The organism is Comamonas sp. AG1104, from assembly GCF_003350425.1.
Lineage (GTDB): Bacteria > Pseudomonadota > Gammaproteobacteria > Burkholderiales > Burkholderiaceae_C > Comamonas > Comamonas testosteroni.
Genome location: NZ_QQAS01000004.1, coordinates 1 through 458583, shown reverse-complemented (window position 1 = coordinate 458583; position 458583 = coordinate 1). Strand labels below are relative to the sequence as shown.

406 protein-coding genes, 1 tRNA gene and 1 riboswitch are annotated in these 458583 nt (G+C 63.1%); of the genes, 204 read left to right on the top strand and 203 right to left on the bottom strand.

The window, feature by feature from the left end; translation table 11 throughout:
• Positions 1-290 precede the first annotated feature (290 nt).
• The 4 genes from DFO48_RS13895 to DFO48_RS13880 all read left to right on the top strand — a co-directional run bounded on the left by DFO48_RS13895 (position 291) and on the right by DFO48_RS13880 (position 5708).
• On the top strand, positions 291-1676 hold the full coding sequence (locus DFO48_RS13895; protein ID WP_114863748.1) for a GntP family permease: 1386 nt from the start codon (positions 291-293) through the stop codon (positions 1674-1676).
• Between the two features lie 293 nt (positions 1677-1969).
• Complete coding sequence (gene tcuA / locus DFO48_RS13890) at positions 1970-3421, top strand: FAD-dependent tricarballylate dehydrogenase TcuA (RefSeq protein ID WP_114863747.1); 1452 nt, start codon at positions 1970-1972, stop codon at positions 3419-3421.
• Between the two features lie 3 nt (positions 3422-3424).
• Positions 3425-4633: a tricarballylate utilization 4Fe-4S protein TcuB gene (tcuB, locus tag DFO48_RS13885; RefSeq protein ID WP_003072334.1), complete on the top strand. Its 1209-nt coding sequence runs from the start codon at positions 3425-3427 to the stop codon at positions 4631-4633.
• 91 nt (positions 4634-4724) lie between these two features.
• Positions 4725-5708, top strand: coding sequence for a tripartite tricarboxylate transporter substrate binding protein (locus DFO48_RS13880; protein ID WP_003072332.1), 984 nt, complete (start codon positions 4725-4727; stop codon positions 5706-5708).
• Between the two features lie 17 nt (positions 5709-5725).
• On the opposite strand, the gene DFO48_RS13875 is transcribed toward DFO48_RS13880, so the two are convergent.
• The 5 genes from DFO48_RS13875 to DFO48_RS13860 form a co-directional block, all read right to left on the bottom strand.
• A complete protein-coding gene (locus DFO48_RS13875; protein WP_114863746.1) occupies positions 5726-6223 on the bottom strand; it encodes a carboxymuconolactone decarboxylase family protein in 498 nt (165 codons plus the stop codon).
• A 53-nt stretch (positions 6224-6276) separates the two neighbouring features.
• The gene (locus tag DFO48_RS25285) at positions 6277-6453 is read right to left on the bottom strand and encodes a hypothetical protein (RefSeq protein WP_158545666.1); all 177 of its coding nucleotides are present in this window, start codon (positions 6451-6453) and stop codon (positions 6277-6279) included.
• Between the two features lie 7 nt (positions 6454-6460).
• On the bottom strand, positions 6461-7384 hold the full coding sequence (locus tag DFO48_RS13870; RefSeq protein ID WP_114863745.1) for an RNA polymerase sigma-70 factor: 924 nt from the start codon (positions 7382-7384) through the stop codon (positions 6461-6463).
• Between the two features lie 215 nt (positions 7385-7599).
• Complete coding sequence (locus DFO48_RS13865; RefSeq protein ID WP_114863744.1) at positions 7600-9216, bottom strand: gamma-glutamyltransferase family protein; 1617 nt, start codon at positions 9214-9216, stop codon at positions 7600-7602.
• Positions 9217-9341: 125 nt separating this feature from the next.
• Positions 9342-10352 carry a tripartite tricarboxylate transporter substrate binding protein gene (locus DFO48_RS13860; RefSeq protein ID WP_114863743.1) on the bottom strand — a complete coding sequence of 337 codons (1011 nt, stop codon included), beginning with the start codon at positions 10350-10352 and terminating at the stop codon, positions 9342-9344.
• 171 nt (positions 10353-10523) lie between these two features.
• On the opposite strand from DFO48_RS13860, the gene DFO48_RS13855 reads away from it, so the two are divergent.
• A complete protein-coding gene (locus DFO48_RS13855; protein ID WP_003072320.1) occupies positions 10524-11444 on the top strand; it encodes a LysR family transcriptional regulator in 921 nt (306 codons plus the stop codon).
• Positions 11445-11466: 22 nt separating this feature from the next.
• On the opposite strand, the gene DFO48_RS13850 is transcribed toward DFO48_RS13855, so the two are convergent.
• The 3 genes from DFO48_RS13850 to DFO48_RS13840 form a co-directional block, all read right to left on the bottom strand.
• Positions 11467-12363: a DMT family transporter gene (locus DFO48_RS13850; RefSeq protein ID WP_034347943.1), complete on the bottom strand. Its 897-nt coding sequence runs from the start codon at positions 12361-12363 to the stop codon at positions 11467-11469.
• A 146-nt stretch (positions 12364-12509) separates the two neighbouring features.
• Positions 12510-13067, bottom strand: coding sequence for an NUDIX hydrolase (locus DFO48_RS13845; RefSeq protein ID WP_003072317.1), 558 nt, complete (start codon positions 13065-13067; stop codon positions 12510-12512).
• A gap of 26 nt (positions 13068-13093) precedes the next feature.
• The gene (locus DFO48_RS13840) at positions 13094-13606 is read right to left on the bottom strand and encodes a GNAT family N-acetyltransferase (RefSeq protein WP_114863742.1); all 513 of its coding nucleotides are present in this window, start codon (positions 13604-13606) and stop codon (positions 13094-13096) included.
• A 197-nt stretch (positions 13607-13803) separates the two neighbouring features.
• Between DFO48_RS13840 and DFO48_RS13835 the strand changes: the two genes are divergently transcribed.
• Positions 13804-14058, top strand: a complete 255-nt coding sequence (locus DFO48_RS13835; RefSeq protein ID WP_003072311.1) for a DUF2061 domain-containing protein — start codon at positions 13804-13806, stop codon at positions 14056-14058.
• Between the two features lie 337 nt (positions 14059-14395).
• Positions 14396-15751 (top strand): aspartate aminotransferase family protein, encoded by a 1356-nt coding sequence (locus tag DFO48_RS13830; protein ID WP_114863741.1) that lies wholly within the window; start codon positions 14396-14398, stop codon positions 15749-15751.
• Positions 15752-15813: 62 nt separating this feature from the next.
• On the opposite strand, the gene rsmA is transcribed toward DFO48_RS13830, so the two are convergent.
• The 3 genes from rsmA to DFO48_RS13815 form a co-directional block, all read right to left on the bottom strand.
• Positions 15814-16575: a 16S rRNA (adenine(1518)-N(6)/adenine(1519)-N(6))-dimethyltransferase RsmA gene (gene rsmA / locus DFO48_RS13825; protein ID WP_003072305.1), complete on the bottom strand. Its 762-nt coding sequence runs from the start codon at positions 16573-16575 to the stop codon at positions 15814-15816.
• A 102-nt stretch (positions 16576-16677) separates the two neighbouring features.
• Positions 16678-18105 (bottom strand): peptidylprolyl isomerase, encoded by a 1428-nt coding sequence (locus tag DFO48_RS13820; RefSeq protein WP_114863740.1) that lies wholly within the window; start codon positions 18103-18105, stop codon positions 16678-16680.
• 14 nt (positions 18106-18119) lie between these two features.
• Positions 18120-20465 (bottom strand): LPS-assembly protein LptD, encoded by a 2346-nt coding sequence (locus DFO48_RS13815; RefSeq protein ID WP_233506398.1) that lies wholly within the window; start codon positions 20463-20465, stop codon positions 18120-18122.
• 243 nt (positions 20466-20708) lie between these two features.
• Between DFO48_RS13815 and DFO48_RS13810 the strand changes: the two genes are divergently transcribed.
• From DFO48_RS13810 to DFO48_RS13800, 3 genes are all read left to right on the top strand, one after another.
• Complete coding sequence (locus tag DFO48_RS13810; RefSeq protein WP_114863739.1) at positions 20709-21815, top strand: aminoglycoside phosphotransferase family protein; 1107 nt, start codon at positions 20709-20711, stop codon at positions 21813-21815.
• 180 nt (positions 21816-21995) lie between these two features.
• Positions 21996-22736 carry a 16S rRNA (uracil(1498)-N(3))-methyltransferase gene (locus DFO48_RS13805; RefSeq protein ID WP_114863738.1) on the top strand — a complete coding sequence of 247 codons (741 nt, stop codon included), beginning with the start codon at positions 21996-21998 and terminating at the stop codon, positions 22734-22736.
• 4 nt (positions 22737-22740) lie between these two features.
• Complete coding sequence (locus DFO48_RS13800; protein ID WP_114863737.1) at positions 22741-23475, top strand: SOS response-associated peptidase; 735 nt, start codon at positions 22741-22743, stop codon at positions 23473-23475.
• A gap of 3 nt (positions 23476-23478) precedes the next feature.
• Here DFO48_RS13800 and DFO48_RS13795 read toward each other — a convergent pair whose 3' ends face one another.
• The 6 genes from DFO48_RS13795 to DFO48_RS13770 all read right to left on the bottom strand — a co-directional run bounded on the left by DFO48_RS13795 (position 23479) and on the right by DFO48_RS13770 (position 30489).
• Positions 23479-24354: an alpha/beta hydrolase gene (locus tag DFO48_RS13795; protein ID WP_114863736.1), complete on the bottom strand. Its 876-nt coding sequence runs from the start codon at positions 24352-24354 to the stop codon at positions 23479-23481.
• A gap of 169 nt (positions 24355-24523) precedes the next feature.
• Positions 24524-26017, bottom strand: a complete 1494-nt coding sequence (locus DFO48_RS13790) for a M20 family metallopeptidase (protein ID WP_114863735.1) — start codon at positions 26015-26017, stop codon at positions 24524-24526.
• Positions 26018-26129: 112 nt separating this feature from the next.
• Entirely contained in the window at positions 26130-27614 is a 1485-nt protein-coding gene (locus tag DFO48_RS13785; RefSeq protein WP_114863734.1) for a methyl-accepting chemotaxis protein, read from the bottom strand.
• A 300-nt stretch (positions 27615-27914) separates the two neighbouring features.
• Positions 27915-28499, bottom strand: coding sequence for a methionine biosynthesis protein MetW (gene metW / locus DFO48_RS13780; RefSeq protein WP_003066861.1), 585 nt, complete (start codon positions 28497-28499; stop codon positions 27915-27917).
• The gene (locus tag DFO48_RS13775) at positions 28496-29704 is read right to left on the bottom strand and encodes a homoserine O-acetyltransferase (RefSeq protein WP_114863733.1); all 1209 of its coding nucleotides are present in this window, start codon (positions 29702-29704) and stop codon (positions 28496-28498) included. Before DFO48_RS13775 ends, metW begins: the two co-directional genes overlap by 4 nt.
• 215 nt (positions 29705-29919) lie before the next feature.
• Positions 29920-30489: a TMEM165/GDT1 family protein gene (locus tag DFO48_RS13770; protein ID WP_003072281.1), complete on the bottom strand. Its 570-nt coding sequence runs from the start codon at positions 30487-30489 to the stop codon at positions 29920-29922.
• Between the two features lie 494 nt (positions 30490-30983).
• Between DFO48_RS13770 and DFO48_RS13765 the strand changes: the two genes are divergently transcribed.
• Positions 30984-31376: an RNA-binding protein gene (locus DFO48_RS13765; protein WP_003072279.1), complete on the top strand. Its 393-nt coding sequence runs from the start codon at positions 30984-30986 to the stop codon at positions 31374-31376.
• A 240-nt stretch (positions 31377-31616) separates the two neighbouring features.
• Positions 31617-32108 carry an RNA-binding protein gene (locus tag DFO48_RS13760; protein ID WP_003072277.1) on the top strand — a complete coding sequence of 164 codons (492 nt, stop codon included), beginning with the start codon at positions 31617-31619 and terminating at the stop codon, positions 32106-32108.
• 97 nt (positions 32109-32205) lie between these two features.
• Here DFO48_RS13760 and DFO48_RS13755 read toward each other — a convergent pair whose 3' ends face one another.
• From DFO48_RS13755 to DFO48_RS13740, 4 genes are read right to left on the bottom strand one after another with little or no spacing between them, the layout of a single operon-like run.
• Positions 32206-32997 (bottom strand): SDR family oxidoreductase, encoded by a 792-nt coding sequence (locus tag DFO48_RS13755; RefSeq protein ID WP_114863732.1) that lies wholly within the window; start codon positions 32995-32997, stop codon positions 32206-32208.
• 3 nt (positions 32998-33000) lie between these two features.
• Positions 33001-33621, bottom strand: a complete 621-nt coding sequence (gene lptC / locus DFO48_RS13750) for an LPS export ABC transporter periplasmic protein LptC (RefSeq protein WP_003072275.1) — start codon at positions 33619-33621, stop codon at positions 33001-33003.
• A complete protein-coding gene (locus tag DFO48_RS13745; protein ID WP_114863731.1) occupies positions 33618-34178 on the bottom strand; it encodes an HAD family hydrolase in 561 nt (186 codons plus the stop codon). The genes lptC and DFO48_RS13745 overlap by 4 nt, the downstream gene beginning before the upstream one ends.
• Entirely contained in the window at positions 34178-35179 is a 1002-nt protein-coding gene (locus tag DFO48_RS13740; protein ID WP_114863730.1) for an SIS domain-containing protein, read from the bottom strand. Before DFO48_RS13740 ends, DFO48_RS13745 begins: the two co-directional genes overlap by 1 nt.
• Before the next feature lie 111 nt (positions 35180-35290).
• Between DFO48_RS13740 and DFO48_RS13735 the strand changes: the two genes are divergently transcribed.
• Positions 35291-35848: an adenine phosphoribosyltransferase gene (locus DFO48_RS13735; RefSeq protein ID WP_003066840.1), complete on the top strand. Its 558-nt coding sequence runs from the start codon at positions 35291-35293 to the stop codon at positions 35846-35848.
• Positions 35849-35871: 23 nt separating this feature from the next.
• Here DFO48_RS13735 and DFO48_RS13730 read toward each other — a convergent pair whose 3' ends face one another.
• The 8 genes from DFO48_RS13730 to def all read right to left on the bottom strand — a co-directional run bounded on the left by DFO48_RS13730 (position 35872) and on the right by def (position 41994).
• Complete coding sequence (locus DFO48_RS13730) at positions 35872-36537, bottom strand: hypothetical protein (RefSeq protein WP_114863729.1); 666 nt, start codon at positions 36535-36537, stop codon at positions 35872-35874.
• 142 nt (positions 36538-36679) lie between these two features.
• A complete protein-coding gene (locus DFO48_RS13725) occupies positions 36680-37159 on the bottom strand; it encodes a Crp/Fnr family transcriptional regulator (protein WP_034347941.1) in 480 nt (159 codons plus the stop codon).
• 294 nt (positions 37160-37453) lie between these two features.
• On the bottom strand, positions 37454-38647 hold the full coding sequence (locus tag DFO48_RS13720; protein WP_114863728.1) for a phosphoglycerate kinase: 1194 nt from the start codon (positions 38645-38647) through the stop codon (positions 37454-37456).
• Positions 38648-38869: 222 nt separating this feature from the next.
• Positions 38870-39202, bottom strand: coding sequence for an AzlD domain-containing protein (locus DFO48_RS13715; RefSeq protein ID WP_003072265.1), 333 nt, complete (start codon positions 39200-39202; stop codon positions 38870-38872).
• A complete protein-coding gene (locus tag DFO48_RS13710) occupies positions 39202-39969 on the bottom strand; it encodes an AzlC family ABC transporter permease (RefSeq protein ID WP_114863727.1) in 768 nt (255 codons plus the stop codon). The genes DFO48_RS13715 and DFO48_RS13710 overlap by 1 nt, the downstream gene beginning before the upstream one ends.
• Positions 39966-40931 (bottom strand): methionyl-tRNA formyltransferase, encoded by a 966-nt coding sequence (fmt, locus tag DFO48_RS13705; protein WP_114863726.1) that lies wholly within the window; start codon positions 40929-40931, stop codon positions 39966-39968. Before fmt ends, DFO48_RS13710 begins: the two co-directional genes overlap by 4 nt.
• 42 nt (positions 40932-40973) lie before the next feature.
• Positions 40974-41471, bottom strand: coding sequence for a hypothetical protein (locus DFO48_RS13700; RefSeq protein ID WP_114863725.1), 498 nt, complete (start codon positions 41469-41471; stop codon positions 40974-40976).
• A gap of 10 nt (positions 41472-41481) precedes the next feature.
• Complete coding sequence (gene def, locus DFO48_RS13695) at positions 41482-41994, bottom strand: peptide deformylase (RefSeq protein ID WP_114863724.1); 513 nt, start codon at positions 41992-41994, stop codon at positions 41482-41484.
• 203 nt (positions 41995-42197) lie between these two features.
• Here def and DFO48_RS13690 point away from each other — a divergent pair, with 203 nt between their 5' ends.
• On the top strand, positions 42198-43385 hold the full coding sequence (locus DFO48_RS13690) for a LysM peptidoglycan-binding domain-containing protein (protein ID WP_114863723.1): 1188 nt from the start codon (positions 42198-42200) through the stop codon (positions 43383-43385).
• Between the two features lie 13 nt (positions 43386-43398).
• Positions 43399-44592 (top strand): DNA-processing protein DprA, encoded by a 1194-nt coding sequence (dprA, locus tag DFO48_RS13685; RefSeq protein ID WP_114863722.1) that lies wholly within the window; start codon positions 43399-43401, stop codon positions 44590-44592.
• 127 nt (positions 44593-44719) lie between these two features.
• Here the strand turns inward: dprA and DFO48_RS13680 are convergent, their stop codons facing one another.
• The 5 genes from DFO48_RS13680 to DFO48_RS13660 form a co-directional block, all read right to left on the bottom strand.
• A complete protein-coding gene (locus DFO48_RS13680; protein WP_114863721.1) occupies positions 44720-47125 on the bottom strand; it encodes a DUF1631 domain-containing protein in 2406 nt (801 codons plus the stop codon).
• A gap of 56 nt (positions 47126-47181) precedes the next feature.
• Positions 47182-48138 carry a protein translocase subunit SecF gene (secF, locus tag DFO48_RS13675; protein ID WP_003072247.1) on the bottom strand — a complete coding sequence of 319 codons (957 nt, stop codon included), beginning with the start codon at positions 48136-48138 and terminating at the stop codon, positions 47182-47184.
• Positions 48139-48149: 11 nt separating this feature from the next.
• A complete protein-coding gene (secD, locus tag DFO48_RS13670) occupies positions 48150-50048 on the bottom strand; it encodes a protein translocase subunit SecD (RefSeq protein ID WP_114863720.1) in 1899 nt (632 codons plus the stop codon).
• 88 nt (positions 50049-50136) lie between these two features.
• The gene (yajC, locus tag DFO48_RS13665) at positions 50137-50469 is read right to left on the bottom strand and encodes a preprotein translocase subunit YajC (protein WP_003066810.1); all 333 of its coding nucleotides are present in this window, start codon (positions 50467-50469) and stop codon (positions 50137-50139) included.
• A 363-nt stretch (positions 50470-50832) separates the two neighbouring features.
• On the bottom strand, positions 50833-54411 hold the full coding sequence (locus DFO48_RS13660; protein ID WP_114863719.1) for an indolepyruvate ferredoxin oxidoreductase family protein: 3579 nt from the start codon (positions 54409-54411) through the stop codon (positions 50833-50835).
• A gap of 198 nt (positions 54412-54609) precedes the next feature.
• Here DFO48_RS13660 and DFO48_RS13655 point away from each other — a divergent pair, with 198 nt between their 5' ends.
• Positions 54610-55092, top strand: coding sequence for an Lrp/AsnC family transcriptional regulator (locus DFO48_RS13655; RefSeq protein ID WP_003072240.1), 483 nt, complete (start codon positions 54610-54612; stop codon positions 55090-55092).
• 233 nt (positions 55093-55325) lie between these two features.
• The gene (locus DFO48_RS13650; RefSeq protein WP_114863718.1) at positions 55326-57035 is read left to right on the top strand and encodes an MFS transporter; all 1710 of its coding nucleotides are present in this window, start codon (positions 55326-55328) and stop codon (positions 57033-57035) included.
• Between the two features lie 93 nt (positions 57036-57128).
• Here the strand turns inward: DFO48_RS13650 and DFO48_RS13645 are convergent, their stop codons facing one another.
• The gene (locus DFO48_RS13645) at positions 57129-58304 is read right to left on the bottom strand and encodes a murein transglycosylase A (protein ID WP_003072236.1); all 1176 of its coding nucleotides are present in this window, start codon (positions 58302-58304) and stop codon (positions 57129-57131) included.
• Here DFO48_RS13645 and DFO48_RS25450 point away from each other — a divergent pair.
• Together DFO48_RS25450 and DFO48_RS13640 are read left to right on the top strand one after the other, a co-directional pair.
• Positions 58303-58473, top strand: a complete 171-nt coding sequence (locus tag DFO48_RS25450; protein WP_003072234.1) for a hypothetical protein — start codon at positions 58303-58305, stop codon at positions 58471-58473. The two genes, DFO48_RS13645 and DFO48_RS25450, sit on opposite strands and share 2 nt — an antisense overlap.
• Before the next feature lie 184 nt (positions 58474-58657).
• Positions 58658-59317 carry an OmpA family protein gene (locus tag DFO48_RS13640; RefSeq protein WP_003066797.1) on the top strand — a complete coding sequence of 220 codons (660 nt, stop codon included), beginning with the start codon at positions 58658-58660 and terminating at the stop codon, positions 59315-59317.
• Positions 59318-59382: 65 nt separating this feature from the next.
• Here the strand turns inward: DFO48_RS13640 and DFO48_RS13635 are convergent, their stop codons facing one another.
• The 4 genes from DFO48_RS13635 to DFO48_RS13620 are packed head-to-tail and all read right to left on the bottom strand — an operon-like array spanning position 59383 to position 66963.
• Complete coding sequence (locus tag DFO48_RS13635; protein ID WP_003066795.1) at positions 59383-60012, bottom strand: response regulator transcription factor; 630 nt, start codon at positions 60010-60012, stop codon at positions 59383-59385.
• Between the two features lie 5 nt (positions 60013-60017).
• On the bottom strand, positions 60018-62093 hold the full coding sequence (locus DFO48_RS13630) for a nitrogen regulation protein NR(II) (protein ID WP_114863717.1): 2076 nt from the start codon (positions 62091-62093) through the stop codon (positions 60018-60020).
• Positions 62090-62905: a carbon-nitrogen hydrolase family protein gene (locus tag DFO48_RS13625; protein WP_114863716.1), complete on the bottom strand. Its 816-nt coding sequence runs from the start codon at positions 62903-62905 to the stop codon at positions 62090-62092. The genes DFO48_RS13630 and DFO48_RS13625 overlap by 4 nt, the downstream gene beginning before the upstream one ends.
• Complete coding sequence (locus DFO48_RS13620) at positions 62902-66963, bottom strand: YhdP family protein (RefSeq protein WP_114863715.1); 4062 nt, start codon at positions 66961-66963, stop codon at positions 62902-62904. Before DFO48_RS13620 ends, DFO48_RS13625 begins: the two co-directional genes overlap by 4 nt.
• A gap of 183 nt (positions 66964-67146) precedes the next feature.
• On the opposite strand from DFO48_RS13620, the gene glnE reads away from it, so the two are divergent.
• Positions 67147-69939: a bifunctional [glutamate--ammonia ligase]-adenylyl-L-tyrosine phosphorylase/[glutamate--ammonia-ligase] adenylyltransferase gene (gene glnE / locus DFO48_RS13615; RefSeq protein ID WP_114863714.1), complete on the top strand. Its 2793-nt coding sequence runs from the start codon at positions 67147-67149 to the stop codon at positions 69937-69939.
• Positions 69940-70279: 340 nt separating this feature from the next.
• Here glnE and DFO48_RS13610 read toward each other — a convergent pair whose 3' ends face one another.
• Positions 70280-70897: a glutathione S-transferase C-terminal domain-containing protein gene (locus DFO48_RS13610; RefSeq protein WP_003072223.1), complete on the bottom strand. Its 618-nt coding sequence runs from the start codon at positions 70895-70897 to the stop codon at positions 70280-70282.
• A gap of 170 nt (positions 70898-71067) precedes the next feature.
• On the opposite strand from DFO48_RS13610, the gene purB reads away from it, so the two are divergent.
• Positions 71068-72447: an adenylosuccinate lyase gene (gene purB / locus DFO48_RS13605; RefSeq protein ID WP_114863843.1), complete on the top strand. Its 1380-nt coding sequence runs from the start codon at positions 71068-71070 to the stop codon at positions 72445-72447.
• Between the two features lie 151 nt (positions 72448-72598).
• A complete protein-coding gene (locus tag DFO48_RS13600) occupies positions 72599-73159 on the top strand; it encodes a YaeQ family protein (RefSeq protein ID WP_003072218.1) in 561 nt (186 codons plus the stop codon).
• A gap of 3 nt (positions 73160-73162) precedes the next feature.
• Here the strand turns inward: DFO48_RS13600 and DFO48_RS13595 are convergent, their stop codons facing one another.
• Entirely contained in the window at positions 73163-73612 is a 450-nt protein-coding gene (locus DFO48_RS13595) for a DUF3717 domain-containing protein (protein WP_003072217.1), read from the bottom strand.
• A gap of 425 nt (positions 73613-74037) precedes the next feature.
• On the opposite strand from DFO48_RS13595, the gene DFO48_RS13590 reads away from it, so the two are divergent.
• From DFO48_RS13590 to DFO48_RS13580, 3 genes are all read left to right on the top strand, one after another.
• A complete protein-coding gene (locus tag DFO48_RS13590; protein WP_003066777.1) occupies positions 74038-74793 on the top strand; it encodes a TerC family protein in 756 nt (251 codons plus the stop codon).
• 133 nt (positions 74794-74926) lie between these two features.
• Positions 74927-75400 carry a hypothetical protein gene (locus DFO48_RS13585; protein WP_003072214.1) on the top strand — a complete coding sequence of 158 codons (474 nt, stop codon included), beginning with the start codon at positions 74927-74929 and terminating at the stop codon, positions 75398-75400.
• Positions 75401-75509: 109 nt separating this feature from the next.
• A complete protein-coding gene (locus DFO48_RS13580; RefSeq protein ID WP_034348032.1) occupies positions 75510-75860 on the top strand; it encodes a phage holin family protein in 351 nt (116 codons plus the stop codon).
• Here DFO48_RS13580 and DFO48_RS13575 read toward each other — a convergent pair.
• Positions 75819-77477 carry a M48 family metalloprotease gene (locus DFO48_RS13575; protein ID WP_114863842.1) on the bottom strand — a complete coding sequence of 553 codons (1659 nt, stop codon included), beginning with the start codon at positions 77475-77477 and terminating at the stop codon, positions 75819-75821. The genes DFO48_RS13580 and DFO48_RS13575 overlap by 42 nt on opposite strands.
• Positions 77478-77665: 188 nt before the next feature.
• Here DFO48_RS13575 and moaC point away from each other — a divergent pair, with 188 nt between their 5' ends.
• Positions 77666-78127 (top strand): cyclic pyranopterin monophosphate synthase MoaC, encoded by a 462-nt coding sequence (gene moaC, locus DFO48_RS13570; protein ID WP_114863713.1) that lies wholly within the window; start codon positions 77666-77668, stop codon positions 78125-78127.
• 10 nt (positions 78128-78137) lie between these two features.
• On the opposite strand, the gene DFO48_RS13565 is transcribed toward moaC, so the two are convergent.
• From DFO48_RS13565 to DFO48_RS13545, 5 genes are all read right to left on the bottom strand, one after another.
• Positions 78138-79724: a PglL family O-oligosaccharyltransferase gene (locus DFO48_RS13565; protein WP_158545665.1), complete on the bottom strand. Its 1587-nt coding sequence runs from the start codon at positions 79722-79724 to the stop codon at positions 78138-78140.
• 166 nt (positions 79725-79890) lie between these two features.
• Entirely contained in the window at positions 79891-80325 is a 435-nt protein-coding gene (locus DFO48_RS13560; RefSeq protein WP_114863711.1) for a pilin, read from the bottom strand.
• A gap of 188 nt (positions 80326-80513) precedes the next feature.
• On the bottom strand, positions 80514-81230 hold the full coding sequence (locus DFO48_RS13555) for an FHA domain-containing protein (RefSeq protein ID WP_114863710.1): 717 nt from the start codon (positions 81228-81230) through the stop codon (positions 80514-80516).
• 313 nt (positions 81231-81543) lie between these two features.
• Positions 81544-82092 carry a single-stranded DNA-binding protein gene (gene ssb, locus DFO48_RS13550; protein ID WP_003072196.1) on the bottom strand — a complete coding sequence of 183 codons (549 nt, stop codon included), beginning with the start codon at positions 82090-82092 and terminating at the stop codon, positions 81544-81546.
• Between the two features lie 272 nt (positions 82093-82364).
• The gene (locus tag DFO48_RS13545) at positions 82365-83600 is read right to left on the bottom strand and encodes an MFS transporter (RefSeq protein WP_370449577.1); all 1236 of its coding nucleotides are present in this window, start codon (positions 83598-83600) and stop codon (positions 82365-82367) included.
• 163 nt (positions 83601-83763) lie between these two features.
• Here DFO48_RS13545 and uvrA point away from each other — a divergent pair, with 163 nt between their 5' ends.
• The gene (gene uvrA, locus DFO48_RS13540; RefSeq protein WP_114863709.1) at positions 83764-86832 is read left to right on the top strand and encodes an excinuclease ABC subunit UvrA; all 3069 of its coding nucleotides are present in this window, start codon (positions 83764-83766) and stop codon (positions 86830-86832) included.
• A gap of 54 nt (positions 86833-86886) precedes the next feature.
• Complete coding sequence (locus tag DFO48_RS13535) at positions 86887-88059, top strand: FAD-binding oxidoreductase (protein ID WP_003072189.1); 1173 nt, start codon at positions 86887-86889, stop codon at positions 88057-88059.
• A 431-nt stretch (positions 88060-88490) separates the two neighbouring features.
• Here DFO48_RS13535 and DFO48_RS13530 read toward each other — a convergent pair whose 3' ends face one another.
• From DFO48_RS13530 to pyrF, 3 genes are all read right to left on the bottom strand, one after another.
• Positions 88491-89474, bottom strand: a complete 984-nt coding sequence (locus DFO48_RS13530; protein ID WP_003072187.1) for a tripartite tricarboxylate transporter substrate binding protein — start codon at positions 89472-89474, stop codon at positions 88491-88493.
• 205 nt (positions 89475-89679) lie between these two features.
• Positions 89680-90588, bottom strand: coding sequence for a LysR family transcriptional regulator (locus tag DFO48_RS13525; protein WP_003072185.1), 909 nt, complete (start codon positions 90586-90588; stop codon positions 89680-89682).
• Between the two features lie 19 nt (positions 90589-90607).
• Complete coding sequence (gene pyrF / locus DFO48_RS13520) at positions 90608-91435, bottom strand: orotidine-5'-phosphate decarboxylase (RefSeq protein WP_003072183.1); 828 nt, start codon at positions 91433-91435, stop codon at positions 90608-90610.
• Positions 91436-91667: 232 nt separating this feature from the next.
• Between pyrF and DFO48_RS13515 the strand changes: the two genes are divergently transcribed.
• The gene (locus DFO48_RS13515) at positions 91668-92552 is read left to right on the top strand and encodes a DMT family transporter (RefSeq protein ID WP_114863708.1); all 885 of its coding nucleotides are present in this window, start codon (positions 91668-91670) and stop codon (positions 92550-92552) included.
• Here the strand turns inward: DFO48_RS13515 and DFO48_RS13510 are convergent.
• The 6 genes from DFO48_RS13510 to sucC all read right to left on the bottom strand — a co-directional run bounded on the left by DFO48_RS13510 (position 92549) and on the right by sucC (position 97162).
• Complete coding sequence (locus tag DFO48_RS13510) at positions 92549-93118, bottom strand: dihydrofolate reductase family protein (RefSeq protein ID WP_114863707.1); 570 nt, start codon at positions 93116-93118, stop codon at positions 92549-92551. The genes DFO48_RS13515 and DFO48_RS13510 overlap by 4 nt on opposite strands.
• Positions 93119-93239: 121 nt before the next feature.
• Positions 93240-93674, bottom strand: coding sequence for a PaaI family thioesterase (locus tag DFO48_RS13505; protein ID WP_114863706.1), 435 nt, complete (start codon positions 93672-93674; stop codon positions 93240-93242).
• Positions 93674-94108: a MerR family transcriptional regulator gene (locus DFO48_RS13500; protein ID WP_114863705.1), complete on the bottom strand. Its 435-nt coding sequence runs from the start codon at positions 94106-94108 to the stop codon at positions 93674-93676. The genes DFO48_RS13505 and DFO48_RS13500 overlap by 1 nt, the downstream gene beginning before the upstream one ends.
• Before the next feature lie 135 nt (positions 94109-94243).
• Positions 94244-94936, bottom strand: a complete 693-nt coding sequence (locus DFO48_RS13495) for a TerC family protein (protein ID WP_003072171.1) — start codon at positions 94934-94936, stop codon at positions 94244-94246.
• Between the two features lie 145 nt (positions 94937-95081).
• Positions 95082-95981: a succinate--CoA ligase subunit alpha gene (gene sucD, locus DFO48_RS13490; RefSeq protein WP_003060065.1), complete on the bottom strand. Its 900-nt coding sequence runs from the start codon at positions 95979-95981 to the stop codon at positions 95082-95084.
• 20 nt (positions 95982-96001) lie between these two features.
• Positions 96002-97162 carry an ADP-forming succinate--CoA ligase subunit beta gene (sucC, locus tag DFO48_RS13485; protein WP_003060063.1) on the bottom strand — a complete coding sequence of 387 codons (1161 nt, stop codon included), beginning with the start codon at positions 97160-97162 and terminating at the stop codon, positions 96002-96004.
• Between the two features lie 472 nt (positions 97163-97634).
• Here sucC and argC point away from each other — a divergent pair, with 472 nt between their 5' ends.
• The 3 genes from argC (at position 97635) to yddG (ending at position 101306) form a co-directional block, all read left to right on the top strand.
• On the top strand, positions 97635-98567 hold the full coding sequence (argC, locus tag DFO48_RS13480) for an N-acetyl-gamma-glutamyl-phosphate reductase (protein ID WP_114863704.1): 933 nt from the start codon (positions 97635-97637) through the stop codon (positions 98565-98567).
• Between the two features lie 268 nt (positions 98568-98835).
• Complete coding sequence (gene cycA, locus DFO48_RS13475) at positions 98836-100248, top strand: D-serine/D-alanine/glycine transporter (protein ID WP_003072165.1); 1413 nt, start codon at positions 98836-98838, stop codon at positions 100246-100248.
• A 137-nt stretch (positions 100249-100385) separates the two neighbouring features.
• Positions 100386-101306 carry an aromatic amino acid DMT transporter YddG gene (gene yddG / locus DFO48_RS13470; RefSeq protein WP_114863703.1) on the top strand — a complete coding sequence of 307 codons (921 nt, stop codon included), beginning with the start codon at positions 100386-100388 and terminating at the stop codon, positions 101304-101306.
• Positions 101307-101331: 25 nt separating this feature from the next.
• Here yddG and DFO48_RS13465 read toward each other — a convergent pair whose 3' ends face one another.
• From DFO48_RS13465 to recA, 3 genes are all read right to left on the bottom strand, one after another.
• Positions 101332-102066: a hypothetical protein gene (locus tag DFO48_RS13465; RefSeq protein ID WP_114863702.1), complete on the bottom strand. Its 735-nt coding sequence runs from the start codon at positions 102064-102066 to the stop codon at positions 101332-101334.
• A 62-nt stretch (positions 102067-102128) separates the two neighbouring features.
• On the bottom strand, positions 102129-102605 hold the full coding sequence (gene recX / locus DFO48_RS13460; protein ID WP_003072161.1) for a recombination regulator RecX: 477 nt from the start codon (positions 102603-102605) through the stop codon (positions 102129-102131).
• Positions 102606-102787: 182 nt separating this feature from the next.
• The gene (gene recA / locus DFO48_RS13455; RefSeq protein ID WP_003072158.1) at positions 102788-103897 is read right to left on the bottom strand and encodes a recombinase RecA; all 1110 of its coding nucleotides are present in this window, start codon (positions 103895-103897) and stop codon (positions 102788-102790) included.
• 138 nt (positions 103898-104035) lie between these two features.
• Between recA and DFO48_RS13450 the strand changes: the two genes are divergently transcribed.
• From DFO48_RS13450 to DFO48_RS13435, 4 genes are all read left to right on the top strand, one after another.
• Positions 104036-104527, top strand: coding sequence for a MarR family winged helix-turn-helix transcriptional regulator (locus DFO48_RS13450; protein WP_003072156.1), 492 nt, complete (start codon positions 104036-104038; stop codon positions 104525-104527).
• Between the two features lie 109 nt (positions 104528-104636).
• Complete coding sequence (locus tag DFO48_RS13445) at positions 104637-105314, top strand: response regulator transcription factor (protein WP_003060046.1); 678 nt, start codon at positions 104637-104639, stop codon at positions 105312-105314.
• Positions 105315-105405: 91 nt separating this feature from the next.
• On the top strand, positions 105406-106848 hold the full coding sequence (locus tag DFO48_RS13440; protein ID WP_003072153.1) for a sensor histidine kinase: 1443 nt from the start codon (positions 105406-105408) through the stop codon (positions 106846-106848).
• A gap of 220 nt (positions 106849-107068) precedes the next feature.
• Entirely contained in the window at positions 107069-108046 is a 978-nt protein-coding gene (locus tag DFO48_RS13435; RefSeq protein WP_003064761.1) for a tripartite tricarboxylate transporter substrate binding protein, read from the top strand.
• A gap of 90 nt (positions 108047-108136) precedes the next feature.
• Here the strand turns inward: DFO48_RS13435 and DFO48_RS13430 are convergent, their stop codons facing one another.
• The 3 genes from DFO48_RS13430 to DFO48_RS13420 all read right to left on the bottom strand — a co-directional run bounded on the left by DFO48_RS13430 (position 108137) and on the right by DFO48_RS13420 (position 110613).
• The gene (locus DFO48_RS13430) at positions 108137-108967 is read right to left on the bottom strand and encodes an SPOR domain-containing protein (protein WP_114863701.1); all 831 of its coding nucleotides are present in this window, start codon (positions 108965-108967) and stop codon (positions 108137-108139) included.
• 164 nt (positions 108968-109131) lie between these two features.
• On the bottom strand, positions 109132-109962 hold the full coding sequence (locus DFO48_RS13425; protein WP_003072150.1) for a biotin--[acetyl-CoA-carboxylase] ligase: 831 nt from the start codon (positions 109960-109962) through the stop codon (positions 109132-109134).
• Positions 109963-110106: 144 nt separating this feature from the next.
• Positions 110107-110613 carry an SET domain-containing protein gene (locus tag DFO48_RS13420; protein ID WP_003072148.1) on the bottom strand — a complete coding sequence of 169 codons (507 nt, stop codon included), beginning with the start codon at positions 110611-110613 and terminating at the stop codon, positions 110107-110109.
• 117 nt (positions 110614-110730) lie between these two features.
• Here DFO48_RS13420 and DFO48_RS13415 point away from each other — a divergent pair, with 117 nt between their 5' ends.
• Positions 110731-113667: a DNA topoisomerase III gene (locus DFO48_RS13415; RefSeq protein ID WP_114863700.1), complete on the top strand. Its 2937-nt coding sequence runs from the start codon at positions 110731-110733 to the stop codon at positions 113665-113667.
• Between the two features lie 65 nt (positions 113668-113732).
• Here the strand turns inward: DFO48_RS13415 and DFO48_RS13410 are convergent, their stop codons facing one another.
• Positions 113733-114326, bottom strand: coding sequence for a TetR/AcrR family transcriptional regulator (locus DFO48_RS13410; protein WP_114863699.1), 594 nt, complete (start codon positions 114324-114326; stop codon positions 113733-113735).
• A gap of 168 nt (positions 114327-114494) precedes the next feature.
• Here DFO48_RS13410 and DFO48_RS13405 point away from each other — a divergent pair, with 168 nt between their 5' ends.
• The 5 genes from DFO48_RS13405 to DFO48_RS13385 all read left to right on the top strand — a co-directional run bounded on the left by DFO48_RS13405 (position 114495) and on the right by DFO48_RS13385 (position 120248).
• On the top strand, positions 114495-115739 hold the full coding sequence (locus tag DFO48_RS13405; protein ID WP_114863698.1) for a branched-chain amino acid ABC transporter substrate-binding protein: 1245 nt from the start codon (positions 114495-114497) through the stop codon (positions 115737-115739).
• 85 nt (positions 115740-115824) lie between these two features.
• The gene (locus tag DFO48_RS13400; protein WP_114863697.1) at positions 115825-117474 is read left to right on the top strand and encodes an acyl-CoA dehydrogenase family protein; all 1650 of its coding nucleotides are present in this window, start codon (positions 115825-115827) and stop codon (positions 117472-117474) included.
• Positions 117475-117488: 14 nt separating this feature from the next.
• Positions 117489-119030, top strand: a complete 1542-nt coding sequence (locus tag DFO48_RS13395; protein WP_114863696.1) for a class I adenylate-forming enzyme family protein — start codon at positions 117489-117491, stop codon at positions 119028-119030.
• A 154-nt stretch (positions 119031-119184) separates the two neighbouring features.
• Complete coding sequence (locus tag DFO48_RS13390; protein WP_114863695.1) at positions 119185-119952, top strand: tyrosine-protein phosphatase; 768 nt, start codon at positions 119185-119187, stop codon at positions 119950-119952.
• 113 nt (positions 119953-120065) lie between these two features.
• The gene (locus DFO48_RS13385) at positions 120066-120248 is read left to right on the top strand and encodes a hypothetical protein (protein ID WP_003072134.1); all 183 of its coding nucleotides are present in this window, start codon (positions 120066-120068) and stop codon (positions 120246-120248) included.
• A gap of 69 nt (positions 120249-120317) precedes the next feature.
• Here the strand turns inward: DFO48_RS13385 and DFO48_RS13380 are convergent, their stop codons facing one another.
• The gene (locus DFO48_RS13380; protein WP_003072131.1) at positions 120318-122627 is read right to left on the bottom strand and encodes an NADP-dependent malic enzyme; all 2310 of its coding nucleotides are present in this window, start codon (positions 122625-122627) and stop codon (positions 120318-120320) included.
• Positions 122628-122908: 281 nt separating this feature from the next.
• Between DFO48_RS13380 and mnmE the strand changes: the two genes are divergently transcribed.
• Positions 122909-124336, top strand: coding sequence for a tRNA uridine-5-carboxymethylaminomethyl(34) synthesis GTPase MnmE (mnmE, locus tag DFO48_RS13375; RefSeq protein ID WP_114863694.1), 1428 nt, complete (start codon positions 122909-122911; stop codon positions 124334-124336).
• An 88-nt stretch (positions 124337-124424) separates the two neighbouring features.
• Here mnmE and yidC read toward each other — a convergent pair whose 3' ends face one another.
• The 4 genes from yidC to rpmH form a co-directional block, all read right to left on the bottom strand.
• Complete coding sequence (yidC, locus tag DFO48_RS13370) at positions 124425-126137, bottom strand: membrane protein insertase YidC (protein WP_114863693.1); 1713 nt, start codon at positions 126135-126137, stop codon at positions 124425-124427.
• The gene (yidD, locus tag DFO48_RS13365; protein ID WP_003060017.1) at positions 126134-126433 is read right to left on the bottom strand and encodes a membrane protein insertion efficiency factor YidD; all 300 of its coding nucleotides are present in this window, start codon (positions 126431-126433) and stop codon (positions 126134-126136) included. The genes yidC and yidD overlap by 4 nt, the downstream gene beginning before the upstream one ends.
• A complete protein-coding gene (locus tag DFO48_RS13360; protein WP_114863692.1) occupies positions 126430-126987 on the bottom strand; it encodes a ribonuclease P protein component in 558 nt (185 codons plus the stop codon). The genes yidD and DFO48_RS13360 overlap by 4 nt, the downstream gene beginning before the upstream one ends.
• 64 nt (positions 126988-127051) lie before the next feature.
• Complete coding sequence (gene rpmH, locus DFO48_RS13355) at positions 127052-127186, bottom strand: 50S ribosomal protein L34 (protein WP_003060014.1); 135 nt, start codon at positions 127184-127186, stop codon at positions 127052-127054.
• 494 nt (positions 127187-127680) lie between these two features.
• On the opposite strand from rpmH, the gene dnaA reads away from it, so the two are divergent.
• The 3 genes from dnaA (at position 127681) to gyrB (ending at position 133056) form a co-directional block, all read left to right on the top strand.
• On the top strand, positions 127681-129087 hold the full coding sequence (dnaA, locus tag DFO48_RS13350; RefSeq protein WP_003064795.1) for a chromosomal replication initiator protein DnaA: 1407 nt from the start codon (positions 127681-127683) through the stop codon (positions 129085-129087).
• Between the two features lie 131 nt (positions 129088-129218).
• Positions 129219-130340 (top strand): DNA polymerase III subunit beta, encoded by a 1122-nt coding sequence (gene dnaN / locus DFO48_RS13345; RefSeq protein ID WP_003064798.1) that lies wholly within the window; start codon positions 129219-129221, stop codon positions 130338-130340.
• A 148-nt stretch (positions 130341-130488) separates the two neighbouring features.
• Positions 130489-133056, top strand: a complete 2568-nt coding sequence (gene gyrB / locus DFO48_RS13340) for a DNA topoisomerase (ATP-hydrolyzing) subunit B (RefSeq protein WP_003072120.1) — start codon at positions 130489-130491, stop codon at positions 133054-133056.
• Between the two features lie 419 nt (positions 133057-133475).
• On the opposite strand, the gene DFO48_RS13330 is transcribed toward gyrB, so the two are convergent.
• The gene (locus tag DFO48_RS13330) at positions 133476-133889 is read right to left on the bottom strand and encodes a hypothetical protein (protein WP_034347926.1); all 414 of its coding nucleotides are present in this window, start codon (positions 133887-133889) and stop codon (positions 133476-133478) included.
• A 373-nt stretch (positions 133890-134262) separates the two neighbouring features.
• On the bottom strand, positions 134263-134880 hold the full coding sequence (locus DFO48_RS13325) for a glutathione S-transferase family protein (protein WP_003072117.1): 618 nt from the start codon (positions 134878-134880) through the stop codon (positions 134263-134265).
• A gap of 156 nt (positions 134881-135036) precedes the next feature.
• On the opposite strand from DFO48_RS13325, the gene DFO48_RS13320 reads away from it, so the two are divergent.
• Both DFO48_RS13320 and DFO48_RS13315 read left to right on the top strand, forming a co-directional pair.
• Complete coding sequence (locus DFO48_RS13320) at positions 135037-135438, top strand: YkgJ family cysteine cluster protein (protein WP_003072116.1); 402 nt, start codon at positions 135037-135039, stop codon at positions 135436-135438.
• A gap of 36 nt (positions 135439-135474) precedes the next feature.
• Positions 135475-136332, top strand: coding sequence for a DUF3883 domain-containing protein (locus DFO48_RS13315; protein WP_233506392.1), 858 nt, complete (start codon positions 135475-135477; stop codon positions 136330-136332).
• Positions 136333-136354: 22 nt separating this feature from the next.
• Here the strand turns inward: DFO48_RS13315 and DFO48_RS13310 are convergent, their stop codons facing one another.
• The 6 genes from DFO48_RS13310 to DFO48_RS25280 form a co-directional block, all read right to left on the bottom strand.
• A complete protein-coding gene (locus DFO48_RS13310) occupies positions 136355-137746 on the bottom strand; it encodes a HAMP domain-containing sensor histidine kinase (RefSeq protein ID WP_003072112.1) in 1392 nt (463 codons plus the stop codon).
• Complete coding sequence (locus tag DFO48_RS13305; protein ID WP_003065317.1) at positions 137746-138450, bottom strand: response regulator transcription factor; 705 nt, start codon at positions 138448-138450, stop codon at positions 137746-137748. The genes DFO48_RS13310 and DFO48_RS13305 overlap by 1 nt, the downstream gene beginning before the upstream one ends.
• 122 nt (positions 138451-138572) lie before the next feature.
• The gene (locus DFO48_RS13300; protein ID WP_114863690.1) at positions 138573-139868 is read right to left on the bottom strand and encodes a TolC family protein; all 1296 of its coding nucleotides are present in this window, start codon (positions 139866-139868) and stop codon (positions 138573-138575) included.
• Entirely contained in the window at positions 139846-142959 is a 3114-nt protein-coding gene (locus DFO48_RS13295) for an efflux RND transporter permease subunit (protein WP_003072108.1), read from the bottom strand. The genes DFO48_RS13300 and DFO48_RS13295 overlap by 23 nt, the downstream gene beginning before the upstream one ends.
• Before the next feature lie 20 nt (positions 142960-142979).
• Entirely contained in the window at positions 142980-144143 is a 1164-nt protein-coding gene (locus tag DFO48_RS13290) for an efflux RND transporter periplasmic adaptor subunit (RefSeq protein WP_034347924.1), read from the bottom strand.
• Between the two features lie 588 nt (positions 144144-144731).
• Positions 144732-144884, bottom strand: a complete 153-nt coding sequence (locus DFO48_RS25280) for a hypothetical protein (protein WP_158545664.1) — start codon at positions 144882-144884, stop codon at positions 144732-144734.
• A 283-nt stretch (positions 144885-145167) separates the two neighbouring features.
• On the opposite strand from DFO48_RS25280, the gene dinG reads away from it, so the two are divergent.
• A complete protein-coding gene (gene dinG / locus DFO48_RS13285; protein WP_114863689.1) occupies positions 145168-147339 on the top strand; it encodes an ATP-dependent DNA helicase DinG in 2172 nt (723 codons plus the stop codon).
• Positions 147340-148833: 1494 nt separating this feature from the next.
• Here dinG and DFO48_RS13280 read toward each other — a convergent pair.
• Complete coding sequence (locus DFO48_RS13280) at positions 148834-149397, bottom strand: acyloxyacyl hydrolase (protein ID WP_114863840.1); 564 nt, start codon at positions 149395-149397, stop codon at positions 148834-148836.
• Positions 149398-149614: 217 nt separating this feature from the next.
• A complete protein-coding gene (locus tag DFO48_RS13275; protein WP_114863839.1) occupies positions 149615-150169 on the bottom strand; it encodes a Spy/CpxP family protein refolding chaperone in 555 nt (184 codons plus the stop codon).
• A 262-nt stretch (positions 150170-150431) separates the two neighbouring features.
• Between DFO48_RS13275 and DFO48_RS13270 the strand changes: the two genes are divergently transcribed.
• Complete coding sequence (locus DFO48_RS13270) at positions 150432-151469, top strand: recombination-associated protein RdgC (protein WP_114863688.1); 1038 nt, start codon at positions 150432-150434, stop codon at positions 151467-151469.
• A 164-nt stretch (positions 151470-151633) separates the two neighbouring features.
• Here the strand turns inward: DFO48_RS13270 and DFO48_RS13265 are convergent, their stop codons facing one another.
• The 3 genes from DFO48_RS13265 to DFO48_RS13255 form a co-directional block, all read right to left on the bottom strand.
• Entirely contained in the window at positions 151634-152821 is a 1188-nt protein-coding gene (locus tag DFO48_RS13265; RefSeq protein WP_003072098.1) for an acetyl-CoA C-acyltransferase family protein, read from the bottom strand.
• A 189-nt stretch (positions 152822-153010) separates the two neighbouring features.
• Positions 153011-153517, bottom strand: a complete 507-nt coding sequence (gene cueR / locus DFO48_RS13260) for a Cu(I)-responsive transcriptional regulator (RefSeq protein ID WP_114863687.1) — start codon at positions 153515-153517, stop codon at positions 153011-153013.
• Positions 153518-153593: 76 nt separating this feature from the next.
• Positions 153594-153788, bottom strand: coding sequence for a heavy-metal-associated domain-containing protein (locus DFO48_RS13255; RefSeq protein WP_003072092.1), 195 nt, complete (start codon positions 153786-153788; stop codon positions 153594-153596).
• Between the two features lie 272 nt (positions 153789-154060).
• Between DFO48_RS13255 and DFO48_RS13250 the strand changes: the two genes are divergently transcribed.
• Positions 154061-155749, top strand: coding sequence for a methyl-accepting chemotaxis protein (locus tag DFO48_RS13250; protein ID WP_003072090.1), 1689 nt, complete (start codon positions 154061-154063; stop codon positions 155747-155749).
• A 115-nt stretch (positions 155750-155864) separates the two neighbouring features.
• Here the strand turns inward: DFO48_RS13250 and DFO48_RS13245 are convergent, their stop codons facing one another.
• From DFO48_RS13245 to DFO48_RS13235, 3 genes are all read right to left on the bottom strand, one after another.
• Positions 155865-156983 carry an alkene reductase gene (locus DFO48_RS13245; RefSeq protein WP_114863686.1) on the bottom strand — a complete coding sequence of 373 codons (1119 nt, stop codon included), beginning with the start codon at positions 156981-156983 and terminating at the stop codon, positions 155865-155867.
• Between the two features lie 67 nt (positions 156984-157050).
• On the bottom strand, positions 157051-157659 hold the full coding sequence (gene gstA, locus DFO48_RS13240; protein ID WP_003072084.1) for a glutathione transferase GstA: 609 nt from the start codon (positions 157657-157659) through the stop codon (positions 157051-157053).
• Between the two features lie 108 nt (positions 157660-157767).
• Positions 157768-158379, bottom strand: a complete 612-nt coding sequence (locus DFO48_RS13235) for an NADPH-dependent FMN reductase (protein WP_199406998.1) — start codon at positions 158377-158379, stop codon at positions 157768-157770.
• 219 nt (positions 158380-158598) lie between these two features.
• Here DFO48_RS13235 and mnmG point away from each other — a divergent pair, with 219 nt between their 5' ends.
• The 7 genes from mnmG (at position 158599) to DFO48_RS13200 (ending at position 164835) form a co-directional block, all read left to right on the top strand.
• A complete protein-coding gene (gene mnmG, locus DFO48_RS13230; RefSeq protein WP_114863684.1) occupies positions 158599-160563 on the top strand; it encodes a tRNA uridine-5-carboxymethylaminomethyl(34) synthesis enzyme MnmG in 1965 nt (654 codons plus the stop codon).
• Entirely contained in the window at positions 160560-161222 is a 663-nt protein-coding gene (gene rsmG / locus DFO48_RS13225; protein ID WP_114863683.1) for a 16S rRNA (guanine(527)-N(7))-methyltransferase RsmG, read from the top strand. Before mnmG ends, rsmG begins: the two co-directional genes overlap by 4 nt.
• A gap of 143 nt (positions 161223-161365) precedes the next feature.
• Complete coding sequence (locus DFO48_RS13220; RefSeq protein WP_003072075.1) at positions 161366-161977, top strand: LysE family translocator; 612 nt, start codon at positions 161366-161368, stop codon at positions 161975-161977.
• 12 nt (positions 161978-161989) lie between these two features.
• Positions 161990-162760: a ParA family protein gene (locus tag DFO48_RS13215; protein ID WP_003072073.1), complete on the top strand. Its 771-nt coding sequence runs from the start codon at positions 161990-161992 to the stop codon at positions 162758-162760.
• Between the two features lie 52 nt (positions 162761-162812).
• Positions 162813-163361: an alpha/beta hydrolase gene (locus DFO48_RS13210; RefSeq protein ID WP_114863682.1), complete on the top strand. Its 549-nt coding sequence runs from the start codon at positions 162813-162815 to the stop codon at positions 163359-163361.
• A gap of 15 nt (positions 163362-163376) precedes the next feature.
• Positions 163377-164306 (top strand): ParB/RepB/Spo0J family partition protein, encoded by a 930-nt coding sequence (locus DFO48_RS13205; protein WP_003072066.1) that lies wholly within the window; start codon positions 163377-163379, stop codon positions 164304-164306.
• Complete coding sequence (locus DFO48_RS13200) at positions 164293-164835, top strand: GNAT family N-acetyltransferase (RefSeq protein WP_114863681.1); 543 nt, start codon at positions 164293-164295, stop codon at positions 164833-164835. Before DFO48_RS13205 ends, DFO48_RS13200 begins: the two co-directional genes overlap by 14 nt.
• A 55-nt stretch (positions 164836-164890) precedes the next feature.
• Here DFO48_RS13200 and DFO48_RS13195 read toward each other — a convergent pair whose 3' ends face one another.
• The 3 genes from DFO48_RS13195 to DFO48_RS13185 all read right to left on the bottom strand — a co-directional run bounded on the left by DFO48_RS13195 (position 164891) and on the right by DFO48_RS13185 (position 168675).
• Positions 164891-165664: a class II aldolase/adducin family protein gene (locus DFO48_RS13195; protein ID WP_003072061.1), complete on the bottom strand. Its 774-nt coding sequence runs from the start codon at positions 165662-165664 to the stop codon at positions 164891-164893.
• A 231-nt stretch (positions 165665-165895) separates the two neighbouring features.
• Positions 165896-167182 carry a M20/M25/M40 family metallo-hydrolase gene (locus DFO48_RS13190; RefSeq protein ID WP_114863680.1) on the bottom strand — a complete coding sequence of 429 codons (1287 nt, stop codon included), beginning with the start codon at positions 167180-167182 and terminating at the stop codon, positions 165896-165898.
• A 215-nt stretch (positions 167183-167397) separates the two neighbouring features.
• Positions 167398-168675 carry an MFS transporter gene (locus DFO48_RS13185; RefSeq protein WP_003072055.1) on the bottom strand — a complete coding sequence of 426 codons (1278 nt, stop codon included), beginning with the start codon at positions 168673-168675 and terminating at the stop codon, positions 167398-167400.
• A 77-nt stretch (positions 168676-168752) separates the two neighbouring features.
• On the opposite strand from DFO48_RS13185, the gene DFO48_RS13180 reads away from it, so the two are divergent.
• The 5 genes from DFO48_RS13180 (at position 168753) to DFO48_RS13160 (ending at position 172576) form a co-directional block, all read left to right on the top strand.
• Positions 168753-169646, top strand: a complete 894-nt coding sequence (locus DFO48_RS13180; protein WP_114863679.1) for a helix-turn-helix domain-containing protein — start codon at positions 168753-168755, stop codon at positions 169644-169646.
• 100 nt (positions 169647-169746) lie between these two features.
• Positions 169747-170307: an RNA polymerase sigma factor gene (locus DFO48_RS13175; protein WP_003065266.1), complete on the top strand. Its 561-nt coding sequence runs from the start codon at positions 169747-169749 to the stop codon at positions 170305-170307.
• Complete coding sequence (locus tag DFO48_RS13170; protein WP_114863678.1) at positions 170304-170891, top strand: hypothetical protein; 588 nt, start codon at positions 170304-170306, stop codon at positions 170889-170891. Before DFO48_RS13175 ends, DFO48_RS13170 begins: the two co-directional genes overlap by 4 nt.
• A 48-nt stretch (positions 170892-170939) precedes the next feature.
• On the top strand, positions 170940-172151 hold the full coding sequence (locus DFO48_RS13165; RefSeq protein WP_114863677.1) for a sulfite oxidase: 1212 nt from the start codon (positions 170940-170942) through the stop codon (positions 172149-172151).
• Positions 172152-172240: 89 nt separating this feature from the next.
• Positions 172241-172576 (top strand): cytochrome c, encoded by a 336-nt coding sequence (locus DFO48_RS13160; RefSeq protein WP_114863676.1) that lies wholly within the window; start codon positions 172241-172243, stop codon positions 172574-172576.
• Positions 172577-172582: 6 nt separating this feature from the next.
• Here the strand turns inward: DFO48_RS13160 and DFO48_RS13155 are convergent, their stop codons facing one another.
• A complete protein-coding gene (locus tag DFO48_RS13155; RefSeq protein ID WP_003072039.1) occupies positions 172583-173335 on the bottom strand; it encodes a class I SAM-dependent methyltransferase in 753 nt (250 codons plus the stop codon).
• 197 nt (positions 173336-173532) lie between these two features.
• On the opposite strand from DFO48_RS13155, the gene DFO48_RS13150 reads away from it, so the two are divergent.
• Together DFO48_RS13150 and DFO48_RS13145 are read left to right on the top strand one after the other, a co-directional pair.
• On the top strand, positions 173533-174135 hold the full coding sequence (locus DFO48_RS13150; RefSeq protein ID WP_003065258.1) for a tetratricopeptide repeat protein: 603 nt from the start codon (positions 173533-173535) through the stop codon (positions 174133-174135).
• Positions 174136-174182: 47 nt separating this feature from the next.
• Positions 174183-175010: a hypothetical protein gene (locus DFO48_RS13145; RefSeq protein WP_003072034.1), complete on the top strand. Its 828-nt coding sequence runs from the start codon at positions 174183-174185 to the stop codon at positions 175008-175010.
• Positions 175011-175098: 88 nt separating this feature from the next.
• Here DFO48_RS13145 and DFO48_RS13140 read toward each other — a convergent pair whose 3' ends face one another.
• Positions 175099-176526: an FAD-binding oxidoreductase gene (locus tag DFO48_RS13140; RefSeq protein ID WP_057094210.1), complete on the bottom strand. Its 1428-nt coding sequence runs from the start codon at positions 176524-176526 to the stop codon at positions 175099-175101.
• A 298-nt stretch (positions 176527-176824) separates the two neighbouring features.
• Between DFO48_RS13140 and DFO48_RS13135 the strand changes: the two genes are divergently transcribed.
• Positions 176825-177823 (top strand): tripartite tricarboxylate transporter substrate binding protein, encoded by a 999-nt coding sequence (locus DFO48_RS13135; RefSeq protein ID WP_114863675.1) that lies wholly within the window; start codon positions 176825-176827, stop codon positions 177821-177823.
• A gap of 15 nt (positions 177824-177838) precedes the next feature.
• Positions 177839-178810 carry a BMP family protein gene (locus DFO48_RS13130; protein WP_114863674.1) on the top strand — a complete coding sequence of 324 codons (972 nt, stop codon included), beginning with the start codon at positions 177839-177841 and terminating at the stop codon, positions 178808-178810.
• A 24-nt stretch (positions 178811-178834) separates the two neighbouring features.
• On the opposite strand, the gene DFO48_RS13125 is transcribed toward DFO48_RS13130, so the two are convergent.
• The gene (locus tag DFO48_RS13125) at positions 178835-179203 is read right to left on the bottom strand and encodes an EF-hand domain-containing protein (protein ID WP_114863673.1); all 369 of its coding nucleotides are present in this window, start codon (positions 179201-179203) and stop codon (positions 178835-178837) included.
• Between the two features lie 185 nt (positions 179204-179388).
• Here DFO48_RS13125 and DFO48_RS13120 point away from each other — a divergent pair, with 185 nt between their 5' ends.
• Both DFO48_RS13120 and DFO48_RS13115 read left to right on the top strand, forming a co-directional pair.
• Positions 179389-179955, top strand: a complete 567-nt coding sequence (locus DFO48_RS13120; RefSeq protein WP_003072026.1) for a cob(I)yrinic acid a,c-diamide adenosyltransferase — start codon at positions 179389-179391, stop codon at positions 179953-179955.
• Between the two features lie 21 nt (positions 179956-179976).
• Entirely contained in the window at positions 179977-180885 is a 909-nt protein-coding gene (locus DFO48_RS13115) for a LysR substrate-binding domain-containing protein (protein ID WP_114863672.1), read from the top strand.
• Between the two features lie 12 nt (positions 180886-180897).
• On the opposite strand, the gene DFO48_RS13110 is transcribed toward DFO48_RS13115, so the two are convergent.
• Complete coding sequence (locus tag DFO48_RS13110; protein WP_114863671.1) at positions 180898-182121, bottom strand: D-amino acid dehydrogenase; 1224 nt, start codon at positions 182119-182121, stop codon at positions 180898-180900.
• 270 nt (positions 182122-182391) lie between these two features.
• On the opposite strand from DFO48_RS13110, the gene DFO48_RS13105 reads away from it, so the two are divergent.
• Together DFO48_RS13105 and DFO48_RS13100 are read left to right on the top strand one after the other, a co-directional pair.
• The gene (locus DFO48_RS13105; protein ID WP_114863670.1) at positions 182392-183273 is read left to right on the top strand and encodes an amino acid ABC transporter substrate-binding protein; all 882 of its coding nucleotides are present in this window, start codon (positions 182392-182394) and stop codon (positions 183271-183273) included.
• Between the two features lies 1 nt (position 183274).
• Positions 183275-184003, top strand: a complete 729-nt coding sequence (locus DFO48_RS13100) for an aspartate/glutamate racemase family protein (protein ID WP_114863669.1) — start codon at positions 183275-183277, stop codon at positions 184001-184003.
• Between the two features lie 167 nt (positions 184004-184170).
• Here the strand turns inward: DFO48_RS13100 and DFO48_RS13095 are convergent, their stop codons facing one another.
• From DFO48_RS13095 to boxC, 4 genes are all read right to left on the bottom strand, one after another.
• Positions 184171-184773 carry an HD domain-containing protein gene (locus DFO48_RS13095; protein WP_003072015.1) on the bottom strand — a complete coding sequence of 201 codons (603 nt, stop codon included), beginning with the start codon at positions 184771-184773 and terminating at the stop codon, positions 184171-184173.
• A gap of 138 nt (positions 184774-184911) precedes the next feature.
• Positions 184912-186213, bottom strand: a complete 1302-nt coding sequence (boxA, locus tag DFO48_RS13090; protein WP_114863668.1) for a benzoyl-CoA 2,3-epoxidase subunit BoxA — start codon at positions 186211-186213, stop codon at positions 184912-184914.
• 107 nt (positions 186214-186320) lie between these two features.
• On the bottom strand, positions 186321-187745 hold the full coding sequence (gene boxB / locus DFO48_RS13085) for a benzoyl-CoA 2,3-epoxidase subunit BoxB (protein ID WP_003072011.1): 1425 nt from the start codon (positions 187743-187745) through the stop codon (positions 186321-186323).
• 174 nt (positions 187746-187919) lie between these two features.
• Positions 187920-189578 (bottom strand): 2,3-epoxybenzoyl-CoA dihydrolase, encoded by a 1659-nt coding sequence (gene boxC / locus DFO48_RS13080; protein WP_114863667.1) that lies wholly within the window; start codon positions 189576-189578, stop codon positions 187920-187922.
• Positions 189579-189882: 304 nt separating this feature from the next.
• Between boxC and DFO48_RS13075 the strand changes: the two genes are divergently transcribed.
• Entirely contained in the window at positions 189883-191082 is a 1200-nt protein-coding gene (locus DFO48_RS13075) for a threonine ammonia-lyase (protein WP_003072008.1), read from the top strand.
• A 21-nt stretch (positions 191083-191103) separates the two neighbouring features.
• On the opposite strand, the gene DFO48_RS13070 is transcribed toward DFO48_RS13075, so the two are convergent.
• Positions 191104-191874: a slipin family protein gene (locus DFO48_RS13070; protein ID WP_003065227.1), complete on the bottom strand. Its 771-nt coding sequence runs from the start codon at positions 191872-191874 to the stop codon at positions 191104-191106.
• A gap of 304 nt (positions 191875-192178) precedes the next feature.
• Here DFO48_RS13070 and DFO48_RS25445 point away from each other — a divergent pair, with 304 nt between their 5' ends.
• Both DFO48_RS25445 and DFO48_RS13065 read left to right on the top strand, forming a co-directional pair.
• Positions 192179-192316 carry a hypothetical protein gene (locus DFO48_RS25445; protein WP_003059912.1) on the top strand — a complete coding sequence of 46 codons (138 nt, stop codon included), beginning with the start codon at positions 192179-192181 and terminating at the stop codon, positions 192314-192316.
• 334 nt (positions 192317-192650) lie between these two features.
• A complete protein-coding gene (locus DFO48_RS13065; RefSeq protein ID WP_003072005.1) occupies positions 192651-194507 on the top strand; it encodes a phosphoenolpyruvate carboxykinase (GTP) in 1857 nt (618 codons plus the stop codon).
• A 290-nt stretch (positions 194508-194797) separates the two neighbouring features.
• Here the strand turns inward: DFO48_RS13065 and DFO48_RS13060 are convergent, their stop codons facing one another.
• On the bottom strand, positions 194798-195226 hold the full coding sequence (locus DFO48_RS13060) for a hypothetical protein (RefSeq protein WP_003072004.1): 429 nt from the start codon (positions 195224-195226) through the stop codon (positions 194798-194800).
• A 135-nt stretch (positions 195227-195361) separates the two neighbouring features.
• On the opposite strand from DFO48_RS13060, the gene DFO48_RS13055 reads away from it, so the two are divergent.
• From DFO48_RS13055 to DFO48_RS13045, 3 genes are read left to right on the top strand one after another with little or no spacing between them, the layout of a single operon-like run.
• Complete coding sequence (locus DFO48_RS13055; protein ID WP_114863838.1) at positions 195362-196342, top strand: LysR family transcriptional regulator; 981 nt, start codon at positions 195362-195364, stop codon at positions 196340-196342.
• 13 nt (positions 196343-196355) lie between these two features.
• Positions 196356-197234 carry a metallophosphoesterase gene (locus tag DFO48_RS13050; RefSeq protein ID WP_003072000.1) on the top strand — a complete coding sequence of 293 codons (879 nt, stop codon included), beginning with the start codon at positions 196356-196358 and terminating at the stop codon, positions 197232-197234.
• Between the two features lie 29 nt (positions 197235-197263).
• A complete protein-coding gene (locus DFO48_RS13045; protein WP_003065214.1) occupies positions 197264-197686 on the top strand; it encodes a universal stress protein in 423 nt (140 codons plus the stop codon).
• A gap of 161 nt (positions 197687-197847) precedes the next feature.
• Here the strand turns inward: DFO48_RS13045 and DFO48_RS13040 are convergent, their stop codons facing one another.
• On the bottom strand, positions 197848-198762 hold the full coding sequence (locus DFO48_RS13040; protein WP_003071998.1) for a LysR family transcriptional regulator ArgP: 915 nt from the start codon (positions 198760-198762) through the stop codon (positions 197848-197850).
• A 42-nt stretch (positions 198763-198804) separates the two neighbouring features.
• Between DFO48_RS13040 and DFO48_RS13035 the strand changes: the two genes are divergently transcribed.
• From DFO48_RS13035 to gorA, 6 genes are all read left to right on the top strand, one after another.
• Positions 198805-200181: a D-amino acid dehydrogenase gene (locus DFO48_RS13035; RefSeq protein ID WP_114863666.1), complete on the top strand. Its 1377-nt coding sequence runs from the start codon at positions 198805-198807 to the stop codon at positions 200179-200181.
• 113 nt (positions 200182-200294) lie between these two features.
• Positions 200295-200786 carry a homoprotocatechuate degradation operon regulator HpaR gene (gene hpaR, locus DFO48_RS13030; RefSeq protein WP_114863665.1) on the top strand — a complete coding sequence of 164 codons (492 nt, stop codon included), beginning with the start codon at positions 200295-200297 and terminating at the stop codon, positions 200784-200786.
• A gap of 26 nt (positions 200787-200812) precedes the next feature.
• The gene (locus DFO48_RS13025; RefSeq protein ID WP_114863664.1) at positions 200813-201448 is read left to right on the top strand and encodes a PolC-type DNA polymerase III; all 636 of its coding nucleotides are present in this window, start codon (positions 200813-200815) and stop codon (positions 201446-201448) included.
• Positions 201449-201649: 201 nt separating this feature from the next.
• A complete protein-coding gene (locus tag DFO48_RS13020; protein WP_114863663.1) occupies positions 201650-202174 on the top strand; it encodes a flavin reductase family protein in 525 nt (174 codons plus the stop codon).
• A 131-nt stretch (positions 202175-202305) separates the two neighbouring features.
• Positions 202306-203217, top strand: coding sequence for a TauD/TfdA family dioxygenase (locus DFO48_RS13015; protein ID WP_114863662.1), 912 nt, complete (start codon positions 202306-202308; stop codon positions 203215-203217).
• 129 nt (positions 203218-203346) lie between these two features.
• Positions 203347-204711, top strand: coding sequence for a glutathione-disulfide reductase (gorA, locus tag DFO48_RS13010; RefSeq protein ID WP_114863661.1), 1365 nt, complete (start codon positions 203347-203349; stop codon positions 204709-204711).
• 127 nt (positions 204712-204838) lie between these two features.
• Here the strand turns inward: gorA and minE are convergent, their stop codons facing one another.
• From minE to minC, 3 genes are read right to left on the bottom strand one after another with little or no spacing between them, the layout of a single operon-like run.
• Positions 204839-205105 (bottom strand): cell division topological specificity factor MinE, encoded by a 267-nt coding sequence (minE, locus tag DFO48_RS13005; RefSeq protein ID WP_003071985.1) that lies wholly within the window; start codon positions 205103-205105, stop codon positions 204839-204841.
• A 5-nt stretch (positions 205106-205110) separates the two neighbouring features.
• Positions 205111-205923 carry a septum site-determining protein MinD gene (gene minD, locus DFO48_RS13000; RefSeq protein ID WP_003069672.1) on the bottom strand — a complete coding sequence of 271 codons (813 nt, stop codon included), beginning with the start codon at positions 205921-205923 and terminating at the stop codon, positions 205111-205113.
• Between the two features lie 58 nt (positions 205924-205981).
• The gene (gene minC / locus DFO48_RS12995) at positions 205982-206716 is read right to left on the bottom strand and encodes a septum site-determining protein MinC (RefSeq protein WP_114863660.1); all 735 of its coding nucleotides are present in this window, start codon (positions 206714-206716) and stop codon (positions 205982-205984) included.
• A gap of 149 nt (positions 206717-206865) precedes the next feature.
• Between minC and DFO48_RS12990 the strand changes: the two genes are divergently transcribed.
• Positions 206866-207615: an enoyl-CoA hydratase/isomerase family protein gene (locus DFO48_RS12990; RefSeq protein ID WP_003071980.1), complete on the top strand. Its 750-nt coding sequence runs from the start codon at positions 206866-206868 to the stop codon at positions 207613-207615.
• Between the two features lie 71 nt (positions 207616-207686).
• Here the strand turns inward: DFO48_RS12990 and DFO48_RS12985 are convergent, their stop codons facing one another.
• Positions 207687-209774 carry an acetoacetate--CoA ligase gene (locus tag DFO48_RS12985; RefSeq protein WP_114863659.1) on the bottom strand — a complete coding sequence of 696 codons (2088 nt, stop codon included), beginning with the start codon at positions 209772-209774 and terminating at the stop codon, positions 207687-207689.
• A 142-nt stretch (positions 209775-209916) separates the two neighbouring features.
• On the opposite strand from DFO48_RS12985, the gene DFO48_RS12980 reads away from it, so the two are divergent.
• From DFO48_RS12980 to DFO48_RS25155, 5 genes are all read left to right on the top strand, one after another.
• Positions 209917-211827 carry a radical SAM protein gene (locus tag DFO48_RS12980; protein WP_114863658.1) on the top strand — a complete coding sequence of 637 codons (1911 nt, stop codon included), beginning with the start codon at positions 209917-209919 and terminating at the stop codon, positions 211825-211827.
• Positions 211828-212059: 232 nt separating this feature from the next.
• Complete coding sequence (locus tag DFO48_RS12975; RefSeq protein ID WP_003069662.1) at positions 212060-213382, top strand: solute carrier family 23 protein; 1323 nt, start codon at positions 212060-212062, stop codon at positions 213380-213382.
• Positions 213383-213529: 147 nt separating this feature from the next.
• Positions 213530-215044 (top strand): acetyl-CoA hydrolase/transferase family protein, encoded by a 1515-nt coding sequence (locus DFO48_RS12970; RefSeq protein WP_003071971.1) that lies wholly within the window; start codon positions 213530-213532, stop codon positions 215042-215044.
• A 270-nt stretch (positions 215045-215314) separates the two neighbouring features.
• Positions 215315-215788: a PaaI family thioesterase gene (locus DFO48_RS12965; RefSeq protein ID WP_114863657.1), complete on the top strand. Its 474-nt coding sequence runs from the start codon at positions 215315-215317 to the stop codon at positions 215786-215788.
• Positions 215789-216077: 289 nt separating this feature from the next.
• Positions 216078-216263, top strand: coding sequence for a hypothetical protein (locus DFO48_RS25155; protein WP_147282736.1), 186 nt, complete (start codon positions 216078-216080; stop codon positions 216261-216263).
• A gap of 88 nt (positions 216264-216351) precedes the next feature.
• Here the strand turns inward: DFO48_RS25155 and DFO48_RS12960 are convergent, their stop codons facing one another.
• The 7 genes from DFO48_RS12960 to DFO48_RS12930 all read right to left on the bottom strand — a co-directional run bounded on the left by DFO48_RS12960 (position 216352) and on the right by DFO48_RS12930 (position 224529).
• Positions 216352-217053, bottom strand: coding sequence for an ABC transporter ATP-binding protein (locus tag DFO48_RS12960; protein ID WP_114863656.1), 702 nt, complete (start codon positions 217051-217053; stop codon positions 216352-216354).
• A 103-nt stretch (positions 217054-217156) separates the two neighbouring features.
• On the bottom strand, positions 217157-217900 hold the full coding sequence (locus DFO48_RS12955) for an ABC transporter ATP-binding protein (protein WP_114863837.1): 744 nt from the start codon (positions 217898-217900) through the stop codon (positions 217157-217159).
• Between the two features lie 19 nt (positions 217901-217919).
• Positions 217920-219014: a branched-chain amino acid ABC transporter permease gene (locus DFO48_RS12950; protein ID WP_114863655.1), complete on the bottom strand. Its 1095-nt coding sequence runs from the start codon at positions 219012-219014 to the stop codon at positions 217920-217922.
• A 2-nt stretch (positions 219015-219016) separates the two neighbouring features.
• Complete coding sequence (locus tag DFO48_RS12945; RefSeq protein WP_003071963.1) at positions 219017-219889, bottom strand: branched-chain amino acid ABC transporter permease; 873 nt, start codon at positions 219887-219889, stop codon at positions 219017-219019.
• A 157-nt stretch (positions 219890-220046) separates the two neighbouring features.
• Positions 220047-221210, bottom strand: coding sequence for an ABC transporter substrate-binding protein (locus DFO48_RS12940; protein ID WP_003071960.1), 1164 nt, complete (start codon positions 221208-221210; stop codon positions 220047-220049).
• A gap of 190 nt (positions 221211-221400) precedes the next feature.
• Entirely contained in the window at positions 221401-222963 is a 1563-nt protein-coding gene (locus DFO48_RS12935) for a benzoate-CoA ligase family protein (protein ID WP_003071958.1), read from the bottom strand.
• Positions 222964-222966: 3 nt separating this feature from the next.
• Complete coding sequence (locus DFO48_RS12930; protein WP_114863654.1) at positions 222967-224529, bottom strand: 3,4-dehydroadipyl-CoA semialdehyde dehydrogenase; 1563 nt, start codon at positions 224527-224529, stop codon at positions 222967-222969.
• Positions 224530-224696: 167 nt separating this feature from the next.
• On the opposite strand from DFO48_RS12930, the gene DFO48_RS12925 reads away from it, so the two are divergent.
• Positions 224697-225599: a helix-turn-helix transcriptional regulator gene (locus DFO48_RS12925; RefSeq protein WP_114863653.1), complete on the top strand. Its 903-nt coding sequence runs from the start codon at positions 224697-224699 to the stop codon at positions 225597-225599.
• Between the two features lie 6 nt (positions 225600-225605).
• Here DFO48_RS12925 and DFO48_RS12920 read toward each other — a convergent pair whose 3' ends face one another.
• From DFO48_RS12920 to DFO48_RS12905, 4 genes are all read right to left on the bottom strand, one after another.
• Positions 225606-227282 (bottom strand): acyl-CoA dehydrogenase family protein, encoded by a 1677-nt coding sequence (locus tag DFO48_RS12920; RefSeq protein ID WP_114863652.1) that lies wholly within the window; start codon positions 227280-227282, stop codon positions 225606-225608.
• Positions 227283-227377: 95 nt separating this feature from the next.
• Positions 227378-228211, bottom strand: a complete 834-nt coding sequence (locus tag DFO48_RS12915) for a M48 family metallopeptidase (protein WP_114863651.1) — start codon at positions 228209-228211, stop codon at positions 227378-227380.
• A gap of 37 nt (positions 228212-228248) precedes the next feature.
• Positions 228249-229121, bottom strand: coding sequence for a DMT family transporter (locus tag DFO48_RS12910; protein WP_114863650.1), 873 nt, complete (start codon positions 229119-229121; stop codon positions 228249-228251).
• A 109-nt stretch (positions 229122-229230) separates the two neighbouring features.
• A complete protein-coding gene (locus DFO48_RS12905) occupies positions 229231-229926 on the bottom strand; it encodes a helix-turn-helix domain-containing protein (RefSeq protein ID WP_114863649.1) in 696 nt (231 codons plus the stop codon).
• 106 nt (positions 229927-230032) lie between these two features.
• Here DFO48_RS12905 and DFO48_RS12900 point away from each other — a divergent pair, with 106 nt between their 5' ends.
• The 3 genes from DFO48_RS12900 (at position 230033) to DFO48_RS12890 (ending at position 233485) form a co-directional block, all read left to right on the top strand.
• Positions 230033-231391, top strand: coding sequence for an MFS transporter (locus DFO48_RS12900; protein WP_233506390.1), 1359 nt, complete (start codon positions 230033-230035; stop codon positions 231389-231391).
• A 124-nt stretch (positions 231392-231515) separates the two neighbouring features.
• Positions 231516-232265: a response regulator gene (locus DFO48_RS12895; RefSeq protein WP_034363143.1), complete on the top strand. Its 750-nt coding sequence runs from the start codon at positions 231516-231518 to the stop codon at positions 232263-232265.
• Positions 232265-233485: an ATP-binding protein gene (locus DFO48_RS12890; RefSeq protein ID WP_114863647.1), complete on the top strand. Its 1221-nt coding sequence runs from the start codon at positions 232265-232267 to the stop codon at positions 233483-233485. Before DFO48_RS12895 ends, DFO48_RS12890 begins: the two co-directional genes overlap by 1 nt.
• Positions 233486-233539: 54 nt before the next feature.
• Here DFO48_RS12890 and DFO48_RS12885 read toward each other — a convergent pair whose 3' ends face one another.
• From DFO48_RS12885 to DFO48_RS12875, 3 genes are read right to left on the bottom strand one after another with little or no spacing between them, the layout of a single operon-like run.
• On the bottom strand, positions 233540-234877 hold the full coding sequence (locus DFO48_RS12885) for a UDP-glucose/GDP-mannose dehydrogenase family protein (protein WP_114863646.1): 1338 nt from the start codon (positions 234875-234877) through the stop codon (positions 233540-233542).
• Positions 234874-235884, bottom strand: coding sequence for an NAD-dependent epimerase (locus tag DFO48_RS12880; RefSeq protein ID WP_003071937.1), 1011 nt, complete (start codon positions 235882-235884; stop codon positions 234874-234876). The genes DFO48_RS12885 and DFO48_RS12880 overlap by 4 nt, the downstream gene beginning before the upstream one ends.
• Positions 235881-237266, bottom strand: a complete 1386-nt coding sequence (locus tag DFO48_RS12875) for a glycosyltransferase family 39 protein (RefSeq protein ID WP_114863836.1) — start codon at positions 237264-237266, stop codon at positions 235881-235883. Before DFO48_RS12875 ends, DFO48_RS12880 begins: the two co-directional genes overlap by 4 nt.
• Before the next feature lie 265 nt (positions 237267-237531).
• Here DFO48_RS12875 and DFO48_RS12870 point away from each other — a divergent pair, with 265 nt between their 5' ends.
• A complete protein-coding gene (locus tag DFO48_RS12870) occupies positions 237532-238548 on the top strand; it encodes a glycosyltransferase family 2 protein (RefSeq protein WP_114863645.1) in 1017 nt (338 codons plus the stop codon).
• Positions 238545-239480: a lysylphosphatidylglycerol synthase transmembrane domain-containing protein gene (locus DFO48_RS12865; RefSeq protein WP_114863644.1), complete on the top strand. Its 936-nt coding sequence runs from the start codon at positions 238545-238547 to the stop codon at positions 239478-239480. The genes DFO48_RS12870 and DFO48_RS12865 overlap by 4 nt, the downstream gene beginning before the upstream one ends.
• Here the strand turns inward: DFO48_RS12865 and DFO48_RS12860 are convergent.
• From DFO48_RS12860 to radA, 8 genes are all read right to left on the bottom strand, one after another.
• Entirely contained in the window at positions 239449-240438 is a 990-nt protein-coding gene (locus tag DFO48_RS12860; RefSeq protein ID WP_114863643.1) for a glycosyltransferase family 32 protein, read from the bottom strand. The genes DFO48_RS12865 and DFO48_RS12860 overlap by 32 nt on opposite strands.
• A complete protein-coding gene (locus tag DFO48_RS12855; protein WP_114863642.1) occupies positions 240438-241448 on the bottom strand; it encodes a glycosyltransferase family 2 protein in 1011 nt (336 codons plus the stop codon). The genes DFO48_RS12860 and DFO48_RS12855 overlap by 1 nt, the downstream gene beginning before the upstream one ends.
• Positions 241445-242713, bottom strand: coding sequence for an O-antigen ligase (locus tag DFO48_RS12850; RefSeq protein ID WP_114863641.1), 1269 nt, complete (start codon positions 242711-242713; stop codon positions 241445-241447). Before DFO48_RS12850 ends, DFO48_RS12855 begins: the two co-directional genes overlap by 4 nt.
• 27 nt (positions 242714-242740) lie before the next feature.
• Complete coding sequence (locus tag DFO48_RS12845) at positions 242741-243829, bottom strand: glycosyltransferase (protein ID WP_114863640.1); 1089 nt, start codon at positions 243827-243829, stop codon at positions 242741-242743.
• 79 nt (positions 243830-243908) lie between these two features.
• Positions 243909-244118, bottom strand: coding sequence for a zinc-finger domain-containing protein (locus DFO48_RS12840; protein ID WP_003059801.1), 210 nt, complete (start codon positions 244116-244118; stop codon positions 243909-243911).
• A gap of 141 nt (positions 244119-244259) precedes the next feature.
• On the bottom strand, positions 244260-245198 hold the full coding sequence (locus DFO48_RS12835; protein WP_003071915.1) for a branched-chain amino acid transaminase: 939 nt from the start codon (positions 245196-245198) through the stop codon (positions 244260-244262).
• 99 nt (positions 245199-245297) lie between these two features.
• Entirely contained in the window at positions 245298-245732 is a 435-nt protein-coding gene (locus DFO48_RS12830; protein ID WP_003071909.1) for a hypothetical protein, read from the bottom strand.
• Between the two features lie 180 nt (positions 245733-245912).
• Positions 245913-247298, bottom strand: coding sequence for a DNA repair protein RadA (gene radA, locus DFO48_RS12825; protein ID WP_003071907.1), 1386 nt, complete (start codon positions 247296-247298; stop codon positions 245913-245915).
• A 181-nt stretch (positions 247299-247479) separates the two neighbouring features.
• Here radA and DFO48_RS12820 point away from each other — a divergent pair.
• Positions 247480-247556 (top strand) — tRNA-Met (locus tag DFO48_RS12820).
• Between the two features lie 210 nt (positions 247557-247766).
• Here the strand turns inward: DFO48_RS12820 and DFO48_RS12815 are convergent.
• Positions 247767-249074 carry a Glu/Leu/Phe/Val dehydrogenase gene (locus tag DFO48_RS12815; RefSeq protein ID WP_114863835.1) on the bottom strand — a complete coding sequence of 436 codons (1308 nt, stop codon included), beginning with the start codon at positions 249072-249074 and terminating at the stop codon, positions 247767-247769.
• A 209-nt stretch (positions 249075-249283) separates the two neighbouring features.
• On the opposite strand from DFO48_RS12815, the gene DFO48_RS12810 reads away from it, so the two are divergent.
• Both DFO48_RS12810 and DFO48_RS12805 read left to right on the top strand, forming a co-directional pair.
• Positions 249284-250207 carry a fumarylacetoacetate hydrolase family protein gene (locus tag DFO48_RS12810; RefSeq protein ID WP_114863639.1) on the top strand — a complete coding sequence of 308 codons (924 nt, stop codon included), beginning with the start codon at positions 249284-249286 and terminating at the stop codon, positions 250205-250207.
• A gap of 199 nt (positions 250208-250406) precedes the next feature.
• On the top strand, positions 250407-250928 hold the full coding sequence (locus tag DFO48_RS12805; protein ID WP_114863638.1) for a nuclear transport factor 2 family protein: 522 nt from the start codon (positions 250407-250409) through the stop codon (positions 250926-250928).
• Positions 250929-250944: 16 nt separating this feature from the next.
• On the opposite strand, the gene DFO48_RS12800 is transcribed toward DFO48_RS12805, so the two are convergent.
• Both DFO48_RS12800 and DFO48_RS12795 read right to left on the bottom strand, forming a co-directional pair.
• A complete protein-coding gene (locus DFO48_RS12800) occupies positions 250945-251796 on the bottom strand; it encodes a PPK2 family polyphosphate kinase (protein ID WP_114863834.1) in 852 nt (283 codons plus the stop codon).
• A 393-nt stretch (positions 251797-252189) separates the two neighbouring features.
• A complete protein-coding gene (locus DFO48_RS12795) occupies positions 252190-253101 on the bottom strand; it encodes a LysR family transcriptional regulator (RefSeq protein ID WP_114863637.1) in 912 nt (303 codons plus the stop codon).
• 93 nt (positions 253102-253194) lie between these two features.
• Here DFO48_RS12795 and DFO48_RS12790 point away from each other — a divergent pair, with 93 nt between their 5' ends.
• Entirely contained in the window at positions 253195-253698 is a 504-nt protein-coding gene (locus DFO48_RS12790) for a PACE efflux transporter (RefSeq protein ID WP_114863636.1), read from the top strand.
• Between the two features lie 104 nt (positions 253699-253802).
• Here the strand turns inward: DFO48_RS12790 and gltS are convergent, their stop codons facing one another.
• Complete coding sequence (gltS, locus tag DFO48_RS12785; protein WP_003071894.1) at positions 253803-255041, bottom strand: sodium/glutamate symporter; 1239 nt, start codon at positions 255039-255041, stop codon at positions 253803-253805.
• A 420-nt stretch (positions 255042-255461) separates the two neighbouring features.
• Positions 255462-255571, top strand: a riboswitch (S-adenosyl-L-homocysteine riboswitch).
• Positions 255572-255607: 36 nt separating this feature from the next.
• Here gltS and metH point away from each other — a divergent pair.
• Positions 255608-258367, top strand: coding sequence for a methionine synthase (gene metH, locus DFO48_RS12780; protein ID WP_199406996.1), 2760 nt, complete (start codon positions 255608-255610; stop codon positions 258365-258367).
• A 76-nt stretch (positions 258368-258443) separates the two neighbouring features.
• Here the strand turns inward: metH and DFO48_RS12775 are convergent, their stop codons facing one another.
• From DFO48_RS12775 to cls, 3 genes are all read right to left on the bottom strand, one after another.
• Complete coding sequence (locus DFO48_RS12775; RefSeq protein WP_114863634.1) at positions 258444-259136, bottom strand: GntR family transcriptional regulator; 693 nt, start codon at positions 259134-259136, stop codon at positions 258444-258446.
• A gap of 8 nt (positions 259137-259144) precedes the next feature.
• A complete protein-coding gene (locus tag DFO48_RS12770; protein ID WP_114863633.1) occupies positions 259145-260488 on the bottom strand; it encodes a C4-dicarboxylate transporter DctA in 1344 nt (447 codons plus the stop codon).
• Positions 260489-260735: 247 nt separating this feature from the next.
• Positions 260736-262181 (bottom strand): cardiolipin synthase, encoded by a 1446-nt coding sequence (gene cls / locus DFO48_RS12765; RefSeq protein WP_114863632.1) that lies wholly within the window; start codon positions 262179-262181, stop codon positions 260736-260738.
• Between the two features lie 208 nt (positions 262182-262389).
• On the opposite strand from cls, the gene DFO48_RS12760 reads away from it, so the two are divergent.
• Both DFO48_RS12760 and DFO48_RS12755 read left to right on the top strand, forming a co-directional pair.
• Positions 262390-263622 (top strand): ammonium transporter, encoded by a 1233-nt coding sequence (locus DFO48_RS12760; protein WP_114863833.1) that lies wholly within the window; start codon positions 262390-262392, stop codon positions 263620-263622.
• Between the two features lie 26 nt (positions 263623-263648).
• On the top strand, positions 263649-263969 hold the full coding sequence (locus DFO48_RS12755; protein WP_114863631.1) for a hypothetical protein: 321 nt from the start codon (positions 263649-263651) through the stop codon (positions 263967-263969).
• Positions 263970-264073: 104 nt separating this feature from the next.
• Here DFO48_RS12755 and DFO48_RS12750 read toward each other — a convergent pair whose 3' ends face one another.
• The gene (locus DFO48_RS12750; RefSeq protein ID WP_370449576.1) at positions 264074-265450 is read right to left on the bottom strand and encodes a glycerophosphodiester phosphodiesterase family protein; all 1377 of its coding nucleotides are present in this window, start codon (positions 265448-265450) and stop codon (positions 264074-264076) included.
• A gap of 120 nt (positions 265451-265570) precedes the next feature.
• Positions 265571-266773, bottom strand: coding sequence for a tryptophan synthase subunit beta (trpB, locus tag DFO48_RS12745; RefSeq protein WP_114863630.1), 1203 nt, complete (start codon positions 266771-266773; stop codon positions 265571-265573).
• A gap of 186 nt (positions 266774-266959) precedes the next feature.
• Here trpB and DFO48_RS12740 point away from each other — a divergent pair, with 186 nt between their 5' ends.
• Together DFO48_RS12740 and DFO48_RS12735 are read left to right on the top strand one after the other, a co-directional pair.
• Positions 266960-268408 (top strand): DUF2868 domain-containing protein, encoded by a 1449-nt coding sequence (locus DFO48_RS12740; RefSeq protein ID WP_114863629.1) that lies wholly within the window; start codon positions 266960-266962, stop codon positions 268406-268408.
• 2 nt (positions 268409-268410) lie between these two features.
• The gene (locus DFO48_RS12735; protein ID WP_114863628.1) at positions 268411-269967 is read left to right on the top strand and encodes a DUF3482 domain-containing protein; all 1557 of its coding nucleotides are present in this window, start codon (positions 268411-268413) and stop codon (positions 269965-269967) included.
• Here DFO48_RS12735 and DFO48_RS12730 read toward each other — a convergent pair.
• Together DFO48_RS12730 and DFO48_RS12725 are read right to left on the bottom strand one after the other, a co-directional pair.
• The gene (locus tag DFO48_RS12730; RefSeq protein ID WP_114863627.1) at positions 269942-271114 is read right to left on the bottom strand and encodes a cell wall metabolism sensor histidine kinase WalK; all 1173 of its coding nucleotides are present in this window, start codon (positions 271112-271114) and stop codon (positions 269942-269944) included. The genes DFO48_RS12735 and DFO48_RS12730 overlap by 26 nt on opposite strands.
• Entirely contained in the window at positions 271099-271848 is a 750-nt protein-coding gene (locus DFO48_RS12725) for a response regulator (protein ID WP_003071871.1), read from the bottom strand. The genes DFO48_RS12730 and DFO48_RS12725 overlap by 16 nt, the downstream gene beginning before the upstream one ends.
• A gap of 233 nt (positions 271849-272081) precedes the next feature.
• Between DFO48_RS12725 and DFO48_RS12720 the strand changes: the two genes are divergently transcribed.
• Genes DFO48_RS12720 through DFO48_RS12680 form a run of 9 tightly spaced genes read left to right on the top strand, consistent with a single transcriptional unit; the run spans position 272082 to position 279894 of the window.
• On the top strand, positions 272082-273458 hold the full coding sequence (locus tag DFO48_RS12720; protein WP_114863626.1) for an efflux transporter outer membrane subunit: 1377 nt from the start codon (positions 272082-272084) through the stop codon (positions 273456-273458).
• Positions 273455-274603, top strand: coding sequence for an ABC transporter permease (locus tag DFO48_RS12715; RefSeq protein ID WP_114863625.1), 1149 nt, complete (start codon positions 273455-273457; stop codon positions 274601-274603). Before DFO48_RS12720 ends, DFO48_RS12715 begins: the two co-directional genes overlap by 4 nt.
• 10 nt (positions 274604-274613) lie before the next feature.
• The gene (locus DFO48_RS12710) at positions 274614-275366 is read left to right on the top strand and encodes an ABC transporter ATP-binding protein (protein WP_003071865.1); all 753 of its coding nucleotides are present in this window, start codon (positions 274614-274616) and stop codon (positions 275364-275366) included.
• 2 nt (positions 275367-275368) lie between these two features.
• Positions 275369-276304: an HlyD family secretion protein gene (locus DFO48_RS12705; RefSeq protein WP_114863624.1), complete on the top strand. Its 936-nt coding sequence runs from the start codon at positions 275369-275371 to the stop codon at positions 276302-276304.
• Entirely contained in the window at positions 276297-277010 is a 714-nt protein-coding gene (locus DFO48_RS12700; RefSeq protein WP_114863623.1) for an MtnX-like HAD-IB family phosphatase, read from the top strand. The genes DFO48_RS12705 and DFO48_RS12700 overlap by 8 nt, the downstream gene beginning before the upstream one ends.
• Complete coding sequence (locus DFO48_RS12695; protein WP_114863622.1) at positions 277007-277915, top strand: carboxylesterase; 909 nt, start codon at positions 277007-277009, stop codon at positions 277913-277915. The genes DFO48_RS12700 and DFO48_RS12695 overlap by 4 nt, the downstream gene beginning before the upstream one ends.
• The gene (locus DFO48_RS12690) at positions 277908-278276 is read left to right on the top strand and encodes an EamA family transporter (protein WP_003071857.1); all 369 of its coding nucleotides are present in this window, start codon (positions 277908-277910) and stop codon (positions 278274-278276) included. The genes DFO48_RS12695 and DFO48_RS12690 overlap by 8 nt, the downstream gene beginning before the upstream one ends.
• Before the next feature lie 12 nt (positions 278277-278288).
• A complete protein-coding gene (locus DFO48_RS12685) occupies positions 278289-278675 on the top strand; it encodes a multidrug efflux SMR transporter (protein WP_003069549.1) in 387 nt (128 codons plus the stop codon).
• A 1-nt stretch (position 278676) separates the two neighbouring features.
• On the top strand, positions 278677-279894 hold the full coding sequence (locus DFO48_RS12680; RefSeq protein WP_114863621.1) for a DegT/DnrJ/EryC1/StrS family aminotransferase: 1218 nt from the start codon (positions 278677-278679) through the stop codon (positions 279892-279894).
• A gap of 76 nt (positions 279895-279970) precedes the next feature.
• Here the strand turns inward: DFO48_RS12680 and DFO48_RS12675 are convergent, their stop codons facing one another.
• The 8 genes from DFO48_RS12675 to DFO48_RS12640 form a co-directional block, all read right to left on the bottom strand.
• Positions 279971-281272, bottom strand: coding sequence for a cyclopropane-fatty-acyl-phospholipid synthase family protein (locus DFO48_RS12675; RefSeq protein WP_114863620.1), 1302 nt, complete (start codon positions 281270-281272; stop codon positions 279971-279973).
• A 47-nt stretch (positions 281273-281319) separates the two neighbouring features.
• Positions 281320-282219, bottom strand: a complete 900-nt coding sequence (locus DFO48_RS12670; RefSeq protein ID WP_114863619.1) for an arginase family protein — start codon at positions 282217-282219, stop codon at positions 281320-281322.
• Positions 282216-283277, bottom strand: a complete 1062-nt coding sequence (locus DFO48_RS12665; RefSeq protein WP_114863618.1) for a GNAT family N-acetyltransferase — start codon at positions 283275-283277, stop codon at positions 282216-282218. The genes DFO48_RS12670 and DFO48_RS12665 overlap by 4 nt, the downstream gene beginning before the upstream one ends.
• A gap of 189 nt (positions 283278-283466) precedes the next feature.
• Positions 283467-284840, bottom strand: coding sequence for an aspartate aminotransferase family protein (locus DFO48_RS12660; RefSeq protein ID WP_003069536.1), 1374 nt, complete (start codon positions 284838-284840; stop codon positions 283467-283469).
• 265 nt (positions 284841-285105) lie between these two features.
• Positions 285106-287016, bottom strand: a complete 1911-nt coding sequence (recQ, locus tag DFO48_RS12655) for a DNA helicase RecQ (protein WP_003071851.1) — start codon at positions 287014-287016, stop codon at positions 285106-285108.
• 137 nt (positions 287017-287153) lie between these two features.
• Positions 287154-287888: a histidine utilization repressor gene (gene hutC / locus DFO48_RS12650; protein ID WP_223305653.1), complete on the bottom strand. Its 735-nt coding sequence runs from the start codon at positions 287886-287888 to the stop codon at positions 287154-287156.
• A 45-nt stretch (positions 287889-287933) separates the two neighbouring features.
• Positions 287934-289082: an acyl-CoA dehydrogenase family protein gene (locus tag DFO48_RS12645; RefSeq protein WP_114863617.1), complete on the bottom strand. Its 1149-nt coding sequence runs from the start codon at positions 289080-289082 to the stop codon at positions 287934-287936.
• Between the two features lie 32 nt (positions 289083-289114).
• On the bottom strand, positions 289115-290404 hold the full coding sequence (locus DFO48_RS12640; RefSeq protein WP_199406994.1) for a CoA transferase: 1290 nt from the start codon (positions 290402-290404) through the stop codon (positions 289115-289117).
• On the opposite strand from DFO48_RS12640, the gene DFO48_RS12635 reads away from it, so the two are divergent.
• From DFO48_RS12635 to hutH, 6 genes are all read left to right on the top strand, one after another.
• Positions 290383-291315, top strand: coding sequence for a LysR substrate-binding domain-containing protein (locus DFO48_RS12635; RefSeq protein ID WP_114863616.1), 933 nt, complete (start codon positions 290383-290385; stop codon positions 291313-291315). The two genes, DFO48_RS12640 and DFO48_RS12635, sit on opposite strands and share 22 nt — an antisense overlap.
• A gap of 261 nt (positions 291316-291576) precedes the next feature.
• Positions 291577-292545, top strand: a complete 969-nt coding sequence (locus DFO48_RS12630; RefSeq protein WP_003059705.1) for an ABC transporter substrate-binding protein — start codon at positions 291577-291579, stop codon at positions 292543-292545.
• A gap of 17 nt (positions 292546-292562) precedes the next feature.
• Complete coding sequence (locus DFO48_RS12625; protein ID WP_199406993.1) at positions 292563-293426, top strand: ABC transporter permease; 864 nt, start codon at positions 292563-292565, stop codon at positions 293424-293426.
• Entirely contained in the window at positions 293426-294205 is a 780-nt protein-coding gene (locus DFO48_RS12620; RefSeq protein WP_034375140.1) for an ABC transporter ATP-binding protein, read from the top strand. Before DFO48_RS12625 ends, DFO48_RS12620 begins: the two co-directional genes overlap by 1 nt.
• 10 nt (positions 294206-294215) lie before the next feature.
• The gene (gene hutC, locus DFO48_RS12615) at positions 294216-294983 is read left to right on the top strand and encodes a histidine utilization repressor (protein ID WP_003069519.1); all 768 of its coding nucleotides are present in this window, start codon (positions 294216-294218) and stop codon (positions 294981-294983) included.
• Positions 294984-295048: 65 nt separating this feature from the next.
• Entirely contained in the window at positions 295049-296608 is a 1560-nt protein-coding gene (gene hutH, locus DFO48_RS12610; RefSeq protein WP_114863614.1) for a histidine ammonia-lyase, read from the top strand.
• Positions 296609-296701: 93 nt separating this feature from the next.
• Here the strand turns inward: hutH and hutC (DFO48_RS12605) are convergent, their stop codons facing one another.
• A complete protein-coding gene (hutC, locus tag DFO48_RS12605) occupies positions 296702-297418 on the bottom strand; it encodes a histidine utilization repressor (protein ID WP_003071838.1) in 717 nt (238 codons plus the stop codon).
• Positions 297419-297563: 145 nt separating this feature from the next.
• Here hutC (DFO48_RS12605) and DFO48_RS12600 point away from each other — a divergent pair, with 145 nt between their 5' ends.
• The 8 genes from DFO48_RS12600 to hutG all read left to right on the top strand — a co-directional run bounded on the left by DFO48_RS12600 (position 297564) and on the right by hutG (position 307794).
• A complete protein-coding gene (locus DFO48_RS12600) occupies positions 297564-299036 on the top strand; it encodes a cytosine permease (protein ID WP_114863613.1) in 1473 nt (490 codons plus the stop codon).
• A gap of 31 nt (positions 299037-299067) precedes the next feature.
• The gene (hutU, locus tag DFO48_RS12595) at positions 299068-300789 is read left to right on the top strand and encodes a urocanate hydratase (RefSeq protein WP_003071835.1); all 1722 of its coding nucleotides are present in this window, start codon (positions 299068-299070) and stop codon (positions 300787-300789) included.
• 150 nt (positions 300790-300939) lie between these two features.
• The gene (locus tag DFO48_RS12590) at positions 300940-301506 is read left to right on the top strand and encodes a HutD family protein (protein ID WP_003071833.1); all 567 of its coding nucleotides are present in this window, start codon (positions 300940-300942) and stop codon (positions 301504-301506) included.
• A 139-nt stretch (positions 301507-301645) separates the two neighbouring features.
• Entirely contained in the window at positions 301646-302908 is a 1263-nt protein-coding gene (gene hutI, locus DFO48_RS12585) for an imidazolonepropionase (protein WP_114863830.1), read from the top strand.
• Positions 302909-302933: 25 nt separating this feature from the next.
• Positions 302934-304322: an FAD-binding oxidoreductase gene (locus DFO48_RS12580; RefSeq protein ID WP_003071829.1), complete on the top strand. Its 1389-nt coding sequence runs from the start codon at positions 302934-302936 to the stop codon at positions 304320-304322.
• The gene (locus DFO48_RS12575; protein WP_114863612.1) at positions 304319-305479 is read left to right on the top strand and encodes a histidinol-phosphate transaminase; all 1161 of its coding nucleotides are present in this window, start codon (positions 304319-304321) and stop codon (positions 305477-305479) included. Before DFO48_RS12580 ends, DFO48_RS12575 begins: the two co-directional genes overlap by 4 nt.
• A gap of 42 nt (positions 305480-305521) precedes the next feature.
• Positions 305522-306946, top strand: coding sequence for a formimidoylglutamate deiminase (locus DFO48_RS12570; protein ID WP_114863611.1), 1425 nt, complete (start codon positions 305522-305524; stop codon positions 306944-306946).
• A 41-nt stretch (positions 306947-306987) separates the two neighbouring features.
• Positions 306988-307794 carry an N-formylglutamate deformylase gene (hutG, locus tag DFO48_RS12565; RefSeq protein WP_114863610.1) on the top strand — a complete coding sequence of 269 codons (807 nt, stop codon included), beginning with the start codon at positions 306988-306990 and terminating at the stop codon, positions 307792-307794.
• Positions 307795-307816: 22 nt separating this feature from the next.
• Here the strand turns inward: hutG and soxR are convergent, their stop codons facing one another.
• Positions 307817-308287, bottom strand: a complete 471-nt coding sequence (soxR, locus tag DFO48_RS12560; RefSeq protein ID WP_003071822.1) for a redox-sensitive transcriptional activator SoxR — start codon at positions 308285-308287, stop codon at positions 307817-307819.
• A 222-nt stretch (positions 308288-308509) separates the two neighbouring features.
• Here soxR and DFO48_RS12555 point away from each other — a divergent pair, with 222 nt between their 5' ends.
• The 13 genes from DFO48_RS12555 (at position 308510) to bioF (ending at position 325054) form a co-directional block, all read left to right on the top strand.
• Complete coding sequence (locus DFO48_RS12555) at positions 308510-308893, top strand: hypothetical protein (RefSeq protein ID WP_114863609.1); 384 nt, start codon at positions 308510-308512, stop codon at positions 308891-308893.
• A 15-nt stretch (positions 308894-308908) separates the two neighbouring features.
• Positions 308909-309766, top strand: coding sequence for a helix-turn-helix domain-containing protein (locus tag DFO48_RS12550; RefSeq protein WP_114863608.1), 858 nt, complete (start codon positions 308909-308911; stop codon positions 309764-309766).
• 131 nt (positions 309767-309897) lie between these two features.
• Positions 309898-311097, top strand: a complete 1200-nt coding sequence (locus DFO48_RS12545) for an efflux RND transporter periplasmic adaptor subunit (protein WP_114863607.1) — start codon at positions 309898-309900, stop codon at positions 311095-311097.
• A gap of 12 nt (positions 311098-311109) precedes the next feature.
• A complete protein-coding gene (locus tag DFO48_RS12540; RefSeq protein WP_114863606.1) occupies positions 311110-314304 on the top strand; it encodes an efflux RND transporter permease subunit in 3195 nt (1064 codons plus the stop codon).
• On the top strand, positions 314297-315769 hold the full coding sequence (locus tag DFO48_RS12535) for an efflux transporter outer membrane subunit (protein ID WP_114863605.1): 1473 nt from the start codon (positions 314297-314299) through the stop codon (positions 315767-315769). Before DFO48_RS12540 ends, DFO48_RS12535 begins: the two co-directional genes overlap by 8 nt.
• Positions 315766-316440, top strand: coding sequence for a DNA oxidative demethylase AlkB (gene alkB, locus DFO48_RS12530; protein ID WP_114863604.1), 675 nt, complete (start codon positions 315766-315768; stop codon positions 316438-316440). The genes DFO48_RS12535 and alkB overlap by 4 nt, the downstream gene beginning before the upstream one ends.
• A 66-nt stretch (positions 316441-316506) precedes the next feature.
• Positions 316507-317583, top strand: a complete 1077-nt coding sequence (locus tag DFO48_RS12525; RefSeq protein WP_003071808.1) for a homocysteine S-methyltransferase family protein — start codon at positions 316507-316509, stop codon at positions 317581-317583.
• Between the two features lie 188 nt (positions 317584-317771).
• A complete protein-coding gene (locus tag DFO48_RS12520; RefSeq protein WP_114863603.1) occupies positions 317772-318917 on the top strand; it encodes a Fe-S oxidoreductase in 1146 nt (381 codons plus the stop codon).
• Between the two features lie 258 nt (positions 318918-319175).
• The gene (locus DFO48_RS12515) at positions 319176-320171 is read left to right on the top strand and encodes a porin (protein WP_114863602.1); all 996 of its coding nucleotides are present in this window, start codon (positions 319176-319178) and stop codon (positions 320169-320171) included.
• A gap of 544 nt (positions 320172-320715) precedes the next feature.
• Entirely contained in the window at positions 320716-321708 is a 993-nt protein-coding gene (bioB, locus tag DFO48_RS12510) for a biotin synthase BioB (RefSeq protein WP_114863829.1), read from the top strand.
• Between the two features lie 129 nt (positions 321709-321837).
• Positions 321838-323181 (top strand): adenosylmethionine--8-amino-7-oxononanoate transaminase, encoded by a 1344-nt coding sequence (gene bioA, locus DFO48_RS12505; RefSeq protein ID WP_114863601.1) that lies wholly within the window; start codon positions 321838-321840, stop codon positions 323179-323181.
• A complete protein-coding gene (gene bioD / locus DFO48_RS12500) occupies positions 323178-323861 on the top strand; it encodes a dethiobiotin synthase (RefSeq protein WP_114863600.1) in 684 nt (227 codons plus the stop codon). Before bioA ends, bioD begins: the two co-directional genes overlap by 4 nt.
• Positions 323858-325054: an 8-amino-7-oxononanoate synthase gene (gene bioF / locus DFO48_RS12495; RefSeq protein WP_114863599.1), complete on the top strand. Its 1197-nt coding sequence runs from the start codon at positions 323858-323860 to the stop codon at positions 325052-325054. The genes bioD and bioF overlap by 4 nt, the downstream gene beginning before the upstream one ends.
• A gap of 24 nt (positions 325055-325078) precedes the next feature.
• Here the strand turns inward: bioF and DFO48_RS12490 are convergent, their stop codons facing one another.
• Positions 325079-326560, bottom strand: a complete 1482-nt coding sequence (locus tag DFO48_RS12490) for a PLP-dependent aminotransferase family protein (RefSeq protein ID WP_114863598.1) — start codon at positions 326558-326560, stop codon at positions 325079-325081.
• Between the two features lie 105 nt (positions 326561-326665).
• Between DFO48_RS12490 and DFO48_RS12485 the strand changes: the two genes are divergently transcribed.
• The 3 genes from DFO48_RS12485 to DFO48_RS12475 all read left to right on the top strand — a co-directional run bounded on the left by DFO48_RS12485 (position 326666) and on the right by DFO48_RS12475 (position 330142).
• A complete protein-coding gene (locus DFO48_RS12485) occupies positions 326666-327895 on the top strand; it encodes a benzoate/H(+) symporter BenE family transporter (protein WP_114863597.1) in 1230 nt (409 codons plus the stop codon).
• A 10-nt stretch (positions 327896-327905) separates the two neighbouring features.
• Complete coding sequence (locus DFO48_RS12480; protein ID WP_114863596.1) at positions 327906-328724, top strand: YggS family pyridoxal phosphate-dependent enzyme; 819 nt, start codon at positions 327906-327908, stop codon at positions 328722-328724.
• Positions 328725-328942: 218 nt separating this feature from the next.
• On the top strand, positions 328943-330142 hold the full coding sequence (locus tag DFO48_RS12475) for an aspartate aminotransferase family protein (protein ID WP_114863595.1): 1200 nt from the start codon (positions 328943-328945) through the stop codon (positions 330140-330142).
• Positions 330143-330213: 71 nt separating this feature from the next.
• Here DFO48_RS12475 and alr read toward each other — a convergent pair whose 3' ends face one another.
• Positions 330214-331320, bottom strand: a complete 1107-nt coding sequence (alr, locus tag DFO48_RS12470) for an alanine racemase (protein WP_003071785.1) — start codon at positions 331318-331320, stop codon at positions 330214-330216.
• A 133-nt stretch (positions 331321-331453) separates the two neighbouring features.
• On the opposite strand from alr, the gene lplT reads away from it, so the two are divergent.
• Together lplT and DFO48_RS12460 are read left to right on the top strand one after the other, a co-directional pair.
• Entirely contained in the window at positions 331454-332755 is a 1302-nt protein-coding gene (gene lplT, locus DFO48_RS12465) for a lysophospholipid transporter LplT (protein WP_114863594.1), read from the top strand.
• An 81-nt stretch (positions 332756-332836) separates the two neighbouring features.
• Positions 332837-333721 (top strand): DMT family transporter, encoded by an 885-nt coding sequence (locus DFO48_RS12460; RefSeq protein ID WP_114863593.1) that lies wholly within the window; start codon positions 332837-332839, stop codon positions 333719-333721.
• A 113-nt stretch (positions 333722-333834) separates the two neighbouring features.
• On the opposite strand, the gene DFO48_RS12455 is transcribed toward DFO48_RS12460, so the two are convergent.
• Both DFO48_RS12455 and DFO48_RS12450 read right to left on the bottom strand, forming a co-directional pair.
• A complete protein-coding gene (locus DFO48_RS12455) occupies positions 333835-334350 on the bottom strand; it encodes an AmiS/UreI family transporter (protein ID WP_003071779.1) in 516 nt (171 codons plus the stop codon).
• 117 nt (positions 334351-334467) lie between these two features.
• Positions 334468-335619 (bottom strand): helix-turn-helix domain-containing protein, encoded by a 1152-nt coding sequence (locus DFO48_RS12450; protein WP_114863592.1) that lies wholly within the window; start codon positions 335617-335619, stop codon positions 334468-334470.
• A 161-nt stretch (positions 335620-335780) separates the two neighbouring features.
• Between DFO48_RS12450 and DFO48_RS12445 the strand changes: the two genes are divergently transcribed.
• Together DFO48_RS12445 and DFO48_RS12440 are read left to right on the top strand one after the other, a co-directional pair.
• Positions 335781-337907 carry a PQQ-dependent dehydrogenase, methanol/ethanol family gene (locus tag DFO48_RS12445; RefSeq protein WP_114863591.1) on the top strand — a complete coding sequence of 709 codons (2127 nt, stop codon included), beginning with the start codon at positions 335781-335783 and terminating at the stop codon, positions 337905-337907.
• 127 nt (positions 337908-338034) lie between these two features.
• Positions 338035-339465 carry an aldehyde dehydrogenase family protein gene (locus DFO48_RS12440; RefSeq protein ID WP_114863590.1) on the top strand — a complete coding sequence of 477 codons (1431 nt, stop codon included), beginning with the start codon at positions 338035-338037 and terminating at the stop codon, positions 339463-339465.
• A gap of 55 nt (positions 339466-339520) precedes the next feature.
• On the opposite strand, the gene DFO48_RS12435 is transcribed toward DFO48_RS12440, so the two are convergent.
• From DFO48_RS12435 to DFO48_RS12395, 9 genes are all read right to left on the bottom strand, one after another.
• The gene (locus DFO48_RS12435; RefSeq protein WP_003071770.1) at positions 339521-340273 is read right to left on the bottom strand and encodes a ProQ/FinO family protein; all 753 of its coding nucleotides are present in this window, start codon (positions 340271-340273) and stop codon (positions 339521-339523) included.
• A gap of 76 nt (positions 340274-340349) precedes the next feature.
• Entirely contained in the window at positions 340350-341603 is a 1254-nt protein-coding gene (gene glcF, locus DFO48_RS12430) for a glycolate oxidase subunit GlcF (RefSeq protein ID WP_003071768.1), read from the bottom strand.
• Between the two features lie 18 nt (positions 341604-341621).
• Complete coding sequence (gene glcE, locus DFO48_RS12425; RefSeq protein ID WP_114863589.1) at positions 341622-342770, bottom strand: glycolate oxidase subunit GlcE; 1149 nt, start codon at positions 342768-342770, stop codon at positions 341622-341624.
• Positions 342771-342902: 132 nt separating this feature from the next.
• Positions 342903-344255 carry an ammonium transporter gene (locus DFO48_RS12420; protein ID WP_003071764.1) on the bottom strand — a complete coding sequence of 451 codons (1353 nt, stop codon included), beginning with the start codon at positions 344253-344255 and terminating at the stop codon, positions 342903-342905.
• A 39-nt stretch (positions 344256-344294) separates the two neighbouring features.
• Positions 344295-344633 carry a P-II family nitrogen regulator gene (glnK, locus tag DFO48_RS12415; RefSeq protein ID WP_003059648.1) on the bottom strand — a complete coding sequence of 113 codons (339 nt, stop codon included), beginning with the start codon at positions 344631-344633 and terminating at the stop codon, positions 344295-344297.
• 17 nt (positions 344634-344650) lie between these two features.
• Positions 344651-345403, bottom strand: a complete 753-nt coding sequence (locus DFO48_RS12410) for a TorF family putative porin (protein WP_114863588.1) — start codon at positions 345401-345403, stop codon at positions 344651-344653.
• A 374-nt stretch (positions 345404-345777) separates the two neighbouring features.
• Positions 345778-347106, bottom strand: a complete 1329-nt coding sequence (locus DFO48_RS12405; protein ID WP_114863587.1) for a sulfatase — start codon at positions 347104-347106, stop codon at positions 345778-345780.
• A 113-nt stretch (positions 347107-347219) separates the two neighbouring features.
• Positions 347220-348212, bottom strand: coding sequence for a Bug family tripartite tricarboxylate transporter substrate binding protein (locus DFO48_RS12400; RefSeq protein ID WP_114863828.1), 993 nt, complete (start codon positions 348210-348212; stop codon positions 347220-347222).
• 129 nt (positions 348213-348341) lie between these two features.
• Positions 348342-349313: a tripartite tricarboxylate transporter substrate binding protein gene (locus tag DFO48_RS12395; protein ID WP_114863586.1), complete on the bottom strand. Its 972-nt coding sequence runs from the start codon at positions 349311-349313 to the stop codon at positions 348342-348344.
• Between the two features lie 92 nt (positions 349314-349405).
• Here DFO48_RS12395 and DFO48_RS12390 point away from each other — a divergent pair, with 92 nt between their 5' ends.
• Both DFO48_RS12390 and DFO48_RS12385 read left to right on the top strand, forming a co-directional pair.
• On the top strand, positions 349406-349954 hold the full coding sequence (locus DFO48_RS12390; protein ID WP_114863585.1) for a MarR family winged helix-turn-helix transcriptional regulator: 549 nt from the start codon (positions 349406-349408) through the stop codon (positions 349952-349954).
• Between the two features lie 84 nt (positions 349955-350038).
• The gene (locus tag DFO48_RS12385) at positions 350039-351577 is read left to right on the top strand and encodes a YifB family Mg chelatase-like AAA ATPase (RefSeq protein WP_114863584.1); all 1539 of its coding nucleotides are present in this window, start codon (positions 350039-350041) and stop codon (positions 351575-351577) included.
• Between the two features lie 13 nt (positions 351578-351590).
• Here DFO48_RS12385 and DFO48_RS12380 read toward each other — a convergent pair whose 3' ends face one another.
• Positions 351591-352520 (bottom strand): LysR substrate-binding domain-containing protein, encoded by a 930-nt coding sequence (locus DFO48_RS12380; RefSeq protein WP_114863583.1) that lies wholly within the window; start codon positions 352518-352520, stop codon positions 351591-351593.
• A gap of 108 nt (positions 352521-352628) precedes the next feature.
• On the opposite strand from DFO48_RS12380, the gene DFO48_RS12375 reads away from it, so the two are divergent.
• Entirely contained in the window at positions 352629-353810 is a 1182-nt protein-coding gene (locus DFO48_RS12375) for a YbfB/YjiJ family MFS transporter (protein ID WP_003071751.1), read from the top strand.
• A gap of 34 nt (positions 353811-353844) precedes the next feature.
• On the top strand, positions 353845-354912 hold the full coding sequence (locus DFO48_RS12370; RefSeq protein ID WP_114863582.1) for a nitronate monooxygenase family protein: 1068 nt from the start codon (positions 353845-353847) through the stop codon (positions 354910-354912).
• A 50-nt stretch (positions 354913-354962) separates the two neighbouring features.
• Here the strand turns inward: DFO48_RS12370 and DFO48_RS12365 are convergent, their stop codons facing one another.
• Entirely contained in the window at positions 354963-356246 is a 1284-nt protein-coding gene (locus DFO48_RS12365; protein WP_114863827.1) for a CaiB/BaiF CoA-transferase family protein, read from the bottom strand.
• A gap of 157 nt (positions 356247-356403) precedes the next feature.
• Between DFO48_RS12365 and DFO48_RS12360 the strand changes: the two genes are divergently transcribed.
• Positions 356404-357327 carry a LysR substrate-binding domain-containing protein gene (locus DFO48_RS12360; RefSeq protein WP_114863581.1) on the top strand — a complete coding sequence of 308 codons (924 nt, stop codon included), beginning with the start codon at positions 356404-356406 and terminating at the stop codon, positions 357325-357327.
• Positions 357328-357427: 100 nt separating this feature from the next.
• Here DFO48_RS12360 and DFO48_RS12355 read toward each other — a convergent pair whose 3' ends face one another.
• The 12 genes from DFO48_RS12355 to DFO48_RS12300 form a co-directional block, all read right to left on the bottom strand.
• On the bottom strand, positions 357428-357871 hold the full coding sequence (locus tag DFO48_RS12355; protein WP_114863580.1) for a PaaI family thioesterase: 444 nt from the start codon (positions 357869-357871) through the stop codon (positions 357428-357430).
• Positions 357868-359028: an acyl-CoA dehydrogenase family protein gene (locus DFO48_RS12350; protein ID WP_114863579.1), complete on the bottom strand. Its 1161-nt coding sequence runs from the start codon at positions 359026-359028 to the stop codon at positions 357868-357870. Before DFO48_RS12350 ends, DFO48_RS12355 begins: the two co-directional genes overlap by 4 nt.
• Positions 359029-359196: 168 nt before the next feature.
• Complete coding sequence (locus tag DFO48_RS12345; protein WP_114863578.1) at positions 359197-360408, bottom strand: thiolase; 1212 nt, start codon at positions 360406-360408, stop codon at positions 359197-359199.
• Positions 360405-360794: a Zn-ribbon domain-containing OB-fold protein gene (locus tag DFO48_RS12340; RefSeq protein WP_114863577.1), complete on the bottom strand. Its 390-nt coding sequence runs from the start codon at positions 360792-360794 to the stop codon at positions 360405-360407. Before DFO48_RS12340 ends, DFO48_RS12345 begins: the two co-directional genes overlap by 4 nt.
• A 220-nt stretch (positions 360795-361014) precedes the next feature.
• Entirely contained in the window at positions 361015-362004 is a 990-nt protein-coding gene (locus tag DFO48_RS12335) for a tripartite tricarboxylate transporter substrate binding protein (RefSeq protein ID WP_114863576.1), read from the bottom strand.
• Between the two features lie 38 nt (positions 362005-362042).
• Complete coding sequence (locus tag DFO48_RS12330; RefSeq protein WP_114863575.1) at positions 362043-363554, bottom strand: class I adenylate-forming enzyme family protein; 1512 nt, start codon at positions 363552-363554, stop codon at positions 362043-362045.
• Positions 363555-363556: 2 nt separating this feature from the next.
• On the bottom strand, positions 363557-364537 hold the full coding sequence (locus DFO48_RS12325; protein WP_003071741.1) for a tripartite tricarboxylate transporter substrate binding protein: 981 nt from the start codon (positions 364535-364537) through the stop codon (positions 363557-363559).
• 237 nt (positions 364538-364774) lie between these two features.
• The gene (locus DFO48_RS12320; protein WP_003070456.1) at positions 364775-365983 is read right to left on the bottom strand and encodes an acetyl-CoA C-acetyltransferase; all 1209 of its coding nucleotides are present in this window, start codon (positions 365981-365983) and stop codon (positions 364775-364777) included.
• Positions 365984-366019: 36 nt separating this feature from the next.
• Positions 366020-367300, bottom strand: a complete 1281-nt coding sequence (locus tag DFO48_RS12315; protein ID WP_003071739.1) for an acetyl-CoA hydrolase/transferase family protein — start codon at positions 367298-367300, stop codon at positions 366020-366022.
• Positions 367297-368094, bottom strand: coding sequence for an enoyl-CoA hydratase/isomerase family protein (locus DFO48_RS12310; protein ID WP_114863574.1), 798 nt, complete (start codon positions 368092-368094; stop codon positions 367297-367299). Before DFO48_RS12310 ends, DFO48_RS12315 begins: the two co-directional genes overlap by 4 nt.
• A gap of 203 nt (positions 368095-368297) precedes the next feature.
• A complete protein-coding gene (locus DFO48_RS12305) occupies positions 368298-369188 on the bottom strand; it encodes a MaoC/PaaZ C-terminal domain-containing protein (protein WP_114863573.1) in 891 nt (296 codons plus the stop codon).
• A gap of 227 nt (positions 369189-369415) precedes the next feature.
• The gene (locus DFO48_RS12300; RefSeq protein WP_114863572.1) at positions 369416-370333 is read right to left on the bottom strand and encodes an SDR family NAD(P)-dependent oxidoreductase; all 918 of its coding nucleotides are present in this window, start codon (positions 370331-370333) and stop codon (positions 369416-369418) included.
• Between the two features lie 201 nt (positions 370334-370534).
• On the opposite strand from DFO48_RS12300, the gene DFO48_RS12295 reads away from it, so the two are divergent.
• The 9 genes from DFO48_RS12295 (at position 370535) to DFO48_RS12255 (ending at position 379438) form a co-directional block, all read left to right on the top strand.
• The gene (locus DFO48_RS12295; RefSeq protein WP_114863826.1) at positions 370535-371437 is read left to right on the top strand and encodes a MaoC family dehydratase N-terminal domain-containing protein; all 903 of its coding nucleotides are present in this window, start codon (positions 370535-370537) and stop codon (positions 371435-371437) included.
• Between the two features lie 61 nt (positions 371438-371498).
• Positions 371499-372665: an acyl-CoA dehydrogenase family protein gene (locus DFO48_RS12290; RefSeq protein WP_114863571.1), complete on the top strand. Its 1167-nt coding sequence runs from the start codon at positions 371499-371501 to the stop codon at positions 372663-372665.
• Between the two features lie 165 nt (positions 372666-372830).
• The gene (locus DFO48_RS12285; protein ID WP_114863825.1) at positions 372831-374027 is read left to right on the top strand and encodes a CaiB/BaiF CoA-transferase family protein; all 1197 of its coding nucleotides are present in this window, start codon (positions 372831-372833) and stop codon (positions 374025-374027) included.
• Positions 374028-374061: 34 nt separating this feature from the next.
• Complete coding sequence (locus tag DFO48_RS12280) at positions 374062-375426, top strand: MmgE/PrpD family protein (RefSeq protein ID WP_114863570.1); 1365 nt, start codon at positions 374062-374064, stop codon at positions 375424-375426.
• Positions 375427-375517: 91 nt separating this feature from the next.
• Positions 375518-376516, top strand: a complete 999-nt coding sequence (locus DFO48_RS12275; protein ID WP_114863569.1) for a tripartite tricarboxylate transporter substrate binding protein BugD — start codon at positions 375518-375520, stop codon at positions 376514-376516.
• Positions 376517-376538: 22 nt separating this feature from the next.
• The gene (locus DFO48_RS12270) at positions 376539-377411 is read left to right on the top strand and encodes a CoA ester lyase (protein WP_114863568.1); all 873 of its coding nucleotides are present in this window, start codon (positions 376539-376541) and stop codon (positions 377409-377411) included.
• A 71-nt stretch (positions 377412-377482) separates the two neighbouring features.
• Positions 377483-378340 (top strand): SDR family NAD(P)-dependent oxidoreductase, encoded by an 858-nt coding sequence (locus DFO48_RS12265; RefSeq protein WP_114863567.1) that lies wholly within the window; start codon positions 377483-377485, stop codon positions 378338-378340.
• Positions 378341-378422: 82 nt separating this feature from the next.
• The gene (locus DFO48_RS12260; RefSeq protein ID WP_114863566.1) at positions 378423-378851 is read left to right on the top strand and encodes a DUF4878 domain-containing protein; all 429 of its coding nucleotides are present in this window, start codon (positions 378423-378425) and stop codon (positions 378849-378851) included.
• Between the two features lie 68 nt (positions 378852-378919).
• The gene (locus tag DFO48_RS12255) at positions 378920-379438 is read left to right on the top strand and encodes a YiiX/YebB-like N1pC/P60 family cysteine hydrolase (RefSeq protein WP_233506388.1); all 519 of its coding nucleotides are present in this window, start codon (positions 378920-378922) and stop codon (positions 379436-379438) included.
• 10 nt (positions 379439-379448) lie between these two features.
• On the opposite strand, the gene DFO48_RS12250 is transcribed toward DFO48_RS12255, so the two are convergent.
• The 4 genes from DFO48_RS12250 to DFO48_RS12235 all read right to left on the bottom strand — a co-directional run bounded on the left by DFO48_RS12250 (position 379449) and on the right by DFO48_RS12235 (position 384195).
• The gene (locus DFO48_RS12250; RefSeq protein WP_114863564.1) at positions 379449-380219 is read right to left on the bottom strand and encodes an ABC transporter ATP-binding protein; all 771 of its coding nucleotides are present in this window, start codon (positions 380217-380219) and stop codon (positions 379449-379451) included.
• Positions 380216-380977: an ABC transporter ATP-binding protein gene (locus tag DFO48_RS12245; RefSeq protein WP_003071724.1), complete on the bottom strand. Its 762-nt coding sequence runs from the start codon at positions 380975-380977 to the stop codon at positions 380216-380218. Before DFO48_RS12245 ends, DFO48_RS12250 begins: the two co-directional genes overlap by 4 nt.
• Positions 380974-382899, bottom strand: a complete 1926-nt coding sequence (locus DFO48_RS12240; RefSeq protein ID WP_114863563.1) for an ABC transporter permease — start codon at positions 382897-382899, stop codon at positions 380974-380976. Before DFO48_RS12240 ends, DFO48_RS12245 begins: the two co-directional genes overlap by 4 nt.
• A 93-nt stretch (positions 382900-382992) precedes the next feature.
• The gene (locus tag DFO48_RS12235; protein ID WP_114863562.1) at positions 382993-384195 is read right to left on the bottom strand and encodes an ABC transporter substrate-binding protein; all 1203 of its coding nucleotides are present in this window, start codon (positions 384193-384195) and stop codon (positions 382993-382995) included.
• Positions 384196-384593: 398 nt separating this feature from the next.
• Here DFO48_RS12235 and DFO48_RS12230 point away from each other — a divergent pair, with 398 nt between their 5' ends.
• The gene (locus tag DFO48_RS12230) at positions 384594-385367 is read left to right on the top strand and encodes a ferredoxin--NADP reductase (protein ID WP_003059561.1); all 774 of its coding nucleotides are present in this window, start codon (positions 384594-384596) and stop codon (positions 385365-385367) included.
• Between the two features lie 55 nt (positions 385368-385422).
• Entirely contained in the window at positions 385423-387000 is a 1578-nt protein-coding gene (locus DFO48_RS12225; protein WP_114863561.1) for a phosphoethanolamine transferase, read from the top strand.
• Between the two features lie 55 nt (positions 387001-387055).
• On the opposite strand, the gene DFO48_RS12220 is transcribed toward DFO48_RS12225, so the two are convergent.
• On the bottom strand, positions 387056-388036 hold the full coding sequence (locus DFO48_RS12220) for a YihY/virulence factor BrkB family protein (RefSeq protein WP_114863560.1): 981 nt from the start codon (positions 388034-388036) through the stop codon (positions 387056-387058).
• A gap of 362 nt (positions 388037-388398) precedes the next feature.
• Here DFO48_RS12220 and DFO48_RS12215 point away from each other — a divergent pair, with 362 nt between their 5' ends.
• Positions 388399-389937, top strand: a complete 1539-nt coding sequence (locus DFO48_RS12215) for an acetyl-CoA hydrolase/transferase family protein (RefSeq protein WP_114863559.1) — start codon at positions 388399-388401, stop codon at positions 389935-389937.
• A gap of 125 nt (positions 389938-390062) precedes the next feature.
• Here the strand turns inward: DFO48_RS12215 and garD are convergent, their stop codons facing one another.
• From garD to DFO48_RS12200, 3 genes are all read right to left on the bottom strand, one after another.
• Entirely contained in the window at positions 390063-391628 is a 1566-nt protein-coding gene (gene garD, locus DFO48_RS12210) for a galactarate dehydratase (protein WP_114863558.1), read from the bottom strand.
• A 168-nt stretch (positions 391629-391796) separates the two neighbouring features.
• Positions 391797-392798 carry a tripartite tricarboxylate transporter substrate binding protein gene (locus tag DFO48_RS12205; RefSeq protein ID WP_114863557.1) on the bottom strand — a complete coding sequence of 334 codons (1002 nt, stop codon included), beginning with the start codon at positions 392796-392798 and terminating at the stop codon, positions 391797-391799.
• A gap of 117 nt (positions 392799-392915) precedes the next feature.
• Positions 392916-394211, bottom strand: coding sequence for a glucarate dehydratase family protein (locus DFO48_RS12200; RefSeq protein WP_114863556.1), 1296 nt, complete (start codon positions 394209-394211; stop codon positions 392916-392918).
• 101 nt (positions 394212-394312) lie between these two features.
• Here DFO48_RS12200 and DFO48_RS12195 point away from each other — a divergent pair, with 101 nt between their 5' ends.
• The 10 genes from DFO48_RS12195 to DFO48_RS12145 all read left to right on the top strand — a co-directional run bounded on the left by DFO48_RS12195 (position 394313) and on the right by DFO48_RS12145 (position 405558).
• Positions 394313-395110: a FadR/GntR family transcriptional regulator gene (locus DFO48_RS12195; protein WP_034347898.1), complete on the top strand. Its 798-nt coding sequence runs from the start codon at positions 394313-394315 to the stop codon at positions 395108-395110.
• Between the two features lie 308 nt (positions 395111-395418).
• Positions 395419-396396 (top strand): tripartite tricarboxylate transporter substrate binding protein, encoded by a 978-nt coding sequence (locus DFO48_RS12190; protein ID WP_063662772.1) that lies wholly within the window; start codon positions 395419-395421, stop codon positions 396394-396396.
• Positions 396397-396437: 41 nt separating this feature from the next.
• Positions 396438-397349 (top strand): 5-dehydro-4-deoxyglucarate dehydratase, encoded by a 912-nt coding sequence (gene kdgD / locus DFO48_RS12185; RefSeq protein WP_034351488.1) that lies wholly within the window; start codon positions 396438-396440, stop codon positions 397347-397349.
• A 56-nt stretch (positions 397350-397405) separates the two neighbouring features.
• Positions 397406-398365, top strand: a complete 960-nt coding sequence (locus DFO48_RS12180; protein WP_114863555.1) for a tripartite tricarboxylate transporter substrate binding protein — start codon at positions 397406-397408, stop codon at positions 398363-398365.
• Positions 398366-398659: 294 nt separating this feature from the next.
• On the top strand, positions 398660-399625 hold the full coding sequence (locus DFO48_RS12170; RefSeq protein ID WP_114863824.1) for a 2-hydroxyacid dehydrogenase: 966 nt from the start codon (positions 398660-398662) through the stop codon (positions 399623-399625).
• 48 nt (positions 399626-399673) lie between these two features.
• Positions 399674-401011: an enolase C-terminal domain-like protein gene (locus tag DFO48_RS12165; RefSeq protein WP_114863553.1), complete on the top strand. Its 1338-nt coding sequence runs from the start codon at positions 399674-399676 to the stop codon at positions 401009-401011.
• 184 nt (positions 401012-401195) lie between these two features.
• Complete coding sequence (locus tag DFO48_RS12160; protein WP_114863552.1) at positions 401196-402644, top strand: aldehyde dehydrogenase family protein; 1449 nt, start codon at positions 401196-401198, stop codon at positions 402642-402644.
• 134 nt (positions 402645-402778) lie between these two features.
• Positions 402779-403660, top strand: a complete 882-nt coding sequence (locus tag DFO48_RS12155; protein WP_114863551.1) for a LysR family transcriptional regulator — start codon at positions 402779-402781, stop codon at positions 403658-403660.
• A 92-nt stretch (positions 403661-403752) separates the two neighbouring features.
• Positions 403753-404469 (top strand): DsbA family protein, encoded by a 717-nt coding sequence (locus DFO48_RS12150; RefSeq protein ID WP_114863550.1) that lies wholly within the window; start codon positions 403753-403755, stop codon positions 404467-404469.
• Positions 404470-404529: 60 nt separating this feature from the next.
• Positions 404530-405558, top strand: a complete 1029-nt coding sequence (locus DFO48_RS12145; RefSeq protein ID WP_114863549.1) for a cyclase family protein — start codon at positions 404530-404532, stop codon at positions 405556-405558.
• Positions 405559-405594: 36 nt separating this feature from the next.
• Here DFO48_RS12145 and DFO48_RS12140 read toward each other — a convergent pair whose 3' ends face one another.
• Both DFO48_RS12140 and DFO48_RS12135 read right to left on the bottom strand, forming a co-directional pair.
• Entirely contained in the window at positions 405595-406290 is a 696-nt protein-coding gene (locus DFO48_RS12140; RefSeq protein ID WP_059441595.1) for an LrgB family protein, read from the bottom strand.
• A 3-nt stretch (positions 406291-406293) separates the two neighbouring features.
• Positions 406294-406770 (bottom strand): CidA/LrgA family protein, encoded by a 477-nt coding sequence (locus tag DFO48_RS12135; protein WP_114863548.1) that lies wholly within the window; start codon positions 406768-406770, stop codon positions 406294-406296.
• A gap of 77 nt (positions 406771-406847) precedes the next feature.
• Here DFO48_RS12135 and DFO48_RS12130 point away from each other — a divergent pair, with 77 nt between their 5' ends.
• Positions 406848-407762 (top strand): LysR family transcriptional regulator, encoded by a 915-nt coding sequence (locus DFO48_RS12130; RefSeq protein ID WP_114863547.1) that lies wholly within the window; start codon positions 406848-406850, stop codon positions 407760-407762.
• A gap of 49 nt (positions 407763-407811) precedes the next feature.
• Positions 407812-408483 (top strand): pseudouridine synthase, encoded by a 672-nt coding sequence (locus tag DFO48_RS12125; protein WP_114863546.1) that lies wholly within the window; start codon positions 407812-407814, stop codon positions 408481-408483.
• On the opposite strand, the gene DFO48_RS12120 is transcribed toward DFO48_RS12125, so the two are convergent.
• The 3 genes from DFO48_RS12120 to DFO48_RS12110 all read right to left on the bottom strand — a co-directional run bounded on the left by DFO48_RS12120 (position 408480) and on the right by DFO48_RS12110 (position 410910).
• Positions 408480-409565 (bottom strand): hypothetical protein, encoded by a 1086-nt coding sequence (locus DFO48_RS12120; RefSeq protein ID WP_114863545.1) that lies wholly within the window; start codon positions 409563-409565, stop codon positions 408480-408482. The genes DFO48_RS12125 and DFO48_RS12120 overlap by 4 nt on opposite strands.
• Positions 409566-409690: 125 nt before the next feature.
• On the bottom strand, positions 409691-410059 hold the full coding sequence (locus tag DFO48_RS12115; protein WP_003074571.1) for a hypothetical protein: 369 nt from the start codon (positions 410057-410059) through the stop codon (positions 409691-409693).
• 212 nt (positions 410060-410271) lie between these two features.
• Positions 410272-410910, bottom strand: a complete 639-nt coding sequence (locus DFO48_RS12110; protein WP_003074574.1) for an MBL fold metallo-hydrolase — start codon at positions 410908-410910, stop codon at positions 410272-410274.
• A 342-nt stretch (positions 410911-411252) separates the two neighbouring features.
• Here DFO48_RS12110 and DFO48_RS12105 point away from each other — a divergent pair, with 342 nt between their 5' ends.
• Positions 411253-412902, top strand: a complete 1650-nt coding sequence (locus tag DFO48_RS12105) for a Re/Si-specific NAD(P)(+) transhydrogenase subunit alpha (RefSeq protein WP_233506387.1) — start codon at positions 411253-411255, stop codon at positions 412900-412902.
• A 27-nt stretch (positions 412903-412929) separates the two neighbouring features.
• Positions 412930-414345: a Re/Si-specific NAD(P)(+) transhydrogenase subunit beta gene (gene pntB / locus DFO48_RS12100; protein ID WP_114863544.1), complete on the top strand. Its 1416-nt coding sequence runs from the start codon at positions 412930-412932 to the stop codon at positions 414343-414345.
• 137 nt (positions 414346-414482) lie between these two features.
• Here the strand turns inward: pntB and DFO48_RS12095 are convergent, their stop codons facing one another.
• Positions 414483-415109, bottom strand: a complete 627-nt coding sequence (locus tag DFO48_RS12095; RefSeq protein WP_003074580.1) for a LysE family translocator — start codon at positions 415107-415109, stop codon at positions 414483-414485.
• A gap of 105 nt (positions 415110-415214) precedes the next feature.
• On the opposite strand from DFO48_RS12095, the gene DFO48_RS12090 reads away from it, so the two are divergent.
• On the top strand, positions 415215-415670 hold the full coding sequence (locus DFO48_RS12090; RefSeq protein ID WP_114863543.1) for an Lrp/AsnC family transcriptional regulator: 456 nt from the start codon (positions 415215-415217) through the stop codon (positions 415668-415670).
• 166 nt (positions 415671-415836) lie between these two features.
• Here the strand turns inward: DFO48_RS12090 and azu are convergent, their stop codons facing one another.
• Entirely contained in the window at positions 415837-416292 is a 456-nt protein-coding gene (gene azu / locus DFO48_RS12085) for an azurin (protein WP_003074584.1), read from the bottom strand.
• Positions 416293-416503: 211 nt separating this feature from the next.
• On the bottom strand, positions 416504-417307 hold the full coding sequence (locus DFO48_RS12080; protein ID WP_114863542.1) for an exodeoxyribonuclease III: 804 nt from the start codon (positions 417305-417307) through the stop codon (positions 416504-416506).
• A 10-nt stretch (positions 417308-417317) separates the two neighbouring features.
• Here DFO48_RS12080 and pyrE point away from each other — a divergent pair, with 10 nt between their 5' ends.
• Both pyrE and DFO48_RS12070 read left to right on the top strand, forming a co-directional pair.
• The gene (gene pyrE / locus DFO48_RS12075; protein ID WP_003074587.1) at positions 417318-418019 is read left to right on the top strand and encodes an orotate phosphoribosyltransferase; all 702 of its coding nucleotides are present in this window, start codon (positions 417318-417320) and stop codon (positions 418017-418019) included.
• A gap of 8 nt (positions 418020-418027) precedes the next feature.
• Positions 418028-418693, top strand: a complete 666-nt coding sequence (locus tag DFO48_RS12070; RefSeq protein ID WP_003074589.1) for a hypothetical protein — start codon at positions 418028-418030, stop codon at positions 418691-418693.
• 11 nt (positions 418694-418704) lie between these two features.
• On the opposite strand, the gene DFO48_RS12065 is transcribed toward DFO48_RS12070, so the two are convergent.
• The 5 genes from DFO48_RS12065 to DFO48_RS12045 form a co-directional block, all read right to left on the bottom strand.
• Positions 418705-419058: a hypothetical protein gene (locus DFO48_RS12065; RefSeq protein WP_003074592.1), complete on the bottom strand. Its 354-nt coding sequence runs from the start codon at positions 419056-419058 to the stop codon at positions 418705-418707.
• A gap of 87 nt (positions 419059-419145) precedes the next feature.
• A complete protein-coding gene (locus DFO48_RS12060; protein WP_003074595.1) occupies positions 419146-419364 on the bottom strand; it encodes a hypothetical protein in 219 nt (72 codons plus the stop codon).
• Between the two features lie 90 nt (positions 419365-419454).
• Positions 419455-420576, bottom strand: a complete 1122-nt coding sequence (locus DFO48_RS12055; RefSeq protein ID WP_233506386.1) for an HPP family protein — start codon at positions 420574-420576, stop codon at positions 419455-419457.
• 134 nt (positions 420577-420710) lie between these two features.
• Complete coding sequence (locus DFO48_RS12050; RefSeq protein ID WP_114863540.1) at positions 420711-421286, bottom strand: nitroreductase family protein; 576 nt, start codon at positions 421284-421286, stop codon at positions 420711-420713.
• A 101-nt stretch (positions 421287-421387) separates the two neighbouring features.
• Positions 421388-422425, bottom strand: a complete 1038-nt coding sequence (locus tag DFO48_RS12045) for a hypothetical protein (protein ID WP_114863822.1) — start codon at positions 422423-422425, stop codon at positions 421388-421390.
• A gap of 275 nt (positions 422426-422700) precedes the next feature.
• Here DFO48_RS12045 and serA point away from each other — a divergent pair, with 275 nt between their 5' ends.
• From serA to DFO48_RS12025, 4 genes are all read left to right on the top strand, one after another.
• A complete protein-coding gene (serA, locus tag DFO48_RS12040) occupies positions 422701-423930 on the top strand; it encodes a phosphoglycerate dehydrogenase (RefSeq protein WP_114863821.1) in 1230 nt (409 codons plus the stop codon).
• 159 nt (positions 423931-424089) lie between these two features.
• Positions 424090-426090: an OPT family oligopeptide transporter gene (locus DFO48_RS12035; protein WP_114863539.1), complete on the top strand. Its 2001-nt coding sequence runs from the start codon at positions 424090-424092 to the stop codon at positions 426088-426090.
• Positions 426087-426911, top strand: a complete 825-nt coding sequence (locus DFO48_RS12030) for a hypothetical protein (protein WP_114863538.1) — start codon at positions 426087-426089, stop codon at positions 426909-426911. Before DFO48_RS12035 ends, DFO48_RS12030 begins: the two co-directional genes overlap by 4 nt.
• 122 nt (positions 426912-427033) lie before the next feature.
• On the top strand, positions 427034-427372 hold the full coding sequence (locus tag DFO48_RS12025) for a YegP family protein (RefSeq protein ID WP_034372308.1): 339 nt from the start codon (positions 427034-427036) through the stop codon (positions 427370-427372).
• Positions 427373-427415: 43 nt separating this feature from the next.
• Here the strand turns inward: DFO48_RS12025 and DFO48_RS12020 are convergent, their stop codons facing one another.
• The 5 genes from DFO48_RS12020 to gatC all read right to left on the bottom strand — a co-directional run bounded on the left by DFO48_RS12020 (position 427416) and on the right by gatC (position 433549).
• Positions 427416-428228: an alpha/beta hydrolase gene (locus tag DFO48_RS12020; protein ID WP_114863537.1), complete on the bottom strand. Its 813-nt coding sequence runs from the start codon at positions 428226-428228 to the stop codon at positions 427416-427418.
• Positions 428229-429330: 1102 nt separating this feature from the next.
• Complete coding sequence (locus DFO48_RS12015; RefSeq protein WP_034348382.1) at positions 429331-430023, bottom strand: hypothetical protein; 693 nt, start codon at positions 430021-430023, stop codon at positions 429331-429333.
• Between the two features lie 142 nt (positions 430024-430165).
• A complete protein-coding gene (gene gatB / locus DFO48_RS12010) occupies positions 430166-431623 on the bottom strand; it encodes an Asp-tRNA(Asn)/Glu-tRNA(Gln) amidotransferase subunit GatB (RefSeq protein WP_114863536.1) in 1458 nt (485 codons plus the stop codon).
• 114 nt (positions 431624-431737) lie between these two features.
• Positions 431738-433228, bottom strand: a complete 1491-nt coding sequence (gene gatA / locus DFO48_RS12005) for an Asp-tRNA(Asn)/Glu-tRNA(Gln) amidotransferase subunit GatA (protein WP_003074626.1) — start codon at positions 433226-433228, stop codon at positions 431738-431740.
• Between the two features lie 21 nt (positions 433229-433249).
• A complete protein-coding gene (gene gatC, locus DFO48_RS12000; RefSeq protein ID WP_003074628.1) occupies positions 433250-433549 on the bottom strand; it encodes an Asp-tRNA(Asn)/Glu-tRNA(Gln) amidotransferase subunit GatC in 300 nt (99 codons plus the stop codon).
• Between the two features lie 212 nt (positions 433550-433761).
• Between gatC and DFO48_RS11995 the strand changes: the two genes are divergently transcribed.
• From DFO48_RS11995 to mrdA, 4 genes are all read left to right on the top strand, one after another.
• A complete protein-coding gene (locus DFO48_RS11995) occupies positions 433762-434805 on the top strand; it encodes a rod shape-determining protein (protein WP_003059473.1) in 1044 nt (347 codons plus the stop codon).
• Between the two features lie 165 nt (positions 434806-434970).
• Positions 434971-435987 carry a rod shape-determining protein MreC gene (gene mreC / locus DFO48_RS11990; protein WP_003074630.1) on the top strand — a complete coding sequence of 339 codons (1017 nt, stop codon included), beginning with the start codon at positions 434971-434973 and terminating at the stop codon, positions 435985-435987.
• On the top strand, positions 435984-436502 hold the full coding sequence (gene mreD / locus DFO48_RS11985) for a rod shape-determining protein MreD (protein ID WP_003074633.1): 519 nt from the start codon (positions 435984-435986) through the stop codon (positions 436500-436502). The genes mreC and mreD overlap by 4 nt, the downstream gene beginning before the upstream one ends.
• A gap of 122 nt (positions 436503-436624) precedes the next feature.
• Positions 436625-438577 (top strand): penicillin-binding protein 2, encoded by a 1953-nt coding sequence (mrdA, locus tag DFO48_RS11980; protein ID WP_003074634.1) that lies wholly within the window; start codon positions 436625-436627, stop codon positions 438575-438577.
• A gap of 36 nt (positions 438578-438613) precedes the next feature.
• On the opposite strand, the gene DFO48_RS11975 is transcribed toward mrdA, so the two are convergent.
• Positions 438614-439372 carry a TSUP family transporter gene (locus tag DFO48_RS11975; protein ID WP_003074636.1) on the bottom strand — a complete coding sequence of 253 codons (759 nt, stop codon included), beginning with the start codon at positions 439370-439372 and terminating at the stop codon, positions 438614-438616.
• A 574-nt stretch (positions 439373-439946) separates the two neighbouring features.
• Positions 439947-441614 carry a GMC family oxidoreductase gene (locus tag DFO48_RS11970; protein WP_114863535.1) on the bottom strand — a complete coding sequence of 556 codons (1668 nt, stop codon included), beginning with the start codon at positions 441612-441614 and terminating at the stop codon, positions 439947-439949.
• Between the two features lie 312 nt (positions 441615-441926).
• Between DFO48_RS11970 and DFO48_RS11965 the strand changes: the two genes are divergently transcribed.
• The 5 genes from DFO48_RS11965 (at position 441927) to DFO48_RS11945 (ending at position 446448) form a co-directional block, all read left to right on the top strand.
• The gene (locus tag DFO48_RS11965) at positions 441927-443054 is read left to right on the top strand and encodes an ABC transporter permease (protein WP_003074640.1); all 1128 of its coding nucleotides are present in this window, start codon (positions 441927-441929) and stop codon (positions 443052-443054) included.
• 126 nt (positions 443055-443180) lie between these two features.
• On the top strand, positions 443181-444041 hold the full coding sequence (locus DFO48_RS11960; protein WP_370449574.1) for an ABC transporter ATP-binding protein: 861 nt from the start codon (positions 443181-443183) through the stop codon (positions 444039-444041).
• Entirely contained in the window at positions 444041-444988 is a 948-nt protein-coding gene (locus DFO48_RS11955) for an MlaD family protein (RefSeq protein WP_003074644.1), read from the top strand. The genes DFO48_RS11960 and DFO48_RS11955 overlap by 1 nt, the downstream gene beginning before the upstream one ends.
• A gap of 106 nt (positions 444989-445094) precedes the next feature.
• Positions 445095-445778: an ABC-type transport auxiliary lipoprotein family protein gene (locus tag DFO48_RS11950; protein ID WP_114863533.1), complete on the top strand. Its 684-nt coding sequence runs from the start codon at positions 445095-445097 to the stop codon at positions 445776-445778.
• A 172-nt stretch (positions 445779-445950) separates the two neighbouring features.
• Positions 445951-446448 (top strand): hemerythrin domain-containing protein, encoded by a 498-nt coding sequence (locus DFO48_RS11945; protein WP_114863532.1) that lies wholly within the window; start codon positions 445951-445953, stop codon positions 446446-446448.
• A gap of 97 nt (positions 446449-446545) precedes the next feature.
• Here DFO48_RS11945 and DFO48_RS11940 read toward each other — a convergent pair whose 3' ends face one another.
• A complete protein-coding gene (locus tag DFO48_RS11940; RefSeq protein WP_003059455.1) occupies positions 446546-447193 on the bottom strand; it encodes a MarC family protein in 648 nt (215 codons plus the stop codon).
• Positions 447194-447375: 182 nt separating this feature from the next.
• Here DFO48_RS11940 and DFO48_RS11935 point away from each other — a divergent pair, with 182 nt between their 5' ends.
• Positions 447376-448068, top strand: a complete 693-nt coding sequence (locus DFO48_RS11935; RefSeq protein ID WP_003074650.1) for a dienelactone hydrolase family protein — start codon at positions 447376-447378, stop codon at positions 448066-448068.
• 165 nt (positions 448069-448233) lie between these two features.
• On the opposite strand, the gene DFO48_RS11930 is transcribed toward DFO48_RS11935, so the two are convergent.
• Positions 448234-449436, bottom strand: a complete 1203-nt coding sequence (locus DFO48_RS11930) for a magnesium transporter CorA family protein (RefSeq protein WP_114863531.1) — start codon at positions 449434-449436, stop codon at positions 448234-448236.
• A 133-nt stretch (positions 449437-449569) separates the two neighbouring features.
• Positions 449570-450580 (bottom strand): porphobilinogen synthase, encoded by a 1011-nt coding sequence (gene hemB, locus DFO48_RS11925; RefSeq protein WP_087085369.1) that lies wholly within the window; start codon positions 450578-450580, stop codon positions 449570-449572.
• A gap of 132 nt (positions 450581-450712) precedes the next feature.
• Between hemB and DFO48_RS11920 the strand changes: the two genes are divergently transcribed.
• The 9 genes from DFO48_RS11920 to DFO48_RS11880 form a co-directional block, all read left to right on the top strand.
• Entirely contained in the window at positions 450713-451129 is a 417-nt protein-coding gene (locus tag DFO48_RS11920) for a CopD family protein (RefSeq protein ID WP_003064013.1), read from the top strand.
• Positions 451130-451186: 57 nt separating this feature from the next.
• Entirely contained in the window at positions 451187-452284 is a 1098-nt protein-coding gene (locus DFO48_RS11915) for a VanZ family protein (protein ID WP_034348385.1), read from the top strand.
• 11 nt (positions 452285-452295) lie between these two features.
• A complete protein-coding gene (locus DFO48_RS11910) occupies positions 452296-452652 on the top strand; it encodes a ferredoxin (protein ID WP_034357909.1) in 357 nt (118 codons plus the stop codon).
• Positions 452653-452813: 161 nt separating this feature from the next.
• Positions 452814-453452: an alpha/beta hydrolase gene (locus DFO48_RS11905; protein WP_003074662.1), complete on the top strand. Its 639-nt coding sequence runs from the start codon at positions 452814-452816 to the stop codon at positions 453450-453452.
• 150 nt (positions 453453-453602) lie between these two features.
• The gene (locus tag DFO48_RS11900; RefSeq protein ID WP_003074664.1) at positions 453603-454775 is read left to right on the top strand and encodes a D-alanyl-D-alanine carboxypeptidase family protein; all 1173 of its coding nucleotides are present in this window, start codon (positions 453603-453605) and stop codon (positions 454773-454775) included.
• Positions 454776-455013: 238 nt separating this feature from the next.
• The gene (rpsL, locus tag DFO48_RS11895) at positions 455014-455391 is read left to right on the top strand and encodes a 30S ribosomal protein S12 (protein ID WP_003059441.1); all 378 of its coding nucleotides are present in this window, start codon (positions 455014-455016) and stop codon (positions 455389-455391) included.
• 168 nt (positions 455392-455559) lie between these two features.
• On the top strand, positions 455560-456033 hold the full coding sequence (gene rpsG / locus DFO48_RS11890) for a 30S ribosomal protein S7 (protein WP_003059438.1): 474 nt from the start codon (positions 455560-455562) through the stop codon (positions 456031-456033).
• A gap of 145 nt (positions 456034-456178) precedes the next feature.
• A complete protein-coding gene (gene fusA, locus DFO48_RS11885; protein WP_003064006.1) occupies positions 456179-458287 on the top strand; it encodes an elongation factor G in 2109 nt (702 codons plus the stop codon).
• A gap of 180 nt (positions 458288-458467) precedes the next feature.
• On the top strand, positions 458468-458583 hold a 116-nt coding region (locus DFO48_RS11880; RefSeq protein ID WP_199406992.1), incomplete at its 3' end, for a GTP-binding protein.

Genomic DNA, 458583 nt, shown 5'->3' with positions numbered 1-458583 from the left:
ATGAATGCGAAGCTGGCTGGCCATGGGCGACGCCGGGAAATCAAGGCTCAGTCCTTACGTAATTTCCACAGCAACTTTGTTGTCATGTGAAGCTCATACCTCATGGCAAACCTAGATCTTCATTACAACATTGCTGTTGCGCCCCCTGGGCCGCATCTCGACATCCATCTTGCATCACGCCGACGGCGCCAGCCTACAGCGGGTGCGAGTGCGCTTTTTTAATATGAGCCTTGCCTCGTGCTGGATGTGAAGTGCGCTTCAGGACAGCCAGCCAAAACCAAGGTTCATTTATGACATCTCTCGATATTCAGTTGCTGCTGACCGCCCTGGTCAGCGTGCTGGTGCTGGTCGCCTTGATCGTTTCACGCATCAAGCTGCACCCGCTGCTGGCCCTGCTCATCGTCTCGGTCGGCGTCGGCTTTGCCACCGGCATGGATCCGGAAACCATCGTCAAGCAGCTGACCAACGGCGCGGGCAAAACGCTGGGTGCCGTGGGCGTCGTGATCGCGCTGGGCGCCATGCTGGGCAAGATCCTGGCCGATGCCGGCATCACCGAGCAGATCGCCGAAGCCATTCTCAGGCACTCCTCCGATCGCATGATCCCCTGGGCCATGACCCTGGTGGCCTTCATCGTCGGCATCCCGATGTTCTTCGAGGTCGGCCTGGTGGTCATGCTGCCGCTGATCTTCAGCGTGGCGCGCAAGCTGGAAGGCCAGGCCCGTTTCAAGGGCTCGGCCTATGTCTACGTCGGCGTGCCCGTGATCTCGGCACTGGCGGCCATGCACGGCATGGTTCCGCCCCATCCCGGCCCCCTGACCGCCATCGCCACCCTCAAGACCACGGTCGGCCCGACCATGCTGTACGGCTTTCTGGCCGCCATTCCGGCCATGGTTCTCGGTGGCCCGCTGTATGGCGCCTTCATCGCCCCACGCATGAGCACCAAGCCCGACCAGGCCTTGCTGGACCAGTTCACCATCACCGAGAAAGCCACTGCCGGCCAGCAGCCCAGCATCGCCCTGGGCGTGCTGGCGGCCCTGCTGCCCGCCATTTTGATGCTGATCCACGCTGTTGCCGAGATGCTGCTGCCCAAGGATGCGGCAGCCATGCATGTGGCCAGCTTTCTGGGCAATCCCCTGATCGCCATGCTGCTGGGCGTGCTGTTCGCCATCGTGGTCCTGGTGATGGCCCGTGGCGGCGATACCGAAAAGCTGCGCGACGCGCTGGGCAAGAGCCTCAAGCCCATTGCCTCCATCATCATGATCATTGCCGGCGGCGGCGCCTTCCAGCAGATGCTGACCAGCGCCAAGGTCGGTGATGCCATCGTCCATCTGACCCAGCAGTTCGCCTTCCCGCCGCTGATCCTGGGCTGGCTGATCGCCATGCTGCTGTCCGTCTCCACGGGCTCGGCCACCGTGGGCATCGTGGGCGCTGCCGGCCTGCTGGCGCCGCTGGCGGGGGCCGACCCCAGCCTGAACCTGCCCCTGCTGGCCCTGTCCATCGGCTGCGGCTCGCTGTTCTTCAACTATGCCAACCACGCCGGTTTCTGGATGGTCAAGGAGTCCTTCGGCATGACCATGGGCGAAGCCACCAAGACCATCTCGGTCGTGCAGTCCATCGTGGCCGTGGTGGGCCTGGTCATGGTGCTGCTCTTCAACGCGCTCGTCACCGTGCATTGAAGCCGGCCGTCCAGGCCACACCGGAGCTGCAGCGCAGCGGCCCCGGTGCCTTCCTCCGGGGTTGCAAGCCGTGGCGCAAGGCCGCATCGCGCCGCCTTCGGCCTGCGGCAGAACCAATCCATCACGATTGGTGATACCCCCATCCCCTCACCCCGCTGCACGGGTGAGGCGGTGCTCACTACAGTGGCGTTCAACTCCAATCTGACCCTGTCAACCGCGCTCCGGCAGCGGAAATGACAAAGGACACTTCCCCACGTTGAACCGCTGCAGGCACCGCCCCGTGGCAGCCCATCATGAAAACTGAAGCCTTTGACACCGATGTACTCGTCATCGGTGGTGGCAATGCCGCCCTGTGCGCCGCGCTGATGGCGCGCGAAGCAGGTGCCCGCGTGCTGCTGCTTGAATCTGCACCGCGCGAATGGCGCGGCGGCAACTCCGGCCACACCCGCAATCTGCGCTGCATGCACGATGCGCCCCAGGATGTGCTGACCGAGGCCTATCCCGAAGAAGAGTACTGGCAGGACTTGCTCAAGGTCACGGGCGGCATCACCAACGAGCATCTGGCGCGCATGGTGATCCGGGCTTCCTCGACCTGCCGCAACTGGATGCGCAGGCATGGCGTGCACTTCCAGCCGCCGCTGTCGGGCGCGCTGCATGTGGCGCGCACCAATGCCTTCTTCATGGGCGGCGGCAAGGCGCTGGTGAATGCCTATTTCCGCAGCGCCGAAAAGCTGGGCGTGGAAATCCGCTACGAATCGCCCGTGGACAAGCTCGAAATCGAGAACGGCCGGTTCCAGGCCGCATGGGTCAAAACCAAGGATGGGCGCCAGCGCATCACGGCAAAAAGCTGCGTGCTGGCGGCGGGCGGCTTCGAGTCCAACCGCGAATGGCTGCGCGAGGCCTGGGGCCAGAACGAGCGCGGCGAATGGCCGGCCGACAACTTCATCATCCGCGGCACGGCCTTCAACCAGGGCGTGCTGCTCAAGCATATGCTGCAAGAGCAGCAGGCCGACGGCCTGGGCGATCCCACGCAGGCGCACATGGTGGCCATCGATGCCCGCGCTCCGCTGTACGACGGCGGCATCTGCACGCGTATCGACTGCGTCTCGCTGGGCGTGGTGGTGAACCGCGATGCCAAGCGCTTTTATGACGAGGGCGAGGACTTCTGGCCCAAGCGCTATGCGATCTGGGGCCGTCTGGTGGCCCAGCAGCCCGGCCAGACGGCCTACTCCATCATCGACAGCAAGGCCATAGGCCGCTTCATGCCGCCGGTGTTCCCCGGCGTGAAGGCCGACTCGCTGCCCGAGCTGGCACAGAAGCTGGGTCTGGACGTGGACACCTTCATGGCCACGCTCGACGCCTACAACGGCAGCTGCAAGGTCGGCCATTTCGACCATACCGCGCTGGACGACTGCCATACCGAAGGCCTGGCTCCGGCCAAGACGCACTGGGCGCGCCCGCTCGATACCGGCCCCTACTACGGCTACGCACTGCGCCCCGGCGTGACCTTCACCTATCTGGGCCTGAAGGTGGACGACACGTCCGCCGTGCGCTTCAAGGATCAACCCAGCCAGAACCTGTTCGTGGCCGGCGAAATGATGGCCGGCAATGTGCTGGGCAAGGGCTACACCGCCGGTGTGGGCATGTCGATCGGCACAGCCTTTGGCCGCATTGCCGGACGCAATGCTGCTCTCGCGGCTGCCGGCAAACCCGCTATCCATGGCGCCGTAAAGGACGAGGTCTGAATCATGAGCATCCAATCCCTGCAAGAACTGGGCAAGGAAGCCCAGACCCTGGCCACCGGCAAGGTCATCCCCATCATTCCTGCACCGACGGAAACCGCCGCCGAAGACGAAGTCGCGCGCGTGATGCAGATCTGCAATGCCTGCCGCTACTGCGAAGGCTTCTGCGCCGTGTTCCCGGCCATGACGCGCCGTCTGGAGTTCGGCAAGGCCGATGTGCATTACCTGGCCAATCTCTGCCACAACTGCGGCGCCTGCCTGCACGCCTGCCAGTACGCGCCGCCGCACGAGTTCGGCATCAACATTCCCAAGGCCATGGCCGAAGTGCGCGGCCAGACCTATGCCGACTATGCCTGGCCGCCCGCCATGGGCAAGCTGTACCAGAAGAACGGCCTGACCCTGTCCCTGGCACTGGTCGCCGGCCTCTTCTTGTTCCTGGCGCTGGCCGTCGCGGCGCAAGGCGGCATTGGCCAGCTGTGGAGCGGCAATCTGGGCAACAACTTCTACAACCTGTTCCCGCACAACCTGCTGGTCGGCATCTTTGCGCCAGTGTTTCTGTTCGTGGTCTTCGCGCTGTTCATGGGCGTGCGCCGCTTCTGGAAGGATGTGAAGCCCGCCACCAGCAATGTGGATGTCAGCGGCCCCGCCGCTGCCGAAGCCACGCACGACGTGCTGCGCCTGAAATACCTGGACGGCGGCCACGGTGACGGCTGCCACAACGAGGACGACGAGTACACCTTGAAGCGTCGCCGCTTCCACCACCTGACCTTCTACGGCTTCATGCTGTGCTTTGCAGCCACTGGTCTGGCCACGGTCTATCACTATGTCTTCGATCTGCCCGCTCCCTACGAGCTGCCCAGCCTGCCCAAGATTCTGGGCGCCCTGGGCGGCGTGAGCCTGATGATCGGCACGGCCGGCCTCTGGATGCTGAACCGCGCGCGTCACCCGCTGCATGGCGACGCCAAGCAAAAGCCCATGGACCTGGGCTTCATCGCCCTGCTGTTCCTGGTGGCCGCAAGCGGCCTCGCGCTATGGCTGGGCCGCGCCACGCCGGCGCTGGCACTGCTGCTGTGCCTGCACCTGGGCGCCGTGATTGCGCTGTTTGCCACCCTGCCCTACGGCAAGTTTGCCCACGGCGTGTTCCGCACGGCTGCCCTGCTGCGCCACAACACCGAAAAGCGCGAGCCCAGCCCCATCGGCCTGGGCGCTGATTGAGCGAAGCCCCATGACAGGCACGCCCGCCGTGCCTGCTTTCAGAAAAATCAGCCGGAATACCGGCATTCCTTTCCGACCAAGGAGACATCCCATGATGAACAAACGCCATTTCCTGCGCGCCACGGCCGTGGCCGCCTCCCTGCTGAGCCTGGGCTCGGCAGCACAGGCCGCACCCGACTGGCTGCCCAACAAGCCCGTGACCCTGGTCGTGGGCTTTGCCGCTGGTGGCGCCGCCGACGCGGCAGCGCGCATGATTGCCAAGAAGCTGGGCGAGAACATCGGCCAGACCGTAGTGGTGGACAACAAGGGCGGCGCGGGCGGCAATATCGCCCATCAGTTCGTGGCCAAGGCCCCGACCGACGGTTCGGTGCTGCTGTTCGGCTCCATCGGCCCGCTGACGATTGCGCCCCACATCATGAAGGTGGGCTACAACCCCTTCACCGACCTGGCACCCATCTCGGGCGGCGTGAACTTCCCCAATGTGCTGGTGGTGCACAAGGGCGCTGGCGTGAAGAACCTGGCCGAGTTCGTGGCCAAGGCCAAGAAGAGCCCCGGCAGCGTGGACTATGCATCGACCGGCGCGGGATCGGCCTCGCACCTGGCGGGCGAGCTGTTCAACCAGCGCGCCGGCGTGGAGATGGTGCACGTGCCCTACAAGGGCGGCGCACCGGCCCTGCAGGACCTGCTGGGCGAACGCGTCACCTCCTACTTTGCCGCGCCCCCGACGGCCCTGCCGCATGTCGAGACCGGCAAGCTGATTCCGCTGGCCACCACCGGGCTGACGCGCCCCGCCTACATGCCCAATATTCCCACCGTGGCCGAAGCAGGCTTCCCTGGCTTCGAGGCGCTGAACTGGTATGCCTTCGTCGCCCCCGGCAAGACCCCCACGCCCGTGCTGGACCGCTGGAACCTGGAGATCGTCAAGGTGCTCAAGGACCCCGGCGTGGCCGAGGCGCTCAAGGTCCACGGCCTGACGCCCCAGCCCACGACGCGGGCCGAGTTCGCGGCCTTCATGAAGAAGGAATACGAGCAATGGGGCAAGGTGGTCAAGGAACGCAAGATCACCCAGAACTAAGGGCGGTGCGCCGGTGTTCAGACAGTGATGGGCTTCTTCTCCACCGGCGCCGCAAAGCCCACGCACAGACGGTTCCAGACATTGATGCAGCCGATGGCGTAGCTGAGCTCCACGATCTCGCGCTCGCTGAAGTAGGGGCGCAGGGCCTCAAAGTCCTGCGGCCCGGGATGGGCCTGGCTCAGCTGCGTGCAGCGCTCGGCCCAGTTCAGCGCGGCGCGCTCGCGCATCTCGAAGAAATCCACCTCGCGCCAGACCACCACGCTGTTGATGCGCTGCAGGTCCTCGCCGCGCGAGAGCAGCTCGCGCACATGCATGTCCACGCAGAAGGCGCAGCCGTTGATCTGCGAGACGCGCAGATAGACCAGCTCCAGCAGCTGCACACCGAGGCTGGAGCGCGCGATCTGGGCGTTGAGGCCAGCCTGCGCCTTGTAGAGCTCGGGGGCCAGCGCACGGAAGTCCAGGCGCGGCTTGGGGATGGCAATTGGGTTGGCGGAGGGGTTGGCGATGTCGGCCATGTGAATACTCCTTGAGGCATTGCAGGCCCGCCCCTGCGGCCGGCCCATACCTCTTAGACGCGGCAGCGGTGCGGTTTGTGACAGGCATCGTCATCCACCTCCGGACCATCAATAAACATAGCTGCTATCTCTCTGTAATAAATAAACTCAGCAACAAAACTATCTGAATCTATTGATTGACATGCGGTAACAGCTATTGTTTTTTCTCCTTCTACGACGGCATCGCCCATCAGGCAATCAGGCAGCCGGCACCAGCACGCGGGTCAGCTTGTCCGGATTGCGCAGCGTGTAGATGCGCCGGATCAGTCCGTCCTCGACCAGCAGCGTCTGCACCGACTCCACCTGGCCGTCCACACAGCGCACCAGACCCGGCAGGCCGTTGACGCGCGCCAGATGCAGGGTCTGCTCCTGCCCGTCGCGGCGCAGGCGCCGGGCCGTGGCGAAGTACAGCAGCGCCAGGCGGCGCCCGGTTTCCAGCACGCGGCCAAAGGATGCCACCTTGCCGCCGCCGTCGCTGATCAGCGCGGCGTCGGGTGCGAAGAGCGCCTGGATCTGCGCCAGATCGCCGCCCCGTGCCGCCTGGGCAAAGCGGCGCAGCAACTCGGCATGGGCTTGTGCGGGCGCCTCGAAGCGCGGCCGTCCGGCCTTCACATGGGAGCGCGCGCGGTGCACCAGCTGGCGGCAGGCGGCCTCGCTGCGGCCCAGCGCCTGGGCCACTTCGGCGTAGTCGGCATCGAAGACCTCGCGCAGCAAAAAGGCTGCGCGCTCCTCAGGCGTCAGCTGCTCCAGCACGAACAGCAGCGCCGTGGAAACATCATGGGCCTGCTCCAGCAGCTCCTCGGCCGAGGGAGCGGCCTCGGTCCAGGGCTGGACCAGCGGCTCGGGCAGCCAGAAACCCGCATAGTGCTCGCGCTCCACGCGCAGGCGCCGCAGCCGGTCTATGGCCAGCCGCGTGGCCGTGGTCACCAGCCAGGCCTCGGGCTGGGCAATGGAGGTGCGCTCGCTGTCCTGCCAGCGCAGCCAGACATCCTGCACCAGATCCTCGGCCTCGGCCCGCTGGCCCAGCATGCGATAGGCCAGCCCGAACAGGCGCGGGCGATGGCGCTCGAAATCCTGCAGTCCCGCATCGGCGGACGGCGCAGTGTGGGAAGTGGGGCTCACGTGATGTCTCCTGCAAATAGGCCAGGGGCCAGCCACCCAGTGTGACAGGCACCAGGCCTTAGACGCAGAACACGCAGCTTTTGTGACAACGCGCCAAGCTTAAAACCGGCGCGCCCCAAGCCAGAGACACCGAGGAAGGGCCGCCCCGCACCGAAGGTGTCGTCCCGTTGCACGTCGCCCCAGGGGGGAAGCTGCGCAGCAGCTCAGGGGGGACCTCAATAAGCCACCGCGCACCCGTCCTTGCGCGGATCGGAGCCCGCGACGTAGTGCTCGCCATCGCGCAGCACCAGCTGGGCGCCGCCAAAGGCGAACACGCCGTGGCCAGCCTCGACGCGGACCTCATGGCCGCGCGCGCGCAGCTGCTCAACCACGGCGGCATCGAAGGACGGCTCCACGGCCACGCCCTTGCCGCCGGTCACGCGCCAGCGCGGTGCATCGGCCGCAGCCTGCGGGTTCTGACCGTAGCGCAGCACGCGCAGCGCCATCTGCAGATGGCCCTGGCTCTGCATGGGCCCGCCCATCACGCCGAAGGTCATTTGCGGCGTGCCGTCTGCGTTCATGGCAAAGGCCGGAATGATGGTGTGCGAGGGTCGCTTGCGCGGGCCGACCTGGTTGGCATGACCGGCCTCGGTGGTAAAGCCGTGGCCGCGGTTCTGCAGGCTGATGCCCGTGCCCGGCACGACCACGCCCGAGCCGAAACCCATGTAGTTGGACTGGATGAAGGAGACCATCATGCCGCTGGCATCGGCTGCCGCCAGGTAGACCGTGCCGCCGGGCCGGGGCGCGCCGTAGGTGGGTGCGCTGGCCTGCTCGCGGTCTATCAGCTGGGCGCGTTCACGCAGGTAGTCGCGGTCCAGCAGCTGGGCGGGGGTGACGCGCATATGGTCCAGGTCGGCGTTGTACTGGTGCAGGTCGGCAAAGGCCAGCTTCATGGCCTCGATCTGCAGATGCACGCTATCCACACCGTCCAGCGGCTGCGATCCGATCGGAGCGCCCCCCGCACCCAGCTCGTCCAGCATGCCCAGCGCCATCAGCGCGGCAATGCCCTGGCCGTTGGGCGGTATCTCGTGGATCACCGAATCGCCGAACTTCTGCGACACCGTTCCCACCCAGTCGGCCTGGTGCGCGGCCAGGTCTTGCTCGGTCATCACGCCGCCGCAGGCCCGTGAATGCTCGGCCATCTTCCTGGCCAGCGCGCCGCGGTAGAAGGACTCGCCCATGGTCTCGGCAATCTCCTCCAGCGTACGCGCATGGGCTTCGCTCCTGAACACTTCACCGGCCCGGGGAGCGCGGCCGCCTGGCAAAAAGCACTCGGCAAAGCCGGGCTGGTCGCCCAGCTTTTGGCCGCCCAGCTCCCACAGCGTGGCAATCGTGGGCGAGACCGCGAAACCGTTGCGCGCATAGTCGATGGCGGGCCGGGCTACCTGCGCAAAGGGCAGCTTGCCGAAACGCTTGGACAGCGCCACCCAGGCCGACACGGCGCCGGGCACGGTCACGGCATTCCAGCCCTTTTCCGGAATGCCGCCCAGCTGGGCAAAGTACTCGGGCGTCCAGCCCGCAGGCGAGCGGCCCGAGGCGTTGAGGCCATGCAGCTCCTTGCCGTCCCAGACGATGGCAAAGCCGTCACTGCCGATGCCGCAGCCCGTGGGCTCGACCACCGTGAGCGTCATCGCCGCGGCCAGCGCCGCGTCCACGGCGTTGCCGCCTGCCAGCAGCATGGACAGGCCCGCCTGCGCGGCCAGCGGCTGCGAAGTGCTGACCACATTGCGCCCCAGCACCGGCGAGCGGTGCGAGGCATAGGGAAGCGTCCAGTCCTTGACGAGGTTGGTCATATCTAAGTCCGATCAGTGATTCATGGGCGCCGCGCTTAAAACTGGCGCACCCCTTCGACGCACGCCGAGCAAGGGCCGCCCCGCAGCGAGAGAGGAGGAAGACGCGAAGCGGCTCAGGGGGTGCTTTATTCCAATGTAATGTGGTTGTCCCGGATGACCTTGGCCCAGCGTGCGCTGTCGGCCTGCACCATGGCGGCGAACTGTCCTGGCGTCTGCGGCTTGGCGGGCTCCACGCCCTGCTTGGCCAGGCTGGCGATCACCTCGGGATTCTGGATGGCGCGGTTGAAGGCCTGGTTGATCCTGCCGACCAGCTCGGGCTTCATGCCGGCCGGGCCATAGAGGCCGAACCAGGTGACCGAGGAATAGCCTGGCAGGCCCGATTCGGCCACCGTGGGCAGATTCGGAGCCAGCGTGCTGCGCCTGTCGCCGGTCACGGCCAGGGCACGCAGGCGGCCGCTGGCCACATGGGGCATGCCCGTGGGAATGGAGTCGAACAGCAGATGCACCTGGCCTGCCGCCAGATCGGTGATCGATTGCGCGGTGCCCTTGTAGGGCACATGGGCGAGCTGTATGCCGGCCTGGGCGGCAAAGGCGGCGGTGTTCAGGTGCACGATGGTGCCGTTGCCGCTGGTGGCGTAGTTCAGCTTGCCGGGGTTAGCCCTGGCATAGGCGATCAGCTCCTGCACGCTCTTGACCGGCAGCGAGGGCGTGACCAGCAGCACGCTGGCCGCGTCCGCCGTATGCGCGATGGGACTGAAGTCCTTGTCTGCCTTGTAGGCCAGCCTGGGCATCAGATGCGGCGAGATGGCATGCGTGCTGCTGGTGGTGAACAGCAGCGTGTAGCCGTCGGCCGCCGCCTTGGCGGCCTCGGCCGTGCCTATGGTGCCGCCAGCGCCGGGCCGGTTGTCGATGACCAACTGCTGGCCCAGCTCCTGCGACACACGCTGCGCGATCACGCGTGCCACCAGATCGGTAGCGCCGCTGGCCGGAAACGGCACGATCACCCGCACCGGTCGGCCGGGCCAGGCAGCCTCGCCCTGGGCCAGGGCCGGCAAGGCCAGCAAGCCGCCGGCCACGACCGCAGCGGCCTGAAGCCACTGTCGGCGTGTCGTTGAAACAGTAAACCGTGCCCGCATGGCAACTCCCGGTGAAATGGCAGCTTGTTCGAAAGGGGGCGCCGCTGCCCGGCAACCATCGAACGGGACATCTTAAAAAGCCGAGGCATTTGCCGCTATCGGCAAATTTGCAAACCATCGTTGCCAAAACGGCAAACCGAGCACAATGGCGATTTGCTTTCACCGACTGCCATGCCCGAGTCCCGCCATCTGCTGCTGCAAGACACCGCGCTGCGCTACTTCCACGAAGTCGCGCAATGCGGCTCGCTGAGCGAGGCCTCGGCCAGACTGCATGTGGCGGCCTCAGCCATCAGCCGCCAGATCGCGGCGCTGGAGGCGCGCCTGGGCACGCCGCTGTTCGAGCGCCACCCGCGCGGCATGGTGCTCAACGCCGCCGGCGAGATCCTGGCCGATCATGCGCGCCGTGCAGGGCTGGACGCCGAGCGCGCGCTGGACGAAATCAAGGCCTTGCAGGGCCTGCGCAGCGGCAAGGTACGCATTGCCAGCTCCGATGCCTTCGCCAGCGAATTCCTGCCGCGCCTGTGCGCGGCCTTCCAGCGCCAGCACAGTGGCATCGTCTTCGAGGTGACGGTGCTTCCCACACACGAGGTTTCCGGTGCCGTGCGCACCGGCATCGCCGACATAGGCCTGTGTTTCAGCCGGGCCCCCGAGCCCGGCATCGCCGTCGCCTGCCGCGTGGCCGCGCCCGTGCTGGCGCTGGTGGCATCCGGCCATGAACTGGCGCAGGAGCGCAGCGTGGCACTGGCCAGGCTGGTGCGCTACCCACTGGCACTGACGCCGCCCAGCACGGCTGTGCGCCAACTGCTGGACGCAGCCTGCAGCCGCCAGGGACTGATGCTGGCACCGGCCCTGGAGAGCAACCACGGCAAGACGCTGCTGAACTTTGCGGCCCAGGGCATGGCCGTTGCCGTGGCCAGCGAAATCGCCGCCCGCGACATGGTGGCCACAGGAGCGCTCGTGGCCGTTGCGCTCAGCGACCGCGGCATGGATCTGCGCGATATCGAGGTGCAGACCCTGGCCGGCCGCACGCTGCCGCATGCAGCGCAGTCCTTTCTGGAGCTTTTGCAGCTTCGCCTGCCCGCGGCCTGGTGATACAGCAACCGCTAGCGCCGACTCAATCCGCCTTGGGGCGCAGCACCAGCCAGAGCGACAGCGCAATCAGCCCGCCCCCCATGGCATGAGCTGCGGTCAAGGACTCATCGAGCAGGGCCCAGCCCCAGAGCACGGCAAACACGGGCACGATGAAGGTCACGGTCAGCGCTTTTTGCGGACCCTCGTCGGCGATCAGCCTGAAATAAAGCACATAGGCCAGAGCCGTGCTCAGCAAGCCCAGCAGCGCCACATTGCCCCATGCCAGCAGCGGCGCGGCCTGCAGCCTGGCCAGCATGCCGGGCTCCAGCGCGATGTCGATGAGCAGCGCCGGCGTCAGCACCATCAGCGCGCCCAGCTGGCTGATGAAAACGGCAGCGCGCGTGTCCACAGACGCATTGGCACCGGCCAGCCTGAGCGTCAGATAGCTGGAAAACGCATAGCAGACCGTGGCCACAAAACAGGCCGCCATACCGCCCAGCACGGCTGTGCTGAGATCCAGCGGCCCGGCCTGGGCCAGCACCGCCACGCCGCCAATCCCCAGCAGCACGGCAGCCACACGCGCGGGCGTGATCGCCTCGGCAAACACCAGCGCTCCCACCACGGTGGCAACCAGCGGCGTGGTGGCATTGAAGATGGCGCTATAGCCCGATGGCAGCACCTGGGCCGCCAGCGCGTACATGAGAAAGGGGATGCCGGAATTGATGACGCCCAGCCCCAGCAAGGGCCACAGATAGCGCCCCGGCCTGGGCCGGTAGCCCATGGCAAACAGCGCCGCGCCAAGGCCCAGCGCCGAAAACAGGCCGCGCCCCACGGCCGTGGGCACAGCCCCCAGATGGGGTACGGCCACGCGCATGAATAAAAAACTGCCGCCCCAGAGGGCGGCCAGTGCCATGAGTCGGATCAGGCTGGCTACAGACATACAGGGCATTGTGCACAGCCCCGGCCTGCACGCCAGTCACAACTGCTGCATGCAGATAGGACTTACGCAAGCGAAAATGCAATGACGGCCTGCCTCATGAGGCAGTCGTCTTGCCTGAGCCCATTTTGCGTAAGTCGTCGCAGAAATCAGTGAACCTGCACCAGCACATCGTCCAGTGTCGCACCGGCCTCTTCAGGTACCGGGCGCGTGAGCTGCGGCACCTTGTAGATGCTGGCATCGGCATGGATCAGACCTATGTCATAGCGCTGGCCGGCCAGATAATCGCCCACCGACTCCAGCACGATGGGGCTTCGATGCAGATGCTCGGTGGCCTTGAGCTCGTCGAGCGAGAGCCAGACGCTGCGCACGATGCCGTCGTCCAGATGGCGCTGGGCATGGTGCATGCCCAGATCGCCCGTGAAGGCAAAGCGCAGATAGGTGATGTCCGATCCCGTGCGCGTGCGCACAAAACGGTTCATGTAGATGCCGACCAGAGCCGTGGGCGTGAAGCTGTAGGCCGTCTCTTCCATGACTTCGCGCACACAGGCATCCACAGGGCTTTCGGAAGGGTCGAGATGACCGGCCGGCGTGTTCAGACGCAGTCCATCCGCCGTTTGTTCTTCCACCAGCAAAAAACGGCCATCGCGTTCGATGATGGCCGAGACAGTCACATTGGGTTTCCAGCGATTGGGCATGGCGGGCATTATCCTTGTCCCAACCCGACGATGTGTCAGATAAATCCCACCATATAGAGCGCTCCTTCGCCGTAACTGTCCAAATGTTGTTGCTGCGCAGCATTTGTCACGGATTCGACCACATAGCCTTGACGCTCCCAGTAAAGCCGTGAGCCCTGCACCGAAACCAGTGCCGTGCGCTGCACGCCGCGTGCTCTGGCCTGCGCCTTCAGGGCCTGCACCATGCGCCGCGCCAGGCCCTGGCCGGCAGCGGCCTCGGACACGGCCATATCGTGCAGATAGAGCACGCTGGCGTCGTCATATTCGGCAAAGTCGCCATTGAGCGGCGTGATGGACCCGGGGCGCGACCAGTAGGCCGCCAGATAGGCTACCAGCTTGCCCCCTTGCTCGGCCGCCCAGGAACAATGCCCGGCGGTGCGCAAACGGCGCACAAACACTTCGCGCGGCTCGGCAAAGTCCGCGCCATAGCAATGCTCCTGTATGCGCAGCAGGGCATCCACATCATCCACGCCCAACGCGCGCAGCTGGATTGGCATCGACTCCGGCATCAAAAACTCTCAAATCAATAGCTGTCAACGCTTATCAGGCAATGGCTGACAGCCAATTTCAATCAAACCCCAGCACACAGCTTAGCAAGCCGCTCATCTCGCAGCAGCCTGTAGGCACTATCACAATGGTAATGATTCTCAATTGGAAATTCATCGCCCTCCTCCCTACCATTCATTCATCGCTCAGGGAGAAACAGATGACACGCTTGATAAAGACATTGCGCCAGAACCAGCTCACGCTGACCAAGACTGCCAGTTACTACGTGATCCACATCACCGTGGCCGCCTGCGTCGCCTATGCCGTGACCGGCAATCTGATTGCCTCGCTGACGCTGAGCCTGCTGGAGCCCACGGTACAGGCCTTTGCCTTCTTCTTCCATGAAAAAGTCTGGGAGCGCCGCCTGAAAAAGCGTGAGCAACAGGTGCTTGATGGACAAGCGCTGAGCGCCTGAGAGCCGCCTATGAACACCGACCACCCCGCCACTTTTGCGCAATGGCTGTTGCGCTCCCTGGCCACGCTGGGCGACTGCAACGGCCATCTTCATGATCTGTAGAAATCATGTGCACAAGCCTTTGCATAAGCCATTAATAAATATTGCGCATCCCAGGATTTTTCTGGTTTTTTGACAACTCACGACTGGAAGTCATAGGGGATCAGCTCTACAAAACCAGCGGCGTCTGTGGATAAGTCATGCAGAACATGCCAATTCGGCCTCACGCCCATGGGTTTGCGGCTATTTGCCAAACCGGCCTCAAGGCCAACAATGGCCGGGAATCCAAGGAGTTCCCATGCAGCTTGCAGACCGCCAGACTTCCGCAGACCTCAATCGCCACGACGAGCAATGGCTGAGCGCCCACTGGATGCCGTTCACCGGCAATCGCAACTTCAAGGCCAGGCCCCGCATCATCACGGGCGCCCAAGGCGCCTACTACAGCGATGCCGATGGCCGGCGCATTTTCGACGGCCTCTCGGGCCTGTGGTGCTCGGGGCTGGGCCATGGCCGCCGCGAGATCGCCGAGGCCATTGGCCAAGCCGCGCTGCAGCTCGACTACTCTCCCGCCTTCCAGTTCGGCCACCCTGCCTCGTTCGAGCTTGCCAACCGCATCGTGGCGCTGATGCCCCAGGGGCTTGAACATGTGTTCTTCACCGGCTCGGGCTCGGAAGCCGCCGACACCTCGCTGAAGATGGCGCGCGCCTACTGGCGCGCCAGGGGCCAGGGCAGCAAGACCCGGCTGATCGGGCGCGAGAAGGGCTATCACGGCGTGAACTTCGGCGGTATCTCGGTAGGCGGCATGGGGGGCAACCGCAAGATGTTCGGCCAAGGGGTCGAAGCCGACCATCTGCCGCACACTCAGCCGCCACCGGGTTCGTTCTTCAAGGGTCAGCCCAAGACCGATGGCCGTACCCTGGCAGACCGGCTGCTCGATCTGATCGCCCTGCATGACGCCAGCAATATCGCCGCCGTGATCGTGGAGCCCATGTCAGGCTCGGGCGGGGTGGTGATTCCGCCCGCTGGCTATCTGCAGCGTTTGCGCGAAATCTGCACCCAGCACGACATCCTGCTGATCTTCGATGAGGTCATCACGGGCTTTGGCCGCCTCGGCGCGATGACGGCGGCCGAGGCCTTTGGCGTGACGCCGGACATCATGAATATCGCCAAGCAGGTCAGCAACGGCGCCCAGCCGCTGGGAGCCTGCGTGGTCACTCCCACCATCTATGACCAGTTCATGGCGGCCGGAGGGCCTCAGTACATGCTGGAATTTGCCCACGGCTATACCTATTCGGCCCATCCCGTGGCCTGTGCGGCAGCCATTGCAGCACTGGATCTGCTGGAGCGCGAAGACGGCCCGGGCCGCGTGCGCGCGCTGGCCCCTTTTTTCGAGCAGGCCGTGCACAGCCTCAAGGGCGCCAGGCATGTGCTGGACATCCGCAATATCGGCCTGGCGGCAGGCCTCACGATTGCATCACTGCCTGGCGAGCCCGCCAGGCGCCCTTACGAGATCGCCATGAAATGCTGGGAGGCCGGCTTTTACGTGCGTTATGGCGGCGACACGATTCAGCTGGCACCGCCCTTCATCAGCGAGCAGGCCGAGATCGAGCGGCTGATCAATGCACTGGGCGATGCGCTGCAGGCCACTGACTGAACTATTAAATCAGTAGCATCAATCGCTTACTCAGCTAGCGATTGATGCATTTTTATTTAAATTCAGGAAAGCTGTGCCGCCAGAGCTTCGAATTCGGCGACCGGCACTTCTTCCGCACGGCGCTGCAGATCGAACTCGCCGGCAAAGCCCTTGGCTTCCAGCCACTTGCCCAGGGTGTTGCGCAGGATCTTGCGGCGCTGGCTGAAAGCGACCTGCACCAGCTCTTCCAGCAGCTTGGGATCGAGATCCGCAGGCTGCTCGCGCGGAATCATGCGTACCACGGCACTATCGACCTTGGGAGGCGGATTAAAGCTGCCCGGCGGCACGAACAGCACATCCTCCATGGCGTAGCGCCACTGCAGCATCACCGACAGACGGCCGTAGGCCGAGGTGCCGGCGTCGGCCACCATGCGGTCGATGACTTCCTTTTGCAGCATGAAGTGCTGGTCCTGCACCACATCCACCTGCTCCAGCAGATGGAAAAGAATGGGGCTGGAGATGTTGTAGGGCAAGTTGCCGACCACGCGCAGCTTGGCCACGCCCAGACGTGCGGCCAGCGCGCGGAAGTCCACCTTGAGCACATCGGACTCGACCACGTCGAGATCGTCGCGCAGACGCAGACGGGCCGCCAGGTCGCGGTCCAGCTCAATCACGGTGAGCTTGCCCAGGCGCTCGACCAGGGGCTGCGACAGCGCCATCAGACCAGGGCCGATCTCGACCATGGGTTCGCCCGCCTTGGGATCGATGGCCTGGACGATGTTGTCGATGATGGCGCCGTCGGTCAGAAAGTTCTGGCCAAAGCGCTTGCGGGGAATATGTTTCATGAATGCGAAAGCGGTGCCTGGGCACCGCTTGGAATGGGGGGAGCTCCGATGCCCGGTGCGCAATGATGACATTACCGGGCACTTCAAGCGGATTGAATGGGCTTATTGGGGTGGCTCTCGGTATTCCACAAAGGCCTTGCCGCGCAGTTCCTTGAGCCAGGTTTCGTAGTCCTGCTCGGCCTTGCGCTCGCGCACCACGTTGCGCACCATCTCGCGCTGCTCGCGCTCGGTGAGCTTTTCCTGGCGGCGCTCGATCAGCTGGATCAGGTGCACGCCGAAACGCGACACCACGGGGTTGCTGATCTGGCCCGGCTGCAGGTTATCGAGCACGCGTTCGAACTCGGGCACGAACTGGCCGGGCGAGGACCAGCCCAGATCACCGCCATTGCGCGCGCTGCCGTCCTTGGAGAACTCCTGGGCCAGTTGCTGGAAGGTGGCCTGACCGGATTCAACACGACGCTTGTAGTCCTCCAGACGCTTGGCAGCCTGGGCTTCGGTCATGCCATTGCCTACGGTCAGCAGAATATGGCGTGCGTGGTTCTGCGTGATGTATACAGGTGCTCCGGCCTGAGATTTTTCCAGCACCTTGAGCACGTGGAAACCAGCGCCCGAACGAAACGGACCGACGATGGCGCCTACTGCCGCGTTGCCCACCTGCTGAGAAAACAGCTCGGGATAATCGCTCATGGGGCGCATACCCATGGCGCCGCCGCCCTGGCCATTGGGCACATCCGAGAACTCACGCACGGCAGCGATGAAGTCGGGGTTCTTGCGCGCCGCTTCTGCAGCCTGCCTGGCCTTGGCTTCGCGCTCCGCTACCACGGCAGGGCTGGCGTTTTCCGGCACGGTGATCAGGATATGGCCCAGATTGGCTGCGGCACCCGCCGCCGCATCGCCGGGGCGCTTTTGCTCCTTGAGATAGCGATCGATGTCGGCTTCCGTGACCTTGACGCGGCCGTCCACATCACGCTCGCGCACGCGCTGCATCAGCATCTGGTTGCGGATCTCCGAACGGAACTGCGCTTCGGAAATCCCTTCGGCCTTCAGGCGCGACACCAGGCCGGCCTTGTCGGTATTGTTCTGACGTGCCACATTGGCCACGGCCTGATCGACCGTCATGTTGTCAATGTTGATGCCCGTGTCCTTGGCTTCCTGCAACTGCACGCGCTCGACAATCAGGCGCTCCAGAACCTGGCGGGCCAGCTCGCTCTGGGAGGGCAGCTGCCCGCCCTGCTCGGTCACGTTCTGCGCCACGCGCTCCATGCGCGCACGCACTTCGTTGTTGGTGATGGGCTCGGAATTGACCACGGCCACGATGTAGTCGGCCGAGCGAACACCCTGTGCGGCTGCCGGAGCCTGACGCCCCGAGGGCTGGGCCGTAGCCTCCAATGCGCGCGAGATGGAGGAGTCATTGGCAGCCTTGGCCTTGCTGCCGGGGCTCTTCAGGCCCTGGGCCTGCACACCGGCAGCCATTACAGCCAGTGCCACGGCAACAGCACATGCATTGGATGTCTTGGAGAAAAAACGCATGAAAAAAGCCTTGATTAGTCGTAATTGGTAAAGCGGCTGGGCGGAGTCACCGCCTCACGCAAATATTGATAGCGCGGCACGTTGCGCTTGAGGCTGGCCGTAGGATCGGCACCAAAGCTCAGGCGCGAGAAGCCCACGAACTCCATCTGGAACAGCAGACGCAGATTGGACTGGATGACCGAGCTTTGCAGACGCTCCAGCACTACACGGCCAATCCAGCAGCAACCGTCGTATTCCAGGCCGACCACGGTATCCACCAGCTTGTTGTCCTTGATGGAATAGTTGAGGCGGCCCACGGCATACCAGCGGCCGCCGCCCTGGCCGCGACCGGCGCCCAGATCCTTGCCCTTGTCACCCCAGAGGTCGTTGATGGGCCATTGCCAGCCCACGTCCACCAGTTCGCTGGAGGGCTTCTTGGTGACCGTATCCAGCTGCGTGCGGTAGCCGATGTTGAAGGTGCGATAGTTGCCCGGGCTGTACCGCGCGGTGGCCGTGGTACGGACCGTGCGATTCAAGTCCTTGTTGTACTGGGTCGTGCCTTCCAGCGACCACTTGTCGGTCCAGTTGAAGGCCGCGCCCAGCAGGATATCGGACAGCTTGCTGGTGGCTGCCACCTCTCCAGGCAGCAGCACGCGCTGATCGGACAGGCGAACGCGCTGGGCCACGGCGAACTTGAGCTTCTCGGCACCGCTTTCGGGGTCGATGAAGCGCGAAGTCGCGCCCAGGGTCATCAGGTGGTTGTCGGCAATGCGGTCCTGGCCGACATAGTCGTTCTCGGAAAAAATGCTCGCGAAGTTGAAGTCGCTGCGACCCGTGTCATAGAGCGGCAGCATGCTCTGGTCGCGATAGGGCGTATAGGTGTAGAAGGCCCGGGGCTCGAAGGTCTGCAGCAGATTCTTGCCGAACCAGGAGGTGTCGCGCTCGAAGATCAGGCCGCTGTCCAGGCTGAAGGTGGGCAAGGTCCGGTTGGCGCTCTTGCTGCCGTTGCTCATCAGCTGATCGGTCTGATACATGGAGGTATGCAGCATCAGCTTGGGCGTGATGAAGGCGCCGGGAGACAGGAATGGCCGGCTCAGCTGCGCCTGCACATAGCTTCGCTGGCCGTTGTTGCCGACCTGTCCCGTGATGGGGCGGATCAGCTCGAAACGCGTGGTGTCGGCCACCACGGAGAAATCCAGCCCATGAGGCAGGTCCAGCGGCGTATAGCGGTACTGCAGTTGCGGCACCATGCTGTAGGGCGGCGCAATCGGCGAAGTCACATCCTGCTGCACCTGATAGCGCAGCACATTCAGGCTCAGCGCCCCATCGCCCTTGGCCCAGCTCAGATTGACCGTGCTGGGCAGCAGGCGCTGGCGCAGCGCCACGGGAGCCAGGCGGAAGTCGCGCCAGTAATCACCGTCGCTGACGCGGTTCAGATTGAGGTTCAGCCCCAGGCCACCGACAGGTGTATCAATGGTCGTGCGATGCTGCCAGGAATAGCCCCAGCGATCACGGTTGCGCAGATTGTCGCCCGGCATGTAGCTGGCATAGGTCTCGCCCGAATAGCTGGGCTCCAGATAGCGGAACTGTCCCGTCAGGTTCACGCCGCGCTTGGTCATCAGCGAGGGCGTGATGGTCATATCGCGATTGGGGGCGATATTCCAGTAATAGGGCTGCGAGTACTCGATGCCGCCGAGCTTGTCCATGCCGATCATGGGTGGCAGCAGGCCCGATTTGCGCTTGTCAGAGAGCGGAAAGCTCATGCGCGGCACGGGCAGAACGGTCACGCCCTTGAACTGCAGTCTGGCGCCTTCGGCCACGCCCACCTCTTCGTCCATGTCCAGGTGAATGGTCTTGGCCTTGAGCACCCAGCTCGGCTCCCAGCTGGCCTCGTCATCGCGCTGGCAAGTGGTGTAGGTGGCGTCATGGACGACCGAACGATCCTTGTCGATAAAGTCTACGCGCGACGATTCGCCATGCCCCCCCGTGGCCAGAAAGCGATAGTTGGCATTGTCGAACTGGCCCTTGAAGGCATCCATCTGCAGGTCCAGCGCTGTTCCCTCATAGACATTGCCGGCCTGGTTGATGTGGACCGAGCCCACGGCGTTGATCCTGTCGTCCGGCACCGCATAGTCGAGCTTGTCCGCTCGGATCATGGTGTCACCGCGGCGCAGCTCGGCCTCGCCATGGACCGAGGCCTTGATATCGGGCTGGCCGGAGAGGCTATCACCCTTGATATAGGTGGGCTGCTGGTCGCGCACTTCCTGAGGATAGCTCTCCTGCAACAGGCTGCTGGACTTGAGTTGCAGCGCGGGCAACTCGCCCGCAACGTTGGCGGAGGACGATGCTGTCGTTTCAGTCGACTGGGCATAGGCCTGCATGCCAGCACCCGCCCATGCCAGTGCCACAGCCCATGCCAGAGGACGAATCACCGGCCGAGCAGCCCCCGCACGCGTTGAACGGGCAGGGTAGGCAGGTAGGAAATCTCGCGGATGGGATGGGGATTGCACGATGATCTTGAACGTCAAAAGCGCGCGTGCCCAGGCACACGTCAACAGAAAACCGAGAGCCTAGCACCACTGTCCACAGATGCGGCGGCATCGGTTTGTAAAATCCGATTATCCATGACCGCTCCTATCACCCCCACAGTTGGCGTTGCCTGGGCAGATTCTGCCCGCCACGCCGCATTCGACGCCTGGCTGGCACCGCTGGCTCAAAAGCACCAGCTGCTTCCCGCAACCCTGCGCCCCGCTTCGGCCGATGCGAGCTTTCGCCGCTATCTGCGTCTGGATCGCAGCGATGGCAACAGCCTGATCGTCATGGACGCGCCGCCCGACAAGGAAGACTGCGCGCCTTTTGCCAAGGTTCAGGGCCTGATGAACCAGGCCGGCCTGTGCGTGCCGCAGATTCTGGACTGGGATGCCGGCCACGGCTTCATGCTGCTGAGCGACCTGGGAGGTCAGACCGTCATCGAGGCTCTGAACCCCGAAAAGCCCCAGGATGCCGAAGCCTGGTACCGCTCCGCCATCGAGGTCCTGCTGGACTGGCAACTGGCCTCCAAGGCCGGCAATACCGGCAGCTTGCCTCTCTATGACGAAGCGCTGCTGCGCCGCGAGCTGCAGCTGTTTCCCGACTGGTACATCGCCAAGCACCGTCAGTTCACGCTGGACGACAAGCAGCAGGCCCTGCTCGACAAGACCTTCGATCAGATCGTCGCCCATAATCTGCAGGCTCCCAGCGTCTATGTGCACCGCGATTTCATGATGCGCAACCTGATGCAGCCTGTGGCAAGCGGCGCGCCGCTGGGCGTGCTGGACTTCCAGGATGCCGTCTACGGCCCCATCACCTATGACATCGCCAGCCTGCTGCGCGATGCCTTCATCAGCTGGGAAGAGGATTTCATCATCGACATCACCATCCGTTACTGGGAAAAGGCCCGCAAGGCCGGCCTGGTGGGCGCCAACAGCGCCAGCGGCTGGGGTGATGACTTCGGCGAGTTCTACCGTGGGGTCGAATGGATGGGTCTGCAGCGCCACCTCAAGGTTGCGGGTATCTTTGCGCGCCTGACGCTGCGCGACGGCAAGCCCAAGTATCTGGCCGATGCGCCTCGTTTCATCCACTACATCCGCTCCACCTGCAACCGCTACCGCGCGCTGGGCCCGTTCCTCAAATTGATCGACGAGATCGAGGGCATCCAGACGCAGGTCGGTTACGCCTACGGAAGAATGTAAACACCCCCTGAGCGGCTTTGCCGCTTCCCCCTCTCTCGCTTTGCTTCGCAATCCGGGAGGGGGACGACGCCCTCGCTGCAGGGCGGCCCTTGCTTGGCGTCCCTGAGGTGATTCAGCGCCAGTTTTGCGAGCTACGGACTCTGCGTGGCACCATGAATCACGAACCCCGAATTTTTCCCTATGCCGCGCTATCACTGCCCTATTCCACTGCACATCGGCAATGAGCTGGACCTACCTGCAGGTGCTGCCCGCCATGTGCAGGTGCTGCGCCACCAGCCCGGCGATGTCATCACCCTGTTTGAGGGCCAGACTGGCAACGGTTTTACCGGTGGCGAGTTTCAAGCCACTATCACCCATATGGGCCGCAGCGATGTCGGCGTGCGCGTGGACAGCCACAGTCCGGTCGAGCGTGAAGCCGCCCGTGCCATTCACCTCGTCGTGGGCATGCCCGCCAACGAGCGCATGGACTGGCTGGTGGAAAAAGCCACCGAGCTGGGCGTTGCCAGCATTCAGCCCGTGATGGCGGCTCGCAGCGTGCTCAAGCTCAAGGGCGATCGCGCCGACAAGAAGATCGAGCGCTGGCAGTCGATTGCCGTCTCGGCCTGCGAGCAATGCGGCCGCAACCAGGTGCCCGAGATTCACGCGCCCCAGTCGCTGGCCGACTGGCTGCGCAGCAAGCAAGCGCCTGCGGCCGACGCAGCGCGTCTGGTGCTGTCGCTGCGCGAGGGCAATCAGCCGCTGCGCGCCGCCGCCGGCGATGCCCAAGCAGTCTGGGTGTTGCATGGCCCCGAAGGGGGCCTGACCGCCCAGGAAGAAGACTGGGCCCTGGAGCAGGGCTGGAAACCTGCCAGCCTCGGCTCCCGCGTGCTGCGCGCCGAAACGGCATCTGTTGCCACCCTGTCCCTGCTGGCCCTGGAGTAAATCAATGAGCAGCTGTCACCTCTCTCTGGCCAAGCCCGAGTTTTATCTGCAGAACTTTCGCGTGGAGGCTCCCGAGTCTCTGCCCGAGGCCGTACTGACCCCGCGGCGCATGGGTCTCATCATCGTCAATGCAGCCGCAGAATCCTCCGCAGCACTGCACGGCCGAACGTTTACAGCTCCCGAAGAAGGAGCGCCTGCACTGCCGGTGGAACGTGTGCTGGTGCCCGCCAGCTTCGGCCTGGTGCCGCACTGGGTCAAATCCGCGTCTGACGGCCGCCTGCGCGCACTCAAGCTGGTGAATGCGAAGATAGACAATCTGACCACGGGAACGGCGTTTCGCGATGCCTGGCTGGCTGGCCAGCGCTGCATCGTGCCCATGCAGGCCTTTCAGGTCGACGACCTGCGCCCCGGCAAGCCCCTGCCCACCCGCATCACCCGTGTGGACAACCAGCCCATGGGCGCCGCTGGCGTCTGGGCACGCTGGGTGGGCGAGGACGGCGAGGTCATCGTCAGCTACGCCCTCATCACCATCAATGCCAATGCCCATGCGCTGATGAACCGCTACGGCCAGCCCGGCAACGACAAGGCCATGCCAGCCATCCTCAACGAAGGCGCATACGACGCCTGGCTCAATGCCAAGGTCAACAAGGCCAAGGAGTTTCTGCGCCCCTACCCGGCGGAAAAACTGCGTGCCAACCCCGTGGAAAAAGGCCGCAAGCAGCCGCAGCCCCTGCTGTGATCTTCAAGCCGTGGGAAAGCGCTGGTCCAGCCACTGCTCGAGCCGCGCAAATACCGGCGCGGCAAGTTCAGGGCTCTCGTTGAAGATCTCGTGATAGGCCGTCTCAAAGCACTGGGACTGCACCAGATCGCGTGGTGCCTGGGCGGCAAAGGCGGCGCTGCCGGCCGGGTTGACCAGCTTGTCCTCCCCCGCCCACAGCAGCAGCGTGGGCACGCACCAGGCCGGCGCCTTGGACAGCACATGGCGGCCGCCCTCGGCCATATAGCGCGCCAGCCGGGCGCTGATGCGCCGGTGCTGCAGTGCGTCGGCGTCATAGGCCAAAGCCACATCCGGATCATGCGAGAGATGGGCGGACTGCACGCCATTGGCCACGCGCAGATTGGGCAGCAGTCTGGGCAGGCTCGCCACCAGCGCCTTCTGCACCGCCGAAAGATGCAGGGCCAGCGCCGGAGAGGACAGCACCAACCCGTCCACATGGCGCAGCCCCGAAGCGACAAAATCTGCTGCCACCAGTCCACCCAGGCTGTGCCCCAGCAGCACCAGGGGCTGATGCTTGGGCATGGCGGCACGCGTGGCGTCCAGCACCACCGCCAGATCATCGAGCAAGCGCATATCGCTGGTCAGGCCGCCCTGCGGCCCGCCCGACAGGCCGTGGCCGTACTGGTCATAGGCCCGCACCGCAAAGCCGAGGTTGTTGAGCCGCTGCGCCAGCGCGGCATAGCGGCCGCTGTGCTCGCCCAGGCCATGCACCAGCAGCACCTGGGCTCGGGGCTTGACGCCCGGCGCCAGCGGCCAGTCGCGCAGCGCAAGCTGGGTGGCGTCCGATGCGGCCATATGCAGCAGCCGGGACGGATGAGTACTGGAGTCGGTGGGCGTCATGCACGATCTCTTCAGGCTGGCAAGAGTTTGCAGGATGCAGCCGCCGCCAGCGCGCGTCAACAGTGGCTGCCCCCTGTCCGACCACGGAAACCGGCCATGCCGCTATCAAATAAGATAGCGCCAGATGCTTTGGATACAAGCGCCAGCGGCTGTCTTCTCAATGTTTCCGTCAGGCCTGCGCCGGCTCCGTCTGATGGCGGGCCATGGCGGCAATCACCTCGGCCACCGAAGCCGTGAGCTTCTTGGCATAGGGCACATGGAGGAACTCGTTGGGGCCATGAGCATTGCTCTTGGGGCCCAGCACGCCGCAGACCATCATCTGCGCCTTGGGAAAGCCCTTGCTCAGCATGTTCATCAGCGGAATCGTGCCGCCCTGGCCGATATAGCCGCAACCGGCGCCGAAATGGGCCCGGCTGGCGGCATTGAGCGCATTCTCGAACCAGCCGTCCATGCCCGGCGCATTCCAGCCGCTGGAGCTGGACAGGCCTTCCCAGGTCACCTTGGCCTCATAGGGCGCGTTGTCCTCCAGCAGCGCCTTCATCTCCTGCACGCAGGCTGCGGCATCGACCAGCGGCGGCAGGCGCAGGCTGAGCTTGAAGGCCGTGTAGGGGCGCAGCACATTGCCGGCATTTTGCAGATTGGGCATGCCCTCCACACCGGTCACGCTCAGCGTGGGCTCCCAGGTGCGGCGCACCAGAGCCTTGACGGGATCGGTGGTCGTGGGCAGAGACACACGGGCCGAGCCGCCACAGTCGTAATGCGCCCAAGGAAAGCGCGCATAGGCGTCCTCGCCCAGGATCTCCGCCGTGGCGCGGATCTGCGCCATGCGCTCAGCCGGCACCTCGCAGTGAAAGCTCTGCGGCAGCACGCGGCCGTTCTTGCTGTCCTCGAGACGATCCAGCACCTGCCGCATGATGCGAAAGGACGAGGGCACCACGCCCGAGGCATCGCCCGAGTGCACGCCCTCGGTGAGGATCTGCACCTTGAGCGTGCCGCTGGCCATGCCGCGCAGGCTGGTGGTCAGCCACAGCTGGTCGTAGTTGCCGGCGCCGCTGTCCAGACAGATCACCAGACCCACATCGCCCAGGCGCGGGCGCAAGGCATCCACATAAGGCAGCAGATCGGCCGAGCCGCTTTCCTCGCAGGTCTCGATGATGGCCACGATGCGCGGATGAGGCACGTTCTGGCGCTTGAGCTCCTGAATCGCCGCCACGCTGGCATAGACCGCATAGCCGTCGTCGGCTCCGCCACGGCCATAGAGCTTGCCGTCCTCGTATTTGGGCGTCCAAGGACCCAGGTCGCTGCGCCAGCCTTCGAACTCGGGCTGCTTGTCGAGGTGGCCGTACATCAGCACCGTGGGGCTGGTCGAGGCCTTCTCGGCCGTACCTTCCACCTCGAAGAAGATGACCGGCGTGCGACCCGGCTGCTGAATCACTTCCAGCTTCAGCCCGGCCACTTTTTGCGCTTCCACCCAGGCTGCAGCGTTGCGCAATACGGTGGCGATATGGCCTTGCTGCTCCCAGTCCGGGGCAAACATGGGCGACTTGGCAGGGATGGTGATGTAGTTCGTCAGCTCGGGGACGATGCTCTGGTCCCACTGCTCGGTGATGTGCTGCAGCGCATCCTGTGGCTGCAGCAGATTGGTGGGAGTACGTGCGTTCATGGTCGGCTCCTTCAGTGACGGGGCTACGAGCCATGACGGGCTCGCGCCATGCCCGTGATTGTGCGCCAATGCCGGTGCCTGCGCCTCAGGCATTGACATGCTGGATCAGGGTTTAGTGCAATGCCAGCGCCCCGCGCTCCAACTGAAAGCGGGAAACCTCTGTCAGCAGGCTTTCGGCCTGTTGGCGTAGCCCCTCGGCAGCGGCTGCGCTTTCCTCCACCAGGGCAGCGTTTTGCTGCGTGGCCTGGTCCATCTGCATGACAGCCTCGCCGACCTGGGCCACACCTGCGCTCTGCTCGTTACTCGCTGCGCTGATCTCGCCCATGATGTCCGTCACGCGGTGAATGGCAGCGACGATCTCGCCCATGGTGTGACCTGCCTGGTCGGCCAGCGCACTGCCGTCTGCCACGCGTTCCACGCTGGCAGTGATCAACGTCTTGATTTCCTTGGCCGCATCGGCGCTGCGCCCCGCCAGGACGCGCACCTCGCTGGCCACCACGGCAAAGCCTCGGCCCTGTTCACCGGCGCGTGCAGCCTCCACGGCCGCATTCAGTGCCAGGATATTGGTCTGGAAGGCGATGGCGTCTATGACGCCGATGATGTCGGCAATGCGTGAGCTGCTGGTGTTGATGTCCTGCATGGTCTGTACCACGCGCGCCACCACGGCACCGCCCTGCTGGGCCACCTGAGAGGCGTTTTGCGCCAACTGATTGGCCGTCTGGGCACTGTCGGCGTTCTGGCGCACGGTGGCGTTGAGCTGCTCCATGCTGGCCGCCGTTTCCTCCAGCGCGCTGGCCTGGCTTTCGGTACGCGCAGACAGGTCGGCATTGCCCTGGGCAATCTCGCTGGAGGCATGTTGCATCTGCACCGATGCGCCGTGCACGCGCTGGACCAGTTCGCGCAGCGCGCCGCGCATGGTTTGCAGATCGGCCATCAGGCCCCGTGCCATGCCCCCCGAGCTCCCATCGGTCAGGTCGCCATCGGCCACACGGCGCAACGCCTTGCGCGCATCGGCCGGGTCTCCGCCAAGCTCGCTGCGCAGCGTGCGCACCATCACCCAGAGCAGCGCGGCCGAGATGGCCACGGCCAGCAGGGCCAGCAGACCCGACCACAGCTGCATGCGCTGGGCGCTGGCACGAGTGGCCGCATGCGATGCTTCAGCCGCATCACGGGCCGCCTTGAGCTGTTGCAGCACGGCTTCGCGCAGCTTGCGCCAAGCCGGAGTTTCCCGGGTCTTGAGCGCGGCAGCGGCGGTGTCATAGTCCTCGGCCGCCAGAGTCACGATCTGGTCCTGCGCTTCGGACTGGGCCTGGCGCAAGGCCTGCAAGCTCTTGACGGCGACTTCCATGGCCGTGCCCTGCACGCGCCGGCTCAGATCGTCATAGGCGGCGTCATAGGCCCGACGGGCATTGCCAAGATTCTGCACGGCCTGCCCGTCCGACGGATCCATCACGATATTGCGCAGTGCCTGGCCCGATTGCAGACCCTGGGCATACAGCTCCTGCAACTGCGCCACCACGGCCTGGTTGTTCCTCAGGTAGTCGTTGAAATCGGACTGCGTGCGGGTCAGTCCCCACTGGCTGCTAAGCAGCGCCAAAACAAACAAGGCTGCAGGTGCAGCCGAGCAAAAAATGAGACGGGAACTAAAACGCATGGCAAGGCGCGCACCTGCCGAGGCTTCGGCGCATTGATTCAGATCAAAAAATAAGCAGTTGATTATGAATCAAATGCTTACATTTTTGCATTGCGGCGGCAGCAGCACCGCCGCTTTGCCGCAGGAGTGCAGCCGTCTCAAATTTAAGAGCTACCAGATATTGTCAGACAATGAATTCGATGTGAATCAATACTCAATTCATTGCCAATGAATCGCCATTAGCTACTGTTTCAAGAGCAGCAATCAGGCATGCTCGAAGTGGAACACCGCCGTTGTCGCCAACAGATTGGGCAGGCTTCTCACCACCTGACCGTTTTGCAGACCGAAGGAGTCGCGAATGCGCAAGCGGTTCTTGGTGGCCAGCACCTCGAAGTCCTTGTAGGTGCCCACCCGGATATTGGGCGTGTCATACCACTGGTAAGGCAGGCGACGCGTGACCGGCATGCGCCCGCGCAGCACGGAGAAGCGATTTTGCCAATGTGCAAAGTTGGGAAAGGCAACCACGCCTTGCTTGCCGATACGGGCCGTCTCCTGCAGCATCACCTCGGCATTGCGCAAGTGCTGCAACGTGTCGATCTGCAGCACCACATCGAAGCTGTTGTCGCCGAAGATGGCCAGGCCGTCCTCCAGGTTGAGTTGCAGCACGTTCACGCCGCGGCGCGTGCAGGCCAGCACATTGGCGTCGTCCAGCTCTACGCCATAGCCCGTACATCCGCGCTCGCGCACCAGATGCTCGAGCAGCGCGCCGTCGCCGCAACCCAGGTCCAGCACGCGTGCGCCCTCGGGCACCAGCTGGGCAATGGCTTTCATGGTGGTCAACTCGGTCATGCGGTGTCTCCTGCGCGCTCGGTGGTGTTCAGTTCTCTGGCAATGCCTTCAAAATAGGAGCGCATCACGCCCATATAGCGTGGGTCATCAAGCAAAAACGCATCATGACCATGGGGGGCGTCGATCTCGGCATAGCTGACGTCGCGGTTGTTCTCCAGCAGTGACTTGACGATCTCTCGGCTGCGCGCCGGGGCAAAGCGCCAGTCCGTCGTGAAGCTCACCAGCAGAAACCGGGCCTTGGCCACGGCCAGCGCCCGGGTCAGATCGCCATCATGGGAGCGGGCCGGATCGAAATAGTCCAGGGCGCGGGTGATGAGCAGATAGGTGTTGGCGTCAAAGTAGCCGCTGAACTTCTCGCCCTGGTAGCGCAGATAGCTCTCGATCTGGAACTCCACGTCCTGGGTGCTGTACAGGTAATCGCGCCGATCCGGCGCCGGGCCGCCCCGAGTCGGGTCAGCCCCCTCAGCGAGGAGCGCGGGGGCCCTGAGACTGCGGCCGAACTTCTGGTTCATCACGTCATCGCTCAGATAGGTGATGTGACCGATCATGCGCGCGATGCGCAGGCCGCGCGCGGGCACCACGCCATGCTCGTAGAAATGGCCGCCGTTGAAATCCGGGTCGGTGACGATGGCGCGACGCGCCACCTCGTTGAAGGCAATGTTCTCGGCGTTCAGATTCGGCGCGCTGGCCACCACCACGGCATGGCGCATGCGCTCGGGATAGCGCAGCGACCAGGACAGGGCCTGCATGCCGCCCAGACTGCCGCCCAGCACAGCGGCGAGCCTCCCGATGCCCAGGCGGTCCAGCAGACGCGCCTGCGCATCCACCCAGTCCTCCACCGTCACCACGGGGAAATCCGCACCATAGGGCTTGCCCGTGGCCGAGTTGGTGTGCATGGGGCCGGTAGAGCCGAAGCAGGAGCCCAGATTGTTGATGCCGATGACAAAGAATTTGTCGGTATCGACGGGCTTGCCCGGGCCGATCATGTTGTCCCACCAGCCTTCGCTCTTGGGCTGGCCCTCGTAGCGGCCTGCTACATGGTGGGAGGCATTGAGCGCATGACAGACCACGATGGCATTGCTCTTGTCGGCATTGAGCTGGCCATAGGTCTCGAAGGCAAGGTCGTAATCGGAGATGGAGCCACCACTTTGCAAGGGCAGCGGCTCATCAAAATGCATGAACTGAGGCGTCGCGATGAAGGACATATGAAAAACCCGGCATCGCTAAAAACGAGGCCGGGTCGGTGTACTGTCACTTCGCGGACGGGTCTTTAGCTGGATTTATAAAGCGCCCGCAAGCTTTGGCAAATCGGCGCGTGAAAGTGCAGTGTACTGCATTCATTGCACCGAACTCAAAAGGATCCTGTCAAAGCTGTCCAAGCCTTTTGAGCCTTGTACGAATAGATATGCTTTTGGTAGTTTCACACTTTGGTCAGGAGCGCCGCCACACCCAGCACCAGGAAGATCACGGCGCACACACGATGAATCGTCTTGATCGGCAGCTTCTTGGTGATCTTCTCGCCAAACCACACCACCGGCGCATTGGCCAGCATCATGCCCAGCGTGGTGCCAGCCACCACCCAGTAATACGACAGAGGGTACTTGGCGGCCAGGCCCACCGTGGCCAGTTGGGTCTTGTCCCCCATCTCGGCCAGGAAGAACAGCATCAGCGTCGTACCGAAGACACCCCAACGCCCGGCGCCATTGCCGGTATCGTCATCGTCTAACTTGTCGGGAATCAGCATCCAGCCAGCCATGAGGATGAATGAAATCCCCAAGATCCAGCGCAGCACGTCGGGACCTAGCATCGTGGTGATCCAGTTGCCCACGGCGCCGGCCAGCGCATGGTTGACCAGTGTCGCGGCAAAAATGCCGGCCACGATGGGCAGGGGTTTGCGGAACTTGGCTGCCAGTACCAATGACAGCAGTTGGGTCTTGTCCCCCATCTCGGCCAGGGCGACGATGGAGGTGGATATGAGAAAGGCTTCCATGATGGGGATAGACGGCCGGAGTTGCCAGAACGCATTGATCACGCACCGACTCCGGCCTATCTCTTCATAGGTTTTCTCGGTACGTAATCAATGGTCTCGGCCGGTCGCACTGCGCATTGCACGCTGTGCCGCATGCGCCATAGGTCACGAGGACCCAAGTCTGTTGACGCATGCATCCGGCAGACGGCTGCCGAACGGCCTACTCCCCAAAGAAAGTAGCCGTCATTCTACATGCTTAACCTTGTAAGGCATCTGCGTATTTGGATATTCAAAATTTTGTATTTCAGGGTAACTCCCATCAGGACAATGTTGTTACAAGCACGAAATTTGATCTTTTCGTAATACTACGGCTTCTCTTGTGACTCATAATGCTTGAGTCTTTGTCTGGAAAGCAATTTCTGGATGGGGCAAGTGCGTTAGCGTCTCTAATGTTGTCATCCAAGGCTGACTCCCTAGGGCTCCATCGCGTTTTCAAGTTTTTTCAGGAGTCCAGCATGGGCAACAAGCTTTACGTAGGCAATCTGCCTTATTCCTTCCGCGACCAAGATCTGCAAGACAGCTTCAGCGAATTCGGCACTGTGAACAGCGCCAAGGTGATGATGGAGCGCGACACCGGCCGTTCCAAGGGCTTTGGCTTTGTGGAAATGGGCAGCGATGCCGAGGCGCAAGCCGCTATCCAGGGCCTGCACGGCCAAAACCGTGGCGGCCGTGACCTGGTCGTGAACGAAGCACGTCCCATGGAACCCCGTCCTCCCCGTTCCGGCGGCTTTGGCGGCGGTTTCGGCGGCGGCCGTGAAGGCGGTGGCGGTTTCGGCGGTGGCCGTGGTGACGGCGGCTTCGGCGGTGGCCGTGGCGACGGCGGCTACGGCCGTCGCAATAGCTACTAATCAGTTATTGCCAATAACAAAAAAAGGATCTTCGGATCCTTTTTTTGTTGCTAAACGTTAGCAATGCGGTTTTCGAGCATTTATTTTTTTCATTGTTCTCCGTCATAATTCCTTTCTCGGGGATTTCCCGTTCACAAGCGAATAAGTGTTCAGGACTTTTTGCATGTTTTCCCATGGATATGCAGTGGACATCCTGAATTCGATCGCGCCATTGAAGCATTGAGGAGCTAGGAGTTATTAATGGGCAATAAGCTGTATGTCGGCAACCTTCCTTATGGTGTGCGTGACAACGATCTTGAGCAGGCGTTCAGCCAGTTTGGAGCCGTAGCAAGTGCACGCGTCATGATGGAACGAGACACCGGCCGCTCCAAAGGCTTTGGTTTTGTGGAAATGGCCAGCGAAGCAGAAGCACAAGCTGCCATTCAAGGCATGAATGGTCAGCCACTCGGAGGACGCAGCCTCGTCGTGAATGAGGCACGCCCCATGGAACCCCGCCCCCCTCGCACCGGCGGTTATGGCGGCGGCTTCCGCAGTGAAGGCGGTTTTGGCGGCGGTAATCGCGATGGCGGTTACGGTGGCCGCAGTGAAGGTGGTGGCTATGGTCGCGGTGATGGCGGCGGCGGCTATGGCGGTGGTGGTCGTGGCGAAGGGGGCTTCCGCAGTCCCTATGGCTCAGGCCCACGCCACGGTGGTCGCGGCGGCTACGGTGGTGGCAATAACCACGGCGAATGAGCTTCTTTTAGCAGCTCAGCAATAAAGGCACGATAGCGTGCCTTTATTTATTTTCGAAGACATTCAAATGCATAGTCATTTTCTCAATGTCTTCCACTCAATCCTTTTTTAGGTGCCTGGGCTTTCTGGTTTTCCCCTGAGTCAATCTATCCCACAGATAAGCGGGCAGCATCCGCATTACGCTGCCGACAATCCTCATCTGCCAGGGAATAATCGCATATCTGGCTTTGCGCTCGATAACCCGAAAAGCACGCTTTGCGAACTCCTCGGACGAGAGCAGAAAAGGCATGGAATACGGATTATTTTTCGTCAACGGAGTGTCCACATAGCCAGGCAATAAACTGGTCACAGAGACTCCGGATCTCTGCAACTCAACGCGCAGACTCTCACAGTAAGCAATGGCTGCCGCTTTACTGGCCGAATATGCAGCATGGCCGGGCAAGCCGCGAATACCGGCCACACTGCAAATACCCACCAGACGCCCGGAGCCGCGTCGCACCATGGGTGCAATAAACGGCTGGAAGCTTGCAGCCAGCCCCATGGTGTTGCTGGCCAGCACCTGCTGCATGACCTCAAGATCCTCGCGCAAGGAGGTATCCACGCCCCAGCTGACACCCGCGTTGGCAATGACAACATCGGGCAGGCCCTGGCGCTCAAGACATGCATTCGCAGCACTGCAAGCACTTGCTATGTTCGTGACGTCCGCAGCATAAACGGCGTAGCGGGATGCATCCATTCGCATGGACTGCGCCCACTGCTCCATGACTGCGGTACGTCTTGCCACCAGGGCGATCGACCAGCCCAGCTGGTAGTAGTGCCAGGCCAGGGCCTGACCTATGCCACTGGAGGCACCAGTGATGTAGACGAGTCCGGCCCCACGTCCTGCCATGGCTTATGGCTTCTGGCTGGGCTGGATGACGCCCTTGACTCGTCCCTGCATCTGCAGAATCTGATCAAGGTGCGCGTACTGCATGCTGTCACCTGTAAATCTGTCGTTGCCACGGGTCATGACCACAGACTTGTTGGTGCTGACGCGCTCGTCATTGGGCCAGATTTGCAGGAATTCGCTCTCCAGCCGCATGACAGGCAAAGCCTTCTGGGTTGCAGTTGCAGGTACCGGCTCGCGCTGAATGACTGCCTGGCCGAACATCTGGATTTCCGAGCCATCGCCATTGCTCAACGCCCGGTTGGAGCTGCCCACGGTCTTGCGTCCATCAGGCGTGAAGCTCAGCATGCGTGCGTCGTAGACTTCCAGCGTATCGGTATCGGGAAAGTGCTCACCAGTCGTGCCATTCAGTCGATTTTTGAGGCGGCCCGATGCTTCGAAATTCTTGATGACGAAGTCTTTGAGGAAATAGTCCGGATCGTGCCGCACGGCCTTCTCCGCGCCACTGACAATCGGCTTGGGAGCATTGCGCACCAGCCACCAGGTGCCCAGTGCCAGCAGGCCCATGATGAGCACGGGGAGGTACATCGAGGCCTTGTCGCCCACACGGCGCCATTGCCCACTCATGAGCCATACCCCGAAAGCAGCGACACATAAGCACCATTGGCGGCCAGGAGCAGATCGCAGAACTGCCGCACAGCCCCCTCTCCGCCATTCTTGGCACTGACCCAGTCCGCCACATGCAATGCCTCGTCATGGGCATTGGCGGGTGCGCAGGAAAAGTGGCTGCGACGCATGACGGGAAGATCGGGCCAGTCGTCCCCCATGGCGGCGGCCTGCGGCCATTGCAGACCCAGTTCAGCCAGGATGGACTCGGCAGCCGGCACTTTATCCTCCGTGCCAAAGCGCGCATGTTCAATGCCCAGTTGCTTCAAGCGCAGACGCAGCGGCGCGGAGTCTCGCCCCGTCACCACGGCCGGCGTGATGCCGGCCTTTTGCAACATTTTCAGGCCATGACCATCCAGCGTATGGAAGCGCTTGAGGACCTCACCCTCGCCCGAGAAGTAAAGGCCGCCATCGGTCAGGACGCCATCGACATCGAAGAAGGCCACACGAATTCCCTGGGCCTTGAGCAACAGCTGTGGATCCCATTGCTGGCGGGGTGTCAGAGCAGGTCGGTTCATCAAATCACCTTGGCACGCATCAGATCGCGAATATGCACCACCCCTTGCAGGCGCTGGTTGTCATCAGCCACCAACACTGCGGTAATGCCATGTTCTTCCATCATGCGTGCCGCAGCAACCGCCAGCAGATCAGGCTTGATGGTCAAAGGCCTGGAATGCATGACCTCCTGCGCCGTGCGGCTGCGCAGATCCACGCCGGCTTGCACACAGCGGCGCAAATCACCATCGGTAAAGATCCCCACCAGCTCACCGGATGCGTTGACCACAGCGGAGCAGCCCAGGCCCTTGGCACTCATTTCACGCATCAGGTCCACGCTGCTCACGTCCTGGACAACCTGGGGCACATCGACACCACGACGCATCACATCGCGCACATGGGTCAGCAGGCGTCGACCCAGAGCTCCTCCGGGATGCGAGCGCGCAAAATCCTCGGCACCAAAGCCCCGGGCATCGAGCAAGGCCACGGCCAGCGCATCTCCCATGGCCAGCTGAGCCGTGGTGCTGGCAGTGGGAGCCAGGTTCAAGGGACAAGCTTCCTTGTCGACATGGGTGTCCAGCACCCAGTCTGCATGCTTGGCCAGTGTCGATTGCAGACCGCCGGTCACGGCCACCAGGGGCACGCCCATGCGCTTGATGGCGGGCAACACGCCCGTCAGCTCATCGGTCTCGCCGCTATTGGACAGGGCCAGCACCAGATCGTCCTGCGTCAGCATGCCCAGGTCACCATGACTGGCTTCTGCGGGGTGCACGAAAAAGGAAGGGGTCCCTGTGGACGCGAGCGTCGCTGCCACCTTCCGGCCCACATGCCCGCTTTTACCCATGCCCATGACCACCACACGACCCGGCAGCTGCAGAATGCGCTGAACCACCGCCGTGAATGCGCCATTGAGGCGCGCCGACATCGCACGCAAGGCAGCGGCCTCTATATCCAGGGCCTCGCGGGCCAGGTTCAAAGCTCGCGGTGCGTCGATCGGACGCGAATTGGCAGCATCAGAATTCATGCCCGGATTTTAGCCAGCCCATGCTTGCCGGGCAGCGGGCAACATCCCTTTGACCCGCATTTCAGGCCCGAGCCCATACACTGGCGAGCATTCAAAAACTCAGGCGGCCCCATGCAAACTTCCACCAGCGTCAACGACTATCTGCGCGACCATATCCGCACCGTTCCGGACTGGCCTGCGCCGGGCGTGCAGTTCCGCGACATCACTCCCCTGCTGCAAGATCCCAAGGTCTTTCGCATCATGACCGACGCCTTTGTGCACCGTTACATGGACCCCAAGCTGCGCCCTGACGTCGTGGCCGGCCTGGATGCGCGCGGATTCATTCTGGGTGCAGTGATCGCTCACGAGCTCAACGTCGGCTTTGTGCCCATTCGCAAAAAAGGAAAACTGCCCTTCACCACGGTGGAGGAAACCTATGAGCTCGAATACGGCAGCGCTACCGTGGAACTGCACACCGATGCCGTCAAGTCCGGCGACCGTGTGCTGCTGATTGATGATTTGATCGCCACCGGCGGCACCATGATGGCCGGCAAGAAACTGCTGGAAAAGCTGGGGGCTACCGTGGTGGAAGGCGCAGCAATTGTGGATCTGCCGGAACTGGGCGGCTCCAAGCACCTCAAGGACAGCGGCCTGCCCCTGTTCACTCTGGTTGACTTTGCCGGGCACTGAGCAGCCCCCGCAACAGCCCTGAATCAGCGCAGCTCTCCGTACTGCGTCGTGCCCAGGGAGCCCAGCCCGGACACGGCAAATTCGCCGCCTTCCTCATGGCCAGAGCCAGGGCCCAGCAATGGCGCCTGGCGTGATGGGCGCACACTCGCAGGCGATGCAGCAGCCATGGCCACAGCCTGCTTGAACGCGTCCATTTCCTGCGCGTCAATGGGCTCGAAAGAACGGCCTGAATGTGTCGCAATCGGAGCATGACGTGGCGCCTTCATCGGGGGTACAACCCCGTCAAACTGCGTCTGCACAAAATCAGGGCTGGCAGCGCTTTGAAGCTGCCCGTTCACGCGCCAGTAAACGGCGTGAACCCCTGCATCCATACGGGTCCTGGCGAGCTCGGCAATCAATGCCTCGATACGTCTTTGCTGCTGAGCATCCGCAGCGTATGCAGGAGCCAGATCCACCATCACGACAAAGCGCTGACCAACGCTGTCTAGCGAGAGCACCTTGAATTTGTAGCCGGCAGAGAGAATGCCGACCCTGACCATGGCTTCGCGCACGATGACGTACAACTGCTCGCGTCTGGCAGAGCGCTCACGGCGCTGCGACTGACGCGCTACGGGATCATCCTGGTGGCGCGGTGCTTGCGTGCTACCTTCTCGGCGAGGCCCGCGAGAAAACCATCGGAACAGGGACATGAGCACACTCGAACAAGCAGGATTTACAACAAGACACATTCTGCCTCCAGGTCTGGAGCAGCTCGTGACATTTACCGAAATATTAGCCTTTGTCCGACGTGGATCAAGCACCCGGCCCGGTCGAAACACAAAAAATCTTCACTCAGGTGCTGGCCACCCGGCGGCGACTGTCTCCCGCGCGGCGGGCCAGCACCTGGCCTGCCATGGTCAGCAGCGCCAGGGCCAGAGCAGGCTGGCGATTGGCAATTTCGGAGTAACGCAGCGCCGTCAGACACCATAGACGGCTGGGCGCTGCGGCCTGCACCGTGGCCTTGCGTGGTCGATGGGCGAAGAAGGCTCCCTCCCCCACAATCGCCCCCGGTCCCACCAAGGCCAGGCGGATTCTTTCCTTCGAATCCTGGTAATGCACGCTCAGCGAGCCGTACTCCACCAGATACAGATTGCGATCCAGCGCCCCTTCGGCAAACAACACCTCGCTGGCCGCCAGATTGATCGGCTGCAGATACGGCGCCAACAGCTCCCATTGAGCGGCACTGAGCACGTTTTGGGCGGTATCGGTGGCAACCGAGGTCGTCATCGCCTGGATCAGCGCCGACAAATCCTGAGGTGTTGAAGCGAACATAAGCAGTGGGTAGAACGCGAACGCCGCATGTCATCCGGGTGGACAAATCCGGATACACATCCCGGCCGCTCAGGGCAAAAGAAATTCATAGCGCGCCATGGCTCACCATCAACGCAGGCTGAATGCTAAGCGACTCTGACAGTCCCGCCAATCACTTGCGGTGCGGAGTTACTTTTACTTCCCCAAAGTGTCTGCATCTTCATCCGCGTCAAAGCAAAAAGGATCGACTAGTCGATCCTTTTTTGATAGCTGATATGGCTCTAGCCATATAGGTTAGAGACCTATTTCAAAAAATCAGCCGTTGGCGCGCTTTTCAAGGATCTCGAAGGCGGGCAGCTTCTTGCCCTCCAGCACTTCCAGGAAGGCGCCGCCGCCAGTAGAGATGTAGCCCACATCCTTTTCAATGCCGTACTTGGCAATGGCGGCCAGAGTATCACCGCCGCCGGCAATGCTGAAGGCGGGTGACTCGGCAATCGCCTGAGCGATGACCTTGGTGCCATTGGCAAACTGATCGAACTCGAACACGCCCACGGGGCCGTTCCAGACGATGGTGCCGGCCTTTTTGAGCTGCTCGGCCAGCAGGGCTGCGGTTTCGGGACCGATGTCCAGAATCATGTCGTCGTCTGCCACTTCGGAGGCTTTCTTGACGGTGGCCACGGCGTCGGCAGCAAAGGTCTTGGCGGTGACCACATCGGTGGGCACGGGCACATTGGCACCACGGGCAGCCATGGCGTCGATCACGGCCTTGGCATCGGCCACCAGATCGGGCTCGGCCAGACTCTTGCCGATCTTCAGGCCGGCAGCCAGCATGAAGGTGTTGGCAATGCCGCCGCCCACGATGAGCTGGTCCACCTTGTCGGCCAGGCTCTTGAGGATGGTCAGCTTGGTGGACACCTTGGAGCCGGCCACGATGGCGGCCAGAGGGCGTGCAGGCGCAGCCAGGGCCTTGTTCAGCGCATCGATCTCAGCCGACAGCAGCGGGCCGGCGCAGGCGATGGGGGCGTATTCAGCAATGCCGTAGGTCGTGCCTTCGGCGCGGTGAGCGGTGCCGAAGGCATCGTTCACAAAGATGTCGCAGAGCTTGGCCAGCTTCTGGGCCAGCTCGGGCTTGTTTTTCTTTTCGCCCACGTTGACACGGCAGTTCTCCAGCAGCACGACCTGGCCGGGAGCAATCTGTACGCCATCCACCCAGTTGGCGACCAGGGGCACATCGCGGCCCAGCAGCTCGGACAGGCGCTTGGCCACGGGGGCCAGCGAGTCCTCGGGCTTGAATTCGCCTTCGGTGGGGCGACCCAGGTGGCTGGTGACCATCACGGCAGCGCCGGCCTTCAACGCCATTTCAATGGCCGGCACGGAAGCGCGCACACGCGTGTCTTCGGTGATCTCACCGGCGTCGTTCAAGGGCACGTTCAGGTCGGCACGGATGAAAACACGTTGTCCCTGGGCTTTGCCCTGGGCGCACAGATCGGAGAAGCGGATGATGTTCATGCAGCAAAAAAGCGACTCCGAAAGTCGCCCATACAAAGGTTGGAAAACAAAAAATCTGCCTGCATTCTAGGGCGATCACCTCTTTCAGGCATCGCTTTTACACGCTTACTCGACTCAAAAACAGGAGCATCTAGCGCGCTCTGTAACTGGGTTTCAAGCCTTTTTATCGATGGCTCATATGAAAACAGGAGCACGCAGCTCCTGTTCTGTCTGGTCTTGAGGCTACCAACCCAGACCGATATGCAGCGGCAGATAAATCGCCATGCCCAGAGCAATGGTGCCAAGAATGCTGCGCTTGTAAAAAAAATACACCACCGAAGCAGCCAGCGCAGGCAATCGCGCATCGGCCAGACTGTCTATCAGTTGACCATTGCTCATCACGATCTCGGGCGCAATCACTGCCGCCAGGGCCGCCAACGGTGCGTATTTGAGCCCGCGCTTGAGCCAGTTGGGCAGCGGCAGTTCACGCTCGGGGATCATGAAGAAAGCACGCGTGATCAGCGTGATGAGGGCCAGACCAACACAGGCAACGATGACCCAGAAACTGCTCATCATTACCGCTCCTCCTCATTCTTCACCGCAGGCAGCTGGCTGGCATGCTTTTGCAGCTGCTCGGCCGTCAGGCCTGCAGCCACGGCGGCGGCGATCGCCACCAGGATATTGAGCTTGAGCGGCAGCGCAAAGGCCGCCACGGCTGCCGTACAGGCCACGATGGAGGCCACCCAGGTTGCGCGGTCCTTGAGCATGGACAGCAGCACGCCCAACAGAGCCAGCACGCCGGCAAAGCCCAGCCCCCAGGACAAGGGAATCTGGTCGGCCAGGAAAATGCCCAGCGTGGACGGGATCTGCCAGGCCAGCCAGTTGGTCAGCGCCGCCCCCCAGAAATAGGGCAGTTGCTCGGGCTGCGGCCTGGCCTCTGGGTAGCGGCGCATGAAGTTCACGAAAATCACATCGCCGCTGAAATAGGCGACCGCCAGGCGGTGACGCAGACTCAGGTTGGCGAAATAGCTGCGCCACATGCTGGACAGGATCACAAAACGCAGGTTCACACAGATGGCGGTGAACCAGACCACCCACAGCGGAGCTCCCACGGCCATCAGCGGCAGCACGGCCAGCTGGGCACTGCCCGCATAGACAGTCAAACCCATGAGCAGCGCCAGGGGAACGGACAGACCGCTTTTGACCATGGCCACGCCGGTCACCAGACCCCAGGCGGCAATGCCCAGAGCAGTGCCGCCCATCTCTTTGGAGCCGACCCAGAAAAACGGATCCCTGACTATCGATTTCGCACGCTGGCCCAGCGTGAGCGCCATATCCGTCATATCTCGCCAGCACCCTCACCCAGTTGCGCGCCTGCGGGCAGCTCGAAACCGCGCAGAAAATCGCCTGCGGCCAGGCGTTTGCCACCCGCGCGCTGCAGCAGCGTCATATTGAGCACGCCGCTACCACAGGCCACGCGCACGCCGCGGGCATCGGCTGACAGCACGCAGCCGGGCGCGCCGCTGCCTTGTTGGGCCTCTGCTTCCCAGACCTTGATGGCTTCACCACCCAGGCTGGTGGCGCCGCCGGGGAAGGGATTGAAGGCACGCAGGCGGCGCGCAATGACATCGGCGCTTTCTCTCCAGTCGATCAGGCTCTCCGCCTTCTCGATCTTGTGGGCATAGGTCACTCCATCGGCAGGCTGCGGCGTGCGACTGAGACCTCCGCAGGCCGCCATTTCCAGCGCTTCCACAATCAGGCGGCCGCCCAGCGCGGCCAGCTTGTCGTGCAGACTGGCCGTGGTATCGTGCGCAGCAATCGGCAGGCGCTCGATCACACACATATCGCCGGTATCCAGGCCGGCATCCATCTGCATGATGGTGACGCCGGTTTCGGCGTCACCGGCCTCGATGGCGCGATGAATCGGCGCTGCACCGCGCCAGCGCGGCAGCAGGCTGGCATGAATGTTCAGGCAACCCAGGCGCGGCGTATCGAGCACCCATTGGGGCAGGATCAGGCCATAGGCAGCCACCACCATCACATCGGCCTGAGCGGCATCGATAGCGGCCTTGGCGGCAGCGGCGTCTTCGGGATATTTGCCGTCCAGACGCAGGCTCAGCGGCTGGGCCACTGCAATGCCATGCTCCAAGGCGCACTGCTTGACGGGAGAGGCTTGCAGCTTCATGCCGCGCCCGGCGGGACGATCCGGCTGCGTCAGCACCAGCGGAACTTCAAAACCTGCAGCCAGCAGACTCTCCAGGGCCACGCGCGCAAATTCGGGCGTGCCGGCAAAAATGACTTTCATGGGACTCACAAATTAAAAAGGCAGCCGCCGGCTGCCAAGTCTTCAACGGTGCGGCTCTCGGAGGTACATGCTCTCATCGGTGAACATGACCTTCTGAACCACTCCTTGCGGGTCTATGTGCACATGGGCACGCCGAGCAAAGGTATTGTCCAGAAAACGGTAGGTCCAGATGTCGCCTTTGAAGCTGTAGACCCCCTCGACTATGGCGGGCGGGCCGAACATGCGATAGACATCGTCGCGGGTGTCCACGCCATTGCGCAGCGCAAAAAAGTGCGCCGTATCCAGCACCTGCTCCACGCGCACCAGCTTGTGCCGGGCATCGAAATCCATGTGATAGACCTGCTGGCCGGCCGGCTGCTGGCTATAGACCAGGCGCTGGCCGCCGTCTGGCAGAGGCACGACCAAAGTGGGTTTGCCCATGCCTTTTTCTACCTCGGCCTGAGGCATGCCGGGCTTTTGCCACTGGGGCACCATACAACCCGCCAAACCCAACGTCAGCAGACTGGCAGTCAACAGTGTTTGCAGGCGAGGCAGTGACATGGGACTCCGATCAGGCCCTCAGGGCTTGCTTCTGGGCCTTGACCAGCTTGGTCTTGATGCGATTGCGCTTCAGCGGCGAGAGGTATTCGACAAACACCTTGCCCAGCAGGTGATCCATCTCATGCTGGATGCAGATGGCCAGCATGCCTTCGGCGTCGATCTCGCGGCTGTTGCCGCGCTCATCCAGGGCCTTGACCTTGACGGCAATGGAGCGCTCCACGCCGTCGTAGATGCCGGGCACGGACAGGCAGCCTTCCTCGCCCAGCTGCTTTTCCTCGCTGGCCCAGAGAATCTCAGGGTTGATCAACGCCATGGGCTCGTTGCGCTTCTCGGACACGTCAATCACGATGACGCGCTCATGTACATCGATCTGCGTCGCGGCCAGGCCGATGCCCTGGGCGTCATACATGGTCTCGAGCATGTCTTTCACCAGAGTCTGGATGCGCTCATCCACCTGCGCCACGGGCTTGGCGACCTTGTGAAGACGGGGATCGGGATAGCAGAGGATGGGAAGAATGGCCATGGTGTGTCGGTAAATCTGTCGTTATTGTCCCAACATTTGACGCCAAACGCTTGTCACGCCCTCAATAAACATTGATCTATCGAGGCCTTGCATCGAGAATTTCGACACATTTGTAAGACTTGTTGGCTGGCTATGCCAAGATCGGCCACAGTGCGGCGACGCGAGGGACGCTGCAGCAAACGAATCCCGCCAGAAGGAATTTCATGACCGCATTTGCCACTGCACGGGCCTTGAGCATTGGAGCCACATTGCTTGCAGCCCTGACTTCGGTCCATGCCCAAAGCTATCCTGTGACCGCCACCCAGCGCTCCACCGCACAGCAAGTCGCTCAGCAAGGCATCCCCGAGAACGAACTGGCGCCCAACGCTCCCGCGCAATACACCGTCAAGCGCGGCGACACACTATGGGGCATCTCGGGCATGTATCTGCGCCAGCCCTGGCGCTGGCCCGAACTCTGGGGCATGAACCTCTCCAGCATCGCCAACCCTCATCTGATCTACCCTGGCCAGGTGCTCTATCTGGTGCGCAGCAACGGCTATGCCCGCCTGTCGACCACGGCCCCCAACGGAGATTCCGAGGTAGTGCGTCTGTCGCCGCAAACGCGTGAATCGTCGCTGAACGACCTGGCCCTGCCCACGCTGCCGCCGCATCTGATCGAGCCCTTCCTGGCCGAGCCGCTGGTGGTGGACAGCCAGGCCCTGGCACAGGCACCGCGCATCATCGCCACCCAGGACAAGCGCGTGCTCATGGCCAATGGCGATCGCGCCTATGTGCGCAACTCCGGCGGCGCGCTGGTCACCACCGGCAAAGGCCAGCCCGCGAGCTACCGCATCTTCCGAGATGCCACGCCCCTCAAGGATCCCGTCACCGGGGAAATCCTGGGCTACGAGGCCAAGTACCTGGGCAGTGCCACCGTGGCACGTAGTGAAACATTGCTTGAGTCCGCGCCAGGCCAGCCTGTACAGACCGCGCCTGGAACAGTGGACATCATCCGCTCCAAGAACGAAATCCGCGCCGGCGACCGTCTGCTGCCCTCGCCCGAGCAGCAGTATCTGAGCTATGTGCCCCATGCCCCGCGCCAAGCGGTGGATGCCGCCGTGGTCTCCATCTACGGCGACTCGGTGGGCTACAACGCGGCTCAGAACCAGGTCATTGCCATCAACAAGGGGGCTCGCGAAGGCATGGATGTCGGTACGGTGCTGGAACTCGTCAGCAAGGGCAATGTCATCGTGGACAAGACCAGTCCCAGCCGTGACCGGGTGAAGCTGCCCGATGAGGCCAATGGCTATGCCATGGTCTTCAAGGTGTTTGACCGGGTTTCCTACGCGCTCATCACCACGGCCCGGCGCGGAGTGATTGTGGGCGACGGCCTGCAGTCACCCCTGCCCTGAATGGAGCGTGAGCATGGTGTCGCCCCCTTCGCAAGATGCGCACCATGCCCTGCCCGATGCCGAAACTCTGGCCTGGCTGCGCCTGCTGCTGACACCGGGTCTTGGACGCGCCACGGCACGCCGCCTGCTGGCCAGCGCCGGTAGTGCAGACGCGGTCTGGCAGCTGCCGCTGTCAACATGGGCTGAATGCGCCACTCAGACTCAGATCAAGGCTCTGACAGAGCTCCCGAAAGACTGGGAAAAGCATTGCAGCACACTGGCTCGATGGCTGGCCTCGCCCGCGCCGGGTACCTTGCACACCGTGATCCATCTGGGCAACTCTCAATATCCGGACTGCCTGCTGCAGACCGAAGATCCGCCCCTGCTGCTGTTTGTCCAAGGTCCAGCGACGCTGCTGGCATCTGCCCGCCCCTGGTTCCCCTATCCCGCCACCCTGGCCATGGTGGGCAGTCGCAATCCGTCAGCCCAGGGCGTCATCAATGCACGTAGCATGGCGCAGGCACTGGCCGAGCAAGGGCTGTGCATAGTCTCAGGCCTGGCACGCGGCATCGATGCAGCCGCCCATGAGGGAGCACTCCGGGCCCGCTCAGGCCCTAACCCCTGCACAATTGCCGTCGTCGGCACCGGACTCGATCAGGTCTATCCGCGCGCGCACGCCAAACTGGCGCAGCAAATTGCGCTCCATGGGCTGATCATCAGCGAATACCCGCTGGGCAGCGAGCCCTTGCCCAGGCATTTCCCTCAGCGCAACCGCATCATCTCCGGCCTGTCGCAAGGCACCCTGGTCGTGGAAGCCGCCTTGCAGTCTGGCTCGCTGATCACGGCCCGTCTGGCCAACGAGCAGGGGCGTGAAGTCTTTGCCATTCCCGGCTCCATCCACGCGCCGCAGGCCAAGGGTTGCCATGCGCTGATACGCCAGGGGGCCAAGCTGGTGGAAACTGCTGACAATGTGCTCGAAGAGCTTCAAGGACTGAAGCTCGTGCCAACCACGGCCGGACAAGCGCAAGAAGCTATCAAAAATAAAGCGCCGACACCTGAGAGCCCGTTGCTGCAGGCGCTGGGCCATGACCCGATGACACTGGAGTCCTTGAGCGATCGCACGGGCTGGGATGCCGCACATTTGCAGGCGCAGCTGATGGAGTTGGAGCTCGACGGCCTGGTCGCGCGCCTGCCTGGCGGCCTTTACCAGCGACTTGCTCAAAGCTGAGACGCCCCAAAACCGGCATATCCCGACAAACGACGCCAAGCAAGGGCCGCTCGGCGCCGAAGGTTTCGCTCCCCTTCCCTGGCGCAGCGAATAGAGAAATGGAAAGGATGCAAAGCACCTCCGGTGCTTAGGCCAGTCTTTCCGGATTCGCCTGAATTTTCTGCAGTGCATCGCGCGTGGCGCGCACCGTCAGTGCTTCGGCATCATGCACCGCGAGCAAGCCGGCCTGAAGATAGGTGGCCATGCGCTGCGCCTGCAGCAGATAGCAGTGTCCATCCAGCGAGGCGAACAAATGCAGATGCTTGCGACGGCTATGCCAGACATATTGCACCTGTACACGGGCACCATTGTGGTCCAGCGTGAACCAGCGACCGCTTTCCAGCGACTGGGCCCACTCCAGCATGGCGGGCTCCACCGGGCTGTCCGTGTTGGCAATGACGTTCAGATCGCCCGCATCCACGCCCAGCATCAGCTCTATGCTCTCGCTGGACAGCGGCATATCGTCGAGCTTGCCGTCCTCGCTGATGTATTTCTCCAGCTCCGCCAGGCGCTTGGCCATGGCCTCGATACGCTCGGTCGGAATGGCTGCCGTCTTGGACATGAAGGCCTGTGCCAGCGTATCGGTCAACACCTTGATCGCGGTCGACTGTGCATCGCCCGTCACACTCACCAGCTCCAGTCCTTCACGCAAGGTCTGCAGCAAGGTCGGCAAGCCCTGGATGACACGCGCACGCTCCTGACGCAACGGCTTGGCGCTGGCCGACCAGACCAGCTCGCTGGCCGCCTGCTTGAGGCGCATGGCCCGCGCATCCTTGGCGCCATAGCGCACGGTGGCCATGGCCAGCACATCGGCCCAGGATTTGAAGAGAAAGTCTCGCACCTCTTCGCGCACCGGCATGTCGGTGAGCATATTGCGCAGCTCTATGGTGTATTGGATGGCCAGCGTCTCCTTTTGCTCCACCTGCTGAGCCACACTGGTGATCTTGGCCGTGGACCGATTCTGGGCAAAGTGCCTGGTGAGGAATTCCTCGAACTCGCGCAGCACCAGGGCGAAGACCTTCTGCCCGGTTTCAGGGTACTGCTCTATCACCTGAACCACACGGCGGATCTCGGTCTCCAGCGCATTGCCATTGATGCTGCTGGCATCAAAGCCCATGACGCAGGAGCCCATGCGGTCGATCAGCTTGCGCGCCGGGTGGTTGAGATCGCTGAAGAACTGCGGCTCGGCCAGGGCCACGCGCAAAACCGGGACCTGCAGGCGCGCGAACCACACGCGAATGGACGGCGGCAGACGGTCTTCCGAAAGAATGCTCTGGAACATCAGCGCCACCACCTCGATGGTCGCCTTCTCGCTCTTGGTCTCGGCCTTTTGCTTCCAGTCAGCCGAGCGCTCGCGCACCAGATTGACCAACTGGCCGATCGCCGCCGGGCTGTAGTCCATGGCAGGCATGGCCATGACCATGGCCGAGCCGGCCCCCGCCGGATACTGGGCCTGGAGCTCGGCCGCCATCAGCTGTTGCTGCTCCTGCAGCGCCTGCGCCAAAGCGGCAGACGCCGGAGGCATGGGAACGACAGGTGCGCCGGGCATCAGACCTGGCATGCCGACCGCAGGCTGGCTCAGCACCTGGCGCAGCTGATTCATGGCATCCAGCGCGCGATGTCGCGCCCGCGCCAGCATGCCCAGGCCGGCGCTGGCGCCTGGCGGCAGGGCAATGCCCGGAGCCATCCCAGGCCCGGCGCCCAGGCCGGCAGCCATACCGGCCGGCATGTACTGCATGGCAGAGTTGGCCCAGCCCGCATCGGATGCATTGCCATAGCCACTGCTGGCGCCCAGATGCATGGCCCCGGTGGACGGGCCGCCCTCGGTACGTCGCACGCGCAACGGAGCATCCTGGGCCTTGCTGACGCCCTTGGCATCCAGCAGCTTGTGAAGGATGCTGTACTCGGACTCCATCAGCGGTGCCAGCGCATTCTGCAGGGGCTCCACGGCCCTGAGCAAATGCTTGCGCTCCATGCCGCTGCCCAGCCATTGCTCGACCAGATGCAGGCAGATGGTCTCTGCACGGAACATGTCCTGGGAGGCCAGTTCATGGCCCTCCAGTGCCTGGATACGCAGACGCATGGCCTCGAAACCGGGCTGCAGCGTCTCTCCCATGGCCAAGGCCATGCGGGAGGCAAGAATCTTGTTTTCGACGACCTCGTCGCTGAGCAGCTCGAAGGTCAGCGGAGCCGAGCCCGACGAGTTGCTCTCCGAACTGCCAGAGGGCGGCTTGCGCGCGGCCTGCTGCAGCGCCTGAGCGCCAGCCTGCGACCACGCATCCTTGTGCTGCTGAAAGCCAACCCAGGCCTCGCGCCACTCCTGCATCTCCTTGGCAGTGGAGACGGCACTGCTCTGGTTGGAGAGGAATTCATCCAGTTGCTGAGCGACCTTGGGCAGGCCCTGACAAATGCCATGGACCCAACGCAAGCGCGCCTGCCAGCCCAGCTGTTGCGGGGCCGCAGGCGCGGTGGAGGAAGACTGCGAGAGAGCCATTCCGTAAGTGTAATGGCGGCAGAAGCAGTTATGCACCCGCCGCAATGGTCAAAGCGTCAGACCACGGCTCCCGCGTTGGGATCGTTGGGATCTTGCGACCCGGGCTTGGCTGGAGCCTTGACCAGATCTTCGCGCTTGACGCCCAGCCACATGGCAATGGCAGCCGCCACGAACACCGAAGAATAGATACCGAACAAGATACCGATCGTCAGCGCCAGCGCAAAGTAATGCAGGCTGGGGCCGCCAAAGAAGAACATGGACAGCACCATGGCTTCGGTCGAAGCGTGAGTGATGATGGTCCGGCTCATGGTCGACGTGATGGCGTGATCGATCACCTCGTGGGTGCTGAGCTTGCGGAACTTGCGGAAGGCCTCTCGGATACGGTCAAAAATCACCACGGACTCATTGACCGAGTAACCCAGCACGGCCAGCACGCCTGCCAGCACGGAGAGCGAAAACTCCCACTGGAAGAAGGCGAAGAAGCCCAGGATGATGATCACGTCGTGCAAGTTGGCAATGATGGCCGCCACACCGAACTTCCACTCGAAGCGGAAGGCCAGATAGATGATGATGCCCAGCACCACCATGCCCAGCGCCATCAGGCCGTTGTGCATCAGCTCATCGCCCACCTGCGGGCCGACAAACTCGGTGCGGCGCAGCGTGACCTCTGCATCCTCGGCCTTCAGTGCAGTGATCACCCGCTCACTTTGCTGAGCAGTCGTCACGCCCTTTTGCACGGGCAGACGAATCATCACATCCTTGGATGTACCGAAATTCTGCACGATCACATCGGCATAGCCGAGCTTGGAAACGGTTTCACGCACCTTGCCGATGTCGGCGGGCTGGGTATAGGCCACTTCCATGACCGTACCGCCCGTGAACTCCACGGACAGATGCAGGCCGCGCGAGAACAGGAAAAAAACGGCCAGCGCAAAGGTGATGAAGGAAATCGCGTTGAAGACCAACGCGTACTTCATGAACGGAATGTCTTTTTTGATGCGGAAGAACTCCATGATCTTCCTCCTTAGTTGTTGCCGCCGCGGCCGGCCACGGAACGGTGACCCTCACCCTCAGGCTTCCAGACCTGACCGATGGCGAGGCTCTTGAGCTTCTTGCGACCGCCGTACCAGAGATTGACCAGACCACGCGAGAAGAACACCGCCGAGAACATGCTGGTCAGAATGCCGATGCAGTGCACCACGGCAAAGCCACGCACCACACCAGAACCAAAGGCCAGCAGTGCCAGACCCACAATCAGGGTGGTCACGTTCGAGTCCAGGATGGTGTGCCAGGCATGCTCGTAACCGGCATGAATCGCCGCCTGGGGCGAAGCACCGGCACGCAGCTCTTCGCGAATGCGCTCGTTGATCAGCACGTTCGAGTCGATGGCCACACCCAGCGCCAGCGCCATGGCGGCAATGCCGGGCAGGGTCAGCGTGGCCTGCAGCATGGACAGAATGGCCAGCAGCAGCAATACGTTGATGCCCAGAGAGATCGTGGAGATCACGCCGAACAGCATGTAATAGACACACATGAAGGCAGCAACAGCCACCATGCCCCAGACCACGGAGTGAATACCGCGGTCGATGTTGTCGGCACCCAGACTTGGGCCGATGGTGTATTCCTCGATGATCTCCATGGGCGCGGCCAGCGAACCGGCGCGCAGCAGCAGCGAGGTGTCGTTGGCTTCAGCCGTAGTCATGCGACCCGAGATCTGCACGCGGCCGCCGCCGATTTCACCGCGAATCACGGGAGCCGTCACCACTTCGCCCTTGCCCTTTTCGAACAGGATGATGGCCATGCGCTTGCCCACGTTCTCGCGCGTCACGTCCTTGAAGATGCGCGCGCCCTTGGCGTCCAGCGTCAGGTTGACGGTGGGCTCCTGGGTCTGGCTGTCAAAGCCGGGCTGGGCATCCGTCAGGTTCTCGCCGGTCAGCGTCACCTGCTTTTGCACGATGATGCTCTGGCCGTTGCGGTCCAGATATTTCTCGGAGCCGAAAGGCACGGGGCCGGAGCCCATCTCGGCAGCACGCGCTTCGGCGGACTCGTCCACCATGCGCACTTCCAGTGTGGCGGTACGGCCCAGAATGTCCTTGGCCTTGGCCGTGTCCTGCACGCCAGGCAGTTGCACCACGATGCGGTCCAGGCCCTGCTGCTGGATCACGGGCTCGGCCACGCCGAGTTCGTTGATACGGTTATGCAGCGTGACGATGTTCTGCTTGAGCGCCTGCTCCTGCACCTTGCGCAGGGCCTCGGGCTTGATCGAGGCCACCAGCTTGAAGCCCGTGCCATCGGGCGAGGAAGTAGCCGCCAGATCGGGGAACTGGTCCGCGATCAGGTTGCGCGCCGCCGTCAGCGTGGCTTCGTCGCGCACGCGGATGGTGACGTTGTTGCCGTCGCGGCTGACACCGCCGTGACGGATGTTCTTGTCACGCATCGAAGAGCGCAGATCGCCCGCATAGCTCTCGGCCTTCTTGGTCAGGGCCGCTGCCATGTCCACCTGCAGCATGAAGTGCACGCCGCCGCGCAGGTCCAGGCCCAGATACATGGGCTTGGCGCCGATGGCCGTGAGCCAGTCGGGCGAGCGCGACACCAGGTTCAGCGCCACGATGTAGGAGGGGTCGGTGGGGTCGGAGATCAGGGCCTTCTGGATGACGTCCTTGGCCTTGAGCTGCTCATCAGGCGTATCGAAGCGGGCGCGCACCGAAGTGCCTTCCAGCGACATCGATGTGGCTTTGACGCTGGCCGCGTTCAAGGCGGACTCCACCTTTTGCAGCACAGCGTTGTCCACCTTGACGGTGGACTTGGCCGAGGACACCTGCACGGCAGGCGCTTCACCAAAGAAATTGGGCAGGGTGTAGAGCACCCCCACCAGCAGCGCGATCACGATGATCGCGTACTTCCAGACCGGGTATCGGTTCATGATCGCGCTCTTTGTTTTACAGCAACGCACAACGGGTACGCGCACTCTGTTCGAGCGCCGTACCCCTCAAAATCCACAGCAGACAGGCTTACTTGGCCGTGCCCTTGGGCAGCACCTGCACCACAGCAGAGCGCTGGATCTGGACTTCCACGCCGGATGCCACTTCGATGTAGATGAATTGCTCGGCCATGCGGGTCACGGTGCCGATGATGCCGCCGGCGGTTGCCACTTCATCACCCTTGGCCAGCGCGTCGATCATGGAGCGGTGTTCCTTCTGGCGCTTCATCTGGGGACGAATCATCACGAAGTACAGCACCACGAACATCAGCACCAGAGGCAGCATGCCGGTGAGCGAACCCATGAAGCCGCCTTCAGCAGCGGCGGCAGGAGCGGTCTGGGCGAAAGCAGAAGAAATGAACACGAAAAAGACTCCGAAAGAGTGAATTTGTCAGGAATAGGTCCCGGCAGGCGCGCACTTGCACGATCTCGCCAGGTCAGCGGGACATTGTATTCGGCTGGCTTGTACCCAAGATTGGCATGGGCAGCCGCGCAGCACAGGCATTCCCTGATGCGATGCGGACCTCCCGTCCCACATCAACAATGCCCACAAAAAACATAGCTATCAGCGCATTGCTTGCATTGTTTTCTGACTGTTTTATATTTGAATATCAGTAAATACATGCGTTTGCAGCTATCAATCAGATAGTGCCGCCAGCGTCGCGCCTCTGGCCATGAATACAAAGGCCGGGTTGCCCCGGCCTTGTTGTGATGCACTTCGGCGCAATTAGTTCACTGCCAACAGCTTGACCGCTGGCGCAGCGGGTGCAGCCGAGCCATTCCAGCGAGTCATCAGCGTCTGCCACTTGATGCGCGCGGCCGCCAGATGGTGCTCCTTCACATGGCCGTAGCCTCGAATGTCTTCGGGGATGGAGGCGATCTCCACGGCCAGCGCCAGCTTGTCGGTCGTCAAACCCGTCAGCAGGGTTTCGATGCACTGGCGGTATTCGACGATCAAGGCACGCTCGGTGCGTCGCTCCTCGGTGCGGCCGAAGGGATCCAGCGCCGTGCCGCGCAACCCCTTCATGCCGGCCAGCCAGCCCATGGCCTTGCGCATCCAGGGGCCATAGGACTTTTTGAGCAGATGGCCCTGCTCGTCCTTCTTGGCGAAACCGGGGGGCGCCAGGTGATGCACGAGCTTGTAGTCGCCCTCGAACATGTCGCTGATCTTCTGAGTGAACGCCGCCTCGGTGTGCAGACGCGCCACCTCGTACTCGTCCTTGTACGCCATCAGCTTGAACAGATAGCGCGCCACGGCCTGGGACAGGCGCGTGCCCTGGGCCAGCGGCTCTTCCGCCGCGCGCACCTTGGCCACGAAGTCGCGGTACTGCTGGGCATAGGCCGCGTTCTGGTAGGCCGTGAGGAACTCCACACGCTTGTCCAGCATTTCCTCCAGCGACGGCTTCTTGACGAACTGGATCACCTGCGATGCCTGATACAGAGCGCGCACAGCCTCCAGATCATGGGCGCAGCGGCGGCCCCATTCAAAAGCCTCCTGGTTGCGTGCCACCTGCACGCCGTTGAGCTCCATGGCGCGCATCAGCGAGGCATGGCTCAGCGGCACCCTGCCTTTTTGCCAGGCGTAGCCCAGCATCATGGGGTTGGCGTAGATGCTGTCGCCCAGCAGGGCCGTGGAGGCCTTCTCGGCGTCGAAGCTGCCCAGGGCGCCATGACCCACGGCCTCGGCCAGCGCCGTGGCGCAGCGTGCGGCCGGCGACTGCCAGTCGGGGTTGCCCACGAAGGTGGCAGTGGGCGCGGCATGGCTGTTGAGCGCCACATAGGTGCGTCCCGGCTGCATCACGGACAAGGTGGTGGGCGTGGCCGCCACGATGGGGTCGCAGCCGATGACCAGATCGGCCTTGGCCATGTCCACCTTGGTGGTGTAGATGGCATCGGCGCGGTTGGCGATCTGGATATGGCTCCAGGTGGAGCCGCCTTTTTGCGCCAGGCCCGCAGCATCCTGCGTGACCACGCCCTTGCCTTCCAGGTGTGCGGCCATGCCCAGCAGCGAACCGATGGTGATCACGCCCGTGCCGCCGACACCGGCCACCACGATGCCCCAGGCCTGCTCGGCCACGGGCAGCACGGGCTCGGGAATGTTGGGCAGGGCTTCCAGGCTGCCCTTCTTCTCCTGCTTGGGCTTCTTGAGCTGACCGCCCTCGACGGTGACGAAGCTGGGGCAGAAGCCCTTGACGCAGGAATAGTCCTTGTTGCAGCTGTTCTGGTTGATGCGGCGCTTGCGCCCGAAATCGGTTTCCACGGGCTCCACCGACAGGCAGTTGGATTGCACCGAGCAGTCGCCACAGCCCTCGCAGACCAGCTCGTTGATGACCACGGTCTTGTCGGGCGTGGAAAGCGTGCCGCGTTTGCGGCGGCGGCGCTTTTCGGTGGCGCAGGTCTGGTCGTAGATGATGGCCGTGCAGCCCTTGAGCTCGCGGAACTGGCGCTGGATCGCATCCAGCTCGTCGCGGTGGTGCACGGTCACGCCCTCGCCCAGCTTCACGCCATCGTATTTCTCGGGCGCGTCGGTGACGATGACCAGCTTGCCCACGCCCTCGGAGAGCAGGCTGTTCATGATCTGCAGCACCGAATGGCCTTCGGGCCGCTCGCCCACGCGCTGGCCGCCCGTCATGGCCACCGCGTCGTTGTAGAGCACCTTGTAGGTGATGTTGGTGCCGGCCGCAATGCTCTGGCGTATCGCCAGCAGCCCGCTGTGGAAGTAGGTGCCGTCGCCCAGGTTGGCGAAGACATGGGCTTCCTTGGTGAAAGGCGCCTGGCCCACCCAGGTCACGCCCTCGCCGCCCATCTGCGTGAAGGTGCTGGTGCGGCGATCGGGCATCCAGGTGGTCATGTAATGGCAGCCGATGCCGGCCACGGCGCGCGAGCCTTCGGGCACGCGTGTCGAGGTGTTGTGCGGGCAGCCGCTGCAGAACCAGGGCGTGCGGTCGCCCGTGGAGACCTCCTTGGCGGCCTTGATCGCCGCTTCGCGGGCGTCAAGCACGGCCAGACGCTGCTGCATGCGCGTTTGCACATGCTCGGGCACGCCCAGCTTTTTGAGGCGCTGGGCAATGGCGCGCGCAATGATGGCGGGGGTCAGATCGGCCGTGGGGCGCAGCAGCCAGTCGGTGCTGGGGTTGGGCAGCGACCATTCGCCGCCATGCTCGTCGCTGAACTTGCCCACCACATTGGGGCGCACGTCGTCGCGCCAGTTGTAGAGCTCTTCCTTGATCTGGTATTCGATGACCTGGCGCTTTTCCTCGACCACCAGAATCTCCTGCAGGCCGCGTGCGAAATCGCGAGTGATCGTGGCCTCCAGCGGCCAGACCACGTTGACCTTGTGCAGCCTGATGCCCAGCTGGCGGCAGGTGTCCTCGTCCAGCCCCAGATCGGCCATGGCCTGGCGCGTGTCGTTATAGGCCTTGCCGCTGGCGATGATGCCGAAGCGGTCGTTGGGGCCCTCGATCACGTTGTGGTTGAGCTTGTTGGCGCGCACATAGGCCAGGGCCGCATACCACTTGTAGTTCATCAGCCGCGCTTCCTGCTCCAGCGGCGGATCGGGCCAGCGGATATGCAGGCCGCCGTCCGGCATCTGAAAGTCTTCGGGCAGGATGATGTTGACGCGATCCGGGTCCACCAGGACCGAGGAGGAGGACTCCACCACCTCCTGGATCGTCTTCATGCCCGACCACAGACCCGAGAAACGGCTCATGGCAAAGGCATGCAGGCCCATGTCCAGGATGTCCTGCACATTGCTGGGGAAGAACACCGGCGTGCCGCAGGCCTTGAAGATGTGGTCGCTCTGGTGCGCGGCCGTGGAGGACTTGCTGATGTGGTCGTCGCCCGCGATCGCAATCACGCCGCCATGCCTGGCCGTGCCCGCCATATTGGCGTGCTTGAACACGTCGGAGCAGCGGTCCACGCCCGGCCCCTTGCCATACCAGATGCCGAAGACACCGTCGAACTTCTTGGTTTCGGGGTAGAGATCGAGCTGCTGCGTGCCCCAGACGGCCGTGGCGCCCAGCTCTTCGTTCACACCGGGCTGAAAGACGATGTGATTCGCCTCCATATGCTTTTTGGCGGCCCACAGAGACTGGTCGTAGGTGCCCAGGGGCGAGCCGCGATAGCCGCTGATGAAGCCGGCGGTATTGAGCCCGGCCTGCGCATCGCGCAGGCGCTGCAGCATGGGCAGCCGGACCAGGGCCTGCACGCCGCTCATAAAGGCGCGGCCGCGGGCCAGGGAATATTTGTCGTCCAGAGTCACAGACTCCAGGGCACGACGGACTTCATCGGGCAAAGGGGCATTCATGGCTTGTCTCCATGTGGGTGACCACCCGTGGCAGCTGATGGCTACCAGAGCAGCATATTGCTTTGGGCATTCCTGCGCCAGAGGCACGGAACGCAAGTTGTTTGAGCAAAGTTTACGGAAAACGCACTGAATAGAGCTTTCTTTTTATTGCCGGGATTAACCTAGTTTTTGAAAGAATCTTGCTGTAAATTGCGGCTCATGAATCAACTTGATCGCTTCGACTGGGCCATCCTGAATGAGCTGCAGATGGATGGGCGCCTTACCAATGCCGAGCTGGCCCAGCGCGTGGGCCTGTCCGCCGCGCCCTGCTGGCGGCGCGTGCGCGCGCTGGAGGAGTCGGGCTACATCACCGGCTATCACGCCACGCTGGACCGCCACAAGCTGGGCCTGGGCGTGCTGGCCTTTGTGCGCGTGGATGCCGCACAGAACACGGCCGACATCACGCTGCGCATGGAGGAAGCCATTCGCCTGCTGCCCGAGGTCACCACCTGCCACTACATCAGCGGCGCGGGCACCTTCGAGCTGCAGGTCGTTGCCAGGGATCTGGAGAGCTTTTCCGGTTTTGTGCGCAATGTGCTGCTGCGCCTGCCCAACGTCAAAGACGTGCACACGATTTTTTCGCTGGGCGAAGTGAAGTCCAGCAGCGCGCTGCCGCTGCCCAGCACGCTGACGCACGCCTGAGTGCCGCCTGAGTGTTGCCTGCGCCAGGCCGGCGGCACTCAAAAGTGAAGCATGTGCCGCTTTGGTTCATCGCAAATGCAGACTCAATCCATATTGAAATCCTTGTTCATCAAGCGCTGAAAGCTCACTTATCAATAGCATTCAGCGCATGAGCAGCACTGGGCGCCGAGCCGGGCAGGTTTGAGAAACTACGTATTTGTCAGCACAACTTTCCTGCTACAGAATCGTGTCCCATGGCCCACGATGATTCCGCAGCACGCGCTCCCCAAAATCCAATAATTTCAGAATCCGGCCAGGTCCCTGCAGGCAAGCTGCTGGAAGATCCCTCGGCCATGCATGACGGCGGCGCGCCGCCTGCCGCGGCCCCGGGCCTCTGGACGCCGCTGGCCACACCCACCTTCCGCATGCTGTGGATGATCTGGATGACGGCCAATATCTGCATGTGGATGAACGATGTGGCGGCCGCCTGGCTGATGACATCGCTGACCACCTCGCCCGTGCTGGTGGCGCTGGTGCAGTCGGCCTCCACCTTGCCGGTGCTGCTGCTGGCCCTGCCCAGCGGGGCACTGGCCGATATCCTGGACCGGCGCCGCTACTTCATCGTCACCCAGTTCTGGGTGGCTGCCGTGGCGCTGCTGCTGTGCCTGGCCGTGCTCTCGGGCCGGCTGACGCCCTATCTGCTGCTGGCCCTGGTGTTTGCCAACGGCATCGGCCTGGCCATGCGCTGGCCGGTGTTCTCCGCGCTGATCCCCGAGCTGGTGCCCAAGCACCACCTGCCCTTTGCCATGGCGCTCAACGGCGTGGCCATGAATGCCTCGCGCATCATCGGCCCGCTGGTGGCGGGCGCCCTGATTGCCAGCCTGGGCAGTGCCTGGGTGTTTGTGCTCAACGCAGCTCTGTCCATCGTCTCGGGCTTTGTGCTGCTGCGCTGGAAGCGCCAGCAGCCCGCCAACCCGCTGGGCCGCGAGCGCCTGGGCTCGGCCATGCGGGTGGGCCTGCAGTTCATCCAGGAGTCCCCGCGCATGCATGCCGTGCTGCTGCGCACCGTCTGCTACTTTCTGCAGGCCGCCGCCATCATGGCGCTGCTGCCGCTGACGGCCCAGCGCCTGGACCACGGCACGGCCAGCAGCGGCAGCGCCGGCACCTTCACGCTGCTGCTGGCGTCCATGGGCGCGGGTGCCATCCTGGGCGCCATGCTGCTGCCGCGCATACGCCAGATGCTGTCGGGCGAGCGCACGGTGCTGGCCGGCGTGGCCGCGCAAAGCCTGGCCACGCTGACCGTGGCCTTCGCCCCCCATATCGCCGTGGCCGTGCCGGGCATGATGCTCTCGGGCCTGGCCCTGCTGGCCACGGCCAACACGCTGGGCGTGGCTGCGCAGATGGCCCTGCCCAACTGGGTGCGGGCACGCGGCATGTCCATATACCAGATGTCCATCATGGGCAGCACGGCCATTGGCGCCGCCATCTGGGGCAAGGTCGCCAGCCTGAGCTCGGTGCAGATCAGCATGGCCGTGGCGGCCGTCAGCGGGCTGACGGCCCTGCTGATCGTGCAGCGCCTGAACCCGGACCGCGACATCGAGGAAGACCTCAGCCCTTCGCGCGCCTTCACGCCGCCGACGGCCGCGCTGCCGCCCGAAGCCGGCCGCGTGGTGGTGACCATCGAGTACCTGATCGATCCGGCCAGGGCCGGCGCCTTCCGCGATCTGATGCAGCTGAGCCGGCGCAGCCGCCTGCGCCAGGGCGCTCTGTCCTGGAGCCTGCTGCACAGCATGAGCCAGCCCGAGCGCTTTGTGGAGCAGATCACCGACGAGTCCTGGACCGAACATCTGCGCCGCTTCGAGCGCGTGACGACCGCCGATGTGGCGCTGCGCGACCGCAAGCTGAGCTTTCACAAGGGCAAGGAGCCGCCCGTGGTGCAGCGCTACTTCACCGATGCTCTCTAAAAGAGAGCTGTCAGCACTCTCAACACATGAATTTCAGATAGCTACCCATTGAAATTCGTTGACTGACAAGCGCTTGCAGCTCCTGTTTTTGCATCAGCGCAGATGCGGCGCCGATCCGGCCAAGGCCTTGGGCCAGAAGGCCCAGAGCTTGAGCGGCTGCTTGATGCGGCCAGCCACATCGCCGGCCTCGGCCCCCCAGCCCATGAAATAGTCGGCGCGCACGGCGCCCAGAATCGCACTGCCCGTATCCTGCGCAAACACCAGGCGGTTGAGCGAGACCGTAGGGCCGGGCGTGGACAGCCAGACCGGCGTGCCGTAAGGGATGCTGTTACGGTCCACGGCAATGGAGCGGCCCGGCGTCAGCGCCACGCCCTGCGCGCCCTTGGGGCCGAACTGGGCATCGAAGTCATTGAGCGCCTCCTCGCGGAAGAACACATAGCGCGGATTGCTCCACAGCATCTCGTTGACACGCGAGGGATTGGCGGCAATCCAGGCGCTGATGCCGGGCCAGGTGGCATCGCGCACCAGGTTCTGGTCGAGCAGCCAGCGGCCCACGCTCTTGTAGGGCTGATCGTTGGTGCCGGCATAGGCCACGCGGATCATGCGCTGGCGACCGTCGGCCTCGGTCAGCATCAGCCGGCCCGAGCCCTGGATATGCAGCACCAGCATGTCCACCGGGTCGCGCAGCCAGGCAATGGCGCGGCCGGCCAGGGCGGCCTGCGCCTCGGGGATGGTGTCGATCTGCTGGCGCGTGAACCAGGGCTTGCGCTTGCCAAAGCCCTGCGGGACCTGATAGATGGGCACATTGAAGCCGTTGCCCTGCACCCGGCGCGCCTCGTACAGGGGCTCGTAATAGGCGGTCAGCATGCCGTCGGGGCTGCCCGTGGTCGCTTCGATGCGATAGGGCTGCAGCGTGTTCATCATCCAGCTGCGCTGCTCGTCTTCCGAGGCAATGCTCAGGCGGCGCACCTCGCCGCACAGATTGGCAAACACGGTGCTGGGACGCTCGCAGTTCTTGATCCAGGCATTCCAGGCCTCATTCAGAGAATCCTGGGGCACGCCGGGCAACTCGCCCCAGTCCACCGCCACCCAGCGGCTTTTAGTCGGTACATTGGCGGTGAACGGCGGCTTGGCTGCGGAAGCCGGCCCGCCATGCGGAGCCATCTCTGGCACCGGTGCCGGGTCGTTTTGCTGCTTGGTGGTGGTGCATGCCACCAGGGTTCCTACAATCAGCGCCAGTGAAGCTCGGCGCAGGAGATGGAAATTCATGGGTCTGATTTTGCTTGAAGCACTGCTGGCGTTGGCCATTTTGGTCGCTATTGTGTGGTGGACCATGTTCTCGGGTCGAAAAAAGGGTGAGTTGCCGGCCCCGGTCGAGCCGGCGCCGCACAAAGAAGTGCTTGCAGACCCCGAACAAGATCGCTCTAATCGAGCTTAGCCCATGGCGCTGCAGCCACTGCAGCGCGGGCCGGATGTGACAATCTTTTGCATCAGAAACCGCTCGCTGGCCCGCGTCCTACTTTTTTTGCCTTCTCTTGGCAGTACGCTCGTGGCCTTGCAGCTTTTACGCGAAGCTGGTTTGCAAGACCCTCCGGGTCGTTTATCAAACTAAGGAGTTTTCTATGCGCAAGCAAATGGCTGTGACGGCCGCTCTGGCCTCTGCATTGTTGATCACCGGCTGCGCCAATACCGGCGGCATGTCGGACACCACGCGTCGTACTGCCACCGGTGCAGGCGTGGGCGCACTGGGCGGCGCTGCCATCGGCGCCATTGCTGGTGGCCATGCCGGCAAGGGTGCACTGATCGGTGCCGGTGTCGGCGCCCTGGGCTCCTATATCTGGTCGCAGAACCTCGAGAAGCAAAAGCGCGAAATGGAAGCCGCGACCCAGGGCACAGGCGTGGGCGTGACACAGACCGCGGACAACCAGCTCAAGCTGGACATCCCCAGCGATATTTCCTTTGACACCGGCCGCGCCGACATCAAGGGCAACTTCGCTCCCATCCTCGATCGCTTTGCCGAAGGTCTGCGCAACAACCCCAACGCAGAAGTGCGCATCATCGGTCACACCGACAGCACAGGCTCCGATGCCATCAACAACCCTCTGTCGCTGCAGCGCGCCGAGAGCACCCGCAACTACCTGACATCGCGCGGCGTCAACGGCGCCCGCATCCAGGTGCAGGGCATGGGCTCGCACCAGCCCGTGGCGTCCAATGCCACCAACGAAGGCCGTGCGCGCAACCGCCGCGTGGAAATCTTCGTGGGTGAGCGCGCTCCTCAGTAAGACAGGCACCAGCCAGCAAAAAGCCCCGCAAAGCGGGGCTTTTTTCATGCCGCGAAGGTTTGCGCTCAGGCGTTGCGCAGCAGATTGGCCAGCTCGACCGCCGACTTGACCTGCATCTTGTCGAAGACACGCGCCCGGTGCACTTCCACGGTGCGCACGCTGATATCGAGCTGATCGGCAATCAACTTGTTCGGCACACCCTCGACAACCAGTTTCATCACGTCCTTTTCCCGATCGGTCAGCTCGTCCAAGCGGCTGCGCACCTCTTCGCGCGCCTGCAAGGCGGCCAGATGCTCGGCAGACAGCGCCAGCGCCTGCTCCACCCGGTCCACCAGCGCGTTGTCGGAAAACGGCTTCTCGCAGAAATCGAAGGCACCGCGCTTGACCGTATCCACGGCCGTCGGAACATCGGCATGTCCGGTCAGAAAGATCACGGGCATGGCCTCGATCTGGCCGCGCTCCAGCATGCGGTTGAACAGCGACAGGCCGCTCATGCCCGTCATGCGCATATCGAGCAGCAGGCAACAGGGCCGGCGCGTCACGGGGCTGGTCTGCAGCACGGCCTGCTCGAATTCTTCGGCGTTGCGATAGCACTCGCTCAGCAATCGGCGCGAACGCAGCAGCCATGCCAATGCCTCTCGGACATCGGCATCGTCGTCCACCACGTAGACGGTAGCGTCGGTTACAGGTTCCATGAAGCCTAGTTCTCTCTGGGTTCCCAGTGGGCCGGCAGCGTGAAGACAAACTCCGTGCCCTGCGGGAGGTGCGGGCGGTAATCAAGATGACCACCATGTTGCTCCACCACCGTGCGGCACAGGCTCAGGCCCAGGCCCATGCCTTCGGTGCGCGTGGTGAAGAAGGGGGTGAACAGCTGCTCGGCGACTTCCGCAGAAATGCCTGCGCCGCAGTCCATGATGGAAAATTCTACCCAACGCGCGTTATTACCGTCAGAACTGCGCCTGACAGCCATGGTCAACACCCTTTCCTTGAGCTCGGGCAGGTCCATGGCCTGCATGCCGTTGCGCGCCAGATTGAGCAGCACCTGCTCGACCATGGTGACATCGCACAGCACCCCCGGCAGATCGGGCTCCAGCTCCAGCTGCACATGTGCATTGAGCTTGTGTGCCTGCAGATAGACCAGGGGCATGACGGCATCGATCAGCTCCACGGGCTGCACCGTCTCTCTGGACTTGTCGCGCCGGCGCACGAAATCGCGCACGCTCTTGATGACCTTGCCTGCGCGGTCGGCCTGAAAACTGATGCGCTCCAGAGCCATGCGCAAGTCCTTGAGATGCGGAGCTTGAGGATCAGTCGACTCATGCTCCAGCAGATTGAGCGAGCCTGTGGCATAGCTGGAAATGGCGGCCAGCGGCTGTGTCAGCTCATGGCTGAGCATGGAGGCCATCTCGCCCACCGTCGCCAGGCGTGCCGTAGCCTGCAGGCGCTCCTGGGAGGCACGCGACAGCTCCTCCATGCGGCGCTGCTCGCTGATGTCGATGAAGGCGCTCATCCAGCCCGTGTGCTGGCCCTGGGCGGTGATCAGCGGCGCCTCGAAAATCAGCACCGGAAAGCGCGAGCCGTCCTTGCGCATGAAAACGCTCTCGTGACCCTGGCGCGGTGTGGGCAGCAAGCCGGCAAGGCGCTGATCGCGCCGGCTCACGTACTCCTGGGCCAGCTCGGGCGGCCAGTAAGGCGCCACATTGAGGCCCAGCAGCTCCTGTGCGCTGAAGCCCACCATATTGCAAAAGGCCGGGTTCACATAGGTGATGCGGCCCTGGAGATCGCGGGCACGCATGCCCGTGACCAGGGAGTCCTCCATGGCCTTGCGAAAGGCCAGCGCGTCGCCCAGATCGCGCTCCGCCCGCAGGCGGCGGCGGTTGTCGCGCACCAGCACCACCACCACGGACACCAGCGCGATCGACATGCCGGTCACCAGCGCCGTCATCACATTCGGAAAGACGCTGGGCGCGTGATGCCAGCTGTCCATGCGCAGCACCAGGGTGTTGCCGGGCAAATCAAGCAGTTGCTGGGCCGTGAACATGCGCGAGCCGCGCCAGGCCGCCCCCACCATGGCCAGACGCGTGCCGTCCGGCTCGGTGAACGAAACCTCCTGGGTGCGAGGCAGGGACTTGCCCACCTGGGCCATGAGAATGCCTTGCAGGCTGTAGGTGCCCAGCACATAGCCCACCACATGGCCGTTCTCCGTCAGCGGCATGCAGACCTGCATGGTCTCCGTGCCCAGGCCCTCGCCCAGCAGCTGGAAGCGGCTGGGGGAATACGATGGCCCGTTGACGCGTCTGGCCTGGGTACAGGTCAGTGCCTCGCCCGAATGCAGCTCGGGCAAATGGCTTTCGTCTTCGACCAGCAGGGTGCGATAAGGCGTCTCTGCATGCTCGATGAGGCGCATGTTTTCGCCCCGCCACTCAATGCGCATCAGGTCACGGCGCTGCTGCAGCAACTCGGTCGCATGCTCACGCCAGGCCGAGTGCTTGCCGCTGTAGGCGCTCAGTGCCAGCAGGTCCTGCAGATTGCGCCCCAGCGCTGCACGGATATCGCCAACGGCATTGGCGGTATCGCGCTCCAGCTTTTCCTGCACCTGCGATGCTTCATAGCGCCCGGCCAGCCAGACCATGGTGACCAGCATGCTCACCACCAGTGCCACCAGCAAGGTCCATAGCGACCAGCGCTTCCAGGCCATGCGCCAGCGCCGCCAGGGCCAATGGGCAGGATGGTCCTCGGGCAGCTCGTCAAGAGCGGTATTCAGCGGATCAGTCACAGCACACGATGGCTCAAGGCCGGCAATTGCTGGCGCACTTGCAGCAAGCGGTCACGATTGAGCTCTCCCGCCACCACGCCGGCGCCGCTGGCCTGCAGGCCCTGCACCTCGCCCCAGGGATCGATCAGCAGACTGTGGCCCCAGGTGCGACGACCGTTTTCATGCACGCCGCCCTGGCCCGGTGCCAGCACATAGGCCAGGTTCTCTATCGCCCGCGCCCGCAGCAACACCTCCCAGTGCGCCTGGCCCGTGGTGTAGGTAAAGGCACTTGGCACCAGCAGCAGATCGGCCCCCTGTGCGCTGAGCGCGCGGTACAGCTCGGGAAAGCGAAGGTCATAACAGACACTCAGGCCCAGACGCCAGCTCACGCCATTCCTGGCCTGTACGTCGCAGACCACGGGCTGACTGCCCGCCTGCACCACGGCGGCCTCGGTATAGCTCTCGCGCCCGTTGTCGAACTGAAACAGGTGGATCTTGTCGTAGCGGGCCACGCATTCGCCGTCGGGTGAAAAGACCAGACTGGTGTTGAGCACATGGTTGTCGTCAGCGGCCTGCAGCGGCAGCGTGCCGGCCACCACCCATAGCTGCAGCTGCCTGGCGGCAGCGGCCATGAAGTCCTGGATCGGCCCCTGACCAAACACCTCGCGGTAGGCCAGCTTGTCGGTGTCCCTGGCTCCCATGGCACAGAAATACTCGGGCAGCACCACCAGCTCCGCGCCCAGGGCAGCGGCCTGCTGCATCAGGCTGCGCGCCTGTGCCAGATTGGCGGCGACATCCTGACCCGAGACCATTTGTAGAGCGGCAATCTTCATGGCTTCTCCTCTGAGCTTGGGGCGGCAGCGGGCTGCTTGCCGACACCGTCGGCACCGGCCTTGGGCACGCTGCGCCTGGGCAGCTCGGTCACCTGCGGGTCTTCCCAGCTGCCGTGGATATGGAACTCCTTGGTCGTGGCCGCAATCAGCGGGCCACGCAAAATCATCTGGGCCAGAAAGCTGCTCAGCCCCACCACGGGGTTGATGGCCGTGGCGACCAGGGAGGCGGACAGGGCGTTGATCTCCGGCACCACCACCACATGCAGGTCCTGGGTTTCCTTGTCGATATCGGCAGAGCCCTCCATCAGCACGGCCGCGTTCACGCCCTTCATCTGCATGTTATTCGTCTTGGCTATGCCGCGCTCTATGGTGACATCGCCCCGCATGAAGTCGAACGAGAAGCCGTTGCGGAACACGTCGCGGAAGTCCAGCGTCAGCCGCCTGGGCAAGGACTGAAGGCTGAGCACGCCCAGCAGCTTGGCCAGTCCCGGATCTGCCTTGAGGAACTGGCCCTTTTGCACCTCCAGATGCACGGCGCCGGACATGGTCTTGAACTCCGGCGTCACGGGCGCTCCTGTCCAGCTGACTTCACCCTGCAGCTGACCCTGTCCATTGGCAACCACGCCAGGCATGTCAAAGCGATTGAGCAGCTTGCCCACATCGCGCAGATTGAGCTGGAACTGCAGCTGGGTCTGACCCGGGTGCTTTTTGTCACTGGAGCGCAGCCCCCAGGAACCCTGGGCCGTCAATGTCGCCTCGGGCGTGCTGATATTGAAGCGCGACAGCTGCCATTCGCGCTGCCCTGCGCCTACGGACAGCCCGTGATTGCGCGCCACCACATCCAGCTTGCCCAGCGAACGCTTGCCCAGCTGGAAGTCGTCCACGCTGACCTGCAAGGCCGGTAGCTCGCGCACATTGCCGGTCTGTTCCGCAGCAGCATCCAGCCCTTCGTCCGGGCCATCGGGAATGCTCAGACGCGAGAGCTTGGCGATGACAAGGCCGCCCGGCTCCTGAGCAGATGACTCGCGATACTCCACACGCCCCGCCAGCTCGCGTGACTGGATCTGACTGGTCCAGACCTTGTTGGCATGGCTGAGCTGCAGCGACACATCATTGAGCGAGCGGCCATGGAGCTTGACCTCGCGCGCCTTGAGCGCCAGCTGCTGCGGCACAAACTGGCGCCAGCTCTCTTCCCCGGTACCGGAGCCATCGGCAGCGCCCCCTGTTCCATCGGACCACAAACGACTCCAGGCATCCAGATCAAGCACCGGCAGTTGCACCCTGGCCTGCAGGCCCGCAAGCGGCAAAGCGGCTTCCGCCTTGCCCGCCTCCACCAGCTCCAGGCTGCCGCGTGTGATGCGAGCCTGCGCCCCGGTGATATCGCGCTCCAGCAAGGCTGCTAACTGATTGCCCCATTGCACGCCGAACTGATCGGTCAGCGGCTTGGCCACGGCTGGCACTGTGCGGTTGACACGCAAGGCCAGGGAGCTGTCAGCCGCCTTGCCCAAAGGAGCTGGCAACATGACCGCCATGCCTTGCAGGTCGGACTGCAGACTGATTTCCGGCACGCTGTGCAGCACCTTGATCTGCAAGCCATAACGGGCCTGGCCTTGCAGATGCTTGCCCAGAGCCGCCAGTTCGCTCATCTCCTTGGCATCTCGCAGGCCCTGGGCCGTGGCAACACCGTCCACACGCACTTGCACCGGAGCCGTGGCGGCATCGGCGGCAGGCTTCATGCCGCCCTCTATGCGCACATCACCGCCCAGCGCTTTGGCCTGTACGCCCGAGAGCTGAAAGCCGGTCTCCGAAAACTGCACATTGCCGCGAAGTTGGCTGAGTGTGGGCACATCGGGCATCAGCTGCAGCGTATTGCCCGCCAGCGCCACTTCACCCTGTACCTTGCTGCGCTCCATATGCATGGTGGGCAGATGCAACCGGAGGCTGAGCTTGGCATTGCCCGTGGCCTTGCTGCTATCCAGAGCATGGGCAGTCAGCGCAGACAGGGCAGAGCCTTGAACCAGGTTCAGCATATCGCCCAGGGCTCCATGAGCCTTGGCGTTGACCTCCACCTCGGTCAGGTTCCAGTCGGCCACGCCGGCCTGCGCTTCATCAACCACGATGGCGGTATGCCCCAGAAAGCCCTTGGCCTTGCGCACCTGCATGGAGTTGCGGTCGAAAACCAGCTCGCCCGACAGCCTGGTCAGCGGCGGCCAGGGCTTTTCGCCGGGGCCGAGCAGATAGCCGGGCACGAACTGGTAGTTCACGTCATGTACCTGGGCACTGATGTGGAATTCGCCCTTGCCCGGTTTTTCAAACGGCACATGCTCGAGCTCGCCCTTGACGCGGAAGTTCACCGCGCTGGCCTGCCCCGTGGTGATGGCCTCGCGCACATAGCGCAGCGCATCGCTGCCCAGATCCTGGGGCAGATAGCGATAAATGCGCTCCCCCTTGGCGCGGCTGAGCTGCCCCTGCAGATCCAGCAGCCCCGGAAAGCGCGGCTGCTCCTTGGTCCCGGCACCGGACTGCCAGCTGGCCTGGGCCTGGCCTGCCGTGTCCTCATTGGCGAAACGCAGCCGGGGCACCTGCACCTTGATGGACTGGCCCTTGTCCAGCACCTGCCAGCGCACCAGGCTGTCGAACTGGTCGAACGGAATATCGGGGTCTTCAAACACTCCGGGGAAGCTCAGCATGGCCTGATTGGCGGCCGCTGTCTTGGTCAGCGTTGCCTCGCCGCTGTCCTGGTCCAGGCTGAACTTGCCGCTCAAGCCCCGCACGCCTGGAATGCCTATGCTGTGCGGGCCATCCTGCGAAGCCTGGGAACGCAAGCCCAGCTGCTCGAAGCGCCCCGAAGCCTTGTACTGGGCCAGCTGCTGCAGAGGTCCGCGCCATGACAGCTTGAGATCACTCAGCAGTCCTGCCGGCGCAAGCGCCTTGAGCTGGGTCTGCACGGCCTGCGGCAGGGGCAGACGCTGCAGCATCTGCGCCGCAATGGCCAGGTCGATGCCATCGGCCTGAACGTCGCCATGCTCGCCCTGGCTGCCCTGCTCGGAAGCGCCAGTCGGCACATAGCGCAGGCTGAAATCACCTCTAGGCCAGTTCAGGCCGTCATCGGCCGTGAACTGCAAACCCTGGACGGAAAACTGGTAACCGTTCTGGTTCTTGGCCCGCAGACGCCCCCGCAAGGCCTGCAGGGCCAGGGGCTCAGGTCTGTCCCGCCATTGAAGTTGCAGCGCCTGCACGGCGACATCGGCCACCCCGCCCACGGGCTGTCCGTGCTCCACATCCAGCCAGGCCCTGACCGAGCCCTTGCCCTGCTGCAGCTTCCAGTCCTGCGGACCCAGATACTGGCCAAGATGGGACAGGTCGATATGCGTGAAGTCCAGATAAGCCTGTCCGCTCCAGCGCTCCAGACGCCCTTCATGCACCGACAGCAAAGGCTCCTTGAAGTTGCCCATGACCGTAAAGCGCTGGCCCCAGTCCTGCGGCGGCGTGGCATCCAGCCGCAGGGAGTGATGCCAGCGCTTGTTGCGCAGCACCAGATCCACATCCTGCAGCTGCAAGGGCGCAGCATTGCGCAGCTCGTCCACCCACTGCAGCTTGCCGCTGCGGATGGCGATTTCGGGCTGGGAGAAGATCCAGTCAGAGTCGGTTCCCTGCCCCGGATCGGATGACACGGCAATACCGGCGACAAAGATCTGACCGTCGGCATCGCGACGGACCGTCAGATCCGGCCCCTCCAGATATATCTGCTCGACTCCCAGGGTCATCAGCGAATGGGCGGAGACCGCCACCACCACTTTGGGCAGCAGCAAGGCCTCACTCTTGTTCGCGGGGTCATGCAGGACTACGTCGCCCAGCTCGAAAGTCGGCACCAGACCCGATCGGTACGCATGCAGCCGGCCTATGGAAACCGGTACACCCAGGCTGCGTGAGGCCAGGGATTCCAGCTCGGGGCGCCACTGTTCGATTCGCGGCACAATCCAGAAATGGAGCCCCCCCCACACGGTGGCCAGAAGCAGCCACAGGCTAAGGACCAGTCCCAGAGACCACCGTGCCAAGCTGGCCAGCCTATGAATTTGGCGAGTTGGGAGTGGTTTCGGTTCGATCATCGGTGGCCTAGCAATGGCAGGAATTATGACCGGCGCCCCCGTGCGCGTTTCGGTAACCACACGTTGCCGAGCTGATTACCTGCCTGCCTGACACCATTTTTTACGGTCCGCATGCAGTCCCCAGAGCAAGCAATGGCAGAAAACGCCCTCAATGTTCCTTCCCCGGCCCAGTACTCGCGCTTTGTGCAGCGCCTTCACCGCCGTTACGAGAACTGGTTTGATGCCTTGCCGCCGGGAGCCCCCGACCGGTCTCTGATGGAGCAGGCCCTGGGCACGCTGCACTCGCGCGGCCTGGATCTCTCCGCTTCACTGCGCGTGCTGCGCCAGCTGGTGATGGAGCGCATCATCGTGCTGGACTGCGAGCAAGGCGCTTCTCTTGGCGTGGTGACCAAGGCCGTCACCGAGCTGGCCGAGCTGGCCCTGGACCGTGCCTGCACCCAGGTCCGTGCCGAACTGGATGCCCGGCACGGCGCGCCCCAGGGGCCGACAGGTCAGGAAGTCCAGTTCTGGGTCATAGGCATGGGCAAGCTAGGCGCCCGCGAGCTCAATGTCTCCAGCGACATCGACCTGATCTACGTCTACGAACATGACGGCGACACCCGGGGCCAGGCCGACGGCCGCGGCGTGATTTCCAACCACGAGTACTTCGGCCGTGCCGTCAAAGGCATCTTCAGCCTGATCGGCGACACCACCGAGCACGGCTTTGTCTTTCGCGTCGACCTGGCCCTGCGGCCCAACGGCAATTCCGGCGCCCCCGCCGTCTCGCTGTCCTCGCTGGAGGAGTATCTGCAGATTCACGGCCGGGAGTGGGAGCGCTTTGCCTGGCTCAAGAGCCGCATCGTGGCGCCGCTGGCCGATATCCAGACCCCCAACGTCCAGGCCCTGCGCGGCGTGGTGCTGCCCTTTGTGTTCCGCCGCTATCTGGACTATGCGGTGTTTGACTCGCTGCGCAGCCTGCACCGCCAGATCCGCGACCACGCCTCCAAGCGCAGCGCGGGCCACCCCGAGCGCGCCAATGACGTCAAGCTCTCGCGCGGCGGCATCCGCGAGATCGAATTCATCGTGCAGCTGCTGCAGGTGGTGCGCGGCGGCCAGTTCCCCGAGCTGCGCCGCCGACCCACGCTGGAAGCCCTGCAGCGCCTGGTGCAGGCCAATCTGATGAGCGCCGAGATTGCCGATGCGCTGAGCCGCGCCTACATCTTCTTGCGCCAGGTGGAACACCGCATCCAGTACCTGGACGACCAGCAGACCCACGTGCTGCCCACACGCGACGATGATCTGCTGTGGATTGCCCGCACCCTGGGCTATGCCGATGCCTGCGGCTTTCTGCACCAGCTCGACGAGCACCGCGAACTGGTGGCGCAGGAGTTCGACACCTTGCTCGGCGGTGACTCCCAGCAATGCAGCAACGGTCACTGCAATGCCGCCAAGGCAGCGGCAGGCGGGCCGCCCACGCCCAGAGACATCGAAGACCTGATCGAGGCCCTGCCCCCCTCACTGGCCGGGCAGGTCGCCGACTGGCGCAGCAACACCCGCATCAACGGCCTGCGCGACGAAGCGCGGGCCCGCTTGTTCAGACTGGTGGAGCGCACCTCGCAATGGGTGGAAAGCGGCCAGTCCAGCGAAGAAGCCGCCAAACGCTTTCTGCAGTGGCTGGAGCCCCTGCTGCGCCGTGAAAGCTACCTCGCCTTGCTGCTGGAGCGCCCGGCAGTTCACGAGAGACTGCTACATCTTTTGGGGGCGGCACGCTGGCCAGCACGTTACCTGCAACAACACCCCGGCGTGATCGACGAGCTGGCCAGCGATGCCATCCTCAAGGAGCGCTTTGTCGCAGCAGACTTCGAGCACGAGCTGGCCATGCGTCTGGCAGCATTGCAGTCCACGGGCGAGGACGACGACGAAACCCTGCTCAATCTGCTGCGCCGCGCCCACCATGCCGAAGTCTTCCGCACGCTGGCTCGCGATATCGAAGGCCGCATTACCGTAGAGCAAGTGGCCGACGACCTCAGCGCCCTGGCCGACAGCGTGCTTCGCATCACGGCCCAATGGTGCTGGAGCCGGCTCAAGAGCCGCCATCGCGATACGCCACGTTTCGGCATCGTGGGCTACGGCAAGCTGGGCGGCAAGGAACTGGGCTACGGCAGCGATCTGGACATCGTCTTCGTCTTCGATGACGACGATGACCGCGCGCCCGAGGTCTACGCGGCCTATGTGCGCAAGCTCATCAACTGGCTGACCGTCAAGACCGGTGAAGGCGATCTGTTCGAGATCGACACCGCGCTGCGCCCTAACGGCAACTCGGGCCTGCTGGTGACCAGCTTCGAGTCCTATGCCAATTACCAGCAGCAGCGCGGCAGCAACACTGCCTGGACCTGGGAACATCAGGCCATGACGCGTGCCCGCTTTGTGCTTGGCAGCCGCGACTTTCCCTCGCCTGCAGGCGAACCTGCGACCGATCTGCACCTGCATCAGCGCTTTGATGCGGTGCGCGAAGCCGTCATCACCGCACCCCGCGATGCCGCTGCTCTGCGCAACGAGATTGAAACCATGCGTGAGCGGGTGCGCGGCGCCCACCCGGTACGCGGCGGCCTGTTTGACGTCAAACACAGCCCCGGCGGCATGGTGGATGTGGAATTTGCCGTCCAGTACCTGGTGCTGGCCGAATCCGGCGCACACCGCGAGCTGATTGCCAATGTGGGCAATATCGCCTTGCTGCAGCGCGCCGAAGACGCGGGCCTGCTGCCCAAGGCAGTGGGCTATGAAGCAGCCAAGGCCTACCGCGAGCTGCGCCGCCTGCAACACGTGGCAAGACTGGATGAGCGCTCCGGACAGCTGGAACCAGAACAGGCCCAAGCCCAGCGTGAAGCGGTACTCAAGCTCTGGACTGCGGTGTTCGGGCCTGTCGCCTCAGCGCAAAGCAGCTAGCTGTCTCAAGGGACCGGAGATTGGTGGGCACCTGCTTTTCGAGGCGCTGGCAGCATCCATCAAGATTTGCCTACAGGCATTGCCAAATTGTTACAAAAATGAAACCCACGGGGGCTGGAACTTCTGCAACAGTGTCTTATCTGATAGTCAAGTGCAATGAACTGACAGGTCTGCATTCACCAATTTCCAGTTGCGAAGCCCTTGGGTACGCCCATTGAATCATCCCCGGAGCGCTTCTCCTCCCTCCCTCTCTTAATTCGTTTCGGGATGCTTCGCAGCTTTTTTATGCCCCAAAAAAGGCCACTTTCGAGTGGCCTTTTCTTTGACGGCATGCACCCACTCAGTGGGGCACGGTGTTCACAAAGCTGGGGCGCGCCGCCAGCTTGGCCAGCAAGGCAGCCAGGTTCGGATGCTCGGCGCGCCAGTCCATCTCGGGAAAGCGGAAATCCAGCCAGGCCAGGGCGCAGCCGACGCTGATATCGGCCAGCGTCAGATGCGTGCCTCCGCAGCAAAACGGCTTCTCGCCCAATCCCTGAGACATGACCTTGAGCGCGGCCTGGACCTTGCCCATCTGGCGGTCCATCCAGGCCTGGCTGCGCTGCTCTGCGCTGCGGCCGGGCCAGGTGGCCTCCAGCCGCACCAGAACCGCAGCGTCCAGCATGCCGTCAGCCAGGGCCTCCCAGGTCTTGACCTCGGCGCGCTCGCGGCCCGTGCCCGGAATCAGCTTGCCAACCGGCGAAAGTGTGTCCAGATATTCGACGATGACGCGCGAATCGAACATCGCCTCCGTGCCGTCCATCACCAGACGCGGCACCTTGCCCAGAGGATTGCCCGTACCGGGTGAAAGCGCTTCCTCCCAGGGGTTCTCTTCGACGAATTGATAGTCCAGCTTCTTTTCGGCCAGCACGACGCGGACTTTGCGCACAAAGGGGCTGGTGGTGGAGCCTATTAGTTTCATAGCAGCGGTTCCATGACACGAGTCACCGGCGACGGGCCGGTGCAATGATTCTATGCGCTGGCATGACGGCACGGCTGCCGTCGCAAAGGGCTTGCATGCATGCCAGCCACGGCTGCCGAGCAACCCAGCGCTGCGTGCGACTGATGCAGCGCACCTACAATTGCGCCACCATGAACCTGTCCTCCCTCACCGCCATCTCTCCCTTGGACGGCCGCTACGCCGCCAAGCTGTCCGCACTGCGCCCCATCATGAGCGAATACGGCTATATGCACCGCCGTGTTCAGGTCGAGGTGACCTGGTTCATCGCGCTGTCGGATGCCGGCTTTGCCGAATTCCCCGCGCTGTCGGCCGAATCGCGCGACTATCTGCACGCTCTGGTCGCCAACTTCTCCGAAGCCGATGCAGACGCCATCAAGGCCATCGAGAAGACCACCAACCACGACGTCAAGGCCGTGGAGTACTGGATCAAGTCCAAGTTCGACGGTCGCGCCGAGCTGCAAAAGGCCGCCGAGTTCGTGCACTTTGCCTGCACCAGCGAAGACATCAACAACACCAGCCACGCCCTGCAGATCCGCGTCGGCCGCGACACCGTGCTGATGCCCGCCATCGACGGCATCATCGCCAAGCTGCGCCAGATGGCCCACCTCTACGCCGAAGTGCCCATGCTCAGCCGCACCCACGGCCAGACCGCCTCTCCCACCACCGTGGGCAAGGAACTGGCCAATGTGGTCGTGCGCCTGCAAAAGGCCGCTGCCAACATCGCCGGCGTGAAGATCCTGGGCAAGATGAACGGCGCCGTGGGCAACTACAACGCCCACCTGTCGGCCTGGCCCGAGTTCGACTGGGAAGCCTTCAGCCAGAGCGTGGTGGAATCGGCCGAGCCCAAGGGTCTGGGCATCAGCTTCCAGCCCTACTCCATCCAGATCGAGCCCCATGACTACATGGCCGAGCTGTTCGATGCCATGGCTCGCACCAACACCATCCTGATCGACCTGTCGCGCGACATCTGGGGCTATGTCTCCCTGGGCTTCTTCAAGCAGCGCCTCAAAGCCGGCGAGATTGGCTCGTCCACCATGCCCCACAAGGTCAACCCCATCGACTTCGAGAACTGCGAAGGCAATCTGGGCATGGCCAACGCCATGCTCAAGCATCTGGCCGAGAAGCTGCCCATCAGCCGCTGGCAGCGGGACCTGACCGACTCCACCGTGCTGCGCAACATCGGCGTCGCCTTTGGCTACACCACGCTGGCCTACGCCTCGCTGATGACCGGCCTGAACAAGCTCGAACTCAACGAAGAGCGCCTGCAGGAAGACCTGAACCACGCCTGGGAAGTGCTGGCCGAGCCCATCCAGACCGTGATGCGCCGCTATGGCGTGCAGGGCGCCTACGAAAAGCTCAAGGAAGTCACGCGCGGCAAGACCGTGCTGGCCGAAGACCTGCACCGCCTGATCAACGGTCTGGAAATCCCCCAGGCCGACAAGGACCGTCTGCTGGCCATGACGCCTGCCTCCTACATCGGCAAGGCTGCCGAGCTGGCCAAGCGCGTTTGATTCGCAAGTTTGATCCGCAAAAAAGGATAGCTGCTATCGCTTGATACTCAAGCTTTTCAGCATCAAAGAGCTGCCAAAGCCAATGTTGATTGGCGATGGCAGCTCTTGTTTTTGATAGTTTTCAAAAGGACTGCCTGCGGGCAGCACCGCCATGGCCATCAAGTCCACCATCTTCAAAGCCAATCTGTCGATTGCCGACATCGACCACAACTACTACGCCGACCACAACCTGACGCTGGCGCGCCATCCCAGCGAAACAGATGACCGCATGATGGTGCGCCTGGTGGCCCTGGCGCTGAACGCCTGGAAGCTGCAAGACCTGTGCAACGGTGACGGCACGCTGGGCTTTGGCATCGGCTTGTCCGACCCTGATGATCCGGACGTGCACATCACCGACTACACCGGCCAGAAGCGTCTGTGGATCGAAGTCGGCCAGCCCGACGAAAAGCCCATCACCAAAGCCTGCAACAAGTCCGACCATATGCTGGTCTACCCCTTCAACCACGCCGCCCATGTCTGGTGGAAGGGTCTGGAAGGCAAGCTGGCCCGCCAGAGCAAGCTGGAAGTGCATTACATCGACTCGGAAGTGGCCCAGCAACTGGGTGCGCTGGCCGAGCGCAGCATGCAGCTGCAAGCCACGATTCAGGAAGGTCAGCTCACCCTGTCCAGCAATCTGGGCACGGTGTTTGTCGAGCCCACGCGCTGGAAATAAGCTTCAGAAACTCTGGCCGCGCCGCTCCGCCGCGCGCTCCGCATAGCGGGTGAAGCGCCAGGAGTCGCCCTCGACCGTGATGCGGCGCCATACGGCCCGCTTCTCGGCGGGCTCCATGGCCGTCCAGTACTGCACCTCGTCGAAACTGCGGCCGCAGCCCTTGCATTTCTCGTCGCCCTGGCTGGTGGAGCAGATAGCAATGCAAGGCGTATCGGGCATGGTGTCGAACCAGGCCAGCCAGGCAGCCATGGCATGTGATGGGAAACCCTCCACCGCCACCTCGGACTCGCAGGCATAAATCATCAGCGCATACACCTCGGCCAGGGCCTTGACCTCGGGTGCCAGCAGCACGCCGTCGGGCGATGGAGCACGACCTCGCCAGTAATTGATGGCGGCTTCGATGTCGGTGATGTGAATAGCAGTCATGGAGCAGGCATCATAAGCCGCTGCCATGAGGCCTGCGTCAGCAAGGTTGCTTCGTTTTTGGTAGCTGCCTGCGCTTTGTGCAAAGGCGCTGCAAGACGACTACTCAATATAAAACCTGTGAACTAGATGGGGTTTGAAACTTGAAATCCCATGCCTGCTGTGTTGAAATGCGCAGCTTCGAAGGGGAGTAGCTTATCGGGCGCATGCTTTGCGTCATGAGCGGATGGTCGTCAATACGAAGCGCAAGCTTCCGGCCATACGGTTTGCAGCCAGGCTGCAATCGAGCAAGACCTTTGATAGGCCGATGACGGTCAATCAAAGTGTCTGCCCCTGCACGATTCCTCGCGCGGGTTTGCGCTTCGACTTACGTCACCTTGGTCTTCACCCGCTGGCGTCAAGTGCCAAACCTATGCAGACTGCACCAGCGGCATTCCACAACGAGGAAAAATCACATGGATCTGGACTTTCTGACCCACACGCCCTTCTGGATTGCGCTGGGCCAAATCATCATCATCGACATCCTGCTCGGCGGCGACAACGCGGTCGTGATCGCACTGGCCTGCCGCAAGCTGCCACCCGAGCAGCGTCGCAAGGGCATCATCTACGGTACTGCCGGCGCCATCATCTTGCGCATCATCCTGATCGCCTTTGCCATGGTGCTGCTGCAGCTGCCATTCCTGAAGGTCGTGGGTGCCATACTGCTGATCTGGATCGGTATCAAGCTGATTGCTCCCGATGACGAAGGTCACGACAACATCGAAGGCAGCGACAAGCTGTTTGCCGCCATCAAGACCATCATCGTCGCCGACCTGGTGATGTCCGTGGACAACGTGATCGCCATCGCCGGCGCCGCCCAGAGCTCGGGCGACCACCAGATGCTGCTGATCGTGCTGGGTCTGCTGATTTCCGTGCCCATCATCGTCTGGGGCTCGCAGCTGGTCATCAAGCTGATGGAGCGCTTCCCCATGATCATCGTGGCCGGCGGCATGCTGCTGGGCTGGATCGCGGGCGGCATGTTCGTGACTGACCCCGTGTTCGTGAACACCGACAAGTGGCTGTGGATGCCCAAGCTGGGCACGACCGATGCACAAGGTCTGGCCGAGATCTCCAAGACCCTGTACTGGGCAGCCCATATCGGCGGCGCATTGCTGGTTCTGGCCCTTGGCAAGTTCATTGCCAGCCGCCGCCCTGCGGTTGCAGCCCACTAAGTCTGGAAAATCCAGCAATTCGTGAAGGAATGCGGGAACTGACCGCAACCTTCACGACTCACAATAGAAACAAGTCGGCACATTCCTACAGATGTGCCGCATTCTTCAACCTTCGTTCCCGTTAGGACGCACTTTGAACCCCATCATTGTTTACGTGGATGACGCCACATACGCCCAGCCTATGCTCGAGGCACTGGCGGGATCGAGCCAGGCGGCTTCCTCCCACTGGTTGCTGGTGGCCTGTGCTCCGCGCATGACCCACCGTGTGAGCAAATGGGTCAGCCATCGCGCTCGCGAGAACTGGCGCGGCAAATGGGCCGACAAGCTGTTTGCGGCGCTGATGCCCGTCATGGCGACGAGCGGCGGCAAGGTCACGCCCGTCTTGGCCAAGGGCCCGCTGACCGAGCTGGTTACCGAGCTGCAGCAAGAACATGGCGCAGCACAGATCATCGACGCCCGCCGCCCCAAGCAGGAGGCTGTACAAGCCGCTCCCGTCAAGGCCAACGCCAAGACAGGCGCCACCGGCGGCCGCTGGAATCTGCCTGGCACCATGGCGGCGATTGCCGCCATGATGGGCTTTGTGATCGACGACTCGCTCTCGATTTAAGAGCGCCAAGCACTCTCTGAATAAGCCTTGCGCGGCCAAAGCCTCGCAAGGCTTTTTTTATGATGTGCCGCGATGACCGCAGACACAGCCTGCTGCTATGCTGGTCAGCATGAAAATCCTCGTCAAATGGCTTCTTTGCGCGGCGGCTCTTCTCGCGGTCGCCTATGTCTACAGCGGCGTACAGGTACAGAGCTTCGGCTCGGCCATGATTGCGGCCCTGGTCATCGGCCTGCTCAACACCATCATTCGCCCCATCCTGGTGATACTGACGCTGCCCGTGACCATCATCACCGTGGGTCTGTTCCTGCTGGTGGTCAACGGCCTGATGTTCTGGATGGCCTCCGGCATCCTTGGCGGCTTCCATGTCACCGGCTTCTGGGCCGCCATGCTGGGTGCGCTGATCTACTCGGTGCTGGGCCTACTTATTGACCGCCTTGTCGCGCAGCTGTTCCCGGAGTAACTCTTCCACGGCACGCAAACGCGTGTCGATGATGGAAGCCTCGAAGTAATCGGCACCTGCACCAGCCTTGCGGGCCAGATCCTGCGCAGCCTTGAAGCGATCCACCGCTGCTGCATAGTCATAGTGCGCCACCTGAGCCTCGGCTTCGGCCCGCAGAGCTCGCATTTCCTGGCCCTGGCTGCGCCATACGCGGGCCAGCGTCTGCCAGGCAGAGCCATCGCGGGGATGGTCCGTCACCCAGGTCTGCAAGGGGCTGGCCATGGAGCCAGCCTGGTTGAGCCTGAGCAGGATTTCCGTCTTGAGCAACAGCTCTGGCCTGCGCGGTGCGACCCGCTCCACCACGTCAATCGTGGCCAAGCTCGGCCCGGCCTCGCGCGGCCCGGCCAGATTGCCGCTGGCCGTGACCCTGGGCGCCGCCTGGGGCGCATTGCCGGAGTGCAGCGGCAAGGCCGCCAAGGCCGCCTGCGGGTTGTCGGCCTTGAATTCGAGTTCGGCATTCAGCCATCTGGCCTGAATATTCGCTGGCGCATTGCCCGCCGTCGCCACGAGCAGCCGCTGCACCATCTCGCGCGCCAACGGCCAGTCGCGCAGATACATGGCGCTGAGAGTGGCTGCATAGAGCTGAGCGACCTGCTCGAACTGGCTCAAACTGGAAAAACTGCCGGAACGCGGCAGCCTGGCCCATTGGCGGCGCACCTCGACACCGGGATTGGAAATCACACGGGCGCGGGCCGACATCATCACATGTTCCAGCGTCGGCACAGGCTCCGCCGCACGCTTGCCCGGCGGAATGCGTGAATCCATGTCCGCGATGCGCTGGGTGGTCAAGGGGTGGCTGCGCAGATAGGGCCAGCTGCCGTTGTCATTGAGCCGGCTGGCCTGCTGCAGCTTGCCGAACATGCTCACAAAACCCTGGGGGGCAAAGCCGGCGGGAGACATCAGGCTGTAGCCCATGCGGTCCGCCTCGCTCTCCATGGCGCGCGAGAAATTCAGCTGGTTCTGCATCACGGCCGCCGGGCCTCCCATCATGATGGCCATGGCCGCATCGGGGCTGCGCGTGGCCGCCAGGGCGCCCAGGAGCATGGAAGCCAGCATCAGCGGCGTCTGCTTGCCTTGCTGCGCCATCATGCGGGCAATGTGGCGCTGGGTGATGTGGCTGGTTTCATGGGCAATGACCGAAGCCAGCTCATCGCCGCTGCTGACCACGCCAATCAGTCCCAGGTAGACGCCCATATAGCCGCCGGGCAACGCAAACGCATTGACCTGACGATCCTTGCCCAGCAGCAGCGTCCAGGCAAAGCGCTCCTCCAGCTCGTGCGACAGCTCGCCATTCTTGCGCGCCGCATCCTGCAAATGCAGCCAGATGCCTTCCACATACTCCTGCAGCACCGGGTCATCCAGATAGTCCGGGTCGCGGTACAGCTCGCGGGCGATGGAGTCACCCAGACGCCGCTCCTCGCCGGTGGTCAGCGACGAGGCACCGTCGCCCAGAGTCGGCAAACCCGCCGCCTGCGCAGAGGAAGCCAATGGGGAAACGGTCTGAATAGCTATCAAAACAGAAGCTGTCAGCGCTTTTAGAATATGAGCTGTACGCAGTTTTTGTATCAAAAATGGCATGGCAATCATGGCATTGCCGGCATACAGATCTCTGATATGCCGGCCGTTCAACACCCCACTATGATGCCTTGATTGATGGATGCGGCGAGATGCCCGCCTGTGATGCCCAGGTATAGCCGCCCTCCACCACCCACTCAACCTTGATTGAGCCGCAGAGCCGAACCCATCTGCTGCAGGAAAGAACCACCATGTCCTCTCTTACCCACTTCGACGCCCAAGGCCAGGCCCATATGGTGGACGTCGGAGCCAAACCCAGCACCCACCGCATTGCCGTGGCCGAAGGCCGCATCACCATGAAGCCCGAGACCCTGGCCATTGTGCAGGCCGGCACAGCCAAAAAAGGCGACGTGCTGGGCGTGGCCCGCATCGCCGCCATCATGGCCGCCAAAAAGACCAGCGACCTCATCCCCCTCTGCCACCCCCTGGCCCTGACCCGCGTCGCCGTGGAGTTTGAGCTGGAGCCAGAATCCAATTCCATCCTCTGCACCGCCACCGTCGAACTGAAGGGCCAGACCGGCGTGGAAATGGAAGCCCTGACCGCCGTACAGGTCGGCTTGCTGACTATCTACGATATGTGCAAGGCGGTGGATAAGGGGATGGTGATGGAGGGGGTTAGGGTGCTGGAGAAAAAAGGAGGGAAATCAGATTAGTCCCATTTTTTCAATCGCTCAGATTCCTTGTCGGAAAGTAATTTCCCCATTGGGAATCATACGTCTTGATTTTTTTCTCGAGATGCATACAGCTATCTCTCCCAAAAAAAAGACAGTAATTTATTATTTCCTTTTTTACTCTAGAATAATCTTTTTCATTTATTGATATAAATATTGAAATTTCCATTATTTTTGGAGTTGGCAATGACCGAGACAAATCAATCAAATATTGATTTTTATCTCCTGTAACTTTATTCAGCGATGGCATATCCGCAATAAGATGTGCATCCAAAAAATCACAGTACATTTTAAGAAAACACTTGCCAGACCCCGTAAATGGGGCACTTAACTCAACATTCAAATTTTGCAGTCTTAATTTTTTGAAATTTTTCTCAATTGAATAGAAATCAAATATTGAATAGATAGTAAGAGAAGAAATAGTGACATACACAACATAAAAAACGACAGACTTTATTTTAGTAACCTGCGTATCATTTATCAATGGATTTGCAAGCCCAATAAATAATGAAAGTGGAAGTAAGAAGTAAGCATAGTTCTCAGGATACTCAAGCATTGAATGCGTAATAATTGGTATTATCGCCAAATATGCGTACCCAGAAATTGATTCTTTGGCTTCTTGAAATGCTTTAATTATTATTTTTATCAAAACCAATGAAAATATCAATGCAAAAGGAACACCAAACATCAAGGCAATATCTACAATAATATTGTGACTACTACTTGGAACACTTCCCTCTGCAAAGCCCAAGTGACCTGGCAGCACTTCTTTATACATACCAATGATATTTCCAGGGCCATAACCGAGTAAATATTTCTCTTTTAAACCATCCCAAGCCATAGACCATAGGAGATATCTACCTGACTCAAGGCCACGGTCCCCCTGGGATGCAAAAGACAAAGGCGATATATCCATCCACCAAGGAAATGTTTGAGCAATTAAAAATAATGAAATTAACGGCAAAAAACCCAGAAAAATATATTTCTTCTCAAATTTCTTGATGCAGGCGTAATATATCCCAACAAGAAATAAAGATATATAAGCTGTTCGCGAGTACGTCAGATATATGCAAAAACTAGAAACCGAAATAAACAACGAGACGACTACAACATTTTTTGCGTTTCTAGAAAAATAAAGCGCTGCGCAGATGCCTAGAGAAAGCAATGTAGCCAAATGATTTGGCTGAGCCAAATTAGCAGAGAATCTATCGCCGGAAGCAGGATAAATCCAGATATTTGTTATTAGCTCATTGTTAGCATAACCTAGCCATTGATAAATGACGATGAAACTACTGATTGTCGATGCGAGAACTATTGCAATCAATAGAGATTTAAAAAAATCTTCTTTACTTTTACTGCCATCATTGATAGAAGCTGCGACCGTATAAAAGATCAGCGCATTTCCAGCATACAGCAAATATGTAAGATTTTTTGTTCCCCAATACCTCTCTCCTTGCGCATTGAATAAACTTATTACTAAGCTTCCAACAAAAAGATAAAATATCAAGTCATGCTTAAATATTAAATCTTTTCTCAGAAATAGCAGCACCAATAAAGATATTGTGATATATGAAACCACCTCGTTATTTATTGACGAGATTAGTGGTGACTGTACACTCCATAAAAAACAGGTAGAAATTGCAAAAGAGATCAATAAATAACATATGGATCTGCTAAAGAAAAAGGCCCTGTCTAGGGCCTTTTTCTCGCCAAGCATTTTCAGCTTAAGCCACATATTAACTAGCTTAACGGCACTCAGAGGGAACGTACTTCTGCTTTGTAGTGTCAGAAATACCGCATCTCCAAGAGATGTTGCCGTCGGGCACAGTACCAGAGGCAATTGCACTCCCTGCAACTGTAGGTGTCAATGTCAGCGTAATGTTCTTTGCCGCAGAGGAGGTAACAACAGTAATAACACCGTTATTAGATGCCACAGACAAGCTTGCTACATTGCTGGTCGCGGAAATTCCTGTAAAACCCAGGCTCAGGTCACGGCCAGTAGCTGCATTTTCAGAAACCAGTGTCTTAGCGGCAGCAGCTTGCACCAAGCCTTCAGACACACGTGCGCGCACGGTGTAATCCTGATAAGCAGGCAGAGCCACAGCAGCCAGAATACCGATGATCGCGACAACGATCATCAGTTCGATCAGGGTGAAACCCTTTTGAATGGAACGCTTCATTTCAAACTCCCTAGTTGGATGAGACCTAAGGTATCAAGCAAGCTGCATGCCAACAATTTGGCAAAGGCAGGCTGCATTCAAGACGACACCTTTGGCAACATTCACGCGAGTCTGAGTAACAATTTTGGCGATCCAATCGCAAGCGGTGACAAATTTGTCAGATGCTTAACACCCGTCAAGCCGGTCTGTCACTCCACGACGAAGCGCATGGTGCTGCCCGCCAGGTCCACCGTGTCGCCATTGAGCAGCGGCACAGACAGAGGGCCCACGACCTGGCCATTGAGCTTGAGGTCTTCGCTTGCGCCCTCCAGTTGGGTGAGCACAAAGCCATGAGGTTTTTGGGTGATGGAGGCGATGGCTACACCAGGCTTGCCCAGGGTGGTGACGACCTTGAAAAGAGGTATTTCCCTGCCGGCCAGGCTGCCAGTGAGCATGCGAATCACGGCGTGGCGCTCAGGCAGCGCGGCGAGCGAGCCCTGGATGGTGGAGCTGAAGCTGGAGATTTCACCAAACCCGGAGGGGCTGGCAAGCTTGGCGTAGCCGCTGTCTGCCTCTTCGGAAATATGCGCCAGCGCCTTTTTGCCGCCTTGGGCCGCTGGCGTATTCGTGTCGGCAATCACGGTATCGAGAAAGCGGATCTTGTAGCGGCCAATGTCCAGCAGGTCGCCGTTGAGTAGGCCCTGCTTCTGGATGGCACGACCGTTGACATAGGTGCCGTTGGTGCTGCGCAGGTCTTCAATGCTGACCTTGCCGCCAGAGATGGTGAGCACGGCATGCTCGCCGCTGACCGCCAGATTCTCGATCACGATGTCGTTGTAAGGACGACGACCCAAAGTCGTGCGCTCCTTGGTGAGCTGTACTTCCTTGATGACTGCGCCGTCGATTGAGATGACCAAAGTCGGCATGCTCGAAGCTCCTGAGGAAACGCCAAGTCCTGCTTGGCTGCACTGGCTAGGACCACTCCCACTTGAGTGTGTGATTCAGCGCTCGATCATCAATCGTAACTGGATGAAACGCGCCCGCATGCAGCATCTTATTTCACTAATTCGATGACGCCAGCTAACCGATTGAAATTTTCAACCTGGCTGCCATTCACCTGCAACTTCTTGGGAAGCACTTCGGCAATCTATCGAGTCGCCACATAAAAAAACCCACGCTGATTGGAGCGCGGGCTTTTTGCAAATCTTTGCAAAGTGGCGGCAGCCACCTGTCCGTGATTTAGAAGGGGATGTCGTCATCCATGTCGTCAAACCCCGAAGCTGCGCGCTGGGGAGGAGGAGCCATGGGTGCAGGAGCAGAACGCTGCTGCATGGGTGCCGGTGCGGGGCGCTGCTGCATCGGAGCGGGAGCCTGACGGCGGGGTGCTTCGTAGCTGCTTTCGCCATAGCCATCATCGCTGCCATAGCCGCCTTGCTGCTGGCCACCACCCTGGCGGCTGCCCAGCATCTGCATGGCGTCAGCACGGATTTCGGTGGCGTAGCGTTCCTGGCCGGAGGCCTGGTCGGTCCACTTGCGGGTGCGCAGGCTGCCTTCCACATAGACCTGGCTGCCCTTGCGCAAGTACTGACCCACGATTTCGGCCAGTTTGCCGTTGAAGACCACGCGGTGCCATTCGGTGGCTTCGCGGTTCTCGCCGGTGTTCTTGTCGCGCCAGCGGTCTGTGGTGGCGATGGTCACATTGGCCACCTGATCGCCGCTGGGGAAGGTGCGCATTTCAGGGTCACGACCCAGATTGCCGACGATGATGACTTTGTTGACGGATGCCATAGAGATACCTTTTCAAAAAGTGGCCCGGGTAGTCAAGAAAGGTCCCGAACCAATGAACCTCGTATTTTGCCCCAAGCCAGCCATGAAGAGCACGGGATTGCCCTATATCCCATCACGGCGATACATGGTGCCCCAGCAGGAAAGGGGCCACTGCACGCGAGCAGCCGAGCAAGGGCAGCCCCGCTGCGAGGGCTGCGTCCCCCTCCGCGTAGCACAGAGGGGGAAGGCGGGGGCGCCTAGGCGCACAGCGCCTCAGGGGGTGTTGCTGTAATTCAGTGGCGCCCCACCGGACGCAGCGGCCAGGTCACGACCAGCCACAGGGCAACCAGCACAGCCGTCATGATGAACAGGCCCGGCACGCCCGCAAACTTGGCGACTGCACCACCGACAGCGCCGCCGGCAAACAGCCCCAGCGACTGGAGCGTGTTGTAGGCCCCCAAGGCCGCACCGCGCAGCGGCGCCGGCGCCATGCGCGAGACCAGACTTGGCTGGGTGGCCTCAAGAGCATTGAAGCCGCAGAAAAACAGAAACATCAGCAGCGCCATACACCAGACCGTAGGAATAGTGCCGCTGGCGGCCAGCATGCCCAGACCGATCTGCACGACCAGTACCAGACCGATGGCCCCCAGCAAGGCTGTGCGCAGCCTGCCCTTGCGCTCCATGGAAAACAGCAGGCCCATGGCCACAAAGGACAGCAGCACGGCCGGCAGATAGATATGCCAGTGCTGCTCCTTGGCCAGACCGGCCTGCACCAGCATGGCAGGCACGGCCACCCACATGGACATCTGCACGGTATGCAGAATGAAAACGCCAAAATTCAGGCGCAGCAGATCGGACTGGCCCAGCAGCTCGCTGAACCGGCCCTTGGGCGCATCGGCATGCTGCCTGGGCTCGGGCGGCACCACCCACAGCACCACGGCAATGCCGGCCAGCGCCAGCGCGCAGGTCAGGCCGAAGATGCCGGACAGCCCGATCCAGGCGTTGAGCAGCGGCGCCAGCACCAGCGCCAGCGCAAACATCAGCCCAATGCTGCCGCCGACCATGGCCATGGCCTTGGTACGCACGCCGTCGCGCGTCAGATCGGCCAGCAGGGCCGTGACGGCGGCAGACACGGCGCCTGCGCCCTGAATGGCACGTCCGGCCATCAGGCCGGTCAGCGAGTCAGCCATGGCCGCAATCAGGCTGCCTGCCGCAAATACCAGCAGGCCGGCGACGATGACCGGCTTGCGGCCGATACGGTCGGAGGCCAGGCCGATGGGCAACTGGAACAGGGCCTGAGTCAGGCCATACAGACCCATGGCCAGGCCGATCATGGCCGGGTCGTCACCGCCCGGGTATTTGCGTGCCTCCAGCATGAAGACGGGCAGCACCAGGAACAGGCCCAGCATGCGCAGCGCAAAGATCAGCGCCAGGGCGCCGCTGGAGCGGCGTTCCTGGGAGGTCATGGTGGAGGAGGATTTGTCCGTGCCCTGCGTGCCCGCGCTGGGGGAGGTAATGATTTTTTTCACGCTCAGATTTTGCCAAGAGTCAAAGTCTTATGCCCAGGTTAACTAAATCACTGCCGGGCAAAAGAGAGGAAATAAAACCGTAGATTGTCCGTGAACCTGGATCATCTAGTCACGCACAAGCCCGTCTGACTATCATGGAGAGTTTTCCCCGTCTGGAGCGCCCGTGTCCCTGAAGCCTGATTCGCCCTCTGAAGTCCACGATGACAGCCTCTATCTGGGCCGTTCTCTGGCGCAGACACGCATCGCCATTCGCGGTGCACGCACGCACAACCTCAAGAACATCGACCTGGACATTCCCCGCAACCAGCTGGTGGTGATCACCGGCCTTTCGGGCTCGGGCAAGTCCAGCCTGGCCTTCGATACCTTGTACGCCGAAGGCCAGCGTCGTTATGTGGAGAGCCTCTCGGCCTATGCACGCCAGTTTCTGGGCCGCCTGGACAAACCCGACGTTGATCTGATCGAGGGCCTGTCGCCCGCCATTTCCATCGAGCAAAAGGCCACCAGCCACAACCCGCGCTCCACCGTAGGCACGGTGACCGAGATCAACGACTATCTGCGCCTGCTCTACGCCCGTGCTGGCACGCCGTTCTGCCCCGACCACAATCTGCCGCTGCAGGCCCAGACCATCAGCCAGATGGTGGACAGCGTGCTGCAGCTGCCCGAAGACACCAAGCTGATGATCCTCGGCCCCCTGGCGCGCGAGAAAAAGGGCGAGTTCGCCGAGCTTTTCGTGCAGCTCCAGGCCCAGGGCTATGTGCGCTTTCGCGTCGACGGGCAGATCTACGATGCACAGTCCCTGCCCAAGCTGGAGAAGAACGAGCGCCACAACATCGACGTGGTGATAGACCGCGTCAAGGTGCGCGAAGACGTCAAGCAGCGCCTGGCAGAAAGCTTCGAGGCAGCCTTGCGCGCCGGCGGTGCCGATGCCGGCGGCCGCGTCATCGCGCTGGAGATGGACGGAGGCAAGGAGCATCTGTTCAGCGCCAAGTTCGCCTGCCCGCTCTGCGACTACTCCCTGCCCGAGCTGGAGCCGCGCCTGTTTTCCTTCAACTCGCCCATGGGAGCCTGCCAGGCCTGCGACGGCCTGGGCAACAGCGAAGCCTTCGACCCCGACCGCGTCGTGCCCTTCCCGTCGCTGAGTCTGGCCAGCGGCGCCATCAAGGGCTGGGACAAGCGCAACAACTACTACTTCTCCATGCTGGAGAGCGTGGCCAAACACTATGGCGTGAGCACCGAGACGGCATTCGAGGAACTGCCCGAGAAAGTACGCAACGTGATTCTCTTTGGCTCGGGCGACGAGTCCATGGAATTCAACTATGTTTTCGAGAGCGGCGAACGCAAGGGCGAAGCCTTCATCAAGTCGCACCCGTTCGAGGGCATCATCCCCAACATTCAGCGCCGCTTTCGCGAGTCCGAATCCCAGGTGGTACGCGACGACCTGGCCAAGCTGCGCAGCGTTCGCAAATGCCCCGAATGTGAAGGCACGCGCCTGCGCCGAGAAGCACGCTTTGTACGCGTGGGCGATGGCGAGCAGGCCCGCTCCATCTATGAAGTCAGCCATGCCACGCTGGCCGATGCACTGGGCTGGTTCAAGCAGCTGAGCATGGCCGGAGCCAAGGCCGAAATTGCGGACAAGATCGTGCGCGAGATCGCCTCGCGCCTGCTCTTCCTCAACGATGTAGGCCTGTCCTACCTGAGCCTGGACCGCAGCGCCGACACGCTCTCGGGTGGCGAAGCCCAGCGCATTCGCCTGGCGTCCCAGATCGGCTCGGGCCTGACGGGCGTGATGTATGTGCTGGACGAGCCCTCCATCGGGCTGCACCAGCGCGACAACGACAAGCTGATTGCGACACTCGAGCATCTGCGCGATATCGGCAACAGCGTGATCGTGGTCGAGCATGACGAAGACATGATGCGCGCAGCCGACCAGATCATCGACATGGGCCCGGGCGCCGGCGTGCATGGCGGTCGCATCATGGCCCAGGGCAGCTACGAAGACATCAAGGCCAGCCCCGATTCGCCCACAGGCCGCTACCTGAGCGGCGTGCAAAGCATCCCCGTGCCCAGGCAGCGCACCGCCTGGCTGCCCGTGCTGCGCAAGGAAAGTGAAGCCGAGGCCGCCCAGAGCACATCGCGCTTTCCCGTTACTGCCGCCAAGAAGCGGGAATCTGCGAGCAAGGCGCGCACCGACCTTCAGGCGCTGACCGTGCAAGGCGCGCGCGGCCACAACCTCAGGAATGTGACGGTGGACTTCCCCGTCGGCCTGTTCACCTGCGTGACCGGCGTCTCCGGCTCGGGCAAGTCCACCCTGGTCAACGACACGCTGTATGCCGAAGCGGCACGCCAGATACACCGCGCAGGCACCGAGCCGGCGGCGCATGACGACATCGCCGGCATCGACTATTTCGACAAGGTCATCAACGTCGACCAGTCACCCATCGGCCGCACGCCGCGCAGCAACCCGGCAACCTATACCGGCCTGTTCACGCCGATCCGCGAGCTGATGGCAGAAACCAATACCGCCAAGGAGCGCGGCTACGGCCCCGGGCGTTTCTCGTTCAACGTCTCGGGCGGCCGTTGCGAAGCCTGCCAGGGCGACGGCGTGGTCAAGGTGGAAATGCATTTTCTACCCGATGTCTACGTGCCCTGCGACCTCTGCCACGGCCAGCGCTACAACCGCGAGACGCTGGAAGTGCAGTGGAAGGGCAGGAACATCTCGCAGATTCTGGAGATGACGGTCGAAGACGCTCATGCCTTCTTCAAGGACGTGCCCAGCATTGCGCGCAAGCTGCAGACCCTGCTGGACGTGGGCCTGTCCTATATCCGCCTGGGCCAGAGCGCGACCACGCTGTCGGGCGGCGAGGCCCAGCGCGTCAAACTCGCGCAGGAACTGTCCAAGCGCGACACCGGCCGCACGCTCTACATCCTCGACGAACCCACCACGGGCCTGCACTTTGCCGACATCGCCCTGCTTCTGAAAGTGCTGCACCAGCTGCGCGATGCGGGCAACACCATCGTCGTGATCGAGCACAACCTCGACGTCATCAAGACCGCCGACTGGCTGATCGACATGGGCCCCGAGGGCGGCTCGGGCGGTGGCCAGGTCGTGGCCCAGGGCACACCCGAAGACATCGCAGCCAACCCGGCCAGCGTGACGGGCCGCTACCTCAAGCCCTATCTGGACAAGGCTCCCGCAAAATCCAGAGCCAAATCGACCACAAGCCAGGACTGACCAAACGCAGCCAGCCATGCAGGACCATGACCGGCGACACAGAGGAGAGAATCAATGCAGAAAGATGTCTGGGATTTCGTCATCGTGGGCGCGGGCATGGCCGGAGCCTCCGCCGCCTGGCAATTGGCGCAGTCGGGTGGCGAAACTCCGCCTTCCGTCCTGGTGCTGGAGCGCGAATCCCAGCCCGGCTATCACACCACCGGCCGCTCGGCCGCACTGTTTGAAGAGCATTACGGTCCTGCCCAGGTACAGGCCCTGACCCGCGCCAGCCGCGCCTTCTACGATGCGCCGCCGGCCGGATTTGCCGAAGCCCCTATCCTCACGCCGCGCGGCGTGCTCTATGTGGGCACGGCCGATCAGCGGGATCTGGTGGATGCCGCCTACTCCGAGGCCCAGATTCACTCCCCGGATGCCCAGCGCCTGAGCGCCGCACAGCTCAAGGCGCTGGTTCCCGTGCTCGACACCGAGGTGCTGGTGGACGGCTTTCTCGATACTGGTGCGCGCGACATCGACGTGCACGGTCTGCACCAAGGCTATATCCGCGGCCTGCGCCAGCGCGGCGGCGACCTGTGGTGCAACGCCGAGGTCCAGGCCATCACCCGGGTCAACGACTGCTGGCATATCGCCCTGCCCCAGGGACTGAGCCTTCGTGCCAAGGTCATCGTCAACGCCGCCGGGGCCTGGGTGGATGTCGTGGCCGCCATGGTGGGCGCGGCTCCCATCGGCATCACGCCCAAGCGCCGCAGTGCCTTCACCTTCCCTGTCCCCGAAGGCTTGGACGCCACGCACTGGCCCGCCATCATCAGCGCCGATGAAAACTGGTACATCAAGCCCGACGCCGGCCAGCTGCTGGGCTCGCCGGCCAATGCAGACCCCGTGGCACCGCACGACGTGGTGCCCGAAGAGTTAGACATTGCCACCGGCATCTATCACATAGAGGAAGCCACCACGCTGGAAATCCGCCGCCCCTCGCATACCTGGGCCGGTCTGCGCAGCTTTGTCGCCGATGGCGAGCTGGTGATCGGCTGGGATGCCTCACCCACGCCCGTGCCGGGCTTTTTCTGGGTCGCCGCCCAAGGCGGCTATGGCATCCAGAGCGCCGCTGGCTACAGCCTGCTGGCGCGCAATCTGCTGCTTGGGGAAACGCTGGATGCGGCGCTGGCCGCGCAGCAGGTGAATGTGGGGGCGGTGTCGCCTGCGCGTTGTCAGCTGGCGCCCCAGAATTGAGAGCTGGTTGCGCTTTTTAGGACTGCGCTTGATGCCGATTTGATTCAATTATTACGGCTTGCTTGATTGGCACTCAGAGGGCGGGGCTCGACCCGCCAGCCGACCTACTTTCTGGCGTGCCAGAAAGTAGGCACAGAGCCGGCCCCTACTGCCCACGTCCCTCCGCTACGCTGCGGGCAACCTGCGTGGGCACAAGGGGCAATACCGGATAGCTTCTTTGAGAATTGATAGCTGCTACCGCAATCTAGATAAGCGTCGGAAGCCAATTTCTTCACATTGCCTTGAGTTCACCCGCCGAGGCGAAACCCGGCCCCTGCCAACAAATCAAGCACGACACCGAAAAAACGCAAAAACAAAAACGGCCTGCGCCCCAAAGACACAAGCCGTTTCCCAACCGAGGCGACCTCAGGCCGCCGCCAGTCAAAGTCAGATCAGTTCTCGATATGCGCGAACTGAACAATCTTTGCGTACTTGGCAATCTCGGTGTTGATGTACTTGCCGGCATCCACCTTGGGATCGGCCACCACATTGCCGGTCTCTTCCATCTTCTTGCGAAACTCGGGCGAAGCCATGGTTTCTTCCAGCGCCTTCTTTAGCTTGGCGGCGATGGGAGCGGGCAGGCCCTTGGGGGCCATCAGTGCAAACCAGCTGTTGATGTCCACGTTCTTGAACTGGGGCAGTTCGGACAGGGCAGGAATATCGGGGGTGATGGCCGAGCGCTTGGCTTCGGTCGTACCCAGGGCCACGACCTTGCCGGCCTTGATATGGGGCAGGCCCGAGGACAGCACGAACACGCCGAACTCGATGTTGTTGCCCACCAGGTCGGTGGTCAGCGGAGCCACGCCCTTGTACGGAACATGGGTCATCTGCAGCTTGCCCTGCTCCTTGACCAGCTCGCCAGCCAGGTGCAGCGCCGTACCCACGCCGGAGCTGCCGTAGCTGAACTTGTCGGGGTTCTTGGACACCAGGCTCACGAACTCGGCCGCGTTCTTCACTCCGGCCTTGTGCGATGCGACCAGCACCATGGGCTGGGACCCCACCAGACCGATGGGAGTGAAGTCGCCGATGTTGTACTTCACGGCCTTGTTGATGAGCCTGGCGATGGCCAGCTCATTGTTGGCGCCCACCATGATGGTGTAACCGTCGGCAGGGGCCTTGGCCACCTTCTGCGCACCGATGGCGCCACCAGCACCGCCCAGGTTTTCCACCACCACGGGCTGGCCCAGGTGCTTGGCCAGGCCGTCGGCCACCAGACGACCGACCAGGTCGGTGCTGCCGCCGGCCGGGTAGCCCACAACCATGGTGATGGCCTTGCTGGGATAGTTGTCGGCGGCGATGGCAGGCACTGCCACGGCAGCGCCCAGCAGCAGGCCCGCGGCGATGGCGGTACGGCGGAGGATGTTTGTGTTCTGCATGAAACTATTCCGAATCTGTATGAGGCAATTGTCCGAATACGGAGAAAACCTTTCGGTGCCGATCTGGCACATTTCCGTGCCATTTCAGCACATCAATGCGTTTTTGAGCAAATCGAGAGAGAGCAATGTCGCCAGGAGTCCGATGCCCACTGTTGTTTTTCCAGCTTCAAGTCTGGCCGCAGGCAAAAAAGGAGTGACTGCTCATTTACTGGCCAGTGATATCGGTCCAGAACTGCTCCGCAGCGGTGCTCAAACGGCGTTTGGGCCGATAAAGCCGCACATCGAAATGCACGTCCAGGCTGCCGTCCCCGGCCAGCGCCAGACGACCGTCCTGGCAGTCGCGCTGCACCATGGACCAGGGCATCCATGCCACGCCCAGCCCCTTGAGCACGTACTCGTAATTGGCATCCGCCGAATCGCATTCGATGCAGCGGCGCAGACGCGGCCACAGCGGATGGCTGGCCAGGTGGTCTTCAGCCAGTCGCCCCAGCGCCATGCTGTGCGAGAAGGCCAGATAAGGCACAGGACTGGCACCGGGCAGCAGAGCCTGCGCCAGTGCAAACAAGGGCTTGCCTTCGGCATCGGCACGCGCCACGGGCACCAGTTTGTCGCTCATCACCGTCAGATAGCTGAACTGACGGCCATCCAGCCGCACGGCAATGGCCGCATGGTGATAGAGCAGAGCAAAACTGACCTCGCCGCGCTGCAGCATGTGCACGGTTTCGTCGAGTGTGCGGGTAACGATGCGCATCTGCGCTGTCTGCAGCACGCTGCCGTAGCGTGCCAGCCAGTCGGCCACGATGGTGCGCGCCAGGGTACGCCCCGTGGCCAGCGTGATCACATGGGCCTGCCGGCCGGCCACGGCCTGCAACTCGTCATGCGACTGGGCCAGTGTGCGCACCATCTGCTCGGCGGTGTCGCGAAAGGCTTCACCGGCCGGGGTGAGACGAACCGGCCCGCCACCTGCCTCGATCAGCGGCGTTCCAGCCCATTCCTCCAGCGCACGAATGCGCCGGCCGAAGGCCGGATGGGTGACATGGCGCAGCTCTGCCGCACGGGTGAAGCTGCGCTCCTGAGCCAGAAGCAGGAAGTCTTCCAGCCATTTGCTTTGCATGGCCAGAGCCTACCCTGGCTCAGCTCTGGGCTGCAGCCTGCAGCGTGGCGCGCGTAGCGATGGCGGCTTCGCGTGCAGCCTTGGCAAAGTCATCGCCCTGCCCTGCGTACAGAATGGCGCGCGAGGAGTTGATGATGATGGGTCCGCCGCCGATGCGGGCCGCCTTGACGGTTGCCACGGCATCGCCCCCCTGTGCACCCACGCCGGGAATCAGCAGCGGCAAGGTGGGGGCCACGGCACGCACGCGCTCGATCTCGTTGGGACGGGTCGCACCCACCACCAGGCCCAGCTGGCCGTTGGTGTTCCAGGGGCCCTGGGCCAGCTTGGCCACATGCTCGAACATATGGGGGTTGCCAGGCACATCGGCCAGGACCTGGGCCTGCAGATCGTCACCGCCGGGGTTGGAGGTGCGGCACAGCAAAAAAGCTCCCTTGCCCTCGTACTTGAGATAGGGCGTGATGGAATCGAACCCCATGAAGGGCGAGAGCGTCACGGCATCGGCGCCATAGCGCTCGAAGGCTTCCTTGGCGTATTGCTCGGCGGTGGAGCCGATATCGCCACGCTTGGCATCCAGAATCACGGGCACATGGGGTGCCACGCGGCGCATGTGCTCCATCAGCTTTTCGAGCTGGTCCTCGGCGCGGTGGGCTGCAAAGTAGGCGATCTGGGGCTTGAAGCTGTTGACCAGATCATGGGTGGCATCGACGATGGCTGCGCAGAAGTCGTAGATCTTGGACGCATCGCCCTGCATGGCGCCAGGAAAACGGCTGGGTTCAGGGTCCAGACCCACGCACAGCATGGAGTCATTGCGCGTGGACGCGTCGCGCAGCATGTCGATAAAAGTCATAAAGCGTGATTTTAATTGTTCGCCCCTTCCAAGCCTTGCCACAGGTTTTGCAGCAAGGCGTCAAACCAGGCACACACCAGCAGAGAGACAGCGAGCAAGGGCCTGGGCGGCCCCGCCGCCCCGCAGCGAGGCTGTCGTCCCCCTCCCATAGCGCGCAGCGCGTAGAGAGAGGGGGAAGGCGCGAAGCGCCACAGGGGGAGAAAGTCATTTCGGGGGGAGATAATCCACCCCCATGCCTTCGTTCACGCCCAAACAGCTCGTTCTTCTCGTCTTGCTCACCATCGTCTGGGGCCTGAACTGGCCGGTGATGAAACTCGGCGTGCAGCATTTCCCGCCCCTGAGCTTTCGCATGGTCAGCATGTGGATAGGCCTGCCCATTCTGGCCCTCTTTGTCGTCGGCAGGGGCTTGCCGCTGACCATACCGCGCAGCTACTGGGGCCAGCTGGCCAAGCTCACGCTGTTCAATATGGTGCTCTGGCACTGCCTGATCATCATCGCCATTCCCACGCTGTCCAGCGGGCGCGCGGCGATTCTGGGCTACACCATGCCCATCTTCTCGGCCGTGTTCGGCAGCATGTTCTTCAAGGACCGGCTGGGCGCGCGCGCCTGGGCAGGCGTGGGAGCGGCCTTCGCTGGCGTGCTGCTGCTGCTGTGGCATGAGGTTGGCGCTCTGGGCAGCAAGCCCCTGGGCGTGATGCTGATGCTGATCGCCGCCGCCGGCTGGGCCTGGGGCACGCAGCTGCTGCGCCGCACCGAGGCGCCGGTGCCGCTGATGACGCTGTCGCTGTGGATGGTGGCCATCACCACCGTGGTGCTGACCCTGCTGGCCTTTGTTTTCGAGCGCCAGCAATGGCATGTGCCCGACCAGAGCGCTCTGGCTGCGATCGCTTTCAATGGTGTGCTAGTGCTGGGCTTTGCCCAGGCCGTGTGGTTCTATCTGGCTCGCAGCCTGCCGCCCGTGGCCTCCACGCTGAGCGTGATGATGATTCCGGTGCTCGGCGTTTTTGTGGGCGCCTGGTGGCTGGGCGAGGTCCTGCATTGGCAGGACTGGACTGCTGTCTGCCTGATGCTGGTGGCAATTGCCTCGGTGCTCTGGCCTGCCAAAAACAGCCGTTAATTCCCAGGCAGCTGCGTCTTGCACACGGTGTAGCGCAGCTCCGCCATGCCCGCGCCCATCTGCTGTGCGGTCTGCAGCTGCAGCACAGGGCTCAGCACGCGGCGCGGAAACAAAGGCTTGCCACGGCCCAGAGTGGCCGAACCGATCTGCACAATCACCTCATCGAGCAGCCCCGCGTCATGGAACTGACCCGCCAGATCACCGCCGCCCACAATCCAGATGTTCTTGTCGCCGGCTGCAGCTCTCATGTTTGCCAGCACGGGCCGCACATCGCCGCTGACAAAGCGCACATCGGCTCCCTCTATCAACGGCAGCTGACGGCTGGAGAACACCCAGGCAGGCTGCGCATAAGGCCAGGCCGCGCCGGTCTCCTTCTTCACCGCATCGGCATTGCGGACCATCCACTCGTAGGTGGATGAGCCCATGGCCAGCGCGCCGACCTGCGCAATAAAGCCCGGATAGCTGGACTGCGTCAGGCTGCCCAACGGAAACAGCCAGTCCAGTGAGTCGTCTTCGGTGGCGAGAAATCCGTCCAGGCTGGAGGCGGTGTAGTACTGGGTTTTCATGATGGGCTGTAGTTTGCCTTGAAGGCGCTGACTCGGTCGGTTACAGGCCAGCTATAGAGAAAAATCTATCTCGATAGCACCCAGCATCCGCCGTTCAGGCGCTACAGCACCGAAAGCCTCCCTACTGTGCAGGCGCCAGGTTCCGCGCCGTGGCCAGCATGGTGGCGCACAGCAGCTCCCGGCCCGCCTTGCGAGAAAACACATCCGCCCTGGCAACCGTCAGCAGCTTGCTGGTCTGGATGACCCGGCCACGGGCCAGCAATGTCTCGCCATCGGCAGGAGCCAGGTATTTGATGCTGCAGTCGATCGTGGCATTGAGCCAGCCGGTCGGCAGCAGTGTCCCTGCGGCCGATACGGCGGCGAAGTCCGCGATGGCAAAGACCGGCGTTGCCTGCAACTGTCCGGGTCTGAAGCTCAGGCTTTCCTGGTATGGCAGGCAGAGATCGACCTCGCCTGGCTCCATGCGCTCAAAGCGCAGCTTCAGCATTTGCGCCACCGGCATGGAAAGCACCAGGGCCTGTACGTCACGGGCGAAATTCTCGTTCTGTGGTGTCATCACTTCCTCCTGCTCCGACCGGATAAACCGGCCTCGTCACTGCCGCGCGCACGAACACGCGGAAATCCTGGCTTCGAGGCTGGCTGCGGCTCGCGCTCGCCAAACCATGCGATATGTGAAACCAGGTGCTTGCGCAGTGCGCGCCGCTGGGCAATCTCCGCATCCAGTTCGGCAATGCGCTCCTCAAGCCTGGCAATCATCTGGGCCGCCGTCAGCGTCTTGCGACGATAGGCCGGCAGCACTTCGGCGATCTGCGCCAGGGAGAAGCCACATTGCCGCGACATGGCGATGAATCGCAGCTCGCGGATCACGCTGTCATCGAACTCGCGGTAGCCGGAGGGGCGCCGGGCGGCGGCAATCAGGCCCAGACTCTCATAGTGGCGAATGGCGTGCACGGACACACCCGACAGGCTGGCAAGTTCCGATATCTGCATGGCAACAAGGCTAACAAGCCTGGGGTTACACGAAGGTTGGAGGCCATGTTCACACAGTTTGTCATCCGCGCTGCAGCCAAAAAAAACGCACCGTGAAAGCACGGTGCGTTTTTTGGGGAAAGACTTCCGGGGCAATCAGGCCGCGGCGACTTCCTTCTTGGCAGAGCGTGCCTGCATGAGCTTGCCCAGTCCGACCACCAGCACGGCGCCCGCTGCAGCAGCGGCATAGTGCAGCCAGGGGTGAGCCATGGTGTAGCCATGCAGCAGGTTGTCGTTGACGATGGTCTCGCCGCCCACCCAGCCGATCAGCGCCGCGCCCAGCGTGACGATGACGGGGAAGCGTTCCATGAGCTTGATCATCAGCGTGGAGCCGAAAATCACCAGGGGAATGGAGATGGCCAGACCCAGGATCAGCAGCACCATATTGCCCTGGGCGGTAGCGGCCACGGCAATCACGTTGTCCAGGCTCATCACCAGGTCGGCAATCAGGATGGTGCGGATGGCGGTCATCATGGAGCCATGGCCCTTGGATTCGCCCTCGCCGTCTTCGTCGCCAGTCAGCAGCTGATAGCCGATCCACAGCAGCAGGCAGCCGCCCACGACTTGCAGGAAGGAGAGTTCGAGCAGCTTGGCAGCGACCACGGTCAGCACGATACGCAGCACCACGGCGGCGCCGGAGCCGAACATGATGGCTTTCTTTTGCTGTTCAGGGGGGAGGGAGCGCGCGGCCAGCGCGATGACCACGGCGTTGTCGCCGGAGAGGATGATGTTGATCCAGATGATCTTCACCAGGCCGATCCAGAAATCGGCGCTATTGAGCATTTCCATGTTGACTCCACTGTTTTGAATATGAAAGCGCCGCATTGCGCGGCGCTTTCTTTTAAGAGTGGAGGCAGTGTAGGGCGCGAAGCCCACCTTGCCAGTTCGTAATACTGCGTAAATTCAACGCGGTATCACGAACTTTTGCACGGGCTTACTTCTTCAGCAGGCCTTGCAGCAGGCGACCCATCTCGGAAGGGTTGCGGGTGATGGTGAAGCCGCACTCTTCCATGATGGCCAGCTTGGCGTCAGCCGTGTCGGCACCGCCGGAGATCAGGGCACCTGCGTGGCCCATGCGCTTGCCGGGAGGCGCAGTCACGCCGGCGATGAAGCCGACGATAGGCTTCTTCATGTTGGCCTTGCACCACTGGGCAGCTTCGGCTTCATCGGGACCGCCGATTTCACCGATCATGATCACGGCATCGGTGTCGGGATCGTCGTTGAAAGCGCGCATCACGTCGATGTGCTTCAGACCGTTGATGGGGTCGCCACCGATACCGACGGCGGAGGACTGGCCAATGCCCAGTTCGCTCAGCTGAGCCACGGCTTCGTAAGTCAGCGTACCGGAACGGGACACCACGCCAACGCGGCCCTTCTTGTGGATGTGACCGGGCATGATGCCGATCTTGATTTCGTCAGGCGTGATCAGACCGGGGCAGTTGGGGCCCAGCAGCAGAGTCTTCTTGCCGCCAGCAGCTTCCTTGGCCTTCATCTTGTTGCGCACTTCCAGCATGTCGCGAACGGGGATGCCTTCGGTGATGCAGATGGCCAGGTCCAGATCGGCTTCAACCGCTTCCCAGATGGCAGCAGCAGCACCTGCGGGAGGCACATAGATCACGGACACGGTAGCGCCGGTTTCCTTGGCGGCGTCCTTGACGGAACCAAAGATTGGGATGTCGAAAATCTTTTCGCCAGCCTTCTTGGGGTTCACGCCTGCCACGAAGCAGTTTTTGCCGTTCGCGTATTCCTGGCACTTTTCAGTGTGGAACTGACCGGTCTTGCCAGTAATGCCCTGGGTGATGACCTTGGTGTCTTTGTTGATAAAGATCGACATGTTTCTATCTCCGGGGCGTATTACTTAACGGCAGCAACGATCTTGGTCGCTGCTTCAGCCATGGTGTCAGCAGCGATGATGGGCAGACCGGAATCCTTGAGGATTTGCTTGCCCAGCTCTTCGTTGGTGCCCTTCATGCGCACGACCAGAGGCACGGACAGGTTCACGGCCTTGCAGGCTGTGACCACGCCGTTGGCGATGGTGTCGCACTTCATGATGCCGCCGAAGATATTGACCAGAATGCCCTTGACTTCGGGGTTCTTGAGCATGATCTTGAAGGCTTCGGTCACCTTCTCGGCCGTAGCGCCACCGCCCACGTCCAGGAAGTTGGCAGGTTCGCCGCCGAACAGCTTGATGGTGTCCATGGTGGCCATGGCCAGACCGGCGCCGTTCACCAGGCAGCCGATGTTGCCATCCAGGGAGATGTAGGCCAGATCGAACTTGGAGGCTTCGATTTCAGCAGCGTCTTCTTCGTCCAGATCGCGGAAGGCCACGATTTCGGGGTGACGGAACAGCGCGTTGGGGTCGAAGTTGAACTTGGCGTCCAGGGCCATCAGGTCGCCCTTGGAGTCGCAGTTCAGGGGGTTGATTTCCACCAGCGACGCGTCGGTGTCCATGTAGCACTTGTAGATCTTGGCGAACAGATCCACGGCCTGGTCCACGGACTTGCCTTCCAGACCGATGGCAGCCGCCACCTTGCGCGATTGCGCTTCGGTGATGCCGGTCAGGGGGTCGATCATCTCGGTGATGATCTTTTCGGGAGTGGAGTGAGCCACTTCCTCGATGTCCATGCCGCCTTCGCTGGAAGCGATCAGGGCAACCTTCTGTGTGGCGCGGTCAGTCACCAGCGACACATACAGCTCGTTCTTGATGTCGGCGCCGTCTTCGATATACAGGCGGCGAACCTTCTGGCCTTCGGGGCCGGTCTGGTGAGTCACCAGCTGCATGCCCAGGATCTGCTCGGACAGCTTTTGCACGTCCTCGATGGACTTGGCAACCTTCACGCCGCCGCCCTTGCCGCGGCCGCCAGCGTGAATCTGGGCCTTCACCACCCACACGGGTCCACCCAGCTTCTGGGCTGCTTCAACAGCCTCTTGCACGGTAAACGCAGGAATGCCACGGGGAACGGGCACACCAAATTGGCGCAAGATTTCCTTGCCTTGGTATTCATGAATCTTCATGACTTTGTCTCTCTGAACTGAGGGGAAATACCCGCTTGCCACCGACTCGGGGGAGCCTGGCCATCGGGTTCATATGACATGGCGAGCAGGAATGTACCATGCTGCACCGCGCAAAACGACACCTGAACATGCGCAAAATCCACAATTTCGCGCAACTTTGTCGTGTTCCGGAAACAGCTGCAATGCCTTGAATTCTTTAGGGAAATTATTCCTACACGATATCTTTTCTTCCCGCAACTTTCTTATGTCTTATATACGAGTTAAAGGCATTGAGGCAGCGGCTGGCAATGTGCTGACAACTGCGAATAGCTGCTACGTCTACTGGGCCATTCGCGCAAGACTTGCCTAAAAGACAGGCAATGCACATCCCTGACGAGATTCAAGGACAATCACCGCTCGGAAAGCGGCAATGGTGCCGCAGGCAGCGGCATATAAACCAAGAAATGCGCGCGCCGGTGCAGGAGAAAATGCAATGGCAAAAGTCTTTATTGACGGAGAAGCAGGAACCACGGGTCTGCAGATCCGTGATCGTCTGGTCGATTGTGCAGGTGTGGAGTTGGTCAGCATCGACCCCGCACTGCGCAAGGACCCGGCCGCCAAACGCGCTCTGATTGCCGGTGTGGATCTGGTCATCCTCTGCCTGCACGACGATGCCGCCCGTGAAACGGCAGCCATGGTGGACTCCATCACCGCAGAAACCGGCCGCGCCATCAAGATCATCGACGCCTCCACCGCCCACCGCACGGCCGCAGGCTGGGTCTACGGCTTCCCCGAACTGCGCGTCGGCCAGCTCGACGCCGTGAAGAGCGCCACCCGGGTCTCCAACCCCGGCTGCTACGCCACTGGCGCCATCGCCCTGCTGGCACCGCTGGTGGCTGCCGGCCTGATTCCCGCCGACTACCCCGTGAGCCTGCCTTCCGTGTCCGGCTACACCGGCGGCGGCCGCACCATGATCGAGGCCTATGAAGGCGGCGATGCTGCACCTTACGAAGCCTACGCTCTGGGCCTGTCGCACAAGCACATTCCCGAAATCCTGCACTACACCGGCATGACCCGCCGCCCCGTGTTCATCCCCGCCGTGAGCAACTTTGCCCAGGGCATGCTGGTGCAGCTGCCGCTGCACCTGGATCTGCTGCCCGGCGCGCCCAAGGCCGCCGACCTGCACGACGCGCTGGCCAGCCATTACGCCCAGACCAACACCAGCGCCAACTGGGTCAGCGTGCTGCCGCCCACGGACGACAACAAGCTGGCCGCCGACACCCTGGCCAATACCAACAAGCTGGAGCTGCGCGTGTTTGCCAACGAGCAATATCGCCAGGCCGTGCTGATCGCACGTCTGGACAATCTGGGCAAGGGTGCCAGCGGTGCCGCCGTGCAGAACCTGCAGCTCATGCTGGGCCTGTAAGCGCGGGCCCGGCCTGGGCTTCGACTCGCTACGGTTGTCATAGCAGCAGGCGCTTGTCCGACGGGAGCCTGCGTCTGCATTCGCTCCATATCCCTGATGCCTGCCCAGCACCAGCCCGGATTCCAATACCCCTGATGCCATAGACCGGCTTGGTTTATCCTTGCCGACTCCTAGGATTTCAGGTTTCCTGCCAGCCATTGCGGTCCGGCGCCGCAGCGGCGGCGTTGCCGTTCGTGGCGACGGCAACTTTTGCAAAGGTTTCCCTCAGATGACTCGCAAGGCATCAGGCGCGCCGGGCCAGGATGGCCACGACCACCTGCAACGCAACCTCACCAACCGCCACATACAGCTGATCGCCATCGGCGGCGCCATAGGCACGGGCCTGTTCATGGGCTCGGGCAAGACAATCAGCCTGGCCGGGCCGTCCATCGTCTTTGTGTACATGGCCATCGGCATCATGCTGTTCTTCGTGATGCGGGCCATGGGCGAGCTGCTGCTGTCCAATCTGCAGTACCGCTCCTTCATCGATTTCTCTGCCGATCTGCTGGGCCCCTGGGCGGGCTTTTTCACGGGCTGGACCTACTGGTTCTGCTGGATCGTCACCGGCATCGCAGATGTGATTGCCATCACCGGCTACGCGCAGTTCTGGTTCCCCGACATCCCGCAGTGGCTGCCTGCCATTGCCTGCGTGCTGCTGCTGCTGGGCCTGAACCTGCTGACGGTGAAGCTGTTCGGCGAGACCGAGTTCTGGTTCGCCATGATCAAGATCGTGGCCATCGTGACGCTGATCGGCGTGGGCCTGTGGATGGTGTTCTCGGGCTTTGTATCGCCTGCGGGCCGTCAGGCTGCGCTGGCCAATCTCTGGAATGACGGCGGCATGTTCCCCAACGGCCTGATGGGCTTTTTCGCGGGCTTCCAGATTGCGGTGTTCGCCTTTGTCGGCATCGAACTGGTGGGCACCACCGCCGCCGAGGCCAAGGATCCGGAGCGCACGCTGCCGCGCGCCATCAACTCGATTCCCGTGCGCATCATCGTCTTCTACGTGCTGGCGCTGGTGGCCATCATGACCGTCACACCCTGGCGCGACGTGGTGCCGGGCAAGAGCCCGTTTGTGGAACTGTTCGTGCTGGCCGGTCTGCCCGCCGCCGCCGGCATCATCAACTTCGTGGTGCTGACCTCGGCCGCCTCCTCGGCCAACAGCGGAGTGTTCTCCACCAGCCGCATGCTCTACGGCCTGTCGCTCAAGGGCGATGCGCCCAAGTCCTTCGGCACCCTGTCCTCGCGCAGCGTGCCTTCGCGCGGCCTCATGTTTTCGTGCATCTGTCTGCTGGCAGGCGCTTTCCTGATGTGGATGATTCCCGATCTGATGGAAGCCTTCACCCTGGTGACCACGGTATCGGCCATTCTGTTCATGTTTGTCTGGTCGCTGATTCTGCTGTCCTACATCGCCTACCGCCGCCAGCGTGCAGCGCTGCACCTGGCCTCCCGCTTCAGGATGCCCGGCGGCGTTCCCATGTGCGTGGCCTGCCTGGCCTTCTTCGCGGGTATTCTGGTGCTGCTCACGCTCAAGGACGATACGCGCCAGGCGCTGATCGTCACCCCGCTGTGGTTTGTGCTGCTGGGCGTGGCCTACCAGTTCGTGCGCAAGCGCGCCGCAGCCGGCGTGGTGGCCATTCAGTAAGCTCGGCGCACAATGCGCGGCATTCTTGTTTTGGATAGCAGCTGACGCTTTCCCAGCATGGAATTTCAGGTGTTTCACCTGAAATTCCTTATTTGACGGGCGCAAGCAGCTATTGTTTTGATAACCCGGCCGGTCCTATGTCCCAGAATCCCAACCTTCAGCACCGCGCCACCCCGATAGGCCTGCTGGCCGTGCTCTGCTGGAGCTGCACCGTGGGTCTGATGCGCGCCGTGGCCGAGCCGCTGGGCCCGGTCGGCGGCGCAGCCTGCCTCTACACCATGGCCGCGCTGTGCATCGCCGTGGCGCGCGGACGCAAGGGCTGGCGCGAGCTGGCCCGCTGGCGCAGCATGCATCCGGCCTATCTCTGGGGCTGCGGCCTGCTGTTCGTGGTCTACGAGATCTGCCTGTCCGTGGCCGTGGGCCTGGCTCACGATCGTAACCAGGCCATGGAGATCGGGCTCATCAACTACCTCTGGCCCAGCCTCACCATCGTGCTGGCCGTGCTGTGCGGCCAGCAGGCGGCACGCTGGTGGCTGTGGCCCGGCGTACTGATCTGCCTGTGGGGCCTGGCGCGCGTGCTGGGCGGCGAAAGCTTCAGCCTGCCGGTCATGTGGAGCCATGTGCTGGGCAACCCGCTGGCCTATGGCATGGGTTTTGCCGCCGCCCTGCTCTGGCCGGCCTATTCACTGCTGGCGCGCCGCCACGGTGCGGGCTTCAACGCCGTGGGCCTGTTCGTGACCTGGACTGCCCTGGCGCTGTGGCTCAAATGGCTGATGCTGGGCGACCCACAGCCCATGCACTGGACCTGGCTCACCGCCGGCCAGGTGGTCCTGGTCGGCGCACTCACGGCGCTGGGCTATAGCTGCTGGGAGCATGGCATCCAGCATGGCAAGCTGGCCCTGCTGGCAGCGGCGTCCTATTTCACGCCCGTGCTCTCGGCGCTGATGGCCAGCGCCCTGCTGCAGGTGCTGCCGGGCTGGAGCTTCTGGCAGGGCGTGGCCCTGGTCACGCTGGGCTCGCTGATCTGCTGGTGGGCGACGCGCAGCAGCCGGGACTAGGCCTGCACCGCGCCCGCCCGGGCCCTCAGGCAGTCAGCCAGATGCCAAAGCCGAGCACGGCGGCATGTCCGGCCAGCAAGATCCAAAGCAGCGTCCAGGGCGGCTCGGTCAGGCCCTGCAGCATCTCCTGGATGCGGGCGCCCAGAAAGGCGCGCAGCGCCGGATCGTCCTTGCCGCCTTCGCTGCCCCACTGGGCGCGCGTGTGGCCCCATTCCTCGAGCAGATCGGCCAGCGGCAGACGATTGAGCACGCTGCGCACCACGAACTGCACGGCACGCCCGTTGCCGACCCAGGGCTGCAGATGCTCCATCGCAGCGCCCACGGTGAGCAGGTCGGCCGCCTTGTGCAGGGCCTTGTGAGCGCTGGGCAGGGCCTCGATGCGCTGCGCCAGCATGGCCGCCAGACGCTCGGCCAGGCCCTGACCGTAGCGCGCCACCAGCTTGCCTGCCGCGCGAGCGCGGCCCAGCTGCAGACCGACCATGAGATAGGCGGGGATGATGAAGATCAGCACCACAGCCACCAGCAGCGGCGGCGACATCAGCAGGCTGATCACGGCGCCGTAGATGCCGGTATGGGCCGAGGCATGAATGCCCTGGCCGGGGTCGGCCATCAGGCGGGAAAAATAGAACACGGCCGCGCCGCAGCCCAGCACCAGGGCCAGCAAGGCACCGAGCATCAGGCCGCCCAGCAGCGATTTGCCGGCACTCAGGCCCACGCGCAGGGCGGATGGGGCATCAGGGGGTTGCGAAGCAGTCAGCACGTGGGTCCCTCCGGTGTAAGAAGCTGTTGCCGCCGCAGGCGGGCGGGGACCGGGTGGCCGCCTCAGTCCTCGTCCTCGCAGTCGGGTGCAGGGGAGTATGGGGCATCGCGCAGCACGCGTGAAGCCACATCTGCCGAAAAGCCGCGCGAAGCCAGAAAGCGCAGCTGCCTGGCCTTTTCCTTGAGGTCGACGGGCACGCTGCCAAAGCGCTTGCACCACAGCGCGCGCGCGCGCTGCAGCTCGCTGCCGCGCAGCTGCTCGCCCGCCTGACGCACGGTCTCGTCATCAAGCCCCTTGCTGCGCAGATCATGCACCAGACGCGCTGCACCATATCGGCCGGCCTTGCTGCGCAAGACAGACTCGACCACGCGCTCCACGCTGATGAAGCCCCGCTGCTCCAGCTCGTCGAGCACGGCATTCAGATCATCGCCCTCCTCTACATGGGCGGCCAGCTTGCGCTGCAGCTCCAGCCGCGAATGCTCGCGCTGCGCCAGCAGCTTGAGGGCGCGGCCCTTGAGTGAAAGCTTGGCAAAGCTCACGACGCATCTCCAGAAACAAAAAGGCGCAGGACGAACCTGCGCAAAGATGGCAAACCTTTTGAGCAATGAGGCCCGTACTCAGACACTGGCGTTCATCAAGCCAGGGACATCAAGCAAGGGCCGCACCGCAGCGAGGATGTCGTCCCCTTTCGCGAAAGGCGCAAGCGCCTCAGGGGGAAGAATCAGCCTTCAATCACTCCGTCCTTGTCCACCTTGCCCTTGCCGCCCTTGGCAGGCTTGGCTTCGGCAGCCGCAGCACCGTCCACGGGCAGCAGCTTGATGCCCAGGCTTTCGCGGACCTTGTTTTCGATCTCAATGGCCAGCGCGGGGTTCTCGCGCAGGAACTCACGCGAGTTGTCACGGCCCTGGCCGATTTTTTCGCCGTTGTAGGCATACCAGGCACCGCTCTTTTCCAGAATCTTGGCGTTCACGCCCATATCCAGAATCTCGCCTTCGCGGCTGATGCCTTCGCCAAACAGAATGTCGAACTCTGCCGTCTTGAAGGGGGGCGAGACCTTGTTCTTCACGACCTTGACCTTGGTTTCGTTGCCGATGGCCTCGTCGCCCTTCTTGATGGTGCCGGTGCGGCGGATATCCAGACGCACGGAGGCATAGAACTTCAGCGCATTGCCGCCGGTGGTGGTCTCGGGCGAACCGAACATCACGCCGATCTTCATGCGGATCTGGTTGATGAAGATGACCATGCAGTTGGTCTTCTTGATGGTGGCCGTCAGCTTGCGCAGGGCCTGGCTCATCAGGCGGGCCTGCAGGCCGGGCAGGGCGTCGCCCATCTCGCCTTCGATTTCGGCCTTGGGCGTCAGTGCGGCCACCGAGTCGATGACGATCAGGTCCACGGCACCCGAACGCACCAGACTGTCGCAGATCTCCAGGGCCTGCTCACCGGTGTCGGGCTGGCTGATCAGCACGTCGCTGAGGTTCACGCCCAGCTTCTGGGCATAGCTGGTGTCCAGCGCATGTTCGGCGTCGATAAAGGCGCAGGTGCCGCCCTGCTTTTGCATCTCGGCAATGACCTGCAACGTCAGCGTGGTCTTGCCCGAGGATTCGGGACCGTAGATTTCAATCACGCGGCCACGAGGCAGACCACCTACGCCCAGCGCGATGTCCAGACCCAGAGAGCCGGTGGAGACGACCTGAATGTCTTCGATAGCCTCACCTTCACCGAGCTTCATGATGGTGCCCTTGCCGAACTGCTTTTCGATCTGGGCCAGGGCTGCAGCCAGGGCTTTGGCTTTTTCGCTGTTGGCGTCGTTGGTCTTGGCGATGGCGTTCATATCAGGCTCCGAAGTAGGTGAATGACTGTCTGTGGCCAGCCCTGTTGTTGCATTCAGGCTGGATGCTTGAACAGTAGTTTAGAGGCTGATACTGCGAATTTATTTAAATATTTAGTCAGTTTGCCTTACTATTTATTCATGTCAGAAATCGCCCCCGTCACCCCGCCCGCCGATGCCTGGCGCCAGACCCATCTGGGCCGTCTGCTGGGCCATGCCATGCGCCGCTTCGATGCGCGCGTGCTGCAGCTCATGGCGCGTGCAGTGGAGGTGCCGCTGGCCCTGTCCAATCTGGCGGCGCGCGACAAGGTGGGGGCAGCCCATATCCACATCACGCGCCATCTGTCGCTGGCTGGCGACCGGCTCACCGATCTGGCCGACAAGGCCGGCATGACCAAGCAGGCCATGGCCGATCTGGTGACGCAGTGCGAAGCCTGGGGCCTGGTCACGCGCGAGGCCGACCCGCATGATGCGCGCGCCAGGCGCGTGCGCTTCACCGATGCGGGCCTGGCCTGGCTACAGGCTTTTCACGACGCCGTAAGCCAGGCCGAGGCCGAGTTTCGCGAAGCCGTGGGCGCGGATGTGGCCACCGTGGTCGCGCTGGGCCTGGAAGCCTATGCCGAAGGCTACTGAGATTCGACGCCTGTAAGCGGCTGTCGAGAATTGCCCCGAACAGCCATGGGCCATCCCTACAATGGCAGCAAAAGTGCAAACAGGCACACATAACAAGCAGGAGACACACATGCGCATACTGATTGCCGAAGACGACCAGGTGCTGGCAGACGGCCTGCTGCGCACGCTGCGCAGCTCGGGCGCCGTCGTCAGCCATGTGGCCAATGGCAGCGAGGCCGATACCGCCTTGCTGACCAGCAGCGAATTCGATTTGCTGATTCTCGATCTGGGCCTGCCCAAGGTGCACGGCCTGGAAGTGCTCAAGCGCCTGCGTGGGCGCGGCGATGCGCTTCCGGTGCTGATTCTCACGGCCGCCGACTCGATCGAAGAGCGCGTACAGGGCCTGGACTATGGTGCCGATGACTACATGGCCAAGCCGTTTGCGCTGTCCGAGCTGGAAGCGCGCGTGCGCGCCCTCACGCGTCGCGGCATGGGCGGCGCCAGCTCCACCATCAAGCACGGCCCGCTGGTCTATGACCAGACCGGCCGGGTGGCCACCATCGACGGCAAGATGGTGGAGCTGTCGGCGCGCGAGCTGGGCCTGCTGGAGGTGCTGCTGCAGCGCGCGGGCCGTCTGGTCAGCAAGGACCAGCTGGTGGAGCGCCTGTGCGAATGGGGCGAAGAGGTGAGCAACAACGCCATCGAGGTCTATATCCACCGCCTGCGCAAGAAAATCGAGAAAGGTCCGATCCGCATCGCCACCGTACGCGGCCTCGGTTACTGCCTGGAAAAAATCACCCCCCCCTGAGCGGCTTTGCCGCTTCCCCCCAGGGGGACGGCAGCCTTGGCTTCGGGGCGGCCCTCGCTGGCTGCCTCTTGCATGAGATAGCGCCCCACCCATGAAGATCTTTCAGCGTGAGCAGCGATCCCTCTTTGGCGAGATCCTCGACTGGATGCTCACGCCGCTGCTGCTGCTCTGGCCCGTGAGCCTGGCGCTGACCTGGCTGGTGGCCCAGGGTCTGGCCAACAAGCCCTTCGACCGCGCGCTGGAGTACAACGCCCAGGCCCTGGCTCAGCTGGTCATCGTGCAACGCGGCAAGGTGCAGTTCAATCTGCCGCAGTCGGCCAGCGAGATCCTGCGCGCCGATGAATCGGACACGGTGTTCTTCCAGGTCAGCGGCACCAGGGGCGAATATCTGGCGGGCGAGCGCGACCTGCCCCGCCCGCCCGCCATCGACGAGGACCCGCCCACCGGCACGGTGCTGCTGCGCGACGAGGAATACAAGGGCATCGATCTGCGCGTGGCCTACATCTGGGTGCGCATGCCGCTGCCCGGCGAGCCCAGCGCTCTGGTGCAGGTCGCGGAAACACGCGAAAAGCGCAGCGTGCTGGCCACGGAAATCATCAAGGGCGTGATGCTGCCGCAGTTCGTCATCCTGCCGCTGGCCGCCCTGCTGGTGTGGCTGGCACTGGCGCGCGGCATCAAGCCGCTGCACCGGCTCGAAGAGCGCATCCGCGCGCGCAAGCCAGAGGATCTCTCGCCCATCAACCACAAGGATGTGCCGCTGGAGGTGGTTCCGCTGGTCGATTCGGTCAACGATCTGCTGCAGCGTCTGCATGACTCCATCGCCACGCAAAAGCGCTTTCTGGCCGACGCCGCCCACCAGCTCAAGACCCCGCTGGCGGGGCTGCGCATGCAGGCCGACCTGGCCCAGCGCGAGGGCACGAATACCGAAGATCTGAAGCGCTCGCTGGCGCAGATCGGCCGCTCCAGCATGCGTGCCACCCATACTGTCAACCAGTTGCTGGCACTGGCACGGGCCGAGAGCGCCGTGCCCGCCATGCAGGGCTGCAACCTTGTGCGCATCGTCACCGACGTGGTGCAGGACTGCCTGCCGCGCGCCATGGACAAGCACATCGACCTGGGCTACGAGGGCGCCGACGCCAGCACGCCCGGTGTCTGGCTCAACGGCAATGCCACGTTGCTCGCCGAGCTGGTGCGCAATCTGGTGGACAACGCCATCAACTACACGCCATCGACCAGCGAACAGCCAGGCGTGGTCACCGTGCGCGTGCAGGCCGATCATTTCGGCCAGATTCTGCTGCTGCAGGTCGAGGACTCAGGCCCCGGCGTGCCGCTGGCCGAGCGCGAACTGATCTTCCAGCCCTTTTACCGGGCGCTGGGCTCCGAAGCCGACGGCTCCGGTCTGGGCCTGCCCATCGTCATGGAAATCGCCCGTCAGCATGGCGCGCAAGTGCTGTTGCAAGATGCCAGGCCCGGTCATACCCCGCCGGGGGCGCTGTTTACCGTGCGCTTCAAGGCCATGCCCGGACAGCAGTGAAGCGCAAGCTCGAAATGCACCAATTCGGTGCCAGCCAAGGCTCAGAAGCCGCGCCAGACTTGGCTTTGCGCCCGTTTGCCCCGATGCGGATATCGGAAACTGCGTATTTGGCAAGTTCTCGCTTACCCTAGAATCAATTCGATCATGGGTTGTCTGAAGAGTCGCTATTTGTGCTCTGCAGGACAACAATTTGGAATCACTGGATCCTGGGAGCTTTTTGATGCAACGACGTCAATTCATCTACACCGCCGCTGCTGCCGCAGCCGCTTCTTCTTTCTCCGGCATGAGCATGGCGCAGGACACATCGCGTCCTCTGCGCATCGTCGTGCCCTTCCCCGCAGGCGGCCCTACCGACATGGTGCCCCGCAATATGCAGGACGTGCTGATCAAGCTGCTGGGCGGCCAGGCCGTGGTGATTGAAAACAAGGCCGGCGCCGGCGGCTCCATCGGCATGGCCGAAGTGGCCCGTGCCACCGATGGCGTGACCTTCGGTATCGCCACGCTGTCCACCCATGGCGTGAACCCCGCCGTGTTCAAGAAGCTGCCTTACGACGCGATCAACGACTTCGTGGGCGTGACCGAGATCGTCAAGGCCCCCGGCGTGCTGGTGATCAACCCCAAGCTGATTCCCGTGAAGACTTTTGCCGAGTTTGTGGCCTACCTCAAGGCCAACCCCGGCAAGGTGTCCTATGCCACCCCCGGCAACGGCACCATCGGCCATATGTGGGGCGCCCAGTTCCTCAAGAGCACGGGCACCGAAATGCACCACATTCCCTACCGTGGCTCGGCTCCGGCCATCAACGACGTGCTGGGCAACCAGGTTCCCGTGTACTTCGACCAGGTGAACTCGTCCCTGCCCCATATCAAGTCGGGCAAGGTGCGCGCCCTGGCCGTGTCCTGGCATGAACGCCTGGACGTGCTGCCCGATGTGCAGACCTATGCGCAGGCCGGTCACCCCGATCTGAACGAGCCTTCCTGGTTTGGCCTGGTGGCCCCCAAGAACACGCCCGCCGCACAAGTGGAACGTGTGCAAAAAGCCATCATTGCCGCACTCAAGGATCCCGCCGTCAAGCAGCGCATGGCTGCTCAAGGCCTGTACCCCTCGGGCACATCGAGCGCCGACTTCACCAAGCAGATCGCCAGCGAAGTGGCCAAGATGAAGAAACTGGCCGCTGTTGCCAATATTCATCTGGACTAAAAACAGGAGCTGGTTACGCTTGTCGCAACTGGTTTTCCAATGCAAAAGGCCTGCAAATGCAGGCCTTTCTTGCGATAGCAGCTACGAAAATTACTTGGCACAGGCCTGCAAGGCCTTGGGTACCAAGTTCTTGCCGGCCAGCGCGGCCACTTCGTTGCGCAAGGTCGGTGTGGCCTTGGGCAGGCGCAGCGCATAGGTCGTCACATCGGGGCGCTCCTGCACCACGCGCGCCGTGCGCACGCCCTGGCGCGCGAAAGTGGCCAGTTGCCGCTGGGCGGCTTCTTCCGTCGAAAAACGCCCCAGCGACAGACCGGGCTCGAAGCTGCCGCCGGCGCGGTCGAAGTCGATATTCATCAGGCGCAGCTCGCCGCGCTTGCGGTCCATGAACTCGGCGTCTGGGAACTTGCCCATATAGACCATCCAGCGCCCCCCCTGATGGCTGGCCACCAGCTCCCAATCGCTCTTGGACTTGCCCGCCAGCGCACGGCGAATGCTGTCGGCCTGCGCCTCTTCGATGCCGTTGGCCTGATAGCAGGCCTCAGGCTCCTTGATGGCGGTCTTGGCATCCTTGGCATCCTTGGCATCCTTGGCATCCTTGGTGTCCTTGGCGTCCTTGGTTTCCCTGGCCGCGACGGTTGCAGCTTCAGGCTTGCCATCCGACTTGCTTTCGGGAGCGGCGGGCGGCGCGCTGTCGTCCACCGCAGGCGCTTCAGGCTCCGAAGTCTTTGCGGGTTCAACGGCCGGAGCTTGCGCCGCTTCGGGCTGTTGCAGCTCCAGGGCATCCGGTCTGATCTGCTCCTGAAGGCGCTGCGGCTCGGACTGCAACTCCGGCGCCAGTCCCATGCCGGCCAGATAGCCGTGGCTCCACAGGTAGTAGCCGGCATTGCCCAGTACCAGGAGCAGAAAAACGATTCTCAGCATAGGTTTCTCACATCAGTTATCCATGGGCTGCAGCCGCTCGCGGGCAGCCGGGCAAGGGCCTGGGCGGCCCCGCCGCCCCGCAGCGAGGGCTGCGTCCTTCTCCCCTAGCGCGCAGCGCGTAGAGAGAGGAGGAAGGCGCAAAGCGCCTCAGGAGGTGCTTCATTTCAAGCCTGCAGCGGGCTGCCAGCCGGACGCACGCTGATTTCGGAACTGGTCACGGCTTGCAGCCCGGTCGCGGTACGCACCAGGAAGCCGCCATCGGCAGCCACACCCTGAGCCATGCCGCTCGTGCCGTCGCTCAGATTCACCTCGCGTCCAGCCAGCAGATCGCGCTGGGCAAAACGCTGCATCAGCGGAGCAAAGCCATGCAGGGCAAAGCTCTGCACCTCGGCCACCAGGTTGGGCAATATGCAGGCCAGGGCCGTGGGCGCATCCAGTGCGGCATCGAGTTCCTGCAGGCAGGCCGGGGCCGTGCGCATGCCGTCACCGGGACGCGGACGTACATTGATGCCGATACCGATCACCACATAGCGCGGCGCTGTCATATCGTGCTGCTGGCCGCCGACAAAGCTGGCGGTCTCGATCAGAATGCCGGCCAGCTTGCGGTCGCCTTCCAGCCACAGATCGTTGGGCCATTTGATGCCGATCCTGGGCGCAGCCCCCGCTGCAGGAAGCTGGGGCTGCAGGCTCTCGGCCACGCTCACGCCCACCGCCAATGACAGCCCCGACCAGTCGCGCGGTGCCAGCGGCAGGCCCAGCGAGAACATCAGCGAATCACCGACGCCGCTGACCCAGTTGCGGCCCAGGCGGCCTCGGCCCTGGGTCTGCTGCTCGGCAATCAACAGCACCGGGTCCGTCAGCCCGTCGCGCGCGCGGCGCATGATTTCGGTATTTGAGGAATCGATGGTCGGCAGCACCTCGACCGTAAAGCCCGGCAACTGCGGTGCAATGGCTTCCCACAAGGCTTCGGCATTCCAGTGAATCGGCTGAGTCATTTTTTATCTATCCAAATCTAAAAACTGGCGCAACGCAAGTCAAAAACTGACGCGACCCACACCAGAGGCGCCAAGCAAGGGCCGTCCCGCAGCAAGGCTGTCGTCCTCCTACGCGAAGCAGAGAGGGGGAAGTGGCAAAGCCGCTCAGGGGGAGCCTTGGGGCATCGGAGGTTTCCAGCCCCTTTTCGGCGCCAGCATGGTGCCGCGGCAGTTCGCAGCGCCGCAGTAGCAGGCATATTCAGCCTTGAGCTTGGCCGTATAGCGCTCCTCCACCATCAGGCCATAGTCGTAGTTCAGTTCCTCGCCCGCTGCAATATTGCGCAGCGCCACGATATAGACGCGACCGTCGATCTCGTCGGTGTAGCAGTTGGGCGCGCAGCTGTGGTTGATCCAGCGCGAAGAATTGCCCTTGTGCGTGGCATCTATCACCCGCTCATCATCGACCTGAAAGTAAAAAGTGTGATTGGGCTGGCTGGGATCATGCGGATGACGGTCCTGCGCCTCCTGCCAGTCAATCACTTCACCCACGTACTCAATAATGGTTTCGCCTTCCGCAATATCCTGCGCGGCGAAAACGCCTTTGCCATGAACGCCAGAGCGCCGGGTCTGGATGCGGCGACCCGTTGAAGAGGCCAGTGATGTGCGGGGCATGTTTTCTCTGATACTTTGAATATGCACACATGTGCGCATGCGCGCGCGTGAGAAGCGAATTGTATGAGCCTGAGTTTTGATTCGGGTTCAGGTGGTTAATGACGACGAGAACACACAATGACTAAAACCCTGGTGATTGCAGAGAAGCCTTCTGTCGCACAGGACATCGTCCGTGCGCTGACCCCGGTGGCAGGCAAGTTCGAAAAACACGATGACTATTTCGAATCCGACAGCTATGTGGTGACCAGTGCGGTCGGCCACCTGGTGGAAATTCAGGCGCCCGAAGAATTCGATGTCAAGCGCGGCAAATGGAGTTTTGCCAATCTGCCGGTCATTCCCCCGCGCTTTGATCTCAAGCCCGTGGACAAGACCAAGACCCGCCTGAACGCCGTGGTCAAGCAGGCCAAGCGCAAGGACGTGACCGAACTCATCAACGCCTGTGACGCGGGCCGCGAAGGTGAGCTGATCTTCCGCCTGATCGAGCAATACGCGGGCGGCGCAAAGGGCGGCCTGGGCAAACCAGTCAAGCGCCTGTGGCTGCAATCCATGACGCCGCAGGCGATTCGCGACGGCTTCAACAATCTGCGCAGCGATGCCCAGATGCAAGGCCTGGCCAGCGCCGCGCGCAGCCGCTCCGAAGCCGACTGGCTGGTGGGCATCAACGGCACGCGCGCCATGACGGCCTTCAACTCGCGCGACGGCGGCTTCTTCCTGACCACCGTGGGCCGCGTGCAGACGCCCACCCTCTCCCTGGTGGTGGAGCGCGAGGAAAAGATCCGCAAATTCGTCAGCCGCGACTACTGGGAAGTGCACGGCACTTTCGACGCCCAGGCCGGCCAGTACCTGGGCAAGTGGTTCAACCCGCAGTGGAAGAAGTCGGACGATGCCGAGGCCAAGGCCGACCGCCTGTGGAACAAGGCCGATGCCGAAGCGATTGCCGCCGCCGTGCAAGGCAAGCCGGCCACCGTCACCGAAGAGAGCAAGCCCACCACGCAGGCATCGCCCCTGCTGTTCGACCTGACCAGCCTGCAGCGCGAGGCCAACGGCAAGTTCGGCTTCTCGGCCAAGACCACGCTGGCGCTGGCGCAAAGCCTGTACGAACGCCACAAGGCCCTGACCTACCCGCGTACCGACTCGCGCGCCCTGCCCGAAGACTATCTGCCCGTCGCCAAGCAGACCTTCGACATGCTGGCCACCAGCGGCATGCGCCATCTGGCACCCTTTGCCCAGCAGGCCATCAACGACAACTACATCCGCCCCACCAAGCGCGTTTTCGACAACAGCAAGGTGTCGGATCACTTTGCCATCATCCCGACCACACAGGCCCCTTCCGGCCTGTCGGAAGCCGAACAGAAGCTGTACGACCTGGTCGTGCGCCGCTTCATGGCGGTGTTCTTCCCCAGCGCCGAATACCAGGTCACCACGCGCATCAGCAAGGTGGAGCAGCACAGCTTCAAGACCGAGGGCAAGGTGCTGGTCAAGCCGGGCTGGCTGGCCATCTATGGCAAGGAAGCCGCCAACGAGGTGGAGGACGCCAAGGAAGGCGACAAGGGCCAGCCCCTGGTGGCCGTGCAGCCCGGCGAGCAGCCGCGCACGCACCACGCCGATGTCAAGGGCCTCAAGACCAAGCCGCCGGCACGCTACTCCGAAGCCACGCTGCTGGGGGCCATGGAAAGCGCCGGCAAGCAGATCGACGACGACGAGCTGCGTGAAGCCATGCAGGAAAAAGGCCTGGGCACGCCAGCCACGCGCGCGGCCATCATCGAAGGCCTGCTGACGGAAAAGTACATGCTGCGCGAAGGCCGCGAGCTGATCCCCACGGCCAAGGCCTTCCAGCTGATGACGCTGCTGCGCGGTCTGGAAGTCGAGGAACTGTGCCGCGCCGACCTGACCGGCGAATGGGAATTCAAGCTGTCGCAGATGGAAAAAGGCCAGCTCTCCCGCGAAGCCTTCATGCAGCAGATCCAGGCCATGACCGAGAAGCTGGTCAAGAAGGCCAAGGAATACGACCGCGACACCATTCCCGGTGACTACGCGACGCTCTCCACGCCCTGCCCCAACTGCGGCGGCGTAGTCAAGGAAAACTACCGCCGCTACGCCTGCACGGGCGCCAATGGCGCCAGCGAAGGCTGCGGCTTCTCGTTCACCAAGTCGCCGGCCGGGCGCACCTTCGAGACGGCCGAAGCCGAGCAGCTGCTGCGCGAGCGCCGCATCGGCCCGCTGGAAGGCTTCCGCTCCAAGGCCGGCTGGCCGTTTGTGGCCGAGGTCGCCATCGTGCGTGACGAGGAAAACAGCAACTTCAAGCTGGAATTCGACTTCGGCGACGACAAGGACTCCGAGGACACGGGCGAGATCGTGGACTTTGCCCACCAGCAAAGCCTGGGCCCCTGTCCCAAGTGCGGCTCGCCCGTCTTCGAGCATGGCGCCAACTATGTCTGCTCCAAGGCCGTGCCCACGCTGGCCCAGACCACGCCCAGCTGCGACTTCAAGAGCGGCCAGATCATCCTGCAGCAGCCCATCGAGCGCGAGCAGATGAGCAAGCTGCTGCAGACCGGCAAGACCGATCTGCTGGAGAAGTTCGTCTCCAACCGCACGCGCCGCAACTTCAAGGCCTTCCTGGTCTGGGATGGTGCTGCGGGCAAGGTGAACTTCGAGTTCGAGCAGCGCGAAGGCAAATACCCGGCACGCAAGACGGCGGGCGCTGCAGCGGCCAAGACCACGACGGCTGCCGCCAAGAAGACAGGCGCAGCAGCCAAGAAGACCGCCGCCAAGACAGCGACCAAGGCGACGACCAAGACCGCTGCGGTGAAGAAGCCCCGCACCGTGAGCGCCACGCTCAAGCCCAGCGCCGACCTGGCCGCCGTGATCGGCAGCGAGCCCACCTCGCGCCCCGACGTGATCAAGAAGCTCTGGGACTACATCAAGGCCAACGGCCTGCAGGACGCCAAGGACAAGCGCGCCATCAACGCCGACGCCAAGCTCAAGCCGGTGTTCGGCAAGGAGCAGATCAGCATGTTCGAGCTGGCCGGCATTGTGGGCAAGCATGTGAGCTGATCGCCAGCCCTGCCGCAATGACCAACCAAGACCGCCACGGCTTGCCGCTGGCGGTCTTTTTCATTTCAGGCAGCGCAGCGCAAGGCGTTCAGATAGCCGGATATGGCCGTGTTGGCGCGCTGGCGCAGCAAGTCCAGATCCGGCGGTGCATCGGCGGCCAGATAGCTGTGATTGAACAGGCCGTACAGAATGCACTGACTCACCCGTGCAGCATCGCGCACCGGGTAGTCCGGGGGCAGATCGACGGCCTGCTCCATGGCTGCGGCCCAGGCATCCACAAAGCGCTCGAACATCTTTCGGTAGGCCTCGGAAGTGGAGTAGTGGCGCTCCAGCAGATAGTGGGCACCCCATTCATCTGCCCGCTCACGGTGCGCCTGCAGCTGTGACTCGATCACCGCCTCGGTAATCTGCATCAGCGGCTGGCCCGAATGGCTTGCGGTCACGCCGCGAATTCCCAGCAGCAGTGACTTGGAGCGCAGATGCAGGCAAACCTTGGCCAGGTCTTCCTTGCCCGAGAAGTACTCGTAGAAGCTGCCCAGCCCGGTGCCCGCCACCAGGACGATCTCGCGCACGGTGATTTCCGCGTAAGTGCGCTCAAGCAAAAGCCGAACAAAGGCGTCCTGCAGGGCCTGAAACGTCTGCCGCGCACGGGACTGCAAAGGGCGGCGACGCCCTGCTGTCGCGGTCGAAGGAGTGCGTGGTTTCATGCTGGCCAAATCCGAACACCTTTTTTGCACGGTTTCCTAGAATTTTTGACAGGTACTTCGATGCCATTGTGCATTGCGGCCTGGTGAATAAAAAATTCTTATGAGAAGACGGAGACAAGCATGCACCCTCGTATTTCCACTCCCTTGGCGGCAGTGGCTCTGGCCTGCGCATCACTCGTTCACGCGCAGCCGGCCACGGTGGTGAAGATTGCCTCGCTGGATGCCATGAGCGGCCCCATGGCGGGGCTGGGCCTGAATGTGCTCAAGAGCTTCCAGTACAGCGCCAAGCTTGCCAACGAGCAAGGCTGGGCCGGTGCCGTGAAGTTCGAGGTCGTGCCCTTCGACAACCGCCTCTCCGCACAGGAGGCGCTGAGCCAGCTCAACTCCATCATCGGACAGAACATCCGCTATGTGGTGCAGGGTGCCAGCTCCTCGGCCGTGGGCCTGGCACTGCAGGAGGCCATAGAAAAGCACAACAGCCGCAACCCCGGCAAGGAAATCATCTACCTGAACTATGCAGCCCAGGCGCCGCAGATGACCAATGCCAGGTGCAGCTACTGGCACTTTCGCACCGATGCGAATTCGGACATGAAGGTGGCCGCGCTGACCTCCTACCTGGCCGGGCAAAAGCAGGTGAAGCAGGTCTTTTTGCTCAACCCCAACTATGCCTACGGCCAGGAAGTCTCGCGCGCCGCACGCAGCATGCTGGCGGCCAAGCGCCCCGACCTGAAGATCGTGGGCGATGACTTCCACCCTCTCGGACAGGTCAAGGATTACTCGCCGTATATCGCCAAGATCAAGCAATCCGGGGCCGATGCCGTCATCACTGCGGACTTCGGTGCCGATCTGGCACTGATCGTGCGGGCTGCGCGCGAAGCGGGTCTGAACACGGACTTCTACACCCTCAACGGCAACAACTTCGGGGTGCCCAGCGCCATGGGTGCGGCAGGGCAAGGCCGGGTCAAGCTGATCTCGGCCTTCAGCCCCAACTCTGAGCCGCTGATGAGCAGCCCGCTGCTGCCGGGCTTCAAGCGCCAGTTCAACGAGGACTTCATCAACGGCCTGGGCCACAACGCCATGCTGATGCTGGCCCAGGCCATGCGCGAGGCCAAGTCCGTGGAACCTGGCGCCGTCGCGGCCAGGATGTCGGGCATGCGCTTCGAGGGCATCAACGGCCCCGTGGAAATGCGCAAGAGCGACCACCAGGCCCAGCAACCCATCCATGTGCTGAGCTGGGAAAAAGTGGACGGCAAGACCGTGGTGCATGACCAGGAAGGAACGGGCCTGGGATGGAAGCCCGTCAGCACGGTTTCCGCACAGGCATCCAGCCTGGACACCAGCTGCACTATGAAGCGGCCCTCCTGAAGCGCCTGCCTGGCGCCTCCTAGAAATCACAACGCCCTGAGCCCCTCTGCGAACAGGGCCACCCACCTCAGAAGGAAGAGACATCATGACTGGCATCCATCCCCATAACCAGGCTCCAGAGCTCAAGGACTACAACGTCTACACCTGCGACCCGGTGCTGCAGCGTGCCGTGACACGCGGCGGCGCACAGTGGCGCGACCCGGAGCTGCAACGCCAGGGCGCGGAATATGGCGCCGAAGCCACGCTGCGCGCCGCAGAAGAAGCCAACCACTTCGAGCCCGAGCTGCACACGCATTCGCCCTCAGGCGACCGTATCGACCAGGTGCGCTTTCACCCCGCATGGCACCAGATGATGACGATTGCACGGCGCAACGGCATCTCCAACCTGCCCTTCACCGACCAGCGGCAGACGGCCTGGGCCGCCTATGGCGCATCGCTGTTCATGCACAGCCAGATCGAGTCCGGCTCGACCTGTCCGACGACCATGACCAAGGCCAGCATTCCGCTGGTGCGCATCAACCCCCAGCTCAACGCGACGCTGGGGCCACTGCTGGAATCCACCGACTATGACGCACGCGACATTCCCACCGAGGGCAAGCGCTCCATCACCGTGGGAATGGGCATGACGGAGCGCCAGGGCGGCAGCGATGTGCGCAGCAACACCACTCGTGCCGTGGCCCTGAACCCGTCGGGCAGCAGCGGCCCCTGGGGCGAGGAATACCTGATCACCGGCCACAAATGGTTCTTCTCAGCCCCCATGTGCGACGGGCATCTGGTGCTGGCCAAGACCGAGGAGCGGGGCCCCACCTGCTTTTTCGTGCCACGCTGGCGGCCCGACGGCAGCAAGAACGCCATTCACATCCAGCGGCTCAAGGACAAGGTGGGCAACCGCTCCAACAGCAGCAGCGAAGTAGAGTTCGACAACGCCTGGGGCGTGCTCATCGGCCAGGAAGGCCGGGGCATTTCCACCATCATCGAAATGGCCACCTACACCCGTCTGGACTGCGCGCTGTCCAGTGCAGGTTTCATGCGCCAGGCCCTGGTGCAGGCCCTGCACTACACGCGCAACCGCCATGCCTTCGGCCTGCCGCTGGCCGAACAGCCGGTGATGACCGGCCTGCTGGCCGATATGGCACTGGAATCCGAAGCCGCCACCTGGCTGGCCATGGATCTGGCCGCACGCTTTGGCTCCGAAGACCCGCTGGATCAGGCCTGGCGCCGCATCGTCACGCCTGCCGCCAAGTTCTGGAACTGCAAGCGTGCCGTGGGCTACACCGGCGAAGCCATGGAAGTCTTCGGCGGCAACGGCTATGTGGAGACCGGCCCCATGGGGCGCTTGTTCCGCGAAGCCCCCGTCAACTCCATCTGGGAGGGGTCGGGCAACGTCATGTGTCTGGATGTGCTGCGCGCCATTGCCCGCAACCCCGACGACGCCCATCTGCTGCTGGACCATCTGCGTGAAGTCGGCTCAGAAGAGGCCGTGCTGCGTGCGCAGGTGGACAAGCTGCGCCAAGCCATCATGCTGCCGCCTCAGGATCTGGAGCGCGAGGCACGCCGCTTCACCCAGCGCCTGGCCATCACGGTACAAGCCACACTGATGCTGCAGCATGCGGGCAGCGACAGTGCCTCGGCCTTCATCGGCAGCCGCTTCGATCCGGACTGGGGCCCGGTGGCCGGTGTTGCCTGCGCCAGCAGCGACCCGGCCGCCCTGCTGCGTAATGCCTGGGCCGGCTGAGGAGGACGTCAGCAATGATGAATTTCATTTCCCTGCTCGACCAGCAGGCACGTACGCGCCCCGAAAAACTGGCGCTGCGCGCGGACGGCCTGGACTGGAGCTATGCCGCGCTGGCCGAGGCCAGCCGCCGAGCCGCCACCGTGCTCCGCGCGCAAGGCATGCGCCGGGGCGACAAGCTAGGTCTGCTGTGCTTCAACACCCCGGGCTTTGTGTTCGCCCTATTCGGCGCCTGGCGGCTGGGCGCGGTCGTCGTGCCCATCAACCACAAGCTGCAGGCCCCGGAAGTCAGCTACATACTGCGCCACTCGGGTGCTCAACTGTGCCTTGTGGATGGTGCGCGCGCTTCGCTGATCACCGCCATCCAGGCCGAACCACAGCCGCTGGCGGACATGCAGTGGCTGAGCACAGCTTCTGCCGCCGAAGGCCTGGACTGCTTCGATGAGCTGCTGGCGCAGGCTGCGCCCTGCGGCGACGAGCATGGCCGACCTGCGCCAGACGCGCTGGCCGAGATTCTCTACACCTCCGGCACCACGGGCCAGCCCAAGGGCTGCCTGCACAGCCATGCCAATGTCTTCCATGCCGCCCTGTGTGCAGCGGCGGCCACCTCGCTGACTCCCACGGAGCGCACGCTGATCGCCATGCCCATCTGGCACTCGTCGCCGCTGAACAACTGGTTCCTGGGCACCTTGCTCATGGGCGGCACCGCTGTGCTGATGCGCGAATATGCGCCCAGGGAGTTTCTGGAAACGCTGGCGCAGGAGCGCATCAGCTTCACCTTTGGCGCACCGATTGCCTTTCTTGCTCCGCTGTCCGTGGTGCCCGATGTGGCCAGCTACGACTTCAGTGCCATGCGTTTGTGGGCCTACGGCGGTGGCCCACTGGGCGCGGACATGGCGCGCAAGCTGGCTCAGGCCTATCGCAGCGACCGCTTCATGCAGGTCTATGGCATGACCGAATCAGGCCCTCTGGGCACCGTGCTCTACCCCGAAGAGGCTGTGGCCAAGGCGGGCTCCATAGGTCGCTGCGCCATACCCGGCGTGGAACTGGAGGTGCGCCGTCAGGACGGCGGCATGTGCGGCCCCGGCGAAGTGGGCGAGATCTGCCTGCGCTCTGCGGCCATGATGCAAGGCTATCTGGACAACCCCGAGGCCACGGCCGCCGTGCTGGACGACCAGGGCTGGTATCGCAGCGGCGACTTGGCGCGCGTGGACGAGGACGGCTATCTCTACATCGTGGACAGACTCAAGGACATGATCGTTACGGGTGGCGAGAACGTCTACTCCAAGGAAGTGGAAGACGTGCTCTGCACCCACCCCGATGTGCAGGACGTAGCCGTCATCGGCCGCCCTCATCCCGAATGGGGCGAGACCGTGGTGGCGGTGCTGACCCTCAAGCCCGGCAAGTTGCTGGACCAGGAGGCCCTACTCCAGTTCATGGCGCCGAAGCTGGCGCGCTACAAGATTCCGCGCTTCTTCGAGGCCCGTGACACGCTGCCACGCACCGCGACTGGCAAGCTGCTCAAGCACATGCTGCGGGGCAGCACGGCCAGCCATTGAGTGCGAAGGCACTGTCGCAAGACCGCTTCGGACAGGTTCAGCGCCGCATGTCCTGGGCATGCGGCGCTTTCCGTTCGGGCCGACGCTCCTGGCGCCGCACCCGGGTAACACGGATGACATGGATGGGTCTTTGCAATCCGCTATAAGCAGTGATATGCAACTGAACCACGACCTGCTGACGGAGCGCCCGGCGCGCCAAGTCTCCCTCTCGGGAGCCTCCAATTTCCGTGATCTGGGCGGATATCGGGGCCTGGACGGCCGCCGCCTGCAATGGGGCAAGCTGTACCGCTCCGCCCATCTGGCGCATCTGACGCAGCAGGACCTGGAACAGCTGCAAAAGCTGGGCATCCACCGCAGCGCGGACTTTCGCGGCGAAGGTGAAAGCGCGCATCTCTCCTATGACTGGCCCAGAATCGAGCGCCATGCCCTGGTCGTCGAGCCCACGGTAGTGCAGCGCGCCCAGTCCATGATGGAGCAGGGCCGCAACCTCAGCAGCCGCGATACCGAGGAGCTGATGCATGACACCTACCGCAGCTTTGTGAACGTGTACGGCAATCGCTTTGCACAGTTCCTCGCGCTGCTGCAGCTCAGCGATGCGCCGCTGGTCTTTCACTGCACGGCCGGCAAGGATCGCACGGGCTGGGCCGCTGCCCTGCTGCTGACGGCCCTGGGTGTGGACGAGGAGCAGATCATGGAAGACTATCTGCTGACCAATCAGTACTTCAAACGCCCGGCCCAGATGTACGGCCAGCTGTCGGAAGAGGCACTGGATGCGCTGTGGCGCGTGCAGCCGTCCTATCTGATGGCCTCTGTCGATGTGGTGCGCGCCCAGCATGGCAGCGTGGACCGCTATCTGAGCCAGGTGCTGGGTATAGACGGCACTGCACGCGAGCGACTGGCCGAACTGTATCTGGAGACTTGATCAACTTTGATAGCTGTCAACGCTTGTCCTGAATTGGTTTCACACCAATTTCAGGCATAACAAGCTGTTACGGCAGGATATCCTCGGCCCGCTACCATGGCCCATAAGCCGCAATGGATGCGGACAAGGAAATGCAGATGCGCAAATGGCTCTCCCTGGCCGCAGCAGCCGCCACGCTGGCGCTGACGGCCTGCTCCGGCACCATGCCGGCCTCCTCCAGCTCCAGCGGCTCCGGCAGCTCCGGCGGCGTGGAAATCTTCGGCACGGTGGACGCAGGCGTCAGCCGCACCTGGTAAGCCCCGCCGCAAGGCACAAAAAAGCCCGCCGTGCTCCCTGCACGGCGGGCTTTTGTTTTTGCCCCGTAATTAACGGCTGACGTTGGCGTCAGCCACGGTCAACGCCGTCATGTTCACGATACGGCGCACCGTGGTGCTGGGCGTCAGCACATGCACGGGCTTGGCCGCACCCAGCAGCACCGGGCCCACGGCAATGCCACCGCCGGCCGCCTGCTTGAGCAGGTTGTAGCTGATGTTGGCGGCGTCGATATTGGGAGAGACCAGCAGGTTGGCATCACCCAGCAGCGTGCTGTTGGGCATGAGCTTGGCGCGCGCCTTGCCGTCCAGAGCCACATCGCCGTGCATTTCGCCATCCACTTCCAGCCAGGGCGCCTGCTCGCGCAGCAGCTCCAGAGTCTGGCGCATCTTGATGGCGCTGGGCTGGTTGCTGGAGCCAAAGTTGGAGTGGCTCAGCAGCGCAGCCTTGGGCTTGATGCCGAAGCGCATCATTTCCTCGGCAGCCATGATGGTGATCTCGGCCAATTGCTCGGCCGTGGGGTCGTAGTTGACGTGGGTGTCGACCAGGAACACCTGGCGCTCGGGCAGCAGCAGGCCGTTCATGCAGGCATAGGTGGCCACGCCGCTGCGCTTGCCGATGACCTGATCAATGTAGTTCAGGTGCACATTGGTGTTGTTCCAGGTGCCGCAGATCAGGCCGTCGACCTCACCCTTGTGCAGCAGCATGGAGCCGATCAGCGTCAGGCGGCGGCGCATTTCGATCTTGGCGATGGGCGCGGTGATGCCCTTGCGCTCCGTCATGCGGTGATAGCTCTGCCAGAAGTCGCGGTAGCGCTCGTCATGCTCGACGTTGACCACGTCGTAGTCGGCACCTTCCTTCATGCGCAGGCCGAACTTCTCGATGCGCTGGGCAATGATGGTGGGACGGCCGATCAGTGTCGGGCGCGCAATGCGTTCGTCCACCACGATCTGGGCCGCGCGCAGGATGCGCTCTTCCTCGCCCTCGGCATAGGCCACGCGCTTCTTGGTGGCCTTCTTGGCGGCATGCACGATGGGCTTCATCATGGTGCCGGAGGCGTAGACAAAGGTCTTCAGGTGCTCGCGGTAGGCATCCATGTCCTGGATGGGGCGCTTGGCCACGCCGGCTTCGGCCGCTGCCTGGGCCACGGCGGGTGCCACGATCAGCATCAGGCGCGGGTCGAAGGGCTTGGGAATCAGGTACTCGGGGCCGAAGCTCAGCACTTCGCCCACATAGGCGGCTGCCACTTCTTCGGACTGCTCGGCCTGGGCCAGCGCGGCAATCGCGTGCACGCAGGCGATCTCCATCGAAGTGGTGATGGTGGTCGCACCGCAGTCCAGCGCGCCACGGAAGATGTAGGGGAAGCACAGGACGTTGTTGACCTGGTTGGGGTAGTCCGTGCGGCCCGTGGCGATGATGGCGTCGTCGCGCACCGCCTTCACATCTTCAGGAATGATTTCCGGGTTGGGGTTGGCCAGCGCGAAGATGATGGGCCTGGCCGCCATCTTCTTGACCATGTCCTGCTTGAGCACGTTGCCGGCGGACAGGCCCAGGAAGGCGTCGGCGCCCTCGATCACCTCACCCAGCGTGCGCAGCTCGGTCTTCTGGGCAAACAGCGCCTTGTCCGGGTCCATCAGCTCGGTACGGCCCTCATAGACCACGCCGGCGATGTCGGTCACGAACACGTTCTCGCGCTTCAGGCCCACTTCCAGCAGCAGGTTCAGGCAGGCCAGCGCCGCGGCGCCAGCACCCGAAGCCACCAGCTTGACCTCTTCGATCTTCTTGCCCGCCACCTTGAGCGCGTTGACCATGGCGGCAGCCACGGTGATGGCCGTGCCGTGCTGGTCGTCGTGGAAGACGGGAATGTTCATGCGCTTGCGCAGTTCGCGCTCCACGAAGAAGCACTCGGGCGCCTTGATGTCTTCGAGGTTGATGGCGCCGAAGGTGGGCTCCAGCGCAGCAATCACGTCGACCAGCTTTTGCGGGTCCTTCTCGTCGATCTCGATATCGAACACATCGACGCCAGCGAACTTCTTGAACAGCACGCCCTTGCCCTCCATCACGGGCTTGGAGGCCAGCGCACCGATATCGCCCAGACCCAGCACTGCCGTGCCGTTGGAGATCACGCCCACCAGGTTGCCGCGGCTGGTGTACTTGAAGGCTGCAGCCGGGTCCTTGACGATTTCCTCACAAGGCGCAGCCACGCCAGGCGAGTAGGCCAGAGCCAGATCATGCTGATTGGCCATGGGCTTGGTTGCCGTGATGGCCACCTTGCCGGGCTTGGGGAACTCGTGATACTCCAGTGCCGCCTGACGCAGCAACGCACGTTTATCAATCGAGGTAATGGGCTTGGTGTCGGACATCAGCGGTCTCCAGCTCGCAAAGTAAGTCATCCGCAGTAAGGACTCTCTATGGGCACATTACCCGGCCCCTGTGCTCTTGCGGACGATGAAATCGGATTTTGGATTGTAGGCCGAGCGCTATCAAAAAAAGAGGGGTTGCAGCTCGGCGTTTAAGGTCAAACAGCCATGACCGTTCAATAACAATGCAAACGAAATCATAGCATTATGCAAATATTGCATGATGCACAGAGATATGATTCTTGTTGACCTTTGTTTGCCTGCCTCTCTGAAAGCTTCTGCCCATGCTGCCCCGCCACAACGACCCGATTGCCGCCATCGCCACCGCCCCCGGGCGTGGAGCCGTTGGCATTGTTCGGGTCTCCGGCAAAGGCATTGCTGCGCTGGTACAGACGCTTTGCGGCAAGGCGCTGAAACCGCGCGAAGCGACTTATCTGCCTTTCAGGGACGCAGGCGGCTCGCCCATAGACCATGGCCTGGCCATCTATTTTCCCGGCCCGCACAGCTACACGGGCGAGGATGTGCTGGAGCTGCAGGCCCACGGCGGCCCAGTGGTGCTGCAGCTGCTGCTGGCGCGCTGTCTGGAAGCAGCACAGAGCGCCAATGAAGATGGCAAGCCAGTGCTGACTGGACTGCGCCTGGCCCAGCCCGGCGAGTTCACCGAGCGCGCCTTTCTTAACGACAAGATCGACCTGGCCCAGGCCGAGGCGATTGCCGACCTCATCGATGCAAGCACCGAAGCGGCCGCGCGCAGTGCCAGCCGCTCGCTGTCCGGCGCGTTCTCGCAGGAAATCCATGTGCTGCGCGATGCTCTGGTGCATCTGCGCATGCTGGTGGAGGCCACACTGGACTTCCCCGAAGAGGAAATCGACTTTCTGCAGAAGGCCGATGCCTTTGGCCAACTCGAGCGCCTGCGCGCCCAGGTCACTGCCGTGCTGGCACGCGCCCACCAGGGCGCGCTGTTGCGCGAAGGCATCAAGGTGGTGATCGCCGGCCAGCCCAATGCGGGCAAAAGCTCGCTGCTCAATGCGCTGGCAGGGGCCGAGCTGGCCATCGTCACTCCGATTGCCGGAACCACGCGCGACAAGGTGCAGCAGACGATTCAGATCGAGGGCGTGCCCCTGCATGTGATCGACACCGCAGGCCTGCGTGACAGCGATGACGAGGTGGAGCGCATCGGCATTGCACGCGCCTGGGACGAGATTGCAGCAGCCGATGCCGTGCTCTTCCTGCATGACCTGACCCGCGTGGAACAGGCCGACTATGCGGCAGCCGATGCCGATATCGCCCGCACCCTGCAGGACAGGCTGCCCGCGCAGGTGCCGGTCATTCATGTCTGGAACAAGACCGATATGGCGGCTGCCGACGTGCAGTCCCGCCACACCGCCCAGCTCAATGCCGAGCAGATCGCCCTGTCTGCCCGTACCGGCGACGGCCTGGATGCGCTGCGCAAGCGCCTGCTGGAAGTGGCGGGCTGGCAATCCGCCCCCGAAGGCCTGTACCTGGCCCGCGCCCGCCATGTGGAAGCCCTACAGGCCGTGGATGCCCACCTGGAGATGGCCGACGAGCAGTTGGCTGCGCAATCCGCCCATCTGGACCTGCTGGCCGAGGAGCTGCGCCTGGCCCAGCTGTCGCTGAACTCGATTACCGGCGAATTCAGCTCAGACGACCTGCTGGGGGTGATCTTCTCCAGCTTCTGCATCGGCAAGTAAGGCAGCAGGCCGGCTCGCCGCCCGTTCGAGTGGGCATAAAAAAACGCCACCTTTTCAGGTGGCGTTCTTGTTGGCGCTGGCGCCGTGCTTACTTGCCTTCGGCAGCCTTGCCGAACTTGGGCAGGTTGAACTGAGGCGGCACGCCCATGCGCTTGTTGATGATCCACTGCTGAGCGATCGACAGAATGTTGTTCGTCAGCCAGTACAGCACCAGACCCGAGGGGAAGAAGAAGAACATCACGCTGAACATCAGCGGCATGATCCACATCATCTTGGCCTGCATGGGGTCAGGAGGAGCGGGGTTCAGGGCGGTCTGCAGCAGCGAGGACAGAGTCATCAGCAGCGGCAGGATGAAGAAGGGATCCGGCACCGAAAGGTCATGAATCCAGCCAATCCAGGGTGCGTTGCGAATTTCCACGCTGGACTGCAGCACCCAGTACAGAGCCATGAAGACAGGAATCTGAATGACGATGGGCAGACAGCCGCCCATGGGGTTGACCTTCTCCTCGCGGTAGATGCGCATCATCTCCTGCTGCATCTGCTGGGGCTTGTCCTTCAGACGCTCGCGCATTTCCTGAATGCGGGGGTTGATGGCCTTCATCTTGGCCATCGAGGAGTAAGCCTTGGCGTTGAGCCAGTAGAAGGCGATCTTCAGCAGCACCACCAGGGCCACGATGGACCAGCCCCAGTTGCCGATGAACTTGTGAAGCTCGGACAGCAGCCAGTACAGCGGCTTGGCCAGAATCGTCAGCCAGCCATAGTCCTTGACCAGTTCCAGACCGGGCGAGAGCTTTTCCAGCATGGGCTCAATCTGAGGACCCGAGAACAGGCGCGAGCTCACGGTCTTGGTCTGGCCGGGCTCCACCGTGCCCACGGGCGTGATCATGCCCACTGCATAGAGGTTGTCGCCCACCTTGCGCACGAAGTTGTCGCGCTGGATGCCGTCGGCCAGCAGCCAGGCGCTGGCGAAGTAATGCTGCACCATGGCCACAAAGCCATTGGGAGAGGCCTTGTCGACCTCGGCCTTGCCGCTTTCGATGTCCTTGAACTCGACCTTGTGGTACTTCTTGGCGTCGGTATAGACGGCAGGACCGGTGAAGGTGGAATAGAAGCTGGACTCATGCTCGGGCTTGTTGCCGTCGCGCACCAGCTGCATGTACAGCTGGGGGTTCACGGCGGTCGAGCCAGTGTTGACCACATCGTGCTGCACATCGACGGCATAGGAGCCGCGCTTGAGCGTGAAGGTCTTGATCAGCTTCACACCGCCCTGGTCGGCGGACTCGAAGCGCACTTGCACGCTGTCCTGACCATCCTTGAGCTCGCGCTCGCCGGGCATCACGGTCATGGGAGTCTTGTGCGTGGGGAAGTTGCCGCCGATCAGGCCGGTCTGACCCAGGTAAACGCGCTTGGCGTTTTGCTCGAACACCTGCATGAGCTTCTTGTCATCCGTGGTGTCGGAGTACTTGAGCAGCTCGGAAGCTTTTAGCGTGCCGCCTTCGCTGTCGAAGGTCAGACGCATCACATCGCTGCCCACGATCACGTCCTGACGGGGCGTCACGGCTGCTGCGGGCTGAGCCGCGGCATTGGCAGCACCGGGCACATCGCCGGCAGAAGCGGCAGCGGCGGGCTGGGGCACGCTGACGTCAGCAGGCTTGGCATCAGCCGCAGCAGGCGCGCTGACCGTCTGCGGCGATGGGAAGAAGGTGGGCTTTTTGCCGTTATGGATTTGCCACTTGTCCCAGAGCAAAACCATGGAAAAGCCAAATATCACCCACAGTATGGTGCGGCGAATATCGTTCATGAAGACTTCTTAGGTGAGGAAGGTTGGGTGGTCGCGGAAGAGTCCGAGGCATTGTCCAGAAAGGAAAACAGCCTGGGCTTTTGCTGTGGCACGGGATCATGCCCTCCGTCACACCACGGATGACAACGCGCCAGCCGGCGCACCGTCAGATAAGAGCCTACCGCAGCGCCGTGTTGCTCCAGCGCTTGAAGGGAATAGGCCGAGCAGGTCGGCTCGAAGCGGCAGGCCGAGCCCAGCCAGGGACTGAGCAGCAGCCTGTAGCCACGCACTACAGCCATGAGCAGTCGCTGCATCATGGCTGGTTCTCCGGCTGATTAGCTATTGAATCAGTAGCTTCTTGCGCTTTGCCATCAATGGCTTGAGGTGTATTCTTCTTCAAATCCACCTCCGCCTCAGCGGCCTGACGGGCCTGCGTCAGGCGGCGCGCCCCGGTCGCAAAAAGCTGTTGCAGTTCCTTGCGGACCGCTGCCTTGAGCTGATCCGAAGTTGCACTGACGAATTGCTTACGGTCAAACCCCGAGCGCAGGCGCACCACATAGGAAGCACACAGCAGGGCGTCTTCGTAGTCCGAGGACACCGCATAGATCTGGCGCTTGATGGTGTGGCGCGTGACAGAGCGGCGTGCCCAGCGCTTGGGCACCATGGCACCCAGCCAAGCCTGCTTGCGCACGGCACCAATGCCAAACAGGGCCTGCGGATCGTTCGATCCGGGCCCTGTCCTGGGGTTGGCAACCATGTCGGGAACCTCGGCCACCAACTCCATGCGATGCAGGGCGAAGTGCGGGGTACGGGCAATCGTGCCCGCGGACATGGTGGCCTGGAATTGCGGACGCGTTTTCAGCCTTTGCATAGGAGAGCCTCCGTTCAGAGGCCTTCAGCGCAGCGAATGAGCAGACCGCTAGCCAACGCCGGCCTTAGACGGCCAGACGCTTGCGGCCCTTGGCGCGACGTGCGTTGATCACGGCACGGCCACCCTTGGTCTTCATGCGGACCAGGAAACCGTGGGTACGGGCGCGGCGGATCTTGGAAGGTTGGTAAGTACGTTTCATGTTGGTTCCTTGAGAAGGTTCAGTATTTGCGTCGGCAAGGCGCCATGTTCGCGCCCGACCATTCCGGTTTTGCGCCGCACACTGTCACCGCCAAACCCGATATTTTTTCACATGCTGTGCATGTCATCGGGCCAGAGGGCAACAAACGGAACAAAGCACCCGCCACAGCTCCTAAAGCAACTGGGCGCGCGCGCACAAAAAAGGCGCCCGGCTCATATCACCCTGAACACATTCAGGGAAACCGGGGATTATCACAGCGTTGCGCCTTTGATGCAATGACCCTTGAATTTGCTAAGGACTCGCGGGGTATCCCGTCAAGCACCTGCGTGGCCCAGAGATTCTTTACAAACAGCAGGCTGCCAATCTATTAGGATGTGCAGCCTATAACGCACCGGAGTCGGGGACAGCCTTCTGATATTTTGTGGATAACTTCCGCAAAAGCTACAATACCAACCCCGCAACTGTTCCTCCTATTCACAATTAGACTTTTGACAATGACAGAGGAACCAACCAATGATGCAGGCCAGGCCCTGTGGCAGGTCTGCGTTGAGCAACTGGGTCAGGAGCTGCCAGAGCAGCAATTCAACACCTGGATCAAGCCGCTGACGGCACTCGTTGCAGAAGATTTTTCCAAGGTCACCGTCTATGTGGCCAACCGCTTCAAGCTGGACTGGATCCGTGCCCAGTATGCGGGCCGCATCTCGGCCATGCTGGAGTCGCTCTACGGCCAGCCCGTCACTCTTGAGTTAGCACTCGCTCAGCGCGAAAGCGTTGTACGCACTTATGTGCGCCCTCCGTCGTCGACACAACAGGCTGCGCCTCAGACGCACAATGTCGCTGTGCCCACCGTCACCAGCGAAGAGGCCAGCGCACCGGTTTTCCGCACCCGATTAAACCCGGCTCTCACCTTCGAGACACTGGTCGAAGGTACGGCCAACCGCATGGCGCGCTCGGCCGCCATGCATGTGGCAGGCTCGCCCGGCCACCTCTACAACCCGCTGTTCATCTACGGCGGTGTCGGTCTCGGTAAGACCCACCTGGTGCATGCTGTGGGTAACCAGCTGCTCAAGGACAAGCCCGACGCCAAGATTCTCTACATCCACGCCGAGCAGTTCGTCTCGGATGTGGTCAAGGCTTACCAGCGCCGTACCTTCGACGAGTTCAAGGAACGCTACCACTCGCTCGACCTGCTGCTGATCGACGATGTGCAGTTCTTCGCCAACAAGGACCGTACGCAGGAAGAGTTCTTCAATGCCTTCGAGGCCCTGCTGGCCAAGAAGAGCCATATCGTGATGACGTCCGACACCTACCCCAAGGGTCTGGCCAATATTCACGAGCGTCTGGTCTCGCGCTTCGACTCCGGCCTGACGGTGGCCATCGAGCCGCCCGAGCTGGAAATGCGCGTGGCGATTCTGATCAACAAGGCCCGCGCCGAGAACGCCGACATGCCTGAGGAAGTCGCCTTCTTCGTGGCCAAGAACGTGCGCTCCAACGTGCGTGAGCTCGAAGGCGCGCTGCGCAAGATCCTGGCCTATTCGCGCTTCAACCAGAAGGAAGTGTCGATCCAGCTGGCGCGCGAGGCGCTGCGCGATCTGCTCAGTATTCAGAACCGCCAGATCTCTGTGGAAAACATCCAGAAGACGGTGGCTGACTACTACAAGATCAAGGTAGCCGACATGTACAGCAAGAAGCGCCCGGCCAGCATTGCCCGGCCGCGCCAGATTGCCATGTACCTGGCCAAGGAGCTGACGCAGAAAAGCCTGCCCGAGATCGGCGAGCTGTTTGGCGGCCGCGACCACACCACGGTGCTGCACGCCGTACGCAAGATTGCGGGCGAGCGCCAGACCAACACCGAGTTGAACCAGCAGCTCCATGTGCTGGAACAAACGCTCAAGGGTTGATGAAAACTCCCCCATGAATGTCACTCACACAGGGCAAAATGGGGAATTCACGCGGCATGAGGGAGCGTCCGCCCTGCCCTGCGGACGCCGCCGCGTCAAAACAAATGCGCACTTAAATCACTGAGGTTGACATGATCGTCCTGAAAGCCACACAAGACAAAGTTCTCGCGGTCCTGCAATCGGTGGCCGGCATTGTCGAGCGCCGCCACACGCTGCCCATTCTGGCCAATGTGCTGATCAAGAAGACCGGCAATGCACTGCAGCTGACAACCAGCGATCTGGAAATCCAGATCCGCACCACGGCCGAGCTGGGCGGCGACGCCGGCGACTTCACCACCACCATCGGTGCCCGCAAGCTGATCGACATCCTGAAGACCATGCCCGGCGACCAGACCGTGAGCCTGGAGACGCAGCAGTCCAAGATGATTCTGAAAGGCGGCAAGAGCCGCTTCACGCTGCAGACCCTGCCCGCCGAAGACTTCCCGCTGGTGCAGGAATCGGCCGCCTTCGGCCCCGCCTTCAGCGTGCCGCAAAAAGTGCTCAAGGACCTGCTGGGCCAGGTCTCCTTTGCCATGGCCGTGCAGGACATCCGCTACTACCTGAACGGCATTCTGTTCGTCGCCGAAGGCAACACCCTGAGCCTGGTGGCCACAGACGGCCACCGCCTGGCCTGGGCCAGCGCCACGCTGGATGTGGAAGTGCCCATCAAGCAGGAAGTGATTCTGCCGCGCAAGACCGTGCTGGAGCTGCAGCGCCTGCTGTCGGACGCCAGCGGCGAGAACCAGCCCGTCATCGAGATGCAGTTCGCCAACAACCAGGCCAAGTTCACCTTTGGCGGCATGGAGTTCGTGACCAAGCTGGTCGAAGGCAAGTTCCCCGACTACAACCGCGTCATCCCGCGCAACCACACCAACAGTGTGACCCTGGGCCGCGCCCCGCTGCTGGCATCGCTGCAGCGCACGGCCATCATGACCAGCGACAAGTTCAAGGGCGTGCGCCTGTCGGTCGAGCCCGGCACGCTGCGCGTGGCGTCCAACAACGCCGAGCAGGAAGAAGCCATGGACGAGCTCGACATCGACTACGGTGGCGACACCATCGAGATCGGCTTCAACGTGACCTACCTGATCGATGTGCTCACCAACATGAGCCAGGACATGGTCAAGATCGATCTGCAGGACGGCAACAGCTCGGCTCTGGTCACCATCCCCGAGAACGAAAGCTTCAAGTACGTCGTGATGCCCATGCGCATCTGAGTGGACCGAACGCAGCCAGCCATTTCATTGCCTGAAATAACAGGAGCAGCTACCACTCGTCCTGTAATGATTTCAGGCAAGTATTCATTTGAAAGTTATGCAGGTCAGGCGCCAACAGCTCCTGATCTTGTAGCAGCAAGGTAATTTCATGACCGAAGAGAACAAGCCAGACACCCAGACCGCCGCAGATGCAGGCGGCTATGGCGAAGGCGCAATCCAGATCCTGGAAGGCCTGGAAGCCGTGCGCAAGCGCCCAGGCATGTACATCGGTGACACCTCGGACGGCACCGGTCTGCACCACCTGGTCTTTGAGGTCGTGGACAACTCCATCGACGAAGCGCTGGCCGGCTACTGCGACGACATTCTGGTCACCATCCACGCCGACGGCTCGCTGTCCGTGATCGACAACGGCCGCGGCATTCCTACGCGCGTGAAGATGGACGACAAGCACGAGCCCAAGCGCTCGGCGGCCGAAATCGCCCTGACCGAGCTGCACGCCGGCGGCAAGTTCAACCAGAACAGCTACAAGGTCTCGGGCGGCCTGCACGGTGTGGGTGTGTCCTGCGTGAACGCGCTGTCCATCTGGCTCAAGCTCACCGTCAGCCGCGACGGCGTGCGCCATGAAATCGACTTCTCGCGCGGCTTTGTGCAAAACCGCCTGATCGAAGTCGTGGACGGAACCGAAGTCTCGCCCATGCGCGTGGTCGGCCCCAGTGACAAGCGCGGCACCAAGGTGCACTTTCTGCCCGACCAGGAGATCTTCAAGGAGAACTTCGAGTTCCGCTATGAAATCCTGGCCAAGCGCCTGCGCGAGCTGTCCTTCCTGAACAACGGCGTGCGCATCCGCTTGAAGGACGAACGCGACGGCAAGGAAGACGACTTCTCGGGCGCCGGCGGCGTCAAGGGCTTTGTGGAATTCATCAACGGCACCAAGAAGGTCCTGCACCCCACCACCTTCTACGCCGAAGGCACACGCCCGGCAGAGACCTATGGTGGCATTCCCGGCACCGAAATCGGCGTCGAAGTCGCCATGCAGTGGAACGACAGCTACGCCGAGCAAGTCCTCTGTTTCACCAACAACATTCCCCAGCGTGACGGCGGCACCCACCTGACCGGCCTGCGCGCCGCCATGACCCGCGTCATCGGCAAGTACATCGCCGACAACGAACTCGCCAAGAAGGCAAAGGTCGAAGTCACCGGCGACGACATGCGCGAAGGCCTGTGCTGCGTGCTCAGCGTGAAGGTGCCCGAGCCCAAGTTCTCCAGCCAGACCAAGGACAAGCTGGTCAGCTCCGAAGTCCGTGCGCCCGTGGAAGACATTGTCGGCAAGCTGCTCGCCGAGTTCCTCGAAGAAAAGCCCAACGACGCCAAGATTCTCTGCAACAAGATTGTGGAAGCTGCCCGCGCCCGTGAAGCCGCGCGCAAGGCCCGCGAAATGACGCGCCGCAAGGGCGTGCTGGACGGCATGGGCCTGCCCGGCAAGCTGGCCGACTGCCAGGAAAAAGATCCTGCGCTGTGCGAAATCTACATCGTCGAGGGTGACTCCGCCGGCGGCTCCGCCAAGCAGGGTCGCGATCGCAAGTTCCAGGCCATCCTGCCGCTGCGCGGCAAGATCCTGAACGTGGAAAAGGCCCGCTACGAAAAGCTGCTGTCCAGCCAGGAAATCATCACCCTGATCACCGCCCTGGGCACCGGCATCGGCAAGGTCAGCGAAGACTCGGGCAAGAGCAGCAGCGACGACTACAACCCCGACAAGCTGCGCTACCACCGCATCATCATCATGACCGACGCGGACGTGGACGGCGCCCACATCCGTACCCTGCTGCTGACCTTCTTCTACCGCCAGATGCCCGACCTGGTCGAGCGCGGCCATATCTACATCGCCCAGCCGCCGCTGTACAAGGTCAAGAACGGCAAGGAAGAGCTCTACCTCAAGGACGGCCCTGCCCTCAACAAATACCTGCTCAAGATCGCGCTGAACCATGCCAGCGTGAACACCGGCGGCGACAATCCGCGCACCGTGGAAGGCGAAGAGCTGGCCAAGCTGGCCAACATGCACCTGGCCGCCGAAACCGTCATCGAGCGCCTGTCCAACTTCATGGATGCCGAAGCCCTACGCGCCATTGCCGATGGCGTGCAGATCAAGCTCGACACCATCGAGCAAGCCCAGGAGTGCGCCCCGATTCTGGAAGCCAAGCTGCGCGAGCTGACCACCACCGGCGTGCCTGCCGATGTGACGGCCGAGATCGACCCCAACAGCGAGCACCCCATCCTGCGCATCAGCCGCCATCACCACGGCAATATCAAGAGCTCCATCCTGACCCAGGAGTTCGTGCGCAGCCATGACTACGCCGCCCTGTCCGACGAAGCGCAGAACTTCGTCGGCCTGCTGAGCGAAGGCGCCAAGGTCACGCGCGGCGAAGGCGAGAAGGCCAAGACCGAAAAGGTTGGCGATTTCCGTCAGGCCATGGCCTGGCTGATCTCCGAAGCCGAGCGCACCACGGGCCGCCAGCGCTACAAGGGTCTGGGTGAAATGAACCCCGAGCAGCTCTGGGAAACCACCATGGACCCCAATGTCCGCAGTCTGCTGCAGGTCAAGATCGGCGACGCCATCGAGGCCGACCGCGTCTTCACCATGCTCATGGGCGACGAGGTCGAACCGCGCCGCAACTTCATCGAAGACAACGCGCTGCGTGCGGGGAATATCGACGTTTGATTTTTGCCCAGGCGTAGGGCGCCAAATTAATTGCGACTGGGTGACACAGTTGCCGCGAATGGGCTAGCTATTGGTGGGTGAGCATCAAAAAAGCCCCGCAACTCAACAAAGTTACGGGGCTTTTTTGCGGTGCGAGGTCTGAATTACAGGTTGGCTGCAGCCGTCGCCTATCGACTGTGGATTCAACCGATGGATGCAACACATTCGTTAAACATCTTTTCCAGAGATCCCACATCAGGGCCTTCTGAGCTTCGGTGTAGTAAGTCCGCGGTCTTTGCTTCATGCCAACACTCCATCCGCCAGATGGCAGTCATTGTGTTGCATTGACCAGTTAAATCCACAACCCAAATCAGACAGCCAAATTACTAACGATTGAGTTAAGCGGCGCAAAGCAGTCCGCCTTGAACGAAATGTTAGGCCTAAGCGGACTCGCTGATCCGTAGAATTTTTGGTTCGTCCTCGGAAAGGACACTAACGCAATCAGCATCTCCGGCAACCAGATATTCCTTGATGCTTGAATAGAAACCAGACTGCATGAGTGGTGAGTGAGGAAGTTGCTGGCTAAGCCAGCCACCTTCAACTACTTCATATACGACCGAGTTACTTGTGCCATCCAAGAGCTCAACAGAGATATGCCAGAACTCGGGGGTGTCTCGCTCGTCGAGCACCCTAACGCCAGTCGGGTTGTTAAAGATGACTCGCCACTGTCCATCCCATGGAGAGAATGTTGCGACGGTGATTGTCAGTGCACCATCCAGCTCAACACTCAGCACTCGCTGTTCTTTGGAGGGAGTGGGTGAGCCCAATCCTCGGAGCTTCGTTGTTTTTTTCATGAGGCTAACGAGATTCAGAGGACACGCAACAGGCAAGTCTAGTTCGCCTAATACTGTATGAGTGCGCAACTTGACAGGCAAATTAGCTGTTGTCATGTTTAGACAAAACTAAAAATTTGATCTCAGTCTTGGTGTGAATGCTGTAAGCCACGGTCCGAAGGACTGCTCCTGGCCGGTCTGAGACATTCACCAACACAGCAGCCTGAGTCGCACTAACTGTGTCACATCCTTGCCCAGTCTCAGCAACTTTGGCGGCTTGCGAGCTGATGCTGTGGCGTCGTCACGCATCTCTACAGTGAGGACAGTCTCACTATTTGTGGCGGCTTACGCCTGGTGCAAAACCCGAAAAAAGGCCAGCGTCAGCTGGCCTTTTTTATTTCAGCCTCTGCACCGAAGCCCTGGCCTTCACGCGCTCGAAATGGGCCGCCACACGCGGGAATTCGGCGATGTCCACGCCGTCGCCCTTGAGCCAGCCGGCCACGGTGTAGAGATAGCCGTCGGCCACGGTGAACTGCTCGCCCATCACCCAGGTCTTGTCGCCCAGATAGTGCTGCTCGATCACGGCAAAGCATTCGCGCATGTTCTGCGGCACCTTGGCGCGCATGGAGGCCTGGGCGGCCTCGTCGTCGGCCCAGCGCGAGGCGCGCGGACGGTGAGCGTGGGCGATGTGCGCGGTCGATGCCAGATAGGCATTGAACTCCTGCATCTGCGCCAGCGCAAAGGGATCATGGAGCGGAGCCAGTCTTGCCTGCGGATGGGTCTGCGCCACGTACAGCAGCAGCGCAGGAGTCTCGGTCAGCACGCCGTGTTCCGTGGCCAGCGCGGGCACTCTGCCCTTGGGGTTGATGCTCAGGTATTCGGGGCTGCGCTGCTCGTTGTCGGCAAAGCTCAGCGTCTTGAGCGTGAACTGGGCATCGGCCTCATAAAGCGCAATCAATACGGCCTGCGCGCAGGTGCCAGCTGCGTAGTAAAGCGTGGTTTGGCTTGCCAAAATCGTTCTCCCGTGGATGGTGATGTGCCTATGCAGTGTAGGCTGCTGCGCAGCCGGCTCAATCCCATGAACCGGGTCTGCTCATAGCAATGGCGCAAGGCAGACATCGACATCTCATGGCAGCATCGCGCTTCTGCCAGAAGTGCCCCACCCGAAATGAAATCCTCCATCCGCATTGTTGACGTCGACCGCCTGGAAACCTGGAGCAAGTACAAGGCCGGCATGTGTGACAGCTGCGCGGCCAATTGCTGCACCATGCCGCTGGAGGTACGCCTGCCGGATCTGGTGCGCCTGGAGCTGGTGGACCCGTTTGAGGTCGAGAACATCGAGCCCAAGCTGATCGCCAAGCGGCTGCTGAAGATGCGCCTGATCGACCACTTCAACCCCAAGCACGAGATCTTCACCATGGCCCGCCGGGCAGGCGGAGACTGCAATTTCCTGGACAAGAACACGCGCCGCTGCACGGTCTATGAAAAGCGCCCGGAGACCTGTAGATTGCATCCCAAGAAAGGGCCCAAACCGGGCTTCTGTGCCTACGGTAACAAGGCGCTTTCATAGCAGCAAGCCGCCTTCAATTCCTGGCAAGATCGGGGCATGGAGACATCACAAAAGGGCCAGCCTTGGAGCACAACAGAAGTTCGGGCAACCGTCCAAAGTTATCTGAACATGCTGCAGCAAGAGCTGGCCGGGCAACGCTACAACAAGGCGGCTTGCCGACAGCTTCTATTCCAGCAACTGAACGGTATCCGATCGCCTGCGTCCATTGAATTCAAGCACTGCAATATCAGTGCAGTCATGCGTCTTCTTGGCTACCCTCACATCAAGGGTTATCAGCCGCGGTTCAACTTCCAGTCGCTGCTGATGGAGGAAGTCGAATCCCAGCTTCAGCAATGCCAGGCGCTGGAGGCCATCGTGCAATTTGCCGTGACTCAACCGGCAGTTGAGTACCTCGCTCCGGCATTCGACACTGTGCAGCAAGAGCCCCCGAAGCGCACGCCCAAAGCGGCTGAGCCCACCGCGACTTATGCCCTGCACAGTGCCGCTAAACGTGACTATCTGGCTCAGGAAGCACGCAATCGTTCACTGGGTTTGGCCGGCGAAAAATTTGTGCTGGCTTATGAGCAATGGCAGCTTGAAAAGCAAGGACTGCACAAGCTGGCAAGCAGGGTCGAGCATGTTGCCGAGTCGCTGGGGGATGGACTGGGTTTTGATGTGCGATCCTTCGACCTGCACGGCAAGGAAAAGCTGATCGAAGTAAAGACCACCAGCTTTGCCAAAGAAACGCCATTTTTTGTCACACGCAATGAGCTGCAGGTGTCACAGCAAGAATCTTCTCGCTTTCATCTATACCGTCTTTATGACTTCAGAAAGCGCCCTCAGTTGTTTGATCTCCCAGGAGCGATCGACAGCCATTGCCAGTTGGATGCACAAAGCTATCGCGCCAGCTTCTAACGACGAGACTCCGATCTCACCCTTACGCCACGGCAGGCAACCAGATGCGCGCCACCATGCCTGGATGGGCGTTGTGAAAACTGAGCTTGCCGCCATGCAGCTGGACAATGGCCAGCACGCTGGCCAGGCCCAGTCCGTAGCCCGGGCGATCCGATTCCGCGCGGTAGAAGCGGGTAGTCATTTTCTCCAGGGTCTGAGGATCTGCGCCCGGTCCCTGGTCCTGCACGGTGATCTCCACCCCCCATGCGCCATCGCTGCCCTGCTCCTGCGCAGGGGCCGCACGCAGCAGCACGTCAGCGCCATGGATATCGTCGGTTGACGCTCCGTATTTAATAGCGTTATCAACAAGATTGGAGACAGCACTGGCCAACAAGTCACCATCGCCCAGGGCCTGCACACCTTCCTGCACATCCAGCCTGAGAATGCCCCCGGCGTCTTCCACCAGTGGCTCGTAGAAGTCCACCACATCGACCAGCAAGGCCTGCAGATCAACCGGCGCAAAGCTCTTGCGACTGGCTCCGCTTTCCACTTCGGCAATCTGCAAGAGCTTCTCGAACACCACACCGAGTTCAGCGACTTCTTCGGCCACCAGCGCCAGCGTGGCGGACTGCATTTCGGGGCTGGCCTGCTGCGCGTTGCGCAGGCGCAGCAATATGCGCGTCAGCGGCGTTCTGAGGTTGTGCGCAATGCTGTTGGAGACATGGCGTATGCCTTCCATCAGCTGCTCGAGCCGATCGAGCATGGCGTTGATATCGCGGTTGAGCAGCGTGAATTCATCACCGCGCTGATCGACCGGAATGCGCTGTCGCAAATCGCCCGCCGCAACGCGCGACATGGTGTTGCGAATGGCTGCCGCGCGCTCATCCACCACACGCCTGAAGACCATGGCACCTATCAGGGCCATGATGCAGGCAGCAACGGCCGCCAGCAAGCTGGCCTGACCGAACAGCTCCTCCATGTCGCGCTGCAGCTGCATGTCGCTGCCTACGGCCAGCAGATTGCCATTGGGCATTTCGACCACGGCAACCCGGCCCACCATCAGCCGCCCGTTGCGCTTCACGGTCAGCTCACGCACACCCATGATGCTGAGCTTGCGCGGAGGATAGACCTCGGCATTGCTGACAATGGTCTCGCCTTGCGGGTTCATGAGAATGAGGATTTCCGTGTCGGTATTCACACCGTCACGAATGGTCTGCAGTATCTCGCTTTCCAGCGCTCCAGGGCCGTATTTGGCCGAGTGCTCGGTCAGTCTGCGCACATGGTTCTCGGCCTGCTTGTCGAGCCTCACCCGCACCACGCCGACGGTCTGGACATAGAAGACGGCCAGCACAATGGCCATGGTCAGCACCATGAGGCCGCCATAGCTGAGTGCCAGCCTGAAGGCCAGTGAACTCCAGGGTCTGGAGCGCATCATCAGACCACCTCGGGCAGGTCTTGCGGCTGGTCCGAAAGGCTGTAGCCCACACCGCGCACGGTATGGATGAGAGGCGTGGCAAAGCCTTTGTCCACCTTGCTGCGCAGGCGGCTGATGTGCACGTCGATCACATTGGTCTGCGGATCGAAGCGGTAATCCCAGACCGACTCCAGCAGCATGGTGCGCGTGACGATCTGATGCGCATGCTGCATGAGAAACGCCAGCAGACGGAACTCGCGCGGCTGCAGCGAAAGCGGCTGGCCGGCGCGCTCGGCACTGCGTGAAATCAGGTTGACGCGCAGATCGGCCACCTGCATCTCGCGTGTGGGAGCTGGTATCTGTGCGCGGCGCACCAGGGCTTCGAGCCTTGCCGATAGCTCGGAAAATGCAAAGGGCTTGGTCAGATAGTCATCGCAGCCGGCCTTGAGCCCGCGCACTCTCTCATCCGTGGCAGACAAGGCGCTGAGCACCAGCACCGGCGTCTGCTTGCCCATGGAGCGCAGTGTCTGCAGAATCTGCAGCCCGTCAAAGCCATTGGGCAACATGCGGTCGAGGATGATGACATCCCAGTTCTCGCCAACAGCCTGTGCAATGCCTTGCACGCCGTCACCGCAGACGCTGACATGCGCGCCTTGCTGGCGCAACCCTTCAGCGATGTAACGCGCGTTGAGCGCATCGTCTTCGATGATGAGGTAGCGGTACATGCTGAGTCTGTCTCTGGCCGTTGGTGGACAGACACTATAAGCCGTTGCCTCCACCTTCGCAGCCGGAGATGCAGCGGCATCAGGAGGTGGTACAGGGGTTTGTGCCATCTCCCTCGCCTCGCTCAAGGCTGCACCTGTGGCAGATCGCCGCTGGCCTGACGCACTTCCCACTCGGCATCCAGCATGTCCTTGACCAGCTCCAGGTGCTCCAGCCTGTGCTCGGTAATCGAGCCCAGCGCATCGATCAGCTCCAGGATCGTACCCTTGCCCAGCTTGTAGGCGTCTTGTGCCATCTGGTGCAGCGGCGCGATCTGCGCCAGCCCTTCCTTCTCGTAGTCGCGCACGGCCGTTCGGCGCAGCGACAGCTGCTGCAGGGCGCGCTGCAATTCGGACTGAGCGGCAAGCACGACCGCATCACGGCGCAGCTCGGCCTGGTCGGCCTCCACCTTGGCGCGCTCGATGGGGCCCTGGCGGCGGTCGAAAAGCGGGATCTCCACGCTCACGCCCACCTGGTTGAAACTGCCATCCACGCTGTTGCGGATACGGGAGAGACCAAAGGATGGCGTGGGCAATGCTTCACGCTGCTCCAGCTGGATTTTCTGGCGCGACCTGTCGAGCTCGGCCTGCGCGGCACGCAGACTCGGCAACTGGGTCTGCGCCTGGTTCCACAGCTGCTCGTAGCTGGCTGCCTTGCGAATGTCAGTGGCCTGCAGGCTGCCTTCCACACGTACCTGCCATTGCGGCAAGGCCGCAATGCTGGCCACGCGTGATGCTGCATCCCGCAAGGCGGCCTGAGCCTTGCTGACCTGCATGCTCATCTGTGCCTGTTGCAGGTTAAGGCGCGCGCCGTCATAACGGCTGCGCGTGCCTGCTTCGATCTGGCCCTTGACGATGTTGCCTGCCTTCTCCAGCTCATCACGGGCAGCCAACCACACCTGATAGCGCTGCTGTGCCACCAGCAGCTCATTGAAGGCATGGGCTGCATCGCTCATGGTGACGGCGACTGCGACATCGGCATTGGCCGCAGCGGCCTTCTCGCCCAGCCTGGCGTTCTCGATGCGCATGCCGCGCTGGCCGAAGATGGGGATGGCCTGCTCCACACCCCATTCCTTTTCGCCGCGCTTGCTGGAGTAGTGCATGGCGGGATTGGGTATGGTGGCAGCCGTCTTGCTGTCGGCCTTGGCCAGATCCAGCTGCATGCGATCAGCCGCCAGATTGGGCTGGTTCTGCACGACGATGCGCAGATATTCCTGCAGGGTCACAGGCTGTGCAGGGGCCGCCAAACGGCCCGCTGCAGCATTGCTCTGCACGGCTGCATCCATAGTCTCGGCAGCATGGCCCATGCCGCTGAAAGCACCGCAGCACAGTGCAGCGGCCATGGCCAGAGAGTGCCACTTATTCATCTTGAGCGCTTTCATCACGTTCTTCCTGCGTCAACATGTTCTTGGGGCCCAGCAAGGCATACAGCACGGGCAGCAGCACCAGTGCCACCAGTGGCAGCACCACCATGCCGCCGACGATGACCGAGGCAAAGGGGCGCTGGGTTTCGCTACCCACGCCGGTAGACAGAGCCATGGGCAGCAGGCCCAGCAGCGCCAGCAAAGCCACCAAAATGATGGAACGCATGCGCTCGGCTGCACCTTCGATCAGCGCCTGCATCAAGGGCATGCCCTGACGGCGCAAATCCTCGACCGCAGAGACCACCAGCAAGCCCGCCAGGGCCACCTGACCCAGCAAGGCGATAAAGCCGATGGCCGCGCTGATGGACAGCTCGATGTGTGCCAGATGCAAAGCTGCGATGCCGCCCACCATGGCGAACGGCGCGCACAGCAGGATGATGCCGGCGCTGCGGGCCTGGCCCAGCGCGCCAAACAGCAGGGCATAGACGATGACCAGAGACAGCGGCACCACCACCTTCAGGCGTGCAGCCGCACGCTGCTGGTTCTCCCACTCGCCGCCCCAGACGGCCTGGTAGCCTTCGGGCAGCTTCACGTTCTGCTTGAAGGTGGCCAGCGTGTCCTTCACCACCGAGCCGATATCCCGGCCTTCCACGTTGAATTTGAGCGCCATGTAGCGCGCATTGCCTTCGCGGAAGATGGAGGAGTTGCCGATCTTCATGCTGACCGTACCGACCGATCCCAGGGGGACCGAACCACCATCGGGCAGCGGTATGGCGATGTTGCGAATGCGCTCCTCGTCCATGCGGTCCACATAGGGCAGACGCACGCGCACCGGCACGGGGAACTCGCCCTCCCACAAAGTGGTGGCCACATTGCCTGCCAGGGCCACTTCCAGCGTCTTTTGCGCGTCTTCCATGGCAATGCCCTGGCGCGCCAGTGCCTGGCGATCGAACTGCACATGCACCTGGGGTGCCGGAGCATCGCGATACAGATCCAGGTCAACCACGCCATCGATGCCTTTCACCAGCGACTTGGTCTGCTGAAGAATGCCGCGCAGGGTGGGAATATCGGGGCCGAACAGCTTGAGCACGACCTGGCCGCGCGCGCCCGATGTGGACTCTTCCACGCTGTCGCGAATAGGCTGCGCGAAGTTGAAGGCCACGCCGGGAATTTCACCCAGCGTCGCACGCATTTCCTCGATCAGCGCAGGCTTGGTCAGGCCCTTGCGCCAATCGCCGTGGGGCTTGAGGCGCACCAGCACCTTGGCCAGATTGAGCGTCTCGTTGTCGGTGCCCGATTCGGGACGTCCCTGCTCAGTGGTGACGGTAATCACCTCGGGGAACACCTTGAGGCGCAGACGCACATCGCGCAGCACTTCCTGGCCTTTTTCCAGCGAGATGGAAGCCGGCATCTGCACCAGCACATAGGCATCGCCCTCATCGAGCTCGGGCAGGAACTCGGTGCCCAGCCATTTGGCTGAAACCCCGGCCACCACCAGCACGCTCACGAACACGGCAATCACGGCCGTGCGACGCTTGGCTGCGCCCAGCACCTTGGCGATCCAGTGCTGGTAGCCATGGTGCGCGCGGTCGAAGATCTTGGGCTCTTCCACCATCACATGCTTGGGCTTGAGCATCAGGGCGCACAGCGCAGGCACCAGTCCCATGGCAAACACCAGCGCGCCCAGCAGGGCAAAGCTGTAGGTCATGGCCAGCGGGCGGAAGATGCGGCCTTCGATGCTCTGCAGCGAGAACACGGGAATCAGCGCCGCAATCACGATGGCCATGGCGAACAAGGTGGGCTTGGCCACGGCAACGGCCGAATCCACAATGATGTGGCGCATGTCATTGGCCGTCTGCGGCTTGCGCTGGCGTGCATTGCGGATGATGTTCTCGGCCAGCACCACGGCACCGTCCACCATGATGCCGAAGTCGATGGCTCCCATGGAGATCAGATTGGCGGGCATGCCCAGCCAGTGCAAGCCGATGAAGGCCACCAGCAGCGACAGCGGAATCACGGTGGCCACGATCAGCGAGCCACGCAGGCTGCGCAGGAACAGCCACAGCACGGCCACGATCAGCGTGGCCCCGAACAGCAGGTTGTGCTGCACGGTCTTGAGCGTATGGCCCACCAGATCGGAGCGGTCATAGTTGGTGACCATGTGCATGCCTTCAGGCAGGCCGCCACTGTTGAGCTCCTCGACCTTGGCATGAATGTCATCGAGCACGATGGAAGGGTTGGCCCCGCGCTTGAGCAGCACAATGCCCTGCACCACATCGTTCTGGTCGTCCATGCCCACCGAGCCCTGACGCGGCGTATGCGACTGCGCGACACGCGCCACGTCACCGATGGTCACGGGAGCCTTGCCACGCATGGCAACGACCACATCCTGAATCTCCTGCGGATTGCGCAACAGGCCGATACCGCGAATGATGAAGGACTGCTCGCCGCGGCGCATCAGGCCACCGCCAACATTGCGGTTGGACTTGGACAGCGCATCGCTCACATCGTCCAGCGACAGGCCCAGGCTGTAGAGCTTCTCGGGATCGACTTCAACGTGGAACTCCTTGACGAAGCCGCCAATGCTCACCACGTCGGCCACGCCCTGCACCTGCTTGAGCACGCGCACCACATGCCATTCCTGCTCGGTGCGCAGTTGCGCCAGGGTGTGTCTGTCGCTTTGCAGGCGATAGTAAAAAATCTTGCCCAGCGGGGTGTAGTCGGGCGCCATTTCAGGCGTCACGCCGTTGGGCAGATCTGCCTGCGGCAGACGCTGCGAAACCTCGGCACGCGCAGTGAAGCTTTTCGCGTCGTCGTTGAAGACCAGGTTGATCATGGAGAGACCGAAATAGCTCTCCGAACGCAGCGATATCAGACCCGGCGTGCCGTTGAGTTCACGCTCCAGCGGCTGCGTGATCTGGCGCTCCACTTCCTCGGGAGCCAGGCCAGGAGCCTGGGTGATCACGCCGACCTGCACATTGGTCACGTCAGGATAGGCTTCGATGGCCGTCTGCAGATAGGCGTAGACGCCATAGATGGCAATCGCCAGCGTGGCGCACAGCGCCAGCAGTCGGCGATGGACGACAAATGCAATAAATGAACGCAGCATGGTTCAGACTCCTGCCGGGACTACAGCAGCTGACTGGCCGCGCCGTCGAGCAGCAGGCCACCACGCACCACGATCTTCTCACCGACCTTGAGGCCGCTGATCACCGGCACCATGCCGCGCGATGGACGCCCCAGCGTCACTACGCGAGCTTCGAACTGGTTGTTCTCATGCTGTACATAGACCACGCTGCGGCTCTCATCCTTGATAAGCACGGCAGTGACGGGAATCAGCATCTCCTGCAGATTCGACAACTGCACGCCCACCTTGGCCTGCATGCCGGGACGCAGCACCGGGTTCTGTTCGCTCAGCTCCACCACCACGGCAGCGCGGCGCGACTCCTTGTCCAGCGTCGCCCCCAGATGACGGACCGTGCCCTTGATCGGCTTGGGCAGCTGCGGTACCTCGACCTGTACGGAGCTGCCCAGACGAATGCCGGGCAGATCGGACTCGAATACCTCTGCGACCACATTCATGGCCTGGGGGTCGCCAATCATGAACAGCGCCGCTCCCGGCTCAGCAGCAGTACCCACCACGGCCTTGCGCTCGGCCACGATGCCGGCGCGCGGTGCGCGCAGCTCGATCCGATCGCCGCCACCGGAGCCCAGCAGCGCTGCCGTGCCCTGTGCACGGCCCAACTCCTGCGAGGTTTCACGCAGCTTGGCCTGCGCGGCACGCAGATCGACCTCCACACCCACGCCCTTGTCCACCATGGTCTGCTGGCGCTGGGCTTCCACCACAGCCACGTCGTGTGCGGTCTTGGCCGCAGCCACGTCATAGCGGGTGCGCAGTGCATCGGGGCTGACCAGCGTCGCCAGCAAATCACCGGCCTTGACCATATCGCCCACATGCGCATTGACAGCCACGACACGCGCCGATAGCGGCACTGCGACCGAAGCCACACGATCCTCGACAAACGCCACATGCGCAGGAGCCCAGGCCATCTGCACCCCCTGCGGATCGGCCACGGGCGCGATCTCCAGCATCTTCACGGATTCTGGCTTGACCTGAATAAAGCCTTTGGGCAGCTGCGCAACCGGCTTCTTCGCTTCCTCGGTGGCCTTGGAGGCATCACAGCCACCCAACAGACCCGCCACGGCAATGGCCGCAGCCACCACCGGCAGTCTTGCCCATGTCCAGTTTGGTAAATGTGCCGCTCCCGGCAGTCCCACAAGGCTTTTGTTCATCGTTCACCCTTTTCCATGACTGGCAAGTGACGAGCTGGTCCGCGGCCTCACTTGCAGTGATGCCACCATGCTAGGAACAGCCCCCAGCGGCGTGGATGACACACGCATTACGGTTTGGTAAGACCGGGCACGGACTGGAACGGGGCCGCAGAGCAGGCCAGGCCCCGCTGATGGCCTGACACCAGGCAATCAGCCTTCAGACAGGCTGCATTGCCCATTTTTCAGGCAAATCACGCATACCTTCTGCAATTTGCTCAAAAAACAGGCATTTCTCATGTATTTTTTCATACATGAGTACCAAAAGCATCATCATTTCATGGTCGAGGGCCGAAGCATGCCTTGTCTCTGAATTTCAGGGAAAACACAGTCAAACCTTTGATAGTCAATGAATATCTACTATCAAAAGGTGAGCTTTAAAGTTATCCACGCGGTGGATAGATTTCGCCCTCCTCCTCCTTTGCCACCAGATTTCAACAGAAACAGGCGCTCTTGCATACAAACCAGTGCGACGAGCATTGCCGGTGGGTAATCTTGCGCCTCCAGCCGCACCAGCGGGCTTTCATCAAACTTGTGGATAAATTTGCTTTTTCACCACTGGCAAGAGCGAAGAAAGCCATGAACAACCTTACCCACAGCACTTGAAAACCATGGCATTTCTGCAAAATTACAGCAAAGTCGCAATCTAGAAAAATCTTTTTGTTCATAAAAATTTAACAACCATATCCACAGGGATTGATACATGGTTGTCTCCAGGATATGTACAGGCCAATCTTCAACCCATTCTGTGGATAAGTTTCTTGGTAACTGCACTCGGCAGAATCCACAACTACAATGAACAAGTCATATACAAGTAGTGGAAAAGTTCTGCCCACCGACTCCCTCGGATACAGCTGTAGAACATACAAACTCCCCTGATTTGTATGCCGTATTGCATAAGAAATTCAATCTTATTTAATACATATCTCTGTACGAATACTTATAAGTCGCAAAAGCACAGCGTCTTTGCGTCTCGAAAAACGCTGAAATGCATGAAAAAAAGTGGGCTGAAGAGGCCCTGAATTCCTTTGATGCCGTGGTCGGGGCCATGCCGGGATTTCGCAGTCGTGATGGACAGCGAAAAATGGCGGCCCAGATCGCACAAACGCTGAGCCAGGCCCAGCTCGGAAAAGTCGATGAAGATGAGCCGGAACCGCGTCGTGCCATCGCTGTCGTGCAGGCTGGAACCGGAGTCGGAAAATCGCTGGCCTACAGCATTCCGGCCATCCGCATGGCGCTGTCGCGCGGCACGCGCGTGCTGATCTCCACAGCCACGGTGGCGCTGCAGGAGCAACTGGTGAACAAGGATTTGCCGGCCCTGGCGCAAAAGCTGGACCAGCCTTTCAAATTCGCGCTGGCCAAGGGGCGTGGCCGCTTTGTCTGCAAACTCAAGCTGGAACGTCTGGCGAGCACGGGGGAAGCACAGGACGAGATGGACGACCTGTTTGGCGATGAGCAGGGTCAGACCAAGTTCAGTCGTCCTCAGCATGAACTGCAGGCCCGCATGCAGTTCTACAAATCCATGGCCGATGCGCTGGCCACGGAGGCCTGGAACGGCGACCGCGATTCGCTGGAGACCCCGCCCGAAGCCGAGGCCTGGAGTCCCGTGGCTGCCGAGTCCTCTTCATGCACCGGAAAGCACTGCCCGGCCTTTGGCAACTGCGTCTATTACGAGCGCCGCAAAGACCTGGTGGCAGCGCAAGTCATTGTCGCCAATCATGATTTGCTGCTTTCATCGCTGGGCTCCAAGCTGCTGCCCGAGCTGGACAATTGCCTGCTGGTGCTCGATGAAGCCCACCACCTGCCCTCCACGGCTCTGGACCAGTTTGCCGGCGAGATGGATCTGAGCCGCCTGGGCTGGATCGACAAGCTGGCCAGCCGTGCGCTGCGCGTGAACCAGGTCGCCGAAGTGGAGGAACTGGCCGACGTGCCCAAGCATGCGGGTCAGCTGCGCCAGCAGATGCAGGAGCTGGCGCGACTGGTCATGGAGCACTACGGAGAGACGCTCAAATCGCAAAAAGACAGCTATGGGCCAGCCAGGGTACGGGCACCCCGCGGAATGCTGCCAGAGGCCCTTCTGGAACCTCTGGGACAGATTGCGCACCATGCCGACGGCTTTCTGGATGCGCTGCGTGCCGTCTCCAAGGCCCTGCGTGCCGAAATCAAGGAACAACCCGAGCAAGCACAGCGCCTGTCCACCGTCTATGCGCAGGTAGGAGCCCTGGCTCCCAGGCTGGAAGCCATTTTCAACACCACGCAATTGCTGCTGCAGAACAACGAGAGCGACGGCGACGGCAAGATGGTGCCCCATGCCAAGTGGTTCACGCTGGAGATGGACGGCGAGTTCATCGTGGTCAAGGCCCATGCCAGCCCCATACAGCCCGGCTCCACACTGCGCCAGCATCTGTGGTCGCAGGTGCGCGGCGCGGTACTGACATCCGCCACGCTGACCAGCTGCGGCCATTTCGACTTCTTTTTGCGTGAGGCGGGGCTGGCCAATGACGCCTCTGTCACCACGCTGGAAGTGCCAAGTCCCTTCGACTATGCGCGCCAGGGCACGCTGGTGGCCCGTGAAACGGTCTCAGACCCGCGCGAAGCCGCACGCTTTACCGAGGAGATGGTAGAGGCCCTGCTGAACGATCTGAGCCGCATAGAGGCCGGCGCACTGGTCTTGTTCACATCCCGCGAGCAGATGCGCCAGGCCGTGGATGCGCTTTCCACCAGCATGCGCAACCAGGTGCTGGTGCAGACCGCCCTGCCCCGCCAGACACTGCTGGCACGCCACCGCGAGGCCGTGGCGATGGGTGAGCCCTCCATCATCTTCGGCATGCAGTCCTTTGGCGAAGGACTGGACCTGCCCGGAGCACTCTGCGAGTCCCTGTTCATCACCAAGCTGCCTTTTGCTCCGCCTGACGACCCCGTTGGCGAAGCCAGAGCCGAATGGCTGCGCAGCAGCGGCCGCAACCCTTTCAACGAGCTGGTGGTGCCGGCCACGGCCATTCGCCTGGCGCAGTGGGTAGGCCGCGCTATCCGGACCGAGGAAGACCAGGCCCATGTGTACTGCTATGACCGTCGCCTGACGGGCACCAGCTACGGCCAGCTGCTGATCAAGGGCCTGCCGCCGTTCACGCTGCAAAAGCGCCCTGTTTCAATGCCTTGAAGTCCTGAGCGAAGCGCGCCTTTCACACTGCTGATCCAAGGCCGTTTCGCTGCTCTTTTGCGTCATTCCTGAGGCAGGTTTTCAGCGCTCCAGGCCTTCGCAGCATGGCTCTTTTCTGCACTGCTGCCGCGCCCTTCCTGAGCACGTTCACTCAGTCCCGGCGCACTCCGCGCATTTGTAATTTTTCTAACACTTGCCGGGACTGCGAGCAGCATCTGCAGCGATGCGACGCACTGCGCGGCAAGCCCATTCCCATGCAAGACGCGATACCCGATACGCCTGCGATCCGGCCCTTTCCTCTTGGACGACCTCCATGGCGGGTGCCCAGCTCGAGCATTGACGCCTGCTGCAATGCCTTTGCACCTGCCTGGATGCCAACCGTATCCGGCCCAGTCCTGGTTCGGACTCCATAAAGTAGTCAAAAAATCCTTTGAAAACAATTATCTACGGATCATTGAATTTTTTTGAATGAATAACAAGCCATCAGCCGCTGGCATCGGCTGCATGCATGCGTGGCAAGTTTCCCCCAGCTGTTCATAACATTCTGTGGATAACAAGCGCTTCACAGTCTCTGCCACTGGAATTTATCCCCAGCTCGGATCTTTGAGGAGGCGCATCTTACGCCAATTTTTCGAGATCTGGCGCGTCAATTTTCATCAAGGGCTTTTTTTCTGAACTTCCCTCTGAAGCAAAGGGATTGAAGCGGCTGAACACGCGCAGTTCCAGCTTCCTCCAGCCCCTGTCCGGGAGTTTGCCTTCAGTTGTTCTTTAGAAGTTTTATAAAAATATAGTCGTAGTAGTAAGACTTGGCATCTGCTGTTGATAACTTCAAAAAAACAAGACAAATCAAGTCTCTTGCTCGATGACAAACATGGAGACAAACGAGGGTCGCTGCTGTCCTCCGTTCATGAACAACTTCGCCGATCTCTTGATTTTTGTGGAAAACCCAAGAGTTGGTATCTTGTTATCCACAGAAATTCATTTCTTCCTTGATAAGCATTAAATTCTATGATTGTGTTGCTATATAAGCATAGTTAGCTATGTTTTTTATAGTGAACAACTGATGTAAGCATGCTTGGGCACATTGGATGTCAGAGGTGTGGTGAAGCAAGAACCTCCTGAACGCGATCTGATCGGCCGGTTTTTTTATCCAGGCCCTCTCAGATTGCTGTGTACACTTCGGCCAAAGTTGTTATTTCTACTCTTATCTTTTTACTTAGTAGTAATAGTAAGTAGTCCACTTAATTGTTGATAAGTAATTAAGTTCATTGAAAATCAACAACTTGCACTTATTAAAAGTCTGTGCCCTTACATGGGCTGCCGATGTCCTTGATTTGGGAACAACTTTCCAGAAGCTTGCCTGTCTGTGGAGAACTGAAAATTTCCTTGGCTTTTATCACCATGTTTATTAACAGGTCACGCAAATGCTGCAAAGCATGAAAAAAGCCGCCCGTTGGGCGGCCTGGTCGACCCGGATCGCGCTGGCCCGGGAATTCAGAAGTGGCGTGCGTATCGCAGCTGAAGAAAGTTCTCTCCCGGATTGGGGCGCTTGATGCCTGCATTGGACTGATGCTCGAAGCGCAGGCTGATCTCGTTTTTCAGTTGCTCGCCAAACAGGTAGCCGATGCCTATATGGCTGGCAAAGTTGTAGCGGGTCGAAAATTCCTTGTGATCGGTGATGAAGCGGTGGTTGATGGCATAGCTCACGCCCAGGCCGGCTTGCAGGAACCAGGGAGACTGGCCTTGAGAGGGGCGCCAGCGCAATGTGGGTTGTGCACCCAGAACCCAGCTTGAACGATTGCCGCCCTGATAGTCGGCCGACCAACGGCTGACAGAGAGATCCCAGTAACCCGTCATCCGTCCCGAGCCAAGGGCGTAGCTCCAGTTCCAGGGGAGGATGACGCCGCCCGTCCAGCTGTCGGTGCTGTGCTCCGCCGAGCCGTACTGCAGATAGATAGCTGTTGTCGATGATGGCGCAGGCTGTGCATGAAGCATGGGGCTTGCCAGGCTGATCAGCGTCGGGACTACAAGATTTGTTGTCAATTGCAGTTTTTTCATGTCAATTGCCATCTAAATGTTTTGAATATGGTCGCGACATCGATGCTTGGGTATTGCCTGGATTTCGCTCCCTCTGTGGATATGAATCTAGAAGCTTGTGAATAAATGTTCTGTCGGCAAGCGCTTGCGTTGGTAGTCAGCCAATTGATATCGAAATGAAAAAAGCCCCCGGTCATGACGACCGGGGGCTTTTATGGAGAAGGCGATTGAGCTCGGCTTACTTTGCCGCAGGGGCTGGAGCTGCGGGACGCTCCTGGCCGGGTTTGCCGCCATGGTGGCCGTGATGACGCTCACCACGCTGGTGATGCATGTGCAGGGTGGCTGCATCGAAGGTCTTTTTCTGCTCGGCATTGAGCTGGGCGTAGAAGGCCTTGGTGGCTTCGGCACGACGGTCCATCTCGGCCATGCGCTTGCCGCGCATTTCACGCATCTTGTCGATGCGCTCTGGCGTGGTCAGCTTGGCAAAGGCTTCGCGGTCGCCGGGGGCAGGGCGTTCACCGGGCTTCATGGCCTGGGTGTAGGTGGTCCAGGCCGCTTGCTGCGCAGGCGTCAGCTTCAGATCGGCCTTGAGTTTTTCCATGCGCTGCTTCATATGCTCCATGCGGTCGCCACGCTTGTCCCCACGCTGGTGCTGGTGCGGCTCGGGCGCTTTTTGAGCGGCTGCGGGTTGCTCGGCAGGGGCGGAGGTCTGGGCAAAGCTGGGCAGGCTCAGCGAGGCGAGCAGGGCGGTTGCAACAGCGGCGCCGGTCAGTGTCTGGCGAAAGCGGGTCATGTCTGTTTCCTTTTCGGTTGAAGTGGAAGAAGTGGCCGCCTGGTCTTGCTCCTGAATGGGCATTCGGTAGCGGATGACTGAAGTGTGGCCCCCCCATGTTTCTGAGACGTGAGGTTTTGCAGCCGCTCTGTAAAGATTTGATAAGTTTGAGTGGCTGCGACTGCGCAACAATGCATGCATGGGCTGCATTGGCGGCCGATTTTTTTCCGCGAGATCCAGCTGCAGGAGCTGGCGACGATTGAAGGTTTAGCAAAGGTTTTTGATGTTCAAGAACATGATTGTTTATCGCATTGCCGAGAGCTGGCAGGGCGATCTGCAGCAGCTCGAAGATGCGCTGCAAAAGACGGTGTTTGAGGAGTGCGGCGCGACCCAGGAGCGCTCCGTGGGCTGGGTGCCGCCGCGCGGCGAGGCCCATGGCCCGCTGGCGGAAAGCGTGGCCGGCCAGTGGGTGATGCGCTTCATGAGCGAGTCCAAGATGCTGCCGGCCAGCGTGCTCAATCGCAAGGTCAACGAGAAGGCCGAGCACATCGAAAAGACGGAGGGTCGCAAGCCCGGCAAGAAGGAAAAGAAGGAGCTCAAGGACGAGGCCAAGCTGGACCTGCTGCCCATGGCCTTCACCAAGCAGGGCAGCATGTGGGTCTGGATCGATGCGCAGGCGCGCACGCTGGTGCTCGATACCAGTGCGCAAGGCCGTGCCGACGAGATCGTGACGCTGCTGGTCGAAGGCCTGCCAGGCTTTGCGGTGGCGTTGCTGGACACGCAGACCAGTCCGCAGGCCGCCATGGCGCACTGGCTGATGACGCAGGAGCCGCCCGCAGGTTTTTCCATCGACCGCGAGTGCGAGCTCAAGGCCGCCGATGAGTCCAAAGCCGTGGTGCGCTATGCGCGTCACCCGCTCGATATCGACGAGGTGCGCCAGCATATCGAGCATGGCAAGCTGCCGACCAAGCTGGCCATGACCTGGGATGACCGCGTGAGCTTTGTGCTCAGCGAAGGTCTGCAGATCAAGAAGATCGCGCTGCTCGATGCGGTGATGGATGGCCAGTCCCAGGATGACGGCGGTTTCGATACCGATGTGACGATTGCCACGGGCGAGCTGTCTCGCCTGATTCCCGACCTGATCGAGGCGCTGGGTGGGGAAGGGCGCACGGGTCTGGGCGAAGGCCTGCCTGCATCGCTGTCGTCGGCGCCTGCGGCAGAAACTTTGCCCGTGCGTCTGGCACAAGGGCGCAGCCAGGGAACGGTCACAGGGCCGGCCACGGCGCCCGCCGATACGGCCCCGGAAGAGGCGCCGTTCTGATGCTATGAATGATGTAGCTTCTTACGCATGTAAATAAAGGATTTCAGTATTTATTGACGCTGAAATCAATGGCTAGCAAGCGCAAGAAGCTATCAAAAAAAGGCCTGCCAGATGTCTCCGGCAGGCCTTTTTCATGGGCGCTTCAGGCGCCCGGAAACGCGGTATCAGACGCGCTCGAAAATCGCGGCAATACCCTGTCCGCCGCCGATGCACATGGTCACCAGCGCATAGCGGCCGCCAGTGCGCTGCAGCTCATAGAGAGCCTTGGTGGTGATGATGGCGCCGGTAGCACCCACGGGGTGGCCCAGGGAGATGCCGGAGCCGTTGGGGTTGACCTTGGCAGGGTCCAGAGCCAGCTCCTGAATCACGGCGCAGGCCTGGGCGGCGAAGGCTTCGTTGGCTTCGATCACGTCCATCTGTTCGATCTTCAGACCAGTGCGTGCCAGCACCTTCTGCGTGGCGGGGACCGGGCCGATGCCCATGTATGCGGGCTCGACACCGGCGTGGGCGTAGCCGACCAGGCGGGCAATGGGCTTGGCGCCGGAAGACTTCAGCGCCTGCTCGCTCATCATCAGCACGGCAGCCGCGCCATCGTTGATGCCGGAGGCGTTGCCGGCGGTGACCGTGCCGCCTTCCTTCTTGAACGCGGGCTTCATGCCGGCCAGGGTGTCCAGCGTGGTGGCGGCGCGCACATGTTCGTCGGTGTCGAACAGCACCACGCCCTTGCGGCTGGCAATTTCCACGGGAACGATCTGCTCCTTGAAGCGGCCGGCCTCGATGGCGGCAGCGGCGCGCTGCTGGCTGATGACGGCCAGTTCGTCCTGCATCACGCGGCTGATCTTGTAGCGTTCGGCCACGTTTTCAGCAGTGATGCCCATATGCATTTTTTGCCAGGGGTCGTGCAGGATGCCCAGCATGTAGTCGATGCTCTTGGCATCGCCCATGCGTGCGCCCCAGCGCGCGGACATGTCGAAGTAGGGGCCGCGGCTCATGGATTCGGAGCCGGCGCCAATGGCCACTTCGCAGTCGCCCAGCGCAATCGATTGCGCTGCCGAGACGATGGCCTGCAGGCCAGAGCCGCACAGGCGGTTGACGTTGAAGGCAGGGGTTTCGATGGGGCAGCCGGCGTCCACCGCAGCCACGCGGGACAGGTAGGCGTCGCGCGTGTCGGTGGGGATGACGTTGCCCATCACCACATGACCCACGGTGTCGGCAGCGATGCCGGCACGCGCGATGGCGGCCTTGACCACGGTTGTGGCCAGCTGGGCGTTGGGAACGTCCTTGAGGCTGCCGCCAAAAGTGCCGATGGCCGTGCGCGCGGCGCTGACAACGAAGATGTCTCTGGTGCTCATGGTTTGTCTCCTGCATCGCGTCGGCAATGCTTGTGCTTGAATGATTTGAAAAGATGAATGAGAGCAACCGCATTCATCGCACAGAGTATTCTGCAGTATTTGCTGCAGTGCAACATGTCTCGTTGTTGACGCTGCCCTGCGTGGGTGGCGATGGTTTCACGTGAAACCCGCAAGCCGCCGCAATCCGCCTCAGGCCGCAGCCCTTCGCCTGCTTCTCGGAGTGGGGGCCGTGGGCTCGTGATGAGCCGGCGTCAGGTCGGTGTCCGCGCTGGCCAGGTCGTCGAGGATGGGGCAGTCAGGCCTGTCATCGCCGTGGCAGCAATGCACCAGAGTCTGCAGCGTGCGCTGCATGGACTGCATGGCGGCGATGCGCTCGGTCAGAGTGGCAATGTGCTTTTGCGCGATGGCCTTGACCTGGCTGCTGGCACGGCCCTGGTCCTGCCACAGGCCGAGCAGGGTGGCGATCTCGTCCATGGAAAAGCCCAGATCGCGCCCGCGACGTATGAAGCGCAGAGCATGCACATCGGCTTCGGTGTACTGGCGATAGCCGCTGTCGGTACGGTGCACGGGTGGCAGCAGGCCCAGTGACTCGTAGTGACGCACCATGCGCGCAGAAACCCCGGCGCGGCGTGCGGCCTCGCCGATGACGACAGGCCAGTTCTGAGCGATTTTTTGTGTCGGTGGGTGGTTGGGCATGGCTAGTCCTGAAAAAACGCGCCAGCAGCCTTCTGATGGCTTGCATGGGGTGCTGGCGCGGTGGGAGAGGCTTCGCTCAGGCTACCTTGTAGCCCTCTTCGGCAATGGCGGCTGCCACGGCTTCGCGGCTGGCGCCGGTTTCGACTTCCACACGGTTGGCGGTGCGGTCGATCTTGATCTGTGCCTGGGCATCGACGCCCTGGATGGCATTGGTGACGGCGCGTTCGCAGTGGCCGCAGGTCATGCCTTGAACTTCAAAAACTTGTTGCATGGATGGCTCCTTCAGAAAGTGAGTCGGCCGGACTGGCGGACTCCATGTCTTGAATGGTCAACCCTAACATCATGGCAAGGTCAAGCCTTTGACAAGACATGAAGCCGGCAGGGTTGATAAGCCGCAAAGACTGCCGATAAGAACTTGTCATATTGCACATCGCCATGGCTTGGGCATCGCAGTCACGGGTTTTTCTCGGTGTTGGTGACAATCTGAAACAATTTGCAAGTTCTGGCCCGACAATGCCAGTCGTTCAAAGTGGAGAGAGATTCATGAGTCTGTTGGAAATGATGCGGGGCTTCACCATCCGCACGCGCATGATGGGCGCCATTGGTGTGGTGATGGTGTTGCTGGGCTTGCTGGGGGGCGCCGGGATGTTGGGCATGTTCCGCATCCAGGACATGAGCCAGGAGTTTCTGAGCAACGCCTTTGTCAAATCGGGCCATATGGCGCAGCTGCGCACCGAGCTGGGTGGCATCCGTTCCAGCGAGAAGGACATGGTCATCCAGTACGAAAAGCCCGAAGAGGTGCGCAAGGCCTATCAGCAATGGGTCATGTTCATCGACAAATCCAAGGTGACATTGGGCAAGTTTGTGACCGACCAGAATGCACAGGACGCACAGCTGACCAAGAGCATCATTGGGCATATCGACGCTTATCGAAAGCTCTTCGAGCCTGTGGCGCGCCAGCTGGAGGCCGGTGGCTATGATTCGGCCACCACGGCCAACCGCATGAGCGGCAAGGCTCTGGCCGAAGTCATGGAGGCCGACAAGCTGCTGGCGCAGCTGGACAAGCTGCTGCGCCAGCAGGCCGACGCACTGGCTGCGGCCGAGCGCGACGTGGCCGACCAGACACGCTGGATGTTTGTGGTGGCCGTGATCCTGGCGCTGGTGGTGGTGATTCCGCTGACTTTGCTGAACATGCTGTCCATCTGCCGTCCGCTTGAAGTGGCCCGTCAGATGGCACTGACGATTGCTGGCGGCGATCTGTCGCACAAGGTCGAGGTCAGCGGCAAGGATGAGCTGACGGATCTGCAGCGTGCGCTGGACCAGATGCAGCAGTCGCTGGGCACCACGGTGGCCCAGGTGCGCGATGCCAGCGGCAATATCGCCACGGCCAGCCAGGAAATTGCCACGGGCAACCAGGATCTGTCGGCCCGCACCGAACAGACGGCCAGCAATCTGCAGGAAACCGTCGCGTCGCTGGCTCAGCTGACGGCCACGGTGCAGCAGACCGCATCGTCTTCGCAGCTGGCCAACCAGCTGGCGGCCTCGGCCTCTTCGACGGCCGTGCAGGGCGGCCAGATCGTCGGCCAGGCCGTCAACAGCATGCAGGAGATTTCGGCCTCCAGCCGCAAGATCGGCGACATCATCGGCCTGATTGATTCCATTGCTTTCCAGACCAATATCCTGGCGCTGAATGCCGCTGTGGAAGCGGCCCGTGCCGGCGAGCAAGGCCGTGGTTTTGCCGTGGTGGCGGCCGAGGTTCGCAGCCTGGCCCAGCGCTCGGCCCAGGCTGCCAACGAGATCAAGTCGCTGATCAACACCAGCGTGCAGACCGTGGACGTGGGCGCGCGCCAGGTGGAGAGCGCAGGCAAGGCCATGCAGGAGACCGTGGACAGCGCACAACGTGTGGGCGACATCATTGGCGAGATTACAGCGGCGTCCAGCGAGCAGTCGCTGGGCATCAGCCAGGTCAACCAGGCCGTGGGCGATATCGACCGCATGACCCAGCAGAATGCGGCACTGGTGGAAGAGTCTGCCGCCGCCGCAGAATCGCTGCGCGAGCAGGCGGCGCGACTGGCACAGCTGGTCAGCCAGTTCAAGCTGGCCGGCGGCGCGCTGCATGCCGCACAGCGCAGCCCCAGAACTGCCGCCCATCCCGGTATGGCGCCTGCCCAGGTGGCCTCTGCCCAGGTGGCTTTGCCGGGCCAGAAGCAGCAGTTGCTCGAACAGGCCTGATCCTCGGGCGGAGCACGCCCACAAAAAAGCCCGGTTGCTGCGCTGCACCGGGCTTTTTTCTTTCGTTCAACAGCTGCTGTCGCAAGCGGCGACGGGGCCTGCAGCCCGCTCGCGCTTACTGGCTGGCGAGCGCAGGGTAGTCGGTATAGCCGTCGGCCCCGCCGCCGTAGAAGCGTTCGCTGTTCCAGGCATTGAGCGGCAGATCGTCGCGCAGACGGTGTACCAGATCGGGGTTGGAGATATAGGCCTTGCCGAAGGCCACGACATCGGCATAGCCGCTTTCCACCGCGCGCGTCGCCAGCTGGCGGTCATAGCCGTTGTTGACCATCCAGACTCCCTTGCCGCCCGCAGAGCGATAGGCCTGCTTGAGTGCCTGGTAGTCGAAGGGGCGATCCGCGAGTTCGCGCGGGCCGCCAGTTGCGCCTTCGATCACATGGATATAGGACAGGCCCAGCGGCGCGAGCTGGCGCACCAGATGCTCAAACAGTGCCTGCGGGTTTTCGTCCACGATGTCGTTGGCTGGTGTGACCGGAGAGATGCGGATGCCGACCCTGCCGGCACCGATGGCATCGGTCACAGCGCGCACGCATTCCAGCACCAGGCGGGCCCGGTTTTCGATGCTGCCGCCGTAGTCGTCGCTACGCTGGTTGGTGCCGGTCTTGAGGAATTGATCGAGCAGATAGCCGTTGGCTGCATGCAGCTCCACGCCATCGAAGCCCGCCGACTGCACGGCCTCGCGCGCAGCGGTGGCGAAGCTGTGAACAATGCCCGGCAGCTCCTTCTGCTCGAGTGCGCGCGGCGCCGAGGTGGCGACAAACTGGCCTTGTCCCGTCTCGCGGTCGATCACAAAAGTCTTGGAGCGGGCCGTCAGCGCCGACGGCGCGACCGGCGCCTGCAGGTCGGGCTGCAGCACGTTGTGGGAGATGCGGCCCACATGCCAGAGCTGGGTGACGATGCGCCCGCCCTTGGCATGCACGGCATCGGTGACTTTCTTCCAGGCCTGCAGTTGCTCTTGGCTGTACAGACCGGGTACGTCGGCATAGCCCTGTCCCTGGTGGCTGATGGCCGTGCCTTCGCTGATCAGCAGGCCGGCAGAGGCGCGCTGGACATAGTAGGTCTGCATCAGCGGCGTGGGTACCGCGTCGGGAGCGCGGTTGCGCGTCAGCGGTGCCATGGCAATGCGGTTGGGCAGGCGCAGGCTGCCCGCTTCAATCGGGTCGAACAATGAGGTCATGCAGAACTCCAGATGAAAAAAGCTCGGTGGGTACCGAGCTTTTGAGTTTGCATGGGTGTCAAAAAACTTACTTCAGCAAGCCTTCTGCCTTCATGGCGGCCTGTACTGCGGGGCGCGCCAGAATGCGCTCGCGGTAGGCCTGGATGTGCTCGAGCTCGGAGATGTCCAGGCCCACAAACTGGGCCCAGCCCGTGACCGTGAAGAAGTAGGCATCGGCCACGGTGAACTGGTCGCCCATCAGATAGGTCTTGTTGGCGAGTTGCTCGTTGACCCAGGCCAGGCGCTTGAGTACGCTGGCGCGTGCCAGGGGCTTGTAATCCTCTGGCGTTGCAGGATTGAACAAGGGGCCGAAGCCCTTGTGCACCTCGGTGCTGATGAAGTTCAGCCATTCCTGCAGGTGGTAGCGGGCCACCGTGCCGTTGGCGGGCGCCAGGTTTTTCTCGGGGGCCAGGTCGGCCAGGTATTGAACAATGGCCGGGCCTTCGTGCAAGGTGTCGCCGTTGTCCAGCACCAGAAAGGGCACATAGCCCAGAGGATTGATGCCGTAGTAATCCGTTCCGTCCTGGAGCTTGTGGCTCTTGGTGCTGACCATCACAGTTTCATGCTGCAGGTCTGCTTCATGCAGCACGATGTGCGGAGACAGGGAGCAGGCGCCGGGGCTGTAGTAAAGCTTCATGGTGAGTGGCTCTCTATGCAATGAAAAGACAAGCGCCCATGCTAAACCGGTTGCATGTCATATGCATATGCAGCCGACAGCAAGTAGTCCGTATCCGTGGGGGATTGCTCAGCCCAGGCGCCCTGCAGCCCACAGCACCTGCTGCACCAGTGCTTCCATGCCTTGCTGGTTCTGGGCGCGCAGCAGATGACCCTGGCCATCGAAAGCCTCGCCCGCCTGGCTCACGGCATGGCTGCGCGGTGCCACCCAGCATTCCAGGTTCAATAGCAGCGCAGCGAGGTGTGACTGCGCTCTCAGGCCGCCAAGACCGCCAGGCGAGGCACTGGCCATGCCGACGACCTTGTTGCGAAACGGCAGGACGCCATCGGACCACTGAGCATCGCCCTTGACCGGGCTGGAGGCCCAGTCGATCGCGTTCTTGAGCAGGGCAGGGTAGCTGCCGTTGTACTCGGGGCTGCAGACAATCCAGGCAGCATGGCTGTGCATGGCTTGCTTGAGGCGAATGACATCGGCTGGAGTGCCCTGCGCTTCGAGGTCGGCGTTGTAGAGGGGGATGTCGTAGTCCGACAGCTCCAGCAGGCTGGGCTCTGCGCCTTGCTGCCGGGCGATGGAGGCGGCCACCTTGGCCAGTTTGCGGTTGTACGAGTCTTGGCGGGTGCTGCCCGCAAAAATGAGGATTTGCATGCAGGCATTGCAGCACAGAGCGATTGCACTTTTCATGCGTAGGCAGGGTGATCAGGGCAAACATCTAGGCCTTGGCTCTGGCTGCCATGTTTCACGTGAAACCCCCCTGGCAAGGCATTGTTGCGCCAATGGTGGGAAAATTGCAGGTTCCCCGCAGGGCTGGACATGGCGCGAAAACATGTCCGCCTGCCATGAGAGCCGAGGCATGGTTGCTTCGTGCAGGGGCAAGGGCCGGGCTTGGCCCGGAGCAGAAATATGTTGTACCCACAGGAATTTGACGTGATCGTGGTCGGTGGCGGTCACGCCGGCACCGAGGCTGCGTTGGCCGCTGCGCGCATGGGCAGCAAGACATTGCTGCTGACCCACAATATCGAAACCCTGGGGCAGATGAGCTGCAACCCCAGCATCGGCGGCATCGGTAAGGGACACCTGGTCAAGGAGGTCGATGCCCTGGGCGGAGCCATGGCCCTGGCGACCGACAAGGGCGGCATCCAGTTCCGCATTCTGAACAGCTCCAAGGGACCGGCCGTGCGTGCCACGCGAGCCCAGGCCGACCGCATTCTGTACAAGGCCGCGATTCGCGAGATGCTGGAAAACCAGCCCAATCTCTGGCTCTTCCAGCAGGCCGTGGATGATCTGATGGTGGAGGGCGACCGCGTGGTCGGTGCCGTCACCCAGGTGGGTCTCAAGTTCCGCAGCCGCACCGTGGTGCTGACGGCGGGCACCTTCCTCGACGGCAAGATTCACGTGGGCCTGAACAACTATGCAGCAGGCCGTGCGGGCGATCCCCCCGCTGTGAGCCTGTCGGCACGCCTGAAGGAGCTCCAGCTGCCGCAGGGGCGCCTGAAGACCGGCACGCCCCCGCGCATCGACGGCCGCAGCATCGACTTCAGCCAGTGCGAGGAGCAACCCGGCGATGGCATGCCAGGCGGCGTGAACGAGGGCGAAGTGCCCGTGTTCAGCTTCATGGGCAACCGTGCCATGCATCCCCGCCAGATGCCTTGCTGGATCACGCACACCAATGCGCGTACGCACGAGATCATTCGCAGCGGCTTTGACCGCAGTCCCATGTTCACCGGCAAGATCGAGGGCGTGGGTCCGCGTTACTGCCCCAGCGTGGAAGACAAGATCAACCGTTTTGCGGACAAGGAAAGCCATCAGATCTTTCTGGAGCCCGAAGGCCTGACCACGCACGAGTTCTACCCCAATGGGATCTCCACCAGCCTGCCGTTCGACATTCAGTACGAACTGGTGCGCAGCATGAAGGGGCTGGAGAACGCCCATATCCTGCGCCCAGGCTATGCCATCGAGTACGACTACTTCGATCCGCGCTCGCTCAAGAGCAGCTTCGAGACCAAGCAGATCCAGGGTCTGTTCTTTGCGGGCCAGATCAATGGCACGACCGGCTATGAAGAGGCGGCCGCTCAGGGTCTGTTCGCGGGCCTGAACGCAGCGCTGCAGTGCCGTGGCGAAGGCCCCTGGATGCCGCGTCGCGACGAGGCCTATCTGGGCGTGCTGGTCGACGATCTGATCACCAAGGGCGTGACCGAGCCCTATCGCATGTTCACCAGCCGCGCCGAGTTCCGCCTGCAGCTGCGCGAAGACAATGCCGATATGCGCCTGACCGAAGCGGGCCGCCAGATGGGTCTGGTCGATGATGCGCGCTGGGACTCCTTCAGCCGCAAGCGCGATGCTGTTTCACGTGAAACAGAGCGCCTCAAGTCCACCTGGGTGAACCCGCGTGTCGTGGCTGCGGAAGAATCCGAGCGCGTGCTGGGCAAGGCCATGGAGCGCGAATACAACCTGTTCGACCTGCTGCGTCGCCCGGGTGTGGACTACGACAAGCTCATGGGCATGAACGAGGGCAAGTACGCCAGTGCCGATGTGCAGCCCGAGGCGCTGGGCGAACTCAGCGCCCCGGTGATCGAGCAGGTGGAGATTGCCGCCAAGTACTCTGGCTATATCGACCGTCAGAAGGATGAGGTGGAGCGTGCCGCGCATTTCGAGCGCCTGCGTCTGCCGCTGGAGTTTGACTATATGCAGGTGGCGGCGCTGTCCTTCGAGGTGCGCCAGAAGCTGCAAAAGCACAGACCCGAAACCCTGGGTCAGGCTTCGCGTATTTCGGGGGTGACGCCTGCTGCCATCTCGCTGCTCATGGTGCATCTGAAAAAAGGCGGCTTCAAGGGCTTTGCCAATCAGAACGAAGAGGCTTCCGCATGAGCCAGGTTTTGCGTACTCAGCTGGAGCAGGGCGTTCAGGCACTGAAGCTGGATCTGGCTCCGGCCCAGATCGATCTGCTGATGTCCTTCATGGATCTGCTGCAGAAGTGGAACAAGGTCTACAACCTGACGTCGGTGCGTGATCCCCAGGAGATGCTGACGCATCACCTGCTCGACAGCCTGGCTGCCGTGCCCGCTTTGCTGCGGCATGTGAGCAGCCTGCCGCTGGAAGAGGGCAAGCGCCTGCCGCTGCTGGACGTGGGCTCCGGCGGTGGTCTGCCTGGTGTGGTGTTTGCCATCTGCTGCCCGCAGATCGATGTGAACTGTGTGGATACCGTGGGCAAGAAGGCCGCTTTCATCCAGCAGGTGGCTGCATCCTTGCGCCTGCCCAATCTGCGCGGCATTCATGACCGGGTGGAAAACCTCAAGACCCAGTACCCGGTCATCAGCTGCCGCGCCTTTGCGTCCCTGGTGGACTTCACCACCTGGTCGCGCAAGGCTCTGGCCGAGGACGGAATCTGGTTTGCCATGAAGGGCAAGCACCCCGATGAGGAAATTGCTGCGCTGCCTGCCGACGTGAAAGTGTTTCACGTGGAACCTTTGGTCGTGCCCGGCCTGGATGCCGAGCGCTGCGTCATCTGGTTGAAACTGGCTTCTTGAGCAGTAAAGCTTGGTCGGGCACTTTGTTTCCAAGGGGAGCAAAGTGCCTTTTTACATACTGTGTCAGGCAACATCTGTGCAATGCAGATGCACCGGTCATGACCCTCGCATAAACTTGCTGTTTTCCATCGCGCAGGGTTTGAATGTTTGGCATCTCTGATTACGGCGCTTTTGCAGCCGCCGTTACCGTTTTCTTGCTGATCCCTGGACCAGGCAATCTGGCCTTGATTACCTCCACGGGCAAGGGCGGATGGAGAGCGGGCCTTGCATGCTGCTTGGGTGTGATGGCTGCCGACCAGGTGCTGATGTGGCTGGCCGTGGCCGGTGTGGCGGCGGTGCTGGCCGCCTATCCCGCGGCCTTCCATGCCGTGCAATGGGTGGGGGCGGCCTATCTGGCCTGGCTGGGCTACAAGCTGCTTACGGCCAGGCCCGGCGATGCACCAGCCATCGAAATCCAGCCGCGCCAGTATTTCCGTCAGGGTGCTCTGATCACTCTGATGAACCCCAAGGCCATCGTGTTCTACATGGCGTTCTTTCCCATGTTCGTAGACCCTGCCAATCACCAGGGCGCCGTCACCTTTGGCGTGATGGCTGCCACGGTGGCGGCAATTACCTTTATCTACAGCGTCATTGTGGTGACGCTGACCACGGTGTTGGCAGAGCGTCTGCGTGCCAATCCGGCCGTGGTGAAGTGGCTGGAAAAAACAGCCGGTGTGTTTCTGATCGGTTTTGGCCTCAAGCTGGCCGCCAACTAAAAGAGAAGTTCAATGGCCAAAATTTTCTGTGTTGCCAATCAAAAGGGTGGAGTGGGCAAGACCACGACCACGGTCAATCTTGCCGCCGGTCTGGCCAAGGTCGGCCAGCGTGTGTTGCTGATCGACCTGGACCCGCAGGGCAATGCCACCATGGGCTCCGGCGTGGACAAGCGCGCGCTGGAGCTGACGGTCTACGATGTGCTGCTGGAAAACGCCAGCATCAAGGAGGTGGCCCAGAAGTCCGAGCAGGTCGGCTATGACGTGCTGGGCGCCAACCGCGAGCTGTCGGGCGCCGAGATCGAGCTGGTCTCGCTGGAACGCCGCAACGAGCGCCTCAAGACCGCTCTGCAGGCCGTGGCCGCCGACTATGACTTCGTGCTGATCGACTGCCCGCCTTCGCTGTCCATGCTGACATTGAACGGTCTGTGCTCGGCGCATGGCGTGATCGTGCCCATGCAGTGCGAGTACTTTGCACTGGAAGGCCTGACCGATCTGGTCAACACCATCAAGCAGGTGCATGCCAATATGAATCCCGACCTGCAGATCATCGGTCTGCTGCGCGTGATGTTCGATCCGCGCACCACGCTGCAGCAGCAGGTCAGCGACCAGCTCAAGGAGCATTTCGGCGACAAGGTGTTCGATACCGTGATCCCGCGCAATGTGCGCCTGGCCGAAGCCCCCAGCTACGGCCTGCCGGGCGTGGTGTTCGACGCCTCGGCCAAGGGCAGCAAGGCCTTTGTCGAGTTCGCCGAAGAGATGGTGCGCCGTATCAAGAAAATGTGAGTGTTTCACGTGAAACAGCTCCCCGTCTCCTATCCAGCCATCGCCAACGACCATGACCTCTGAAGCACTGAACCCGCAGCATGTCTGGCTGCTGCCCGGCTGGCAGAACTCCGACCCCGGCCACTGGCAAAGTCTGTGGCAGGAGCAGTACGGCTACCAGCGGCTGGAGCAGCACAGCTGGCAGCATCCGCTGCGTGGTGACTGGAGCATTCGTCTGCAGGAAACCGTGCTCGACGCTCCGGCTCCCGTCACTCTGGTGGCGCACAGCCTGGGCTGCGTGCTGGTGGCCTGGTGGGCGGCACATTCTCAAGTAGCCAGGAGCAAGGTGCGCGGTGCGTTGCTGGTGGCCCCCGGCGACACCGAGCAGGAGAGTCTGCGCGGCGTCCTGCCGGGCTGGTCGCCCGTGCTGCTGCAAAAGCTGCCCTTCCCGTCGATACTGGTGGGCAGCGAGAACGACCCCAACTGCTCTGTAGCGCGTGCACAGGCCATGGCACAGGGCTGGGGCTGCCGCTTCGTGAATGCGGGTGCCGCAGGCCATATCAACACGGCCAGCGGATTGGGACTGTGGGAAGCCGGGCATGAGCTGCTGCTCTCCCTTTAAAGAAAGAATTCAGCAATGGTGACTAAGAAACCCAAGGGCCTGGGACGTGGTCTGGAAGCCCTGCTGGGCCCCAAGGTCAGCGAAGCAGAGCAGGCCGCAGCGAGCGGGTCTCAGGCCAATCTTCCGAGCACCCTGGCGCTCAATGTGATGGTGGCCGGCCAGTACCAGCCGCGCACCCGAATGGACGAAGGCGCCTTGTACGAGCTGGCCGAGAGCATCAAGGCCCAGGGCATCATGCAACCGATTCTGGTGCGCCAGCTCTCCCGGGGCGACAACGCCGGCAAGTACGAAATCATTGCCGGCGAACGGCGCTTCCGTGCCGCGCATATCGCGGGGTTGTCCGAGGTGCCGGTGCTGGTGCGCGAAGTGCCTGACGAAGCCGCTGCGGCCATGGCACTGATCGAGAACATTCAGCGCGAAGACCTGAATCCGCTGGAAGAGGCGCAGGGGCTGGCCCGCCTGGTCAAGGAGTTCGGTCTGACCCACGAGCAGACCGCTCAGGCCGTGGGCCGCTCGCGCAGCGCCGCCACCAATCTGCTGCGCCTGCTGAATCTGGCCGAGCCCGTGCAGACCATGCTGATGGCCGGCGATATCGACATGGGCCATGCGCGGGCGCTGCTGACGCTGGACCGTGCCACCCAGATCACGGCAGGCAACCAGATCGCGGCCAAGAAGATGTCGGTGCGCGAGGCCGAGTCGCTGGTCAAGAAGATCGGTGCCGAGTTCAATCTGACGCGCCAGAAGGCCAAGAAAGATGGCAAGTCGCGCGATGTGAAACGCATCGAGGAAGAGCTGTCCGACCTGCTTACGGCCGATGTAGAGGTGCGCATCAAGAAGACCGTGCGTCGCCACGGCAAGCAGCAGGAAATGGGCGAGATCGCCATCCAGTTCGGCTCGCTTGACGAGCTCAACGGCATCATCGAAAAGCTGCGTGGTGAAGCCTGAGAGCCTGACCACGCCAAGGCTGATTCTGCGGCAATGGACGCCGCAGGATTTGCCGGAGTTTGCCGCGCTCAATGCGGACACGGAAGTCATGCGCTACTTCCCAAGCGTGCTGGACAGGCAGGCCAGCGATGCCCTGGCCGCCAAGGCCGAAGCTCTGATTGCCGAGCGTGGCTGGGGATTCTGGGTTGCGCAGGATAGAGCCACCGGGCACTTGGCAGGGATGATTGGCTTGCACACTCCCGCAGCAGAGCTGTCGTTTTCACCCTGCGTGGAAGTGGGCTGGCGGCTGGCCCGGCCATACTGGGGCAAAGGGCTGGCGACAGAGGGTGCAAAAGCCGCGCTGGATTTTGCGTGGAATGAGCTGCTGCTGGATGAAGTTGTGGCGTTCACGGCGGTGCCGAACAAGCCCTCGCAGGCCGTAATGCAGCGCCTGGGAATGCAGCCCGATGCGAAGACATTCATGCACCCTGATCTGCCAGCTGGGCACGCGCTGGCTGAGCACTGTCTCTACCGTATTCGCCGCAGCTGATGCTGCAAAAAAGGGCATCCATCTGGATGCCCTTTTTTGATTCCGGAGCGGTGTTCTAACTGCGGTAGCCGGGGTCGATTCTGTCGAGCTTGCGCAGCAGGGCGGGCCAGGCAAACTGGCCGCCCATGCCGCCGGTCTGTACCTTCATGGCATGGGCGATGCCTTGCAGAATCTGCGGGTCGACCTCGGTGAGTTCGGTGCCGCCCGACTGGGCCGCGATCTGGATCTGGCAGGCGGACTCGAAGACGTACATCGACAAAAAGGCATCGGCAATCGTGGCGCCGCAGGTCAGCAGGCCGTGGTTGCGCAGCATGAGGAAGTTGGCCTCGCCCATGTCGGCCAGCAGGCGCGGCTTCTCGTCCTCGCGAAAGGCCACGCCTTCATAGACGTGATAGGCCAGGGACCCCAGGACAAAGGTGCTTTGCTGGCTGATGGGCAGCAGGCCGTTCTTCTGGGCCGCCACGGCCACGCCGGCGCGCGTGTGGGTGTGGATCACGCATTGCGCATCGGCACGCGCCTCGTGCACGGCGCTGTGGATGACGAAGCCTGCCGGGTTCACGGGGAAGGGCGAGTCCATGAGTTTGTTGCAGCCCAGGTCCACCTTGATCAGCGAGGAGGCCGTGATTTCGTCAAACATCAGCCCGTAGGGGTTGATGAGGAAGTGATGCCCGGGGCCCGGCAGCCGCGCGCTGATGTGGGTGAAGACCAGATCGCTCCAGCCGTACAGCGCCACCAGCCGGTAGCAGGCGGCTAGGTCCACGCGCAGCTGCCATTCCTCGGGGCTGACCAGATGCTGCACGCTGGGGATGTTCAAGGGCTCTTGGCTCACGGGCGGCTCTCCTTCATCGTTGATTCGATGAATGTAGACACTCGTGCGTTAGCGGTCTGTTGGCTAGGCGACAGAAGCCTGGAAACGCGGGCGAGGCCGGTTCGGATCAGGCGGGGTGGCAATGCTTATGGGGCAAAAAACAGGAGCTTGCATCGCAAGCTCCTGTTGATTTGTAGATCGTTTTTATACTGAAATCGAAGCTGATCAGGCGAAAGCAGCTATCAAAAGCGCTTACTTGATCTGGCCGCGCGACAGGTCCTGGATCATGCGGGCGGCCAGATACAGGCGAGGTGCGATGGTGTTGATCTGCACATATTCGGCATCGTTGGAATGCGCGCCATAGCCCGACAGGCCGAAGCCCTCGATCACGCCGCCTTTGGCCTTGAGGGCCGCAAAAGCCGCATCCGTGCCGCCGCCCGTGGCCTTGTCCATGACCTTCATGGGCAGCTTCAGCTCCTGCTCATAAATGCCCTGGGCATGGGCCGCCAGCTTGCGCGCCGTGGCATTGGCCTCCAGCGGCGGGCGGCGCACTTCGAATTTCAGCTCCACCTTGCTGGCGGGGAGCAGCTTGTTGCCGATCTTGTCCTGCATGGCTTTTTCCAGCGCCGTGAAGTCGGCCACGCGCAGCGCGCGGGCATCGGCCTGGGCCGAGGCTTCGGCGGGAACCACATTGCGGTTGGTGCCGGCCTTGGACACCGTCCAGTTGAGCTTGAGGCCGTCCTGGGGCTGGGACAGATCCTTCATCTGCAGCAGCTGGTGCGACAGCTCGTACAGCGCATTCACGCCGTCTTCGGGCTTGGCGCCCGCATGCGATGCCTTGCCCGTGACCTTGAGGTAGGCGGCGCCGATGCCGCTGGTGGCCAGGCGCAGGCTGCCGTCGGTGCCGCCGCCTTCAAAGCTGAACACTGCGTCCTGCTCGGCCCCCAGGCGGGTTATGGTGCTGCGTGCTCCGGGCGAGCTGATTTCCTCGTCGCCGTTGATCAGCACCGTGAGCGTGCCGTAGTCCTCGATGCCCAGCTTCTTGAGCAGGGGCACGATATGCATGATCAGGGCCACGCCCTGCTTGTCGTCGGCAATGCCCAGGCCATAGGCCTTGTCGCCGTCGATGCGAAAGGGCTGGTCCTTGAGCATGCCGGGCAGATAGACGGTGTCCATGTGCGCGATCAGCATGATGCGGCTGCTGCCCTTGCCCTTGAATTCGGCATGCACCATGGGGCCGACTTTCTCGGGCGTGTCATCGAGGCGGTAGATGTCGCTGGGCTCGATCACCTCGACCTTGCCGCCCTGCGCGCGCAGCTTGCCGGCAATGTATTCGGCAATCTTCTTCACGCCCGCCACATCCTTGCTGCCGGACTCGATATGCACCAGATCGCGCAGCGTATCCAGGTAGGGCTGCTGCTCCTTTTTCGCATGCTCCAGCCATTCAGTCTGAGAGGCAGCCTGGGCAGAGCCGAAGGCCAGCACCAGGGCCAGGGGCAGGGCGCGCAGCAAAGGGGCAGAGGGCGTGTTCCAACGCATAGAAATTCTCCTTGAGGGGGGCGAGCCGCTCCCGGATAGGGCCACGGCAAGAAAAGGCGGTGTGATGCACCGCTCAGGGAATTCAGCTTAGCAGCCGTGTTTGTGGCCTCAGCGCTGAGCCACTAGGGATAAATACCAGGGTAACTTGATCTCTCGCGCCGACAAAAAAGCCCTGCAGCTTGCGCGGGCAGGGCTGGGTGGGTTGCGCCTGTTGCTCAGGCGGCTGCCAGATGGGATTTGGTCTTCTTGCTCACGCCGTCGCCGACGATGACGGCCGAGACCACCGACAGCACCAGCGCAATCGCCGAGCCATAGAACACTGCGTTGGTCATCTGGTGGTCCAGCATGTAGCCGAAGACCGGCGCGGCCAGGCAAAAGCCCAGATCCAGGCCCGAATACACCGTGCCGTAGACACGGCCCGTGGCGCCGGGGGGCGCTGCGCGCTTGATCAGCATGTCGCGCGAGGGGCCGGCCAGGCCCGTGCCCAGACCGGCGACAGAAGCCACGATCACGGCAGCCATGCCGGGCAGCCAGCCCGTGCCGACGACAAACAGCAACAGGCCCGAGCCCAGCATGCAGATGGAGATCACCTTCTCCAGCCGCTGCACGCGGCCGACCAGAAAGCCGCCCACGACCATACCGGCAGCGCCGCACAGCATATAGCCGGTGACGATCAGCGCCGTCACGGAAAGCGGCAGCCCGTACATGGATTGCAGGGCCGGGCTGGCAAAGCTCTGGATGGCGCTGAGCGCGCAGGTGCTCCAGAAGAAGAAGGAAAAGCACAGCCACACCGATGGCAGCTTCATGAAGGCCATGGGGTGTTCCTGAGGTGCGGCAATGGCTCCGGCAGCCGGCTTGGCGGCAGCACCTGCGGATTCGGCGCGATCATCGAGCGCGTCACGGTTGAAGACCATGATGGCCAGCACCACGGCTGCGCAGAGGGCGCCGCCCAGGCAGGCCAGACGCCAGGAGCCCGTGGCCGTGGTGATGCCCGCCATGAACAGCGGTGCCAGCGCCCAGCCCAGATTGCCGGACAGGCCATGCACCGAGAACGCATGACCTATGCGCTGCTGCGACACGCGCTTGTTGAGGATGGTGAAGTCCACGGGGTGGAAGGGCGCATTGCCCAGGCCCGCAAAGAAGGAGGCAGCCAGCAGCATGCTGTAGCCCTGGGCCGTGCTGGCAATCAGGCCTGCCACCACAAAGCTGCCGAGGGCGGCAAACAGAATCGGACGTGCGCCAAAGCGGTCCACCGCAAAGCCGGCCAGTGCCTGGCCGGTGCCGGAAACAATGAAGAACAGCGAAACCATGACGCTGAGCTCGGCATAGCTGTAGCCGAAGTCCTTGATCAGCCAGGGAAACAACGGCGGCAGCAGCAGGTGGAAGAAGTGCGACGAGCCATGGGCCAGACCGATGAGGCTGATGGTGCGAGCGTCACTGCGCAGTGTCTCTGGCGCCTGGTTTTGAGGTGTTGTGGAGGCAGGGCGGTTCATATGTCGCATCTTAGGCAGACTGCTTGCGTCTTGTATGCGATAGTCTGCCAATTGCTATCGCAAGCCAGCCAACCATCATGTACAGCCTCCACGACCCCGAGCCCCTGCGTGCAGGCAAGGCCACCGCCTATGTGGAGACGCTGACACCCCATCTCTACATTCCCTCGGCACAGCGCCCGGTGCGCGCCAAATGTCGCTGGCTGGAGGCCGACACCCAGGTCAAGCCGCACCGTCATCCCTGGGGGCAACTGGCCATCTCCACCACGGGCACCATACGCCTGACAGTAGCGCAGGGCACCTATATCGTGCCGCCATCCCGCGCGCTGTGGGTGCCGCCGGGCATGGAGCATGCGGTGACCATGGTGGAAAGCGCCGATCTGCGCACCTTGTACTTCTTTCAGACCCAGGGGCGTTGCGGCCCCGATGTCAGCCCTGAGCAAGAGGCGGCCTGGCGCCAATGCCGGGTGCTCAACGCGTCGGATCTGCTGCGCGCCGTGGTGCGCGAGCTGCCCACGCTGCCCGATGACAGCCTGCAGCTGTCCGAGCAGGACAGGGCGCGCGAGCACCATTTGAGCCAGCTGCTGCTCGACGAGCTGCGCCGCGCCAGTGCCGTGCAACTGGGCGTGAACCTGCCCCAGGACAAGCGCTTGCGCCTGCTGTGCGAGGCCGTGCTGGCCGACCCCACGCGCAACGAGACGCTGGAAGACTGGGCGCGCGATACCGGGGCCAGTCCGCGCACCGTGGCGCGACTGTTTCGCCAGCAGCTGGAATGCAGTTTTACCCAGTGGCGCCAGCAGGTGGTGCTGGCCCATGCCGTGAGCTTGGCGGCGCGCAACTGGCCGATTCAGCGCATTGCTGCCGAGCTGGACTACAGTCCCAGCGCTTTCAGCGCCATGGTGCGCCGCACGGTGGGCATGCCGCCTGCGCAGTTCTTTGGCATGCACACCAAGGTCATGGCTGCCAGCGATTGATTGAACAGGGCTGCAAGCCTCATCTGTATTTGCCGGGTGGCTCCAGAAAATATTTGCAGCGACATGGAATGAAAGCAGCAGGCCTGCGCTCTTTATCACCATGATCTTCTCTGCCGAGTCGCGCTACAACCAGTGGGTGCGCGAGCATTACCGCTTTTTGCTGCGCAGCGCCTGGGCGCTGACGGGCTCGCGTGCCACGGCCGAGGATGTGGTGCAGGATTGCTTCACCAGCGCCTGGCGCTTTCGCCACCAGCTGCGCGACCAGAGCATGGCCAGAGCATGGCTGTTCCAGATCATGCGCCGCCATGCCTTCAGGCACTTCGATCCTGTGCAATCACAGACCGAGTCTCTGGATGAAGCCTGCGAGCAGGGCGTGAATCACCACGATGCACTCGATGCGCAGCTGGACGTGGTCAAGGCGCTGAGCCGCATTGCCCCGATCCATCGTGAAGTGCTGGTGCTTTACTACTTTGACGACATGCCCACGGCCCAGATGGCCGAGGCGCTGGATATTGCACCGGGCACCGTGCTCTCTCGCCTGGCGCGGGCCCGTGAAGCGCTCAAGACGGCACTGCAGGAGCCTGCGCGCCGTCCCGCAGGGGCCACCACCGAATCTTCCGCAGCTGCCGGCGTGATACCGCTGAGAAAGCGCGCACCATGAAACACCAAGACCGCCCCGAAGACACCGATTTCGACCTGCGTGCCCGTGCCGAGCTGGCACTGGCTTTCGAGCCCGGCGAGCTGCCGACCCATTTGCTGCGCCACACGCCCTGGTACGCCCGTCGTGGCCTGCATGCACTGTGTGCCGCCGTGATGGTCGGCAGCGTTGCTGCGGGCGGCGTGCTGAGCCTGCGCCCGCCGCAGATGGTGCGCTCGGCCATCGAGCATGAGTATTACGAACGCACGCTGCGGGGCCAGTTCATCCCGGAGGCCGAGATTGCCAGGCATATGGACTGGCCTGCCGACCAGAAGCTGCCCGGCTACACCCAGCTCATGCGGCCCTGCGATATCGACGGCAGTCGCGCCTATCACCTGACCACTTTTTTTGAAAAAGGCGGCATAGTCACCGTGCTGGCCTTCGAGCAGCCCCAGCCGATTGCCGACGGCCAGGGCTGGTGGGCCAACAGCTACTGGCAGGTGGTGCGCTCGCGCGAAGGCCGCCCTCTGGTGCTGATCGCACAGAAGAAACAGGCTCTGGCCGTGGCATCACGCGCTCTGGGGGCACCTGAGAAAGCCGATGGCTGAACCGGATTTTTCGCGCTGAGCATTCACCACAATTACCAAGGAGACACCATGCAACAACCCACATCCCTGCCGCGTCGTCGCCTGCTCGCCGGTAGCGCCAGCGCGCTGGCTGCAGCCGGTCTGGCCAGCTTCCAGAGCCAGGCCATGGCTCAGGCGGCAGCGCCCGCCGCCAAGCCTCTGCCCGGCTATGCCAGCTTCAAGAATGCCGATGCCGTGATCGTGCACAGCTCCACCACCATCGAGACCAAGCGCAGCGCGTTTGGCGCCGGCGTGGTCACGCCCACCAGCCAGCTCTATGTGCGCAACAACCTGCCCACGCCTTCCGAGTCCATCGTGGCCGATCGCGATGCATGGGCGGTGCAGATCGATGGTGTGAAAAAGCCCAGACAGCTGAGCGTGCGTGAACTCAAGACCATGGGTCTGGAGACCGTGACCATGGTGCTGCAATGCTCTGGCAACGGTCGCGCCTTCTTCCCCTCCAAGCCCAGCGGTACGCAATGGACGGTGGGTGCTGCTGGTTGCGTGGTCTGGAGCGGTGTGCCCGTGCGCGATGTGGTCAAGGCCCTGGGCGGAGTGGCCGACGGCATGGTCTACATGACGGGAACGGGCGGAGAGGTGCTGCCCGCAGGCCTCGATCCCAAGAGTGTGCTGGTGGAGCGCTCCGTGCCCCTGTCGGCCATGGAGGACGCGCTGCTGGCCTGGGAGATGAACGGCGAGCCCGTGCCTCTGGCCCATGGCGGCCCGCTGCGCCTGATCGTGCCCGGCTACACCGGCGTGAACAACATCAAGTACATCAAGCAGCTGGCCTTTACCGCCAAGGAAAGCGAAGCGCACATCATGTCCCACGGCTACCGCATCTCGCCTCCGGGGAGCAAGGGAGATCCCAGCCAGCCTTCGGTGCAGGAGATGAGCGTCAAGTCATGGATCAACAGCCCCATCCCCGAGGACGGCAACCAGGCCTCCGGCCTGGTGCAGATTCAGGGCGTGGCCTTCGGCGGCATGAACGCCGTCAAGGGCGTGGAAGTCTCCATCGACGGCGGCAAGACCTGGAAGCAGGCCCGTCTGGTGGGCCCCGACATGGGCAGGTACGCCTGGCGCCAGTTCGTGCTCCAGGCCCAGCTGCCCAAGGGCTCCTACCAGCTGGCCAGCCGCGCGACTGATGTGAAGGGCAATGTGCAGCCCGAGACGCGCGGTGAAAACCAGAGCGGCTACAACAACACCAGCTGGGCCGACCACGCAGTGACGGTCACCGTGGCCTGAGCGTCGCAATCACTGCCCATGCCCGGTGCCGGAAGAAGGGACGCAGGGCATGGGATCCAACCCCGATGCATCGCATTTCTCCAAGAACAATGATGAAGACAAACCACATCCTCGCCGCCCTGTTGTTGACCGCCTTTGCGGGCACTGCCGCCCATGCCGATCAGGCTGCCCAGATGGCGCGCGGCAAAGAGCTGTTCACCACTGCTGCAGTCCCTGCCTGCGCGGTGTGCCATACCCTCAAGGACGCCGGCACCGAAGGCGCCATCGGCCCCGTGCTGGACGAGCTGCAGCCCGATGCGGCCCGCGTGGCGCGCGCTCTGAAGGACGGAATCGGCTCCATGCCCTCCTTCAAGGCCACAATGAGCGAAGCCGATATCGCTGCCGTTGCTCTTTACGTGAGCAAGGCCAGCGGCGCAGCCAAGTAAAGCGCCTCAGCCGCGCTGCGCGCCATCCAGCGGCATGGCGTAGATCCATACCTTGTGGCGGCTATTGCCTTGCAGGCATGCCGTCGCTTCCACGCCGGGCAGTTGGAAATCCAGGCTCACCAGCCAGCTGCCGGGCTGCATCTCGGTGGCCGCCTTGACAGCGGCGCGGCCCATGCTTTCGGGCCGCTGGAACAGATAGACCAACTGATAGCCGCTCCAGTCGGCCAGCCAGATATCGCCGCGTCGCACGCGTGCCCAGGGGCAGCGCAGGGCGCAGGCAATCGCCAGTGGCCAGCTCCATTCCAGACCATGGAGGCGGGCCTGCGGCAGCGCGCTGCGCAGCGCGCGCAAACCATCGCCCATGCCGCAGCCGGCGTCCAGCACCAGCGCCTGCACCGGCAACTGCACGATCTCTGCCAGTCCTTTGAGCGCATTGAACGGCGTTGGAAAGACCGGGGCATCACGCCAGGCATTGAGCGGGTAGATCAGCAGCAGCAAGCCCAGAGGCAGCAGCCAGCCCCAGGCGGGCAACTGGCTGGCGCTGAGCACCAGAAACGACAGCGGAAACCCGGCCGCAATGATGAGCCTGCGCCACCAGTTGGGCCCGCAGAGACTGGCTGCCGTGCTGAAGCTGCCGGCGACCAGCAGGGCCAGCCACCAGGGCAGCAGGCGCGCCAGTCCCGCAAAGATCATCCAGGCCAGCAGCCAGACGAGCAGTGCAGGCAGAGGCCAGGTAGAGGCAAGCCATTTTTTTGTCATGAGTTTTGAAATGTATCCGTCATACACAGGCGTCAAGACACCGAAGCGCAGACAAGGCCTTGTCGGAGTTTTGCATTTTGTGCGGGATACCCCTCTTTGGTGGGGTATGCGTGTTGTCAACTCGTCGTAAAAATTACTGATTTTTGCTTATGTATACTTTTCGGCTTTCAGTGGCTGAGAATTCAGAGGAGACATCCATGCGCCTGCTCGCCCCCACCTTTTCATTGGCGGCTCTTGCGTTGACAGCATGCGCGGTACAGACACCGCAGGAGCAGTTGGCACCTGCTTCGCCCACCGTGCGCCTGTGCGAAGGCAATAACTGTTCCGAGCTGCCGCGCAATGTCGCGACTTTCCGCGGCGAACCCGTCAATCCCGAGGCGGAGCGCCGCCTGGCGGCACTGGTGCAAAAAGCCGAAGCTGATCCTCGCGCAGCCTATGACCTGGGCCTGCGCTATCTGCGCGGCGATGGCGTGGAGCGCAACAGCTATCAGGCCATCGAGTGGATGCGCAAGGCCGGCGATGCCGGTAACGGTCAGGCCCAGTTTGCGTTGGGTCGTCTGTATCTGCTGGGCTTTGAAGAAATGGGCCCGGACCCTGCCGAGGCCGAGGCTTGGCTTTCGCGTGCTGCCGCCAAGGGCTTCAAGGAAGCCAAGCGACTGCTGCCCCAGGCGCAGGCCGCCAAACAGAATGCACATGCACGCTATCAGGCCATCGAGGACGAGCGCAAGTCCTGGAACGGCTGGTATGTGGGCGCGCCCTACTACATGGTGTGGGGCTCGTCGGGTTGGTATTACCGCTGAGGCGCCGTGAGCGCAGCAGCATTTTTTATTTTTTAGAAAGCATCACTATGTCCAAGAAGACAACGCTGCGTCTGGCAGCCATCGCATCGGCCCTGGCACTGGGCGGCTGCGTGACCCCCGGCGGCGGCACCATCTCCACGGGTACGGCTCCCACGGCTGCCACCGGCGCAGCGGGCGGCGCAACCAGCGTGAATGCGAACCCTACGCTGGAGCGTTGCGATGCCCCTCTGGGCACGCTGGCCGTGGATGACGGTCGCGGCAAGGATTGGTATGCCAGCTTTGGCGCTGCCACCAAGATCACGACCATCGAACCCCTGATCCGTCTGGCCGTGCAGCAGTCCAACTGCTTCGTGATCACCTCCATCGGCAACAACCGCACCGAAAGCAAGATGTCGGCGATCACCGACAAGCAGCGCAATTCCGGTGAATTCCGTGCCGGCTCCAAGCAGCAAAAGGGCCAGCGCGTGGCAGCCGACTACTACATGGAGCCTTCCATCATCATCGACAACGATGCAACCGGCCAGCTGGCAGCGGGTGTGGGCGGTCTGTTCGGCAATGTGGGTACGCTGATCGGCGGCGCCATGCAGAGCAAGGCTTCGGTGGTGACGCTGAGCATGTTCGACATCCGTTCTGGCGTGCAGATCTCCATCTCCGAAGGCAACTCCACAGCCACCAACTTCGGCGCTGCCATGGGCGCGTTCGGCGGTGGCGTGGGTGGTGGTCTGGGCGGCTTCTCGCGCTCACCCGAAGGCAAGGCCACGGTGGCCGCCTTCATGGATGCCTACAACAACATGGTGATCTCGCTGCGCAACTACAAGGCGCAGGAAGTCAAGGGCGGCCTGGGTCGTGGCGGTCAGCTCAAGGTCGGCAAGTAAAGCGCCGATCCGAGAACAGAAAAGGGCCTGCAGCTGCAGGCCCTTTTTTCATGGTTTGCGCGTCTTCAGCAAGCGCCTCGAGCGCTGCTTACTGCAGCTGAAAGATCTTGCCCGGGTTCAGGATGTTCTTGGGGTCCAGAGCCTGCTTGATGGCGCGCATCATCTGCACCGCACCAACGCCAGCTTCCTCCAGCAAGAAGCCCTGCTTGTGGATGCCGATGCCGTGCTCGCCCGTGCAGGTTCCGCCCAGTGCAATAGCGCGTGCCACCAGCGTATGGTTGAGTTGCTCGGCCTGCTGGCGCTGGGCTTCGTTGTCGGGGTCGATCAGATAGCCGAAGTGGAAGTTGCCGTCGCCCACGTGGCCGACCAGGAAGTAGGGGATGCCGCTGGCATCGGCTTCGGTCACGCACTCCAGCAGCGCATCGGCCAGGCGGCTGATGGGCACACAGGCATCGGTGGTGATGCAGCGGCAGCCGGGCACGCTGGAGACGGCCGCGAAATAGGCATTGTGGCGTGCGGTGAACAAGCGCGTACGGTCTTCGGGGCGCTCGGCCCATTCAAAGGCATTGCCACCGAATTCATGGGCAATGTCCTGAACCATCTCGGCCTGTTCCTTCACGCCCGTGGGCGAGCCGTGGAACTCCATCAGCAGCATGGGCTCCTCACGCAGGGACAGCTTGCTGTAGGCATTGACCATGCGCACTGAATTCACATCGACCAGTTCCACGCGGGCGATGGGAATGCCCATCTGTATGGTCTGGATCACCGTGTGCACGGCGTTCTCGATGCTGGAAAAAGAGCAGATGGCTGCGCTCACCGCTTCGGGCAGCGGATAGATGCGCAGCGTGATCTCGGTGAAGATGCCCAGCGTGCCTTCGCTGCCCACCAGCAGGCGGGTCAGGTCGTAGCCGGCAGCGCTCTTCTTGGCGCGGTTGCCGGTGCGCACCACTTCACCGCTGGCTGTCACTACCTCCAGGGCCAGCACGTTCTCGCGCATGGTGCCGTAGCGCACGGCATTGGTGCCGCTGGCGCGGGTCGAGGTCATGCCGCCAATTGAAGCGTCGGCGCCGGGGTCGATGGGAAAGAAGAAGCCGGTGTCCTTGATGGCCTCGTTCAATGCCTTGCGCGTGATGCCGGGCTGCACGGTGATGGTCAGGTCTTCGGTGTTGACCGAGAGCACCCGGTTCATGCGGCTGACGTCGATGGTGATGCCGCCTTGCACGGCCAGCAGATGGCCTTCCAGCGACGATCCTGCGCCGTAGGCAATCACGGGCACGCCGTACCGGTCGCAGAGCGTGACGGCATCCTGCACGTCCTGGGTGGATTCGGCAAACACCACGGCTGCCGGAGGGGGCGCAGAAATCGCGCCTTCGTCGCGGCCGTGCTGCTCGCGCACGGCCAGCGCCGTGGAGCACTGGCCGCCGAAACGTGTTTGCAGAGCCAGCAGAAATTCTTCGGGGATAGGGCGCTGCACGAAATCGGGCTGCAGCGAGGTATGGGCAACAGGTGCGTTCATCGGGGTCTCCAGAGGAGAAAAAGAATACCACCTGGCCCGATCCGGACGTGTACGTATTGGGTACTAGGCCGTGCCGCTCAAGGTCGCAATCGCTGCGCTGGCGCATACCCATTGGAGCTGGCAGAGATCGCGGTTTCGTCGTGGCGCAGCCGTCTGCCGCGAGCACATAGATAAGTTGCGCCCTAGCTAATGAGAAATCAGTGTTTAGGGTTTGTGCCTGGTGTGCCTATATTGGCAAGCCTCATGGCGTGCGCTGCAGAGCTCGCTTCAAACCAAAAGCAGTTCGGAGGGCGGAGCTATGCGCGATACGGGTCGCAGATCATTCATTCAGGGGCTGGCCGGGGTGTCGGCGGCAGGCATGCTGGGCGCTGCATGGCATGTGCGTGCAGCGCAGACGCAGGCCTGGCCGGCGCGGCCCATCAAACTGGTCGTGACCTTCCCGCCCGGCGGTTCCAGCGATATCGTGGCGCGGGTGCTGGCTCCTGCGCTGGCCGAGAAGCTGGGCCAGAGCGTGGTCATAGACAACAAGCCCGGCGCGGGCTCGTCCATTGGTGCGCAAATCGTGGCGCACAGCGCCAACGACGGCTACACGCTGCTGGTATCCAATTCGGCGGCGCTGTCGATAGCGCCATCGCTGCTGCAAAGCCCTGGCTACGACCCTTTGCGCAGTTTCGAACACCTGGCCTACATCGGCGCCGTGCCCACGGTGTTTGCCGTGCATCCCTCGGTGCCCGCCAACAGCCTGAGCGAGCTGGTGAGCTGGATCAAGGAGCAGCCTGCTCCCGTGGCCTTTGGCAGCGGAGGTGCTGCCTCGGTGGGACATCTGGTGGGCGAGCAGTTCGCGCAGACGCTCAAGCTGTCCATGGAGCATGTGCCTTATCGCGGTGCCGGTCCCATGCGTGCGGATCTGCTCAGCGGCCATATCAAGCTGGCGATCGACGCCTTGCCGCAGAACATCGCGCTGCACAAGCAGGGCCGGCTCAAGCTGCTGGCGCTGACATCGCCACGCCGCGTGGCGCAGGCACCGGCGGTGCCCAGTGTGGCCGAACTGGGGCTGGCACAGCTGGTCTCCGAAAACTTCGTCGGCATCTCGGCCCCCGCCGGTCTGCCCGGGGCGCTGGCCGAAAAAATCGCCAGCGCGGTGCGGCAGATCAGCGCGCGTCCCGAGTTTGCGCAGACGCTGCAAGCCCAGGGATTCGTGACCCGGGATATGGAATCCAAAGCCTTCACCCAGCTGATTGCAGACCAGCATCTGGCCTGGGGCGACATCGCGAAAAAGACAGGCGCAAAACTTTAACCAGTCAGGACAACGATGAGCAGCGAGAAACTGTATTCACCCCGTAAGCCGCGCTATGCCGTGGTGCTGTTTGGCCCCGAAGGGCAGGGCAGTTTCAATGAGTCGGGACTGCGCGGAGCCCACAAGGCCAGAGATGCCGGCCATGAGGTCGATGTGCTCTGGGTGGCCGGCCAGTCGGCCCAGCAGCGCGCCGCAGAAATGTCCGCATTGTGCGGCGGCCGCTATGCGCTGATTCTTGCGCATGGCGGTCAGGGCGACGGTCCGGTGCAGATCCTGGCCGAGCGCTGGCTCGAGCAGGCCTTTGCGGTCACGCAAGGCAGCTGGGCAGCACCCAATGTGGCGCGTTACGAGGTGCTGCAGGAGCAGTCGGCCTTCCTCGCAGGCGTGCTGGCCAGCCAGTGGAGCAAGACGGGCAAGGTGGGGCATTTTTCGGGCGAGAAAGTGCCGCCGGGTCTGCGTGGTCGCGCGGCCTATGCGGACGGACTCAGGCGTGCCGGCTTCGAGGGGCAGCTCGTCACCCAGTTCTGTGGCCACCAGCATCGTCCGGGCTGGGCCCGCAGCTGTGTCTCGGCGATGGTCGAGCAGACGGATCTGGACATTGTGTTTGCCATGCTCGATGGCGGCCGCCCCGGTGTGACACAGGCCTGCCGCGAACATGGCGTGGTGCAGATCGGCAATGTGCTGAACTGGGTGGAGCGCGACCCCGAAGTGTTTGTGGCCTCGGCGATCTCAGATTCCGGCGAGGCCTTGTTTCGCGCCGTCGAGGACCATGCCCGGGGTCTGCTGCCGCTGGGTGGCTATCGAGCCTTCGGCCTCGAGGAGCCGAGCCTGGTGCGGCTGGAAATGGGGGCAGGGGTGAGTGCTGCGCAGCGCAGCCTGGTCGAAGACTGGGCGCAGCGCCTGCTGCGCCGCGAGTTCGAGATTCACCTGGACTATGCCGGGCCCGAGTTCGCCTTGCCGCAGGAGGAACTCAGCGCTGCGGCGTGATCCGGAAAGCGCCGCGGCAAGGCCTCAGTACTGCTGAGCGCCCTTGTCGAATTCGGCGCGTGACAGCTGGCCGTTGCGGTCGCTGTCAATCTCTTCGAAGCGCTGGGAGATGACAGGCAGCTGGCGCGCTTCCTGCGCACTGAGCTGACCGTCGCGATTGGCGTCGGCACGCTCGAAGGCCGCCTGCACGCTGTTCTTGACGGTAGGGGCCTGCTGCACGCCGGTGGCCGCGCCCGATTGCACGATGCGCGCCGGCTCCTTGTTGCTGCCGACATTGGCGTTGCCAGTTTGCGCAAAAGCCATGCCCCCGCCGAGGGTGAGTGCGGAGAACAGCACCACGCTGACGACTTCGAATGACGAGATCTTGCAATTGAGCAGATTCTTCTTGTTCATGAATGGCATTCCTTCTCTATGCGATAACAGGAGTGCATTGCACCCTGTGAGACGGCAAAGGGCCAGCACTTTTGCCTGCTGTTGCCTCAGACTACATTTGCCTGCGGGCTGTAACGCACAATGGCGGCCGTATCTGAGGGCCGCGCCGGCCCCGAAAAATTCGCAGCTTTGACAAGGGATGACCCATGGGCAACCGCCTCACGCAAATCGCCACCCGCACCGGAGATGACGGAACCACCGGCCTGGGAGACAACACCCGCGTTTCCAAGAACAGCGGCCGCCCGCATGCCATGGGCGATGTGGATGAACTGAACTCGCATATCGGCCTGCTGCTGTGCGAGCCTATGCCCCAGGATGTGCGCGACCTGCTGATCGACATCCAGCATCAGCTGTTCAACCTGGGCGGCGAGCTGTCCATGCCGGGCTATGAGCTGCTCAAGGACGATGCGCTGCTGCAGCTCGACAACGCGCTGGCCCACTACAACGCACAGTTGCCGCGCCTGCAGGAGTTCATCCTTCCGGCCGGCACGCGCGCTGCCGCGCAGGCCCATGTATGCCGCACCGTGGCGCGCCGTGCAGAGCGCCAGGTGGTGGCGCTGGAGCAGGCCGAGACCATGCGGGCCGCTCCGCGCCAGTATCTGAACCGCCTGTCCGATCTGCTGTTCGTGCTGGCCCGCGTGCTCAACCGCATCGACGGCGGCGACGATGTGTACTGGAAGAGCGAACGCCTGGCGCGAGCACAGTCCGAGTGAAGCGGAGGCAGGAGGCCGGGCATGCGTCTGCGACATATCGAAGTCTTCAATGCCGTGATGCAGACCGGCAGCGTCAGCGCGGCCGCGCGCCTCATCAACGTCACCCAGCCAGCGGTCAGCCGCACGCTGCAGCATGCCGAGCTGCAGATGGGCTTTGCGCTGTTTCAGCGCGCGCGGGGGCGGCTGACGCCGACCAATGAGGCACTGGCCCTGTTTCCGCATATCGAGAAGCTGTTCGAGCAGCTCGACGAGGTGCAGCGCCTGGCCGCCAACCTGCGCCACGGCCAGTCGGCCGACCGGCTCAATGTGCTGACGGTGTTCGCGCTCAGCCGCGAGGTGCTGCCGCGCGCCGTGGCGGGCTTCAGGCGCCGCCATCCGCAGGTCCAGGTGCACGTGCAGGCGCTGCACACGCCGCAGGTGGTGTCGGCCCTGCTGCTGCAGGAGGCCGATGTCGGCTTCGTGATCAGCTCCGCGGGCCAGCCCGCGCTGGAGCACGAACTGCTGGCCGAGGTCGACATGTTCTGCGTGTTGCCCAAGGGGCTGCTGCCGCCTTCGCGCGTGCGCGCCGAAGGCATGGAACTCAAGGATCTGGCCGAGCTGCCGGTGGTCGCGCTCGATGCGCGCGACCCGCTGGGCATGCGCCTGGGCCAGGCCTGCCGCGAGCATGGCGTGGGGTTGTCGCCCGTGGTGACGGTGCAGACCTACCATGCGGCGCTGTCCATGGCCGAATACGGGCTGGGCGCGGCCATCATGGACGGCTGCACGGCACTGGCAGCCGACCGGCGCCGCGTGCACGTGGTGCCGCTGTTGCCGCGCATCACCGTGGGCGTGAATGCGCTGAGCCTGCCCCAGCGCCCGGGATCGGTGCTGGCGCGCGCCATGACCCAGGAAATGAACAAGGCTCTGCAAGAGCTTCTGAGCGCCTCCTGAGCAGGCCCGTGTTCAGGCTGCGCGCATCTGCGCGGCCAGTCGCTGCGCCGAGCCGAAGGCCAGCGTCAGGCCCAGCGCGCCATGGCCGGTCTGCAGCCATAGATTGCGCGGTCCGCCGCGCTGGCGGCCGGTGATGGGCAGGCCCGTGGGTGTGGCCGGGCGCATGCCGCTCCAGGGATGCAGCGAGCCCTGCAGCGGCAGCTGGGCAAAGACCTGCTGCGTGGAGCGGCGCAGGCTGTCGATGCGGGCGGGATCGATGCGTGTGTCGCGGCCGATGATCTCCACCATCCCTGCCACGCGCAGGCGCTCGCCCAGGCGCGCGAACACCACCTTGCGCGCGGTGTCGGTCACGCTCACGCGCGGCGCTGCATGGGTGTGGTCGGAGGGGATGTCCACGGTGATGCTGTAGCCCTTGAGCGGATAGACGGGAATGCGCAGGCCCAGCTGGCGCGCATGGGCCGGGCTTTCCCAGCCGCTGGCCAGCACGTAGTGCTCGGCCTGCAGCAGGCCGGCGGCGGTGCGCAGGCCGGTGACGGCGTCGCCCTGGCGCTCGAAGCCCAGCACCTCGGTGTCGTAGCGCAACTCGGCACCGCGCGCTGTCAGCAGCGCTGCCAGCTGCTCGCACAGCTGGCGGCAGTCGGCAGCGCTTTCACTGGGGGTGTGAACGGCGCCCGCCATGCGGCCCGCGTAGCCGGCCAGCGCGGGCTCCAGGCGCACGGCGGCGGTGGCATCCACCACCTGCTGGCTGGCGCCGCCAAGGCGCGATTGCAGGGCCACCTGCCGGGCCGCGGCATCCAGGCCCTGCTGCGTTTGGTACAGCACCAGCTTGCCCGGCGTGTGCAGTGCGCAGCTCAGGGACTCCTGCGCCTGCAGGCTCTCGAAGGCCTGCCGGCTCTCGGCGGCCAGCCTCAGCAGTGCCTGCGTGCCGGCCATGGAGGCACGTGCATTGCAGGCGCCCAGAAAGCGCAGTCCCCAGGCCCACTGGGCGGGATCGGCGCGCAGGCGAAGGGCCAGCGGCGAGTCCTTTTCCAGCAGCAGCTGCGGCAGCATCTTCCAGATGCCAGGATCGGCCAGCGGCTGCACGTAGGAATAGCTGAGCTGCGCGCCGTTGCCGCCGCTGGCGCCCGCTGCCGGGCCGGGCCCGCGCTCCAGGATCGTGACGCGGCAGCCCGCGCGCTGCAGCGCATAGGCAGTGGCCAGGCCGACGATGCCGGCGCCCACGATGCAGATATGCATTGATCGTTTCTCCATGCTGCAGCACTGTAGGCGCGTACGGAGCCAGGCAGCCATGGCATTTGGCTTGCAGGGTATGCACTCAGGTTATGGGCTGCCCGAGTGATGAGTGCAGCGGGCTGGCCCCCGGTCGCGGTGTTTACCCGGAGCATGGCGGTGCCTGCGCTGCCACCCATAAACCAGGGGCATGGATCAGCCCGATATTGTCATCCCCCGGAGCCGGGCGCGCTTTCTACACTGGCGGCACATCCACCACCGAAGAGGAGACACCGCATGCAACTTCACTCCACCGTGCTTTGTGCGGCACTGGGCCTGGGTTTTCTGGGCGCCGCGCATGCCGATACCCTGGCCAAGGTGCGCGACAGCGGACGCATCACGCTGGCCTACCGCGAGTCCTCCGTGCCCTTCAGCTACCTGGACAACGGCAAGCCCATCGGCATGACCGTGGAGCTTTCGCAGGCGGTGGCCGAAGCCGTGAAGAAGGTGCTGAACCAGCCCGCGCTGGAGGTGCGCTGGCAGGCCGTGACCTCGCAGAACCGCATGCCGCTGCTGGCCAACGGCACCATAGATCTGGAGTGTGGATCGACCACCAACAACACGGTGCGGGCCAAGGAGGTGGGCTTTGCGATCAATCACTTCTACACCGGTACGCGGCTGCTGGTGAAGAAGAGCTCGGGCATCCAGAACTATGCCGACCTCAAGGGCAAGACAGCGTCCATCACCACCGGCACCACCAATCTGCAGGTGCTGCGCAAGGCCAATGCCGAGCAGGGCTGGGGCATGAATATCGTCATGGCCAAGGACCATGCCGACGGCTTTCTGCTGGTCGAGAACGACCGCGCCGCAGCCTTCGGCATGGACGACATCCTGCTCTACGGCCTGATCGCCAACGCCAAGAATCCCAAGGATTTCCACGTCGTGGCCGATGCGCTGCAGGTCGAGCCCTATGCCTGCATGCTGCGTAAGGACGACCCCCAGTTCAAGCAGCTGGTGGATGGCGTGATCGGCGACATGATGAAGTCGGGCGCCTTCGCCAGGCTCTACGACAAATGGTTCATGCAGCCCATCCCACCCAAGAACGCGGCCCTGGGCCTGCCCATGAGCGAGCAGCTGCAGCGCAACGTGCAGGAGCGCGGCGACAAGCCGGCGTTCTGAGATGCGGGCGGTGGGCATTCTCGGCGGCATGGGGCCTGCTGCGGGCGCGGATTTCGTGCGCCTGTTCGTGCAGGCCTGCACCCGGCACCTGCAGGGCCAGGGCTTGCCCGTGCATGACCAGGCCTATCCCGAGCACTGGCTGGTGCAACTGCCCGTGCCCGATCGCACACAGGCGCTGCGCCGCGATCCGCAGTCCCCTGCGGGCCCGGCCCCACATCTGCTGCAGGGCGCGGGCCGGCTCGCGGCCCTGGGCGTGCGCAGCGTGGCCCTGGCCTGCAACACGGCCCATGCCTGGCATGGGCAGATACAGGCGTTTTTCCCGCAGTTGCGCGTGCTGCACATCGCGCAGCAGACGGCGCTGCATCTGAAGGCAGGTGGCGCGCGCCAGGCCCTGGTGCTGGCCACGGACGGCACCTATGACAGCGGGCTCTACGACGCGGCACTGGCCGATTGCGGCATTGCCGCATTGCGGCCAGGACCGGCGGGCCGGGCCCGGCTCATGCAGGGCATCTACGAGGGTGTGAAACAGGGCGATATGCCGCTGGCCGTGCAATGCTTCGGCGAGGCGCTGGCGCCGCTGCTGCAGCGCCATGGCGCCGTGCCCGTGATCATGGGCTGCACCGAGATCCCGCTGGCCCTGCCGCAGGCGCCGCAGGCACGCGGCGCCGAGCTGGTAGACCCGGCCTGGATACTGGCCTGTGCGCTGGCGCAGGACGCCTACGCGCATTAGCTGCGGTGGCAGCACGCATGGCGGAGCAGGCCAATACTCATCAAAAAGATGAGCTGCAATCGCATGTTGTAAAACAAACATGGATCGAATCATTGCCAAGTTTGTTGATGGACAGGCGATGACAGCTCATTTTTTAAAGGGTCCTGCAGACGCCATGCCGGCGCGTGCTACGACTTCCGGGCGTCCTGCATCTCCGAGTCCATGGCGGCCTTGTAGATGCTTTGCCGGGGCCGCTGCATCAGGCGGCGCAGCATGGGTTCGAACTCGCTCAGGGGCAAGGTCTCGCCCCGGGGATCGAAGGCCGGGTTGTCATAGAGTTCGCAGAACTCAGCCGTGCGCGTGTAATGCGGGTGCTCGCGGAACTGCTCGCGCATGTCTCTGTCCAGGCCGATGTGATGGAAGAAATAGTGGCCCTGGAAGATGCCGTGATGCTGGACCATCCAGTGGTTGGCCTCGCTCACAAAGGGCTGGAGAACTGCGGCGGCAATGTCGGGGTGGTTGAAGGACCCGAGGGTGTCGCCAATGTCGTGCAGCATCGCGCACACCACATACTCCTCGTCGCGGCCGTCGCGCAGCGCGCGCGTGGCGGTTTGCAGGGAGTGGGTATAGCGGTCCACCGGAAAGCCGCCATAGTCGCCCTCCAGCAGCTTCAGGTGGGCCATCACCCTGTCAGGCAGACCGCTGGTGAAGTGTGCGAATTCGCCGCCGATCAACTGCCAGTCTTCACGCGTGCTGTCTTGCATGCGCAGAAAGTTCGCCCGTGCATTCATGCCATGTCTTTCGTGGGTTATGGTCGTTGCACTGTAGGGCGCTGGCAGGGGCTGCGCTGTCAAGGGCATGACATGCAGCCGCTGCGTTGATGGGCGAATCCTGTTTGCCGCAGACGGGGTGCGCGAGGGCTTCAGGCGTCAGTAGGTTTCCAGGTGCAGGCGTCCTTCGCGCTTGAGCCTTGCGCCCAGCTCTTCCCAGCCCAGGCCTGCTTGCTGGGCTACGTCACGCAGGGCCAGCACGACGCCGTCCTCCATGCTTTTGAGACCGCAGACATAGATGTGCGTGTTGTCGTCGCGCAGCAGCTCCATGAGATCGGCCGAGCGCTCGCGCATGGCATCCTGCACATAGCGCCTGGGCTGGCCGGCCACGCGCGAGAAGGCAAAGTTGATGTCGATGAAATCCTTGGGCAGGTTCTGCAAGGGGCCGAAATAGGGCAGCTCCTGAGGCGTTCGCGCACCGAAGAACAGCAGCAGTTTGCCGCTGTCGAACTTGCCGCTCTTGCGAAGGCGGCGCCGCCATTCCGTCATGGCGCGCATGGGCGCGCTGCCCGTGCCGGTGCAGATCATCACGATGTGCGAGCGCGGGTGATTGGGCATGAGAAAACTGCTGCCGAACGGGCCTATGACCTGCACCTTGTCACCCACCTGCAGATCGCAGAGATAGTTGCTGGCCACGCCGCGCACGGGCTGTCCCTGGTGATCCTCGACCACACGCTTCACGGTCAAGGCCAGATTGTTGTAGCCGGGGCGCTCGCCGTTGCGGGCGCTGGCAATCGAGTACTGGCGCGCCACATGGGGCTTGCCGCCGGCATCCACACCCGGCGGGACAATGCCCAGCGACTGGCCTTCGAGCACCGGAAAAGGCATGGCGCCGAAGTCCAGCACGATATGGTGGGTCTCGTTGTCGAAGCCGGCTTCCGTGCAGTTCAGATTGCCCACCACCGTGGCCGTCACCGCAGTCTTGGGACCATGCAGATTGGTGTAGGCATGGGCGGCAGACCAGGGCGGCGTGGTGGCGCCATAGCTGGCGGCGCGAAAGACTTCCGCAGCGCCGCTTTCGGCCAGACCGGCAGCGGCCGCAATCACGGCCTGGGCCTGGCTCAGATCCTGCACATCGACGGCATTTTCGGCTGTCTGCGCGGCGGCCAGCTCATCGGCGCAAAGTTCTTCGGGCAGGCTCTCCCAGCCCAGCTGCTCGGTCACGCTGTAGGGCTTGCTGGCCGACACCAGCCGCCAGTTGTCGATGGAGCCGGTGGGGCAGGGCGAGATGCAGTCCATGCAGCCGTTGCACTTGTCCGCCATGACCACATAGTTGTTGTCGTCATGCGTGATGGCATCCACGGGGCAGGTCGCCTCGCAGGTGTTGCAGCGAATGCAGATCTCCGGGTCGATCAGATGCTGCTTCAGGATGCCGTTTTCAATCAGCGTGATGGTGCTCATTTTGTTCTCCAAACCGGGGCAACCCAACTCAGTGACATCGAGCAAGGGCCGCCCCGCCGCGAGGATGTCGTCCCCCTCGGGGGACGCGGCGTAGCCGCTCAGGGGGATCAGAATTTCACGTACTCGAAGTCCACGGGCTGGCGATTGATACCCATGACCGGCGGGGCAATCCAGCCGGCGAACTTGCCCGGCTCCAGGCATGGCTTCATCAGCGATGCGACAAAGTTGCGGTCGTCGTCGGTGGCCAGCCACTCGTTCTTTCTGGCCAGCCATTCCTGCTCGCTCACGGGACGGCCGTCGGGGCTGATGCGCACGCCTGCCAGCGCGCCGATCTGGCGGTTGAAGGCCTTGTGCGGCACCGTCAGGCGAAAGTCGATGCCGGCCTTTTCCATCACCTTGTTCCAGCGGCCCACACCGGCATTGCTGTCCTTGATGTAGTCGTCGCGCAGCACCTCGTTCAAGGCGTTGAGCATGGGCACTTCCTTCTCCTGCAACTTGCCGTCCACCACCTCCAGCACCTTGTAGTTCTGGTCGTGCAGCTTGTGGTCGTCCTCGCGCTTGCCCTCTTCGTAGCGGCCCTTGAGGCCCGAGCTGTAGAAGGTGGCGGCATTGCTCGACTGGTCGGCGCCGAACAGGTCGATGGTCACGCTGTAGTGGAAGTTCAGATAGCGCTGGATCGTGGGCAGATCGATGACGCCCGCGCTGCGCAGCTTGTTCACATCGTCGGTCTTGAGCTCGTTCATGACCTGGCAGGTGCGGGCCAGCACGCGCGAGACGCCGGACTCGCCGACAAACATGTGGTGCGCCTCTTCGGTCAGCATGAATTTGGTGGTGCGCGCCAGCGGATCGAACGCGGACTCGGCCAGTGCTGCGAGCTGGAATTTTCCGTCTCTGTCGGTGAAGTAGGTGAACATGAAGAACGCCAGCCAGTCCGGCGTTTTTTCATTGAAGGCGCCCAGAATGCGCGGGTTGTTTTCATCGCCGCTCTGGCGCTCCAGCAGGGCCTCGGCCTCCTCGCGTCCATCACGCCCGAAATGCTTGTGCAGCAGGTAGACCATGGCCCAGAGATGGCGGCCTTCTTCCACATTGACCTGGAACAGATTGCGCAGGTCGTACATGGACGGCGCGGTCAGGCCCAGGTGGCGCTGCTGCTCCACCGATGCGGGCTCGGTATCGCCTTGCGTGACGATGATGCGGCGCAGGTTGGCGCGGTGCTCGCCGGGTACGTCCTGCCAGGCTTTCTCGCCCTTGTGATCGCCAAAATGAATGCTGCGTTCCTGATCCGCCGGGTTCAGGAAAATGCCCCAGCGATAGTCACGCATCTTGACGTAGCCGAACTGCGCCCAGCCCTGCGGATCCACGCTCACCGCGGTGCGCAGATAGACCTCGTGGTTGGTCGATCCTTCGGGGCCCACGTCGTCCCACCAGCGGATGAAATTGGGCTGCCAGCTCTCCAGGGCGCGCTGCAGTGTGCGGTCGCCGCTGAGGTCCACGTTGTTGGGAATCTTCTGGCTGTAGTCGATGCTGCTCATGGGGAGTCTCCTGTGATGTTTTGCCGATTCATGAAGCCGTGTATTCGCTGTGAAACTGGTGCAGCCCAGGCGAGTAACGCCGAGCAAGGGCCGCCCCGCTGCGAGGGCGTTGTCCCCCTCCGGCACGCAGTGCCAGAGAGGGGGAAGCGGCATAGCCGCTCAGGGGGAGTTTCCTCATACCCGGTTGAAATCGAAGCCGGCTTTCTGTCCGGTGCCGTAGAGCTTCAAGGCCCCTTTTTCTCCGACCGCGTTGGGGCGGTTGAAGATCCAGTTCTGCCAGGCGGACAGGCGTCCGAAGATGCGTGTGACCATGTTTTCCTGGCTGGCAAACCGCAGGTTCGCTTCCAGACCCGTGAGCGCATCGGGCGACATGGCGGCGCGCTCTTCCATGGCGATGCGGATCTCGTCTTCCCAGTCGATATCGTCAAGCGCGGCGGTGACCAGTCCGAGCTGCTGCGCCGCATCGCCGTTGAGCGGCTTGCCCACGGCAGCGCGCGCGGCTTCCAGGGGCTCGGACTCCTCATAGAAGCGACGCTGCAGACGGCTTTGATCGTTGACCAGCGGCAGCAGGCCGAAGTTGAATTCATCGAGCTCGATCACGGGCTCACGCTCGGGCTCGTCGGGCAGCACCAGCATATAGGCGCGGTCGGCGCAGAAGACCAGCTCGGCCAGCATGCCGGCAAAGCAGGAGCCAGGCTCGATCAAGGCGAACAGCGAGCGCGACGACACATCGAGGCGTGCAAAGGTGCGGCGCAGCAAGCCCAGGGTTTGCTGCACCAGCCAGTGATCCTTGTGCGCCATCAGAGACTGGTCTGCAGCCAGCACGGCGCGCGGATCGCCCTCGGTCCTGAGAATCCAGGTGCCCACATCGAGCTCGTTGGTGCGCAGATGCAGGATGGCGTCGTCCAGCTCGCGGCCCATGGCCAGCGGCCACCAGGCAGCACCTGCGTTTTCAATGGCTTCAATACTGCCGGGCTGTTCACCCCTGGGGGCCTTGACCGTGATGGTGGCGCTGCGCTTGCTGCGATCGATCTGCACGCTGACGTGGCGATAGTGCAGGCCCTCCGGGCTTTGCTCGCGCTGCAGCCTGGCGAGCTGTATGCCTTGGGCGGAAGCCGGGCGCGGGCTGCCCTCGCCCAGCGCCATGGCACGTTGCTGCACCACCTCGGCAAACTGCGCGGGCTTGGCAATCGCGTCCACCAGCCGCCAGTCCACGGCGCGCTGGCCGCGCACGCCTTCCACGCTGGTGCAGAAGATGTCGGCCAGGTCGTGGCGCACATGGCGCTTGTCGGTCACGCGCGTCAGCCCGCCGGTGCCGGGCAGCACGCCCAGCAGCGGGACCTCGGGCAGCGACACGGAAGAAGAGCGGTCGTCGATCAGCACGATGTCATCGCAGGCCAGAGCCAGTTCGTAGCCGCCGCCTGCGCAGGCCCCGTTGACAGCGGCAACGAACTTGAGTCCGTCATGTCTGGAACTGTCCTCCATGCCGTTGCGCGTCTCGTTGGTGAACTTGCAGAAGTTCACCTTCCAGGCGTGGGACGAGACTCCGAGCATGAAGATGTTCGCGCCCGAGCAGAAGATGCGTTCCTTGCCGCTGGTGACGATCACGGAGCGCACCTGCGGGTGTTCGAAGCGGATGCGGTTGAGCGCATCGTGCAGTTCCACGTCCACGCCCAGGTCATAGCTGTTGAGCTTGAGCTTGTAGCCGGGGCGTATGCCGCCGTCCTCGGCAATGTCCAGCTTGAGCCGGGCGATATTGCCATCCACTTCAAACGACCAGTGCCGGTACTGGCTGGGCTCGGTGCGGTAATCGACGTTGGTTTGCTGCTGCATGCTCGGCTCCTGCTGAGATGAAAGATAGTGCAGTTACTGACTCGGTGTTGGCACAATTATGCAGATTCATCGAAAAAAAGCACGTCGATTTAGGCACTATGTTGCATGTTTTGCTGAAACCAAGGGAAATCCTTAGATGCTCACAGTTTGCAGAACGGCGCCGGATTAGAAGTGCTTTGACGGCTATTTCCTTGCCAGGAAAGGACGAGTAGCTAGCAATTACTGAGCAAGTGATCCGGATGCCCTCGATTCGCAAACCCAGCACTGGCGCGGGGTGATGAGCTGCTTGCAAAATGGATCCACCATGCTGACCTTTGCAGATATCCAAGCCGCCGCTGCGCGCCTGAATGGCGCCGTCCTTCAAACCCCTTTTGTGGAATCACGCACGCTCTCGCAGATCACGGGGGCGCAGGTCTATCTCAAGTTCGAGAACCTGCAGTTCACTGCATCCTTCAAGGAGCGTGGCGCGCTCAACAAGCTGCTCATGCTCAGCGATGCCGAGCGCGCACGCGGCGTGGTCGCCATGAGTGCGGGCAACCACGCCCAGGGCGTGGCCTATCACGCGCAACGCCTAGGTCTGCGTGCCGTCATCGTCATGCCGCGCTTCACGCCCGGCGTGAAGGTGGAGCGCACGCGCGGCTTCGGTGCCGAGGTGGTGCTGCATGGCGATACATTGGCCGAGGCGCGAGCCCATGCCTATCAGCTGGCGCAGGAGCAGCAACTGACCTTTGTCCATCCCTATGACGACGAGGCGATCGCCGCCGGCCAGGGCACGCTGGCGCTGGAAATCCTGCAGGCACAGCCCGATCTGGATGCGCTGGTCATTGCCATTGGCGGCGGTGGTCTGATTGCGGGCATTGCCACGGCGGCCAAGGCCATCAAGCCCGAGATCGAAATCGTGGGTGTGCAGACTCAGCGCTTTCCCTCCATGGTCAACGCACTGCGCCACACCGATCTGCCCATGGGTACATCGACGATTGCCGAAGGCATTGCGGTGACCCAGCCCGGCGTCATCACCCAGGAGGTGGTGCAGCGCTGCGTGGATGACTTGCTGCTGGTGGACGAAGGAGATATCGAGCAGGCCGTGCTCATGCTGCTGGAGATCGAGAAGACCTTGGTCGAAGGTGCGGGGGCGGCGGGCCTGGCGGCCTTGCTGCGCTATCCCGCTCGCTTCAAGGGCCGCAAAATAGGTCTGGTGCTGTCGGGCGGCAATATCGACCCCATGCTGCTGGCTGCCATCATCGAGCGCGGCATGGTACGCTCCGGTCGTCTGGCGCGTGTGCGTGTCAGCGCGCGCGACGTGCCAGGCGTGCTGGCCCAGATCACGGCGACGGTAGCCGGAGCTGGCGCGAATATCGAGGAAGTCCATCACCAGCGTGCCTTCACCATGCTGGCTGCGCAGAATGTGGAGATCGAGTTCGTGCTGCAGACACGCGGCCACACCCATGTGAGCGAGGTGCTGGAGCAACTGCGCCGCGCAGGCATGGAGGCGGCCCTGGTGTGAGGCTTGAGCCACAGGCCTTGCTCAGGCCTGCAGGGGCGTGATCTTCTTGATCAGCGGGGTCACCAGGTCCATGGGCAAGGGGAACACCACGGTGGTGTTCCTGTCCGCGCCGATCACGGTCAGCGTCTCCAGGTAGCGCAGCAAGATGGCCTGAGGCTCCTGCGCCAGAACTTTTGCTGCCTGAGACAGTTTTTCCGAAGCCTGCAACTCGCCTTCGGCGTGAATCACCTTGGCGCGGCGTTCGCGCTCGGCCTCGGCCTGGCGCGCGATCGCCCGGATCATGGACTCGGTCAGATCGACCTGCTTGATCTCCACGTTCGAGACCTTGATGCCCCAGGTGTCGGTTTGCGCATCCAGCGCCTGCTGGATGTCCAGGTTCAGCGATTCGCGCTCTGCCAGCATTTCGTCGAGCTGGTGCTTGCCCAGTACGGAGCGCAGCATGGTTTGCGCGAGCTGACTGGTCGCCTCCAGATAATTGACCACCTGGATCACCGCCTTTTCCGCATCCACCACGCGCAGATAGATCACGGCATTGACCTTGACCGAGACGTTGTCGCGCGAGATCACATCCTGCGCCGGGACCTCCAGGACCACGGTGCGCAGATCCACCCGTACCACCTGCTGAATGGCGGGAATGATGAAGATCAGTCCCGGCCCCTTGACCTTCCAGAAGCGACCCAGCGTGAATACCACGCCGCGCTCATATTCGCGAAAAATCCGGATCGACGCCGTCCCCAGGCCAATCACCAGCATCAGCAGGATCAGCCAGAACAAGAAAGAAGCGCTAACCATGGAAGCCATCCTTTCAGCGAGGGACTTCGGCGCTGCGATCTGACGCGGAACAGTGCACATCGATTTCGCAATCGGCGCCGGGTCGTCCGCAAGCCCAGCATATGCTGTTGCAATCCGAGTGCGAACTTGTCTGCGCATGGTCGACATCGAAGAAGTGCTGTTCTCCATTGGCGGCGCATGAGATGCGGGTCTGAGCGCCAAGAGCGGCTATGGCTTTCCCTGAGCCATGTCGCCAGGGCTGTGCCTAGAATGGCTGCAGAGCTTGCTTGTTTCACCGCTTGCTTTCAGGAGGAGCATTGATCACATGTCAGATGATTCCGCAGTGAACCACGAGGCACAGGATGCGGCCGAAGCCGTTGTGCCCTATATCCCCATCATCATTCCCGCCGCTGGCGCCGTGATGATGTTCCTGCTGGCCTTTATCGCCGTGAACATGGCCTAGGCATTCCAGCCTTCTCGAGCCCAACCCCGCGACGCGGGGTTTTTTTACGTCTGTACAGGTTATGAATGAAGGTTAAATGCATACTTTGATGCGCAGAATGCATAGATATTGCCGGTGATTTGCTGACAAATTCAAGGCTCCTACCTAAAATCGATCTCCCGCTGCTATTCAAAACAAGGTTGTTTTGACTATTTCAGACGGATTTCAGGCGCCAACAAGCGCTAGGGAAAGCAAGCGAGACACCTTCAAAAGCCTTTTTTCAAAGACGCAGCCGGTAGGGACTGCAGAGGATGCTTCTTTGAAAAATTGGTTTTTTAATTGAAGGACTTCCCCCATGAACGCCGCTGTGCAAAGCCTGAACATCCAGGCTCCCGACTACGTCAAGAACCCCAAGCTCATTGCCTGGGTTGCCGAAATGGCCGCACTGTGCAAGCCCGCCCAGATCCACTGGTGCGACGGCTCGCAAGCCGAATATGACGCGCTGTGCCAGCAGCTGGTGGACGCCGGCACCTTCAAGCCCCTGGCCAAGCGCCCCGGCTCCTTCCTGGCCTGGACCGATCCTTCGGACGTGGCCCGCGTGGAAGACCGCACATATATCTGCTCCGCCAAGAAGGAAGACGCAGGCCCCACCAACAACTGGATGGAACCTGCGGAAATGCGCGCCACGCTGAACCCGCTGTTTGACGGCTGCATGGCTGGCCGCACCATGTACGTGGTGCCCTTCTCCATGGGCCCGCTGGGTTCGCCCATTGCCCACGTGGGCATCGAGCTGTCCGACAGCCCCTATGTGGCCGTCAACATGAAGATCATGACCCGCATGGGCAAGGCCGTGTATGACGTGATCGGCACCAGCGGCGAGTTCGTGCCCTGCGTGCACACCATCGGCGCACCTCTGGCCGCAGGTCAGAAGGACGAAACCACCTGGCCTTGCAGCAAGACCAAGTACATCGTTCACTATCCCGAAACCCGCGAAATCTGGTCTTACGGCTCGGGCTACGGCGGCAACGCGCTGCTGGGCAAGAAGTGCTTTGCGCTGCGTATCGCCTCCACCATGGGCCGCGACCAGGGCTGGCTGGCCGAACACATGCTGATCCTGGGCGTCACCAACCCCGAAGGCAAGAAGTACCACGTGGCTGCGGCCTTCCCCTCGGCCTGCGGCAAGACCAATTTCTCCATGCTGGTGCCGCCCAAGGCCTTCGACGGCTGGAAGGTCACGACCATCGGTGACGACATCGCCTGGATCAAGCCCCAGGCCGACGGCTCGCTGCGCGCCATCAACCCCGAAGCCGGTTACTTCGGCGTGGCTCCCGGCACCAATATGCTCACGAACCCGAACTGCATGTTGAGCCTGGACAAGAACGTGATCTTCACCAATGTGGCCCTGACCGATGACGGCGACGTGTGGTGGGAAGGCATGGAAAAGGATGAGGGCAAGCTGCCCGATCACCTGATCGACTGGCAGGGCAAGGACTGGACGCCCCAGATCGCCAAGGAAACCGGTGCCAAGGCCGCTCACCCCAATGCCCGCTTCACCGTGGCTGCCACCAACAACCCCGCGCTGGACGAAGCCTGGGATGACCCCGCTGGCGTGAAGATCGATGCCATCATCTTCGGCGGCCGCCGCTCCACCACCGTGCCTTTGGTGACCGAAGCACGCGACTGGACCGAAGGCGTGTACATGGCTGCGACCATGGGCTCCGAGACCACCGCCGCCGCCTTTGGCGCGCAAGGCGTGGTTCGTCGCGACCCCTTCGCCATGCTGCCCTTTGCCGGCTACAACATGAGCGACTATTTCCAGCACTGGCTGGACCTGGGCGCCAAGATCGAAGGCCAGGGCGCAACCCTGCCCAAGATCTTCACCACCAACTGGTTCCGCAAGAACGCCGAAGGCAAGTTCGTCTGGCCCGGCTACGGCGAAAACATGCGCGTGCTGAAGTGGATGATCGACCGTCTGGAAGGCCAGGCTCAAGGTCAGGAAACCGCCTTTGGCATTGCGCCCCAGTACGCTGAAATCAACTGGAACGGCCTGGACTTCAACGCTGCCCAGTTCGACAGCGTGACCAATATCGACAAGGCTGCCTGGGCCGAGGAAATGAAGCTGCACGGCGAGCATTTCGACAAGCTGGCCTACAACCTGCCCAAGGCCATGCTGGATACCAAGGCTGAGCTGGAAAAGCGCTTGAGCGCTTGATTCTCCCCCTGAGCCGCTGCGCGGCTTCCCCCTCTCTCTCTACGCGCTTCGCGCTATGGGAGGGGGACGACACCAGTGCGGCGGGGCGGCCTTTGCGCGGTGTCCCTGACCGAGACTGTGCACATTAAAAAAGCCCTGCTGATTTTTTTCAGCAGGGCTTTTTATTTGCTTTTATTTTTGTAGCTATAAGCGCTTTCTGAATCTGGGATAGAGGCTTGTTTGACTCTATTCCCCCATGCAAAAAGCCGCTGGCCTTGTGGGCAGCGGCTTTCTTCGGAGAGGCGCGGAGCTTAGCGGCTCTGGCGATCCATGGCACGGGCCAGATCGGCCATCAGGCGGGCATCTTGCAGCGCAGCGTTCCAGACGCGTTCATCGGCAGCAGCTTGCTGGCGGCTCTTGACCCAGGCGCGGTAGCCGGTGCGCACCAGATTGATGGCGCGGCGGGCGGGCTGGGAGAACAGGGCGATGCTGGCGAAAGCCATGGCCCACAGAACCATCCAGGCGGCCATCATATGACCGTCGCTCCAGGTCTCGGTAGCCTGGAAGACGCCGGCGGCCAGGGCTGCCAGCACTACGGCCAGCACCATCCAGTACGACCTGGACTGGGATTGCGCCTCGTGCTCGGCGGCAATGGCGGCCATGCGTTCATCGCTGGCTTGATAGATACGCACCACACCAGGGTGCTCGACACAGTAGGAGTTGTAAATAAAGTTGCTCATGGCAGTTAACCCTTTGACCCACGCTTTTGGCGAATTGCCCGGGGAATAGGTGTAACTATAGGGATTACCCTAGGTGTGTTCAAATTTATATTTTGAATCTGTAGCATTCACAGCAGTGATGTATTGGGTGATGCCATGTCTTTGAACTTTCGTTCTCTGGATCTCAATCTGCTGCGCGTCTTCGACGAGGTCATGTCCGAGCGCAGCCTCACGCGCGCGGCGCACAAGCTCAGCATCACCCAGCCTGCGGTCAGCAATGCCATGCGTCGGCTGCGCGATGTCCTGGGCGACGAGTTGCTGGTGCGCCAGGGACAGGGCGTGGAGCCCACGCCGCGCGCCCAGGCCCTGTGGCCGGTGATACGCGAGGCCCTGCAGCATCTGGAGGGCGCTCTGGCTCCCGATGAGTTCGATCCCGAGACGGCCGCCACCACATTCGTGATCGCCATGGCCGACGCCACGGCGGCCACGCTGATTCCGCCGCTTTACCCGATTCTGGCGCGCGAGGCTCCGGGCCTGGGCATACGCCTGCTGCCGCTGACCACGCGCGATCCAAGGTCCTTGCTCGATGATGGCGAGGCCGATATGGCCGTGGGCTATTTTCCCGCCGTGCTGGCCGATCTGACGGCGCGTGCCCAGGCTGGCGGTCTGGTGGCGTTTGACAGCCGTCGTCTGTATGAGGGCGAGTACCTGTGCGTGATGCGCAAAGGCCATCCGCTGGCGCATGTTCCGCTGACGCTGGACAACTATTGCGCGGCACGCCATATGCTGGTCAGCTTCTCGGGCCGCTCCTTCGGCTTCATCGACGAGGCCCTGGCCTCGCTGGGGCGCTCGCGCGAAGTGGTGCTCACCGTCAACCAGTTCTTCACCGCGGCGCGCGTGGTGATCAACTCCGATCTGCTGACCATCCTGCCGCGCCATTTTGTGCCCGTGACCGGCATGAGCGAGCAGCTGGAGCTGCGCGATCTGCCCTTCGATGTCACGCCCGTGCATGTGGATGCACTGTGGCGTCGGCGCGGCCCGCATCCGCAGGCCTATGACTGGCTGCTGAAAACGCTGACGCGCTCGGCCGAGATCACCTTTGCCAACGGTTCGGCCCAGGTCACTCACCATGGTTGACTAAACTAGCCACATGAAGATCCAGCTGCTGTCCGACCTGCACCTCGAAGTCCACCCCCAATTCGTGGCCCAGCCAGCCGCGGGCGCCGATGTGCTGGTGCTGGCCGGCGACATCGGCTCCTACCAGAGCAGCACCCAGGTCGACGGCGAGAACTTCGGGCTGGAGCGTTTCTCGCCGCTGCCGCAATACGCGGCCTGGCCCACACCCGTGCTGTTCGTGCCCGGCAATCACGAATACGACATGCAGGACTTCGATGAGGCACGGCTGCGCCTGCAGCGTGTGTGCGACAGGCTGGGCCTGATCTGGCTCGACCGTGAAACCGTGGTCATGGACGGGGTGCGTTTCATCGGCACTACGCTGTGGAGCGACTTCGACGCCATGGCCATGCATGAAGGCGTGAGCGATGCCACGCGCTTGCACAAGCTGCGCGAGAAGGCCTTTCGCGCCGCCAATTTCTATCTGCAAAAGACCGGCGGCAGTCGCCAGGGCGAGCCGTTTCTGGCCGCGCCCATGCGCGAGGAAAGCCTGCTTTGCCAGGACTGGCTGCGCGTTGCGCTGCAGCAGCCTTTTGACGGACCCACGGTGGCCGTGACCCACTTTGCGCCCAGCCTGCGCAGTGCCGATCCGCGCTACGGTCTGGTGCCCGGTACGGCCGGTTTCTGCAATGTGATGGACGACTTTCTGCCCCATGCCCAGCTCTGGCTGCACGGCCATCTGCATTGCGCCAGCGACTACATCGCGCGCGGCCAGCGCGAGGACGGCAGCGAATGGCAATGCCGTGTGGTGGCCAATCCTCTTGGTTATGCCCGCAAGGGAGAGCAGGAGGACTTTCTGCCGGCATCGACAATTGACTTGAGCCAAGTCAAGATGCTGACTGTCCCCAGCCCTTAGGCTTGGGACATCAACAAGGAGAAATTGGTATGAAGATCTTGCTCGCTGTGGACGGAAGTGCCTACACCCAGAAAATGCTGGCCTATCTGACCTCGCATCAGGAGATGCTGGGCACGGGCCACGAGTACACCATCATCACCGTGCAGCCGCTGCTGCCGCCTCGTGCACGCGCTGCGCTGGGCAAGGAAGTGGTGGAGCAGTACTACGACGAAGAATCCGCCAAGATCCTGCAGCCCGTGCTGGAGTTCCTGAAGGGGCGTGGCGTCGAGGCGCAGAGCATCGCCAAGGTCGGCCCCATTGCCGACACCATCATCCATGCTGCCCAGGACGGCAAGTTCGACCTGATCGCCATGGGCACGCACGGCCACGGTGCGCTGGGCCGTCTGGTCATGGGCTCGGTCAGTTCGCAGGTGCTGGCGGGCTGCACCATCCCCGTGTTGCTGATTCGCTGATTTTCATAGCTGCTTACGCTTGATATGCATACATATCAGGCATAAATCAGCTTCAAATCAAGGATGGATGAGCGTCCACAGCTACAAAAACCAAAGTACCTCCGTTTGACATCAAGCTCTCAAGGCCGCGCTGCAAAGCACGGCCTTTTTTCTTGTCAGCATCAAACAGCTTGCAGCACTTGCCGGGCCTTACCCAGCAAGGCCTGGCTGACACGGGCCAGCACGCGTGACTCCAGATTCCAGCAATGCCAGAACAGCGCGATGGACAGCACATGGCCTGCTGCCACGTCGATCAGCTCACCGGCATCCAGCGCGGGCTGCACCAGCAGCTGCGGCAGCACGCCCACGCCCCAGCCGGCACGCACGGCGCGCACCTGCGCCTCGCAGCTGGGCAGCAGAATCTGATGCTGCAGCGACACATTGCGCAGACCCAGGCAACGCGCCACGAACTCGGCCTGCATATCGTCCTTGCGGTTGAAGGACAGATAGGGCAGCTGGTTGAAGTTCTTGCGCGTCAGCCCCTGCGGCAGTCTTTGCCGCGCAAACTCGGCCGAGGCCACGGCCACATAGCGCATGGCGCCCAGGGGCTGCACCGTGCAGCCGCGCATGGCCTGACTCAGCGTGGTGACGCAGCCCATGACCTGGCCCGATCGCAGCAGCTCCTGCGTGAAGTCCTGGTCGTCGACCACCACCTCCAGCGGCAGGCCGCTCTTCACCAGCTCGTCCAGAGCCGTCATGGCCCAGGTGGCAATGCTGTCGGCATTGATGGCGATGGAGACGATTTCGCCGGCCAGACTCTGCCCGGTCTGCGGTGCCAGCTCCTGCAGCTCATGCGCGAGATCGGCGCGCAGCAGGCGTAGCTGTTTGGCATGTTTGAGCAGCAGCCGCCCGGCGCTGGTGGGCTTGACGGGGCGCGTGCGCTCCACCAGCACCGAGCCCACCTGCGCCTCCAGCGCCCGCAGGCGCTGGGACACGGCCGACTGGGTGATGTGCAGCTTTTGCGCCGCGCGCTCGAAGCCGCCTTCCTCCACGATGGCGGCCAGGCATTCCAGCGCAACAGGGTCCCAGGAACTCATGGCAATTCCATTAGCATTTCTGATGAAACTGCTGAAAATTTAATGCTGCTTTTGTTTGCCTGCAAGAGTGCAGACACTGGCTGCATGAACATCATCGTCCTGGGCGCCGGCATCATCGGCATCAGCACCGCCTGGCATCTGCGCGAGCGCGGTCATCAAGTCACCGTGGTGGACCGCCAGAGCGGTCCGGCCCTGGAGACCAGCTATGCCAATGGCGGACAGATCTCGGTCAGCTACTGCGAGCCCTGGGCCAATCGCCAGGCGCCCTGGAAGGCGCTCAAATGGATGTTCGACAAACAGGCGCCGCTGCTGTTTAGGCCGCAGCTCGATCCTGCCCAATGGCGCTGGAGCCTGCAGTTCCTGGCCCAGTGCAACGACCGTGCCTTTGCGCGCAATGTGCAGCAGATCGTGGCCCTGGGCGCCTACAGTCATGTGGCGCTCAAGGACATGGTCCAGAAGACCGGTATCGAGTTCGAGCGGCTGGAGCGCGGCATTGCCCATTTCTACAGCAGTCCGCAGGCGTTTGCCGAGGCCGCCGAGGGCGTGGAGCTGATGCGGCAATACGGCGTGCAGCGCCGTCTGGTCAGCCGCGACGAGCTGCTGGCCATCGAGCCCGCATTCACGCCCTATGCGGCGCAGATTGCGGGTGGCACGTTCACCGCCACCGACGAGTCCGGTGATGCGCGTCTGTTCACCGAAAAGCTGGCCGGTCTCTGTGCCCAGGCCGGTGTGCAGTTCCTCTACGGCCACGACATTCTGGGCCTGCAGCCGGCGCGCCGGGGCAGGCCTGCCCGGGTGCAGATTCGCGACGGCAGCGATGGCGCTCGGCGCATGATGAGCGCGGATGGCGTGGTGGTCGCCTGCGGCTCATACACACCGCTGCTGCTGGGGCCTCTGGGTGTGAAGGTTCCCATCTATCCGGGCAAGGGCTATAGCGCTACCTTGCCGCTGCTGCTGCCTGAAAAGGCTCCCATGGTCTCCACCATCGACGACAGCCGCAAGGTCGCCATGAGCCGTTTGGGCAACCGCCTGCGTGTGGCCGGCACCATAGAGCTCGGTGGCTTCGATCTGAGTCTGGACACACCCACGGCCAGGGCGCGCTGCGAGATGCTGGTCAGGCGCGTGGAGGAGCTGATGCCCGGCGTCTGCGACACGCGCCTGCCCGAGCAGGGCGGCGATCCGCAGTTCTGGTGTGGTCTGCGGCCCGCCACGCCCAGCAATATTCCCTGCATCGGAGCTACCCAGGCTGCCGGAATCTGGGTCAATGCCGGGCATGGCACCCTGGGCTGGACACATGGTGCGGGTTCGGGCAAGGCCATGGCGGCGCTGATGAGCGGCGAGCGCCCGGCGCTGGATTTCCGGTTCTGGGATGAGCCGGCACCCGAGGTCGCTCGCGGCGCGCGGATTGCGTCCGCCTGAGACAGGGCATAGGACTGCAGGACGAGTACGGGCTGGCTGACTCTTTTGCCCGGATTGACGGTATCGCTGCGTGGGGCTCTTACATACAATCACGCCAGCAACTCGTCCATGCCATGATCCAGCACGACATCACTCCTGCCCTTGAAACCTCACGTTCCTTTGCGCGCTCATTGCCCATGGCTTTGCTCAAGGCCCGCGAGGCGGTCATGGTGCGCTTTCGTCCCTCGCTGCGTGCGCACGGCCTGACCGAGCAGCAATGGCGCGTGCTGCGCACCATGTGGGTGGCCGACAGGCGCCTGCGTCCCATGGAGCTGTCGCAGCTGACCTTCATCAGCATGCCCAGCCTCTCGCGCCTGCTCAAGACGCTGGAAGGGCGCCTGCTCATCAAGCGCGGCCGCCATGTGGCCGACCTGCGGGGCTCCGAGTTTGCCCTCACGTCTGCCGGCCAGGAGATGGTGGCGCAGATCGTGCCGCACTTCGAGACCATCTACACCGAGATCGAGGAGCAGCTGGGCAGCGCCGAGAGCGAGCAGCTGTTCCGCATCCTCGAGCATGTGGTGCAAAGCCTGGGTCTGCCCGGCGAAGACGAGCTGGGCCAGGACTGAGGCTCTGGTCACGGCACAATGCAGTCATGAGTGCTGCGATTGCCGTCATCGACTTTGAAACCACGGGCATGACGCCCGCCCAGGGCGCCAGGGCCACCGAGGTGGCCATCGTGCTGCTGGAGCAGGGCCGCGTGGTGGACCGCTTCCAGAGCCTGATGCAGACCGGGGCCTGGGTCTCGCCCTTCATCACCGAACTTACCGGCATTACCAACGCGATGCTGCGCACGGCGCCGCCCGCCGCCGAGGTGATGCGCGATGCGGCCCGCTTTGTGGGCGGCGCGCCCATGGTGGCCCACAACGCATCGTTCGACAGCAAGTTCTGGCAGGCCGAGCTGGCGCTGGCGGGCGAAGCCGCCCCCCAGCTTTTTGCCTGCACCGTGCTGCTGTCGCGCCGCATCTACCCGCAGGCGCCCAGCCACAGCCTGGGCAATCTGGCTCGCTATCTGCAACTGCCCTCCACGGGGCGCGCCCACCGGGCGCTGGCCGATGCCGAGATGGCGGCGGCCTTGCTGGCGCGCATGCAGCAGGACCTGTGCGAGCGCCATGCCCTGCCCTGGCCCGAGCACGAGCTGCTGATGCAGCTGCAACGCTGCAGCAAGGCCAAGGCCGGCAGCTGGCTGGCGCAGCAGGCCGGTCAAACGCTGCTGGCAGCTCAGACCTAGTATTGATAGATTTTGGCCTGCAGGCCTTTGTATTCCTGCGCAAGAAGCTATCAAAATTGATTATTCTGGCCTTAAGCCCTTACGGATTGTGACCGGCAAGGTTCAAGTTGATAATTGATCAAGTCCTGCAGATGCTCTTTGGATCTGCTGATCTTGAACCGTGGCGCACCGTTGTGGGCGCTGACCTGAGCTCTGAATTTCGTGAACTCCGCCTTGCCTACCTCCGTCTTGCGTTCGGCCTTGCCTTTCTCGCAGCGCGAATTTCGCGATGCGCTGGGGCAATTTGCCACCGGCGTGACCATCATCACGGCGCGCAGTGCAGAGGGCCATGCAGTGGGCTCCACGGTCAGCTCCTTCAACGCGCTGTCGCTGGCACCCTCGCTGGTGCTCTGGAGCCTGGGTCTGAAGGCCAACTCATTGCCCGTGTTCCGCCACAGCACGCATTACGCGATTCATGTGCTGGCGGCTTCGCAAAAGCCGCTGGCCGAGCTGTTTGCACGCAAGGGTGCGGACCGTTTCAGCCATACGCCGCATCATGACTCCGAGCATGGTGTGCCGCTGCTGGAGGGCTGCAGCGCCGTCTTCGAATGCCGCAATCTGCGCCAGCATGAGGAGGGCGATCATCTGCTCTTCATTGGCGAGGTGGATCGCTGCGAGCACCATACCGACCGCGCACCGCTGCTCTACCACTCGGGCCATATGCACGCCCACGGCTTCGTCAGGTAGTGCCTGCTGCCGACTGGGAACCCTACCTAGTCGGCTTGAACGATACCGATCTCCAAGGCCCGCCCTAGATTGCCCCCAGGCCTGCTGTGTCAGGCCCGAGGACAGTGGTTGCAACGCTTTGGAGACACATCATGATCGATTGCGAAGACAGGCCGGCCCATACCCAGCGCAAGGTGGCCGCGGCAAGCAGCACGGGGATCGAGCTCAGGCGCATCTCTCCCGCCATAGGCGTGGAGGTTTCGGGCATAGACCTGCGCCAGCCCATGAGCGAGGAGCAGGCGCGCGAGCTGCGCCAGGCGCTGGTGGCGCACAAGGTGCTGGTGTTTCGCGAGCAGAACATCACGCCTGCCCAGCATGTGGCGTTTGCGCGCTGCTTCGGCGAGCTGGAGCTTCATCCGGTATTTCCCCATCACCCCGACCATGCCGAGCTGGTGCTTCTCGGCGGCAACAGCAAGATCCCTGGCACCGAGAACGTCTATCACACCGATGTCTCCTGGCGCGAGAGGCCTTCCATGGCCTCGGTGCTGCGCTGCGTGGAGTGCCCCGAGGTCGGCGGCGACACGGTCTGGATCAATATGGAGCAGGCCTACGAGCAGCTGCCCGAGGCGCGCAAGCAGCAGATTACCGGCCTGTACGCCGTGCATGACATCCTGCCCTCGTTCGGTGCGCGCATGACGCCTGCAGAGCAGGCCCAGGCCCGCGGCAAATACCCGCCCGTGGTGCACCCGGTGGTGCGTACCCACCCCGAAAGCGGGCAGAAGATTCTCTACGTCAACGAGACCTTCGTCACGCATTTCGCCAACTTCAGCTCGAACTTTGCCAGCTTCCGCTCGGCCAACGAAATTCATGCCCAGCAACAGGATCTGATGAACTATCTGCTGCGCCAGCCCGCGATTCTGGAATACCAGATGCGTCTGCGCTGGGAGCCCAACACCATCGCCATGTGGGACAACCGCTCCACCCAGCATTACGCGATTCAGGACTATTTCCCGGCCGTGCGCCGCATGCACCGCGCCACGGTCATGGGCGACAAACCGTTCTGAGCCGCCCGCCAATCAAACTGGGTCGGGCAGGTGGTTTAACGCTGCGTTAAACCACCTGCGGCAGTCTTGTCTTGTAGAGTTCAAAGCAGCAAGCATCTGCTTTGAACCTCCCAAACAGCGAGACAGAACATGCAGCAACAAGACTTTGATTACGACTTTCTGGTCATAGGCGGTGGCTCGGGCGGCGTGCGCGCCAGCCGTGTGGCAGCCGGTCTGGGGGCCCGTGTGGCTGTGGTGGAAGCTGCCCAACTGGGCGGCACCTGCGTCAACGTGGGCTGCATCCCCAAGAAGCTGCTCAGCCATGCCGCGCATTTCAGCCAGCTGGCCGAGGAGGCCCGGGGCTTTGGCTGGCAGCTGGAGCATCCCCAGTTCGACTGGCCCACGCTGATTGCCAACAAGGACCGCGAAATCGAGCGCCTGAACGGCGTCTACGGCCGCATGCTGGCCGGCGCAGGCATTACCCTTGTCCACGGCCGTGCGGCGCTCTCGGGGCCGCACAGCGTGCTGGTGAACGGCCAGACCATCCATGCCCGCCATATCCTGATTGCAACGGGCGGAACGCCCAGCCTGCCCGATATTCCTGGTGTGGAGCATGCCATCAGCTCTGACGAGGCCTTCCATCTGCCGCATCTGCCCAGGCGGGTGGTGGTCGTGGGCGGAGGCTATATCGCCGTGGAGTTCGCCTCCATCTTCAACGGTCTGGGCGCCGAGACGACCCTGCTGCACCGCCGCCAGCAGCTGCTGCGCGGCTTTGATGCAGACCTGGGTCTGCATCTGGGCCAGGAGATGGCCCAGTTGGGCGTGAACTTCCGTTGGGAGGATGAAATTCAGGCCATTGACAAGCAGGCGGACGGCCTGCATCTGCAGCTCAAGAGCGGCGAGCAACTGGTCGTGGACTGCGTGATGTATGCCACGGGTCGCGTGCCCCTGATCCAAGGGCTGGGGCTGGAGGCTGCGGGCGTCAAGGTCAACGACAAGGGCGCCATCGAGGTGGATCAGCATTTCTGCAGCAATGTGCCATCCATCCATGCCGTGGGCGATGTGGTCGATCGCATGGCTCTGACGCCCGTGGCGCTGGCCGAGGGGACAGTGCTCGCCCATCACCTGTTCGGCCAGGGCGGCAAGAGCGCTCCCGACTACGAGCTGGTGCCGACGGCGGTGTTTTCCCATCCGCAGGTGGGCACCGTGGGCCTGTCAGAGGAGGTGGCGCGCGAGCGCTTCGGTGCGGTGCAGGTTTTCCAGTCCGGCTTCAGGCCGCTGACCAACCGCATGGGGGCCGAGCCCGAGAATGTCTTCCTCAAGCTCATCGTCTCCACGGCCGACCAGCGCGTGCGCGGCGTGCATATGGTGGGCGAGGGTGCGGGCGAACTGATGCAGGGCTTTGCCGTGGCGCTGCAATGCGGCGCGACCAAGCAGCAGTTCGATTCGACCATAGGCATACACCCGACCGTGGCCGAGGAGCTGGTGACCATGCGGGAGCCGGTGCGCGAATAAGAAACGACACTCCGCGCAGTTCGCACTGCGGGGCGCGCAGGGCGACACCGCAATGAAAAATGGGCCTATTCAGGCCCATTTCTTATCCATCAAGCGTCATGCATACGCTTGAGAGAGTGAGTCGGCATCAGCCGCGCGCGGCGTCCGGCAGCTCGATCTTGACTTCCAGAACCTCAAGGTTTTCCTGGCGCTCCAGCTGTACCTTGATGTCATTGGGGTTGATGTCCACATACTTGGAAATCACGGCCATCAGCTCTTTTTGCAGGGCCGGAAGATAGTCGGGCTTGCCGCTTTCGCCGCCCACGCGCTCGCGCGCGAGAATGATCTGCAGACGCTCCTTGGCGACCGAAGCGGACTTCTTCTTCTCCCCGAGCAGAAACGACAACATGGACATAAGGCTTACCTCCCGCCAAACATGCGCTTGAAGAAACCGGGTTTGACGGCTTCGGTAAAGCGCATGGGTTTTTCTTCGCCCAGAAAGCGTGCCACCACATCCTGATAGGCCTCGGCCACATCCGTGCCCTGCATGTGCACGGCGGGAATGCCCTGGTTGGAGGCCTGGAGCACGGTTTCGGATTCGGGGATCACGCCGATCAGCTCGATGCGCAGAATGTCCTGGATGTCCTCCAGCGACAGCATCTGGCCGTCTTCGACGCGATTGGGGTTGTAGCGCGTGATCAGCAGATGCTCCTTGATGCGCTCGCCCTTGACCGCACGCTCAGTCTTGGAGCTGAGCATGCCCAAAATACGGTCGGAGTCACGCACTGAAGAGACTTCGGGGTTGGTCACCACCAGGGCCTCTTCGGCATAGTGCATGGCCATCAGCGCACCGCTTTCAATGCCGGCGGGCGAGTCGCAGATGATGAACTCGAAGTCCATGGCGGACAGGTCGTCCAGCACCTTCTTCACGCCTTCCTGCGTGAGGGCTTCCTTGTCTCGGGTCTGCGAGGCGGCCAGCACGAACAGGTTCTCGCACTGCTTGTCCTTGATCAGGGCCTGGTTCAGATTGGCTTCGCCCTGGATGACATTGATGAGGTCATAGACCACGCGGCGTTCGCAGCCCATGATCAGATCGAGATTGCGCAGACCCACATCGAAGTCAATCACTGCGGTCTTGTGGCCGCGCAGTGCGAGGCCGGATGCGAAGCTGGCGCTGGTGGTGGTCTTGCCGACACCGCCTTTGCCGGAGGTCACGACGACGATTTTGGCCATGTTTGCACGATTCCTTTAAGACAAATGGGGCAGGTTGATAGGGTGTCCGGTGTGTCTCTCATACCGGCTCGATAACGATGCTTTCTCCCTCCAGGCGCACCTTGGCTGCTTTGCCGGCGACTTCTTTGGGGAGATCGGTTTCAATTGTGCGGTAGATACCTGCGATGGAAAGCAGTTGCGCCTCCATGCAAGTGCTAAAAATTCTTGCGCTGGTATTGCCGCTGGCCCCGGCCACGGCGCGGCCGCGCAGAGGCGCATAGACATGGACGTTGCCGTCTGCAATCACCTCGGCACCATAGCTGACCATGTCCAGAACCACAATGTCGGTGCCTTTGGCATAGACGCGCTGGCCCGAGCGCAACGGCCTATCCACGATGACGGCATCGGCCAGCGGAGCAGGCACCTCGACCTCCACTTCGCGAATGATTTCGTGGACTTGGGGCTCGGCGCGGCGCGTCAGCATGGCATCGGGGGCTGCACTCAGACCCAGGGCCTTGGCTGCTTCCATCTGGGCCTCGCTGCCGCTGCGCACGGCAACGGGCACGGTGCGGTGGTTGCGCAGGGCCTCGACCAGGGCCGGGAAGTCGATTTCTTCCTCTGCTTCGCGCACCTGGCTGAGATCGATCAGCACGGGGTCGTTGTCGAAGAAATCCGGGTCGTCGGCAAGACGGCGGGCCAGATCCTGGGCCAGCGCCTGCATGTCGGTGCTGCGAAGTACCACGGAAAGCACCGGCAGTTGTGCGCTCTTGAGGTCAAAGCTGGGGCGCTCGGCGCCGGTCGATTCAACAGACATGGATGGGATCAGCGCACATCAGGTGCTCTATGAGGACGACAAAGTGTACCTGCCTACCGGCAAAAGATATGGTCACCGAGTGTTTGCACTGCAACACTTGATGCACCTCAGAGGCCTCTGTTTGTGCTGGTCTGGATGAAAATACAGTCATGTCTCCAGAGCTTTTGATCCAGGGCGCCTGTGCCAGCATCACCTTGCGCCGCCCCGAAGTTGCCAACAAACTGCTGCCCGAAGACCTGATCGTGCTGCGCCGCCAGATCGATGAGGTCAACGCCAGCCCTGCGGTGCTGGTGCTGACGCTGCAGGCGGTGGGTAAGCATTTCTGCAGCGGTTATGACATTGGCGAGATTGCCAACAGCCAGAACGAGGGCAGCTCCTTCGGTGAAATGGTGGACGCCATCGAGAACTGCCGCCCCGTGACCATCGCCGCGATTCAGGGCGGCGTGTTTGGCGGCGCCACCGATATGGCGCTGGCCTGCGATTTCCGCGTCGGTGGGGGCAACAGCCAGATGTTCATGCCTGCCGCGCGGCTGGGCCTGCATTTTTACCGCTCGGGCCTGGAGCGCTATGTGACCCGCCTGGGCCTGGATACGGCCAAGCGCCTGTTCCTGAGCTGCGAGAAGCTGCAGGCCCAGGCCATGAAGGACTGCGGCTTTCTGACCGATCTGGTGGACGGCACCGATATCTGCGAGCACGTGGTGCAGCTGCAGACTACGTTGGCCGGCATGGCGCCGCTGGCGCTGCTGGGCATGAAGAAACACCTCAACGCCATTGCTCGCGGCGTGCATGACAGGGCCGCCATCGATGCCGCCGTGCAGGCCACCATCGAGTCGGCCGATCTGAAGGAAGGCGGTGCGGCCTGGCGCGAAAAAAGAGCCGCCCGCTTTCAGGGGCACTGAGCCCCAAGAAGGGACGGCATTTCTTTGCAAAGCGGTGGGGCCGCCCAGGCCCTTGCTCCGCGCCTGCCGCGTCAGGACACCGCGCCTGCTTCGGCCCTGGCCAGGTATTCCCTGGCAAAGCCCTCATACCAGTCCAGGCAGCCGGGGTTGGCCATGGCGTCCTTGTTGACCACCTTGGCCAGGGGCTGGCCCAGCAGCAGCTTCTTGATGGGCAGCTCCTGCTTCTTGCCGCTGAGCGTGCGCGGTATCTCGGCCACGGCGAAGATATCGTCGGGCACAAAGCGGGGCGACAGCGCCGAGCGGATGGCCTTGTTGATGCGCTCGCGCAGGGCCGCATCCAGCTCCACGCCGGGTCGCAGGGCGACAAACAGCGGCATATAGCTGTCCTTGCCCAGATATTCGAGGTCCACCACCATGCTGTCCAGCACCTCGGGCAGGGCCTCTACGGCGCTGTAGATCTCGCTGGTGCCCATGCGCAGGCCGTGGCGGTTGATGGTGGCGTCGCTGCGGCCGTAGATGATGCAGCCGCCCTCGCCGAGCAGCTTGATCCAGTCGCCATGGCGCCAGACCGGCCCCATCTCTTGCGGGCCGTCGCCGCCGCCGGGTTGGCGGCCATGACCGGCGGGATACATGTCGAAATAGCTGGACAGGTATCTTTTCCCGTCCGTGTCTCCCCACAGGAACAGCGGCATGGACGGAATGGGCTGGGTGCAGACCAGCTCGCCGACCTCGTCCATCACGGGCAGGCCCTCTTCGTTCCAGGCTTCGACGGCCGCGCCCAGCTGGCGGCATTGCATGACGCCGGGCACCAGCGGCAGATCGCGGTTGCCACCGATAAAGGCACCAGCAAAATCTGTCCCTCCAGACAGGTTGTTCCACCAAATATTGGCGCGGCCCAGTTTCTCGAATTGGTCTGAACCCCATTGCTGCACTTCGGCAGACAGCGGCGAGCCCGTGCTGCCCAGCCCGCGTATGCGTGACAGATCGCCGCAGGCGGGCAGATCGATACCGGCCTTCATGCAGTTGGCGTAGAAGGCCGCGCCTGAGCCAAAGCTGGTCACGCCGGTCTCTGCCGCGAAGCGCCACAGCGTGCCCCAGTCGGGCTTGTCCTTGCTGCCGCCAGGGCTGCCGTCAAAGATCACGCAGGTTGTGCCGCCCAGCAGGCCCGAGACCTGGGCATTCCACATCACCCACCCCGTGGAGCTGTACCAGTGGTAGCGCTCGCCCCAGCTGTTGGGCTCGTAGCTGCAGCCGATGTCGTTGTGCAGACCCTTGAGTTGCAGGGCCACCAGCACCATGCCGCCATGACCGTGGACTATGGGCTTGGGCAGGCCGGTGGTGCCGCTGGAGTAGACGATCCACAGCGGATGGTCGAACGCCAGCCATTCGGGCTCAAAGGCAGCGGTATCTGCATCATTTCTCGCTGTAACGCTGGTGTAGTCTGCGGTGTCAGCTATCTTTATCGAGGTATCCAGATTGGGCACCAGCACCACGTGCTGCACGCTGGGCAGGCCTCGGCGCAGCTCCTGCAGGACCTCGCGGCGGTCTATGTCCTTGCCAGCGTAATGCACGCCGTCCACGGCGATCAGCGCCTTGGGCGCTATCTGCTTGAAGCGGTCGAGCACGGCATGGGTGCCCATGTCGGGTGCGCAGATGCTCCAGATGGCGCCCAGGCTGGCACAGGCCAGAAAGGCGACCATGGCCTCGGGAATATTGGGCAGATAGGCCGCGACGCGGTCGCCCTTGGCGACGCCCTGCGCGCGCAGGTGCAGGGCCAGGGCCGCCACCTGGCGCTGCAGCTCGGGCCAGCTCAGCTCGCGCTGCAGGCCCTGCTCGTTGCGGCTGATGACGGCCGGCATGCCGGCGGCATGGGCCGGCTGGACATGCCGCAGCACCTGCTGCACATAGTTCACCTGCGCGCCCGGGAACCACTGAGCGCCGGGCATGGTGTTGCTGGCCAGCACCGCGCTGTGCGGCGTGGGCGACTGCAGGTCGAAGTAATCCCAGATGCTTTGCCAGAAGGCATCGAGATCGCTGGTCGACCAGCGCCACAGCGCGTCGTAGTCGGCGAAGCTCAGGCCGCGCGTTTCACGCAGCCAGTTCTGGTACAGCCGGATCTGGGGAATATAGGGGGCGGTGTTTGGGGAGGCACAGGACATGGCCTCAGCCTAGCGCTGCAGTCCGTGCAAGTCATTGGTGGTGGCCCCCGCAGATGTCACCTGTGCAGCACGGATGCGCGGTCAAACCGATAATCAGGGCCTGTCTACACCGTCAACGGCGCATGCCGGCGACCCGCACCCCATGTCCGCTTTGCCCACCCGCGTGCTGGCCGTCATTCCGCCGATGACGCAGCTCAACACTCCCTACCCCTCCACGGCCTATCTGACCGGCTTTCTGCGCTCGCGCGGCATCACCGCCATGCAGGAAGACCTGGCGCTGGCTCTGGTGCTGCAATTGCTCTCGCCCGATGGCCTGCGCGCCGTGGCCGAACGCATCCAGAGCCTGCCTGCCAAGCAGCACACGCCTGCCGTGCAGTCCTTTGTCGCGCAGCAGGAACGCTATCTGGCCACGATTGCGCCCACGATTGCCTTTTTGCAGGGGCGAGACTCCACGCTGGCCCACCGCATCGTGGGGCGCCACTTTCTGCCCGAAGGCCCGCGCTTTGCCACGCTGGACGTGTACGAGGACGAGGAAGGCGGCGATCCGCTGGGCTGGGCTTTCGGGGCCCTGGGACTGCACGACAAGGCCAAGCATCTGGCCACGCTGTACCTCAACGATCTGGCCGATGTGCTGCGCGATGCCGTGGACGAGCGCTTCGAGTTCGTGCGCTATGCCGAGTCGCTGGCCGGCAGCCAGCCCACTTTCGATCCGCTGGCCAATGCCCTTGCGGCAGAGCCCAATCTGGTGGACGAGGTGCTGGAGCGCCTGACGCTGGAGGCCGTGGAGCGTCACCAGCCCACGGTGGTGCTGCTGTCCGTGCCCTTTCCGGGCTCGGCCTATGCGGCGTTTCGCATTGCCCAGACCATAAAGCGGCGCTTCCCGCAGATTGCCACCGTGCTGGGCGGCGGCTTTGTCAACACCGAGCTGCGCGAGCTGGCAGAGCCGCGCGTGTTCGACTACTTCGACTTCGTGACGCTGGATGCGGGGGAACGCCCGCTGCTGGCGCTGCTCGAGCATCTGCGCGGCGAGCGCGGCAGATCGCGCCTGGTGCGCACCTTTGTGCGCGGCGACGACGGCAAGGTGCAGTACGTGAACATGATGGAGTCCGACATTGCGTTTGCCGAGGTCGGCACGCCCACCTGGGATGGCCTGCCGCTGGACAGATACCTGTCGCTGCTGGACATGCTCAACCCCATGCACCGTCTGTGGAGCGACGGGCGCTGGAACAAGCTCACCGTGGCCCATGGCTGCTACTGGAAGAAGTGCAGCTTCTGCGATGTGAGCCTGGACTATATCGGCCGCTACGAGGGCGCCAGCGCCGCCGTGCTGGCCGACCGCATCGAGGCCATCGTCGCCGAGACCGGCCAGACCGGCTTTCACTTTGTCGATGAAGCCGCACCGCCCAAGGCTCTCAAGGCGCTGTCGCAGGAGCTGATTGCGCGCAACGCCGGCATCTCCTGGTGGGGCAATGTGCGCTTTGAGAAGACCTTCACGCCAGAGCTGGCCGAGCTGATGGCCGACAGCGGCTGCATCGCCATCTCCGGCGGTCTGGAAGTGGCTTCCGACCGGCTGCTGGCGCTGATGAAAAAAGGCGTGACCGTGGACCAGGTGGCACGCGTGACCAAGGCGTTCTCGGAGGCCGGCATCCTGGTCCATGCCTATCTGATGTACGGCTTTCCGACGCAGACCGTGCAGGACACGGTGGACGCGCTCGAGTATGTGCGCCAGCTGTTTCTCAACGGCTGCATTCAAAGTGGCTTCTTTCACCGCTTCAGCTGTACTGTGCACTCGCCCGTGGGTCTCAACCCCGAGGAATACGGCATCGAGCTGCCGCCGCTGCCCGAGGGCAACTTTGCCAAGAACGACCGCCCCTTCATCGATCCCACGGGCGTCGATCACGACGCACTGGGCGCGGCGCTCAAGAAGGCCATCTACAACTTCATGCACGGCATCGGGCTGGAGGAGGATGTGCGCATGTGGTTCCCGTTCAAGGTGCCCAAGCCCACGGTCAAGCGCGACCGCATTGCACGTGCGCTGCAGCAGAAGCAGTGAATTTGATAGCTGCTAGCGCTTGCTGATAAACAACATTAGATCTGTTTATTGATTAATTCTTTGAAGGCATTGCGCTGCAAGCTATGTATTTGATAGTTTGATCTGGCGCAGCCGTTTTCCTGCGTGTGCGAGAGACCACAGTCCCTGGTTTACCAGTGCTTGCACGGCCCCAGCGGGCAAGCACTGCTTGCCATAATCTGCTCCGTTTTTTATATCTCCAAGGAGCGATGGGATGGGAATGTTTCAATGGACGGAGCGATCGTCCGATGTCTTGCAGGGCGGTGGCGTCATCGGCCCAGATGAGCGACTGCCCTGGACGCAGACCGGTTTGATGGGTATCCAGCACGTGATCGCCATGTTCGGCTCCACGGTGCTGGCTCCCATCCTCATGGGGTTCGATCCCAATCTGGCGGTGTTGATGAGCGGCATCGGCACGCTGATCTTCTTTCTCATCACCGGCGGCAAGGTGCCCAGCTATCTGGGCTCTTCCTTTGCCTTCATCGGCGTGGTCAACATCGCCACCGGCTATGTGGCCAGCCAGGGTCCTGCCAACGCCAATATCGGTGTGGCGCTGGGCGGCATCATTGCCTGCGGCTTTGTCTACATGCTGGTCGGCCTGCTGGTGCAGATGGTGGGCACGGCCTGGATCGAACGCTTCATGCCGCCCGTGGTGACGGGCGCCGTGGTGGCCATCATCGGCCTGAACCTGGCCTCGATTCCCATCAAGAACATGGCCTCCAACAACTTCGAGTCCTGGATGCAGGCGCTGACCTTTGTCTCCGTGGCGCTGGTGGCCGTGTTCACGCGCGGCATGCTGCAGCGCCTGCTGATTCTGATTGGCCTGATCATTGCCAGCGTGCTCTACGCCGTCTTCACCAACGGCCTGGGCTGGGGCAAGCCCGTGGATCTGAGCGGCGTGCTCAATGCCGCCTGGTTCGGCATTCCCAGCTTCCATGCACCGGTGTTCACCAGCAACGCCATGCTGCTGATCGTGCCCGTGGTCATCATCCTGGTGGCCGAGAACCTGGGCCATATCAAGGCCGTGACTGCCATGACGGGCAAGAACCTGGACCAGTACATGGGCCGGGCCTTCATCGGTGACGGCGTTGCCACCATGGTCTCCGGCGCAGCCGGCGGCACGGGTGTGACCACCTATGCCGAAAACATCGGCGTGATGGCGGCGACCCGCATCTACTCCACGGCCGTGTTCTTCGTGGCGGCCCTGCTGGCCGTGCTGCTGGGCTTCTCGCCCAAGTTCGGTGCGCTGATCCAGGCCATTCCCCTGCCCGTCATGGGCGGTGTCTCCATCGTGGTGTTCGGCCTGATCGCCATTGCCGGCGCCAAGATCTGGGTGGACAACAAGGTGGACTTTTCCGACACCAAGAATCTGATCGTGGCTGCCATCACCCTGATTCTGGGCACCGGAGAATTCACGCTGAGGTTCGGCGAATTCGCGCTGGGCGGCATTGGCTGCGCCACCTTCGGCGCCATCATCCTGTACGCACTGCTGACCATGGGCGAGCGCAAATCTGAAACCAAGGTACAGGCTAAGTGAGTGCCAACATGTAATCGGGGGAACATTCCCCTGACAGCAGCGCGGGGCCTTTGCCGAGAGTTCCGGTATTAATGTTCCGCGCTGGTAACATTTCTCGCTGGAGATATGCCGCCCTACCCGGGCGGTTTTTTTTAGTTGGAGCATGCAATGTCCATCGCAGATCGCGTACGTTACCCAGAATTCCTCTCGCGCGTCATGACGGCCGAAGAGGCCGCCGCCCTGATTCCCCACGGTGTCAATGTCGGCATGAGCGGCTTTACCGGAGCCGGCTACCCCAAGGCATTGCCCCAGGCCATTGCGGCCCGCGCCAAGGCCGAGCATGCCCAGGGCAAGCCCTACAAGATCAATGTCTGGACCGGCGCGTCCACCGCCGCCGAGTGCGACGGCGTGATGGCCGAAGCCCATGCCCTGGGTCAGCGCCTGCCCTTCAACACCGATCCCATCGCGCGCAAGGCCGTGAACTCGGGTGAGATCGACTTCATCGACATGCACCTGTCCCATGTGGCGCAGCATGCCTGGTTCGGCTTTCTGGGCCATATGAACATCGCCGTGATCGAGGTGCTGGGCGTGACTGCCGACGGCCTGCTGATCCCGTCGACGGCCGTGGGCAACAACAAGACCTGGCTGGAGATCGCCGACAAGGTGATTCTGGAGGTCAACACCAAGCCGCCCGCCCGGATGGAGGGCATGCATGACATCTACTACGGCACGGCCATCCCGCCGCGCCGCATGCCCATCAACATGACGCATGCCGACGACCGTATCGGCGATGCCTACCTGAAGGTGGACCCCGCCAAGGTTGTCGCCGTGGTAGAGACCCACAAGGGAGACCGCGACAATGTGTTTGCCACACCGGACGAAAACTCCCAAAGAATAGCCGGCTACATCATCGACTTCCTGGCCCACGAGATGAAGATGGGCCGCCTGCCCAAGGAAATGCTGCCCATCCAGTCGGGCGTGGGCAATGTGGCCAATGCCGTGCTGGCAGGCTTGCTGACCGGCCCGTTCGAGAACCTGCTGGGCTTTACCGAAGTGCTGCAGGACGGCATGCTGGATCTGCTGCGCGCTGGCAAGATGAGCAAGGCCTCGGCCACCTCCATCTCGCTGTCTGCCGCGGCCTACAAGGATTTCGAGGACAACATCGACTTCTACCGCGAGCGCATCATCCTGCGCCCGCAGGAAATCTCCAACCATCCCGAACTGGTGCGCCGCCTGGGCATCATCGCCATGAACTCGATGATCGAGGCCGACATCTACGGCAACATCAACTCCACCCATGTCATGGGCACGGGCATGATGAACGGCATCGGTGGCTCGGGCGACTTTGCCCGCAACGGCTACCTGTCCTTCTTTGTCACGCCTTCGGTGGCCAAGGACGGCAAGATCAGCTGCATCGTGCCCATGTGCTCGCATGTGGACCACACCGAGCATGACACCCAGATCATCGTCACCGAGCAGGGTCTGGCCGATCTGCGCGGCCTGTCGCCCAAACAGCGTGCGCAAGTCATCATCGACAAGTGTGCCCATCCGGACTACCGGGCCCAGTTGCAGGATTACTTCGACCGCTCGCGCCAGCAGGGTGCGCAGCACACGCCGCACATCCTGACCGAGGCGCTGTCCTGGCATCAGCGCTTCATGGACAAGGGCGATATGCGTAGCTGAGCTACCCCCTGAGCCGCTGCGCCGGGAGGCTCCGCGGCTTCCCCCAAGGGGGACGACACCCTCGCTGCGGGGCGGCGGGGCCGCCTAGGCCCTTGCTTGGTGTCTCTGACTCGGGGTGTGGGTGCACTGTCCGCTATGCCACATGGCTTGAGGCATTGACTGGGAGCTGCTGCCTAGTCCGCTTGGTGCTGGCGTCTGTTGCTCCAAGTCCTTAGCATCGAAGGACGCTCTGCAAGGAGCGTCCTTTTTTCATGCACCACAAGGACTGGTATGGCGATCTGGACCCGAGAGCTCGATCTGAAAGCGCTGAACGCAGGCAGCGCAAACACTGCAATTTCCCATCTGGGCATTGAGTTCACCGAATACGGCGACGACTATGTGCGCGCCCGCATCCATGTGGATGAACGCACCTGCCAGCCCTACGGCATCTTGCACGGCGGCGTCAGCGTGGTGCTGGCCGAGACGCTGGGGTCGATGGCTGCGGCCTGCAGCATTCCAGAAGGCTACCGCTGCGTGGGCCTCAGCGTGACCGCCAACCATGTGCGCGCAGGCCGCAAGGGCAGCTGGATCACCGCCACGGCGCGGCCCACGCACCTGGGGCGCACCACGCATGTCTGGGCGGTGGAGCTGCGCGATGAGGAAGGCAAGCTGACCTGCAACTGCAGCCTGACGATGGCGATCCTGCCGCCAGATGCCGCAAAGAATGTGCGACTGGATGCGGCTTCGTTGGGCGGGGTGCAGTAGGTTTTGGTTTGTGAGACCGCTTTGTTTTTAGGGCAGAGGCCGGGACTCGCCCCGGCAGGCGAGTTACCTTTCTTGCTCGCACAAGAAACGTAACCCAAAGAATGCGACCCGGATGTCTGCGTCCCTGCGCTTCGCTCCGGGCAAACCTGTGTCACGCAATTCAGACCGCGGTGCGGCAAAACTCGCTGTGTGCTGGCGCACTCCGCTCAAACACGTTGCCGCAGCCTGAGCTGCGTGCCGCAGGCGCAGCCAGACGGGTGAAAGCAGGGTCGGACGGCCTGCAAGAGTCATGACGAAATTGGCTTCTAGCGCTTATACAGATTGCGGTAACAGCTATCAGTTTGATAAAGAAGCTCTGCTATTGCCCATTTTGACGGCGCAGGTTGCCCGTAGCGCAGCGGAGGGACTTGGGCAGCAGGGGCTGTTCTTTGCTTACTTTCTTGGGGGCGGCCTTCCGTCACCAGCAAGAAAGTAAGTCGGCGAGGCGGGCCGAGACCCGCCCTCTGCCTCATATCAAAGAGAAGAACTCTGCCATGTAAGAAAGACGCAAAACCTTTCCCCGCTCAAACCCCCAGTAACGCCGACAACTTCTCCGGCTGCTGTTGCAGATCCGCAGACTCAGCCTGCAAGGCCAGTCGGCCTTTTTCCATCACCACGGCCTTGTCGGTATGGGCCAGCACCTTTTTGTAGTCGCGGTCCACGATCAGCGTGGAGATGCCGGTCTCGCGGATCTGGGCAATCACGCGCCAGATTTCGGCCACCACCAGCGGAGCCAGCCCCTCGGTGGCTTCGTCGAGAATCATGAGGCGCGGGTTGGTCATCAGCGCGCGGCCGATGGAGACCATCTGCTGCTCGCCGCCCGAGAGCTGATCGCCGCCGTTGGACAGACGTTCCTTGAGGCGAGGAAAGGTTTCAAGCACGCGCTCGTAGGTCCAGCCCCGGCTGTCGTCCAGGCCGGCTCTGGCACTCATCAAGAGGTTTTCCTTGACGGAGAGGTTGGGGAATACGCCGCGCCCTTCGGGGACATAGCCAATGCCGAGACGCGCCATTCTTTCGGGGGCGGAATTCGTGACTTCCTTGCCATCGGCAAACACCCTGCCCGAGCGCGCCGCCACATAGCCCATCAGCGTGCGGATCAGCGTGGTCTTGCCCATGCCGTTGCGGCCCAGCAGGCCCACGGCCTGGCCCTGAGGCAGATCCAGCGAGACGCCGTGCAGGATATGGCTGTCGCCGTAAAAGCTGTGCACCTCCTGCAGGCTGAACATGGCATGGTTCGAAGCCCCGGAAAGTGGGCGCGTGTTTGTGCCGTCCCCCTCCCGCGCAGCGAGAGAGGGGGAAGCGGCAGAGCCGCTCAGGGGGTGCCTTGTTTCAAGCATGCTCGTCCTCTCCCAGATAGGCGGTGCGCACGACCGGGTCGTTGCGAATCTGATCGGGCGTGCCCGTGGCCACCACGCTGCCGTTGACCATGACGGTGATGCGATCGGCAATGCGGAAAACGGCATCCATATCGTGCTCCACCAGCAGCACGGCATGCGCGGACTTGAGCTCCTGCAGCAGCTCCAGCATGCGTTCTGTCTCTTCGGCGCCCATGCCTGCCAGAGGTTCGTCCAGCAGCAGCACACGCGGCGCCGTGGCAAGGCACATGGCGACCTCCAGCTGACGCTTGGCACCATGGCTCAGGCTGCCGGCAATGCGCGCAGCTTGCTGCGCAAGACCGGCGCGATTCAGTGCAGATTGCGCCCGCTGCATGCTGGCCGCGCAATGCTGGGCCGACTCCCAGATGCGCCAGGGCCTGGGCAGCGCCTGGGCCTGGGCTGTGAGCCGGCAGTTCTCCAGCACCGTGAACTCGGGGAAGATGGTGGTGCGCTGGTAGCTGCGGCCGATGCCGGCCTTGGCGCGCTGCGGCTGCGGCATCTGGGTGACGTCCCGGCCTTCAAGCGCAATGCTGCCGCTGCTGGCCGCTATCTCGCCTGAGAGCATGTTGATCAGCGTGGACTTGCCTGCGCCGTTGGTGCCGATGACGGCATGGACCTCGCCCTGGTGCAGATCCAGGTCCACATTGTTCACGGCCACCAGCCCGCCAAAGCGCCGCGTCAGGCCGCGCACGGACATCTTGGGAGCATTGCCTGTATCAACCACGGTCTGCTCCTTGCTCGATAGCTGCTGGCGATTTATCCGTCTGCGCTGCTACCTTCTTCTGCCATTTGTCGTTGATGCCTACCAGCCCCTTGGGCAGCAGCGCGACCAGCGCGATGATGGCAAGGCCCAGCGTCAGTTGCCAGTGATCCGCGGCATTGCCCACGATGGCATGGGTGCTCAGCAGCTCCTTGAGCAGCACAAAGGTGATGGTGCCCAGCACCGCTCCGCGCAGCGAACCCACGCCGCCCAGAATCAGCATCAGCAGGACTTCACCGGAGTGGTGCCAGGCCAGCAGCTCGGGGTTGACCACGGCATCGCGTGCGGCCAGCAGAAAGCCCGCCAGCCCCGCCAGCGCACCGGCAATCACAAAGCCGGCGAGCTTGTAACCGTAGGTGGTGAAGCCGGCAGCGCGCATGCGCTGCTCGTTGACCCGGATACCGGCCAGCGCATGCCCGAAGCGAGAGTGGCGCAGCATGGCGATGAAGGCGTAGACCAGCGCCAGGGCTGCCAGCACCACGTAGTACTGCGTGGTGCTGCTCTCCATGTCCAGTGCTCCAATGGCCGGTCGCTGCATCAGGTAGATGCCGTCGCTGCCGCCAAAGTAGCCCACGTCGTGCACGACAAAAAACGCCAGTTGCGCGAACGCCAGCGTGACCATGATGAAGTACACGCCCTTGGTGCGCAGACTCAGGGCGCCGACCACCAACGCATACAGGCCAGAGACACCGACGGCGGCGCCCAGCATGATGAGAAAGTTGCTGCCGTCCTGGCCGGCGGCCTTCACCGCCGCGTAGGCGCCGAGGCCGAAGTAGGCCGCATGGCCCAGGCTGACCAGCCCAGCGCCGCCCACCAGAATGTGAAGACTGAGTGCAAAGATGGACAGGATCATGATCTTGACGACCAGATCGGAGAGATAGGCCGACCAGAAGGGCTGGGCGGCCGCCAGCAGCACTGCGGCGGCCAGCGGCAGCGCCGTGCTCACCCAGGGGCTTCTGGAGCGTATGGGGCGGCTCTGGTTGGTGACTGCAGGAGCCTCGGCGTAAGCCTGGTTGGTATTGGGCAAGGGAGTGGAGGATGTATTGCTCATGTTCAGCTCCGTTTTCCGAGCAAACCCTCAGGTCGCCATACCAGGATCACGGCCATCAGCAGATAGATGCTCATGCCGCTGAGTTCCTGAAAGAACACCTTGCCGAAGGTATCCACAAAGCCCACCAGCAGCGAGGCAATCAGCGCGCCGGTAATCGATCCAATGCCGCCGATGACCACCACCACAAAGCAGATGATGAGCACGCTGGAGCCCATGTTCGGATAGACCGAACTCATGGGAGCAGCAATCATTCCGGCCAGGGCTGCCAGGGCCACGCCCACGGCGAAAACGATGCGGTACAGGCGCTTGATGTTGATGCCCAGGCCGCGCACCATGTCGCGGTTGCTGGCACCGGCGCGAATCATCATGCCCAGACGCGTGCGGTTGACGGTGTAGTACATCAGCAGCGCCACCAGCAGGCAGGCGGCGGCGGCAAACACGTTGTACCAGGGGTACTGCATCATGCCCATCAGAGGGAAGCTGCCAGCCAGCCAGGCCGGCTTTTCCACGCCATGCACATCGTTGCCCACAAGGATGGCGCGCAGGCCTTCAAACACGAGGATCAGACCATAGGTCATCAGCACCTGCTGCAGGTGATCGCGCTCGTAGAGAAAGCTGAAAAAAGCCCATTCGAGAAAATAGCCCAGCACCACAGCCAGCACCACGCCGACCAGCAGCATGGCGATGAAATGCTGGCCCAGATAAGGTGCGAGCGAGAACGCCACATAGGCACCGATCATGTAGAAGCTGCCATGGGCGAGGTTGATCACCCCCATGATGCCGAAGATCAGCGTCAGGCCGGAGGCCAGCAGAAACAGCAGCAGTCCGTACTGAACAGAGTTCAGACACTGCACCAGAAAAGTGGCGAGATCCACGGCAATCCTTGTTGAAGCGGGAGGGCTGAAGCAGCGGCAGCTACCGCCCGGCGAATCACGGATTCGCGTTGGAGACGAGGCGCTCTGTCTGGGCCGGCACCGAAGGTGCGGCAAGCGCAGAGCTGCGACGTATCCAGGGCGGCAGGGCCTGCGTCTATTACATGCGGCAGCCGCGGGCCGGGTCCGCCAGCGCCTTCACCGCTACGCTGATCTTCTTGTTTTCCTTGCCATCGACCTTGCGCAGATAGATGTCCTGCACGGGGTTGTGTGCCTTGCTCAAGGTGAAGTCGCCGCGCGGGCTGGCAATCGTGGCTTTTTCGATGGCGGTGCGGAAGACATCCTTCTTGCCGATGTCGCCGCCGGCCGCCTTCAGGCCCACGGCCAGCATCTGCGCAGCGTCATAGCCTTGCACGGCATAGACATCGGGCTGCAGCTTGTAGTTCTTGGCGTAATTGGTGCGGAAGGCCTGGTCGCGCGCCGTGCCCAGTTCGTCGGCATAGTGCAGCGTGGTCAGCATGCCCTGGGCGGCTTCGCCCTGAGCGTCCAGCGTGCCGTCGGTCAGAAAGCCCGGTCCGTAGAGCGGAATGGTTTTGGACAGGCCCGAGGCGTGATAGTCCTTGACGAATTTCACGGCACCTGCGCCCGCAAAGAAGGAGAACACCGCATCGGGCTTGGCCGCTGCGATCTCGGTCAGCAGAGCCTGGAATTCGACGTTGGGAAACGGCAGCGTCAGCTGCTTGCTGACCTTGCCGCCGCTTTTCTCGAAGCCTTCCTTGAAGCCGTTGACGGCCTCTTCACCGGCAGCGTACTTCCAGGTCAGGGTCATGGCATTTTTCTTGCCTTCCTTGGCCGCTACCACGCCCATGGGGTAGGCCGTCTGCCAGTTGGAGAAGGAGCTGCGGAAGATATTCGGAGCACACATGGGGCCGGTGACTGCATCGGCACCTGCATTGGGCACGATGAGCACGGTGCCGCTTTCCTTGGCGGCCTTGGCCATGGCCATGGCCACGCCGGAGTGCACGGTTCCGATGATCACGTCGACCTTGTCGCGCTTGATGAGGCGGTTGACGTTGTCCGTGGCCTTGGCGGGATCGGATTCGTCGTCGACCTTGAAGTATTCGATCTCGCGTCCGCCCAGCTTGCCACCTTGCTCGGCTACCTGCATGCGAAAGCCGTTCTCGATCGCCACGCCCAGCGCTGCATAAGTGCCGCTGAAAGGCAGCATGAAGCCGACCTTGATCTTCTCCTGCGCCATGGCGCTGCTGCCGCTTGCGGCGGCAGCCAGTGCGATTGCGCTCCATATTGCCCATTGCTTGCTCATGCTTGTCTCCTGCTGGTTGATGGACGAATGCCGGCTTACTCTCAGATCAACGGTTATGACTGGCTGTGGTGCTGGGGTTGGCACTGATGCACGAGCGCACTCTAACAACTTTAGGTTTAAAGCAATACCAGCGATTGCCCTAGTTTGTGACTACTGTTTTGATAGCTTCTTGCAACCTTGCGATAAGCAATTAGCGTGGCTTGGATTCCAGCTCACGCAAGCGAAAGCGCTGGATCTTTCCGGTTGCGGTCTTGGGCAGCTCATCGACAAATTCAATGAAGCGCGGGTATTTGTAGGCGGCCAGCCGGCTCTTCACAAAGGCCTTGAGTTCGTCCTCGCTGGCGCTCTGCCCGGGCTTGCACACCACATAGGATTTGGTCTTGGTCAGGCCCTGCTCGTCGGTCACGCCGATCACGGCCGCTTCCAGCACCGCGGGGTGCTGCTGCAGCGTGGATTCGACCTCGAAGGGCGAGACATAGATGCCGCTTACCTTGAGCATGTCGTCGCTGCGGCCTGCATAGGTGTAGTAGCCCTCTGCATCGCGCACATATTTGTCGCCGCTCTTGAGCCAGACGCCCTGGAAGGTGTCGCGTGTCTTGTCACGGTTGGCCCAGTACATCAGGGCGGCGCTCGGGCCCTTGATGTAGAGGTCGCCAATCTCGCCATCGGCCACGGGCTGGCCGTCCTCGCCGCGCAACTCCACCACATAGCCTGGTACAGGCTTTCCTGTGCTGCCGTAGCGTATGTCGTCCGGGCGGTTGGAGATGAAGATGTGCAGCATTTCGGTGGAGCCGATGCCGTCCACGATATCGGCACCGAAATGGGTCTTGAAACGCTGGGCAATCTCGGCCGGCAGGGCTTCGCCGGCCGAGGAGCACATGCGCAGGCTGACCTGTTCGCGTGCCGGCAAGGCGGTGTGAGCCAGCATGCCTGCAAAGCCCGTCGGCGCACCGAAAAACACCGTGGGCTGGTGTTCGGTCCAGCGCCTGAAGGTGGCTTCCGGCGTGGGGCGCTCGGCCATCAGCACCACGCTGGCGCCTACGCTCAAAGGGAATGTCAGGGCGTTGCCAAGACCGTAGGCGAAGTAAAGCTTGGCGGCGGAAAAGCAGACATCGCTTTCGCTCAGGCCCAGCACCGGCTTGCCATACAGCTCGGCCGTCCAGTAGGGGTTGGCGTGGGTATGCACTGCCCCCTTGGGCTTGCCGGTGGAGCCTGAGGAATACAGCCAGAAGCCGGGGTCGTCGCCCATGGTCCTGGCGGCATGGGCCAGCGGCGTTTGTTGCTGCAGCCAGGGCTGCAGCGGCTCGAAGGCCGGTGGCAGGCCTTGCGGTGCTTCATCGGGCCTGGCGACCCAGATATGGTTGACCTCGTGCTGCGCCTGCTCCAGGGCCTGCTGCACCACGGGAACCAGCGCGCCATTGGTGAAAATCGCCTGCGCACGGCAATGCTCGAGCATATAGGCGTAGTCGGCAGCAGTGAGCAAGGTATTCACCGCCACCGGCACCACGCCTGCGTACATGGCTCCGAGAAAGGAGATCACCCACTCGCGCATATCGTGCATGACCAGCAGCACGCGCTCCTCACGATGGATGCCGGCGGCGAGCAGGCCATGCGCCAGGCGGCGCGCCTGCTCCTGCAACTGCGCATAGCTGAGCGTGCCCTGGTCATCGGTGTAGGCGTTCTTGTCACCCCGGCCCTGGTTGATCTCAAACAGATGCTGGGCGAAGTTGAAGGGCTGGCTGAAGTCGGTCATGGCTCATGCTTTCGTCGTTTCGGCCAGTGCCTGCAGAACCTGCGGTGCAGCTTGTATGGCGCTTTTGCGATGATAGAAATCCAGAGCCCGCAGGCCGCCGAGTTCGGAGCCGCCTCCGGCGCGGCCCGGACCGCCATGCAGGGACTGGGGCATGACATTGCCGTGACCGGTATGCAGCTTGGCGACAGCGGGTGTGACCACGTGCACGCGGCCGTGGCTGGCTGCGAGATCGGTGGCGGCTGCGGCCAGTGCCTTGTCGTCATCGCCGTAGATTGAGCAGACCAGCGAGCCCTGTCCGCGATGTGCAAGTGCCAGGCCATGGGCCAGATCGCGGTAGGGCAGGAGCGTGGCCACGGGGCCAAAGACTTCCATGTCATGCACGAGTGCACTGCCATCGGGGTCCTGTGTTCCCAGCAGCACGGGCTGGGCGCAGGCGGCAATCGCCGGGTCGGCATCGAGCAGCGCATTGCGCCGGCCGTCATGCAGGACCGTGGTGTGTTCCAGCAAGCGGCCCAGGCCTTGCTGCACGCTGTCGTACTGCTCGCGGCTGACCAGAGATCCCATGCGCACGGCGTCGTTGCGCGGGTTGCCCACGGAGATCTTCGCCAGCTGCGCACTGATGGCCTGGGCCAGGTTGTCATACAGGGCCTGCGGCACCAGCACGCGGCGTATGGCCGTGCATTTTTGGCCGGATTTGACCGTCATTTCGCGCACCACTTCACGCGCTAGCAAGGCGGCGGCTTCGCTGTCCGGGCCATGGCCGGGCAGCAGCAGCGCGCAGTTCACGCTGTCGGCCTCGATATTGCTGCGCACCGAATGGCGGCTGATGGCCGCGTGCGAGCGTATGGTCGCAGCCGTGTCCGCAGACCCTGTGAAGGAGACCACATCCATGGGTTGCAGCTGATCGAGCAAGCCGGCGGCACTGCCGCAGACGATGGACAGCGCTCCCGGCGGCAATATGCCGGCATCGATCACATCCTTGACCATGCGCTGAGTCAGCCAGGCGGTGGCCGTGGCCGGCTTGACGATGACGGGCACGCCCGATAGCAGGGCCGCAGCCGCTTTTTCCCACAGCCCCCAGGCAGGGAAGTTGAAGGCGTTGATGAACAGCGCCACGCCGCGCGTCGGGACCTGGATATGCCTTGACAGAAAAACGCCGTCCTTGGCCAGTGCCACGGCCTCTCCATCGCTCAGGTGCCGGGTAGCGCCCAGCGCTGCCCCCCATCTGGCGTATTGGCTCAGCGTGTAGATGCCGCCATCCACATCGACGGCGGTATCGTTTCTGACGGTGCCGCTGTTGGCGGTGGAAATCTCGTAATACGCATCGCGCCGGCTTTGCAGCACGGTCGCGATATCGGCCAGCAGCCTGGCGCGCTCCGCGTAGCTCAGCGCGCGCAGCGCCTTGCCGCCAGTATCGCGTGCGAAGGCAAAGGCGGCAGCCAGATCAAGCCCGGTGGCATCGACACGCACCAGCTCGGCCCCCAGTACCGGGTCGCGTAACAAACTGCCCGGGCCGCTGCCGGTTTGCCAGCGGCCAGCCACATGGTTGGCCAGTAACTCAGTCATGGGGGTCTCCTGAAGTGCTGTTCTGATCAGCATCAAATCTTCGGTGAAACATGCAATATTGTGCGTGCAATCAAAAGATAAATACGAGACAATGCAGTGTCAAGCAATATATTGCATGATTCGCGTTAACCCCGACTGTTTATCATTCACGGCCTCTGAGGAGCTTTATGGATCAGTTAGACATGGCATCCGCGTCGGTTGCGGAAGGGGATGAGGCGGGCAAAAGCCCGCTGCTGCAGGCCTTGGGCGAGAGGGTGCGCAATCTGCGCGCGCGCCGCGGTCTCACGCGCCGTGGGCTGGCCTCTGCCGCCGTGGTGTCGGAGCGGCATCTGGCCAATCTCGAATACGGCACGGGCAATGTCTCCATCCTGGTGTTGCAGCAGATTGCCAATGCACTTCAGTGCAGCATGGCCGAGTTGCTGGGTGATGTGACGACTGCCAGTGCCGAATGGTTGCTGCTGCGTGAGCTGCTGGAAGGCCGCAGCGAAGCCGACTTGAAGCGCGTGCGACTGGCCGCCGGGGAGATTCTGGGTACCGCACCCATCGGTGATCCGCACCGGGCTTCGCGCGTTGCCCTGATAGGCCTGCGCGGCGCGGGCAAGTCCACGTTGGGGCGCATGCTGGCCGAGCAGTTGAATGTGCCGTTTCTAGAGCTGAACCAGGAGATCGAGCGAGTGGCGGGTTGCAGCGTGCGCGAGATTTATGACCTCTATGGAGCTGGCGCCTATCGTCGTTACGAGCGCCGCGCACTGGAAGAGGCCGTGCAGATCTACAGCGACGTGGTGATTGCCACCCCGGGCGGCATTGTCTCGGACCCCGCAACCTTCAACGAACTGCTCAGCCACTGCACCACGGTCTGGCTGCAGGCCCAGCCCGATGAGCATATGAGCCGTGTCGTGGCCCAGGGCGATACGCGGCCCATGGCGGCCAACCCCGAGGCCATGGATGATTTGCGCCGTATTCTGGACGGTCGATCGGCCTTTTATTCCAAGGCCGATCATGTCTTGGACACCAGCGGAAAGAGCGTGGCGCAAAGCCTCAAGCAGCTGAAGGCGCTGGTCGCTGCCTGACTATATTCAGGCGGGCAGGGCGCGCTCAAGTATGGCTGCAATGTCGAGCCCAGCCGGGTCGAACGCTCCGACCACCATGGCCCCGCCTTGTGCGCCCAGGCGGGTGTGGATGAAGCCATTGGCCATGGCCGCGGGCGCGTGCCTGTGCATCAGGCAGGCCTGGGCCAGCAGACACAAGTCCTGCACCAGTCGGCGCGCTTGCGGCTCCAGTGCATCAGGGGGCGCAGACAGGCGCCTGGCCAGCGATTGCGCCATCGCCGCCAGCAGGGGCTGGTCGGCAGCCATGTCGCTGAGATCCTGCAACAGCAGGCGCGTGGCTTCGGGCTCGCGGCCCATGGCGCGCAGCACATCGAGGCACATCACATTGCCCGAGCCTTCCCAGATGGAGTTGACGGGCGCTTCGCGGAACAGGCGCGCGACGATGCTGTCCTGCACATAGCCGTTGCCGCCAAAGACCTCCATGGCTTCACCCGTGATCTCCACCGAGCGCTTGCAGACCCAGAACTTGGCGGCCGGAGTCATGATGCGCTTCCAGGCGCGAGCCTGCAGATCGCCTTCGGCCTCCAGCTCATAGGCCTGCGCCAGATGCATGGCGAGCTGCATGGAGGCTTCGCTTTCGAGGGCCAGGTCCGCGAGCACGGTAGCCATCAGCGGCTGATCCGCGAGATGTCTGCCAAAGGCCGATCGCTGGCGCGCATAGGCAATCGACTGCACAGTGGCGCTGCGCACAATGGCCGCACTGCCCAACACGCAGTTCAGCCGCGTGTAGCTGGCCATCTCGATGATGGTGGGAATGCCGCGTCCTTCCTCGCCCATGAGAATGCCCCAGGCATCCTGCAGCTCCACTTCCGAGCTGGAGTTGCTGCGGTTGCCGACCTTGTCCTTGAGGCGCTGCACACGCACAGGGTTCTTGCTGCCATCGGGGCGCCAGCGCGGCACGAAAAAACAGGCATGACCGCCGAGCTCACCGCTTGCCGTGGCCATGCGTGCCACCACCAGATGGGCGTCGCACATGGGGGCCGAGAAAAACCATTTGTGGCCGCGCAGCAGATACTCGCCGCCGCGGCCGCCCTCATGCACGGGATGGGCCACCGTGGTGTTGGCGCGCACGTCCGATCCGCCCTGTTTTTCCGTCATGCCCATGCCTATCCAGATGGATTTTTTCTGGCTCAAGGGCAGATCGCGCGCGTCGTACTCGTGGCTGAACAACTGGGCTTGCAGCTGGCTCCAGAGCAGGGGCTCTTTTTGCAGCACAGGGATGGCCGCCGTGGTCATGGTGGCTGGGCATAGAGTGCCTTGCTCCACCTGGCCATGCAGGTAGAAACCGGCGGCCCAGGCGCTCCAGCGACCGCGGCTCGGGCTCTCAAAGGGCAAGGAGATCAGACCCTGCTCGCGATACAGCTCCATGAGGCGATGCCAGCTGGGGTGGAATTCCACGGCATCGAGCACACGTCCGCGTGCGTCAAAACGCTGCAGCTCGGGGGTATGGCGGTTGGCGAGTTCGGCATGCTCCCAGTTCTGCTTCTCGCCAAGCTGCTGCGCAAAGCGGCTCAGGGCCGGAGCAAAGCCCTGGGCCTGCTGGCGCTGCAGCACTTCCTGCAAGGCCGTATCGACCTGCAGCAGGTTGATGTCGGTCAGCTCATCGAACTGGTTGAAGACGTCATGGGTGTCCAGGGCCTGCATGCGATCACTCCTGTGGCTGTGCGCTTGTCACAGGCCAATATAGAGCGCCGCATGGCCGAAGCAAAGCGGGTTTTCAGCCGCTGTGCCGCACAGGCCTACCGCCTGCGTGCCTGCTCGTACAAGCCCATGACGCGCGGCACATTGCCCTCCAGCTGACGTATGCGATCGGGGCCCGTCGGATGCGTGGAGAGAAAGCCTATGCCGCCTTCGCCCGTGGCCTGGCCCATCTTGCGCCACAGGCTCACGGCGGCCTGCGGGTCGAAGCCGGCGCGGGCCGCGAGCTCCAGTCCGACCAGATCGGCATCGCTTTCGTCGTTGCGGCTGAATTTGAGGCTGAGCAACTGGCCGCCCAGACGTGCCGCGGCATTGCCGATATCGCCCAGGCCCAGCAGTTGCGCGCCTAGCGATATGCCTATGCTGGTGGCCTGATTCTTGGCCAGCTGCTCGCGCGAATGCTCGCGCAGGGCATGGGCCATCTCGTGGCCCATGATCATGGCGATCTCGTCGTCCGTGAGCTTGAGCTGGTCGATGATGCCGGTATAGAAAGCGATCTTGCCGCCGGGCATGCAGAACGCGTTGATCTGCTTGCTGCCTATGAGATTGACCTCCCAGCGCCACTGGCTGGCGCGCGGGTTCCATTGCGCGGCATAAGGGATGAGGCGCTGGGCAATGCCGCGCAGGCGCTGCAGCTGCGGGTTGCCGGCGTCTGCCAGCGCTCCCTGGGCCTTGGCCTTTTGCAGCAGCTCCTGGTACTGCTGGGTCGCAGAGTTTTCCAGCGTCTCGGCCGGCACCAGCTGGCGCATGACCGATGCCTTGCCGACCTCCACCTGAGCCTGCGCTGGCGCGTGCATCAGCGCTGCGCAGGCCAGGGCGAGCAGCAGGCAGTTGCGGGTGGCGGGCAGGCGCAGGGATGAGATGAGGGCGTGCATAGACGCCAAGTCTATGCGAGCTGGAGTCTGCCTCTGGTCAGACGGTTTCTGTAGTCTTGCGCTCTGCCTGCACTACCAGCCACAGACCGCCGATCACGCCGAGAAGACCAAGCACGGACCACCAGGCGGGGCGCTCGCCGACCACCAGCAGCGACAGCGCAAAGGCCGTGATCGGTTCAGCCTTGCTCAGTGCCACGCCGGTCGCGGCAGACATGCCGCGCAAGCCCACGGAAAACAGCAGATAGGCAAAGCCTGTGGCGACCATGCCCAGATAGATCACCACGGCCCAGCCTTCGGCGCTGATCTGCAGCGGCCCGCCCAGCCAGGCCGAAACCGGCAGCGACAGCAGGGCCGCACAGGCAAACACCCAGGCATTGACCGTGGCCACACGCGCCTGAAGCACCAGCGCCTGGTTGACCAGCGCATAGGCGGCATAGGACAGGCCGGCGAGCAGGCACAGGGCCATTCCCGCCCATGGCAGATGCTGTCTGTCGCTGGCGGCCAGCGCCATGACGATGCCTCCGCCCACGCCGGTGCAGGTGCCCAGCCACCATTGAGGGCTGGGCATGCGCTTGTGCACCACGGCCTGCATCAGACCGGCCCAGATAGGGCCGCTGCCTATGGCCAGCGCCGTGCCCAAGGCCACGCCGCTGGCCTTGACGCCGGCAAAGAAGCTGAGGTTGTAGATGGCCATGCAGAGGCCGCAGAACAAGATACGCGCCCAGCGCATGGGCTGGCGCGCATGGCCTCGGTCCAGCAGCAGCGCCAGCGCGACAAAGAACAGCGCGGCCATGACCATGCGCAGGCCGCCCACCCAGTAGGGCGAAAGCTGAGCCGGGGCGAAATGCTGTGCCGTGCCCGTGGTGCCCCAGAGCATGGCGGCGGCCAGCACCAGCCCGACAGGGCCCAAGGCGCTGCGGGGCGAGGGAGAAGAGAGAGCGGAAGTAACAGACATGAGTGAGCCATCATGCGCGGGCCCGGGCCGCCCATCTGTCGAGAAACGCTTGAAGTGGGCCGACTCAGCGTTGCTCGCGCAGCTGGCGCGATGTCACACCGCGCTCGCGCCGCAATGCATAGGCCAGGGCGCTGGCCGACGCGTAGCCGCAGAGCAGGGCAGTCGCTTCAAGTGCGGTCCCCTTTTTGAGCTGCAGCACGGCGGCGTCCAGACGCAGGCCGCGCAGCCAGTCCTGCGGGGTGCGGTCCGTCAGCTCCACAAAACGGGCATGGAACTGGGCCACGCTCAGATGCACCAGGTTCGCCAGTCGGGCCGTGGGCCAGCTCTCATGCAAGGCGGCCTGTACCTGTTGCTGCAGCAGCAGCAGATCCAGGCCGCGCCGCTGCAGCAAGGTTGGAGCCTGCAGCACCAACGCCATCTGAGCGGCGGCCGACAGGCTCGATTGCGGAAAGCGCAGCGCCGGGGGCACGGCAAAGCGGCGCAGCTTGTCCAGCCCCTGGGCCATGGGCGCATCGATCACCAGTACCTGGGTTTGCGGTGCGGCCAGATAGCCATGGTCGGCCCCTGCGGGGATGACCATGCCGCAGGCGCTGTCGACAAAGCTGGGTCTGCCGGCCACCTCCAGCTCCATGCGGCCCTGCAGCGCAAACAGAATCTGGGCGTAGTCATGGGCATGGGCCTGGTGCTCCCCGCTGTAGCTGCGCACCGATGCCTGTGCCTGATCAAGCACAGGGAGCAGGGATGCTGTGTCACGGATCATGGCTAACCTTGCTTACTTACAGAAAGAGACGGCGGTCACGGTAATGGTAGCGCCCGGCGACTGGCGCGGGCAACCGATAATGCCCTCTGCCTCAGAGAACCAGACCATGACCGAGTCGTCCCAAACAAGCACCAGCCCCACTTCCGCAGATGTCGTCATCAAGCCCAAGCGCAGCTGGAGCCAGGCCTTCAAGGTCTATGCCCAGCCCACCAGCTTGCGCATGCTGGCTTTGGGTTTTTCGGCCGGCCTGCCGCTGCTGCTGGTGCTGGGCACCTTGAGCTTCTGGCTGCGCGAGGCGGATATCGATCGCACGACGATAGGATTCCTGAGCTGGGTGGGTCTGGCCTATGCATTCAAATGGGTATGGTCTCCGCTGGTGGATCGCCTGCCCCTGCCGGGGCTGACGCGCATGCTGGGGCGTCGCCGCAGCTGGCTGCTGTTTTCACAGCTGCTGATTGTGGCGGGCCTGCTCGGCATGTCGTTCATGGACCCCAAGCAATCGCTGCAGCCGCTGGTGTGGTGCGCGGTGCTGGTGGCTTTCGGCTCGGCCACGCAGGATATTGCGCTGGATGCCTATCGTATCGAGTCTGCCAAGCTCGACGACCAGGCGGCCCTGGCGGCCACCTACCAGACCGGCTATCGCCTGGCCATGATCTGGGCCGGCGCCGGCGTGCTGTGGGTGGCGGCGCAGGTGCAGGGGGATGTGCAGGGCTATATGGTGCAGGCTTGGCATGTGGCCTATACGGCCATGGCGGCAAGCATGCTGGTGGGCATGGTCACGGTGCTGCTCTCGCCCGAGCCTGAAACCCGTCCCATGGCACCGGCGCGCAATGCGGCCGAGTGGATCAAGGGTGCGCTGATTGCTCCGTTTGCCGACTTCATCGGCCGCTACCGGTGGCAGGCGTTGCTGCTGCTGGCGCTGATCGGCCTGTATCGCGTGAGCGACGTGGTCATGGGCATCATGGCCAATCCGTTCTATGTGGACATGGGCTACACCAAGGAAGAGGTGGCTGCCGTGACCAAGGTGTTCGGTGTCATCATGACGCTGCTGGGCGGCTTTGTGGGCGGCACCATGGCCGTGCGCTGGGGCGTGATGCGCGTGCTGATGCTGGGCGCGGTGCTGTCGGCCTGCACCAATATGCTGTTTGCCTGGCTGGCCACGCGCGGCCACGATGTCTCGGCGCTGGTCTGGGTGGTCAGTGCCGACAATCTGGCGGGTGGCATTGCCTCGGCGGCCTTCATCGCCTATCTGTCGGGCCTGACCAATGTGCAGTACTCGGCCACGCAATATGCGCTGTTCAGTTCGATGATGCTGCTGGCGCCCAAGTGGCTGGCGGGCTTCTCGGGGGTGTTTGTCGATGCTTATGGTTACGAGGCGTTCTTCCACACCACGGCACTGATGGGCTTCCCCGTGCTGCTGCTGATTTTCCTGGCATCCAGAGTAAAAATGGGCTCTGACGCTTGATGGATAAGCGCTGACAGCTATTGTTTTTGAGCGGCTCGGCGTTTACCCAACTTTACGCACCAGACAAGAGCAGGTCACCTGCGTGCTGCAGCATGGCGTCTTGAAGAAATACCGAGGCGCGAGCATGACTACACTGCCCCCTATGAGCACGCACCAACTTCTGATGATTGAGGACGACGTTCGCCTGGCGCAAATGGTGAGCGATTATCTGGGCAATAACGGCCTGGAAGTGACCCATATGGCTGACGGCAAGAGCGGCCTGGAACAGCTGCAGCCCAGCGATGGTGGCTCGGTCGAGCTGCCCGACCTGGTGATCCTTGACCTGATGCTGCCCGATATGGACGGCCTTGAAGTCTGCCGTCGTATACGTTCCATGCCCGGTACTCCGGCACAGGTCCCGGTGCTGATGCTGACCGCCAAGGGCGATCCCATGGACCGCATCATCGGTCTGGAACTGGGCGCCGACGACTATCTGCCCAAGCCTTTCGAGCCGCGCGAGTTGCTGGCCCGTATTCGCGCCATCCTGCGTCGCAAAGGCAGCGAAAGCCAGGCGACCCCCGCCAATGCCGTCATGCGCTTCGGCAGCCTGGAAATCGATCGCGATGCCCGTACCGTGTCGGTGGGCGAGCAGCAGGCCGATCTCACCTCCTACCAGTTCGATCTGCTGGTGGCACTGGCCGAGCGCGCCGGTCGCGTTCTGACGCGCGACCAGATCATGGAAGCCGTTCGCGGCCGCGAACTGGAGGCGTTTGACCGCTCCATCGACGTGCACATGGGCCGCATCCGTGCCGCGATCGAGGCCGACCCCAAGGCTCCCAAGCGCATTCTCACCGTGCGCGGTGTGGGCTACGTTTTTGCCAAGCAACAAGACTGATGAAGCTGCTGCATGCTTTCTCCCAGCGCCTGTATCTGCGCATCTGGCTGGCGGTGGTGGTCGGCGTGGCCGTGCTCACGCTCTGCGTGGCATGGGCCTGGAATATTGCCGAAGAGCAGCGCGCCCAGAACAGCACCACACCTCCTTCGCGCGAGATGGTGCTCAAAGGCCCCGAGGGCGAGGTTCTGGTGGAGGGGCGTGGAAACCGTATCTCCGGCTCTCCCGTAGATGGCGTGCGTTTTGAAATTGCCGCCCGGGACGGGCAGGTCTATGAGCTATGGATGGCGCCACGTGAGTGGCGTGAGGGCCGCCCTCCCCCGCGTGATGGTGCCGTCGCCTTCTGGTTGCGGCCGCCGTTCGGCTTTCTGTGGATGCTGGGCCTGGTCGGCGTGGCGGTGGTTGTGGGCGTGTTCCCCATCATTCGCCGTCTGCTCAAGCGTCTGGAAAACCTGCAGCGCGGTGTCAAGCGCTTTGGCGAGGGCGACCTGTCGGTGCGTGTCCCCGAGCATGGTCACGATGAGGTGGCGGATCTGGCGCACCAGTTCAACGCTGCTGCAGCGCGCATAGAGACCTTGATGACGTCTCACAAATCTCTGCTGGCCAATGCCTCGCATGAGCTGCGTTCGCCGCTGACGCGCATCCGCATGGGCCTGGAGTTCATGGGGGACGATCCGGCCAGTGCACGCGCCAAGGCCGAGATCCAGCGCAATATCGGCGAGCTTGACCAACTGGTCGACGAGATCCTGCTGGCCAGCCGCCTGGACTCCAGCGAGGTCGATGTGGGCACGGTGGAGTCGGTCGATCTGATCGGTCTGGCGGCCGAGGAATGCGCGCGCATCGATGCCGATCTGGAGATGCAGGCCGATGGTCCGCTTGAGGTGCAGGGGATCGCGAAATTGCTGCGCCGCGCCGTGCGCAATCTGCTGGAGAATGCGCGCCGCTACAGCGAGGGCGAGATCACGCTGTCCCTGTCCAAGCAGGACGGCATGGCATTGATCCGTGTCGAGGATCACGGCCCTGGAGTTCCCAAGGCGCAGCGTGAGCGTATCTTCGAGAAGTTCTATCGCCTGCCTGGGGCCAGTGAGCGATCCGGCGGTGTGGGCCTGGGCCTGTCGCTGGTGCGTTCGATCGCCGAGCGGCATGGTGGTACGGTGCATTGCGAGGCACGCAACGACGGCCGTAGCGGTGCGAGCTTTGTGATCAGCCTGCCATTGGCCTGAGCAGCAGTTCAAGAAAAAAGCCCCGCAGGTTTCGGCCTGCGGGGCTTTTTTGTTTCAGCGCGGCGGTTGGGCGGGGCGGCCTATGGAGACATAGCCCAGGCCATGGCTGGCAGGCAGGGCAGGCTCGTAGAGGTTGCGGCCGTCAAAAATCATTTTGTCGTGCAGCGTTGCGGCCAGCAGGTCGAAGTCCGGCGCACGGAAGATCTGCCATTCGGTCACGATGGCCAGGCTGTCTGCATCCTGCACGGCAGCCAGAGGGCTATCCACCAGCTGCAGGTCGGCCCGCTCGCCGTAGATGCGGCGCGCTTCCTTCATGGCAACAGGGTCGTAGGCTTTCACCTTGGCACCGGCAGCCCAGAGCGACTCCAGAAGATTGCGGCTGGGCGCTTCGCGCATATCGTCGGTATTGGGCTTGAAGGCCAGGCCCCAGACGGCGATGGTCTTGCCTTCAAGCTGGCCGTTGTAGAAGGCGCTGATGCGCTCGAACAGCACATTGCGCTGGGCATGGTTGCGGTCCTCTACGGCATTGAGCAGCAGGGGTTCGAACTCGACCTCCCTGGCAGTGTGGATCAGCGCCTTCACATCCTTGGGAAAGCAGCTGCCGCCATAACCCACGCCCGGGTAGATGAAGTGATAGCCGATGCGCGGGTCGCTGCCAATGCCGCGGCGCACGGCCTCCACATTGGCTCCCAGCTTTTCCGCCAGGTTGGCAATCTCGTTCATGAAGCTGATCTTGGTCGCCAGCATGGCATTGGCTGCATATTTGGTCAGCTCGGCGCTTCGGACATCCATCATCACGATCTTGTCGCGATTGCGGTTGAAGGGGGCGTAGAGCTCGCGCAGCTTGGCTTCGGAAGCCGGGTTGCCGGTGCCGATGATGATGCGGTCCGGGCGCTGGCAGTCGCCCACGGCCGCGCCTTCCTTGAGAAACTCCGGATTGGACACCACGTCGAACGGGTATTGCACATTGCGCTGTGCAAGGCCTTCGGCAATCACGGCCGAGACCTTGTCCGCCGTTCCCACGGGCACGGTCGATTTGTTGATGACGATGCGCGGGCCGTCCATGTGCCTGGCAATGGTGCGGGCAACGGCCAGCACATATTGCAGGTCGGCGCTGCCGTCTTCATCGGGCGGCGTGCCTACGGCCAGAAAGATCAACTCGCTGTGTGCCACGCCTTCGGCGGCATTGGTGGTGAACTGCAAACGGCCCAGTTGCTGGTTGTTGGTGACGAGTGCATCGAGGCCAGGTTCATGGATGGGAATCTGGCCGGCCTTGAGTGCTGCGACTTTCCTCTCATCCACATCCACGCAAAGCACCTGGTGGCCCACATCGGCCAGCACGGCGCCTTGCACAAGACCGACATAGCCGGTACCAAAGACAGTAACTTTCATACGCGATAAAAAGAGCGATACCAATCCACAAAATGCTGCACGCCCGTGGCCACGGGCATGGCTGGCGAGAAGCCGACCCAGGCTTGCAGGGCACGCGTGTCGGCCGAGGTGCTGTGCATGTCCCCGGGCTGTATGGGCAGCATTTGCTTGCGGGCGGTAATTTGCAGGGACCCCTCCAGTGCCGCGATGTAGTCCATCAGCACGGTGGGCGCGTTGTTGCCGATATTGAAGATGCGATAGGGCGCGGTGCTGGTGCCAGGGTTGGGGTTCTGGCTGTCATAGCCGGCATCGGGCGTGGCGGGCTTGTCCAGCACGCGCATGATGCCTTCGACGATATCGTCGATATAGGTGAAGTCGCGCACCAGCTTGCCTTCGCCATAAACATCGATGCGCTCGCCCGCCAGTATGGCCTTGGTGAACTTGAACAAGGCCATGTCGGGACGGCCCCAGGGACCGTACACCGTGAAGAAGCGCAGGCCTGTGGTGGGTATGCCGTACAGGTGCGAATAGGTATGAGCCATCAGCTCATTGGCCTTCTTGGTGGCTGCGTAGTAGCTGATGGGGTGGTCCACCGCGTCGCTTTCGGCAAACGGCATCTTGGTGTTGCCGCCATAGACGCTGGAGCTGCTGGCATAGACCAGATGCCCGACCTGGTGCTTGCGGCATCCTTGCAAGATATTGCCAAAGCCCAGCAGATTCGAGTCGGTATAGTCGTCGGGCTGATCGATGGAGTAGCGAACACCGGCCTGCGCGGCCAGATGGAGCACCTTGGAGGGGGCCGCTTGGGCAAACAGGTTGGCCATGCCTTGCCGGTCCGCTACATCGAGCTCCACAAAGCGGAAGTGGGCATGCGGACGCAACTCGGCGAGGCGGGCATGCTTGAGTGCCACGTCGTAGTAGTTGTTGAGGTTGTCGATGCCAACCACGGGCACGCCCTGCTCAAGCAGTCGCTTGGCGCAATGCATGCCGATAAAGCCGGCACAGCCGGTGATCAGAACGGGATTCATGGTGCAATCCAGAGATATTGGTATTGCGCAGGTGTTGCGCTGGCAGGCATTTTCTCGAAAGGGATGCTCAGTGTCTGCACTGCGGTTTTTGTCTGTGTGGTGAAGATGCCGGCCCACCAGCCCTCCACGGGCTTGTCAGCGCGTGTAATCAATAGCAGACCGCCTGCGGCATCGGCATCGGTGTCGGCCTGAGACAGACATTGCCTCAGCTGTGCGCCATCAGAGCAGCTCAGGGCGTAGGTTTGCGGGAACTGCGAATGCAGCATCGCAGCCATCATATGGTCGGAGCCAACGATGACTCCCTTGCCGTCATAACCGGCCTTGCGCAGTTCCTGGGCCAGGGCCTTGACCGGATGGTTGAGCTCGTCGGGATCGTTCTTGCGACCGCCCTGCCAGGGGCGCAGTGTTGCCATGATCAGAAAGATCAGCGCAAAGACGACGACGAAGGTGGTGAACATCCGGCCCACGCCTTGCTCCAGAAGCGTCGGACGCCAGACATAGAGGGCCAGGGGTGCAATGGCCATCAGAGGCAGCATCCATCGCTGCTTGAAGTCTGTGACATCTGCCGCCAGCACCATGGCCAGCAGGCAGATGGCAATGATGAGCAGGTAGTTGCGCAGCAAAGGCCAGGCCCATTCCTGGCCCGGTAAAGACGCTTTGGTTCCGGGTTTCCAGAGTCTGGAGCGATAGCTGACCAGAGCGGCAATCAGCCACAGGCCCAAGGTCGAAAGCAGGGCCTTGAGCAGATTGCCCAGACCCGTCAGATACGAGGCCTCGGTGGAGATGGACATCTTTTGCACGGTTTCGGTGGTTGCCATGCCCCAGTGCGAAGCCAGCCAGAAGCCATGGGGCGCAAACACCAGCAGTCCCACCAGCGGAGCCAGCCACCAGCCACTGGCGAAGATGGCGCGACGCACCTGTGCCACCGTCATGGAGGCCAGGAACAAGGCGCCAATGAGCATGGCATAGCTGTATTTGGACAGCATGCCCAGACCGCAGAAGAGGCCGATCAGAACAAAATTGATGGCTTGCGGCCTTTGCACCTGGCGCAGCACAGCCCACCATAGACCCATGGTCATCGCCGTCACCATCACCGTATGGGTTTGATCGCGCAGCGAGTCCCAGCCGAAGGGGGGCATCAGCAGCAGACCTGCGGCAACCCACCAGGCACCTTTCTGACCCAGCAACTGCCGGCCAGCCAGCCATGCCAGGCAATAGGTCAGGGCGATCAGCAGGTGTTTGAGCAGAGCCAGAGCCAGCACCGAAGGGCCGAGAAGCTGGCAGACCGCCCATTGCATCCAGGTATACAGAGGCGGTTGCGGGCCATAGCCCAGCTGTAATTGCTGGGCCCAGAGAATCTGTTCGGATTCATCCCATTTCATGCCCGCCGAAATGCAGATGCGGGACAGGATATGGGCGCACACCAAAAGGGCCAGCCATATCCATGGCTTGGCATACAGGGCTTGCTGCCAGTCAGGGCGAATAGAAGTTGAGGAGTTTGATGCCATAGGATTTGGCGGGTGCACATGTTTTGATAGTGCGCACTTACGATTGCGCTTGGCTTTGCAGGCCAAACAATGGGCCTGGCGCAAATGGCACATGGGGTATTCAGTTAGTATAGGTGACTGTTATCCCCAATCATTCAGCATGACGTCCGTGCACGATTCAAACCCCGAAGTCTCCATCGTTGTTCCTGTATATAACGAGTTCGATAATCTGCCCGATCTGGTGGCCCGCATTGACGAGGCCATGCGCACCCAGGCACTGAGTTACGAGCTGATTGCAGTGGACGATGGCTCGACGGATGGCAGTGCCAAGCGTCTGCGCGAGCTGGCCGAACAGCATCCCTGGGTGCGTGCCGTCTGTCTGGTGCGCAACTACGGCCAGTCCAGCGCTTTGCAAGCCGGTTTCGACCGGGTGCGCGGTCGTTATGTGGTCACGCTGGATGCCGACCTGCAGAACGAACCCGGCGATATTCCGCTGCTGCTGGAGCGCCTGGAAAACGACCCCGACGTGGACATGATCTCGGGCTGGCGCAAGAATCGCCAGGACAAGGCGCTGTCGCGCCGCCTGCCTTCGGTGCTGGCCAACCGCCTGATCTCCAAATTCACCAATGTGCAGCTGCACGACTATGGCTGTGCATTGAAGGCCTATCGCCGCGAAATCATTGACCGCATCCGCCTGTATGGCGAGATGCACCGTTTCATCCCCTCACTGGCGCGTGATGCCGGTGCGCGCATCACGGAGATTCCGGTGCGTCACCATGCACGCACGCGCGGTGTCTCCAAATACGGCATAGATCGCACCTTCCGGGTGATCCTGGATCTGATCTTCATTGTCTTTTTCATGCGCTTTCGCCAGCGCCCGCTGCATGCCTTCGGCGGCATGGGGCTGTGGATGGCTACGCCTGGCGTGTTGATTCTGCTGTGGCTGCTGGCGCAAAAGATCATGGGCGAAGCGATTGGAGGCCGCCCTCTGCTGATGGCTGGGGTCATGCTGGTGCTCATGGGCATGCAGTTCATCGCTGCGGGCCTGATCGGCGAGCTGCTGACGCGTATCTATTACGAGTCGGGCAGCGGCTTTCAGTACCACGCCAAGGATTACGGCGCTGTCGAACACAAGCCTGCAGACAAGGCCGCGAAAACCGAGACTGCGGTCCTGTGAGCAAGGCGCGTAAGGCGTTTGTCCGGGCCCTGATGGGCATCGCTTTGCTGGCCGCCGTTGTCTATCTCGCAAATCCGGTCCAGCTGTGGGGCCGGCTGCAGCAGGCCAATCCCTGGTGGCTGCTGGGGGGCTTGGGGGTTTCCTTTGCCTCCAATGCAGTGTCGGCATGGCGCTGGCGTGCCATGGCCCAATGGCTTGGGGCCGAGATGGCGCTGGCCTCAGGCATGCGCTGGTATTTTCAGGCGATTGGCTTGAATGTGCTGCTGCCGGGCGCTGTCGTGGGCGGCGATGTCTATCGTGCAATTGCGTTGCAGAAGACTGGGCAGGCCAAGGCGGCCAGCAATCTGTCGGTGATTCTGGATCGTGTCAGCGGTCTCTGGATGCTGTGCGCGATCGGTGGCCTGGGGGCTGTGGCCTGCGCTTCTACGCTCGCCCCCTGGGTACACATGAATACCGCAGTCTTCATCGCCCTGCTGCTTGCCGTCATCGTGCTGTGGTTGCTGCTGCCCTGGGTCGCTTTGCAGGGCTTGCGCAGCAACTGGTTCAAGTTGCCCGGTGCATGGCTGGAGCCTGTGCGCATGGCAGCAAGCAGCCCGAACTTCCTACTGCAACTGGGGATGCAAGCAGCATCCTCGGCACTCGTGCAACTGCTCTCTGCTGCGGCGCTGGCCTGCGGCGCGATCGCTCTGGGCCTGCATTTGCCGCTGGTTGTCTGGGCCTTTGTCATCGCGCCCGTGTTCCTGATGGCGGCATTGCCGGTGAGTGTGGGCGGCTGGGGCACCCGCGAGGCCGCAGCTGTTGCGGCGCTGGCTCCGTTCGGCGTGCCTGCCGCATTGGCCGTTGGCATCGGCCTCCTCTATGGAGTCTTTGCGCTGGGCCAGGGAGCCCTGGGAGCCTTGATTATCGGTTTTCCTTCTCGCTCCTCGTCGTAGACAACTCCTGCTTCAAATCTTTCAGGTAGCGTTGCGCAATACTGCCGTGGACATAAAGCTGTTTTTCTAAATAAAGGTCTAGGCGTTTTCTATCCGGAGAGCGCAATTTGATCAGTTCAGGAACTCGATGAAGGAGAGAGAACATAAGTCTTAGCTTGAGAGGCGTACGACTCCAGCCACCTAGTGCGTGCAGGAAATATGGACCATCCTCTGCCTTGGCTAAACACAGTCGATATTTAAAGTTTCGATGTAAAACCCGCTGAATTGCAAGATGTTGGCTTAGATACCAAGGCATATCTATTTTTTGCAGCAGCTCCTCATAAATGCCTGATTTCTTTAAGTTTTCGAGATATTCTTCGTTACTGAACGGAATGACATGTGTTGAGAACTCCTGCTGTACATCTGTGATAAATGGGCTGCCAGACGGGGCAGCCATGAACCAATTTTCAATGACAGGTCTCAGGGGATATTGAGTGTATTTTTCTAAGTAATAGCCAATAAAGTCTGCATTTGAGAATTGCTGCTGCTCTAAAACCCAATCCAGTGATCTGGTCAGAATTGTACTTGCGTCTAGCCAGATTCCCCCATATAGACGCAAGAGTTCCAGGCGTATCCAGTCGGAGCGTTTGGTTGGTGGGAGCTCGTGAAGCTGTGAAGGCACAATGCGCAGATAAGTCTGCATTGATACATCGTCAAGTACACGAATTTCAAAGTGCGGATTGAAAAACTCCCATGTATCCAGACAACGTTGAACGATGGGAGGAGGCGTCCCATTCCAGTAAGCCCAGATAATTTTTGGTATGGGGCGGAATTCTGAATGAATTCTTGCTTCTGGGCCGTAACTGGAAAATTCCAACTTTGGCGCTTCTTCAAGATGGCGAGTCTTCAGGCCGTAGAAGGTTTTCAAACAACGAGCAAGCCAGAGTTCGCCGCGGGTTTTACGTGAGATATGATTCATCAGAAATTCGGATTCCAATGCATGAACCGATATAGTTTGGCTGCACGTAGCCACCAACCTCGGCGAATGTATATATTTATTAGATCTCTAAATGAGTAAGGGGACGCTTGTATGAAGTCATCTCTGAATTGATCAACACATTGGGTGACTTTTTCAGGTGGTAGAGTATTGCGATGATGCTTGAGGAAACGGATTCCAGCAATAAAGTTTCGAGCACATTGCTGTGACAAAGCCAAGTTGACCGTGTCATTCGCGTGGAGCGGACTTCTTCGCAAGTCACGGGAGAACTCAAGCAATGCTGCAGACTGGTCACTGGCTTTGCTGAGAGTCATGTTTGAGAGAATGCTTGTCGTGCGTTGTCGATATGCAACCCAAGGCCGGTTGCAGTAATAAAAGTTTTTGCAGCGAAGTGCGAGCTGCGGCATGCACATCAGATCTTCAAAATAGCGATCAGGAGGGAATCTTAGAGATTGATTCCAGAGGCTACGTTTGGACACCTTGGACCAGGCATGCATCTGTCCTGTTGAGAGCAATCCGCTTAGCAGAACACCTTGATCCTCTACTAACTGCTCCGCTGGACCCTGGAAGCTGCGTCGATGGGCCTCACCACGCAAGCGGTGTTTGAGGCGGGGCCTGGCGCGCCAAACGGAGAAGTCGCAAAGCACGATATCAGGAGTGTGAGCGCTAACAATTTTCTGCAAGTAATCGATGGCGCCAGGCAAAATTTTGTCGTCTGAATCCAGAAACCACAAATAGTCTCCTGTGGCGGCTTCAATCATGCTGTTGCGTGCTGCGCTGAGGCCTTTGTTATTTTCATGCTGGAGCAGTTGCAGTCGGCCTGGCCAGCGTAAGGCCAGCGTCTGCATCAGTTCCCATGAGCCATCCGTCGAGCAATCATCTAAGACCACTATCTGGATATCAGCGGGAGCTTGTTCGATAACAGAAGTCAAGCACTCTTCTAGGTAGGGGTGTACGTTGTAAACAGGTACAAGAATGCTCAACCAGTTCATGGATTCATCACCTGATCATTTGGTTTACGGTCCAAACCTTGGAGAGCTGACCACAAACAGATCAAACAGAAAATGAAAAACACGGTACCACTATTGTGAGCGAAGTAAGGCATTGTCATGCCAAAGCTCAGATACATGACTCCCATCAAGCAGCCCATAAGGCGAAGGCAAAGTGCCTGTTGCCACTCTTCCTGTATCTTCAGGTGACTCAACCGCTTTCTGCTAGGCCAGAAAAGAAAGATAGGGACAGCATATATTGCTAGTTGCATTAATACTCCAGGGATCCCTGTCTTTGCCCAGCTGTCAAGGATTTCATTATGAATGAAATCCTTGAATTCAATAATGGCTGGATCAAAATCTCCTAAAGCAACACGGCGTTCTGTTTCTGCAACGAAACCCTTTCGACTCCAGCCTAGAAGAGGCTTTTCCGGAATTACTTCAAGCGCCAAGCGATATTGTTCAAGGCGTATCCCAAGAGATGTTCCGACCTTGTGGTCCTGATAGAACTGGCTCACTTCTGTTACGGCTTTTTCGACGTGAGCTCGCAAGGATGGAGTGACTCCAATAATTAACAGGAAGACAATCAGTAATCCGCATAGCAGCCCAGCCAATGGCCTGAATAAATGCGAGCGCATTTGCCAACCAATGAATAGAAACATGAGCAATACAGGGGCCAGTGCAATCCAGCCTCCACGTGCTTGAGATAATAGAGAGGCACTCAGGCCTGCGATAACTGAAAAGATTTGCAGCAATCTCCAAGACCAGCTCTTTTCTTTCCAGAAAACAGCTGCATACACACCAGTAAAGCAAGCCAGCACAAGTGCGGTATCTCCCCATGGAATCGCACTGGTATAGCCTGTCGCCCGTTCCATTCCTTGGCCAAAGACTTGCCAGAACGCCAATGCCCCCATTCCTATGCAACCAACTGGCAAGCCATAGAAGAATGCGTTGGGCCGCGGAGGGTAGGCTGCAGCGAAGAAGATGCACAGAGCACCGAGTGCCCACTTAATAGGTCGGTCCCATCGATGAAATCCTTGCTGTGTGGTGAGTTCGAACCAGAGCACTGCCATACCGAGAAGAACAATGGCCAGTGCCCATGTTCCGGATGCCGGCCGGATTTTGATCCAGCGAAGCATAAAACACAGTGTGCCAAGCAAGAGCAAAGCTGCTCCATAAGATGGACCTGTCCGGATCCACAGTGCGAATGCCGGGATCAGGAAGGCGACCAGCGATGTGAGGTGCAGAGGGAGGTTTGTGGTTTTCATTGGTGCCTGTGAATGAAGAGGCAAGAATCAATCCGTCCCCGCATGGGGGGCTAATAAAGCGCGATACGCATTCCACATGTGTTCACGGCCATAGGTTTGGAATGCTTTTCGGTGTGCCGACTGGCCTAGGGCTTCTGCCTGGGCTGGCTGCATCAGCAAGTGCTGCAGCGTGTCTGCCATTGCCAAGTCATTATTTTCCGGGACCTTGCAGCCTGTTGCTTCCGTAATGACTTCACGGGCGCCTATGACATCAGAGACAACACAGGCACAGCCAGCAGCCATGCCTTCTACCAAGGCAAGAGGCATGCCTTCCCAGTGTGTGGAAAGGACAAAAATTTGCGTCTTTCCTAGGCGTTCGGGTAGGTTCGAAATATTTCCAAGAAACTGTATTTGATTTTGTAGATTGAGCTGGTTTGCAAGTGATTGAGCCTTGCTTTTCAAGCGCTTCTTACCGCCTCCCGCCAGATAGAGCTGGGGATTGAATCCGCGCTCTCTGAGAAGCGCCATAGCCTTGATCAGCGTCGCATGATCCTTTTGCCGCGCGAAGCGCGATGCCATGATGATGGCTGGTTCACGTTCATGCCAAGGTTTGAGAGTGGATTCTGGAAAGCGTTCCAGGTCAATTCCGTTGGGTATGGCGATGCATTTGGCGGGATCAAAGCCGCGTTCAATCAGGCTGATACGCACGCCCTCCGAGACACCAATGCAGGCCTCCGTATAAGGCATCAGTGCCTGTGCTTGAGCCAGCCGGCGTGGTGTGTAGCGTTCACGGGTATTGTGTTCGACGTGAAAGATCCGCGGAACACCTTCTGCCACCGCAGCGCGCCGGCCCCAGATATGGTCGCTGAAACCATGAGCGAACATGGCATCCGGCTTGAATCCGCGAATGATCTTGCGCAGCTCCCAGACAGTCAGTGCATGCAGCCAGTTGGAGACCACGACAACCTGAAGACCTTGCTGGCGCAGGGCATCAATCTTGTGCTCATCCGTGCTGGGTTTGCGGCGTAGCACCAGCAGAACCTCATAGCCGGGTGTGCGCAGTGCGGCCAGACTCAGGTCTACGGCGACTTGGGTGGCACCGGAGAAGCCTCCGGTAACAAAGTGAAGAATGCGCATAGTTCGCGATCGTGACTCGCAAATGAAAAAAGCATCTGGTCGTCCGCTGGAGCGACCAGATGCCTTGGGGTTTTGGGAATCAATGCCCGCCAGCAAACACCTCACCGGCCTTGAGGCGGTAAGTCGTGCCGCAATAAGGGCATTTGGCGTCGCCGGTCTTGGCCACATCCAGGTAGACCTTGGGGTGGCTGTTCCACAGCTTCATATCGGCCTTGGGGCTGGGGCAGAACACACCACCCTGGGCGTTCAGGTCTTTGGCGGCCAGTTCGACGACGGCATTCGTGGTCATTTCTCGTGTCTTTCGTGTTTTCAAAAATGAAGCATGGCCGGCAATGCTGGCGCAACTGAGATCAGAAGCACCGAGCAAGGGCCGTCCCGCAGCGGCGGTGCTGTCCCCCGGGGGGGAAGCGGAAAAGCCGCTCAGGGGGATTCACACTCTGGTGAGCCAGTGTGCGTATTTGGGGTTGCGGCCGTTGACGATGTCAAAGTAGGCCGCCTGGATTTTCTCGGTAATCGGTCCACGGCTGCCTTCGCCGATCTGCACGCGGTCCACTTCACGGATGGGAGTGACTTCTGCGGCGGTACCGGTGAAGAACAGCTCGTCCGAGATATACAGCTCATCGCGGGTGATGCGCTTTTGCACCACTTCCAGGCCCAGGTCCTTGCAGATGTGCAGCACGGTGTTGCGGGTGATGCCGTTGAGTGCGCCGGCGGACAGGTCGGGGGTGTAGATCACGCCGTCCTTGATCACAAAGATGTTCTCGCCCGATCCTTCGGAGACAAAGCCCGAGGCGTCCAGCAGGATGGCCTCGTCATAGCCGTCGTCCAGAGCCTCGGTATTGGCCAGGATGGAGTTGGTGTAGTTGCTCACCGCCTTGGCCTGGCTCATGGTGATGTTCACATGGTGGCGGGTGAAGCTGGAAATCTTGGTGCGGATGCCGCGCTGCATGCCTTCCTCGCCCAGATAGGCGCCCCAGGCCCAGGCAGCCACCATCAGGTGGATGGTATTGCCCTTGGGCGAGACGCCCAGCTTGCGGTCGCCGATCCAGGTCAGCGGGCGCAGATAGCAGGACTTGAGGCCATTGGCCTTGACCACCTCGACCTGCGCCTGGTTGACCTGCTCCTGACTGAAGGGGATCTGCATGCGCAGGATCTTGGCGCTGTTGAACAGGCGCTTGGTGTGCTCTTCAAGGCGGAAGATGGCTGTGCCCTGTGCGGTTTCATAGGCGCGCACGCCTTCAAAGGCGCCGCAGCCATAGTGCAGCGTATGGGTCAGCACGTGGATCTTGGCATCGCGCCATTCCACCAGCTGGCCATCCATCCAGATCTTTCCGTCGCGGTCGGACATCGAGGGAACAACAGGGCTCATAAAACCATCCTCTATGGGTTGTGTGTTCGGCGGGCGCTGCTGCCGGGTCGGCGGCAGCGCTTGTCTCCTGAAGCTGCCATTTTAGGGGGAGGTCGGCGCCTATGTCCGGTCTGTTGCTTGTACGTCAGCCGCCGTGTCTTCCTTTTGCTCGGGACGCTGCAGCTCCCACTTCATGAGACGGCCGGCGACAAACTCGCAGGTCACATGGGACTGGGTACCGTCGGTCCAGCGGTAGATTTCGGGGCTCTGGCCTTCTTCGGACAGGCGCTGGCCCAGGGAGCGGGTCATGGCCACCACATGGACCAGCGGAGCCTTGGGCTTGAGCTTGGCATTGAGCATCACGGCGCTGCCCACATAGCCGATAGGCCGGTCCGACGCCTTCTTCATGATGGTCATCAGGCGCGTGAAGTGCAGTAGCACCCACATGATGATGCCGCCTGCCACGGCCGCCACGCCGGGCCAGCCCGCAGAGTTGTAGGCCGCGATCACCAGCACGATCAAGCCCAGGGGAACCAAAATATTGCGCAAATTCATGGGCTTATTGTCATACGAGGGGGTGGGTTTGAGGTTGCGGACAGTGCGTATGCCCGCACGGGCCGCTGTGATCAAGGAGTTTTTAAAAACAGTAGCTGTTGGCGTATATCAATCAACGATTTCAGATCATTTATGAGCTGATATCAATAACTAATAAGCGCAAGCAGCTATCAAAATACATCAACCAATGCCGCGCACGATGTTGATGGCCTCATCCACGCGCTCCACGGCATGGATGGTCAGGCCGGCGATGGGCTTCTTGGGTGCATTGGCCTTGGGGACCACGGCGACGGTGAATCCCAGCTTTGCCGCCTCCTTGAGTCGCTCCTGGCCGCGCGGTGCAGGGCGCACCTCACCGGCCAGACCGACCTCGCCAAACGCGATAAAGCCCTTGGGCAGCGACTTGCCACGCAGACTGGAAGTGATTGCCAACATCACCGACAGATCAGCCGCAGGCTCATTGATGCGCACGCCGCCCACGGCGTTGACGAAGACATCCTGGTCGGCGCAGGCCACGCCTGCATGGCGGTTGAGCACCGCCAGCAGCATAGCCAGCCGGTCGCGGTCCAGGCCGACGGAGAGACGGCGCGCAGCCGGGCCGCCCTGGTCCACCAGCGCCTGGATTTCCACCAGCATGGGGCGCGTGCCCTCCAGCGTCACCAGCACGCAGCTGCCGGGCACGGGCTCGCTGTGCTGGCTCAGAAAGATGGCGCTGGGGTTGGTCACGCCCTTGAGGCCTTTTTCCGTCATCGCGAAAACGCCGATCTCGTTGACGGCACCGAAGCGGTTCTTGATGGCGCGCACCAGGCGGAAGTTGCTGTGCGTGTCGCCTTCGAAGTAGAGCACCGTGTCCACCATGTGCTCGAGCACGCGCGGGCCGGCCAGCGCGCCGTCCTTGGTCACATGGCCCACCAAAATGATGGTGATGCCCGTGGTCTTGGCCGCGCGCGTCAGATGGGCCGCGCATTCGCGTACCTGGGCCACGGAGCCCGGAGCCGAGGAGAGCTGATCCGAATACACCGTCTGGATCGAGTCGATCACCACCACGGCAGGCTGGGTGGCCTCCACGGTGGCGAGGATTTTCTCGAGCTGGATCTCGGCCAGCACATTGACCTGGCTGTTGTCCAGCCCCAGCCGGCGCGAACGCAGCGCCACCTGGGCGCCACTTTCCTCGCCGGTCACATAGAGCGTGGGCAGGCCAATACGATGCAATGCATCCATGGCTTGCAAAAGAAGTGTGGACTTACCTATTCCGGGGTCGCCGCCGATCAGCACCACGCCGCCTTCCACCACGCCGCCGCCGAGCACGCGGTCCAGCTCCTCGATGCCACTGGGGGTGCGCGCCACATCCTGGGCCTCGATGGCCGACAGCGGGGTGACGGGCTGGGCATTGGCCAGACCTGCATAGCCCTGGGGCTGGCTCAGGCGATTCTTGCCGCCCGAGGCGGAGTCGGCCACGGTCTCGACCAGGGTGTTCCAGGCGCCGCAGCCCGGGCATTTGCCCAGCCAGCGCGGGCTGGTGCCGCCACAGGCGTTGCAGGTGAAAGTGGTTTTCTCTTTGGCCATGGGCGGCAACTATACCGACTGGCCCGGGTGGCAATTGCTGCCGCCAATGCGGAGCGGGCGACAAATCTCAGAGCCAGTAACCATAAAAAGCGCGTGTTTATATAACTGCTCCGCATGACAGGCCGATTTAGGCTACAATTGCGCCTATCGACACAGCGACTGCTGTTGAGAAACAAATTACCGCGCGATGGAGCAGTCTGGTAGCTCGTTGGGCTCATAACCCAAAGGTCGGAGGTTCAAATCCTTCTCGCGCAACCAATAAAAAAGCCTTCTGGAAACAGAAGGCTTTTTTCGTTGTGCTCGCGCCTGAAACAGGCACATCCCGACAAAGAGTTGCCGAGCAAGAGCCGCCTCGCGGCCCCGGCGAAGCCGCCGACCCCTCTCTTGGCGCGAAGCGCGTAGAGAGGGGCGCCCGGCCAGGGGCGTCCCTCTCGGGAGAAGGCGCGCGCGTAGCGCCTCAAGGGGTTCTTATGGATACAGGCCGCGTGCCTCGCGGGCGTGGAGAATGCGCTTGCAGGCCACGATGAAGGTGGCGGTGCGCAGTGTCACCTTGTGCTCCTGGGCCACGGCCCAGACGCCGGCAAAGGCTTCCTGCATGATGCGCACCAGACGGGCGTTGATCTCGTCTTCGGTCCAGAAGAAGCTGGAGAAATCCTGCACCCACTCGAAGTAGCTCACGGTCACGCCGCCGGCATTCGCAATCACGTCGGGCAGAACCAGCACGCCTTTTTCGCTGAGGATGTCGTCGGCCTCAGGAGTGGTGGGGCCGTTGGCCCCCTCGATCACCAGCTTGGCCTTGATCTGGCCGGCGTTTTCCTCAGTGATCTGGCCTTCCAGCGCGGCGGGAATCAGGATGTCGCAATCCACGCCCCAGAAGGCGGCCGCATCCATGGCCTCGGCGCCGGCAAAGCCACCCACACCGCCGGTATTGCCCACATGCTCCAGCAATGCCGTCACATCCAGGCCATTGGCGTTCTGAATGGTGCCCGTATGGTCCTGCACGGCCACGACCTTGGCTCCGGCATCGGCAAACAGCTTGCCCGCCGTGCCACCCACGTTACCGAAGCCCTGCACGGCCACGCGTGCGCCCTGCACATTCAGGCCGGTGAGCTTGGCGGCTTCCACACCCACGGTGAACACGCCGCGGCCCGTGGCCTCGACGCGACCCAGCGAACCGCCCAGGTCCACGGGCTTGCCCGTGACCACGCCGGTGGCCGTGGCGCCCGTGTTCATGGAGTAGGTGTCCATCATCCAGGCCATGACCTGACCGTTGGTGTTCACGTCGGGTGCCGGAATGTCCTTGGTGGGGCCGATCAGCAGACCGATTTCGCTGGTATAGCGGCGTGTCAGGCGCTCCAGCTCGGCCTTGGACAGCTTTCGCGGGTCGACACGGATGCCGCCCTTGGCGCCACCGTAGGGCACGTTCACGGCTGCATTCTTGATGCTCATCCAGGCCGACAGTGCCATCACTTCAGACAGAGTCACATCCTGGTGGAAGCGCACACCGCCCTTGCCGGGACCGCGGCTCAGGTTGTGCTGCACGCGGTAGCCCTCAAAGTGAGCGATACGGCCGTCGTCCATCTCGATGGGGACATCGACGATCAGGATGCGCTTGGGGCGCTTGAGCGTTTCCACCCACCGGGCCAGCGAGCCCAGGTAGGGGGTGACACGGTCGACCTGTTGCAGATAAATGCCCCAGGGACCGAGATGATCAGAGTTGAGGTAGGAGGGCAGAGCATGCGCTGTGGACAGCGCTGAAGAGTCTTTGGCTTGCATGATGTAGGCCTGGTTGACTGAGTGGAGCAAGGTCGTTGTAAGCCCTTGCTGTCCGGGATTCACAGTGTGCGCGCGCCGAATTTTCCTGTCCAAGGCTTCTTGTTTGAGATGCTATGCATTTTGTGCATAACCATCTGAAAGCCGCTCTGGATGTGGGCCAAGCACTGAATTGGTGACATGGAGACCGGAAATTTGCCATCATTGCCGTCATGTCTGAAAACAATGATTGCAAAAGCGGCTGGTGCGGCCCGGCACCGTTTGCCAATACCCCGCCCATTGGGCTGGCTCCCGAGCTGCAGACGCAGGATGAGGTGCTGCCCGACTGGAAGACGTTGTGGCCCGAATTGCCCGAGGATAGCTATGCCACGGCCGATGCGCTGTGGTGGTCGCGCAAACTGGGCACGGCCCAGGCTCTGGGTGCTGACGTGGCAGCGCTGATGCGCGATGCCGCCGATGCCCGTGCCGTGCAAAGCGCGCTGGCGCGCACCTGGAACTGGTGGCCCGCCGATCGCGCGCCGCGTTACTGGAAGTCCGGCGGCCCGGGCCGCAACGCCGCGCTGCTGCATGTGCCGCTGCCCGAGGACGGCATTTGCCAGGGATTGAACCCGGTGCCGGCGCCCGACACCGTCTTCAATCTGCGCTGTGCCGAGGCCGAGATCGCCCTGCGAATAGGCCGGGATGTGAGCGCCGAGCAGGCCGCAGTCCTCGATTACGACAGCGCGCTGGCGCTGGTGGATGCCGCCTGCGTGGCCGTGGAATGGGTGGACGTGCGCTGGCGCGACGGACTCAAGGCCCCGGCCCTGGCCTTGCTGGCCGACGGCCAATGCCATGGTGGACTGGCGCTGGGCGAGTGGCAGAGCGCGTCCGTCATCGCCGGCCGCGACTGGGCGCGGCAGCTGTGCACGGTGGCTGTGAACGGTGGTCCGCCGCAGCGCTTTACCGGCACGCACAGCCTGGGCGATCCGGCCTGGCTGCTGGTGGACTGGCTGCAGCATGTGACACGCGAATACGGCAGCGTGCCTGCCGGCACCGTGGTGACCACAGGAACCTGGTGCGGCTGCATGCCGTTGGCGCAGGGCGATCGTTTTGCGATCCGTTTTGAAGGATTGGGCGAGCTGGCCTGGCAGTTCTGAGGATGTGAAGTCCTGATTTGATAGCTGCATACTTATATCAATAATGGGCTTTAGGCCAATTTCATTTAAATTTTCAGCGCCATACTGTGAACAAGCCCCGGTTTTGAAAAGCAGGAAATTCCGGGGGCGTGAACCGGGCAAAGAACTCTCCAATCAGGCGCTTGAGCAGCGTTTGTCCACGTAGAGGGAGTTCAAAAAAGTGAGTGATACCAACATGGCAGCAGTGCTGTCCAGACTGGAGCAGGCCGAGGCGCGCCTGGCCATCATGGATCTGGAAGCCGAATATGCGCGAGCCTGGGATGCGGGTGACGCCGCGGGCTGGGCCGCAGTGTTTACGGAAGACGGAGTGTTTGACCTAGCCGCTGTGGGCGCCGGTCCAAGACTGGTGCATAAGGGGCGGCAAGAGCTGGTGGCTTTCTGCACCCAGGTCGATGCCTTCTACAAAGGCCTGCATTTCATGCATTTGCCGCGTCTGCAAATTGAGGGCGATACCGCGCAAGGCCGTGTACATTTTCAGTGGCAGGGTCTGTTCAACACCTCAGCCCAATACTTTGGCCAGCGCACGGTGGTTGGCTATTACGACGTGAGCTATCAGCGTGTCCATGGCCGCTGGTTGATGAAGCACAGGCTGGAAAAAGCCGTTAGCGGCCAGACTACCGAGCATTACGACGTGTACCAGCAGGCGGCTCTGTCCAGCTTGTCGGCAGCGCAGCCTGCTTGAATGAAGTACTGAAGTCTTACTTCACCTTGATCTTGTCCAGCGCTGGCACGCCCGGTGGGTAGCGCAGCTCCAGATTGGTCAGCACCTCGCGCAGCACGGTGGCGATCATCAGATTGCGGTGGGTCTTGGAGTCGGCGGGCACGATGGTCCAGGGCGCCCAGGGCGTGTGCGTGGCGCCCAGCAACTGGCCGTAGGCCTGCTGGTAGTCGTCCCACTGGGCGCGCACCTTGAGGTCGTTCTCGTCGAACTTCCAGTGCTTGCACGGGTCGTCCAGACGCTCTTGCAGGCGTTGGCGCTGCTCGTCCTTGCCGATATGCAGCATGAACTTGACGATGACCGTGCCCGTCTCGCTGAGCATGCGCTCGAAGTCGTTGATCTGCGCATAGCGCTGGGTCTGCTGCTCGGGGGTGAGCCAGCCGTTGACCACGGGCACCAGCACATCCTCGTACTGGCTGCGGTTGAAGAGCACGATCTCGCCCGCACCCGGCATCTGCTGGTGAATGCGCCATAGATAGTCATGCGCTTTCTCGGTTTCGGTGGGCGCCTTCCAGCCCACGGTGCGCACACCCAGCGGCGACATGCGGCCGAAGACCGCACGCAGCGTGCCGTCCTTGCCTGCGGCATCCATGCCCTGAAGGATGACCAGCAGCTTGAAACGCCGGTCGGCATAGAAGATGTTCTGCAGCCCGTCCAGTGCCTCGGCCAGCTGACTCACGCTGTCCTTGTCATATTGCTTGCCCTTGCTGGAGGAGAAGGGCTTGGCGGTCGGGTCGAACTTCTGCAGATCCACTGTGGGCCGAGGGTGCCCGGTGGTCGCACGACTGTCGCGTGGCTGGCCCGGTTGCCAGGGCTGCCATAGCCTGCGCAGCGCCTTGTCCTTGGTCTCGAAGGGGTAGACATGGGCGGCAGCGGAGGGCGCAGGCTGTTCCGGTGCCTTCGCTGCAGCCTTGCTCAAGGTTTTGGCTGCAGGTTTTGTGATGGTGGCTGGCTGCGGCGCAGATGACTTGGCCGTCTTGGCGGCTTTGACCGATGCGCTGGTCGGAAACGGCAGGCGTTTGCGTGTCGGCTGGCGGTCTGGTTCGGCGGTCGCAGCAGGCGATGTGGCGGGGGCGGCTTTGGCGGGCTGACGGGGCATGTATTGAAACTCCTGTGCAGTGCAAATTGATTCGCTATGGAATGACTAGCGGCTGGCGCTTGTACATTCTGCTCCTTAAGCGTTTTTGGCTTCAAGGCCAGATGTTGGAGGCAAGTCCATGGAGGCTCAGCGCTCGCGCAGCAGTTGCACAAAGCGCCTGGCTGCCAGACCCTGGGCACGCTCCTTGGACCAGACCCAATCCACGAACAAGGTCGTGCCGTTGCTGATGTTGAGCACGGGAACCTCCATCAGCGCGCCGCTGCCGATATGCGACTCCACCAGGCCCTTGGGCAGCCAGCCCCAGGCCAGACCTGCACCTATCAGCGAAAGCGCTGCCTGGTGGCTGTCCGTGCGCCAGAGCTGGCGTGCAAACACAAAGCGCGGGTCGGTCTGCTGCGGGTCGCGGCTGGCCACCAGCACCTGGCGCGTGGCGGCCAACTGCTCCACCGTGAGCTGTGGCCGTGTGGTGCGGCCCTGCTCATGCTCGGCTAGCGCCTGCTGCCAGGGCTCGAACTGAGGCGACATCACGGCCACCAGCGTCTCGCGGCCCATTTCCTGGAAGCCCTCGCGCCCGTCCATGGCGGGCCGCTCGAACACCAGGGCCAGATGGGCGCGGCCCGCATGCAAAAGCTCCAGCGCATCGACCTGGGGCGCTGCGAGCACCTCGATGGGCAGGGCCGGAAATTCATGCACCAGCTGGTTCAGCGGCTCGCTCCAGTGCGTGGCCAGCAATTCGGGGGCGATGGCCAGCGTCAGCCGCTCTTCCAGCCCGGCATGCAGCGCCTGGGCCTGCCAGTTCAGCAACTGCAGCTGCTCGGCCAGCAGGCGTGCCTGCGGCTCGAGCGCGCGGGCGGCGGCGCTGGGCACGGGCTCGCGTCCGCTGCGGTCGAACAGCTGCAGGTCCAGCTCGGCCTCCAGCTGGGCAATGGCCATGCTGACGGCCGAGGGCACACGTCCCAGCTTGCGTGCAGCCGCCGAAAAGGAGCCAGCATCGAGCACGGCAAGAAACAGCGGAACCTGGTCGGCGCTAAAAGGCATGGTGTCGATCTGTTAGAAAAATTGAAAGGAACTGACTTTTATCTTCAATTTACAGAACATACACTGCAGCCCATGTCTCAACAAGCCTCAGCGATGGCATCCGCTTCTTCCTCTGCCGTTTCTCTCAAAAATACCGCCGCTTTTGCCACCCCCGCCAAGGCCAAGGGCCTTCAAGGACCCAAACGTCGCATCCTCTACGTGGGGCTGTATGAAGCCATCGCCATCATCGTCTCCAGCCTGATCTTCATGGCCATCGGCCAGAAGGCCGGCGATTCCGGCGTCATGGCCGTGGCTGCCTCGGTGATCGCGATCTGCTGGAATCTGAGCTTCAACCACCTGTTCGAAAAATGGGAATCGCGCCAGAGCGTCAAGGGCCGTTCCCTGATGCGCCGCGTGGTGCATGCCATCGGTTTCGAAGGCGGTATCGCCGCCATGCTGATCCCGCTGATGGCCTGGTGGTTCGGCATCTCATTGTGGGAAGCTGCAGTGATGGAAGCCGGTCTGCTGGTGTTCTTCATGGTCTACACCTTTGCCTTCAACTGGGCCTTTGACCGCATCTTCGGCCTGCCGGCTTCGGCCCAGGCCGTGGCTGCATGATCTGAGCCGCACAAGCCTCTGACGCTTGCCCTGAAAGCGCAAGCAACCATGAAAAAAGCGTGTTCCCGTCTACCGGGAACACGCTTTTTTGCCTTATGCAGCGGTCAGCGAAGAATGCTGAGCATGGCCTGCAGCACAAAGGCGTTGATGATGTCGATGAAGAAGGCGCCGACCAGGGGCACGATCAGAAAGGCCTTGTGCGACGGGCCGTACTGGTTGGTGATGGCCTGCATATTGGCAACGGCCGTGGGTGTGGCGCCCATGCCGAAGCCGCAGTGGCCGGCGGCCAGCACGGCGGCGTCATAGTTCTTGCCCATGATGCGGAAGGTCACGAACGCCGCATACAGCGTCATGACGATGGCTTGTGCGGCCAGGATGACCATCAGCGGGCCGGCCAGGTCTGTCAGCTCCCACAGCTTGAGCGACAGCAGCGCAATGGCCAGATAGATGGACAGCGCGGCATTGCCGAAGACGTCGATGGCGCGGTCAAAGACCTTGAAGCCGAACATATAGTCCAGCACGTTGCGGATGACCACGCCGCCCCCCAGCGCCCAGACAAAGGTAGGCAGCTGGATGACCGTTCCCATGGTCAGGCCGGTCATGAATTCGGCAAAGGCCAGGCAGCCCGCGAAGAGGGCCAGTGTCTCCACCGCCGCATCCGCCGTGATCAGGCGCGGCGCCTTGTTGGGCGACTCGAAGTTGGCGACCTCGCTGCCTTCGCTCACGGTGGGTGCATCGGCGCGCAGCTGCTCGGACTCGGTCAGCGGCTGGGCCAGTTGGTGGCGCGTGATCAGCCGCTTGGCCAGCGGGCCGCCCACCAGGCCGCCGATGACCAGACCGAAAGTGGCGCAGGCAATGCCCAGGGTGGTGGCTCCGGTGAGACCGTATTGGTTTTCCAGCACCGAGCCCCAGGCTCCTGCCGTCCCGTGGCCGCCCACCAGCGTGATGGAGCCTGCGACCAGGCCGATCAGCGGATCCAGTCCCAGCACGGTGGCCAGGCTTACGCCCACGATGTTCTGCATCATGATGAAGACGGCAATCACACCCAGGAAAATGAACAGCGCCGAGCCGCCCTCACGCAGCTTGGCGAAGTTCGCACTCAGGCCGATGGACGAGAAGAACACCAGCATGAAAGCCGACTGCAGACTGCCCTCGAAGCTCAGCGCCAGTCCCGTGGTCTGATGCAGCATGAAGATGATGGCCGCCACGACCAGGCCGCCGGAGACAGGCTCGGGAATATTGAAGTCGCGCAGAAAGCGGATATGTCTTGTCATGAGCTTGCCAAGCATGAGCACAAGCACGGCCATGATGAGGGTGTAGTACGCGCCGAAGGTCACGTTCATGAAGATCTCCTGGGTGGTTCCATGCAACGGCCGAAGGGCCTGCCCTGTCATGGCTGGCAATCGGCGGTACATGGCTGAGCACATGGACCAGACATTTGCTGTCGATGGTGCCAAAGACTCAAAGATAGGGGCTGTAGGTGCTTGTCCACTCATGGCAAGCGGACCCGTCGGTGCCGGGCTGCCTCAGAGCAGGAAAGCTGTGCGCGCCATTCCTTGCGGATGTGCACCATGTCAGGAATATGCTTGAAATGAGATGGCTGCATTCGTGTTTTGCGAAATTACCTTTTGCCTTGCTCCTGTTTTTGGGGTGTGGAAAGTCCAATCTGCTATAGCCATTCACAAAGAGCCGTGCCTGCACGGCCACGGGGCAAAGCGCCTTGAAGCCCTGATTGCCCGCCCTCGCCGTAGAATGACGGGCTTCACCCCGAGGAGCGCTGCAGCAGGTCATCCCTGAGATGTTTGACCCGTCAGGCTCGGGGTCGCAGATCCGGTTGGCGATCTGCCTGCACTCCCAACGGCGCTCACCTGTTTTCGATTCTGTTTCTGGTTTTCACACAGGTGAGCTGATGTCCGTTGCTACCCCTTCCACTGCCATTCCTCCCATGCGCCTGTCGGGCCTGGAGCCCGTCTTCATCGGCGATGAGACGCTGTTCGTCAACGTGGGCGAGCGCACCAACGTCACCGGCTCCAAGGCCTTTGCGCGCCTGATCCTGAATGAGCAGTACGAGGAAGCGCTGGCCGTGGCGCGTCAGCAGGTGGAAAACGGCGCCCAGGTGATCGATGTGAACATGGACGAGGCCATGCTGGACAGCAAGGCCGCCATGGTGCGCTTTCTGAATCTGATTGCCTCCGAGCCCGATATCGCCAAGGTGCCGGTGATGGTGGACAGCTCCAAGTGGGACGTGATCGAAGCCGGCCTGCGCTGCCTGCAGGGCAAGGGCATCGTCAACTCGATCTCCATGAAGGAGGGCGTCGAGGAGTTCAAGAAGCACGCCAAGCTGGTCAAGCGCTATGGCGCGGCCGCCGTGGTGATGGCATTTGACGAAAAAGGCCAGGCCGATACCTTTGCGCGCAAGATCGAGATCTGCGAACGTGCCTACCGCATTCTGGTCGACGAAGTGGGCTTCCCGCCCGAGGACATCATCTTCGACCCCAACATCTTTGCCGTGGCCACCGGCATCGAAGAGCACAACAACTACGGCGTCGATTTCATCGAGGCCGTGCGCTGGATCAAGCAGAACCTGCCCGGAGCGAAGGTCTCGGGCGGCGTCTCCAACGTGAGCTTCTCCTTCCGCGGCAACGACCCCGTGCGCGAGGCCATCCACACCGTGTTCCTCTATCACGCGATCGGGGCAGGCATGGACATGGGCATCGTCAATGCCGGCATGGTCGGTGTGTACGACGACCTGGAGCCCCAGCTGCGCGAACGCGTGGAGGACGTGGTGCTCAACCGCCGTCCCGATGCGGCCGAGCGTCTGCTGGAGATCGCCGACAGCGCCAAGGGCGCGGCCAAGGACGACAGCAAGAAGCTCGAGTGGCGCGGCACGCCGGAGGCACCGAAGACCGTGGGCGAGCGTCTGTCGCATGCCTTGGTGCACGGCATCACCGACTTCATCACCGAAGACACCGAAGAGGCCTACCAGCAGATCGTGGTGCAGGGCGGAGGCCGCCCGCTGCACGTGATCGAAGGCCCGCTCATGGACGGCATGAATATCGTCGGCGACCTGTTCGGCGCCGGCAAGATGTTCCTGCCCCAGGTGGTCAAGTCCGCGCGCGTGATGAAGCAGGCCGTGGCCCACCTGGTGCCCTATATCGAGGAAGAGAAGCGCCAGCAGGAAGCAGCGGGCCTGGACGTGACCAGCAAGGGCAAGATTGTCATTGCCACTGTCAAGGGTGACGTGCACGACATCGGCAAGAACATCGTCACCGTGGTCCTGCAGTGCAACAACTTCGAGGTCATCAACATGGGCGTGATGGTGCCCTGCCACGAGATCCTGGCCAGGGCCAAGGCCGAGGGCGCGGACATCATCGGCCTGTCGGGCCTGATCACTCCCAGCCTCGAGGAGATGCAGTATGTGGCCGGCGAGATGGACAAGGACGACTACTTCCGCATCAAGAAGATTCCGCTGCTGATCGGCGGCGCGACCTGCTCGCGCGTGCACACGGCCGTGAAGATTGCACCCAAGTACGACGGCCCCGTGGTCTATGTGCCCGACGCCTCGCGCTCGGTCAGCGTGGCGCAGAGCCTGCTGGGCGACGGCAAGCAGGCCTATCTGGACGAGCTGAGCGCCGACTACGACAAGGTGCGCACCCAGCATGCCAACAAGAAGAAGACGCCGCTGTGGGCGCTGGAGCAGGCCCGCGCCAATGCTGCTGTGGTGAACCATGCTCCCGTGGTGCCGCGCACCCTGGGTCGCCGGGTCTTCAAGAACTTCGACCTGGCCGAAATTGCCCAGTACATCGATTGGGGCCCGTTCTTCCAGACCTGGGATCTGGCGGGTCCCTATCCGGCCATCCTTGACGATGAGGTCGTGGGCGTGGAGGCGCGCAAGGTGCTCGCCGATGCCAAGCTCATGCTGCAGAAGATCATCGACGGCCGCTGGCTGCAGGCCAATGGCGTGATGGGCCTGTTCCCGGCCAATCGCGTGGGCGACGACATCGTGTTCTACACCGACGAATCGCGCAGCCAGGTGCTGACCACCTGGTACGGCATGCGCCAGCAGACCGAGAAGCAGGCCGTGGACGGCCCGGATGGACGGCCCGTGATGCGCCCCAGCCGCTGCCTGGCCGACTTTGTGGCCGCCAAGGAGTCGGGCATTGCCGACTATGCCGGCCTGTTTGCCGTGACTGCCGGCATCGGCGCCGAGAAGAAGGACAAGGAATTCGAAGCCGCGCTGGACGACTACAGCGGCATCATGTTCAAGGCCCTGGCCGACCGCCTGGCCGAAGCCTTTGCCGAATGCCTGCACCAGCGCGTGCGCAAGGATCTGTGGGGCTATGCCGAAGACGAGGACCTGAGCAACGAGGAACTCATCAAGGAAGCCTACAAGGGAATTCGCCCCGCGCCCGGCTACCCTGCCTGCCCCGATCACACGGCCAAGATCGACCTGTTCAAGGCGCTGCAGGCCGATGAGATCGGCATGACGCTGACCGAGAGCCTGGCCATGAACCCCGCATCCAGCGTGAGCGGCTTCTACATCGGCAATCCCGAGGCCAGCTACTTCAACGTGGGCCAGATCGGCGAAGACCAGCTCGCCGATATGGCCCAGCGACGTGCGATGGATATCGAGGAGCTGCGCCGTTATCTGGCGCCGAACCTGGGCTGAAATCGCTTCACGGGCATGTTCTGTGAATGAAAAAAGCCAGGGGCTACCCTGGCTTTTTTCGTTTGGAGTGCGTCGCTCAGAGGCGCTGCTTGAGCACGGGGGCGAGCGTGGCACGCAGCCGGTCGCCGGGCTCCTCGGTCTCGGTCGCGCGGATTTCCAGCGAGCGCTCCACCATGCCTATATGTTCCAGCAGCAGTGCCTTGGCACCCTCGGTGTCGCCGCGTTCCAGGGCGGCCACGATGCGTTCGTGCTCGGCGCAGGACTGGCTGGCGCTGTGCGTGGACTGATAGAGCGTGGCAGCCAGGGTGGTGCGTGCCGTCAGATCACGCAGCGTGTCGGCCAGCAGCCGGTGACCCATCTGCTCGGCCAGGCAGACATGGAAATCCGCAAGCAGGAAGGAACGCGTGGCGCTGTCCGCCCCGGCAATGGCTTTCTGCTCCTGGGCGATATGGCGGCGCAGCCTGGTGATGACGCGCTGCAGCGGCTTGCCGGCTTCCTGCAATATGCCGGTCTCGATGATCCGCCGGGCAGAGAATGCGTCCATGGCCTCGGCAGCCGAGGGCTGGACCACATACCAGCCCCTGCGGGCCTGGACCTGGACAAAGCCGCGCGCCTGCAGCTGCATCAGTGCTTCTCGCACCACGGTGCGGCTGACGTCGAAATTGTTGGCCAGCTCCTGCTCTCCCAACCGTTCGCCAGGTGCCAGCTTCTGGGCCAGGATGGCTTCGACGACGCGTTCCGCGATGTGTTGTGGAGAGGCAGGAGTCATTGCTGGCTTTAATGGCTGGACTGAGGGATGGGGACTACGACAGGCGGCACGATAGCAGATGCATGGTCTTCTTCTGCTTCGGTCAGTGGCTCGGCCTTGCCGTCAAGTACCGCATGGGCACGTTCGCGGTCGATGTCGCCTTCCCAGGCGGCGATGGCCACAGTGGCCACGCAGTTGCCGATCAGATTGCCCAGAGCGCGTGCAATGCCCATGAACCAGTCCACCGACAGCACCAGCACCAGGCCGATCGCAGGGATGGCGGGAATGGCATGCAGGGTGGCGGCCAGCACCACGATGGCCGAGCCCGGTACGCCGTGCGCGCCCTTGGAGGTCACCAGTGCGATGGCCAGAATGGTCAGCAGGTCGGACATGCTGATCGGGGTGTTGGTGGCCTGGGCGATGAAGACCGCTGCCAGTGTGATGTAGATGGAGAACGCGTCCAGGTTGAACGAGTAGCCGGTGGGAATCACCAGGCCCACGGTGGAGTCACGCACGCCCATATTGCGCAGCTTGGCCATGATCTGGGGCAGCACGCTGTCGGAGGAGGTGGTCGCGAAGACGATGGTCAGTTCCTCACGCAGATAGCGCAGCAGCTTGATCAGGCTGAAGCCCGACAGGCGCATCACCAGGCCCAGCACCACGAACACGAAGAGCAGTACCGAGACGTAGAACAGCGCCACCAGCATGCCCAGCTGCTTGAGCGAGCCTATGCCGTACTGGCCCACGGTGAAGGAGATGGCGCCCAGCACGCCAAGCGGTGCCAGCTTGATGATGATGCCCATGACCTTGAACAGGGCCATGGACAAGGTGTCCACCAGCTCGGAAACGGGCTTGCCGCGCTCGCCCAGCATGGTCAGCGCGCAGCCGAACAGCACGGCGAACAGCAACACCTGCAGGACGTCTCCCTTGGCGAAGGCTTCCACCACGGTGGTGGGAATGAGCTTCATCAGGAAATCCACCGTGCCGCCGCTGGTCAGCTTGTCGGCATTGCTGGCGTAGGCCGCCATGGCCGAGGCGTCGAGCTTGCTGGTGTCCACGTTCATGCCCACGCCGGGCTCGAAGACAAAGGCCAGCACCAGGCCCATGCCCAGGGCGATGGTGGTCAGCACCTCGAAATAGATCAGGGCCTTGACGCCCACGCGACCGACGCGCTTGAGGTCGCCCGCGCCGGCAATGCCGTGCACGACCACGCAGAACACCAGTATGGGGATGATCATCTTGATGAGCTTGATGAAGCCATCACCCAGGGGTTTGAGTTTCACGGCCCATTCAGGGGCCAGTAGTCCGGCGAGCACACCCAGTATGAGTGCGATCACCACCTGTCCGAACAGTGATCTGACAAAGCGGCGCATAGTCGTCTTTCGCAAGTTGTGGAATCTTGTATGCAAGTTGACTGCAACTTGCATACAAGAATGTAGGCAAGCGAAAGGCGTGCCAGCAGAGGGTATTCCTGCAGATTTCCGTAATTTCCAAGAGGGTCAGCCCTGACTTTCATGCATGAAATCGGGGCGGCTGTCCGTCCTGGTGCGAGATCGGCAGCCTGTATGCACGCGTGTGGTGCGCGGGCGGTGAGCATGCCCAAAGCTTGGGCACCAGGGTCTACAGCAGAGGGCTCAGGGCTCCCAGCAGGTTGTCCCAGATGCGCTTCCACCAGCGAGTGGAACGTACCTGCTCCAGCGTCACGGCATCGGACTCGCGCAGATAGCTTTGCTGGCGCTGACGGATGGCCTCGGTGATGGCTTTGTCGTGCAGCAGCACATTGTTCTCGAAGTTCAGGTCGAAGCTGCGCAGATCCAGATTCGTGGAGCCGATCAGGCTGACCGAGCCGTCCAGACACAGGGTCTTGGCATGCAGCAGGCCCGGTCGGAATTCGTGGATATGAACGCCCGCGCTCAGCAGCCGCCAGTAGTGGCTGCGGCTGACGGCGCCGACGATCCATGAGTCATTGCGGGCGGGCAGGATCAGCGTGACCTGAACCTGGCGCAGCGCGGCGGCGCACAAGGCATCAAGCACCGTGCTGTCGGGTACGAAGTAGGGGGTGGAGATCACGACCTCGCGCTGCGCACAGGCCAGCAGGCTGGCAACCAGCTGGGGTGTAGAGCGTGCTCTTTCCGTCGGCCCTTCGGCAATCGCAACGGCATGGAAGCCGCCGTCAGCGGCAGCGCCGGCTTCGGCCTCTATTGCCGGTGGGGCAAAGCTCGCATCGGACTGCGCCCAGTCGCTGGCAAAGGCTTGTTGCATCTGCGTGACCACGGGGCCCTGCAGGCGCAGCATGATGTCCACCCACGGGGCATAGCGAGCCTTGATGTGAAAGCCTTCGTCGGCGCAGTTCTGGCTGCCGCAATAGTTGATCCTGCCGTCTATGAGCGTGATCTTGCGGTGGTTGCGCAGGTCGATGCGGCTGGTCAGCATGACCTTGAGCAGATTGCTGATGGGCAGGGCAATCGCCAGATGCACGCCGGCCTGCCGCATCTGTTGCCACAGTGGCGAGCGCGTCAGTGCGCGCGATCCCAGTCCGTCGACCATGGCACGGCAGGTCACGCCGCGCTGCGCGGCACGCATCAGGGCATGGGCCACATCGGTGCCGGTGCTGTCGTCCAGCCAGATGTAGTAGAGCACGTTGATCTCGTGGCGCGCGGCATCCATGTCGGCCAGCATCTGCGAACGGGCATGTGCACCATCGCGCATCAACTCGGCCCTGTGGCCGGGCAGCGGCACAAAGCCGTTGATGGACGAGGCATAGCGAAAGGCCGGCAGCCATTGATCGGCCATGGCAGGCAGTGCCTGCGGGCTGCGGTCGGCATCGGTCGCGGCGCCGCTGCGGGGCTGGCAGAACTCGCGCACATTGAGTCTTCTGCGGCCTGGTACGCGGCCCAGGGCTACCTCGCCAAACAGGTAGTACAGCAGGCAGCTCACATAGGGCAGCAGCACGATGACCATGAGCCAGGCCAGTCGCACGTCGGGCCGCATGTCCCGGCGCAGCAGGATGCGCAGGCCGAAGCCGGTGATCAGCAATACATGAAGAGTCAGCAGCAGCCAGGTCATGAATCAGTGCAGCAACGATGGACCTTGTCGAGCATAGCGGGCTCTGCCCCAAGCACAAGCTGCAAGCCCTGATTCATATGCTGCGAGCTTGAACTCATTGATCAGCAAGCGCAGCCTGCTATCAGCAGTGCAGCGACAGAAGACCGGCATGGCACTGGCATGGAACCTGCTTCCTTTTTTGTCAAAGCAAACAAGCAGGGGGGAGTGCATGGAAATGGTGCCATTGACTGCCATCGACAAGGCAGATACCGGTTGGGTCATGGTTGCGTCGGCGCTGGTCTTGCTGATGACCTTGCCGGGCATCGCCCTGTTCTATGCGGGGCTGGTGCGTCGCAAGAATGTGGTCAACACCATGGTGGCCGTGTTCGCGGTGGCCTGTGTGGTGACTCTGACCTGGTTCGGTCTGGGCTACTCGCTCGCATTCACCGCCGATTCTCCCTGGCTCGGCAATCTGGGGCGCGCCTGGTTTGCCTCATTGCACTTTGATGGTCGGCGCAGCGTGATCTCGGTCAGTCATCTGGCGCCGCATCTGCCCGAAGCGGCCTATGCCCTGTTCCAGGCCGCATTCGCCATCATCACGACCTCACTGATCGTGGGGGCCGTGGTCGAGCGCATGCGCTTTGCGGCCCTGCTGGTGTTTGCTGCGCTGTGGAGCGTTCTGGTCTATGCACCGGTGGCGCACTGGGTGTGGGAGAGCGGCGGCTGGCTGAACCAGCTGGGCGCACTGGACTTTGCCGGCGGTGCCGTGGTGCATGTGAACGCGGGTGTGGCGGCGCTGGTCTGTGCCTTCATGATGGGGCGCAGGCGTGGCTATGGCACCGAGCCTTTCGAGCCGCACAGCCTGGGCTGGACGGCCATGGGCACGGCGCTGCTGCTGTTCGGATGGTTCGGCTTCAACGCCGGATCGGCGCTGTCCGCGGACGGGCGTGCAGCGCTGGCCTTTGTGGTCACGCTGGTAGCGGCCTCGGCCGCGGGGCTCGCATGGATGGTGGTGGAGTGGCTGGTGCGCGGCGCTCCGACCCTGCTGGGCCTGCTCTCGGGCATGGTGGGCGGACTGGTCGCCATCACTCCTGCAGCCGGTTTTGTGCAGGTGGGCAGTGCAGTGTGGATAGGTCTGATTGCGGGCACTGTCTGCTTCTGGGGCGCAACCTGGCTCAAGCGCAGGCTGGGGGCCGACGACTCGCTCGATGTCTTTGGCGTGCACGGTGTGGGCGGCATTGCAGGCTCCATCCTCACGGCAGTGTTTGCCGACCCGCTGATCGCGGGCACAGGCGCCACGGTGCTGAATCAGCTGATTGCGGTGGCAGCGGTGGTTGCCTACAGCGGCGCAGCCACGGCCGGGGTGCTGGTGCTGATCCGTCTGCTGATGCCGTTGCGGGTGGATGCCGTGCAGGAAATGGAAGGCCTGGATATCAGCCTGCATCTGGAGCGTCAGCACTAGTGATCCATCAAAGACAGGAGCGGTGTATGGAGGACAGCGAGCGAGTGGCGGTGGCCGCACATCTGCATGTGGTGTTGCGCCGCAAGACCGGCCGGGTGACCGATACCGAATGGATGGCCTGCAACCAGGCCTATGCACAGGCCATGGTGGCTTTTGCGCTGGAGCATGCGCGGGAGCAACAGGACGAGGAGCTGGCGCGTCTGGCCCGGCGTCTGCAGGACAGCTGGAGCGGCGACAAGCCCCGGCATGCAGCGCCTGCCGAGACCACGCAGAGCGATAGCTCCGTCACCACCAAGGCCGCCGAGATACTGCGCACCTCGGCACGTTATATCGGCGGGCTGCGCTGAGGCACAAGCCGGATCTGAGGACGGTACGGCTTGGCGCCACGGGTCTCAATGCCTGTGATCCGCTGCAGCACGCTGAAGCAGGCTGTGCCGGCAACAAGCCTGGCCTATTGCTTTTTCAACTCGGCAATATAGGCATCGCGGGCCTTCACGCCATCGGCCGTGAAGTCGGTGAACACGCCGTCAATGCCCAGACGGTAGTAAGCCAGATATTCCTGCAGCGGGTCGCCCTTGAAGATGCCCGCGAGCCGGCTGGCCTCGCTGCGGAAGGTAAAGCTGTGCACCACCAGGCCGGCCTTGTGCGCATTGGCGATCAGGCCGGTGTCCTTGAGCGTGTTGACGTCCTTGAGGCCTGCGCCGTCCTTGTAGGGAACGACGGAATGGGCCAGCACCTGGGGTTTCCAGGGGCCGATGCCGTCGGCATAGGTCTTGATCTCGGCCAGGCCTGCCGGTGTCTGCATGACCGCGAAGGTGCGCGCATCGCCGGCCAGAGTCCAGCTATAGGGGCGGCCGCTGATGAAGGTCCATTCGTCGGCGGTGATATAGCCTACGGAGCCATCCTTGAAGTTGTAGTCGTTGCCATCGATCAGCTGCACCCCCTTGGCCCGCATGCCCGCCTTGCGCAGATACTTCAGACTGTCGGGGTCGAAGCTCTGGATATAGATGGGCGCTTCCTTGCGGTTGAGACTGTTCCTGTCCAGCAGCGCCATCACGGCGTCTTCGAAGGGGTGGTCACCCGTTCCGCAGCTGTTGGCAATGGCCTGCTGGTTGTTCCAGTAAGGATTCTTGGTCTCGGCGTAGACGGCAATCGTGCGGCCTGCCGCCTTGCCCTTGGCGAGTGCGATATCGATCACATCCTGTGCGCTGATCAGTGGCAGCTTGCCATTCCATTCGCTGGGGCGATCGGCGCGGTTGTCCAGCGTGGTGCCGCCAAACAGTGTGCGCAGCTCGTGCAGGGTGAAGTCGGAGATGGACCAGTCGCCGGTGTGGTCCTCGCCATCGACCACCAGAGCCTGCAGCACCGACTTCTGATTGTTCGGATCGATGCGGTCGCTCAGGTACTGCGCGGGGCCGTTGGCAGCAATGGCCGGGTACTTCACGTTGACCAGCACGCCGGGCGTGTTGCGCTTGCGGCCCGCCACATAGGAATTGATCTTGGCGACCTCGGCGATATTGGTGCTGTCGCTGAGCCAGGCGTTGTGGCGTGCCACCAGCTGGCAGTCTCGGCTCAGGTGCATGTCCAGCTCGATCATGTCGGCACCGGCATCGATGGCTTTCTCATACGCCATCTGTGTCTGCTCGGGGTACAGGCCCGAATAGCCGCGGTGAGCGATGACCTGGGGCTGCTTGCCGTCAAGCGTCAGAAACTGCGGCGCAGGTGCCGGCGTCGGGCCGTCTCCACCGCCACAGGCGCTCAGGGCAAGGGCGGCAAGCAAGGTCAGAGCAAAGACGGGATGGAGGGTATGGGACATGGTTTCAGGCATGGATGGAGGTCGCCTCATGCTTGCGGTTGTTGATGACGGTTGTGTGACCGTGCCCTAGGCGCGTGTTCACGCACCGAAACACAGGGCTGCGGGGTGGCTGCCCTGTGCGGGATGCGGCTGTTACAGCCCCAGCTTTTTGGCGACGTAATCGGCATCCTTGTCGCCGCGTCCCGAGAGATTGACCAGAATATGCTGGTCCTTGCCGAGCTTGGGAGCTTCTCGCATGGCCCAGGCCACGGCGTGCGCACTTTCCAGAGCCGGGATGATGCCCTCCACACGCGACAGCGTCATGAAGGCATTCAGGCATTCCTTGTCGTCCACGGACTGGTAGTCCACGCGCCCTATGTCCTTGAGATAGCTGTGCTGTGGGCCCACGCCGGGGTAGTCCAGGCCCGAGGCAATGCTGTGCACGGCGGCCGGCGTGCCGTCGGCGTTCTCCAGCACATAGCACTTCATGCCGTGAATCTCGCCGGGCTTGCCAACCGACAGCGTGGCGGCATGGCGGCCGGGCTTGTCCACGCCCTCACCGGCAGGCTCCACGCCCACCAGATGCACGGACGCATCACCCAGGAAGGCCGTGAAGATGCCCATGGCATTGCTGCCTCCGCCCACGCAGGCCGCCACATGGTCGGGCAGCTTGCCGTGCCGCGTCTGGAACTGCTCGCGTGCCTCGCGACCGACGATGGACTGGAAGTCCCGCACCATCATGGGAAAGGGGTGGGGGCCGACCACCGAGCCAATGGCGTAAATGGTGTTGACGGGGTCTTGCAGATAGACCTCGAAGGCGCTGTCCACGGCCTCCTTCAGAGTGGCCGCGCCGCGCGTGACGGGCACCAGATTGCAGCCCAGAATGCGCATCTTGGTGACGTTGGGATGTTCCTTCTCGATATCCACCTGGCCCATGTGAATCTCGCAGGGAATGCCCACCAGTGCACAGGCCGTGGCCAGGGCCACGCCATGCTGGCCGGCGCCGGTCTCTGCAATGACTTTTTTCTTGCCCATGAACTTGGCCAGCAGCGCCTCGCCCAGGCAGTGGTTGATCTTGTGCGCTCCCGTGTGATTCAGATCTTCGCGCTTGAGATGGATCTGCGCGCCGCCCAGTTGATCGGACAGGCGCCTGGCGTGAAAGATGGGGCTGGGTCGGCCTACATAGTCGGCAAACAGTGCGGCCAGCTCGTCCTGGAAATCCTGGCGTTTGACGATCTCTTCATAGGCTGCAGCGATCTCGTCCATGCATTGCTTGAGCTCTGGCGGCACGAGCTGGCCGCCATAGGGGCCGAAGAAGCCTTGCGCATCGGGCATGGCCTGGGGGTTCTGGGTCATGGCTTGTCTCCTTGGTGTGTGGTGCAGCGAAGCTGCATTCATAGCACACGGCGGGCTCAAGGCGTTTGCAGGCAAGTCCGGATGGAAGAGTCGTGAGAAATGCCTGCAGCCCCCAGGAAGAATGTGCTGACAGCTATTGTTTTGATATTTGCGGCGCCCTCTCTTGCTCTGAAACACAATAGCAACATGAAAGCCAGCTCAGCCCGCGATATTGTCTTTGCCCATGCTCTGGAAACTGCAGCTCCTCACGAGGCGCTGCCAACGGCCGAGCGCTGCACTGCCATCACGCAGGAGTGTCTGCATGCCCTGGGCAAGACCAAGGGTGGAGGCCGTGCAGCGTTCGAGAGTTTTCTGCAGGAGCGGGCACAACGCGTGATTGCTGCAGCGCAGCTGCCTGCCGACATACGCGCGATGGCCCGGCAGCACGCCGGCATTTCGCGCTGGATGGTGCTGGCCGTGATGGCTGCGGCATTTGCGCTGGGCTTTGCGGGTCATGCGATCACAGACCCGCACCGTGTGGACCTGCTCTCTGCCTCCCTGATCGGCATCGTGCTGTGGAATCTGCTGGTCTATGTGCTGTTGCTGCTGTCCTGGCTGCGCAGTCTGGTGCGGCGCAAGAAGACGGTGATTGCGCCGCTGGAGCCTGAGCCAGGTCAGGACGCTGTGCCCCATCGGCCCGTGGCAGCCCCCGGCGGCTGGCTGCAAAAGCTGCAGACCAGGAGGTGGAGTGTTTCGCGCGGCACGGGGCTGCGCAAGATGGCGCTGAACTTCGAGCGTAACTGGTGGCAGATCAACCAGCGGGCGCGCCATGCGCAATGGCTTGTGTGTCTGCATCTGGGGGCTGCCATGCTGGCGCTGGGAGCGCTGGCATCGCTATGGCTGACTGGCCTGACCAAGGCTTATCAAGTGGGCTGGGAGAGTACTTTTCTCTCGCCGTCTGCCGTGCAGGCCTGTCTGAACCTGCTGTTTGCACCGGTGCAGCATCTGCTGGGCCTGGAGCCGTGGAGTCTGGCGCAGATCCAGACGCTGCAGGGCTGGTCGGCCGGTGATGCCGCAGATGCGGGGCCGCTCTGGGTGCAGCTCTACAGCTGGCTGCTGGGATTGATGGTGGTGGCGCCGCGCCTGTTGCTGGCGCTGTGGCAGGGTGCCAGGGTCTGGTGGTTGAGCCAGCATCTGGCCTTGCCGCTGCAGCAGCCTTATTTCCAGAAGCTGCAGCGTGACTGGGCGGGACGCGCAACGGCGCTGCTGGTGCAGCCCTACAGCCTGGACATCACGCCCGAGCGCGAAGCCGCCCTGCGCAGCCATGTGGCGCAGAGCTACGGCGCTGGTGCGCAGCTTGAGCTGCTGCCTGTGCTGGCCTATGGATCGCCCTTGCCGGACGCTTCGGCTGTTGACGCACAGCAGGTGCTGCTGCTCAATCTGGCTGCCACGCCCGAGGCGGAAATTCATGGCGTGCTGCTGGCGCAGGTATTGAACCGCTGGGGCGCGCAGACCGATGTGTGGCTATGGGCGGCGGATTTTCGTGCGCGCAACAGCGGTGCCCCGGCGCGAGTGCAGGAGCGCGAGCAGCTGTGGCGGGAATTCGTGCGCAGCGCGGGCCTGAACGCGACCCTGGTGCCCGGCGCAGGAGTGTGATGATGAGTGAGAACAATGAGCTGGTTCTGAGTGACAGCAGCATTCAGTGGTGTCTGTTGTCGCACACCAATATAGGCAAGACCACGCTGACCCGTACGCTGATGGCCGACGACGTCGGCGAGATTGATGACGCAGCCCATGTGACCACGCAGTCTCAGCGCTATCTGCTTCAGAAGACGCAACAGGGCGATGAGCTGTGGCTTTGGGACACACCGGGTTTCGGCGACTCCGTGCGGCTTTATGAGCGCCTGCGGCAGCAGGGCAATCCGCTGGGCTGGTTTCTCAGCAATGTCTGGGATCGGTGGCGCGACAAGCCTTTTTACCTGAGCCAGCGTGCCCTGCTTGCCGCGCGCGACCATGCGGATGTGATGCTCTACCTTGTCAACGCGGCAGAGGACCCTGCCGATGCGGGCTACTGGAGCGCCGAGATGAACATACTGGCCTGGCTGAACAAGCCGGTCATCGTGCTGCTCAACCAGGTCGGCAGCGACACCACGGCAGAGCAGACGCAGGAAGATTTGAGGCGCTGGCAGCAGGCGACGCAGAGCTTTCAAAGCGTGGTGCGCGATGTGCTGGTGCTCGACGCCTTCACGCGCAGCTGGTGGCATGAGCGCAGGATGATGCAGAGCATTGCGCCATTGTTGCCCCAGTCGAAACAGCCCGCCTATCAGCGCCTGCTGGAGCAGCGAGCTTTGCTGCAGCAACAGCGCGAGCAGGCGAGCCTGGCGGTCATGGCAGAGCAGTTGCTGGCAGCTGCTGGGCTGCATGAAAAGCTCGATCCCGAACAAGGCCGGCTGCTGGCGCGTGCCTGGCAAGGCCTGAGCCAGCTCACCGCCAAGCTGGGCAAATCGGCAGAGGATGAAGAGCGGCTCGGAGCCCAGGCCAAGGCAGCCGTCCAGCGGCTGATACAGGCTTTGCGTCAGGCCGATGTACAGGCCACGCAGCGCTTGCTCGAGATTCATGGACTCGACGGCCAGGCGGCCAGTCAGATTCAGGAGCAATTGCGCAACCAGCTTCAGATCACAAAGCCCGTGGATGCGCAGGCGGCCAGCTTGTGGGGGGCGTTGACTGCCGGTGCGGCTACAGGACTGGGGGCCGATCTGGTGGCAGGAGGCTTGACACTGGGTGCCGGTGCCCTGGTGGGCGCGCTGCTGGGGGCGCTCACCTTTGGTGGAGCGGCCTGGGGAGCGAACAAGATGTTCGACCAGGAGCAGCAGAGCTTTCAGCTCTCGAGCGACTATCTGAACGCCGCAGCGAGTCAGGTATTGCTCAAGTACCTGCTGATCTCGCATTTCGGCCGTGGTCGCGGTCGCTACACCAGCCCTGCGGCGCCCAGACAATGGAGTGAGCTTGCCCAGATTACGGTGCAGGCACACGCTGCGCAATGGGCAGCTATCTGGGCGCAGCTGCGCGAAGCAAATACCGCAGGGGCGGCTGTCGATGCGCAAAGAGTCGCCGTGATGGAGCTGCTATCGCAAAGCCTGCAGCAGATCATGGCCGATCTCTATCCGGGGCTGAACGCGGACTCCGGAGTCAGAGACGCGGAAAGCGCACCGTAAACAGGGCGCCGCCACGCTCGGAGACGCCCGTGCTGACGGTTCCGCCCTGTGAAGTCACCAGAGCCTTGACGATGGACAGGCCCAGGCCCGAGCCTTCCCGGCGGCGCTTGCCTGGGGCCTGGACAAAGCGCTGGAACGGATGGGCCTGGACCTCGGGGGCAAGGCCAGGACCCGCATCACCCACTTCCAGGATCACCCATGACTGGTTCTGGTGGTCGGAGGTCGTATGCACCCGGATGCTCAGCCAGTGGCCGCTGCTGGCATGACGCAGCACGTTGCTGATGAGGTTGGTAGTGATCTGGCGCAAGCGATCGACGTCGGCCTTGATGTCGGTGCTGCCATCGCCGTCCTGCATGGGCAGATCCAGTGACAGCGCCATGTCCAGCTTTTGCAGCTGTGGGTGCAAGTCCTCGACGACATCGCCGACCAGTGCAGCAAGGTCTATGCGTTCCTTGCGCAGGGACAGTTGTCCGGCATCGGCCATGGACAGGGTGTGCAGATCGCCGACCAGCCGTCCCAGATGCTCGACCTGGGCCAGCAGCGTCTTCATCTCGGCCTGGCTGGAGTCGATGACGCCGTCGCAGATCGCGTGCAGGCGAGCCTGCAACACCGTCAAAGGGGTGCGCAGCTCGTGGGAGATGGAGGCTGCCGTGGCCAGGCGCTCTGCTTCCAGCGTCTCCAGCGAATCGACCATGCCGTTGAAGGCATCGATCATCTCGGCCATCTCGCCATGGGCATTGCCCTTGACGGCTCTGGAGGCAAGATCGCCGCGCTCCACGCGCGCAGCCACTTCCACCATGGAGGCCAGCGGACTGGTGATGCGTCGCGAAATCCAGAAGCCCACGGCCATGCCGAAAGGCAGGCTGACAGCCAGGCCGATGACCAGCGACCATTTCTCGCCGAACAGGCGGTCGCCCTCCCAGTACTCGGAGTAGATCTGAAGGGCTCTGGGGCTGTCCTCCAGATCCTGGGACTTCAGCGCTTCCAGCTCGGTCTTTACGGGGCCTGGCAGGTGGCGGTAGAACTCGCGGTACTGCAGTTCGGAAAACGCCAGCACGCCAATCGCCAGCGAGGCAATGGCCAGCAGCACGGCCGCCGTGATCCACAGACCAAAGCGGACCCAGATGCGGTTCAGTCCCAGGGCCATAGACGATAGCCAATACCGCGCACGGTCTCGATCAGTCCGTCCTGTCCGGCCAGTTGCAGCTTGCGACGCAGCTTGGAGAGATGGGAGTCGATCACCCGCTCCAGCGCATCGCTCTCCGGCAGGCAGTTCTCAATCAGGTAGGCTCGTGAAAAGCAGCGGCGTGGCTGGGCCGCCAGGCAGGCCAGCAGACGGAATTCCGTGAGCGTCAGTGCCAGAGGAACGGCCTGGCCCGCATCGTCATAGACGGCTGCACTGTGGGCTTCCACGTCGATCTCTATCGGTCCGACGCGTATGGGTGCGGCCACCGGCGCAGGCTTGGCCTGGGTGCGGCGCAGCACGGCACGTACCCGGGCCACCACCTCGGGAGGGTTGAAAGGCTTGACCACATAGTCGTCCGCTCCCAGGCGCAGTGCCAGCAGCTTGTCCACATCGTCTGCCAGGGCCGTCACCATGATGACGGGGACATCGCTGTCATTGCGAATCATGCGCAGCACATCCACGCCATCGACCTTGGGCAGATGAATGTCTAGCAGAACCAGGTCCGGGCGCAGCTGGCGAAAGCTCTGCAGGGCTTCCTCGCCGTCCTGCGCCATGCGAATTCGCAGGCCGTCGCGCTCCAGATAGGCGCTGAGAACGCCCGCAATTGCAGGTTCGTCTTCGACCACAAGCACCATGGGCGTGGAAGCAGGTTGAGCAAAAGTAGTCATGGTTTTGTGTGCAGCAAAGTCATGCATCTGCTGGACTCCCTGAAACTTGTTATCTGCACATTATGTGCTTTGCCGCTGCAATAGCCGAATGGCTACGGCTCTCCATAATTCCTACATAAACCCTGCAATCTGGCGAAAGCTTGCTGCCGTCCAATGGCGAGGATGGAAAGCTGTTTCCGCTTTCTGCAGGTTCCCGGGTGTCACCTTTAGTTTGAGCCAACTGCGCTGTGATATTTCCTTCTCACGTCTCGCGTCTTCGCATGGGCAGTCTGTGTCTGTGTGCCTTGTCGTTGCTGGCAGGCTGTGCTGCGCCCGAGGCAGTCAAGCTGGACCGGACCACGCCACCTCAGTGGCAGCAGCAGGAGCCGGCTCAAAAGTCGGACCCTGCGGCATTGGCCCACTGGTGGCGCGCCTGGAATGACCCCGCGCTGAATGCGCTGGTGGACGAGGCGCTGTCCCAGAACCTTGATGTGGCTCAGGCCGTGCTGCGTCTGCGTCAGCAGCGTTTGCTGGCCGGTACGGCCGATGCGGCTTTTCGCCCCACGGTCAGCACCGGAGCGCGGACCCTGCAGGATATTGCAGCAGTTGATACCTACTTTCATGCCAGCATCGATGTGAGCTGGGATCTGGGCCTGTTTGGCGATTCCGCCGCGGCACGCCGCGCAGGCACGGCCGGCGTGCTGGATGCGCAAGCCCAGCTGCATGCAGCGCGGGTGGCGCTGGTGGCCGATGTGGTGCATCGCTATCTCGATATCCGGCTGGCCCAGGTGCAGCGCAGCTTGGCCGAGAGGCAGTTGCAGCAGGCACAGCGACAATTGCAACTCTTGCAGATTCGGCATGAGCAGAGGCTGACAGATGCCCAGTCTCTGGAGCAGCAGAAGTTGCAGCTGCGCACCGCAGAGTCCCAGCTGTTCACCTTGAACGAAGCCCAGGCGCGTGCTGCCCATGCGCTGGCAGCCCTGCTGGGACGCGAGCGTGCCGAGCCGCAGTGGCTGCAGCCCGGTGCCGATGTCGCGCTGCCCGCAGCGCAGGCGCTTGCCGTGCTGCCGGCAGACCTGCTGCGCAGCCGCCCCGATATTCAAAGCGCCGAGGCCGCGGTGGAGCAGGCTGCGGCCGAGGTCGGCGTATCGCGCGCGGCACTCTATCCGCGGCTGACCCTGACGGGGTCCCTGCTGTATGCGTACAACCTGACACGCAATCACCGCACGACCTCGGACTCCATCCCCATGGTCGGTCCGCAGATCGACATTCCGCTCTTTGACTGGGGTCGCCGCCGTACCGTGGCGGATGGCAAGGAGCTGGCGCTGCAGGCCAGCATCAAGGCCTACCGTCAGGCTGTGCTCAATGGCATTGCCGAGGCTGAAGCCGCCCTGGCAGCGGTTGCTGCCCAGCAGCAAAGACAGCAGCAGCTGCAGTCCGAGAGGCAGATCCATGCAGGGCGCGAAAAGGCCCAGGCAGTGCGCCAGCAACTGGGCCTGTCCAGCGAGCTTTCGGGCATCGATAGCGCCCGCGCCAGCCTGCAAAACCAGAGCGAGCTGGCAACCGCCAGGGCTGCCGAGGCGCTGGCCTATGTGGCGCTCTACAAGGCCGTGGGCGCTGCGCCCATCGATGCCGCAGTCTCCGAGGTCCAGCCATGATTGCCCTGGCGCGCAAGACGCTGATCTATGAGTGGAGGCGCTTTGTCCCCTCGGTGTTCGCCGTGGGCTTTTCGGGCGTTCTGCTGGCCATGCAGGCTGCCTTGGTGCTGGGCATCTTCGGCTCTGCCGCGATCTACGTGACGGCTTCTTCGGCCGATCTCTGGGTGGGCTATCCGGGTACGCAAAGCGTGAACTTCGGGCGCAATATCGGCAGCGATGTGGAGATGCGCCTGCGCATGGATCCCGATGTGGCGACCGTGGAGTCCTATGTCTGGGTCGATGGTGACTGGCGCGCTCGCGCCGGTGCCCAGGGTGCTGCCGGAGGTGGAGTCTCGGTCTATCTCTCGGGCGTCAGCACTGCGGACAACTCCATGATGTTCACCAAGGTGCTCACCTCCTGGCAGCGACAGCTGCTGCGCGAGCCCGGTGCCGTGATTGTGGACAGGGCGGACCTGGGGACTCTGGGCGTGCAGGAAGGCAGCACGGCCTGGATCAACAACCATGCGGTCAAGATCGTGGCTGCCGTCGACGGCTTGCGCGGGCTGGGCGGCGTCAACGTGATCGCCTCGCTCAGCACGACCCGCGAAATTGCAGAAACCAGTGCCGAGCATGGCAGCACCTATTTTGTGGCGCGTCTCAAGCAAGGAGCCAAGGCAGGCGAGGCCCAGGCGCGATTGAGCCGGTCCAGCAGCAGCTTCGGCCCGTACGAGGTCTGGACGGCGGATGCCTTTGCGCGCCGCTCTCAGCGTTACTGGATGCTCGATACCGGCGCCGGTGCCGGCGTGCTCTTCATGGCCGTCATCGTCTGCCTGGTGGGCGCCATCGTGACCAGCCAGTCGCTCAAGGCGGTGGTGGCAGGATCCGCCCGCGAGTATGCGGTGCTCAATGCCCTGGGCGTGAGCCGGGCAGCCCTGGGTCGCGTGGTGGTAGAGCAGGCCTGCTGGATTGGCGGTCTGGGCTTCGTGCTGGCGGCATTGGCCAGCGCGGTGCTGCTGAGCATTGCATCCGCCTATCGCGTCCCCGTGGCCCTCAACCTGTCCGCGGTACTCGCCTGCGGCTTTCTGGTGGCCGTGCTGTCGCTGCTGTCGGGTCTGGGCGCCATGCGCAGCCTGCTGCGTGCCGACCCGGCAACCCTGTTGCGTTGAGGCCTGAAACATGCAAGCCCAGACCATGGAACGCGTCAAAACACCTGTAGCCAAGGATGCTGTGCCTAGCCTCGAGGCCGTGCGCCTCGACAAATCCTTTGTGTCGGGCATCGTCCAGGTGCATGTGCTGCAGGGGCTGTCCGTCAGCCTCTATGCGGGCGAGCTGAGCCTGATCTCTGGCCCGTCGGGCTGCGGCAAAAGCACGCTGCTGTCGCTGATGTCGGGACTGCAAAAGCCCGATGCCGGCCATGCGCTGGCACTGGGCGAGGACCTGGCCAAGCTCGGTACGGCGGCGCTGGAGAAATTTCGTCTGCGCCATACGGGCTTCGTCTTCCAGGGCTTCAATCTGTTTCCGGCCCTGACGGCACTGGAGCAGGTGCAACTGCCACTGGGCTATATGGGCCTCAAAAGCGCCGAGACATTGCGCCGTGCCAAGGAGGCGCTCGATGAAGTGGGGCTCTCGCACCGCAGTCATATGCGTCCGGCCCAGCTGTCGGGTGGCGAGAAGCAGCGTGTGGCCATCGCACGTGCCATGGCCAAGCAGCCCCGTCTGCTGTTCGCCGACGAGCCCACCAGTGCGCTGGATGCCGAGAGCGGCCAGCGCGTCATCGACTTGCTGCACCGTGCAGCGCGCACGCACGGCACCACGGTGCTGTGCGTCAGCCATGACCCGCGTCTGGTGCGCCACGCCGATCGTGTGCTGGGCATGGAAGACGGCGCCATTCGCAGCGACTGGCGCCAGAACAGCCCCATCAAGGAATAAACATGAACCCAAGCCCATTTCGTCTCAGCATTGTGTCGGGCGCGCCGCTGCTGGCGGCGGCCGTGCTGATGCTGGGCGGGTGCTCTCCGTCTCAGGACGCGGCCTCCGTGGTCACACCGGCTGCAGCCCAGACCAAGCCTCAGAGCCAGGTGGCGGTTGCGCGGGGCAAGATCGACGTCGAAGGCGGTCTGCTCGATCTTTCGTCGACCGCATCGGGCGTGGTGCAGCAATTGCTGGTCAAGGAAGGTCAGAGCGTACAGAAAGGCCAACTGGTGCTGCGTCTCGCCGACGATGCGGCGCGCGCCGATCTGGCGGTGGCGGAGTCCGAGCTGCAGCTGGCACAGACCAAGCTCAAGACGCGCCAGGATCGCCTGCCCGCGCTCAAGGTCACGCTGACGCGCTGGCAGGCCGCAGCCAAACAGGGTGCGGCGGACCTGCAGAGCGTGGACGAAGCCGTGCAGGCCCTGCGTGATGCGCAGTCCGAAGTGGATATTGCGGCAGCGGAAGTCACGGTCGCCAAGCGCAAGGCCGAGCAGCTGCGGGCCCTGCTGCAGCGCCACGAGCTGCGTGCGCCCGAGGCCGGCGTCGTGGTGCGCCTGCTGGCCCAGGGCGGCAGCATGCTGCAAAGCGGCAGCCCCGTGGCGGTGCTGTTGCCAAAGCGCCCTCTGATCGTGCGGGCCGAAGTCAACGAAAGCTATGTGACGGCGATTCGCGAAGGCATGAAAGCCCAGGTGGCCGCTGACGCAGACGGCAGTGCTGCCCGGCAGGAGTTTCCCGCAGCGACCGTGCTGCGCATCAGCCCCGTCTACGGCACGGCCCGGCTGCAGGACGACGCGCAGCGTGGCCCGGTAAGAGTTGTGGAATGCGTGCTGGCGTTTGACCAGCCGCCCGCCAATGTCAAGGTCGGTCAGAACGTGAGGGTCAGCTTCCATGAATAAGCGCATTCAGATTTTTCCGTCGTCTGCAGGTACAGCTTCGGCCGGCTGGATGGTGCAAAGCGATTTCGACGGCACCATCAGCTTGCTGGACGTGACCGATACCCTGCTCAACCGCTTTGGCAAGCCGGGCTGGCAGGAGCTGGAAGACGCCTGGGAGCGTGGCGAGATCGGCTCGCGCGAATGCATGAAGGGGCAGGTAGCCCTGCTGGACATGAGCGAGGCCGAACTGCAGAACCATCTGGACGGCATAGAGATCGACGAGCACTTTGCCGGCTTCGTGGCCGAGGCCAGGTTGCATGGCATCAAGGTGCAGGTCGTCAGCGACGGTATTGACTATGCGATTCGCCATGTGCTTGCACGCCACGGCCTCGGGGATCTGGAAGTCATCGCCAATCATCTGGTGCAGACGGGAGAGCGTAGCTGGCGACTGGATTCGCCCTGGGCCAGCAATCGCTGCGCACGGGCCAGCGGCAACTGCAAGTGCGAGCGCCTGGCCGAGCAGCAGGCTGTGCAAGGACGGGTGCTCTATATCGGCGACAGCACGTCGGACTTCTGCGTTTCCGGCAAGGCGGATTTCGTGCTGGCCAAGTACAAGCTCATCGACTATTGCGAGAGCCAGGGGATTGCCCATGCGCGCTTCGAGCATTTTGCGCAGGCCACCCAGCTGCTGGAACAGGTCCTGCTCGGCATGGAGCAGACTGCATGAATGCCGCCGATGGATTGGGGCTGCTGCAGCAGCCGGATTTGCAGCAGCTGTGCGTGACGCCGCATGAGTTCGTCATGCCCGGCGAGGGCCTCAATGCCCGCACGGGCGTGCTGCTGATTCATGGCCTGACCGGCACACCGGCCGAGATGCGCCTGCTCGCCAAAGGTCTGAACAAACAGGGCTTCACGGTCTACGGGGTGCAGCTGGCAGGACATTGCGGCAGCATGGAAGACCTGGTGGCTGCCCGCTGGACGGACTGGCTGGCAAGTGTGGAGTCGGGTCTGCAGCGCTTTTCGCTGCATGTGGACCATGTGGTGGTCGGCGGTCTGTCCATGGGGGCGCTGCTGTCGCTGGCTGTGGCCGAGCGCCATCCCGACAAGGTGGCCGGCGTATGCGCGCTGTCCACCACCTTCCGCTATGACGGCTGGAGCATTCCGGCCTATACCAAGCTGGCGTTCCTGCTGCCGCTGTTCCGCCTGCTGGGCATCGGCCGCAACAGTGTCTTCATGGAGGCGCCGCCCTACGGCATCAAGGACGAGGCCTTGCGCGCGCGCGTGGTCGAGCAGATGAACAGCGGCGACAGCTCTGCCGCAGGCCTGCCCGGCAATCCCTGGTGGAGCGTCATCGAGCTGCGTGCCCTGTCCGCGAATGTGCAGGCCAGACTGGCGCAGCTGCGCTCGCCCTGTCTGGTCATGCATGCCCGGGAAGACGACATTTCCTCGGTCAGCAATGCCCACGATATCCAGCGCGGCGCGGTCAACGCCCATGTCGACCTGGTGCTGCTGGACAATTGCTATCACATGATCACCATCGACCGCGAACGCCGCACCGTGATTGCCAAGCTCAACGAATTCATCGCGCGGATTGCCAGCTCGGCGGCGCCTGCCAGGGGTGCGAATGGGTAGTGATCTCTCGCCCCTGGTGGTGACGCTGTGGATACTCAATGTGCTGGTGGACAGTGGCGGACAGCTGGCTTTCAAGGCAGCGGCCAGTGAGCCCGGGCATCGCAATGGCACGGAGCGCTGGCGCTTCATGCTGGCCAGGCCCTGGCTGTGGGTGGGCATTGCCTGCTATGTGGCCGAGTTCCTGGTCTGGCTGGCGTTTCTGTCGCTGGTGCCGCTGTCGGACGGTGTGCTGCTGGGCTCCATCAACATCGTCGCCATCATGATTCTGGGCCGGGTGCTGTTTCGCGAAAAGCTCGCGCCCATGCGCGTGGCCGGCATCGTGCTGGTGTCCATAGGCGTGGCCATCGTTGGATTGCACTGAGGGCCGTCGGCTATGAAGCGTTTTTACATTGTCGGCTTTCTGGTACTCATGGCCTTTGACACGCTGGCACAGCTCAGCTTCAAGCAGGCCGGTGATTCAGCATTGCCGCTGGAGTTCTCGACCGGCTGGCTGCTGCGCGTGTTCAGCCAGCCCTGGATCTATGGTGCCTTCGTGGGCTACATCGGGGCCTTCTTCACCTGGATGAGCCTGCTCAAGCACGCTCCCATCGGCCCGGCCTTTGCAGCCTCGCATCTGGAGATCATCTCGGTGCTGGCGATCTCGTACTGGCTGTTCAACGAGCCCATTGGCTGGCCGCAGATCATTGGCTGTCTGTTCATCGTGGCCGGCATCATGTGCCTGGCCGTGAGCGAGAAGCCAGAGGCAGAGCAGGCCGCCTGAGATGCGCCAGCCCACCGTGCCGCCAACGGCCGGCCTGCCACTGCAGCTCGGCGATCTCTGGCCCTTGGGTGGAGGCAGCCTGGCAGCGCAGCTGGCCGCATGGCTGGGAGTGGATGCGGTGCAGCTCGAATGCTCGGGCACCTCGGCCCTGATGGTGGCATTGCGAAGCCTCAAGACCCTCAGTCCGGAGCGCAGCGAGGTCGTTGCACCGGCCTATACCTGCCCGCTGGTGGCGCTGGCGATTGCGCAGTGCGGGCTTCAATTGCGCCTGTGCGATCTGCGCGCCGATGCGCTGGACATGGACCCGGTCTGCCTGCAGCGCCTGTGCAGCGAGCGCACGCTGGCCGTGCTGCCCACGCATCTGTGTGGGCGTGTGGCAGATGTGGATGCCGCTCTGCAATGCGCGCGTTCCGTGGGCGCGTATGTGATCGAGGACGCGGCCCAGGCGCTGGGAGCGCGCAGCGGCGCAGCTTCGGTGGGCCTCAAGGGCGACATCGGCTTTTTCAGCCTGGCCGTCGGCAAGGGGCTGAGCACTTTTGAAGGCGGCGTGCTGATGGCGCGTGAGCCTTCCATGCGTGCTGCGCTGCGCGCCGCTGGCGCCGCCACGCGCTTCAGTCCGTGGTGGGAGCTGCGCCGCAGCATCGAGCTGCTGGGCTACGCCATGCTCTACCGGCCCTGCGGCCTGCGCATGGCCTATGGCAAGCCGCTGGAGAAATCACTGTCCCGCGGTGATTGGGTAGAGGCGGCAGGCGATGACTTCGACGATCTCATTGCCCAGCACCGTCTGGGGCGCTGGCGCCAGAGCGTGGGTGCCAAGGCGTTGCGGCGGCTGGCGGCATTTCAGCAGCAGACCTCCAAGCAGGCTGGCCTGCGTATCGCGCAATTGCAGGCCAGCGGGCTGGAAGTCGTGCAGGATGCCGTGCCCGGGGCGCAGGGCGTGTGGCCGGTGATACTGCTGCGCATGCCCAGCCAGCAGGCCAGGGATGCCGTGCTGCGCGCGCACTGGGGCGGTGGCTGGGGTCTGTCCCTGCCCTTTGTCCATGTGCTGCCCGACTATGGCCGCTACGACCATGTGCTGGGTGCTGCGCGGGGCGACACGGTTGGCCAGGCGCGTGACTGGGCGCAGCGCCTGCTGGCCATCAGCAACAGCCCGTGGTTGGATGACGCGCGGTTTGCCCAACTGGCGGGCCACCTCCAGTCCGCAGTTCAGTGTGCCTGATAGTTATCAAAAAGATAGCTTGTTACGCTTTATATAAAACGATTTCAGGCCTTATTGATGCTGAAATCGATGACAGTCAAGCGGTGGATGCTTTGATTTTTGCGGCGCCTGCCATGGCCGGTGCGCTCAGGCCCAGGGCTGCCTCCCGGCTTTTGAGTGCTCCTTCGCGCTGGTGCACATAGTCGCGCGTCAGCGGCACGGCGTCCTGCCTGCGCGCCAGCTGAACCTGGAAGATGGCAATGTCCTGATAGCGGAACGCGGTTTCCGACATGGACAGATAGAACTCCCACATGCGGCAAAAGCGCTCGTCATACAGGGCTGCGGCTTCGGCGCGGCGTGCCATGAAGCGCTCGCGCCACAGGCGTAGGGTCTGGGCATAGTGCAGGCGCAGCACCTCGATATCGCAGATCACCAGCCCCGCACGCTCTATGGCCGGCGTGAACTCCGACATCGACGGAATATGACCGCCGGGAAAGATGTAGCGCTCTATCCAGGGATTGTTGAAGTCGGGCACATCGCTGTTGCCGATGAAGTGCAGCAGCATCACGCCGTCCTCGCTGAGCAGCTCGTGGCATTTGCGGAAGAAGGCGTCGTGGAAACTCGTGCCCACATGCTCGAACATGCCGACTGAGACGATGCGTTCGAAGGGACCCTGGGTATCGCGGTAGTCTTCCAGCCGGTACTCCAGCCGCTCGCCTTGGATGGACTGCGAGGCTCTGGACTGCGCGCCGGCCAGTTGCTCTGTGGACAGCGTGATGCCGGTGACATGACCGGCGCCGGCCACCTCGGCCAGATAGCGCGAGAGACCGCCCCAGCCGCAGCCGATATCGAGCACGCGCTGGCCCGGCTCGATCAGCAGCTTGGCGGCGATATGACGCTTCTTGGCCAGCTGTGCCGTTTCCAGGTCTTCGTTGCCCTGCTCGAAATAGGCGCAGGAGTACTGGCGCTCGCTGTCGAGAAACAGCTGATAGAGCCGGTCGTCCAGATCGTAGTGATGCGCCACATTGGCACGCGATTTGCCGCGCAGATTGTTCTGCAGCAAGGGCCGCAGCTTCATGCGCCAGGCATCGAGCATGCGCACCGTGGCGCTGACGGGCACATGCCTGGCGCCGCGCAGCACCAGCTCCAGCACGTCGTAGACCGTGCCTTGCTCGACCAGCAGGCGCTGTTGCATGAACAGCTCGCCAAAGTTGAGGTCGGGGTCGCGCAGCAGCGCAAGTACGGCGCGTCTGTCGGCAAAGCGCAGGCGCGCCTGAGGCTGGCCGCCGTCGCCGAATATCAGCGCCTTTCCTGAAGGGGTGATGACTTCGAGCCGTCCCGTTGTGACCAAAGGTGCAAATGCCTGTTGCAGCAATTTTTCGGTCAACCGATCCAGCATGTCAGCTCCTTGAAGCGAAGTGTTGAAAAGTGGTCGGTGAAATCGCTCTAACTCGTGCTGCTGAGCGCTATGCGCTGGATCAGCCGCTGGTTCAATGCATGTTGCCCGGCCTGCCAGCCGGCCAGCGTAGCGGCGTCAATCTGTGTGTCCTGGCCGTCGCTCGCGCTCATCAGTCGTTTCCACCAGGTGCCATAGTGCCATGACGACACGTCGCCCGTGATGTCGCTGCCCGTGATCTGTTCGCGCAGCGCATCGATCAGTTGCACGGCCTGCTCTTCCAGCATCCGGCCCTGGTCCCAGTTGGTGCGCACGACTTCGGCGGCGAACACATCCTTGTCTATGCTCAGATACGTGTCCTGCGGCCAGTCATGCAGATGGCTGGACAGCGCCTGTACCAGCTCGGCGATATCGGAAAAGCTGCGAAACGCCTTGCCAGCGCCCACGCGCCTGGCCCAGCCGGTGTCCACGCCGCAGCTCCAGTAGGTGAGCTTGCCGGCGCGCAGCGGCCGCAAATAGTTTTCCCAGGCGTGGCCCGAGCCTATGTCCTGCGAGGTAATGCCTGCCACATGGACCTGCGATACGGCCGGGTGCATGGCTACGCGCCGCACCCAGGAGCCGCAGTGCACGCCCCAGGGAAAGCGCATATTGTCGGGGTGGTTGTCCAGCACCACCACGCGCAGCGGATGCTTGGCGCTGAAGCCCTTGTCGGCAATGCAGCGCTCGATCAGCGGCCAGCTCAGATGGTGAAAGTCGCCGCTGCCCAAGAGCACGGTGCCGCGCTGCGCGGGCAGCTGCTCCTGCATGGCCTGGCTGAAGCGCCTGAAGCTGCGCAGGCTGCAGCCAAAGCGCACCAGCTCCTGCCAATCTGCGAGCGGCAAGCGCTTTTCCCGGGCCAGCGGGCCAACCGATCCGTCGACATCCAGCACCACAGGTGTTTGTTGCATCATGGCTTGTCGCCCCACTGGCTATCGCTTTCAAACAGACCGGAAAAGCGCCGCCCCAACGCGCGCAGCACGGGGTTGCGGATGAAGACCAGATGTTGCGTCATGGTGAAGCTGGCGCCCAGCTGGGCCTTGACTTCCGGATCGGTCCAGCCCGCCACATAGTGGGACAGACCCCGCTCCAGTGCGTATTCGAGATTGATCATCCAGCTCACGAAATAGAGATTGGCCTCGCGCGCTGCCGGGTAGGACAGGCCTATGTATTTGTCGATCAGCCTGCCGTCATGCTCGAAGCACAGATTCCAGCCCAGCAGAGCATCGCTTTGCGCGTCACGATATTCGAACACGATGCCGCCATTGTCCGCATCGCGCAGCAAGTCGGCAAAGAAGCCGCGCGTGAGCTTGTCGAAGTGAATGTCGCTTTGCGCGTACACCGCATCAAACAGCGCATAGTAGGCATCCACCTGGGCATCAGCGGCAAAGGCTGCGCCGGTAGGGATACGCTGGACGGAGAGCTGTTCGCGGCTTTTGAGCTTGCGCTTGAGGCTGCTGCGGCGGTTTTTGGACAGGCCGGCCAGATACTCGTTTGCACTGGCAAAGCTGATGGGCACATAGGCCAGGGCCTGGCCTTCGAGGGCAATGAACCCCTGCTCCGAAAGCGCGTCAGCCAACTCCTGCGCAAAGCAGTTGTCTTCCTCGCTTAGCAAGGGCGAGGCCTGGGGCAAATCCTTGACGATGGTGAGCAGGGTGCGCCCGGCCATGGCGCGCAGTTGCCGGGCCAGCGTCGCGGCATCCACGGCGCGCGGCAGCGGCGCATATTCGCTGACGGTGGTGCCGATGAAGTCCGTGGTCAGCCTGAGCCTGGCGCTCAGCCAGCGGCCGCCCGGCCACGACAAAAGACGCGCCTTGAGCGCGTCATCTGCGGTGGTCAGCAAATCGAAGGGGGCGGTGAATGCTGGCGTCGGCCAGTCCTTGAGCAAGGCAAAGCCTTCTGGAGGATGGTTGGTGAACTGCTGCAGCAAGCCACTGGGTTCGAGCTGGTTGCGGAAATTTTCCGTCGCCATTTCGCCTTTTGTAGTCGGTTTTGATGGCGCCTGAGTGTGTCTGCAGCGCAGAAAACTGGCACCACCCAAGCAAGAGACAGCGAGCAAGACCTGGGCGGCCCCCGCCGCCGCACAGCGAGGCTGTCGTCCCCCTCCCGAAGAGAGAGAGGGGGAAGCGGCGGGGCCGCCTAGGCAAAGCCGCTCAGGGGGTTACGCCTTCTTAGCCTTGGTCAGCAGCTGATCCAGCAGCACCATGGCTTCGTCGATCTCGCTGCGCGAAATCATCAGCGAAGGCGCGAAGGTGATCACGTTCTTGTAGTAGCCGCCCACGTCCAGCACCAGGCCGCGTTTCTGGCCCTGGTATTCCAGACCGCCTTCGAGGCCGATATCCACCATCTTGTCCAGCAGCGCCTTGTTGGGCGTGAAGCCGTCTTCGGTGCAGATTTCGGCACGCAGCGCCAGGCCCAGGCCGTCCACATCGCCGATTTCCTTGTGGCGCTTTTGCAGCTCCTTGAGGCCTTCGAGGAAGTAGGCACCCGATTCGCGCACCTGACGGCCGAAGTCCATCTCGTGGGTCATCTTCATGACTTCCAGGCCCAGGGCCGTACCCAGCGGATTGGAGGCAAAGGTGGAATGGGTGGAGCCGGGCGGGAACACCGTGGGGTTGATCAGCTCTTCGCGAGCCCACAGGCCGGACAGCGCATTCAGGCCATTGGTCAGGGCCTTGGCAAACACCAGCACATCGGGCTGGATGCCGAAGTTTTCCACCGACCACAGCTTGCCGGTACGCCAGAAGCCCATCTGGATTTCATCGACCACCAGCAGTACGCCGTGGTCGTCCAGCACCTTCTTCAGGCCGGTAAAGAAGTTGGCAGGCGGGATCACGTAACCGCCGGTGCCCTGAATGGGCTCGATGTAGAAGGCTGCGTATTCGCACTGGTTGGTCTTGGGGTCCCAGACCGCGTGGTATTCGTTTTCGAACTTGCGACGGAAGTCGGCCACGATGGATTCCGCGTACTCCTCTGCCGTCATGCCCTTGGGGCGGCGGAAGGGGTAGGGGAAGGGGATGAACTGCGCGCGGTCGCTGAAGTGGCCGAAGCGGCGGCGATAGCGGTAGCTGGAGGTGATGGACGATGCACCCAGCGTACGGCCGTGGTAGCCGCCTTCGAACGCGAACATCAGGCTCTTGCCGCCGCTGGCGTTACGCACGACCTTCAGCGAGTCCTCGATGGCTTGCGCGCCGCCCACGTTGAAGTGCACGCGGCCGTCGTGGCCCCATTTGCTCTTGGCGTCTTCGGCAATGAACTTGGCCAGTTCGATCTTGGTGGGATGCAGATACTGGCTGGCCACCTGGGGCAGCTCCTGCAGCTGCTCGATCATCTTGGCTTCAAGACGCTTGTTCTTGTAGCCGAAGTTGACGGCCGAATACCACATCTGCAGATCGAGGTAGGACGTGCCTGCGTCGTCGTACATGTAGCTGCCTTCGCAGCCTGTGAAGATCTTCGGAGGATTAACGTAGTGGACGGTGTCGCCAAACGAGCAGTATTTGGCTTCGTCAGCCAGCAATTGGGCAGTATTGATCACAGCAGAAAGCGCTCCGCAAAAATGAATTCGGTCAACGGTATGCGGCAGCAGTGTGCGTTTGCAATATTTCCGGGCTGTCGAGCATTTGTGTGGGAATTGTGGAGAGCTCTGTGTCGGGCGATTTCCAGCGCCGCAGACGGCGGCAACAGGTGTCCGGGCGCGCGCTGCTGCCAGCAGCAGCTTGCCCGGTCCTGTTCAAGGTCCGGGGCGCGGCTTGCTGCAGGTCTTTGAGGCGGCGTCCAGACCGCTGCCGAACCCGGGCCAATCAGCCCAGTGCCACCACGCGCAGCACCTCGGCACCGTAGGCATCGAGCTTCTTGGTGCCCATGCCGCTCACGCCCTGCAGCTCCTGCAGGCTCTGGGGATTGAGTTCGGCAATCGATGCCAGCGTGGCGTCGTGGAAGATCACATAGGCCGGCAGATTGTGAGATTTGGCCACTTCGGCGCGCCAGGCCTTGAGGTTGATGAAGCGCACCTGTGCGTCGGGACCCAGATTGACCGCCGCCGCATTGGCCGCGGACTTCTTGCTCTGCTTCTTGCTGCGTGAAGCGGCCACGGCCTCGCGCAGCTGCACCTGCACCTCGCCCTTGAGCACGGCACGCGAGCCCGCGGCCAGACACAAGGTGTCAAATACATGGCCGCTGTTCTCGCTCACCACCTTGTGCAGGCCCAGGGCCCCCGTGGCCAGCAACTGGCGCATCACGGCGCGCAGCTGCGGCTCCGAGTAGTCCTTGCCGATGCCGAAGGTGGACACCTTGTCATGGCCGTACTGCGTGACCTTGTCCGTCTCCTTGCCGCGCAGCACGTCCATGATGTGGCCTGCTCCATAGGTCAGGCCGCTGGCCTCGTGCACGCGGAAGATGGTGGACAGCAGCTTGCGTGCCGCATCCGTGCCATCCCACAGTGCCGGTGGTTCCAGGCAGTTGTCGCAGTTGCCGCAATGGGTGCGGGCAACGGCCTGCAGTGGCTTGCCATCCAGGCTCGGCTCCTGTCCATACTGCTCGCCAAAATAGGCCAGCAGCCGCACACGGCGGCAGTCCGTGGCCTCGGCCAGACCGAGCAGGGCATCGAGCTTGCCTCGCATCACCTGCTTGAACTGTTCCTCGGCCGGGCTTTCGTCGATCATGCGGCGCTGGTTGACCACGTCGCTGAGACCGTAGGCCATCCAGGCATCGGCGGGCAGGCCGTCGCGGCCCGCACGGCCGGTTTCCTGGTAGTAGCCCTCGATGTTCTTGGGCATGTCCACATGGGCCACAAAGCGCACATCGGGCTTGTTGATGCCCATGCCGAAGGCAATCGTGGCGCACATCACCACGCCTTCTTCGCGCAGAAAACGGTCCTGATGGTTCTGGCGCATTTCCTGGGGCAGGCCGGCGTGGTAGGGCAGGGCATTGATGCCGTTTTGCACCAGTGTCTGGGCCAGCTCCTCGACACGCTTGCGCGACTGGCAATAGACCACGCCGGCCTCGCCCTCGTGCTCGCGTTCGATAAAGCGCAGCAACTGGTTGCTGACGTCCTTTTTCTCGGCGATCTTGTAGCGGATGTTCGGGCGGTCGAAACTGCTGATGAAGTGCTGGGCCGCTTCCAGCTGCAGGCGCTCGATGATGTCGGCGCGCGTCAGCGCATCGGCAGTGGCCGTCAGCGCAATGCGCGGCACCTCGGCATAGCGCTGGTGCAGCACGCTCAGCGCGCGGTATTCGGGGCGGAAGTCGTGTCCCCACTGGCTCACGCAATGCGCTTCGTCGATGGCGAACAGCGACAGCTTGCCCTGGGCATGCAGATCGTCGAGCAGGCCCAGAAAACGTGGCGTGTTCAGCCGCTCGGGAGCGGCGTAGAGCAGGGTGATGTCGCCGCTTTGCAGGCGCAGCTCCACCTCCTGCGTCTCGTCGTAGCTGAGGGTGGAGTTCAGATAGGCGGCGCTGATGCCGGCCTCATGCAGTGCGCCGACCTGGTCGTGCATGAGCGCGATCAGCGGCGAGACCACGATCGTCACGCCGTGGCCGAGCTGCTGGCGCGCAATGGCCGGAACCTGGTAACACAGCGATTTGCCGCCGCCTGTGGGCATGAGCACCAGCGCATCGCCGCCGTTGATGACATGCGAGACGATGGCCTGCTGGGGGCCACGGAATTGCTCGTAGCCAAAAACGGCTTGCAGAATGGATTGCGCGGAAGACACCGGATACTCTTGAATCGATAGCTGGTAGCGCTTGCTGGGTATGGGGGAGAAGTCAATTTGACTTCGGTTGCAAGCATCGGGACTGGCCCTATTGTGCGCCGCGACCCGGCGCGCTGCCCGGGCCGGGTTATGCGCAATCAGCCAGCCTGCCCAATGGTGGATGGCGAAAAATGCGCATCCAGCTCGTAGAGGTCGGCGGGATAGGTCAGGCGCACAAAGGTGATGGGCAGCTGCCCGGTCCAGGTGCGGCGGTCGATCACCAGGCAGGGAAAGCCGGGCTTGATCTCCAGCAGGCCGGCGGTTTCCTCGCTGGCCGCCTCGGCGCGAATGCGGTGTTCGGCCGAGCTCCAGGGCACATGGTTGACCATCCAGGAGCTGGGGCTGTGTTCGGTGAACGGCTCGTGCTCGGCGTCCGGCACGGATTCGAGATTGATCAGACGGTCTTCGATGCAGAACGGACGCGATCCCGCCATGTGCAGGCACAGCACATGGACGATGGAGGCCGGCCGGGCCATGCGCATGGCTTCCATGTCCTCGCGCGTGCTGCGCCGTTGCGTGCGTCCGAGCAGCCTGCTCGAATACTCCTGTCCCATGCCCAGCACCACCTGGCGCAGATCGGGAATCTCCAGCACGGCAGAGCTGGTTTGCGGGCGCGTCACAAAGCTTCCTGCCTTGCGCTTGCGCACCAGCAGACCTGCTTCTGCCAGCTTGTTGAGCACCTTGCTCACGGTCATGCGCGAGCATTGGTAATGGACGGTCAGCTCCATCTCCGACGGGATGCGATAGCCGGGCGGCCAGCGGCCACTGAGAATGTTCTGTTCAATCTCGGTGAGAATTTTCCCGTGCAGCGACATGGAAGAGTGTTTGTCCATGCAGTGGATTACACCAGTAAATCCGGCCGGGTGCCGCTGCGCCTTCTAAGCGTTCAATACGGAGCGCGCGATGATGGTGCGCTGAATCTCGGAAGAGCCTTCGTAGATGCGCAGGATGCGGGCGTCGCGCACATAGCGCTCCAGGGGCATTTCACGGGTATAGCCGTAGCCGCCATGGATCTGCAGCGCCTCGTCGGTCACGAAGCTCACCATCTCCGAGGCGAACAGCTTGGCCATGGCCGACTGCTGGGTGAAGGGCTGGCCCTGCTGGCGCAGTGCCAGGGCCTGCATGGTCAGCGCCCAGGCGGCTTCCAGGCGCAGCTTCATGTCGGCCAGCTTGAACTGTATGCCCTGCTTGCTGGCGATCGGTTCGCCGCCCACCAGACGCTGGTTGGCCCAGTCGGCTGCCGCCTTGAGGGCGGCCTCGGCGATGCCCAGAGAGGTCGCCGCCACGTCCAGGCGGCTGTTGTCCAGCACTTTCATGGCGGTCTTGAAGCCGGAGCCTTCGGCGCCGAGGCGGTTGGCAGCCGGGACACGCACGCTGTCCAGCGAAACCTCAAAGGCATGGCCGCCGCGGATGCCCATGAGCTTTTCGGGCGATGAAATCTGTATGCCGGGCAGGTCGCGCGGCACGATGAAGGCGCTGACCCCGCGTGCTGCAGCCTCCGCATCCGTCTTGGCGAACACCACCATGAAGCGGGCTTCTGCCGCATTCGAGATGAAGTGCTTGACGCCCGTGATCAGATAGTCGTCGCCGTCGCGCACGGCCCGGGTACGCATGTCTGCAGGGTGGGAGCCGCCACGCGGCTCGGTCAGCGCGAAGGCCGCCAGCCATTCCCCGCTGGCGCAGCGCGGCAGCCATTGTTCGCGCTGCGCCTCGTCACCGCCGATGAGAACGGCATCCGTGCCCAGATAGTGAGCACCGATCATGGACGAGGTCGCGGCGCAGGCGCGCGAGATGGCGACCAGCGATATCAGCATGGCGGTGGGGGTGACGCCCGGCCCGCCAAAGCGTTCCGGCAGATTCATGCCCATCACGCCCAGCGCGGACAGGCCGGGCACATGGCGCGTGGCGGAAAAGGCTTCCTCGTCCATGGCCTGGGCCACGGGGGCCAGGGTTTCCTCGGCAAAGCGTGCTACGGCATCGGCAACGGCCTGATCTTCTTCGGTCGCGCCCAGACGAATCAATGACATGGCGGTCTCTCCTTGTTTTCTTGCTATCAAAATCAACCCAAGGCGCCTGCTTCGCGCAAGGCGGCAATGGCGTCCGTGCTGCGGCCCAGCCAGCTTTGCAGCAGCAGCTCCGTGTGTTCGCCCAGGGCCGGCGCGCGTTGCGCACGATTGGGCAGAGCGCCGTTGAAATGCACGGGCTGTGTCGGCAGCTGCAGTCCCGGAAGGCGTTCGTCCTCGACCTCGCAGAGCAGGCCGCGCGAGCGGATCTGCTCGGAGTTCAGGGCCTGCTCGATATTCCAGATGGGGGCTGCGGGAACGCCTGCGCTCTCCAGCCGCGCGACCACATCGGCCACGTCGTGCTGCGTGCTCCAGCCCTCCAGCGCGGCGCGCAAGGCGGGCTCGTTGGCCGAGCGGGTTTCGTCGCTGGCAAAACGCGGGTCGCTGGCCAGCTCTGGCAGGTCCATCGCGGCCGCAGTGGCGTCGAACAGCTTCTTGTTGAGCACGGCCAGGGCGTAATGACCGTCACGTGCCCTGTAGACGCCAAACGGCGCCGAGAGCGGATGCCGGTTGCCCACACGCCGGGCAGGCAGGCCGGTGAACAGATAGCGCGACATCGATGTGGCCAGAAAGCTCAGCGTGGTGTCGAACATGGCGACATCGACATGCTGGCCGTCTCCGGTTCTCTGCGCCTGCAGCAGGGCCGCCAGTGTCGCCCAGGAGGCAAACAGGCCGGCAACCACATCGCTGACTGCTTCACCGACCAGCGTGGGTGCTCCCTGAGGCTCGCCCGTGGCTTCCATCAGGCCGCTCATGGCCTGAACAATGATGTCGTAGGCCGGGCGGTGGGCCAGCGGGCCGGTCTGGCCGAAGCCCGAGACACTGACATACACCAGCCGGGGATTGAGGGCGCGCAGCGTTTCGGGGCCGATGCCCAGGCGCTCGGCCACGCCGGGCCTGAAGTTCTCGACCACCACGTCGACCTGCCGGGCCAGCTCATGCACCACGGCGACCGCCTCCGCATGCTTGAGGTCCAGCACCAGGCTTTGCTTGTTGCGATTCATGACCGTGAACAAGGCGCTTTGCCCGTTCTTCATGGGGCCGATGGCGCGGTAGTCGTCGCCCTGGGGCGGCTCCACCTTCACGACTTGCGCGCCCAGATCGGCCAGCAAGGCCGTGGACATGGGGCCCGCCAGAACCCGGGTGAAGTCCAGGATGCGGATGCCGTCCAGCGGACGGGAGGCAGATTTTTCGGTGGATTCAGGCATGAGGTTCCCGCTGTTGATCTGAAGCGATGTCTGCATGCTGCCCAAAACATGAATCAATGGAAAATATTCATTTCCCATTCACTGGATTCAAAAAATTGATTCAGATAAATCTGCGCCAGCTCGAATATTTTGTCGCCGCCGCACGCCACGGCAGCACGGCCAAGGCGGCGCTGGCCATCAATGTTTCACAGCCCTCCATCTCCAAGGCGATTGCCGACCTCGAGGCCCAATGGGGCGAGAAGCTGTTTGTGCGCAAACATGCCGTCGGGCTGGACCTGACCGCGGCAGGGCTGGCCAGAAGCCGGGAGGCCCTGAGCCTTCTGGAGGCCGCGCAACTGCTTCAGGAGCCACGCAAGCAGGTGGTTTCCGGCACGCTGAGGCTGGGCTTTCTGAGCACGCTGGGCGCGCTGTGGATTCCGCAGCTGCTCACCCAGATGCAAAAGCGCCACCCCTCCATCGACATCGAGCTGATCGAAGGGGACATCGCCTCGCTGACGCGGCAAGTGGAGCGAGGGGAGATCCATGCCGCACTGCAATATGACCTGGGTCTGGCTCGCCCTTTGCTGACCATGCACCCGGTTGCCGCGTTGCCGCCCTATGCCTTGTTGCCCGCCAGGCACGCCCTGTCTGCGGCGCCCAGCGTGAGCCTGGCGGAGCTGGCCCAGTCGCCGTTGCTGCTGATCAACCTGCCGCAGAGCCGAGAGTACTTTCTCTCGCTGTTTCGCGAGGCAGGCGTGGTTCCCACGGTGAACTATGAACTGGCGTCGATAGAGCTGGTGCGTTCCATGGTCGCCAACGGACATGGCGTCAGCGTTCTGACCACGCGGCCGGTGGTCGACCGAACCCACGACGGCAAGCGGCTGATCTGCAAAAGAATCAAGGGTCGCGTCGCCAAGCAGGCCGTGGTGCTGTCGGTGCCCAGGAGCAATGCCTCGGCGCTGATTGCACCATTTCTGACCGTGGCAAAAAGCGTGATTGCACCCGACTAGCGCAACGCGGGTGCTGTTTTGGTGCGCTCCCCGGGAGCCGGCGGAGGCGGCCCGTGGACGGGCGAGTTGGCACATAGCTTGCTCTTGTGGATTGTTGATGCATGTCTATACAGCTGTGAAATCCGGTAACTATGGCGCTCGGGTAAGCCTGTATATACATGTTCAATCAGCAACCGCAAACTTCGCTGTCTGCACTGTCGTGCAAGGCTTGAAGTCCGCATCAACAACCGAACTGCTCTGGCATCGACCGAGGAGAGTCCCATGAAATCGACACGTCGCGTTCCCATCTGGCAACTGGCATTAGCCGCAACCGTTCTGGCGTCTGCTGCACAACATGCAGCGGCTCAGGAGACCAAGATCGTCCTGGGCATGTCGGGATGGACAGGCTTCGCGCCACTGACGCTTGCGGACAAGGCCGGGATCTTCAAGAAGAACGGCCTCAATGTCGAAATCAAGATGATTCCCCAGAAGGACCGGCATCTGGCGCTGGCCTCGGGTGCCGTGCAATGTGCCGCCACCACCGTGGAGACGCATGTCGCCTGGAACACCAATGGTGTGCCGATCGTGCAGATCTTCCAGATGGACAAGTCCTATGGCGCGGACGGTATTGCCGTGCGCAACGACGTCAAGAACTTTGCCGATCTGAAAGGCAAGACCGTCGCCGTCAGCGCGCCGGGTACGGCTCCCTACTTCGGTCTGGCCTGGATGCTGAACAAGAACGGCATGACCATGAAGGACATCAAGACCGTGTCGCTGGAGCCCCAGCCTGCGGCGCAGGCCTTTGTCTCCGGACAGAACGATGCGGCCATGACCTATGAGCCCTATCTGTCCACCGTGCGCGCCAACCCCAGCGCCGGCAAAATTCTGGCCACCACCATCGACTACCCGATGGTGATGGACACCGTGGGCTGCGATCCCAAGTGGCTCAAGGCCAACACGGCTGCCGCCAAGGCGCTGACCCAGTCCTACTTCGATGCGATCGCCATGATCAATTCCGACAAGGAAAAGAGCTACGAAATCATGGGCGCGGCCGTCAAGCAAAGCGGCGAGCAGTTCGGCAAGTCGGCAGCCTTTCTGAAATGGTCGGACAAGGAGGCCAATCAGAAGTTCTTTGCCAGCGACCTGCTGCCGTTCATGAAGGAGTCTGCCGCCATCCTCAAGGAGGCTGGCGTGATTCGCAGCATTCCTGAGAACTACGGCGTCATGTACGACGCCAGCTTCATCAAGTAAGCGCAAAGAGGTTGCACATGGAAGCGATATCACCTTCTATCAAGTCTGCATCGCCCGCATCGGTTCAGGTGGCATCGCCTTCCGTGAGGCCGGCTCGCCGGCGCTACATGGCTCCTCTGGAGCCTGTCAGCCCCAAGGCCAAGTGGCTGCTCGGCACGGGCTTCTTCGTGCTGTTCCTGCTGGTCTGGTCGGCCGTCACCTTTGGCGGACTGGTCTCGCCGACCTTTCTCGCCAGCCCGCTGACGATGCTGCGCGAAGGCATTCTGCTGTTCACGGAGTTCGACTTTCACCATGACATCGGCATGACCGTATGGCGTGTCATGGGAGGCTTCATCCTGGCCAGCATCGTGGCCGTTCCGCTGGGCATTGCCATGGGGGCCTGGAAGCCTGTGGAGGCGTTTTTCGAGCCCTTTGTCTCGTTCTGCCGCTACCTGCCTGCCTCGGCATTCATTCCGCTGCTGATTCTCTGGGCCGGCGTGGGCGAAGCCCAGAAGCTGCTGGTCATCTTCATCGGCTCGGTGTTCCAGATCACCCTCATGGTGGCCGTGACCGTGGGCGGTGCGCGCAAGGATCTGGTGGAGGCCGCCTACACACTGGGCGCCAGCAATACCGGCATCGTCAAGCGGGTGCTGATTCCCGGTGCCGCTCCGGGCATCGCGGAAACCCTGCGCCTGGTTCTGGGCTGGGCCTGGACCTATGTGATCGTTGCCGAGCTGATCGGCTCGTCCTCGGGCATCGGGCACATGATCACCGACAGCCAGGCGCTGCTCAATACCGGACAGATCATCTTCGGCATCATCATCATCGGGCTCATCGGTCTGGTGTCGGATTTCATCTTCAAAACCGTCAACCGTCGCATGTTCGAATGGAGTTCCCTGTGATGAACCAGCTGTCCATTCAAGGCGTTTCGCGCACCTTCACCAGCCACAAAGGCGTCAGCACCCAGGCGCTGCTGCCGGTGGATTTCGAGGTCCGGGAGAACGATTTCGTGACCATTCTCGGGCCCTCGGGCTGCGGAAAATCGACGATGCTGCGCATTGTTGCGGGTCTGGATTTCCCGACGACGGGGCAGGTGTTGCTGGACGGGAAGCTGGTGCAGGAGCCCGGCGCCGACCGCGGCATGGTGTTTCAAAGCTACACCTTGTTCCCCTGGCTGACCGTGGCGCAGAACATCCGCTTCGGACTGCGCGAGAAAGGCGTGAGCGAAGCCGTCCAGAAAGAGCGCAGCGACTACTTCATTGCCAAGGTGGGCCTGCGCGGGTTTGAGAATCACTACCCCAAGCAGCTGTCGGGCGGCATGCAGCAACGCACGGCGATCGCGCGTGCGCTGGCCAACGATCCCAAGATCCTGCTCATGGACGAGCCCTTCGGTGCTCTGGACAACCAGACCCGGGTTCTGATGCAGGAATTGCTGCTGGGCATCTGGGAGGCCGAGCGCAAGACGGTGATGTTCGTGACCCACGATATCGATGAAGCCATCTTCATGGCCAATCGCGTGGCCGTGTTCAGCGCGCGTCCTGGCCGCATCAAGGCGGACATCCCGGTCCATCTGCCGCACCCGCGCCACTACACCGTCAAGACCTCGCCCGAGTTCATGGAGCTCAAGGCCCGGTTGACGGAAGAGATTCGCGCCGAGTCACTGGCTGCGGCAGCTCACTGAGGCCTGCATCATGAATGTCCGAGACCCTGCCCAGCGCAAAACGGCTCCTGCAGCCCAGATGCCGCTCGCGCTGTACCAGCAGGTCAAGGACCATGTACTGCGCAAGATCGGCGACGGCTCGCTGGCGGCCGGTGCGCGCGTACCTTCCGAGCAGGAGCTGGTCAATGAGTTCGGCGTGGCGCGCATGACGGTGAACCGAGCGCTGCGCGAGCTGGCAGAGCAGGGCGTGATCGTGCGTGTGGCGGGGGTGGGCTCCTTCGTGGCCGAAGAAAAGCCGCAGTCGACCCTGCTGCGCATTGCCAATATTGGTGAAGAGATCACCCAGCGCGGCCACGATCATCGCTTCGAGCTGCTCGATATGCGCCGCGAGTCCGCCTCGCCCGAAGTCGCTGCAGCGCTGGATCTCGCGGTCGGCGCCTCGGTCTTTCACCTGCACGGCGTGCACTTCGAAAACGAGCTGCCGGTCCAGATCGAAGACCGCTACGTGAACCCCCGCCTGGTCCCTGACTTCATGGACCAGGACTTCTCTGCCGTGCAGCCCTCGGTCTATCTGGTGCGCAATGTGCAGTACGACCAGATCGAACATGTGGTCGATGCGATCTTGCCGACCGCCGAACAGGCCCGGCTGCTGCAGATGGCTCTTGACCAGCCTTGCCTGATGCTCACGCGCCGTACCTGGCTGCGCGGCGTTCCGATCACCTGGGTGCATTGCGTGCATCCAGGCATGCGCTACCGACTCGGTAGCCGTTTCCGAACCGATTCAGTGCACGGCGGCTGATCCGGCCAGGCCCTTGAATCCTCAGTACGTTTTTGTTTCTCTTGACTGTATAGACAGGTATAGCCATGAACACCACCACCACCCAAGAGCTCTCGAACTTCGAACTGGAACTGCATCCCGGCGAGCTCACGCTGGCTCAGCTGCGCCGCATTCAGGACGGCGGCGTGCAGCTCAGCATGGCGCAGGCTGCCTATGACGCAATGCGCAAGGCCGAGGCACATGTGCAGCACATCGTCGATGAAGACCAGGTGGTCTACGGCATCAACACCGGTTTCGGCAAACTGGCTTCGACCAAGATCGCGCATGAGCGTCTGGCAGAGCTGCAGCGCAACCTGGTGCTTTCACACAGCGTGGGCACGGGTGATCCGTTGCCGGACCATGTGGTGCGTCTGGTGCTGGCCACCAAGGCCGTGAGTCTGGCCCGCGGGCATTCGGGAGCCCGCACGGCACTGGTGGACGCGCTGCTGGCGCTGGCCAATGCCGATGTCCTGCCTGTGATTCCTTCCAAAGGTTCGGTGGGGGCTTCGGGCGACCTGGCGCCGCTGTCGCACCTGGCCTGTGTGCTGATCGGCGAGGGGCAGGCCAAGGTGGGCGGCAAGATCGTCTGCGGCCGTGAAGCCATGAAACACATCGGCCTGGAGCCCTTTGTGCTGGGCCCCAAGGAGGGGTTGGCGCTGCTCAATGGAACCCAGGTCTCCACCTCGCTGGCGCTGGCAGGCCTGTTCCAGGCCGAAAGCGTGCTGGCCGCAGGCCTGGTGGCCGGTTGCCTGACGCTGGAAGCCATACAGGGCTCCATCAAGCCCTTCGATGCGCGCATCCACGAGGCCAGAGGCCAGCAGGGGCAGATTGCCGTGGCTGCTGCCGTTCGTTCCCTGCTGGACGGCAGCGCCATCGATCCCTCGCATCCCAATTGCGGTCGCGTGCAGGATCCCTACTCCATCCGCTGCGTGCCACAGGTCATGGGCGCCTGCCTGGACAACCTCAGCCATGCTGCGCGCGTGCTGGTCATAGAAGCCAATGCAGCCTCGGACAATCCGCTGGTGTTTGACAACGGCGACGTGATTTCGGGCGGAAACTTCCATGCCGAACCCGTGGCCTTTGCGGCCGACATCCTGGCACTGGCGATCGCTGAAATCGGCGCCATCTCGGAGCGTCGCATGGCCTTGCTGCTGGACACAGGACTGTCGCGCCTGCCGGCCTTCCTGATTGAAGACAGCGGCGTCAACTCGGGCTTCATGATTGCCCAGGTCACGGCGGCCGCACTGGCGGCCGAAAACCAGTGCCTGGCGCACCCGAGCAGCGTGACCAGCCTGCCCACCTCGGCCAACCAGGAAGACCATGTCTCCATGGCCACCTATGGCGCGCGTCGCCTGGCCGACATGGCCAGGAACACTGCGGTGATCGTGGGCGTGGAGGCCATGGCCGCAGTCCAGGGCATGGACTTCGATCGCCGACTCAAGAGCTCGCCGCTGATCGAGGAGCAGTACGCGCTGATCCGCAGTCAGGTGCCTTACCTGGACAAGGACCGCTACCTGGCGCCCGATATCGAAATCATGCGTCTGTGGGCGCTGGAAACCGCCTGGCCCGAGGTGTTGCAGAGCATTCTGCCGAGCAGCGCGGCCTGAGCCAGCGCCATGTCGTCACGCCGCAAGCATCGGGCAGTAGCGGTTCTCGCTGCGGCGGGGCGGCATTCCGGCAGCGCTTGCCGGGGCGGAGGGTCAGAAGCTGCCCGCGAACTGGTAGCGCGAAGCCGGGTGCCACAGAGCCGAAACCGAGGCCACCTGGCCCTGGGAGCGTGTTCTGCGGCGCAGCACCAGGCAGGGCTCGGAGGTTTCCATGCGCAGCAGATCCGCGACCTCGGCCGTGGGCATGCTCGCTTCGATGGAGAAATTCACGCCCTGCAGCGGAGCCACGCGCACCAGATAGGCATTCGGCGTCTGGCTTGCAAAGTCCTGGCTCAGATAGTCGGGAGCCACAGCCGGGTTCACATAGCGGTCTTCGACCTGGATGGGGACATCGTTTTCGAAGTGCACGACCACGGAGTGAAACAGATGGGGGGCGGCGTTCAGCTCGAACTGGCGCAGCAGGGCGGTGTCGACCTTGCAGCGCTCGAGCCGCTGCAGCTCCCCCCGATGGCGGTGGCCGCGGGCCGCGATCTCGTCGGCGATATTGCGCAGCTCCACCAGGGTGGCCTGGTACTTCTGCTGGGCCACGAAAGTGCCCGAGCCCTGGACACGCGTCAGCGTCTTTTCGTCGCTGAGCTCGCGCAGCGCGCGGTTGACGGTCATGCGCGCCACATTGAACTGCTTGACCAGCGCGGCCTCGCTGGGAATGGCCTGGCCTTCCTGCCATACGCCACTGTGGATCTGCTGCAGCACATGGTCTTTGATGCGCTGGAACGCAGGTACGGCGGCGGTGGTATCGGTTCGCGACATAGGGTTTGTTTGGATTAGAAAAGCTGTCTAGATGATTGACGTTGGCAGGAGTAAATCACAAAATTCGTATAGACAACTTTATGGAAATTACTGAAAGTTGTTCGGACATATAAGAGACATCCAGAGGGATTGACGGAGCAATTTCATGAGTATTGATACAGCAACGCTGGGTTCCTCTGGCGCCATCGAAAGCAGAACCATCGACATGGTTCCGGAGAGCGAGCGCCACGGCACGCCCTCCAGCCAGTTCACCCTCTGGTTCGGTGCCAACATGCAGATCACGGCGGTGGTCGACGGCGCTCTGGCCGTGGTGTTCGGTGCCGAAGCCATGACCGCCATCATCGGCCTGCTGATCGGCAACATTCTCGGCGGCATCGTCATGGCGCTGCACTCGGCCCAGGGGCCGCGCCTGGGTCTGCCCCAGATGATCTCCAGCCGCGTGCAGTTCGGCGTCAAGGGCGCGGCCCTGCCGCTGGTGCTGGTGATCCTGATGTATGTGGGCTTCGCCGCCACGGGCACCGTGCTCTCGGGCCAGGCCATCAATCTGATGTTCGGCTTTCACAGCCCAGCGGCCGGCATCATCATCTTCGGCGCGCTCACGGCCCTGGTCGCCGTGGTGGGCTACCGGCTCATCCATGTGGTGGGGCGCATCTCCACCGTGGTCGGCATTCTGGGCTTTGGCTATCTGGCCTGGCAGCTGTGCCACCAGTTCGATGTGGTCTCGGCGTTCGGCCAGAAGCCTTTCACCTGGGCCAGCTTTCTCACGGCCATGGCCCTGTCGGCAGGCTGGCAGATGACGTTTGCCCCCTATGTGGCCGATTATTCGCGCTATCTGCCCACCAGGACCTCGACGGCTGCCACCTTCTGGACCACCTTCAGCGGCAGCGTCATCAGCTCGCAGCTGGCCATGACCTTCGGCGTGCTGGTGGCAGCCCTGGGCGCCAACTTCATCAAGAACCAGGTCGGCTTCATGGGCCAGCTGGCCGGCCCGCTGGCCGTGGTGATCTACCTGGTCATCGTCACCGGCAAGCTCACCGTGAACTGCCTCAATGCCTATGGCGGCTTCATGACCGTGCTGACAACGGTCAGCGCCTTCAACCGGAAAACGCAGTTCACCGCGACATCGCGCCTGCTCTACATCCTGGGCTTTGTGCTGGTGACGGTGCTGGTGGCCCTGCTGGCCAGCTCCAACTTTCTGGCCACCTTCAAGAACTTCGTGCTGCTGCTGCTCACCGTGTTCGTTCCCTGGAGCGCCGTCAATCTGGTGGACTACTACCTGGTCTCCAAGGAAAAAGTGGACATCCCGGCGCTCTACGACAGCCAGGGCCGCTATGGCGCCTACAACTGGACGGCTCTGTCCTGCTATGTGATGGGCGTTGCGGTGCAGATTCCCTTCATCAACCAGGCCATGTATGTGGGCCCGCTGGCCAAGGCCATGAACGGGGCCGACATCTCGTGGATCGTGAGCCTGATCGTCACCTCGCTCGTCTACTACCCGCTGGCCAGGAAAAGCATGAACGTGCCCAGCCAGATGATTTACCCCAGCCAGGTTCAAGCTGCGCCCACGGACGCAGGCAAGAGCTTTGCCGCTACCACTTACGCCGTGCAAGCCGGCTGAATCCTCCCACCCATTCTTGAAGGATACGACCATGAACGCCAACGACGCCATCATCAGCGCGGCCAAGCAAGACCCCCGCTACGACGCCAGCCGAGAAATCCGCGCCCCCCGCGGCAGCGAGCTGCACTGCAAGAACTGGCTCGCCGAAGCGGCCTATCGCATGATCCAGAACAACCTGGACCCGGATGTGGCCGAGAACCCCAAGGCCCTGGTCGTCTACGGCGGCATCGGCCGCGCGGCCCGCAACTGGGAGTGCTATGACGAGATCCTGGCCCAGCTCAAGAAGCTCGAAGCCGACGAATCGCTGCTGATCCAGTCGGGCAAGCCTGTGGGCGTGTTCAAGACCCACCCCGATGCACCGCGCGTGCTGCTGGCCAACTCCAACCTGGTGCCCAAGTGGGCCAACTGGGAGAAGTTCAACGAGCTCGACCAGAAGGGCCTGTTCATGTACGGCCAGATGACGGCCGGCAGCTGGATCTACATCGGTGCCCAGGGCATCGTGCAGGGCACCTTCGAGACCTTTGTCGAGGCCGGTCGCCAGCACTACAACAACGACCTGACCGGCAAGTGGATTCTCACGGCCGGCCTGGGCGGCATGGGTGGTGCCCAGCCACTGGCCGGCGTGCTGGCCGGCGCCTGCGTGCTGGCTATCGAATGCAAGCAGTCCAGTATCGACTTCCGCCTGCGCACCCGCTATGTGGACAAGCAGGCCAAGGACATCGACGACGCGCTGGCCCTGATCAAGCATCACACCGAAAAGGGCGAGGCCGTCTCCATCGCCCTGCTGGGCAATGCGGCCGAAGTCCTGCCCGAGCTGGTCAGGCGTGCCAAGGCCGGCGGCATCCGTCCCGACATCGTGACCGACCAGACCTCCGCCCACGACCTGATCAACGGCTACCTGCCCGTGGGCTGGACCGTGGAGCAATGGAACGCCGCTGCGGCCGACCCCGGCCAGCACCCCACGCTCAAGAAGGCCGCCGCCCAGGGCTGCGCCCAGCATGTGCAGGCCATGCTGGACTTCCAGGCCATGGGCATCCCCACGGTGGACTATGGCAACAACATCCGCCAGGTGGCCCTGGACGAAGGCGTGAAGAACGCCTTCGACTTCCCCGGCTTTGTGCCCGCCTATATCCGTCCGCTGTTCTGCGAAGGCAAGGGCCCGTTCCGCTGGGTGGCGCTGTCCGGCGACCCTGAGGACATCTACAAGACCGACGCCAAGATCAAGGAGCTGTTCCCCGAGAACAAGCACACCCACCGCTGGCTGGACATGGCCAAGGAGCGCATCGCCTTCCAGGGCCTGCCATCGCGCATCTGCTGGCTGGGTCTGGGCGAGCGTCACAAGGCGGCCCTGGCCTTCAATGAAATGGTCAAGAACGGCGAACTCAAGGCGCCCATCGTGATCGGCCGTGACCACCTGGACTGCGGCTCGGTGGCCAGCCCCAACCGCGAGACCGAAGCCATGAAGGACGGCACCGACGCCGTCTCCGACTGGCCGCTGCTCAACGCCCTGCTCAACACTGCGGGCGGCGCCACCTGGGTCAGCCTGCACCACGGCGGTGGCGTGGGCATGGGTTACTCGCAACATGCCGGCGTTGTGATCGTGGCCGATGGCACGGACGAGGCTGCGGCCCGCCTGAACCGGGTGCTCTGGAACGATCCCGCCACCGGCGTGATGCGCCATGCCGATGCAGGCTACGAGATTGCCGTGGAAGCGTCCAAGCGCCATGGCTTGAATCTGCCGATGGTGAAGTAACGTCGTCCCCCCTGAGCGGCTGCGCCTAGGCGGCCCCGCCGCTTCCCCCAGGGGGACGACGCCCTTTGCTGCGGGGCGGCCCTTGCTGGGCGTCCCGCACCTGGGGCATGCTTGTTTTTAGAGCTTCGGCTTCACTCACAACAGTCTTCGATGCAACGCTTTGACCTGAACCAGATTGCGCCCAGCCCGTGGAAGAACGGGGGCGGCAGCACGCGCGAGATTGCCTGCTGGCCGCAAGGCGCGGGCATGGACAGCTTTGGCTGGCGCGTGAGCGTGGCCACGATTGCCCAGGCCGGCCCGTTTTCGGCATTTCCGGGCATAGACCGGCAGATCATGCTGCTCGATGGCGACGGGGTGCGGTTGCACAACGCCCAGGCCGGGCTCGAACATGCATTGACCGAGCGCTGGCAGCCATTCGCCTTTTCGGGCGATATGGCTCTCGATTGCGATCTGCTGGGCGGCCCGTCCAGCGACTTCAATGTCATGACCCGGCGCGGACAATGGTCGGCCCGGCTGGAGCAGCTTGGTGGCCAGGCCGAGGCGGGGCTGAGCGCCGCAGGGCTTTGCATGGTGTTGCAAGGTAGCTGGAAATGCGCCGACGGGCGGATACTGCAAGCCGGTCAGGGTCTGTGGTGGAGCAGCGTCCGGCCCGAGCCGCTGGTCGCGCAGGACGAAAAGGCGAGGCTGATCCTGGTCAGTCTGGCGTCGCATAGCTAAAACAGGAGCAGCTTGCGCAATTTGGTTGGTCATTTCAATGTGTATTGATATGAAAAATCAAGAGAGGCAAGCGCATGAAGCTATGAAATAAGGAGCTTCATGGTTTGAATTGTCGTCATCGAACATGAGGAGCATTGCCATGGCGCAAGCTAATCCCCACCCCGCAGTCTCCGCCGACGGCTGCTGGCACAACCTGCGTCTGGCGCCGCAGCTGTATGTCTCCGAGGTGGCGGATATTCCCGAAGGCACGCTGGCTTGCATCGTCGTGCAGCAGGGCCGCATGGTCTGGGTGGGCCCGCAGGACGCCATGCCTGCCCAATACCAGGCGCTGCCCAGGCACGATGGCGCAGGACGCCTGGTCACGCCGGGCCTGATCGACTGCCACACCCATCTGGTCTATGGCGGCGAGCGCGCCAACGAATTCGCCATGCGCCTGGCCGGAGCCAGCTATGAGGAAGTGGCCCGGGCCGGCGGAGGCATCGTCTCCAGCGTCAGGGCCACGCGCGAGGCTTCGGAGGACGAGCTGGTGGCGCTGGCGCTGCCGCGTCTGGAGCAGTTGCTGACCGAAGGCGTGACGGCCATAGAGATCAAGTCGGGCTACGGCCTGGCTCTTGAACACGAGCGCAAGCAGCTGCGTGCCGCACGGCGCCTGGGCGAGCTGTGTGCCGTGACCGTGCGAACCACGTTTTTAGGGGCCCATGCGCTGCCGCCCGAGTATGCGGGCCGCAGCCAGGAATACACGGATCTGGTATGCCAGGTCATGCTGCCGGCACTGGCTGCCGAAGGTTTGATCGATGCCGTCGACGTGTTCTGCGAACGCATCGCCTTCTCGCTGGCCGAGACTGAGCAGGTCTTTGAAGCGGCCAAGGCATTGGGCCTGCCCGTCAAGCTGCATGCCGAGCAGCTGTCGAATATGGAGGGTGCAGCCCTCGCGGCCCGCTATGGCGCGCTGTCCTGCGACCATATCGAGCACCTGTCCGAGCACGGCATCGCCGAGATGAAGAAGGCAGGCACCGTGGCCGTGCTGCTGCCCGGGGCCTTCTACACGCTGCGCGACACCAAAGTGCCCCCGATTGAGGAATTAAGGGCTGCCAAGGTCCCGATGGCCGTTTCTACCGATCACAATCCGGGTACCTCCCCGTGCTTGAGCTTGCTGCTCATGGCCAATATGGCTTGCACGCTGTTCCGTCTGACGGTTCCCGAGGCTCTGGCCGGCATCACCCGGCACGCCGCGCAGGCTCTGGGCCTGCAGGACGAGCAAGGCCTGATTGCCGTGGGTCGCCCCGCCAATTTCGTGCTCTGGCCTGTGCAGCAGGCAGCAGAGCTGGCCTATTGGTTCGGCAGCAAGCCGGTCTGTACGGTGGTGCGCCAGGGTCTGATTGCACAGCAAGCCAAAGCCTGAATGCGGGGAGCGCGAAAGGTTGCTGATGTCTCACGAACAATTTCTCAATGAACTGATTTCCACCTTGGGCGCCGATGTCGCGCTGCGCGGCACGGACACGCCCGAGCGGTGCCGCACCGACTGGAGCGGCACGCCGCCTCAGCAGCCGCTGGCGCTGGTGCGCCCACGCACCACGGAGGAAGTCAGCGCCGTCATGCGTCTGTGCAGCGCCCACCGGATTGCGGTGGTCCCGCAGGGCGGTCTGACCGGCCTGGCCGGTGCTGCGGTTCCGATGGAGGGGGCAGTGGCCCTGTCGCTGGACCGCATGAACCGCATCGAGGACATCGATGCCAAGACCGGACTGATGCAGGTGCAGGCCGGCGTCACCCTGCAAGCCGTGCAGGAGGCGGCCGTCGATGTCGGCATGGTGTTCGGCGTCGATCTCGGCGCTCGCGGCAGCTGCCAGATCGGCGGCAATGTCTCCACCAATGCGGGCGGCAACGGCGTGCTGCAGCACGGCATGATGCGCGAGCAGGTGCTGGGCCTGGAAGTGGTGCTGGCCGACGGCACGGTGCTGCCCATGCTGCGCCCCATGATCAAGAACAACACGGGCTACGACCTCAAGCAGTTCTTCATCGGTGCCGAAGGCACGCTGGGCATCATCACGCGCGTGCTGCTGCGCCTGCGTCCCGCGCCCCAGGCCACGGCCACGACGCTGGTGGCCATGCCCGATTTCGACTCGGCGCTGGCCGTGCTCAAGCGCATGCAATCGCGCTTCGGCAACAGCGTCGCGGCCTATGAGCTGATGTGGGACAGCTTTGTGCAGGCCTCCATGGCCTGGCTCAAGCTCGCTGCGCCTTTTGAACAGCGCTACCCCTTGCTGGCCCTGATCAATGTGGACGGCAAGGACGAGGCGCAGCTGCAAGGCGATGTGCAGCAGGTGCTCGAGGAGGCCATGGAAGCCGGCGAGGTGCTCGATGCCATCGTGGCCCAGTCGGTCGCCCAGGTGCAGCAGCTGTGGAAGCTGCGCGAGGCACCGGCCGAGCTCAACAACAATATGCATCCCGCAATCAACTTCGATGTGAGCCTGCCCCAGGCCGACATCGGCCGTTTTGCCGAAGCCTGCATGCAGGCCTTTGCCGCTCGCTGGCCTGGTCACCAGGCGCTGTACTTCGGTCATGTGGGCGACGGCAATCTCCATGTCTCGGTGGATGGCAAGACCGTCAACGGCGAATGCGAGCAGGTGGAGGAGCTTCTCTACCGCATCGTGGGCGAGATGCAGGGCAGCGTCTCCGCAGAGCACGGCATCGGCCTGCACAAAAAGCCTTATCTGAGCAACAGCCGCACGCCCGCAGAGCTGGCGGCGATGCGAGCCATCAAGCTGGCCCTCGATCCCCTGGGCCTGATGAATCCCGGAAAGGTGTTTGATCTATGACGAATTCCCTGGTGGCCTCGCTGGCCCGTGCCCAGGTTCGCCCGCTGCCTGCATACAACGCAGGCCTGTCCAATGAAGCGGTGCGGGCGCGCTATGGCGTGACCGATATCGCGCGACTGGCCAGCAATGAAAATCCCTTCGGTGCCAGCGCCTCGGTGCGCCGCGCGATTGCCGAGGTGGCCGACGATGTGGGTAACTATCCCGATGCCAACTGCACGGCCTTGCGCGAAGCCATTGCCGAGCGCACGGGGCTGCCCGCCGGGCGCCTGGTGTTCGGCGACGGCTCGGAAGACCTGATCAAGATTCTCTGCGAGGTCTTTCTCGCTCCCGGCGACCTGGTAGTGACCCAGCGTCCCGTGTTCGGCCTGCACGAAATCTATCCGAAGATGATGGGCGCGGAGGTCGAACTCCTCGAGCTGAACGAGCAGCTGGGCTTCGATCTGGGCGCCTGGTGCGCTGCCGTGGCCAAGGCCCCCAAGATCGCCTTCCTGCCCAACCCGTCCAACCCCGTGGGCTGCATGATGGATACGGCGCAGTTTGCGCAGGTGCTGGAGGCCACGCCTGCCAACACCGTGCTGGTGGTGGATGAGGCCTATTACGAATACGCGCTGCACGACGATGACTACCCCGATGTGCTGGCCATGCTGGATGCGCGGGTCGGCCCCTGGATCGTGCTGCGCACCTTCTCCAAGGCCTGGGGCCTGGCCGGTCTGCGCGTGGGCTACGGCATGGCCGACAGCGCCGAGCTGGTGGGCCTGATGGACAAGGTGCGCTCGCCCTTCAACGTGAACATGGCGGCCCAGCGCGCGGCGCTGGCGGCCTGGAACGATCCTGCGCACATGCGCAGCGGCGTGGCGACCACGGTGGCGCTGCGCGAGGACCTGCGCAGGCAGCTGCTGGCGCTGGCAGCGCCGGGCCAGCCGCTGCAAGGCCTGCGCATTGCGCCCTCGGTAGCCAACTTCCTGTTTCTCGACCTGGGCCGTCCCAATGCGCCGGTGACCGAGGCGCTGCTCAGACAGGGCGTGATCGTCAAGCCCTGGAAGGAGCCCGGTTTCGAGAATTTTCTGCGCGTATCCATAGGTACCGAGAAGGACAACGCGCGTTTTGTTCTGGCTTTGCTCGCTGCGATGGAGCAGACTGAGCGCGTGACTGCATGAGCTGCGCGGTTTGATCTTTTTCGCCTCATCGAGACCATCACCATGACTGCATCCTCATCCATTTCGCGTACCTTGTTTGCCGCAGACGCCTTGCTGCCCACAGGCTGGGCGCGCAACGTCCTGCTGAGCTGGAACGAGAGCGGCCAGCTGACCGAAGTGCTGACCGGTTTGGACCCGCAAAGCGGCGAGGCCGGAGAGGCGGAGGAAGCCGCCAAGGCGGCCGGCCCGCTGATCCCCGGCATGCCCAATCTGCACTCGCACGCCTTCCAGCGCGCGTTCGGCGGGTTGACCGAATTCCGCGGTCAGGCGCAGGACAGCTTCTGGAGCTGGCGCAAGCTGATGTACGGCTTTGCCAATCGCATGACGCCCGAGGCCCTGGAGGCGATCGCGACCTGGCTGTACCTGGAAATGCTGGAGGCGGGCTACACCTCGGTGTGCGAGTTCCACTATGTGCACCATGATGTGGGCGGCAAGCCCTATGCCAACGATGCCAGCCTGTCTCTGGCGCTGCTGCGTGCGGCGCAGAAGACCGGCATAGGCATGACCTTGCTGCCCGTGCTCTATCAGACCAGCGGCTTCGGGGGCCTGCCGCCTCGAGAGGATCAGGCCCGCTTCATTCGCAGCACGGACAATATGCTCGGCCTGCTGCAGCAGCTGGAGCCCGTGACCAGGGCGCAGCAGGCAGCTCTGGGCCTGGCTCCGCACTCGCTGCGGGCCGTGCCCCCGGACAGCCTCAAGACTGCGCTCGCGGGCCTGCACGCCATGCTGCCCAAGGCACCGGTGCACATCCATATCGCCGAGCAGACCCAGGAGGTGGATGACTGCCTGGCCTGGAGCGGCCAGCGCCCCGTGCAATGGCTGCTCGACCATGCACCCGTCGATGCGCGCTGGTGCCTGATCCATGCCACGCACATGACGCCCGAGGAATATGCTGGCGCGGCACGCAGCGCTGCCGTGGCCGGCATCTGTCCCACCACCGAAGCCAATCTCGGCGACGGCATTTTCGACATGCCGACTTGGCTCAGGCATGGCGGACGCTGGGGCATTGGTTCGGACAGCCATGCTTCGGTGAATGCCGCCGAAGAGCTGCTGATGCTCGAATACAGCCAGCGCCTGAACCTGCGCCAGCGCAATGTGCTTGGCGGCGGCGCTCAGCCCCAGGTGGCGACCTGCATGACCTTGCAGGCGGTGGCCGGCGGTGCCCAGGCGTCGGGCCGCGCCATTGCCGGTCTGGCCGTGGGCCAGCAGGCGGATTTCGTGGTGCTCGATGCCCGCCATGTGGCCCTCAACGGGCTGCCTGCCGACAGCGGCCATGCGGCCCATGTGTTTGCCAGCCATCGCACTTCGGCCATTGCCGACGTCTGGGTTCGCGGCCAGCAGCGTGTGCAGGCAGGTCGCCATGCGCTGCACGAAGTCGCCCAGCAAGGCTTTGTGCAGACCCGCAAGGCATTGCTGCAGAACGCCTGAGGGCGGCTGCATTCAGATTTTTGACAGAAGAGAGACGCTCCATGAGCCAAGCCATCGCCCCCTTTGTCTTTCACCAGGGTACGGCACCGCTGCTGATTTCCATGCCGCATACCGGCACCCATGTGCCGGCCGACATTGCGGCCAGGCTCACGCCCGAAGGGCGCGAAGTCCACGACACCGACTGGCACATGCCGCAGCTCTACGACTTCGCCAAGGCACTGGGCGCATCCATTCTGGTCGCCACGCATTCGCGCTATGTCATCGACCTGAATCGTCCGCCCGATGGCGCCAGCCTCTATCCGGGCCAGAGCGTGACCGGGCTGTGCCCGGTTGACGGCTTTGACAGCAAGCCCCTGTATGCGAGCAAGGCGTTCGAGCCCGACGAGGCGGAAGTCGCGCGCCGCCGCGAAATCTACTGGCAGCCCTATCATGCGCAGCTGCGCGCCGAACTCGATCGCATCAAGAGCCAGCATGGCGTGGCCATGCTGTGGGATGCGCACAGCATCCGCTCGGTGCTGCCGCGCTTTTTCGAGGGCAAGCTGCCCGACCTGAACCTGGGAACCGCCGACGGCAAGAGCTGCGCGCCGGCGCTGGCCCAGCAGCTGCTGGACATTGCACGGCAGGCACCGGGTCACACCAGCGTGCTCAATGGCCGCTTCAAGGGCGGCTTCATCACGCGCAACTATGGTCAGCCGGAGCAGGGCTTCCACGCCGTGCAGCTGGAGATGACGCAGTCCAGCTATATGCAGGAGCAGATGCCGTTCGACTATCTGCCCGAGGTCGCGGCGCGCATCCAGCCCACCATGCAGCGTCTGCTGCAGGCCGTGCTGGCCTTCGCCCGAAACTGAGTCAGGCCCCGCGGCCGCTGCGCTAATGGCCTGCGGCCTGCAGCTCGTCGCCCATCCAGCGGCGCGGGCCCGGGCCGCAGCGTTGGCACTGGTCGCCGGGGTTGTACATGGTGCACACCTTGAGCGACAGGCAGCCGCAGCCTATGCACTGGTTGAGGCTGTCGCGCAGGCGCTGCAGCTCGTCGATGCGCTCGTCCAGCCGCTGCTGCCAGATGCGCGACATCTTCTGCCAGTCGCCGCCCGTGGGCACATGCCGCGTCGGCAGCTGTGCCAGCTGTGCGGCGATCTCCTCCAGCGTGAACCCCACGCGCTGCGCAAACACGATGTAGGCGATGCGCCGCAGGCCCGAGCGGTGGTAGCGCCGTCTTCCGCCGCTGCTGCGCACCGATTCGATCAGACCCAGCGACTCGTAGAAGCGCAGCGCCGATGCGTTGACGCCGCTGCGCTGTGCGAAGTCGCTGATGCTCATCAGCGGATCATCCTCAATTTTCATGATGTCTTTCCTTGGTGCTTGACTTCAAGTTAACTTGAACTTGAAGAATGTGGGCCATTGTGATCGATAGCGCAGGAGCTGGGCAAGTCCGCTGAGACAGTCCATGAAGGCCAGTTGGCCGGACTGAGAAATTCTTTGGCTGAAAGTTGCAATGACGTCGCTCCTGTTCACTCATAAAGTAATGAGACGCATTTTTATTGGCCAATATAGACGGGAGTTTCCATGTACATCGACAGCAGCAGCTATCCACTGGTCCGCATGAGCTACGAGCGTGACAAGGCCCAGCCTATGGACCGCTTGCTGGCGGATTTCTCGGCTCTGCTAGATCGCGGCCAGGCCTTTGTCTTCTACAGCGACGGCGACATGTCCCAGCAGGAGCACTCGCCCGAGGAGCGCAAGCAGATAGTGCTCTGGATGAAAGCCCGCCGCAGCGAGCTCAAAAGCCTGGTTCGCGCTCTGGTTCACGCCGAGCCCGATGCGAAAAAGCGGGAGCAGGCCCAGGCCTTGGCGCAGATGTTCGGCAAGGCCTGGGGTTATCCGATGCTGCTGGTGGCCTCCACACAAGAGGCGCGTGAGCGAGCGCTGGAGCTTCTTGAGAGCGATTGAAATGAGGGAAAAGCGATGAATGCCGTGGATGAAGCCTTGCTGCAGGGCCGGCCTGGAATGTGGGACCCCGATCAGGTGGACCGCCCGGTGATCGTGCTGCCCATGCAGTCGGGCCCGGGGGATTGGGGCATGGATTTCCATGCCCATAGCAAGAGTCAGCTCATGGTCACGAATGCGGGGCTGATTACGCTGGAGACCGATGCTGGCGTCTGCGTGGTGCCACCGCGCAGCGCTGCCTGGATCGAAGGCGGAATGCCGCATCGCGTCAGCTGCAGCGGTGCTGCCAGCGGCTACATCGTATTCGTGGCAGCGGGGGCGGCGCGTCCCATGGCCGGCCCCTGTCATGCGCTGGCGGTATCGCCATTTCTGAGCGCGCTACTGGAGCGCGTGCAGGCCTTGCCGCAGCGCTACCGTCTTGATGACGGCGACGGCCGGTTGATGCAGGTGCTGATCGATGAGATCCAGGCGGCACAGCCCGAGGGGCTGCACCTGCCGATGCCGCGTGACCGGCGTCTGCGCCGCATGGCCAGCGCCCTGTGCGCCGAGCCGCAGCTGCAGGCTCGGCTGGCCGATTGGGCGCAGCGCATAGGCATGAGCGAGCGCAGCATGACCCGGCTGTTTCTGGCCGAGACAGGTCTTACCGTCAACCAGTGGCGCCGTCAGCTCCATGTGCTTACCGCGCTGCAGCAGCTCTCTGAAGGGCAGCGCATACAGACCGTGGCAGACGCCCTCGGCTACGAAAGTGCGCCTGCCTTCGTGACCATGTTCCGCAAGGCGGTGGGTAGCTCGCCGCGGCGCTTTCTGGCGCAGCGCAGAGCACCGCTGCCGCCTGCGTGGCCCGGGCTGCGGCCTGTGTCCGGGGCCGCGGTCTGAAGGCCGGCAGGCCCCGTTTCCAACCTGTTTCCCACGACGTCCATTGCGCACCATGAGCCGCGCAGGGGCGGGTGTGCCCGCAAAGCGCCGCAGCACGCCGTGCACGGCCGTTTCCTGAAGGAGAGAGTCTCATGTTTGTCTTCCAAGCACCGCAGCTGCGGCCTACCATGCTTGCCAGCGCCGTAGCGGCGCTGGCCCTGCTTTCCGGCTGCGGCCGCTCCGGCACGGGCGATGCCCATGCCAGCAACGGCCCGCCGCCCGCGCCCGAGGTGCAGGTGGCCGAGGTCGCCTTGCAGGCCATACGCCCCTGGGACGAGTTCAACGGCCGCATCGAGGCCGTGGAGTCGGTGCAGCTGCGCTCGCGCGTGTCGGGATATATCGAACGCATCGCCTTCGCCGAGGGCCAGGAGGTGAAGAAGGGCCAGCTGCTGTTCGTGATCGACCAGCGGCCCTATCGCGCGGCCCTGGCCAGCGCCCAGGCCCAGCTCGAACGCGCGCGTGCCGCTGCCGGGCTGGCGCAGACGCAGGACCAGCGCGCGCGCCAGCTGGTGGCCGAGAATGCGGTCTCGCGCGAGGAAGCCGACACGCGGGCCGCAACGCTGGCCCAGGCCACGGCCCAGGTGCGTGCGGCCGAGGCCGAGCTGGCCACTGCCCGGCTGCAGCTCGACTTCACCGAGGTGCGCGCGCCGATCACGGGCCGTGCCAGCCGCGCCCTGCTCACCGTGGGCAATATGGCCCAGGCCGACCAGAGCGTGCTGACCACCCTGGTCTCGCAGGACCCGGTGTATGCCTATTTCGATGCCGACGAGCACAGCTTTCTGCGCTACCAGAAGGCAGGTCTGGCTGGCCTGAGCGGCCAGGGCCGCGCGGTGCGCGTGGCCCTGGTCGGCGACAGCGGCTTTTCCCATGCGGGCACGCTGGACTTCAGCGACAACCAGCTCCAGCCGGGCACGGGCACCATGCGTTTGCGCGCGCGCCTGGCCAACCCCGACCGGATGCTGACGCCAGGCCTGTTCGCACGCGTGCAGATGCAAAGCGGCCCGGACCGGCAGGAGGCCGAGTCCCAGGCGCTGCTGATCGACGACAAGGCCGTGCTTACCGACCAGGACCGCAAGTACGTCTATGTAGTGGGCGAAGGCAATCTGGCCGAGCGCCGCGACCTTACGCTGGGTCGCATGGTCGATGGCCGGCGCCTGGTGGAAAAGGGCCTGGCCGCGGGTGACCGGCTGGTGGTGGGCGGCGTGCAGCGCATCTACTACCCCGGCATGCCCGTCAATCCCAGGCCGGTGGTGGCAGCGGCCGTGCCGCCCACGCCCGCCGCTGCGCAGTAAGGAGGGAGTGCCATGGACTTCTCCAAATTCTTCATAGACCGGCCCATCTTCGCGGTCGTGCTCTCCATCATCATGTTCGCCGTCGGCCTGGTGGCCATTCCGCAGCTGCCGGTGGGCGAATATCCCGAGGTCGTGCCGCCCAGCGTGGTCGTGCGCGCCACCTATCCGGGGGCCAATCCCAAGGAGGTCGCCGAGTCGGTGGCCGTGCCGCTGGAGGAGGCCATCAACGGGGTCGAAGGCCTGATGTACATGAAGTCGGTCGCGGCTTCGGACGGCAGTCTGCAGGTGGTTGCCACCTTCCGCCCCGAAATCGATCCCGACACCGCAGCCGTGCGCGTGCAGAACCGCGTCAGCCAGGCCCAGAGCCGGCTGCCCGAGGAGGTGCGACAGTTCGGCGTGACCACGCAGAAGCAGGCGTCCACACCGCTGATGTACGTGGGCCTGGTGTCCCGGGACGGCGCGCATGATGCGCTGTATCTGCGCAACCATGTCACGCTCAAGATCAAGGATGTGCTGGCGCGCATTCCCGGCGTGGGCGACGTGGGCATCTACGGCGCGGGCGACTATGCGATGCGCGTCTGGCTGGACCCGCACAAGGTGGCGGCACGCCAGCTCACGGCCGGCGAGGTGATCGCAGCCATCCGCGAGCAGAACATCCAGGTCTCGGCCGGCCAGCTGGGCGCCGAGCCCAGTGCGCAGAAGTCCGACAAGCTGCTGTCCATCAATGTGCGCGGGCGGCTGAAGACGGCCGAGGAGTTCGGCAGCATTGTGCTCAAGAGCGGCGAAGGCGGCCAGGTCGTGCGTCTGGCCGACGTGGCGCGCATCGAGCTGGGCGCCAGCGACTACACGCTGCGCTCGTGGAGCGACACCAAGAACATGGCGGCCGTGGGCATCTTCCTGTCGCCGGGCGCGAATGCGCTGGGCGTGGCCGAGCAGGTCTACGCGGCCATGGACCGGCTCTCGAAGGACCTGCCTGAAGGCGTGGCCTTCGAGTCCGTCTGGGACCCCACGGTCTTTGTGCGCGACTCGATCAAGGCCGTGCAGAGCACGCTGATCGAGGCCGTGATCCTCGTGGTGCTGGTGGTCATCGTCTTTTTGCAGACCTGGCGCGCCTCCATCATTCCGCTGCTGGCCGTGCCCGTGTCCATCATCGGCACGTTCGCGGGCCTGTACCTGCTGGGCTATTCCATCAACACGCTGACGCTGTTCGGCCTGGTGCTGGCGATCGGCATCGTGGTGGACGACGCCATCGTCGTGGTCGAGAACGTGGAGCGCTACATCGAGCAGGGCCACAGCCCGCAGGAGGCGGCCCATCTGGCCATGAAGGAGGTCTCCGGGCCCATCATCGCCATCGCCCTGGTTCTGTGCGCGGTCTTCGTTCCCATGGCCTTTCTCAGCGGCGTCACGGGTCAGTTCTACCAGCAGTTCGCGGTGACGATTGCCATCTCCACGGTGATCTCGGCCATCAACTCGCTGACCCTGTCGCCGGCACTGGCGGCCAAGCTGCTGCAGCCGCACGGCGCACCGCGCGACGCGCTGGCACGCGTCATCGACAAGGGCCTGGGCTGGCTCTTCCGGCCCTTCAACCGCTTCTTCGATCGCAGCGCCCACGGCTACCAGAACTCGGTGGGTCGCTCGCTGCGCCGACGCGGCCTGGTGTTCGCGGTCTATGCGGCACTGCTGGCCGGCACCGCCGTGCTGTTCCATGTCGTGCCCGGCGGCTTCATCCCCATGCAGGACAAGCTCTACCTGTTTGCCGGCGCCAAGCTGCCCGAGGGTGCGTCGCTGAACCGCACCGATGCGGTCACGCGTCAGATGGTGGAGGCGGCCAAGAGCGTGGATGGTGTGGACATGGTCGCGGCCTTCGCGGGCTTCAATGCGCTGCAGTCCACGACCACGCCCAATCTGACCAGCTCCTACATCATGCTCAAGCCCTTCGGCGAGCGCACCCGCAGCGCCGAGGCCATCAATGCCGAGCTGGGTGCCAAGTTCGCGCAGATCGAAGGCGGCTTCGCCTATGCGCTGATGCCGCCGCCCATCCAGGGCCTGGGCAACGGATCGGGTTATTCGCTGTTCCTGCAGGACCGGGCGGGCCTGGGCTATGCAGCGCTGCAGCAGGCGCTTGAGGCCTTTCAGGCCGAGATTGCCAAGACACCGGGCATGACCTACCCGGTCAGCAGCTACCAGTCCAATATCCCGCAGCTGGAAGTGAAGGTGGACCGCATCAAGGCCAAGGCCCAGGGCGTGGCGCTGACTGATCTGTTCCAGACCCTGCAGGCCTATCTGGGCTCGGTCTACGTCAACGACTTCAACGCCTTCGGCCGCGTCTGGCGCGTGATGCTGCAGGCCGATGCCGACTACCGCCAGGCCGTGGAGGACATCGCCCAGCTGCGCACGCGCAACGCGCGCGGCGAGATGGTACCCATAGGCTCCATGGTCACCGTGGTGCCCAGCTACGGGCCTGATCCGGTGCTGCGCTACAACGGCTTTCCGGCCGCCGATCTGATCGGCGATTCCGATCCGCGCCTGCTGTCCTCGGCCGAGGTGCTGACCAAGCTACAGGAGATCGCGCAGCGCACGCTGCCGCGCGGCATCGAGCTGGCCTGGACGGACCTGAGCTACCAGCAGGTCGAACAGAGCCATGCCGCTGCCGTGGTCTTCGTGATCGCCGTGATGCTGGTGTTTCTGGTGCTGGCCGCGCTCTACGAAAGCTGGACCCTGCCGCTGGCCGTGATCCTGATCGTGCCCGTGTGCATCTGCGCGGCGCTGTTCGGCGTGTGGCTGGCCGGAGGGGACAACAATGTCTTCGTGCAGGTCGGCCTGGTGGTGCTCATGGGCCTGGCCTGCAAGAACGCGATTTTGATCGTGGAGTTCGCTCGCGAGCTGGAGATGCGCGGCTCGCCCATCGTCGATGCCGCGCTGCAGGCCTGCCGCCTGCGGCTGCGTCCCATCGTCATGACCTCCATCGCCTTCATCGCGGGCGCCGTTCCCTTGCTGATCGGCAGCGGCGCAGGCAGCGAGGTGCGCGCTGCCACTGGCGTGACGGTGTTCTCGGGCATGCTGGGCGTAACCCTGTTTGGCCTCTTCCTCACGCCGGTGTTCTACGTCACGTTGCGCCGTCTGTCGGGGCGGTCGCTGGCGACCCGAACGCCTGCCCATCCCGCTTCACCTGTTTCACCCGCATCCTTGGAGGGCAGCCATGTCTGAGATCTCCCAACCTCTGCGCCGGCATGCGCTGGCATGGGCCGTGGCGGGCCTTTCGGCCCTGCTCGCAGGCTGCGCCGTCGGTCCCGATTTCCGCGCACCCGAGCCGCCTGAGGCCGGCGCGCAGTTCGCGCGGGCCGAGCCGTCCGCAGTCCCGCAGCAGGCATCCCCAGAGATCGGCTCCGATGCCGCGTTCTGGCGTCAGTTCCAGGATGTGCAACTCACGCAGCTGGTCGAGCAGGCCCTGCGGGCCAACCAGGAGCTGCGCGGTGCGCTGGCGCGACTCGATGCGGCCCAGGCCCTGCTGAGCGAAAGTCGTCTTGATCAGCTGCCCACGCTCACCGTGTCGGGCCAGGCGCTGCAGCAAAGACGCAGCGAAAGCCAGGCACCAAGCGGGCCGCGCAGCCAGCGCAGCTACAGCGCCGGCATCAACGCGAGCTGGGAGCTGGATCTGTTCGGTCGCGTGCGTCGCAGCATAGAGGCCGGCAGCGCCGACCTGCGTGCCAGTGCCGCCGATCTGGCTGCGCTGCAGGTTGCCATTGCGGCCCAGGTCGCGGCCAGCTACGCTGATCTGCGCGGCTGGCAGCAGCGTCTGCATCTGGCCGAAGCCAATGCCGCCAATCAGCAAGATACGCTACGCCTGGTGCAGCTGCGGCTGGCGCATGGCAGCGGCACCGACTTCGACCTGGCGCGCGCCCAGGCGCAGCTGGAGACCACGCGCTCGCGCATTCCGGCGCTGCAGGCACGGATCGCCATGGAACAGCACCGGCTGGCCGTGCTTACCGGCCAGGTGCCCGAGGCACTGATCGCAGCGCTGGACGCACCGGCCGCGTTGCCGCAGTTGCCGCAGAGCATCGCTCCCGGCACGCCCGCCGACCTGTTGCGCCGTCGCCCCGATGTGGCCGCCGCCGAGGCGCGTCTGCATGCCGCCACTGCGCGGGTGGGCGTGGCCACGGCCGAGCTGTTCCCGCGCCTGTCGCTGGGCGGTCTGCTGGGCAGCTCCGCTCTCAGCACGGGAGCGCTGTTCGAGGCCGGCAGCGCGAGCCGCAGCGTGTTCCTGGGTGTGGACTGGTCTTTTCTCGACGTAGGCCGCGTGCGCGCGCGCATCGCTGCCAGCGAGGCCGGTGCCCAGGTCGCGCTGGCCCAGTACCAGCAAAGCGTGCTGCTGGCGCTGGAGGACACCGAAAACGCCCTGGTGCTTCTCACGCGCACCCGCACCGAGGACGCCCATCTGGCCCAGGCCGCCGAGCAGCGTGCACGGGCCGAGCAGCTCGCGCAGCGCCGCTACCGCCTGGGCAGCGTGGGCCTGTACGAGGTGCTGGACGCACAGCGCGACCTCTACGCGGCCCAGGACGCGGCGGCCGACAGCCGCGCGCGCGGCCTGCGTGCCGCCGTGGCGCTGTATCAGGCGCTGGCCGGCGGCTGGGAGGGGCAGCCACCGGCCAAGCCTATGATGGCGCTGCAATGACGCTTTCGCTGTTTCCTGACGAACCCCTGCCCGCCGAAATCATTGATGACGGTGCCGTGCTGCTGCGCGGTTTTGCGGCAGCCCAGGAGCAGCGCTGGGTGGCCGATGTGACGGCTTTGCAGACACGGGCCGCATTTCGAAACATGCAGGTGCCCGGCGGAAAGTTCATGTCGGTGGCGATCACCAACGCCGGCGGCTGGGGCTGGATTTCGGATCTGCAGGGCTATCGCTACAGCGCCTTTGATCCGCAGACCGGCAAGCCCTGGCCTGCCATTCCCGCTTTTCTGTGCGAGCAGGCCGCAAGGGCTGCGGCGCTGGCCGGCTATCCGGGTTTTGCGCCCGATGCCTGCCTGATCAACCGCTATCAGCCGGGCGCACGCATGGGCTTGCACCGCGACCAGGACGAACATGACTTTGCGGCGCCCATAGTCTCGGTTTCGCTGGGCCTGGCTTGCAGCTTTCTCTGGGGCGGGCTGACGCGCCAGAGTCCCACCCGGCGCCTTGCGCTCACCCATGGCGATGTGCTGGTCTGGGGCGGGCCTTCGCGCCTGGTGTTTCATGGTGTCGCCCCGCTCAAGCAGGGCCAGCACCCGCTGCTTGGCAATGAGCGCTGGAATCTGACGTTCCGCATGGCCAAGGCTCGCTACCCGGCAGGCCAGCCATCGGAATAGGCGCTGGCGGCAGGGCAATGCCCGGCAGCCCGGCAAAGCCTGCCAGCTTTCCTACAATGGCGGTCTATGAGCCAGTCGCACCCCACCCCCGCCTACACCCGAGCCCAGGAGCTGCCCGCAACGCTTGCCAAGCGCCTCGTCATTCTTGACGGTGCGATGGGTACCATGATTCAGCGTTTCAAGCTGGGCGAGGCTCAGTATCGCGGCGAGGGCTATGCCGGTGCCGAAGGTGCGGGCGAGCGCTTCAAGGACTTTGCCCATGACGTCAAGGGCAACAACGAGCTGCTGTCGCTGACCCGTCCCGACGTGATTCGTGACATCCATGAGAAATACCTGGCTGCCGGCGCCGATCTGATCGAGACCAACACCTTTGGTGCGACCACGATTGCGCAGGAGGACTATCACATGGCCGATCTGGCCTATGAGATGAACCTCAAGAGCGCCCAGCTCGCGCGTGCGGCCTGCGACAAGTACAGCACGCCCGACCACAAGCGCTATGTGGCCGGAGCCCTGGGCCCCACGCCCAAGACGGCCTCCATCAGCCCCGATGTGAACGACCCTGCCGCACGCAACATCACCTTCGAGCAGCTGCGCCAGGCCTATCTGGAGCAGACGCTGGCGCTGATTGAAGGCGGTGCCGACGTAATTCTGGTCGAGACCATCTTCGATACCCTCAACGCCAAGGCCGCGCTGTTTGCCGTGGACGAGGCCTTCGAGCAGACCGGCGAGCGCCTGCCCATCATGATCAGCGGCACGGTGACCGATGCCTCGGGTCGCATTCTGAGCGGGCAGACCGTGACGGCCTTCTGGCACAGCGTGCGCCATAGCAACCCGCTGTCCGTGGGCCTGAACTGCGCCCTGGGTGCCACGCTCATGCGTCCCTATGTGCAGGAGCTGGCCAAGGCGGCTCCCGACACCTTCATCAGCTGTTACCCCAATGCCGGTCTGCCCAACCCCATGAGCGACACCGGCTTTGACGAAACGCCCGAGATCACCAGCCGTCTGGTGCACGAGTTCGCGGCCGAAGGTCTGGTCAATATCGTGGGCGGCTGCTGCGGCACCACACCCGACCATATCGGTGCCATTGCCAAGGCCGTGCAGGCCACGGCCACGCGCAAGCTGTTCTACCCGGCCGAAGCCTGATTCAGCCCGCAATGGTTCGCCTCTGACCCGCGCTTCGGATCGCAGGCGTGAACCATGCGGCTCCGGCACGATCCGGGCAGCCCTGGTGCCTGAGCCACAAGCACTGACAGCTCTTTTTCCGATGCTTATCCGCAGGGGCGGGCACAATGGCCTGATTCCGGCTTTGCTGCCCCAGCACCGACGACCGCATGACTGCTCCACTGCAACCCGTTGCCCCCGTACTGCCCGTGTCCGTGCCCACGGGCCAGGCGGCAGCGCAGGTCGGCAATGTGGCTGCAACCGCTGTCCCGGATCTTCCCGCAGTGCAGCAACCGCCTGCCGCTCAGGCGCCGTCCCCGGCGACCAGCATGGTGCAGTGGTCGCCGCAAACCTTGCAGAACCTCAAGCTCCAGGCCTTTGAACATCTGATTGCGCAGCTGGCCCTGCAGGTGCAAGCGCAGCCCGGTGCGCCTGCAGCGAGCTGGCCCAGTCAGGGCCTGCCAGCGGCCGTGCAGCAATTTGTGCAAAGCCTGCTCGCGCAGGTTCAGGTCAGCCTGCAGGGGCAGGCCCAGCCCTTGCAGCTGCTGTCCGGCCAGCAGGGATCGGTTGCGCTGATGCAGGCCTTGGCGCAGGCTGCGGCGTCTGGCGCGCAGCCGCCCAGCTCGGCTTTGCAGACGGCTGCGGCCCTGTCGCCCACGGCGGCCGTGGCGCTGGAGCAGGCACAGCAGGGCATGGCAGCAGCTGCTGCTGGCGGCGCTGCCGCACCGCGTCTGCCCCAGCTGCAGAACTGGCTGGTGCAGCAAGGCACGCTGGTCACGCCGCAAGGCGAGCGCAGCTTTTCCCTGACATTGCAGGTGCCCGCCGCCTGGGCGCAGGCTGTGGGCGCCCCAAGCATCCCGGCAGCCCAGGGAGCGGGGACGGCTCTGCGCCTGCCCATGGCGGATCCGGGTGTCTTGAGCAGCGGCCCTCTGGCGCTGGTGGTGCAGCCGCAGTCGTCGGCGGCGACCAGCACGCTTGCCACCAGCGCATTGCTGTGGCTGGAGCTGCAGCCCGTCACGGCGAGCGCCGCTCAGGCGACGCCGGCACAGATGGCCGGTCTGCCCCTGGCCCTGCCCGCACCGGCGCTGGCTCAGGAAGTGCAGCAGCTGCTGCAGAACAAGTCCGATCCCTGGCTGATGATGGCGGCGGCCCAGGCTGCCAATGCCCTGCCTGTTCCGCGCCGCAGCGGCGAGCACCGTTCGCATCTATGCATGACCGAAGGCTGCCAGTACCAGGGCCTGGCACCCTGTGCCCAGCCTTTTTGCAGCGAGATGAACCGCATCTGGGCCACCTCCGGCGTGGCGCGCAGCGGCTGAACCAAGCTGACGTTGGGCTGGACTCTGCCAAGGCCCCACTTTCATAATGCGTCTCGTTGCCTGCTTTTTGAGCAGGCTTCTCGGGTCGGAATTGGCAGCTCCGCTGCCAGCCATGTTCCGGCTGTCTTCAGTGCATCAGGCAGGCCCTGACTGCCTGTCATCGCCTCATCTCACAGGTCTTCGACCTTCTCTGTCCTCTGCTGTGCCAAGAGCTGGCTGCGGGGGCAGTGACTTCACAATTCAAGGAGAACCACCGGCATGCGCTTGCGTACTGGCATTGCTTGTTCCACATGTTTCACTCTTTTGTCTGCCGCTCTGCCTGCGGCGGCCCAGTCCTCCGGCGTCAGCATTGGCGGTCTGATCGACGGCGGCATCTATCGCGGCTTTGACGGCACGGCCCAGGCCGGCACGATTCAGCGCAGCAATCTGGCCATTGCGGGCTCGGAGGACCTGGGCGGCGGCCTCAAGGCCACGTTCCGTCTGAGCGCACGTTTCGATATCGATACCGGGCGTCTGGAGGATCAGGGCAGCAAGCCGTTCTGGCATGACGAGTCCACGGTGGGCCTGCAGGGCGGCTTTGGCCATCTGCGCCTGGGCCGCGCCCTGTCGGCCATGTGGTCGCAGGACTGGAAATTCGACCCCTGGGCCAATTTCAACCGCATCTCCTCGCCGGCCTGGTATCAGTGGCACTACCTCACGCCTACCGACCGCTACAGCAACAACGGCGCGGCCGAGTATGGGCGCATGGCCAATGGCATCTTCTACGACTCGCCCACGGTAGCCGGCTTCACTCTGCATCTGAGCGCCTCGCCGGAGCGCACCGAGGTGCCGTTGACCTTGCGCCGCGAAGGACGCGGTTACTCGGCCTCTCTCAATTACGACTCGGACAGCCTGAGCGGCATGCTGGCCTTCGAGCGCAACGGCAGCGGTGACAAGGACACTTTTGTTGCGGGTAAATACCGCTTTGGCGCGGCCGCCGTGATGGCCGCCTGGGATTACTCGCGCGTGGCCCAGACGGCACTCTCGGCCAAGGCCCTGACGCTGGGTGCCACCTACCAGATGGGGCAGACCACGCTGAAGGCCGGCTATGGACGCCAGCGCATGCAGGAGCAGACCAATCATTTCTATTCCCTGGGGGCCGACTACGCGCTGTCCAAGCGCACCACGCTCTATGCCAGCCTGGGGCGCAAGAGCTACGAGTACGGTGCGGACTCGGGAACTTCATTCGGCGTGGGCATGGCGCACGCCTTCTGAGCCCCGGCCTCCCGCCCTCCAGCCGCAGCCTTGCTGCGGCTTTTTTGTGCCTGGCGGAATGTCCAACAAGAGTTGAGGGAATTAAATCCGCCAGTTTGGGGTGTTTGTCCGCCTTGGCACGGGTGGTGCAGCACCGTTTCTGGTCCTGATTTAGGTCTTGTCCGGGTAAAAAACGCCAAAAATCATGTTTTTCGCCGTTATCTGCGCTCTTCTTCGTTGAAATCCAAGGTATGAATCTGGCGTATTCCACTTAATTGAGTGCACTAGAGCTCAATTTGGCAGAAGTTATGGCTGGCTGTTTCTAATGAGTGCTGAAAATCTGTCAAATGCATTGAAATGGCGCTCAAAAATAACGCTTCTTGCTGCAACTCTTTGGTTGGCAACTATTTGCATGTGGGCTCTGTAAATCCTTGATTTTTTTGCCCAAAATGCGCGGCATTCCCCCGATTGAGGAGAGACCGCGATGTCCTATTCCGTGCCCGAGCAAGACAACCCAGTGCGCGCCGCCGACGCACAGCAAGCCGCCGCCTGCGGCAGCCAGACCATGCGCTGGCATGCGCCGGCCAAGCCAGTTGCGGCCCCCGAGGCGCAGCGCTGGCCCGTGGAGGCAGTGCAGTCCTTGCTGGACCTGCCTTTTCTGGACTTGTTGCACCGTGCCCAGAGCGTGCATCGCGAGAACTGGCCGGCGGGCGAGATCGAGCTGGCGACCCTGCTGTCCGTCAAGACCGGTGGCTGTCCCGAGAACTGCGGCTATTGCCCGCAGTCGGCCGAGTTCGACACGGGAGTGAAGGCCGAGAAGCTGATGAGCGTGGAGGAGGTCACCCGCGCCGCCAAGGCCGCTCAGGATGCCGGAGCCACCCGCTTTTGCATGGGAGCTGCCTGGCGCGCGCCCAAGGACCGTGACATCGAGAAGATGAACGAGCTGATTGGCGCCGTGAAGGGCCTGGGCATGCAGACCTGTGCCACGCTGGGCATGCTGCAGCCGCACCAGGCGGCATCGCTGCGCGATGCGGGTCTCGACTACTACAACCACAATCTCGATACCGCGCCCGAGTACTACAAGGATGTGGTCAGCACGCGCCAGTACCAGGACAGGCTGGACACGCTGGCTGCGGTGCGCGATGCAGGTATCAGCGTGTGCTGCGGCGGCATCATCGGCATGGGCGAGACCGAGGTCCACCGTGCCGGCTTGATTGCCCAGCTGGCGAACATGCAGCCCTACCCCGAGTCCGTGCCCATCAACAGCCTGGTGCCCGTGCCCGGAACGCCGCTGGCCGACAGCGAGCCGGTGGACCCGCTGGACTTCGTGCGTGTGATCGCCGTGGCGCGCATCACCATGCCCAAGGCCCGCGTGCGCCTGTCGGCGGGCCGCCAGCAATTGGGCGAGGCCGTGCAGACCCTGTGCTTCATGGCCGGGGCCAATTCCATCTTCTACGGCGACAAGCTGCTGGTGACCGGCAATCCCGATGTGCAGGCCGATATCACCTTGATGCGCAAGCTGGGCCTCAAGGGCCTGGGAGCATCGGCCGCGAGCTGACGCCTGAATCTTCCCTGGCCGTCGCGCCGGGGCTTCTCTTTCCGGATTGCCTAGCCTGGCATCTTGCACAGGCCGGACCCTGCCGTGCCTGCGATCTGGCAAGGCGGTGATTCGCCTCAGGAGTTTTTGATGGACCACAGTCTTGCCAGCCGCAGCGTGCGCCATGTCTGGCATCCCTGCACACAGATGAAGCGGCACGAAGCCGCACCGCCGATTGCCATCGACCATGCCGTCGGTCCCTGGCTGGTGGATACCGATGGCCGCCGCTATCTGGACGGCATCAGTTCCTGGTGGGTCAATCTGTTCGGTCACTCGCATCCTCATATTCGGGCGGCGCTGACCGAGCAGTTGCAAAAGCTCGATCATGTAATGCTGGCCGGTTTCACCCACGCTCCCGTGGTCGAGCTGTCCGAGCGCCTGGCCGGTCTGACGGGCCTGGGCCATGCGTTCTACGGCAGCGACGGCGCTTCGGCCACCGAGATCGCACTGAAGATGAGCGCCCATTACTGGCGCAACCAGGGGCATCCGGCCAAGCACCGCTTCGTGGGTCTGGCCGGTGGCTATCACGGCGAGACAGTAGGCGCGCTGTCGGTCACAGATATTGCGCTGTTTCGCGATGCCTACGGCCCTCTGGTGCGTCTGTCTGCCACCGTGCCCAGCCCCGATGCCCGTCAGGCCCGACCTGGCGAAACCGCTGCCGATGTGGCGCGCCGCGCAGCCAAGGGCCTGGAGGCCTGGTTGCAAGCGCATCACCAGGAGACTGCTGCCCTGATTCTGGAGCCGCTGGTGCAGTGCGCAGCCGGCATGGCCATGCATGACGCCGAATACCTGCGCCTGGCCCGGGCGCTGTGCGACCGCTATTCGGTGCATCTGGTGGTGGACGAGATCGCCGTGGGCTTTGGCCGTACCGGCAGCCTGTTTGCCCATCAGCAGGCAGGTATCAGGCCGAACTTCATCTGCCTGTCCAAAGGCTTGACGGGCGGGACGCTGCCCTTGTCTGCCGTGCTGACGACCGATGAGGTCTATGCCGCTTTTTATGACGACGATGCCGCGCGCGGCTTTCTGCACTCGCACTCCTATACCGGAAACCCGCTGGCCTGCCGCGCTGCCGTGGCCACGCTGGAGCTGTTCGAGCAGCTGGACCAACTGGTCGCCAACCGGCAGCTGGCCGAAAAGATCAGTGCGGCATTCGCCAGGCTGAATGTTCACCCCCGCGTCAGCAACGCGCGCCAGCAGGGAATGATCTGGGCCTGGGACATCGATACCTCCTTGCCGGACTTTGCACAGCGCTACCACGAGGCGGCGCTGGATCTGGGTCTGCTGCTGCGCCCCATAGGACGCACGCTGTACTGCATGCCGCCCTATGTGCTGGACGATGCCGATATCACCCACCTGGGTCAGGCCGCGCTGGCCGCGCTGAACACCACCTTGCAGCAGGAAGCGGAGCTTGCCGCCAAGAAGGGAAACGCATGATCGGCTGTTTCGTCACGGGCACCGATACCGGTGTGGGCAAGACCCTGGCCAGCTGTGCGCTGCTGCACGCACTGGCAGCCCATCATCCGCGCGTGGTGGGCATGAAGGCCGTGGCCGCGGGTGCCGATCCCGACGGGCAGGGCGGCTGGGTCAACGAAGACACGGTGGCCTTGCGCGCGGCCTCCACGCTGGCCGTGCCGGCAGCGCTGGACAACCCCGTGTTGCTGCCCGACCCCATGTCGCCGCATATCGCGGCCCGGCGCGCGGGCGTGGAGGTGACGCTGGCCCCGATTCTGGACGCCTACCGGCAATTGGCGGCGCAGGCCGATGCCGTGGTGGTCGAAGGCGCGGGCGGCTGGCGCGTGCCGTTGTCCGAGACTCTGTGCATTGCCGATCTGGCCGTGGCGCTGCAGCTGCCAGTGGTGCTGGTGGTGGGCCTCAAGCTTGGTTGCCTGAATCATGCGGTACTGACCGCCGAGGCGATTCGCGCCGCCGGCTTGCCGCTGGCGGGCTGGGTGGCCAGCCGTGTGGAGCCGCAGATGCTGGTGCCCGAGGAAAACATGGACTGGCTGCGCAACCAGCTGGGACGGCTTGGCGCGCCGCTGCTGGCTGATATTCCGTGGCAGGCCAATCCCGATCCTCGCCTGACCAGTTTCTCTTTGCCCAAGGAATGGCAATGACCGCATCTTCCAATTTCTGGCTGCAGGATATTCCACAGCAGCTGGCTGCCCTGGACGCCGCCGCACTGCGCCGTACCCGCCGTACCGTGGCGCCCTTGCAAGGTGCGCGTATTCTGGTTGACGGGCAGCCCATGCTGCAGTTCTGCAGCAACGACTATCTGGGGCTGGCCCAGCACCCGGCCATGATCGAGGCGGCCTGCGCCGGTGCGCAAGACTTTGGCGTGGGCTCGGGTGGCTCTCCCATGGTCAACGGGCACAGCACGGCCAATGCCGCGCTGGAGGAAGAGCTGGCCCGCTTTGTGCAACTGCCCCGTGCGCTTTACTTCTATGCCGGGTTTGCCACCAACGCCAGCATCATCCCGGCGCTGGTAGGCGCGGACGACGCCATTTTTTCGGACGCTCTGAACCACGCCAGCCTGATCGATGGCTGCCGCCTGTCGCGCGCACAGATCCACCGTTTCGAGCATGGCGACCTGGTCGCCTTGGAGCAGTTGCTGGCTGCTTGCCCGGTGCAGCGCAAGCTGGTGGTGAGCGACGCCGTCTTCAGCATGGACGGCAATGTGGCTGATATTGATGGGCTGCTGGCCCTGTGCGAGCGCTACGACGCCCTGCTGCTGCTCGACGATGCCCACGGCTTCGGCGTGCTTGGTCCGCAAGGCCGGGGCAGCCTGGCGGCCGCAGGACTGACGGGGGCCAAGGCTTCGCCACGCGTGCTGTACATGGCCACGCTGAGCAAGGCGGCCGGCGTCTCGGGCGCCTTTGTGGCAGGGCATGAACTGCTGATTGAGTGGCTGCTGCAGAAAACGCGCAGCTACACCTTTGCGACAGCTGCCCCTGCGATGCTGGCGCGTGCATTGCAAACCAGTGTGCAGCTGATAGAGCAGCAAAGCGTCCTGCGCCTTCAGTTGCAGGCCCGTATTGCCCAGCTGCGCGCGGGTCTGCAGCCCTTGTTGCAGGGCAAGGGATGGAGGCTTTTGCCATCGGACACCGCCGTGCAGGCGCTGGTAGTGGGCGGCAACGACGCTGCGCTCGGCCTTATGGAAGGGCTGCGCCGCCATGGCCTGTGGGTGCCGGCGATTCGCCCTCCCACCGTGCCCGTGGGCACGGCTCGATTGCGTATCGCACTGTCGGCGCTGCACACTGAGGCGGATGTGAGCCAGCTGCTGGCAGCGCTGCAGGAGCTGGCAGGCTGAGGTCTGGCCGCTCGCTGCTCGCTGTCAGCGGCGTAGCGCCTGCAGTACCTGCGCCAGCTTCCTCGCGGCGACTTCCAGCTCATGCGGTGTATGTGCAGCAAATCCCATGAGGAATCCAGCCTGCTGCGGGCTCGATGCATGCAACTGCGTCAACCCGAGCAGGTCGATGCCTGCTCTGCGAGCGCAGTCCACTGCGGAAAGCTCGGAAATGTCGCGAATCAAGGTACACGGCATCTGCATGCCGCCTGCAGGCACCCGCGGCTCCAGAAAATCCCCCAGATGCTCGCGCACCAGCCGCGCCAGCACGTCACGCCGCTCGGCATAGACGGCGCGCATGGTACGCACATGCGCTCCCAGGTGCCCGCCTTCGATGAACCGCGCCAGCGTCAATTGCGCAATCGGTGCGCTGTGTCCATCGAGCAAGGTCCGCGCCACCGTCATGGGGGCAACCAGCGAAGTCGGCAGCACCATATAGCCTATGCGTAGCCCAGGGAACATCGACTTGGTGAAGGTGCCGACATAGATCGTGCGCTCGTGCTGATCCAGCCCCTGCACGCAGGCCGTGGGCTTGCCGGCGTAGTGAAATTCGCTGTCGTAGTCATCTTCGATGATCCACGCCTGCTCCTGCTGCGCCCAGGCTATGGCGGCCAGCCGGCGATCCAGGGCCAGTGTGGTGCCCGTCGGGAACTGATGGGAGGGAGTCAGAAACACTGCCCTGGCAGAGGGCAGTGTTTGCAATAAATCCACCTTCATGCCGTCGCCGTCCATCGGCACGGGCACACATTCCAGTCCCGCCGCATCGAAGGCTTTGCGTGCGCCGTGATACACCGGGTCTTCGATGAAGATGCGTTCGCCGGCGTCCAGCAGCACGTTGGCGCAGAGAGTCAGAGCCTGTTGCGAACTGGTCAGCACCAGCACGCGTTCAGGCGTGGCGCGTGCGCCGCGCTCTAGGTTGACATAGGCGGCAATCGCTTGGCGCAAAGCCTCGATGCCCTGGGGCGGACTGTGCAGCAGAGCCCGGGTGCCGTGCTCCTTGAGTACCTGCCGTTGCAAGCGCTCCCAAGTCTGAATCGGGAAGTTGCGTGTCTCAGGCACACCGGGCGCGAAAGCGCGTGGCGCCAGGAAATCACGCAGGCCACCGCCCGCGAACATGGCTGCGCCGCGCTGGCTCAAACGCAGGGCTGGAACGCGCACCGCAGGGCTGTGCGTCAGGCCGCGCCCCGGAAGGCGCTGCACCTGCTCGGACACAAAGCTGCCACTGCCCGTGTGCCGTTCGATGAAGCCTTCGGCATGCAACTGGCCATAGGCGGCCTCCACCGTATCGCGCGAGACGCCCAACGATTGGGCCAGGGGACGCGATGCCGGCAGGCGTCGGCCCACGTCCAGCGAGCCATCGAGGATCAGCTGCCGCAGGGCTCGCTGGATGCGGACATGCAGCGGCAAGGCGCCATGAGCGGGGTCGCCGATCCAGGCCTTGACGGATTCGAGTTGGGCGTGCTTGAACAATTGGTCTGTATGCCTTCAAGAAAGTGGCAGGGAATATCAGTCCATTCCGATTCTATAAATCGAATGCCCCCAGGGCCGATCAATTTTCAAGAGCTACTGCAAGACATGCCAACCATCCATTCGCCAACCTCCCTGCGCTGGAGCGATCTCCTTCATCCCATCGTGGCTGGCCTGATCTCGGTCATCGTCAACTACGGCGGCACCTTCATTCTTGTGTTCCAGGCGGCCAAGGTGGCGGGCCTCGGCCCGGAGCTGACGGCCTCCTGGGTATGGTCGATTTCGATTGGCGTAGGGGTGACAGGTCTGCTGCTGAGCTGGGTGACGCGCGAGCCCATCATCACGGCCTGGTCCACGCCTGCTGCGGCATTCCTCGTGACTGCCCTGGCGAGCACCCCCTACGCCGAAGCAGTGGGGGCCTACCTGGTCTCGGCGCTGGCTTTCGTGGTGCTGGGACTGTCGGGATATTTCGAGCGCGTCATCCGGCTGATCCCTGCCGGTATTGCGGCCGGGCTGCTCGCGGGCATCCTGCTGCAATTCGGCATCAAGGCGTTTGGCGGCATGAGCGTCGATCCCGTGCTGGCGGGCCTGCTGATCGCGGCCTATGTGGTGCTCAAACGGATTTCGGCACGCTATGCCGTCGTCGGCCTCCTGGTGCTGGGGCTGGCCTTTTTGCTGTCGCAGAATCGGGTCGATCTGTCCGGGCTGGAATTGCAGCTTGCTGCTCCCGTGTTCACCAGGCCGGAGTTCTCGCCCAATGCCTTGCTCAGCGTCGCGCTGCCGCTGTTTCTCATCACGCTGACCGGCCAGTACATGCCCGGCATGCTGGTGCTGCGCAACGATGGCTTCAAGACCAGTGCCAACCTCATCGTCACGATCACGGGTCTGGGCTCGCTACTCATGGCACCGTTTGGCTCGCACGCGTTCAACATCGCCGCGATCACGGCTGCAATCGCCACGGGCCGGGAGGCGCATGAAGATCCAGCCAGGCGCTGGATTGCCGGTGTTGCTGCCGGCGTGTGCTACATCCTGGTCGGCGTGTTCGGGGTGACGCTGGCGGCGGTCTTCATGGCCTTTCCCAACACCTTCATCACCACGTTGGCGGGCCTGGCCCTGCTGGGAACCATCGGCGGCAGCCTGGCCACGGCCCTGGCGGATGCCAAGGTGCGCGAGGCCGCGCTGATCACCTTCCTGGCGGCAGCCGCCAACATCACGCTGCTGGGTATTGGCGGCGCCTTCTGGGGACTGGTCATAGGGCTGCTCGCCTATGCAGTCCTCAACGGCCGGATGCCGTGGAGCGCACAGCCGGGCACGATAGCCGCCATGGAAAAAGGATGAGGGGGTGCCCATGACTTCAGAAACCCCGACCCGTCACGATCAACATGGCCTGTACCCTGAGGCCGGCACGGTAGAGGATTTCCGCCGCAACCTCGCCACCGTTCAGGAGCGCATTGCAGCTGCCTGCCAGCGCGTGGGGCGTGATCCAGCCAGTGTGCGCTTGCTGCCCGTCAGCAAGACCAAGCCGCAAACCAGCCTGCGTCTGGCCTATGCAGCGGGCTGCCGCCTGTTGGGTGAGAACAAGGTACAGGAAGCGTTTGGGAAATGGGAGTCCATGCAGGACCTGGCCGATCTGCGCTGGTCGGTCATCGGCCACCTGCAGACCAACAAGGCCAGGCTGGTGGCACGCTTTGCCAGCGAGTTTCAGGCCTTGGACAGCCTGCGCGTGGCAGAGGCGCTGGACAGGCATCTGCAGGCCCAAGGGCGGTCGCTGGACGTGTTCGTTCAGGTCAATACCTCGGGCGAGGCCAGCAAGTATGGCTTGAGTCCCGAGGCTGTTCCGGACTTCATCCAGCAACTGCCTGTGTTTTCCGCGTTGCGCGTGCGTGGGCTGATGACGCTGGCGCTGTTTTCCGCCGAAGCCGAACGGGTGCGCCGGTGCTTCATCCTCCTGCGCGAGCTGCGTGATCGGTTGCGGCAAAGCGCACCCGTGGGTATCGAGCTGGATGCTCTGTCGATGGGGATGTCCGGCGATTTCGAGATCGCCATCGAGGAGGGCGCTACCGTGGTGCGCGTGGGGCAGGCCATCTTTGGCGCGCGTCCGTTACCCGATAGCTATTACTGGCCAACGCGCTCTGATCCGGATACGCCGCAATCCGCTGCCGATTGACATGGCATCGGCGCAATCGCAGGTGGCTTGTGCCCGCGCTGCGTGTTGCGGCCGCAGCAAGCCGGCCAATCTGCCGCCAAGTCCTGCGGGTGCTGCGCCATGCCCGGCAGGCGCGATGCACGATTTTTGCCGCTGACACCGGGCCTCGACCCGCTGCAGAGTTCTCCTGAACTGGTTGATATCCGCCAGTTTTCCTTCACATCCCACCGGAGCATTGCATGCCGCAAACCGATTCCCATCTGATGAGGGCATACGCCCGCCAGCCTGTTTCTTTTGTGCGCGGTCGCGGTGCGCGCCTTTGGGATGATCAAGGGGTGGAATACCTGGACGCCATCGCCGGCGTGGCTGTCACCAGCCTGGGTCATGCCCATCCGGAGATCGCCGCCGTCATGGCCGAGCAAGCCGCGACCTTGCTGCACACCTCCAACGTGTTCCGTATCGACTGGCAAGAGCAGCTTGGCGAGCGCTTATGCGCGCTCGCCGGCATGGAAAAGGTGTTCTTCTGCAATTCGGGTGCCGAGGCCAATGAGACGGCTCTCAAGCTCGCCCGCTTGCACGGGCATCGCAAGCGGGTGGGCGAGCCGCAAATTCTCGTGATGGAGAACGCTTTTCATGGCCGCACGCTGGCGACGCTCGCCGCCACGGGCAACGCGGCCAAGCAACAGGGCTTCGAGCCGCAGATGCCCGGCTTTGTGCGCGTGCCCTATGACGACATCGTTGCCGTGCGCCGCGCGGCTCAGGAAGCACCAGGTATCGTCGCCGTGCTGGTCGAGCCGGTACAGGGCGAAGGCGGCATCCGTGTCGCCAGTCCCGGCTACCTGCGCGCTCTGCGCGAGTTCTGCGACAGCCAGGGCTGGCTGCTGATGCTCGACGAGATACAGACCGGCCTGGGCCGCACGGGGGCCTGGTTCGCGCACCGGCACGCCGGGATCACGCCAGATGTGATGACCCTCGCCAAAGCACTGGGCAATGGCGTTCCCATCGGCGCCTGCCTGGCGCGCGGCGCCGCCGCCGATCTGTTCTCCCCGGGCCAGCACGGCTCAACCTTCGGTGGTAATCCGCTGGCCTGCCGCGTGGCCTGCGCCGTGCTCGACATCATGGAAAGAGACGGCATTGCGCAGCGGGCAGCCCTGCTGGGCGAGCGCCTGCTGGCCGGGCTGCGGCTGGCTCTGGGAGGACACCCAGGTGTGCAGGCGATCCGAGGCCTGGGGCTGATGGCTGGGATCGAGTTGAACCGGAACTGCCAGGAGCTGGTCGGCCGCGCGCTGGCCGAACAGCGATTGCTGATTACCGTGACCCGTGAGCGCACGATCCGGCTGTTGCCGCCGCTGATCTGTGAGGAAGCGCAGATTGACGACATCGTGGCTCGAGTTGCAAGTCTGTGCCGTGACAGTGGCGCAAGCCACCAGGCCGTCTAGCCCGCGCCTGCTGAGTTCGCAAAAAAGCCGCTGTCATGCAGCGGCTTCTGGCTTGCGGGAGGCGGGCAGTCTTATTTGCCCGCGCCTTCCACCACCTTGAGTACGCGGGGAGCCACGGCGCACATCAGCTCGTAGCCCAGTGTGCCGGCAGCAGCGGCTACCTCGTCGATGGGCAGCACGACTCCATTGCTGGCGCGACCCCAGAGCGTGACCTCGCTGCCCAGCCTGGCCTTGGGAACAGGGCTCAGGTCCACGGCCATCATGTCCATGCTGACGCGGCCCAGGGTGCGGGTGCGCACACCGTCCACCAGCACGGGCGTGCCCGTGGGGCAGACGCGCGGATAGCCGTCCGCATAGCCGCAGGCCACCACGCCCAGGCGCAGCGGTCCGTCGCACTGAAAACGCGAGCCGTAGCCCACGGTGTCGCCGGCATGCAGCTCCTGCGTGCCGATGATTTTTGACGACAGCGTCATGGTCGGCTCAAGACCCCAGTGAGCCGCATCATGGGTGGGGAAGTCGGGCGAGCTGCCGTAGAGCACGATGCCGGGGCGCACCCAGTCGCAGCGCACATTGTTTTCGTCACCATGCAGCAAGGTGGCAGCGCTGTTGCTGATGCTGCGCTCGCCGGGCAGGTCGAGCGTGGTTTCGTGAAAGACCCTGAGCTGGTGGTCCATGCCATGCTCCACATCGGCATCGCTGAAGTGGGTCATGAACGAGATCTCGTCGACCTGGGGCAGGGCATTCAGCCGCGCATAAGCCGCACGAAAACGCTCGGGTGTAAAGCCCAGTCGGTTCATCCCGCTGTTCATCTTGAGGAAGACACGATGGCCGACCTGGGTCTTGTGGGCGGCCAGCCAGTCGATCTGCTCGTCGCAGTGCACGGCATGCCAGATGCCCAGACGCGAGCAGATTTCCAGGTCGCGCAACTCGAACACGCCTTCGAGCAGCAGGATGGGGCCGCGCCAGCCCAGATTGCGCACGCGCTGGGCCTCATCGAGGTCCAGCATGGCAAAACCGTCCGTCGCTCGCAACCCTTCAAACACGTTCTCGATACCGTGTCCATAAGCGTTGGCTTTGATCACGGACCACAATTTGGCATCAGGGACGGCTTGCCGTACCCGCTCCAGATTGTGGCGAACGGCTTCAGGATGGATGGTGGCAGTAATGGGACGAGGCATGGTTTTTCTCAATCAGACCAGTGGGATTCTGGCACTGTCAGCCGGAGCCTGCGTGATATAACCGCCAGTCACTTGCCACGGGGTCTATTATTTCCTTGGCATCGGTCCGTCCGGTGCCAGTTACAGCTAATTCATGAAGCGCGGTTTCTACACCATCATGTCAGCGCAGTTTTTCAGCTCGCTGGCAGACAACGCCTTGTTTGTGACCGCTGTAGAGCTGTTGCGTGCCAATGGTGCCCCCGAGTGGCAACGTGCCGCCCTGGTGCCCATGTTCGCCCTGTTCTATGTGGTCCTGGCCCCCTTTGTCGGAGCCTTTGCGGACGCCTTGCCCAAGGGCAAGGTCATGTTCATCAGCAATGCCATCAAGGTGATCGGTTGTCTGATGATGCTCTTCGGTCATCATCCCCTGATCGCCTATGCCGTCATCGGGCTGGGCGCGGCCGCCTATTCGCCGGCCAAGTATGGCATCCTGACCGAGCTGCTGCCGGCCTCACAACTGGTCAAGGCCAATGGCTGGATCGAGGGGCTGACGATCACCTCCATCATTTTGGGCGTGCTGGTGGGCGGCCAGTTGGTGGGACCGACCATTTCCCAGCATCTGCTGGGCTTCGACTTCCCGTATCTCAATACTGGCGTGGACACCCCTGCCGAGGCCGCCATTGCCCTGCTGATCCTGATCTACGTTGTTGCGGCCTGGTTCAATCTGCATATTCCGCTGACGGGCGTGGCCATGCGCCCGCTGCGCGAAGACCCGAACAAGAGCCTGCTTGCCAATCTGTTGGGCCTGCTGCCCGACTTCTGGCAGTGCAGCAAGCGCCTGTGGGCCGACAAGCTGGGCCAGATCTCGCTGTCCACCACCACGCTGTTCTGGGGGGCTTCGGGCAATTTGCGCTATATCGTGCTGGCCTGGGGGGCCGCTGCTCTGGGTTACAGCACCACCCAGGCCTCGGCCCTGGTGGGGGTGGTTGCAATAGGTACGGCCGTCGGTGCGGTGCTGGCATCCATGCGCATGCGCCTGGACAACGCCACGCGTGTGATTCCCCTGGGCGTACTCATGGGCCTGCTCGTGGTCTGCATGATCTTTATCGACAATCTCTGGGTGGCCGTGCCCTTCCTCATTCTGCTTGGCGGTCTGGGCGGCTTTCTGGTCGTGCCCATGAATGCCCTGCTGCAGCATCGTGGCCACAATCTCATGGGTGCGGGTCGCTCGATTGCGGTGCAGAACTTCAACGAGCAACTGGCCATTCTGGCCATGGGCGGTTTCTACAGCCTGTCCACCAAGATGGGATTGACTGCCTTCGGTGCGATCACGGTATTCGGTCTGCTGGTTGCCGCTAGCATGGTGCTGATCGGTCTCTGGCACTGGAACAATTGCAAACGACACCCGCAAGAGGTCGAGAAACTGCTGGAAATCGCCCGTCGCGACTGCCATTGAAGCCCTGCAGCCAGCGCGCTGCATTAACTACACAATCAATAGCTTCTAACGCTTTTAGAGTGGGCGTTAGAAGCCTTTTTTATGCATAGTCCACTGCCTGTATTTGCGCTGCTGCTCAATGCCCTGATCTGGGGTTTGTCATGGTGGCCGTTTCGTCTCATGCATGAGGCCGGACTGCATCCGCTGTGGGCCACGGCAGCGATGTATGCACTGGTGCTGGCCGGTCTGCTGGCGCTGCGTCCCGCCAGCATCAGGCAGGCCTGGCAATACCCGGTGCTCTTGCTGCTGGCGGCCAGCTCGGGCCTGAACAACGTGGCTTTCAACTGGGCCGTGACCGTGGGCGACGTGGTGCGCGTCATCTTGCTGTTCTATCTCATGCCGGCGTGGGCGGTGCTGCTGGCCTGGAAGCTGCTGGGCGAAAAACCCACTCCCATGGCGCTGCTGCGCCTGTTGCTGGCCTTTGGCGGAGTGGTGCTGGTGTTGCTGCCCGCTGATGCCTCGCTCTCCGGGCTGTTTGCCGGTCTCACCGTGGCCGATGCGCTGGCCGTGTTTGGCGGCTTCATGTTTGCGCTGACTAATGTGCTGCTGCGCCGCTTCCAAGGCATTCCGGCCCAGGCCCGCATGCTGGCCATGTTTGCCGGCTGCATGAGCATGGGCCTGCTGACTGCCCTGACCGCCAGCAGCCTGGGCGTGGTGCCGGGCTTTCCGGCCTTCGATGGCAGCTGGGCCCTGGTGGCACTGGGCCTGGCCGGGCTGCTGATGCTGGGCAACTGGGCCCTGCAATTCGGTGCCGCCCATCTGCCTTCGGGCGTGACATCGGTGGTCATGCTCAGCGAAGTGGTGTTTGCCAGCGTCTCCTCCGTGCTCATCGCCAACGAGCAGCTCAGTGCACGCACGCTGGCCGGCGGTGCGCTCATCATGGGGGCAGCCTTGCTGGCGTCTCTGGGCCGAAGAAGACAGGCCTGAACAGGCGCCAATCAAACCCAGAGACACTGAGCAAGGTTCGAGCCGGCCGCCCCGCCCCGCAGCAAGGGCGTCGTTCCCCCTTTCAGGGGGGAGGCGCACAGCGCCTCAGGGTGTCACATCAGCTTCCCCGCCAGGATCAGGTATCCGGGCACCCAGCCCGTGAGCACGCCTTGTGCGATGCACAGCCAGCCCGTGGGGCGCTCAATGCTTTTTCTCAGGGCCAGCAATGCGAAGAACAAGGCCCAGAGCACGGCCCAGGCGGCCCAGTTGACGCCCATCCACCAGTCCAGCCCCGAGCTGGCGCTGGTCAGCGTATCCAGGGCGACGGGCACGGCGGTGACCGCCACGAACAGGCTGAACCAGCCCAGACCCCGGCCGTCGGCGCCGCTGAAGCGATTGAAAGCCACCCAGAGATAGGTGAAGGCGAACAGCAGGGTCAGCGCGCCGCTCTTGACCGATGCCGCATCGGCCGCCGGGCCGAAGATGCTGGCCAGGCCAATGCATAGCGACACCACGCCGGTGAAGATGTTGATGACCCAGATTTCCTTGTCGGCAATCTTGCCCAGCATCCACAGGCCGTTGAGAAACAGCACGGCTCCCACATAAAACAGCGACAAACCCAACCACATACAAAAGCTCCTTGGCTGCAGGCTGGTGCAGCGCGGCGAGGATTGTGGGGCCGTGTGGGGCGGTGCGTAACCCTGTGCGAACGCAAAAGAGTCTTGCGCCGTGGGTCGGGAATGGGCTCAGAAACCCTCATCCCGACCGCCGCGCAGGCGGCGGTACAGCGTGCCGCGCGAGATGCCCAGGGCGCGCGCGGCCTGGGAGACATTGCCGCCATGCTGATCCAGCATCTCCCTGATCAACTGCTCGCCGTGCTCGCGCAGCGTCGCCAGGGGTTGTGTCTCGGCGACGGGCGTTGCTTCGGTGGTTATGGGGCTGGCCTGGTCTTCCACGCTGCTGATGTCCAGGTGCGAGCCAAGGCCATGCGAGGTTTGCAGGTGTGCCTGCATCCAGACGCCCAGGCCGCTGGCCAGGCGCAGCGGCGCGGGGTCGGGCTGGCCGCTCAGTTGCAGCAGGCGCGATAGATCATGGCCCAGCAGTTCCTGCGCGCTGCAAGCTGTATCTACGGGCTGGCCGATGAGCTGGGCGGCGGTGCCGTTCATCCAGGCGACGCGGCCATCGGCAGCCACGCCCATCAGCGCCTGCAGCGGCGTGTGCAGCAGGGCTGGCGTCACCTGAAAGCGCAGTACCAGATGCTCGTGCGACTGAGCCTGCAGCAAGGTGTTCTCGATGGTCGTGGCGTACATGCCGACCACGGGGCTGGCGTCGAAGCTGAAATGCTGCTCCTCCACCATCAGATTGAGTACTCCGGCCAGGCGGCCGTGCACATCGCGTATGGGGGCTGCTGCGCAGCGGAAGGCGTGCAGCTCGTCGAAATAGTGCTCGCCGTTGGTGACGGTGCATGCCTGGCCGGTGGCGGCGACGATGCCCGGTGCGTTCGTGCCCATGGCCTGCTCGGACATGTTCAGGCCGACCCGCTCGTCACGGGGCCGCATGGATGCCGGGGAGACATGGAGCACGATGCCCTTGTCGTCCGTCAGCATGACGCGCGTGCCGGTGCCCGCCAGGGCCTGCTCCAGGGTCGGCAGCTCGTGCTGCAGTGCCTGCAGCAGGCTGCGGCAGCGCTCCTGCGTGGCATGCAGCCTGCTGGGGCTGACGGGAGCCAGAGCCAGCCGCCGTCCATTGCAGTGCTGGCGCTGGCTGCGCAGCCAGGACTGGATGACCGCCTCGCTGACCAGGCCCGAGGGGCGTATGCCGGCCTCGAAGAACTGGCGGCGAGCCTGCAAGGCCCGCTCCGCCCCGGTGCTCGAGAAGCACTGCTGTAGCGCATCCATCGCGCGTGGCTCATCAACGTTCATGTCATGTCCAGGCTGTCCGCAGGAGCGGTCAATGTGTTCCGCAATGGAACAGTTCGAGCCTGGGGAAATCCCGATCATGAAGAAAAACAGGCGATACACCATGCTTTGCGGCACAGAAATCACAACAGGAGACCTCGATGGAACGGCTGATCGACAACTCTCATGGACGGCCCGGCCGCATGGCCTGGATGCTGGCCGCCTGCCTGGGCAGCGCAGCGGCCCTCGCGCAAGCCGACCCTGCGGCGCAGGCCGCGGCCGCCGTGCAGCGCGTCGATGGCGCCTTCATCCGCGCCAATGCCGCCAAGACGCCCGACTGGCCCACCGTCGGCGTGGACTATGCCGAGACCCGCTACAGCCGCCTCGACCAGATCAATGCCGCCAACGTCAAGGACCTGGGCCTGGCATGGTCATACAACCTCGAGTCCACGCGCGGCGTGGAGGCCACGCCTGTGGTCGTGGACGGCATCATGTACGTCAGCGCCTCATGGAGCGTCGTGCACGCCATCGACACCCGTACCGGCAACAGAATCTGGACCTATGACCCGCAGATCGACCGCAGCACCGGCTTCAAGGGTTGCTGCGACGTCGTCAACCGCGGCGTGGCGCTGTGGAAGGGCAAGGTCTATGTGGGTGCATGGGACGGCCGCCTGATCGCGCTGGACGCTGCCACCGGCAAGGAGGTCTGGCACAAGAATACCTTCGAGGGGCAAAAGGGCTCGCTCACCATCACCGGCGCGCCGCGCGTATTCAAGGGCAAGGTCATCATCGGCAACGGCGGCGCCGAATATGGCGTGCGCGGCTATATCACGGCCTATGACGCCGAGACCGGCGAGCAGAAATGGCGCTGGTTCAGCGTACCCGGCGATCCGTCCAAACCCTTCGAGGACGAATCCATGAAACGCGCCGCAAGGACCTGGGACCCCAGCGGCAAATGGTGGGAGGCCGGCGGCGGCGGCACCATGTGGGACAGCATGACCTTCGATGCCGAGCTCAACACCATGTACGTGGGCACGGGCAATGGATCGCCCTGGTCGCACAAGGTGCGCAGCCCCAAGGGCGGCGACAACCTGTACCTGGCTTCCATCGTGGCCCTGGATCCCGACACCGGCAAATACAAGTGGCACTACCAGGAAACGCCGGGCGACAACTGGGACTACACCTCTACCCAGCCCATGATCCTGGCCGACATCAAGATCGCCGGCAAGCCGCGCAAGGTCATATTGCATGCGCCTAAGAACGGCTTCTTCTTCGTGCTCGACCGCACCAATGGAAAGTTCATCTCGGCTAAGAACTTCGTGCCCGTGAACTGGGCCAGCGGCTACGACAAGAACGGCAAGCCCATGAACATTGCCACGGCACGCGACGGCAGCAAGCCCCAGGACGCGGTGCCGGGCCCCTATGGCGCGCACAACTGGCACCCCATGTCCTTCAACCCCCAGACGGGCCTGGTGTATCTGCCTGCGCAGAACGTGCCCGTCAACCTGATGGACGACAAGAAGTGGGAGTTCAACCAGGCCGGACCGGGCAAGCCCCAGTCGGGCACCGGCTGGAACACGGCCAAGTTCTTCAATGCCGAGCCGCCCAAGAGCAAGCCCTTTGGCCGCCTGCTGGCCTGGGACCCCGTTGCGCAAAAGGCCGCCTGGAGCGTGGAGCATGTCTCGCCCTGGAACGGCGGCACGCTGACCACGGCGGGCAATGTGGTGTTCCAGGGCACGGCGGACGGCCGCCTCGTGGCCTATAACGCGACCAGCGGTGAAAAGCTGTGGGAAGCGCCCACGGGCACCGGGGTGGTGGCAGCGCCCAGCACCTATATGGTGGACGGCAAGCAGTATGTCTCGGTGGCCGTGGGCTGGGGCGGTGTCTACGGCCTGGCTGCGCGCGCCACCGAGCGCCAGGGCCCGGGCACGGTCTATACCTTCGTCGTGGGCGGCAAGGCCAAGATGCCTGAGTTCGTGGCCCAGCGCACGGGCCAGTTGCTGCAGGGTGTGAAATACGACCCTGCCAAGGTCGAGGCCGGCACCATGCTGTATGTGGCCAACTGCGTTTTCTGCCACGGCGTGCCGGGCGTGGACCGTGGCGGCAACATTCCCAATCTGGGTTATATGGACGCGAGCTTTATCGAGAACCTGCCCAGCTTCGTCTTTAAGGGCCCGGCCATGGCGCGCGGCATGCCGGACTTCACGGGCAAGCTGTCGGGCGATGACGTGGAGTCCATCAAGGCCTTCATCCAGGGGACGGCGGACGCCATTCGGCCCAAGCCCTGAAGCTGTACTTCACCACGCCGGACCGCCGGACCGCCGGGCCGCCGGGCCGCCGGTGCGCCCGAGCCACGCACCGGCGGCCCCGGATCGCAAACCTCTTCTTTTGACTCGACACCAAGGAAATAGCCTTATGCAAGACCATCTGCAGTTCTACATCGACGGCCAATGGGTGAACCCGGTCAGCCCGCGCAGCCTGGAGGTCATCAATCCCTCCAACGAGCAAGCCATCGCCCGCATCAGCATGGGCTCGGCCGCCGACGTGGACAAGGCAGTGGCCGCCGCACGCCGCGCCTTCGAGAGCTACTCGCGCACCAGCCGCGAAGAGCGCCTGGCCCTGCTGGCTAAGGTGCTGGAGGTCTACCAGCGCCGCTACGGCGACTTCGTGCAGACCATCTCGCAGGAGATGGGGGCGCCGCTGTGGCTGTCCAAGGCGGCGCAGGCCGCCATGGGGGTGGCCCATCTGGGCTCCACCATCGAGGTTCTCAAGAACTTCGCCTTCGAACATGTGCAGGGCAGCACGGCCGTCGTGCACGAGCCCGTGGGCGTGGTCGGCATGATCACGCCCTGGAACTGGCCCATCAACCAGATCATGTGCAAGGTTGCCCCGGCCCTGGCCGCTGGCTGCACCATGGTGCTCAAGCCCTCGGAGGTCGCCCCGCTCAATGCCCTGCTCGTGGCCGAGGTGCTGCACGAGGCGGGCGTGCCCCCCGGTGTCTTCAACCTCGTCAACGGCGACGGCCCAGGCGTGGGCGAAGCCATGTCCTCTCACCCCGGCATAGACATGATGACCTTCACCGGCTCCACGCGGGCGGGCATTGCCGTGGCCAAGGCCGCGGCCGACAGCGTCAAGCGCGTGGCCCAGGAACTGGGTGGCAAGTCCGCCAACATCGTGCTGGACGACGCCAACCTGCAAAAGGCCGTGACCCAGGGCGTGCAAGCGGTGCTGATGAACTCGGGCCAGAGCTGCAATGCCCCCACGCGCATGTTCGTGCCGCGCGCCCTGCATGGGCAGGCCGTGGAGATCGCCCGCAGCGTCGCCGGCGCAGCGACCGTGGCCGATGCGCTGGCCGAGGGCATGCACATGGGACCCGTAGTCAGCGAGGCGCAATGGGGCAAGATCCAGGCCCTGATCCGCAAGGGCATTGAAGAGGGTGCGACCCTGGTGGCGGGCGGCACAGGCCGCCCCGAAGGGCTGGCCCGGGGCTACTTTGTCAAACCCACGGTGTTTGCCGATGTGAGCAATGACATGACCATTGCGCGCGAGGAAATCTTCGGTCCCGTGCTGGTGATGATTCCCTACGATGACGAGGAAGACGCCATCCGCATGGCCAACGACACGGTGTACGGGCTCTCGGGCTATGTGCAGTCGGGCAGCCTGGAGCGTGCGCGCCGCGTGGCCGCGCGCCTGCGCACAGGCATGGTCCACCTCAACGGCGCGGGGCCTGACTTCAATGCGCCGTTCGGCGGCTACAAGCAGTCAGGCAATGGCCGTGAATGGGGCGAGCACGGTTTCCGCGATTTCCTGGAAACCAAGGCTGTCATGGGCTACGGCGCGGCCTGATCTATTCAAGATCAATAGCTGCTGGTGCCTATCTGATGGGCGCCAGCAGCTATTTTTATTGAATATTCTGCTGGCGGCGACGCGCGCGTTCCAGCTGCTGGGCGACCTGGCGCGGATTCATGCCGTACATCTCTGCGAACTCCTGCTCCGAAGTCTGGCCGCTGAGCTGGAAGGAGCGCAGCAGCGCCTCGTCCTTGGCTGCGCGGGCATCGGCCTCGGCCAGGGCATCTACCACCAGGGCGTTGGTCTTTTCGTCACGGCCCTGCACACGCTCGGCGTATTCCTCGCGCGTGAGACCGGAGGCTTCGTAGGCGACGACGATGCGGTTGCGCAGCTTGGGCGTCAGGTCTTCCTGCGTGCGCTGCTGGCGGCGGCGGAAGACTTCGATCAGCGCGTGGTGCACATGCTCGGGCAGCGTGGCCTCCACGGGCTGGCCGTCGAGGTCATGGCGCTGCTGGCCGCTGGCCATGGCAGCCAGATAGCGACCGGAGCGGGTGTGCTGCTGCAGTGCGCTCTTGAGCGCGTCCTTGTCCAGCTCAGGGTGGGCGGCGAGCAGGTCTTCAAAAATGCCGCGCTTGAAGGGCAGCAGCTGCTCGCCGAACAGGGCCGGGTGCCACTGCGCCAGCTGCTCCAGCAAGGGGTGTTGCGGACGTGCGGCCTGCGGGGCGGCTTTGGCTGCAGGGGCCGGGTTCTGGCGGCCACGGCCGCCTCGGCGCGAGCGTGAGCCGGGCTGCGAGTCCTGCACGCTGTGCTGCGATGCCGCTTGCGAGGCTTTCTGCTCTTGTGATTCAGACACGATTTCAGTCATGGCAAAGCCCGTGGGCCTGGGAAAACAAAACCCCCAATCATGCCAGCATTGCAAACTGCAGTGGCATGCGGGGGTGTCAGCCGGCGGCCAGCGCCTGATCCAGCAGCTCCACCCAGTGCATGACCGGGACCTCGGTGCCGTTTTGCAGATGGACGATGCAGCCCATATTGGCCGAGAGAATCGCAGCGGGCTTTTCGGGCGCGAACGGCTCGTCCAGTGCGGCGATCTTGCGGTCGCGCAACTGGTGCGAGATCTCGGGCTGCAGCACCGAGTAGGTGCCGGCAGAGCCGCAGCACAGATGGGATTCGGTGCGCGCCACGCGCAGATCAAACCCCAGCTCGCGCAGGCCCGCTTCCACGCCGCCACGCAGCTTCTGCCCATGTTGCAGCGTGCAGGGCGGGTGGTAGGCCACGGGAGCGGGGGGCACCGTGACGCGGTCCTTGAGCTTGTCCACCAGCTCGGGCAGCATGGCGGGCAACAGTTCGCTGAGGTCGCGAGTCAAGGCGCTGATGCGCGCGGCCTTGTCTGCGTATTGCGGCTCAAGCCGCAGCAGATGGCCGTATTCCTTGACGGTGACACCACAGCCCGAGGCGTTCATCACGATCGCCTCGACCTCGCCGCGTTCCACCAGCGGCCACCAGGCGTCGATATTGGCGCGCATCTGGGCCTTGCCGCCGTCCTGGTCGTTGAGGTGGAATTTCACCGCACCGCAGCAGCCGGCCTTGTCGGCAATCACGGTCTGCACGCCCACGGCGTCCAGCACGCGGGCCGTGGCGTAATTGATGCGCGGCATCATGGCCGGCTGCACGCAGCCTGCCAGCAGCAGCACCTTGCGCGCATGCTCGCGCACGGGCCAGGCACCGGCATCCTGGACGGTCGGTATTTTTTCGCCCAGGGACTCGGGCAACAGACCTTTGACGGCGCGGCCCAGCTTCAGCGCGGGGGCGAACAGCGGGGAATTCATGCCCTCCTTGAGCAACCAGCGCTGCAGCTTCTCGCCCGTGGGGCGCTCGACCTGCTCATCGACGATCTTGCGGCCGATATCGACCAGGTGGCCGTACTGCACGCCGCTGGGGCAGGTGGATTCGCAGTTGCGGCAGGTCAGGCAGCGGTCCAGATGCAGCTGCGTGGCCCGCGTGGGTGTTTGCCCTTCCAGCACCTGCTTGATCAGATAAATGCGGCCGCGCGGGCCGTCCAGCTCGTCGCCCAGGGTCTGGTAGGTGGGGCAGGTGGCGGTGCAAAAGCCGCAATGCACGCATTTGCGCAAAATGGCTTCGGCTTCCTGACCTTCGGGCGTGGCACGGTATTCGGGCGCGAGATTGGTTTGCATGGGGTGCTGTCCTTGTTCTTACCAATGCGCCGAGAGACGGCCCACATTGAGAATGCCGGCGGGGTCGAAGGCCTGCTTGAGCCGGGCATGCAGCTGTGCCGATGTGCGGCCTGCCGGGCTGGCCTGTGCATGCACATCGAGATCGCTGTTGGCGCTTGTCTGGCTGGCGTCTTCGGCTCTGAAAAGAGAAGCGGATCCGCCAGCTGCCTGCGCGAGTTGCTGCAAGGCTGCGGCGGCCGAACGCGGGGCCTGCACCCAGCGCTGAGCGCCATGCCAGTCGATGAACGGGCCTGCCGCGCCTTGCGGCAATGGCAGCGGCGCTGCGGTCGCAGGGGTGGACAGACGCCACAGGCAATGATCGGCAGCGCGCTGTTGGAACCAGGGCAGGTTCAGATCGCGGCTTGCGCTCCAGTCGGCGGCGACGGCGTCGCTGTCCAGCCGCTCGCCACCCAGGCGCAGCGTGGCGGCCTGCACGGCCGCGCGGGCACCGCGCAGGCGCAGATACAACGTGCCCTTGCCGTCTTCTTCCAGCCAGTTGCTGGCATTGAGCGGCAGAGGCTGGCCGCCCCAGTGATTGAGCCAGTCCAGCGCCTGCGCCTGGCTGCAGGCGTCAAAGCGCAGCGTGGCCTCGGCCGGAGCCACGGGCAGGACCTTGAGGCTGACCTCGGTGATCAGGCCCAGCGTGCCCCAGCTGCCCGTCATCAGGCGCGAGACGTCATAGCCGGCCACATTCTTCATGACCTGGCCGCCGTAGCGCAGCAGCTCGCCCTGGCCGTTGATCATCTCCAGGCCCAGCACAAAGTCGCGCACTGCGCCCACGCTGGCACGCGACGGGCCCGACAGGCCTGCGGCGACCATGCCGCCAACGGTGCTGGCGGCGCCGAAGTGCGGTGGCTCGAAAGCCAGGCACTGGCCCTGGCTGGCCAATGTTGCCTCCAGCTCGGCCAGCGGCGTGCCGGCGCGTACGGTGACCACCAGCTCGCTGGGCTCGTAGCTGACGATGCCGCTGAGCGCGCGCGTGGACAGCGGCTCGCCCTGCAGACGCAGGCCGTAGAAGTCCTTGCTGCCGCTGCCGCAGATGCGCAGCGGGGTCTTGTCACTGGCAGCGGCGCGAATGCGCTCGCTGAGCTGATTGATTTGGCTGGTGGCTGAATCCATGGCCTGCATGGTAGCCGGGGCGCCCCTTGGGCAGGAAGGCCTGGTCTTTGATTTTTTTGAAAAGCAGGCGTGAATAAAAAAGCCCCGCAGTTCGCACTGCGGGGCAACGTAATGAAACTGAACTTGCGAAGAGCCTGCCGCTTAGCGGGTGTAGGCCACCTCACCATGGGATGTGATGTCCAGGCCCTGGCGTTCGGACTCTTCCGAGACACGCAGACCCACTGTCAGATCGGCAATCTTGTAGGCCACGTAGGAGACCACGCCGGACCAGACGATGGTCACCAGCACGCTCTCGACCTGCACCCACAGCTGATGGGCCATGTTGTAGCCCTCGGGTTCGATACCGCCCAGGCCCTTGGCGCAGAACACGCCGGTCAGGATGGCACCCAGGATACCGCCGACGCCGTGGACGCCGAACACGTCGCAGACATCGTCAACCTTGAGCAGGTGCTTGAGGCCAGACACGCCCCAGAAGCACAGAGGGCCGGCGATGATGCCCATGACGATGGAGCCCATGGGGCCGACGAAACCGGCGGCGGGGGTGATGGTCACCAGACCGGCCACGGCACCCGAGGCGGCGCCCAGCATGGAGGCCTTGCCGCGCAGCAGCGCTTCGGCCACGATCCAGGAGATGGCGGCGGCGCCGGTGGCCAGGATGGTGTTGATGAAGGCCAGGCCGGCAATGCCGTTGGCGGCACCGGCGGAGCCGGCGTTGAAGCCGAACCAGCCCACCCACAGCAGCGAAGCGCCCACCATGGTCAGCGTCAGGCTGTGAGGAGGCAGCGCTTCCTTGCCGAAGCCGATGCGCTTGCCCAGCATGTAGGCACCCACCAGGCCGGCCACGGCGGCGTTGATGTGCACCACGGTGCCGCCAGCGAAGTCCAGCGCGCCATCGGCACCCAGCAGACCGCCGCCCCACACCATGTGGGCCATGGGGATGTAGCTGAAGGTGAACCACAGCACGGAGAACACGATCACGGCCGCGAACTTGATGCGCTCGGCAAACGCTCCCACGATCAGCGCCACGGTGATGGCGGCGAAGGTGGACTGGAAGGCCACGAACACGTATTCGGGGATGGTCTTGAGCATGGACGACAGCGTGTCAGGCGTGATGCCCATGAGGAACAGCTTGTCGAAGCCCGCGAAGAACTTGCCCTCGCCGCCAAAGGCCAGCGAGTAGCCGTAGATGGCCCACAGCACGGTGATCAGCGAAAAGATCACGAAGACCTGTGCCAGCACGGACAGCATGTTCTTGCTGCGTACCAGGCCGCCGTAGAACAGCGCCAGGCCGGGGATGACCATCAGGATCACCAGCATGGTCGAGGTCAGCATCCAGGCGGTATCGCCGGCGCTCAGGGTGGGAACGGCCTCGGCCGCTGCTTCGGCCACAGGTGCTGCTGCGGCGGCAGCCGTTGCAGCTTCCTGGGCAAAGCCGGTGGCGCCGGCAGCCAGCAGGCCCAGTCCCAGGCCTGCGCTCAATAGTTTCTTGATCATGGCAATCTTTCTCAAAACGGTTCCAGAGAGACTGGGCCTTTACAGGGCCGCGTCGCCGGTTTCTCCTGTACGGATACGGATCGACTGCTCCAGCGCCTGCACAAAGATCTTGCCGTCGCCGATCTTGCCGGTGCGGGCCGCGCCCTCGATGGCGTCGATGGCGGCGTCCACCAGATCGTCGGCAATCGCGGCCTCGATCTTGAGCTTGGGCAGAAAGTCCACCACATACTCGGCACCGCGGTACAGCTCGGTGTGACCCTTCTGACGGCCAAAGCCCTTGACTTCGGTCACGGTGATGCCTTGCACACCGATTTGGGAAAGAGCTTCACGCACTTCGTCGAGCTTGAAGGGTTTGATGATGGCGATCACCATTTTCATGACGGGCTCCTGAAAAATTAAAAAGTCTTGGAGAGCGTCAGAATCAGACGCGCCTTGTTCACATCGCCGAAGTAGGCCTTCTTGTTGGCGCCGGTCACCGCTGCACCTGCAGAGAAGCCGTCGCCCAGGTCATAGGCACCACCGACGCTGTAGTCCACATAGTTGGGAACGCCCAGGTCCTTGATGTCGCTGGAGAAATGGGTGTAACCAACTGATGCTTTCAGTGTCACCTTGGGCATCACTTCCTGGCTGTAGGAGAACTGCAGATAACCGGTGTTGCGACCCTTGAGGCCCGAGCCGGCCTTGGCTCCGGCCCAGCCGAAGTAGTCCTTGGACACTGTGTGCGAGTACTTGGCCGTGAACGGGCCATAGGTGCCGGAGCCGTAGATCTCGGTGGTGTTGCCGTTGGCATTGCCCGAGTACACATAGGTCAGCATGCCCACGTCCCAGTCCACATCGGCGGCCTTGAACTTGTAGCCGCCGTAGAAGTCGGTTTCCAGCGAGTTGCCGGGCAGCCAGTCCACGGAGGAGTTCCAGTTGCCGACGTAGAAGCCGCTGTCGCCGAACGTGTAGTCAAAACCGCCTTGCAGCGCGGGCTTGACGGCCTTGGTGCGGCTGGCGTCCTGATCCTGGCCACGGAACTTGTAGTTGGTGGTCAGGGCAACGTTGGCGGAGAGCTGGGCATGGGCCCACATGGGGGCGACAACGGCGCAGGCCAGGGCGGCAGTCTTGGCGAAAGTCTTGAAACGGCTTGCAGCGGGACTAGGCATTCAGGGTTCCTCCGGTTTGAAAATTTCGTGGCAAAAATCTCGGATGAACTCTCAAAGCACAGACCGTGCCAGTCTCTGCGGCGGCTGCGGCGCGGTTCGCTGCCCAAGGCCCTGGAACAGGCGGCGGGCCATAGCTGCCCGGTACAAAAAGCTACGAGTTTTCACAATCACTGTGCGCAACTTTCGCCACCCGGGCTGCGGCCTGAACCGGATGCACCAGGATGGTGCGTTTTTGCGATGCACCGCCATGGCCCGGCTTTTGCGCGTCTTTTTGCACCAAACAGGTGATTTGCAAGTGAGTGCGTGCTCTCCGTTTGGCGCGGACGCAAAAAAAGCCCATCGCCAGGGCGATGGGCTTGCAGGTCGCGCGCAGCTCAGAAGCTGGCCTGGGGCAGGTCTGCCTTGGTGAACACCAGCGAGACCTTGGCTTCTTCGGGAATCGGCGGCAGGTCCCGATTCCAGAGCTCCCAGGCGCTGCGCAACTCGGCCAGCTTCCGGGGCTCACGATCACGCAGATTGGCGCGCTCGCGCGGGTCGCTGGCGATGTTGAACAGGTATTCGATGCCCTCGATCTGCAGGTATTTCCAGTCGCCGCGTATCAAGGCCTTTTGCTCGCGGTGCTTCATGCGCCAGGCCAGGTCGCGCTCGGGCATCCAGCTTTGATCCTGCATCAGGGGCAGCAGGCTGATGCCATCCAGCGGATAGTCGGCATCTGCCGATACGCCGGCAGCGGCCAGGAAGGTGGCCGACCAGTCCATGGTCAGGCTGGGCGTGTCGCAGACGGCGCCGGCCGTCATGCGCGCCGGCCAGCGTGCCAGCAAAGGTACGCGGATGCCGCCTTCGAGCAGATCCATCTTCTGGCCCACGAAAGGCCAGGTATTGGAGAAGCGCTCGCCGCCGTTGTCGCTGGTGAAGACGATGAGCGTGTTCTCGCTCATGCCTTTTTCCTCCAGCGCATCCAGCAGCCAGCCGATGCCTTCGTCCATGTGATGGATCATGCGCTGATAGGTGTCGATGGAGCCGCCGTCGATATGCTTGCCCATGCCTTGCAGGCGTTCGGACTCGGCGCGGTCCTCGCGCGTCAGCCAGGGCCAGTGCGGCGCGCTGTAGTGCAGCGAGAGGTAGAAGGGCTGCTTGGCCGTCTGGCGTTTGACGAAGTCCACGGCGCGGCGGCTCAGCAGATCGGTCAGGTAGCCGTCTTCGGTGTGCGGCTCCTCGTTGCGCCAGAAGTCGGGGCGCCCGCGCGGATCGCAGTGGGCGAAGTAGTCGGCGCCGCCGGCGTGAAAGCCGTAGAACTCCTCGTAGCCCGACAGGCGCGGGCCGAAATGCGGGGGGTAGCCCAGATGCCATTTGCCGACCAGGGCCGTGGCATAGCCGGCGTCGCGCAGCAGCGAGGCCACCGTGGGGTGATCGGGCGGCAGGCCCAGCACCTTGTCGCCATGCACGCTGGCGATGGGCTCCTCGGCCGCACCGCGCAGGCGGTACTGCCAGCGGCCCGTGGCCAGCGCAAAGCGCGTGGGCGAGCACACCGACGAGTTGGAGTAGCCGCGCGTGAAGCGCAGGCCCTGGGCGGCCATGGCGTCCAGGCGCGGCGAGACGTCGGTGGCGTTGTTGTGCGCATCGCGCGCACCGGTGCAGCCCAGGTCGGCATAGCCGAGGTCATCGGCCAGGATGAAGATCAGATTGGGGCGGGAGTCGGTCATGAGAGAACGGAGAACATTCAAAAAAAGGAGCTTCTATCGCTTGTTATGCAAGGATTCTGAATAGATTTAATGCTGAAAATGTTTGGTAACAAGCGATAGGTGCTCCTCAAATATCAGGGCTTGAAGCCCGAGCGCTGCACCACCGGCGACCATTGCGCGCGGTAGGCCTTGAGCATTTTTTCCGTCTCCTGCGCGCTGCTGACCACGGGCACCAGGTTGGAGACGGCGAACTTGTGCTGCGTGTCGGCTTCCTTCATCACCTCCTGCACCAGCTGCGACAGGCGCTGCACCGTGGCTGGCGCCATGCTTTGCGGCGCGAACAAGGTATTCCAGCCCGTGCCGACCAGGTTCACGCCCAGCTCCTTGAGTGTGGGAATGCCAGGCGCCATGTTGCTGCGGCGCTCGCCCGAGGTGGCCAGCACGCGCAGCTTGCCCGCTTCGTGCTGGGCAATCTGGGTGTCCAGGGTGTCCACGGCAATGGGGATCTGCCCGCCCATCAGGTCCGTGAGCAGCGGGCCTGAGCCCTTGTAGCCCACGACCTCGACCGGCACCTTGGCGGCCTCGCCCAGCATCAGCGCGAAGAAGTGCGGCAGGCTGCCCGTGGCCGGCACGCCGAAATTGGCCTGCTGCGGATTGGCCTTGAGCCAGGCCAGCAGGTGCGGCAGCTCCTTCACGGGCACGGCGCTGGCCACTGCCAGACCGAACTCGTAGCGGTTCACCTCGCTGATGGGGCGGAAGTCCTTTTCCGGGTCGTAGCCCGAGTCCGGGAACACCAGCGGCGCCACCACCATCACGGCGGGATTGGCCAGCAGCACGGCGGGCTGGGAGGCGGGCGCGTTCTTCACGTACTGGGCCGACAGGCGGCCGCCCGCGCCGGGCTTGTTTTCCACGATGACCGGGCTGCCCAGCCGGGCCTGCAGCCGGTCGGCCACGATGCGCGCCACGCGGTCGGTGGCGCCACCGGGCGGATAGCCAACCACCATGCGCAGCGGTGTCTTGTTGGGAAACAGGGCATGGGCCTCCTGGGCCTGCAGCGCGCCGCTGCCCAGCAATCCTGCGCTCAGGCCAAGCCCCGCCGCGAGCTTGCCGAAGATTCTTCTTTGCATCGTCATGTCTCTCCTGGTCTGTGATCCGAGCCGAGGGCTCGCGCCATTTCTGATGGAAAAGCGGGCAGTGTAAGTGCGTGCCGGCACTGGCCTGAGCCGCTCAGATGGCCGGCGCCAGGGCCTGCTGCCTCAATCGGGTTTCAGATTGATCTTGCGGGCCAGCGCTTCCCATTTGTCCGAGATCTCGCGCACCCTGGCCTGGGCCTGCTCGGGACTGCTGCCCACCATCTCGATATCCACGGCCTTGACCCGCTCCTGCTGCTGTGGCGAGCGTATGGCGGCATCCATGGCTGCGAGAAAGCGCTTCTGGATATCGGCAGGAACACCCTTGGGAGCCGCCAGCAGCAGCCAGTAGGTGCCGTCGAAATCGGGGTAGCCCGACTCGGCAATCGTGGGCAGCGCCGGCAGCAGGGGCGAGCGCGTGCGCCCCGTGGTGGCCAGCGCGGTGACCCGGCCGCTCTGGATCTGGGGCAGCACCGTGGGGGCAGCCAGGAAGCCGCAGTCCACCTGGCCACCCATCAGATCCTGCATGGCCGGTGCCGGCCCCTTGTAGGGCACATGCACCATCTTCACGCCGGTGCCCGACAGCAGCGACTCCATGACCAGATGGCCGGGCGAGCCCGCGCCGCCCGTGGCATAGGTCAGCTCGCGCGTCTTGGCGGCCTCCAGCATGTCCTTGACGGACTTGAAGCCGAGGCCGGGGTTGCAGATCAGGGTCTGCGAGAACCTGGCGGCGGCATTGAGCACCACAATGGCATCGCTGGAGTAGCCGATGTTCTTGTAGATATGCTTGTTGACGGTGAGCACCGGGTCCATGGCCCACAGCCAGGTGTAGCCGTCGGCCGGGGCTCGCGCGACCTCGGCCGCACCGATATTGCCGTTGGCACCGGCACGGTTCTCCACGATCACGGCCTGCCCGAGCGCCTTCTGCACGGCCGCCGCGAGCGGGCGCACGGCGATGTCGGAGGGGCCGGCGGGCGGTGTGGGAACGATGATGCGTATGGGCTTGGCGGGCCAGGTGTCGGCCGCATGGGCTGCCGTGAGCAGCGCGGCGGCCGCCAGCCCGGCCAGAGTGCGGCGGGCGATACGGGTGCAAGGCATGGTGTCTCCTGTCGTTTTCTTTGGAGCCACTGTAAGCAGTGACTCGATAATGGATCTAATCCATCATTCCTAGAGAAAACCCACAAACTCCCATGACCAAGGCGCAGCGCCACCCCTGGCGGCAGCCGTCCGAGCTGGACGATCTGTTCCTCTACCATCTGGCCTGCCTGATGAGCTCGACCGGGACCATGGTGGTGCGCCTGTGCGAGGGCGGCTTCGGCATTACCCGGCGCGAGTGGCGCATGATCGGTCTGCTGGCCACCAAGGGCGCCATGCAGCCGTCCGGGCTCGCAGAGCTGGCACAGCTCGATCGCACGCGCACCTCGCGCACCATCTCCACGCTGATTGCCAAGGGGCTTCTGCACAAGCAGGGCATGGCCGGCGACGGGCGCCAGGCCATGGTGCAGCTGACGGACGCCGGGCTGGCGCTGCACACCCAGCTGTTTCCGCAGATACAGGCGATCAACCAGGAGCTGCTCGGCGACGTCAGCGATGCCGAGCTTCAGGTGCTGTCGCAGGTCTTCGAGCGCGTGCGCACCAGGGCGGCGCTCATGCAGGAGCAGGGCAGCTTTCCCAAGGCCGAACGACGTCGTGGCCGGGCAGCGGGCAAACAGCCCGCCCGCGATGACGCCGCCGGCTGACGGCCTGTGCACAACCCTATTGCCTGTTTGAGCCGCTGGCGCATACGCTAGGCCCTACAGTCCGGCTTGAAGGGGAGGGGCGTGATGGGTCTGGCACTGGTTCAAAGTCGTGCCCTGCTGGGCCTGCAGGCACCGGCCGTCACGGTGGAGGTCCATCTGGCCAACGGACTGCCTTCGTTCACGCTGGTGGGCCTGGCAGATGTGGAGGTCAAGGAGGCCCGCGAGCGCGTACGCGCTGCCATCGTCAATGCGGGGCTGCAGTTCCCGAACAACCAGCGCATCACGGTCAACCTGGCTCCGGCAGACCTGCCCAAGGACTCAGGCCGATTTGACCTGCCGATAGCGCTGGGAATTCTGGCGGCCAGCGGGCAGATCGATGCACAGCGGCTCGCCGATTATGAGTTCGCGGGAGAGCTGTCCCTGACCGGTGCCCTGCGTCCGGTGCGCGGGGCTCTGGCTACGGCGCTTGCCTTGCAGCGTCAGCAGCAGCGTGTGCGGCTGGTGCTGCCGCCGGACAGTGCGCTGGAGGCTGCTTTCGTGCCGGCTATCGAAGTCTTCGGCGCCGCGCATCTGCTGGATGTGGTCAGGCAGTTCATCGCGCATGACGCCACCGCGTCGGAGCAGGGCGATGACGCGGAGGGCTGGCAGCGGGTGCACTCCAGACCTGCCGAAGCCTCTTTGCAGTCGCTGGATCTGCGCGAGGTGCGCGGCCAGATGCAGGCCAAGCGCGCGCTTGAAATTGCAGCTGCCGGCGCGCATGGTGTGCTGATGATCGGCCCTCCGGGCTCGGGGAAATCCATGCTGGCCCAGCGCTTTGCGGGTTTGCTGCCCGGCATGACCGATGAGGAAGCGCTCGAAGCCGCAGCCATTGCCAGCCTCAGCGGTCGTTTCACGCCGCAGCTGTGGCGCCAGCGGCCGTTTGCCGCTCCCCATCACACGGCCAGCTCCATCGCGCTGGTCGGCGGCGGCTCTCCGCCCCGGCCTGGCGAGATTTCATATGCCCATTGCGGGGCGCTTTTTCTGGACGAGTTGCCCGAGTTCGCGCGCAGTGCCCTGGAGGCCTTGCGCGAGCCGCTGGAGACCGGGCGCATCACCATCGTGCGGGCCGTGCAGAGGGCGGAGTTTCCGGCCCGTTTCCAGCTGGTGGCAGCCATGAACCCCTGCCCCTGCGGCTACTGGGGCTCGCGCGTGAGGGCCTGCCGCTGCTCGCCCGATCAGGTGGCACGTTATCAGGCACGCATCAGCGGTCCCTTGCTGGACCGTATCGATCTGCATGTGGAGGTGGCGGCACTGTCGCCCGAGGAGTTGCTGGCAGCGCCCGAAGGCGAGAGCAGCGCTGCCGTGCAGCAACGTGTGATTGCAGCCAGAGACAAGGCCTTGCAGCGTCAGGGCCTGCCCAATCATCAGTTGCAGGGGGTGCAGCTCGACACGCATCTGCAGCTGGAGCCCGAGGCGCTGACCTTTGCGCACAAGGCTGCGGCGCGCCTTGGCTGGTCGGCACGCGGCACGCACCGGGCCTTGAAGGTGGCGCGAACCATTGCCGATCTGGCGGACTCGGATGCCATCACGCAAACCCATCTGGCCGAGGCATTGCAATACCGCCGCGCACTGATGCAGCCGTGAGGTCCTGCCGCCCTCAGGCGGCAAGAGCCAGCGCCACGGGCTGTGCCTGTGTGGCATGCGGATGGACACCCAGTACCTGCGCAAATGCATGCAGTGCCGGCGACCAGCCTTGTACGGCAGCAGTCACAAAACAGGTGTCGACAAAGGCCAGCTCCTGCCCGCTCTTGCCGGGCAGAGTCATCCAGTGCACGCCAAAGCGCTGCTGCTGGGCTTCGACCAGCGAGCGCGACAGCAGCGCATAGCCCATGCCGGCGGCCACGCAGCCGAGGATGGTGTCCAGCATGCCCAGCTCCATGATGCGTACCGCCGTCACACCCATGGAGGCCATCAGCAGCTCGATCCGCTGGCGATAGCTGCAGCCCTGGCGAAAGGCCAGAAACACGGAGCTGCTGAACTCTGCGGCGGTGGGGAAGCGCGTCAGCGGCTGTCCGCTGACCAGCACCAGCTCTTCGCGGAACACGGGCCAGGATTGCAGCTCGCTCTGTGGTGCGGCACCGTTGATGAAGGCACAGTCGATGCGACCGGCCGCCAGCTCCATCAGCAATGCAGCCGTGGGCTGGGCGTCCAGTTCCAGGTCGATATCCGGATGCAGCCTGCGCAACTCGGCCAGCAGAGGCGGCAGACGCAGTGCGGCCGTGGTTTCCATCGAGCCTATGCGCAAGGCGCCCTTGACCTGGCCGGCTGCAAACTGCCGGGCTTGCAGCATGGCCAGCACCTGGTCGTGCGACTGCAGCATCTGCCGCGCAGACTCCAGCAGCGTGCGTCCGGCCGGAGTGGGAAAGACCGGGCTGGCCCGCATCAGCAGCTGCACGCCTGCTTCATCCTCGAGCTTTTTGATATGGGCCGTGACATTGGATTGCACGGTGTGCAGCCGCTGGGCAGCGGCACCAAAGCTGCCGCTTTCGCAGACGGCTTCGAACATGCGCAGGGATTTGAGTTGCATATGCGGCTCCAATATCTTGAATTGAGATGCAAGTCATCATTTTGAATCATTGGACATGATTGAGTCGCAGCGATTAGGCTTGATGCAAATTTCCCTGGAACCCGAGCTGTGATCGAACGCAAAGAACTTCCCCTGCTGTTGACCGGCTTCATGGCCACCCTGAGCGGCGTCGGTCTGGCCCGTTTCGCCTATACGGCGCTGATGCCGCAGATGGTGCATGCGGGCTGGTTCAGCGGCGAGCAGGTGGCTTATCTGGGGGCAGCCAATCTGCTCGGCTATCTGATCGGGGCTCTGGTCGCCGCGCCGCTGGCCGAGCGCATGGGCGCGCTGCGCGTGCTGGTGATCTGCTGGGTGGCCGTAATGCTGAGCTTTGCCGGCTGCAGCCTGCCCCAGCCCATGGCCCTGTTCTTTGTCTGGCGGCTGATCTCTGGCATTGCCGGGGCCGCGCTGATGGTGCTGGGCCCTTCGGTGGCCATGGCTGCGGCCGCGCCGCAGCGCCGTGCCACGCTGGGCCCGCTGATGTTCTGCGGCATTGGCGTGGGCGCCTTGCTGGCCGCCACCCTGGTGCCCATGTTTGCGCGCAGCAGCCTGAGCGCCGTCTGGTGGGCGCTGACGGCGCTATGTGCGCTGGCGCTCTACAGCGGCTGGCATGCTGCGCGCCAGATCCCGCTGAATGCGCCGGTGGCGGTCCAGCCCACGGCGACGGCCGCAACTTCCGGTGCAACGCCATGGAGCCTGGCGGTGATCCTGGTGTTGACCGCCTATGCCTGCGACGCCTTCGGCTTTGTGCCGCACACCGTGTTCTGGGTGGACTACCTGGATCGCGAGCTGCAGCTGGGCGGCGCCTATGCTTCGACGCAATGGGCATTCTTCGGGCTTGGCGCGATGATCGGGCCGCTGTGTGCGGCCTACTGTGCCACGCGCTGGGGCTGGTGGGGAACGACCACGGGCGCCTATGCCCTCAAGGCCGTGGCCATCGGCCTGCCGCTGGTCTGGGCCGGTTTCGGCGGTCATGCGCTGTCGGGTTTTGTGGTGGGGGCGCTGTCACCGGGCATGGCGGCCATCACCTCGGGTTATCTGATGCAGCTCATCGGCCCCGGCCAGCACAAGAAAATGTGGGGCTATGCCACGGCGGCATTTGCGCTGTTGCAGGCCAGCTCCGGCTATCTGATGGCATTTGTCTACGCCAGCAGCGGCAGCTATCGCCAGCTGTTCGTGCTGGGCTGCGCGGCGCTGGGCCTCGGGGCGCTGCTGGTGGCCTCCAGCCGCCTGGCCCGCGCGGCGCAATGATCCATATCGAGAAGTGAGAACCAGGAGACGCACGATGAGCAAACTACCTTTGTGGATGACAGGCCTGGGTCTGCAGCATCCCATCATTCAGGCCCCGATGGCCGGGACCTCGACCCCGCAGCTGGCGGCTGCCGTGAGCAATGCATACGCCCTGGGTTCGGTCGGCATAGGCGCCTACGGCCTCGAGCAGGCGCGCCAGCACATTGAACAGACGCGTGCGCTGACCAATCACCCCTTCAACGTCAACCTCTTCTGTCACCGTGCGCCAGCAGCAGATGCAGAGCGCGAAGCGCAGTGGCTGCGCTATCTGGCGCCGGAGTTCGAGCGCTACGGCGTGTCCGTGCCGTCTGGCCTGCGCTGCATCTACGAGTCAGCGCTGGGCAATGCGCGATTGCAGGCCATGCTGCTGGAGCTGCATCCCGCCGTGGTGAGCTTTCATTTTGGTCTGCCGGAGCAGGGCTTTGTCGATGCCTTGCGCGCGGCCGGCATCACCACGCTGGCCTGTGCCACCAGTCTCGATGAGGCGCGCCAGATCGAGCAGGCCGGGGTGGATGTGATCGTGGCCCAGGGCATGGAGGCGGGCGGCCATCGCGGCGCTTTCGTGCCCGAGCAGGACAGGCTGCTGGGAACCATGGCGCTGGTGCGGCTGCTGGCGCGCGAGTCCCGCCTGCCCGTGGTCGCCGCAGGCGGCATCATGGACGGCGCGGGCATTGCCGCTGCGCTGCAGCTCGGAGCCTGTGCCGTGCAGATGGGTACGGCCTTCATACTCTGCCCCGAATCCGCAGCCAGCCAGGCCTACCGCGCCGAGCTGCAAGGCGACAGCGCACGGCACACGGCCATCACCGCTGCTATTTCCGGTCGTCCTGCGCGCGGCATGTTCAACCGTCTGCACCAGCTGGGACGAGACTATGCGGGAGCACTGCCCGCCTATCCCATGGTGTATGACGCAGGCAAGGCGCTGCACCAGGCAGCCAGCGCGCAGGGCAGCACCGACTATGCCGCGCACTGGGCCGGGCAGGGCGCACCGCTGGCTCGCGCCCTCCCTGCCGCCGAACTCGTGCGCACGCTGGCGCAGGAGCTGGATGCGGCGACTTCGGCTTAGCCCGGATCAGGCGCGGGCCACCCAGCAAGGCATGGTGCGGTCTTGCGAAGCTAGAGGACCTGTTTTTCGCGCAGCGCCTGCAGTTGCGCAGCGTCGAGCTGCAGTCTTTCACGCAACACCTCCTCGGTGTGCTGGCCCAGGGCTGGAGGCGCATAACGCAGTGTTGCCGGAGTGTCGGACAGGCGCAAAGGGCTGGCTGTGGTGACCACCTGGTTGATGCACTCGCCCTGCGGCAGCTGTCCATCCGGGTAGCGCTGCTGCGTGATGCGCAGGCCACGTGCCTGCACTTGGGGGTCTTCAAAGGCCTGATGGATGTTGTTGATGGGGCCGCAGGGCACGGCGCTGGCTTCCAGCAGCGCGATCCAGTCGGCCGTGCTGCGGCTGACGGTCAGCTCGGACATCATGGTCACCATCTCCACGCGGTGAATGACCCGGCCCGCGTTCGTGGTGAAGCGCGCGTCATGGTGCCAGACCACGCCGGCCGCTTCGCAAAAGCGTGCGAACTGCCCATCGTTGCCGATCGCCAGCAGCATATTGCCGTCGGCCGTGGGAAAGTCCTGATAAGGAACCACGCTGGGGTGGGTGTTGCCCTGGCGGCCCGGAATGCTCCCGGTGTTCAGGAAACCTGTGCCCTGGTTGGCCAGCACTGCCATGGCCACGTCCAGCAGCGCCATATCGATATGCTGGCCTCGACCTGTGTGGTGTCGTGCTTCCAGAGCGCTCAGAATGGCGCTGGTGGCATACATGCCGGTGAACAGATCGATCACGGCCACACCCACGCGCAAGGGGCCGCCGCCGGGCTCGCTGTCCGCGCGGCCGGTAATGCTCATCAGACCGCTCATGGCCTGGATCAGCAGGTCGTAACCTGCGCGCGGCGCATAGGGCCCGGTATGGCCGAAGCCGGTGACGGAGCAGTAGATCAGACGGGGGTTGAGGGCCGCGAGGCTGGCGTAGTCCAGTCCATAGCGCTGCAGGCCGCCGGTCTTGAAGTTCTCCACCACGATGTCGCTGTCCTTGGCCAGCTCGCGGATGATGGCCTGGCCTTCCGGGGTCGCCATGTCGACCGTGACCGAGCGCTTGTTGCGGTTGCAGGCCGCGAAGTAGCAGGCGTGTGCAGATGCATCGCCCTGTGCATCGGCAAAAAAGGGCGGGCCCCAGTGGCGGGTGTCATCGCCTTCGCCGGGCTTTTCGATCTTGATCACGTCGGCGCCCATATCGGCCAGATTCTGTGTGCACCAGGGGCCGGCGAGCACGCGGGAGAGGTCCAGCACGCGCAGATGGCTCAGGGCACCTGTGCGGGAAGTGGCGGAAGAGTCGGGGGCAGCAGCAGTCATGGAAGCGAAAAGAGAGTTCAGGTCCGCGAAGGGGCTGGCAGCCATCGTAGGCAAGCCCGGTCGCCGCGTGTTTCGCATTTGTGGAAGCCGGGTTTATCCGGGCCAGCCGCGCCAATCCGCGACAGCCGATCACTGGCTGCGTTCATACAATGAAGCCATGTCCATGCACTTTGACCTCGTAGACCTGCGCTTGATGACCCATATCGCGGAGGCCAACAGCATGACTCGTGGCGCCGAGCTCTCGTGCATTTCGCTGCCGGCTGCCAGCACGCGCATCAAGAATCTGGAAGACAGCATCGGCACCAAGCTGCTCTATCGCACCAGCCAGGGCGTGACCCTGACGCCGCCCGGCCAGGCGTTTGTGACCCATGCGCGCATGGTGCTCAGCCAGATCGAGCATCTGCGTGGTGACATGCAGGAGTATGTGCGTGGCATCAAGGGCCATCTGCGCGTGTATGCCAACACCACCTCGCTGAGCGAATTCCTGCCGCCGGTATTGCGCGAGTTTCTGGGCCGCAATCCGGATGTGAATGTGGATCTGCGCGAGCGCCTGTCCCACGACATCGTGCGCGCCGTGACCGAAGGGCAGACCGACATCGGCATCGTGGCCGGTCTGGTGCGTACAGAGAACCTGGAAACCCTGCCCTATCGCAAGGACAGGCTGGTGTTGGTGGTGCCCAAGGGGCATGCGCTGGATGGGGAGATGCAGCTGGCGTTTTCCGACACGCTGGATCTGGACTATGTGGGCCTGCACGAGTCCAGTGCCATCCATGCTTTTCTGCGTCAGGCCTCGGACCATCTGCACAAGCCCATCAAGCAGCGCATCCAGGTTGGCAACTTCGAGACGGCATGCCGCATGATCGAGTCCGGCGTGGGTGTGGGCGTGCTGCCGGAGTCGGCGGCCAGCCGCCATGCGGCGGTCATGAACATCGCCATCGTGCCGCTGTCGGATGCCTGGTCGGTACGCGATATGCAGATCTGCATGCGCAGCCTGGATGCGCTGCCCAGTTTTGCCAAGGAGCTGGTGCAGATGCTGGTGATCGACGCTGCGGGAACGTCCGATACCGGTGAGCTGCTTTAGGAGCGCAAGCACTTTCTAAAACGAGAGCGCGTTGCGTACGTTGAGTATGGGCTTCAAGGCGATTCAAGTCTGAAGACATGATTCCATGAGCGGGAGCTGCTCACTTTTCCAGTGTGGTGGAGGCCTTCCAGTACTTGAACGTGCCCTGGGCGGTAGCCACCAGCGTTCCTTGTGCGTCGGTGATCCTGGCGGCGCAGCTGCACAGGCTGCGGCTGGCTTGCACTACCCAGCCCTCGGCCAGCAAACCGCCGCGACCGGGACGGTGAAAGCGGCTGCTCATCTCCACCGTCACGGCGGTTTGCGATGGCGCCTGGGGCAGCGCGCTGGCGGCGCGCGACATCACAGAATCCAGCAGGCTCATCAGCACGCCGCCATGAGCGGCAGGCAGCTGGTTGAGCAGCTCCTCGCGCAACTCGGGCAGTCGTATCTGCACCATGCCGGGGGGCGCATCGGCCACCTGGCAGGCACCCAGCAGGCGCATGAAAGCGCTGCGCTCATGGCCGGATGCCACAGGCCTTGTTGTCGGCGGGGTGATGACGCTCATGCGTTGGCCCGCGCTTCGCGCACCATGTTGCGGGCAATGATGATCTGCTGGATCTGCGTCGTGCCTTCGTACAGCCGGAACAGGCGCACATCGCGGTAGAAGCGTTCGATGCCGTATTCCGACATATAGCCCGATCCGCCCAGGATCTGCACCGCGCGGTCGGCCACGCGGCCGCACATCTCGGTGGCGAACATCTTGGCGCAGGAGGCCTCGGTCGACACATTGCTGCCGTCGTCACGGCGGCGGGCTGCATCGATCGTCATGCATTCAGCCGCGTACAGCTCGGCCTGGCTGTCGGCCAGCATGGCCTGCACCAGCTGAAAGTCACAGATCGCCTGGCCGAACTGCTTGCGCTCCAGCGCGTACTGCAAGGCATCGCGCAGAATGCGCCTGGCGCAGCCCACGGCCACGGCGGCAATGTGGATGCGGCCTTTTTCAAGCACCTTCATGGCAGTCTTGAAACCCTTGCCTTCCTGCAGGCCGATCAGATTGGCGGCCGGCACCTTGACGTTGTCAAAGATCACGTCGCAGGTGTGGGCGCCGCGTTGGCCCATTTTCTTGTCGTATTTTCCGAAGCTGATGCCCGCTGACCTGGCGTCGACGATGAAGGAGGACACACCACCCGCGCCCTTGTCCTCGGGGTTGGTGCGGGCCATCAGCGTGAACATGCCCGCGTGCGGCGCATTGGTGATGAAGCGCTTGGTGCCGTTGACGATGTAGTGGTCGCCGTTCCTGATCGCCGTGGTGCGCAGCGATGCCGCGTCGGAGCCGGCTTCGGGCTCGGTCAGTGCGAACGAGGCAATCACCTCGCCAGTGGCAAGCCTTGGCAGCCACTGCGCCTGCTGCTCGGGCGTGCCATCCATCAAAATGCCTTGTGAGCCAATGCCGACGGTGGTGCCGATGACGGAGCGAAACGCCGGCGCTGTCTGGCACAGCTCCAGCAGCACGCGGACCTCTTCCTCCATGGTCAGCTCCAGCCCCCCGAAGCGTTCGGGAATGGTCAGCCCGAAGAGGCCCAGATCGCGCATCTCCTGCACGATGGTGGCGGGGATTTCGTCGGTGTCGGCCACTTCGTTTTCGGCAGGCACCAGACGCTCGCGCACAAAGCGGCGCACGCTGTCGAGCAGGGCTTCAAGGGTTTCGGGATCTCGAATCATGTGATTTATTCCTTGTCTCGTATGGCTTGTCTTGCCTGATGGGTAGCTTCTTGCAGAAGCACTCAGCAGCTACTGTCCGTGAGGTAAAGGCCGGTGTGTCTTCGCGCGGAGGCTGGCCTGCACCGAAAAGCGGTAGCCCTGCCAGGGATGACGCGTAGCGGCTTGGGCTTAGAGTGCCTGCGCAGTTCCCAGAACCGCCGTGGCCTGGCTGGAAAGCGTGCCGCCGTTGCCATGGACCACGGCCGTGCTGTGGCGTGCCAGCTGTCGCTGGCCGGCCTGACCGCGCAGCTGGCGCACGGCCTCGATCAGCAGGAACACGCCATACATGCCCGGGTGGACGCAGGACAGGCCGCCGCCATTGGTGTTCACGGCCAGACGGCCGCCGGGGGCGATGGCGCCGCCTTGCACAAAGGAGCCGCCCTCGCCCTTGCGGCAAAAGCCCAGGTCTTCGAGGAACAGGATGGTGTTGATGGTGAAGGCGTCATACAGCTGGGCCATGTCCATGTCGGCTGGCGTCAGCCCTGCCATGGCAAAGGCCTGCCGGCCGGACTGGGTGGCCGAGGTCACGGTCTGATCGGGCATGCAGGAGATCTGGCGGTTCCAGCAGGCCGTGGCATTGCCGAGGATGTAGACGGGGGGCTGCGCCAGATCCCTGGCTCGGTCCGCTCGGGTGAGCACGATGGCGCCGGCACCGTCGGTGACCAGGCAGCAGTCGCGCAGGCCAAGGGGGCTGGAGACCATGCGCGCCTTCAGCACATCGTCGATGGTGAGCGGGTCGCGCATGAAGGCTTCGGGGTTGAGTTGGGCCCAGGCACGGGCCGCTACCGCCACCTCGGCCAGCTGCTCGCGCGTGGTGCCATACTGGTGCATATGGCGCTGGGCAGCCAGCGCATAGGCCGAGGCCGGCAGCAGCGGGTCGTAAGGGTGTTCATAAGGCTGAGGGTCCATGGTGCGGCGCGCGGCCACGATGTCCTTGCGGCCTGCGGTGCCGGAGCGCTGGGCGCTGCCGTAGCAGATCAGCACGGCTTTGCACTGCCCGGCTTCCAGCGCGCGCATGGCGGGCAGCAAATGGGCTACGAAGCTGCTGCCGCCCAGCATGGTTCCGTCGATGTAGCTGGGATTGATGCCCAGATGTTCGATCACCGGCATGGCCCACATGCTGGCGGTGACGCTGCAGGTGGCAAGGCCGTCGATGTCCTGCATGCTCAGGCCGGCATCGGCCACGGCCGCGTGGGCAGCACGTACCAGCAGCGTCATATCGTCCATGCCGGGGGCTTCGCCGCAGCCATAGGTGGCAGCGCCGGCAATGGCCACTTTGCCGCGCAGGGCACGATTCACGGCTGCGGCGTCCAGGCTGGATGAAGGCAGAGAAACGCTCATGCGACCTCTCCTGGTGCATTGATGGCGGGGTGGAATACGACCAGTCCCTTGCCGTTGTGCTGGATAGTCTGGGCAGTGACCCGCATGCCGATCTGCACGCGCTCGGGTGCAATGCCTTCGATGCGGCTCATCATGCGCACGTCTTCATCCAGATCGATCAGCGCCACGTTGTAGTCACCGCCGGCTTCGGCTTTGCGGGCGATGGTGGTGGTGGAGTAGACCGTGCCCTGGCCGCTGGGGCGTACCCAGCGCAGCGGGCTGGCGCCGCAGTGCGGGCACAGCTCACGCGGGGTGAACACATGTTGCTGGCAGGCCGTGCATTGCTGGATGGCGAATCGGCCGGCATCCAGTTCGGCCTGGTAATGGGTCTGCGCGCTTAAGTGCATGGGTGAGGCTCCGGGTTTCCTTGTTTTGAGACCAGCATGCCTGCATCGCGCCCCGGTCTCAATTCGTGAATCTGAAACACCGTCTTCACGGAATATGGCGAGGGTCAGGCTTCACATCCGGGAGAGCCGCGGAGCGGGCGACCGCGCATGACGCGAACGCGACAGAAGCGCCTCAGGCATGCTGTTTTCCCGGGCCATTACTGAGTGGTGAGACAGAGGATCAGCCGGCCTTGATGCCTGCGGTCTGTATCACCTTCTGCCATTTCCGCAGCTCGCCTTTCAGGCGCTGGCGCATCTCTTCGGGCGTGCCAGGATCGCCTTCGGCGCCGGCCTCCAGCAGACGGGTCCTGACGGCAGGGTCGCTCAGGGCCAGGTTGAAGTCGGCGTTCAGCTTGGCCAGCACTGCCTCCGGCGTCCTGGCTGGTGCAAACAGCGCTGCCCATGAATAGGCTTCATAGTTCGGCAGACTGCCGGATTCGGCAATCGTCGGCACCTGGGGCAGCATGTCCGAGCGCTTCTTGCTGGCCACGCCCAGCACCTTGATACGGCCTGTCCTGATGTGTTGCAGGGCCGAGGGGGCATCGGCAAACATCAGCTGGATTTGGCCGCCCAGCAAGTCGGTCATGGCCGGCGCGCTGCCCTTGTAGGGGATGTGCTGCAGCTGGGTCCCGGCTTCCATGTTGAAGAGTTCGCCGGCCAGGTGGGTGCCGCCGCCATTGCCGGAGGAGCCATAGCTGAGCACCGTACCTTTTTTGGACAGAGCTATCAGCTCTTTGACATTGTTCGCCGGCACGGAGGGATGGGCCACCAGGAAGACCGGGAACAGCGCGGCAAAGCTGACGGGGACGAAGTCCTTTTCGATGTCATAGGACAGCTTGCCCATCAGCCAGGGGTTCACCGCATGGTGGATGGAGCCGACAAAGAAGTTGTAGCCATCGGCTGGGTCCTTGGCTGCTGCTGTGGCACCGACCACGCCGCCTGCGCCGGCGCGGTTGTCGATGATGGCGGCCTGGTTCCACATCGTGGCCAGCTTTTGCGTGAAGATGCGCGCCGTGGTGTCCACCGGGCCGCCTGGAGGAAACGGCACGGTGAACTTCACGGCCTTGGCTGGCCAGTGGCTGGTCTGGGACCAGGAGGCATTGCTCAGGGAGCTGAGCACGCCCGCTGCGAGCAGATGGCGGCGGTTCAGGGAAACGGCGTGGGATGGCATGGAGGATGTCTCACTGGATCTTGGCGGAGGCCCGGGCCTCACATGGGAAGGGACTCGGCCTGGGCATGCAGCAGGCGCTTGACGATTTTTCCGTTGGGGTTGGTAGGCAGCGCTGCCACCGTCTCGATGCGGGATGGGCGCTTGTAGGGCGCAAGGCGTTCGCGCAAATGGGCTTGCAGGGCCGGGATATCCAGCTGGGAACCGGGGCGCAGTTCCACAAAGGCAATCACCTGTTCGTTGCCATCGGCCTCCCTGCGTCCCACCACGGCCGAGCGCTCGATGCTGGGATGTGCATTGAGTGCGGTCTCGACCTCTGCGGGATAGACGTTGAAGCCGGAGCGAATGATCATTTCCTTCAGGCGGCCCACTACCCACAGAGCGCCGTCTGAAGTCAGCTCGCCCAGGTCGCCGCTGGCATACCAGCCTCCGGGGCGCATGGCTGCCGCAGTGGCTTGCGGGTCGCGGAAATAGCCGGGCATCAGACCGCGGCCGCGCACCCACAGCTCTCCGCGCTCTCCGCAGGGCAGGGCCTGGCCGGTGGCTGGGTCGGTCACCTGTACTTCGGCCTCGGCCACGGCATAGCCAGCGCTGGTGTCCTTGCGCCACTCGTGCATGCGGGTGATGTGGACCGAGCCCGCGTATTCCGACAGGCCGTAGCCGTGGTGCAGGGCCTGACCGAAGAGGTTTTCCACACGTTCCTTGAGCGCCATGTCGAGAGGGCCGGCACCGGTATAGACAAAGCGCAGCGCCGGAGCCTTGACCTGATCTATGCCTTGCTCCTGCAGATAGGCCAACAGACGAGAGAACAGTGCGGGCGGACCTTGCAGTTGCGAGACTCCATGGTATTCGAGTGCATCCAGCAGATCGGCCGGGTCGAACTGGGGGCGCATTACCAGTTGGGCCCGCGCATGCAAGGCCGTGAGCATGACGGTGGCCAGGCCAAAGATGTGCGTCATGGGTACGAAGGCATAGCAGCGGTCAGCCGGCGACAGCGCACGCGAGGCCGCAGACTGCTGCGCAAAATGGCACAGCGCATCATGGCCCAGCATCACTCCCTTGGGCTGGCCCGTGGTACCAGAAGTGAAGATCAGGCCTGCCACCTCGGATTGCAGCGGCCCGGTTTCGCTGAGGCTGTCCGCCCTGATCGGGCTGTAGGCCATGCCTGGCAGACAGCTGGGCAGGGCCTGGTAGCGCCGGGCATGTGCTTGTGCGCTGGCGGAAGCGCTGGCCGTGAAGTACACGGTGCGCGCATCGGCACGTTCGGCGAAGGCATCGATTTCGGTCGGCGCCATGCGCGCGTTGACGCCGCAAGACCAGGCACCTATGCGGCTGCATGCAAAGATCAGCGCTGCGTGTTCGGGGCAGTTCTCGGCCACGACCATCACGCGGTCGCCGGGGCGTACCTGCAGGCTGCGCAACTCCTTCTCGGCTTGATCGGCCAGGCGGGAGATGTCTCCAAAACTGAGGCTGCGATCGGGCAGCAGGATGAAAGGGGCACCGGCTCCCTGCTCCAGGCTGCGTTCGAGCAAATGGTGGATGCGTGCAGTCATGGTCAGTTGATCTCGATGCCATGGGTCACGGTGGCCCACATGGCGCGCTCCTTGGCGGCGCGGTCGGCCAGCGTCTGGGCAGAGCCGGTCCATTCGTCATAGCCCAGTTCTGCGTAGCGCTTTTTCAGCTCGGGCTGGCCCAGTGCGGCATTGATGGCTTTGTTCATCTGCTGCACCAGCTCCGGCGACATGCCCTTGGGTCCGTAGACTCCATACCAGCCGCCCACGTCAAAGCCCTTGAGGCCCTCGATGCCGGATTCGGCAAAGGTCGGTACATCGGGCAGAGAGGGGTTGCGCCTGGGCGAGGTCACCGCCACGGCCCGCACCTTATGGCTGTGTATAAAGGTGCTGGCGGTGCTGATGATGTCCATCATCATGCTGATCTGGCCGCCGATCACATCGTTCATGGCCGGGGCATTGCCTTTGTAGGGCACATGATTCATCTCGATGCCGCTGCGCGTGGCGAACAGCAGAGCGCCAAGATGATTGGAGCCGCCGATGCCGGCCGAGCCATAGCTGAGTTTCTGGGGATGGGCCTTGGCGTAGCTGACCAGCTCGGCTGCGTTGCTGTAGGGCTCGTTCTTGTTGATCACCAGCACGTTGTAGTAGCTCAGCACGGGGGCCAGTGCGCTCAAATCCTTGGCCGGATCGAACTGCATTTGCTTCATCACATTGGGGCTGATGGTGATGGTGGGGCTGGCCGCAAACCAGAGGGTCTTGCCGTCGGGCTTGGCGCGCATCACCTCGCTGCCGGCCAGCGTGGCATTGGCGCCGGTCTTGTTCTCCACGGTGACCGGGCTGCCCAGCTCCTTGGAAAGCGCTTGTGCAAACAGGCGGGCGCCCTGGTCCACAGGGCCGCCGGCCGAGTAGCCGACCAGCAGGCGAACAGGGGCGCTGCTGGCACCGATCTGGGCCATGGCCGTGGTGGCCGCGCTCAGCGCCAACGCGGACAGTAGAACGTTGCGACGTGTGCAGGTATGCATGTCTTGTCTCCTGGTGATGGGGCCCTTGTGGGTATGCATGAAGGTCATGCGTATCGGGCCTGGTTTACCGACAAGACGCCATGGTGGGCGAGTCGGTTGCCTACGGGAATCTGCATTTTGCGAACCCGGGCTTTGCGCGTTTTTATGGGGTAGTAACCCTGAGCCATCCCTGCACAGTCACGCAAAAAAGCCACCGGCCAAGACTGCCGGTGGCAAGCACAACCGAGGAGACGGTGTTCAGTAACGCTCGAAAACGGCGGCAATGCCCTGGCCGCCACCGATGCACATGGTCTCCAGGCCATAGCGGCCTTTGCGCCGTTCAAGTTCGTGCAGCAGCGTGGCCAGAATGCGCACGCCGGTGGCGCCAATGGGGTGGCCCAGCGAGATGCCGGAGCCATTCACGTTCAGCTTGTGCTCGATGGCCGCCTGGTCATGCCACTCCCAGCCTTTGAGCACGGCCAGAACCTGACAGGCAAAGGCCTCATTGAGTTCCACCAGATCCATATCGTCTAGCGTGAGGTGCAGGCGTGCCAGCAGCTTCTTAACGGCCGCAACCGGGCCTATGCCCATGTGCGAAGGCTCGCAGCCCGCTGCCGCCCATCCCACCAGGGCGGCCATGGGCGTCAGGCCCAGTTCGGCCAGCTTGTCCTCTGCCACGATAAGGCAGGCCGCCGAAGCATCGTTTTGCTGGCTGGCGTTGCCCGCCGTCACCGTGCCGCCCGGCATCAGCACGCGTAGCCTGGCCAGGCTGTCCATGGTGGTGGCGGCGCGAAAGCCCTCGTCCTGGCTGAAGAGCAGAGGCTCGCCCTTGCGCTGGGGCACGCTCACGGGAACGACTTCGTGGTGAAAGCGACCAGCGGCCCAGGCATCGGCGGCACGCTGGTGGCTGCGCATGGCAAAGGCGTCGGCCGCATCGCGGCTGATGCCGTAGTCGCGGGCCAGGTTCTCGGCCGTCTCGATCATTCCCGAGATCTTGCCAAAGCGCTCCACGGGCTGCGAGCGCTCACGGCCGCGATCCAGGCGGTCGTACATGCGCACATTGCCCGAGCGCGCGCCCCAGCGCATGTCGGGGCTGTAGTACTCGATGTTGCTCATGCTCTCCACGCCACCGGCAATCACCACGTCAGCCGCGCCGCTTTGCACCATCATGGCTGCCGTTGCAACGGCCTGCAGGCCACCGCCGCAGCGGCGGTCCAGCTGCATGCCCGGCACCTCCACCGGCAGGCCGGCCTGTAAGGCGGCCCAGCGGCCCACGCAAGGGGTCTCGCTGCTGGCATACGACTGGGCGAACACCACATCATCGATGCGGGCGGGGTCTATGCCGCTGCGCTCTACCACGGCGCGCACCGTGGTGGCAGCCAGCTCCTCCACGGGGACGGGGCGCAGGCTGCCTCCGAAAGTACCGACGGGGGTGCGAAGCGGGGAAACAATGGCGGCGCGGCGCATGGTGGGGGCTCCTTGTGGTGGTGATGGGAAAGCGGCTCAGCAAGGGAAAACTGCTCCGCACTGGCGCAGCAGACCATGGGCCTGCTGTTCCAGATGTTCTCGGTGCTGCGGTGCGGCAATGTCGATCAGGCGGCGCACGCGCCTGGACAGTGGTTGGCCGCGCAGGTCGGCCACGCCGTGCTCGGTGACGATCAGTCCGGCATCGGCGCGCGGCGTGCTTACCGGTCCGCCAAGCCGGGGCACGATGCGGCTGTGTGTCTTGGCGGTGGAGGGCAGGGCCAGAATCGGCAGACCTCCTTTGCTGCGGGCAGCACCGCGTAGAAAGTCCACGGCGCCGCCGACGGCGCCCATATAGATGCCGCCGGCCACCTCGGCATTGATCTGACCGGTCAGATCCACTTCAATGGCGGAATTGATCGCCACCAGCTTGTCCATGGCTGCCAGGACTTCGGGGTGGTGGGTGTAAGCGGTGTCGCGCATCTGCAGCCGTGGGTTGCAATGGGCCCATTGGCGCAGACCTGCCCCGCCCATCAGCACGCCTGCGGTGCCGATGCCGGGATCTACGCTCTTGCGCGCGTGGGTCAGCACGCCGGCATCGGCCAGGGCGACCACCCCGTCGCCGATGGCGCCGCTGTGCAAGCCCAGGTCCCTGTGCCGGTGCAGTGCGGTCAGCACGGCTTCGGGCAGATTGCCCACGCCCAGCTGCAGGCAGCTGCCATCCTCAACCAGACCGGCAATATGGGCAGCAATCGCCTGCTCTACGGTGCCCGGCTCCGTGCGGGCCATGTCGAGCAAGTCTGCGTCGGAATCGATGAGCAGATCAAAGTCGCCAGCTTGCAGATAGGGGCCACCAGCAGTCCACGGTACATCGCGGTGGACTTCGCCCACGATGACACGGGCGTGCTCCATGGCGGCGGGCAGGTACTCGCGCACCTGCCCCAAGCTGTGGCGGCCCTGTGCATCGGGCGGCGAGACCTGAAGCAACACCACATCGGCCGGAATATGGCCTTGTGCAATCAATGGCGGTAGCTGCGAGTAGTGCGAGGGAATGATGTCCAGCACGCCGGCCTGGGCCAGCGCGCGGTGGGGGCCGCTCGCGGCATAGCCCAGAAAATCCAGCACATCTGCATGTGCGGGTTGCAGTGTGTCCGACAGGCCCAGGCCCACAAACACCTGCAACCGACCACCTTGCGCCAGCGCATGACGGTGCTGCACCAGGGTGCGGGTCAAGGTCAGCGGCTCGGCCGTGGCCTGACCCCACCACAAGGTGTCGCCGGGACGCAGCAAGGCCTGCAGTCGCGTAGCAATCGTGCTCATTCCTTGCGATCCCAGTCAAAGCGCAGTGCTTGCTTGTCCTTGAAGCGGCGCACTGCGTCCAAGTGGTAGTCGGAGCCGCGGCAAATGGCTTGTGCACTGGCTTCCAGCTCCGCCATTGCATGGGCGTTCAGCTCGAAGGACTGGTTCATGATGTTCTTGGCCATACCGATGGCCGTCGTCGATGCGTCGGCAAAACGGGCGGCCAGTTGCTGGGCTGCCAGCTGCAATGCGGCAGCGTCTTCGACGAGGTCGTAGACCATGCCCAGAGCCTTGGCCTCGTCCGCAGCCACGGTGCGTGCGGTGAACACCAGCTCCTTGGCTTTTTGCAGACCCACGCTGCGTGGCAGCAGCTGCATGGCGCCCAGGTCTGGCACCAGGCCGATGCGACCGAAGACGGCGCAGAACTTGGAGCGGCGTGTGGCAAGCACAAAGTCGGCAACCAGGGCCAGGCTCAGTCCGGCACCAAAGGCCGCGCCATCGACGGCGGCAATCACCGGTTTTTCCATGTTCACCAGCTCGGCAAACCATTGGTGCAAGGCTCGCATACGCTCCCGGTGAGCCACACCGTCTTGCCGGCTGTTCATCATCAGACCGATGTCGCCGCCCGAACAGAAGGCGCCGCCGGCGCCGGTGAGAATCACGGTGTGCACATTGGCGTCGTCGCGCATCTGGACTACGGCCCGGGCCAGACCGTCGCGCACTTCCAGGCTCAGGGCGTTGCGCGCTTCGGGGCGGTTGAGGCTAATGGTTCCCACACCGTTTTCTACGGCGGTCAATACGGCAGGAGTGTTCATGGTTGGTACCAGTCAAAGAGAGGAAAGAACGGAATGTGCAGGCTGGGCAGTTCCTCACACATCTTCTTGGCAGAGGGAGGCAAACCGGTGGTGCAAAGCCCAGAGCCGACGTGGCCTAGGTCAGAGCTGCGTACAAGGGGCGCCCCGCATCCCCTGCCTGCGAGCGCCGTGATGCGGGGAAGGCTCAACGCGCCGAAGGGGGATCACATCAGCTCCGCAAAACCATGGCTGAGCACCAGCTTGTCGCGTTCCTGCACCTTGGCACGCAACTGGTAATGCGTCTGGCTGCCAGGCACACGCCAGATTTCGGTGACCAGGGTTTCGCCGGGAAAGACCGGTGAGGCAAAACGGATGTCCAGTGCCCGAAAGCGTGAGGCATCGCCGCCCGCACACTGGCGCAACAGGGCGCGGGTGACCAGGCCATAGCTGGCCAGACCATGAAGAATGGGGCGCTCAAAGCCCGCGGCCGTGGCGACTGCGGGGTCTGCATGCAGAGGGTTGTAATCACCGCAGAGGCGGTAGAGCAGCGCGGCCTCGGGGCGAGTTGCCTGGATGTCCGTGAAGTGCGGTGCATTGTCTTCCGGTGTGGATTGCAGCGCGGGCAGCGGGGTGTCCGTGGGCTGTCCGGTCTGGCTGAAGCCCCCATCACCGCGCAGAAAAGATACCTGCTGTACGGTGGCCAGCAGCGTGCCGTCGGTGGTTTCCAGGCGGCGCTCTGTCACCATGATGCAGCCCTTGTCTTCGCCCTTGTCCGTCAGATGGGTGACCCGGTTGTGGCCCACGACCTGGGCGGCAGTTGGCAGCGGTCGGTGCAGCCGCATGCGCTGTTCGCCATGCAGCAGCCTGACCCAGTCGATGCCGGTGTCGGGCTCGCGCGCCCAGAAGCCGGGGTAACCCAGCACCACGGCCTGAGAAGGCAGGGTGAGCAGGCCCTGGCCGTCCTTGCCCTCAAACACATAAGGCAGGGCGCTGTGATCCAGCGGGTCGTTGCCCAGACCCAGGCTGAGCGCATACAACATGCTGTCGCGTGCGCTGTATTGCTGGTGCACAGGCTCGAAGTGGCGCGCCTTGAGGTGGTGGTAGTCAATGGCCATGTACAGGCTCCTCGGTGTGATTCGCTGTGGGGGCAGTGGTTGTGAATCGGCGCATCTGGCGAACGCCTCGCTTTGCAGGGGCTCCTCGCCCCACACTCTCGCCTAAGGGGGGGGGCGGCCTTAAAAACTGGCGCGGCGCATGTCAGCAGACAGCGAGCAAGGGCCGCGCCGCAGCAAGGCTGTCGTCCCCCTTGGGGGAAGGCGCGCAGCACCTCAGGAGGGAGCCGTCACACCGGATCCCAGCTGAACACGTCGGCCGAGCGATCCATGGGTACAAATGAGGCCTTGAGCGCGGGCATGCCGTGCTCGGCAATGAACTCGGGTGTCCAGCCTTCGCGGCGATGCACCGAGCGCAGCGGACGCGGCTGACTCATCAGAAACAGCTCGTTGTTACGCACGGCAAAGACCTGGGCGTTCACATCCCTGGCCTGGTCGGACAGCAGATAGACCGCCAGCGGCGCGATCTTGTTGGGCGTCATCTGCTGAATCTTGGTCACGCGCGCCTGCTGCTCGGGGGTATCGGTGGGGATGGAGCCGATCATGCGGCTCCAGGCAAAGGGAGCGATGCAGTTGGAGCGCACATTGAACTTGGCCATGTCCAACGCAATGGATTTGGACAGGGCGGTTAGGCCCAGCTTGGCAGCGCTGTAGTTGGCCTGGCCCAGGTTGCCGATCAGGCCGGAGGTGGACGTCATGTGGACCAGGGCGCCGCTTTCCTGTTCCTTGAAGTGGTTGGCGGCGGCGCGGCTCATGAAGTAGCTGCCGTAGAGATGAACCTTGATGACGGCGTCCCACTCCTCCAGGCTCATCTTGTGGAAGAAGCGGTCGCGCAGAATGCCGGCGTTGTTGACGACGCCATCGATGCGGCCAAAGCTGTCCACCGCGCATTGCACAATGCGGCTGGCACTGGCCGCTTCAGAGACGCTGTCGGTACTGGCAACGGCCTGGCCGCCTGCGGACTTGATCTCGTCGACCACTTTCTGCGCCGGACCGGCGTCGGTGCCTTCGCCTGTGGTGGACGTGCCGATGTCGTTGACCACCACTCTGGCTCCCGACGCCGCCATGGCCAAGGCAATGTCTCGACCGATGCCGCCTCCGGCGCCGGTCACCACTACGACCTTGTCTTGCATCATCTTCTGGGCCATGGCTTGTCGTCCTTTGCTGTTGTCGTGAGAGATGAGCCCAGCATGCCGGCAAACCGGCGCGGACGCCATTTGCCAATCCCGAGGACGGACTTCGTCAGCGTGAAAGCCGCTGTTGCGCACCACGGGTTGTCACGCCCTTAGGCAGCGCTGAAGACATGCTTTCAAAAACGCGGCTTGCCTGACGACGTCGCTGCCTCGACCATGGCAGCCATGACAGAACCGCAACCTGCAATCATCGACGACGCCAATCTGGCGCATCTTCAGGCCTGGCAGAGCAAAAGCGAAACTACGCTCGACCTCATCACCTCCGCTCCCTTGCGGGCCCTGTCGGCCACGCTGGACCGGGATGACCCTGCTCCCGCACACGGTACGCCGGTGGCGCCGCTATGGCACTGGCTGTATTTCCTGCCGCATGCGCGCCAGAGCGAGATAGGACCCGACGGGCATCCCCGGCGCGGCGGCTTCCTGCCGCCCGTGCCGCTGCCGCGCCGCATGTGGGCGGGCGGTCGGCTGCGCTGGGAAGCGTTCAATCCGCTGCGTGTGGGGCAGCAGGTGCAGCGCGTCTCCACCATCCGCAGCGTGCAGCACAAGACAGGACGCTCGGGCGAGCTGCTGTTCGTGCTGGTGGAGCACCGTTTCTCGAACCAGGACGGTCTGGCGCTGACCGAAGAGCACGACATCGTCTACCGGGGCGCTGCAAGGCCCTGCGACCCGGTGCCGCCACCGCAGCAGCCGCCGCTCGCCGGCCAGGCGGCCTGGTCTCGCACCATCGTTCCCGACGACGTGCTGCTGTTTCGCTACTCGGCGCTGACCTTCAACGGTCACCGCATCCACTACGACCGCCAGTACGTGACCCAGGTCGAGGGCTACCCGGGCCTGATCGTGCATGGTCCGCTGATTGCCACGCTGCTGCTCGATCTGCTGCGCCGCCAGCTGCCCGGCGCCAGGCTGGTCGCGTTCGACTTCAAGGCCTTGCGGCCGACCTTCGACCTTCATCCTTTCAGTGTTCACGGCAAGCCACGCGAGGACGGCAGGACCATCGACCTGTGGGCGCAGGACCACGAAGGGCTTCTGACCATGCATGCCACGGCCACCGTGGCTTGAAGACTGAACCCATAGCTAGATAGCGCTTGCTGGACAAGCGTTTGTCGCCAGAAGGCTTGAAATGATTGAACACACCAGCTCCAACAACCACCACGAGATCCGCGATGCCATCCGCGCGCTGTGCGCGGAGTTCCCCGACGAGTATTTCCGCAAGATCGACGAGCAGCGCATCTACCCCGAAGCCTTCGTCAACGCGCTCACGCAGGCGGGCTGGCTGGCCGCGCTGATTCCGCAGGAGTACGGCGGCAGCGGCCTGGGCCTGACCGAGGCCAGCGTCATCATGGAGGAGATCAACCGCTGCGGCGGCAACTCGGGTGCCTGCCACGGCCAGATGTACAACATGGGCACGCTGCTGCGCCATGGCTCGCAGGCGCAGAAGGAAAAATACCTGCCGCGCATCGCCTCGGGCGAATGGCGGCTGCAGTCCATGGGTGTCACGGAGCCCACCACGGGCACGGACACCACCAAGATCAAGACCAGCGCCGTGAAGAAGGACGGGCGCTATGTGGTCAACGGCCAGAAGGTCTGGATCAGCCGCATCCAGCACAGCGACTTCATGATCCTGCTGGCGCGCACCACGCCGCTGGCCGACGTGAAGAAGAAGAGCGAAGGCATGTCCATCTTCATGGTGGATCTGGCCGAGGCCCAGAAGAGCGGCCTGACCGTGCGCCCCATCCCCAACATGGTCAACCACGAGACCAACGAGCTGTTCTTCGAGAACCTGGAGATCCCCGAGGAGAACCTGATCGGCGAGGAAGGCAAGGGTTTCAAGTACATCCTCGACGGTCTGAACGCCGAGCGCACGCTGATCGCGGCCGAGTGCATAGGTGACGGCTACTGGTTCCTGGATCGTGTGACGAATTACGTGAAGGACCGTCAGGTGTTCGGCCGCCCCATCGGCCAGAACCAGGGCGTGCAGTTCCCGATCGCCGATGCCTTCATCGAGGTCGAGGCCGCCAATCTTATGCGCTGGAAGGCCTGCGAACTGTTCGATGCGCGCGAGTCCATGGGCGCACAGGCCAATATGGCCAAGTATCTTGCGGCCAAGGCCAGCTGGGAGGCAGCCAATGCCTGCATCCAGTTCCACGGAGGATTCGGCTTTGCCTGCGAATACGACGTGGAGCGTAAGTTCCGCGAGACCCGCCTCTATCAGGTGGCGCCGATCTCCACCAATCTGATCTATTCCTATGTGGCCGAGCACCTGCTGGGCCTGCCACGTTCATTCTGAAATGAAGACCCCCTGAGTCGCTTCGCGCCGGGGGGCGTACGGGCATCCGGCGACAGCCTCGCTGCGGGGCGGCGGGGCCGCCAAGGCCCCTGCTTGCTGTCCCTGGCTTTGAGCGCGCCAGTTGTTCGGTTCGTGAGTTTCGCCAAAGTGCAATGGATTTCCAAGATGAAAAAGCATAGTCTTCGACCCCTCGACGGCATCACCGTCGTCTCGCTGGAACATGCGGTGGCCGCGCCTTTCTGCACCCGCCAGCTCGCCGATCTGGGCGCGCGCGTGATCAAGGTGGAGCGTCCTGGAAGCGGCGATTTCGCGCGCGGCTATGACCAGCGCGTCAACGGCCAATCCTCGCACTTCACCTGGATCAATCGCAGCAAGCAAAGCCTGGCGCTCGATCTCAAGCGGCCCGATGCGCTGGAGGCGCTGATGCAACTGCTCGAAGGCGCCGACGTGCTGGTGCAGAACCTGGCGCCCGGCGCTGCCGCACGCATGGGGCTGTCCTGGGAGGTGCTGAAGGCTCGTAACCCCAAGCTCATCGTCTGCGACATCAGCGGCTACGGCGCAGACGGCCCCTACCGCGACAAGAAGGCCTATGACCTGCTGATCCAGAGCGAGGCGGGGTTTCTCTCGGTCACGGGCACGCCCGAGGTGCCGTCCAAGGCCGGCATCTCGGTGGCGGATATCGCCGCCGGCATGTATGCGTACACCAATATCCTGTCGGCCCTGCTGCTGCGCGGGCGCACGGGCGAGGGCAGCCATATCGATGTCTCCATGCTGGAGGCGCTGGGCGAGTGGATGGGTTATCCCATGTACTACGCCTTCGACGGTGCGCCGCCACCGCCGCGCACGGGCGCCTCGCACGCCAGCATCTATCCCTACGGGCCCTTCGAGGCCGGTGACGGCGGCACGGTGATGCTGGGCCTGCAGAACGAGCGCGAATGGAAGCTCTTTTGCGAGCAGGTGCTGCTGCAGCCTGCTCTGGCTGGCGATGCGCGCTTTGACAGCAATGCGCAGCGCAACGCCAACCGTGAGGAGCTGCGAGCGCTGATCCTGGATGTGTTCAACGCGCTGGATGCTGCCCAGGTGGTGCAGCGGCTGGATGCGGCCGGCATTGCCAATGCGCGAGTCAACGACATGGCCGGCCTGTGGGCCCATCCGCAACTGGCCGCGCGCCAGCGCTGGCGCAGCGTGGACACACCGGCCGGCCCCGTGCAGGCCCTGCTCCCCCCCGGTGCCAACAGTGCCTTTGACTACCGCATGGAGGCCGTGCCCGCCGTAGGTGAGCACAGCGAGGCCATCCTCGCCGAGCTGGGCTGGTCGACCGAGCGCATCCGTGCTCTTTACGCCGAAGAAGCGACTCTGTGATAACTGTGCGCACTGTATGCGCGGGAGTGACCCCATGAAGAATGAGACCCAGGTGAGCATCCATCCGCTGGCGCGGTTCGCCGCCACGCTGCGCTGGGAGGACATTCCGCAGGAGGTGCAGCGCCGCGCCGAAGATCTTTGGGTGGACTGGTTCGGTTCGGTGATGGCGGGCCAGGGCGCGCGCCCCGTGCAGAGCATTACGCGCTTCGCGCTGTCCCAGGGGCCGGCGCAGGGGCCTTGCGAGATTCTGGGCAGTGCCGTCACCACCTCGCCCATGATGGCGGCCCAGGCCAATGCCGCGGCCTCGCATGTGACCGAGCAGGACGATGTGCACAACGGCTCGGTGTTCCATCCCGCCGCTGTGGTCTTCCCGCCCGCGCTGGCCGTGGCCCAGAGCATCGGCGCCAGCGGCACCGAGCTCATGGCCGCCTGCGTGGCCGGCTACGAGGTCGGCATCCGCGTGGGCGAGTTTCTGGGCCGCAGCCACTACCGTATCTTCCACACCACGGCCACTGCCGGCACGCTGGCAGCGGCTGCCGCCGTGGGCCGCCTGCTCAAGCTGACGCCCGAGCAGATGCAGCATGCCTTCGGCTCGGCCGGCACGCAGTCGGCCGGGCTGTGGGAGTTTCTGCGCACAGGCGCCGACAGCAAGCAGCTGCACACGGCGCATGCCGCCTCGGCGGGACTGACGGCCGCCTTCCTGGCGCAGGACGGCTTCACGGGCGCGCAGGACATCTTCACGGGGCCGCAGGGACTGGCTGCAGGCATGTCAACGGATGCCGATCCCACGCGTCTCACGGATGGCCTGGGCATGCGTTGGGCCACGGCCGAGACCTCGTTCAAATGGCATGCCTCCTGCCGCCACACCCACCCGGCGGCTGACGCGTTGCTGCAGGTCATGCAGCAGCACAGCCTGACCCCCGTCGATCTGGCACAGGTCACCTGCCATGTGCACCAGGGCGCCATCGATGTGCTGGGCCCCGTGGTCAGTCCAAGCACCGTGCACCAGAGCAAGTTCTCCATGGGAACCGTGCTGGCGCTGGCTGCGCGCCACGGCCATGCCGGCCTCGACGAATTCGACAGCGAATACCTGGCCGCCACCACCGTGGCCCTGCGCGAGAAGGTGAGCATGGAGCTGGACCCTGAGGTCGATGCCGCCTACCCGCGCCGCTGGATAGGCAAGGTCACCGTGCTCACCACCGATGGCCGCACGCTGCACGGCCGCGTGGAAGAGCCCAAGGGCGACCCGGGCAACACGCTGTCGCGTGAGGAGATCACGGCCAAGGCGCTGCGGCTGATCGCCTACGGCGGGGTGCTGCAGGACGCGCCTGCCAAGGCGGCCGTGCAGCGGCTGTGGCAGGTCGCGCAGTGGCCGCGCGTGCAGCGCCTGCTGGACTGAGTTTTCCCGCCGGCCCCGGCCGGCGGATCCACGGGAAAGGCGCCGTCCCAGAGCGTCTCCCGCTTCCACCAAAGTGCACAGGAGACAAACCATGCAAAGCACAAACCCTTTCCGCCGCCGCCTTGTTCACGCAGCGGCTGCCGCCTGCGCACTGGCGGCATGCGCCGGCGCCCAAGCCAGTTCCTGGCCGGAGAAGCCGGTTGTCCTTGTCGTTCCCTACAGTGCGGGTGGACCTACCGACGTGGTGGCGCGCCTGCTGGCCATTCCCATGGGGCAGGTGCTAGGCCAGAGCGTGCTGGTGGAAAACACCGTGGGAGCGGGCGGCACCATCGCACCGGCCCGCGTAGCCAAGGCCAAGGCGGACGGCTACACCATCCTCATCCACCACATGGGCATGGCCACGGCACCCGCGCTGTACAAGAAGCTGCCCTATGACCCGCTCAAGGACTTCGAGTACATCGGCCAGGTGCTGGACGTGCCCATGACCCTGCTGTCGCGAAAGGACTTCCCGGCCGGCAACTTCGCCGAGTTGCTGGACTACGTGAGGAAGAACCAGGACAAGGTCTCGCTGGCCAATGCCGGCATCGGCGCCGTCTCCCAACTGTGCGGCATGCTGTTCATGCACCAGGCGGGCGTCAAGCTCACCACAGTACCCTACAAGGGTGCAGGCCCTGCCATGAACGATCTCATGGGCGGCCAGGTGGACCTGCTGTGTGACCAGACCACCCAGACCGTGCCCGTGATCAAGGACGGCCAGCGCGCCAAGGTCTTCGGCGTGACCACGCCCAAGCGTCTGTCGTCCCTGCCCAGCATTCCGACGCTGGACGAGCAGGGCCTGAAGGGCTTTGACGTCAAGGTCTGGCACGGCATGTACGCGCCCAAGGGCACGCCAAGGGAGGTGGTCATGGCCATCAACAAGGCGCTGAACGTGGCCATCAAGGACGAGAACGTCAAAAAGCGCATCGCCGAACTCAGCTCCGACCTGGTCACGCCCGACAAGGCCACGCCGGAAGGCCTGCGCACCCACCTGCAGGCCGAGGTGGCGCGCTGGGACAAGGTCATCAAGGCCGCAGGCGTCTCGGCCGAATAAGCACTCCCGCAAGGACATACGCATGCACGATCTGGCGCGACAGGCCACTTCCTTTCTCTTCGTCCCCGCCACGCGGCCCGAGCGCCTGGGCAAGGCCATGGGCAGCGGTGCCGACATGGTGATCGCCGACTGGGAGGACGCCGTGGCCCCGGCCGACAAGGAGGGCGCGCGCCAGATGCTGGCCCAGGCCGTGGAAGCGCTGGAAGCCGCGCAGCGCGCACGCCTGCTGGTGCGCATCAACGCGGAAGGCACACCCTGGCATGCCGAGGACCTGCGTGCGCTGGCGCAATTGGTGGAGATGGGCGTGGCCGGTGCAGTGGTTTCCAAGGCTGAGCGTGCCCAGACCCTGCATGCAGTGGCGCAGGCTGCGGGGGCGCAGGCGGCCTTGCTACCTCTGATCGAGAGTGTGGCCGGCCTGGACGCGGCCGACGCCCTGGCCGCCGCGCCCCAGGTGGTGCGGCTGGCCTTCGGCCACCTGGACTTCCAGGTCGATGCGGGCATGGCCTGCGAGCAGGGCGAGGAAGAACTCCTGCCCATGCGCATGGCCCTGGTCCTGGCCTCGCGCCGTGCAGGCATCGGCGCGGCCGTGGACGGCGTGACAGTAGACACACGCAACCCCGAGCGGCTGGCCCATGACGCGGCACGCGCGCGGCGCATGGGCTTTGGCGGCAAGCTGTGCATTCACCCGACCCAGGTGCAGCCGCTGCACGCTGTCTTCGACCCCGACCCCGCTGCAGTGACCCAGGCGCAGCGCCTGTGCCAGGCACTGGCCGAGGCCGGCGGCGGTGTCTGCGTTCTGGACGGCCGCATGGTCGATGCGCCCGTGCTCCATCTGGCGCAGCAGACACTGGCCCGCCACGCCTGGGCCCTGCAGCGCATGCATCGCAATACATAGTCTTATCGGACGTTGCCGGGCGCCGTGGTTTGCTCCAGATTCATGCTGCTTCAAGACACAAAGGAAAGAGCATGAACCAGGCTTTGGTATGTGTGGTGACGGGGGGCAGCCGTGGCGTGGGCCGGGGGGTGGCGCTGGCGCTGGGCGCGTCGGGGGCCACCGTCTATGTCACCGGGCGCAGCGTGAAGGAGGGCGACTCGCCCTTGCCCGGCACGGTGGGCAGGACGGCCGCCGATGTGACGGCTGCCGGCGGCAACGGCATTGCCGTGGCCTGTGATCATGGCGATGATGTCCAGGTGGCGGCGCTGTTCGAGCGCGTACGCCGCGAGCATGGCCGGCTCGACATTCTGGTCAACTGTGCAATTGCGATTCCCGATCCGCTGACCGTGCCTGGCCCGTTCTGGCAAAAGCCGCTGGAGATGACCGGGCTGCTCGATGTGGGGCTGCGCTCCACCTACGTGGCCAGCCATTGCGCGGCGGGGCTGCTGATCGCGGCTCGCGGCCTGGTGGTCAATATCTCGTCGGCAGGCAGCCGCTGCTATATGCATGGGCCGGCCTATGGCGCGGGCAAAGCCGGCTCGGACAAGATGAGCTTCGACATGGCCCACGATTTCAGGCCTGCCGGCGTAAGCGTGGTTTCGCTCTGGCCTGGACTGGTCAGGACCGAACGCTCCGAACGTGTCTGCGCGGCCGAACCCGACAAGTACGGCGACAGCTTCGACAGCGCCGAAACGCCGCAATTCATAGGCCGGGTGGTGCTGGCCTTGCATGGCGATGCCGACTGCCTGGAAAAGCGCTCCGGCGGCGTGTTCTACACGGCCGAACTGGCCAGCCAGTACGGCGTGCAGGACATTGATGGCGCGCAGCCGCCGTCTCCGCGCGCCTATTTCGGCGCACCACCGGAGTTCAGTCCGGTGGTGGTCGAATAAGCCGGTGCACTGACTGCAGGCAAGGGCAGGGCCGTTGTGGCGACTACACTGCGGCCTTCCTTGTTTTTGCTGTACCCGGTCCGTGTCTGCTTCTGTCTCCCTTTCCCGCCGCTGCTGTCTGTATCTTTCCTTCTCGCTGCCTCTGGCTCTGGGGCTGTCGGCCTGTGCCACGACTACCCCTGAACAAAGTCAGGATGTGCTGATCCAGCGCTTTTACGCGCTGATGGCGGCTGGCGATTTCGACGCCTGCATTACCCTGATCTCGGCACGCAATATTTCCAGGAAGCAGCTGGCGAGTTTTGAGCACAAGCTGCGCCGCATGCTGGCAGGCGCCAAGGGAATGATCGACTCCAAGGGCGGCCTGGCCAAGGTGGAAGTGGTGGAAAGAACAGTTTCCGAGGAAGAGCAGGTCATCAAGCTCAGGGTGCTGGTCAGCTATCGCGATGGCAGCACCCGCCGCGAGCGCATCAATCTGGTCCAGGAAGAAGGTGTCTGGAAAGTGTTGCTGTGATGCTTGCGCGGCTGGCATCGGCCGCTGTGATCGCGGTGTCGACCTGCTCCGCGGGCCTCGCTTTTGCAATGCTGCCATTGCCGCCTCAGGCTGCGCCCGGCGATCTGATCTTTCGTCGTGGGACGGAGAACGTCAGCCACCTGGTGCAAGCCGTGGACCATGGTGACTTCAGCCATGTGGGCATGCTGGTGGGGCGGCCCGGTCAGTGGCAGGTGTTGCATGCCACGCCGTCCGAGCGCCCTGGTCAGGCGGATGCCGTGGTGCTGGATTCGCTGGACTTTTTTCTGGACGCTCAGCGCGCTCAGGCCTATCGCCTGTATCAGGTCGCTTCCGACCCCGGCACGCGTGAGCGGGCCGTGGCCTGGGCCATGGCCCAGCAGGGCCAGCCGTTTCAGCTGCTGGGCTCGGGCAAGGGCATCTATTGCACCACGCTGGTCTGGCAGGCCTGGCTGCAAAGTGGAGCGGATCTCGAGGTGGTATTTACCGAGGTGGAACTGCCGATTCTGGGCGGCCGTTATCTGCTGCCGAGCAGCCTGTTGCGCTCCAGCCGGCTGCGCGCGCTGACGCCCTTGCTGCCGACGCGCTGAACCTCGGCTTTCAAACGCCCAGATATTGCTGGCGTGTCGCCTTGTCGCCCGCCAGCTCGGCCATGCTGGCCGCGTGCACGATCTGACCTTTTTCCAGCACATAGGCCCGGTCGGCCACGACCTCGGCAAACGGCAGGTTCTGCTCGCTGAGCAAGATGCCAATGCCCTGTGCCTTCAGCTCCAGAATCGTGCGCGCCATCTGCTCGACGATCAGCGGAGCAACCCCCTCGGAGGGCTCGTCCAGCAGCACCAGACAGGGCTGGCCCATCAGCGTGCGGGCCACGCTCAGCATCTGCTGCTCGCCACCGCTCATGCGCCCGCCAAGGCGCTCGGGCATCTCGCCCAGGTTGGGGAAAAGTGCGAACAGCTTTTCGGGTGTCCAGTGCGGCACTGCCTGGCCGTCGGGCCAGCGGCGTGGCTTTTGCTTGCCGACCTCGAGGTTTTCCAGCACCGTCAGTTCGGTAAAGATGCGGCGGTCCTCGGGCACATAGCCCAGGCCGCGCTGTGCGATCTGGTGCGAGGCTTTTTTCTCTATCGCCTCTCCCATGAAGCGAATACTGCCCTCGCGGCGCGGCACCAGGGCGGCAATGCTTTTGAGCGTGGTGGACTTGCCTGCGCCATTGCGCCCCATCAGTGCCACGACCTCGCCGCGCCCCACGTTCAGCGATACCTCATGCAGGATATGGGCCGCGCCATACCAGGCGTTGAGGTTCTGGACTTCAAGCAATTTGGGGCTCTTGCCCTTATCCATCAAGTGCTGGTTGCTATGCATTTGATTCATTGCTGTTTTTCAAGAACAAGGCCGGTACCGAGGTAGGCCTGCTGCACGCGCGCGTCGTCGCGAATGGCTTGCGGCGTACCTTCGGCCAGCAACTGGCCGCGCACCAGCACGGCCACACGGTCCGCCTGACCGAAAACCACATCCATGCTGTGCTCGGTAAACAGCACGCCCATGCGGCGTTGCTGCGCAATCCGGCGCGTCAGCTGCATCAGAGCCACACGCTCACCCGGGGCCATGCCGGCCGTGGGTTCGTCCATGAGCAGCAATTGCGGGTCATGGGCCAGCGCCATGGCCAGCTCCACTCGTTTCACATCGCCATAGGCCAGAGCGCTGCAGGGGCGATCGGCCTGAGCGGCCATGCCCACCTGCTCCAGCAGGGCCAGTGCGTCGGCACGGCGGTGGCTGGCGGCACGCGGCCACCAGCTGAAGATCCTGCAATCGGCCGACAGCAGAGCCATCTGCACGTTTTCCGCCACGCTGAGCGAGGCAAAAGTCTGTGCAATCTGAAAGGTGCGTCCCACACCCTTGCGCCAGATGGCGCGTGGCGGCAGGCCCGTGATGGGCTGGCCGTTCAGCAGCACCTGGCCGCTATCGGGCGCTAACTGGCCGCCGACCATGTTGAAGGTAGTGCTCTTGCCCGCGCCGTTGGGGCCGATCAGGGCCAGCAGCTCGCCCGCCTGCAGGTCGAATGAAACCTGTTGCACGGCTTTCACGCCGCCAAAGGCCTTGCTGAGGTTCTGTACTTGCAGCAGGTTCATGTCCTGGCTCCTGCTTTGTCCTTGCCGCATACCTTGCCACATGTGCGCGACCACAGCAGTTGCGCATAGCCTGCAATGCCCTGCGGTGCCAGCAGCACCAGAATCAGCATGGTCGCCCCCATCAGCGCGCGCCAGTATTCGGTGTTGCGCGCCACGGTGTCGTGCAGCCAGGTAAAGGCTGCTGCGCCCACCATGGGGCCGGCCAGCGTCTGCACGCCGCCCAGCAGCACCATGACCAGTGCATCCACCGATTTGGTGACCGACATGGCGTCGGGTGCCACGCCGCCCTTGCTGAAGGCAAACAGCGCTCCGGCCAGACCGGCAAACAGCCCGGCGATCACGAACGCCGTCCACTGAATGCGGCGCACGTCGATGCCGATCGCATCGGCCCGCAGAGCCGAGTCGCGCGATGCGCGCAGCGCGTAGCCCAGCGGCGAAAACAGCAGGCGGCGCAGCAGATAGATGCCTAGTGCGCAGATGCCCAGAGCCAGCCAGTAGAACGCCGGACCCTGTGATGCCCATTCGGGGGGCCATACGCCAGTCAGGCCGTTGCTGCCGCCCGTGAAGTCATCCCACTGAAAGACGATGGCCCAGCTGATCTGCGCAAACGCCAGCGTCAGCATGGTCAGGTAGACGCCTGACAGCCGCACGCAGAACCAGCCATAGAGCAGGGCGCCCGCAGCGGCGGCCAGGGGGCCGAGCAGCAGTGCGGCTTCCATGGGCAGATTCAGCGTACGCACCAGCAGTGCTGCACCGTAGGCACCGAGGCCAAAGTAGGCCGCATGACCGAAGGAGTGCATGCCGCCGGGCCCGAGTATGAAGTGCAGACTGCTCGCGAACAGTGCGGCGACAAAGATGTCGGCCAGCAGCACGGTGGCGTAGCTGCCGCCTTCGGCGCTGCTGGCCATCAGCGGCAGCAGCACCAGAAGGGTCAGCAGGCACAGCCAGGCGGCCGATGCGCCACGGCCTGTGCGGTGCAGAGGTTGCTCGGGCTCGCCAGCGCTGCGTGCCAGCGCCTGTGGCTTGCCCAACAGGCCCCAGGGTCGCCAGATCAGCACCACGGCCATGACCAGGAACTCCACCACCAGCGTGAGCTTGGAGAACGACAGCTCAAGACCCGCGATCTCCTGCACGCCCAGCCAGACGCAGACGGCCTTGAGCTCCGCCACCAGCAACGCGGCAATGAAGGCCCCCGGTATGCTGCCCATGCCGCCGACCACGACCACCACAAACGCGGCGCCAATGGTGAGCATGTCCATCTCCAGACTGGCGGGCTCACGCGGCAGCTGCAGCGCGCCGCCAAGGCCTGCCAGCAGCGTGCCCAGTGCGAAGACGGCGGTGAACAGCCAGGCCTGGTTGACGCCCAGGGCACCCACCATTTCGCGGTCCTGTGTGGCGGCACGCACCAGGGTGCCAAAGCGGGTCCTGGTCAATAGAAGCGTGAGGCCCAGGAGGACGCAAGGGCCGACAGCTATCAAGAACAGATCGTAGGTGGGGAACTGGCGGCCCAGAATCTCCACCGAGCCTTCAAGCCCTGCGGCACGCGGGCCGAACAGTTCCTCGGGGCCCCACAGCCACAGCGCCGCATCCTTGATGACCAGCACCAGCGCAAACGTGGCCAGCAACTGGAACAGCTCGGGCGCCTTGTAGATGCGGCGCAGAAGCAGTGTCTCGGTCAGCGCCCCCAGTGCGCCGCAGGCCAGCGGAGCCAGCAGCAGCGCGGGCCAGAAACCAATATGGGGCGAGAGCAGGTCCACGCTGCTGTAGGCGATGAAGGCGCCCAGCATGTAGAACGAGCCATGGGCGAAGTTGATGGTGCGGGTGACACCGAAGATCAGCGACAGCCCGACCGAAACCAGAAACAGCGACGATGCGCTGGCCAGTCCGTTGAGCAACTGGGCCAGCAGGCCGGATGCACTCATGCTGCTTAGCTCCTGAAGCTCGACATAGTGTGGGTGAATAAGAAAAGCCACCTGCGTGAATGCAGGTGGCCCGACATTTTCGCCGAAGCGAAATCAGTTCGCTGTCGCGGGGCGCAGCTTCTTCACTTCCTCGTCGGTGGGCTGGTAGTTCTTGCCGTCGGCATAGTGGTAGTTGACCAGTACGCCGCGTCCCAGCTTCGCGTCATAGGCGGTCTTGCCGATATAGGCTCCCATCGTGGACTGGTTGTCCTGTGTCCGGTAGGTGATGGGGCCGAAGGGCGTGGCGACTTCCAGGCCCTTGAAGGCCGCAATCAGTTTCTCGGTGTCGGGGTCGCCCTTGGTCTTGCGCAGGCCCGCAGCAATCGACTGGATGGCGTTGTAGCCCACGATGGTGCCCAGGCGCGGGTAGTCCTTGAACCTGGCCTGATAGGCCTTGAGGAAGGCTGCGTGTTCGGGGGTGTTGATGGAATACCAGGGATAGCCGGTCACGGTCCAGCCGATAGGCGCTTCTTTCTTGAGCGGGTCCAGGTATTCGGGCTCTGCGGTCAGCAGCCCTACGACTTCACGGCCATTGAACAGGCCGCGTGTATTGCCTTCGCGCACGAACTTGCCGAGGTCGGTGGCGAACAGCACGTTGAAGATGGCATCGGGCTTGGCGTCAGCGAGTGCCTGCACCACGGAGCCGGCGTCGATCTTGCCCAGTGCAGGTGCCTGCTCGGCCACAAACTCGATATCGGGCTGCTTGGCCTTCATCAGTGTCTTGAAGGTGGCAACGGCGGACTGGCCGTATTCGTAGTTGGGGTAGACGATGGCCCAGCGCTTCTTCTTGAGCTTGAGCGCCTCCTCCACCAGCATGGCGGTCTGCATATAGGTGGAGCCGCGTAGACGGTAGGTGTAATGATTGCCGTCGGCCCAGACGATCTTGTCGGTCAGCGGCTCGGAGGCGAGGAAGAAGCGCTTTTTCTGCTTGGCGTAATCGGTCAGTGCCAAGCCCACGTGCGAGAGAAAGCTGCCCGTGAGCACATCGATTTTTTCGCGCGTGTAGAGCTCTTCGGCGGCACGCACGGCATCGCCCGGCGTGGCGTTGTCGTCGCGCACGATGAGCTGCAGCTTCTTGCCGGCAATGCCGCCTGCGGCATTGACCTGCTCCACCGCCAGTTCCATGCCCTTTTTGTAGGGCTCCAGAAACGCGGGTTGAGCCTTGTAGCTGTTGATTTCGCCAATCTTGATCACGCCCTGTGCCCAGGCGGGCAGGGCGGCCAGTGTCAGCAGGGGCAGGGACCAGCGCAGCTGCATCGTCATTCTCCTTGGTGCTAGGTGGGCGACCATGGCTTGAAGCGCAGGGTCGTTGCAATCACTAATGCTCAATTTGAGCATTTATATAGACAAATAAAGCGCTTGTTCCAAGCGCGTGAGGGGTGATCCTAGAGCAGCGTTTTCCCTGAGTCAAGAAGGGTGAGCCAGTTTTTCGGCGTTCGGGCGGTATCTGAGCGCTTCATTCTGCTTATCACTATTCGATCTCAAGACATTGATGGGTGATTCCCCCGTTTCTGTGCAATTGCCGGACAATATAGGTCTTGTCCCGCTTGGCAACCGGCAGCCAACGCGCTAGCAGCCCTGACCTGCAGTGCCCCGCCACCGCCCAGCATTTGCCGCGCAGGTTTTCTGCTTAGAGTTTTTATTTCAGACGAATCATGAGTGCTTTTCTTGAAGAACGCGTGCTGTCCGTCCACCATTGGACCGACCGTCTTTTCTCCTTCACCACCACCCGCGACACATCGCTGCGCTTTTCCAACGGCCACTTCACCATGATCGGCCTGAAGGTGGATGGCAAGAACCTGCTGCGCGCCTACTCCATCGCCAGCCCCAACTATGAGGAGCATCTGGAGTTCCTGTCCATCAAGGTACCCGAGGGCCCTTTGACTTCCAAGCTGCAGAACATCCAGGTGGGTGACACCATCATCGTGGGCAAGAAGCCCACAGGCACGCTGCTGATCGACTATCTGCTGCCCGGCAAGAATCTGTATCTGATCGGCACTGGCACCGGCCTGGCTCCCTGGCTGGCCGTGGCGCGCGACCCCGAGACCTATGAGCGTTTCGACAACGTGGTCGTGGTACATGGCGTGCGTCAAGTGCAGGAGTTGGCCTATCAGGAGTTGTTCGAGAAGGAACTGCCCGAGCATGAATTCCTCGGCGATATCGTCAAGGGCAAGCTGCATTACTACCCCACGGTGACACGCGAGCCCTTCCGCAATCAGGGCCGTATCTCGGCCCAGATCAACAACGGCACTTTCCCGCAAAACCTGGGTCTGCCCGATCTGAATCCCGAGACCGATCGCGTCATGCTGTGCGGCAGCCCCGCCATGTTGTCTGAACTCAAGGAACTGCTGGAAAAGCGTGGTTTCAAGGAAGGCAACACCACAACGCCAGGTGACTTCGTCATCGAACGCGCATTTGTGGAAAAATAACAGTCTGTAACGCGACTAATGCAAGCCTGCGGATTCGCAGGCTTTTTTATTTTTAATGCTGCAATCAACAAAAATAATTATTTCGGCGGCTATTGCATGCTTGCTGGTTTATGGTCTTGGATACGGGCATCTCGAAGATGCGGGTGACGTCGCAAGAAGCGTATTTTTTACGCTGTCGACCGGAGCCTTGTTTTTTTACAGCCTACGCAGAAGGTGGGAATGCACAGCAGTCTTTCTCATAGCTCTGTGCTTTGCTTTGTTTATGGCTTTGGGTGTTGGTATCGATTACGGCGCACCGAACATGAGTCTGGTGGCCTCGGCTTTGGAGACGAATGACAGTGAAAGTCTGGAGTTCCTCTCCAACCTTAATTGGAGAGATTGCCTGCTCTCGGCTCTAACGATTATTTTGCTTTTTGTGCATCGATTTGTGCTGCTTGAAAAGCCGTACGATAAGTCGCTTGTTTTCAAGAAAAGCCTCTGGGTTTTTCTTCTGATAGTCAATGTTTTTGGATTGTTCGCGTACCACTGCGTCGTAGCCTATAAAAAATACCTCAAAGAAAAGCCGGTGGTTGGCGAAATTCTGAAATCGGTGGATTGGGAAATTCAGGAAGTCAAGCACAACCGCAGCTTGAAGGTTCTGGTGGTGGGGGAAAGTGTCAGCAAGCGGTATTTGTCGCTTATGGGCAGCCCTTGGGCCACGACGCCTTTTCTTGCGGCTTCGCCTAAGGTGACGGCATTTACTCATTACTACTCGCCTGCGCCCAATACGGTAGCCAGTTTGAGCCGGACCCTGACTCATTCCCGCTCGTCCGATGGTGAGTTTGATCTGAACCGCAACGTGGTGGCGCTGGCCAAAGCAGCAGGCTATTCAACACTTTGGGTTTCTAATCAACGAAGCATGGGACCGAATGATTCCAACGTGGCGCGAATGGCTCATCAGGCGGACCAGCACCGGTTTCTGGACAAAGTGCCTGTCATTGAGCCTGCGAAAGATGATTTCGCTTTGCTGAATTACTTGCGCGACAAACTTGAGCAGCCACAAGCGTTGCCACAAGACTCTATGGTCTTTCTTCACATGCTGGGTTCGCACCCGCATGCCTGTTCACGCGTACCTGACATGCCTGTGAAATTGCATGCCGGTCATGGTCGTCATATTGACTGCTATCTGACCAGTTTGCAGAAGCTTGATCTGTTCATGCAAACTCTAACCGAGTTACTGGCCCAGTACTCCGAAGACTATGAAGTCCTCTATGTGAGTGATCATTCCTTGCGCGTCTCTCCGATGAGCGAAACAGAAAAGCTGATGGATAGTTTTCATCTGCCGACAAAGAATATTTATGTGCAGCCTCAAGTCAGAGAGGCCTATGACACTCCTTTGTTCTTCATTTCGTCCAAGCAGCAGCAAGCGAAAAAGGTTGAAGTTCCTTTGAGTGGATTTGATTTCTTACATTTGTTCGGAAATTGGCTGGGTGTCTCAAGTCCTTGGATCAACTCTGCAAAAAATCTGCGAAATCCCAGTAGCAGTGCGCCGATTCAAGTGTTTAACTGGAGCCACATGGTGCCACTGGACACCTTGCCCGATATGCAGCCCATTGCTCCTCCTGTTGACGGGTCATTGGCTTTTGCTAACTAATCTGTGCATCTACTGATAGCTGCCAGTGCTTATCCAGAAAGCGCTCTTGACCAATTCATATGCCCTCCCCCGCGTTCTTTGGCAGTCGCTCCAGATCCATAGGGCGAGGGCTGGGCAACTTGGGTGAGGTGAAAGGCATGCGCAGCTTGAGCCTGGACTTGCTGCAGGCCTTGGCCGTGGCGGCCGAGAACAGCAGGATGGCCGAGGTGAAATAGAACCACATCAGCACCACCACCAACGAGCCGGCTGCACCATAGGCCGATACCACGGCGGCGGTGGACAGATACCAGGCCAGGGCCTGTTTGCCGATGGTGAACAGGGCAGCTCCCGTCAGCGAGCCCAGCAGCAGGTATCGGGTGACGGGTTTGATGCCGGTACCCATGCGCATCAGACCCCAGAACAGCAGCACTGCAATGCCAAAGGACAGGCCCTCGTTGATCAGCCCCATCAGCGGGCCCAGCGGCACAAGCTGCAGCTCGTCATTGGCCCATTTGGTGATCATCTGGATGGCGGTTGAAATCACCATGGACACCAGCAGCAAAAAGCCCAGGCCCACGACATAGCTCAAACCCCACAGACGTGAGACGGCCATGCTCCACCAGGGCTTGTTTTCCTGCGGGCGAGACTCTTCGCCCATGGACCAGAGCTTGTCCAGCGAAGCCTGCAGCTCTACAAACACGCCCGTGGCGCCCGAGAGCATCATCACCAGACCAAGCACGGACGCGAGCGAGCCCTGATTGGAATTCTGGGCGCTGGCCAGCGCGCTCTTGACGACCTGTGCCGCGCGCTCTCCGACCACGCTCTGTATCTGGCTGATCAAGGTGCTTTCCACATAGCTGCGATCCAGCCACCAGCCGAGCAGTCCCACGACAGCCAGCAATAGCGGCGCCAGGCTCAGCATGCCGTAAAACGACATGGCGGCACTCATGCGCAGACCGTCGGCCTGCAGCCAGAGTTGCACGGAGTCGATCAGCGGTTGCAAGGGGTGGGCGAGGCGTCGCAGCTTGTGCTGCCAGCCGGAGGTATCAAAAGCCATGTGTCGAATTCTGGTTGCTGAACCATGGTCGTTTTGTCAGCCTATGTCTGCTGGCAGTGAGTACAGGCAAATATTTTGTAATTTCCGCCTGCATTCTGGCAACTCCGCCATGGAGACAAATTTCAGCAGTTTTAAGTTTTCATCTGTTGTCCGTTGAGCGATGGGTGCTCACTTATTTGAGTTGTGAATTCAATTTCGCTGGCTTCTTTTAAGAAAGCGCATCGGGGTTTTCTCTAGTCAACTACGCTTGGCGACCTTCTGTGTGTCGTAGTTCAATCCGGGTTTGCACCAGTCAAAGTGCAACTCTTTAACTACAAAAAGCCATATCGCTTCACGAAAGCTGGCAAGACGAGACACATTACATGCAGACTTCCTTTTCCACCGCATCTCCTGCAGATCGCGTGCTTTGCCCTGTCTTGCGCGAACGCATCATGTCGGCGGACCAGGCCGCCGGCCTGATTCAATCCGGCATGACACTGGGCATGAGCGGCTTCACTCCCGCAGGTGCGCCCAAGGCCGTGCCCCAGGCATTGGCACGCCGCATCGAAGCGCAGAACGCCAGTGGCGGCAACTTCCGCATCAGTCTGTGGACGGGAGCTTCGACCTCGCCCGAACTCGATGGCGCACTGGCCAAGGTGCATGGCATTGAACGCCGCCTGCCCTACCAGAGTGATCCCACGGTGCGCAAAGAGATCAACGAGGGGCGCATGCAGTATGTAGACATCCATCTGTCCCATGTTGCGCAGCATGTGTGGTTCGGCTTCCTCGGTCATCTTGACGTGGCGGTGATCGAAGTGGCGGGCATCCTGCCCGACGGTCGTCTGATTCCATCGACCTCGGTGGGTAACAACAAGACCTGGCTGGAGCAGGCCGACAAGATCATTCTCGAAGTCAACAGTGCCCAGCCTGCCGAACTCGAGGGCATGCACGACATCTACTACGGTGCGGCCGTCCCGCCCAGGCGCAAGCCCATACCCATGGAGCACCCGTTCGACCGCATTGGCGAGCCCTATCTGCATTGCGATCTGAGCAAGGTGATTGCCGTGGTACCAACGGCCCAGCGTGACAGGCTGGCAGCGTTCACGGCACCCGATGAGGGCTCCATGCGCATTGCCGAGAACATCATCGACTTTTTGCAGCACGAGGTGAAAGTGGGCCGCCTGCCGCCCGAGTTGCTGCCGTTGCAGTCGGGCGTTGGCAATATCGCCAACGCCGTGCTGGCGGGGCTGAACAACGGCCCGTTCGACCACCTGAACGCCTATACCGAGGTGCTGCAGGACGGCATGCTGGACATGCTGGAGTCGGGCAAGCTCGATACAGCATCGACCACCTCGCTGGCGCTGAGCCCGGCGGCCATGGAGCGCTTTCTGGCCAACATCGACTACTACCGCCAGCGCATCATGCTGCGCCCGCAGGAGATCTCCAACCACCCGGAGCTGATCCGCCGCATGGGCCTGATTTCGATGAACGCGCTGATCGAGGCCGATATGTACGGCAACGTCAACAGCACGCATGTCATGGGCTCGTCCATCATGAACGGCATTGGCGGCAGCGGCGACTTTGCACGCAACGCCTATCTGTCCATCTTCATGACGCCATCGACGGCCAAGGACGGCAAGATCAGCTGCATCGTGCCCATGGTCTCCCATGTCGATCACACCGAGCACGACGTGCAGGTCATCGTGACCGAGCAAGGCCTGGCCGATCTGCGCGGCCTGGCTCCGGTGCAGCGCGCACGTCTGATCATCGAGAAATGCGTGCATCCCGACTACAAGGCGGCGATGAGCGAGTATCTGGAGCGCGCGCTGCGCGATGCACCGGGCAAGCACACGCCACATTTGCTTGATCAGGCGTATGCCTGGCATCAGCGCTATCTGAAGACGGGCTCCATGCAGGCTTGATCGCTTGCTGAAGCACCCATGAAAAAATGCTGCCTTGGCAGCGTTTTTTTTATGATTTCTGCTCGCAGCCAACCAATTGCTTGCACAAGCTGCTACAGCTTCAGAAGCATGATCAGTGCGTGGCTTCAGGTCACCGGAGCCGGGTTGAACAGCACCAGCGCGTTATGCAACTGCCAATGCTCGGCCCAGGTCTTTTTGCGGCCGCTGGCGACATCGAGCATCAGCCTGAACATCTCCCAGCCTATGTCTTCGATCGTGGCCTCGCCGTCGGCAATGCGTCCGGCGTTGATATCCATCAGATCGTGCCAGCGTCGCGCCAGGTCGCTGCGCGTGGCCACCTTGATCACCGGCACCTGAGCCAGACCGTAAGGCGTGCCGCGGCCCGTGGTGAAGACATGCAGGTTCATGCCGGCCGCCAGCTGCAGCGTGCCGCAGATGAAGTCGCTGGCCGGCGTGGCCGCATAGACCAGACCCTGGCTGATGTCGCGATCGGCCAGCCGCTGACCCGGTGACAGCACGCCGGTGATGGGGGCTGTACCGCTCTTGATGATGGAGCCCATGGCCTTTTCGACGATGTTCGACAATCCGCCTTTTTTATTGCCCGGTGTGGTGTTGGCGCTGCGGTCCACACGGCCCTTGTCCAGATAGGCGTCGTACCAGGCCATTTCCTCGATCATGGCTTCGGCCACTTCGGGGCTTGCAGCGCGTGAGGTGAGCTGGTCTATGCCGTCGCGCACCTCGGTCACCTCGCTGAACATCACGGTGGCGCCCGCGCGCACCAGCAGGTCGGTGCAAAAGCCCACGGCCGGGTTGGCGGTGACGCCGCTGAAGGCGTCGCTGCCCCCGCATTGCACGCCCACCACCAGGGCGCTGGCAGGCACGGTCTCGCGGCGGCGGGCGTCGAGGCGGCGCAGATGCTGCTCGGCCTGGCGCATGATGGAGTCGATCATGGACATAAAGCCCACATGGGCCTCGTCCTGCAGACAGACCACGTCCAGTTCGGGTTCACGCTCGTCGACGATGGGAAAGCTGCCTGGCGGCAGCAGGCGCTCGGGTTGCAGCTTTTCACAACCCAGACTGACCACCATGACCTCGCCGCCGAAGTTCGGGTTGCGGCTGATATTGCGCAGCGTGCGCTGCGGGATCTCTGCTCCCACGGCATCGATGGCCACGCCGCAGCCATAGCTGTGCTCCAGACCCACCACATCGTCAACATGGGGGTAGCGTGGCAGCAGCTCGGACTTGATGCGGCGCACCGCAAAGTCGAGCACCCCGGCCACGCATTGCACCGTGGTGGTGATGGCCAGGATGTTGCGCGTGCCCACCGTACCGTCCGCATTGCGGTAGCCCTCGAAGGTATAGCCTGCCAACGGCTCCAGCACGGGCGGCTTGACGGTGGCGATGGGCAGGCCCTCAAGCGAGCGTGCCTCGGGCATCTGCAGCAAGCGCTCATGCACCCAGCTGCCGGCAGCAATGGGCTTGAGCGCATAGCCGATGATCACGTTGTAGCGGCGCACCTCACCGCCTTCGGGAATGTCCACCAGCGCCACCTTGTGCGCCTGCGGCACCTTGTCGAGCAGCGTGAGGCCGGACGGAAGCACAGTGCCCGCAGGCAGGCCCCCGTCATTGGCCACGATGGCCACGTTGTCGGCCGGATGCATGCTGATGGAAAGCGGAAGTGGGGTACTCATGGCAATGTCTCAATTTTCTAGGTACCTGTCGCAATCGGAGTACAGCCCTCGCAAACGTCAGGTCCCAACTCAGGAACGCCGAGCAAGAGCCGCCTCGCGACGAAGGCGTTGTCCCCCTCCGCGAAGCGAGAAGGGGGATGGCGCGAAGCGCCTCAGGGGGTGCTTTACTTATTCCGCTTTAATCCCTGCAGACTTGATCACCTTGGCCCATTTGCTCACCTCGGCCTTCTGGTAGTCGGCCAGCTCGACGGTGCTCATGTTCGACGGCAGCATGCCGAAGTTCTTGAGGCGGGCCTGGACTTCGGGAGTGGCCACGATCTTCAGGATTTCGGCATGCAGGCGGTCCACGATGGGCTTGGGCGTGCCAGCGGGGGCGAAAACGGCCTGCCAGGAGCCCATGTCGAAACCCTTCTCGCCGGCCTCGGCAATCGTGGGTACATCGGGCAGTGATTCCAGGCGCTTGGAGCTGCTCACGGCGATGGGGCGCAGCTTGCCGGATTGGATGTGGGGGCCGACAACCAGGGCCGTGTCGAACATCATGTCCACCTGTCCGCCCATGACATCCTGCACGGCGGGACCGCTGCCCTTGTAGGGCACATGGGTGAACTTCACGCCGGTCTGGTAGGCCAGTAGTTCCAGCGCCATGTGATTGGAGGTGCCGTTGCCCGGAGAGGCCGAGGTCAGACCGCCCGAGGAGGCCTTGGCCTTGCTGCCGGCCAGTACGTCGGCCAGAGTCTTGTAGGGGCTGGAGGCAGGCACCACCAGCACCAGAGGGCCGGAGCCGAGCATGGCGACGGGCGTGAAGGACTTGACGGGGTCGTAGTCCAGCTTGGAGTACAGGCTGACATTGATGGCGTGCGAGCTGATGGTGCCCCCCAGAATGGTGTAGCCGTCTGCCGGGGCGCGGGCCGCCAGAGCCGAGCCCACGCTGCCGCCGGCGCCGCCCTTGTTCTCGATGACCACGGGCGTGCCCAGGGCCTTGCTCAGCGGCTGCGCAATCACGCGCGCCAGGGTGTCTGTATTGCCGCCGGGGGGGAACGGCACCAGATAGGTGATGGGCTTGCCCGTGGGCCAGTTGCCCTGTGCCAGGGCCGGTGCGGCGACAAGGGATGTGCCCAGCAGCAGGGCGCTGGCGGCGAGGGTGGATTGAAGCAGGGTGCGGCGTTGCATGACGGTTGTCTCCGGTTGAAAAGCGTCTTTTTGCGCTGTGGAAAGGGGGCGATCGAACCAGCTCGGCTTGGGCTGGATGTTTGCTCTTTGCGGTCTCTATGTGCAGGGGGCTGGAGTTCAGAAGCGCGGTTGCTTGCCGGTGAATTCCGGATCGTATTTGCGCATCTGGCCCAGGTCGTCGCGGTTGCGAATGCCGCAATGCTGATAGTTGTCGTGCAGTCGGGCCAGGGCCTCGCGGTCCAGGGTCACGCCCAGGCCGGGTGTGGTGGGCACGCGCAGGCTGCCCTGCTCGAACTGCAGGCGGCCGCCTTCGACGACCTCCTCGTCCTGCCATGGATAGTGGGTGTCGCAGGCATAGGTCAGCAGGGGCACGCTGGCGCACAGATGAGTCATGGCCACCAGGCTCACGCCCAGATGGGAGTTGCTGTGCATGGACAGGCCCAGGTCGAAGGTGCGGCACAGCGTGGACAGGCGCTGTGTAGCGCGCAGGCCGCCCCAGTAATGGTGGTCGCTGAGCACGATCTTCACGGGGCAGCCCATGTCGGCGTTGCGGCGGAACTCGGCAAAGTCCGTCACCACCATATTCGTGGCCAGGGGCACATCGCACTCGCGGGCCACGGCGGCCATGCCGTCCAGGCCCGGGGCCGGGTCCTCGTAGTACTCAAGCACGCCGCGCAACTGCTGCACGATCTTCAGGCTGGTCTCCACGGTCCAGTTGCCATTCGGGTCAATGCGAAGCGGTGTGCCGGGGAAGGCCTCGGCCAGCGCCAGGATGCCGGCAGCTTCCTGCTCGGGCGGCAGCGTGCCGGCCTTGAGCTTGATGCTCTGGAAGCCGTATTGGTCGATCATGCGCCGGGCCTGGGCCACGAGCTGGGCCGGCTTCAGGGCTTCGCCCCAGGCGTCGGGTGCATGGGGCTGGCCCACATGCTCGGCGTATTTGTAGAATAGATAGGCCGAGTAGGGCACGCGGTCGCGTGCGGGTCCGCCCAGCAGGTCGACGATGGGAGCCTGGGCCATCTGGCCCTGCAGGTCCAGCATGGCGACCTCGAAGGCGCTGACTACCTTGGCCACGGTCTTGGAGACATGGGTGCCAGGGGCCAGCGAGACCTGCTGACCCAGAAATTCCGAGGCCGTGAGCTTGGGCGGGGTGACCAGGGCGGCGACACGGGCCTCCATTTCATTGAGCGCCCAGGGCGAGAGCCCGACCAGGGCCGGTGCGACCTTGGCCAGAGCATCCAGCATGGGCTGGTCGCCATAGCTCTCGTTGATGCCGACCAGGCCGGAAGCAGTCTCGAGCTCGATGATGGAGCGCAACGCCCAGGGCTCGTGAATGCCGGCGGCGTTGAGCAGCGGCGGATCACGGAAGGCAATCGGCGTGATGCGGATGTGGCGGATCTGGTGAGAAGTGCTCATCTTGAGATGACTGGTGCGGCGCAGGAGCTGCGGGCCGAGGTTGAAATAGGGAGTCTTTGTGGTATGTTGTCGTACAACTGAAAGCCATTATCATCAGGCTCATGAGTACTCAGACATCGGAATTACCCCAATCAACCCCGTCTTTGCCGCTGACGGAGGGGTACGCGCTGCGCAGCAAAACCAGCAAGGGCAGCCGTAGTCTGGCGAATCTGTTGTCCGAGGAGTTCGAGCACAAGATCCGTCAGGGCCTGCTGCATGAGGGGGACAAGCTGCCCACCGAGTCCGAACTCGTGCGCAGCTATGACGTCAGCCGCACCGTGGTGCGCGAGGCGCTGTCCAAATTGCAGGCGGCGGGGCTGGTCGAGACCCGCCATGGCATAGGCACGTTTGTGCTGCCCGCGCGCCAGAGTGCAAGCCCCATGCTCAGCGCGCGCGAGCTCAGCGAGTCCGTCGATGTGCTGGCCGTGCTGGAGCTGCGCATCAGTCTGGAGACCGAGGCTGCCGGTCTGGCTGCCCAGCGCCGCAGTGAAGCCCATCTGAAGGTAATGAGCGAGGCTCTGCAGGAGTTCGAGCATCATTTCGCCCTGGGGCACGACACCGTCGAACATGATCTGGCCTTTCACCTGAGCATCGCGCAGGCCACAGGCAACCGGTATTTTCAGGACATCCTGCAGCATTTCGGGACGCTGTTGATTCCGCGCAATCGCATCGCCTCCATGCATACGCCGGCACGCGATCCCGACTATCTGCGCCGGGTGAACCGCGAGCACGAGGAGATCTATGCCGCCATCGTGCGCCAGGATGCCGATTCGGCACGCGCCGCCATGCGCATCCATCTGACCAACTCGCGGGAGCGTTTGCGCCTGGCCCAGCGCCTGAGTCTGAGCGCAGAGTCCTGAGCCCGCCGTGCCGAGGCACCTGGGCGGGCGCTTGATTGAAGAGGCTGACCGCAGCAACGGGCGACGGACTGCCTGCGGCACCCGGCGGTCGCTGTGGCTCCGCTGCGCCAAACATATGAAGGTGCTCTAAAAATAATAGCTTGAAGCGCTCTTCAGTATTGAGTTTGAAGCGTGCTGAATGGACGAAAGTGGCGCGCGCTGAAGCCTGATCAACAGCGGTGACCCGTGCTTACCCTTAGAAAAAATGTCTTGGTGTTCAAAAAAACCTAGTTGTATGATGACTGACCACAACAAGGAGACATTTCACCATGGTCCGACGCTCGCACTTTCTGCGCTCTCTGCTGGCCCTGGCGGCCGGCGGTTTGCTGTCGTCCACATTGCTGGCTGCCGATGCCTGGCCCAGCAAGCCCATCCGCCTGGTCGTTCCCTATCCTCCCGGCGGTAGCTCCGACATCATTGCGCGTTCCATCGGGCAGCTGATCTCCCAGGAGCTCAAGCAGACCGTGGTGATCGACAACAAGCCCGGCGCCAATGGCAATCTGGGCGCTGAATTCGTCGCCCGTGCACCGGCCGATGGCTATACCTGGCTGCTCTGCGATCTCGGTGCACTGGCCATCTCTCCCTCGATCTATACCAAGCTCAGCTTCGATCCTTCCAAGGCGCTGCGTGGTGCGGCCATGCTGGCCTATTCGCCCCATATGCTGGTGGTGCACCCCTCCGTCCAGGCCAGCAATCTCAAGGAGCTGGTGGAGCTGTCCAAGAAGCAGGACCTGAACTTTGCCGTCACCGCATCGGGCAGTGCTCCCCATCTGGCTGGCGTGGAGCTGGCCCGCATCACTGGCGCCAAATGGGTGTATGTGCCCTACAAGGGCGGCGTGCAGTCGGTGCAGGACACGGTGGCAGGCCAGACCCAGGTGCTGATGAACGGCATGCTGGCCACCTATCCGCATGTGCAAAGCGGCAAGCTCAAGCTGCTGGGCATTTCCAAGAACACCCGCATGCCACTGATCGCCGATGTGCCGACGCTGGCGGAGCAGGGCGCACAGGGTTTTGCCTCGGGCACCTGGCAGGGTGTGGTGCTGCCCGCCAAGACGCCTGAAGCCGTGGTGCAGCGTGTGAACCAGGTGTTGCTCGCTGCCATCCGCTCCACCGAGGTCCGCTCCCGACTGACCGGCCAGGGTGCCGAGGTCGTCACGATGACGCCCGCCGAAACCGACAAATTCTTCAACGCCGAGCGCGCGCGCTGGCGCGCCGTGGTGCAAGCCGCCCAACTGCAGCTGGATTGAGCTGCCAGATCTTTTTTGCTCTCCTCTATTCAAGGATTACCATGACACCCCAAGACCTCAAAGACGTGATGAGTTCCGGCCTGCTGTCCTTCCCTGTGACGGACTTCGATGCCCAGGGCAACTTCAATGCCAAGGGCTATGCCGCGCGCCTTGAATGGCTGGCTCCCTATGGCGCCAGTGCCCTGTTCGCCGCCGGTGGAACGGGCGAATACTTCTCGCTGTATGGCGAGGAATACGGCCAGATCATCAAGACCGCCGTGGATACCTGCCGTGGCAAGGTGCCGATCATCGCCGGCGCCGGCGGTCCCACCCGCAATGCCATCGCCCATGCCCAGGAGGCTGAACGACTGGGTGCCCACGGCATTTTGCTGATGCCTCATTACCTGACCGAAGCCGGCCAGGAAGGCCTGATCGCCCATGTGGAGCAGGTCTGCAAGAGCGTGAAGTTCGGCGTCATCGTCTACAACCGCGACCGCTCTCGCTTCACGCCTGAATCCCTGGCCATCCTGGCCGAGCGCTGCCCCAACCTGGTGGGCTTCAAGGACGGTCTGGGCAATATCGAGACCATGTCCTCCATCTTCATGAAGATGGGTGATCGCTTCGCCTATCTGGGCGGACTGCCCACGGCCGAGGTCTACGCGGCCGCCTACAAGGCTCTGGGCACGCCTGTGTATTCCTCTGCCGTCTTCAACTTCATCCCCAGGACGGCGATGGCGTTCTACGAAGCCGTGCGCACCGATGACCAGGCCACGCAGCACAAGCTGCTCAAGGAATTCTTCATGCCCTACCTGAAGATCCGCAACCGTGTCGAAGGCTACGGCGTGAGCATCATCAAGGCCGGCGCCAAGCTGGTCGGCCACGATGCCGGTCCCGTGCGCGCTCCCCTGACCGACCTCAAGCCTGCCGAGATGGAAGAACTCAAGGTCCTGATCGACAAGCTCGGCCCCCAGTAAGACCCGATGCAGGGGTCAGGCCAAGAACCGGGCCCCGCGTCTTCAGGAGACAACGCATGAAAAAGATACTGATCACGCTGGGTGCCACCATGGCCCTGGCCGCCCAGGCGGCCGGCAACTTTCCCGACCGGCCCGTGAACATCATCGTGCCGTTCCCGGCTGGCGGCTCCACCGACACAGTGGCGCGTGCGGTGGCCCTGAGCATGGCCGAGCAACTGGGCAAGCCCTTTGTCGTGGAAAACCGTCCTGGAGCCACGGGCACCATCGGTGCGGGAGCCGTCAAGCGTGCGGCGGCCGATGGCTACACCCTGCTGGTGGCCTCGCTGGGCCCTTTTGTGGTGACCCCTCATATGGTGAAGAACGTGCCCTATGACGCCAGCAAGGATTTCGACTACATCACCATCCCCGTGCAGGCGCCCAATGTGCTCGTTGCCAGCCCGACGCAAAAGGCCCGCAGCGTAAGCGAGGTGATTGCCGCGCTCAAGGCCAGTCCCGGAAAGATCAGTTTTGCAAGCTCCGGCAATGGCTCTTCGGATCATTTGTCGGCCGAGCTGTTCTGGCAGCAAACGGGCACCGAAGCCGTGCATGTGCCCTACAAGGGCGGAGCACCGGCCATCACCGATCTGCTGGGTGGACAGGTGGATTTTTCCTTCCAGAACGTCAACGCCGTGCTGCCTCATCTGCGTAGCGGCAAGCTGCGCGCCATTGCCGTGACCGGCAGCCAGCGTTCGCCCGTGCTGCCCGACGTTCCCACACTGGCCGAGTCCGGCGTCAAGGGTGCCGAGGTCTACTCCTGGCAAGGCATGGCCGCTCCCAGGGGCTTGCCGGCCGATGTCAAGGCCAGACTGGCCAAGGCTGCCATTGTCGCCGTTCAGCAACCCGACATCCGCAAGCGCTTTGTGGAGCAGGGGCTGGAAATCGTGGGCAACACGCCCGAAGAATTCACACGCTTTCAGGCCCAGGAGAACGAGCGCTGGAAGCGACTGATCGAGACCCGAAAAATCACTGCAGATTGAAATGAAGCACCCCCTGAGTCGCTTCGCGCCTTTCCCCGTGTGCACGGCACCCTCTCTTGCTTCGCGGGAGGGGGGCGTCCGGGCAACCGGTGACACCCTCGGTGCGGTGCGGCCCTTCCTCGGCGTCCCTGATCTTTGGTCGCGCCAGTTTCGAACAGATTTTTCTACATCGGACACAGGGGATAGTTGAGATAAAACTCCGGGTTGGCCTCTGGTCATCTCCGCAGGCCTGCCACCACGCAGGCCCTTTTCACCGGGGCTTTCAGTCCCCGCAAGTTCCAAGGATTCCAAGGCATGGCGACCACCCGACCACGCGTTCTTCAATACGGCAAGATGCCGCTGGCCCAGCTTGACGCCGAACTGGCCCAAGCCTACGAAGTGAGCATCCTCTCCGAGCAACCCGATCCCGAGCGCTTTCTTGCCGAGCATGGCGGCCAGTTCGAATATGCGGTCACATCGGCCGCCATGGGGCTGCCTGCGGGCGTGGTCGACGCTCTGCCAAATCTCAAGTTCGTGAGCAGCTTCGGCGTGGGCTTCGATGCCCTGGACAAGGACGCCCTGCTGCGCCGTGGCGCACGTGTGGGCTACACGCCCGGCGTGCTCGACGACTGCGTGGCCGACCTGGCCTTTGCCCTGCTGCTGGACGCCACGCGCGGCCTCAGCGAATCCGACCGTTTCGTGCGTCGCGGCGGCTGGAGCCAGGGCCGTTTCGGCATCCGCACGCGCGCCAGCGGCAAGCGCCTGGGCATCTTCGGCATGGGCCGCATCGGCAGCGCCGTGGCGCGCCGCGCCTCAGGCTTCGACATGGAAGTGGCCTACCACAACCGCCGCTCCGTCGAAGGCTCGCCCCATCAGTACCTGCCCTCGCTGCTGGAGCTGGCGTGCTGGGCCGACATCCTGGTCATCACCGCCGCCGGCGGCGAAGGCACACGCCACCTGGTGAACGCCGAGGTGCTGGCCGCCCTGGGCCCGCAAGGCTTCCTGGTCAACGTGGCACGCGGCAGCGTGGTCGACGAAGCCGCCCTGGCCGATGCCCTGGAGAACAAGCGCATCGCCGGCGCCGGCCTGGACGTGTTCGAGGACGAGCCCCGTCCCCTGCCTGCCCTGCTGACCCTGGACAACGTGGTGCTGGCCCCCCACATCGCCAGCGGCACCCACGAAACCCGTCGCGCCATGGCCGACCTGGTGCTGCACAACCTGCAGCAGTTCATCGCCACCGGCCGTCCCGCGGCCGAAGTGCCCTGGTCCGCCGCGCAGTGATCGCCCTGTGATCCCCTTTTTCCTCCGCGTCTGTTGAAGAGCCTTCCCATGTCCACTACCCCGACCATCACCGCCATCGAAGTCATTCCCGTCGCCGGCCGCGACGGCATGCTCATGAACCTCAGCGGCGCCCACGCGCCCTACTTCACCCGCAACGTTGTGCTGGTGCACGACAGCGCGGGCCGTACGGGGGTGGGCGAGGTACCGGGCGGCGAAGGCATTCGCCAGGCGCTGGAGGACAGCCGGCAGGTGCTGATTGGCCGTTCCATCGGCCAGCACCTGCAGCTGCTGCAAGAGGTGCAGAAATCCCTGGAAGGCCGCGACACCGGCGGCCGCGGCCTGCAGACCTTTGACCTGCGCATCGGCGTGCACGCCGTGACCGCCATCGAATCTGCCCTGCTGGACCTGATGGGCCAGCACCTGGGCGTGCCCGTGGCCGCCCTTCTGGGCGAAGGCCAGCAGCGCGAGCGCGTGGAAATGCTGGGCTACCTGTTCTTCGTGGGCCCAAGCGACAAGACCGGCATGGACTACGTCAGGGCCGGCGAAGACAAGCTGGGCACGGACGACTGGACCCAGGTGCGCCACATGACGGCCATGACACCCGAGACCATCGTGCGCCAGGCCGAAGCCGCCTACGCGCGCTACGGTTTCAACGACTTCAAGCTCAAAGGCGGCGTGCTGGCTGGCGAGCAGGAAGTCGAGGCCGTGACCGCACTGGCCAAGCGCTTCCCCGAAGCCCGCGTCACCCTGGACCCCAACGGCGGCTGGCTGCTCAAGGATGCCATCCGCCTGATGCGCGACATGCGCGGCGTGCTGGCCTATGCCGAAGACCCCTGTGGCGCCGAAGGCGGCTTCTCGGGCCGCGAAGTCATGGCGGAATTCCGCCGTGCCACCGGCCTGCCCACGGCCACCAACATGGTCGCCACCGACTGGCGCCAGATGGTGCACGCCCTGTCGCTGCAGTCCGTGGACATCCCCCTGGCCGACCCCCATTTCTGGACCATGGCCGGCTCCGTGCGCGTGGGCCAGACCTGCCGCGACTGGGGCCTGACCTGGGGCTCGCACTCCAACAACCACTTCGACATCTCGCTGGCCATGTTCACCCACGTGGCCGCCGCTGTGCCCGGCAAGGTCACGGCCATCGACACGCACTGGATCTGGCAGGACGGCCAGTACCTCACGCAGAACCCGCTGCAGATCAAGGGCGGTTTTGTGGAAGTGCCCAAGACCCCCGGCCTGGGCGTGACCGTGGACCGCGAAGCCCTCAAGCGCGCCAATGCCCTGTACCTAGAACACGGCCTGGGCGCGCGCGATGACGCCATCGCCATGCAGCACCTGATCCCCGGCTGGAAGTTCGACAACAAACGGCCTTGCATGGTGAGGTAGAGCACCCCCTGAGGCGCTACGCGCCTTCCCCCTCTCTACTCGCTTCGCGAGGGAGGGGGACGACACCCTCAGTGCGGGGCTGCCCTTCCTCGGTGTCCCTCGTTTTCGGCCGCGCCGGTATCAAACGCAACGTCCAGTTGGCTCGGCCTCTCTTTCCTGATTACCTTCTCTTTCGGAGCACCTCATGTCCCGCTACGACAACCTGATCAACGGCCAGTGGACGGCTGCTGACAGTTATTCCCCCAACACCAACCCCAGCGACCTGTCCGATTTGATCGGCGCGTACGCCCAGGGCGGCGCATCCGACGTGCAGGCCGCCGTGGCCGCCGCCGCCGCTGCGTTTCCCGCCTGGTCCACCTCGGGCATCCAGGCGCGCTCCGACGCCCTGGACAAGATCGGCACGGAGATCCTCGCGCGCAAGGCCGAGCTGGGCGAGCTGTTGGCCCGCGAAGAAGGCAAGACCCTGCCTGAAGCCATTGGCGAAGTCGGCCGCGCCGGCCAGATCTTCAAGTTTTTTGCCGGCGAATGCCTGCGCCTCACGGGCGAGACCGTGCCTTCGGTGCGTCCTGGCATCGGCGTGGAAATCACGCGCGAACCCATCGGTGTGGTCGGCCTGATCACGCCCTGGAACTTCCCCATCGCCATCCCCGCCTGGAAGATCGCTCCGGCCCTGGCCTTTGGCAACTGCGTGGTCTTGAAGCCCGCCGACCTGGTGCCGGGCAGTGCCTGGGCCCTGGCCGACATCATCCACCGCTCCGGCATCCCCGCTGGCGTGTTCAACCTGGTCATGGGCCCGGGCCGCGTGATCGGCGAAGCCCTGGTGAACCACGCCGATGTGGCGGCCATCAGCTTCACGGGCTCGGTGGGCGTGGGCCGCGGCATCGCCGAAGCCTGCGTGAAGAGCGGCAAGAAGGTGCAGCTGGAGATGGGCGGCAAGAATCCCCAGATCGTGCTCGACGACGCCGACCTCGCCCAGGCGGTGGAACTGTCGGCCCAGAGCGGCTTCTACTCCACCGGCCAGCGCTGCACGGCATCCAGCCGCCTGATCGTCACCGACAAGATCTACCCGGCCTTCATCGAGGCCCTGCAGGTGCGCATGGCCCAAATCAAGGTCGGTGACGCACGCGCCGCTGGCACCGACATGGGCCCCGTAGTCAGCCAGGCCCAGCTGGAGCAGGACCTGAGCTACGTGGAAATCGCCCAAGCCGAAGGCGCCCGCCTGGCCGCTGGCGGTGCCCGCGTCGCCTGCCACACGGGCAGCGGCAAGCAGGGCTTTTACATGGCGCCCACGCTGTTCGTGGACACCGAAGCCGGCATGCGCATCAACCGCGAGGAAGTCTTCGGCCCCGTAGCCAGCGTGATCCGCGTCAAGGACTACGAAGAGGCCCTGGCCGTGTCCAACGACACGCCGTTTGGTTTGTCGGCCGGCATTGCCACCACCAGCCTCAAGCACGCCACGCACTTCAAGCGCCACAGCCAGGCCGGCATGGTCATGGTCAACCTGCCCACGGCGGGGGTGGACTACCACGTGCCGTTTGGCGGGCGCAAGGGATCGAGCTACGGTCCGCGCGAGCAGGGTCGCTATGCCCAGGAGTTCTACACCACGGTGAAGACGGCCTATACGCTGGCGTGATGCTTGGGGCTGTTCAAGCAAGCTGCAAAGCTTGAGTGGCCCATTTTTCCGAAGAAGAGCGAGCATGCCCGAGCCGCGCCGGCCCTGCTGCGAAAGCTGCTACGCTGCGGCCCAGGTTTTCGCTCTTCTCTTCCATGGATTCGCTCACCCCTTTGCGCGCCTTTCGGCGCATTGTTGAACTGGGCAGCATTGCCAGGGCAGCCGATGCACTCGATCTTTCCTCGGCGGCGCTGAGCAAGCAATTGCGCGCGCTGGAGGCACAGCTGGGTGCGGTGCTGATCCAGCGCACCACGCGCCGCATGAGCCTGACAGATACCGGCCGGGCCTACTACGCCGAATGCTGCCGGCTGCTCGATGGCTTTGACACGCTGGAGAAATCGGTGCGGGCGCAGTCCGAGCTGGTGACGGGGCGGCTGCGCGTGAACGCGCCGCTGTCGTTTGCGCTGAGCACGCTGGCGCCGCTGCTGGCGCGTTTCATGCAGCGCCATCCGCAATTGCAGATCGACCTATCCATGGAAGACCGGCTGGTGGACGCCGTGGGTCAGGGCTTTGATGTCTCCATACGCCTGAGCGCCGAGCTGGCGGATTCATCGCTGATTGCGCGGCGCCTGGCCTCGCTGTCGCAGATGCTGTGCGCTTCGCCAGCCTATTTGCAGCAACACGGCCGCCCGGCCAGCGTGGCCGCGCTGCGTGGACATGCGCTGCTGAATTACAGCCTGGCACAGGCCGACGACGGCCTGCAAGTTCCGAGTGAAGCACGCGCCAGCGTCAACAACAGCCTGATGTTGCGGGAGCTGCTGGTGGCGGGCATGGGCATTGGTGCACTGCCGTCCTTTCTGGCCCGGCCCGCCATCGCCCAGGGGCAGCTGGAGGCATTGAGCCTGCAAGACTGGGCCGAGCAGCCGCGCCATGTCTACGTGGTCTACCCCACGCAACGTCACCTGCTGCCCAAGGTGCGCGCCTTTGTGGACTTTCTGGCCGAGGCGCTGCCTGTGGCCATGGACGGGGATTCTTGACGCCGGATTAAGAGTCTCTCAAGCGCAGGCCTCTTACTCCTGCGAGGCCTGCGCCCTACGCTTGCTGTCCATCAGCCATGAAGGACACAAGCATGACGCAATGCCATGATTTTTCCTGCGCTCTGCCCGCGCAGGTCGCAGCCCATCCCGCCCCCGCCCCTGGCCCGGTCCTGTCCGCGGCAGCGCAGGCTGCTCCCGTCATCGATTTCTTCCACGACGTGGTTTGCGGCTGGTGCTATGTGATGTCGCCGCGCCTGCGCCAGGTGGCCCGCGAGCTGGGCCTGCGCGTACGTCAGCGCAGCTTTGTGCTGCAAGCTTCCCGCGCCGAGATGGTGGCCCGGTTTGGTTCCATGGAGCAGGCCAAGCAAACCATTCTCGGGCACTGGGAGGCATGCGCACGGCATGACGACACACAGCGCATCGACATCGAAGGCATGCGCCGCGAAACCTTTGAGTACCCCAGCGGCCTGGCCGGCGCACTGGCCTGCCAGGCTGCCCAGATCCTGGAGGGCGACGAGGCACACTGGAATCTGTTCGATGCCATACAGCACGCCCATATGAGTGCCCACCGCAACATAGGCGACGCCGAGGTGCTGCTGGACATCGCCACGCACACCGGCTTCGAGCGCAATGCTTTTGCACGCTGCATGGAAAGTGCCGAGGCCTTGAACATGGTTCACCAGGATCTCGCACTGGCTCAGCACCTGGGCCTGCGCAGCATTCCCAGTGTCATCGCTCCGGGTCTTCCCACGCTGCAGACCCTGCCCCTGGGCCAGCTGCGTGAACGGCTGCGCGCCCTGGTGGGTTAAGTCATCTCAGCACTCTTTCATACCCGCGCCGCAAGGCGCACCGCTTCCAAGGAAACACCCATGAACTTCTCTTTCCGCGCCCGTGCCCGGCGCTTACCCTCCCTGTTGCTCGCTATGGCAGCAGCGTTCTCCGGTCTGGCTCATTCCCACGGTGGCCACACGCTCCCGGCCGGAGCCAGCCAGGACGTGGGCCGCAGCCCCTGGGGGCCGGGCGACGAGATCGGCCGCCTGAATCTGATCACGCCTGCCTCGCGCGCTGCCATCCTGCAGCGCATCGCAGGCGGCCAGGTCTATGACCTCGCCACCGAGTACTACGTGGGCATGCCGAGCTGGCAGGATGCCGGCGATCCGCACTACCAGTTCTGGATGACGCACACGCCACGCGGCACCGTGGTGGACGACCCCATGAACGTGGGCAAGAGCATGAACACCACGCGCAGCTACACGGGTACGGCGTTCTCCATGTACAGCCATACGGGCACGCACATCGACGCACTCAACCACTTCGGCATACGCGGCAAGATCTGGAATGGCTTCAGTGCCGACGAGCATCTGGGTGACCGGGGTTGGCAGCGCACGGGCATTGAGAAATTCCCGCCACTGGTGGCTCGCGGCGTGCTGATTGACGTGGCAGCGGCCAAGGGGCTGGACATGCTGCCCGACCAGTACCGGATCACCCGGCAGGACCTCAAGGAGGCGCTGGCACGCCAGAACGTAACGCTGCAAAAGGGCGATATCGTGCTGATTCGCACGGGACGCATGAAACTCTACGACCAACCCCAGGCCTATATGGCCAAACCCCCGGGGCTGGGCCTGGATGCCGCACGCTTTCTGGCCGAGGATGCGGGTGCCATGATCATCGGCGCCGACAACCTGAGCCTGGAGACTTTTCCCTCAGAAGTGGACGACGACTATGTGCCGCTGCACAGCTATCTGCTCGCCCAGCAAGGCATTCCCATCATGGAACTGGTGGCCCTGGACGGGCTCTCTCGCGACAAGGTCTATGAGTTCGCCTTCATCGGGGGGCCGCTGAAGATCCGAGGTGGCGACGCCGCGCCGCTGCGCCCGATTGCCATTCCGGTGCGCTGAGAGCGGCGATTGCCGGAGCCAGTCCTCGAGCGCGGCTCAGAAAAACAATGTGCGCACCCAGGGAGCTGCCAGCACGTTCACGGCACCGGCAATCATCATCACCAGCGATGCCATCACGGCCTGCACCTCGCCGGCCTGGCGCGCGCGGGCCACGCCGCTGCCATGGGCGGCTCCGCCCCAGCTGGCGCCCGTGGCCAGCTTGCTGCGGATGCGGGGCAGCACACGCAGTACGGTCTCGCCCAGCAGCATGGCACTGACACCGGTCAGCAGCACGAACAGCGCCGCCAGATCGGTGGGACCGCCCAGCACTTTCTCGGCCTCGATTGCAAACGGTGTCGTGATGCTGCGCACGGCCAGGCCTTTTTGCAGCGCCTCGGACAGGCCGAACATATCGGCAAACGCAATGGTGGTGGAGATGGAGACCAGGCTGGCCACGACCACGCCGGTGGCTATCGACATCCAGTGCTTGCGCAGCAGCTTGCGGTTCTCGTACAGAGGCAGTGCAAATGCCACCGTAGTGGGGCCCAGCAGCCAGACCAGCCAGTGGGTCTGGGCAATGTACTGCGGGTAGCTGACATGGGTCAGCAGCGAAAGACCGATCAGCACCATGGGGGTGGCAACGATGGGCATCAGCAATGGATGAGGATGCTTGCGGTACAGGCGTTTGTTGACCCAGTAGCAGGCTACGGTGGTCAGCAGCGACAGCAGACCGATGACTTCATTCGACAGCATGGCTTAATCCTCGTTCAGGGCAGCGGCATCGCGGCTGGACTTGCGCCTTGCCAGCCACAGCTCGAAGCGATAGACACGATCGACAGCCAGCGCGGTCACGGCCATCACGCAGGCTGTGCTGGCCACGATGACGGCCAGAATGCGCAAGCCCTGGTGACGGATCAGATCGGGGTATTCGGTGACCACAAGCATGGCAGGCACGAAGAACAGCAGCATCTCTGCCAGCAGCCAGTTGGTGCCGCTTTGCAGCCAGCGTGCCTTGACCAGGCCCGAAAAAAGGCCCACTGCCAGTAGGCCGAAACCGATCAGGCCGGCCGGCATGCTCCAGCCGAAATGCTGGCGCAGCACATCCATGGCAATCCAGATGGCGCTGAGCAGGCACACTTGCAGCATGGCCTTGAGCAGTTGCCAGAGTGTCTGGGCAAAAGAATGGCTGCCGCCCTGGGCGCGAGGGGCGACAGCTTCCGTAATCTGTGACATGGGTGAAATTCTAGGGTTTTCACCTATATTCATAAAATGACTTATTTTCATTTTTTCCATGCGTAAAAGGAATTGTCATGGACTTGCGCGCCCTGCGCTATTTCATTGAGGTGGTGCGCCAGAACGGCTTCACCCGCGCAGCCGAAACCCTGCATGTGACCCAGCCCACCATCAGCAAGATGGTCAAGGCGCTGGAAGATGAATTCGGTGGCCGTCTGCTGCTGCGCGAGGGGCGGGGCGTGCAGCTCACCGATGCCGGCCAGGTGGTTTACGACCGCGGACTGGAGATTCTGGAGCAGGCCCAGCTGCTGCGCCGACAGGTGGCCGAGGTGGATCACATCACGCGCGGCGAGCTGTCCCTGGGCATCATGCCCACCACGGGCCATTACATGGCTCCGGTGATCGCGCTGTTCCAGCAGCGCTATCCGGGTGTGAACCTGCAGGTCAACGAGCAGGGCGCGCGCGCCCAGTACCAGCTGATCCAGGAAGGCAAGCTGGACATGGCGCTGGGCCTGTTCGCGGCCCCCGATCCGGCGCTGGAGCGCTACACGGTGGCGCGCCAGAAGACGCGCGTTGTGCTGCCTGCCCAACAGGTCGCTGACCCCGGCCAGCCCATGCGCTGGAGCGATTTGCGCGACCTGCCGTTTGTGCTCTATACCTCGGACTTTGCACTGCACGAGCATGTGCTGCAGCAATGCGAGGCGGCGGGCTTCACGCCCCAGGTCAAGCTGCAGACGCGCTACTGGGACTTCATCGGCCATCTGGTCGCGGCCCAGGTGGGCGTGGCCGTGATGTTCGAGCATGTCATCGCGCGCTACGACCCGCAGCGCGTGGCCAGCCGCCCGCTGGTGGAGCCCGAGATCCCCTGGGATGTGGCGCTGATGTGGCGGCCCGGCTATCTGTCGCGCGCGGCCCAGGCCTGGCTGAACTGCGTGCGTGAGGTGTATCCACAGCCGCTCCTCGGTGCTGCGTTCCCGGATTTTCAAAACTGATAGCTGTTTCCCATTGTCCAGTAAGCGATGCAAGGCTTTCTGATGCTTGATGTCAGTCTCGGCCTTTGTTGCTAAGCTCGCAGCCATGCCCCGCCCGTTCTCTTCCAATCGCTCCAGCAACTTGCGCCGCAGCACCCTGGTGCGCCAGCCTGCGTCCCGGCCCGAGGTCACGCGTCTGCTGTGCTTTCACAAGCCCTATGGAGTGCTCAGCCAGTTCACGCCCGAGGGCAAATGGCAGGGCCTCAAAGACTGGATCGATGTGCCCGGCGTCTATGTGGCGGGCCGGCTCGATGCCGACAGTGAAGGTCTGTTGCTGCTGACGAATGACGGCCAGCTGCAGGCCCGCATTGCCGACCCGCGCCACAAGATGGAGAAGACCTACTGGGTGCAGGTCGAAGGCATGCCGGACGAGACGGCGCTGCAGCGCCTGCGCGACGGCGTCGAATTGAGCGACGGCAAGACCCTGCCCGCCAAGGCCCGCCTGATAGACCCTCAGCCCGGCATGTGGCCGCGCAACCCGCCGATTCGCGTGCGCCAGAACATTCCCGACTGCTGGATCGAGCTCGTCATCCGCGAGGGCAGGAACCGCCAGGTGCGCCGCATGACGGCAGCCGTCGGCCACCCCACGCTGAGGCTGGTGCGGATGGCTGTGGGGCCTTATTCGATTGAAGGGCTGGAGCCCGGCCAGTGGCTGGATGTGTTGCCGCTCAGTGGTTCCTAGCGCAAAGTATCGAGCCGCTGCAGCTCATCTTCATCTTCAGGCAAGGCTGCTGCCTGCCAGCGCGGCAGAGCCGGCCAGGGGCGAAAGCGAATCCAGCCCACTTGCACTTCCTGTAGATTGCCCCGCAGCAATGGAAGAGCGGTCGCCAGCTCGGATTGGCGAGTGCGCACGCATTCGCGCAGCGATTGCATAGCTTGCTGGCCACGCCCGAAAAAGCGCTGTCTGCCCAACCAGTCGGGGGAGGGCTGGCATTGGGCATAGGCCAGTGGCAGGCTGCTGAGCTCTCCTTCCACCACGGAAATCAGGGCCTGCAGGTGCATGTTGAGCTGCTCTTGTGGCATCAGGCCCGCCAGTTGCAACTCCAGCGCATCCTTATGAAAACGATAGCGTGCGGGCAGGGCGGCGCTCAGGGTATAGCTGCCACCGCTGCGCGAGCGGGCATGGTGACTCAGGATGCGACTGCCTTGCTCCAGCATCGGCCGGACCAGCTGCAACAAGGCCTGCTGGTGCTCTGCATCGTTGTGCTTCAGGGGGATGAGCAGCCGCGTGCTGTCATAGCCGCGCCATTGCTCGCGCCAGACCATCCAGCCCGCCGTATGCGGTACGAAGAAAATCAGGATGATCAGGGACAGCATGGGCACAATGCCCGCTGCCAGTGACCAGGCTGCCCTGATCTCGGCAGCGGCAGCGGCCTCCTCACCCAGGCTGACGAGATTGCCGCTCAGCTTGATGAGGGTGGCAAGACTGATGGCAAATGCCAGACCACAGATCAGGGATAGCTGCTCAGGCGAATAAAGGCTATCGGGCAGATGAATCAGGGTGGCCAGTGCGGCGGCGCATCCCAGCAGAGTCACGGCTGCGGACAGCAGATAGAACAGGGCGGATGGGGCCTGCTGCTGGATATCGAAAGCGGGGTTCTGCTCCAGTTCGCGCAGCAACTGCCTGCGGCGCCACCAGCGCAGCGGCTGCCAGAGCAGGGCGCTGACCGCCAGGCCGGCGAGCATGCTGATGAACAGCGCCGAAAAAGCCCATAGCAGCAAGGCTGCCATCAGTAAGAGACCCAGTCCGACCAGCCAGTTCATGCCCGCGATTGTCCTTTTGAATTGATAGCTGCTTGTGTTTGATGGACAAGCAATCTAGCCTGTTTTAAATGAAAAAACGCGCTGCCTGCAATCGCAGGTCAGCGCGATGGTTTGATGCTACAGGTTTAGCTGCAGCTCTTGTTGTTGGCGCCGTGCATGCCGGCGGCCTTGGCATCGGCCTCGCTCATGTACTTGCCGTTCTTGGTCGTGCCGTAGTAACGGGTGCCGGGGCAGTGGTAGATCTTGCTGTCCTCATTGGCCCAGACCTTGCCTGCACCGCCGCCAGGTGCGGCGGTCGCGGCCGGCTTGGCGCCTGCAGCTGCCTTGGCAGTGGCCTGCTGATCAATGCCCTTGCGGCCCGAGCAAGCTCCCTTGGAGGACGCCGCGCTCATGGTGGAGCCATCCTTGCAGACAAAAGTCTGCATGTCCGCCTTGGCAGCGGCAGGGGCCGGCGCAGCCTTGGCTGCCGGTTCTGCCGCCGGCTTGGCGGGCATGGGGGCTGTTTTGGCGGCCGGTGCGGCAGGCACCGCTGCTGGTGCGGGTGCCTGAGCAAGACTCGCCCATGAGCTGCTGACCAGGGCTGAAGCCAGGCAAATTTTCCATAAATTGCGCATACGAACTCCCTCCAATAGATGTGATGTCACAAGGCGTGACAGGCGCATGCTGCTACGGAAGACCTGATTCCGCAAGCCTCGGCCGTCAGGCTTCAGGTCCCGCTGACATAGGGGTTCAGCTTGCGCTCGCGGCCGAAGCTGCTTTCTGGGCCATGTCCGGGGATGAAGATCGTCTGGTCACCCATGGGCCACAGGCGCTGAACGATGGAGTCGATCAGCTGCTGATGATTGCCTTGCGGGAAGTCCGTGCGGCCTATGCTGCCGGCAAACAGCACATCGCCGACAAAGGCTCGGTCGATCTGCGGTGAGTGGAACACCACATGGCCGGGCGTGTGACCTGGGCAGTGGCGCACGTTCAGCGTTTCCTGGCCGATGCTCACCGTATCGCCGTCATGCAGCCAGCGTGAGGGCACAAAAGGCTCGCAGTGGGGAAAGCCGAACATGGCGCCCTGTTGGGGCAGACCGTCGATCCAGAACTGGTCGCCCTCATGCGGGCCAATGATGGGCAACTCGTACTTGGCCGCCAACTCGCTGGTGCCGCCCGCGTGGTCGATATGGGCGTGGGTGATCCAGATGGCCTTGAGATTCAGGCCCAGGCGTTCCACCTCCCACTCGATCTGCTCGATATCGCCGCCGGGGTCGATGACGGCCGCATCCATGGTCTGGTCGCACCAGACGAGAGAGCAGTTCTGTTGAAAGGCTGTGACGGGGACGGTGTGATATTGCAACATGGGTGACTTGTATTTTTCGGGCGTTTGCGTAGTCTCGCGGTCAGCGAACCCCGCAAGCATGACACGGCATGACACGCGCATCAAAAATGCCCGCTCAGATTCTGGCGTCATCCCTCATTTGAGCTAGCATGGATGCGAGTGCCCCATTTTGGTGCGGGCTGCTAAAACGTATTTGTGCTGCAAGGCAGCGGGCAGTCGCTTCATGGGAAGCGGCCCGACACAGTTTCAAGATCGTTCAGGCCGTGCCAATGCCCATGCAATACAAGTTCCTCCCTCGGGCAGGAATGGCAGGGGATGGGTCGGTCTGGAGGAAAACCGTTTTCAAACTCCAGGAGACTCTGCATGTCTACCCCTTCCAGCCAGCCGAGCGGCGCTGACGCCCAGCGTAGTGACGCCCAACGCTCTGGCGCCCAACGCATCGGCATCCCGCGGGAAACATTTCCGTTGGAAAAGCGTGTGGCCACCGTACCCGATGTGGTTGAAAAACTCGTCAAGCTGGGTTTTTCGGTCGCCATCGAATCGGGCGCCGGCGATGCCGCCAACTTCAGCGATGACGCTTATCGCGCAGTGGGTGCCGAGGTGCTGCCCGACGCTGCTGCGGTCTGGACTGCCGCCGACATCATCTTCAAGGTGAGGCCGCCCACTCCGCAGGAGGTTGCCTTGATGCGCGAAGGCCAGATCCTGATCGACTTCATCTGGCCCGCCCAGAACCCCGACCTGATGCAGCAGCTGGCCGCCAAGAAGGTGACCGTGCTGGCGATCGACTCGCTGCCCCGCACGCTGAGCCGCGCGCAGAAGATGGATGCACTGACCTCCATGGCCGGTGTTTCGGGCTACCGCGCCGTGATCGAGGCAGCCAACGCCTTCGGCCGCTATTTCAACGGCCAGATCACGGCCGCAGGCAAGGTGCCGCCGGCCAAGGTCTTCATTGCTGGCGCTGGCGTGGCCGGTTTGTCGGCCATTGGCACGGCGGCCAATCTGGGCGCCATCGTGCGCGCCAACGACACGCGCGCCGAAGTGGCCGACCAGGTCACATCGCTGGGCGGTGAGTTTGTCAAGGTCGACTACGAAGAGGATGGTGCTGGCGGCGGCGGCTATGCCAAGGTGATGAGCGAGGGCTTCCAGGCTGCGCAGCGCCAGATGTATGCCCAGCAGGCCAGGGAGGCCGACATCATCATCACCACCGCGCTGATCCCCGGCAAACCGGCGCCCAAGCTGATCACGGCGGAGATGGTGCAGAGCATGAAGCCCGGCAGCGTGATCGTCGACATGGCAGCCGAGCAGGGCGGCAACTGCGAGCTGACCGTGCCCAATGAAGCCGTGGTGCGCCACGGCGTGACCATCATCGGCTACACCGACCTCGCATCGCGCCTGGCCAAGCAGTCGTCCACGCTGTACGCGACCAATCTGCTGCGCCTGACCGAAGAGCTGTGCAAGGCCAAGGATGGCGTGGCCGTGGTGAATATGGAGGACGATGCGATTCGCGGCCTGACCGTGGTCAAGGACGGCGATATCACCTGGCCTGCTCCGCCCATTGCCCAGGCGCCCAAGCCGGCCCCCAAGCCTGCTGCGGCACCCGTGGAGCAGAAGAAAGGCGGTCATGGGCACGGCGCTGCCGGCCCGCTGCCGGCCAAGACCCTGGCCATTATTTTTGCGATTGCCGCCCTGGCCTTCTGGTTCATTGGTGCCTATGCGCCAGCGGCTTTCCTGGGCCACTTCACGGTGTTTGTGCTGGCTTGCTTCATCGGCTACATGGTGGTGTGGAATGTGACGCCTGCGCTGCACACGCCGCTGATGAGCGTGACCAATGCCATCTCCAGCATCATCGCCATTGGCGCGCTGGTGCAGATCGCGCCGCCGGGCACGGCAGGCACGGGCCGCCCGGATGAACTGATTCGCTGGCTGGCCTTTGCTGGACTTGTGTTGACTGCAGTCAATATGTTTGGCGGCTTTGCCGTGACACGCCGCATGCTGGCCATGTTCCGCAAATAAGAAGAACGAGCACAAGAGAGAAACACCATGTCCCAAAGTCTTGCAACGGTGGCCTATCTGGGGGCTGCCATTTTGTTCATCCTCAGCCTCGGTGGGCTGTCCAACCCCGAAACCTCGCGCCGCGGCAATCTGTTCGGTATGGTCGGTATGGCGCTGGCCGTGCTGGCCACCGTGTTCGGCCCGCGTGTCGATGCTGGCGGCATCGCCTGGATCGTCGGCGCGCTGGTGCTCGGCGGCGGTATCGGCCTGTATGCGGCCAAGGTCGTCAAGATGACCCAGATGCCCGAGCTGGTCGCCCTCATGCACAGCCTGGTTGGCCTGGCGGCCTGTCTGGTGGGCTTTGCCAGTTATGTCGATACTTCCATCCAGCTGGCGGGCGCAGAGAAAGCCATTCACGAGGTGGAAATCTACGTGGGCATCCTGATCGGCGCGGTCACCTTCTCGGGCTCGCTGATCGCCTTCGGCAAGCTCAACGGCAGAATCGGCGGCAAGCCGCTGCTGCTGCCCGCCCGCCACTGGCTCAATCTGCTCGCGCTGCTGGTGGTGATCTGGTTCGGCCGCGAGTTTCTGCATGCCGAAACCGTGGCTGACGGCATGTTGCCGCTGGTCGTGATGACCGCCATTGCGCTGCTGTTCGGCGTGCACATGGTCATGGCCATCGGTGGTGCCGACATGCCCGTGGTGGTGTCCATGCTCAACAGCTACTCGGGCTGGGCGGCGGCGGCCACCGGCTTCATGCTGGGCAATGACCTGCTGATCGTCACCGGCGCGCTGGTGGGCTCCTCGGGCGCCATCCTGAGCTACATCATGTGCCAGGCCATGAACCGCAACTTCATCAGCGTGATTGCGGGCGGCTTCGGCTCCGGTGCTCCGGCCAAGAAGGGCAGTGCCGCTGCGGCTGCCGAGCCCCAGGGCGAAGTGGCGCCCGTCAGTGCCGCCGAGACGGCCGAGATGCTGCGCGAAGCCAAGAGCGCCATCATCGTGCCCGGCTACGGCATGGCCGTGGCCCAGGCCCAGCACACCGTCAACGAAATCACCCGGACCCTGCGCGAAAAAGGCGTCGCTGTGCGCTTTGCCATCCATCCGGTGGCAGGACGCATGCCCGGTCACATGAACGTGCTGCTGGCCGAGGCCAAGGTGCCCTACGACATCGTGATGGAGATGGACGAGATCAACGAAGACTTCCCCGAGACCGATGTGGCCATCGTCATCGGCGCGAACGACATCGTGAACCCCGCGGCTCAGGACGACCCCGAGAGCCCCATCGCCGGCATGCCGGTGCTGGAAGTGTGGAAGGCCAAGACCTCCATCGTGATGAAGCGCTCCATGGCCTCCGGCTATGCGGGCGTGGACAATCCGCTGTTCTACAAGGACAACAACCGCATGCTGTTCGGCGATGCAAAGAAGATGCTCGACGAGGTGCTGGGGGCTCTGAAGAGCTGATGATATGGAGTGGCCTCTGCTGAGGCCTCTGCCCCCTCTGCCGCCTTGCTTCGCAATGCGGGCGCCCGAAATCCCGGGTCGTAGCGTACGCCTGTTCCTGAAATGCCTGCGGTTGTCGGCCGCAGGCATTTTGTCTTTCAGAGATGCTGGACGGCGATCTCGCCCAGCAGCACAGCGGCAATCAGCAGCATCAGCGTGCCCGACAGGCGCGAGACGGCAAGCGCGGCGGCGGGGCGCGAACGCAGCACGCTTTGCGAGCCCCAACCCACGCCGAAGTAGACCACGGCGCAGCTGGCCGCATGGACGGCGCCCAGCACCATGATCTGCGCAAACACCGGCCAGCTGTCGCCGGGCCGCACAAACTGCGGCAGCAAGGCCAGCAGCAGCAACAGCTGCTTGGGGTTGAGGCCGCTGACGCTGGCTCCCTTGACCGTCCAGTGCCAGCGCGTGCCGGTCTCGGCATCGCTGCCGCTGCTGATGGCGGCCGGGCTGCGCCACAGGCCCACGCCCATCCAGGCCAGGTACAGCGCGCCAGTGGCCGTCAGCGCGGTCAGCAGGGCCGGGTTGCGTGCCACCAGGGCGCCCACGCCCGCCGCCACCGCCAGCGTGGCCAGCAGCGCACCGCAGGCCAGGCCCAGCGTGGCGGGCAGCACCAGCCGTCTGCCGCGCAGACCGGCAGAGATCACATAGGCCCAGTCGGCCCCGGGCGTGAGCACCAGAAGAAAGGAGACAGCCCAGAAGGCGGTCAAGGCGGCGTAGGACACGAAATTCCCTCGAAAAGCGTTGATGCCGAGAGAATATGGAAGAGTAGCGAGAATGTGCTCTCAATATTTGCCGTTGACTGGCTTGAAATTGGAAGAAACTGCCTCGTGAACTCGCTGGATCGAAAAATTCTTGCTGCGCTCGAAAACAATGGCCGCCTCACGGTGACCGAGCTGGCCGAGCAGGTGGGCCTGAGCCTGTCGCCCTGCCATCGGCGTGTGCGTGCGCTGGAGGAATCGGGCGTGATTCGCGGCTACCGCGCCGAGCTGGACCCTGCGGCGCTGGGGCTGGATTTTTCGTCGCTGGTCTTTGTCACGCTCAGGGACAGCAAGTCCGTGCCCGCGTTCGAGGACGCCGTGGCCCGGCTCGACAATGTGGTGCAGGCCCAGCGCCTGTTTGGCGACCCGGACTATCTGCTGCAGGTCGTGGTGCGTGATCTGCCGGCCTATCAGCGGCTCTATGACGAGCACCTGACCCGGCTGCCCGGCGTGCTGCGCATGACTTCCACGCTGGTCATGAAGCATGTGGTGACCAACAGACCGCTGACCTCCGCGATGGAGTAGCCATGAAAAAGCGCCGGTGACTTTCGTCACAGGCGCTTTGGGTTAGTTAGATTTGCTATTTATTAAGGAGCTAATTACGCTTGCTTATCAAGGTTTTCAGGTGCTTATATGGCTGAAAACCTTTGACAGAAAGCGCTAGAAGCTACTAAAAAATAGAATTTCCGAATCAGGAACCCAGCTTGAGCGAGCCCTTCATGAGGGCCGAGTGGCCGGGGAAGCTGCAGAAGAAGGCGTAGTCCGTGCCGGCCTTGAGCTTGGCCACGTCGATATCGAACTTGGTGGTCTCGCCGCCACCGATCACCTTGGAGTGAGCCAGCACGCGTGCATCGCCAGCCTTCACATAGTCGGCGCCAGCACCCGCGGCCATGCCGTCGGTGATCACCGGCTGCATATCAGCCGCGGTGCTGACCACGATGTTGTGGCCCATGGCCGTCTTGGGCATCTTGCCCACATGCTTGAGAGTCACGCTGAACTTCTTGCAGGACTTGGGCACATCGATGCTTTTGACATTGAACTGCATGGCGTCGTTGCTCTCGACGACGGCTTCGCAGCCTGCCGCCATGGCGGGCGCGCTCAGGGCACCGGCTGCACACAGGGCCAGGGTCATCAGAATCTTCTTCATTGGCTATTCCTTTTCCTAAAAGCGAAACGGGAACCGCTGTGGCCTTGTCGCCCTCCAGGTTCCGCCGTTCATTCTTTCGGAAACCTGCCCAGCCGGCTCAGTACAACTCATGCTCGCATGGGTTGTACTGTTGCACCTTGCGCTAACTCAATTCGCCGAGCATGCGTGCGTTCACTGCCTTGCGGGTTGCAGCCGGCGTTGCTTGTGCGCTTCAGATCGCCATGTCGTAACCAATGGTGATGGGCGCGTGGTCCGAGAACTTCTCGCCCTTGTAGATGGACTCGGTGCGCGCCAGGGCCGCGATCGCAGGTGTTGCCAGGTGGTAGTCCAGTCGCCATCCCACGTTGTTGGCATAGGCCTGGCCCCGATTGCTCCACCATGTGTAGCAGGCATCCGTGGTGTCGGGCTGGAGCTGGCGATAGACGTCCACCAGACCGCCGCTGATCTCGGTCTTGTGCAGCAGCTTTGTCATCCAGTCGCGCTCTTCGGGCAGGAAGCCGCTGTTTTTCTGGTTGCCGCGCCAGTTCTTCAGGTCTTCCTTCTGGTGCGCGATATTGATATCGCCGCAGAGCACGAAGTCGCGCTCGGCCTTGAGGTGCATCAGGTGGCTGTGCATCTTGGCCAGAAAGCGGAATTTGGCCTCCTGGCGCAACTCGCCCGAGCTACCGCTGGGAAAGTAGGCGCTGATGATGGAGAACTTGCGCCCGGGCGTGTCGAAGCGGGTTTCGACATAGCGGCCCTCGGCGTCGAACTCCTCGATATCGAAGCCCACGACCACATCGCTGGGCTCGTGGCGGGTATAGACACCCACGCCCGAATAGCCCTTCTTCTCGGCAAAGTGGAAGTAGCCCTTCATGCCGGCCAACACCTCGAAGCGCCCGGCCATATCCGAAGCCTGGGCCTTGATTTCCTGGACGCAAATACAATCCGGCGCAGTGGCTTCGATCCAGGCTTCGGCGCCTTTGGTCGTGGCAGAGCGGATACCGTTGAGGTTGAGGCTGGTTAATTTGAACAAGGATGAATCCATGGTGGTGAGTGAGAAGCCAATGGGCGGTGCAGACCGTCTGGCGCAGGATTTCGTGCAGTTTGCCGTCGATGCGGGCGTGCTGCGTTTTGGCGAATTCAAGACCAAGGCCGGGCGCATCAGCCCGTACTTCTTCAATGCCGGGCTGTTTGACGATGGCGCCAAGATGGCCCGTCTGTCCGAATTCTATGCAAAAGCCATTCTGGCCAGCGGCATGGAGTTTGATATGGTCTTCGGGCCTGCCTACAAGGGCATCCCTTTGGCAGCCACGGTGGCGGTGGAGCTGGCGCGCCAGGGCAAGAACGTACCCTTCGCCTACAACCGCAAGGAAGCCAAGGACCACGGCGAAGGCGGCACTTTGGTGGGTGCTCCCCTCAAGGGCCGCGTGCTCATCATTGACGACGTGATGTCGGCCGGTACGGCCGCGCGCGAGTCGATTGCCATCATCAAGGCGGCCGGTGCCCAGCCGCATGCCGTGGCCATCGCTCTGGACCGTCAGGAAATGGCGACGGAGAATGGTCAGGATGTGCCGCACAGCGCCGTGCAATATGTGCGCAATCAGCTGGGCATGCAGGTCTGTGCGATTGCCAAGCTGGCAGATCTGTTGCTCTATCTCGAGCAGCAGGGCGGGGATGCCGGCCGCGAGCATCATGAACGCGTGCTGGCCTACCGTCAGCGTTATGGTGTCGAAGACAAGGAATAAACACCCAAATGAAGCAGGCCTTGCATGCAAAACTGAGTTTGTATGTGGTAGCTACCGTCTGGGCAGGGGCCATGCCGGCTCAAGCCCAGGCCAATAGCGGTGGTATCTACGCCTGCACGGATGCCAATGGGCGGCGCATCACGGCCGACAGGCCGATTGCCTCCTGCGTCGATCGCGAGCAGCGTGTGCTCGGCAACACGGGGGTCGAAGTGCGCCGCGTGGGTCCCACGCTGACCGATCAGGAGCGCAGCGCACAGGAGGCCAAGCGCCGCCAGGACCAGGCCGAGCAGCAGCGCCTGCGCGAGGAGCGCTCGCGCGAGCGCGCCATTCTGGCGCGCTTTCCCAGCCAGGGCGTGCATGACGCTGCCAGAGCCGAGGCGATTGCTCAGGTCAACGATGTGATCGGCGTGGCTCAGAAGCGCCTGGTCGATCTTCAGGAACGTCGCCGCAAGCTCAACACCGAGCTGGAGTTCTATCAGAACGATCCGAAGAAAGCTCCTGCCAATCTGCGCCGCCAGCTCGACGACAACACGGAATCCCAGGCCGAGCAGCAGCGCTTCATCAAGCAGCAGGAAGAGGAAAAGCAGCGCATCAACCAGCGCTTCGATGCCGAGCTGCAGCAGCTGCGCAAGCTATGGGCAGAGCTGCCGCCTGCCGCGCCGCGCTCGCACTGACGACAACGCCTTCAGTCTTCGTGGCCGTCTTTGTGCATGGCCATGACTCGACCCAGCAGCAGGGTCGCAATCCAGGCCACTGCCGCGATGATCAAGGGCATCTGCACCAGCAGCGGAGCCTGAGCCATGAGCATCAGCGCATCGGCTTGCCACAGCGCCCCATAACCCTTGAACAGGCCATAGGCCAGCCACAGCAGCATGCCTGCGCTGGCAATGGCGGCCATGCTGCGCATATTGCGTCCGTCACGGCTGCCTGCCGGAGTGCGCAGGGCCGAGCGCCATAGCCAGCCCACGGCGGCCAGTACCAGCAGCACGCAGGCCGCGACGGACAGCGGCAACCAGAGGGAAAGAGGAATCAGCGACATGGCGCCGCACTTTAGCCCAGTTGATCCCTGGATGAAAAAAGAAAATACCCACCGAGGTGGGCATGCATGTAGGGGCTTGTCAGCAGCTCAGTTTGCGCGCCAGACCACATGGTGGCCCGGCACGGACTGAATGCCCAGCACGGTGGCGTGGTGGGCGAGCAGCTCTTCGAAGGTCTTGGTGCTTTCGCTGCTGGCAGTGCTGCCTTCATATTCCGTGGCCACCTGTGTCGCGGTAAAGGAACTGGCTCCAAAGCTTTGCACGATGTTGCGCAGCTTGTCGAGGTTGGGGGTGAACACGGCGTCCATGGCAGCAACTCCTTTTCGGACAATCAAACCCGTACTGCCCATAGTTTATCCAGCAGTCCGTGCCAGGCAAGAGGGCCTTTGCCCGCATGGCTATTGATTGATGGAGAGCAAGGTGCGAATCACGTCGGAGCGCGTGATGACCCCGACCAGGGTCTTTCCGCGCAGTACGGCAATGAACTGAACGCTGTGCGATGCCAGCTCGTGCAGCAGATCGCCCATGGGCGTGTCTTCCTGCACGCTCATCTCTGGTGCGCGCATCAGCTCCTGGGCTATGGATTGCACCTTGGATGGCCGGCTGCGCAGGCGCTGCCAGAGATTTTGCTGCTGGCGCGAGCGATGGTCCTGCCAGAGCCAGTCGAACAGGTCGGCGCGCAGCACGCGGCCAATCAGCTCACCTTGCGCATCGACCACGGGAAGGCTTTTGATCAGATGGCGGTGAAACAGCTCGGCCACTTCCTCGAGCGGAGTCTGCGGGCTCACGGTCAGGAGCTTGGCGGACATGACGGTGCCGCAGTCCACGCTGGACAGTCGGCGCTTGATGGCCTCCTCCTCGGCGGCGGCCAGCAGCTCGCCCAGGTCCTCGGGTGTCAGGTTGTAGCTTTGCTCGAAGCGCTGCAGCAGCTGCTCCAGATCCTGCTCGCTCAGCGCCAGGCGCGTGGTGGGGCGCTGGGTCTTGGCCGCTTGAGGCGGCTGGTGCAGATAGGGGCGGCCGCAGGCACGGTGGTAGAGCACGCCGACTGCCGCAAGAACGCCAGAGAGTACGGCCATGGGAATCAGCAGATGCCAGCCAAGGGGAGCCATCTGTGCGGAAGCCAATACCGTCAGCAAGGCCACGGCGCCGCCCGGCGGGTGCAGGGCGCGCAGCAGCAGCATCAGGGCAATGGCTCCTGCCACGGCCAGCGCGGCCAGCGAGGTCTGGGACAGCATGGGGAATGCCCACAGCAGCAGCAAGGTATAGAGCGCAGGCACGGTGTTGCCGACCACACAGTTCCAGGGCTGGGCCAGCGGGCTGCTGGGCACGGCGAACACCAGCACGGCGGTGGCGCCCAGCGGTGCGAACAGGAACAGGGTGTTGGGAAAGAAATGCTCGACCAGCCCCACCAGAATGCCGGCCAGCGCGAGACCCAGACCTGCGCCGATACTGGCGCGGATCAGCTCTTTCCAAGAAGGGCGCGAGGCCACCGGCCCCAGGCGTTGCCACATTGTTTGCATGACGGACATAGGCTCAGGCTACGGGGCGCAAGATTGATAGCTGCTCCCGCAATGTTGTATTGATTAGTGCGGCAATTCTGTCAAAAAAAGCTCCACAGGGTGAGCTGTGGAGCTTTGGCGGGATTGGGGCCGCTTCAGGCAGTTGCGGCGGCTTGAACGGCTCCGGCACTCAGCATTTCGGCCAGCGGCTTGCGGCCCGAGGGCTGCTCGCGCTCGCGCAGATCGTCGGGCAGCGTGGAGGCATCGGCGCGGCGGCCCACGGCGATCACGCATTCGGGCACCAGATGCTCGGGCAGGTTCAGCACCTTGCGGGCTTCATCGGCAGAGAAGCCGCCCATGGCGTGCGTGGCCAGACCCATGGCATGGGCCTGCAGCGCCAGATAGCCCCAGGCGCAGCCCGCATCGAAGCTGTGCTTGGCGGCGGAAGCCTGCTTGTCCGACAGCAGCACAATCAGCGCGCCGCCATTCAGGCACCAGCGGCGGTTGGCTTCGTTGGGTATCTGCGAAAACGCCTGCCAGTTTGCGTCATTGCGCAGGGCGTAGGCAAAGTGCCAGGGCTGCTTGTTGCTGGCCGAAGGCGCCCAGCGGGCGGCTTCCACCAGCTGCTCGATCTGGGCCGCACTCAGTGCTTCAGGCACAAAGGCGCGAGGCGACATGCGCTCGATGAATTGTGCGTGGACGGGGACGGTACTGCTACGGGTGGTGCTCATGGTGATATCACTGAACTGAAAAGAAAAGGGCCCGCCTACTGTACAGAGACGGGCCCGAAACCATAGCGCAAGCTCCAGCCTTTTTTGCCGGAGCCGGAACATCAGGACTTTTGACCCGATTGCGCGCCGATGCCGCGCAGATGACGCTCCATGCGGAACATCACCAGTGCCATCATCACCATCACCAGGCAGGAAATCAGCAGCGTGGCAAAAGCCGTGTCCATGCCCAGAAACTCCCACTTTTCCTCATCGGGGTTGTCGCCGCGCAGCTTGGCGGCCGTACGGTCGAACGACAGCGTGTAGTTGGTCAGCAAGGTGTTGACGATCTGCGGGGCGGACTGCTGCTGCAGCTTCTTGGCCAGGCTTTCATTGCCCAGAACCTTCTCCAGCGCCACGGGCAGTCCCTTGATGTAGGCCGTGTACGAGCCCTCGCCATGCTCCATCTCGGCGGCCTGGGCACGGTCGTTGATTTCGGAGGCCAGGTTCACCGGATCCATCAGCATGGCGTCTTCGCCCGCAGCCTCGGCGGCTGCCGCAATCGCTGCATCGGCTGCAGCATCGGTGGCGGCTCTGGCCATGCGGTCCTCGCGGGTCAGCGAGATGCGGCGCGCCGTCCAGGCAGCATCCACTTCGGCAGCGGCCGCGTCGGCAGCCTCCTTGTCGCAGCAGGAGTTTTCACGTGCCTCGCGCATCTTGATCTGGCGGTTGACGTCGTCGGCCGAGGGCAGGGCATCGCCCTTGAGCAAGGGGTGGATCGGATCCAGGCCCTGGCTGCTGTTTTCCGTTTCTACGCGTTTGCGTGCAGCCGTGTCCCGGTAGATGAAGCCACGCAGCAGGCCGTCGGCCTTGCGGAAATCCGGACGCAGGGCGGGGTCGGCCAGACGCTTTTCCATGGGCACGGCGTTGCCGAGGACGCTCAGGTCGCGACCAGTCTCTTCTTCCATGTACTTGAGGTCGTAGGGCGCATCCTTCCAGTTCAGCGCCGTTGCGCCGGCAGTGGCGATATCTGGCTTCTTGGGCTTGTAGTGGTCCCAGATCCAGTGGCCCATGCCAAACAGCACAAAGATGGAAAAGGCGAGCAAGACAAGACGCAGAACTTGAATCAGCAAATCTTCTGCGCGTCGCAAGAGGGTCAGCATAGGCAGCAAATCCTTGTAAAAAGCTTGAGTGGTCTGCACTTTCAACTATGAAATTGGAAGCGCGTGAATGATCGCGATTGTAGGAAGCGAATCGGAAAGTCGTAATTTGTTACAGGTGGGTCGACCAATGCACGCTTCTGTCCCGCCCTGCGTTCTTTTTGGGCCTGGGACGCCGGTGCGGCTCCTCTTGACTTCATGAAGGGGCGATGCACCCAGATCCTGTAACGGAATTACGAAACCGCTGTAATGGAGTTTTGATGGATCGAGGCTGGATCATGGGTAAGACGTCGCTGGATAAATCGAAGATCAAGTTTTTGCTGCTCGAGGGCATACATCCCTCCGCGCTCAAGGTGCTGCATGACGCGGGCTACACCAATGTGGAGGCACTGACCGGCGCGCTGGACGGCGAGGAGCTCAAGCGCAAGATCGCCGACGTTCACTTTGTCGGCATCCGTTCGCGCACCCAGCTCACGGCCGATGTGTTCGCGGCCGCGCAGAAGCTGGTGGCCGTGGGCTGCTTTTGCATCGGCACCAACCAGGTGGATCTCAACGCAGCGCGCGAGCGCGGTGTGGTGGTCTTCAACGCGCCTTACTCCAACACCCGTTCGGTAGCGGAGCTGGTGCTGGGCGAAGCCATTTTGCTGCTGCGCGGCATCCCCGAGAAGAATGCCGTCTCCCACCGCGGCGGCTGGAAGAAGAGCGCGGAGAATTCCTTCGAGATCCGCGGCAAGACGCTGGGCATCGTCGGCTATGGCTCCATCGGCACCCAGCTGTCGGTGCTGGCAGAAGGCCTGGGCATGAAGGTCATCTTCCACGACGTGGTGACCAAGTTGCCGCTGGGCAATGCCCAGCAGAGCAGCGGTCTCAACGAGCTGCTGGCCCAGTCCGATATCGTCACCCTGCATGTGCCCGAGCTGGCCTCCACCAACGGCATGATGGGAGCGGCCCAGATTGCCGCCATGAAGCCCGGCAGCATTCTGATCAATGCATCGCGCGGCACCGTGGTCGATATCGAGGCCCTGGCCGAGTCGCTCAAGAGCGGCAAGCTGCTGGGCGCGGCCATCGACGTTTTTCCCAAGGAGCCCAAGAGCAACAAGGACGAATTCCTGTCGCCGCTGCGCGGCATGGACAACGTCATCCTCACGCCGCATATCGGCGGCTCCACCATAGAGGCGCAGGCCAATATCGGTCTGGAAGTGGCGGAAAAGCTGGTCAAGTACAGCGACAACGGCACGACCACCTCGGCCGTCAACTTCCCCGAAGTGGCACTGCCCGAGCACCCCGGCAACAACCGCATCCTGCATGTGCACGAGAACCGTCCCGGCATTCTCTCTGCCATCAACCAGGTGTTTGCCGACAACGGCATCAATATCGCGGGCCAGTACCTGCGCACCGATGAGAAAGTGGGCTATGTGGTGATCGATATCGATGCCAAGTCCTCGGCGCTGGCGCTGGAGAAGCTCGCGCAGATCGCGGGCACCATCCGCTGCCGTGTGCTGTTCTGAAGCCTTGGCAGCTGAACGAAAAAAGGAGACCTCGGTCTCCTTTTTTCATGGACCGGCCATTGGCGATGCCAGGAGCTGGCCCGAAGGGTGCGCGACGGTCATGGTGTTGCGCGCCGCTGATGCTAGGCTTGTGCCATTAAAGATTCTCCCGCTTGCACAATGAATACACCAATCAAGAGAGAGTTCACCTTCCGTGGCGTGCTGCTCGGCGCGCTCATCACCCTGGCGTTCACCGCCGCCAACGTCTATCTGGGACTCAAGGTCGGGTTGACCTTTGCCTCGGCGATTCCCGCTGCCGTGATCTCCATGGCGCTGCTCTATCGCTTCAAGGATTCCAACATCCTTGAAAACAATCTGGTGCAGACCCAGGCCTCCGCAGCTGGCACCTTGTCTTCGGTCATCTTTGTGCTGCCGGCACTGCTCATGCTGGGGCTGTGGACGGGTTTCCCGTTCTGGCAGACGGCATTGATCTGTGCGGCCGGCGGTACGCTGGGCGTGCTCTACACCGTGCCCCTGCGTCGCGTGCTGGTGGTGCAGTCCGAGCTGCCCTATCCAGAGGGCGTGGCCGCTGCCGAGGTGTTGCGCGTAGGCGACGAGCAGCGCCATCTCCACGATCCGCAGAACCAGGGCAAACCACGCAGTTCGGGCTTGCGCGAGCTGGGCTGGGGCACGGGGCTGGCCGCGTTGTTCGGCTTTCTCAGTGGCGGTCTGCGTCTGCTCGGAGATGCCTTCAATTTCTGGATTCCCGCAGGCGGCGTGGCCTTTCGCGTGGCAGCGGGCTTCTCGCCGGCCCTGCTGGCCGCCGGCTATCTGATGGGCGCGGCCGCAGGCATTGCCGTGCTTGTGGGGCTGGCGCTGTGCTGGGGTGTGGTCGTGCCCTGGCTGACGGCCCAGGCTTCTCCTGCGGCTGGCCAGGCGCTCTCCGAGCTGTCCACCCAGCTCTGGGGCAGCAAGGCCCGCTTTCTGGGGGCGGGCGTCATCGGGATCTCGGCGCTGTGGACCGTGGCAACGCTGGCCAAGCCCATTGTCCAGGCGATTCGCAACCAGCCTGCACGCAGCGTTGCCGAGAGCGGCGGTGGCGACGAAACCGACAAGGACATGCCGCGCAGCTGGATGCTGATGATAGGAGCTGCCGCCCTGGGCGTTCTGTTCCTGGTGGTCAATGACTTCATCGCCGGGCATATGCCCGAGCTGGCCGCTGGCGCACGCTACGGCCTGGCGGCCCTGTGCGTGCTGTTCGCAGCCCTGTTCGGTTTTCTGGTGGCGGCGGCCTGCGGCTATATGGCCGGTCTGGTCGGCTCTTCGGCCAGCCCCATCTCGGGTATCGGCATCATTGCCACCTTGCTGATGGGCGTGGCCCTGCTGGCGCTGCATGCCCTGGTGCCGGCCTATGCCAGCGCCGTCGCGGGGCAGATGGGCATTGCACTGGTGCTGTTCATGGTTTCGGCCGTTCTGGCCATGGCCGCCATCTCCAACGACAACCTGCAGGATCTCAAGACCGGCTACCTGGTGGGCGCCACGCCCTGGCGTCAGCAGATCGTGCTCATCATCGGCTGCCTTGTGGGCGCGCTGGTCATACCGCCCGTGCTGGATCTGCTCTACAACGCCTACGGTTTTGCGGGCAGCATGCCGCGTGCCGGCATGGACCCGAATCAGGCCCTGGCCGCGCCGCAGGCCACGCTGATGATGCAGATTGCCAGCGGCATCTTCAAGGGCTCGCTGGACTGGAGCATGCTGGGTCTGGGCGTGGCCGTGGGCATTGCCGTGATCCTGATCGATCTGGCCCTGCGCAAGAGCGGCAAGGGCGCGCTGCCGCCGCTGGCCGTGGGCCTGGGCATCTATCTGCCTCCCACCATAGGCCTGACGCTGACCATAGGCGCGGTGCTGGGCTGGTGTATTGCCAGAGCCATCAAGGCCTATGCGCAGCGCGGCGGCAAGGACTGGACGGCGGCGGCCGAGGAGCGCGGCCTGCTGCTGGCGTCCGGCTTGATCGTGGGCGAGAGCCTAATGGGCCTGCTGATTGCGGCACTGATAGGCTTCAGCGGCAAGGATGCGCCGCTGGCCCTGGTTGGTGAGGGCTTTGCGCCCGCCATGTGGCTGGGCCTGGCCTATTTCGTGGGCCTGTGTGTGTTCTTTTATCGCCGGGTGCTGCGCAAATGAAGACAGGAAGATTCGACGGGGAACAGGCCGAATACCGCCAGGGCAACTTTGCCTTTGCCCATGAGTGGCTGCAGGAGTTCAAGACCCTGGACGAGGTGCTGGAGCGGCTGGACGCGCTGCGCGCCACCGACCCTGCACATCGCTACCTCTGCACGCTGGACGATGTGAGCCAGTGCAGCTACACCAGCGGCCATGCGAGCCAGGATGAGCGCCTGTATCTGGATGACCCCGAGGACATGAACTGGGAGGATCCGGCGCAGGAGCAGGCCCTGACGCTGGCATCGTTGCAGCACCGGGTGGCCCAGCTGCAGCGGCCCGGACTGGTGCAGGACTGGGCGCAGGTCTGCGGCACGCTGCTGCTGGCCGCCGAGGACGTGGATGCCCTGCTGCTGGCCAACCGCAGTCCCGAGGTGCTGCTCGATGACGTGGTCTATGTCCAGCGTCTGCCCGTGCCCAGCGACGAGCTCATGATTGCGGGCCAGCCCAACGGCTATTTCAGCGCGGACTGGGACAGCTTCCAGAACCACGCCGTCATCCGCCATCTTGTGGCGCAATATGGCTATCGCTTCTTCGGCATGGGCGCCGCATGGATGGGCTTTGTGCGCTGCAGCCTGCCCGATGCGGCGCTGGTCGAGCGGCTGATAGAAGATTTGCGCATGCTCTACGGCCAGGGGCAGGGCGAGGTGCGAGAGCATGCGGGCTGGGCACAGCTGGCGTCTGTGCTGCTATCTCGGCGTACGCTGATGCTCGGTTACGCCGAGAATCTGGCCGAAGGCCTGGGGCTGGATCAGCTTCCTTATGAAAGCGCCATGAAAAGCTGACAAGGCTGGATTCGTCACCGCCGGAGCCGGCCATGGGATGCACGGTTTCATCGGTGATGGTTTTATAGTGTGCGGGCTACCCCCGCGGCGCAGGCCGCTTTTTGCAACTGAAGGAGAAACCAATGGCAGGTCATTTCGAGTTGAGCAAGAGCAGCGATGGGCAGTTCCGGTTTGTGCTGAAGGCCAGCAACGGCGAGATCATTCTCACCAGCGAGCTGTACAAGACCCGGGCGGCAGCCGAGAACGGCATCGCCTCGGTGCAGACCAATAGCCCGCTGGCCGAGCGCTACGAGAAAAAGACAGCCAGCAACGGCAAGGAGCATTTCAACCTCAAGGCTGCCAACCACCAGGTTATCGGCACAAGCCAGCTCTATGCCTCGGCGGCATCGCGCGATGCGGGCATTGAGTCCGTCAGGAAAAACGGCGCGACGACGGTCGTCAAGGATCTGACTGGCACTTGAAACCCATCGCCGGACAGCACCTGCTGGGAGCGTCAGAGGCCTTTCAGGCCTCTTTTTGATGCCCGTCCACAAACTGCTCTATGGCGCTCCAGAAGCCGTTGGCGCGGAAGATGGTCGAGTGATTCGCCTGGGCGAATGCCTGCACCTGAACCGCCTTGCCCTTGAGGCTGTGCAGCAGCGCATCGGTGCGCTCGGGCTGCACCACCTGATCGAGTCCGGCGCGCAGCACCAGAATCGGCCCATGGTAATTGCGCAGATGCGCGGCAGAGTCGAACGGATCGCGCAGCAGCAGCTCCACGGGCAGCCAGCCATACATGCCGCGCACCGTGTTCAGAATGCTGTCGAAGGGAGTGACCAGCACCAGCTGCTCCGGCTGGCGCAGATCGGCCACGGCAGCCGCCACGCCCGTGCCCAGACTGCGGCCGATCACGGTGATGGGCAGTTGGGGGTGCAGGCGCCTGACCTCATCGAACAGGGCGGCGGCATCGAGCTCCATCAGCTCCTGCGTGGGCTCGCCCTCGCTGGCGCCATAGCCGCGGTAGGCCAGCATATAGATATCGCTATGTGGCAGGCTGCGCGCCAGCTGCTGGCGCCGGTGGGCAATGTTCTCGGCATTGCCGCCAAAGTAGATCACTGCATTGCGCGCCTTGCCATCCGCCGGGTGCAACTGCCAGCCCCGCAGCAGTACATCGGCGCGCTGCAGCGAGAAATCGGTGCTCTCGGCCGCCACCTGCGTGCCGCCGCCCGGAAAAATCATCTGGCGCTGCTGCGCAAACATATAGCTGCAGATACAGATATAGACCGCCAGGCACAGGGCCAGCAGCCAGAGCAGGGGCTTGAGCAGCTTGGAGAACATGGAGCGCAAAAGTATGGGGTTTGCGCCGGATTGTGCGCAGATTTGTGTGGGTTTGGTGTGCGCTTTACCTCGGCTTTATGTAAGTGGTGGTTTGAGGAATTGATAGCGGGTGGCATTGGTGTTGCCTGCGGCTGGGGCTTGTTTGGCTCGTGTTTTGTCTTGACCGCATGCCTGCTTGGTTTTCAGAGAGCGGGTCTCGGCCCGCCTGCCGACTTACTTTCTTGCAGGTGCAAGAAAGTAAGCAAAGAACACCGCCCCTGCTGCCCACGACCCCTTCGCTGCGCTCTGGGGCGACCTGCGCCGTCAAGCTCTTGGGGCTGTGCGGCAAAACTCACTTCGCGTCTTCGACGCTCCGTTCAAACAGGTTGCCGCAGACTAGATGACGATGCAGTTGCACTCTGTGGTGCAACTGCCAACCCCAAGAGCTTGCCGTCGCAGGCGTGGGCACAAGGGGCAATACCGGATGCGGGATAGCTTCTTTGGAAAATTAATAGCTGCTACCGCAATACAGATAGGCGAGAGAAGCCAATTTCGTCATAACTCTCGCAGGCCGTCCGTACCCGCTTCCACCCGTGTGTTAGCGCCTGCGGCACGCGGGTCAGGCTGCGGGCAACGCTGCCGCAGGACAGCGTTGCATCGTGCTCTGACTTGCGGCAACGTGTTTGAGCGGCGCGCGCAGCGCAAAGCGAGTTTTGCTGCACCGCAGACTGAATGGCGTGACGCAGGTTTGCCCGCAGCGCAGCGAAGGGACGCAGACAGTCGGGGCGCATTCTTTGGGTTACCTTTCTTGTGCGAGCAAGAAAGGTAACTCGCCTGCCGGGGCGAGACCCGGCGCGGCCGGCCCGGCCTCTGTCGTGTACGACAAAAAAAGCGCTTTTTTGATAGCGGCTTACGCTGATGCGATGGAGCCAGAGACCGATTTGGCTTGAAGCCTCTGTTTTAGCGACATGCCTGATTAGTGGACAGTGGGCGGGTCTCAGCCCGCCATGCCGACCTACTTTCTACTGCCGGTATGCCGGATCACCAGAAAGTAGGCAAAGAGCCCGCCCCTACTGCCCCCGTTCCTTCGGCTGCGCCTGCGAGGGGACCAGACACCTAGCTATCACGCCCCCGGCAAAAAATACCCCGCCTTATGCTGATTCCGCGAACTGCTCACGCACAGCTTCAACCGCGCCTCCATGTACTGGCGCACTTCCGAGCGGTCGCACATCTGGGCCAGGTCTTCCCAATACAGCAGGCTGGTGAAAGAAGGCTTCGCGGACTCAGCCGTGTCGCCCTCGCTCATTTCTGCGGCGCGCGCAGGGGTGGGAACATAGATAGGTCCATTCACCGGGGCGTAGTGCTGCACCGGGCGGCCCGCGGCTTCTTCCTTGCGGCGCGAGGTCAGCACAAAGTAATGCTGGCGGGCGTCCGCCAGATGCGGTTTCTTGTCAGCGTCGAACACCTTGTCCAGGCGCTCCAGCCCTTTGGCCACATCGGCGGCGTAAGTCCAGTTGCTCAGGTATTTGGTCTCGATGAACAGAAAGACCTGGCGTGCAGGGTCGGAGATGAGGACATCTGCCAGCTTGCTGCGCAGGCGCTCGTGGCACAGGTAGGCGTGGGTGTCAAACGAGATATGGGGGTTCTGAATGCCCAGGTCTTCGCGGCCGGTGACTTCCTGGATGTAGCGGTTGAAATAAACGATGCGCTTGGCATAGCCGGCCGTGAATTCGTTGAAAAAGTAGCCGGCAAAGAACTTGGTGCAGAGGTTGCGCTCTTTTTCGGATTCGATGAGGGAGGCGTTCGAGAAGATCACAAAAACTTTCCTGAGCAGGCGGCGCAGGGCGTGGGAAGCGGCAAATAACAAGGCCGCAGGCATATGCTGCCTGCGGCCCTTAGAGCGTGTCCACATTATCTGGGGACACAGGCACGTCTTTGGGGACGTGCGTGTAACAGAGTTAGGCCAGCTTGGCCTTGAGCAGCTCGTTGACCTGGCCGGGGTTGGCCTTGCCCTTGGAGGCTTTCATGACCTGGCCGACCAGGGCGTTGAAGGCCTTGTCCTTGCCGGCGCGGTATTGCTCCACGTTGGCGGGGTTGGCGGCAATCACCTCGTCGATGATGGCTTCCAGTGCGCCGGTGTCGTTGGACTGCTTGAGGTCCTTGGCTTCAATGATGGCGTCCACATCTGAGCCTGCACCGGTCCACAGGGCTTCAAACACCTGCTTGGCGGAGTTGTTGCTGATGACATTGCCGTGGATGCGGGCGATCAGGGTGCCCAGCTGTTCGGCGGTGACCTTGACCTGGTCCATGCCGATCTCTTCCATGTTCAGGCGGCGCGAGATCTCGCCCATGATCCAGTTGGAGGCCAGCTTGGGCTGGCCGCAGGCCTTGGCGGCGGCTTCAAAGTAGGCGGCCATGGCCTGGCTTTGCGTCAGCGTGGTGGCGTCGTACTCGGGCAGGCCGTATTGCTCGACAAAGCGCGCGGCCATGGCGCGGGGCAGCTCGGGCATCTCGGCCTTGACCTGCTCCACCCACTCGGGCGCCACGACCAGCGGAGGCAGGTCGGGGTCGGGGAAGTAGCGGTAGTCGGCCGCATCTTCCTTGGTGCGCATGGCGCGGGTCTCGCCCGTGTCGGGGTTGAACAGCACGGTGGCCTGCTGGATCTTGTGGCCGTCCTCGATCTGCTCGATCTGCCAGAGGATTTCGTAGTCGATGGCGATCTGCATGTTCCTGAACGAGTTCAGGTTCTTGATCTCGCGGCGGGTGCCCAGCGGCTGGCCGGGCTTGCGCACGGAGACGTTGGCGTCGCAGCGGAACGAGCCTTCCTGCATGTTGCCGTCGCAGATGCCGATCCAGGTGACGATCTTGTGCAGCTCCTTGGCGTAGGCCACGGCTTCGGCAGTAGAGCGGATATCGGGCTCGGTCACGATTTCCAGCAGCGGCGTGCCGGCGCGGTTCAAATCGATGCCGGACTGGCCGATGAACTCGTCGTGCACCGACTTGCCTGCGTCTTCCTCAAGGTGGGCGCGCACCAGGCGCACGGTCTTGAGGACGTTGTTCTTGCCTTCTTCCAGATAGAAGCTGACTTCACCGCCTTGCACCACGGGGATCTCGAACTGGGAGATCTGGTAGCCCTTGGGCAGATCAGGGTAGAAGTAGTTCTTGCGCGCGAAGATGGAACGCGGCGCAATCGTCGAGCCCAGCGACAGGCCGAGCTTGATTGCGCATTCCACGGCCTTTTTGTTCATCACCGGCAGCGTGCCGGGCAGTGCCAGGTCCACGGCGCTGGCCTGGGTGTTGGGCTCGGCGCCGAAGGCGGTGCTGGCACGGCTGAAGATCTTGCTGTTGGTCGCCAGCTGGGTGTGGGTTTCGAAGCCGATGACGACTTCGTAGCCATTGATCAGTTTCACAGTCATTGCTCTGTGTGTCCTAACTGCTAAAAGAGAAGCGGCTTGCGCATGTTCTGATTAGGTTTCAGGTTGTTTTCATGCTGAAAATAAGTCAGTACAAGCGCAAGAAGCTATTAATTTTTAAATGCCAACAGGGCTCTTCAGGTGGAAGTCTGTCGCTTGCTGGAAGCGGTGGGCCGCATTCAGCAGCTTGGCTTCGCTGAAGTAGTTGCCGATCAGCTGCAGGCCCACGGGCATGCCGCCGTCGCCAAAGCCTGCGGGCAGGGACAGGCCGGGCAGGCCGGCCAGCGATGCGGGCAGGGTGAAGATGTCGGCCAGATAGTTGCTCACGGGGTCGGCCTTGCCGCCAATGGCCCAGGCCGTGGTGGGCGCTGCCGCACCGGCGATCACGTCGCAGTCCTTGAAGGCGGCCTGGAAGTCGTCGGCAATCATGCGGCGGATCTTCTGCGCCTGCAGATAGTAGGCGTCATAGTAGCCTTCGGACAGCACATAGGCGCCGATCATGATGCGTCGCTTGACCTCGTCGCCAAAGCCTTCGGCGCGGGTCTTCTTGTACATGTCGTTGAGGTCTTCGTACCTGGCGGCGCGATGGCCGAACTTCACGCCGTCAAAGCGCGACAGATTGGACGAAGCCTCGGCCGGAGCCAGGATGTAGTACACGGGCACGGACAGTTCGGTGCGCGGCAGGCTCACGGGCACCAGCTTGGCGCCCAGCTTTTCGTATTCCTTGAGCGCGGCGTCCACGGCTGTGCGGACATCGTCGGACAGGCCTTCACCAAAGAACTCGGCGGGCACGCCGATGCGCAGGCCTTCGATCGAGTCACCCAGGCGGGCAGTGAAGTCCTCGGCCGGGTAGTCCAGGCTGGTGGAGTCGCGGTCCAGATCGGGGCCGCACATCTCGCTCAGCAGCAGCGCGCAATCTTCGGCGCTGCGGCCCATGGGGCCGGCCTGGTCGAGGCTGGAGGCAAAGGCGATCATGCCGTAGCGGCTGGCGCGGCCGTAGGTGGGCTTGATGCCGGTGATGCCGCAGAACGAGGCGGGCTGGCGGATCGAGCCGCCGGTGTCGGTGCCGGTCACGGCCGGGGCCAGACGCGCGGCCACGGCAGCGGCCGAGCCGCCGGACGAACCGCCGGGCACGCGCTCGGTGTTCCAGGGGTTGCGCACAGGCTGGGCGCTGTCGAAGCCCACGGGGGCCACGGCCGAGTTCTCGTTGGCGCCGCCCATGGCGAATTCGTCGCAGTTGAGCTTGCCCAGGGTGACCACGCCAGCATCGGCCAGCTTCTTCACCACGGTGGCGTCAAACGGCGATTGGTAGCCCTCCAGCATCTTGCTGGCGGCGGTAGTGGGGAAGTCCTTGGTGACGAAGATGTCCTTGTGCGCGATGGGCACGCCGGCCAGCTTGCCGCCCTTGCCTTCGGCAATCAGGGCGTCTGCCGCCTTGGCCTGGGCCAGGGTGGCGTCTTCATTGATGGCGACAAAAGCGCCCAGGTTCTGGTGCTGCTTGGCGCGGGCCAGGAAATGCTGGGCGGCTTCGGTGGCAGAGACCTGCTTGGCGCGCAGTTGCGCGGCCAGCTCGGCCACGCTCAATTGGTGGAGTTCGGTTTGGCTCATGTTCTTGTGTGTCCCGCGCGTTTATTCGATGACCTTGGGCACGAGGAAGTAACCCTTTTCGGCTGCAGGGGCGTTCTGCATGTTGGCGTCGCGGTTATTGCCCTCACTTACCAAATCGTCACGTAGCCGTAAGGCGACGTCCTGGATGGCTGCCACCGGATGTGACAGAGGGCTGACGCCTGAAGTATCCACAGCCTGCATTTTTTCGACGATGCCGAAAAAGTTGTTTAGTTGCGCGAGCATGCGCTCACTTTCGTCTTGCGACAGCTCAAGGCGGGCCAAGTTGGCGATGCGCGCAATGTCTTGATCGTTCAATGCCATAGAAATTATTTAACAGGGCCGCCGCGTGTAAAGCAGTGTTTCTAACCCTGACAGTAGAAGTTATTCACAGGGGATACGGTATTATCTCGGCTTTGCCGCAATACCTCCGTTCGGCTGGTCATTGTGCAAAAAATGCCCACCACCCAGACTCCATTACCTTACATCCCGGCGACGGCTAGCCGATGCGCAAGCCGTGCCTGAGAGGACCCTGAATGTTCGGAGCTTTCCGTCGGTACTTCTCCACCGACCTTGCCATTGACCTTGGCACAGCTAACACCCTGATTTTCGCCCGAGACAAGGGCATTGTTCTGGACGAACCTTCGGTGGTTGCGATCCGTCACGAAGGCGGCCCCCACGGCAAGAAGGTGATCCAGGCTGTCGGCCGCGAAGCCAAGGCCATGCTGGGCAAGGTGCCCGGCAATATCGAAGCCATCCGTCCCATGAAGGACGGCGTGATCGCCGACTTCGTGATCACCGAGCAGATGATCAAGCAGTTCATCAAGATGGTGCATCCACGCTCGGTGCTGACGCCCAGCCCCCGCATCATCATCTGTGTGCCCTGCGGCTCCACCCAGGTCGAGCGCCGCGCCATCAAGGACGCCGCCGAAGCTGCGGGCGCCACAGCGGTGTACCTGATCGAAGAACCCATGGCAGCCGGTATCGGCGCGGGCCTGCCCGTGTCCGAAGCCTCGGGCTCCATGGTGGTGGACATCGGCGGCGGCACGACCGAAGTGGGCGTGATCTCGCTGGGCGGCATGGTCTACAAGGGTTCCGTGCGCGTGGGCGGCGACAAGTTCGACGAGTCCATCATCAGCTACATCCGCCGCAACTACGGCATGCTGATCGGCGAGCCCACGGCAGAACTGATCAAGAAGCAGATCGGCTCGGCTTTCCCCGGCTCCGAAGTCAAGGAACTGGAAGTCAAGGGTCGCAACCTGTCCGAAGGCGTGCCGCGCAGCTTCACCATCTCTTCCAACGAAGTGCTGGAAGCGCTGACCGATCCGCTCAACCAGATCGTTTCCGCCGTGAAGAACGCGCTGGAGCAGACGCCTCCCGAGCTGGGTGCCGACATTGCCGAACGCGGCATGATGCTGACCGGCGGCGGCGCGCTGCTGCGCGATCTGGATCGTCTGCTGGCCGAAGAAACCGGTCTGCCCGTGCTGGTGGCCGAAGAGCCGCTGACCTGCGTGGTGCGCGGCTGCGGCATGGCGCTGGAGACCATGGATCGCCAGGGCAGCATCTTCACCAGCGATTAATCGCTGTGCAATGTGGTGTTTTGCGGCACGCGGCATAGTGCGCGTACCGCAGCCACTTCCATGAACAGGGCCTGAGTCCGTGATACGCCTGCATACCGCGCTCTCTTTTTGCATTCCTTCTGGTTGGGAAGGCCGTACGCATACGGCTATGCCCAGGGAGCGCACATGAGCCTGGACACCCTGGACCACCGCGCTCCATCACTGTTCAAGCAACAGGCCTCGCGCACTTCCCAGCTTGCCCTCTACAGCGCCTTGGCGCTGTTTTTGATGGTAGCCGACGCGCGTTTCAAGATCACTACTCCCGTGCGCTCCGCCTTGTCGGTGGCGCTGTCGCCCGTGCAATGGGTGGTGGCCCAGCCGGTGCTGGCCTATCAGAACGCCAGCCGCTATGCCGAAGTGCAGCAGCAGGCCGTGGCCCGCGAGGATGCTGCACGCAAGGAGCTGGTCGTCATGGCTCAGCGTGCCGAACTGGCCGACGAGTTGATCAAGGAGAACGAGCATCTGCGCTCCATGCTGGAGTTGCGTGAGCGCTCGTTGACGCCGGGCCAGGTGGCCGAGGTGGTCTATGACAGTCCCGACCCCTATACGCGCCGCGTGGTGATCGACAAGGGGCAGGCCGACGGGGTCGAGCCGGGCTCTCCCGTACTGGATGAAAAAGGCGTGATAGGCCAGGTCACGCGCGTCTATCCGACGCGTGCCGAGGTCACGCTGCTCATCGATCGCGATCAGGCCATTCCCGTTTTCAACCCGCGCACTGGCGCGCGCAGCGTTGCCTATGGCGATGCGTCTTCGACCCGCGCCGGCGGGCTGGAGTTGCGCTTCATGCCCAGCAATGCCGATGTGCAGGTGGGCGATTTGCTCACTACCAGCGGTATTGACGGGCTGTATCCCTTGGGTTTGCCCGTGGCCAAGGTGGTGACGGTGGACCGCCGTGCCGACTCTGCCTTCACCCGCATCTACTGCGAGCCCGTGGGCCGCGTGCAGGGCGTGCGTCATGTGATGGTGCTCAAGCCTCAGGGCCGCACCGAACATCCCGAAGCCGCCAATATGCAGGCCAAGGCCGATGCCGAGAAGGCCGACCGCGCAGCCAAGGCGCGCGGCAAGAAGGAAGCCGCCGCTGCCGAAAAGGAGAAGGCCGCCGCTGAGAAGGCGGGTGCCAAGCCCGCGAAGGACCCCGCATGATCATGCCGCGCGGCCAGCAGCTGTTGCTGCCGGTCAACCCTCTGTTCATCGTCGTCACCCTGGTGATCGGACTGGCCATCAATATGCTGCCGCTGGGCCGCATCGTCTGGCTGCCGGACATGCTCATGTTGCTGCTGGCCTTCTGGAGCCTGAACCAGCCGCAGCGCGTGGGTCTGGGCATTGCCTTTGCGCTGGGCCTGATCATGGATGTGGACCGAGCCTCGCTGCTGGGCCAGCATGCGCTCGCCTACACCTTGCTGGTCTTCGTGACGGGCTGGATGAGTCGTCGTCTGCTCTGGTTCTCGAGCCCCGTGCAGGCCCTGCACCTGCTGCCGGTGTTTGCTGCGGCGCACGGCATTCAGGTACTGCTGCGTGTCGCGACAGGGGGTATCTTCCCAGGACTGGAGTTTCTGATAGCGCCAGTGATCGAGACCTTGCTGTGGCCTGTGGTCAGCGCTTTGCTGCTGGCGCCGCAGCGCCGTGCGCCGGACAGCGATGAAAACCGGCCTCTGTAGATGAAAGCCCCCTTGAGTCGCTGCGCGCCTTTCCCCCTCTCGCTTCGCGGGGGGGAACGACTGCCTCGCTGCGGGGCGGCCCTTGCTTGCAGTCACTGGCTTGGCGTGCGGGGAGCCTGCGCATGATGGAGATTCGCAACACCGAAGTCGAGCTGCAGCGCTTCCGGATGCGGGCAGTCGTCATGGGCTGCGTGGTATTTCTGGCGTTCTGTCTGCTAGTCTGGCGTCTGCTGGTGCTGCAGGTCGAGCGCCATGAGGAATTTGCCGAGCGGGCCGAGAGCAATCGCACGGCGGTGGTACCCATCGTGCCCAACCGGGGCCAGATCCTGGATCGCAACGGCGTGGTGCTGGCGACCAATTACTCGGCCTATACGCTGGAGATCACACGCTCGAAGGTCGAGGATCTGGACGAGACCATCGAGGGGCTGTCCGAGGTCATAGAGATCACGCCGCGCGACCGTCGCAAGTTCAAGCGGCTCATGGATGACTCCAAGAGCTTTGAGTCGATTCCGATCCGCTCGCGCCTGACGGATGAGGAAGTCGCCAAGTTCGCTGCTCAGCGTTATCGCTTTCCGGGCGTGGACATCAAGGCCCGCCTGTTCCGCACCTACCCGCTCAAGGAAACCGGCAGCCATCTGATCGGATACATCGGTCGTATCAATCAAAGGGAAAAAGAAGAGATCGACGAGTCCGATGATGCCGCCAACTACCGCGGCACCGAGGTCATGGGCAAGCTGGGTGCCGAAAAGAGCTATGAGCTGCAGCTGCACGGCCAGACCGGCTGGGAGGAAATGGAAACCTCGGCTGGCGGTCATGCCGTGCGCCGCCTGGGCAGCCGCCCCGCCACGCCGGGTCACAGCCTGCAGCTGTCGGTGGATATCAAGCTGCAGAAGATGGTGGAAGACCTCTACGGCAATCGCCGTGGCGTGGCCATCGCCATGGACCCGCGCAACGGCGAGGTGCTGGCCATGGTCAGCAAGCCGACCTACGACCCGAATCTGTTTGTCGACGGCATCGACCAGGAGAGCTGGAAGGCACTCAACGAATCGCTGGATCGCCCCTTGCTCAACCGCTCCATGCGCGGCACCTACCCGGTAGGCTCCACCTACAAGCCCTTCATGGGCCTGGCAGGCATAGAGACCGGCAAGCGCACGCCGGGCACGGTGATCCAGGACGGCGGCTCCTGGACTTTTGGCGGCCACACCTTCCGCTCCGGCCATGCGCTGGGCCCGGTGGACCTGGCGCGCGCCATCCAGCATTCCAGCAATGTCTATTTCTACACCCTGGCCAACGAGATGGGCGTGGATGCGATCCACGACTTCATGAAGCCGCTGGGCTTTGGCCAGATCACCGGCATCGATCTGCCCGGCGAGGTGCGCGGCGTGCTGCCCAGCAAGGAGTGGAAGCGCAAGACCTACAAGCGCGCCGCGCAGCAGCAATGGTTCGCGGGCGAGACGATTTCTCTGGGTATCGGCCAGGGCTACAACAACTTCACCATCCTCCAGCTCTCGCATGCGCTGGCCACGCTGGTCAACAACGGCATGAGCTTCACGCCCCATGTGGGCAAGGAGCTGATCGACTCCGTCACCGGTACGCGCACGGCCATTGTTCAGCCGGCACCCGTCAACCTGGGCTACAAGCAGAGCAATGTCGATGCGGTCAAGCGTGGCATGGTGGGGGTGGTGACCGGCGGCACGGGGCGTGGCGTATTCGGTAGTGCCAGCTATCTGTCGGGTGGCAAGACCGGCACGGCCCAGGCAGTGAGCGTTGGCCAGAAGGAAAAGTACAACGCTGCGCGTCTGGCTGAGTACCAGCGCGACCATTCGCTCTATATCGCCTACGGCCCGGCCGAAGCGCCCAGGATTGCCGTGGCCGTGATTGTGGAGAATGCCGGCTTCGGTGCAGCGGCTGCCGCACCCATCGCACGCCGCATCCTGGACTACTGGCTGGTGGGCAACTATCCCAGCGAGGCTGATATCGCTGCCGTGCGCCAGGGCAAGGCGGGCGCACCGATCGGCACGCCGCGCCGTGTGGAAGATATCTCGGTGCTGTCCGACGACGAAACAGCACCTTGATAAATTGATGGCTGTTAACGCTTTCTGTGTAATGGCTTAACGCAGAAAAGCGTCGTAGCCCGTCTTCAGAATCAGCAGGCTGACCACGCCGATGAAAATCGTGCGTACAAAGCCGGTTCCGTGGCGCAAGGCCATCCAGGTGCCCAGCATGCTGCCCAGCACGTTGGCCACGGCCAGCGGGATGGCAAAGTGCCACCAGACATGGCCCTTGAGCGTGAACAGCAGCAGTGCTGCGGCGTTGGAGGCCAGATTCAGCAGCTTGGCGCTGGCAGAGGCGTTGAGGAAGTCATAGCCCAGCAGGCGCACGAACAGGAACACGAAGAAGCTGCCCGTGCCCGGGCCGAAGAAGCCGTCGTAGAAACCGATCAGCAGGCCGATGGCGCTGGCGGTCAACATCTCGGTGCGGCCTGCCAGGCGCGGTTCGTGGTCGCGGCCCAGCTCTTTTTTGGCCAGGGTGTAGCCCAGCACGCCAAGCAGGATGAAGGGCAGCAGCTTGCGCAGAAAATCGGGCGAAATCAACGTGACGGCCCAGGCTCCGAGAAAAGCTCCCACCAGCGTCGTGCCGATGGCGGGCAGCAGTGTGGCCCAGGTGATATGGACGCGCTTGCTGTACTGCCAGGCGGAAATGGCCGTGCCCCAGACGGCGGCGCTCTTGTTGGTGCCAAACAGCGTGGCGGGCGTGGTGGTGGGGAAGGCCGCAAACATGGCCGGCACCAGAATCAGTCCGCCGCCTCCCACGATGGCGTCAACAAACCCGGCCAGGGCCGAGGCGAGAGAAACAAGAATCCATTCCATGGAGCAAATGCCTGCAATTGGTGCATGCCGTGAGCAGCGCCCGCTGCCGCTGGGGCGGCGCTGCCGGAGGCGGGATGAAGAAGCCAGGGGAGAGAGGGCGTGAAGGCCCGAAGATGGCGCCGGCATTGTCGCACCGCCGCCTCAAGCTTGTGCGCAGGCATAAAAAAAGCGCCCACTGAGGGGCGCTTTTGAACGCATCTTTGATGCTTTTATATGTATTGGTCTGGTTGTGTCGAGTTGTCTCCTCGGCCCTCCATGCTGCTTCGTGGAGCAGCGAGAGTGACGAGAATGTAAGGGCTGCACCTGTGTGGTGCATTGGGGAATTCCCTTGGGTTATATCAAAAACGTCTGACAAATGAATCAGAAAGTTTCGTGACATCCTTATGAGTTTTGCGATATTTCAAAAACAATAGCGTCATATGCTTATAAGCAAAAGATCTCTGAAGACTTTGATTCATGGAGCATGACGTCGCGCGGGATTCTTCCGCTCGGACAGGCTTTGCGCTCCAGAGCGAATTTCAGGCGCTGACGGGCTTGTCACAGTGAATCGCTCGGATTTTCGAGAGGCCGTTTTTCAGGTTGCATCACGAATCCACTGCGCCGCCTTTTCGGCCATCATCAGCGTCGGGCTGTTGGTATTGCCGCTGGTGATGGTAGGCATGGCGCCGGCATCGACCACGCGCAGGCCCTGCACGCCTCGCACCTTGAAGCGGCTGTCCAGGACCGCCATCGGGTCGTCGGCTCGCCCCATCTTGGTCGTGCCCACGGGGTGGAAGATGGTGGTGGCGATATCGCCGGCCAGACGCGCCAGCTCCTCGTCGCTCTGGTATTGAACACCGGGCTTGAACTCTTCGGGCTGGAAGGGCGCAAGCGCCGGCTGGCTGACGATGCGCCGCGTGACACGCAGGCTGTCTGCTGCCACCTGCCGGTCTTCGGCCGTGCAGAGGTAGTTGGGTGCGATGGCCGGAGCCTGGCGGAAGTCGGCGCCCTGCAACTGCACCGTGCCGCGGCTGCTGGGGTTGAGGTTGCAGACGCTGGCGGTGAAGGCGGCAAAGTCGTGCAGCGGCTCGCCAAAGGCATCCAGCGACAGCGGTTGCACGTGATATTCCAGATTGGGGTGGGCCAGCGCCGGATTGCTGCGTGTAAAGGCCCCTAGTTGCGAGGGGGCCATGCTCATGGGGCCGCTGCGCTTGAGTGCGTATTCCAGGGCTATGGCCGCCTTGCCCCAGAGACTGCCGGCCATGGTGTTGAGCGTCTTGGCGTTGTGCACCTTGTAGACCGAGCGGATTTGCAGGTGGTCCTGCAGATTGGCGCCCACGCCGGGCAGATCGCGGCGCACGGCCACGGCATGGCGCTGCAGCAATTCGCCGGGGCCGATGCCCGACAGTTGCAGGATATGCGGCGAGTTGACCGCACCCGCGCAGAGCAGCACTTCGCGCCCGGCCTGTACGGTCACCATCTCGTCTCCGGTCCAGACTTCGGCGCCGGTGCAGCGCTGGCTGCCGTCTGGCAGATCTTCCAGAATCAGCCTGCGTACCTGGGCCCGGGTCCACATTTCGAAATTGGGGCGGCCATAGCAGGTGGGACGCAGAAAGGCCTTGGCCGTGTTCCAGCGCAGGCCCGATTTCTGGTTGACCTCGAAGTAGCCCACGCCCTCGTTGCAGCCACGGTTGAAGTCGTCGGTGGCCGGGATGCCGGCCTGCTGCGCCGCCTGGGCAAAGGCGTCGAGTATGTCCCAGCGCAGACGCTGCTTCTCCACGCGCCACTCGCCGCTGCCGCCCGTGCTCTTGCTGCCGTGCAGGCGTTTGAACTCTTCGCCGGCATTGCCTCCGGGGTCCAGACGCCAGTGATCCTCGTGCTGCCTGAAGGCCGGCAGGACCTGCTCCCAGCGCCAGGTGTCGTCGCCGGTCAGATTGGCCCATTGCTCGTAGTCGCGGGACTGGCCGCGCATATAGATCATGCCGTTGATGCTGGAGCAGCCACCCAGTGTCTTGCCGCGCGGATAGCGCAGGCTGCGGCCGTTGAGTCCGGGGTCAGGTTCGGTTTGGTAGAGCCAGTCGGTGCGCGGGTTGCCTATGCAATAGAGATACCCCACAGGGATATGGATCCAGTGGTAGTCATCCTTGCCGCCTGCTTCGATCAGCAGAACCCGGTGATTCTTGTTGCGGGTGAGACGGTTGCACAGCAGCGAACCTGCTGTACCGCCGCCGATGACGATGTAGTCGAACTGGGTATCACTCATGGGCAGATCAAAAGGCCGGTACAGCTTGGCGCAGAGGCCAGAGCGTCAGGCAGTCATGGGCAGAAAGTCCGGTTCATTAGGTGCGATGACCTTGCCAGTGTCGATAGGGAAAGCGCTCGCATACTCCTGTTTTGGAAGCTGTCGGCGTAGTACTGGTTTTGACTTTCGCGAGTTTTTGATAAAAATTGCAACGCTATCATTGCGTGGCATGCGGCAGCGGCCTACGTGCTGCGGTTGGCATGTTCCTCGCTTGGCGCGTTATGCTGGCCCCTGCGGCCAGCCCGTCTCCCTCATGTCCTAGGAAGCTTTTCTTTGCCCAGCTCAGACCAACTACCTCAATGCCCGCTGCAGTCCCGCGAAGGTCAGCAATGGGCTGTGCCTGTGGGCCGCTGGAGTGCTGCCGAGCTGGGCGACCGCCATATCTGGCGTCAGCTGGCGCCGCAGATCAGGGCGGTTCCCAAGGGCGCGGCCTGGGATCTGCAGCAGATGGTCTGGTTCGACCATATCGGTGCGCAGCTGCTGTGGGAGCAATGGGGCAAGGCCTGGCCAGCCCACTTGCTGACGACCAAGACCCAGCGCTCCATGCTGGAGCGAGTGGCCAGATTCAGCGAAGTACCCGAGCCCAAGCCCGAGCCCTCGGGCTGGATGTGCGAGGTCAATCGACTGGGGCAGATGGTGATCGACGCCTGCGGGCACTTTTCCAACTTGATTCAACTGGTCGGTCAGTTGCTGCTGGACTGCCTGCGATTGCTGCGCAATCCTTTTCGTGGCCCCTGGCGCGATATTTCAGGCCACCTCTATGCGACGGGGGCGACAGCCTTGCCGATCACGGCCCTGGTGGGCTTTCTGATCGGCGTGGTGCTGGCCTATCTGATGGCGCTGCAGCTGCGCCAGTTCGGGGCCGAGTCCTTTATCGTCAACATTCTTGGCATCTCGCTGATCCGCGAGCTGGGACCGCTGCTGGCGGCGATTCTGGTGGCAGGGCGCAGCGGCTCGGCCATTACGGCGCAGATCGGTGTGATGCGCGTGACCGAAGAGCTCGACGCCATGCAGGTCATGGGCATCTCCCAGGGCTACCGGCTGGTGCTGCCGCGTGCGCTCGCGCTGGCCGTGTCCATGCCGCTGGTGGCGTTGTGGACCATTCTTGCGGCACTGGCGGGCGGCATGGTCGCGGCGGACCTGACCATGGACATCACGCCGTCTTACTTCATTCAAAGTCTGCCTGCGGCCGTAAAGATCGGCAATCTGGTGCTGGCCATGGGCAAGTCCGTGGTGTTTGGTGTGCTGATTGCCCTGATCGGCTGCCATTGGGGCCTGAAGGTAGAGCCCAATACCCAGAGCCTGGGGCGCGGCACCACGGCGGCGGTGGTGTCATCCATCACCATGGTCATCATCGTGGATGCCATCTTTGCCATCCTCTTCAGAAACGTGGGCTTTTAGGATGAACTACCCCCTGTGCGGCTTCGCCGCTTCCCCCAAAGGGGGCGACATCTTCGCTGAGGGGCGGCCCTTGCTCGGCGTCTCTGGCTTGGGTCGCGCCAGCCTCGCGCGGCGGGGGGCACGCAAATGACAGAGGTGATGCGCAACCGCCGTATCGAGGGGGCCGTGGGCGACTACGCGCCGCCGCAGGATGTGAAGCCGCTGGTGCAGGCGGTGGACCTGTGGACCGAATTTGGCGAAGGCGCATCGCGCTTTGCCGTGCACCAGGACTTGAACTTCGATGTCTACCCAGGCGAGATTCTGGCCCTGGTTGGCGGCTCCGGCACGGGCAAGACGGTGCTGCTGCGCCAGATCCTGGGGCTGCTCTCGCCATCGCGCGGCACGGTGACCGTGGACGGACGGCCCTCGCGCGAGGTCATCAGCGGCGAGCTGGCGGCGAGTCAGGTGGGCATGCTGTTCCAGCAGGGGGCGCTGTATTCGGCCTTCAATGTGCTGGACAACATCGCATTTGCGCTGCGTGAGCAGGGAACCTTGCCCGATGCCGTGGTGCGCGATGCGGCCATGGTCAAGCTGCAGATGGTGGGCCTCAAGCCAGAGCATGCCTCGCGCATGCCGGCAGACCTGTCGGGAGGCATGATCAAGCGTGTGGCGCTGGCACGTGCGCTGATGATGGATCCGCCGCTGCTGCTGCTCGACGAACCCACAGCGGGACTGGACCCCAAGGGCTCGGACGAGTTCTGCGAGCTGCTGCGCGATATCCATGCCGAGCTGGGCCTGACCGTGATCATGGTCACCCACGATCTGGATACGCTGTTTGCACTGTCCACACGAGTGGCCGTGCTGGCCGAGAAAAAAGTGCTGTTCACCGGAGCCCCGCGCGATGTGGCCCGGATCAAGCACCCGTTTATCGAACATTTCTTCCAGGGAGAGCGTGGCCGCCGTGCCATGGCCCCGGTGCAAGGCGGCGTGGCCGCAGAGGAAAGCTGATGGAAAACAAGTCCCATGCCATGGCTGCCGGCATCTTCGTGCTGGTGGTTGCGGCCCTGCTGGCAGGGCTGGCCGTCTGGCTGACGCGCGACAACCGCGAATACCAGCTCTACGAAATGTCCACCAAGGATGGTGTCAGCGGTCTGCAGCCCCAGGCCACGGTGCGCTACAAGGGCGTGCCCGTGGGCAAGGTGGTGCGCATCGGCTTTGACCCGCAGATTCCCGGCAATGTGCTGATTCGCATTGCCGTGGGCGAGGATACGCCGGTCACGCCGGCCACCTACGCCCAGCTTGGCTATCAGGGGGTGACGGGGCTGGCCCATATCCAGCTCGACGATGACAGCAAGGCTTCGCAGCCGCTCAAGCCTGGGCCCAGCGGCCTGCCGCGCCTGCCCATGAAGTCCTCGCCGCTGAACATGCTGGCAGACCAGGGGCCGGTGCTGCTGGAGCGGGTTGACGAAATTTCACGCCGCCTCAATGCCATGCTGGGTGAGGACAACCAAAAGCGCGTGAGCGCGGCGCTGGACAATATCGCGGCCGCATCCGGAGGGATCAAGGATCTGGCCGAGACCATGAACAAGACGGCCAAGGACTTTCCTCAGCTCACGACGGATGCGCACCAGACCCTGCAGTCCCTGACCAAGGCCGGCAATGCCGCCACGGGCGTGGCAACCGATTTGCAGCAGACCGTGCGCAAGGTGAATGCGCCCGACGGCCCGCTGCAGCAGATTGCCGAGGGCACGCAGGCCCTGTCGCAGGCGGCCGAGTCGCTGGGGCGCAGCACCTTGCCGCGCATGAACGGTGCGGCGGACGATGTCTCGCGTGCCGCGCGCACCATGGGCGCGGCGGCAGGCCGCTTCAATGACAACCCGCAGTCGGTCATCTACGGTCAGGGCCTGGGCCTGCCAGGCCCCGGCGAGCCCGGTTTTGTGGCTCCGGCCAAGTGAAGCCGCAACAAGGACACGACTTGCGCAAATTCGGACCAGGCAGGCTGTTTCTCGATGGAAATGCCTGCTGCCCATTCCGGCTGGCCTAAGTCCCAAAGGAATCAATATGGCAGACACAAAGATTTCACTCACCGGCCGCGGAGCACGGCGATTGCTGGGCGCTTCTTCCCTGGTGCTGGCGCTTGCCGCCTGCTCGGGCCTGCCCACGGCACCCACGCAGCCGGTGCGCTATGACCTGGGCATGACCGACCTCACGGCGCCGCTCGCCAATGCAGCCGCACCCTCCGTGGCGCCGACGCCGCTGGTATTGGCTGAAGTCCAGGCTCCGGGCCTGCCCGAAGGCTTGACGGCCATGTTCTACCGCCTGAACTACAGCGACAGTCAGCAACTGCGTGCCTACCAGAACGCGCGCTGGAGCCTGCCTCCAGCCCAGATGGTGGAGCAGCGCCTGCGCATGCGCCTGGGGCTGGAGCGCCCCGTGCTCTCGGGCAAGGACAATGTCCGCCCCCTGCAGGCCGACAAGCGCTCGATTGCGCAGCTGCGCGTGACGGTGGACGAGTTCAGCCAGGTCTTTGACAGTGCCAGCAGCAGCCGTGCGCTGCTGCGCCTGAGTGCCAGCCTGATTGGTGCCGGTGAGAGTGCGGGCAATCAGTTGCTGGGCCAGAAGGTGTTCACGGTCGAAGTGCCAGCTGCTGCTGCCGACGCTGCCGGCGGTGCCCAGGCCATGGCGCGTGCTGTGGATGAGGCGGCTGCCCAGCTCAGTCGCTGGTTGCAGGGCTACGGGCGCTAGAGCCCGAACAGCCCCAGGCATTTCCGCTCCCAAAGCCCTGCTAGTCAGGGCTTTGTTGATTCCGGGCAAGTCCTGGTTACTTGCGGGCAGCTGCTTTGCTGATGTGGGTCAATGGCCGGGCCAGGCCTTGTTCTTAAGCTGCCAGTTCCTCAACCTCGCACAAAGAACTGCCATGGCCAGCCTCGAATGGAATGCCGCTCTCATCCTGGATTTTCCCGTCATGGACGAGGTGCATGAAGAGTTCGTCACCCTGCTGGCCCAGGTGGAAGCTGCGGGCGACGAGCAGCTGTGCGCGCTCTGGGACGAGCTGATTGCCCACACCCAGCAGCACTTCGATCAGGAGGACCGCTGGATGCAGACCACGGGATTTGCCACGGGCAACTGCCACAGCCAGCAGCACAAGGTGGTGCTGGCCGTGCTGCGCGAGGGAGCGGTCAAGGGCAGTCAGGGCGATCTTGCCACGATCCGTCATATGGCGGCCGAGCTGGGCCCCTGGTTCAGTCACCATGCGCAGAACATGGATGCCGCGCTGGCCTTGCATATGCGCCGCGCGGGCTTTGACCCGGTGACCGGCGCGGTGCTGATGCCCGAGGCTTTGCCTGCTGAGCCGATCACCGGCTGTGGTGGTGCCTGTGGTGAAACTGAAAAAAAGGAAGTAGTAACTGCCTGAAACTGACGCGCGCTAAGGCGAGAGACAGCGACCAAGCGCCGCCGCGCAGCGAAGCTGCCGTCCCCCCTTGGGGGAAGCGGCGTAGCCGCTCAGGGAGTCAAGGATATATTGCCGGGGAGGCCAGGATGGGGAAGATCTTGATCAGGCCTCCCGCCATCACCTCGATGGCCAGCGCGGCCAAAATTAGGCCCATGAGCCGGGTCATCACATTGATGCCGGTCTTGCCCAGCACGCGGGCAATCGGGTGGGCCAGCGAAAAGCAGACCATGATGGCGGCGGCCACCACCACGCCATAGCCGACCAGTGCCACATGCTGCCAGATGGTGCGCGCCTGATCGGCATAGATCACCACGGTGGACATGGCAGCAGGCCCGGTCAGCAGCGGAATGGTCAGCGGCACGACGGCGATGCTGTTGCCCTCGGCGGCCTTTTCGACGCCGGCTGCCAGCGTGGCATTGTTGGGGCGGTCTTCGGCGGGGCGGGCGTTGAGCATGTTCATCGCGCTGATCAGCAGCAGCAGGCCGCCGCCGACCTGAAAGCTTTGCAGCGAGATATTGAAGAACTGCAGAATCTGCAGCCCCAGCAGGGCGCAGACCGCAATCACGCAGAAGGCGGCAAAGGCGGCGGTGCGAATCGTCTGCCAACGCTGCTCGGCGTCGAAGCCGGCCGTGTAGTGGATGAAGAACGGGACGATGGCCAGCGGGTTGATGATGGCGACCAGGGTGATCAGCGGCTTGATATCCATTACAGCTCGCCTCCGGGCATGGGGGGCTTATCGCGACTGTCGGCCTTTTGTGGGGCTGAGATAGCTGGCATCAACACTCCTGTGAAAAAATGGCCGAATCATCGACGCGGCATCAGCCATTACAGCATTGCTGGCGGTCGCGTCGCGGATTCCCCTTTTGAACCATGTTAAGGAGCTTCGCAATGGGCAGCTTTGTTGAACTGACAGCCGTGGATGGCGCAAAAACCCCCGCTTATGTGGCCATGCCCGAGGGGCCGGCACGCGGTGCCATCGTGGTGCTGCAGGAGATCTTCGGCGTGAACTCGCATATCCGCTCCGTGGCAGACCGCTACGCAGCCCAGGGTTATGTGGCCGTGGCGCCCGCCATGTTTGCCCGCGTCAAGCCCGATGTGGAGCTGGGTTACAGCGACGAAGACATGAAGGCCGGCTTTGCGCTCAAGACCGCAGTGGAAGCCCTGCCCGAGCCCGGTGCACTGCGCGATGTGGAAGCGGCCGTAGCCCATGCTGCGACGCTGGTGCCCGGTGGCAAGATTGGCGTGGTGGGCTTTTGCTGGGGCGGCCTCATGACCTGGCGCTCGGCCTGCAATCTGGCTAGCGTCTCGGCTGCAGTCTGCTACTACGGCGGCGGCATGACGGGAGAGCTGGAGGCCAGTCGTCAGGCGCTGTGCCCGGTGCTGGCCCATTTCGGCAGCAAGGATCACTACATCTCGCTGGAGTCCGTCGAAGCCTTCAAGAAGGCTCAGCCCAAGGTGGAAGTCCATGTCTACGAAGCCGACCATGGCTTCAACTGCGACCAGCGAGGCTCCTACAACGCGCCTGCTGCTGCGCAGGCCATTGAGCGCACTCTGGCCTTCTTCGCCCAGCATCTGGGTTGATATAAAAACCATAGCTGCTTGTGCTTGATATATAAGCGCAAGCAGCTGTTTTTATCTAAAGCCCGTTGCCGCTGGGCGGTCCCCCATCAGAGACATCAAGCAAGCGCCGCCGCGCAGCGAGGATGTCGTCCCCCTTGGGGGAAGGCGCGGAAGCGCCTCAGGGGGTCATTCTTTTTCTTCGCTTTCCAGGTAGCGGCGGCGCCAGAAATAGGCCACCAGCACCACGGTGATGATCACCATGGCCACCAGGGCCCAGATGAAGCCGTCCTTTTTGTGCACGAAGGGGATGAACTCGAAGTTCATGCCGAAGATGCCGGCAATCAGGTTCAGAGGCAGAAAGATGGCCGTCACCGTGGTCAGCGTGCGCATGATGTCGTTGGCGCGGTTGCTCTGCGCCGAAAAGTGCATCTGCACGGCGGTCTCGGCGCTTTGCTCCATGCGGTGAATATGGTGGGTCACCCGCTCTATATGTTCGAGCACGTCGCGCGAGCGCACGCGAAGCAGTTCGCGCTCATGTTGGCGCGCGGGTGTGTGCTCGGGCGGCCAGCCCTCCAGTGCCTCGGTCCAGTCCTGCACGGCGGCGCGCTGGTCTTCGCAGATTTCATCAAGCTGGTGCAGCGCCAGGCGCACGTCGAGCACGCTGGCCCAGTTGCTGAAGCGCTTGTTGGGCTTGAGCAGCGCCATCTGCCAGTGGTCGATCTGGCGCGTCAGCGTGCGGCGCAGGTCCAGATAGCCGTCCACCATGCCGTTGACCATGCGCAGCATCAGGTCCGCAGGCTCCACGGGCATCTTGGCGCTGACCTGGCGGCCGTCGGTCTTGGCGGGGCCGGAAATCAGGCGCTGCCAGAAGTTCTCCAGCACAAAGCAGCCGTCGGGATGCACGGACAGCAGTATCTGGTCATACAGCGCAAAGCCCACGGGTTGGGTTTCCACGCGTTGCAGTACCGGCGCTTCGCGCTGGCCGCTGTGGGCAGGGCTGTGGGATGGCGGCGGGGCGCTGGATGCCGCACTGCCGGTGCCGGCAGCCAGGGCAGGCAGGCCAGCCGGTGTGGCCACGGCTGTCGCGGGCGAGGCGTGGCTGCCGTTGAGTGGAGGCAGATGAGCGTCAGCCAGGCGTCGGAACACCAGCACGTCGTACACCGAGGTGTAGTCGTAATTGGAAGGGATGGCCGGATTCAGCAGGTCGGAGACATGCAGATCCACGAGGGCGGAGCCGCCCAGCCTGGCCAGCATGGTCTGAATGGCCGGCAACTGAGCCTCCAGCTCCGAGCGTGTGCAGGAGACCCAGTAAAACCCCGTTGTTGCCGCCTGCGTGGGCAGTCCGTCAACTGGCTGGGCATAGAGGGGAGAGATATGCAGCACGCGCATGGGAATAGGCAGTCTCGATGTCAGTGCAGAAAGCAGATGCAAAAACGGCCCGTGCAAGCTGCCCGGGCCGTCAGATCATGCCTGAAATGCTCTCAGGCGCAAGCATGACCTGCGCTGACAGCTATCAATTTTGTTACAGGCCACGCAGCTTCTTGGCGGCGTCGATGGCAAAGTAGGTCAGGATGCCGTCGGCGCCCGCGCGCTTGAAGGCCAGCAGGGCTTCCATCATCACGGCGTCGTGATCGAGCCAGCCGTTGGCGGCAGCGGCCTTGAGCATGGCGTATTCACCGGACACCTGGTAGGCGAAGGTTGGCACCTTGAACTCGTCCTTGACGCGGCGCACCACGTCCAGATACGGCATGCCGGGCTTGACCATGACCATATCCGCGCCTTCGGCGATGTCCTGCGCCACTTCGCGCAGGGCTTCGTCGGTGTTGGCGGGGTCCATCTGGTAGACATTCTTGTCGGCCTTGCCCAGGGCGCCGCGTGTGCCCACGGCATCACGGAAGGGGCCGTAAAAGGCGCTGGCGTACTTGGCGCTATAGGCCATGATGCGGGTGTGAATATGGCCTTGAAGCTCCAGTGCCTCGCGGATGGCGCCGATGCGGCCGTCCATCATGTCGCTGGGGGCGACCATGTCCACGCCGGCTTCGGCATGGGCCAGGGCCTGGCCGACCAGCACTTCCACGGTGTCATCGTTGATGATGTAGCCGCTCTCGTCCAGGATGCCGTCCTGACCGTGGCTGGTGTAGGGGTCCAGGGCCACATCGGTCATCACGCCCAGCTGGGGGAATTCCTTCTTCAGCGCACGCACCACGCGCGGGATCAGGCCGTCGGGGTTCAGGGCTTCCTTGCCGTCGGGGGTCTTGAGGCTGGCTTCGATGGCGGGGAACAGCGCCAGATAGGGGATCTCCAGCTTCACGCATTCCTCGGCCACGGGCAGCAGCAGGTCCAGGCTCAGGCGGTCCACGCCGGGCATGGAGGGTACGGCCTCGCGCTTGTTCTGGCCTTCGTGCACGAATACGGGGTAGATGAAGTCGTGCGGCGTCAGCACGCTCTCGCGCACCAGATTGCGGGTGAAAGCATCGCGGCGCAGGCGGCGCGGACGATTCTGGGGAAAAGGAGTAGGGCTGGACAAATGCATGGGGAAAATTGTGCCCCATTCGCCATGGCTTGGCTTGCAGGTGCGTGACTATTCCATGACGGCTGTCGCATTGCGGGGTAAAGACGCGACGTGCAGCAGCTGTGATGCGGCACAGGCCTTTACACTGGCTCCATGCTATGGGTCAAAGCCTTCCACATCGTTTTTGTCGCCAGCTGGTTTGCTGGTTTGTTCTACCTGCCGCGCATCTTTGTCAACATCGCCATGGTCACGCCGGGATCGGTGGCAGAGCGCGAGCGCCTGCTGCTGATGGCGCGCAAGCTGCTGCGCTTCACCACCATGCTGGCCGTGCCTGCGCTGGGTCTGGGTCTGTGGCTGTGGCTGGGCTGGGGCTTTGCGGGTGGCTGGCTGCATGCCAAGCTGGCCGTGGTGCTGCTGGTCATCGGCTACCACCACAGCTGTGCCGTGCTGCTGCGCAAGCTGGCGGACAACACCTGCCATAAAAGCCATCGCTGGTTCCGTTTCTATAACGAAGTGCCGGTGCTGCTGCTGATCGCCGCCGTGATTTTGGTGGTGGTCAAGCCCTTCTGAGTCTTGTGCCGAGAGTAGGAGGCGACTGTGTCCGATTCCGCGGTGCCAGTGATTTCCATGCGCCATACCTCGGCCTGGCCGCTGGCGCTGGTCTATGGCCTGCTCATCGTGTTTGCCAGCCTGTTCCCGTTCGACGGCTGGCGCGCCCAGGGCATCGATCCCAGCGTATTCCTGTTCGCCAGGATTCCGCCGCCGTACTGGACCTGGTTCGACGTCAACACCAATATCGTCGGCTATGCGCCGCTGGGCTTTTTCCTGGCGCTGGCCCTGATGCGCTCGGGTCAGCCCAGGTTGGCCGTGCCGCTGGCTTTTCTTGCCGGCACGCTGCTGTCGCTGTGCATGGAGTTTCTGCAGATCTATCTGCCGCGCCGCGTGCCGTCCAATCTGGACCTGGTGCTCAATGCCGGCGGTACCTTGATCGGCGCTCTGCTGGCTGCTCTGCTGGAGAAGCTGGGGGCTCTCTCGCGCTGGAGTGCATTTCGCAACCAGTGGCTGGGCGAGGGCGGTGCTGGCGTGCTGGTGCTGCTGGCGCTGTGGCCGTTTGCGCTGCTGTTTCCGGCGGCCGTGCCGTTTGGCCTGGGTCAGGTGCTGGAGCGCATCGACGACACCTTGCAGGACTGGCTGCTGAACACGCCGTTCGAAGACTGGCTGCCTCTGGGCGACTTCGCCATGACGCCGCTGTCGCTGGTCACGGAGATGCTATGCGTGATGCTGGGGCTGTGGATTCCCTGCCTGCTGGCCTATTGCGCCGTGCGCCATATGGGCCGCCGCGCGTTGGCCGGGCTGCTTCTGGTGGCGGCAGGGGTGGGGGTGACGGCGCTGTCGGCTGCGTTGAGCTGGGGCCCGGCCCATGCCTGGGAGTGGGTGGATCTGCCGGTGCGCCTGGGTGTCTGGGGCGGGCTGGGCCTGGCCGTGATTGCATTGCCTGCCTCGCGCCGCATGTGCGCCGTGCTATTGCTGCTGGTGCTGGTGCTGCATCTGAGCATCCTCAATCAGGCGCCGACCAATGTGTACTTCGCCCAGACCCTGCAGGCCTGGGAGCAAGGCCGTTTTATCCGCTTCTACGGCCTGGGCCAATGGCTGGGCTGGCTCTGGCCTTACGTGACACTGGCGTATGTAGTGATTCGACTCTCGCGTCGCCAGCAGCCTGCCTAGAATGACCCACCATGAGCGACATCCAGAACCAAGACCAGGCCGGTGGCTACTACCAGCGTCATATCTTCTTTTGCCTGAACGAGCGCCCCAACGGTGAGGACTGCTGCGCTCTGCACGGCGCCAAGGCGGGCTTTGACCACTGCAAGCGCAAAGTCAAGGAGGAGGGGCTGGCCGGCAAGGGACAGGTGCGTGTGAACAAGGCCGGCTGCCTGGATCGCTGCGCCGGCGGTCCCGTGGCCGTGGTCTACCCCGAGGCCGTCTGGTACACCTTCATCGACGACAGCGATATCGATGAAATCGTCGAATCCCACCTCAAGAACGGCAAGGTGGTCGAGCGCCTTGTACTGCCCGAAAGCGTGGGGCGGTGATCTGGCTGTCTTGAGTCCTTTGGTCGCCCCGACAGGCTTGCGGCAAGGCGGCTCTTGTCTGGTGCGACCGACTTTGGGCTTGCTTGTTCAGGAACTTTAAGTGTTTTCAAGCGTCAGCCCAATTACAGCAAGCGCAAAAAGCTACAACTAGGATAGCAATCGTGAATTCCCAGACCGAACGACTGACGCTCACCGGCACCGCCGGTGCCATTGAGGCCCTGCGCGATGCGCCGCAACTGGTCGAAGGCCAGAGCCCCAAAGGCGTGGCCATCATCGCCCATCCGCACCCGCTGTTTGGCGGCACCATGGACAACAAGGTGGTTCAGACCCTGGCGCGTGCCTTTGTTCAGTGCGGCTACACGGTCGTGCGTTTCAACTTTCGTGGCGTGGGCGCCAGTGCCGGCGAGTATGACGCCGGCAAGGCCGAGCTGCAGGATTTGCTGGCCGTGGTGCAGCAGGTGGCTCCCGAAGGCCCTGTGGCTCTGGCCGGCTTTTCCTTCGGCGCTTTCGTCACCAGCCATGCACTGGCCCAACTCTGGGGTACAGGCCGGGTGCAGAAGGCCGTGCTGGTCGGCACCGCCGCGAGCCGTTTCGAGGTGGCGCCCGTGCCCGTCGAGGCCCATGACCAGACCCTGGTGATCCATGGCGAGGCGGACGATACCGTCGAGCTGTCCGCCGTGATGGACTGGGCGCGCCCGCAGATACTGCCTGTTACCGTGATTCCGCAGGTCGGCCATTTCTTTCACGGACAATTGCCTCTGCTCAAGAGCCTGGTGGTGCGCCACCTGAAGTCCCTGTAAGAGCCGCTCCCACACCTTGACGCACGTGAATTACTGCCCTGTCTCGGTTAACTCCCTTTTCATAGCGCCAGGCCGAGGTATATCCTTGGCTTTGGCCGTTTTCGACGGTAAATCACCGCGCTTACCTTTGCTTTAGCGAGAGTCCTCTTCATGAAGCCCATCTACTCCACACTGCGTGTTCTGGCCGTTGCTGCCGCAGTGGCGCCCGTGTTTGCCATGGCACAGGTGGCGGCCCCTGTTCCTCCCGAAATTGCTGCCCGCAACTACCTGCTGGTGGACGTCACTGCCGGCCAGGTGCTGGGTGCCAAGGACGTCGATGCACCCGTCGAGCAGGCATCGCTGACCAAGCTGATGTCGGCCTATGTGGTGTTCGACGCCTTGCGCTCCAAGAAAATCACGCTGGAGCAGCGCATGCCCGTGAGCGAGCGCGCCTGGAAGATGCCCGGCTCGCGCATGTTCATCGACCCCAAGATGCAGGTGCCCGTCAATGACCTGCTCAGCGGCATGATCATCCAGTCCGGCAACGATGCCACCATGGCATTGGCCGAGGCTGTGGGCGGCACGGCCGAGAACTTCGTCAAGATGATGAATGACCAGGCCAAGGCCCTGGGCATGAAGAACACGAGCTACAAGAATCCCGAAGGTCTGACCGAGCCCGGCCACCTGACGACGGCGCGTGATCTGTCCATCCTGGCCCAGCGATTGATGCATGACTTCCCCGAGTACATGCACTACTACTCCACCAAGCAGTACAGCTACCCCGGCACGCCTGCCTCCAACGGCAGCAACCGCAATGCCTTGTTGTTCCGTGATCCCACCGTGGACGGCCTGAAGACCGGCCACACCAACGCCGCAGGCTATTGCCTGGTGGCCACGGCCAAGCGCGACCTGCCCAATGTGGGTCAGCGCCGCCTGCTGTCCATCGTGCTGGGAACGGCCAGCGAAAAGGCGCGTGCCAACGAAAGCCAGAAGCTGTTGAACTGGGGCTACACCGCTTTCGATGCCGTCAAGCTGTTCGATGCCGATCAACCCGTCGCTACTCCCGCTGTCTGGAAGGGCGCGGCCAATGCCGTCAAGATCGGCAAGGCCGACGGCGCCGTGGTGGTGACCGTGCCCTCGGGCACCGGCGGCAAGCTGACCACCGAGGTGGTGCGCCAGGATCCGTTGATTGCACCCATTGCCAAGGGGCAGTCCATGGGAGTGCTCAAGGTCAAGTCGGGTGCGGATGTGGTGGCCGAGGTGCCGCTAGTAGCGCTTGAGGCCGTCGAGCAGGCAGGCTTCTTCGGCCGTCTGTGGGACACCATCCGCCTCTGGATCAAGTAAGTTCCCGGGCTGGCAGGAGGCCGCTCCTGCCGGAAAGAGCACTTTGATGTGCCATGCAAAGCATCTTGCTGTCTGCGGGGCTATTGTCGGTGGGTGGTTGTGCTGATTTGCACAAGCTGGTACATTCGAGGGCTTTTCGGAATTTCCGAAGGGATTCACGTTTCCGCATTGGCATCTGTTGCTGCGGATAAACCTTTTGCTTTCACGAAGCAAATTCACGTTTAGGGACGTTTAATTAATGCCAACCATTAACCAACTCGTGCGTCAGGGCCGCACGGTCGAAGTTGTTAAATCCAAGAGCCCTGCTATGGAAAACTGCCCCCAACGCCGTGGCGTGTGCACCCGTGTGTACACCACCACTCCCAAGAAGCCTAACTCGGCTCTGCGTAAGGTGGCCAAGGTTCGTCTGACCAACGGTTTCGAAGTGATTTCGTACATCGGCGGTGAAGGCCACAACCTGCAAGAGCACAGCGTTGTGCTGGTGCGCGGTGGTCGTGTGAAGGACTTGCCCGGTGTGCGTTACCACATCGTGCGCGGTTCCCTGGACCTGCAAGGCGTCAAGGACCGTAAGCAAGCTCGCTCCAAGTACGGTGCCAAGAAGCCTAAGGCTAAGTAATCAGCTCTGGTTTTTTGAAAACAAACGGTGTTTGATTCGCCTGACTGGCGCGGTCAAACGTAGTGGCCCTGAGCACGAATGTTTTGTGCGGGTCGAGTAAGTGAGAGTTTTGAATAGCTCTCGCGGTATCTGAAAAGATGCCAACTGAAGCAAAGATAGAGGTAAAAAATGCCACGTCGTCGCGAAGTCCCCAAACGTGAAATCCTGCCGGATCCCAAGTTCGGCAATGTAGAGCTGTCCAAATTCATGAACGTGATCATGGAAGGCGGCAAGAAGGCGGTTGCTGAGCGCATCATTTACGGCGCTCTGGACCTGATCGAGAAGAAGCATCCCGGCAAGGACCCTCTGGAAGCTTTCGTTGTTGCCATCAACAACGTCAAGCCCATGGTTGAAGTGAAGTCCCGCCGTGTTGGCGGTGCCAACTACCAGGTGCCCGTGGAAGTGCGTCCCGTCCGTCGTCTGGCTCTGGCCATGCGCTGGATCAAGGAAGCCTCCCGCAAGCGTGGCGAGAAGTCCATGGCTCAACGCCTGGCCAACGAGCTGCTGGAAGCTACGGAAGGCCGTGGCGGCGCCATGAAGCGTCGTGACGAAGTGCACCGTATGGCCGAAGCCAACAAGGCCTTCAGCCACTTCCGCTTCTAATCGGAATCTCGCTCGAGATACAGGGCCGCATGCAAAAACTTGCTGCGGCCTTGTGTCGATTCTGAGCGCCCCCATATAGAGCTGCTGCCTCCTGCGCACAATGCGGGGCCGGCAGTACTCCCATACGATCAAGCAAGGATCCATCATGGCTCGCAAGACCCCCATTGAGCGCTATCGCAACATCGGTATTTCCGCTCACATTGACGCAGGTAAGACAACCACTACAGAACGTATCCTGTTCTATACCGGTGTGACCCACAAGCTGGGCGAAGTGCACGACGGCGCTGCCACCACCGACTGGATGGAGCAAGAGCAAGAGCGTGGTATCACCATCACTTCCGCTGCAGTGACCTGCTTCTGGAAGGGCATGGATCTGTCCTACCCAGAACACCGTTTCAACATCATCGACACCCCCGGTCACGTGGACTTCACGATTGAAGTGGAACGTTCCATGCGCGTGCTGGACGGTGCTTGCATGGTGTATTGCGCTGTGGGTGGCGTACAGCCCCAGTCCGAAACCGTGTGGCGTCAGGCCAACAAGTACAAGGTGCCTCGTCTGGCCTTCGTGAACAAGATGGACCGTACCGGTGCCAACTTCTTCAAGGTCTATGAAGGCATGAAGACTCGCCTGAACGCGAACCCTGTGCCCGTGGTGATCCCAATCGGCGCTGAAGAAAACTTCCAGGGCGTGGTCGATCTGGTCAAGATGAAGGCCATCATCTGGGACGAAGCTTCCCAGGGCATGAAGTTCGAATACCAGGACATCCCCGCCGAGCTGGTGGAGACCGCCAACAAGTGGCGTGAAAACCTGGTGGAAGCCGCTGCCGAAGCTTCGGAAGAGCTGATGAACAAGTACCTGGAAGAAGGTACTCTGACTGAAGAAGAAGTGAAGCTCGGCGTGCGTACTCGTACCCTGGCCACCGAAATTCAGCCCATGCTGTGCGGCACCGCGTTCAAGAACAAGGGTGTGCAGCGCATGCTGGACGCCGTGATCGACTATCTGCCCGCTCCTGTGGACATCCCTGACGTTACCGGTACCGACCCCGATGACGAAGAGAAGAAGCTGAGCCGCAAGGCTGACGATGCTGAGAAGTTCTCGGCTCTGGCCTTCAAGCTGATGACCGACCCCTTCGTGGGCCAGCTGACTTTCGTGCGCGTGTACTCTGGCGTTCTGTCCAAGGGTGAGACCGTTCTGAATGCCGTCAAGGGCAAGAAGGAACGTATCGGCCGTATCGTGCAGATGATGGCCAACGACCGCGTGGAAGTGGAAGAAATCCGTGCTGGCGACATCGCTGCCTGCGTGGGCCTGAAGGACGTGACCACCGGTGAAACCCTGTGCGACATCGCTGCGCCTATCGTGCTGGAGCGCATGGTGTTCCCCGAGCCCGTGATTGCACAGGCTGTGGAACCCAAGTCCAAGACCGACCAGGAAAAGATGGGTATCGCTCTGTCGCGTCTGGCTGCAGAAGATCCTTCCTTCCGCGTGCGTACCGACGAAGAATCCGGTCAGACCATCATCGCCGGTATGGGCGAACTGCACCTGGAAATCATCGTTGACCGCATGAAGCGCGAATTCAACGTGGAAGCCAACGTGGGCAAGCCCCAGGTTGCCTACCGCGAAACCATCCGCAGCACGGTCAAGGACGTGGACGGCAAGTTCGTTCGCCAGTCCGGCGGTAAGGGCCAGTACGGTCACGTGGTTCTGACTCTGGAACCCCAGGAAGCTGGCAAGGGCTTCGAGTTCGTCGACGAAATCAAGGGCGGTGTGGTTCCTCGCGAATACATCCCTGCGGTGGAGAAGGGCGTGATCGAAGCTCTGACTTCCGGCGTGCTGGCTGGCTACCCTGTGGTGGACGTCAAGGTTCGTCTGACCTTCGGTTCGTACCACGATGTGGACTCGAACGAAATGGCGTTCAAGATGGCCGCTATCTTCGGTTTCAAGGAAGCTGCCCGCAAGGCCAACCCCGTCATCCTGGAGCCTATGATGGCTGTGGAAGTGGAAACGCCCGAAGACTACGCTGGTACCGTGATGGGCGATCTGTCCTCGCGTCGCGGCATGGTTCAGGGCATGGACGACATGGTTGGTGGTGGCAAGGCCATCAAGGCAGAAGTGCCTCTGTCCGAAATGTTCGGCTACGCCACTTCGCTGCGCTCCATGACTCAAGGTCGCGCCAGCTACACCATGGAGTTCAAGCACTACGCTGAAGCTCCTCGTAACGTGGCTGAAGCCATTGTTGCTGCCCGCGCCAAGTAATTGACGCAGGTTTGACGAATCCGTCATAATCTACGGCTTCCAATCGCGGCAGTCCTTTGAGGATTGCCGCGATTTTTGCCGGTCTGCGATCCCATGCCGTCCTGTTTCCTGTGCGGGGCGAGTCAGCAATGAGGTGCAGACCTTAAACATCACACAGGTTTTTGCTCTTTCGGAGAAATCATGGCAAAAGAAAAGTTTGAACGCACCAAGCCCCACGTGAACGTGGGCACCATCGGTCACGTTGACCACGGCAAGACCACCCTGACTGCTGCTATCGCTACCGTGCTGTCCAAGCA

Coding starts and splice junctions, on each gene's coding strand:
- DFO48_RS12145 (WP_114863549.1), top strand. CDS start 404,530: ATGAACTTCTCTTTCCGCGCCCGTGCCCGGCGCTTACCCTCCCTGTTG.
- boxA (WP_114863668.1), bottom strand. CDS start 186,213: ATGAGCACCATCACGCTGATTGAAAACGGCATCCTGAAGCAGCATCTG.
- DFO48_RS12855 (WP_114863642.1), bottom strand. CDS start 241,448: ATGAACTGGTTGAGCATTCTTGTACCTGTTTACAACGTACACCCCTAC.
- DFO48_RS12060 (WP_003074595.1), bottom strand. CDS start 419,364: ATGGACGCCGTGTTCACCCCCAACCTCGACAAGCTGCGCAACATCGTG.
- DFO48_RS13715 (WP_003072265.1), bottom strand. CDS start 39,202: ATGATGAGCAGTTTCTGGGTCATCGTTGCCTGTGTTGGTCTGGCCCTC.
- DFO48_RS13725 (WP_034347941.1), bottom strand. CDS start 37,159: ATGTTCGCTTCAACACCTCAGGATTTGTCGGCGCTGATCCAGGCGATG.
- DFO48_RS12845 (WP_114863640.1), bottom strand. CDS start 243,829: ATGCGCATTCTTCACTTTGTTACCGGAGGCTTCTCCGGTGCCACCCAA.
- DFO48_RS12065 (WP_003074592.1), bottom strand. CDS start 419,058: ATGTCGCTGATTCCTCTTTCCCTCTGGTTGCCGCTGTCCGTCGCGGCC.
- azu (WP_003074584.1), bottom strand. CDS start 416,292: ATGAAGAAGATTCTGATGACCCTGGCCCTGTGTGCAGCCGGTGCCCTG.
- mreD (WP_003074633.1), top strand. CDS start 435,984: ATGATCATGCCGCGCGGCCAGCAGCTGTTGCTGCCGGTCAACCCTCTG.
- DFO48_RS12620 (WP_034375140.1), top strand. CDS start 293,426: ATGAACCAGCTGTCCATTCAAGGCGTTTCGCGCACCTTCACCAGCCAC.
- DFO48_RS12850 (WP_114863641.1), bottom strand. CDS start 242,713: ATGAAAACCACAAACCTCCCTCTGCACCTCACATCGCTGGTCGCCTTC.
- DFO48_RS12555 (WP_114863609.1), top strand. CDS start 308,510: ATGTACATCGACAGCAGCAGCTATCCACTGGTCCGCATGAGCTACGAG.
- DFO48_RS12070 (WP_003074589.1), top strand. CDS start 418,028: ATGAAGCAGGCCTTGCATGCAAAACTGAGTTTGTATGTGGTAGCTACC.
- cueR (WP_114863687.1), bottom strand. CDS start 153,517: ATGCCCAACCACCCACCGACACAAAAAATCGCTCAGAACTGGCCTGTC.
- rpsG (WP_003059438.1), top strand. CDS start 455,560: ATGCCACGTCGTCGCGAAGTCCCCAAACGTGAAATCCTGCCGGATCCC.
- hutC (WP_223305653.1), bottom strand. CDS start 287,888: ATGGACAAACACTCTTCCATGTCGCTGCACGGGAAAATTCTCACCGAG.
- DFO48_RS11930 (WP_114863531.1), bottom strand. CDS start 449,436: ATGCGCGTGCTGCATATCTCTCCCCTCTATGCCCAGCCAGTTGACGGA.
- soxR (WP_003071822.1), bottom strand. CDS start 308,287: ATGAAAATTGAGGATGATCCGCTGATGAGCATCAGCGACTTCGCACAG.
- DFO48_RS13050 (WP_003072000.1), top strand. CDS start 196,356: ATGAAGATCCAGCTGCTGTCCGACCTGCACCTCGAAGTCCACCCCCAA.
- DFO48_RS13770 (WP_003072281.1), bottom strand. CDS start 30,489: ATGGAAGCCTTTCTCATATCCACCTCCATCGTCGCCCTGGCCGAGATG.
- DFO48_RS12885 (WP_114863646.1), bottom strand. CDS start 234,877: ATGAAAGTTACTGTCTTTGGTACCGGCTATGTCGGTCTTGTGCAAGGC.
- cls (WP_114863632.1), bottom strand. CDS start 262,181: ATGACCTGGCTGCTGCTGACTCTTCATGTATTGCTGATCACCGGCTTC.
- DFO48_RS12455 (WP_003071779.1), bottom strand. CDS start 334,350: ATGTGGTTGGGTTTGTCGCTGTTTTATGTGGGAGCCGTGCTGTTTCTC.
- DFO48_RS13700 (WP_114863725.1), bottom strand. CDS start 41,471: ATGTCACTGCCTCGCCTGCAAACACTGTTGACTGCCAGTCTGCTGACG.
- cycA (WP_003072165.1), top strand. CDS start 98,836: ATGACTCGCAAGGCATCAGGCGCGCCGGGCCAGGATGGCCACGACCAC.
- DFO48_RS12645 (WP_114863617.1), bottom strand. CDS start 289,082: ATGTCATTGATTCGTCTGGGCGCGACCGAAGAAGATCAGGCCGTTGCC.
- DFO48_RS13525 (WP_003072185.1), bottom strand. CDS start 90,588: ATGCAAAGCAAATGGCTGGAAGACTTCCTGCTTCTGGCTCAGGAGCGC.
- DFO48_RS13815 (WP_233506398.1), bottom strand. CDS start 20,465: ATGCAGGCCTATGCCCAGTCGACTGAAACGACAGCATCGTCCTCCGCC.
- DFO48_RS13440 (WP_003072153.1), top strand. CDS start 105,406: ATGAAGATCTTTCAGCGTGAGCAGCGATCCCTCTTTGGCGAGATCCTC.
- DFO48_RS13400 (WP_114863697.1), top strand. CDS start 115,825: ATGACTGGCATCCATCCCCATAACCAGGCTCCAGAGCTCAAGGACTAC.
- alr (WP_003071785.1), bottom strand. CDS start 331,320: ATGCCTCGTCCCATTACTGCCACCATCCATCCTGAAGCCGTTCGCCAC.
- DFO48_RS12290 (WP_114863571.1), top strand. CDS start 371,499: ATGATTGAACACACCAGCTCCAACAACCACCACGAGATCCGCGATGCC.
- DFO48_RS12300 (WP_114863572.1), bottom strand. CDS start 370,333: ATGGCCCAGAAGATGATGCAAGACAAGGTCGTAGTGGTGACCGGCGCC.
- alkB (WP_114863604.1), top strand. CDS start 315,766: ATGACGCTTTCGCTGTTTCCTGACGAACCCCTGCCCGCCGAAATCATT.
- bioF (WP_114863599.1), top strand. CDS start 323,858: ATGACCGCATCTTCCAATTTCTGGCTGCAGGATATTCCACAGCAGCTG.
- DFO48_RS13060 (WP_003072004.1), bottom strand. CDS start 195,226: ATGAGCAACTTTATTTACAACTCCTACTGTGTCGAGCACCCTGGTGTG.
- DFO48_RS12440 (WP_114863590.1), top strand. CDS start 338,035: ATGCAAGACCATCTGCAGTTCTACATCGACGGCCAATGGGTGAACCCG.
- DFO48_RS13575 (WP_114863842.1), bottom strand. CDS start 77,477: ATGCCATTTTTGATACAAAAACTGCGTACAGCTCATATTCTAAAAGCG.
- DFO48_RS13015 (WP_114863662.1), top strand. CDS start 202,306: ATGATCGATTGCGAAGACAGGCCGGCCCATACCCAGCGCAAGGTGGCC.
- DFO48_RS13215 (WP_003072073.1), top strand. CDS start 161,990: ATGGCCAAAATTTTCTGTGTTGCCAATCAAAAGGGTGGAGTGGGCAAG.
- DFO48_RS12400 (WP_114863828.1), bottom strand. CDS start 348,212: ATGCAAAGAAGAATCTTCGGCAAGCTCGCGGCGGGGCTTGGCCTGAGC.
- DFO48_RS13115 (WP_114863672.1), top strand. CDS start 179,977: ATGCGTCTGCGACATATCGAAGTCTTCAATGCCGTGATGCAGACCGGC.
- DFO48_RS12895 (WP_034363143.1), top strand. CDS start 231,516: ATGACTACACTGCCCCCTATGAGCACGCACCAACTTCTGATGATTGAG.
- DFO48_RS13820 (WP_114863740.1), bottom strand. CDS start 18,105: ATGCGTTTTTTCTCCAAGACATCCAATGCATGTGCTGTTGCCGTGGCA.
- DFO48_RS12840 (WP_003059801.1), bottom strand. CDS start 244,118: ATGACCACGAATGCCGTCGTCGAACTGGCCGCCAAAGACCTGAACGCC.
- DFO48_RS12365 (WP_114863827.1), bottom strand. CDS start 356,246: ATGACTGCTGCTGCCCCCGACTCTTCCGCCACTTCCCGCACAGGTGCC.
- DFO48_RS12330 (WP_114863575.1), bottom strand. CDS start 363,554: ATGACTGCACGCATCCACCATTTGCTCGAACGCAGCCTGGAGCAGGGA.
- metW (WP_003066861.1), bottom strand. CDS start 28,499: ATGACCGAGTTGACCACCATGAAAGCCATTGCCCAGCTGGTGCCCGAG.
- hutC (WP_003071838.1), bottom strand. CDS start 297,418: ATGTCGCGAACCGATACCACCGCCGCCGTACCTGCGTTCCAGCGCATC.
- DFO48_RS12125 (WP_114863546.1), top strand. CDS start 407,812: ATGTCAGTCTCGGCCTTTGTTGCTAAGCTCGCAGCCATGCCCCGCCCG.
- DFO48_RS13515 (WP_114863708.1), top strand. CDS start 91,668: ATGCCTTCGTTCACGCCCAAACAGCTCGTTCTTCTCGTCTTGCTCACC.
- DFO48_RS13275 (WP_114863839.1), bottom strand. CDS start 150,169: ATGACCCGCTTTCGCCAGACACTGACCGGCGCCGCTGTTGCAACCGCC.
- DFO48_RS12915 (WP_114863651.1), bottom strand. CDS start 228,211: ATGCACGCCCTCATCTCATCCCTGCGCCTGCCCGCCACCCGCAACTGC.
- minC (WP_114863660.1), bottom strand. CDS start 206,716: ATGTCTGTTGAATCGACCGGCGCCGAGCGCCCCAGCTTTGACCTCAAG.
- DFO48_RS13330 (WP_034347926.1), bottom strand. CDS start 133,889: ATGAAAAAAACAACGAAGCTCCGAGGATTGGGCTCACCCACTCCCTCC.
- DFO48_RS13595 (WP_003072217.1), bottom strand. CDS start 73,612: ATGGCAGCGGCTTATGATGCCTGCTCCATGACTGCTATTCACATCACC.
- DFO48_RS13645 (WP_003072236.1), bottom strand. CDS start 58,304: ATGAATTTCCATCTCCTGCGCCGAGCTTCACTGGCGCTGATTGTAGGA.
- DFO48_RS11955 (WP_003074644.1), top strand. CDS start 444,041: ATGGAAAACAAGTCCCATGCCATGGCTGCCGGCATCTTCGTGCTGGTG.
- DFO48_RS11945 (WP_114863532.1), top strand. CDS start 445,951: ATGGCCAGCCTCGAATGGAATGCCGCTCTCATCCTGGATTTTCCCGTC.
- DFO48_RS13430 (WP_114863701.1), bottom strand. CDS start 108,967: ATGCTGAGAATCGTTTTTCTGCTCCTGGTACTGGGCAATGCCGGCTAC.
- DFO48_RS12635 (WP_114863616.1), top strand. CDS start 290,383: ATGGAAAATATTCATTTCCCATTCACTGGATTCAAAAAATTGATTCAG.
- DFO48_RS13235 (WP_199406998.1), bottom strand. CDS start 158,379: ATGAAAAGTGCAATCGCTCTGTGCTGCAATGCCTGCATGCAAATCCTC.
- fusA (WP_003064006.1), top strand. CDS start 456,179: ATGGCTCGCAAGACCCCCATTGAGCGCTATCGCAACATCGGTATTTCC.
- DFO48_RS13125 (WP_114863673.1), bottom strand. CDS start 179,203: ATGAACAAGAAGAATCTGCTCAATTGCAAGATCTCGTCATTCGAAGTC.
- DFO48_RS12380 (WP_114863583.1), bottom strand. CDS start 352,520: ATGCAACTCAAATCCCTGCGCATGTTCGAAGCCGTCTGCGAAAGCGGC.
- DFO48_RS12790 (WP_114863636.1), top strand. CDS start 253,195: ATGGCATCCGCTTCTTCCTCTGCCGTTTCTCTCAAAAATACCGCCGCT.
- DFO48_RS13865 (WP_114863744.1), bottom strand. CDS start 9,216: ATGACCAACCTCGTCAAGGACTGGACGCTTCCCTATGCCTCGCACCGC.
- DFO48_RS13530 (WP_003072187.1), bottom strand. CDS start 89,474: ATGCAGAACACAAACATCCTCCGCCGTACCGCCATCGCCGCGGGCCTG.
- DFO48_RS12550 (WP_114863608.1), top strand. CDS start 308,909: ATGAATGCCGTGGATGAAGCCTTGCTGCAGGGCCGGCCTGGAATGTGG.
- dnaN (WP_003064798.1), top strand. CDS start 129,219: ATGATCGTCCTGAAAGCCACACAAGACAAAGTTCTCGCGGTCCTGCAA.
- DFO48_RS13395 (WP_114863696.1), top strand. CDS start 117,489: ATGATGAATTTCATTTCCCTGCTCGACCAGCAGGCACGTACGCGCCCC.
- DFO48_RS12345 (WP_114863578.1), bottom strand. CDS start 360,408: ATGAGCGTTTCTCTGCCTTCATCCAGCCTGGACGCCGCAGCCGTGAAT.
- DFO48_RS13415 (WP_114863700.1), top strand. CDS start 110,731: ATGACTAAAACCCTGGTGATTGCAGAGAAGCCTTCTGTCGCACAGGAC.
- DFO48_RS12320 (WP_003070456.1), bottom strand. CDS start 365,983: ATGCGCCGCGCCGCCATTGTTTCCCCGCTTCGCACCCCCGTCGGTACT.
- radA (WP_003071907.1), bottom strand. CDS start 247,298: ATGGCCAAAGAGAAAACCACTTTCACCTGCAACGCCTGTGGCGGCACC.
- DFO48_RS12770 (WP_114863633.1), bottom strand. CDS start 260,488: ATGCGCCGCTTTGTCAGATCACTGTTCGGACAGGTGGTGATCGCACTC.
- DFO48_RS12515 (WP_114863602.1), top strand. CDS start 319,176: ATGCGCTTGCGTACTGGCATTGCTTGTTCCACATGTTTCACTCTTTTG.
- DFO48_RS12955 (WP_114863837.1), bottom strand. CDS start 217,900: ATGTCCGTGCGCGGCCTGACGCGGCGCTTTGGCGGGCTGGTGGCCGTG.
- DFO48_RS13150 (WP_003065258.1), top strand. CDS start 173,533: ATGCGCCTGCTCGCCCCCACCTTTTCATTGGCGGCTCTTGCGTTGACA.
- DFO48_RS12575 (WP_114863612.1), top strand. CDS start 304,319: ATGACGAATTCCCTGGTGGCCTCGCTGGCCCGTGCCCAGGTTCGCCCG.
- dprA (WP_114863722.1), top strand. CDS start 43,399: ATGGTGTCGCCCCCTTCGCAAGATGCGCACCATGCCCTGCCCGATGCC.
- DFO48_RS13295 (WP_003072108.1), bottom strand. CDS start 142,959: ATGCTGCGTTCATTTATTGCATTTGTCGTCCATCGCCGACTGCTGGCG.
- DFO48_RS12715 (WP_114863625.1), top strand. CDS start 273,455: ATGATTGCCCTGGCGCGCAAGACGCTGATCTATGAGTGGAGGCGCTTT.
- DFO48_RS12270 (WP_114863568.1), top strand. CDS start 376,539: ATGCACGATCTGGCGCGACAGGCCACTTCCTTTCTCTTCGTCCCCGCC.
- DFO48_RS12590 (WP_003071833.1), top strand. CDS start 300,940: ATGCAACGCTTTGACCTGAACCAGATTGCGCCCAGCCCGTGGAAGAAC.
- minD (WP_003069672.1), bottom strand. CDS start 205,923: ATGGCCAAAATCGTCGTCGTGACCTCCGGCAAAGGCGGTGTCGGCAAG.
- DFO48_RS13390 (WP_114863695.1), top strand. CDS start 119,185: ATGCAACTGAACCACGACCTGCTGACGGAGCGCCCGGCGCGCCAAGTC.
- tcuA (WP_114863747.1), top strand. CDS start 1,970: ATGAAAACTGAAGCCTTTGACACCGATGTACTCGTCATCGGTGGTGGC.
- DFO48_RS12665 (WP_114863618.1), bottom strand. CDS start 283,277: ATGGCGACGGAAAATTTCCGCAACCAGCTCGAACCCAGTGGCTTGCTG.
- DFO48_RS13160 (WP_114863676.1), top strand. CDS start 172,241: ATGATGAAGACAAACCACATCCTCGCCGCCCTGTTGTTGACCGCCTTT.
- kdgD (WP_034351488.1), top strand. CDS start 396,438: ATGACACCCCAAGACCTCAAAGACGTGATGAGTTCCGGCCTGCTGTCC.
- DFO48_RS12675 (WP_114863620.1), bottom strand. CDS start 281,272: ATGCTGGATCGGTTGACCGAAAAATTGCTGCAACAGGCATTTGCACCT.
- DFO48_RS12140 (WP_059441595.1), bottom strand. CDS start 406,290: ATGCTGTCGAATGAAGTCATCGGTCTGCTGTCGCTGCTGACCACCGTA.
- DFO48_RS13315 (WP_233506392.1), top strand. CDS start 135,475: ATGGAGACATCACAAAAGGGCCAGCCTTGGAGCACAACAGAAGTTCGG.
- DFO48_RS12170 (WP_114863824.1), top strand. CDS start 398,660: ATGGCGACCACCCGACCACGCGTTCTTCAATACGGCAAGATGCCGCTG.
- DFO48_RS12205 (WP_114863557.1), bottom strand. CDS start 392,798: ATGCAACGCCGCACCCTGCTTCAATCCACCCTCGCCGCCAGCGCCCTG.
- DFO48_RS11975 (WP_003074636.1), bottom strand. CDS start 439,372: ATGGAATGGATTCTTGTTTCTCTCGCCTCGGCCCTGGCCGGGTTTGTT.
- DFO48_RS12195 (WP_034347898.1), top strand. CDS start 394,313: ATGAGTACTCAGACATCGGAATTACCCCAATCAACCCCGTCTTTGCCG.
- DFO48_RS12730 (WP_114863627.1), bottom strand. CDS start 271,114: ATGGCCCTGGGACTGAACCGCATCTGGGTCCGCTTTGGTCTGTGGATC.
- DFO48_RS13310 (WP_003072112.1), bottom strand. CDS start 137,746: ATGATGCGCTCCAGACCCTGGAGTTCACTGGCCTTCAGGCTGGCACTC.
- gatA (WP_003074626.1), bottom strand. CDS start 433,228: ATGAGCCAAACCGAACTCCACCAATTGAGCGTGGCCGAGCTGGCCGCG.
- DFO48_RS13880 (WP_003072332.1), top strand. CDS start 4,725: ATGATGAACAAACGCCATTTCCTGCGCGCCACGGCCGTGGCCGCCTCC.
- DFO48_RS13255 (WP_003072092.1), bottom strand. CDS start 153,788: ATGCAACAAGTTTTTGAAGTTCAAGGCATGACCTGCGGCCACTGCGAA.
- DFO48_RS13720 (WP_114863728.1), bottom strand. CDS start 38,647: ATGAACATCATCCGCTTCTCCGATCTGTGCGCCCAGGGCAAAGCCCAG.
- DFO48_RS12795 (WP_114863637.1), bottom strand. CDS start 253,101: ATGCCTTTTAGCGCCGACCAGGTTCCGCTGTTTCTTGCCGTGCTCGAT.
- DFO48_RS11920 (WP_003064013.1), top strand. CDS start 450,713: ATGCTATGGGTCAAAGCCTTCCACATCGTTTTTGTCGCCAGCTGGTTT.
- DFO48_RS12630 (WP_003059705.1), top strand. CDS start 291,577: ATGAAATCGACACGTCGCGTTCCCATCTGGCAACTGGCATTAGCCGCA.
- mnmE (WP_114863694.1), top strand. CDS start 122,909: ATGCTGCCCCGCCACAACGACCCGATTGCCGCCATCGCCACCGCCCCC.
- DFO48_RS13300 (WP_114863690.1), bottom strand. CDS start 139,868: ATGAAAGCGCTCAAGATGAATAAGTGGCACTCTCTGGCCATGGCCGCT.
- DFO48_RS12035 (WP_114863539.1), top strand. CDS start 424,090: ATGAATACACCAATCAAGAGAGAGTTCACCTTCCGTGGCGTGCTGCTC.
- DFO48_RS13745 (WP_114863731.1), bottom strand. CDS start 34,178: ATGAACCGACCTGCTCTGACACCCCGCCAGCAATGGGATCCACAGCTG.
- DFO48_RS13445 (WP_003060046.1), top strand. CDS start 104,637: ATGCGCATACTGATTGCCGAAGACGACCAGGTGCTGGCAGACGGCCTG.
- dnaA (WP_003064795.1), top strand. CDS start 127,681: ATGACAGAGGAACCAACCAATGATGCAGGCCAGGCCCTGTGGCAGGTC.
- DFO48_RS13535 (WP_003072189.1), top strand. CDS start 86,887: ATGCAGAAAGATGTCTGGGATTTCGTCATCGTGGGCGCGGGCATGGCC.
- DFO48_RS12640 (WP_199406994.1), bottom strand. CDS start 290,404: ATGGGAAATGAATATTTTCCATTGATTCATGTTTTGGGCAGCATGCAG.
- DFO48_RS13845 (WP_003072317.1), bottom strand. CDS start 13,067: ATGCCCGCCATGCCCAATCGCTGGAAACCCAATGTGACTGTCTCGGCC.
- DFO48_RS12450 (WP_114863592.1), bottom strand. CDS start 335,619: ATGGATGCGCTACAGCAGTGCTTCTCGAGCACCGGGGCGGAGCGGGCC.
- moaC (WP_114863713.1), top strand. CDS start 77,666: ATGTCCTCTCTTACCCACTTCGACGCCCAAGGCCAGGCCCATATGGTG.
- DFO48_RS13425 (WP_003072150.1), bottom strand. CDS start 109,962: ATGACTCAGCCGATTCACTGGAATGCCGAAGCCTTGTGGGAAGCCATT.
- mreC (WP_003074630.1), top strand. CDS start 434,971: ATGAGCCTGGACACCCTGGACCACCGCGCTCCATCACTGTTCAAGCAA.
- DFO48_RS13180 (WP_114863679.1), top strand. CDS start 168,753: ATGTACAGCCTCCACGACCCCGAGCCCCTGCGTGCAGGCAAGGCCACC.
- DFO48_RS12710 (WP_003071865.1), top strand. CDS start 274,614: ATGCAAGCCCAGACCATGGAACGCGTCAAAACACCTGTAGCCAAGGAT.
- DFO48_RS12975 (WP_003069662.1), top strand. CDS start 212,060: ATGGGAATGTTTCAATGGACGGAGCGATCGTCCGATGTCTTGCAGGGC.
- DFO48_RS13305 (WP_003065317.1), bottom strand. CDS start 138,450: ATGTACCGCTACCTCATCATCGAAGACGATGCGCTCAACGCGCGTTAC.
- DFO48_RS12580 (WP_003071829.1), top strand. CDS start 302,934: ATGTCTCACGAACAATTTCTCAATGAACTGATTTCCACCTTGGGCGCC.
- DFO48_RS12965 (WP_114863657.1), top strand. CDS start 215,315: ATGGCGATCTGGACCCGAGAGCTCGATCTGAAAGCGCTGAACGCAGGC.
- fmt (WP_114863726.1), bottom strand. CDS start 40,931: ATGAAAGTCATTTTTGCCGGCACGCCCGAATTTGCGCGCGTGGCCCTG.
- pyrE (WP_003074587.1), top strand. CDS start 417,318: ATGGTGGTGAGTGAGAAGCCAATGGGCGGTGCAGACCGTCTGGCGCAG.
- bioA (WP_114863601.1), top strand. CDS start 321,838: ATGGACCACAGTCTTGCCAGCCGCAGCGTGCGCCATGTCTGGCATCCC.
- DFO48_RS25280 (WP_158545664.1), bottom strand. CDS start 144,884: ATGTATCAATCCCTGTGGATATGGTTGTTAAATTTTTATGAACAAAAA.
- DFO48_RS13650 (WP_114863718.1), top strand. CDS start 55,326: ATGGCCCACGATGATTCCGCAGCACGCGCTCCCCAAAATCCAATAATT.
- DFO48_RS13250 (WP_003072090.1), top strand. CDS start 154,061: ATGAGTCTGTTGGAAATGATGCGGGGCTTCACCATCCGCACGCGCATG.
- DFO48_RS13690 (WP_114863723.1), top strand. CDS start 42,198: ATGACCGCATTTGCCACTGCACGGGCCTTGAGCATTGGAGCCACATTG.
- DFO48_RS12485 (WP_114863597.1), top strand. CDS start 326,666: ATGCCAACCATCCATTCGCCAACCTCCCTGCGCTGGAGCGATCTCCTT.
- DFO48_RS12115 (WP_003074571.1), bottom strand. CDS start 410,059: ATGCCCGCCAAGCCGGCGGCAGAACCGGCAGCCAAGGCTGCGCCGGCC.
- DFO48_RS13500 (WP_114863705.1), bottom strand. CDS start 94,108: ATGCAGATATCGGAACTTGCCAGCCTGTCGGGTGTGTCCGTGCACGCC.
- DFO48_RS13405 (WP_114863698.1), top strand. CDS start 114,495: ATGCACCCTCGTATTTCCACTCCCTTGGCGGCAGTGGCTCTGGCCTGC.
- DFO48_RS12360 (WP_114863581.1), top strand. CDS start 356,404: ATGTCCATGCACTTTGACCTCGTAGACCTGCGCTTGATGACCCATATC.
- DFO48_RS12220 (WP_114863560.1), bottom strand. CDS start 388,036: ATGGCTTTTGATACCTCCGGCTGGCAGCACAAGCTGCGACGCCTCGCC.
- DFO48_RS12385 (WP_114863584.1), top strand. CDS start 350,039: ATGGGTCTGGCACTGGTTCAAAGTCGTGCCCTGCTGGGCCTGCAGGCA.
- DFO48_RS12355 (WP_114863580.1), bottom strand. CDS start 357,871: ATGAGCGTCATCACCCCGCCGACAACAAGGCCTGTGGCATCCGGCCAT.
- DFO48_RS13380 (WP_003072131.1), bottom strand. CDS start 122,627: ATGTCCGACACCAAGCCCATTACCTCGATTGATAAACGTGCGTTGCTG.
- DFO48_RS11960 (WP_370449574.1), top strand. CDS start 443,181: ATGACAGAGGTGATGCGCAACCGCCGTATCGAGGGGGCCGTGGGCGAC.
- DFO48_RS13320 (WP_003072116.1), top strand. CDS start 135,037: ATGAAATCCTCCATCCGCATTGTTGACGTCGACCGCCTGGAAACCTGG.
- minE (WP_003071985.1), bottom strand. CDS start 205,105: ATGTCCATGTTGTCGTTTCTGCTCGGGGAGAAGAAGAAGTCCGCTTCG.
- hutC (WP_003069519.1), top strand. CDS start 294,216: ATGAATGTCCGAGACCCTGCCCAGCGCAAAACGGCTCCTGCAGCCCAG.
- DFO48_RS12445 (WP_114863591.1), top strand. CDS start 335,781: ATGGAACGGCTGATCGACAACTCTCATGGACGGCCCGGCCGCATGGCC.
- DFO48_RS12310 (WP_114863574.1), bottom strand. CDS start 368,094: ATGAACACTCCTGCCGTATTGACCGCCGTAGAAAACGGTGTGGGAACC.
- DFO48_RS12890 (WP_114863647.1), top strand. CDS start 232,265: ATGAAGCTGCTGCATGCTTTCTCCCAGCGCCTGTATCTGCGCATCTGG.
- DFO48_RS12020 (WP_114863537.1), bottom strand. CDS start 428,228: ATGTTCTCCAAGCTGCTCAAGCCCCTGCTCTGGCTGCTGGCCCTGTGC.
- DFO48_RS12395 (WP_114863586.1), bottom strand. CDS start 349,313: ATGCCTTGCACCCGTATCGCCCGCCGCACTCTGGCCGGGCTGGCGGCC.
- DFO48_RS13280 (WP_114863840.1), bottom strand. CDS start 149,397: ATGAAAAAACTGCAATTGACAACAAATCTTGTAGTCCCGACGCTGATC.
- DFO48_RS12480 (WP_114863596.1), top strand. CDS start 327,906: ATGACTTCAGAAACCCCGACCCGTCACGATCAACATGGCCTGTACCCT.
- DFO48_RS13205 (WP_003072066.1), top strand. CDS start 163,377: ATGGTGACTAAGAAACCCAAGGGCCTGGGACGTGGTCTGGAAGCCCTG.
- DFO48_RS12925 (WP_114863653.1), top strand. CDS start 224,697: ATGGATCAGTTAGACATGGCATCCGCGTCGGTTGCGGAAGGGGATGAG.
- mnmG (WP_114863684.1), top strand. CDS start 158,599: ATGTTGTACCCACAGGAATTTGACGTGATCGTGGTCGGTGGCGGTCAC.
- DFO48_RS12775 (WP_114863634.1), bottom strand. CDS start 259,136: ATGACTCCTGCCTCTCCACAACACATCGCGGAACGCGTCGTCGAAGCC.
- DFO48_RS12815 (WP_114863835.1), bottom strand. CDS start 249,074: ATGCAAGCCAAAGACTCTTCAGCGCTGTCCACAGCGCATGCTCTGCCC.
- DFO48_RS13635 (WP_003066795.1), bottom strand. CDS start 60,012: ATGGAACCTGTAACCGACGCTACCGTCTACGTGGTGGACGACGATGCC.
- DFO48_RS12370 (WP_114863582.1), top strand. CDS start 353,845: ATGAGCAAACTACCTTTGTGGATGACAGGCCTGGGTCTGCAGCATCCC.
- DFO48_RS12435 (WP_003071770.1), bottom strand. CDS start 340,273: ATGACTGAAATCGTGTCTGAATCACAAGAGCAGAAAGCCTCGCAAGCG.
- metH (WP_199406996.1), top strand. CDS start 255,608: ATGTCCGTTGCTACCCCTTCCACTGCCATTCCTCCCATGCGCCTGTCG.
- DFO48_RS13055 (WP_114863838.1), top strand. CDS start 195,362: ATGTCTTTGAACTTTCGTTCTCTGGATCTCAATCTGCTGCGCGTCTTC.
- DFO48_RS13600 (WP_003072218.1), top strand. CDS start 72,599: ATGGCCATCAAGTCCACCATCTTCAAAGCCAATCTGTCGATTGCCGAC.
- DFO48_RS12475 (WP_114863595.1), top strand. CDS start 328,943: ATGCCGCAAACCGATTCCCATCTGATGAGGGCATACGCCCGCCAGCCT.
- rpmH (WP_003060014.1), bottom strand. CDS start 127,186: ATGAAACGTACTTACCAACCTTCCAAGATCCGCCGCGCCCGTACCCAC.
- DFO48_RS11950 (WP_114863533.1), top strand. CDS start 445,095: ATGGCAGACACAAAGATTTCACTCACCGGCCGCGGAGCACGGCGATTG.
- secF (WP_003072247.1), bottom strand. CDS start 48,138: ATGGAGTTCTTCCGCATCAAAAAAGACATTCCGTTCATGAAGTACGCG.
- DFO48_RS12200 (WP_114863556.1), bottom strand. CDS start 394,211: ATGAGCACTTCTCACCAGATCCGCCACATCCGCATCACGCCGATTGCC.
- DFO48_RS12535 (WP_114863605.1), top strand. CDS start 314,297: ATGTCTGAGATCTCCCAACCTCTGCGCCGGCATGCGCTGGCATGGGCC.
- DFO48_RS12460 (WP_114863593.1), top strand. CDS start 332,837: ATGCATAGTCCACTGCCTGTATTTGCGCTGCTGCTCAATGCCCTGATC.
- DFO48_RS12725 (WP_003071871.1), bottom strand. CDS start 271,848: ATGCATGACTTTGCTGCACACAAAACCATGACTACTTTTGCTCAACCT.
- DFO48_RS13855 (WP_003072320.1), top strand. CDS start 10,524: ATGCCCGAGTCCCGCCATCTGCTGCTGCAAGACACCGCGCTGCGCTAC.
- glnE (WP_114863714.1), top strand. CDS start 67,147: ATGGCAGAAAACGCCCTCAATGTTCCTTCCCCGGCCCAGTACTCGCGC.
- DFO48_RS12120 (WP_114863545.1), bottom strand. CDS start 409,565: ATGAACTGGCTGGTCGGACTGGGTCTCTTACTGATGGCAGCCTTGCTG.
- DFO48_RS12240 (WP_114863563.1), bottom strand. CDS start 382,899: ATGAGTGCATCCGGCCTGCTGGCCCAGTTGCTCAACGGACTGGCCAGC.
- DFO48_RS12050 (WP_114863540.1), bottom strand. CDS start 421,286: ATGAGCACCACCCGTAGCAGTACCGTCCCCGTCCACGCACAATTCATC.
- DFO48_RS13800 (WP_114863737.1), top strand. CDS start 22,741: ATGAGCAGCTGTCACCTCTCTCTGGCCAAGCCCGAGTTTTATCTGCAG.
- mrdA (WP_003074634.1), top strand. CDS start 436,625: ATGATGGAGATTCGCAACACCGAAGTCGAGCTGCAGCGCTTCCGGATG.
- DFO48_RS12055 (WP_233506386.1), bottom strand. CDS start 420,576: ATGCAAACAATGTGGCAACGCCTGGGGCCGGTGGCCTCGCGCCCTTCT.
- DFO48_RS12420 (WP_003071764.1), bottom strand. CDS start 344,255: ATGATCAAGAAACTATTGAGCGCAGGCCTGGGACTGGGCCTGCTGGCT.
- DFO48_RS13135 (WP_114863675.1), top strand. CDS start 176,825: ATGCGCGATACGGGTCGCAGATCATTCATTCAGGGGCTGGCCGGGGTG.
- DFO48_RS12335 (WP_114863576.1), bottom strand. CDS start 362,004: ATGCCATCCCACGCCGTTTCCCTGAACCGCCGCCATCTGCTCGCAGCG.
- DFO48_RS13265 (WP_003072098.1), bottom strand. CDS start 152,821: ATGAGCACCAGAGACATCTTCGTTGTCAGCGCCGCGCGCACGGCCATC.
- DFO48_RS12875 (WP_114863836.1), bottom strand. CDS start 237,266: ATGAAATGGGATGAATCCGAACAGATTCTCTGGGCCCAGCAATTACAG.
- DFO48_RS13755 (WP_114863732.1), bottom strand. CDS start 32,997: ATGGCAGGACGTGGGGCCGGACTCGTCTACATCACTGGTGCCTCCAGT.
- DFO48_RS12860 (WP_114863643.1), bottom strand. CDS start 240,438: ATGAATCATATCTCACGTAAAACCCGCGGCGAACTCTGGCTTGCTCGT.
- DFO48_RS12900 (WP_233506390.1), top strand. CDS start 230,033: ATGACCGAGTCGTCCCAAACAAGCACCAGCCCCACTTCCGCAGATGTC.
- DFO48_RS13190 (WP_114863680.1), bottom strand. CDS start 167,182: ATGCGTTGGAACACGCCCTCTGCCCCTTTGCTGCGCGCCCTGCCCCTG.
- DFO48_RS13680 (WP_114863721.1), bottom strand. CDS start 47,125: ATGGCTCTCTCGCAGTCTTCCTCCACCGCGCCTGCGGCCCCGCAACAG.
- DFO48_RS12625 (WP_199406993.1), top strand. CDS start 292,563: ATGGAAGCGATATCACCTTCTATCAAGTCTGCATCGCCCGCATCGGTT.
- garD (WP_114863558.1), bottom strand. CDS start 391,628: ATGAGTACCCCACTTCCGCTTTCCATCAGCATGCATCCGGCCGACAAC.
- DFO48_RS13290 (WP_034347924.1), bottom strand. CDS start 144,143: ATGAACAAAAGCCTTGTGGGACTGCCGGGAGCGGCACATTTACCAAAC.
- DFO48_RS13895 (WP_114863748.1), top strand. CDS start 291: ATGACATCTCTCGATATTCAGTTGCTGCTGACCGCCCTGGTCAGCGTG.
- yidD (WP_003060017.1), bottom strand. CDS start 126,433: ATGATGCAGCGACTGCTCATGGCTGTAGTGCGTGGCTACAGGCTGCTG.
- DFO48_RS12685 (WP_003069549.1), top strand. CDS start 278,289: ATGAAGCGTTTTTACATTGTCGGCTTTCTGGTACTCATGGCCTTTGAC.
- DFO48_RS13765 (WP_003072279.1), top strand. CDS start 30,984: ATGGGCAACAAGCTTTACGTAGGCAATCTGCCTTATTCCTTCCGCGAC.
- gyrB (WP_003072120.1), top strand. CDS start 130,489: ATGACCGAAGAGAACAAGCCAGACACCCAGACCGCCGCAGATGCAGGC.
- DFO48_RS13810 (WP_114863739.1), top strand. CDS start 20,709: ATGACCGCTCCTATCACCCCCACAGTTGGCGTTGCCTGGGCAGATTCT.
- DFO48_RS12130 (WP_114863547.1), top strand. CDS start 406,848: ATGGACTTGCGCGCCCTGCGCTATTTCATTGAGGTGGTGCGCCAGAAC.
- yidC (WP_114863693.1), bottom strand. CDS start 126,137: ATGAACGATATTCGCCGCACCATACTGTGGGTGATATTTGGCTTTTCC.
- DFO48_RS13075 (WP_003072008.1), top strand. CDS start 189,883: ATGCTGACCTTTGCAGATATCCAAGCCGCCGCTGCGCGCCTGAATGGC.
- DFO48_RS12870 (WP_114863645.1), top strand. CDS start 237,532: ATGACGTCCGTGCACGATTCAAACCCCGAAGTCTCCATCGTTGTTCCT.
- bioD (WP_114863600.1), top strand. CDS start 323,178: ATGATCGGCTGTTTCGTCACGGGCACCGATACCGGTGTGGGCAAGACC.
- DFO48_RS12030 (WP_114863538.1), top strand. CDS start 426,087: ATGAAGACAGGAAGATTCGACGGGGAACAGGCCGAATACCGCCAGGGC.
- DFO48_RS12180 (WP_114863555.1), top strand. CDS start 397,406: ATGAAAAAGATACTGATCACGCTGGGTGCCACCATGGCCCTGGCCGCC.
- DFO48_RS13625 (WP_114863716.1), bottom strand. CDS start 62,905: ATGAAGATTGCCGCTCTACAAATGGTCTCGGGTCAGGATGTCGCCGCC.
- DFO48_RS25445 (WP_003059912.1), top strand. CDS start 192,179: ATGTCAGATGATTCCGCAGTGAACCACGAGGCACAGGATGCGGCCGAA.
- DFO48_RS12760 (WP_114863833.1), top strand. CDS start 262,390: ATGGAAATGGTGCCATTGACTGCCATCGACAAGGCAGATACCGGTTGG.
- rsmA (WP_003072305.1), bottom strand. CDS start 16,575: ATGAAACATATTCCCCGCAAGCGCTTTGGCCAGAACTTTCTGACCGAC.
- DFO48_RS12735 (WP_114863628.1), top strand. CDS start 268,411: ATGAGTGAGAACAATGAGCTGGTTCTGAGTGACAGCAGCATTCAGTGG.
- DFO48_RS12695 (WP_114863622.1), top strand. CDS start 277,007: ATGAATGCCGCCGATGGATTGGGGCTGCTGCAGCAGCCGGATTTGCAG.
- DFO48_RS12390 (WP_114863585.1), top strand. CDS start 349,406: ATGACCAAGGCGCAGCGCCACCCCTGGCGGCAGCCGTCCGAGCTGGAC.
- DFO48_RS12160 (WP_114863552.1), top strand. CDS start 401,196: ATGTCCCGCTACGACAACCTGATCAACGGCCAGTGGACGGCTGCTGAC.
- DFO48_RS13655 (WP_003072240.1), top strand. CDS start 54,610: ATGAATCAACTTGATCGCTTCGACTGGGCCATCCTGAATGAGCTGCAG.
- DFO48_RS12245 (WP_003071724.1), bottom strand. CDS start 380,977: ATGAACCTGCTGCAAGTACAGAACCTCAGCAAGGCCTTTGGCGGCGTG.
- DFO48_RS11910 (WP_034357909.1), top strand. CDS start 452,296: ATGAGCGACATCCAGAACCAAGACCAGGCCGGTGGCTACTACCAGCGT.
- hutH (WP_114863614.1), top strand. CDS start 295,049: ATGAACACCACCACCACCCAAGAGCTCTCGAACTTCGAACTGGAACTG.
- DFO48_RS13760 (WP_003072277.1), top strand. CDS start 31,617: ATGGGCAATAAGCTGTATGTCGGCAACCTTCCTTATGGTGTGCGTGAC.
- serA (WP_114863821.1), top strand. CDS start 422,701: ATGGGTAAGACGTCGCTGGATAAATCGAAGATCAAGTTTTTGCTGCTC.
- DFO48_RS12265 (WP_114863567.1), top strand. CDS start 377,483: ATGAACCAGGCTTTGGTATGTGTGGTGACGGGGGGCAGCCGTGGCGTG.
- DFO48_RS12755 (WP_114863631.1), top strand. CDS start 263,649: ATGGAGGACAGCGAGCGAGTGGCGGTGGCCGCACATCTGCATGTGGTG.
- DFO48_RS13035 (WP_114863666.1), top strand. CDS start 198,805: ATGCTGCTTTTGTTTGCCTGCAAGAGTGCAGACACTGGCTGCATGAAC.
- DFO48_RS13040 (WP_003071998.1), bottom strand. CDS start 198,762: ATGAGTTCCTGGGACCCTGTTGCGCTGGAATGCCTGGCCGCCATCGTG.
- DFO48_RS13875 (WP_114863746.1), bottom strand. CDS start 6,223: ATGGCCGACATCGCCAACCCCTCCGCCAACCCAATTGCCATCCCCAAG.
- DFO48_RS12305 (WP_114863573.1), bottom strand. CDS start 369,188: ATGGCCATTGACTACCACCACCTCAAGGCGCGCCACTTCGAGCCTGTG.
- DFO48_RS12720 (WP_114863626.1), top strand. CDS start 272,082: ATGGGCAGTCTGTGTCTGTGTGCCTTGTCGTTGCTGGCAGGCTGTGCT.
- DFO48_RS13805 (WP_114863738.1), top strand. CDS start 21,996: ATGCCGCGCTATCACTGCCCTATTCCACTGCACATCGGCAATGAGCTG.
- DFO48_RS13450 (WP_003072156.1), top strand. CDS start 104,036: ATGTCAGAAATCGCCCCCGTCACCCCGCCCGCCGATGCCTGGCGCCAG.
- DFO48_RS12275 (WP_114863569.1), top strand. CDS start 375,518: ATGCAAAGCACAAACCCTTTCCGCCGCCGCCTTGTTCACGCAGCGGCT.
- DFO48_RS12970 (WP_003071971.1), top strand. CDS start 213,530: ATGTCCATCGCAGATCGCGTACGTTACCCAGAATTCCTCTCGCGCGTC.
- DFO48_RS12520 (WP_114863603.1), top strand. CDS start 317,772: ATGACTGCTCCACTGCAACCCGTTGCCCCCGTACTGCCCGTGTCCGTG.
- DFO48_RS12280 (WP_114863570.1), top strand. CDS start 374,062: ATGAAGAATGAGACCCAGGTGAGCATCCATCCGCTGGCGCGGTTCGCC.
- glnK (WP_003059648.1), bottom strand. CDS start 344,633: ATGAAAATGGTGATCGCCATCATCAAACCCTTCAAGCTCGACGAAGTG.
- DFO48_RS13165 (WP_114863677.1), top strand. CDS start 170,940: ATGCAACAACCCACATCCCTGCCGCGTCGTCGCCTGCTCGCCGGTAGC.
- DFO48_RS11935 (WP_003074650.1), top strand. CDS start 447,376: ATGGGCAGCTTTGTTGAACTGACAGCCGTGGATGGCGCAAAAACCCCC.
- DFO48_RS13580 (WP_034348032.1), top strand. CDS start 75,510: ATGAAAATCCTCGTCAAATGGCTTCTTTGCGCGGCGGCTCTTCTCGCG.
- DFO48_RS12960 (WP_114863656.1), bottom strand. CDS start 217,053: ATGTTCAGCCTGCAGGAGGTGCACAGCTTTTACGGCGACAGCCATATC.
- recA (WP_003072158.1), bottom strand. CDS start 103,897: ATGAACGCCATCGCCAAGACCAACGACGCCAACAGCGAAAAAGCCAAA.
- DFO48_RS12830 (WP_003071909.1), bottom strand. CDS start 245,732: ATGAATTTGCGCAATATTTTGGTTCCCCTGGGCTTGATCGTGCTGGTG.
- DFO48_RS13835 (WP_003072311.1), top strand. CDS start 13,804: ATGACACGCTTGATAAAGACATTGCGCCAGAACCAGCTCACGCTGACC.
- DFO48_RS11940 (WP_003059455.1), bottom strand. CDS start 447,193: ATGGATATCAAGCCGCTGATCACCCTGGTCGCCATCATCAACCCGCTG.
- DFO48_RS12980 (WP_114863658.1), top strand. CDS start 209,917: ATGTCCGCTTTGCCCACCCGCGTGCTGGCCGTCATTCCGCCGATGACG.
- DFO48_RS13710 (WP_114863727.1), bottom strand. CDS start 39,969: ATGACGGATATGGCGCTCACGCTGGGCCAGCGTGCGAAATCGATAGTC.
- DFO48_RS13775 (WP_114863733.1), bottom strand. CDS start 29,704: ATGTCCTTCATCGCGACGCCTCAGTTCATGCATTTTGATGAGCCGCTG.
- gatC (WP_003074628.1), bottom strand. CDS start 433,549: ATGGCATTGAACGATCAAGACATTGCGCGCATCGCCAACTTGGCCCGC.
- rsmG (WP_114863683.1), top strand. CDS start 160,560: ATGAGCCAGGTTTTGCGTACTCAGCTGGAGCAGGGCGTTCAGGCACTG.
- DFO48_RS13360 (WP_114863692.1), bottom strand. CDS start 126,987: ATGCAAAGGCTGAAAACGCGTCCGCAATTCCAGGCCACCATGTCCGCG.
- DFO48_RS12990 (WP_003071980.1), top strand. CDS start 206,866: ATGTCTCCAGAGCTTTTGATCCAGGGCGCCTGTGCCAGCATCACCTTG.
- DFO48_RS13860 (WP_114863743.1), bottom strand. CDS start 10,352: ATGCGGGCACGGTTTACTGTTTCAACGACACGCCGACAGTGGCTTCAG.
- DFO48_RS13185 (WP_003072055.1), bottom strand. CDS start 168,675: ATGAACCGCCCTGCCTCCACAACACCTCAAAACCAGGCGCCAGAGACA.
- DFO48_RS13140 (WP_057094210.1), bottom strand. CDS start 176,526: ATGAACGCACCTGTTGCCCATACCTCGCTGCAGCCCGATTTCGTGCAG.
- boxB (WP_003072011.1), bottom strand. CDS start 187,745: ATGAGCAGCATCGACTACAGCCAGAAGATTCCCAACAACGTGGACCTC.
- DFO48_RS12525 (WP_003071808.1), top strand. CDS start 316,507: ATGAGCCAGTCGCACCCCACCCCCGCCTACACCCGAGCCCAGGAGCTG.
- DFO48_RS12135 (WP_114863548.1), bottom strand. CDS start 406,770: ATGTCACAGATTACGGAAGCTGTCGCCCCTCGCGCCCAGGGCGGCAGC.
- DFO48_RS12930 (WP_114863654.1), bottom strand. CDS start 224,529: ATGACTGAGTTACTGGCCAACCATGTGGCTGGCCGCTGGCAAACCGGC.
- DFO48_RS12285 (WP_114863825.1), top strand. CDS start 372,831: ATGAAAAAGCATAGTCTTCGACCCCTCGACGGCATCACCGTCGTCTCG.
- hutU (WP_003071835.1), top strand. CDS start 299,068: ATGAACGCCAACGACGCCATCATCAGCGCGGCCAAGCAAGACCCCCGC.
- hpaR (WP_114863665.1), top strand. CDS start 200,295: ATGATCCAGCACGACATCACTCCTGCCCTTGAAACCTCACGTTCCTTT.
- sucC (WP_003060063.1), bottom strand. CDS start 97,162: ATGAAGATTCATGAATACCAAGGCAAGGAAATCTTGCGCCAATTTGGT.
- trpB (WP_114863630.1), bottom strand. CDS start 266,773: ATGACCCAGAACCCCCAGGCCATGCCCGATGCGCAAGGCTTCTTCGGC.
- sucD (WP_003060065.1), bottom strand. CDS start 95,981: ATGTCGATCTTTATCAACAAAGACACCAAGGTCATCACCCAGGGCATT.
- DFO48_RS12215 (WP_114863559.1), top strand. CDS start 388,399: ATGCAGACTTCCTTTTCCACCGCATCTCCTGCAGATCGCGTGCTTTGC.
- DFO48_RS12230 (WP_003059561.1), top strand. CDS start 384,594: ATGAGTGCTTTTCTTGAAGAACGCGTGCTGTCCGTCCACCATTGGACC.
- DFO48_RS13210 (WP_114863682.1), top strand. CDS start 162,813: ATGACCTCTGAAGCACTGAACCCGCAGCATGTCTGGCTGCTGCCCGGC.
- DFO48_RS12340 (WP_114863577.1), bottom strand. CDS start 360,794: ATGCACTTAAGCGCGCAGACCCATTACCAGGCCGAACTGGATGCCGGC.
- DFO48_RS13660 (WP_114863719.1), bottom strand. CDS start 54,411: ATGAATGCCCCTTTGCCCGATGAAGTCCGTCGTGCCCTGGAGTCTGTG.
- dinG (WP_114863689.1), top strand. CDS start 145,168: ATGCATGAAAAAAAGTGGGCTGAAGAGGCCCTGAATTCCTTTGATGCC.
- DFO48_RS12155 (WP_114863551.1), top strand. CDS start 402,779: ATGGATTCGCTCACCCCTTTGCGCGCCTTTCGGCGCATTGTTGAACTG.
- DFO48_RS13145 (WP_003072034.1), top strand. CDS start 174,183: ATGTCCAAGAAGACAACGCTGCGTCTGGCAGCCATCGCATCGGCCCTG.
- DFO48_RS12940 (WP_003071960.1), bottom strand. CDS start 221,210: ATGAGCAAGCAATGGGCAATATGGAGCGCAATCGCACTGGCTGCCGCC.
- DFO48_RS13840 (WP_114863742.1), bottom strand. CDS start 13,606: ATGCCGGAGTCGATGCCAATCCAGCTGCGCGCGTTGGGCGTGGATGAT.
- yddG (WP_114863703.1), top strand. CDS start 100,386: ATGTCCCAGAATCCCAACCTTCAGCACCGCGCCACCCCGATAGGCCTG.
- DFO48_RS12315 (WP_003071739.1), bottom strand. CDS start 367,300: ATGAGCACGATTGCTACGCGACTGCAGGCCTTGCTGCGTCCCGGCGAC.
- DFO48_RS13790 (WP_114863735.1), bottom strand. CDS start 26,017: ATGAACGCACGTACTCCCACCAATCTGCTGCAGCCACAGGATGCGCTG.
- hutG (WP_114863610.1), top strand. CDS start 306,988: ATGAGCCAAGCCATCGCCCCCTTTGTCTTTCACCAGGGTACGGCACCG.
- DFO48_RS12905 (WP_114863649.1), bottom strand. CDS start 229,926: ATGATCCGTGACACAGCATCCCTGCTCCCTGTGCTTGATCAGGCACAG.
- hutI (WP_114863830.1), top strand. CDS start 301,646: ATGGCGCAAGCTAATCCCCACCCCGCAGTCTCCGCCGACGGCTGCTGG.
- gltS (WP_003071894.1), bottom strand. CDS start 255,041: ATGAACGTGACCTTCGGCGCGTACTACACCCTCATCATGGCCGTGCTT.
- DFO48_RS12165 (WP_114863553.1), top strand. CDS start 399,674: ATGTCCACTACCCCGACCATCACCGCCATCGAAGTCATTCCCGTCGCC.
- DFO48_RS12150 (WP_114863550.1), top strand. CDS start 403,753: ATGACGCAATGCCATGATTTTTCCTGCGCTCTGCCCGCGCAGGTCGCA.
- DFO48_RS12880 (WP_003071937.1), bottom strand. CDS start 235,884: ATGAATCCCGTTCTGATCACCGGCTGTGCCGGCTTTATCGGCATGCAT.
- DFO48_RS12680 (WP_114863621.1), top strand. CDS start 278,677: ATGCGCCAGCCCACCGTGCCGCCAACGGCCGGCCTGCCACTGCAGCTC.
- DFO48_RS12105 (WP_233506387.1), top strand. CDS start 411,253: ATGTCTACCCCTTCCAGCCAGCCGAGCGGCGCTGACGCCCAGCGTAGT.
- DFO48_RS25450 (WP_003072234.1), top strand. CDS start 58,303: ATGGGTCTGATTTTGCTTGAAGCACTGCTGGCGTTGGCCATTTTGGTC.
- DFO48_RS13735 (WP_003066840.1), top strand. CDS start 35,291: ATGCAAACTTCCACCAGCGTCAACGACTATCTGCGCGACCATATCCGC.
- DFO48_RS11900 (WP_003074664.1), top strand. CDS start 453,603: ATGAAGCCCATCTACTCCACACTGCGTGTTCTGGCCGTTGCTGCCGCA.
- DFO48_RS13505 (WP_114863706.1), bottom strand. CDS start 93,674: ATGACACCACAGAACGAGAATTTCGCCCGTGACGTACAGGCCCTGGTG.
- gatB (WP_114863536.1), bottom strand. CDS start 431,623: ATGACTGTGAAACTGATCAATGGCTACGAAGTCGTCATCGGCTTCGAA.
- DFO48_RS13420 (WP_003072148.1), bottom strand. CDS start 110,613: ATGCCCCGCACATCACTGGCCTCTTCAACGGGTCGCCGCATCCAGACC.
- DFO48_RS12545 (WP_114863607.1), top strand. CDS start 309,898: ATGTTTGTCTTCCAAGCACCGCAGCTGCGGCCTACCATGCTTGCCAGC.
- def (WP_114863724.1), bottom strand. CDS start 41,994: ATGGCCATTCTTCCCATCCTCTGCTATCCCGATCCCCGTCTTCACAAG.
- DFO48_RS13110 (WP_114863671.1), bottom strand. CDS start 182,121: ATGCATATCTGCATCGTGGGCGCCGGCATCGTCGGCCTGGCCACTGCC.
- DFO48_RS12110 (WP_003074574.1), bottom strand. CDS start 410,910: ATGTTGCAATATCACACCGTCCCCGTCACAGCCTTTCAACAGAACTGC.
- DFO48_RS13170 (WP_114863678.1), top strand. CDS start 170,304: ATGAAACACCAAGACCGCCCCGAAGACACCGATTTCGACCTGCGTGCC.
- DFO48_RS12700 (WP_114863623.1), top strand. CDS start 276,297: ATGAATAAGCGCATTCAGATTTTTCCGTCGTCTGCAGGTACAGCTTCG.
- DFO48_RS12235 (WP_114863562.1), bottom strand. CDS start 384,195: ATGCAGCTGCGCTGGTCCCTGCCCCTGCTGACACTGGCCGCCCTGCCC.
- bioB (WP_114863829.1), top strand. CDS start 320,716: ATGCGCTGGCATGCGCCGGCCAAGCCAGTTGCGGCCCCCGAGGCGCAG.
- DFO48_RS12405 (WP_114863587.1), bottom strand. CDS start 347,106: ATGACCGACTCCCGCCCCAATCTGATCTTCATCCTGGCCGATGACCTC.
- DFO48_RS12950 (WP_114863655.1), bottom strand. CDS start 219,014: ATGAGCAATACATCCTCCACTCCCTTGCCCAATACCAACCAGGCTTAC.
- DFO48_RS12750 (WP_370449576.1), bottom strand. CDS start 265,450: ATGCCTGAAACCATGTCCCATACCCTCCATCCCGTCTTTGCTCTGACC.
- DFO48_RS13435 (WP_003064761.1), top strand. CDS start 107,069: ATGCAACGACGTCAATTCATCTACACCGCCGCTGCTGCCGCAGCCGCT.
- DFO48_RS12045 (WP_114863822.1), bottom strand. CDS start 422,425: ATGCTGACCCTCTTGCGACGCGCAGAAGATTTGCTGATTCAAGTTCTG.
- gorA (WP_114863661.1), top strand. CDS start 203,347: ATGCAGCAACAAGACTTTGATTACGACTTTCTGGTCATAGGCGGTGGC.
- DFO48_RS12255 (WP_233506388.1), top strand. CDS start 378,920: ATGCTGCCATTGCCGCCTCAGGCTGCGCCCGGCGATCTGATCTTTCGT.
- DFO48_RS13100 (WP_114863669.1), top strand. CDS start 183,275: ATGCGGGCGGTGGGCATTCTCGGCGGCATGGGGCCTGCTGCGGGCGCG.
- DFO48_RS13105 (WP_114863670.1), top strand. CDS start 182,392: ATGCAACTTCACTCCACCGTGCTTTGTGCGGCACTGGGCCTGGGTTTT.
- DFO48_RS13510 (WP_114863707.1), bottom strand. CDS start 93,118: ATGAAAACCCAGTACTACACCGCCTCCAGCCTGGACGGATTTCTCGCC.
- lplT (WP_114863594.1), top strand. CDS start 331,454: ATGAAGCGCGGTTTCTACACCATCATGTCAGCGCAGTTTTTCAGCTCG.
- DFO48_RS11995 (WP_003059473.1), top strand. CDS start 433,762: ATGTTCGGAGCTTTCCGTCGGTACTTCTCCACCGACCTTGCCATTGAC.
- DFO48_RS12810 (WP_114863639.1), top strand. CDS start 249,284: ATGTCTGAAAACAATGATTGCAAAAGCGGCTGGTGCGGCCCGGCACCG.
- DFO48_RS13175 (WP_003065266.1), top strand. CDS start 169,747: ATGATCTTCTCTGCCGAGTCGCGCTACAACCAGTGGGTGCGCGAGCAT.
- glcE (WP_114863589.1), bottom strand. CDS start 342,770: ATGCAGGCCATGGATTCAGCCACCAGCCAAATCAATCAGCTCAGCGAG.
- DFO48_RS13740 (WP_114863730.1), bottom strand. CDS start 35,179: ATGAATTCTGATGCTGCCAATTCGCGTCCGATCGACGCACCGCGAGCT.
- DFO48_RS13070 (WP_003065227.1), bottom strand. CDS start 191,874: ATGGTTAGCGCTTCTTTCTTGTTCTGGCTGATCCTGCTGATGCTGGTG.
- DFO48_RS12540 (WP_114863606.1), top strand. CDS start 311,110: ATGGACTTCTCCAAATTCTTCATAGACCGGCCCATCTTCGCGGTCGTG.
- DFO48_RS13795 (WP_114863736.1), bottom strand. CDS start 24,354: ATGACGCCCACCGACTCCAGTACTCATCCGTCCCGGCTGCTGCATATG.
- DFO48_RS11970 (WP_114863535.1), bottom strand. CDS start 441,614: ATGAGTGATACCCAGTTCGACTACATCGTCATCGGCGGCGGTACAGCA.
- DFO48_RS12570 (WP_114863611.1), top strand. CDS start 305,522: ATGACTGCATCCTCATCCATTTCGCGTACCTTGTTTGCCGCAGACGCC.
- DFO48_RS13045 (WP_003065214.1), top strand. CDS start 197,264: ATGAAGATCTTGCTCGCTGTGGACGGAAGTGCCTACACCCAGAAAATG.
- DFO48_RS13270 (WP_114863688.1), top strand. CDS start 150,432: ATGTTCAAGAACATGATTGTTTATCGCATTGCCGAGAGCTGGCAGGGC.
- DFO48_RS12705 (WP_114863624.1), top strand. CDS start 275,369: ATGAACCCAAGCCCATTTCGTCTCAGCATTGTGTCGGGCGCGCCGCTG.
- DFO48_RS11915 (WP_034348385.1), top strand. CDS start 451,187: ATGCGCCATACCTCGGCCTGGCCGCTGGCGCTGGTCTATGGCCTGCTC.
- DFO48_RS12690 (WP_003071857.1), top strand. CDS start 277,908: ATGGGTAGTGATCTCTCGCCCCTGGTGGTGACGCTGTGGATACTCAAT.
- DFO48_RS12295 (WP_114863826.1), top strand. CDS start 370,535: ATGGCAGCCATGACAGAACCGCAACCTGCAATCATCGACGACGCCAAT.
- DFO48_RS12835 (WP_003071915.1), bottom strand. CDS start 245,198: ATGAGCCCTGTTGTTCCCTCGATGTCCGACCGCGACGGAAAGATCTGG.
- hemB (WP_087085369.1), bottom strand. CDS start 450,580: ATGCATTTGTCCAGCCCTACTCCTTTTCCCCAGAATCGTCCGCGCCGC.
- purB (WP_114863843.1), top strand. CDS start 71,068: ATGAACCTGTCCTCCCTCACCGCCATCTCTCCCTTGGACGGCCGCTAC.
- DFO48_RS13025 (WP_114863664.1), top strand. CDS start 200,813: ATGAGTGCTGCGATTGCCGTCATCGACTTTGAAACCACGGGCATGACG.
- secD (WP_114863720.1), bottom strand. CDS start 50,048: ATGAACCGATACCCGGTCTGGAAGTACGCGATCATCGTGATCGCGCTG.
- DFO48_RS12985 (WP_114863659.1), bottom strand. CDS start 209,774: ATGTCCTGTGCCTCCCCAAACACCGCCCCCTATATTCCCCAGATCCGG.
- DFO48_RS13220 (WP_003072075.1), top strand. CDS start 161,366: ATGTTTGGCATCTCTGATTACGGCGCTTTTGCAGCCGCCGTTACCGTT.
- DFO48_RS12600 (WP_114863613.1), top strand. CDS start 297,564: ATGAGTATTGATACAGCAACGCTGGGTTCCTCTGGCGCCATCGAAAGC.
- DFO48_RS13640 (WP_003066797.1), top strand. CDS start 58,658: ATGCGCAAGCAAATGGCTGTGACGGCCGCTCTGGCCTCTGCATTGTTG.
- DFO48_RS13830 (WP_114863741.1), top strand. CDS start 14,396: ATGCAGCTTGCAGACCGCCAGACTTCCGCAGACCTCAATCGCCACGAC.
- DFO48_RS12025 (WP_034372308.1), top strand. CDS start 427,034: ATGGCAGGTCATTTCGAGTTGAGCAAGAGCAGCGATGGGCAGTTCCGG.
- DFO48_RS12410 (WP_114863588.1), bottom strand. CDS start 345,403: ATGCCTAGTCCCGCTGCAAGCCGTTTCAAGACTTTCGCCAAGACTGCC.
- DFO48_RS12740 (WP_114863629.1), top strand. CDS start 266,960: ATGAAAGCCAGCTCAGCCCGCGATATTGTCTTTGCCCATGCTCTGGAA.
- DFO48_RS13495 (WP_003072171.1), bottom strand. CDS start 94,936: ATGGAAATGCTCAATAGCGCCGATTTCTGGATCGGCCTGGTGAAGATC.
- DFO48_RS13120 (WP_003072026.1), top strand. CDS start 179,389: ATGGGCAACCGCCTCACGCAAATCGCCACCCGCACCGGAGATGACGGA.
- ssb (WP_003072196.1), bottom strand. CDS start 82,092: ATGGCATCCGTCAACAAAGTCATCATCGTCGGCAATCTGGGTCGTGAC.
- DFO48_RS13560 (WP_114863711.1), bottom strand. CDS start 80,325: ATGAAGCGTTCCATTCAAAAGGGTTTCACCCTGATCGAACTGATGATC.
- DFO48_RS12250 (WP_114863564.1), bottom strand. CDS start 380,219: ATGAATCAAATGCATAGCAACCAGCACTTGATGGATAAGGGCAAGAGC.
- DFO48_RS12325 (WP_003071741.1), bottom strand. CDS start 364,537: ATGCATACCTGCACACGTCGCAACGTTCTACTGTCCGCGTTGGCGCTG.
- DFO48_RS12190 (WP_063662772.1), top strand. CDS start 395,419: ATGGTCCGACGCTCGCACTTTCTGCGCTCTCTGCTGGCCCTGGCGGCC.
- DFO48_RS12920 (WP_114863652.1), bottom strand. CDS start 227,282: ATGCAGGCCCTGGACACCCATGACGTCTTCAACCAGTTCGATGAGCTG.
- DFO48_RS12935 (WP_003071958.1), bottom strand. CDS start 222,963: ATGACCGACTTCAGCCAGCCCTTCAACTTCGCCCAGCATCTGTTTGAG.
- DFO48_RS13095 (WP_003072015.1), bottom strand. CDS start 184,773: ATGAATGCACGGGCGAACTTTCTGCGCATGCAAGACAGCACGCGTGAA.
- argC (WP_114863704.1), top strand. CDS start 97,635: ATGGCAAAAGTCTTTATTGACGGAGAAGCAGGAACCACGGGTCTGCAG.
- DFO48_RS12225 (WP_114863561.1), top strand. CDS start 385,423: ATGCTGCAATCAACAAAAATAATTATTTCGGCGGCTATTGCATGCTTG.
- pyrF (WP_003072183.1), bottom strand. CDS start 91,435: ATGACTTTTATCGACATGCTGCGCGACGCGTCCACGCGCAATGACTCC.
- DFO48_RS13385 (WP_003072134.1), top strand. CDS start 120,066: ATGGATGCGGACAAGGAAATGCAGATGCGCAAATGGCTCTCCCTGGCC.
- DFO48_RS13065 (WP_003072005.1), top strand. CDS start 192,651: ATGAACGCCGCTGTGCAAAGCCTGAACATCCAGGCTCCCGACTACGTC.
- DFO48_RS12350 (WP_114863579.1), bottom strand. CDS start 359,028: ATGATTCGAGATCCCGAAACCCTTGAAGCCCTGCTCGACAGCGTGCGC.
- rpsL (WP_003059441.1), top strand. CDS start 455,014: ATGCCAACCATTAACCAACTCGTGCGTCAGGGCCGCACGGTCGAAGTT.
- DFO48_RS25285 (WP_158545666.1), bottom strand. CDS start 6,453: ATGGGCGATGCCGTCGTAGAAGGAGAAAAAACAATAGCTGTTACCGCA.
- DFO48_RS13130 (WP_114863674.1), top strand. CDS start 177,839: ATGAGCAGCGAGAAACTGTATTCACCCCGTAAGCCGCGCTATGCCGTG.
- DFO48_RS13730 (WP_114863729.1), bottom strand. CDS start 36,537: ATGTCCCTGTTCCGATGGTTTTCTCGCGGGCCTCGCCGAGAAGGTAGC.
- DFO48_RS13555 (WP_114863710.1), bottom strand. CDS start 81,230: ATGCCGACTTTGGTCATCTCAATCGACGGCGCAGTCATCAAGGAAGTA.
- glcF (WP_003071768.1), bottom strand. CDS start 341,603: ATGCAAACCAATCTCGCGCCCGAATACCGTGCCACGCCCGAAGGTCAG.
- DFO48_RS13155 (WP_003072039.1), bottom strand. CDS start 173,335: ATGACAAAAAAATGGCTTGCCTCTACCTGGCCTCTGCCTGCACTGCTC.
- boxC (WP_114863667.1), bottom strand. CDS start 189,578: ATGCAGCAGCAAACCAACGTCGATTACCGCACCGAGCCCAGCCAGTAC.
- DFO48_RS13850 (WP_034347943.1), bottom strand. CDS start 12,363: ATGTCTGTAGCCAGCCTGATCCGACTCATGGCACTGGCCGCCCTCTGG.
- DFO48_RS12670 (WP_114863619.1), bottom strand. CDS start 282,219: ATGATGCAACAAACACCTGTGGTGCTGGATGTCGACGGATCGGTTGGC.
- pntB (WP_114863544.1), top strand. CDS start 412,930: ATGTCCCAAAGTCTTGCAACGGTGGCCTATCTGGGGGCTGCCATTTTG.
- lptC (WP_003072275.1), bottom strand. CDS start 33,621: ATGAGTGGGCAATGGCGCCGTGTGGGCGACAAGGCCTCGATGTACCTC.
- DFO48_RS13245 (WP_114863686.1), bottom strand. CDS start 156,983: ATGACCTCATTGTTCGACCCGATTGAAGCGGGCAGCCTGCGCCTGCCC.
- DFO48_RS13610 (WP_003072223.1), bottom strand. CDS start 70,897: ATGAAACTAATAGGCTCCACCACCAGCCCCTTTGTGCGCAAAGTCCGC.
- gstA (WP_003072084.1), bottom strand. CDS start 157,659: ATGAAGCTTTACTACAGCCCCGGCGCCTGCTCCCTGTCTCCGCACATC.
- tcuB (WP_003072334.1), top strand. CDS start 3,425: ATGAGCATCCAATCCCTGCAAGAACTGGGCAAGGAAGCCCAGACCCTG.
- DFO48_RS25155 (WP_147282736.1), top strand. CDS start 216,078: ATGACGAAATTGGCTTCTAGCGCTTATACAGATTGCGGTAACAGCTAT.
- DFO48_RS13590 (WP_003066777.1), top strand. CDS start 74,038: ATGGATCTGGACTTTCTGACCCACACGCCCTTCTGGATTGCGCTGGGC.